Below are 461373 nucleotides of genomic sequence, written 5' to 3'. Positions count from 1 at the left end.
TTATTTCTCCAGCAAGAGACATTCAAAATGAAGAGGCGATTTTGTGACGCGCGTTGAGAAAACGAAGAAAACGACCATTTACGATCTGGCGGAACTCACCGGCGTTTCTGCCAGCGCGGTGAGTGCTATTTTGAATGGCAACTGGAAGAAACGCCGCATCAGCGCCAGCCTGGCAGAGAAGGTAACCCGCATTGCACAAGAGCAGGGCTACGCGGTTAACCGTCAGGCAAGCCTGCTGCGCAGCAAGAAATCGAACGTTATCGGCATGATTGTGCCGAAATATGACAACCGCTATTTCGGCTCTATAGCGGAAAAATTCGAAGAGATGGCGCGTGCCAGAGGGCTGTTGCCGATTATTACCTGCACACGCCGACAGCCGGAACTCGAGCTGGATGCCGCCCGTGCCATGCTCTCCTGGCAGGTTGACTGGGTCATTGCCACGGGGGCGACACACCCGGACAAAATTGCTGAACTCTGTCATCAGGCGGGCGTACCTACGCTAAATCTTGATCTGCCGGGTACCCTGGCGCCCTCTATCATTTCGGATAACTACGGCGGCGCGAAGATGCTGACAGAGCGGATCCTCGCCAGCAGCTTTAAACGGTTTGGTTCGCTGGCTCCGCTGACCTTCGTGGGCGGACGCCGGAGTGATAACAACACCGCAGAGCGCCTGCGCGGGTTCCTTGATGCCCATCAGGCCCATGGGCTGACCGTTCCGGAACAGCAGCTGCTGGTCACCGGGTACTCGTCATCGCGCGTGGAGGAGCAGCTCAGAGCCACCTTCCCGTCGCCATCGACGGCGCTAAAGGGGCTGTTTGTCAATTCGACCATTTCGCTGGAGGGGGTGGTACGTTGGCTGGCCCAATACGGGCAGACCGGCCAAAATCAGCCGCCGATGGGTTGTTTTGACTGGGACCCATTTGTCTCTCTGCTGGGACATGATATCGACATGGTGCGCCAGGACGTCCCGGCGATGCTGGAGAAGGTATTTGAAATTCTCGATTCCGGTGATACCTCGGTCAGGCGTATTGAGATCCCACCGGAACTGATTGGCAGCCAGAGCGTCACGGCCTAGCCCTGACGCGTCAGCAGCCAGCGCGCGGTCTGTTCATCCGTCACCAGACCGTTTACCCAGCCGCCTTTGAGGGCGGCAAGGATCGCCGGGCGTTTATCCTCGCCGCAGGCGGCCGCAATACGTGGACACTGGCTCTGGCGAATATCGTAGCTGGTAATAAAGCGATTAATCTGGCTGTCGATGACGTTGCCGTCGGCATCGATAAAGCGTCCGAGTATTTCGCCAACGCCACCGCGCTGGGTCAACTCTTCCAGCTGTGCCTCATCGATAAACCCGTCTTTGAAGATAGGGCTCTGCCTGCCCAGCGCCCCGATGCCGACAAAAATCACATCGGCCGCATCCGCCACGGCGCAGACGTTACGGAACAGGCGGTTTGAGCACCACATCTCATGCTCCTCGCTGGACTGAGCATAGCGCGGCGCCGGCCACTGGTAATATTTTCCCTGAATTTTACGCGCCAGCAGCAACGGCACATCATCGTAATAGTTACATTGCCCGTGCTCGTTCATGGCGCTGATCAGGGCGACACAGCGGGTGTTGTGGCTGTCAAAATCGATACGCTTGATGGTTTTTTTTAGCGTCAGTCCGGAGCCAATTCCGACAACCGTGGGTTTATCACCTTGCAGGTAGCGGGCCATCAGCTGATAACAGCCAAACGTCACGCTATCCAGCGCGCTTTCATTACGGTAGACGGGCACAATGTTGCAGTGGGTCAGGTGATATTTTTCCGCGAGAAGTTGCGCATAATCGAGGCAGTTAGCGACAGGGTGATGAAGCCCAATCGAGACAATGCCTTCCTCTTTCGCGGCGGCAATCAGCCGCTGCACCACCGGTCTTGATGTGCCGAGCTGGCTGGCAATTTCGCTTTGATTAAGCCCGGCGATGTAATACATCCATGCCGCCCGCACTTTTTGATCGAGCCTGATGTCATCTTCTTTGCTCACGTTTCCCTGCCTCAAGAGTGGGGTTGAGGGCGGTCAACACCCACAACAATTGTCTGTCATTCTGGCGGGTGCTCCGCGCTGAGGCAAGCGGTTTGCTCTTTATTGGTCATTTGTTATTTGAATGGTCATTTGTTCTTTTGTGATCTGTAGCTCTTATTTTAATCAAATGATCATCTACAGTTCAGCCATAACCTCACTGGAGAACAGAACAATGACCGAGAAATACACATGGCTACATATTGGACTGGGGTCTTTTCATCGTGCGCATCAGGCGTGGTATCTGCACCGCCTGATTGCCGGCGGCGATACGCGCTGGCACATCGCTGCGGGCAACATACGCAACGATGCTGAACATGTGGTGCAGGCGCTGGCCGCGCAGAAGGGGCGATATGTACTGGAGACCGTCAGCCCGGAAGGCGAGAGAGACTATGAAGAGATCGCCTCGATTCAGACGCTGATCCCGTGGCAGGCGGATTTGCAGCCGCTGATTGCCGAAGGGGCGAACCCGCAGACTCGGGTCATCGCGTTTACCGTGACGGAGGGGGGCTACTATCTGGATACCAGCCACAGGCTGGATGTGGCCAATGCCGATCTGGCGAGCGATATTAAGGGCGGCTGTAAAACCATCTACGGGACAATTGCCCGCATCCTCGAAGCGCGTATGGCGAACGGAGCGGGTCCGGTAACCTTGCTTAACTGTGACAACGTGCGGCATAACGGCGAGCGCTTCCACGACGGGTTGATTGAATTCTTAACCCTCAGCGGCAAACAGAGGGTCATCGACTGGCTGAGCGCTAATGCGACCTGTCCGAATACCATGGTGGATCGCATCACACCGCGTCCGGCGGCCGATCTCCCGGCGCGCATTAAGGCCCGGACGGGCATAGACGATAACGCCCCGGTTATGGGGGAACGCTTTATTCAGTGGGTGGTTGAAGACAATTTCCGCGACGTTCGTCCCGCGCTGGAAACGGTGGGCGTGGAGCTGGTGGGATCCGTCATCCCTTATGAAGAGGCGAAGATCCGCATCCTCAATGCCTCCCATAGCTGTATCGCCTGGGCGGGTACTCTGGTCGGGCAGCAGTATATCCATGAAAGCACGCTGACAGAATTTATCTACAAGATTGCCGACCGCTACGTGACGGAAGATGTCATTCCCTGCCTGGGAGATAATGGCATCGATCTGCCAGCCTACCGCGACGTGGTGCTTAAGCGTTTTACCAACCCCTGGATTCAGGACACCAACCAGCGCGTCGCGGCCGACGGGTTTTCGAAGATCCCGGCGATGATCGCCCCAACGCTGCGTGAATGTTACCAGCGCGGCGTACGTCCTGACGCTACCGCTATGCTGCCTGCGCTGTTCTACGTCTATATGGAGCAGTGGCATCACGGCAAGCTGCCATATGAATACCAGGACGGTATCCTCAACGCCTCTGCGGTACATGCGATGTTCGAATCGGACGATCCGATAGCCCGATATGCCAGCGATACCGCCCTGTTTGGCGATCTGACCGGCCGGGAAGATTTTGCCGCGCTTCTGCGTGAAAAAATCGCTGACGTCTACGCGCTGATTAAGTGAGAGGTGGGTATGTATCTGGGCATCGATCTTGGCACATCAGAAGTAAAGGCGCTGGTCATTGACGAAAACAACGGCGTTGTCGCCACCCATAGCGCGCCGCTGACGATACAGCGTCCGAAGCCGCACTGGTCTGAACAATCGCCGGAAGCCTGGTGGGAGGCAACCGAATACCTGATTGCCACCCTCCGGGAGAAGTGCGGCCACCACTGGCAGGCGATAAAAGCCATTGGCCTTTCCGGGCAGATGCACGGTGCGGTACTGCTGGATGCCGCGGGTGAACCCCTGCGTCCGGCCATCCTGTGGAATGACACCCGCTGCGCGCAGGAGTGCACAGAGCTGGAAGAGATGGCGCCCGAACTGCACCAGGTGGCGGGGAACCTGGCAATGCCGGGGTTTACGGCACCAAAGCTGCTCTGGGTGCGCCGTCATGAGCCGCAGAACTTCAGCCGTCTCGCCACCGTGCTGCTGCCGAAGGATTATCTGCGCTTCAAAATGACCGGAAAAAAAATCTCTGATATGTCGGACTCGGCCGGGACGCTGTGGCTGGATGTGGGAAAACGAGACTGGTCGGATGCACTGCTGGAAAAATGTGGGCTGTCGCGTGCCGCCATGCCTGCGCTGGTGGAAGGGTGTGAGGTCTCGGCGCTACTCGAACCTGCGGTAGCGCAGCGGTGGGGTCTGAACCCCTCGGTTATCGTTGCCGGCGGCGGGGGAGATAACGCCGTCAGCGCGATAGGGGTTGGGGCCGTTTCGCCGGGCGATGCGTTTATTTCGCTGGGAACCTCCGGCGTGCTGTTTGTGGTCACAGATGCCTACCGTCCGGCGCCCCAGTCTGCCGTGCACGCGTTCTGTCACGTGCTGCCAAACCTGTGGCATCAGATGAGCGTGATGTTAAGCGCCGCCAGTTGTCTACAGTGGTTTTGCCGTCTGGTGGGCGTCACGGAGCTGGCATTGCTTGAGGAGATCGCCCAGCTAAGCGATGCGGAGAAAGCGAGCGCGCCGATGTTCCTGCCGTACCTTTCCGGGGAACGTACGCCGCATAACGATCCCTGTGCGCGGGGCATGTTCTGGGGGCTAACGCACTCCAGCCAGCGTGCGCTGATGGGGTATGCGGTGCTGGAAGGCGTCAGCTTCGGTATTGCCGATGGCCTTCGCGTGTTGCAGGAGAGCGGCACGCAGATTGAACAGTGCTCCCTCGTCGGCGGCGGGGCGCGGAGCCCCTTCTGGGCCCAGCTGCTGGCCGATATTCTGGCGATGCCGGTGGTGACGCATAAGGGCGGCGAAACCGGCGGTGCGCTGGGGGCTGCACGGCTGGCCTGTCTCGCAGCCGGTAAGCCGCTGGCTTCCGTGTGCGAAAAACCTGAAGTCTATAAAACCTGGCGCAGCGATCCGGCGCGCCACCGTGCGCTGATGACGCGTTACCAGCAGTTTAACGCGCTTTACCAAAACGACCTGAACTACCGAAACCCATAATTCTGTGGCAAAGACCCTCCGGCGATGCTGCCGGAGCGGTTCCCTGTACCCTAAAAACGAGGTCAATATGTCGTTAAATAACAAACAATGGCTGGGATTACCCCTGAGTCTGGTCTGGGGGTATATCGCTATCGCGGTCTTTATGACGGGCGATGGTTTCGAGCTGGCATTCCTGTCGCACTATATTAAGGCGCTGGGCTTCACGCCTGCTGAAGCCTCTTTCGCCTTCACGCTTTACGGTCTCGCGGCGGCGCTCTCCGCATGGATTTCCGGCGTGGTGGCTGAAATCATCACCCCGCAAAAAACCATGCTGATTGGCTTCGTCCTGTGGTGCGTTTTCCACGTCCTGTTTCTCGTTTTTGGTCTGGGTCAGGCAAATTACGCATTAATTCTGCTGTTCTACGGGATCCGCGGCCTGGCCTATCCGCTGTTCCTCTATGCCTTTATCGTCGCCATTGTGCATAACGTTCGCAGCGACAGTACCAGCGCGGCGCTGGGCTGGTTCTGGGCGGTTTACTCTATCGGCATCGGCGTGTTCGGCAGCTACATTCCGAGCTTTACCATTCCGCACATCGGGGAGATGGGCACCTTGTGGCTGGCGCTGGCATTCTGCGTAACCGGCGGGATCATTGCGCTGGTCTCTATGCGTAAGGTGGAAACGCCACGGCATATGCAGACTCTCTCCACCCGGGAAAAATTCGCCGAGCTGGGCCGTGCGGCGACGCTGCTCTACACCAACCGCAGTATCCTGCTCTCCAGCATGGTGCGTATCATCAACACCCTCTCCCTGTTCGGGTTTGCCGTCATCATGCCGATGATGTTTGTTGACGAGCTGGGCTTCACCACCTCCGAGTGGCTTCAGGTCTGGGCGGTATTCTTCTTCACCACCATCTTCTCGAACGTCTTCTGGGGCGTGGTGGCGGAAAAAATGGGCTGGATGCGGGTGGTGCGCTGGTTTGGCTGCATCGGGATGGCGCTCTCGAGCCTGGCGTTTTACTACATTCCGCAGCACTTCGGGCATAACTTTGCCATGGCGCTGGTCCCGGCCATCGCGCTGGGGATTTTTGTGGCGGCCTTCGTACCGATGGCGGCGGTGTTCCCGGCGCTGGAGCCGCGGCACAAGGGGGCGGCGATTTCGGTGTATAACCTGTCAGCCGGTCTGTCAAACTTCCTTGCGCCGGCGATTGCCGTGGTGCTGCTGCCCTGGTTCAGCACGCTCGGCGTGGTCATTGCCTACACGGCGCTGTATGTCGTGGCCTTCATCCTGTGTCCGTTTATTCGGGTTGAACAGCCTGGGTTTGTTCGTCAGGAAACCTGTAAGGGTGAAACGGTCGGAATTTCGTAATTTATTCAGGCCTGACGGCAGCGTCGGGCCATTCACGGAGACGTATGATGGATGTTAAGGCGGTAATTTTTGACATGGATGGCGTCATCATTGACTCCGAAGGCCTGTGGCGTCAGGCGCAGAAAGCAGCTCTGGCAGGCTGGCGTGCTGAGGTCAGCGACGAAGAGTGTGAGTCACTGACGAAAGGCAAGCGGCTGGATGAGATTGCCCGGACCTGGTGCGAATACTGCAAACTTGAGGCCGATCCTGAAATGATTGAAGCGGCCATTCGTCTGCGCATCATCGAACTGATTGGCCGGGAAGGCAAAGCGATAGAGGGCATCTACGACGTGATGTCGTATTTTCGTGAGGCAGGTTACCGGATTGCACTTGCCACCTCTTCGTCGCATGAAATCGTGCATGCGGTGCTTAAGAAACTCAGGATGGGTCACTATTTTGAGGTCATTTGCAGCGCCGACGATGAACGCTACGGAAAACCGCACCCTGCCGTCTATCTCTCGGCGCTGCGAAAATTAGGCCTGACGGCCTCGCAGTGCATAGTGATTGAGGACAGCCAGAGCGGCTACCGTGCCGCCCTTAGTGCGGGGCTCAAAACCCTCATCGTCTCGCCAGCGTGCCATCATGCCAGCTTTAACAATGCCAGTGGCCGGTATGCGTCTATGCATGCGCTGCTGGAAAAGCTTGCCGTTCCAGCCCCGGAAGCGGGTTAGTTGACTGATTTGTAAGCGCAGAAGTTTCCGCGGGTTGTTGCCGGTCAGCATATTCCTGCTTCTGCGCTTACCTTCAAATAACGTCTCCCGATCAACCTCACATTTCCCCGCGCTTTTGTGAAAATTGTCACGTCCGACCGTGCATATGCCCAAAAAATAGCCTCTCCTTAACGCGTTTTGTCCGAGGACGTGCTGATTTTTTATGCTTAAATTACATACTGAAACGCATTTTTAAAATCATAAAACCCCTTTGTCATTTTCTGCTTCTGGGCTTATCGCCGGACTTAAGGACCGATAATGAAAATTGAATCTGTAAACGTCACTGTTTTTCAGTACCCGACGCGTCGGGTCTCTGACGCCGCGGGGCATTCGCATCCGGGGCCGGAGAGCATGGCCAAAATGGCGATGCTGACCATCACGGCAGAAGAGGGCACCCGCGGATATTCATTCGCGCCGCCGGAAGTGGTGCGCCCCTTTGTGGTCAATACCTTCTTTCGCAAAGTGCTGGTGGGGCAGGACGCATTCAACCGGGAACGCATCTGGCAGGATCTGGCGCACTGGCAGCGGGGAAGCGCGCATCAGCTGACCGAGCGTGCGCTGGGCTTCGTTGAACAGGCGCTGTGGGATCTGATTGGCCGTAAGCTCAACCTGCCGGTCTGGAAACTGCTTGGCGGCTATCGCGATAAGGTGCCGGCCTACGGCAGCACCATGTGCGGCGACGATCTGCCGGGCGGATTATCCACGCCGGAGGAGTACGCCAGCTTTGCCGAAAAGCTGGTGGCGCGCGGTTACAAGGCCATCAAGCTGCACACCTGGATGCCGCCGGTCTCTTTCGCCCCCAATCCAAAGATGGACGTCAAAGCCTGTGCCGCCGTGCGTGAAGCGGTTGGCCCGGACATTGACCTGATGATTGACGGCTACCACTGGTACAGCCGTACCGAGGCGCTGTACATCGGCAAAGCGCTGGAAAAGCTTGACTTCGCCTGGTTTGAAGAGCCGATGGAAGAGGAGAGCATGGCCTCCTACGCGTGGCTGGCGGAGAACCTCTCGATTCCGGTTATCGGGCCGGAAAGCCTGGGCGGAAAGCACCACAGCCGCGCGGACTGGATCAAAGCCGGGGCCTGCGACATCCTGCGCGCAGGGTCGAACGGCGTGGGCGGCATTTCCCCAACGCTGAAGGTGGCGAACCTGGCGGAATCTTTTGGCATGGACTGCGAAATACACGGCAACGGCGCGGCCAGCCTGGCGGTGATTGGCGCCATCAAAAACTGCCGCTGGTACGAGCGCGGCCTGCTGCACCCGTTCCTCGACTACGACCAATCGGCGGCGTACCTCAACAGCCTGGTGGACCCGATGGACGAAAACGGCATGGTCAGTCTGCCGACCCGCCCGGGACTGGGCGAAGACATTAATTTTGCATATATCGAAGCCAATACCGTCAGCCACGACTGACAGATAAAAACGTACCCTACAGGCGATATATACATGAAACGATCTCCCTTAGCCGGGGCGTGCTTGCTCGCGCTCTCGCTGATGATGGGGAGCGGTGCGGCGTACGCGAAAACGCCGCCCGACCAGCTCATCATCGGCATGAATATGAACAACCTCCTGACACTCGATCCGGCGGCGATGACCGGTAACGAAGTGGTCGGCATAGTGGTCAATCTCTACGATTCGCTGGTGGAGCTGGACCCGAACGCGCTCACCAACGTCAGGCCCGCGCTGGCGACGTCCTGGGATATTTCGCCGGACCGTAAAACCCTGACCTTTCACCTGCGTGACGACGTTAAATTCCACTCTGGCAACCCGCTCACGGCGGAGGATGTGGTCTGGTCGATGCGCCGTCTGCTGCACCTCAACCTTGCCCAGGCGTCGGTGTGGAAGTCGTATGGATTTTCTAAGCAAAACATCGACAGCCAAATCAGCGCCCCCGATGCCTACACGGTGCAAATTGTTCTGCCTAAGCCTAACGATCCGCAGCTGGTGATCTACTCCCTCGGCGCGCTCGGCAACCTCGGCGTGCTCGACAGCAAAACGGTGCAGCAGCACGCGGTGAATAACGACTGGGGCAACCGCTGGCTTACCACCAACGAAGCGGGTTCCGGCCCGTTTATGCTGGAAACCTGGCAGGCGAAGGATGTGCTGCGCATGCAGCGCAACCCGCAATACTGGCGGGAAGAACCCAAAATGAGCCGGGTGGTGCTGCGTCATTTCCAGGAGTCACAAACCCTGCGCCTGATGATTGAGAAAGGCGACCTCGACGTTGCCAACAACATGGCGGTGGCGGACATTAACGCCCTGCGCAAAGACCCGCAGCTCACCGTCGAAGCCGTGCAGAAAGGCACGGTCTACTACGTGGCGATGAGCATGAAAGAGGCCCATTTCGCTAACCCGAAGGTGCGCGAAGCGGTGCGCTACTTGATTGACTATCAGGGCATCAATAAAGCGCTGATGCCGGGCTACGGCGTGCTGCACCAGCGCCCGATCAAGGCGGGTATGCCGTCCACGCTGCCGGACCCGGGCTATAGGCTCGATATCCCGCGCGCCAGAAAGCTGCTGGCGGAGGCGGGCTACCCGGACGGGTTTGACACCACCCTGCGGGTGCTGGCGGATCAGCCGTTCCTCAATATCGCCATCGCCGTGCAGTCGACGCTGATGCAGGCGGGCATCAACGCCAAAATCATCACCGGCACCGGGAACCAGATTTACGGCGCAATGCGCGAGCGCAAGTTCGACATGCTGGTGGGGCGCGGCGGTAGCGGCGTCGAACCCCATCCGCACTCCAGCCTGCGGGCGTTGGTCTATAACCCGGACAACAGCGATGAAGCCCGTCTGACCAACTTCCAGGGCTGGCGTACCAGCTTCTACGACAAGCCGCTCAACGAAATGATCGACAAGGCCCTGCTGGAGCGCGATCCGGAAAAACAGATCGCCGACTACCAGCAGATCCAGGTCCGCTACGACGCGCTGATCCCGGCGATGATCCCCCTGTCACAGATGGTCGATTCGGTGGTGGTGCGTAACGAGGTGAAGAACTTCCAGTCGCACCCGTCGGCCACCACCTTCCTGCGTGAGGTCTACAAAACCGGAGGTGACAAATGAGTGTGGCAATTCTCGCGCCCGGCTCACGGACCCGGCGCTTCTCAAAGCGGTTAACGCAGGTGGTGGTGACGCTGTTCGGCCTTCTGCTGCTGACCTTTTTCATCGGCCGCGTAATGCCCGTTGATCCGGTGCTGGCGATTGTCGGACCGGATGCCGACCACAGCACCTATCAGCAGGTCTATCACCAGCTGGGATTCGACCGGTCGCTGCTGGCTCAGTTCGGTATTTACCTCAATAACCTGCTGCACGGCGATCTGGGCAATGCCCTGCTGACGGGTAAACCGGTGACTGCCGATATTCTGCGCGTCTTCCCGGCGACGCTCGAGCTGGCGACGATGGCGATTATCGTCGGTGCGGGTCTGGGCATTCCGCTGGGCGTACTGGCGGCGGCGCGGCGCAACAGCGTTTCCGACTACGTGGTGCGCATCATCAGTCTGGCGGGTTATTCCACGCCGATTTTCTGGGTCGGGATGATGGGGCTGCTGCTGTTCTACGCCTGGCTTGGCTGGGTGGGGGGCGCGGGACGTCTGGATCTCGGACTTGAGGGGGTAGTCCCACGCCGCACCGGACTGATGACGGTGGATGCATTGCTGGCCGGGAACGGCGCGGTGTTCTGGAACGCCATTAACCATCTGGTTTTGCCCGCGTCGCTGCTTGGCTTCCACTCGCTGGCCTATATCAGCCGCATGACCCGCAGCTTCATGCTGGCGCAGCTGTCGCAGGAGTTCATTATCACTGCCCGGGTGAAGGGCTTAACTGAACGTCAGGTGATCTGGAATCACGCGTTTCGCAACATTCTCGTGCAGCTCCTGACGTTAGTGGCGCTGGCCTACGGCTCGCTGCTGGAGGGGGCGGTGCTGATTGAAACCGTCTTCTCCTGGCCGGGCTTCGGTTCGTATCTCACCGGCAGCCTGCTGCTCGGGGATATGAACGCGGTCATGGGCTGCGTGCTGCTGGTGGGGGTCATCTTCGTGATGCTGAACCTGCTCTCCGACATGCTGTATCAACTCTTTGACCCGAGGACGAAATCATGACCGTTTCTCTGGATTCGCCGCTGGGGACCGGGCCATCCGAACGCCGCCAGCGTATCAGACGCACGCTGGGCCGCGCCGCGGGCTTCGTCGGCAAGATGGCGCGCAATCCGCTCACCGCCATCGGCGGCGGGATTATCCTGCTGCTGCTGATTGTGGCGGCGTTTGCCCCGCTGATCGCGCCGTACAACCCGCTGGTGCAGGACCTCAATAACGCGCTGGTCGCCCCGAACGCACTGCACTGGTTCGGCACCGACGAGTTTGGCCGGGACATCTTCAGCCGGCTGGTGTACGGCGCGCGCATCACGCTCTACATCGTGCTGCTGGTCTCCGTGACCGTTGGCCCGCTGGGGCTGCTGCTGGGCGTGACCGCAGGCTACTTCGGCGGCAGGGTGGACGCGGTGCTGATGCGCGTCACCGATATCTTTATCTCCTTCCCGAGCCTGGTGCTGGCGCTGGCGTTTGTCGCGGCGCTCGGGCCGGGGCTGGAGCACGTGGTGATTGCGATTACGCTCACCGCCTGGCCGCCGATTGCCCGTCTGGCGCGCGCCGAAACTCTCTCTCTGCGCCAGGCCGATTTTGTCTCCGCCGTGCGGCTTCAGGGTGCTTCCCCGGTGCGCGTACTGTGGCGTCACATTGTCCCGCTGTGCCTGCCGTCAGTGATTATCCGCATCACCATGAACATGGCGGGGATCATTCTCACCGCCGCCGGGCTGGGCTTTCTTGGCCTTGGCGCACAGCCGCCGGAGCCGGAGTGGGGAGCGATGATCTCCAGCGGTCGTACCTACATGATGGAGTGCTGGTGGGTGGTGACTATTCCGGGGCTGGCGATCCTGATCAACAGTCTGGCGTTCAACTTCTTAGGAGATGGCTTGCGTGACATCCTCGATCCTCGTAGCGAATAACCCGATGCTCGACGTGCGCGATCTCCACGTCGATTTTATCAACGGCGGCGCGGTCACCCACGCGGTGCGCGGCGTCTCTTTCCAGCTCGGACGCGAAAAGCTGGCGATTGTCGGTGAATCCGGTTCCGGTAAATCCACCGTCGGGCGGGCGCTGCTACGCCTGCATCCGGCCAAAGCGCAGATCCGCGCCGCGCGGATGCAGTTTGGCGATGTCGATTTACAGGCCGTCAGCGAGGCGCAGATGCGCGGCATTCGCGGCAAGCGCATCTCGATGATCATGCAGGACCCGAAATACTCCCTTAACCCGGTGGTGTGCGTGGGCGACCAAATTGCCGAAGCCTGGCTGACCCATCATCCGGGGCGCAAGGCGGAAGCCAAAGCCAGAGTGCTGGAGATGCTCGACGTGGTGCGCATTCGCCAGCCGGAACGGGTGTATCACCTCTGCCCGCACGAGATTTCCGGCGGGCAGGGGCAACGCATCATGATCGCCATGATGCTGATCGCCGATCCCGAGCTGGTCATTGCCGACGAGCCGACTTCGGCGCTGGACGTGTCGGTGCGTTTGCAGGTGCTGGGCCTGCTCGACGACCTGGTGCAGTCCCGCGGTCTGGGGCTGATCTTTATCAGCCACGACATCAACCTGGTGCGCAGCTTCTGCGACCGGGTGCTGGTGATGTACGCCGGACGGGTGGTGGAGTCGATTGCCGCGAAGGATCTGCACAACGCCAGGCATCCCTACACCCAGGGGCTCATCAGCGCGCTACCGGAAATCAACCATCGCCGACCGACGCTGCCGGTATTACAGCGTCAGGCCAGCTGGCTCACCGAGTAAGGAGCAGAGATGATCGAGATACAACACCTTAACCTGACGTTTGGCGAGGGCGAGAAGCGTAATCAGGTGCTGGACGATGTGAATATCAGCGTGAGGGACGGCGAGATTTACGGCCTGGTGGGGGAGTCCGGTTCGGGCAAAACCACGGTGCTGAAATGCCTTGCCGGGCTGTTTACCCACTGGGAGGGCGAGCTGGCGATTAACGGCAAGCGGCTGGAAAAACGTATCAGCCAGGAACGCTGCCGCCGGGTGCAGATGGTATTTCAGGATCCGTACGGCTCTTTGCATCCGCGTCACACCATCGGCGATATTCTGGAAGAGCCGCTGCACATTCACCGCATAAAAAATCGGGAGCGGCGCGTTCACGCCCTGCTGGATAAAGTTGGGCTTAGCCGGGCGTTTCGCGATCGCTATCCGCACCAGCTTTCCGGCGGGCAGCGCCAGCGCGTGGCGATTGCCAGGGCGCTGATTCTGGAGCCGCAGGTGCTGCTGCTGGATGAACCTACCTCGGCGCTGGACGTCTCGGTGCAGGCGGAAATCCTCAACCTGCTGGCGGAACTTCAGCGTGAGTCGAACCTGACCTACCTGATGGTCACCCACGATCTGGGCGTGATTGCCCATCTGTGTCAGAAGGTGGCGGTAATGCAGTATGGCAAAATCCTTGAAAGCCTGACGGTGGACGAACTGGTCGCCGGGCAGGCCAAAACCGACTATACGCGGATGCTGGTCAATGCCTCACAGCAGTATTCCCGCGAGATGGCGCGGGAGGTGGCGGTGTATTAGGTAGCCGGGTGGCGACTACGCGATCGGTCCTGTAGGCCGGGTAAGGCGTAGCCGCCACCCGGCAAACCATCAGCGCAAGAGCTGACAATCCGGCGGTAATCGGCACTGCAACGCGCCCGGAACAACTTCGATGCGGAATTTCTCTCCGCTCCGCGGTTCGCCATCAAGGTTAAAGGTCATGCCGTGTGGGGCGATCACTTCAAACCACGCGGATTTCCCGGCGATGATATTGGGGCTCTCCTCTGGCTGCGTCAGCGTCGTAAACAGCGCGGGCAGCAGCCCGTCGCCAGTAAAAATGCGCAGCTGTAGCTGACCATCATTAATCAGGGCTTCCGGGCAAAGCTGCTGACCGCCGCCTGCCTGACGTCCGTTGCCGATACCAATCACCAGCGCGTCGCCCTGCCAGTGGAAGTTCTCACCGTGGATTTCACAGCTGTCGGGCTTGAGGGTGTCCATGCGCATCAGGCCGTGAATGAGGTACGAGACGCCGCCCAGCGCGGCTTTCAGCTTCTCCGGCGTTTCGCTGGTGATCCGCGTGCCGAAACCGCCCGTTGCCATGTTGATAAAGCAGGTTCTTTCATTCACCTGCGCAATGTCGACGGCGGTCGCTTTCCCGAGGATAGCCAGTTGCAGCGCTTTGCCTAAATCCTCAGGTATGCCGGCGCTGGTGGCAAAATCATTGGCGGTACCGAGCGGTAAAATGCCCATCACCGGGCGATGTGCTGTGTTGAGGTCAATAAGCGCACCAGCGATCTCGTTGATTGTTCCGTCGCCGCCGCCTGAAATGATGGTCTCAGCGCCTAACCTGATGCCTTCGTCGATATAGCGTGCCGCATCGCCTTTTTCAAAGGTCACCCGCACGTGAATGCGCGCGCCATCTTCACGCAATTCGGTGATCGCCTGGCGCAACAGATCGTTGCCTGCACTTTTGCCATTGAGAATTAATAAACTGTCTGGATAGGATGCCATCCGGGTTGCTCCCTTTTTTAACTATAGAAAGAGTGTATCCCAGAGAAGGAAAAAGCGGGTAAGAACAGGATGAAAGGCAAAAAATAAGCCCGCGTAAGGGAGATTACGCAGGCTAAGGAGGTGGTTCCTGGTACAGCTAGCATTTATGGGTTATGTTTTTCAGCGGGGGGATAATACCCGTATTGAACGAAGCGGTATGTGATCCGATTCTAAGAATTATCCCAGCGTGAAAAAATCCCGTTGATTGACTATTTGCCGTGTGGATTTCGGGTATTTTCACCTTCAAAATTACGCATCAGCAGCGCAAACTCCAGCTCTACCTCTTCAGGAACCGGCAGCCAGACCACATGGCCGTCGCCAGGAGCGACCTCTATCGCCTCACCTTTTTTGTTTTCCAGGTGCTCCAGGCGGAAGTTCATGTTGCCCTGAGGCGTCATCAGCTCCAGGCTGTCGCCTTTAGTGAATTTGTTTTTTACGGCGACGGCGGCCAGCGGACCTTTACGTTCGCCGGTGAAGTCGCCTACAAACTGCTGGCGTTCGGAAATCGAGTAGCCATGCTCGTAGTTCTGGTAGTCGTCGTGGGTGTGACGGCGCAGGAAACCTTCGGTATAGCCGCGATGCGCCAGACCTTCCAGCGTTTCCAGCAGGCTGGTGTCGAACGGTTTGCCGGCGGCGGCATCGTCGATGGCTTTGCGATACACCTGTGCGGTACGGGCGCAGTAGTAGTAAGACTTGGTGCGGCCTTCGATTTTCAGGGAGTGTACGCCCATCTGGGTTAAACGCTCGACGTGTGCGATGGCGCGCAGATCTTTGGAGTTCATGATGTAGGTGCCATGCTCGTCTTCGAAGGCGGTCATGTATTCGCCCGGACGTTTGGCTTCTTCGATCATAAACACGCTGTCGGTAGGCGCGCCGATACCCAGCGTTGGCTCAACGTTGGTGACCGGGATCGGCTCGTGTTTGTGCACGATATTGCCGATGTCATCTTCTTTGCCTTCCTGAACGTTATATTCCCAGCGGCAGGCGTTGGTGCAGGTGCCCTGGTTCGGGTCACGCTTGTTGATGTAGCCAGAGAGCAGGCAGCGGCCGGAGTAGGCCATGCACAGCGCGCCGTGAACGAAGATTTCGATCTCCATATCCGGCACCTGGGTGCGGATCTCTTCGATCTCTTCGAGGGACAGCTCGCGGGACAGAATGACGCGGGTCAGCCCCATCTGTTTCCAGAATTTCACCGTTGCCCAGTTGACGGCGTTAGCCTGCACCGAGAGGTGAATGTCCATCTCCGGGAAGTTCTCCCGAACCAGCATGATTAAACCCGGGTCCGACATGATCAGCGCGTCCGGCCCCATCTCCACGACCGGCTTCAGGTCGCGAATGAACGTTTTCAGCTTGGCGTTGTGCGGCGCGATGTTCACCACCACGTAGAATTTTTTGCCCAGGGCATGCGCTTCATTGATGCCGAGCTGAAGATTCTCGTGGTTGAATTCGTTGTTACGCACGCGCAGCGAGTAGCGCGGCTGGCCCGCGTAAACGGCGTCGGCACCATAGGCGAAAGCGTAACGCATATTTTGCAGCGTTCCCGCCGGGGAAAGGAGTTCCGGTTTAAACATGTTTGTTCTCGTTCTGATGACAGGTCAGATCCGCGTGCACCTGGTGCAGCGGTAAGGGGAGATCCCCCACTTTAAGGGCGGGCATTGTAGCGCTGCGGGGCGGGGAGGTAAAGCGCCTCACCCCTTTCAGATGACATAATACTTCGTATCTTTAAACCATTAGCGATATGACATACAAACACAAATATATTAAAGCAAGTAGAATAATACCGGCGATAAGAATGAAACCAATGGCATTCATCGTAGCCGTTCCAGAATACTTGACTGTCCAGATGGCAACTGTTCGAATGTTATGCAGTATTTTTGTGATCATATAGCTGATGAAAACAATAAGCAGCGTCAATTGCGTAAACATGGAAAGGTAAAACATGATAGCCTGCGGAATGAAGTAGTTAGATATTGCCCCTTTTGAGGTAAAGATAATCATGGTTTCGTTATCGATGAAATCCAGTGAAGACCGTATCACTTCCAGCGGGTTCCATGTCATTACAGGTCTGTCTTCAAAATACAGGCCTTGCTGGATATAGAGGTCCTCAATCGAAGCATTTTTAAGATGGGTGACGATAAGTGTAAATGAGAGCATAACGCCCAGAACAATTGAAGAAAAATAAACGATCGATTTTACAGACGAAAACCCTTTCGATAGACCTGCGTTAATGTAAGCTCTGATAAGATAAATTGACATCACATCAAGCAGTAAAGAGTACCAAAAGCCAAAATGAATAAAGTCATGTAATGCAACTTTAATGGTCAATGGCAGATGTTGAGGAATGATGTGCTCAGGATTTCTAAAAGTCAGCACCCAGAGATACCAAACTACAAATAAGATACTGGAATATAAAATCAATAAAAACGGTATGGTAATTAATTGCCGTTTTGAGAATGCATGATTACCGAATGCCAGGAAAAAAGCGCTTACCCATTGCTCGGAAAACTTGGTTATTCTGTTTTTTTTAGGTATGAGGAGTTCTATTTTTTGTATTGCTTTTGTTTTCATTTTTTTATTATAATCAAATAACCCCAAGAAAAGGCTGGCAACGCTTATAGCTGTGGTGATGATAATGAATAAATTACCAATAACATTTTGCATTTCTTGAAGCCGTAATATTGTGATTTATTTCGTTTTTAACATCAAACATTACAATTTGCAATTGTCAAATCAGGTAGGGGTGTTGTTAGAAAGTGAATGTTATGAAGAACGATGATTACCTGGGCAGGTAATCATCGTTAAAGCAAATATTAAGCAATCCTGCACGCATCCGCTTCCCAGCGATAACCCACGCCGTACACCGCGCGAATAAACGACTGGTCGGCGTCCAGTGCCTCCAGCTTGCGGCGCAGGTTTTTGATGTGACTGTCGATGGTGCGGTCGGTCACTACGCGGTAATCGTCATACAGATGGTTGAGCAACTGTTCGCGGGAAAACACTTTTCCCGGCTCGTGGGAGAGCGTTTTCAGCAGGCGGAACTCCGCTGGGGTAAGATCCAATAGTTTGCTGCGCCAGCTCGCCTGGAAGCGGCTTTCGTCGACGATCAGCGGGCTTTGCGCATCCAGCACCTGCAATTCACGCTGTGGCTTACAGCGGCGGAGGATGGTTTTCACCCGAGCGACCACCTCCCGCGGGCTGTAAGGCTTGCAGATGTAATCGTCGGCGCCGATTTCGAGCCCCAGCAGACGGTCGATCTCTTCGATTTTGGCCGTCACCATCACGATGGGCACATCGGAGAAACGACGAATTTCCCGGCACAGGGTCAGGCCGTCGGTACCCGGCAGCATCAGATCCAGTAGGATCAGATCCGGCGGCGTCTGGCGCACGTAGGGCAGCACCTGGTCGCCGTGGCTGATAAGCGTTGGCGCGTAACTTGCGGCACGCAAATAGTCGATCAGCAGTTGTCCAAGTTTAGGCTCGTCTTCCACGATCAAAATACGCGGTGTGTTGTCGTCAATCGGTAACTCGGTCATGCTTCCCTCGATAAATCCCGTTCCAGAGGTAACTCTACTGTAATGCTAACCCCGCCAAAAGGCGAATGGGCGGCGCGGATGGTGCCGCCGTGGGCCTCAACAATGTTAACGCAAATCGCCAGCCCAAGGCCGGAACCGCCGCTGGCGCGGTTGCGTGAACCTTCGGTGCGATAGAAGCGCTCGAACAGTTTTTCCAGCTGCGCATCTTTCACGCCAGGGGCGGAGTCCGCAAAGGTCAGGGCAAAGCGCCCGTTTTCCTGCCTGCCGGAGATATGCAGCGCGCCGCCGCCGTCGGTGTAGCGGAGGCTGTTCTCCAGCAGATTATTGAACAGCTGCATCAGGCGATCTCTGTCGCCAAATACCACCGCGCTGTCCGGCAGCGAGAGGTTGATTTTCAGGTCACGGCTGGCGAAGCGCTCGCGGAATGCGCCGGTCACGACTTCAAGGATATTGATCACGTCGACTGGGGCTTTCTGGTAGGCCAGGGCGCCTTCGTCGGACATGGAAAGCTGATGCAGATCGTCCACCAGCTTGGTCAGCGTGCCGACTTCCGCCTGAAGCGAGGCCACGGACTCGGGGGTGAACTGTCGCACGCCGTCCTGAATCGCCTCCAGCTCGCCGCGCAGCACCGCCAGCGGGGTGCGCAGCTCGTGCGAAATGTCGGCCATAAAATCGCGGCGCATCTGCTGGTTTTTTTCCAGCGTGCTGGCGAGCTGGTTGAAGTCCTGCGCCAGCTTGCCCAGTTCATCCTGGCTGCGGGTGTCCACGCGGGTCGAGAAATCACCCGCCGCCAGCTTGTGCGTGCCTTCCACCAGGCGCTTAACCGGCGCCAGCAGGCCGCGCGCCAGCGGGAAGGTGGCGAGCGCCGCAAGCAGGGTAGAAAGCGCGACAATCAGCCAGCTGGTCTGACGCTGCTGGCGGTCAAAGTTGATGTCGGTGTTGCGCGTCAGCCGCTCGACCGGCGAGGCGATAACCCAGCCCACCGTGGCGCCGTTAGAGGTAATGGCGCGCTTTGTGCCGTCCGGCGGTACCGGAGAGCGTGGTCCAACGAGCACGCGCATCTCCTGATCAATCACCCAGAACTGGGTGCGCCAGCCGTGCGGCGGCATGCCCGGCCCCGGGCGGTCGTCGTCATTATCGTGCTCCAGCGATCGCAGGATTTGAAACACAAAGCGATCGTTATTGCGCAGAAAACGCCAGTTACCGTGCAGGCTATACTGTTCGCCCAGCGCGTCGCTTAAGCCCTGTAGTCGCTGTTCGTTACCGTGCTTAATGTAGTCAATAAAGCCGCGCTCAAAGCTGACCCGCACCGCCCAGTGCATGGTAATCAGCAGAACGATACAGGTGGCGAAAATCGCCACAAAAAGCTTACCGGTGATCCCCGGACGCCAGAATTTCATGGTGCACTCCTTTTGCCGCGTCGGATCACGACGTTTTTGGTCGTGTCATTCGGTACTCTGGCAAAGATAAAAGCGGGCAGGGCGATAATTACCGCCATGCTGAGGTAAGTGTATAAAAAGACCTGATGCGCGACGGGGGTGTCGGCGCTGAGATGGTGCTGACCGTACATGCCGAGCAGCAATCCGGCGACCGTGACCCCCACGCTCATGGAGAGCTGCATGATCATCGACAGCAGGCTGTTACCACTGCTCGCCAGCTCGTCCGGCAGATCTTTCAGCGTCAGGGTGTTCATCGACGAGAAGCGCATGGAGTTGATGATCCCCTGGCAGAACAGCACCAGCGGCAGGATGTAGTACCAGCCCAGCAGCGCCACGGCCATAAACAGCAGGCAGACCAGCGCCAGCCCGATCGTGGCGGCCACCAGCACCCGGCGATAGCCGAAGCGGTTCACCACCTGCACCACAATACGCTTCATCCCCATGCTGCCGAGCACCATCGGGATCATCATCAGCCCGGCGTGGAACGGCGAGAAGCCCATCCCAATCTGTAAAAACACCGGCGTCATAAACGGCAACATGCCGCTGCCGCTGCGTCCGGCAAAGCTGCCGAACAGACCAAGACGGTAGGTGGGATTCCTGAACAGATTCAGGCTGAACAGCGCGTTAGCGTTGCCTCTGGCATGCCACAGATACCAGAGAATCGCGGTGATCCCCAGCGCCACCAGCAGGGCGAGCGACAGGGAGGAGATCCCCAGCCCTTTTTGCCCGTCGAGGGCCAGGGTGAGCGTCGCCATGCCAGCCGCCAGCAGGATAAAGCCAACGAAATCAAAGCGCCGGGTCTGCATTTTATAGTTCGGCATCAGCGTCAGAGTGGCAATCGCGCCGATAATACCGACCGGCAGGTTGATCAGGAAGATCCAGTGCCAGGAGGCATACTCCACCAGAATCCCGCCCAGCGCCGGGCCAAGCAGCGGGCCGACCTGACCGGGCAAGGTGACGAAGGTCATCGCCGCCATATACTGCGTGCGCGGAACAATTTTCATCACCGTTAACCGCCCGACGGGCACCATCATCGCGCCGCCGACGCCCTGTAGCACGCGCGCCATCACCAACTGGTCGAGGGTATTGGCCTGGGCGCAAAACAGCGACCCGGTGGTAAACAGCACAATGGCGGTGAAGAAGATGTTTCTCACACCGACTTTATCCGCCAGCCAGCCGCTGGCGGGCAGCATCACGGCGACCGTCAGCACGTAGGCGACAATCACCATATGCATGTGCAGCGGGCTCTCCCCCAGGCTTTTCGCCATCGAGGGAAGGGCGGTGTTCACGATGGTCGTGTCCAGCGACTGCATAAAGAAGCCGAACGCGACGATCCACAATTGCCAGCGAACGTTACTGGGTAGGTCGGTCATTTACTCGGTCACCGTGGTTCTCTTTTTACGCGAAAAACGCAGCCGCAGTCGGTCAAAGAACAGATAGACTACCGGCGTGGTGTAGAGCGTCAGCAGCTGGCTCATCACCAGGCCGCCGACAATCGTGATCCCCAGCGGCTGGCGCAGTTCAGAGCCGTCACCGCCGGATATAACCAGCGGTAGCGCACCGAACAGCGCGGCCAGCGTGGTCATCATGATCGGGCGAAAACGCAGCAGACAGGCCTGGAATATCGCCTCGTCCGGCGTCAGGTTGCCGTTACGCTGGGCGTCCAGGGCAAAGTCGACCATCATAATCGCGTTTTTCTTCACAATACCTATTAATAGCATGATCCCGATGAGCGCGATTAGGCTGAACGGGGCACCGAACAGCTCCAGCGCCAGCAGCGCCCCCACGCCCGCAGAAGGCAGCGTGGAGAGAATGGTCAACGGGTGCACATAGCTTTCGTACAGCACGCCCAGCACGATATAAACCGTGGCAATAGCCGCCAGTATCAAAATGACCTGCGAGTTCATGGTGTCCTGGAACACCTGCGCCGTACCGGCAAAGCTGCCGCGCACGGAGGAGGGCACCCCGAGCTGGGTCATGGCGCGGTTGATGGCGTCGCTGGCCTCAGACAGCGACGAGCCGGTTGGCAGGTTAAACGACACGGTCGAGGCGGCGGAAAGCCCCTGGTGGTTCACCGACAGCGGCGCGTTCGACGGCTGCCAGCTGGCGAAGTACGACAGCGGGATCGCCTTGCCGTCATTATTGATCACAAACATCTTGTCCAGCGCGCTGATGTCCTGGGTGTAGCGCGGATCAACTTCCATCACCACCTTGTACTGGTTCATCGGCTGATAGATGGTGGAGACTTCACGCTGCCCGAAGGCGTTGTTAAGCAGGCTGTTGGCCGCTTCAACGTTAATGCCCAGGCGGGACATGGTTTCGCGATCGTAGGTGAGCGCCATCTCGGCGCCGTTATTCTGGCTGTCGGAGTTCACGTCCGCCAGCTGCGGCAGCGCGGCCAGCGCTTTACGGATCTTCGGCTCCCACTCGCGCAGGGCGGCTAAGTCATCTGAGAGCAGGGTGTACTGATAGCTGGCGTTAGCCTGTCGTCCGCCGACGCGGATATCCTGAACGGCCATCAAAAACAGATTTGCCCCCGGCTCTTTGGCAAGCTTCAGCCGCAGGCGGTCAATGATCTGCTGCGCCGTTTCGTGACGTTCACCGCGCGGCTTAAGGGTAATAAACATCATCCCGCTGTTAACGCGTGAGCCGCCGGTAAAGCCGGTGACGTTATCCACGGCCGGATCTTCCCGGATAATTTTCATAAAGTCTTGCAGTTTGCCCCGCATCGCCTGGAACGAAATACTCTGGTCCGCCTGAATACCGCCCATCAGCACGCCGGTATCCTGCTCCGGGAAGAAGGTTTTCGGGATGGTGATATACATCCAGACGTTGAGCACAATGGTGCCGATCAGCACCAGCCCGACAAGACGCGTGTGGTTCAGCACCCATTTCAGCGATTTGCCATAGCCTGACTGCATCGCCATCAGGACGCGGCCAAAGCCTTTCCTGCGCGGCTGCGAGTGCGGTTGGCTGCGCTTTAGCATCCAGCCGCACATCATCGGCGTCAGCGTCAGCGAAATCACCAGGGAGATACCGATGGCGACGGAAAGCGTGACGGCAAATTCGCGCAGCAGTCGCCCCGGCAGGCCGCCCATCAGCAGCAGCGGCAGGAATACCGCCACCAGCGACAGGCTCATGGACAGGACCGTGAAGCCCACTTCGCGCGTCCCCTGAAGCGCCGCCTGGAGCGGCTTCATGCCCGCTTCCAGATGGCGCGAGATATTCTCCAGCACCACGATGGCGTCATCCACTACAAACCCGGTGGCAATCGTCAGCGCCATCAGCGACAGGTTGTTAAGACTAAACCCACACAGGTACATGGCGGCAAAGGTGCCTATCAGCGATACCGGAACCGCCACCGCCGGGATCAGCGTGGCGCGCCCCGAGCGCAGGAACAGGAACACCACCAGGATCACCAGCGCGACGGAGATGATCAGCGTTTGCTCTACCTCCTCAAGCGAGGCGCGGATGGTAGGGGAGCGGTCCTGCGCAATCTGGAGGTCGATGGCCGCCGGAATCGTTTCCTGAAGCTCCGGCAGGCGCGCGCGGATGCTGTTCACCGTCTGGATGATGTTGGCTTCCGGCAGTTTGCGGATCATCAGCAAAATCGCCGGTTTGGCGTTAGTCATCCCGGCGTTACGCACGTCCTGCACCGAATCGGTGACGCTGGCGACGTCGCTCAGGCGCACCGCCGCACCGTTGTTGTAGTGAATAATCAACGGCTGATACTCGGCGGCGGTTTTCAGCTCGTCGTTGGTCTGGATCTGCCAGCGGTGGCTGTTGTCCTCAATCGCGCCCTGCGGCTTACGCACGTTGGCGTTGCTGATGGCGGAACGCACGTCGTCCAGCGATACGCCCTGGTTAAACAGCGCCTGCGGATTCAGCCCCACGCGCACGGCGGGCAGAGAGCTGCCGCCGACGTCCACGTCGCCCACGCCGTCAATCTGGGCGATGGTTTGCGCCAGCTGGGTGGAGGCAAAATCATACAGCTCGCCCTGGGAGTAGGTCTCTGACGTGAGCGTCAGGATCATGATCGGCGCGTCGGACGGGTTAGCCTTGCGGTAGGTTGGACGGCTCGGCATGCCGCTTGGCAGCAGGCTTTGGGCGGCGTTTATCGCGGCCTGCACGTCACGCGCCGCGCCGTTGATGTCCCGGTCGAAGTTAAATTCCAGAATGATGCGCGTGCTGCCCAGCGAACTGCTGGAGGTCATCTCGTTAACCCCGGCAATTCGCCCAAGCGAGCGCTCAAGCGGCGTCGCCACTGATGACGCCATGGTCTCCGGCGAGGCACCCGGCAGCGAGGCGCTGACCATGATCACCGGGAAATCGACCTGCGGCAGCGGGGCCACCGGCAGCAGCCGGAAGCCCAGCACGCCGCACAGGGTAATAGCGACGGAGAGTAAAATCGTCGCCACCGGACGGTAAATGAAGAGGGCGAAAAACTTCACTTACGCCTCCTCTTCACGTTTCGGGAAGCGGCTTTTCGTCCACAGGGCCAGACGGTCAAACAGCAGGTAGATAACCGGCGTGGTAAACAGCGTCAGCACCTGGCTCACCAGCAGGCCGCCCACCATCCCGATGCCCAGCGGACGGCGCAGTTCGGCCCCCACGCCGGTGCTCAGCATCAGCGGCAGCGCGCCCAGCAGGGCGGCGAGGGTGGTCATCAGGATCGGACGAAAACGCAGCAGACAGGCCTGGTAAATGGCCTCGCGCGGCGCCATACCCTGCTCGCGCTCGGCGGCCAGCGCAAAGTCGATCATCATGATGGCGTTTTTCTTCACAATGCCGATAAGCAGGATGATGCCGATGATCGCAATGACGTCCAGCTCGCTCCCCGCCAGCATCAGCGCCAGCAGCGCCCCCACGCCCGCCGTCGGCAGGGTGGAGAGGATGGTGATCGGATGGATAAAGCTTTCATACAGCACGCCAAGCACGATATACATCGCCACCACCGCCGCGACAATCAGCCAGACGGTGCTGCCCAGCGCGGCCTGGAACGCCAGCGTACTGCCCTGGAACTGGGTCTGAATATCGGACGGGAAGCTGAGTTCTTTCTCCGCGCCCAGAATGGCCTCCACCGCTTCGCCCAGGGAATAGCCGTCCGGCACGTTGAAGGAAATGGTGGTGGACGGGAACTGATCGAGATGGTTAATCGACAGCGGGGTGTGACGCTCTTCCACGCTGGCAATGGCGCTGAGCGGCACAATCCCGCTGTCTTTGCTGGTCAGGCGCACCGTGTCCAGCGCGGCCAGCCCGGGCGTGTTCTCGGTGTTATGTTCCAGCACCACGCGATACTGGTTGGCCTGGGTATAGATGGTGGAGATCAGGCGCTGGCCAAAGGCGTTATACAGGGCGTTATCCACGTCGGACATGGTAATGCCCAGACGGCTGGCGGTGTCGCGGTTGACGTTCACGTACGCCGCCAGCCCTTTATCCTGCCAGTCGCTGCTGACGTCAGAAACCTGCGGCAGTGCTTTCAGCTTGTCCACCAGCTGCGGCACCCAGGTGCTCAGTGCCTCAAGCGAGGTGGCCTGGAGCGTAAACTGGTACTGCGTGCGGCTCACCTGCGTATCAATGGTTAAATCCTGGATCGGTTGCAGATACAGCTCAATGCCCGGCACGCGCGCCACCGCGCTTTGCAGGCGTTCAATCACCGCGTTAACGCGATCGTCGCGGTCATCGAGCGGTTTAAGGTTAATTTGCAGGCGCGCGCTGTTGAGCGACGGGTTGGTGCCGTCCACGCCCACGTAGGCAGTCAGGCTTTCCACCGCCGGATCTTTCATGATGATCTCAGACACCTGCTGCTGGCGCTGCGCCATGTTGGCGAAGGAGACCGTCTGCGGCGCCTGAAGCGTGCCCTGAATAATGCCGTTGTCCTGAATCGGGAAGAAGCCTTTCGGAATGAAAATCCACAGCATGACGCTGAGCGCCAGGGTGCCGAGCGCCACGCCGAGCGTTGCCCACGGATGGTTCAGCACTTTCGCCAGCACGCGGCCGTAGGCGGCGATAATGCGCTCGAACATCCGCTCGGAGGCGCGCGAGAAGCGGTTTTGCTTGCGCAAGGACTCGTGGCTCAGCATGCGGGCGCACATCATCGGCGTCAGCGTCAGCGACACCACGGCAGAGATCAGAATGGCGACCGCCAGCGTCACGGCAAACTCGCGGAACAGCCGCCCGACGATATCGCCCATAAACAGCAGCGGGATCAGCACCGCAATCAGCGAGAAGGTGAGCGAGATAATGGTAAAGCCAATCTCCCCCGCGCCCTTCAGCGCGGCGGCTAACGGCTTTTCACCTTTCTCGATATAGCGCGAGATGTTCTCGATTACCACGATGGCGTCGTCCACCACAAACCCGGTGGCGATGGTGAGCGCCATCAGCGTCAGGTTGTTAATCGAGAAGTCGAGGAACACCATCACCGCGAACGTTCCGACCAGCGAGAGCGGCACAGCGACGGCGGGAATGATGGTTGCCGGGACGTTGCGCAGGAACAGGTAGATGATCATCACCACCAGCGCAATCGCCAGCATCAGCTCGAACTGGGTGTCGGTCACTGACGCGCGAATATTCGTGGTGCGGTCAGAGAGCACCTTCACGCTGACCGATTTCGGCAGGCTTTCCACCAGCTGCGGCAGCATGGTGCGAATGCTGTCGGCGGTATCAATGATGTTCGCGCCCGGCTGGCGCTGAACGTTCATGACAATCGCCTGCTGCTTATTGGCCCACGCCCCGAGCCAGCTGTTTTCCGCGCCTTGTTCAACGGTTGCCACGTCGCCCAAACGGATCGGCGCGCCGTTCTGGTAGGCAATGATCAGCTGACGGTACTCATCGGCGGACTGCATCTGGTCGTTGGCGGAGAGCGTGACCGCGCGGGTCGGGCCGTCCAGCGAACCCTTCGCTGAGTTGACGTTGGCGCTGCTGATGGCGGTGCGAATGGTTTCGCTGGTTAACCCCAGCGCGGCAATGGCCTGGGCATTCAGTTTGACGCGCACGGCGGGGCGTTGACCGCCCGCCAGCGTCACCAGCCCCACGCCGGTCACCTGCGAAATCTTCTGCGCCACGCGGGTTTCAACCATGTCTTCCACCTGGGTCATCGGCATGGCGGAGGAGGTGACGGCAAGGGTCATGATCGGCGGATCCGCCGGGTTGACCTTGCTGTAAACAGGTGGATTCGGCAGGTCAGACGGCAGCAGGTTTGTGGCGGCGTTAATCGCGGCCTGCACCTCCTGCTCAGCGACGTCCAGCGACAGCGTGAGCTGGAACTGAAGCGTGACGACCGAAGCGCCACCGGAGCTCTGGGAAGACATCTGCTTCAGGCCAGACATCTGGCCAAACTGACGCTCCAGCGGGGCGGTGATGGCGGACGTCACCACATCCGGACTGGCGCCCGGATAGAGGGTGACAACCTGAATGGTCGGGTAGTCCACTTCCGGCAGCGCCGACACGGGCAGAAAACGGTAGCCAATGATCCCGGCCAGCAGGATCGCCACCATCAGCAGGGTCGTCGCAACCGGACGTAAGATAAACAGGCGTGATGGCCCACCTGTAGAGCTCGGCGGCATCACCTGCATCAGGCTTTTGCTCCTGTATCCTGCGCTTCCACCACCTCGACCTGCGCCCCTTCGGTCAGACGGTCAATACCGTCGGTCACGACGCGGTCGCCAGCGGACAGCCCGGCGCTGATCACCACCGTCTGGCTGTCCTGGATGCCGGTTTTCACCAGGTGTTTGCTGACCTTGTTTTCGCTGTTCAGCACCCAGACAAAGTTGCCTTCACTGCCCATTTGCAGGGCCGCCGTCGGGATCACTACCGCGTTTTCTTCGGTCGCGACCAGCATTCGCGCGTTGACGAACTGATTCGGGAACAGGGCATCGTCCTGATTGTTGAAGCGTGCTTTTAGCTTAATGGTGCCGGTGGTGGTGTCGATCTGGTTATCCAGGCTCAACAGCGAACCTTCGCTCAGCTTCTGCTTGTTGGTGCGATCCCAGGCTTCAACCACCAGCGCTTTTCCGGCCTTCTGCGCCTGTATCACCGTCGCAATGTCGCTTTCCGGCAGGGTAAAAACGAGATCGATAGGATGCGTCTGGGTGATCACCACGATGCCCGTGGTGTCGCCGCTGGAGATTTGGTTGCCGATATCAACCTGTTTCAGGCCCACGCGGCCGTCAATCGGCGCGGTGATCCGGCTCCAGTCGAGCTGGAGCTGGGCGCTGGCGACCGCGGCTTCGTCGGCCTTGATGGTGCCCTGAGATTCACTGACCAGAGACTGCTGGGTGTCCAGCTCCTGGCGCGACACGAGGTTGGTTTTTACCAGCTGCTGATAGCGGGCTAAATCGCGGCGGGCATTGGCGAGGGTGGCTTTGTCTTTCGCGAGCTGCCCCTGCGCCTGCGCCAGGGCAACCTTAAACTGGCTTGGATCGATTTCCGCCAGCAGATCGCCGGCTTTTACCTGCTGACCTTCCTGGAAATGGATGGCCATCAACTGACCGTCCACGCGGCTACGTACCGTCACGGTGTTGGCGGCGGTGATGGTTCCCAGCCCGGAGAGATAACGAGGCACCGCTTTATTCACCGCCGTTGCCGCCTGCACCGGTGCCAGCGCACCGCCGCGCATAGCGTGGCGCCCACCGCCCGTTGAGCGTTGTGAGGGGCTATTAGCGCCAGCAGGTGCCGTGGAGTTCGCGGACTGGCTGTGCCAGTACCAGGCGGCGGCCAGGACCACCACAATCAGACCAACGGCGATTGCCCAGCGGGATTTGTTACTGCCTTTCATCGTTATACGTTCTCATCCTGAAACTCTTTCGGGGAATGATACTAGTTTAGTCAGCTAACACAGCGGAAAAATGGAGGAAATATGGAAGACTGTCGGGAATTGTCTGAGTGTGGCGCTGCGGTTTCGCCTTCGCCGGGTGGCGCTGCGCTTACCCGGCCTACGGTTGGAGGATCTTGTAGGCCGGGTAAGGCGAAGCCGCCACCCGGCACAACCCCATTAGCTAAACACCACCTGCGCCCAGCGCGCCAGCCCTGCCGTAACGGAGCCAAAGTCATCGCCGCCGGCAATCGGGATCCCCGGCAGCTGTTCCGCCAGCGCTTTCTTGATCAGCGGCGAACGGGCGCTACCGCCAGTCAGGTAAATTACGTCCGGCTTCACGTTGCCGTTCTCAAGCGCCAGTTGCACCTGCTCCAGAATACGCTGAAGCGGCTGAGTCAGCGCCATTTCCAGCCCTTCCTGAGTGATAGCCGTAGCCAGATCGTCACTGATAAACGGCAGCGAAACCGCATGCTCTGGACGATCGGAAAGGGCAATTTTGCTCTCTTCGGCGGTGCGCACCACCCGGTAGCTCAGACGCTGACGCCACACCTTATACAGAAGTGCGACCTTCTCTGCATCCTGCGCATCACGCACCAGATCGTTGAGGAAACGGCCATTCGCGGTGCTGTAAAAATCACTCTGGGCAGGGACGTCGTTGATGGCAATCGCGTTCCACCACGGCAGGATAGGCAGGGCGATGCCTTTCTCGGTTTGACCGCCCATGCCGAGCAGCGGCATCAGGCTCTTGAAGGCCAGGGCAATATCAAGATCGTTACCGCCCACGCGGCAGCCGCTGTGCCCCAGCAGACTATTTTCACGATCGCGACGGTGATGCCACTGGGGACCCATCAGCAGTAATGAACAGTCCGTCGTACCGCCGCCGATGTCCACCACCAGCACCCGTTTCTCTTCCGTCAGCGTGGCTTCAAAATCCAGCCCCGCCGCAACCGGCTCATACTGGAACACCACGTCACGGAAGCCTGCCCGGTGCGCTGCACGCTCAAGGATCCCCTGCGCCTGCTGGTTGGCTTCGTCGCCGCCCAGCCCCTGAAAGTTAATCGGACGGCCAATCACCGCCTGGGTGATGGCATCCGGCACCTGGGACTGCGCCTGATTGCGGATGTGCAGCATCATCGCGCAGACCAGATCTTCAAACATCGCCACCTGCTGCGGCTTCAGGCCGCTGGCGCCGAGGAAGGATTTCGGCGATTTAACGAAGTAGACCTCTTCCGGGTCTTCAATGTACTGCCCGAGGGAAGAGAGGCCGAACTGCACGCTGGACGGGGTAACGTCGATATCTTCCTCGCGGTTAAAGCTGACCGCACGGCGCAGCAGCGCTTGGGTCTCCGCCGCCGTGGCCGGAACCTGATGGTGGCGGAACAGCCACTCGCTCACCGCTTCACGCGTGGGCGCACAAAGCATTGACGGCAACAGCGTACTGCCGTTTTCCATTTTCAGGAGCTGCGGTTGTCCATTTTGCATTATCGCAACCGAGCAGTTTGCGGTGCCGTAGTCGAATCCAATAAACACAATAAATCCCCATGCCGGTGAGAAGGGGCGAGACTTTAGCGAAATGTCTGCCAGGCGACAACAGGAATATGAAAGCAAGGCGCAAGGCGATCTTTCGGTTTATGCTGAGGTAAATACAAAAGGAGAGACGATGTACACCCTGAACTGGCAACCGCCCTACGACTGGTCGTGGATGTTTGGCTTTCTTGCCGCGCGTGCGGTCACGGGGGTTGAGACCGTTACGGAGGATTACTACGAGCGCAGTTTTGGCTATGCCGGGCACCATGGCGTTTTCCGGGTTACGCCAGACAGCGCAACCCCTACGCTGGCGGTGTCGCTCAGCCCTGGCCTGATCCCGGTGGCGGATATCTGCCTCGACCGCATCTCCCGCCTGTTTGACCTCGATTGCGACCCGCTGCACATTGCGCAGACTCTCGGCGAGCTCGGCGCGGCGCGGCCGGGCTTACGTTTGCCCGGCGCGATGGATGCATACGAGCAGGGCGTGCGCGCCATTCTCGGGCAACTGGTGAGCGTGGCGATGGCGGCAAAACTGGCGTCACGGGTGGTGGCGCTGTGCGGTGAACCCATTGAGGATGCGCCGGGCTATCTCTGCTTTCCTCCGCCAGAGGTGCTGGCCGCGGCAGATCCGCTGGCGTTGAAAGCCCTCGGGATGCCGCTCAGGCGTGCGGAGTCGTTGATTCATCTGGCGCAGTCGGTGGTGGACGGTGAATTCCCGCTGTTCCCGCCTGCGAACGTTGAGGCCGGGATGAAGGCGCTACAACAGCGCCCCGGCATCGGGCGCTGGACCGCGAATTATCTGGCCCTGCGCGGCTGGCAGGCGAAGGATGTTTTCCTGCCGGATGACTATCTGATTAAACAGCGCTTTGCCGGTATGACGCCCGCGCAGATCCGTCGCTATGCCGAACGCTGGCAGCCGTGGCGCTCGTATGCGCTGTTACATATCTGGTACACCGACGGCTGGTCGCCGTCAGTTGATGGCGAAATAGCTGGTATTCAGCAGTAGATCAAGCGGCTGCGCTTCCCCGATGGTGTCGCCGTAAATAAAATCAACGCCGATGCCCGACAGCGTATCCATCATGATCGACTGATGGCATGGCCCGGCAATGGTTTTTATGCCCAGACGCTGGGCGTGGCCCTGAATGATTGTCACCATCATCTCATCCATCAGATTGCCGTGGACGTTGGTCACCATGTCTGTATCCAGCAGCAGATAATCGGCGGTGTTGGCGCTGAGCTGGCTGAAGACGTTCATATCGCGTCCGACCCGGGTCAGCACCACGCGACAGCCGGCCTGACGAAGCTTTTGCAGACCCTGCTGCACGTTTTCATCCGTATTGCTCAGCACATCAACGGCGATCGCCAGATGCAGCAGCCGCGCCGGCAGCGGACCTCTGGTGATCAGGTCGAGCAGCTCATCCACCAGCGTGACGCTGGCTAAACCCGCCTCTGAGAGCGGCAGCACGACGCCCATTCCTTTGGCCGCCACCTGTGCGGCATAGGTACGGAAAAATTCGCTGAATATCCGTCGGTCCAGGGCGTGCAGCAGCTCCGGTTCCGCCAGCCCGGCGCGGAAGGCATGCTCTTCCAGCACTTCCCCCTGGCTGGTCCACAGCCGCAAGGAAATCAGCCAGAAGCTACTGCTCTCGGGAATGCGCGGCGAGGCGACGCTGCGGGCGATCATCAGCAGATGGTTATCTTTAATCATGTGCCACTGCTCATCCAGCGACATCATGCTGCGCGTGCTGTGGATCCGCTCCTGCTGGGGTTCGTAGACGGTGACCACGCCGCGCCCGCTGTTTTTCGAGGCGTAGCAGGCGATATCGGCCTGAGACATCACTTCCGCAGCCTGGTAATTGGTGTCGTCAATCAGCGTAATCCCCGCGCTGGCGCCAATGCGGTGCAGGCGTCCTTCCCAGGAAAAATGATAGTTGTTGATGGCGTCGATCAACCGGCCCGCAATATAGCGTGCGCTTTCGACGTTGCAGTCCGGCAGCAGCAGGCCAAACTCGTCGCCGCCCAGACGCGCCAGCACGTCGCTGGAGCGCAGCATGGTCAGCATCAGCGAAGAGAGTTCGCGCAGGAGAGCGTCGCCCGCCGCGTGGCCTGCCGTATCGTTCACCGCCTTAAAACGGTCAAGATCGATAAAGACCAGCGCGTGACGCTGATGGGTCTCCTGTACCGTCTGCAACAGGCGCTTAAGATGGTTTTCAAAGCTGACGCGGTTCGCCAGGTGGGTAAGGGCGTCATGGGAAGCGCTGTAGCTCAGCTGGCGCAGCATTTTGCGCGACTCGGTGACGTCCTGAATCACCAGCACCGAGCCGATGGTGTGTCCTTCCAGAGTGCTGAGGGGGGTTATGCTGTAATGAATGTCGAAACTGCCGCCATTGCGGCAGTTAAGCACCACATCCTGTTCGATATCGGTACGGGACATATCGCCGCTGTGGATGTTTTCCATTAACGGACCGTTCTCGCCGAAGGTAATGTGTAGCACCTTCAGAATGGGCTGACCCAGCGCTTCGCTTTGCGACCAGCCGCTCATCTTCTCGGCGACCGGGTTCATAAAGGTGATGTTCATGTCGATGTCGGTACACAGCACCGCTTCGCCGATAGAGTCGAGGGTGATATGCAGGCGCTCTTTTTCCTGGAACAGCGCCTCGTTCAGCTGCTTCACCTCGGTCATATCCATGTTGATCCCTAACAGCCGCTCCACTTCGCCCTGTTTGTTCAGCACCCGGTTCGCCAGCGAACGAATGTGGCGAATGCCATCCTTGACGCGAATGCGAAATTCCAGCTTGAAAGGTACCCTGGCCTGGAGTGACTCACGCAGGACCTGTTCGGCGTGCGTACGATCTTCAGGCACCATGGCCGCATGCCAGAGCTGCCAGGTGGGTTTAATGTGCGAGGGGATCTCGTACAGCTCAAACATCCGTTTATCCCAGCTGATTACGTCCGGCTCGAGATCCCACTCCCAAATCCCGATTCCGCCGGCTTCGTTAGCGAGAGTGATACGCTCCATCAGACGCTTATTCACCCACTCGGTCTGTTTCAGATCGTTGATGTCTTCAATCTGGGCAATAAAGTAGAGCGGGGTGCCGTCGGCATGGCGCACAACGGAGACGGCCAGCAGCGCCCACACCACCTCGCCGCTGCGGGTGTAGTAGCGTTTTTCGAGGGTGTAGGTGTTGATCTCGCCGTGAATCAGCTGTTGCAGCTGCTCCAGGTCGGTATTTAAATCTTCCGGCCAGGTTAACTGCTGGAACGTGAGCGACTGAAGCTCGGACTGGCTGTAACCGAGGAAATTGCACAGAGCCTTGTTGGCCTGGAGCCACTGGCCCTCAATGCCCACCAGCGCCATACCAATCGCGGAATACTCCATCGCATTGCGAAAACGTTCTTCGCTTTCCGTAATATGTTTACGCTCGGCCCGGAAGGCATACATCACCATCGTCATAATGTTGGCGGGGAGCAGCATCATCAGGAAGGGGAGCCACGGCGCGTTGAAGGTGACGATCATGGTGGAGGGCGTCATGGAGAGCGGATTTCGCGCCATCATCAGGGACACCATCATGATGGTGAATAAAAATATCAGGAACGCTTCCATACGCGGCAGACGGACCGCGCTCCACATCAGTAGAACGATAATGCAGGTGAATGGCCACGGCAGCCAGGTGATTGCCGTCCAGCTAAGAACCAGCGTGACGACCAGGGTCACCAGCGTTTCCAGCAGCAGTTTCGGGTTTCGGTGGCGCAGCAGGTAATGCGGCTTAAACAGCAGACCTAACGGCACCAGCGCCAGTGCGCCAATGGCTTCTGAAAGTACCCAGACAAGGAAATTACGCAGCGGCTCCGCGCTCGGCACCAGAAAATGAACCAGAACGCCCCCCACCAGCGGCGGCACCAGGGCACTGCCGAGGGCAAGCCGGACCCAGTCGTTGAGGTTTTGCAGCGGATTATACCAGGGGAGCAGCTTACGCAGTAACAGCGCGCCAACCGTGGCCTCAATGATATTGATCGCCGTGTAGGTGATGTTGAGCGATGCCCATGAGAAGAGCATCCACGAGGCAAAAATATTGCCAAAGGAGCAGGCGAGCGCAATGCCGGGCCACATTTTTCCCGCATGGCGGTAAAACGCCACCATCATAATGGAAGTCGGGAACCATAGTGGCGCCAGCAGCGTACCGAAGCGAGTCAGCTCGAGGGAAAATAAGGTGAAGATGAACGTGACCAGACCCAGACAGACAAGCCGCAGTAAAGGATGTGGGGTAGTAACCAAAACCCGCTGGTATTGTTTATTCATTACCGCTCTATCCAGGGACGCCATGTTGTCAGGAGCCAGGTCCGGACGCGTGAAATTAATAATTTGGTTTATGCTAGTACAAACATTTTACAATTCATATGCTGAGTGGTCAGATTTTGACTTCATAGACTTATAAAATAGTTACTCTGCGAAGAAGGGTGATGAAATGGCGAAAAACCGCGCGTAAAAATTTTGCTAAAGGCGTGAAACGGCGCTTTTCAGCCCGCCTCGCATAACCTGCGCATTCGACTGGTATCACGCCCCCGAAATCCCTATAATTGCCGCGTTTGACGCTCCGGCGTCGTCCTTCCTTACATCCAGGTTAATCAGGTCGCTAAATTTATGACTGATAAGTCTCATCAGTGCGTCATCATAGGCATCGCCGGCGCATCGGCTTCAGGTAAAAGTCTTATTGCCAGTACGCTTTATCGCGAACTGCGTGAACAAGTGGGTGATGAGCATATCGGTGTTATTCCCGAAGATAGCTATTACAAAGATCAATCCCATCTTTCGATGGAAGAGCGCGTAAAAACCAACTACGACCACCCCAGTGCGATGGACCACAGCCTGTTGTTCCAGCATCTGGAAGTGCTGAAGCGCGGCGAGGCGATTGAGCTGCCCGTCTACAGCTACGTGGAACATACCCGCACCCAGGAAACGATCCGTATCGAGCCCAAGAAGGTGATTATCCTTGAAGGGATTTTGCTGCTCACCGACGCCCGTCTGCGCGAATCTATGAACTTCTCGATTTTCGTCGACACTCCGCTGGATATCTGCCTGATGCGGCGTATTAAACGCGACGTTAACGAACGCGGCCGCTCCATGGACTCCGTGATGGCGCAATATCAGAAAACCGTTCGCCCGATGTTCCTGCAATTTATTGAGCCTTCGAAACAATACGCCGATATTATCGTGCCTCGCGGCGGTAAAAACCGTATTGCCATTGATATCTTAAAAGCGAAAATCAGTCAGTTTTTTGAATAAGCCGTGTGAATTGTGTACCGTTCAGAGATAACCTGGTTTTGCCCTGACGCCGTAAGGCTTCAGGGCGCGATGCACGAAAGGAGAAAGTGCCATGCGTCTTTGTGACCGCGATATAGAAGCCTGGCTGGATGAAGGCCGCCTGTCTATCACCCCGCGTCCGCCGGTTGAGCGTATTAACGGCGTGACCGTCGATGTGCGTCTGGGGAATAAATTCCGCACCTTCAGCGGCCACACGGCACCGTTTATCGACCTCAGCGGGCCGAAAGACGAAGTCAGTGCGGCGCTGGATCGCGTCATGAGCGACGAAATCGTCATCGAAGAAGGAGAGGCGTTTTATCTCCATCCTGGCGAACTGGCGCTGGCGGTGACCTTTGAATCGGTCACGCTGCCTGCGGATCTGGTCGGCTGGCTTGACGGACGCTCTTCCCTGGCGCGTCTGGGCCTGATGGTGCACGTCACCGCGCACCGTATCGATCCGGGCTGGTCTGGCCGTATCGTGCTGGAGTTCTTTAACGCCGGTAAATTGCCGCTGGCGCTTCGTCCGGGAATGATGATTGGTGCGTTGAGCTTTGAACCGCTGACCGGCCCGGCAGACCGTCCTTATAACCGCCGTCAGGACGCAAAATATCGCGACCAGCAGGGTGCGGTTGCCAGTCGTATCGATAAAGACTGATCTGTGAGTTCACTGAGGAAGCCATGAGAAGAGTTCTGACAACGCTGATGATTTTGCTGGTGGTGCTGGTGGCTGGCCTTTCAGCGTTGGTGCTGCTGGTTAACCCGAATGACTTCCGGGCCTATATGGTGCGGCAGGTGGAAGCGCGCAGCGGGTATGAACTCAAGCTGGACGGGCCGCTGCGCTGGCACGTCTGGCCTCAGCTCAGCATTCTCTCCGGACGTATGTCCCTCACCGCGCCGGGCGCCGCGCAGCCGCTGGTCACGGCGGATAACATGCGTCTTGATGTCGCGCTCATCCCGCTCTTATCCCATCAGCTCCAGGTTGAACGGGTGATGCTGAAAGGGGCGGTGATTCAGCTTACGCCGCAAACCGAAGCCGTTCGTCAGGCGGATGCTCCGGTCGCACCGCGTGAAAACACCTTGCCTGACGTCCCCTCTGACACCGGCTGGTCGTTCGATATTGGTAATCTGAAAGTGGCTGACAGCGTGCTGGTTTTCCAGCATGAGGATGACGAACAGATCACCGTACGCAATATCAACCTCAGGATGGAGCAGGACGCCAACCATCACGCCACCATGGAGTTCTCCGGGCGGATCAACCGCAATCAGCGCGATCTCAACCTGTCGATGAACGCGAACGTGAACGCCTCTGACTATCCGCACCAGCTGACGGCGGACGTTCAGCAGCTTAACTGGCAGCTGACCGGCGCGGATTTACCCGCGAAGGGGATTGCCGGCCAGGGCACGATGCAGGCGGTGTGGCATGAAGAGCGCAAACAGCTCGAACTGAACGCGCTCAACCTCCAGGCCAACGACAGTGCCCTGAAGGGGCAGGCGAGCGTCACGCTTGATGAGAAACCTAAGTGGGTGCTGGATCTGCAATTCGACAAGCTGAACCTCGAGAACCTGCTTCCGCCCCAACCGGTGAACGCGACCGATGAGGGAGCCACGCAGGTGGGGCAAAGCCAGGTCACGCAGTCGCGTCCGGTGATCTCCTCAAATCTCGATCAGCCTGACTACAACGGCCTGCGCGGATTTACCGCCGACATTCTGCTGAAAGCGAACAGCGTGCGCTGGCGTGGGATTGATTTTACTGACGTCAGCAGCCAGATGTTCAACCACAACGGCCTGCTGGTCATCTCCGAGCTCAGCGGAAAAATGGGAGCAGGGAACCTCTCCCTGCCGGGCTCGCTGGATGTACGCAAAGACGTTGCCAGCGCCGCGTTCCAGCCGCGTCTGGAAAACGTTGAGATTGGCACCATCCTGAAAGCCTTTAATTACCCGATTGCCCTCACGGGGCAGCTGTCGCTGGCAGGGGATTTCTCTGGTACGAAGATTGATGCGGACGCCTTCCGTCGTAGCTGGCAGGGGAAGGCGCACGTTGAGCTGAAAGATTCGCGCATGGAAGGGCTGAACTTCCAGCAGCTGGTGCAGCAGGCGGTAGAGCGCAACAGCAGCGTGAAAGCGAATGAAAACTACGACAGCGCAACCCGTCTGGACAGCTTTACCAGCGAGCTTGCCCTCGACAACGGTCAGCTCTCGCTGGACGACATGCAGGGGACTTCGTCACTGCTGGCGCTGACCGGAACCGGCGCGCTGGATCTGGTGAAAGAGACGGCAGACACCCGCTTCAACGTCCGCGTGAAGGCTGGCTGGGAAGGCGAAGGCCAGCTTGTGGAGTTCCTGAAAGAGACGCCGATACCGCTGCGCGTGTACGGAAAATGGCAGGAGTTGAATTACAGTTTGCAGGTCGATCAGATCCTGCGTAAGCACCTTCAGGATGAAGCGAAACGTCGGCTGAATGACTGGGCGGACCGCAATAAAGAGTCTCAGTCAGGTAAGGACGTGAAAAAGCTGCTCGATAAGCTGTGATGCCTGTTGTGCCGGGTGGCGGCTTTGCCTTACCCGGCCTACAAAAGCCAGACACCGTAGGCCGGGTAAGCGAAGCGCCACCCGGCTTTTTTACACCTCAAAATCCATCTCATCTTCACCGCGCAGCGGTATCAGCTGCACCTTCTGCACGCGATGGCTCTCAACCTGCAAGGTTTTGATCATGTAATCCCCCACCTGGACCTCTTCGCCCGGCTGCGGAATACGTTGCAGATATTCCATCAGCAAACCGGCGATGGTATGGTATTCGCGCTTCTCATCCAGCGGAAGCGGAACGAACTGCACCAGATCTTCGAGCGGCATATGGCCGTTGGCGGTCCAGCTGCCGTCGGCGTTTTTCTGAATATCGTGACGCGCATCGATCTCATCCACCTCATTAGGCAGATTACCGGCGATGGTTTCCATCACGTCGCTGAGCGTCACCAGCCCTTCCACAGAACCAAACTCATCAACGACAAACGCGAAGTGGGTACGCGCGTTGCGGAACTGCTCCAGCGCGGAGAGCAGCGGCAGCGCTTCCGGGAAGACCAGCGGCTGGCGCACCAGCGCCCGCAGGTTGAGCGGCTCGCCGTGGAGCTGCTGTTGCAGGAGGTCAATCACGTGTACGACGCCCAGCAGCTCTTCTTCCTCTTCACCGCCGGTCACGACCACGCGGGTGTGCTGGTTTTTATCCAGCAGGGCGCGGATCTGCTCTTCCGGCGCCGTCAGGTCAATATGCTCAATGTCATGGCGGGAGGTCATGATACTGCTCACCGAGCGCTGGTTGAGGTTAAGCACGCGCTCTATCATCCGGCGTTCCTGCGGGTTGAAGATCTGCCCGTCGCTGTGGTCGGCAAGCATCGCCGCGGATTCAGCATCCAGCTCGGCATCCTCTTTTTTGCCGCTCAGCAGGCGCATCACCGTATCTGCGGTGCGCTGTCGTAATGTCTGGTTCGCGGAGAGAAAACGGCGACGGTTGAAAATGGCCAGCTGGTTGAGAAACTCAATCAGCACCGAGAAACCAATGGCGGCGTACAGATACCCTTTCGGGATATGGAAGCCAAAACCATCCGCGACCAGGCTAAAGCCAATCATCAGCAGGAAGCTCAGACAGAGGATGACGATAGTCGGGTGACTGTTCACGAAGCGCGTCAGGGCTTTACTGGCGAGCACCATCAGGGTGATGGCGATGATCACCGCGGCCATCATCACCGCCAGATGGTCAACCATGCCGACGGCCGTGATCACGGAGTCGAGAGAAAAGACGGCATCCAGCACCACTATCTGCGCGACCACCGGCCAGAATTTTGCACCGCGTCGCTGGGTGGGGTTTTCACTGTCTTTTCCTTCCAGCCGCTCATTAAGCTCAACCGTGGCTTTGAACAGTAGGAACAATCCGCCGAAAAGCATGATCAGGTCGCGGGCGCTAAAGCTCAGACCCTGCACGCTGAATAAGGGTTTGGTCAGCGTAACCAGCCAGGAGATTGAGGCCAGTAACAGCAGACGCATCACCATGGCGAGCAGAAGACCCGTCACGCGGGCGCGGTCGCGTTGTGAAGGGGGTAATTTATCGGCAAGGATAGCGATAAACACCAGGTTATCAATGCCGAGCACTAATTCGATGACGACCAGCGTCACCAGCCCGGCCCAGATTGATGGATCGGCAATCCATTCCATAGTAAATGCAATACCTTCTGTTATATGACTAATGTCACACTTCGATCATGGATAAAGCCGACGGAAATTGCAATGCCGGGGTGAGATTTCTCTTAATGCTACACTCAGGTAAACCCCATTTGCCGGGCGGTGTAAATAAGTTAATTGCGAAGATTTAATTACATAAGACGATATTTAGGATATATCGCAATAAATGGTCTGGGGATCTATTTTGTCAATATAAAGAAAATCCGAAAACCTTAAAACTTTGCTCTTAATATTAATCTTAAAAACGAATATTAGGACGGTTGTCTCCTTGCCTGCTATTAGGTTAGCTGCAACAATTCTTCCAGCATCAAATGTTAAATCTCCTTGTTGCTATTTTTGTTTCGGTCTTTGGTGAAGGTTATACATTATCAATCGCCCCTGTGAGGCGTTTGATATATTTCGCAAAAGGCCTTATCCAAGAGGGTGTCTAACCATAACGCATTGTTTAGTCGGTGGATTGGTAACTGAAAGCCAAGGGCGGTAGCGTGCCTGAAAGCGTGTGAATCAGCCTCAATTATTCTGTCAATAGCCAATGGATGAATAAGCTTTTTTTAGGACTGATGCCAGTTATATTGCTAAATGATTAACTGCATTCTGATTGTCACCACGACCCGCGCTTATTTTAATTGCACAGGATAATTACTCTGCCAAAGTGATAAATAATCAATGATGAAATCCAAAATGAAATTGATGCCATTATTGGTGTCTGTGACCTTGATGAGTGGTTGCACGGTCTTTCCCGGCAGCAATATGTCGACGATGGGCAAGGATGTGATTAAACAGCAGGATGCTGATTTTGATCTCGACAAAATGGTGAATGTGTATCCATTAACCCCACGTCTGGTGGAACAATTACGCCCACGTCCAAATGTTGCTCAGCCAAATATGTCTCTGGACCAGGAAATTGCCTCTTACCAGTATCGCGTGGGTCCGGGTGACGTCATTAATGTGACCGTCTGGGATCACCCTGAACTGACCACGCCTGCGGGCCAGTACCGCAGCTCAAGCGACACCGGTAACTGGGTACAGTCCGATGGCACCATGTTCTATCCCTACATTGGCAAAGTGCACGTCGCGGGCAAAACGCTTGCTGAGATCCGTAGTGATATTACCGGCCGCCTGGCGCAGTACATTGCTGACCCGCAGGTGGACGTTAATATCGCCGCGTTCCGATCCCAGAAAGCCTATATCTCTGGCCAGGTCAATAAATCCGGCCAGCAGGCGATCACCAACGTCCCGCTCACCGTTCTCGATGCGATCAATGCCGCAGGCGGCTTAACCGACGGCGCTGACTGGCGCAACGTGGTGCTGACCCACAACGGCAAAGAGCAGCGCATTTCGCTTCAGGCGCTGATGCAAAACGGTGACCTGACCCAGAACCGCCTCCTTTATCCGGGCGATATTCTGTACGTGCCGCGCAACGACGATCTGAAAGTGTTCGTGATGGGTGAAGTGAAGAAACAGAGCACCCTCAAGATGGACTTCAGCGGTATGACCCTGACCGAAGCGCTGGGCAATGCGGAAGGCATCGATCTGACCGCCTCCAACGCCAGCGGTATCTTCGTGATCCGTCCTATCAAAGGCGAGAACGCGAAGGGCAAGATTGCCAACATCTACCAGCTGGATATGTCCGACGCGACGTCCCTGGTCATGGCAACGTCGTTCCGTCTCCAGCCGTACGATGTGGTCTATGTCACCACCGCGCCGGTTGCCCGCTGGAACCGTCTGATCAACCAGTTGCTGCCTACCATCAGTGGCGTTCGCTACATGACGGATACGGCGAGCGACGTTCATAACTGGTAAGCCGCGATGTTTAACAAAATTCTGGTGGTGTGCGTGGGGAACATTTGCCGTTCCCCCACGGCTGAAAGGCTGTTGAAAAATTACCAGCCTGCGTTAACGGTCGACTCCGCAGGGCTGGGCGCGCTGGTCGGAAAAGGTGCCGACGAACGTGCCGCAAGCGTTGCCCTTGAGCATAACCTCTCACTCGACGGGCACGTTGCCCGTCAGGTCTCTGGCCGGATGTGCCGGGAATATGACCTGATCCTCGCGATGGAAAAACGCCACATTCACGCGCTGTGCGATATCGCACCGGAGATGCGCGGCAAGGTGATGCTGTTTGGTCACTGGGATGGTGAGCGCGAAATTCCCGATCCGTATCGCAAGAGCCGCGAGGCCTTTGAGGCGGTATACACCTTACTAGACCAGTCTGCCCGTCAGTGGGCGCAGGCACTGAAAGCTCAGCAGGGATAACAATGACAGAAAAAACAAGACCTTCTGCCGCCCCGACGTCGGGCAGTGATGAAATCGATATCGGTCGCCTGGTCGGGACCGTTATTGAAGCGAAATGGTGGGTGCTGGGTATTACCGCCATCTTTGCCGTGGCGGCGATCGTTTATACGCTGTTCGCGACGCCTATTTACAGCGCCGACGCGCTGGTGCAGATCGAACAAAATACCGGAAACTCGCTGGTTCAGGATATCGGCTCGGCGCTGGCCAACAAGCCGCCGGCATCGGAAGCCGAAATTCAGCTGATCCAGTCGCGCCTGGTACTGGGCAAAACGGTTCACGATCTGGGGCTGGATATCGCGGTCACCAAAAACACCTTCCCGGTATTTGGCGCAGGCTGGGATCGCCTGATGGGGCGCAGTAACGATACGGTAAAAGTGACCGACTTCGTGATCCCAAAAGGGGCAGGGGACCAAACCTTTACCCTGACCGTGCTGGGACCAAAACAGTATCAACTGACCAGCGACGCGGGCTTCAGCGCACGCGGTGAGGTGGGGCAGATGCTGACCAAAGAGGGCGTCAGCATCAAGGTCAGCGCAATTCAGGCGCATGAGGGCGGGGAGTTTACGGTCACCAAATTCTCGACGCTCGGGATGATCAACAACCTGCAAAACAACCTGACCGTTACCGAAAACGGCAAGGACACCGGCGTCCTGAGCATGACCTTCACCGGTGAAGACAAAGATCAAATTCGCGACATCCTCAATAGCATCACCCGCAACTATCTGGAGCAGAACGTTGAGCGTAAGTCAGCGGAAGCCGCAAAAAGCCTGGCGTTTCTCAGTAAACAGCTGCCGGAGGTGCGCGCCCGTCTGGATGACGCTGAGAACAAGCTGAACGCGTACCGTCAGGACAAGGATTCCGTCGATCTGCCGCTGGAGGCGAAATCGGTTCTCGACTCCATGGTGAATATTGATGCGCAGCTGAACGAGCTGACCTTCAAAGAGGCGGAGATTTCCAAGCTCTATACCAAACGTCACCCGGCGTACCGCACGCTGCTGGAGAAACGTCGTACCCTGGAAGAAGAGAAGGCGAAGCTGAATGACCGCGTGACCGCGATGCCGAAGACGCAGCAGGAAATTGTACGCCTGACGCGTGATGTGGAATCCGGCCAGCAGGTTTACATGCAGCTGCTGAACAAACAGCAGGAGCTGAAAATCACCGAAGCCAGCACCGTCGGCGACGTGCGTATCGTTGACCCGGCGATTACCCAGCCGGGCGTGCTGAAGCCGAAGAAAGCGCTGATTATCCTCGGCAGCATTATTCTCGGCCTGATGCTTTCCATTGTCGGCGTGCTGCTGCGCTCGCTGTTCAACCGCGGTATCGAAAGCCCGCAGGTGCTGGAAGAGAACGGGATCAGCGTGTACGCCAGCATCCCGCTTTCAGAGTGGCAGAAGTCCCGTGACAGCGTCAAAACCGTTAAGGGCGTCAAGCGTTACAAACAGAGCCAGCTGCTGGCCGTGGGTAACCCGACTGACCTGGCGATTGAAGCGGTGCGCAGCCTGCGTACCAGCCTCCACTTCGCCATGATGCAGGCCAAAAACAACGTCCTGATGATGACCGGTGTCAGCCCGTCAATCGGTAAAACCTTCGTCTGCGCCAACCTGGCGGCGGTGGTGAGCCAGACCAACAAGCGCGTGCTGTTGATCGACTGCGATATGCGTAAGGGCTACACCCATGAGCTGCTGGGGACCAACAACGTTAACGGTCTGTCGGAAATCCTGCTCGGTAAAGGGGAAATCAGCGAGAGCGCCAAGCCGACGTCGATTCCGAAATTTGACCTGATCCCGCGTGGCCAGGTGCCGCCGAACCCGTCTGAACTGCTGATGAGCGAGCGCTTCACGCAGCTGATTGAGTGGGCGAGCAAAAACTATGACCTGGTGCTGATCGATACCCCACCAATTCTGGCGGTCACCGACGCTGCCGTGGTAGGGCGTCATGCGGGCACCACGCTGATGGTCGCACGCTATGCGGTGAACACCCTGAAGGAAGTGGAAACCAGCCTGAGCCGCTTTGAGCAGAACGGTATTGAGGTGAAGGGGGTCATTCTGAACTCCATCTTCCGCCGCGCGACCGGGTATCAGGATTACGGCTACTACGAGTACGAATACAAGTCTGACAGTAAATAATAATCCCCCTCATCCTAACCCTCTCCCCAGGGGGGAGAGAGGACTGCATGGTGCAGCTTTTCTCCCTCTCCCTCCGGGAGAGGGTCGGGGTGAGGGATAAGGGGAAGACCATGACCACACAACGCCCTTTGATTTCTATCTATATGCCGACATGGAATCGTCAGCAGCTGGCGATCCGCGCGATTAAATCGGTCCTGCGTCAGGATTACGATAACTGGGAACTGATTATCGTGGATGACTGTTCCTCCTCTTACGAACAACTGCAAAAGTTTGTTGAAGACCTGAACGACCCGCGCGTGATGTACACGCACAACGCCATCAACTCCGGGGCGTGTGCGGTGCGCAACCAGGCGATTATGCAGGCGAAAGGGCAGTATCTGACCGGTATAGACGACGATGACGAATGGACGCCAAACCGTCTGTCAATCTTCCTGTCGCACAAAGCGCAGCTGGTGACCCACGCGTTTCTGTATGCCAATGACTATGTTTGCCAGGGCGAGGTCTATTCGCAGCCGGCCAGCCTGCCGCTGTATCCGAAATCACCGTATTCCCGCCGCCTGTTCTACAAGCGCAACATTATCGGCAATCAGGTGTTTACCTGGGCATGGCGCTTTAAGGAGTGCCTGTTCGATACCGAGCTGAAGGCCGCGCAGGATTACGACATCTTCCTGCGGATGGTGGTGGAGTACGGCGAGCCGTGGAAGGTGGAAGAGGCCACGCAGATCCTGCACATCAATCACGGGGAGATGCAAATCACCTCGTCACCGAAGAAATTCTCGGGCTACTTCCATTTTTACCGCAAGCACAAGGACAAGTTTGACCGTGCCAGCCGGAAGTATCAGCTCTTCACCCTGTATCAGATCCGTAATAAGCGCATGAACTGGCGCACGCTGCTGACGCTGCTGTCGGTACGTAACGGCAAGCGTCTGGCCGACGGGCTTCGGGGGAAATAATGTTTCTGGAAGATTGCCGTGCTAACAGCTGGAGCCTGCGCCCGTGCTGCATGGTTCTGGCCTACCGTATTGCGCACTTTTGCTCGGTGTGGCGCAAAAAAAATGTGCTGAACAATATCTGGGCCGCGCCGGTGCTGGTGCTGTACCGCATCATCACCGAATGCTTTTTTGGCTATGAAATTCAGGCCGCTGCCACCATTGGCCGCCGCTTTACCATTCATCACGGCTATGCGGTGGTCATCAACAAGTTCGTCGTCGCGGGTGATGATTTCACCATTCGCCACGCGGTGACAATCGGCAACCGCGGGCCAGACAGCCTGGCCTGCCCGGTGATTGGCAATAACGTCGAGCTGGGGGCCAACGTGGTGATGATCGGGGACATTACCGTGGGCAATAACGTGACGATTGGCGCAGGCAGCGTGGTGCTGGACAGCATTCCGGACAACGCGCTGGTGGTGGGCGAGAAAGCCCGCGTGAAGGTGATTAAATGAACATTCTGCAATTTAACGTACGCCTCGCAGAGGGCGGGGCGGCAGGCGTAGCGCTGGATCTGCACCAGCGCGCGCTGCAAAAAGGACTCCAGTCGCGCTTTGTTTACGGTTACGGTAAAGGCGGCAAGAAAAGCGTTAGCCATGATAACTATCCGCAGGTGCTGAAGCAGACGCCACGTCTGACCTCCATCGCCAATATTGCGCTGTTCCGCCTGTTTAACCGCGACCTGTTCGGCAACCTGAATAATCTCTACCGCACCGTCACCCGCACTCGCGGCCCGGTTGTGCTGCACTTCCACGTGCTGCACAGCTACTGGCTGAATCTGGAAGAGGTAGTGGCGTTTTGTGGCAAGGTGAAGGCGCACAAGCCGGATACCCGATTTGTCTGGACGCTGCACGACCACTGGAGCGTGACCGGACGTTGCGCCTTTACCGACGGCTGCGAAGGCTGGAAAGATAACTGCCAGAAATGCCCTACGCTCAGCAACTACCCGCCTGTGAAGGTCGATCGCGCGCATCAGCTGGTTGAGGGTAAGCGTCAGCTGTTCCGCGATATGCTCTCGCTCGGCTGCACCTTTATCTCCCCAAGCCAGCACGTGGCGGACGCTTTTAATAGCCTGTACGGAGCAGGGCGCTGCCAGATCATCAACAACGGTATTGATGTGGCAACGGAAGCGATCCTGGCCGAACTGACGCCCGTAGCCGTTACCCCCGGTAGGCCGAAAATTGCGGTCGTCGCCCATGACCTGCGCTACGACGGCAAAACCAACCAGCAGCTGGTGCGCGACATGATGGCGCTCGGCGACAAAATTGAGCTGCATACCTTTGGCAAATTCTCGCCGTTTGATGGCGCTAACGTGGTGAACCACGGGTTTGAAACCGACAAGCGCAAACTGATGAGCGCGCTGAACGGTATGGACGCGCTGGTGTTCAGCTCCCGCGTGGACAACTACCCGCTGATCCTGTGCGAAGCGCTCTCCATCGGCGTACCGGTGATTGCCACCCACAGCGACGCCGCGCGGGAAGTGCTGGAGAAATCCGGCGGTAAAACCTTCAGTGAAAATGAGGTGCTGCCGCTGGTGCAGTTGTCGAAGGCCGATATCGCGCAGGCTGTTTTTGGCACGGACCTGGAATCGTTCCGCAACCGTAGCCGCAAAGCGTACAGTGGACAACAGATGCTGGAGGAGTATGTCTCGTTCTATCAGAATCTGTAGTTATCTGCTGCTGCCGCTGATCTACCTGCTGGTCAACGTTAAGATTGCCCAGCTCGGTGAAAGCTTCCCGATCACTATCGTCACCTTCCTGCCGGTTCTGCTGTTGCTTTACGTTGACAAGCTTAACCTCAAAAAGCTGATGATTTCACTGGGCATCGGGTTTGGTCTGACGGCGTTTAACTACATCTTTGGTCAGTCGCTGGACGCCAGCAAATATGTCACCTCCACCATGCTGTTTGTTTATATCGTTATCATTATTGGCATGGTGTGGAGTATTCGCTTTAAAACTATTTCTCCGCACAATTATAGGAAAATCCTCAGGTTCTTTTATATTGTCGTCGGGCTGATTGTTGTGCTTGCGGCAATGGAGATGGCGCAAATTATTCTCACAGGCGGCAGTAGCCTGATGGAAATAATTTCGAAATATCTTATATACAGTAACAGCTATGTACTGAACTTCATTAAGTTTGGTGGCAAGCGTACAACCGCGCTCTATTTTGAACCGGCGTTTTTTGCTCTGGCATTAATCTCAATTTGGCTCAGCATCAAACAGTTCGGTATCAAAACCCCCAAGACCGATGCTATGATTCTTGCAGGAATCGTTCTGTCAGGGTCGTTCTCCGGGGTAATGACGTTTATTCTGTTTTACCTGCTGGAGTGGGCGTTCCAGTACCTGAACAAAGAGGCGATTAAGAAAAAACTGCCGCTGGCGATAATCTCTCTGACGGTATTTTTAGTGGGCGTAATATTTGCGTTTCCGTACATTTCTGAACGTCTGGGTGATTTGGGAACGGAAGGTTCGTCGTCCTATTATCGCATCATTGGTCCACTGGTGATGGTGGGTTATTCCTTAACCCATATTGATGGCGTAGTAAGATTCGGCTCACTTTACGAATATGTTGCATCATTCGGAATCTTTAACGGTGCGGATGTCGGTAAAACCATAGACAATGGTCTGTATCTGTTAATTATCTATTTTTCCTGGTTCGCCGTACTGTTGACACTGTGGTATCTGTTTAAAGTTTTCAAAATGATGATTAACGCGTTTGGTGATAACCAGAACTTTCGCGTGCAACTTTATCTGTTCACACCTGTGTCGTTGTTTTTTACCGGGTCAATATTTAGCCCGGAATATGCATTCTTAATTGTATGTCCGTTTATTTTGCGCAAAGCGCTGAATATTACGAGCGTATGACGAAATGAGGTGATTTATGTTTCTTAGCGTCATTACTGTCGCCTTTCGTAACTACGAAGGGGTGGTAAAAACCTGGCGCTCGCTGCGCAACCTGGCGCGCGATCCAAGCCTCACTTTTGAGTGGATCGTGGTCGATGGCGGCTCGAACGACGGCACGGCGGAGTTCCTGGAAAAACTCAACGGTGAGTTCAACTTACGTTACATCAGCGAGAAAGATAAAGGTATTTACGATGCCATGAATAAAGGCATCAACATGGCGCAGGGGCGTTACGCGATCTTCCTCAATTCCGGCGATGTGTTCCATGAAGATGTGGCGCTGTTTGCCCGTCAGCTGGCGCGCCAGAAAGAAGATGCCATGTTTATCGGTGATGCGCTGCTTGATTTCGGCGAGGGGAAAAAAGTGCTGCGCGGCGCGAAACCAGGCTGGTATATCTACCACAGCCTGCCGGCCAGCCATCAGGCTATTTTCTTCCCAATGAGCGGCCTGAAAAAACAGCCTTACGATTTGCGCTATAAAGTGTCATCAGATTATGCCCTGGCGGCCAGCCTGTACAAATCTGGCTACCCGTTCCGTCGAATTAAAGGACTGGTATCTGAATTTTCAATGGGTGGCGTGTCAACCTCGAATAATCTGGAACTGTGCCAGGATGCCAAAAACGTGCAGCGTAAAATATTACGCGTGCCGGGGTTCTGGGCGGAATTATCTTATTTCTTACGTCTGAAAACGACGGGTAAAGCGAAAGCCTTATATAACAAAGCCTGAGATATAAGGAAACGTAATGCAGGAATTAAATGGATTCTCCGTGCCGAAAGGTTTTCGGGGCGGGAGCGGTATTAAAGTTCAACTGTGGTGGGCTGTACAGGCAACGTTATTTGCCTGGTCGCCGCAAATACTGTACCGCTGGCGCGCATTTTTACTGCGTCTGTTTGGCGCAAAAATAGGAAAAAACGTAGTCATTCGACCTTCGGTGAAAATTACTTATCCCTGGAAATTAACGCTTGGGGATTACGCCTGGGTTGGGGATGACGCGGTGTTATATACCCTTGGCGAGATTACGATTGGCGCAAATTCGGTGGTTTCACAGAAGTGTTATTTGTGCACCGGCAGCCACGATTTTATGAGCCCGCATTTTGATATTACCGCTTCGCCTGTTGTGATCGGTGAAAAATGCTGGCTGGCAACAGACGTCTTTGTTGCACCCGGTGTTTCTGTTGGCGATGGCACGGTAGTCGGTGCCCGCAGCAGCGTTTTTAAATCGCTTCCGGCAAATAAAATTTGCCGTGGCAACCCCGCAGTGGTGATACGCGAACGCGTTGAAACTGAAAAACTTTGATAAGTACAGAGGAATATAAACATGTCTAAAGTCGCTCTCATCACCGGCGTTACCGGACAAGATGGTTCTTACCTGGCAGAATTGTTACTGGAAAAAGGGTATGAAGTTCACGGTATTAAGCGTCGTGCCTCTTCATTCAACACCGAGCGTGTCGATCACATTTACCAGGATCCGCATGCGGCAAACCCGAAATTCCATCTGCACTACGGCGACCTGACCGATACCTCCAACCTGACCCGCATCCTGCAAGAAGTACAGCCGGATGAAGTGTACAACCTGGGGGCAATGAGCCACGTTGCGGTTTCCTTCGAGTCCCCGGAGTACACCGCTGACGTGGATGCGATGGGTACGCTGCGTCTGCTGGAAGCGATTCGCTTCCTTGGTCTTGAGAAGAAAACCCGCTTCTACCAGGCATCTACCTCTGAGCTGTACGGTCTGGTGCAGGAAATTCCGCAGAAAGAGACCACGCCGTTCTACCCACGTTCTCCGTACGCTGTGGCGAAACTGTACGCTTACTGGATCACCGTGAACTACCGTGAATCCTACGGCATGTACGCCTGTAACGGCATTCTGTTCAACCACGAATCTCCGCGTCGCGGCGAAACCTTCGTGACCCGCAAAATCACCCGCGCGATCGCCAACATCGCTCAGGGCCTGGAGTCTTGCCTGCACCTCGGCAACATGGATTCCCTGCGTGACTGGGGCCATGCGAAAGACTACGTGAAAATGCAGTGGATGATGTTGCAGCAGGAACAGCCAGAAGACTTCGTGATCGCGACCGGCGTGCAGTACTCCGTGCGTCAGTTCGTTGAGATGGCTGCGGCACAGCTGGGCATCAAGCTGCGCTTCGAAGGCACCGGCGTGGAAGAGAAGGGTATCGTTGTTTCCGTGACCGGCCACGACGCACCGGGCGTGAAGCCAGGCGACGTGATTGTCCAGGTTGATCCGCGTTACTTCCGTCCTGCTGAAGTGGAAACCCTGCTGGGCGACCCAACCAAAGCGCACGAGAAGCTGGGCTGGAAACCAGAAACCACCCTGCAAGAAATGGTATCCGAGATGGTGGCCAAAGATCTTGAAGCAGCGAAAAAACACTCCCTGCTCAAGTCTCATGGCTACGAGGTTGCCATCGCGCTGGAGTCCTGAGAATGACAAAACAACGTATTTTTGTCGCCGGTCATCGCGGAATGGTGGGTTCCGCGATTGTTCGCCAGCTGGAACAGCGCGGCGACGTTGAGGTGATTGTCCGCACCCGCGACGAGCTGAACCTGCTTGATAGCCTTGCGGTGCAGGACTTCTTCGCCAGCGAACGTATCGACCAGGTGTATCTGGCGGCGGCGAAGGTGGGCGGCATTGTCGCTAACAACACCTACCCGGCGGATTTCATCTACGAGAACATGATGATTGAGAGCAACATCATTCACGCGGCGCATCTGCACAACGTGAATAAGCTGCTGTTCCTCGGCTCATCCTGTATCTACCCGAAAATGGCGAAGCAGCCGATCGCCGAGAGCGAACTGTTGCAGGGCACGCTTGAAGCCACCAACGAGCCGTATGCGATTGCCAAAATTGCCGGGATCAAGCTGTGTGAATCCTACAACCGTCAGTATAACCGCGACTATCGCTCGGTGATGCCGACCAACCTGTACGGACCGCACGACAACTTCCACCCGAGCAATTCGCACGTGATCCCGGCGCTGCTGCGTCGTTTCCACGAGGCGACTGCCGAAAACGCCCCGGACGTGGTGGTGTGGGGCAGCGGTACGCCAATGCGTGAGTTCCTGCACGTGGACGACATGGCGGCGGCCAGCATTCACGTCATGGAGCTGGATCGCGAGGTGTGGCAGGAAAACACCGAGCCGATGCTGTCGCACATTAACGTCGGGACCGGCGTGGACTGCACCATTCGCGAGCTGGCGCAGACCATCGCGCAGGTGGTGGGCTACAAAGGACGCGTGGTGTTTGACGCCACCAAACCGGACGGCACGCCGCGCAAGCTGCTGGACGTGACCCGTCTGCATCAGCTGGGCTGGTATCACGAGGTCTCACTGGAGCAGGGGCTGGCCAGCACCTACCAGTGGTTCCTGGAAAACCAGCACCGCTTCCGGGGGTAATGATGTTTTTAAGTCAGGAAGATTTTGCCACGGTAGTGCGTTCCACTCCGCTGATCTCAATCGATTTGATCGTGGAGAATGAACGCGGCGAGTTCTTGCTGGGGAAACGAACCAATCGTCCTGCACAGGGCTTCTGGTTCGTGCCCGGCGGGCGCGTGCAGAAGGATGAGACGCTTACCGATGCGTTTGAGCGTCTCACTCTGGCGGAACTGGGCCTGCAACTGCCGATGGCAGCGGGCCAGTTTTACGGGGTCTGGCAGCACTTCTATGACGATAACTTTTCAGGCACCGGGTTCACCACGCACTACATCGTGCTGGGGTTCCGCCTGAAGGTGAGTGAGGCAGACCTGCGTCTGCCTGATTCTCAGCATGACGATTACCGCTGGTTAACGCCAGAGGCGCTGCTGGCAAGCGACAACGTCCATGACAACAGTCGGGCGTACTTCCTTGCGGAACGTCAGGCCGAGGTGCCAGGTCTATGAAAATCCTCGTCTACGGAATGAACTACTCGCCGGAGCTTACCGGTATCGGGAAATACACCGGCGAGATGGTCGAGTGGATGGCGAGCCAGGGACATGACGTGCGGGTGATTACTGCCCCGCCGTATTACCCGGAGTGGAAGGTAGGCGAACGCTATTCCAGCTGGCGCTACCGCCGCGAAGAGGGCGCCGCGACCGTCTGGCGCTGCCCGCTCTACGTGCCGAAACAGCCCTCGACGCTGAAACGTTTAATTCATCTGGGTAGCTTTGCCCTGAGCAGTTTCTTCCCGCTGATGGCGCAGCGTCGCTGGAAGCCGGATCGCATCATCGGCGTGGTGCCGACGCTGTTCTGCACGCCAGGCATGCGCCTGCTGGGCAAACTCTCCGGCGCGCGCACCCTGCTGCACATTCAGGATTATGAAGTGGACGCCATGCTCGGGCTGGGAATGGCCGGGAAAGGCAAGGGCGGCAAGGTGGCGAAGCTCGCCAGCGCCTTTGAGCGCAGCGGCCTGCACAACGTGGATTACGTCTCGACCATTTCGCGCTCAATGATGAACAAGGCGCAGGAGAAGGGCGTCCCGGCGGAAAAAGTGATCTTCTTTCCGAACTGGTCCGAAGTGGCGCGCTTCCGCGATGTGACAGACCAGGATGCGCAGGCGTTACGCGCGCAGCTCGGGTTGCCTGCTGAGCAACAAATCATTCTTTACTCAGGCAACATCGGCGAAAAACAGGGGCTGGAGAGCGTGATTGACGCCGCGCTTCAGCTGAGCGAACACCCGTGGATGTTCGTGATAGTCGGGCAGGGCGGCGGTAAAGCGCGGCTGGAAAAAATGGCCAGCGAGCGCGGACTGACCAACATCCGCTTCTTCCCGCTTCAGTCTTATGACGCGCTGCCCGCGCTGCTGAAAATGGCGGATTGCCATCTGGTGGTGCAAAAACGCGGCGCGGCGGATGCGGTGCTGCCGTCCAAGCTGACCAACATTCTGGCAGTGGGCGGAAACGCGGTGATTACGGCAGAAGCCGCAACAGAATTAGGCCAGCTGTGCAACAGCTACCCGGGCATTGCCGTTTGCGTGGAGCCGGAATCGGTTCCTGCGCTGGTGACCGGAATTGAGCAGGCACTCGCCATGCCAAAAGAGAACACGGTGGCACGTGAATATGCCGAACGCACGCTCGAGAAAGAGAACGTGCTGAGCCAATTTATTGCAGATATACGGGGATAAATCATGAGTCAAACCACTTTGTATCCGGTCGTAATGGCGGGTGGATCCGGGAGCCGGTTGTGGCCACTGTCCCGCGTGCTTTATCCAAAACAATTTCTGTGCCTGAAAGGCGACCTCACCATGCTGCAAACGACGGTTAACCGTCTGCACGGCGTGGAGTGTGAAAGCCCGGTGGTGATCTGTAACGAACAGCACCGCTTTATCGTTGCCGAGCAGCTGCGCCAGCTGAACAAACTGACCGAAAATATCATTCTGGAGCCTGCCGGACGCAACACGGCGCCTGCCATTGCCCTCGCGGCGCTGGCGGCAAAACGCAGCAGCCCGGACTGCGACCCGCTGATGCTGGTGCTGGCGGCTGACCACGTCATCCAGCAGGAAGAGGCCTTCCGCGACGCGGTACGCGCCGCGATTCCTTACGCTGAGAACGGCAAGCTGGTGACCTTCGGCATCGTGCCGGATCTCCCGGAAACCGGCTATGGCTACATTCGCCGCGGCAGCGTTACGCCTGGTGAAGGCGACAGCGTGGCCTTTGACGTGGCGCAGTTTGTCGAAAAACCGAATCTGGAAACCGCGCAGGCGTACGTGGCCAGCGGTGAATACTACTGGAACAGCGGTATGTTCCTGTTCCGCGCCGGTCGCTACCTGGAAGAGCTGGAAAAATATCGCCCGGATATCTTGCGCGCCTGCGAAAAAGCGATGGCGGTGGTGGATCCGGATCTCGATTTTATCCGCGTGGACGAAGAAGCCTTCCTCGCCTGTCCGGAAGAGTCCATTGACTATGCGGTAATGGAACGTACGGCAGATGCGGTAGTGGTACCGATGGATGCTGGCTGGAGCGACGTCGGCTCCTGGTCGTCACTGTGGGAGATCAGCGCGCATACCCCGGAGGGTAACGTCCATCACGGGGATGTGATCAGCCACAAAACGGAAAACAGCTACGTCTACGCCGAATCTGGCCTCGTCACCACGGTAGGGGTGAAGGATCTGGTGGTCGTGCAGACCAAAGACGCGGTGCTGATTGCCGACCGTAATGCCGTGCAGGACGTTAAAAAAGTGGTGGAGCAGATCAAGGCCGATGGCCGCCACGAACACCATATTCACCGCGAAGTCTACCGCCCGTGGGGCAAATATGACTCCATCGACGCCGGCGAGCGTTACCAGGTGAAACGCATCACCGTGAAGCCGGGAGAAGGGCTGTCGGTGCAGATGCACCATCACCGCGCCGAACACTGGGTGGTGGTGGCGGGGACCGCCAAAGTGACCATCGACGGTGAAGTGAAGCTGCTCGGTGAAAACGAGTCCATTTATATTCCGCTGGGGGCGACGCACTGTCTGGAGAACCCGGGGAAAATTCCGCTCGACTTAATTGAGGTGCGTTCCGGCTCCTATCTGGAAGAGGACGACATCATCCGCTTCCAGGATCGCTACGGGCGCGTGTAGCACTCCGCATCATGCCCGGTGGCGCTGCGCTTTCCGGGCCTACGAATGACAAAAATAAATTTGGCCATTACATGGTCAGGGCCAACTGTTGCCTGAAAAAGGGGTCATCATGGAAAAATTAACCTGTTTTAAAGCCTACGATATTCGCGGCAAGCTGGGCGAAGAGCTGAACGAAGACATTGCGTGGCGCATTGGCCGCGCGTACGGCGAATACCTGAAACCACAAACTATCGTGCTGGGCGGCGACGTGCGTCTGACCAGCAAATCCCTGAAGCTGGCGCTGGCGAAAGGGCTACAGGACGCGGGCGTCGATGTGCTGGACATTGGCCTTTCCGGTACCGAAGAGATCTATTTTGCCACCTTCCACCTGGGCGTGGATGGCGGTATCGAAGTGACGGCCAGCCATAACCCGATGGACTACAACGGCATGAAGCTGGTACGCAAGGGCGCGCGTCCTATCAGCGGCGACACCGGCCTGCGTGACGTGCAGCGTCTGGCCGAGGCCAACGACTTCCCGCCGGTGAATGAAGCCACACGCGGCAGCTATAAGCAGATTAACCTGCAAAAAGAGTACATCGACCACCTGCTGGGCTACATCAACGTGGCGAACCTCAAACCGCTGAAGCTGGTGATTAACTCCGGCAACGGCGCGGCAGGCCCGGTTGTCGATGCACTTGAAGCCCGCTTTAAGGCGCTGAACGTGCCGGTGACCTTCGTCAAAGTGCACAACACGCCAGACGGCAACTTCCCGAACGGTATTCCTAACCCGCTGCTGCCGGAGTGCCGCGACGACACCCGCAACGCGGTGATTGAGCACGGCGCCGATATGGGTATCGCCTTTGACGGCGATTTCGACCGCTGCTTCCTGTTCGACGAGAAAGGGCAGTTTATCGAAGGCTACTACATCGTTGGCCTGCTGGCGGAAGCGTTCCTCGAGAAAAACCCGGGGGCGAAAATCATTCACGATCCGCGTCTTTCCTGGAACACCGTCGACGTGGTGAAGGCCGCGGGCGGCGAGCCGGTGATGTCCAAAACCGGCCACGCGTTTATCAAAGAGCGTATGCGTGAGGAAGACGCCATCTACGGCGGCGAGATGAGCGCCCACCACTATTTCCGTGATTTTGCCTACTGCGACAGCGGGATGATCCCGTGGCTGCTGGTGACTGAGCTGCTGTGCCTGAAAGGGCAGAGCCTGGGTGAACTGGTGCGTGACCGCATGGCGGCGTTCCCGGCGAGCGGGGAGATCAACAGCAAACTGGCGCAGCCCGCTGAGGCCATTGCCCGCGTAGAACACCACTTTGCCATTCATGCGCTGGAGATTGATCGTACCGACGGTATCAGCATGGCGTTCCCGCAGTGGCGCTTCAACCTGCGCTCCTCCAACACCGAGCCGGTGGTGCGCCTGAACGTGGAGTCCCGCGCCGATACCGCGCTGATGGAAGCCCGAACGAAGGACATTCTGGCGCTGTTGAATCAGTAAAAACTGCCCCTCACCCCAGCCCTCTCCCCAAAGGGGAGAGGGTGTTCAAGTTCCCTCTCCCCTTTGGGGAGAGGGGTAGGGTGAGGGGTAAGGTTTAGAACTAAAGGAACAACGATGACAAATCTAAAAAAGCGCGAACGAGCGAGAACGAATGCATCGTTAATCTCTATGGTGCAGCGTTTTTCTGATATCACCATCATGGTCGGCGGACTGTGGGCGGTGTGTTGGGTCAGCGGGCAGTCGTTCTTATACATGCACTTGCTGATGGCGTTGATTGCGCTGGTGGTGTTTCAGATGATCGGCGGCATGACCGATTTTTATCGTTCATGGCGCGGCGTCAAAATGACCACCGAACTGATGCTGCTGCTCCAGAACTGGACCTTAAGCCTGGTTTTCAGCGCAGGCCTGGTGGCGTTCAGCCATGATTTTGATAACCGTCTTGTGACCTATCTCTGCTGGTATCTGTTAACCAGCATTGGCATGGTGGTCTGCCGCTCGCTGATCCGCTTTGGCGCGGGCTGGCTGCGCAACCGTGGGTATAACCGTCGCTTCGTTGCCGTGGCGGGCGACCTGCCGGTGGGACAGGTGTTGCTCGACAGCTTCCGCAAAGAGCCGTGGTTAGGTTTTGAAGTGGTCGGGATTTATCACGACGCGAAGCCCGGCGGCGTGCCGTCCGACTGGGCAGGTAACTACGAACAGCTTATTGACGATGCGAAAGCCGGCAAAATTCATAACGTCTACATCGCCATGCAGATGAAAGATGAATCCCGCATCAAGAAACTGATGCGCGAGCTGGCGGATACCACCTGCTCGGTGATCCTCATCCCGGATGTCTTCACCTTCAATATTCTCCACTCCCGTATTGAAGAGGTGAACGGGGTACCGGTTGTTCCACTGTACGACACGCCGCTGTCGGGGATTAACCGCGTGCTGAAGCGCGTGGAAGATATCGTCCTTTCGTCCCTGATCCTGCTGCTCATTTCCCCGGTGCTGTGCTGCATTGCGCTGGCGGTGAAGCTCAGCTCGCCGGGGCCGATCATCTTCCGTCAGACCCGCTACGGCATGGACGGTAAGCCGATCATGGTGTGGAAATTCCGCTCCATGAAGGTGATGGAGAACGACAAGGTGGTGACCCAGGCGACGCAGAACGATCCGCGCGTCACCCGCGTGGGCAACTTCCTGCGCCGTACCTCGCTCGATGAGCTGCCGCAGTTCATCAACGTGTTCACCGGCGGGATGTCCATCGTCGGGCCTCGTCCTCACGCCGTGGCCCATAACGAGCAGTACCGCACCCTGATTGAAGGCTACATGCTGCGCCATAAGGTGAAGCCAGGCATCACCGGCTGGGCGCAGATCAACGGCTGGCGCGGCGAGACCGACACGCTGGAAAAAATGGAAAAACGTATCGAGTTCGATCTGGAGTACATCCGCGAGTGGAGCCTCTGGTTCGATATCAAGATTGTTTTTCTGACCATTTTCAAAGGCTTCGTGAACAAAGCGGCGTACTAAGATGAGCTTACGAGAAAAAACCATCAGCGGCGCGAAATGGTCAGCCATGGCCACCATCGTCATCATTGGCCTCGGCCTGGTGCAGATGACGGTGCTGGCGCGCATTATCGATAACCACCAGTTTGGTCTGCTGACCGTCTCGCTGGTGATTATCGCCCTGGCCGATACGCTGTCGGACTTTGGTATCGCCAACTCCATTATCCAGCGCAAAGAGATCAGCCATCTGGAGCTGACCACCCTCTACTGGCTGAACGTCGGGCTGGGTATCTTCGTCTTTGTGCTGGTGTTTCTGCTGAGTGATGTGATTGCCGGCGTGCTGCATAACCCGGACCTGGCGCCGCTGATGCGCACCCTGTCGTTCGCTTTCGTGGTGATCCCGCACGGGCAGCAGTTCCGCGCGCTGATGCAGAAAGAGCTGGAGTTCAACAAAATCGGCATGATTGAGACCAGCGCCGTGCTGGCGGGCTTTACCTTCACCGTGGTCAGCGCCCATTTCTGGCCGCTGGCGATGACCGCCATTCTTGGCTACCTCGTTAACTCTGCCGTGCGCACGCTGCTGTTTGGCTTCTTTGGCCGCAAGATTTATCGCCCGGGGCTGCACTTCTCGCTGGCGTCTGTTTCGTCCAACCTGCGCTTTGGCGCATGGCTGACGGCAGACAGCATCATCAACTACGTGAATACTAACCTCTCCACGCTGGTGCTGGCGCGCATTCTGGGCGCAAGCGTCGCGGGCGGTTATAACCTGGCGTACAACGTCGCGGTTGTCCCGCCGATGAAGCTCAACCCTATCATTACCCGCGTGCTGTTCCCGGCGTTTGCCAAGATTCAGGACGATACCGAAAAGCTGCGCGTGAACTTTTACAAGCTGCTCTCCGTCGTGGGGATCATCAATTTCCCGGTGCTGCTGGGACTGATGGTGGTCGCCAGCAATTTCGTGCCGCTGGTGTTTGGCGAGAAGTGGAACAGCATCATCCCGATCCTGCAACTGCTGTGCGTCGTGGGGCTGCTGCGCTCGGTGGGGAACCCGATTGGTTCTCTGCTAATGGCGAAGGCGCGCGTGGATATCAGCTTCAAGTTCAACGTGTTTAAAACTTTCCTGTTTATTCCGGCAATTATTGTGGGCGGCCACATGGCGGGCGCCATTGGCGTGACGCTCGGCTTCCTGCTGGTGCAAATCGTCAATACCGTGCTGAGCTACTTCGTGATGATCAAACCGGTGCTGGGCTCCAGCTACCGTCAGTACATCCTCAGCCTGTGGCTGCCGTTCTATCTCTCCTTACCGACGCTTGCGGTGAGCTACGGCCTGGGCGTGGTGCTCAACGGGCATCTGCCGCTGGCGGCGTTGCTTGCGGTGCAGGTCGCGGCAGGCGCGCTGGCGTTCGGCGTGATGATTGTGCTGTCACGCAATGCGCTGGTGGTCGAGATGAAGCGCCAGTTTTGCCGTAATGAAAAAATGAAAACGCTGCTTCGCGCAGGCTAATTTTACGAGGCCATTATGAAATTACTTATTCTTGGCAACCATACCTGCGGCAACCGTGGCGACAGCGCCATCCTGCGCGGTTTACTGGATGCAATTAACACCCTTAAGCCTGAGACAGAAGTGGATGTGATGAGCCGTTATCCTGTCAGCTCATCCTGGTTACTGAACCGCCCGGTGATGGGCGACCCGCTCTACAGCCAGATGAAACAGCACAACAACGCCGCGGGCGTGATGGGGCGCGTGAAGAAAGTGCTGCGTCGCCGCTACCAGCATCAGGTGCTGCTTTCTCGCGTGACCGACACCGGCAAGCTGCGCAACATTGCCATCGCGCAGGGCTTTACCGATTTTGTTCGTCTGCTGTCCGGCTATGACGCCATTATTCAGGTGGGCGGTTCGTTCTTCGTCGATCTCTACGGCGTGCCGCAGTTTGAGCATGCGCTTTGTACGTTCATGGCGAAAAAGCCGCTGTTTATGATCGGCCACAGCGTCGGGCCATTCCAGGATCCGCAGTTTAACCAGCTGGCGAACTATGTCTTCGGCCACTGCGACGCGCTGATCCTGCGTGAATCGGTCAGCCTCGACATGATGAAACGCAGTGAAATCGACACCACCAAAGTGGAGCACGGTGTGGACACCGCCTGGCTGGTGGATCATCAGGATGACAGTTTCCAGGCCAGCTACGCGGTACAGCACTGGCTGGACGTGGCGGCAAAGCAGAAAACCGTCGCCATTACCCTGCGTGAACTTGCGCCGTTCGATAAACGCCTCGGCACGACCCAGGCGGCGTACGAGAAAGCCTTTGCCGATGTGGTGAACCGCGTGCTGGACAGCGGTTACCAGGTGCTGGCGCTTTCCACCTGTACCGGTATCGACAGCTACAACAAAGATGACCGTATGGTGGCGCTCAACCTGCGCAACCTGGTGAACGATCCGTCCCGCTATCACGTGGTGATGGACGAGCTGAACGATCTGGAGATGGGCAAGCTGCTCTCCGCCTGCGACCTGACCGTGGGCACGCGTTTGCACTCGGCCATTATCTCAATGAACTTCGGCACGCCAGCCATCGCCATTAACTACGAGCACAAGTCTGCGGGCATTATGCAGCAGCTCGGTATGCCGGAAATGGCCGTCGATATTCGTCATCTGCTGGACGGGTCGCTGGGTGCGATGGTGGGCGACACGCTCGGTCAGCTGCCTGCGATCAACGAACGTCTGGCGGTGGCGGTAAAAGCCGAACGCGAAAAAGGTATTGGCATGGTGAAATCCGTACTCGACCGCGTCCGGGAGGGGAAATGAAGGTTGGTTTCTTCTTACTGAAATTTCCGCTGTCGTCTGAAACCTTTGTGCTGAACCAAATCACCGCGTTTATCGATATGGGGTATGACGTGGAGATTATCGCCCTGCAAAAGGGCGATACGCAAAACACCCATGCGGCGTATACCCGGTATGGGCTGGAGGCGAAAACCCGCTGGTTGCAGGATGAACCCACCGGACGAATGAACAAACTGCGCCATCGCGCCAGCCAGACGCTGCGCGGCCTTCATCGCGCCTCGACGTGGCGGGCGCTGAATATGTCGCGCTATGGGGCGGAGGCCCGCAACCTGATCCTTTCCGCCATTTGCGGGCAAACGGCCCAGCCGTACCGGGCCGATGTCTTTATCGCCCACTTTGGCCCGGCGGGCGTAACTGCGGCAAAACTGCGTGAGCTGGGGGTGATTGACGGCAAAATCGCAACCATTTTCCACGGTATCGACATCTCCAGCCGGGAAGTACTGAACCACTACACGCCGGAATATCAGCAGCTGTTTCGCCGTGGCGACATGATGCTGCCAATAAGCAACCTGTGGGCCGGACGCCTGAAAACCATGGGGTGCCCGAGCGAGAAAATCACCGTTTCACGCATGGGCGTGGATATGGAACGTTTCACTCAGCGACCGGTCAAGGTGCCGGGCAAGCCGCTGCAAATTATCTCTGTTGCCCGCCTGACCGAAAAGAAAGGGCTGCACGTAGCCATCGAAGCCTGTCGCCAGCTGAAGGCGCGCGGAGTGGACTTCCACTACCGCATCCTGGGCATCGGGCCGTGGGAGCGTCGCCTGCGCACGCTGATTGAACAGTATCAGCTGGAAGACGTGGTCGAGATGCCGGGCTTCAAGCCGAGCCACGAAGTGAAAGCCATGCTTGATGATGCGGATGTGTTCCTGCTGCCTTCCGTAACCGGCGCTGACGGCGATATGGAAGGCATTCCCGTGGCGCTGATGGAGGCGATGGCGGTCGGCATTCCGGTGGTCTCGACCCTGCACAGCGGGATCCCGGAGCTGATCACCTCTGAACACTCCGGCTGGCTGGTCCCTGAAAACAATGCGCTGGCGCTGGCGGACCGTCTGGCCGCGTTCAGTGATATCGATCAGCAGACGCTGATCCCTGTGCTGCAAAATGCGCGGCAAAAAGTTGAAGCAGAATTCAATCAGCAGGTGATTAATCGCCAGTTAGCGAGCCTGCTGCAAACGCTGTAACGCTGAGGTTGTATGCTGAAAAAGATTACCCGACGCCGATTTGTCTCTTCTTTATCCGTCCTGGCTGCCATGCCGCTGCTGTCGCCTCGCGCTGTGCGGGCGGCAACCGGGAAGACGGTTTCTGTCGATCGCTACAACAATAACGACTGGATCGCCGCCTTTAAGCAGGCATTTGCCGAGGGCGATACCGTTGTGGTTCCCGCCGGGTTAACCTGTGAAAACATCAATACCGGCATTTTTATTCCTGATGGCAAAACTCTGCTGATCCGCGGTACGCTGAAGGGCAACGGCCGCGGGCGGTTTGTGCTCCAGGAAGGCTGTAAGGTCATTGGGGAAGGAGAGGGGCGCACGCATAACATTACGCTGGACGTGCGTGGCTCCGACTGTGTCATTAAAGGGCTGGCGATGAGCGGCTTCGGCCCCGTCACCCAGATCTACATCGGCGGTAAAAAGCCGAGAGTGATGCGTAACCTGCTTATCGATCGCATTGCCGTGAGCCAGGCCAACTACGCCATTCTGCGCCAGGGTTTCCATAATCAGGTGGACGGTGCGCGCATTACCAACAGTAAATTCAGCCATTTGCAGGGTGACGCGATTGAGTGGAACGTGGCGATTAACGACCGCAATATCCTGATCTCTGACCACGTGATCGATAACATCAACTGCACAAACGGCAAGATCAACTGGGGGATAGGCATTGGGCTGGCTGGCAGCACGTACGACAATGACTATCCGGAACAGCAGACCGTTAAAAACTTCGTGGTGGCAAATATCACCGGCAGCAACTGTCGGCAGTTGGTCCATGTTGAAAACGGTAAACACTTTGTTATCCGTAATATCAAGGCCAGCAATATTACTCCCGACTTCAGTAAAAAGGCCGGAATTGATAACGCAACGGTAGCTATTTATGGCTGTGATAATTTCGTTATTGATAATATCGATATGGTGAACAGCGCCGGAATGTTAATCGGGTATGGCGTGATCAAGGGCGATTATCTGTCGATACCGCAAAACTTCAAACTTAACGATATTCGCCTGGATAACCGACAGCTTGCCTATAAGCTGCGCGGGATACAGATTTCTTCCGGCAATGTCACCTCGTTTGTTGCCATCACCAACGTCAACATGCAGCGGGCAACGCTTGAGCTGCACAACAAGCCCCAGCACCTTTTCTTGCGTAATATCAACGTGATGCAGGAGTCAGCGACGGGGCCAGCGCTTAAGATGAACTTCGACTTGCGCAAAGACGTGCGTGGGAAGTTTATGGCCAAAAACGAGACGCTGTTGTCGCTCGCGAACATAAAAGCGGTTAATGAAAAGGGGCAGAGTTCGGTGGATATTGATCGGGTCGATCAACACGTGGTGAATACGGAACGGTTGAATTTTGCGCTGCCGCACAGGTAATCCTACAGCCTATTTTGCGACTATTCCTGGTACGGAATCGCGATCTATTCAGATTACAACTACTGTAATTTGTGGTGGGGTGACCTAGGATTACTTCATATTTACGGCAAAACATGCTGGCGAAAACAGGTTTAAAAGCTATAATTCGTCAACCATTTTAAGGTGGAAGAAATAATGATTAATTTGAAAGCAGTCATACCGGTAGCGGGTTTGGGCATGCATATGTTGCCCGCCACAAAGGCCATTCCTAAAGAGATGCTGCCGATCGTTGACAAGCCGATGATTCAGTACATCGTCGACGAGATTGTTGCTGCGGGGATCAAAGAAATCGTTCTGGTGACGCACTCTTCTAAGAATGCCGTTGAGAACCACTTCGACACCTCTTATGAACTCGAGGCGCTGCTTGAGCAGCGTGTTAAGCGCCAGCTTCTGGCAGAAGTTCAGTCTATCTGTCCTCCTGGCGTGACCATCATGAACGTGCGTCAGGCGCAGCCGCTGGGTCTGGGCCACTCAATCCTCTGCGCGCGCCCGGTGGTGGGTGATAACCCGTTCATCGTGGTTCTGCCGGACATCATTATTGATACCGCTTCCGCCGATCCGCTGCGTTACAACCTGGCGGCAATGGTGGCACGTTTCAATGAAACGGGCCGTAGCCAGGTGCTGGCGAAACGTATGAAGGGCGATCTCTCTGAGTATTCTGTTATTCAGACTAAAGAGCCACTGGAGACAGAAGGGCAGGTGAGCCGTATCGTTGAGTTTATCGAAAAACCCGATCAGCCGCAGACCCTGGACTCTGACCTGATGGCAGTCGGCCGTTATGTGCTGAATGCGGATATCTGGGCTGAACTGGAAAAAACCGAGCCGGGCGCCTGGGATCGTATCCAGCTGACCGATGCGATTGCTGAGCTGGCGAAGAAGCAGTCGGTTGATGCGATGCTGATGACCGGCGATAGCTATGACTGCGGTAAGAAAATGGGGTATATGCAGGCCTTTGTGAACTATGGCCTGCGTAACCTGAAGGAAGGGGCGAAGTTCAGAAGCCGGATTGAGAAGCTGCTGGCTAACGACTGATAGTCCTGCCAAGGCCTGAACAACGGCAGTTACCATTTTGGGATGTTGAGACATTACCAAAGTGATAACTGCCGTTTTTTGTTATTAATTTTAATGATTACATACGGTTATCTGATTCAAATCTCAGCAGCTTTCTAGCGATTTGTGCTTGTTTCTCTGGTCGTTTAGGACGACAATTAACGCCTGTTTTTGTCTGTAACCAGACAAGCAAAATCATTAATCAAACATCGCTCAGTGCACTGGTAGCTGTTAAGCCAGGGGCGGTAGCGTGCCTGGCATTTACAATTGAATTTTAAACGAACAGTTGTGAACGAGACAGTTTCACGCAAATCTGCACTACGTGCGGGCGTAAATATCAGATTGAGCGGATAGGGGATGTCAATGAAAGTAATGGTGACGGGCGGGACCGGGTTTCTTGGAACTGCTTTAGTCCAGGCGTTGAAGTCATCAGGACACGAGGTGATATTAACAACGCGCAAGCAGGAGAACCCTGAACAGGGCATTTACAACCTGGGTGATATCTCAGCCAATACCAACTGGTTAAATCTCCTGCAAGGATGCGACACTGTCATTCATACCGCAGGAAGGGCGCATATCCTTAATGATGATGCTCAGGACGCTTTAGCGGAATTTCGCCGTGTCAATCACGACGCAACGATGAAATTAGCGAGCGATGCTGCGACCAGCGGAGTTAAACATTTTATCTTTGTAAGCTCAATCGGCGTTAACGGTAATGGCACCTCAGGGATCCCATTTACTGAAGCCTCGGAGCCACTGCCCACCTCTGATTACGCCATTTCCAAGCGAGAAGCCGAGCAGAGTCTGCTTAATCAATTTGCAGAAAGTGATATGGCGATCACCATTGTCCGTCCTGCATTGATTTGTGGTGAAAATGCACCGGGTAATATACAGCGCCTTTTAAAACTGGTTTCTAAAAACCTACCGTTGCCATTTAAAAATGTCAGGAACAAGCGAGCGCTGGTGTCTCTGGATAATGTCGTCAGTTTCATCAACGAATGCGTGGTAAATGAGAAATCCAAAAATCAACTCTATTTACTCGCAGATGTGGAACGACCTTCTACAGCAGATATGATTAATGCCTTTGCTTCAGGAATGGGCATTAAAGCGAAACTGGTCTCTTTCCCAACGGGTATCTTCAGGTTATTGCTTTCTTCTGTTGGTAAACGAGGTATTTACGATCAGCTGTTTGGCGATCTGGAAGTCGATGCCTCTAAATCCCGGGAGCATTTAAACTGGACGCCCCCGATAACGCTTTATGAAACGATGAAAAAAACGGCGAAATATTATATCGAAGGTAATAAATAATGACGAATTATGGGATTGTGATATTCGCTTTTTTAGCCTCCTGCGCACTGACTTGGGGATTGCGGGGGTATGCAATAAAGCATAATGTTATTGACCGCCCAAACCAGCGAAGCTCTCATTCTGTGCCCACCCCACGAGGTGGAGGAGTAGCAATCGTCCTGACGCTCCTGGTCGCTTTGGTAGGATTTTATTTTAACCATACGCTTACGTTCGACAGCTTCCTAGGTTTATTTGTTCCAGGTGTAATTGTCGCCATCATTGGTTTTCTTGATGATCATGGTCATATTGCGGCACGATGGCGTCTATTAATGCATTTCCTGGCAGCAGCAATTGGCATTTATTTCCTGGGATCCTTTCCTGTAATTACGCTGTTTGGTTACGATCTTTCTTTATCCTGGATTGGTATGATTCTCGGCTGTGTATATCTGGTCTGGATGCTAAACTTATATAATTTTATGGATGGGATTAATGGCTTAGCCAGCGCTGAAGCAATAACATTCGCCGCATGTAGCGCAATGTTGATTGTTGTAAACCAGTACACGGACGCGCCTGGAAGTATTTATCCGCTGACGCTTGCCCTAATCGGTGCCGCCGCCGGTTTTATTGTCTGGAATTTCCCGAGAGCAAAAATCTTCATGGGGGATGCCGGGAGTGGTTTCCTGGGGATAACTCTTGGACTGATGATTCTCCATATTGCGAAAGCAGATACGCATTTCTTTATTGCAGAATTATGTTTGCTGGGCGTATTTATCGTCGATGCCACGACAACGTTATTGAGGAGGCTCGTAGCAGGTAAAAAGGTCTATGAAGCACATGCCAGCCATGGCTACCAAATCCTCGCAAGAAAATATGGCAGCCACGTTCCGGTGACATCATTGGCAATTGCCGTCAATCTGCTGTGGCTTTTCCCCTTCGCCTTTTTTATTGCCTCAGGCAAAATTGATGGTGTTGTGGGGCTGCTCATCGCCTGGTTCCCGCTTCTCGTTGTTGCACTGAAATGTGGTGCAGGAGTTAAAGACAAAGAGAGCAACGTCAATGCATGACTTATTGATTTTGGGCGCGGGTGGTCATGGCCGTACGCTGTACGAGACAGCGAGACTGCTGGGATATAAGGATATCGTTTTCCTCGACGATAATACCTCTGCCTGCCAGGAAATTAATCAGCTGATTATTGGAAAAATTTCCGAACTACAGTTACATATTGGTAAGGTCAGTCATGTCGCTATTGGCATCGGAAACAATAAAGTCAGAGAGCAGCTCTATCAGCAACTGCTCGGCTTAGGTATTCATCCTGTAACGCTTATACATCCCTTTGCATTTGTCAGTCCATCGGCGACCCTTGCTGAGGGAACTGTTGTGTTAGCGGGAGCTGTAGTGGGTGCCAACGCAAAATTAGGTTTGGCGACGATTGTGAATAGCCACTCGACAATAGATCACGATGCCATTCTTGGTGATTTCGCTCATTTAGGTGTTGGTGTCCATCTTGCGGGCAGCGCTGTGATTGGGAAAGCAGCGTTTCTCCAGGCGGGGACAGTGGGCGGTTATAATACTAAAGTAGACGATTACTCAGTGTGTCCTGCTGGTACTATTTTATAAACTGAATGCAAGCTTTAGTGAGGCGACCAGTTTTGAGTATGCTAAATTATTTAATATCTTTACCACGACCAATAAAACGTATTATCACACTCTCTATCGATGTTGTGCTTCTGTTGTGCGCATTTTGGTTTGCATTTTGGGTGCGTATTGATTCAATGACTCCATTATATAGTACGGAGCATTGGCTTTTTATTTTCTCAATTATTTTAGTTACTCTGGCAATATTTGTTAAATTAGGACTGTATCGGGCGGTAATTCGTTATATTACTGCCAAGATATTATTGGTCGTAACGATGGGGATGGTCATATCGTCCATTTTACTTATTATCGCAGCCTTCTATACCAACCTCTATTTGCCGAGGACGATTCCTTTTATCTATTTCTCATTCGGTCTACTGTTTATTGCCGGATCACGGCTTGGGATGAGAATGTTGGTGAATCGTGGGTTGAATCTGGGCACTCGGGTAGTTATTTATGGTGCAGGTGCATCCGGTCGTCAATTACTGCCTGCGCTGAGTCAGATGGACGAATATTACCCCGTTGCTTTTGTCGATGATAACCGTGCCCTGCAAGGTCAGGTGATTCACGGGGTAAGCGTTTTTGCGCCAGAAAAACTGCCCTGGCTGGTTGAGAAATACGAAGCGAAGAAAATTCTGCTGGCCATGCCAAGCGCAAGCCGGGCAAGAAAGAACGAAGTCATTAAAACACTGGAAGGTCTGCCGTGCGAAGTGCTCTCCATCCCGGGAATGGTCGATTTGGTGGAGGGGAAGGCAAGTATTGATTCCTTACGTAAAGTCGTTATTACAGACCTGCTGGGCCGCGATCCTGTCTCACCCATTCCGGAACTGATATCGCGTAATATCAACGGGAAAACAGTGATGGTTACCGGAGCAGGGGGGTCTATAGGGTCTGAACTATGTCGACAGATAATTAAAAATAAGCCAAACCAGCTTATACTTTTCGAACTGTCCGAATTCTCCCTCTATTCCATTGATTCCGAACTGCGTAACCTGAATCTGGGTCAGGATTTTAAGGTTAAAATCTATCCGATCCTCGGAAACGTTCAGGATAAAGAGCATCTCGAAAGGTTAATCAGAGCATTCAACGTCGACACAATTTATCATGCTGCGGCGTACAAGCATGTACCGCTTGTCGAGTTCAACGTACTTGATGGCGTGCGCAATAATATCTTTGGTACGTTGAGCTGCGCTCAGGCTGCGGCAAGTTGCGGTGTTGAAAACTTTGTTCTGATTTCGACTGATAAAGCCGTTCGCCCTACCAACACCATGGGGGCGACCAAGCGCATGGCGGAGCTGGTGCTGCAAGCGCTGGCGAAGGAATCCAGTAAAACCTGCTTCAGTATGGTTCGTTTCGGCAACGTGTTAGGCTCATCAGGCTCAGTTGTGCCGTTATTTGAAAAACAGATTGCTGCAGGTGGACCGGTGACGCTGACTCACGAAGATATCACGCGTTACTTTATGACCATTCCTGAAGCGGCTCAATTGGTTATCCAGGCGGGAGCCATGGGCACGGGCGGCGATGTTTTTGTTCTGGATATGGGGGAACCCGTCAAGATCATCGACCTTGCGCACCGCATGATTACGTTGCAAGGGCTTACCGTTCGCGATGATAAAAACCCTTATGGTGATATTGCGATAAAAACAACGGGTCTGCGGCCTGGTGAGAAACTGTATGAAGAGTTGCTTATCGGCGACAATGTATCAGTTACGCAGCACCCGCGTATCAGGACTGCTAACGAGGTGATGTTGCCGTGGAGTGAGATGAGCATTATTCTCCGTGACCTCGACAACGCCTGCTGTCAGTTCGACTACGAGCGCGTGCGAGAGATACTTTTACAGGCACCTGCAGCATTTAATCCAACCGACGGTATCTGCGATTTACTTTGGAATGTAAAGGTAAGTTGAAATAGCAGATTGTCAGTTTCTACGCCCTGGAGGCCTATCGAAAGTTACCAGGGCGACAGCAACTAATTAATTGTTTCTGATAACATTAAGAGCGAAATAAACGTGAAAATTCTGGTCACTGGTGGAGCAGGCTTTATTGGGTCTGCGGTGGTACGACACATTATTAATGATACGCAAGATTCTGTTATTAACGTCGATAAACTGACTTATGCAGGGAATCTTGAATCGCTGGCCGAAGTCTCGAACAGCGAACGCTATCATTTTGAACATGCCGATATCTGTGACAGCAATGCCATGGCGCGTATTTTTGCAGAGCACCAGCCGGATGCGGTGATGCACCTGGCGGCCGAAAGCCACGTTGATCGCTCGATCACCGGCCCGGCAGCCTTTATCGAGACTAACATTGTTGGCACCTATGTACTGCTGGAAGCAAGCCGCCAATACTGGTCAGCGTTAGATGCTGATAAAAAAGCGTCTTTCCGTTTCCACCATATCTCAACAGATGAAGTCTATGGCGATCTTCCGCATCCGGATGAAGTGGCCAAGGGAGCTGAACTGCCGCTGTTTACTGAAAAAACGGCCTATGCCCCAAGCAGTCCCTATTCTGCTTCTAAAGCGTCCAGCGATCATTTGGTCCGTGCCTGGCTGCGTACCTATGGTTTCCCTACCATTGTGACTAACTGTTCTAACAATTACGGTCCATATCACTTCCCGGAAAAACTTATCCCGCTGGTCATTCTCAATGCGTTGGAGGGTAAAGCCCTGCCTGTTTACGGTAAAGGAGACCAAATCCGCGACTGGCTGTACGTAGAAGATCACGCCCGTGCCTTATACACCGTAGTAACCCAGGGCAAGATTGGCGAAACCTATAACATCGGTGGTCACAATGAGAAGCAGAACCTTGATGTGGTAAATACCATCTGCTCATTGTTGGATGAAATCGTGCCGAAGGAAGGTTCCTATCGTGACCAGATAACATATGTGGCTGACCGCCCGGGTCACGATCGCCGTTACGCAATTGATGCAGAGAAAATTGGTCAGGAGTTGGGCTGGAAGCCTCAGGAAACTTTCGAAAGTGGTATTCGTAAAACCGTAGAATGGTACCTGGCGAACACAAAATGGGTAGAGAACGTGAAAAGCGGCAGCTACAAATCCTGGATTGAAGAAAACTACGGGGATCGTGCGTAATGAACATCCTGTTGTTTGGCAAAACAGGGCAGGTGGGCTGGGAGCTACAGCGTGCTCTGGCACCTCTGGGTCATTTGATTGCGGTTGACGTCCATTCGCAGGAGTATTGCGGTGATTTCAGCAACCCTGAAGGCATTGCAGAAACGGTGCGCCGCATTAAGCCTGATGTCATCGTCAACGCGGCCGCGCATACCGCCGTCGATAAGGCCGAGTCAGAACCCGAATTTGCTCAGTTGCTGAATGCCACGAGTGTGGAGGCGATTGCCAAAGAGGCCCAAAAATTGGGGGCCTGGGTTGTTCACTACTCTACTGATTACGTATTCCCGGGTAATGGCGATACGCCGTGGCTTGAAACGAACGCCACAGCGCCGCTTAATGTGTATGGTGAGACCAAACTTGCTGGTGAAAAAGCGTTAAGTGAAAATTGTTCACGCCATTTGATCTTCCGGACTAGCTGGGTTTATGCCGGTAAAGGGAATAATTTTGCGCGTACTATGCTGCGACTGGCAAAAGAGCGTTCTGAGCTGTCTGTTATTAACGACCAATTTGGGGCCCCTACGGGTGCTGAGTTATTAGCAGACTGTACGGCTCATGCTATTCGGGTTGCCCTGAATAAACCTGAAGTGGCAGGGACTTATCATCTGGTTGCCAGTGGTACAACAACCTGGTACGACTATGCCTCTCTGGTATTTGATGAAGCGCGCAAAGCAGGAATTGAACTGGCATTAAAGCAGCTTCATGGAGTGCCGACCAGCGCGTACCCTACGCCTGCAAAACGTCCGGCAAACTCCCGCCTCAATACGTTAAAGTTCCAACAGAATTTCAACCTCGTACTGCCTCAGTGGGACGCGGGAGTTAAGCGTATGCTGACTGAGTGGTTCACAGCAACAGCAATTTAATAATGATCGGGATGCCTGGGTATGGGCATCCTATGACTATAGAGATGATGAAATGAAAACGCGTAAAGGTATTATTCTGGCGGGTGGCTCTGGTACTCGTCTGTATCCAGTGACCATGGCTGTTAGTAAACAATTATTGCCTATTTATGATAAGCCGATGATTTACTATCCGCTTTCAACGCTGATGCTGGCAGGTATTCGAGATATTTTAATTATTAGTACTCCGCAGGATACACCGCGTTTTGAACAACTTCTGGGTGATGGAAGCCAGTGGGGGCTGAATCTCCAATACAAAGTCCAGCCAAGCCCGGATGGATTAGCCCAGGCCTTTATCATTGGCGAAGAATTCATTGGCAACGATCATTGCGCCCTGGTGTTGGGGGATAACATTTTCTATGGTCACGACCTTCCTAAATTGATGGATGCCGCGGTTAATAAAGAAAATGGTGCAACGGTCTTTGCCTATCACGTGAACGATCCTGAGCGTTACGGTGTTGTCGAGTTTGATAAAAGTGGTACCGCCATCAGCCTCGAAGAAAAACCGCTGGAACCGAAGAGTAATTATGCGGTTACGGGACTCTATTTCTACGATAATAGTGTCGTTGAGATGGCGAAGAATTTAAAACCGTCAGCACGTGGTGAACTGGAAATCACGGATATTAACCGTATTTATATGGAGCAAGGAAAGCTTTCCGTGGCTATGATGGGCCGTGGCTTTGCCTGGCTTGACACAGGGACTCACCAGAGCCTGATTGAAGCGAGTAACTTCATTGCAACCATTGAAGAACGCCAGGGGCTGAAAGTGGCTTGTCCTGAAGAAATTGCCTATCGTAAAGGCTTTATTAATGCTGAGCAAATAGCTCTCTTAGCAAAGCCATTAGCAAAAAATAATTATGGCAAATATCTTCTAAAAATGATTGATAAAAAAATATAATAATCAATTTTCTCAAATATTATAAAGTAGTATTGCTCTGTCACATTTCTCACATGAACATGTGAATGAATATTTAAATCGGACAGAATTACTATATTTAAGCAGCAGTGAGGAAGTGTGGGGATTATATGCATTTTAGTGTGTTAATGTCGCTCTATGACAAGGAAAAACCTTCCTATTTGGAAGAATGTTTTGACAGCCTGGCAAATCAAACGGTTAAAGCGGATGAAATCGTTCTTGTTTATGATGGCCCTATCAACGAAGCATTATGCACAGTGGTCGATAGATGGTCAATGTCATTACCTATCAAGATCGTCGCATTAAAAAAGAACGTTGGGTTAGGACAAGCGCTGAATGAAGGAATGAAACATTGCACCTATGATTATGTCATGCGGATGGATACGGATGATATATGCCAACCAACTCGTTTTGAATTACAATCTGCATTTATGGAGTTAAACCCTGATATTGATATTTCAGGAAGTTGCATCCGCGAGTTTATAGGTGATAAAAACAATATAGTATCAGAAAGAAAGGTTCCACTTACTAATAAAGAAATTAAAAAATTCGCAAGACATAAAAATCCTTTTAACCATATGACTGTCATTTTCAAAAAATCCAGCGTCCAGTCTGTTGGGGGATACCAGCACCATTATCTTATGGAAGATTATAATTTATGGTTGCGGTTACTAGGGGCAGGATTCAGAGCGGGCAACTTGGACGAATCATTGGTATTGGTCAGAGTCGGAGCTGATATGTTGGTTAGGCGACGCGGAATTAAGTATGTTTCAAGTGAGTATAAACTTGCTCGAATGAAAAGAATGACTGGTTTTCAGAATATATTGTCGTCTCACTACTATTTTATTTTGAGAAGCATTCCACGATTATTGCCATTATGGGCGCTTAAGCGAATATATAATATTACACGAAAATAGAGACTCACTCTGCGAGTTACTGATATTGATAGAGGCTATAATGAAAATTTCTAATACTTCGCTCAGTGGTGTTTTGATTATCGAACCTCGAGTGTTTCATGATGAAAGAGGCTATTTCTTTGAGAGTTTTAACGAAAAAAACTTCAAAGAAAATATAGATCCAAACGTCATTTTTAAACAAGATAATCAGTCAAGATCTTCTAAAGGGGTTTTACGGGGGTTGCACTATCAAGAAGCACCTTTTGCCCAGGGAAAACTGGTTAGATGCGTTACAGGGCAGGTTTTTGATGTAGCGGTTGATATACGCAAAGAATCTCCAACATATGGGCAATGGGTGGGTGTTATTTTATCAGAAGAGAATAAAAAGCAGCTTTGGATCCCAGCTGGATTTGCACACGGTTTTTTAACTTTAAGTGAGCATGCAGAATTTCTTTATAAAACTACCGATTATTATTCTCCAGCACATGAACGTTGTATAAAATGGGATGATAAGGACTTGAATATAGAATGGCCAAAAATGGAATACATCATTTCTGAGAAAGATCAGAACGGTTCAACCTTTGCTTCATTAAACGTTCAAGGTAAATAATGAAAATCAATTTTATCCCACTTCAAAAGCATGGTGATGATCGTGGTTCATTGGTCGCCTTAGAAGAAGAGAATAATATCCCTTTTAGTATTAAAAGAGTTTACTACATCTTTGATACTAAAGAAGGTGTTCGTAGAGGTTTTCATGCGCATAAAAAATTAAAACAAGTTGCGATCGCCGTAAAAGGTTCTTGTCGTTTTCTGTTGGATGATGGGACAGAGAGGATAGAGGTTGTTTTGGACAATCCAGCGCAGGGGCTTCTCATTGAGTCATGTATTTGGCGTGAGATGTATGATTTTTCGAGCGATTGCGTTCTGATGGTATTAGCTGACTGTCATTATGACGAAAATGATTATATTCGTGATTATGACGATTTTTTAAAGCAAGCAAGATAAATATTACAGGTTTAATATGATTAATTTTCTGAATTTAAAAGAAGTAAATGCCAGATACAATGAAGAACTTAAAAATGCCTGCGCTAAGGTGATTGATTCTGGCTGGTATATTATGGGTGAGGAATTACAAAAATTTGAGAAGGATTTCTCATACTTCTGCGATGTTAAACATACAATTGGTGTAGCTAATGGTTTAGATGCACTCATTCTCATTTTTAGAGCCCTAAAAGAATTAGGAAAGCTAAAAGATGGTGATGAAGTTATCGTTCAGGCTAATACCTATATAGCATCGGTTCTGGCGATCACTGCGAATAATCTTAAACCTGTACTTGTCGAGCCCGATGCGGATACATTCAATCTCTCACCTCAGAATGTTCGCTCCGTCATCACAGAGAAGACAAAAGCGATATTGCCAGTGCATTTGTATGGACAATTGTCTCCAATGCCTGAAATCATGGAGATTGCAAAAGAATTTGATCTACTCGTCATCGAAGATAGTGCCCAATCTCATGGGGCAAATATTAATGGTAAAAAATCTGGGAACTGGGGTATAGCGTCAGGGTTTAGTTTCTATCCAGGAAAAAATCTGGGTGCTCTGGGCGATGCGGGTGCAATCACTACCAATGATGATGAATTAGCAGATGTACTCCGTGCTTTAAGAAATTATGGTTCTCAGAAAAAATACGAGAACCTTTATCCTGGAGTTAATAGTCGCCTTGACGAGATTCAGGCTGCAATGCTATCTGTTAAACTAAAATATCTTCCTCAAGAAACTATTCGCAGACAAGAGATTGCAAAAATTTATATCGAAGGGATCTCTAATAGTTTGATCACAGTGCCGACAGTAACCTTTGACTCTGCACATGTTTGGCATCTATTTGTTGTGAAGTGCGAATACAGAGAACAGTTACAGGCATGGCTGACAAAAAATAATATTCAATCATTAATTCACTATCCAATACCACCTCATAAGCAAAAAGCATATGAGGAACTAAACGGTATGAGTTTGCCTGTGACGGAAAAAATTCATAATACTGTATTATCTATACCTCTTGATCCAACAATGTCAAACCTTGAGGTGGAAAAAGTTATCGATGCTTTAAATGAATTTACTGTATGAAAAAGTTGTTAAAGGTTACGGCAATGACAGGGTCATTAACATTATTAAAAATGTTAATTGGCTTTATAATTGCTAAAGTAGTCGCGATCTACACTGGGCCATCAGGTATGGCCCTTTTAGGCCAAATACAAAGTCTGGTAAATGCATTTAATGGTGTTATTAACGCACCCGTTTCAAATAGCGTGATACGTTATACCGCTGAGCACCATGAAGATGGCTATGAAGCATGTAGCCCATGGTGGCGAGCTGCTTTATTTTGGATGTTAGCATTATATATCATTTTACTGCCAATTGGATTATTTTTAAACCACTATCTATCACAATGGTTATTTGGTGGGGCTGAATATCAATGGGTTATTTATTTGGCAGTATTCGTTTTGCCCTTTACCGCTATTGGGACCTTAGTCAATTCTGTCATAAATGGACTGCAGAATTATAAACTCTATGTCTTTTTGGGAATAGTTTCTGTTTCTGTTTCTGGTGCGGTTATGACAGCGCTAATCATTAGATGGAATATAGATGGTGCTCTGATAGCCGCAGCTTTGCAATCGGCATTGATAGGCATTTCACTGATTGTTATGAGCATTAAGCAGCCATGGTTTAGATTCAGCCTATGGTTTGGTAATATTGATAAAAAAGCATTGGCTGACACGTGGGGATATATTGTGATGGCAATCATCACTGCTATCGCCATGCCGGTGGCATTGATGCTTATTAGAAACTTGCTGGTAGCTAATGAAGGATGGGCCGCTGCTGGGATGTGGCAATCCGTGTGGAAAATATCAGAAGTGTACTTGGGGGTATGTACCATGGCGCTTAGTGCTTATTATCTCCCGAGATTGTCTAAAATAAGTGATTATTATTCGATTAAACTTGAGATTTGGAATACAGCCAAAATAATAATACCGATTGTAATAATTATGGCCGTTACAATTTATTTGTTACGTGATGTAGTCATAACTGTTTTATTCACTGAGCAATTCAGGAACGCAAGAGATTTATTTGGCATTCAACTTATGGGGGATGTTGTTAAAATAGCAAGCTGGCTTTATGCATTTCCTATGATAGCTCGGAATGCAACAAAATGGTTTGTTGCAAGTGAGGTGTTTTTTTCTGCAACGTTGGTTGTGCTGAGTTATTATTTTATCCTGCATTTTGGAATTCAGGGCGCCAATATAGCTTACTTATTGAACTATACTCTCTATTTTATTTTTGTTGTGACAAATTTAAAAAGAATTTCTAGCTGAGTAAATCTACTTATGGACAATGGCCAGTTTTTAGATCTGTTATACTCGAACCTCACGTTATATTTGTCTTTGTTGGGTCTGGTTTTCATAATTTATTATGCATGGTTTGGTAACAAAGTTAGGCATGTTGCAGACCCTCTGATGATTGGATTTGTTGCACAGGTTTTTTCCTGTTCAGTTGTTTTATTGTTAGAGTTTACCTCAGAGATAGATGATTTTTATTTCTATTCTTTTTTATATACTGAGGTTATGTTTTTAATACCATTATTGTTTATGCGGAAAAATTATGTAAAGATTAATGATGATTCCCATGAGCGCTTTATTGCTTACAAACGTTGGAATTATGGGTACTCCAGTTTTTACTATACAACTACTATTTTACTCATCATAACGAGTATATATTATTTTGCTATTGTAGGTATTCCAATCTTAAATCAATTATCGAGGTTGGATACAAATGAATCAGCTGGAATTATTTCATGGTTTACCGATGTCTACTGGGTTTGTTTCCCAGCTATGGTAGCTATTAAGAGATATGTTTATCGTAGGAAAAGTTTTGTCGACTACGTGCTATTATTACTTTGTTTTGTATGTTTGCTGGTTAAAGGGGGGAAATCTGACTTCTTCTTTATGATTGTATCCTTATTTTTAGTTAAGGAAGTATATCAAATACGAGAATTAGCAAAAGTTGTAAAGATACTATCATACATTTCTCCTTTAATAATTCTGGGATTGATGGTTGTTATTTTCAGTGTTTGGGGAGCCAACGGCAGTGTGGTTTCGGCGTTTTTTGAGCGTTTTGTTTTATTTGGTGATGTTTTTTACCAGGGTTATAGCAAACCATTTATGGATTCGTTACCAAAGGATATTTATGTCTGGGATTATTTTTTTGGCGGTACAATAAACAAATTGTCTATGATTCTTGGTTATCCGGTAAAAGACAAAGTCATTTTTGGATACGAGATTTCAAAATACTATTATAATATCGACAGTGGAATTGGTCCCAATGCAAGACAGAACATTCTTGGGTTGTATTTATTTGGGCCATATTTCTGTGGTGCTTTTTCGTTTGTTTTAGGGCTAATATATTTGGCAATAAGACGTGGTACATTTTTAGTAAATAACCGAACAAGAGCTTATTCATTAAGAGTTGTATTCTATATTATCTTTTGTACCTATTCTTGTTATTTATTTATCGACCCAACTTTGACATGGGGTTTGTATTTAAAAACAACGTTCGTGTTTATTTTTCCGCTTATTGTGTCGCTACTTAATCAATCTATATATAATAGGCGATTAAAAGGTGTATAAAATTTGGTGATGAATAAGAAAACTATGAATTCTCTATCCGTGATAGTTCCACTGTATAATCAAGCACTGTATGTTGAAGAGTGTCTCAATGCATTAAACAAAATAGATATTCTAAATGTTGAAGTGATTATTATTGATGACTATTCACGCGATACATCTGTAGAACGGGTATCGACCTGGATCGAGAAAAACATTGATACAAAACTAAATGTTCGTTTTTATAAAAATGAATCTAATCTTGGAATATGTCGAACTTTAAATAAAGGAGTTAAGTTATCGACTCATAACATTATTTACATTTGTGCCGCTGATGATTTTCCATTGTCTGATGTGATTGACAATAAAGTGCGTTTACTTAATGAGTCTGATTATGATGCAATAATAAGTGATGTCATGATCATTGATGAAAAATCCAAAATAGTCTTAAATAGTGGATTTAAAGATTATTTTCATGCCAGTCCAAAAGCCCTTGAGAGTTCTAAATTCTTGACTGGAGAAGTTATTACTAATTGGTGCATTCCTGGCCCATGTCTGCTAATAAAAAAAGACGTATATAATCAGATTGGCTTTTATAATGAATCACTGATCGCTGAAGACCGAGATTTTTATTTGAGGTTATTTAGACATGCTAACGTTCTCTTTGATTCAGAGAGAATAGCTGCGTATAGAGTGCATTCTTCAAATATTTCTAAAAGTACAGTCTTTAGGAAGAATATGAATTTAGAAATACGCAAAATAAATTACAGCTATGCCTCTGAATGGCAAGGTATATACAAGCTATATCTTAAAAGCTATGGGTTAAGTCTTATTTCAGAATCAAAGCTGTCTGTTTTTTATTCGATGCTTGGGAGCATCGTTCGTAAGGTTTTACGATTTATATTTATATTGAAGGTATATTTCTCTCATGGATAATAAAGTCTGCGGAGTGGTGGTTACATATAACCCAAATATTAATGATCTCCAAATTTTAATTAACTCGATGACCTCACAAGTTGATGAGATAATTATTGTCGATAATGGCTCCAGTACTGATTTCAGCGGCCTTCAAATACCCGATAAGTTGCACTTTGAATTCTTAAATGAAAATGCTGGTATCGGAAGAGCACAAAATATAGGTGCTCGATTAGCAATTAAAAATAATTGTAAATTTGTTTGTTTCTTTGACCAGGATAGCCGTTTAGAACCTAAATTCATTTCAAGTCTGAAAGATGCCTATTCAGATCTTACCCAGCAAGGTATTAAAGTTGGAGCACTGGGGCCTATAATTATTGATGAAAGATCAGGGAAAAAATTTCCCTTTTACCGTTACACAACATTCAAACGTATAGTGGTTAGCGCAGACGAAAATGAAAAATATATTGAAACTCAACAATTAATTTCATCGGGAACGTTTTTTTGCGTTGATATATGGTCTTCTGAATCTGAAAACCATGAGGGATTTTTCCTTGAATATGTTGATACCGATTGGTGTTTACGATTATCACAAAAGGGATATAAATTATTTGGCGTAACTAAAGCTCATTTAATCCACAAGCTCGGTGATGACCGTAAAAAAATATTGAATGTTTTGGAGGTACCAATACATTCAACATATCGATATTTTTATGTATTCCGTAATGGCGTTTATTGTAGTTTCTACAGGAAGTTCCCATTTAGTTGGAGTTCATATAATATATTTAGACTAATATCTTTCTATTTTATCATGTTAATGCTTAAGAAAGATAAATTAAAATTTACCAAGTATGTGGCTCTGGGAATTTATGACGGTATCAGGAAAAATTTTTCAAGAAAGTTAAAATAATAGAATGAAATTATAAGTTGTTCTAAATATTAATATGCCGCAAGCACTGTTATGAGTAATTGGTTCAGAATTGTGAATTTCTGAACCATTTACTTTTAAAGGTAACGTACGATTTTCCCTGGATTACCAACTACAACTGCATTGTCAGGAACATCTTTCGTTACTACGGTGCCTGCACCTATCATGCTATTAGCACCTATAGTTATTCCTGGTAATATGGTTGAGTTAGCACCAATTGATGCCCCCTTTTTAATCCAGATTTTAGGGTACTCTGTACAATATTTCTTTGATCTTGGGAATTTATCATTTGTAAAAGCCACACAGGGTCCAATAAATACATTATCTTCGATCCTTGTGCCATCCCAAATATAAACTCCTGATTTAACAGTTACATTGTCACCAATGATAACATCATTCTCGATTAATGTATGAGCACATATATTGCAGTTTTTACCAATTTGTGCATTTTCGAAAATTACCGCAAACTGCCATATGGTAGTGTTTTGACCGATTTGTGTTGATTTAACATCACTTAGATTATGTATTTTCATTTATAAACCTTAAAGTTGACGCGTAATTATAAAATAATACTGCTGAATGCTTTCTATTATAATCGATCTAAGATAGAATTTACACATTCTGCTCGCTCAATAATAATGTTATCTGACAGGAGTATGTAATGTCCAAGCAACAGATCGGCGTTGTCGGTATGGCTGTGATGGGGCGCAACCTGGCGCTCAACATCGAAAGCCGTGGTTATACCGTCTCCGTTTTCAACCGCTCCCGTGATAAGACTGAAGAAGTGATTGCCGAAAACCCAGGCAAGAAACTCGTTCCTTTCTATACGGTAAAAGAATTTGTTGAGTCTCTGGAAACGCCCCGTCGTATCCTGTTAATGGTCAAAGCAGGCGCGGGTACCGATGCTGCAATTGACTCCCTAAAGCCTTACCTTGAAAAAGGCGATATCATCATTGATGGCGGTAACACCTTCTTCCAGGACACCATTCGTCGTAACCGTGAGCTGTCCGCTGAAGGCTTCAACTTCATCGGTACCGGCGTTTCCGGCGGTGAAGAGGGCGCGCTGAAAGGCCCATCTATCATGCCTGGTGGCCAGAAAGAAGCGTACGAACTGGTTGCGCCTATTCTGACTAAAATCGCTGCTGTTGCGGAAGATGGCGAGCCGTGTGTGACTTATATCGGTCCGGACGGTGCGGGTCACTATGTAAAAATGGTGCACAACGGCATCGAATACGGCGATATGCAGCTGATCGCAGAAGCATACTCCCTGCTGAAAGGCGGCCTGAATCTCTCTAATGAAGAGCTGGCTGAAACCTTTACCGAGTGGAACAAAGGCGAGCTGAACAGCTACCTGATCGACATCACCAAAGATATCTTCACGAAGAAAGATGAAGAAGGTAAATACCTGGTTGATGTGATTCTGGATGAAGCAGCGAACAAAGGTACCGGTAAATGGACCAGCCAGAGCTCTCTGGATCTGGGCGAACCGCTGTCTCTGATCACCGAATCTGTCTTTGCGCGTTACATCTCTTCTCTGAAAGAGCAACGCGTCGCGGCATCTAAAGTGCTGTCTGGCCCTCAGGCTAAACCAGCCGGCGACAAAGCTGAGTTCGTTGAGAAAGTGCGTCGTGCACTTTACCTGGGTAAAATCGTTTCTTACGCACAGGGCTTCTCTCAGCTGCGTGCGGCGTCAGACGAGAATAACTGGGATCTTAACTACGGTGAAATCGCGAAGATCTTCCGCGCGGGTTGCATCATTCGTGCACAGTTCCTGCAGAAAATCACCGATGCCTATGCTGAAAACGCCGGTATCGCCAACCTTCTGCTGGCACCGTACTTCAAAAAGATTGCGGACGAGTACCAGCAGGCGCTGCGTGACGTGGTTGCTTACGCAGTACAGAACGGTATTCCGGTTCCAACCTTCTCCGCTGCGGTGGCATACTACGATAGCTATCGTGCTGCCGTGCTGCCTGCCAATCTGATTCAGGCGCAGCGTGACTACTTCGGTGCGCATACCTACAAGCGTACGGATAAAGAGGGTGTCTTCCATACCGAATGGATGGAATGAGTTAACTCTCTGCAATAACATCAACCCGGAGCTCGTCTCCGGGTTTTTTTATGCAAAAAATGCCGCGCAATAATCGAAGTAGTCTGAATCTCGTCCCGCTCGTAATGATTACTCCTGGTTTGCCTTGACAGTGTTGTTTGCCAGGAGGTACAAAGCCCAACAGTTATGTTTATCGCGATGGTCTGGCGGCCATCAGTACAGTTAACTAAAAGAAGTCATTAGCGAATGAAAATAACAATTTCCGGAACAGGGTATGTCGGTCTTTCAAACGGCATTTTGATTGCTCAGAATCATGAAGTGGTTGCACTTGATATCGTGCAGGCCAAAGTGGATATGCTCAATGAGAAGAAATCGCCGATCGTCGACAAAGAAATCCAGGATTATCTCAGCAACAAAACGCTGAATTTCCGCGCCACGACGGATAAAGAAGATGCATACCGCGATGCGGATTACGTCATTATTGCCACGCCTACTGACTACGATCCAAAAACCAACTATTTCAACACCTCAACCGTCGAAGCGGTTATCAAAGATGTTATCGGCATTAACCCTGATGCAGTAATGGTTATCAAGTCGACGATCCCGGTTGGTTTTACCAAATCCATCAAAGAAAAATTTGGTATTGATAATATCTTCTTCTCGCCAGAGTTCCTGCGTGAAGGGAGGGCGCTTTACGATAACCTGCACCCATCCCGTATCGTGATTGGTGAGCGTTCCGAGCGTGCAGAGCGTTTTGCTGCGTTGCTTCAGGAAGGCGCAATCAAAAAAGATATTCCGGTGCTGTTCACCGATTCCACAGAAGCTGAGGCCATTAAGCTTTTCGCCAATACCTATCTGGCGATGCGCGTGGCTTACTTCAACGAACTTGACAGCTATGCCGAGAGCTTAGGTCTGAACACCCGTCAGATCATTGAGGGCGTGTGTCTTGACCCGCGTATCGGTAACCATTACAACAACCCGTCCTTCGGTTACGGTGGCTACTGCCTGCCAAAAGATACCAAGCAGCTGCTGGCAAACTATCAGGCGGTGCCGAACAACTTGATTTCCGCCATTGTGGATGCCAACCGCACGCGTAAAGACTTCATCTCGGATTCCATTCTCGCGCGTCAGCCGAAAGTGGTGGGCGTGTATCGCCTGATCATGAAGAGCGGTTCCGATAACTTCCGCGCCTCTTCCATTCAGGGGATCATGAAGCGTATTAAGGCGAAGGGCGTGCAGGTCATTATTTATGAACCGGCCATGCAGGAAGACGAGTTCTTCCATTCGCGTGTGATCCGCGATCTGGATGCATTCAAAAAAGAAGCGGACGTAATTATCTCCAACCGTATGGCGGAAGAGCTGGCGGACGTTAAAGATAAAGTCTATACCCGCGATTTGTTCGGCAGCGACTGATTAATATCGTGATATAAAAAAACCCGGCGCTCTGCCGGGTTTTTTGTTTTTAAACGTTATAGAAGTTGCGGTACCAGTCGACGAAGTTTTTCACGCCTTCTTTGACTGAGGTTTGTGGTTTAAACCCAATAACGTCATACAGCGCTTTGGTGTCCGCACTGGTCTCCAGCACGTCACCCGGCTGGATCGGCATCATATTTTTTACCGCTTCCTTGCCCAGCGCCTCTTCAAGCGCGGTAATGTAATCCATCAGTTCGACAGGTGAACTGTTACCGATGTTATACACGCGATACGGGGCAGAGCTGGTTGCTGGCGAACCGGTTTCGACTGTCCAGTCGGCATCGGCCTGAGGAATGACGTCCTGTAGGCGAATAATCGCCTCCGCAATATCATCAATATAGGTGAAGTCGCGCTTCATCTTGCCGTAGTTGTATACGTCGATACTGTTGCCTTCAATCATGGCTTTGGTGAATTTAAACAGCGCCATGTCCGGGCGTCCCCACGGGCCATAGACGGTAAAGAAGCGCAGGCCAGTGGTCGGTAGGTTATACAGATGCGAATAGGTATGCGACATCAACTCATTGGCTTTTTTGGTTGCCGCATACAGGGATACCGGATGGTCTACGGTGTCGTCAGTTGAAAACGGCATCTTACGGTTGAGGCCGTAAACAGAACTGGATGACGCATACAGAAGATGCTGAACCTTATTGTGGCGACAGCCTTCCAGCACGTTCAGGTGACCTACCAGGTTAGCATCTGCATAGGCATGCGGGTTTTCCAGCGAGTAACGCACGCCCGCTTGTGCGGCAAGATGGATCACGCGGTCAAATTTTTCATTGGCGAAGAGCGCAGTCATGCCCTCGCGGTCCGCTAAGTCCAGCTTGTGGAAGGTAAAACTCTCGGATTTGAGCAGTTCGAGGCGAGCGAGCTTGAGGTTAGGGTCATAGTAATCATTCAGACTATCAATCCCAACAACTTCATGCCCTGCATCAAGCAGGCGCTTGCTGACATGAGAACCGATAAAGCCCGCCGCGCCCGTTACCAGAAATTTCATAGCTTCCCTCATTCACAGTGTTCTTGTTGATGTCCCAGGACATCAGATTCCGACTATGATAGCGCGTTGCTCTTCACATACATAACCCATCTTTCCGATATAACTCATCGTATTCTTATAGAATTTTCTACAACAAGAGATACACTATGGAAACAAGATTATTTTTGCCCTTTTTCATCTGTTAGGGATTGTATGACGCAGAACAACGATAGCCTGGTCAATCGCAGCAATGACCCGGAGCAAATTGATTTACTGGATTTAGTAGTACAACTATGGCGCGGTAAGTGGGTAATTGGAGCGTTTATTGCTGCTTTTATTGTTCTCGCTGTTGCATACATTACCGTTGCTAAAGAAAAATGGACTTCATCCGCCATCATTTCCCAGCCTGATGCGGCGCAAATTGCCACCTATGCAAACGCGTTGAACATCCTTTATGGCGGTGCCGCACCTTCTATGCTGGACATTCAGAATCGCGCCATTGGCCGTTTCAACTCTTCCTTCTCCGCATTAGCGCAGGCGCTTGATAATCAGGAAGATCCGGAGAAACTTACTATCGAACCGACCGTGAAAGGCCAGGCATTACCCTTAACCGTTAGCTATCAGGGTGAATCGGCTGAGGCAGCACAGAAGCAGCTGGCGCAGTATATTCAGCAGATCGATGAGCAAACGGCTAAAGAACTGGCGCTTGACCTCAGAGACAACCTCAAGCAGCAGATTATTACATTGAACGATTCCCTCAAAAATGAGGAGAAAGTCGTACAGGAGCAAAAAGATCTGCGTATCAAGCAGATTTCAGAGGCGCTTAAAAACGCAGAAGCCGCAAAAATTAGCACACCGCAGCTTCAGCAAACTCAGGATGTGACCCAGGAAACGATGTTTCTGTTAGGTACTGTTGCCCTCAAATCAATGGTTGATAACGAAGCATCTCGCCCGCTGGTGTTCTCGGGCTCTTACTATCAGACCAAAAAGAATTTACTGGATATTCAGAACCTCAACGTTAATCCTGATACCATTCATGTCTATCGTTACGTTATGAAACCGGACCTTCCTTTCCGCCGTGATAGTCCTAAAAAGGCCGTAACCCTCATCTTCGCGATACTGCTTGGTGGTGTTATCGGTTCTGCTGTCGTCCTTGGCCGCAACGCGCTGAGAAACTACAAACCAAGAGCCTGATTTACAAAAAAAAGACCGGGTCGTCCCTAATACCGATCATTTAAGGATCGGTTGACCGATCCAGTGGCTGGTGTAAAAAGGGTTCATGTCTCTTCATGGACCCTTTTTAAATGGTACTTTCTCAGGCTCCCGGCATTATTCATCTCAGCGCACCGGAACATGCCTGTTCCCTTTCCGAACTCATCCACGCAGAACTTATCCGGTAAGCCTTCAGGCTGACCGATACCGTGACGCTCCGTAAACGTAAACCACCCTTGAATCAATGACATGGCTTATTGTCGGCATATCTGTTTTCTGTGACAGGCCGATGACCAATATTGTTAATCTCATGGATATCACTGACCGTTCGGGCGCGCCATTCACCGCACGAAGCGCCATTATCCAGCGCGGCAAAAAGCTCGGCGAGGGGGCTGTCCGGGAGCTTTTTGATATCACAGCAATACTGGAAGCAGCAGGCGTCACACCCGCAATGGCACGGACTGAACCTGTTTGCGGTGGATGGTGTGGTCTGGAGAACGCCTGATATGCGGGAGAACAGCGAAGCGTTCAGCAAACACGGCAACCAGCACAGCGAAGGCAACTATCCGCAGGTGCGCATGGTCTGTCTGATGGAGCTCAGCAGCCATCTGATTAACGCCAGCGCTCTCGACAGTGAGAGCGTCAGCGAAATGCGTCTGGCGGCACAGTTAACGGACCGGGTACCGGACAACAGTATCCCCCTGTTCGACAAGGGATATTACTCCCCGGGGCTGCTGCATCACTGGCAGCACGCCGAATAGAACCGGCACTGGCTGCTGCCCCTGATAAAGAATACGGAGTATAAGGTCGTGTGCCGTCTGGGGCGGGGTGACGAGCGGGTGAAGCTGAAACGAGCCCGCAGGCCCGGAAACAATGGCCTGGACTGCCGGAAGAGGTCGCTGCCAGACTTTTGAGCCGGAAAGTGGACGGAAAGGAGAGGAAAGTCCTCACGTCTCTGGAAGACCCCTGTCGTTATCCGGCGGGTGCGGTGAGCGAGCTGTACCGTCACCGTACGAACAGGCGAGATGGCTGGTATTACCGGGAAGACGGGAGCGAAGTTACCCGAGAGAGCGCAGGGTGAAGGGCAAGAAATACCCGGATAAAAAAACTGCTGGTCACCTTAAGTGACCAGCATTAGAGTCGCCCCGGTCTTTTTTTATTTATGTCGTTTCCGCAAATTCTCAATCACCGTCGTTAAATCCAGCTCCTGATCCTGAAGCAGCACCAGCAGGTGATACATCAAATCCGACGCTTCGTTCGTCAGCTCCTCACGGTCATGCACAGTGGCCGCCAGCGCCGTTTCAACGCCTTCCTCACCCACCTTCTGCGCAATACGCTTGGTGCCGCTGGCGTACAGCTTCGCCGTGTACGAGCTCTCGGGATCCGCTGATTTACGCTCTGCCAGCAGCTGTTCCAGCTGATAGAGGAACAGCCACTGGTGGCTCGCCTCGCCGAAGCAACTGCTGGTGCCTTTGTGGCAGGTCGGCCCAATCGGGTTGACCAGCACCAGCAGGGTGTCGTTGTCGCAGTCTGGCGTAATGCTGACCACATTCAGGAAATGACCCGAGGTTTCCCCTTTCGTCCACAGGCGCTGTTTGGTGCGCGAGAAAAACGTCACCTTGCCGCTGTCGATCGTTTTTACCAGTGCCTCCTGGTTCATGTATCCCAGCATCAGCACTTCGCCTGAAACGGCATGCTGTACAACCACCGGCAGTAATCCGTCAGTTTTTTCCCAGTCCAGCTGCGCCTGTTGTTGCTCTGTTAACATACCCTGATCTCCACGCCCTGGTCGGCCAGGTACGTTTTTAACTCACCAATATTGATAATCTGTTTGTGGAACACGGAAGCGGCCAGCGCGCCGTCTACGTTCGCATCGCGGAAGGCTTCAAGGAAGTGTTCCATGGTGCCTGCGCCGCCGGAGGCAATCAGCGGAACCTGGCAGACCGCGCGCACTTTTTTCAGCTGCTCGAGGTCGTAACCGTTGCGTACGCCGTCCTGGTTCATCATGTTCAGCACGATCTCACCCGCGCCGCGTTTTTGTACTTCCTGCACCCAGTCCAGCGTCTCCCATTGGGTGACGCGCGTGCGGCTTTCATCGCCGGTGTACTGGTTAACGTGATATTTGCCCGTCGCGGTATCAAACCAGGTGTCGATCCCCACGACAATGCACTGCACGCCAAAGCGGTCCGCCAGACGCGTAATCAGCTCCGGATCTGCAAGCGCAGGGGAGTTAATCGAAATTTTGTCCGCACCGAAAGAGAGAATTTTCGCCGCATCGTCAGCAGATTTAATCCCGCCCGCCACGCAGAAGGGAATATCAATCACCTCTGCCACGCGCGCCACCCAGCTTTTGTCCACCACGCGGCCATCGCTGGAGGCGGTGATATCGTAAAATACCAGTTCGTCTGCGCCTTCTTCGGCATAACGTTTTGCCAGGGGAACGATGTCGCCAATGATCTCGTGGTTGCGGAACTGCACGCCTTTTACAACCTGACCATCACGCACGTCCAGGCAGGGAATTATCCGTTTTGCCAGCATTGAATCGCCTCCTTCACCGTAAATTTGCCTTCCAGCAGCGCGCGACCCACGATCACGCCACGTACACCGGTTCCGCGCAGCGCGGCGATATCCGCCAGGTCGCCGATACCGCCAGAGGACTGAAACGCCACCTGCGGATAACGCGCGCAAACCTCTTCATACAGCGAGACGTTAGAGCCTGCGAGCGTACCATCGCGTGAAATATCCGTGCACAGCACATGCTTCAGCCCTACCGGGAGATACATCCCGACCAGCTCTTCCAGCGTTACGCCGGAGTTTTCCTGCCAGCCGCTGACCGCGACCTGCTTGTTACCCTGCGCATCAATGCGCACATCCAGCGCCAGCACCAGCGCATCCGCACCGAAGCGGCGGAACCAGCCCTTGACACTGTCAGGATCTTTCACAGCGGTCGAACCGACTACCACGCGCGCCACGCCCGCGTCCAGTAAGGCGGCAACATCGGCTTCCGTACGCACGCCGCCGCCCACCTGCACCGGGACGTCCACGCCAGCCACCAGTGTTTTAAGCAGTGGGATCTGGCGTTTGGCCGGATCTTTCGCGCCGGTCAGATCGACCAGGTGCAACACCTCAGCGCCCTCGGTGGCGTAAGCCTGTAACCGCGGCAGCGGGTCGTTACCGTAGTCGCGCTGCTGCCCGTAATCGCCCTGGTGGAGACGAACAACCGTGCCGTCAATTAAATCTAAAGCGGGAATTATCATCACATCTCCAGGAAATTTTTCAGCAGTTGCGCGCCGGCGGCGCCGGAGCGTTCCGGGTGAAACTGCACGCCGTAAAAGTTATCTTTCTGCACGGCGGCGGTGAACGCCTCGCCGTAATTGCACTGGGCGATGGTGTAGGCATTCACGGGCATGGCGTAGCTGTGAACAAAATAGAAGTACGCGCCGTCTTCAATACCCTGGAACAGCCTGTTGCCCGCCTTCGGATAAACGCGGTTCCAGCCCATGTGCGGCAGCGGCAGGCCGTGGTCGGTCATTTTCGGCACGTCTTCTTCAATAATGCCCAGCAGATCAACGCCGTTGCTCTCTTCACTGCGGCGGCCAAGCAGCTGCATGCCGAGGCAAATGCCCAGCACCGGCTGAGTACAGGCTTTGATGAGATCCACCAGCTCGCGCTCATGGATCTGATCCATCGCCGCCTGGGCGGTGCCAACGCCCGGCAGAAAGAGTTTATCCGCACGCAGCACCACGTCAGGGTCGCGGCTCACCACCGGCTCGTAGCCGTGGCGCATAATCGCCGACTGTACGGAGTTCAGATTGGCGCATCCGGTATCCAGAATCACCACGTTCATTACAGCACTCCTTTCGACGAGGGCAGGGCGTCACCTTCCACGCGGATCGCCTGGCGCAGGGTACGGCCAAAGGCTTTGAACAGGCTCTCGACGCGGTGGTGATCGTTTTTGCCTTTGGTTTTCAGGTGCAGCGTCAGGCCCATGGTGTAAGAGAGCGAGCGGAAGAAGTGTTCCACCATCTCGGTGCTGAGATCGCCCACGCGCTGGTAGGTAAAGTCGGCTTTGTATTCCAGGTGCGGACGCCCGGAGATATCCATCGCGCAGCGCGCCAGGCACTCGTCCATCGGCAGAACAAAGCCGAAGCGGTTGATGCCGCGCTTGTCGCCGAGCGCCAGCTTCAGGGCTTCGCCCAGCGCCAGGCCGGTATCTTCCACGGTGTGGTGATCGTCGATATACAGGTCGCCCTTCACCGCGATTTCCATGCGGAAGCCGCCGTGCGTGGCGATTTGATCCAGCATGTGGTCAAAGAAACCGACGCCGGTGTGGATCTTGCTGCCGCCTTCGCGGTCCAGCCAGACCTTCACGTCGATCTGCGTCTCTTTGGTGTTGCGTTCAACGTGGGAATAGCGGTCGCGTCGGGTGAGCTGCTCGCCAATCATCGCCCAGTTTAGCGTGTCGCGGTTATAGCGCAGGCCCGCAATGCCCATGTTGTCCGCCAGCGTGATATCCGTGACGCGATCGCCGATCACATAGCTGTTGGCTTTATCCAGCGCCTCTTCCGCCAGATAACGTTCAACAAGCTTCACTTTTGGCTTGCGGCAGTCGCACTCGTCGGCAGGCATATGCGGGCAGATCAGCACTTCGTCGAAGGCGATGCCCTGCGAGGTCAGCACCTGCATCATCAGGTTGTGCGGGCCGTCAAAGTCTCCCTGCGGGAAGCTGTCGGTGCCCAGACCGTCCTGGTTGGTGATCATCACCAGCTTATAGCCTGCTTTCTGAAGCTTCAGCAGCACCGGGATCACATCGGGTTCAAAGGCCAGCTTGTCGAAACGATCGACCTGAAAATCGCTGGGTGGCTCCGAGATGATGGTGCCGTCACGATCGATAAAGAGATACTTCTGACTCATACTTTCTCCGCTTTCAGGGCGTCAATCACGCGCTGGCTCTCTGCACGGGTGCCGACGGTAATACGCAGGCAGCCGCTCAGGGTAGGTTGTTTATTCTGGTCTCGTAAGATAATGCCCTGATCCCACAACGATTTAAATATCGCGCTTGAGGCGGTGAAGCGCACCAGGATGTAGTTGGTTTCCGAGTCGAACACCTGCTCCACGCACGGAATCGTTTTAAGGGCATCAACAAGATACTGACGCTCTTCCAGGATCTGCGCCACACGCTCGCGCATCGCGCTGATGCCCTGCGGGGCCAGCGCCTGTGCCGCAATATCGGCAACCGGCGTTGAGAGCGGATACGGGGCAATCACTTTCAGCAGCAGGTCGATAACCGCTTTATTCGCCAGCGTAAATCCACAGCGAAGGCCGGCGAGGGCGAAGGCTTTGGAAAGGGTACGCAGCACAACGAGATGCGGATACTCTTCAAGCCAGCCTGTCAGCGTCGCCTGCGGGCAGAACTCAATGTAGGCTTCATCAGCGACGACCAGCGCCTTGCCGCGCGTCATCTCCAGCAGGGTGCGGATATCCTGCGGATGAATAATCTGCCCGGTGGGGTTGTTCGGGCTACAGACAAACACCACCTTCACGCCGTCGAGGTTATCGGCGATGCCCTGCAAATCCAGCTGCCAGTTGTCGAGCGCCTGCACGTTGCGGCAGGCCACGCCAAAGGTTTCGGCGCTGACGCTGTACATCCCGTAGGTGGGCTGGCAGTACATCACCGCGTCTTTACCCGGCTCACAGAAGGCGCGGATCAGCAGCTCAATCCCTTCATCAGCCCCACGGCTGACCAGCACCTGCTCAGGCTTCACGCCTGCATACTGCGCATAGTTCTCGATCACCGCTTTCGGCTGACACTCCGGGTAGCGGTTCAGCGTCTGCTGCGAAAGCTCAAAGGCCACCGCCGTGGGAAATTCATTGGCATTCAGCCAGACGTCGCCGTTCCCGCCCAGACGACGCGCAGACTGATAGGGCGTCAGGCGACGGACATTTTCGCGGGCTAATTCTTCGATGTTCATGCTTGCTCCTTCAGGGCGGCAACGCGCAGCGTCACGGCATTTTTGTGGGCAGTCAGGCGCTCGGCGGCGGCCAGGGTTTCAATGGTCGACGCCAGCGAGGCAAATCCCTCGCGGGAGAGTTCCTGCACGGTCATGCGCTTCTGGAAATCCGCCAGCCCCAGGCTGGAGCAGGTTGAGGTATAGCCATACGTCGGCAGCACGTGGTTGGTGCCGGAGGCGTAATCCCCGGCGGATTCCGGTGACCAGTCGCCGAGGAACACCGAGCCTGCGCTGGTTATGCTGTCGACCAGATCGCGCGCGTTGCGGGTCTGAATAATCAGGTGCTCAGGACCGTACTGGTTGGAGATGGCGATGCACTGGTCAAGATCGCGGGCCACAATCAGGCGGCTGGCGGATAGCGCCTGACGCGCCGTTTCCGCCCGCGGCAGGTCAGCCAACTGACGCTCAACGGCGTCGCCCACGCGTTTTGCCATGTCGGCATCTGGCGTCAGTAAAATCACCTGCGAGTCAGGGCCGTGCTCGGCCTGCGAGAGCAGGTCAGAGGCCACGAAATCCGGTGTAGCGCCGCTGTCGGCAATCACCAGCACTTCAGACGGACCGGCAGGCATATCAATCGCCGCGCCGTCCAGACGCTGGCTGACCTGACGCTTCGCTTCGGTCACGTAGGCATTGCCCGGGCCAAAGATTTTGTCGACCTTAGGAATGGATACTGTTCCGAACGCCAGGGCAGAAATCGCCTGCGCACCGCCCACTTTATAGATCGCCTGCACGCCGCACAGCTTCGCCGCGTACAGGATCTCATCGGCGATCGGTGGAGGAGAGCAGAGCACCACCTTCTGACAACCGGCAATACGTGCCGGGGTGGCCAGCATCAGGACGGTCGAAAACAGCGGGGCAGAGCCGCCGGGAATATAGAGGCCGACGGACGCCACCGGGCGTGTCACCTGCTGGCAGCGTACGCCGGGCAGGGTTTCCACATCCACCGCCTGCAATTTCTGCGCGGTGTGGAAGGTATCAATATTTTTCACCGCGACGGCCATCGCCTGTTTGATGTCATCACCCAGACGATTGCTGGCATCAATGATTTCCTGCTCGGTAACCTGTAACGCGTCGACCTCAGTTTTATCAAACTTCGCGCTGTACTCGCGCAGCGCATCCTCCCCGCGGGCTTTGACGTTATCGAGGATCTCCGCCACGGTGCGGGTGATGCTCTCCGAGGCGGAAATTGCCGGGCGCATCAGCAGCTCGCGCTGTTGCGCGTCGCTACAGGTATTCCAGTCGATGATTGTGTTAAAGCTCATGGTCGTTACTCCATCATCTTCTCAATTGGCAGCACCAGAATGGAGCTTGCGCCCAGCGCCTTCAGTTTTTCCATGGTTTCCCAGAACAGGGTTTCGCTGCTCACCATGTGCATCGCCACGCGCTGCTGGTCGCCCGCCAGCGGCAGAATGGTTGGGCGCTCAGCGCCCGGCAGCAGGGCAATCACTTCCTCCAGGCGCTCGGTCGGCGCATGCATCATGATGTATTTGGATTCACGCGCCTGAATCACGCCCTGAATGCGGGTCAGCAGCTTGTCGATGAGCTGCTGTTTGGCGTCGGCCATCTCGCCGTCGCGCTGAATCAGGCAGGCTTTGGAGCGGTAGATCACCTCCACTTCGCGCAGGCCGTTCGCTTCGAGCGTGGCGCCGGTGGAGACGAGGTCACAGATGGCATCGGCAAGGCCCGCACGCGGCGCCACTTCAACGGAGCCGTTCAGCAGACAGGATTTAAACTGCACGCCTTTTTGATCGAGGTAACGCTTCAGCAGGTGAGGGTAAGAGGTGGCGATACGTTTGCCGTTCAGCGCGGCCGGGCCGTCCCAGGCTTCATCGACCGGCGTAGCCAGCGACAGGCGGCAGCCGCCAAAGTCCAGACGACGCAGGGTAAAGTAGCGCGGATCTTCGCCCTGCGCGCGGCGGGTTAATAACTCTTCTTCCAGTACGTTTTCGCCGATGATGCCGAGATCAACGACGCCATCCATCACCAGGCCCGGGATATCGTCATCACGTACGCGCAGAATGTCGATCGGCATATTTTCAGCCAGGGCGATCAGGCGCTGGGTGTGCAGGTTGATTTTAATCCCGCAGCGGGCCAGCAGTTCGCGTGAATCGTCGCTTAAACGGCCTGATTTTTGAATAGCTATGCGTAAACGTGAGTTATCTAACATTCTGTGTTCCTCGTTAACCTGTTTTAACCTGTCTGAATGCGGTCCAAAAAAAAGCCCCCGGAAGAAGATCTTCCGGGGGCTTTTTCATGCGTTCATGCACCACTGGAAGATCCAAACGTCTTCCAGCACACATCGCCTGAAAGACTAGTCAGGATGATGGTGATGATGGTGGTTTTTAAAAGGAACGCGTGTCATATAAATTCTCGTTGAATGCTTATGCATTTGATGTCTTTTAACCTAAACCAGTTGTACGCCATAAAGCAAGGGCTTTTTTTGATCATTAATTCATTTCATATTGATGGTATGAATTGTGCGTTCCACCAGGCTGGCGTAGCCTTATAACAGGCATCGTTAAGCGGAGAATGTAATGAAAAAGGTCGCGATTGTCGGGTTAGGATGGTTAGGAATGCCACTGGCGATGTCATTAGCCGCGAAAGGCTGGCAGGTGACAGGGAGTAAGACCACCCGGGATGGGGTTGAAGCGGCACGCATGTGCGGCATTGATGGTGTTGAGCTGCGTCTCGAACCCGAGCTTATCTGCGATACCGACGAGCTGGATGAATTGATGAATGTGGACGCGCTGGTCATTACCTTACCGGCGCGGCGCAGCGGCCCGGGTGAGTCTTTTTACTTGCAGGCGGTGCAGGAGATCGTCGACAGCGCCCTGGCGCACCATATCCCGCGTATCATTTTCACCAGCTCCACCTCCGTCTATGGCGATATCGACGGTACGGCGAAAGAAAACACCGAGCGCCGTCCGGTGACCGCCAGCGGCCGGGTGCTGAAAGAACTGGAAGACTGGCTGCACAATTTGCCTGGCACGCAGGTGGATATCTTACGCCTGGCCGGGCTGGTGGGGCCGGGCCGTCATCCGGGGCGCTTCTTTGCCGGTAAATCTGCGCCGGATGGCCAGCACGGGGTGAATCTTGTGCATCTTGAGGATGTTATCGGTGCAATCGAACTGCTTTTGCAGGCTCCGAAAGGGGGGCACATCTATAATATATGTGCGCCTTCGCATCCGCCGCGCAGTACCTTTTATCCGCTGATGGCGCGCCAGCTGGGTCTGGCGCCGCCGGTATTCAGTGAGGCGCAGGGGGAACGCAAAGGCAAAATTATTGATGGCAATCGTATTTGCCATGAACTGGGATTTGAATATCAGTATCCCGATCCGCTGGTTATGCCCATGGAATAATTGCGCCGGCGGAGACAATCGCACACCGCAAGGGGGCGAAGATGAAACCGCTGCTGGATGTTCTTGTTATTCTGGATGCGCTGGAAAAAGAGGGGAGCTTTGCCGCCGCCTCGGCGAAGCTCTATAAAACCCCTTCGGCTCTGAGCTACACCGTGCAAAAGCTCGAGAGCGATCTTAATATCCAAATCCTTGACCGCACCGGGCATCGCGCGCGTTTCACCCGTACAGGGCAGATGCTGCTGGAAAAAGGGCGTGACGTGCTGCATACGGTTCGCGAGCTGGAAAAACAGGCCGTCAAACTTCACCAGGGCTGGGAAAATGAACTGGTGATTGGGGTTGATGATACATTCCCTTTCTCCCTGCTTACCCCGCTTATTGAGGCGTTCTATCAGCGCCACAGCGTCACCCGGCTGGTTTTTATCAATGGCGTGCTGGGTGGTTCCTGGGAGGCCCTGACGCAGGGCAGGGCGGATATCATCGTTGGCGCGCTGCATGAGCCTCCCCAGTTGAGCGAATTTGGTTTTGCGCGGCTCGGCGTTCTGGAGCAGGTTTTTGCCGTTGCGCCTCATCACCCGCTGGCGAATGAACCGGAGCCTGTTACCCGACGCGTCATTAAAAACTATCGCGCCATTGTGGTTGGAGACAGTTCTCGCCCCGAATGCGGCATTTCATCGCAGCTGCTGGATGAGCAGGAGGCCATCACCGTTTTTGATTTTAAAACCAAGCTGGAGCTGCAAATAAGCGGCCTGGGGTGCGGTTACCTTCCCCGTTATTTAGCGCAGCGGTTTATTGACAGCGGAGCGCTGGTGGAAAAACAGGTTTTAGCGCAAAGCAGTAACGAATCGGTATGGGTAGGCTGGAATGAACAGACCGCCGGGCTTGCCAGCGCCTGGTGGCGAGACGAAATTTTAGCAAATAGTGCTATCGCCACAGTTTACGCTCAGGCAGATGATGGGAAATCAATCAGTTAGTAAAATTAATTTATGGGCAGGTTTCTCAATGTATTGCCTTTTGTATCTGGAATAGGGCAAAATGCCGCCGCTGCAAACAAATGAATAATCGACGATATAAAAGGCGTCGGTTATTTTTTTTTGCATGTACGAAACGAAACTAAAAACCAAGAGGCCGGGCTTCGTACCGGATAGATATTTACTAAAATCCGACAGTTGTTGTCGCTGAGGAAGAAAGAAATGGGGCAATTTTTCGCTTACGTGGCGGTTATCACCGTAAAGGAGAATAACTATGTCGCATAACGCAACTCCAAACACCTCTCGCGTGGAATTACGTAAAACGCTTACGTTGATTCCGGTTGTTATGATGGGCCTTGCCTATATGCAACCGATGACGCTGTTCGATACATTCGGTATCGTATCAGGCCTTACTGACGGTCACGTTGCAACGGCGTACGCCTTTGCGCTGGTCGCCATCCTCTTTACAGCGCTGAGCTACGGTAAACTGGTTCGCCGTTTCCCGTCCGCAGGCTCTGCGTACACCTATGCTCAGAAATCCATTAGCCCGGCGGTTGGCTTTATGGTGGGCTGGTCATCACTGCTGGACTACCTGTTCATGCCGATGATCAACATTCTGCTGGCAAAAATTTACTTCGAAGCGCTGGTGCCTTCCGTGCCGTCGTGGATCTTCGTTGTGGCGCTGGTGGCCTTTATGACCATCTCTAACCTGCGCAGCATCAAGACCGTGGCTAACTTCAACACCCTGATTGTGATCCTTCAGATGGGGATTGTTGCGGTTATCGTTGGGCTGATCATCTACGGCGTTTCCCACGGGGAAGGCGCAGGTACGCTGACCAGCACCCGTCCGTTCTGGTCTGAAGGCGCGCACGTAGTGCCGATGATCACCGGTGCGACTATCCTGTGCTTCTCGTTCCTGGGCTTCGACGGTATCTCTTCTCTGTCTGAAGAGACCAAAGACGCTGAGCGCGTGATCCCGAAAGCGATTTTCCTGACCGCGCTGATTGGCGGCCTGATCTTCATTGGTGCGTCTTACTTCTTACAGCTGTACTTCCCGGATATCTCTCGCTTTAAAGATCCGGATGCATCACAGCCTGAAATTATGCTGTACGTGGCGGGTAAAACCTTCCAGTGGGGCGTGCTGATCTTCTCCAGCGTCACCGTACTGGCTTCCGGTATGGCTGCGCACGCGGGCGTTTCTCGTCTGATGTACGTGATGGGCCGTGACGGTGTGTTCCCAACCCGCTTCTTCGGTTACGTGCATCCTAAATGGCGTACCCCGGCGTGGAACGTGCTGCTGGTGGGCGCTATTGCCCTACTGGCGATTAAATTCGACCTGGTAACGGCCACGGCGCTGATTAACTTTGGTGCGCTGGTGGCGTTCACCTTCGTTAACCTCTCCGTGATTTCGCAGTTCTGGATCCGTGAGAAGCGCAACAAGACGCTGAAGGACCACATCAACTATCTGGTGCTGCCAGTGTGTGGTGCCCTGACGGTGGGCGCCCTGTGGATCAACCTGGAAGAGAGCTCAATGGTTCTGGGTCTGATCTGGGGTGCAATCGGTCTGATTTACCTGGCTTGCGTGACCAGAAGCTTCCGCAACCCGGTTCCTCAGTACGAAGACGTCGCGTAAGACTGTGTCGGGTGACGGCTATGCTCAACCCGACCTACAGTTTCGTAGGCCGGGTAAGCGTTAGCGCCACCCGGCAAAAAAAAGCCGGAGACATCGCCTCCGGCTTTTTTGTACCCGCTATTCAGACAATCTCTTGCGCATACTGGAACAGCGCTTTCAGCAGCGCCTGCTTCTCAGCATTCCCTTCATACTGACCGTAAAGCATCTCCAGCTCCTGGGCGTAGCTATTAAGAAACTCCGGCGTAAACACGTTGCGCCGATGCTGTAACCAGCGTTCCTGCTCTGCTTCATCCAGCGTGCCGGGATAGTTGCGCGCGCGATAATTAAACATCAGCTTCTCAATGCGCTTATCTGCGAAGGTGATATCCAGCGCGGGCAGGTTACGCGGGTCGGTTTGCAGCACGATATTCATCGCCGCGCGATCGGCGTCGCTGAAGAAGCCGTTATAAAGCTGCGCATCCACATTCTCAGACGGCACGAACGGCTCTGCTTCGGCAAAAATGGCGACGACTTTCTCGCGCACATGCGGGTTGTCGCGCAGCACTTTCAGGTTATCGAGGCAGTGCTGACGGTTAATCCCCAGCCGATCGGCGTCTTCCGGGCGCAGCGTGTTGGCCTGCGCCAGCACCGGGCACTTATTGATGTGCACCAGTTTTACCGGTATGGCTGGCAGGTCACCCAGCGCCTCTTTCGGCGTATAGAGCCGTTCACGTAAGGTGTCGCTGTCGAGCTCAAGCAGCGGGGAGATATCTCCGGCGAGATCCACCATGATGACGGCGTTACGGTTGTCCGGATGCCAGGCAAGCGGCGCCACCCAGCTTGTATTCCCGCGCCACGCACCGAACATCCCTGAAATATGCACCAGCGGTTTCATCTGCGGCACGTCAATTAGCGTCATCAGCTTTTGCTTGCTGCGATGGCTCAACAGATACTCAAACAGGCGCGGCTGCGCGGTTTTTACAAGTTTCGCCATAGCGATTGTCGCGTAAACGTCTGCCATCGCGTCGTGGGCGTTGCTGTGCTCAATGCCGTTGGCCCGCGTCAGGTGCTCGAGCCTGAAGCTCGGCAAGCCGTCGTCGTTCTCCGGCCAGTTAATCCCCTCCGGGCGCAGCGCATAGCAGGCGCGCATGATATCCAGCAAATCCCAGCGTGAATTACGGTTCTGCCAGCTCCAGGCATACGGATCGTAGAAGTTGCGATAGAAGATATTGCGCGTCACTTCATCGTCAAAACGGATGTTGTTGTAACCCACCACGCAGGTATTGGGCACCGTGAACAGGTCGTGGATGCGACGGGCAAATTCTGCTTCGCTAACGCCTTTATCCCGCGCTTCCTGAGGCGTGATGCCCGTCACCATTACCGCGCCCGGCTGCGGCAGATAGTCATCGGCGGGCTTACAGTAAAACACCTCGGGTTCGCCGATGACGTTAAATTCGTCATCGGTACGGATAGCCGCAAACTGCGCCGGTCGGTCCAGCGCCGGATGGGTGCCAAAGGTTTCGTAATCGTGGAACAAAAAAGTCGGGCGCGCGGCAGAGTCAGACACCAGTAATCTCATCCTGTTAAAAATTGACGTCTCTATGGTAAACGATTGGGGTGAGCAGTCCGAATAAAAAGCACCGTCAGGCAAGAAATGTGCGAGATTTGTTCCGAAAAAATCTGCGTGCTGTCACATTTTTTTGCAATTAAGGCAGGTAACGACATCAGAACTCCCGTAAAAAGGTCATCGATTTTTACTGACCTGAGGATATACCGTTGAAACGCCGTCTGTTTATTGCTGTTTCTTTACTCGCTTCGAGTATTTCATCCGCGCTGGCTGCCGAGCCGCTGGATTTTTCACCTCAGCCGCCTGCCATCCAGGCTGGCTCCTGGGTATTGATGGATTACACCACGGGTCAAATCTTAACGGCGGGCAACGAACATCAGCAGCGTAATCCGGCGAGCCTGACCAAACTGATGACGGGGTACGTTGTCGATCGTGCTATTGATAGCCACCGCATCAGCCCCGATGACATTGTGACGGTCGGACGTGACGCCTGGGCAAAAGGCAATCCGGTCTTTGACGGTTCGTCGCTGATGTTTCTGAAGGAGGGCGATCGGGTTTCCGTGCGCGATCTCAGCCGCGGCCTGATTGTTGATTCCGGCAATGACGCCTGCGTGGCGCTGGCGGATCACGTCGCGGGCGGTCAGCCGCAGTTCGTCAGGATGATGAATGACTACGTTGAAAAGCTGAACCTGCGCGATACCCACTTCGAAACCGTACACGGGCTGGATGCACCGGGCCAGCACAGCTCCGCTTACGATCTCGCCGTGCTTTCCCGGGCCATCATTCACGGCGAGCCTGAGTTCTATCACATGTACAGCGAAAAGAGCCTGACCTGGAACGGCATCACCCAGCAGAACCGCAACGGCCTGCTGTGGGATAAGACCATGAACGTGGATGGCCTGAAAACGGGTCACACCTCGGGCGCGGGCTTTAACCTGATTGCCTCCGCGGTGGACGGTCAGCGTCGACTGATTGCGGTGGTGATGGGGGCTGACAGCCCGAAAGGACGTGAAGATCAGGCGCGCAAGCTGCTGCACTGGGGACAGCAAAATTTTGATACGGTGCAGATCCTGCATAACGGTAAAAAAGTGGGAACCGAGCGCATCTGGTACGGCGATAAAGAGCAGATCGCGCTGGGCACGGATCAGGACTTCTGGCTGGCATTACCCAAATCGGAAGTGCCGAACATCAAGGCGAAATACGTGATGGATAAAAAAGAGCTGGAAGCGCCGATCGCCGCGCATCAGCGGGTAGGGGAGATCCAGCTGTACGATCGTGACAAGGTGGTAGCGCACTGGCCATTGGTTACGCTGGAAAGCGTTGAAAAGGGCGGCCTTTTCTCCCGCCTCGGCGATTATCTGCATCATAAACTCTGACCTTTTTGGGCAGACTGGCAGTGTTGCGAGTCTGCTCACATAATAAACACTCCTGGTTTGCCGATAATCTCGATTCTGCTTTACAGTGTATATATATGGGTCTTCCCCGATCATGGTGGGAAGGCTCAGAACGCCATATTCAGCTTTCCGTAGTGGAACATCACCCCCAGTTTAAAGCGCTCCCGGTTTCGGTATCCCCTGGCTTTTATCCTCAGCAGCCTGATCTTGCTGTTAAGTGCCTCCGCATTTCCGTTTGAGACACTGTGTCGCATCGCATTCAGGATCCCGTACAGCCTTTTTCCTATCGTTTTCGCGGCATTTTTCATCATGGGAACGTCACTGTTAGCCGCCAGCGCCAACCATCTCTGCCAGTCACTCCGTCTTTCCTCGCTCCATGGCCTGTTCCAGATATCCTTTGCCAGCTCTTTCAGCGCCCAGCACTGGCTCGTCAGCTTCATCTGTGCACGCAGCCACATCAGCTTTTCCTGCCGGGATTCGGTCATCCACTTATCGCTGTACTGCCACAGGAAGCGGGTTCCTTTTGCCTGGTGTCGGCTTTCAACAGGGAGGTGCGGATGTTCATTCTGACGGGTTTTATCAACTACCTCGCCCAGTTGCTTCGCCACATGGAAGCGGTCAAAGGCGATTTTCTCAACCGCACTGGGTAAGTGGATACGCGCTGCTCTTATATAGCCCGCGTTCATGTCCATTGAGAGCGTTTTGATAGCCAGCAACTGCCCATCAGTGAGCGTGCGAAGATAGCCGGCAAGACTCTCTGTGCCGCGATCATCCGTTAAGGCCAGCGCCCGACCATCGCGATCGGAGATCACCGTTATGTAACGATGTCCTTTTTTAAAGGCGACCTCATCCACATTCATATGACGGGCGGATAATGGCTTTTTTATCCGGGCAAGACCTCGCTTAACTGCCCGGGTCATAATGCCGTCAACCGCATTCCAACTGAGCTTAAGTTGCTTCCTGACAGCATCAACGGTGCTGATTTTCAGCCATGAGAGAACGAACGATTCGAATAGCAACGTATACCGGCTTCCGGGGCCAGCCCACGGAACAGGCAACGTCAGGCAGCCATGCTCCGGACACATAATTCGTGGAACATCGGCTTCAACAATAGTGGTGAACTGGCAGGTATCAAGATGGCGCCATTTACGATGACGGTGATCGTGAACAGAACAGGATTTACCGCAGGTCGGACAGGCTAGCCGGGTGTTTTCAGCGATCTCAATAGTGACAGTAACAGAACCGGCATTTTCATCGAGAGAAAGGGACTTTACCTGCCACGGATCGGACAGGTTGAGAATATGAGCGTAGAGGGACTTTTCGTCCATGGCGGTGACCTCTGGCGATTAAATACACCATTATCATGCCTTCAGCCACCACAACAAGGGAAGACCCATATATATACAGTAATAAACGGAGGCAGCATGGACTACAGCATCAGGCAGCAACAGAAACGTACGATCGCTGGCTTTCATCTCGTGGGACCGTGGGAAAAGACGGTCAAGCAGGGATTTGAACAGCTGGTCATGTGGGTAGACGGGCGTCATATTCAGCCGCAGGAGTGGGTGGCCGTTTATTATGACAATCCGGATGACGTGCCGGCAGAAAAGCTCCGCTGCGTTACCGCCGTAACGGTAGCGGACGATTTCACTATCCCTGAGAACAGCGAAGGGGTGATGATGACCGAAATTGCTGCCGGAGAGTATGCTATTGCCGCCGCGCGCGTCGAAAATCATGATTTCGCCACTCCGTGGTATCAATTCTTCAACTCCCTGCTGGAAGACAACAAATTCCAGATCGCGGCAAAACCCTGCTTCGAACGCTATCTGAACGATGGCAATGCTGACGGCTACTGGGATATTGAGATGTTTGTACCGGTAGAGCACAAAGTGGGATAATCCTGCGGAATGCAGGGTTTTTCAGCCGGGCGCGATCCACCCGGCTGAAAACACAGTACAATTGTGGTTTGCCGTAGAGCTGGAGACGGGTGTGCGCCCCGACAAGTCATTAACCCCTTTTGAAATTCGGTTATACAAACATTATCGCGTGGTGCACGGTTGCCGCATTGCGCTGGCGTTTGTGTTGACCTTCGTACTGGTTCGTCTGCTGGATATCCCGGAAGGGACGTGGCCGCTGATCACGCTGGTGGTGGTGATGGGGCCGATCTCATTCTGGGGGAACGTGGTCCCGCGCGCTTTCGAACGCATAGGCGGCACCGTTTTAGGCTCAGCGCTTGGGCTTATCGCCCTGAAGCTGGAGCTGATCTCGTTTCCGGTCATGTTGCTGTGGTGCGCGGTGGCGATGTTTCTTTGTGGATGGCTGGCCCTCGGCAAGAAACCGTATCAGGCGCTGCTGATTGGCATTACGCTCGCGGTTGTGGTCGGCGCACCGGCGGGCGATATGACCACCGCATTGTGGCGAAGCGGGGACGTGATCCTCGGCTCGTTGCTCGCCATGCTGTTTACCGGCATCTGGCCGCAGCGCGCCTTCCTGCACTGGCGCATTCAGATGGCAAACTACGTCACGGCATTTAACCGGGTCTACCAGGCCGGGTTTTCGCCGAATCTGATTGAGCGCCCGCGTCTGGAAAAGCACCTGCAAAAAATCCTCAATGATGTGGTCAAAATGCGCGGGTTGATTACCCCGGCAAGCAAAGAAACCCATATCCAGAAAGCCATTTTTGAAGCTATTCAGACGGTCAGCCGTAATCTGGTCTGTATGCTTGAACTGCAAATCAATGCCCACTGGGCCTCACGCCCCAGCCATCTTCTGATGCTCAACGCGCATACGCTGAAAGAGACGCAGCAGATGACGCAACAAACCCTGCTGACCATCGCCCATGCGCTCTACGAAGGTAACCCACAGCCGATACGGGCGAACAGCGAGCGGCTGAACGAAATCGTCACCGAGCTCAAACAGCTGATGAATGAGCGCCAGGGCGACAATGTGGCGGAAACGCCCATCCATGGTTATGTCTGGCTGAGTATGGAGCTGGCGCGACAGCTGGAGTTGTTATCGCAGCTGATTTGCCGGGCACTGCGCAAATAAAAAGCGTATGTGATGCCTGCTGCTTCGATTCAGCAACAATTAGGGTTATGATGGTTTTAAACGATATACTCATTGTCATTCGCAGCCGCTGTCTGTTAAAACGGTTGCTTTAACGAATCCGAATCTCACATTATCAGGGGTATAAAAATGGAAACTACCAAGCCTTCGTTCCAGGATGTTCTGGAGTTCGTCCGCCTGTTCCGCCGCAAAAACAAGCTACAGCGCGAAATCCAGGACGTAGAGAAGAAGATCCGTGACAACCAGAAACGTGTCCTGCTGTTGGACAACCTGAGCGACTACATCAAGCCTGGCATGAGCGTTGAAGCAATTCAGGGCATCATCGCCAGCATGAAGAGCGATTATGAAGATCGCGTTGATGACTACATCATCAAAAACGCTGAGCTGTCCAAAGAGCGTCGCGACATCTCCAAGAAGCTGAAAGTGATGGGCGAAATCAAAAACGTCGACGCTAAAGGCGAGTAATCGCACACTCTGTTGCCCGGTGGCGCTGCGCTTACCGGGCCTACAGGACTGTTATCACGTAGGTCGGGTAAGGCGAAGCCGCCACCCGACAATTTCACGAACGCAGAAAAGCAAAAAGCCTGCTCTAAAAGCAGGCTTTTTAAATTTGGCTCCTCTGACTGGACTCGAACCAGTGACATACGGATTAACAGTCCGCCGTTCTACCGACTGAACTACAGAGGAATCGTTGTGGAGGCTTATCTTAGCGGCGAAAAAACTTTTGTCAAACCTGATCTCAGGCAAAAGCGTTTGTTTGATGATTCTGTCGTCATTTTGTTGTAAATCCAAACATAATTTTATGGAAAATACTTTGCAGGATACGCATTTCTGCCCCATCATTTGAAATGGAGTTTCAACTTTCTCGCTAAGGTCCATTTTGAACGTCACCGCACCCCTACGCCAGGCGATTATGCGCACGCCCTGGTATGCAAAACGTAAGAGTTATCGAGTTCTCTTCTGGCGTGAAATCACCCCCCTTGCCGTGCCTATTTTCCTGGAGAATACCTGCGTCCTGTTGATGGGCGTGTTGAGCACCTTTCTGGTGAGCTGGCTCGGTAAAGAAGCCATGGCCGGGGTAGGGCTGGCGGATAGTTTCAACATGGTTGTGATGTCCTTCTTTGCCGCTATCGATCTCGGTACGACGGTGGTGGTGGCGTTTAGCCTGGGCAAGCTTGATCCGAAGCGTGCCCGCGAAGCGGCCAGACAGTCGCTGATGATCATGACCCTCTTTTCGATCATCCTTGCGGCGGTTATCCATTATTACGGCAAAGAAATTATCGACATTGTCGCGGGAGAAGCGACCAGCGAGGTGAAGGATCTGGCTCTCACCTACCTGGAAATGACGGTGCTGAGTTATCCTGCGGCTGCCATCGCGCTGATTGGTAGCGGTGCGCTTCGTGGAGCAGGAAATACCAAAATTCCGCTGCTGATTAACGGCGGCATGAACATCCTGAATATCATTATCAGCAGCGTTTTGATTTACGGCGTCTTTTCATGGGAGGGGCTGGGCTTTGTCGGCGCGGGTTTAGGGCTGACCATTTCCCGCTATATTGGTGCGGCGGCGATAATTGGCGTACTGATGGCGGGAATTACGCCATCGCTGCGCCTGACGCTGAAAAGCTATTTCCGTCCGCTTAACTTCGCCATTATCTGGGAAGTGATGGGGATCGGGATTCCGGCCAGCATCGAATCCGTGTTGTTTAACGGTGGGAAACTGCTGACGCAGATGTTTGTTGCCGGGATGGGAACAGACGTCATCGCCGGCAACTTTATTGCCTTCTCCATCGCCTCACTCATTAACCTGCCGGGAAACGCGCTGGGGTCGGCGTCGACGATCATCACCGGCAGACGCCTCGGAAAGGGGCAGATAGGGCAGGCGGAACGGCAACTTCGGCACGTCTTCTGGCTTTCAACTATTGGACTGACGGCGATTGCGTGGGGAACTGCGCCTTTTGCCGGGCTGATGGCCTCGTTCTATACGCATGAAAATGACGTGAAGGAGGTCGTGAAGGTGCTCATTTGGCTCAACGCGGCGTTTATGCCAATTTGGGCCGCGTCCTGGGTACTTCCTGCCGGGCTGAAAGGGGCGCGCGATGCCCGGTTTGCGATGTGGGTCTCCATGCTCGGCATGTGGGGCTGTCGCGTTGTGGCGGGCTACACGCTGGGGGTAATGTTGGGTATGGGCGTTGTCGGCGTCTGGCTGGGGATGTTCCTTGACTGGGCCGTGCGCGGGGCGCTGTTCTACTGGCGCATGGTGAGCGGGCGCTGGCTGTGGAAATATCCGCGAAAAAAACCGGAGCAGGAGGTTTCGGAAACGGCAAGTGCCTGACAAATGTGCGAAGTGGAGAATAAATCGGCAAACGATTGAAAATCTGCATTCACCCTTTGACATCCTCAGGGCGCATCGATAATATGCGCCCCGTTCACACGATTCCTCTGTAGTTCAGTCGGTAGAACGGCGGACTGTTAATCCGTATGTCACTGGTTCGAGTCCAGTCAGAGGAGCCAAATTTAAAAAGCCTGCTTTTAAAGCAGGCTTTTTGCTTTTCTGCGTTCGTGAAATTGTCGGGTGGCGCTCCGCTTACCCGACCTACGGAATCCCAGGCCGGGTGAGTGGGTCCTTGTTATCAGCGGAACGGTGGCTCATTAAAGGTGCGCAGCTTGCGGGAATGCAGTTTGTCGCCCTCTGCACGCAGTAAATCGATGGCGCGAATACCAATCTGAAGATGCTCTGAGATCGCCCCTTCGTAAAAACGGTTCGCCTGGCCCGGCAGTTTGATCTCGCCGTGCAGCGGTTTATCGGACACGCACAGCAGCGTGCCGTAAGGGACGCGGAAGCGATAGCCCTGCGCGGCAATGGTGGCGCTTTCCATATCGATTGCGACCGCACGGCTGAGATTGAAACGCAGGGCGGAGGCGGAATAGCGCAGCTCCCAGTTACGATCGTCGGTGGTGACGACCGTACCGGTACGCAGGCGCTGCTTCACCTCTTCACCCGGCATGCCGCTCACCTCTTTAGTGGCGTCGTACAGGGCGCGCTGCACTTCCGCGATACTCGGAATAGGAATATCCGGCGGCAGAACCGCGTCAAGGACATGGTCGTCACGCAGATAAGCGTGGGCGAGGACGTAATCGCCAATCAGCTGGCTTTCACGCAGGCCGCCGCAGTGGCCGATCATCAGCCAGACGTCCGGGCGCAGTACCGCCAGATGGTCGCAGATGGTTTTCGCATTCGACGGGCCAACGCCGATGTTAATCAGCGTAATGCCCTGACCGTCGGCGGTGATCAGGTGCCAGGCTGGCATCTGGTGCTTTTTCCACGCCAGATCGGAGATGGCCTCTTCCGGTGCTTCGGTTTCGGCGGTGATCCAGATCCCGCCCGCGCAGGAGAGGGCGATGTAAGGGCTGTCCGGGTCGAGGATCTGGCTACAGCCCCAGCGGACAAATTCGTCCACGTAGCGGGTGTAATTGGTAAACAGCACGAACGGCTGGAAATGTTCGGCAGGGGTGCCGGTGTAGTGACGCAGGCGTGCCAGCGAGAAATCGACACGGCGGGCATCAAAGTGCGACAGCGGTGAAAACTCTGCCGGGTGATAGATCCCGTCCGCCGTCTCATCGCCAATCTGCGACAGCTCAGTGGTCGGGAAGTGGCGGGTCAGCCCCGCGCTCATGGAGCGATCCAGCGTCAGCGCTGAACCGTCTATCACGTACGGGTAAGGGATCTCGTGCAGGGACGGTTCAACGCTGATATGCGCGCCGTAATCCTGATACAGCAGGGTAAGCTGCTCTTCCAGGTAGGGGCGGAACAGCGCAGGTCGCGTGATGGTCGTGCTGTAACAGCCGGAGTGGGTGAAACGCGCATAGGCGCGGGTTTTCGGATTGCTGCTGGCGCTGCCGTCCCAGGTGACAGAGAGCGATGGATAAACAAAAAGGCCCTGGGTTCTGGCCTTTTCATCGGGAAGTTTCCCTGTTTCGATATAGTCACTGATGGCGCTGCGCAGTGCATTGACGGACTGTTCATACAGCGCGTCGAGTTTTTCCAGCGCCTGAGCCGGGGTCAGGCTGGAGCCCTTATTATTCATGTCTGTCTCCTTGTTCCACAGGTGTGCGGCTTTACCCGATAGTATGTCACACGCCTGTGAAACAAAAGTGAGGAGATCAGCTGTGCGTGGTTTCCTTCATCAACAGGGCGGTGGCGGCAGAAAGCAGGCAACCCGCCAGCAGATAAATCGCCACGCTATGCCAGTTACCGCCCGAGAACGTCACCAGCGCGGCGGCGATAAACGGCGTAAACCCGCCGCCGACCACGCTCGCCACCTGATATCCCACGCCCGCGCCGCTGTAACGGTAGCTTGCGCCAAACAGCTCGGTGAACATTGGCTGCTGCACGCAGACCACCATATCGTGAGCGATGTTCGCAAGCATGATCGCGAAGAAGACAATCCAGAAGACCGACTGTGCCTCCAGCGCCATAAAGAACGGCCAGGCGCTGAGTGTGCCGATGAGCGCCCCGGTGATATACACCCGTCGACGGCCAAAGCGATCCGCCAGCCAGGCGAAGCAGGGGATGGTCAGGCAGCTGATCCCGCCCACCACCAGGCCAATATTCAGGAACAATTCCCGCGGCAGGCCGAGGTTTTGCGTGGAGTAGTTCAGGGCAAAGGCGGTGACGATATACATCGTTAGCAGTTCGCACAGGCGCAGGGCAATGATTTTCAGAAAAGCGCCAGGGTGCTGCACCAGCGCTTCCATCACCGGCAGCCGTTTCTTCGCGACCGGTTTTTCGCGCTGCTGCCGTTCAAACTCAGCCGACTCTTCCATGCCGTTACGGATCCACAGGGCCACCACGACCAGCACAATGCTGAAGATAAACGGAATACGCCAGCCCCAGCTCAGGAACTGCTCGTCTGTCGTGAGCTGGCTTATTAGCGACACCAGGCCCGTGGAGAGCAGCAGACCCACGCCATAACCCACCTGCACGCCGCTGCTGTAAAACGCTTTCTTGTTCTTCGGCGCGCTTTCCACGGACAGCAATGCCGAGCCGCCCCATTCACCACCGACGGCAAAGCCCTGAATGGCGCGCAGCGTCACCAGCAACACCGGGGCCCACCAGCCAATCGAGGCAAAGGAGGGCAAAATACCGATCAGCGCGGTGGCAATACCCATCATCCAGACGGTGAGCATCAGCATACGTTTCCGGCCAAGGCGATCGCCGAAGTGGCCGAAAATTATCCCGCCCAGCGGACGAAACAGAAAACCGACGCCGAAGGTGGCAAACGCAGCAAGCGTGCCCATGGCGGGGCTGATCTGGGGAAAGAATTCACGGTTAAAGACCAGCGCAGCGGTAATACCGTAGAGCAGAAAGTCATACCAGTCGACGACGGCACCTGCGAAGCTACCTAAAGCGGCGCGGCGGGCGCGGTTAAGCGAAGGTGTCTCCTCGTTGCGGCGAGCGGAGATAAGGGTGGAGTCCATAGTTGTCCTGTCTGTACTGATTTTTAATTATTGGTATAAGAAAAGGTCACTCACATCACGGCCGTCATATTGACGGAATGTATGAGACTACCGCGACAGGCGGCCTGAGAAAACGTTTTTATCTTTCCTGAAAGCGCAGAATAAATAAATTTCATCTTATCGGGCGACAACATAAATCAGCCTGTTTGGCTCCGGTTAGGGCTGAATGGTTTACAGTAATAACGATCGCTGCGTGACGTAAGCTGAGGGTATAACGATGCAACGCTTCTTTCCTGCTCTGTGGGTAGTCCTGTTTTTAGTCGTATCTCCGCTGCATGCGGAGCCGAAAGTCTATGGCGAACAGCGTATTCACCGCTGGTGGGATGCAGTAACGGACGATATTGCGCAAACCTGGGAACAGCCGGATCGTTACGATCTCTACCTTCCGTTTCTGAGCTGGCATGCTCGATTCATGTATGACAAAGAGAAAACCGACAACTACAACGAAATGCCGTGGGGCGGGGGGCTGGGCGTGTCCCGCTACAACGACGAGGGCAACTGGAGCGCGCTCTTTGCTATGATGTTCAAAGATTCACATAACGAATGGCAGCCTGCGATGGGCTACGGCTGGGAGAAGGGCTGGTATCTGGATAACGCAAAAGATTTCCGTCTGGGGCTGGGGGCCGCTGCGGGGATCACGGCACGCGACGACTTTGCCAACTATGTCCCGCTGCCGTTTATCTTCCCGCTTTTCTCTGCCGGATATAAGCGCGTCACCGTCCAGTTCACCTATATTCCCGGGACCTACAACAACGGCAACGTGCTGTTTGCCTGGCTGCGCCTGGGCTTTTAGAGGGTGATCACTTTTTTGGCCACTGCGTTGGACAGGATCAGCAGCGAAAACAGGACCGACGTAACAAACGTAAGCACAATCAGAGCAAGTTTGGTGCTCAGGGACGTCACCGGAATGAGCGCGGTCAGCAGGTGAAACACCGAGTAGTGCATAATATAGACCCCGGTCATGGTTTTGCTAATGGCGGCCAGCACGGACTCTTTAAACTCCGCATTGCGGCGAAAACGCACGCCGTTGGCCGCAATCACCAGGGCAATAATCAGAATGTAGATTTGCGATCCGGTGAGAATAAAGGCGTTTCTGTCTGCTTTAAATAGCGCAAAAAAGAAGTGCCGCTCGTAAAACCACGTGAAGAGATAAATAAACGGTATGGCGATGACCGCTGCCCTGACCACATTTTTGCGGCCGATCCACGCCGCGATCTGCGGATCGCAAAAGAGCTGCCCCGTCAGATAAAACAGCAGCCACGTCCACAGGCGATACTGCGGCGACAATGAAAGGACATGGGCATCAGGATAGAGGGCTGACAGTAAATCGTACCCGTATGAGAAAAGCAGCAGGGCGGCAATCACCCCGCAAAAGAGCGTTCGTCGCTGGCTGAGCCACTCCACCACCGGGTGAAACGTGTAAATCACGATAAACGCGAACACGAACCAGGGCTGGATCAGATATCCGCGCTGATAGGGCTCCCACAGGTAGTAAATCGTTACCCAGAACAGAAAGACGATCACCAGACTTTTGATCTTATCCAGCTGCCAGCGCGTGCCGTGTCGGGATTGCCCGTCCAGATACCCTGCAACCACAAAAAATAACGGCGTGGCGATGGTCGAAATGAAGGTTAAAAAACCGAGGATCCAGTGATAGTCATAATCGTAATGATCCCAGGTGTTGTAGATGGTGAAAAAGGTAACCGCCGTCATACACCCCAGCGTCTTGATGATATTCAGCCCTGTCGCATTCATTGTTGTTCAGCTTTGTCCTTACGATGGAAACACGCGTAAATTACGGGGAGTACCAGCAGCGTCAGGATTGTAGCAAACCCAAGCCCAAACATAATCACAACGGCCATGCTCTGGAAGAACACATCCAGCAGCAGAGGGGCGAGGCCGAGTACGGTCGTAAAGGCGGTGAGGAGGATGGGACGCAGGCGCGACGTGGCGGCGTAAACGATCGCACTGTGCTGATCCTGCTGCGCTTTCTGCTGTTCTATCTCTTCCACCAATACAATGCCGTTGCGGATCAGCATCCCGCTCAGGCTCAGCAGGCCAATCAACGCCATAAAGCCAAAAGGGATGCCGGTAATTAAAAACCCCGGCGTCACGCCGATCAGCGCCAGCGGCACGGTCAGCCAGATGGCGACGGCGTTTTTCACCGAACTGAACATCAGCACCGTGATCACAAACATCACCAGATAGCCGAGCGGCAGCGTGGTAAATAGCCCCTGCTGCGCTTCGCTGGAGTTCTCCGCGTCACCGCCCCACTCAATGCTGTAGCCGTGGGGCAGGGGAAGGGCATCTATTTGCGGCTTCACGCGGGCGAGAATATCGCCGGAGGTTTGCTGGCTTAGCGGGTCAGGGTCGGTCTGCACGGTCAGCACGCGGGAGCGGTCACGGCGCAGGATCAGCGGATCTTCCCACTCCAGCGCGAAGCCGCTGATGACGTTGCTCAGCGGAATATACTGCTGCCGGGTCTGGCTCCAGACCAGAACGTTATTCAGGTGATTGGCGTCCAGCCGCTCGCTTTCCGGCGGGCGCACCACCACGGGCAACAGGTCGCTGCCTTCTCTGTACAATCCCGCCCGACTGCCGGAGAAATTCATCTCCAGTGCGTTATCGACGTCCTGCTTATCCACGCCAAGCTCACGTCCCAGCGCGGTGACGTACTGCGGGCGGATCACTTTGCTGCGATTTTGCCAGTCGTTCCTGACGCTGTCCGTCGCCGGATCGCGCGTAAGGATGTTGTCTACCTGGCTGGCGATCAGACGCAGCCTGTCCGGATCGGGGCCTTTAATACGTATTTCAATGGCGCTGTCGCCGGAGGGGCCAAACATCACCCGCTTTGTGCTGGCGTTAACCTGCGGATAGTTCCGTGCGATGTACTCATCCACGTGGCGGGTCAGGGCGGGGATGTTACGCTGGTCGTCCATTCTCACCATAATTTGCGCATAGTTGCTGTACTGCCGCTGTCCGCTGTAGGTCAAAATAAATCGCATACTTCCCTGACCAATCGTCGAGACCGTAGTTTCCACGCCTGGCTGGCCGTTAATGGTTTTCTCGATATCACCGGTCATCTTCTCGGTCCAGTTAATGTCGGTACCGTAAGGGAGCCAGAGGTCGACAAAGAAAATTGGCGTACTGGAGGAGGGGAAGAAGTTCTGCCGCACCGAGCCAAAGCCCCAGATGGCGGCGGCCAGCAGTGCGGCCATCACTACCAGCGTTGGCGCTTTACGCCGTAACAGCGCGTTGAGCACACCCTGATAGATCCGATAGATGCGTTTGTCATAGGGATCCGTTTCGTCGGCCTTTGGCGGTGCAGCATCTCGTTTAAACAGCCACCACTTAATCAGCACTGGCGTAATGGTGAGGGCTGAGAACCAGCTCAGCATGAGCGAAATCAGCAGGACCTGAAACAGCGACTTACAGTATTCGCCGGTGGAATCCTGTGACAGCCCGACGGGCGCAAAGGCCAGGATGGCGATGACCGTTGCACCCAGCAGCGGCAGCGCAGAACGGCGAATAATGTCGCTAATAGCGTTCATCAGGGACGAGCCCTGCTGCCGGGCTACCAGTACCCCTTCGACAATAACAATGGCATTGTCGACCAGCATGCTGAGGGCGATGATCAGCGCACCCAGTGAAATGCGCTGTAGTTCAATACCCCAGAGATACATGATCAGCAGCGTGCCCAGCACGTTGAGGGCGAGGGAAAAGGCAATAATGATCCCGCTGCGTAAGCCCATAAAGATCAACAACACGCCGATGACAATCGCCAGCGCCATCAGGAAGTTAATGATAAATCCGTTAACGGAATGCCCGACCTCCGCCGCCTGATCGTAAAACAGGTCGATATGGATACCTGCCGGTTTCTCGGCTGACATCTGCTCTAGCTTCGCCTCCAGGGCATGTCCCACGTCGATCACGTTAACGCCGGGGATAAAGGAGACGCCCATGGTGACGGCTTTTCTGCCGTTGGCATGGTAGATGCTGGCAGGGGACGCATCCAGCCCGCGTGACAGGGTGGCAATATCCCGTAAGCGGGTAGCCGCCCCAACGCCGGGCGGGGTCACGATGAGATCGGCCAGCTCGTCAATACTTTCGAATTCACCGGTAGGATGCAGACGAATTGACTCGGTACCGGAGGGGATCTCTCCCGCGCTGGAGACCACGTTCAGCCTGCTGAGCTGGGCAGAAAGCTGGTTCAGCGTTATCCCGCGCGCGGCCATTTTGCTCAGAGAAATGTCCACGTTAATCTGCTGAGTGAGGGCTCCGCCGATGGCCACTTTGCCCACGCCTGGCACGAGGACCAACTCCCGGCGCAGCTGCTCGGCATACCGGACCAGTTCCGGATTGCTGAATTCATCTCCGGAAATGGCAAAGAAAAAGCCGAACACATCGCCAAAATCGTCATTCACAAACGGGGTCACTACGCCGGGTGGAAACTGTCTGGCGGCATCTCCCACCCGGCGACGCAGTTCATCCCAGATTTGCGGCAGTGCATTTGAGTGGTAGCGCGAGGCTATATTGACCGTGATCTGCGACAGGCCGCTGGAGGAGATGGAGCTGACGTTATCCAGATAAGGTAACTGCTGAAGCGCATTTTCCAGCGGCAGGGTGACCTCTTCCTCAACCTGCTGCGCCGACGCGCCCGGATAATGGGTGATCACCACCGCCGTTTTGATGGTAAACGCCGGATCTTCCAGTCTGCCGATGTTCAACAGGGCAATAATGCCGCCTACGCCCAGCAGCAAAATCGTCAGCCAGACGCGAACCGGGTTGCTGATAAACTGACGAGAGATATCCATTACAGTCCCCGTTCACGCGTCCAGATACGTACCGGCTGGTTGGGATGTAGCACCCCAACGCCTGCGGCCACCACGCGTTCACCCGCCTTAAGCCCACCGACGATGACGACGCCCTCAGCGCTGACTTGCCCCACGCTGACCTTACGATCTTCAAGGTGCAACGTATCGCCTTCGCCCGTCACCACCCAGACATGTGGCTCATTGCGCGGGCGGTTATCCGGGTTAAAGACCGCTTCAACCGGCACTACCAGCGCCTCACTGCCCACACCAGCCGGAAGGTTGGTTAAATTGATGGTGACCGTTCCGCTGACGCCGCCCACGACGGGAAAATCAACCGGGCGGGGCATGGTTAAAATCACCTGCCAGGTCAATGTGTTGCTGTCGCTACTGCCTGAGTGCTCTTTGTACACAGCGGTAAACTCGCGACCGGGCAGGGCGTTGATCCTCACTACCGGTTTGTACTGCGCATTGCGAATATCGAAGGTGTTAAACAGGTTCTCTGGAAGGCTGAACACCACGTCCAGCAGATCGGTACGGGTCAAAGTGACGACGGGCTGGCCGGCGGAGACGACCTGATGATTTCGCACATGGACGCTGGCCGCTGTCCCGCTAAAGGGGGCGACGAGCGTCATCTGGCTTAATTCTTCGCGCGCAATCTGTAGCGCGGCGTTTGCTGAATCGCGGTTGGCGCGCTGGACATCCATCTCGGCTTTCGACACGGCCTGGCGTCCCGCCAGGGTCTGGAAGCGGTCGAATTGCCGCTGAGCCAGGGTCGCCGCCGTTTGCCTGTCGTTCAGGCGCTGCCGGGCTTCACGGGCGTTGAGGCTGGCGAGTCGTTGCCCCTGTTTGACAATGGCACCCTGGCGAATGTCCAGGGTCTCAATCTGCCCGGCTCGTTTGAACGCGAGATCCGTGGCGTCGCCGGATTCAATACGGGCGGGAAACACGCGCTGCTGCGCGTTGCCAGCCTTGACCACCTCTGCGACTTTTACCATTTTCGGCAGGGGCGCGGCGCGGTCGGGTTTCGGATCGCACGCCGTCAGCAGCAATAAAACAGCAGGCAGAAGAGAGAGGTAGCGCTTCACAGTATTCCCCTGATAATAATTGTTTTATTTATTTCGTCATCAATGCTGGGGTGGCGCTATTCTGCCAGGGCCGAGACGACCACATAGGTAAATAAACCGATTGCTGTGCTGGCGATAATGGCGAGCGCAATAAACAAACCAAGGCGAATCAGGCTTAAACCGTACATGCATTCCTCCATGAGGTTGAAGGTGGCGCGGGATAAAGAGAATAAACGTGTTGCATGCCTGACTATGAGCATAGTCGGTGAATAAATAAATGTTAAATAACCATTATTAGTGGCGTGACATACTAAGGCGAAACAAGCGTTACGATGGTGTATCCCCTTTGAATAACATCCTGATATTCCTGTGCTACGTTTAATAGCATCCATTCCTTTTTTTCCGTAAAAGGCATTCACGCCTGTACCCATGGGTTTGATGCGATCTCTCCTGATTCACTCACTGTTGTGTTGGTTATAAAAAGGATGCTTGATATGTATAAAACGATTCTGGTGCCGGTGGATGTATACGAAACAGCATTGTCTGATAAAGCGCTACAGCATGCCCAATTCCTGGCGCAAAGCGCATCGGGTAATGTCCATCTGCTGTACGTTATGCCAAAGTTCTCGGCGGAACTGACCCGCGGTTTTATTGCAGACGCGAGAAAGATGGATGAATATATGATTAATAATGCTAAAGAAAAACTGGCTGCGCTGGTAAAAAAAATCAACCTGCCGGAAGCAAATGTCCATCTACATGTTCGCAGCGGGAATATACGTGATGAGGTAATCAAACTGGCGGATGAGCTTAACGTCGGTGCGATTATTGTGGGATCGCGTAATCCAAATATTCAAACTCATTTATTAGGATCAGAGGCGGCGAGTATCGTTCGTTACGCGCATGTTCCTGTTTTCGTTATTCGTTAATGTCATGAAAGCAAGGTGATTTCTGAAAAGAACCCGAGGAAGGAACGATGATAACAGAAAAGCCTCACCGTCCGTATTATCAACAAACCGTTGATGAAACCCTGACAAATATCCAATCCAGCCTCGACGGACTTAGCAGTACAGAAGCCACCACCAGGCTGGAAAAATACGGTGAAAATGCCTTACCGCAAAAAACGGGTAAACCTGGCTGGCTGCGCTTTCTGGCCCATTTCAACGATGTCCTTATTTACGTCCTTCTGGCGGCGGCGCTGCTGAAGCTGATAATGGGACACTGGGTGGATATGTTTGTCATTCTTGGGGTAGCCATTATTAACGCCCTGATTGGCCATATTCAGGAGAGCAATGCGGAGAAATCGCTGCAAAGTATTCGCAATATGCTCTCCAGCGAGGCTGTGGTCATCCGGCAGGGCAACCATGAAACTATCCCGACGACAGCGCTGGTGCCCGGAGATATCGTCGTGATACGCGCCGGGGATCGCATTCCTGCCGATCTTCGCGTGACAGAGGCGCACAATCTGCGGGTGGAAGAAGCTATTCTCACCGGCGAATCCACGGTAGTGGAGAAAAGCAGCGATGCGCTCCACGGGGAGTTGCCGTTAGGCGACCGTTACAACCTGCTTTATTCTGGCACCACCGTCAGCTCCGGCGCGGGAAAAGGGCTGGTGGTGGCGACCGGTGGGGAGACCGAACTCGGCCATATCAACCAGATGATGTCAGACATTGAAAAACACCGTACCCCGTTGATGGTGCAAATGGACAAGCTCGGCAAGACCATTTTTATCACCATTCTGGTAATGATGCTGGCGCTGTTCGTTTTCAGTCTTATCTTCCGTGATATGCCCGTATCAGAGCTGGTGCTGTCGTTGATTAGCCTTGCGGTAGCGGCGGTGCCGGAAGGATTACCGGCCATTATCTCGATCATCCTCTCGCTGGGCGTGCAGGCGATGGCGCGTCGCAAGGCGATTATTCGCAAGCTGCCTACCGTGGAAACGCTGGGGGCGATGACGGTTATCTGCTCGGACAAAACCGGCACCCTGACCATGAATGAGATGACGGTAAAAGCGGTGATTACCGCGGACACCACCTACCGCGTGGAGGGAGACAGCTACGAGCCGGTGGGTACTATTCACCCCGTTGACGATCCGACACCGGTCACCGTGACCCCGGGATCTGTGCTGGAGCGCTATCTGCGCACAGTCGATCTCTGTAATGACAGCCAACTGATCAAAGATGAGCAGGGGCTGTGGAAAATCACCGGCGGGCCTACCGAAGGCGCGCTGAAGGTGCTGGCGGCCAAAATTCCGCTTCCGGCAATTGACGCCGAATTGCGCAGTAAAATCCCATTTGATTCGCAATATAAATACATGTCCACCCTCTATCGCCTGGGCGACGAAGAGGTGATGTTAATCACCGGTGCGCCGGACGTCCTTTTCCGTCTTTGCCAGCACCAGCAGACCCAAAACGGGCTGGAGCCGTTCAACCTGCACTACTGGGAAGAGAAGATTGAAGAGTATGCGCGCGAGGGATTGCGCATGGTGGCTGCGGCCTGGAAACCGGCCGCCAGCGGGCAGCGCGAGCTGACGCATGCGGATCTGCAAGAAGGGGTCATACTGCTCGGCATTGCGGGCATGATGGATCCCCCGCGCCCGGAAGCCATTTCGGCCATTGCCGACTGCTTGCAGGCGGGCATTCGCGTGAAAATGATTACCGGGGATCATCCACAAACGGCGATGAGCATTGGACAGATGCTGGGTATTGGCAACGCGGCGAGCGCCATCACCGGGCGCGAGCTGGAGGCGATGGACGACCACCAGCTGAGCGAGGCGGCGCAAAAATACGATATCTTTGCCCGCACCAGCCCGGAAGATAAATTCCGCCTGGTGCAGGCGCTGCAAAGTAAGCAGGAAGTGGTCGGAATGACCGGGGACGGGGTGAACGATGCGCCGGCGCTGAAGCGGGCGGATGTCGGCATCGCGATGGGGATCAAAGGTACTGAAGTCACCAAAGAAGCCGCCGATATGGTGTTAACGGATGATAACTTTGCCACCATTGCCCGGGCGGTCCATGAAGGGCGTCGGGTCTACGACAACCTGAAAAAGACCATTTTGTTCGTTATCCCGAGCAACATCGCCCAGGCCTTACTGATCATTATTGCCCTGCTGGCGGGGAACCTGATCCCACTAACGCCGGTACTGATCCTGTGGATGAACATGGCAACCTCTGCAACGCTGTCGTTTGGCCTGGCGTTTGAAGCGGGTGAGAAGGACATCATGAACCGGCCGCCGCGTAAGTCTAACCTGCATGTGATGGACGGTTATGCCATCTGGCGAGTAGTGTTTGTCGGCCTGATGATTGCCATCAGCGCCTTTGTGCTGGAGGCCTGGCTGCAACCACGCGGCTACTCACCGGAGTTCATTCGCACCGTGTTGCTGCAAACGCTGGTCACCGCCCAGTGGTTTTACATGCTCAACTGCCGCGTCACCGACGGCTTCTCCCTGAGTAAAGGTCTGCTGGCTAACAAGGGGATATGGATCGTGAGCGGCGTACTTCTGGCCCTTCAGCTTCTGATCATCTATGCGCCGTTCATGCAAATGCTGTTCGGTACCGAAGCGCTACCGTTCCGCTACTGGATCATTACCTTCCTGATTGGGTTTGCGATGTTCATGATTGTTGAAGCAGAAAAAGTCCTTACCCGGAGATGGCGCACGACGAAAAGATGACTGAATGAGTAGGCTAAGCCTGCCCACTGGCAGGCTTTCTCTTTGACTGAGTACAGAACACTATGATTCGATTTGCCTCGTTCGTTTTTACGCTTGGTATTCTGGTTCCCGCTGCATCTGCTGTAACCTACCCCCTCCCTCCCGAGGGCAGCCGTCTGGTGGGGGCGCCAATCACCATCACCGTGCCTGAGGGCAATACCCTGCCGCTCGAAGCGTTTGCAGCGCAGCACGGACAGGGGTTGAGCAATATGCTGGAAGCCAATCCTGGCGTGGATCCGTTTTTACCGCGAGCCGGAACACAGCTGGTGGTGCCGCAGCAGCTTATTCTGCCGCCAACCGTGCGCGAGGGGATTGTGGTGAACGTCGCGGAAATGCGACTTTACTATTATCCACCCGGCAGCAACACGGTTGAGGTGCTGCCTATTGGCATCGGTCAGGCCGGGCGCGAAACGCCGCGTAACTGGGTAACCGCCGTTGAGCGCAAACAGGAAGGCCCAACCTGGTCACCCACGCCAAATACGCGACGCGCTTACGCGAAAGAGGGGAAAACGTTGCCCGCGTTCGTTCCCGCCGGGCCGGATAACCCGATGGGGCTGTATGCCCTCTATATCGGCAGGCTGTACGCGATCCACGGTACCAACTCAAATTTCGGCATTGGTCTGCGCGTCAGCCAGGGCTGCATTCGCCTGCGTAATAACGATATCAAATACCTGTTCGATAACGTTTCGGTGGGGACGAGGGTACAGCTTATCGATCAGCCCTTAAAGGTGACCACCGAGCCGGACGGTAGCCGTTGGGTAGAGGTTCACGAGCCGCTGTCACGCAATCGCGCGGAATTTGAATCGACAAATAAGGTGCCGCTGCCCATTTCAGCCGCACAAAGGACGCAGCTAATAAGTGAAGGGGCGGGGGCTGAGCTGGAACGGCGGTCGGGGATGCCGGTGAAGCTTGCTATGCCCGGTGGCGCTGCGCTTACCGGGCCTACAGGACCGTAGGTCGGGTAAGGCGAAGCCGCCACCCGACAATTTTACCGAAGGCAGAATGTAGGTCGGGTAAGGCGAAGCCGCCACCCGACAAACTGACCGAACGCAGAAAAGCAAAAAGCCTGCTTTAAAAGCAGGCTTTTCAAATTTGGCTCCTCTGACTGGACTCGAACCAGTGACATACGGATTAACAGTCCGCCGTTCTACCGACTGAACTACAGAGGAATCGTGTGAACGGGGCGCATATTATCGACCTGCGTACGCCTTGTCAAAGGATGGATCGCCGACTTTGAACTGTTTGCTGACAAAACCAGCAAAGTGACGTTTTTGCCAACGGAATGCACCATAATTGTGCAGATATACCCCGAATGGGGCAGATCGGAAACCGTTGTCCCCGTCTCAAAACAGGCACCAGTGATTGGCTTTCCTTATTTTCAGCCGCTTAGCGGAGACACACACCCGCTGCAAAAAACTGGCATCCATATTGCAAAACCTGTTTAACAACACAGCCGTTACCGGCACGCTATTTTCGAACAGGGGGCAACATGAACTTAAGACGACTGAAATACTTCGTAAAAATCGTCGATATCGGCAGCCTGACCCAGGCGGCTGAAGTGCTGCATATCGCGCAGCCTGCGCTGAGCCAGCAGGTCGCGACTCTGGAAGGCGAAATGGACCAGCAACTGTTGATCCGCACCAAGCGCGGCGTAACGCCTACCGAAGCGGGAAAAATTTTATATACCCATGCCCGCACGATCCTGCGTCAGTGTGAACAGGCGCAGCTGGCCGTGCACAATGTGGGTCAGACCCTGAGCGGCCATGTCTCCATTGGCCTGGCGCCGGGAACGGCCGCATCGTCTGTCACCATGCCGCTGCTTCAGGCGGTGCGCGCGGAGCTACCGGAAGTGCTGGTTTATCTGCATGAGAACAGTGGTTCCGTGCTCAATGACAAACTGCTCAACGGTCAGCTGGATATGGCGGTGCTGTACGATCGCTCCCCGGTTGCCGGGATCACCAGCCAGCCGCTGCTGAAGGAAGATCTTTACCTGGTCGGTACCCGTGATTGTCCCGGTCAGAGCATTGATTTAACCGCTGTGGCAGAGATGAACCTGTTCCTGCCGCGCGACTACAGTGCCGTGCGCGTGCGCGTTGACGAAGCGTTCTCGCTGCGCCGTCTGACGGCGAAGATCATCGGCGAGATTGATTCCATCTCCACGCTGACTGCCGCCATTGCCAGCGGCATGGGTGTAACGGTTCTGCCCGAGTCTGCCGCACGTTCACTGTGCAGCGCGGCGAACGGCTGGATGGCCCGCATCACCACGCCATCCATGAGCTTACCGCTGTCGTTGAATATGTCCGCGCGCGGCTCCCTGTCGCCGCAGGCGCAGGCGGTGAAAGAGATCCTGATGTCTCTGGTCAGTAAGCCGTCGCTGGAAAATCGCGAGCTGCAACTCGTCAGCTGATATTCCAAATAAGCATAAGATGCTGGTTTTTATTATTTGTTCTCCAGCCCGCCTGACTCTAACAATAGCCTTATGTCAGATGCGCCGGAGTGAATTGTGAATTTCCAGCAACTTAAAATTATTCGTGAGGCGGCCAGGCGGGATTACAACCTGACCGAAGTCGCCAATATGCTTTACACCTCTCAGTCGGGTGTCAGCCGACATATCCGCGAGCTGGAGGAGGAGTTAGGCATTGAGATTTTTATCCGTCGCGGCAAGCGCCTGCTGGGTATGACCGAGCCAGGCAAGGCATTGCTGACCATCGCTGAGCGCATTCTCAACGAGGCCAGCAACGTTCGTCGGCTGGCGGATCTCTTTACCAACGACGCTTCGGGTGTGCTGACTATCGCCACCACCCATACACAGGCGCGCTACAGTCTTCCGACGGTTATCAAAGCATTTCGTGAGATCTTCCCGGACGTACGTCTCGAACTGATCCAGGGCACGCCGCAGGAAATTGAAGTGCTGCTGCATAACGGTGGGGCCGATATCGGTATCGCCAGTGAACGGCTGAGCAATGACCCGCTGCTGGTGGCGTTCCCGTGGTTCCGCTGGCACCACAGCCTGCTATTACCCGCCGAACACCCGCTGAACCAGGTTTCACCGTTGACGCTGGAAGAGATCGTCAAATGGCCGCTTATCACCTACCGGCAGGGCATTACCGGGCGTTCGCGCATAGATGAAGCGTTCAAGCGTAAAGGGCTCACGCCGGACGTGGTGCTGAGCGCGCAGGATTCCGACGTGATCAAAACCTACGTCGAGTTAGGACTGGGGATTGGCCTGGTGGCCGAGCAGTCTGGCGGCGAATATGAAGCCGGAAATCTGGTGCGTCTGGATACGCGTCACCTGTTCGATGCGAATACCGTCTGGCTGGGGCTAAAGCGCGGGCAGCTTCAGCGTAACTACGTGTGGCGTTTTATTGAGCTATGCAACGCGGGGCTTTCCGTGGATGAGATCAAACGCCAGGTGATGGAGCCGGAAGAGGTGGCGATCGATTATCAGATTTAACTACGCGTTTGCCCGGGTGCGCTGCGCTTTCCGGGCTTGTATTCCCCCTTCACCCTGTTTCTCCTTTATTTCTGAAGACGGCTTCCATATTTTGCATCCTTAACCTGCATACCAGCCAATCTGTCTGCATAATCGGCACTATAGTTTTGCATCTATATAGTTTTTGATCTATGTTGTACAAGGAGGTCCCGTGTGGGCGATTAAAACTACGGACAGGTTTGACGACTGGTTCACCTCATTAAACGATAGCGAGAGAGCCAGCGTACTGGCCGCGCTACTTGTTTTGCGGGAGAGGGGACCGGGTCTGTCCAGACCGTATGCCGATACGCTGAAAGGCTCCCGCCACAGCAACATGAAAGAGTTGCGTATCCAGAGTAAGGGTGATCCGCTGAGGGCATTTTTCGCTTTCGATTCGAACCGTACGGGTATTGTACTGTGTGCGGGCAATAAGGTCGGTAATGAAAGGCGATTTTACGATGAGATGCTCCTCGTTGCGGATCGGGAATACACTCGCTGGCTGAACACATTAAAAGAGAGGAATTAACGCGATGGGCAGAACCCTGGAGCAGCTTATTGCAGATGAAAAACCTGAGGTTGTTGCCAGCGCACAGGCAATGGCAACGGATATTTTGCTCAATATCCATCTGGCCGAGTTACGTGAAAAAGTGCAAAAAACGCAGGTAGATATGGCCAGGGCGTTGGGTATTAAACAACCTACTGTCGCCGTCATGGAAAAGGCAGGACGCGATATTAAGCTTTCTTCTTTGAAACGCTACGTTGAGGCCGCCGGAGGGAAGCTACGGCTGGATGTAGAACTACCCGATGGTTCTCATTACGAGTTTGTGTTGTAACCCACAAAAGCAAAAAGCCTGCTCTAAAAGCAGGCTTTTCAAATTTGGCTCCTCTGACTGGACTCGAACCAGTGACATACGGATTAACAGTCCGCCGTTCTACCGACTGAACTACAGAGGAATCGTGTGAACGAGGCGCATATTATCGACCTGCGTGCGCCTTGTCAAAGGGGAAAACATCGTTTTTGTTCGTTTGCCGAGAATTTCAGCAAACCGATGATTTAATAGCAAATTTGCTTTCAAATTGCACAGCAAAATGCGCCGCCCGCAGGCGGCGCGCAGGATCAGAACAGAACGGAGTAGTTCAGACCAAACGTACGTCCACGGCCTTTATAAGTATAAAGACCCGGTGAGCCATAGGTTGGGCTATACAGCCCCGGTGCGCGCTGGCCCCAGGCGGTGGTGTAGTCTTTGTCCAGCAGGTTCTCCACGCTGAAGCTGACTTTGCCCACCGGCAGGGCGTAGCTGCCCAGGAAATCAACGGTGTTATAGCCATCAATCTTCTTACCGTCGGCGTCAGACACGTCGAAGGTTTGTGTGCTCTGCACGCGCAGGGCCCAGTCGCCCGGCGCCCAGTTAACCCATGCGCTGGCTTTAGACGGGCTGGCGCTATCGACCGTCAGCTTCTCCCATTTCCCGTTTTCACGCGTTTCGGACTTGATGGCGTTAAAGTTCGCCCCGGTGCTCCAGTCGCTGTCGGTGAAGAAATAGTCCACCTGGCCTTCAACCCCATAGATACGACGTTTATCGTCCTCCAGGTTGATGGTCATGTCGCTCTTGTTGATGGTGATGGTTTTATCCGAGAGCGAGTAGTAGGCCGCCACCTGGGTACGCAGGTTATCGCCGGTGAAGCGCCAGCCCAGCTCGTAAGCATTGACCTTAATACCGTCCAGCGTTGAGTCGTTCACGTTGACGCTGTTTTGCAGGCGATAGTGACCATCGACCAGCTGATAGGTGCCGGAACCGTAGTACTTCGCCAGGTCCGGGATCTCGAAGCCCTGGGAGAAGTTAAACCACAGCTGCTGCTGTTCGGTAAGACGTCCAAGGATCCCGGCGTTAAACAGGAAGTTGTTGTAGTCGGTTTTCCCGCCCGGTACCGCGTCAGCGGAGGTCGCTTTGCCCGTGGCGATTGCCTGCTGCTGGGCGTAGCCGACAAAATCGTCCACCTTGTTTTCGGTGTACTGGTAACGCACGCCGCCGCTCAGGGTGATGGCGTCAATGTCATAGCTGGCTTGCAGGAACGGCGCGAGGTTGGTAATGCTGTAACCCGGATAACGGCCCACGTTGTAGGCATTGTCCAGCTCCATGCCGCCGCTCGCCGCCGCTTTGCTCAAGTCAAAGAACTGCTGGTTGGCATCGAACGTTTCGTGGTCGGCATCCACACCCCAGGTGAGGGTCAGGTCGTCCATCGGCTTGCTGTTTAGCGTTAGCTTGCCGCCGTAAAAATCGGTTTTCTGCTGGGACGCGCCAATGCTGGTCACCGCGCCTTTGCTCAGCGTCGGGAACGGGTAGTAGGTCAGGCTCTCGTCACGGTAGTAAATCTGCGCAACCAGATCCTGACCCCAGAAATCGGTGTTCGAGTATTGCAGGTTGATCAGGTGACGCTCTGTGCCCGGGATACGGTCAGAGTTCAGGTTATCTTTATTATAGGCTTTGGCATCGCCCGTGACCGCAGCAAAATTCTCCCCAAGGAACAGGCCGTGCTTGCCGTCGGATTCGCTCTTGTAGTACTGCGTGGTTAACTGGAGCTGCTGATGATCGTCGATGTTGATGGTGCCTGTCCCCATCACGTCGATACGGTCGGAATACTGCAAGCCGGTCTGGGTGTTATCGATAATCACCTCGTCGCCGTTGCCGTCATACCAGCCGCCGTAGCGCTGATAGGAGACCGACAGACGGCCAGAGGCGTTGTCATTGCCGCCGCTCACGGCTGCGGAGACGTTCTCATCATGGTCGTTATGGCTGTTAAACCCGCTTTTTGCCCCGGTCTGGAACTCCACCTCGGTCTCCGGCTGGCCTTTTTTGGTGACGATGTTCACCAGACCGCCGGTACTGCCGCCGCCGTACAGCGAGGTGGCGCCGGAGATCACTTCGATGCGGTCAATGTTGAACGGATCGATAGAGTCGAGCTGGCGGCTGTCGCTGCGGGAAGAGTTCAGACGTACGCCGTCCACCATCACCATCATGGAGCGACCGCGCAGGTTCATGCCGTAGTTGGTACGTCCCTGGCTGCTGACGTCCATGCCGGGGATCAGCTGGGCCAGCACGTCTTTAATCTCTTTCCCGCCCTGAACCTGCTGCTCAATTTCCGCCCGCTCAATAACCCAGGTGGTTTGCGCCATCTCTGCCACGCTGCGATGTGCCCGGCTGGCGGAGACCACAATATCTTCTTCCTTTTGTTCTTCCGCCCACGCAGAGGTAGAAAGCATGGCAAGCAAGCACGGATTTAAAACCCAAAGATGAGAACGTTTCATTGTTATGTTGATCCTGAATGTGTGTGTCAGTACTCGGTGGTCTTCATTAATGATTTAAAAACCTGGCTGCTCTCCGGGCTGGTGGTGCTCCGCCAGTGGATCACGCCGGGGGTGGTTGCCAGCTCAAACGGCTCGTCATCGTGAGCGCGATTCAAAATTCGCGCCGCGCGCCAGGCCATCAGGCTGAGCTGGGGTTCGGCAATACCGAGACGGTGCATCCCGGCATTGACGGCAAACAGGCGGTTGCTCTGCGGGCCGTCCCATTCAAGGGTGAAATCGTTGTTGATGCAGAAGGCTTCATTCTCATCCAGACGCAGTCGGGAAGAGAGCGGGGCGAGAAACGCGGGCTGCACGGCGCGGTAGCCGGTGGCGAAAATCACCACGTCGCTCTCCAGCTGTTCGCGCCCGCCGTCCAGGTGATGCTGGATGCTGAGGCGATGTCCGGTTTCCTGGCGCGTCAGCGCCGTCACCGAGCGGGACGGCATCAGATGCGCCCAGGGTTTTTCGCGCAGCACTTCGAAGCGGTGATACATGGCGCGATAGATGGCCAGCAGCGACTCCGTGGTGATCCCGTCGGAGGTCATCTTCTGCTCCTTCAACATCTGACGTCGGGCGTCGTCACCAAGGGTCGAGAAGCTGTCCACGTACTCCGGCGTGAAATACTCATTGGCAAACGCGGCTTCATCCAGCGCGTTGTAGTTGTTGCGGCGCGACACCCAGTTGAGGCTCAGCGGCTGCCCCCATTCCCCACGGAAGATATTTAAAAACAGATCCGCACCGCTCTGGCCGCCGCCGACGACGGTGACGCGCTTGCCCGCTAAATCCGGCGTGCGCAGCATCATTTCGCTGGCGTGGAAGCAGGTGTCGTCCTGCGCGGTGACGCAGTCTGGGAGATTGATCTGCTTCCCAATCCCCACGCAGACGTGGCGCGCCAGGAAGCGATCCCGCTGGGTCACGACCTCAAACAGGCCGTTTTGCTCATCAAAGCTGACCTGCTGTACCTGCTGGCTGAAGGCCAGGTTAGTGAGGTTATCCGCCGCCCAGCACAGGTAGTCGGCAAACTCCTCGCGCGACACGGTGCGCTGCTCGGTGGTGAGGAAACGGTAGAACTTTTTGCGCTGTACCAGATAGTTCAGGAAGCTGTGGCGGTTGGTTGGCTCCACGGCGCTGACCAGATCCTTCAGGAAGCTGGTCTGCATATGGCAGTCCGGCACCATCATCCCCGGGTGCCAGGAGAAGTGCGGCTTGCGTTCAAGAAACAGCGAGCTAAAACCGTCCAGCCCCTCTGCCAGCGCGGCAATACTGAGGTTGAACGGACCGATACCAATGCCGATGAAATCATAGGTTTTCATTGCGCTGACTCCTGGGAGACCAGAAAAAGAGGGTTATCAAGATCGCAGACGTAGTTCGGCAGCATGCGGCTGCCGCCGTCGTGTTCAGAGAAGGTCAGTTTGACCGGGTTGAGGATCACGCGAATAATCTGCGGCTTAAACAGGTCGAATTTGGCGAAGCGCGCCGCAAGATCCGGATGGGCGGCCATATAGCGACGTAACACCAGCGCCAGGATCTGATAGAAGCGGGTTTCGCTCACGCCGCATTGCAGGGTGAGGCGGGATATAAAGCGCAGCACCGTGACAAAGTTGCCGGTTTGCAGGTCGTGGATGATGTAATCCGCGCTGAGGCGCGCCGTCACCGCTTTTACCTGCTCCGGCAGGCTCTTCGCCTGCGGGAAATCTTCATCCACCAGGCGCATGTCGCCCTGAAAATCCTTCAGGAAAATGCGCTGCGGAACGTAATCTTTCATCACCAGCGTGACGTTCTGGCCGTGGGCGATGAGCGCCACCCCGTAGCGACAGAGCAGGTGATAGAAGGGGATCACCGTCGCCTCAAACAGCTTTTCCAGCCATGCGTCAGCGGTTAACCCCGAGCGTTTGATCCACGCGTCAATCAGCGGGCGCCCCTGGTTATCGGTTTCCATCAGCGCCGCCATCAGCACCGCCTGTTCGCCATCCTGTAAATAGCAGGATGGGTTCTCGCGCCAGATCACCCCCAGCATCTCCTGATAGCGGTACGGCGCCTCAGGCAATGCGGCATAACCCGGATGCGACAGATATCCGGCTGCGGGTTCGCCAAGCACCTGCGCCCCGGAGTGAATCAGCGTGGCATCGCTGGCGAACTGCTGCTGTAGCCAGCGCGAGGCCAGCGGACCGGCGGCGATATACTTGCCCGGAATACCGCGATAGCAGGAGGTGTTGTAGATAGTCAGCGGCAGCTTGATGTCATACGGCGCGCGACGGCTGGCGTTGGTCAGCGTGCGCAGGGACTGCTGCGCCAGATACTCATCGCCGAACTCACCCAGCTCTACCATCTCACCGCGCGCGAGCTGCGCCAGGAAATGAATGGCAATTTTTTGCTGCCACTGCCACGGGTGCAGCGGCACCGGCAGCCAGCTGTCGTCCAGATCCAGCTCCTGCCAGCGGGCGTCGAACCGCTCGCGCTCGGCATCGTCCATGGCGCTGGAGAGCAGGGCGTTAATATCGCAATCGGCGTCGCTGCTCCAGACCAGACGCTCGCGCTGCACGGCGACCCAGTGCAGGCGGAAACGCCCGCGATATTCCGGCGCGTACAGGCGCAGGGCATCCAGCCCCCAGCCGCGGCGTCCCTTGTTGAAAATAAACTTCGGGTGACCGCGCATCAGGCACTGTAGTTCGTCCGGGTCGAGGTGGATCAGCGCATCGGCATCCAGCGTTTCACGCGCCTGCAACAGCTGCATGTCACCCCGCAGCGTGGCGTAGAGATCTTCCATGTGCTCCGCCGTTTGCGCGTCGCTCATCTCCAGCACGGTGGCCAGTTGCAGCAGCGCGTTTTCCGCTTCGACCGCCGCGCCGCTGGTGGTGGTCAGGGTATCAGGGTCAATATGCAGCCAGCCCCATATCCCACGCGTGGCGCGAAACTGCCAGCACGCGTTGCCCATACTGATGCGCCAGTTGTCCGCCGAAACCGGCTCGGCGCGCAGGGTGCGTTCATATTCCAGTTCGGCGAGGATCTTCGCCACCATCTCGCGGTTCACTTTCTGCCAGAGTGCGTTCACAGTTCCACCTCGTGGAAGAAGCGGTGACGCTCGCTCATGATCAGACGGGAGCGTTTGTGCGGGAAGTCGAACTCTTTCACCGTGTCGAAACCGGCGGACGCCAGATGGCGGAACAGACGCTGGTTGTCGAAGCGCGGCTCGGCGACAATGCGCGTGGTGCGCGGTTCATCGAGATACAGATAGTGGCTCAGGCCGCGCAGCCAGCTGCGGATGTATTGCGCGCCGCGCCAGTTTTCTTCACCCACCAGCATGTGCAGCCCGCGGTCAAACGGCTGCCAGCGGTAGTGGCGGCCAATGCGATCTTCTGCCGCCCAGTAGAGTTCAAAATAGCCGAACGGCTGGTCATCGAAGCAGCCGATAACCGGGTAACAATAGGTCGAGTCGAGCTGGCGGCGCAGGTAGTTTTCCTGCTCGGCCTGCGGTCCCGCCATCTCCCAGAAGGCATTTACGCGCGGGTTATTCATCCAGCGGGTAAAGCGCTCGCCGTCCAGCGCCACGTCCGCCACGCGGAAGCTCAGGGTGCGCTTAATCTGCGGATCGTAACGGCGGTACACCTCGCTCTGCGGACGGTGAGGGCGCAGCGGGAAGTACAGCTGACGGCTTTCGTCAAACTGCATTCCGCCGCTCGCCTGCGGACGTTCGCCTTTCAGCCACAGCGGCAGCTGCCAGAAAATTTCACGCGCCAGATAGTCCCCGTGAACGAGGCTAAACAGCGCCTGCGCCTGAGGTTCATCCTGCCAGGCTGCCCACGGCAGGGTAATGCCGGTCAGGGCGGGCGCGGCAACAAACAGCTGGTCGAGGGCGTCCACCAGCCAGCTGTCCGGGAGCCCGGTCAGCCGCTCCAGCACCGCGCTGCCGTCGAGACCCAGCGTCAGCGGCAGGTTTTGTTCCGTGACCGTGCAGCGAAAGCCGTAGCCGGAATGGACGATATTCGCGTTTGCCATCACGCCTTCTCCTTATAAAACGGGTTGCTAAAGTCGAAATAGATCACCGCCGGATCGACGATGGTGTTTTCGTTGCGATCGTGCAGATAGCAGAAGAAGTTGCCTTTGCAGTTCCAGGTCGGGCTGTCGAGCACGTAATCGAGGCAGCGGGTCTGCTTCGCCGTGGTGCGCAGTTCGGCCAGCGCGTCACGCACGCGGGACATCAGGTTCTCTTCGCTGTCGAAGCCGGCGGCGGCGAGCGCGGCGGTGACGGCAAGGGTAGAGTTCAGCAGCAGGTAATAAGGGAAGTAGCGCAGCAGCTGGCTCTCACCGAAGCGGTTTTCCACCTCGGTTTCACCTGCCTCTTTCAGCCACGCGTCGGCCCCTTCAGTCCAGGCGCTGCCCTGGCAGTCGCGGTAGATCAGCCCAACGGGGAAATCCTGCTGCATCTCAACGAGGATATTTTGCTGGTGCGCCAGCAGGACCAGACCGTAGTCCGCCTCGGCGCTGAACAGCGGAAGCAATACCCGGTCGCAGTAGGCGTCCAGCCAGCAGCGCGCGGCCTGGGCGAGCGGGAGATCCAGACGCTGGCTCAGACGACGCACCGCCGCGGCGAGCAGGCTGTCGCCGCCGTCCGGCGCGGCCTGGGTCAGGCTCACCAGCACGTTGGTTTGCGTTTCAGGGGTATCGAACAGCAGGTTGACGCGCAGGGCCATCAGGCTCTCTTCCTGAACGACGCCGTGCTCATCGCACAGCCCCGCCCAGCCGTCCTCCTGCATCACGCGCATGGTCGGGTAGCGCGCCTGAAGTTCCTGCCAGCGTGCCGTTTTCGCCAGCCGCGCCAGGCGCATGCCGCGCTTAACCTCTTTCACCGACAGCGTGCGCACGGAGTTGGTCAGCCGCACGCTCAGGGAAAACTTAATCATGTCGCTGTTGGTTTCGCTGTACAGCGAGCGGGAAGAGCTGGTGGGCAGCCATTGCGCACCGGCTTCGCCCAGATCGCGCAGGGCGCCTTTTTCTACCAGACGCTGGCACCAGTCCTGCTCCAGCAGATAGTCGGCCTGCCACGGGTGCATCGGCAGCAGCCAGCAGGTGTCGGTGAAGTGACCGAGAAGGGCCGGCGCGCTCTGCGCTGTAAAGCGCAGCAGACGTTCCCGCAGGGAGACATTCAGGCTGTCGCCGGTAATCAGCTCATGCTCAACCGCAAACCAGCGCAGCGGGAAGCGGGAGGCGAAATCCGGCAGATAGCGACGCGCCTCGGCCTCGTTGAACGGCTCGTGCGACTTTGGGGCAGGATGAAAAGCATGGCCGACCAGCAGCGCCTGTTCCGCTTCGGCAAACGTCAGCGGCTTATCGCGCAGGTTTGCCCAGTTGTGGCGTAAATCAATGGCCTGCCAGGTGTGCGTATGGCTTTCCAGGACGCGCTGCTTAAAGCGAGCCAGCGTATCGGCATCCAGCTCGCCTTTTATCGTCTCTTTTTGAAGAATGAAATCAATCAGTTGATGAAATGTGACCGTGTCACCGCCGTCGCTGTCGGCCTGAATCAGCGTTGCCGGAAAACGATACTGGTGATGCTGCGTGGGGGAGAAATAGCGTACCGGAACCCGAATGGCCTGGGTTGGGGAGAGCGGGATATGAATCTGTGATAACTCATCCGCACGGGTTGCGGGAAGATAATGCCAGTCCTTCGTTTCGCGCAGCAGCGCGTTCAAAAAACATTGGGCCGCAACATCTGTACCGGCGGAGCGGGGCAGAGTACGCATAGTTGTACCTCATTCCATTACTGATAATAATTCTCGTTATGATATTCATTCTGTTTACAGTGGCAACTATTTTTGCAATATTTGTTTTCATAAACTTCATAATTTCCACACATTTATTGACATTATCTTCACAATTTTATGCGCACCCGTACTGAGAATCTCACTGACGTTGTGACCCCTAAAGCTAACTGGCCCCTGGCACTGGGCGCCGGTTTATTAGGTATTGGGCAAAACGGTTTGCTGGTTATGCTGCCGCAGCTGGTCTCCCTGACCGGACTGTCGCTCTCCGTCTGGGCCGGGCTGCTGATGTTCGGCTCGATGCTCTTTTTACCCGCATCGCCCTGGTGGGGACGCCAGAGCGAGCGGTACGGCTGTAAGATCGTTATGCTGGCCTCGCTGGGAGGCTATCTGGCGAGCTTTGTCGTGATGGCGCTGGTGGTCTGGGCGATGGCGAACGGCGCGCTGAATGCTCTCTGGGGAATGGCAGGCCTGGTGCTGTCGCGCATGCTGTACGGCCTGACGGTATCAGGGCTGGTGCCTGCGGCCCAGACGTGGGCCATTCAACGCGCGGGGCTGGATAAAAGGATGGCGGCGCTGGCGACGATAAGCTCTGGCCTTAGCTGCGGGCGTCTGCTGGGACCGCCCCTGGCCGCGCTGATGCTCAGCGTCAGCCCGGTCGCACCGCTCTGGCTGATGGCGGTGGCGCCGTTTATCGCGCTGCTGCTGGTGCTGCGCGAAGCCGCCGATCCCCCGCTGCCGCCGGTGGCGCACCAGTCGACGCGGTTACAGGCCTCCATGCTGCCTTTCCTGGTGCTGGCACTGCTGCTGGCGGCGCTGGTCAGCCTGATGCAGCTTGGTTTATCGCCGCATCTTCACCCGTTATTTAATGGCGATGCCGTGCAAATCAGCCATCATGTCGCGCTGCTGCTGAGCCTGGCCGCGCTGGCGACCCTGGCGGCGCAGTTTCTGGTGGTACGCCCGCAGCATTTTACCCCGAGAGTTTTACTCTTAATTGCCGCGGTCTTGATGGTGGCGGGTCTTGGGCTGATGTGTCTCGCCAGTTTAGCCCTGTTCTACGTGGGAATTGTCATCACTTCGCTGGGGGCCGCCATGGCAACGCCGGGATACCAGCTTTTGCTCAACGATCGGCTGACGACGGGCAAAGGCGCAGGGGTGATCGCCACCAGCCATACGCTGGGGTACGGGGCCAGCGCGCTGCTGGTACCTGTGGTGACGCGCTTTTACGGTGAGCAGTTTTTGATTACTGCCGCATGGGGAATGGCGCTGCTGTTTCTCGCGGTGAGCCTGTGGGTACGATCGACCGATCGTACCCCTTAAACATTAGTGGAACGGATGAGAGGATGTGCTGGCTGCGTCCTCACTTTGCCGCAGACGCTGGAGCGGATCCTGCTGATAAAACTGGCAAAAACGCTGCCACAGCGCCGGGAAGCGCGGGGCAAAAAGCTCAGGTGCGCTAAAGAAATACTCGGACAGCACTGCAAAGCACTCGGCGGGATCGGTCGCGGCATAGGCATCAATGCTGGCCGCGCTTTCACCCACCAGGTCTATCTCATCCTGAATGTTTTCCATCGCCGCGTGCAGGTCGTGCTCCCATCCCGCGACTTCACGCAGCGGGATCAGCGGCACGCCGCTGGCGCGATCGCCGTTGCGGGTATCCAGCTTATGCGCCACTTCGTGAATGATCAGGTTGAAGCCCGAGGCATCGAACGAGTCCTGAATATCCAGCCAGTTGAGGATGATTGGCCCTTGCTGCCAGCTTTGCCCGGACTGCACCATACGCTGGTTGTGCACCAGCCCGATGTCATCCTCCCACTCATCATCGACGATAAACGGCGCCGGGTAGATCAGCACTTCGTGGAAGCCATCCAGCCATTCGATACCCAGCTCCAGCACCGGCAAGCAGAAGAGCAGGGCGATGCGGGAATTTTTAAGCGGATCCAGTTCGAAGCCCTGTAGCGGTACCAGCCGTTTTTGCTGTAAAAAACGCTCGGCCAGCTGAATCAGCTTTGATTGCTCTTCAGGCAAGAGATTCGCCAGCACGGGGATCGCCAGAGCCTCATCCCAGGGCAGCGCCATATTTCGACCAGCGTCGTTCGTTTTCCAGGGCCACTTAATCATCGCTTTGCTCGTTACTCGCACGTGAACAAAATGGAAAGGTCAGGGGCTGTTAGCATGCCAACATACTCTGTTAAGCAGTATGACACTCCTCTTCGGCTGCATGCAGACTGGCAGCCTGTTTAAGAGGAATCCAGCCCGCATAAACTATCACTATGTGCCGTCAGGTTGATAGCGCTTTAGGGGTATCCCCTTCATTTTGTGAAGTATGTCGTGCGCGACTATGATAAATCTCTTCTTACCCTACCGTGCTTAAGGATCCCGTCAGTATGCCCGTCAATTTTGACCTCAACGATCTCTATGCCTTCCGCGCTTTACTGGAATATGGCAATTTCCGTCTTGCGGCGGAGTCTATCTGCCTTTCCCAGTCGGCGTTGAGTCGAAGAATTGAAAAGCTCGAGGCGGCACTGGGGACAAAACTGTTCGACAGAACCACCCGGCGCGTCACGCTGACCCTGTATGGACAGACCTTTGCCGACCGATGCGGACAGCTGCTTGCTGATGTGGAGTCCATGCTTTCGGATATCGATAAGGCCAGCGAGGAGCGTACGGGGCTAATCACCGTGGCGACGGTGCCGTCCGCCGCCTGTTACTTTATGCCGGATGTTATCCGCCGCTTTCAGTCCCGTTACCCCCGCGTGCGCATAAAACTGATCGACAGCAGCGCCGGAAATGTTATCGAGGCCGTCACCCGCGGACAGGCGGATTTTGGTATCTGCTTTGCCCGGAGTTTGCAGCCCGACATCGAGTTTGTCCCGCTGGTGGAGGATGTCTACGTGGCTGCCTGCCGGCGCGACAGCCCGCTTGCAAAAAGAAAAAGCCTGACGTGGCAGGCTTTTTATCAGCAGGATTATATCGGTCTGGATAAGACCTCCGGCAACCGCAATCTTCTCGACCAGCGGGTCGGGCATATTCGGCCTGAGCGCCCCAGCATCTGCGAAACGCGGCACGTGACGACCATGCTGGGGATGGTTGAAGCCGGGATCGGCATTGCGGCCGTTCCCGCCATGTCAATGCCCCGCGCAGAGCATTCGCTGCTGACGTCGGTACCTTTAACCGAGCCTGAGGTCAGGCGAACCGTGGGGCTGATCCGCCGCCGCGGGCGGATCCAGTCCTATATTGCTGCCGAACTCGAAACGCTGATTACCGAGCAGTATCGCGAGGTGCACTGACGGGCGTTAAGCCCGTTGCTGTAATGACGCTGGCAGCCTGTGGCGAAGAGAGAAAGGCCAGCAGCGCTTTTCCCTGTTCGGGATGGTCAGCCTTCTGCGTTACGGCTCCGGCGAAACGGGTAATGTACTGCATGTCGTCAGGCAACTTACCCACAAACATCACCCCCGGGACCGGCAGAAGCTCGCTCACCTGCTGAAAGCCGAGATCGTATTTCCCTTTTGCCACTTCAGACGCCACCGGGATGCGCTCAACCCGGTGCGCTTTATCGTGGACCTGGCCGTCGATGCCCAGCTTACGGAACAGCTGGCTCTCTACATACCGGCCGCTGGCGCTGTCGGAATAAGCCATGGAATGCGCCTTCAGCAGCGTTTGCCGCAGGGCAGGCACCGTACTGATATCCGGCACCGGCGCGCCCGCTTTGACGACCATCCCGACGGGCGAATCCGCCAGCTCCACGCGAGAGCCCGCCGCCGTCCTGCGATCCTGTTCCAGTTTCGCCAGCGCATCGCCCACCATAATCACCACGTCCGCTTTTTCGCCCCGGGCAAGCCGGGCCGGAATGGCCTGCGGCGTTTTGCCCATCGACGGGCCGGAGATCACAATGAGCCTGTCACCGCTTTGCGCTTCGTACTGCGGCGTCAGCTTCTCCAGCGCCGCTTTGAAGCCGCCAGAAATCATCACCGTCACATCCTGCGCAAGCGCGCCCGCGCTGAGGGTGGCGAAGGTCAGGGCGGCAATCACCGTTCTGAATGTAAGCATGAGGAATCACTCCTTAACGGCAGTTTGCAGGATTAACGTGCGACGACGATAGAGATAAAGCGTTGCCAGCAGGGCGCAAACGGCGGCAAAGCTCATCCAGTAGCCCGGAGAGGCTTTGTCGCCGGTGTACTCAATTAAGGCAGTCGAAATCACCGGCGTGAAACCGCCAAAGACCGCCGTTGCCAGGCTGTAAGCCAGTGAGAAGCCCGCCACGCGCACCTCTGCTGGCATGATCTCCGTCAGGGCCGGGATCATCGCGCCGTTATACAGGCCGTAGAGGAAAGAGAGCCACAGCAGCACAGTCAGCATCATTGAGAAGCTCGGGGCTGCGGCCAGCATCGTCAGTGCCGGATAGCTGGTCGCCAGCGCCAGCAGCGTCATGGCGATCAGCACCGGTTTACGCCCGAAGCGATCCGACAGCGCGCCGCCCACCGGAAGCCAGATGAAGTTGGACACCGCCACCAGCAGCGTGACCAGAAGACTGTCCGACGCGCTAAGCATCAGGACTTTTTTACCGAAGGTCGGCGCGTAAACGGTGATCAGGTAAAACGCGGTGGTGGTCATCGCCACCATCAGCATGCCCGCGACGACTACCGGCCAGTTGGCGAGCAGCGTTGTGAAGACCTGACGCATTGCCAGATGGTGGCGACGGGCGCTGAATTCCTCGGTCTCTTCGAGCTTGCGGCGCAGGAAAAAGATAAACGGCACAATCAGACAGCCAAACAGGAACGGAATACGCCACCCCCATTCGCGAATGGCACTCTCTTCCAGCACCACATTCAGGGCGAAGCCCATCGCCGCCGCGATCATAATGGCGACCTGCTGGCTACCCGACTGCCAGCTGGTGTAGAAACCCTTGCGGCCCGGCGTGGCGATCTCCGCCAGATAAACCGAAACCCCGCCCAGCTCGGCGCCTGCCGAAAAACCCTGCAACAGGCGGCCGGTCAGCACCAGCAGCGGCGCCCACAGGCCAATGCTCTGGTAAGAAGGGATCAGCACGATCAGGAAGGTTCCGGCGGCCATAATTGACAGAGTGACGATCAGCCCTTTACGGCGACCCACTTTATCAATGTAAGCCCCCAGCACAATGGCCCCGATCGGACGCATCAGAAAGCCCGCGCCAAAGACGGCGAAGGTCATCATCAGCGACGCAAATTCACTGCTTGCCGGGAAAAAAGTATGGGCTATGTAGGTGGCATAAAAGCCGAACAGAAAGAAGTCGAATTGCTCAAGAAAGTTGCCCGACGTGACGCGGAAAATCGCGCCCGCTTTGGCACGAAGCGTTGCAGGTGAGGTTGAGGAAACCATGATTATCTCCAGTTTTATAGTGACGTTATGCTCGTCTGTTTCTGAAAACTGGATCAGGAAGTGGAAATTAATAAGCGCAAATAGCGCATGGACTGATGCGTGTGGTGCATTAATGACAAAGCGTTGACCAGTATTTACATATTCAACAATAACTTAACATTTCGGTGATCTTTTATTTACTCGATTTCGCTAAGTTGCTGATATATCGGTTTTGTGACATCGCGCAGGTGAGAAGCCAGGCGGGGCCTGGCTTGGGATTATCAGCGCAGCGCGTTCGCAATCGCGCTAAACATCAGCGACGCTTCCAGCGGCTGGGCGCTGAATGACGGCTCTGCCTGCGGCCAGGTGGACCACTGGACGATAACCAGATTTTCTTTCTGATTAACCATGATCATCTGACCAAATATACCCAGCGCCCACAGGGAATCCTTCAGCGAATTTTCGACTTTCGGCTCCACGTTTGTGGCGGTGGCTGGTACTTCGTTGTTCCACCACTGGTAGCCGTATAACCCCTTCGGATGCGCGTCGGACACCGATCCTTTGGCCTGTGTCCAGGCTGAGGACTGTTTCACCCAGCCCTCGGGGAGGATCTGCTTCCCGTCCGGCAGCGTACCGTTATGCAGGATAAACTCCCCGAAACGCCCCCAGTCTTCCAGCGTGGCGTTGAACCCATGCGCACCCACGTCGTGCTGGCCTTTGCTGTAGGCATGCCACACGCCGTCGCTCGCCATGCCGTACGGCTGCCAGATGGTCTTCTCCAGATACGCCGCGAGCGTCATGCCGGTGGCGCGCTCAAGCACATCGCCTAACAGCCAGGCGCCACCCGAGGAATAGGACCAGTTTTCGCCCGCCGGGTGTTCACGGTGTAACCCCTTCACCAGGGTGCGCACGCAGTTGTAGGTGCCCGGCTTCGCTTCGCACTCGGTAAGCCGGGCGAAGTCAGATTGCGGGTTGGTGTAATCTTCGTTCCACGCCACGCCAGAGGTGTGGGTGATGAGCTGTTTTAGCGTTACGCCCTCCCAGGCGGTGCCTTTTAAGTCAGGTTCGTATTGGGTGACAAGGTCGTCCAGGGAGTGGATTTTCCCTTCTTTAATTGCAGCACCCACCAGCGCGGAGACCACCGATTTGCCCACGGAACGCGACGTCCAGAGCGTTGAGTCGGTATTGCCTTCACCCAGGTATTTATAGGCCACTTTGCCGTTTTTCAGCACCAGCATGCCGCTGACGTTCTGGCGTTTCAGGTAATCCTGAAGAGTGTAACTCTTACCCTTCACCTGATAGCGGGCATCGGTGAGCGGTTTTTCTGCGGGCAGCAGCGGCGTAGCGTTGCCGTGGCGAAACACATCCCCTGCGTAGTTGCGGTAGTCATTGCGAAAGCCCACCACGCGATCGGCCTGGCTCCAGGTGAGCATGGTATGCGCGTCCGGGAGTCTGGCATCGAAAGGCGCCGGACAGGTGGTGAGGTCGGTACCGTTGCAGGCCGCCATAACGGCGGGCGAGAGCAGGCTGCTGACAACCAGCGCCGCGAGCAGCGTGCGGTTTGTTTTGATTTTCATATTTATCTCGTTTGGCTCAGGAAGGACTTCAGTTTAAGAACCTGCGGCCTATAATAAAAAACGCGTTATGGGGGAAAATCCCCCGTAAAAATTGCGTGGAGAATGGCGTGGCATCACTGATCTATTCCTTTGCCCAGCTTGAGGCGTTCACTGCCGTCGCTGAACACGGCAGCCTGATGAAGGCGGCCAGTAAACTCGGCAAAGATCGTACTACCCTGCGGGATCTGATCGATTTCCTTGAGGATGGGCTGGGCTATGCTCTGTTCCTGCGGGAGGGGCGCAGCCTGCGCCTGACGCCGGAGGGGGAGCAGCTTCAGCGGCAGGCGCACCTGCTGATGCGCCAGGTCAAAGCGTTTGAGGCGTTTGCCAGATCGGTACCGGACAGCGCGACGCAGGACATTGCCCTCGCTTACGATCCGTTCACCCCCAGAGCTTTTTTACAGGCGCTGATTGCCACACTGGCGACGAAAAAGATCCGCCTGAGCCTGACCAGCGCATCGCGCGATGAGGCGGAAGCGATGCTGGCAAACGGTCAGGCCGATCTGGGGATCTGCCAGGCGCGCAACCGCAGCGTGGGCAATGAGATGGAGTGGCGGGCGCTGGGGGCGATCGAAATGGATTTTTACGCCGCAACGGCGCTTTTTGCGGAGGTTGCGTCGCCGGTGTCGCTGCTCGATCTCTCTCTGGTGCCACAGGTGATTATGCATCCCGCGTCAGACGAGCCGGTTGCCCGTCGCCTGCAAATTTCAGGGCACACGCTTTTCACTAACGAACTGGAGATGCTGCGCGGCCTGCTGGAACAGGGCTGCGGCTGGGGGTTTTTGCCGACCCATCTTCAGGCAACGCAGTGGAAAAATGTAAAAAGGCTGCCCACCGAAGTGGGCAGCCAGGGGATAAGCCAGACGATGGTCACTATCTGGAAGCCGGGCAGCGACAAGCGCGGGTTGATCAACGATACGCTGTCGCTGCTTCCGGCGTTATGGAAACGTTCAGCGCTGTGAGCACCCTTTGCACTGTTTATTCTGGATCTGCTGGAAGAAGTCGTTGCCTTTGTCATCCACCAGGATAAACGCCGGGAAGTTTTCTACTTCAATTTTCCAGATGGCTTCCATTCCCAGTTCAGGATACGCCACGCACTCCAGGCTCTTGATGCTGTTTTGCGCCAGCACCGCCGCCGGGCCGCCGATGCTGCCGAGGTAGAAGCCGCCGTGCTTATGGCAGGCGTCGGTGACCTGCTGGCTGCGGTTACCTTTGGCCAGCATGATCATGCTCGCGCCGTGGGATTGCAGTAAGTCCACATAGGAGTCCATACGTCCCGCAGTGGTCGGGCCGAGTGAGCCAGACGCGTAACCTTCTGGCGTTTTGGCCGGGCCTGCGTAGTAAATCGGGTGATCTTTAACGTACTGCGGCAGTTCTTCCCCGTTGTCGAGCAGCTCTTTCAGCTTCGCGTGGGCGATATCGCGCGCCACGATGATGGTGCCGTTCAGCGACAGGCGGGTGGAGACCGGGTGCGCGGAAAGCTGCGCCAGGATCTCATTCATCGGCTTGTCGAGATTGATGCTCACCACGTCGCCTTCACCCTGTTGACGCAGGGATTCAGGAATATACTGGCCCGGATTGTGCTCCAGCTTCTCAATCCAGATCCCGTCGCGGTTGATTTTCGCTTTGATATTACGGTCAGCGGAGCAGGAGACGCCCATGCCGATTGGGCAGGAGGCGCCGTGGCGCGGCAGACGGATCACGCGAATATCGTGCGCGAAGTATTTCCCGCCGAACTGCGCGCCAAGGCCGAGGTTTTGCGCTTCCTGAAGCAGTTCCTGCTCAAGCTGGACGTCGCGGAACGCCTGGCCGTGTTCGTTGCCTTCGGTTGGCAGCGCATCGTAGTAGCGGGTAGAAGCCAGCTTAACGGTTTTCAGCGTGGCTTCCGCTGAGGTTCCGCCGATAACAAAGGCAATGTGGTACGGCGGGCAGGCTGCGGTACCCAGGGTGCGCATCTTCTCAACCAGGTAGTTTTTCAGCTTCGCCGGAGTGATCAGCGCTTTGGTTTCCTGGTAGAGATAGGTTTTGTTGGCAGAACCGCCGCCTTTCGCCATGCACAGGAATTTATACTCGTCGCCGTCCACGCTGTAGAGGTCAATCTGCGCGGGCAGGTTGGTGCCGGTATTCACCTCTTTATACATATCCAGCGCCGCATTCTGCGAGTAGCGCAGGTTATCTTCAATGTATGTGTTATAGACGCCCTGGCTCAGGGCCGCTTCGTCACCGCCGCCGGTCCAGACGCGCTGGCCTTTTTTGCCCATGATGATCGCGGTGCCGGTATCCTGACAGGTTGGCAGCACGCCTTTTGCGGCGATTTCAGAGTTACGCAGGAACTGGAGGGCAACGTATTTGTCGTTCTGGCTGGCTTCCGGGTCGTTGAGAATGGCGGCAACCTGCTTCTGGTGGGAAGGGCGCAGCATAAACGCGGCATCGTGGAAGGCCTGCTGTGCCAGCAGGGTCAGGGCTTCAGGCTCCACTTTCAGGACTTCCTGACCGTCGAACTCGGCAACGGAAACGTGCTCTTTGGTCAGCAGATAGTATTCGGTGTCATCGTGCGCAAGAGGGAAGGGGTTTTGGTAGATAAACGGTTTGTTTGACATAGCGTATTGCTCCACAAAAATAAAACCGCCGGAGGAGAAGTCCGGCGGTCAGGAATCAGAACATCATGGACATCCACGGATAACCAATCAGCAGCAGGGCCGCCAGGAAGATGGCACCGAAGATGGTGCCGAGGCGCCAGTAGTCTTTGGTTGGCAGGTAGCCGCTACCGTAGTAAATCGGGCTTGGACCGGTACCGTAGGGGGTAATGATCCCCATCACGCCCAGCGAGGTCACCATCAGCAGAACGAACACTTCCATATTCATGCCCGGAATGGTGGAGGCGATGGTCAGCATCGCAGGCAGCAGCGCCGTGGTGTGCGCGGTGGTGCTGGCGAACAGGTAGTGCAGCAGGTAGAAAGCCAGCAGCAGCACGATGGTGGCGACACCCGGAGAGATACCGCTCATCAGCAGGCCGCCTTCTTTACCCAGCCAGCTGATAAAACCGGTGGAGGAGAGGCCATCCGCCAGCGCCACCAGGGTGGCGAACCAGACGAAGGTATTCCACGCGGCTTTGTTACCGGTGATATCGTTCCACTCCAGCACGCCGGTCCACAGCATCAGGCCAACGATCAGCAGGGCAGCCATGGCCGGTTCAATCCACGCCGCGGCGAAGATCCACATCAGCAGCGCACAGCACACGAACACCAGCAGCAGGATCTCATTGCGCGACAGTTTGCCCAGTTTTTCCAGTTCACGGGTCGCCCACAGCGGTACTTCGTTGTTTACCTTCACTTCCGGCGGGTAGAACCAGTAGGCCAGCAGCGGCATGGTCAGGATCAGCAGGATGCCCAGCGGCAGGAAGGCGAGGAACCAGGTCCCCCAGGAGATATCAATTCCAACCGTGCTTTTTACCAGCGCCAGCGCCAGCAGGTTAGGTGCCAGAGCGGAAAGGAACATCGAGCTGGTGATACAGGCCGCGGTGATGGCTACCCACATCAGATACGAACCGATTTTGCGCGCGCTTGGGTCATTGGGTTTTGAACCGTACAGCGGCGGCAGGTTGGCGATGATCGGGTAGATGGTCCCGCCGCTGCGCGCGGTGTTGGATGGGGTGAACGGGGCCAGCAGCAGATCCGCAAACGTAATGGCGTAACCGAGCGTCAGGCTGCGACGGCCCAGGTACTTCACCAGAATCAGCGCCAGACGGCGGCCGAAGCGGGTTTTGTCGTAGCCTGCGGCGAACATAAAGGCACCGAAAATCAGCCAGACGGTGGAGTTACCAAACCCGCTGACCGCCCATTTAAAGGAGGCGCCCGCCAGCTTGAATTTTGGGTCAGCCAGCTGTTCCGGGCTAAAGAGCACCCACTGGCTGCACAGCGCAATCGCCACGACGCCGGTAAGACCGATCACGGCGCCCGGCAGCGGTTCGAAAATTAAGCCGACGATGACGCCGACAAAGATGGCGAAGTAGTGCCACGCATAAGGCGGCAGCCCTTCCGGAACGGGGACAAACAACAGCAGGACGGCAACAATGACGGGCAAAGCCATCATCAGCAGTCGTTTTGCTGTTCCATTTGATGCCAGATTCGCCGCAGGAGGCGTTACAGCAGTTTTTGTATTCATAGTTTCACGTCTTAAGTTGTCAAAAATTCGTCGCCCGGCGAAAACACAAATTCGATTGAAATATCCTTTTTGCTTTTTTTAGTTATTTAAGGTGCGGATTTGTGTTTTCACTAATAGCGATTTAACGCATTTTGGTTTGCGCTAAATAAAAAATGATGATGTTTTTATATTGCTCTTTTGAATGCCATAACTATTGATCGCGATCAAAAAAACGGAACTGAATGGCTATTTTTATATTTTTTATAATAACCACTCTGAGTAGTGTGGTTATTCGCTAGCTTTACGCATTTTATGTATCAAAACTATAACATTTAAATTCTGGTGATTTTGTTTATCGTTGTTTTATAAGGTTTTTTGATAGATTTGGTGTATTGGTTTGACCTTTTATAATTTAACTTTTTTTAAATTCTTGTGAACGAGTGAAACATTCCCGCTAACACCAATGTGTTATTAATGTTATCGAAGGGATTAAATAGTTTATTAACTAACGTAATGACTTTAGAAACTAAAAAAAGCTTTATATTACTATCATGACATCGGCAAAAAACACGAAATAAAAAATCATTCCGATAACGAATTCTTAATTTTTAAAGTTTGGAGTTTCTATTATGAGCACTAACGAACGTATTTTAAGCCCCTTCACATTACCGAATGGTACTGAACTGAAAAACCGTTTGTTAATGGCCCCGATGACAACCTGTACCGGTTATTACGATGGCACCGTGACCAGCGAGCTGGTGGAGTACTACCGCGCCCGCGCGGGCAGCATCGGCACCATCATCGTTGAGTGCTGTTTTGTTGACGATCTCGGCCTGGCGTTCCCGGGCGCAATTGGTATTGATAACGACGAGAAAATCGCCGGGCTGGCAAAAATCGCTGACGCCATCAAGTCCAAAGGCTCTAAAGCCCTGCTGCAAATCTACCACGGCGGCCGTATGGTCGACCCAAAACTGATTGGGGGTCGCACGCCGGTTGGCCCAAGCGCCGTTGCCGCGCCGCGTGACGGTGCCGCCACGCCGGTTGCCCTGACCGCGGAAGAGGTGGAAGGCATGATCGGCAAGTTCGGCGAAGCCGTGCGCCGCGCAATTCAGGCCGGGTTCGACGGCGTCGAAATCCACGGGGCGAATACCTATCTGATCCAGCAGTTCTTCTCCCCGAACTCTAACCAGCGCGACGACGAGTGGGGCGGCAGCCGCGAAAACCGCGCGAAATTCCCGCTGGCGGTGCTGGACATTACCCACAAGATGGTGCGCCAGTACGCGGACGACGCGTTTATCATTGGCTACCGTTTCTCTCCGGAAGAGCTTGAAGTCCCGGGCATTCGCTTCGAAGACACCCTGTATCTGCTGGAAAAACTGGCCGCGCGCGGGGTAGATTATCTCCACTTCTCCCTTGGCGCCGCCCTGCGTCCTTCTATCGTCGATACTCAGGACCCGACGCCACTTATCGAAAAATACTGCGCCATGCGCTCTGACACGCTGGCGCAGGTACCGGTAATGGGCGTTGGCGGCGTGGTGAATGCCACGGATGTGAATGAAGCGCTGGATCACGGTTACGACCTGATTGCCGTTGGCCGCGCCACCATCGCCTATCCGGACTGGACCGATCGCATCGCGGCGGGCGAAAGCCTGGAGCTGTTTATGGACAGTACCCGACGCGAAGAACTGAGCATCCCGGAACCGCTGTGGCGCTTCTCGCTGGTGGAAGCGATGATCCGCGACATGAGCATGGGCGAATCTAAATTCAAACCGGGCACCTTTATTGAAAAAGTGCAGGACGATGCTAACGAGCTGGTGATTAACGTCAGCCTCGAAACCGACCGCATCGCCGATATCGAACTGGCCTCCGGCCCGAGTGAAGACGTCGAGTTTGTCACCAGCTTCGAAGAGATCCGTACCCGTATTCTGGATGCCAACACCCCGCACGTGGACGCGATTACGGGCGCGACCAGCCAGAGCGAGGCGGTGAAAAAAGCGGTCTCGAAGGCGATGCTGAAATCCAGCAAAGCGCTGGCGGCGGAAGAGGGCGCAGACCCGAATGAGACTAAAAGCGTGGATGTGGTGGTGGTCGGCAGCGGCGGCGCCGGTCTGGCAGCGGCGATTCAGGCGCATGACGAAGGCGCGAGCGTGCTAATCGTCGAGAAAATGCCCACCATCGGCGGGAACACCATTAAAGCCTCGGCCGGGATGAACGCGGCGGAGACCCGCTTCCAGCGCGTGAAAGGTATTCAGGACAGCAAAGAGCTGTTCTACCAGGAAAGTCTGAAAGGCGGTGGCAACAAGAACGACCCTGAACTGCTGCGTCGCTTTGTCGAGAACGCGCCGCAGGCTATCGAATGGCTGGCCACGCGCGGCATTATGCTGAACGACATTACCACCACCGGCGGGATGAGCATCGACCGTACGCACCGTCCGAAAGACGGTTCCGCAGTGGGCGGGTATCTGATCAGCGGCCTGGTGCGTAACGTCAACAAGCGCAACATCGAGGTGATGCTGGATACCTCCGTGAGCGACATCATTTTCGAAAATGGCGAAGTGACCGGCGTGCGTCTGACCACCGAAGAGAACGAAACCCTCACCGTGGCAACCAAAAGCGTGATTGTGGCAACGGGCGGCTTCAGCGCCAACAGCCAGATGGTGGTGAAATACCGTCCGGATCTGGCAGGGTTCGTTACCACCAACCACAAAGGGGCGACCGGAGGCGGTATCGCGCTGCTGGAGCGTATCGGTGCGGGCACCGTGGATATGGGCGAAATTCAGATCCACCCAACCGTTGAGCAGAAAACGTCGTATCTGATTTCCGAATCCATCCGCGGCGGCGGGGCGATTCTGGTAAACCAGCAGGGCAACCGCTTCTATAACGAAATGTCGACCCGCGACAAAGTCTCGGCGCAGATCATCGCGCTGCCGGAGAAATACGCTTACATCGTCTTTGACGAGCATGTTCGCGCCAAAAACAAAGCCGCGGATGAGTACATCGCAAAAGGGTTTGTTACCAGCGCCAGCTCGCCAAAAGCCCTGGCGGAAGCGCTGGGGATGGATCACCACCAGTTCCTGGCAACGCTGGAACGCTACAACGGCTTTGTGGAGAAACAGCACGACGATGATTTCGGCCGCACCACCGCGCTGCGTGCGCCAATCAACGAAGGGCCGTTCTACGCCATTCAGATTGCACCGGGCGTTCACCACACCATGGGCGGCGTGACCATTAACACAGAAACCTGCGTGCTGGACAGCAACCACAACGTATTGCCGGGAGCGTTTGCTGCGGGTGAGGTTGTCGGGGGCATCCATGGCGGTAACCGCATCGGCGGTAACGCGGTGGCAGATATCATTATTTTTGGTACGCTTGCAGGACATCAGGCGGCTATGCGTTCGAAAACACGGTAAGGCTCCTGTTTCCCCGGCGGCGCGGTGCCTGCCGGGGCTACATCTGAGGACTCATGAAATGCCTGATAGCCATCGCGTTTACAGCTACTCCGCCGTTCTGATGGGATCGCCCATCCTCCTGAAACTCTTTTCCCATGACGAAGCGCTTGCCTCTCGCGTGTTTCGCCTGATCAAACAGTACGAAGATCTGCTTACCGTTAACCGAGCGCACTCCCAGGTAATGGACATCAACCATGCGGCCGGTCAGCATCCGGTTGCCGTCAGTCGTCCGGTGTTTGAGCTGATCCGCTGCGCGAAAGCGGCAAGCCTGCTTAAAGACAGCGCCTTTAACCTGGCGATCGGCCCGCTGGTGAAGCGCTGGAAAATTGGCTTTAAGGGGGATGCTGTACCGCCCGCGGACGAGATCGCCGCTTTGCTGGGCATCACGCATCCTGCGGACGTGGTGCTGGATGAAGCCAACAGCAGCGTGTTCCTTACTCGCCAGGGAATGGAGATCGATCTGGGGGCCATTGCTAAAGGCTATATCGCCGACAGGGTGCGGGATTACCTGCATAAAGAGGGCGTTGAACTTGGGCTGATCAACCTTGGCGGCAACGTCCAGACGTTAGGTTCGCCGGAGGGCGGCTGGCGCGTCGGCCTGAAAAAACCGTTCGCCGGTGACGCGCTGATTGGCGCCATGACGGTCGAAAACCGGTCGGTGGTGACGTCAGGCACCTATGAGCGCTACTTCGAGCTGAACGGCAAACGTTATCACCACATACTTGACCCACGCACCGGCTACCCGCTGGATAACGAACTGGACAGCGTGACGATTATTTCGCCAGACTCCCTCGACGGCGATATCTGTACCACGCTGATCTACGGCATGGGCGTGGAAAAGGGCTGCGCCGCGCTGCGTTCGCGCCCCGATATTGAAGCCATCTTTGTCACCAAAACAAAAGAAGTGGTGATCTCCTCGATGTACCACTTCCGTTTTACCCTTCTGGACGACAGCTACCGAATTACTGGCAGTACTGTTTGAGTAGGCCGACCTGTTCCGGCTGCAAACGGTAGCGATATACCGGCCGGCCGGTAGCGCCGTAGTGAATGCTGGTGAACAGGATATTAATTTGCGCCAGCCAGATCAGGTATTTGCGGCAGGAGACGCGGGAAATGTTGACCGCATTCGCCAGATCGTCGGTGGAAAACTCTATCTCCGGATGGCTGTCGATCCACTGGCAAATGGTGCGCAGCGTCTGCGGCGTCAGGCCTTTCGGTAATTTTTTGCTGTCGGCCAGCTCCGGCGCGCCGCCGTGGATCAGCCTGTCGACGTCGGCCTGTTCATAATACTGATGCGATCCCATCAGGCTGCGCTTTGCCTTCCAGCCGTTCAGCGCCTCTTCAAAACGCGGGAACTGGAACGGTTTAATCAGGTAATCCACCACGCCATAGTGCATTGAGGTCTGGATCGTTGCGGCGTCGGAGGCCGACGAGATCATGATGACGTCAATCGGGCGGCCCGATGCGCGGATGATGGGCAGCAGATCCAGCCCGTTATCCTGCTGCATATAGACATCCAGCAGCACCAGATCGATCGGCTGGCCTGGGTTGGCGATCAACGCCTCGGCCTGGTTGAGCGTGGAAGCGACGCCGCAGCAGCTAAAACCCTCAACGCGGTTAACATACAGACGGTTGAGGTCGGCTACCATGGCGTCATCATCGACAATTAACACATTTATCACGCGATATTCCTCTCGCTATCCCAGGGGATCTGAACAAAAAATTGGGTAAATACGCCAGGCTCCGACTCGACGGTAATATCTCCGCCCAGATTCTGGATCTGCTGACGCGCAAGGAACAGCCCAACGCCGCGGTTTTCACCTTTTGTTGAGTAGCCCTTTGTAAAAATAGCCTCCAGCCGCTCGGGATCAATGCCGGGACCGTCATCGCTGACCTCACCGCTCAGCCAGCCGTTCTGATAATGCAGCAGCAGGCCTATCTCGCCTTCCGGCTGGCCTTCCATCGCATCCAGGGCATTTTCGATTAAATTGCCCAGCACGGTGATCAGCACCGCAACCTGCTCTTCATTGGCGGTGTCAGGAAGCTGACTCTCCTCCGCCAGCGTCAGGGTCACTCCGGCCTCTTTAGCGCGGTTAATTTTACCCAGCAGGAAGCCCGCAATGACCGGCGATTTAACTTTGCGCTGTATTGCGCCGATATCCGTCTGATAATTCTGCGCGGTCTGGATGATGTACTCCTCCAGCTTATCGTAGCGCTTCATGTGCAGCAGGCCGAGGATCACGTGCAGCTTGTTCATAAACTCGTGCGTATGAGCGCGCAGGGCATCAACGTAGCTGACCATGCCATCAATACGCTGCATTAACTGGCTGATTTCGGTCTTATCGCGGAACGTGCTGATCGCCCCGATCACCTGATTCTGGCTTTTCACGGGGACCATGTTGCACAGCAGCAGCCGCCCGTTACAGCCGATCTCCTGATCCTGGCGGGCAATGCCGGTCCTGGATACTTCGCGCAGGCTGGCCAGCAGCGGTTCACTGCTGCTTTCGGAGTGCTGGCCCGAGGTCAGGAGTAATATTTCTCTGGCGGTGTGGTTAATCATCGTCACGCGCCCGTGCATATCCACGGCCATCACGCCTTCGCGCAGGGACTGCAACATGGCCTGGCGCTGTTCAAAGAGGGCTGAGATTTCGTAAGGCTCCAGCCCAAAGAGGATACGTTTCAGAACCCGGACCAGACCCCATATCGCCACTGAGCTCATCAGAACGCTGAATAAGATGGTCCACACGGCGTTGAGCCGCCCGCGGGCAATCTGATCTTCAACTTTATTCAGCGAAATACCCACCACCACCACGCCGATCTGGTCGTGCTGGTCGTCATACACTGGCGTAAAGACGCGCAGCGCTTCCGCGAGCGCGCCGCGGTTAACGGAGACATTCTCTTTCCCTTCCAGGGCGGGCGTCAGATCGTCGCCAATAAAATGCAAACCTAACAGCGCTTCGTTTGGATGGGAATAGCGGATCCCACGCAGGTCGGTGACCACGGTAAACAGCAGGTCGTTGCGCTTCGTCACCGCCTCGGCAATCGGCTGGATGATGCCAGCCTGCGGCGATTCCATCAGGCCACGCTTGATCTCCGGGCTGTCGGCCAGCGTCCGGGCGATACCCAGCGCGGTATCTTTCACGTCATCGCGCGTGGCGCGGGTGATCTGCACAGAGTACAGCGCGAAGACCACCAGCAGCACCGAGCCGATAATCGCGCACACCATCAGCGTAACCAGCGTATTCAGCTTCATAGGGCGCTTGCGCGTCGGGGGGAAGGGCTGCAAATCGCTCATTAACACTCCGCGATGAATAAGAAAGGGCTAATTATCGCTGATGACGGGCGTTTCATAAAGCCATGTAAAGAGAGGCGTTTCGTGAGCCTCCTCTCAGGTGACCTATATAAAACACTTTATAGTGTGAGGGTACTCATAATAAGGAGGCAGTTTATGAGCATTATGCTTACCGGTACGGCCAGGGAAAGACGGCACGCCAGCACCACGAACATCGACAGATTATCGACGCTGGATATGCTTAACGTCATACACCAGGATGACGCGCAAATCTCTTCTGCACTTACCCCTCACTTAAGTATGCTGGCCCGCGTGGTGGATAACGCGGCGGCGACGCTTAGCCACGGCGGACGTCTGGTACTGACCGGCGCGGGCGCGTCCGGACGCGTGGCTGAACAGGCGGCAGAAGCGTTTGCGCCGGGAAAACATCCCGTCATTGCGATGACAGCAGGCGATCACGCCGGTAGCTACGCGCGCGGCGTTGCCGACCTTCAGACGATAGAATTTGGCGAGCATGACATGATGCTGGCGCTGTCCGTCAGCGGCAAAACCCCATGGGTATGGGGCGCGATGCGTCATGCGTGGTCTCTGGGCTCAACGGTTGCGATCATTACGGAGGATGCGCAAAGTGAAGCGGCGCAGCTGGCGAGCATGGTCATTGCTCCCGATCTGGGCGCGGATGTGGTGGCCGGGTATACCAACGCTAAAGCAGGCATTGCGCAAAGCATGATCCTGCATATGATCACCACCGGTCTGGCGGTACGTTCCGGACGGGTGTACAGCAACCTGCGCGTTGATCTGGAGGCAAGCAACACCAGATGGGCCGAACGACAAATTGCCATTGTGATGGAAGCGGGGGGATGTAGCCGGGCGCAGGCGAAGGCCGCGCTGGAAAGCTGTAACCACCAGTGCAAAACGGCGGTACTGATGGTGCTGACGGGGCTGGATGCCTGGAAAGCGCACGAATTGCTGGCGCAGAATAACGGGTTTGTTCGCCTGGCCTTGCAGGAAGCGCCATAACATTTCAGCGTCAAATAAAAAAAGCCCGCATCGCGGGCTTTAATATTGATGGGGATTAGAACTGGTAGGTCATGCCTACGCCAACGATGTCATCGGTAGCAATACCGTTGTCATTGTAGAAGGCATCATCTTCGTCCAGCAGGTTGATTTTATAATCAACGTAGGTGGAGAAGTTTTTGTTGAAGCTGTAGGTCATGCCCACGTCGATGTAGTTAACCAGATCCTGGTCTACATAGTCATAGCCATTGCCTGGGTGATAATCGTTACCGCCCAAATCGATGCCTTTAGAATAGACCCACGCCAGGGATGGACGCAGACCGAAGTCAAACTGGTACTGCGCTACGGCTTCAAAGTTCTGAGTTTTGTTGGCGATGCCATCGTTGCCGTACGGAGTCATGTTACGGGTTTCCGCATACATCATGGCCAGGTAGACATCATTAGCATCGTATTTAGCACCGATTGTCCACGCTTCCGCACGTTCACCGCCAGCATATTTGCTGAAGCGGTTATAGGTGCCAGCGCCGTAAGCGACCTGGTCGTTAGTACGGTCAGAGGAAGAATAAGCCGCACCCAGCGTCAGGCCGAAATCGAAGTCATAGGTGGTAGACATACCGAAGCCGTCGCCGTTCTGGAAACGAACGTCATCATGGCCGTTTTTGGTGCCTTCCTGATTTTCGTTTGGTCCACCTTCATTATTTCCCTGATATTGCAGCGCAAAGTTCAGGCCGTCGACCAGACCAAAGAAATCATTGTTACGGTAGGTCGCCACACCGTTAGTACGGCCAACCATATAGTTATCCGTCCAGGTGTAAGAATCTCCACCAAATACCGGCAGCATATCGGTCCAGGCTTCAACGTCATACACGACGCCGTAATTACGGCCGTAATCAAATGAGCCGTAGTCGCCATATTTCAGGCCAGCGAATGCCAGACGGTTGAAAGATTTATCCCCTGCGCCTTCGGTGTCGTTAGCGTAGGTTTTATATTCCCACTGGCCATAGCCTGTCAGGTCGTTCGTGATCTGCGTTTCGCCTTTGAAACCCACCTGTACATAGGTTTCATCGCCGTCATCGCCTGGGTTGTCGGAGAAGGTATGACGCGCATCAACCTTACCGTACAGGTCAACTTTGTTGCCATTCTTGTTATACATTTCCGCCGCATTTACTGCGCCAGCCATTAATAACGCGGGTACGAGAATTGCCAGAACTTTTCTTTTCATTATATATTTCCTTTAAATATAAATTGTCTGAATATATGTAATTACCCTCCGTAACTACATGGCTGATACTATTCTATGGATTATTATTTAGGTTCAAAAATAAATGTAATTAAAGTGGTAAAAATATTACAAAATATTACTTTTTATCTCTTTATTTTTCATATGAATTAATTCATTGAAAATATAGCGGGTAATTATTATTAAGTATTTCGTAATTCTATTTATAAAGGATTTTAATTCGGGTGTATTATAATTCACTCACTTTTGAGCAACAGGACAGGATGATGGAACTTGCGCAGTGGCAACACCGTTTTGAGCGCTGGCTCGACGAAAATCATTTTACTGATGATGCGGCGCACGATATCGCCCATTTTCACCGCGTCTGGATGACGGCGCAGGGTATTATGGCTGACGAGGATAGCGATCCGCTGGTTGTGCTGACCGCATGCTACTTCCATGACATTGTCAGCCTGCCGAAAAATCACCCGGAACGTAGCCACTCCTCGCGGCTGGCAGCGGGAAAAACGCGCGAGATCCTGAGTCGCGACTTTCCTGATTTTCCGCCGGATCGTTATGCAGCCGTTGAGCATGCTATTGAAGCGCACAGCTTCAGTGCCGGTATCGCGCCGCAAAGCCTGGAGGCCAAAATTGTGCAGGATGCCGACCGGCTGGAGGCGTTAGGCGCTATCGGCCTGGCGCGCGTCTTTGCCGTCTCCGGTGCGCTGGGCGCCGCGCTGTTTGATGCCGACGACCCGTTCGCCGGAACACGAGCGCTGGATGATAAAGCCTTCGCGCTCGACCACTTTCAGACCAAACTCCTGCGCCTGCCTGACACCATGCAAACCGCGCGGGGGCGCGAACTTGCGCGTCACAATGCCGATTTTCTGATCCAGTTTATGGCGAAGCTGAGTGCCGAATTACAGGGCGATTACCTCGGAACCGACAGCCATATATTGACCCATTTCCGTCGCAGTGTGCGATCCTGAACTGTGGTACTCTGTTTTCTGTCTTTATTGTCCGGTTAAGAGAATGCAGGAAAATCGATCAGTGACTGTGCCCGCGCCTGAGCGGGTTGAGAAATCAACGGCAGCCGTGCAGGCACTCCTGCGTCAGCTGCTGGAAATGTATGATGCTAAAACGCTGGCAAACCAGCTGGTGGCCCATGGCGAGAGCCACTGGAGCCCGGCGATACTCAAGCGGCTGCTGATAAGCGACAGGGCAGGGCACCGCCTGAGCGACGGTGAGTTCCGCTATCTGCAAAATTTGCTGCCGCGTCCTCCTGCTGCGCATCCAAATTATGCCTTTCGCTTTATCGATCTCTTTGCCGGTATCGGCGGCATTCGCCATGGCTTTGAAGCTATTGGCGGGCAGTGTGTATTCACCAGTGAATGGAACAAACATGCCGTCCGTACCTATAAAGCCAACTGGTATTGCGATCCCGACGCGCACCAGTTCAACGCGGATATTCGGGATGTCACGCTGAGCCACAAAACCGGCGTCAGCGATGAAGAGGCCGCCGAACACATTCGCAATACCATTCCGGCGCACGATGTGCTGCTGGCGGGCTTTCCGTGTCAGCCGTTCTCGCTGGCTGGCGTGTCGAAGAAGAACGCGCTGGGACGCGCACACGGCTTTGCCTGCGATACGCAGGGCACACTGTTCTTTGATGTTGCCCGGATCATTGATGCCCGCCGCCCGGCAATTTTTGTGCTGGAGAACGTCAAGAATTTAAAGAGTCATGACGGCGGCAAAACCTTCCGCATTATCATGCAAACGCTGGATGAACTGGGTTATGACGTGGCGGATGCAGAGGACATGGGGCCGGACGATCCGAAAATTATCGACGGCAAACACTTCCTGCCGCAGCACCGCGAACGCATCGTGCTGGTGGGCTTCCGCCGCGATCTCAATCTGAAAGGCGATTTTACGCTGCGTGATTTGCCCTCGCTGTATCCGGCGCGCCGCCCGACGGTGGCCGATCTGCTGGAGCCCGCCGTCGATGCGAAATTCATTCTGACCCCGGTGCTGTGGAAATACCTCTATCGCTATGCCAAAAAGCATCAGGCCAAAGGCAATGGCTTTGGGTTTGGCATGGTCAATCCGCTTAATCCTGACAGCGTGACGCGTACGCTGTCGGCGCGCTATTACAAAGATGGTGCGGAAATTCTTATCGATCGCGGCTGGGATAAGGCGCTGGGCGAAAAAGATTTTGACGATCCCCAGAACCAACAGCACCGACCGCGGCGCTTAACGCCGCGCGAGTGCGCCCGCTTAATGGGCTTTGAGACGCCGCAGGGCTACAGTTTTCGCATCCCGGTGTCGGATACCCAGGCCTATCGTCAGTTTGGCAACTCGGTGGTGGTGCCAGCCTTTGCCGCGGTAGCTAAACTGCTGGCCTCACGCATCAGCAAGGCCGTTCAGCTTCGTCAGAGCGAGGCCGTCAATGGCGGACGTTCACAATAAGGCCACGCGCAGTAAAAACATGCGTGCCATCGGCACGCGTGATACCGCGATTGAAAAACGGATCGCGGGCCTTCTGACCGCCGCCGGGTTTGAATTCAGGGTTCAGGATGCCACGCTTGCCGGGCGTCCTGATTTCGTCATCGACGCGTACCAGTGCATCATCTTTACCCACGGCTGTTTCTGGCATCATCACGACTGCTATCTGTTTAAAGTCCCGGCGACACGCACCGACTTCTGGCTGGAGAAGATTGACAGAAACGTCGAGCGTGATAAACGCGATGTTTCTCAGCTTTACGCTCAGGGCTGGCGGGTGCTGATTGTCTGGGAGTGCGCGCTGCGCGGAAGAATGAAGCTGAATGACGTGGAACTGACGGAGCGGCTGGAAGAGTGGATCTGCGGCGGCGGTCAGGCCGCGCAGATCGATACCCAGGGCATTCACCCGATCACGGTTTCTCCACCTCACACCTCGTGACAATCGGTTTCGCGGGCAGCAAATATTTACCCAGCGTGACCAGCACCACGGCAAAGACAATCACACCCAGCGCCAGCCATTCAATCGTCGACAGCACTTCGCCCGCAAAACCGGTACCCAGCAGCACGGCAACCACCGGGTTAACGTAGGCGTAGCTGGTGGCAACCGCCGGTGAGACGTTGCGAATCAGGTACATATAGGCGTTGATGGCGATAATGGAGCCAAACAGCGCCAGATACCCGACGGCCAGGAAACCTGAAAGGTCTGGCATCGCCGTCAGTTTTTCACCCGTCAACGCGGAGGCCATCAGCAGCACAATGCCCGCCGCGAGCATCTCAATCGCACCTGCCATCATCCCGGAGGGCAGCTCGATGCGTGAACCGTAGACCGAGCCGAAGGCCCAGCTCATGGAGCCGATCATGATCAGAACGGCAGCCCAGGGGTTCCCGCTCAGGTTACCGCCGCTGTTCAGCAGGATGATACCCACAAGCCCAATCGCGATGCCCAGCCATTCGAGCTTACGGGTGCGGATCCCGAAGAGGCGACTAAAGCAGAGCGTAAACAGCGGCACGGTTGCGACGACCACTGCGGCGATGCCCGACGGCACGTTCTGGTGTTCGGCGACGGTTACCGCGCCATTGCCCACCGCCAGCAGCAGCAGGCCAATCAGGGCGGCGTTAAGCAGGGGACGCCGCGGCGGTAGTCTGTGGCCGCGCAGCAATAAAAACGCCATCAGCAGCACGCCGGCCGTAAGGAAACGAATACCGGCCATCATCAGCGGGGGCCAGCTTTCCACGCCTACACGAATGACAAAATAGGTGGACCCCCAGATGATATACAGGGAAAAGAGTGCTCCAATGAGCGGTAATAAATGCCGGAAACGCATAGTCCCTCACGACGAAATAAAAAGTTCGCTCATAGTTAACGCCAAAACTATCAGCCTGGCGAGTGCTTTAATTGTGTTGTTGATGTGAAATTTTTGTTGACGCGAGGTGCCAGTTTCCGGGCGGTGAGTTTTGTTCCATACTATTCACTTAATTAGCAAAAAAAGAAGGAAAGAGATTTTGGCAGGAAGTAGCTTATTAACATTACTGGACGACATCGCCACCTTGCTGGATGACATTTCGGTTATGGGAAAACTGGCGGCGAAAAAGACCGCCGGGGTACTGGGAGATGATTTGTCGCTTAACGCGCAGCAGGTCAGCGGCGTGCGGGCGAACCGTGAGTTGCCGGTGGTGTGGGGCGTTGCGAAAGGGTCCTTTATTAACAAGGTGATCCTCGTTCCGCTGGCGCTGCTGATTAGCGCCTTTATACCCTGGGCCATTACGCCCCTGCTGATGATTGGCGGGGCGTTCCTGTGCTTCGAGGGTGCCGAAAAAGTGTTGCATATGTTCGCTGCACGCAAAGAGAAAGACACCCCGGAAATGCGCCAGCAGCGTCTGGAAGCGCTGGCCGCACAGGATCCAAAAACGTTTGAACGCGATAAGGTCAAAGGCGCGATCCGCACGGACTTTATCCTCTCGGCCGAGATAGTGGCGATTACGCTGGGGATCGTCTCAGATGCCCCTCTGATGAACCAGGTGCTGATCCTGTCCGGCATTGCGATCCTCGTGACGATAGGGGTTTATGGCCTGGTCGGGCTGATCGTCAAGCTGGACGATATCGGCTTCTGGCTGGAAAAAAAATCCAGCGCAATTGCGCGCGGCATTGGGAAAAGCCTGCTGGTGCTGGCGCCGTGGCTGATGAAAACCTTGTCGGTGGTGGGAACCCTGGCGATGTTCCTGGTCGGTGGCGGAATTATCGTGCACGGTGTTGCTTCGCTGCATCACATGATTGAACATTTTGCGTCAGGCCAGGGAGCGGTAGTTGCTGCAATTCTGCCCACACTGCTTAACCTCGTACTGGGCTTTATCGTCGGTCTGATTGTGGTAGCCGTTGTTAAGCTGGTTGAAAAAGTACGCGGGAAATCGCATTAATTATTGCTGACCCCGGATGCAAAAAGACCATTCCTCGTCTAAATTGAAAACGTTTCACCCTGATACAGGAGGCAGGTATGGTCTTTTTTATCAGTGATGAAGTTAAGCCCAAAAATGGTGGTCCAGGTATGATCGTCACCGGGTATTCCAGCGGAATGGTGGAGTGTCGGTGGCATGATGGATACGGCATTAAGCGGGAGGCTTTTCGCGAAGACGAGCTTCAGCCTGCTAATAAAAGGCAAAAACGCGACAAGGCTTAATCACACAACGCCCGGCCTTGCCGGGCGTTTTTACTGGCAGAAGACTTATCATATCGGATGGTGAGCGACAATCAGGGAGTGTGTGTGCAGCACGATACCTTTGTTGTAAAACAATCTTTTTTGCAGTGGCTGCATAAGCGCAGCAATCCCCGTTTGATTGTTAACTTCTGTTTTATCGTTGTCCTGATCTTTTCCACCCTCCTGACCTGGCGCGAAGTTGTGGTACTGGAAGATGCTTATATCTCCAGCCAGCGTAACCATCTGGAAACGGTTGCCAGTGCGCTGGACAGACAGCTTCAGTTCAGCGTCGATAAGATATTGTTTTTTCGCCACAGCATGCGTGATGCGCTGGAAACGCCGCTGGCGATTGGCGTGCTGCATGATGCGGTAAAGCGTTTTGTGCATTTGCGCACGTCCCCCAGCTGGCAAATTGCGGTTGATAAACAGCGCACGTTACCGATCAACGGTGTTTCGGATGCCTTCGTTGAAAAGACGATCCTTCTGAACCGTGATGATGAGTACCTTGATAATGAACTGTCCGCCGCGCTTGAAGTGGGGTATCTGCTGCGTCTGGCATCCAGCCCTTCCCGCAACGAAGAGCGCGTGATTTATGTCTCTCGCGCCGGATTCTTTCTGGAAACGGATACGCCGGGAAATTCCAGCGATATCGTGCAGCGCTATTACCATCTGGTCACTCAGCCCTGGTTTACCCAACAGTCCGAGCGTGAAAACCGTGCGCGTGCCGTGCGCTGGTTTATCTCGCCGCCTTCCACCTTTGTCGGCAAAAAGCCGCTGATCACCGCCAGCGTGCCGGTTTATTACAATCACGTCTGGTATGGCGTGGTGGCGATGGATTTCACCTTTGCCACCCTGCGTCGCCTGCTGGTGGAAGCCGTGGGCGATAACCCGGAAGGGGAATACCAGCTGTATGACAGTCGGCTTACTCAGCTTGCAACGTCTGAATCACCGGCTGCGGACGTTAATCATTTTGACGCGCGCGAATTAGCGCAGATAGCGCACGCGATAGAATCGGATTCCGAAGGCGGCATTCGCCTGGGGAGTCGTTTTGTCAGCTGGGAGCGTCTCGACCATTTTGATGGCATCGTCCTGCGCGTGCACACCCTGGATGAAGGTGTGCGCGGTGATTTCGGCAGCATCAGCATTGTGCTGGCATTGCTTTGGGCGCTGTTCACCGCGATGCTGCTTATCTCATGGCTGGTGATCCGGCGCATGGTCAGTAATATGTATTCGATGCAGAACTCGCTGCAATGGCAGGCCTGGCACGACCCTCTGACCCGGCTGAATAATCGTGGGTCGCTGTTCGAGCAGGCGAAAATGCTGGCGAAGCAGTGTGAACAGCAGTCGCTGCCTTTCTCGGTCATTCAGATCGATCTTGATTGCTTCAAGAGCATCAATGATCGGTTCGGGCATCAGGCGGGTGATAAGGTGTTGTCCCATGCCGCGGGTCTGATTGCCAGCACCCTCCGGACTAAAGATATTGCCGGACGCGTCGGGGGCGAAGAGTTCTGTGTGGTGCTGCCGGGCATGACGCTTGAAGAGGCGGCGGAAGTCGCAGAGCAGATCCGCGAGCGTATCGACAGCAAAGAGATCCTGATTAAGAAAAGTACCACCCTGCGCGTAAGTGCGTCGTTTGGCGTCTCTGGCGCGCAGGAGAAGGGCAATTATCACTTCGAAAATCTGCAATCCACCGCCGATGCGCGTCTGTATGAGGCGAAACAGCGCGGGCGTAACCGGGTCATCTGGCAGGATCACGTCAAAAAGTAATCAAGCCCCTCGCACCAGCCGGTCGGCCCGGTGTGCTGAGTGTGATAAACCCGGGCGGGATCGTTGTTCTTAAGGCTGACGCCCTCCCGGTTGAAGCCTTTCACCACGACGGCAAAGCCTACGCTGTCCAGCAGCGGGGCATCATTCGGGCCGTCGCCCAGGCCCAGCGTCGTCGGTTCGGAACCCTCGTGCAGGCGATACTGGTCCACAAGCCAGTGAACCGCCACGTCTTTGCCGCAGCAGGTGTCCAGGATATGCCAGAAGCGTGCTCCCTGGACAATCTTCAGCCCCTGCCGGGCGAGTTCGGCGGCAAAGCGTTCCATTTGTTCATCACTGTCACGCCAGATCAGCGTCACGGAAGCCTCGTGTTTACGCGCAAGCACTGAGCGGGGACGACTCAGCCCAGTCCATTCGGCGACCACGCGCTCATCCACGTCATCGAAGGTGGTGATTTTAAGATGCATCTCCTGGCGTACCCGGGCAATACACTGCCGGATATCGTCATGCTTCTTTTCTGAGATGAACCGTGCGGCGTTTTCCCACCGTACGTCAGGCTGGATCACCGCGCCGTTTTCCGCAATATAGGGCAACCCGCCAAGCCCCAGCTCCTGCTGGATGTCATCCATCTCGGACGCGGTTTTGCTGCTGCACAGAATGACCGGTACCTGTTCATCCATTAACTTTTCCAGCCAGGGGGCCGCAGGCTGCCAGTCGAGTGTGTGAAAATCCAACAGCGTGCCGTCGAGGTCGGTAAAAACAAGCAGAGTCTCCTCAAACGAAGGCATAACGTCTCCCGGGTGATGATTTCACCTAAGATAAATCTTAAAAAAACAGGCATTGACGCGCCGTTGAAGTGGAAACGATCCCGACAAACCCACAGGCGGCGCATGTTTATACTCATAACCAAAATTCACATGTATAAAATATAATATTCGCTAAGAGAATATATGCTTGTAAGACTATTCCGTTGGGGATAATGTCTTACCTGCATCAGATTTCCTGGTGTAACGAATTTACAAGTGCTTCTTGCATAAGCAAGTTTGATCCCGGTCATCCCCATGACCGGGATTTTTTTCGCCTTAGCGGTTCGTCTCCGAGACGCTAAAGTCATGGATATCCAGCTCGAATGCTTCAGCCAGTTCACGGTAGGTATGGTAATCCCTACCATTGACCACGACACGGTCGGAATTATCCTCCGCACGATGAACTTCGGACTCACTGATTTCATTGATGGCGGCAAGCAGGGCATCGACATCCACTTCAACCTCACGCTTAATGGTGTCGCTGTACTCTTTGTCGGTCTTCATGGCGGGTTCCTCATTTAATCGTCTCAACAGTTAAGTATAGACCGCACACAAAAACGCCATTCGCGCCAGGTGGCGATGCCAGGCAATGCAATTTGTTCTACACTGGCTCAAAACCACAGGAGGAATGTATGAAGGTCAACGATCGGGTAACCGTCAAAACGGACGGTGGGCCGCGCCGCCCGGGCGTGGTGCTGGCTATAGAAGAGTTTAATGAAGGCACAATGTATCTGGTGTCGCTGGAAGATTACCCGCTCGGCATCTGGTTCTTCAACGAACTGGGGCACCCGGATGGGATCTTTGTGGAAACGGCGGAATAGGGCGGCGTCGGGGGCGTCTTCTCCCCGGCTCCGGCTACTGAAAAGCAAAATCTCTGGCCAGGCCAGAGATCAAGGTAGGGTATAACATGGCCGTGCAAATTAGCGCATATTAACGAAAATCCCATTCGTCACATTATCTGTCAGGCGTACGACATGGTATATGACTTGCTTATTATGCGTTTTAATTTTCCTTTTAATATTTCCTTTGTGTGACGATACTGTTTTTGCCTTGATATTCATCTGGTCTGAGATCTGAATTGTCCCTTGTCCAGCCATCCACATTCTTAGCATACTTGATTCAGTTCTGCTTAATGATAGGGTGGGTAAGTTAACCGCCCCTACATTCTTAACTTCTTTATTCAAATAATCGCCCAGGATGTCATCAAGCGACTCTGGTTTAATCGATTTCGAACTGATTAATAAGTTTTTACGCACCAACAAATACTCATCGAAATGAATATTGGCGATCGCCATAAAAACAATAAACAGGGTCTTAGGATGCTGATTAATGATCTGCTTAATGTGCTGACTGTTAGCGGGGTCGTGAATGAAACAGTCCTCATTAATAAACACCACGCCGGGCTTGTGGGCGTCACAAGCGGCTGCGAGTTCTTCAACGGTGTGTGCATCGTTGATGTCTCTCTTTCTTACCCCTCTGCTTGCTAAGTACCCGGTTAACCCTAGCCGGGTGTAGCTGCATAAATCCATAATGATCGTTGACATGGCATACCCTCACTCAATGCGTAACGATAATTCACCACCTGCCTGAGAGCTCATAAACAGCCATACGGGATGGAAAAAATCTAATAAAACCTGTGAGCATGACAAAGACTTTCAGGCGAACTCACTATCCCGTAAAGTTACGTATAATTTGCCAGGAATCATCTTAAAGTAAAGTAAATATTAAGTATTGTGAGGTGGTTAGAAACATTTAAACCGCGTCAGATATATCCTGGTAGATGTTTTTCGAGATTATTTTTAGGAATATCCTCAGAAAGACATTGCAAACACTGCGGGTTATTATTTGCGTGGAAGTTCGCTGACAATATCCGCTAACAGATTGAATATCTCGCTGAATAAATGCTCGCAGAAGGGGGCTATAAGTGGCATCAATAATGACATTAATAAAAGGCCAACCGTCAACGTCACCGGAAAGCCGATGACGAATACCGACAGCTGCGGAGCCATTCGGTTGAGTAAACCTAATGCGAGGTTAACGGTGAGCAGCAGGGTAATGATCGGCAGCGCCAGCATCAGCCCGTTGAGGAAGATCAGCCCGGCAGCCCGCACCAGCGCCAGAAACGCGTTGCTGTTTACCGGGTTGTCGCCAATCGGCAGCGTGTGGAAGGTGTCCACCAGCATCGAGATGAGCCACAGGTGGCCGTTGAACGAGAGAAACAACAGCATCGCCAGCAGGTCGATAATACGCGCCAGCACGGGCATATTCAGGTGGCTGCCCGGGTCAACGAACGTCGCGAAAGACAGGCCCATCTGCAAACCGATAAGTTCACCCGCCGTTCGTACCGCGGCGAAGGCGAGCTGCATCGTAAACCCGACCGCCACGCCAATCATCACCTGTTGCAGGGCAATCCAGATCGCATTCGGGGAAAAGATCGGGATATCCACCGCTGGCAGGGTAGGGGCAACGATAATCGTGATAACGATGCCCAGCCCAATTTTGACGCGTTTAGGCACCGACTTTTCACTGAGTATGGGGGCGGTGGAGATCAGCGCCATGATGCGCAGCATCGGCCAGAAATAGATCCCGAGCCACTGAACAAACTGATCGCTGGTGAAATGCAGCATCGTCCGTCAGCCGATGATGTAAGGCAGATTGGTGAACAGGTTGCGCATATAGTCCAGCAGCAAATTGAGCATCCATGGCCCGGCAACGATAATCGCCACGAAGACGGCAATGATCTTCGGGATGAACGACAGGGTCATTTCGTTAATCTGCGTGGCGGCCTGGAGAATACTGATAATCAGACCGGTGACCAGCGCAACCAGCAGCAGGGGCGCGGCGACGGCAATCGCGACTTTCATCGCCTCCGTGCCCATCATCATGACCGACTCAGGCGTCATTGCGCGCTCCTCAACTGTAGAAACTCTGCGCCAGCGAGCTGACCAGCAGCTGCCAACCGTCGACCAGCACGAACAGCATGATCTTAAAGGGCAGGGCAATGGTTGCGGGTGGGACCATCATCATCCCGAGCGCCATCAGGACGCTGGCGATCACCAGGTCAATAATCAGGAACGGAATGAAAATGGTGAAGCCAATCTGGAACGCCGTTTTGAGCTCACTGGTCACATACGCCGGGAGCAGAATGCGCATCGGCACCGCTTCCGGCCCCTGTAACTCACCCGTGTTAGCGAGACGGGCAAACAGGGCCAGATCCGCTTCGCGCGTCTGGCGAAGCATAAATTCACGTAATGGCTGCGCGCCCTTTTCCAGGGCAACCTGCATGGAAATTTTATCTTCGCTGAACGGCTGGTAGGCCTCGGTGTAAATCTTGTCGATAACCGGCGACATAATGAAAAAGGTCAGGAACAGGGCTAAACCCAGCAGCACCTGATTGGGCGGCGCGGACGGCGTGCCGAGCGCGTTGCGCAGCAGGCCAAACACAATGATGATGCGGGTGAAGCTGGTCATCATTAGCAGGATCGCCGGGATAAAGGTCAGCGAGGTGATGAATACCAGCGTCTGCACGGACAGGGACCAGCTTTGTCCACCGTTCGCCAGCGGCGTGGAAACCAGCCCCGGCAGTTGCGCATACACAGAGGGCGCGAACAGGCCCAGGCCTGTCAGCGTAAGGAATAACAAACGGCGCATCAGGATCTCCCGGGACGCTTGAGCAAACTCTTCATTACGGACTGGAAATCCGCAGGGGCCTGGGCGTTAGCCTCCACCGTGACAGGCGCAGGGGGGAGCGTGTGAAGGACGTTAATGCTGGAGGCGGTCACGCCCAGCACCAGTCGTGCATCTTCCACCTCCACAATGACCACGCGCTCGCGCGGTCCTAGCGGTGTGCTGGCGCTGACCTTCAACCCGCGGGTACCGGCCGTTTTCCCCGCCAGACCGAAACGCTTTGCCAGCCAGGCGGCGATAAGGATAAAGGCAATAATACCGAACAGCGCGCCGCTCACCTGGAGCAGCGGTGAGCCGGGTACGGCGGCGGGCGCGGACAGTGTTGCCTGGGTTTTCATACTTAACGACTCAGACGACGCATGCGTTCGGAAGGGGTAATGATGTCGGTGATACGTACGCCGTATTTATCGGCCACCACCACTACTTCGCCCTGTGCAATCAGGTAGCCGTTGATCAGAATATCCAGCGGCTCACCCGCTAAACCGTCAAGCGCCACCACGGAACCCTGCGTCAGGCGCAGCAGCTCTTTAATGGTCATGCGGGTGCGACCCAGCTCAACGGTCAGCTTGACCGGAATGTCCATAATCAGGTCGATGTCCTGCAACGTGCCGCTGACGTCGCCGCCGCCTAACTGCTGAAAGACCGCGTCTGCCGCGCTTTTCGTCGGCGTCGTTTTCTGCTCGTTTAACGCGTCAGCCCACAGATCGTCCAGTGCTCCGCTGTTTTCATCGGACGGATTGTTCATGTCACTCATTTGGGCTGTTCCTCATTCAGCGAATTCAAAATCGGGTTGATCAAGTGCTCAACGCGTAACGCATACTGGCCGTTAATCGTGCCGTACTGGCTTGTCAGCACGGGTACGCCATCCACATGGGCAATAATGCGGTCGGGTTTATCTATCGGCAAAACGTCGCCGGGTTGTAATTTCAGGATCTGCGATAACCGCATGGAGATGTCGGCGAAGTTGGCCACCAGCTCCAGCTGCGAATGCTGCACCTGACGCACCAGGTTTTCACGCCAGTTCTGATCTTCGTGACGTGAGTTCTCCAGCGGCGGGTTCACCAGCAGTTCGCGCAGCGGTTCAATCATGCTGAACGGCAGGCAGATGTTGAACTCGCCCGTCAGGTTGCCGATCTCGACGTGGAACGGGGTGTTCACGACGATGTCATTCGGGGAGGTGGTGATGTTGGTAAACTTCACCTGCATCTCGGAACGCACGTACTCGACTTCCAGCGGGTTAATCGCTTTCCACGCGTCGCTGTAGGATTCCAGCGCAAGCTTCAGCATGCGGTTAATCACACGCTGTTCGGTATGGGTAAACTCGCGGCCTTCCACTTTGGTCGGGAAACGGCCATCGCCACCGAACAGGTTATCCACCGCGATGAACACCAGGCTTGGCGAGAACACAACCAGACCGGTACCGCGCAGCGGTTTCAGATGGATCAGGTTAAGGTTGGTTGGCACCGGCAGGTTGCGGGCAAACTCATGATACGGCTGAATGCGGATCGCACCGACGGTGATATCCGGGCTACGACGCAGCAGGTTAAACAACCCCATACGGAACTGACGTGCGAAACGTTCGTTGATGATCTCCAGCGCCTGTAAACGCTCGCGCACCACGCGACGCTGGGTATTGGGATCGTAGGGACGAATATTATCATCGCCGGTCAGACCCGGCTTCGGTTCGTCACTTTTATCGCTGTCGCCGTTGAGCAGCGCATCGATTTCTGCCTGAGAAAGAATACTGTCGCCCATGTCGTTACCGCAGAATGAAGGCTGTATACAGAACGTCAGTGACTTCCTGCTTAGGTTGGCCGTTTACCAGCGGGGTCGCCAGCGTCTGTTTAATGGCATCGACCAGCTTTTGCTTGCCCACATCGGTGGCGAGCGCGGAGGCATCCTGACGAGAAAACAGCAGCAGCAGACGGCTACGCACTTCTGGCAGGTAGTCGTTCAGGCGTGCACGGGTCGCTTCATCTTTCAGACGCAGCGTAATACCCACGTAAAGCACGCGATCCGCATCGCCCAGGTTCACGGTGAACGTATCCAGCGGGTAGAAGACCGGCGCCGGTGGAGGCGGCGCTTCAGCTTTGGCGGCCGCGCTGGAGGGTTCCTGCTGCATACGCCAGTAACTGTAGCCTGCGGTGGCGCAGGCCGCGAGGGTAATCAACACCAGCAGCGGGATCCAGATGGAACGCTTGCTTTTTTTGGTGATAGCGGAGTCTGTCATCTGATACGAGCTTCCTGTTTCGGTACAGCTTAATACGGTGATTATCCCGTGTCCGGCTTAGGTCAAAGCGTGGAAAAGACGGGGATAATCACGTTACCTCTGGCGTTTAGGCAAAGATGTCTACGGCACGGCTGCCGCGCGCGGCGGATTGCAGGGCGGCAGGGGCAGGCAATAACTCTTCACTCTCATCGTTAAACCCGCCATGCTGGCCGGAACGCGAAGTGTGCTGTTGCTGCCCGGATGAGGACTGCTGTTGCCCGGCAAAGCCCTCGCTGCTGACGCTACTTTGGGAAAGCTGAATGCCGTTTTCCGCAAGCTGCGTGCGCAGGATCGGCAGGGCCGCTTCCAGCGCCGCGCGGACGTGGCTGTGGGGCGAAACCATCTGCAACTGCGCCTGGTTGTCATCCAGCTTAAGCGAAATTTGCACCTGACCCAGATCCTCCGGGTGCAGACGCAGCTCTGCGGTCTGCTGTCCCTGCTTTGTGAACAGGGTGATGTGCTGGCTCAGATTCTGCTGCCATTCGTGCGTGCCCAGCGGCTGGCTTAACACCGGCGCTGTCGCAACGGTAGCGGCAGGCTGTGAAGGCGCCAGGTGACTTACGATCGGTGCCAGCGTCGCGGTTGGGCTGGCGGCAGACGACGCCGCGCTCGCTACGTCCTGCTTCTCCGTGACGGCGGCGACGGCTGGCGTAACGGCTGCCGTGGCGGGCAGCGATGTGTCGCTGTCCTGAACCGGCATTTTTTCCTGACCCGTTAACGCATGGCTAAGCGGCTGATGCTGGCCGTTGTCCGTCTGGGCTAGCGCAGAGGGGAGGGCAGTTCGGGGGGCGATCTCCCCGGTGCTCGCAGGCTGCGTCGCTACCGGGGTGGTGGTCTGCTGGTGCGGTAACATCGCCATCAGCGCGCTTAACCCGGCCAACTCCTCTTCTTCAGTCGTGGTCTCGCTGTTTGTTTTCGCCTCCGGCTGGGTCAGCGTCTTCAGCGCATCCGTATTCGCGGCGGGTTTCAGGCCGGAGACGAGGCTTTGCAGGGAGACGGCGGTATCTTCACCAGTCAGGGTCTCCTGACGGGAGAGCAGTTCGGCGATTTTGGCCTGGAGCGTGGTATCACCGTTTTTTTCCTTTGCCGCTGTCGACAGCTTGTTGCCCGCCGCTTTCAGATCCGCCAGCGTCAGCGGGGCATCTTTGCCTTTGCCGGTGGTCTCGGTCAGCGCGCCCGCCAGCAGAGAAAGAAAATCTTGCGCGCCCTCAGCGCCTTTCCCGGTCAGCGTGCCGCCGGACGGGTCGCTGTCGGTCATCAGCAGTTGTTGCAGTGTGATCATTCTGGTTTCCTCATTGATGCGCGCTGGGCAAACTCATCCATTTTTTTCTGATCCAGACGGTTTTCCGCCAGGGTCAAGGCTGCAATCTGTCGGTCCTGTAAGGTTTGCCAGGCCTGCAACCGCTGTTTTTTCTCGCGCCAGAAATTCAGCGCGGTATCGACTTTTTGCGTCCACTGGTTGAGCTGCTGGCGATGCTGCTCAATCGCCTTTTCCAGCGTCTGGATAAACTGCTGATAGTTAATCCAGCGCTGGCTACCAATGCCTTGCGCCATGTCGGTGTTAAGGTTGGTGCGATATTCATGCTGATAGTCGATTAACATCTTCAACTGTTCTTCAGCCTGCTGGCACCCGCGTCGCATTGCGCCAAGCTGCAATGCGGCATCATCAACTTCTTTTTCAGCCAGATCTTTCAGCGTTGATAACGCGCTGTTCTGCGCCATGACCTTCGCCCTCCACCTGTGTTACACCTGCGGGAAAATCAGCTCCAGTGCCTGGAGGGAATCTTCCCAGTCGGCGCGTTCAAAAATACCCTGTTGCAGAAATGCCTCCAGCTGCGGCCACAGGGCAATCGCTTTATCGAGCATCGGGTCGCTGCCTTTGGCGTACGCCCCGACGCTTACCAGATCGCGGTTGCGCTGGAAGCTGGAGAGCAGTTGTTTGAAGTTACGCACGCGGGCGTAGTGTTGCTCGGTGATCAAGGCCGTCATCGCACGGCTGATCGAGGCTTCAATATCAATTGCCGGATAGTGCCCGGCTTCGGCCAGACGGCGCGACAGCACGATATGGCCGTCGAGGATCGCGCGCGCGGAGTCGGCAATCGGGTCCTGCTGGTCATCGCCTTCGGTCAGTACCGTATAGAACGCGGTGATGGAGCCGCCGCCGCTGATGCCGTTCCCCGCGCGCTCAACCAACGCCGGGAGCTTGGCGAAGACCGACGGCGGGTAGCCTTTGGTCGCGGGCGGCTCGCCGATGGCCAGCGCAATCTCACGCTGCGCCATCGCGTAGCGGGTCAGGGAGTCCATAATCAGCAGCACGTGCTGGCCCCGGTCGCGGAAATCTTCCGCAATACGCGTGGCGTAGGCGGCACCCTGCATACGCAGTAGCGGCGACACGTCCGCAGGCGCGGCGATCACCACCGAGCGGGCGCGGCCCTCCGCACCCAGAATGTTTTCGATGAAATCTTTGACTTCGCGACCACGCTCACCAATCAGGCCAACCACGATAACGTCCGCCTGGGTATAACGCGCCATCATGCCGAGCAGGACCGATTTACCCACGCCGGAGCCGGCAAACAGCCCCATACGCTGGCCGCGTCCCACGGTGAGCAGGGCGTTAATCGGCCGCACGCCGGTATCCAGTACGTGCTCGATTGGCGTGCGTTGCAGCGGGTTGAAGGGTTGGGTGATCAGCGCGCCGGTTTCGGTGGTATCAGGGGAGGGCAGGCCATCGAGCGGTTTGCCGCTTCCGTCCAGCACGCGGCCCAGCAGCGCCGGACCGAGCGGGAGCTGTTTGCCGCTTTGCAGGCCGTCACCGCTGATGTTTTTCGCGTAGACGCGGGCGCCGGGCAAAATCCCTTCCACTTCTTCAAGGGGCATCAGAAACAGGCGCTGACCGTTGAACCCGACCACTTCGCTTTCCACTTCACGCGTCTCCCCCCCGTCCTGACGCTCAATCACGCAGGTGGCGCCGAGCGGAAGTTGCAGCCCCGTGGCTTCCAGGACCAGACCGGTGGCGCGCGTCAGGCGTCCATAACGACGAACGGATGGCAGCTGCGCCATCTTCGTTTCAAAATTATCGAGCGTGTTAAGCCAGCGCGTAAGGCGAGCGGTCATCAGACGACTCCCGGTGCCGCCAGGCGGCACAGTTCCTGCCAGCGGGTCGCGACGCTGGCATCCAGATCGCCCTCATCCGCCGAGACCTTACAGCCTCCGTGATGGAGCGACGGATCGCCGCGCAGCCGCCAGCCGTGCAGGCTCAGCGTCGCGCCGAGGCTCTCTTCCACGCGCTGCAAATCATCAGGATGAACGCGCAGCTGCGGTTTGCCGCTGAACAGCGGCTCCTGCTGGAGCAGGGCCTGGATCTGCTTAATCAGCGAGGCGTTATCCACTACCGGCGTCTGGCCGATCACCTGACGGGCCGCCTCCAGCGCCATCTGCATCAGGCGCGAGGCAATCACGCTGTCGAGCGCATCCAGCGTGTGCTGAAACTCGCTCACCAGTTGCTGCATGCGGGCATGCAGCGGCGCCTGCTGCTGGCGCGCCTGCTCAATGCCCTGCTCTAAACCTTTCGCCAGCCCTTCCTGATAACCCTGTGCGTGCCCGGTCTGACGGCCTTCGTTCATCCCGGCGTTGAAGCCCTGCTCGTGCGCCTGCATTTGCATCTGGGCCAGCATCTGGGCGCGCTGTTCCTCTTCACTCAGCTCGGGGATGCCCGCCCCGGCGTCGCCCTCGTCGGACGACATAACGGCAGGGGTGAACTCTGCGGTGGGAGGGGAGAGGTCGTCAGGCGTCCAGCGCTTCCACGACAGTTCATCAGACATAGGTGTCGTCTCCGCTGCCAATCACCATCTCGCCGGTTTCTGCCAGACGACGAACAATAAGCAGGATCGCTTTCTGTTCGTTTTCCACCTGAGACAAACGCACCGGGCCACGGTTGGCCAGGTCGTCGCGCAGGATATCGGCCGCACGCTGGGACATGTTGCGCAGGAATTTCTCGCGCAGCGGCTGCTCGGCGCCTTTGAGGGCGATAAGCAGCGATTCGGAGTCCACCTCCTGAAGCAGGCGCTGGATACTGCGGTCGTCCACTTCGACCAGGTTTTCGAACAGGAACATCTCGTCGATAATTTTCTGCGCCAGCTCGCCGTCGAACTCGCGTACCGCCGTAATAACCGCCTCTTCCTGCTGCGTTTTCATCAGGTTGATGATTTCCGCTGCCGTTCTCACGCCGCCCATTTTGCTGCGCTTGAGGTTCTGGCCGTCGAGCAGGTTGTTCAGCACTTCGGTCAGCTCCGCCAGCGCGGCTGGCTGGACGCCGCCGAAGGTGGCGATACGCAGCATCACGTCGTGGCGCAGGCGCTCGTCGAACAGCGCCAGAATATCGGCCGCCTGACCCCGTTTGAGGTGGACCAGAATGGTGGCGATAATCTGCGGGTGCTCGTCGCGAATAAGATCGGCGGCGCTTTGCGGCTCCATAAAGTTGAGCGTTTCGATCCCGCTGGCGGTGTCGCGCGTTTCGAGAATATCTTCCAGCAGGCTGGCGGCGCGCTCTTCGCCCAGCGCCTTAACCAGCACGGAGCGCAGGTATTCGTTGGCGTTGACGTTGAGCGCGGCAAACTGCTCGGCTTCCTGCTCAAACTCCGCCAGCACTTCTGTCAGCTGCTTGTTGGAGATCTGGCGCACGTTGGCCATCGCCGCGCTGAGGATCTGCACTTCTCGCTGGGAGAGGTGTTTAAACACTTCCGCCGCGCGATCTTCGCCAATGGTCATCAGCAGGATGACGCTTTTATCGGTGCCTGTAAGCGTATTACTCATGTTCGTTACCCATCCAACCGCGGATGACCAGCGCGACGACGCGCGGATCGTTATCTGACATTTCGCGAATGCGCTGGCTCATCACCTCTGCGCCCATACGCTGGTTAGCACGGCGCTGCTGCATCTGTTCATCTTTGCTGAGACGAACTTCAACCGCTTCTTCCTCGTCCGGACGCGCGTTCTTCTGTTCCAGCGCGGCTTTCTCGGCTTCAGCACGGCGCTGTAGCTGAGGACGAACGCCCTTACGCCACAGCAGCCACGCGACAATCAGCACCAGCAGCCAGCGGCCTGCGGACATTAGCTGATCGAAGAACGCCTGCTGTTGCCAGAACGGCAGTTCGCCACCGGTCTCATCCACCGGGTTGAACGGTGAGTTCACAACGTTGAGGGTATCGCCACGTTTTTCAGAGAAGCCCATCGCTTCGCGGGTTAAATCTTCGATCTGCTTCATCTGCTCCGCTGTGAGCGGCAGCGGTTTACCGTCCGGCAGCGTTTTGTAGTTCACCACCACGGCAACAGAGAGACGCTGAATATCGCCCGTGTTCAGTTTGGTATGGCGGATAGTCCGGTCGACTTCGTAGTTGGTCGTTTCGTTACGGCTGCTGTTACGCGGGCCGGTACTGTTCGCGGTCGAGGTCGTCTGCTGATTCGTTTGCTGACCGTTCTGCGGGTTTGCCGGCGGGGTGGAGATTGGCGCGGCGTTGGCAGGCGCTGGCTGGTTAGAGAGCGCGCCCGGCACACCGCCAGGATACTGGCCGCCGACCTGTTCCGTCTCATTGATCTGACGCGAGCGTAATACGGCGCGGGAGGCATCCCCGTTCGGGGCGTACTGCTCTTCGGTCTGTTCTTTATTCGAGAAATCAATCTGCGCTGTGACCTGCGCGTGTACGTTGCTGCTGCCGACCACCGGGCCCAGAATCGCTTCGATGCGACGCTGGAGACGGCCTTCCACATCCGCGGCGTATTTCAGCTGAGCGTCGTTGAGATCGCGCCCTGCGGTGTTGGACTGCGTCAGCAGATGACCACTCTGATCCACCAGCGTAACGTTACCCGGCGGCAGGCCGGCCACCGCACTGGAGACCAGGTGCGTGACGGCGCTGATCTGCCCTTCATCCAGCGCACGGCCAGGTTCGAGGTTAACGGTCACAGAGGCCGAAGGGGACTTTTGTTCACGGACAAACAGGGACGGCTTAGGCATCGCCAGGTGCACGCGGGCACTTTTCACCGGGCCTAAGGTTTCAATCGTACGGGCCAGCTCACCTTCCAGTGCGCGCTGATAGTTAACCTGCTCGCTGAACTGACTGATGCCGAATTTTTCCTGATCCAGCAGCTCAAACCCAACCGCGCCGCCTTTTGGCAGCCCCTGCTGGGCGAGACGCAGGCGAAGCTCGTGCACTTTATCTGCCGGTACTTCAAGCGCACCACCGTTATCGGCAAAGCGATACGGGATGTTCATCTGGGTTAACTGGGTGACGATGGCACCGCCATCCTGGTCGGAAAGGTTGCTGTAGAGCGTGCGGTAATCCGGGCTTTTTGCCCATAAGACCATCGCGACAACGATCGCAATGGCGGCAGCGCCTGCCACAATCAACGGGATCTTAGGGTTGGCGCGAAGGCGGTTCATCCACTCGAGTGATTTATTCTGTGGCGCTGTCGATGCTGCTGTCGCACTCATTGCGCACCTCTTAAATCCTGGTGGTTTACGTTATTCGTGTAGAGAAACAAAACTGACTCCCGGGTCGGCAAACACGACAAAAGTTCCATACTGATGGCCCTGCCATTATTTGATGATTCGGGATTTTCTATGCGTCAAATAACCTGGTTTTTTAACGCTATTTACCGCCATTATCTTATTGACAAGCTGTTAGTCTTGACCTCGTAAAAAACCATCCAGGGGAGAGTCATGGCTATACAGGGCATTGAAGGGGTACTCAGTCAGTTACAGGCAACGGCGATGACCGCCCGTAATCAGAGCGTGGCTGACCAGCCGCCGGGCGTTAGCTTCGCCGGTCAACTGCATGCGGCGCTGGACCGGATCAGCGACAAGCAAAACGCGGCCCGTACCCAGGCTGAGAGATTTACCCTTGGCGAACCCGGTGTGGCGCTCAACGATGTGATGGCCGATCTGCAAAAAGCGTCGGTGTCATTGCAGATGGGGTTGCAGGTGCGTAACAAGCTGGTGTCGGCATACCAGGAAGTGATGGGGATGCAGGTTTAATCAATACCCATCTTACGCTGGCAGCCTGATGGCTTTAATGCCACAATATTTTTTTCTTCGCATGCAGGAAAGATGATGAAAAAAGTAGCAATTGTGGCTGCGATGCTGACGTTAGCGGGATGTGTTCAGGTAGATAACTATCAGGAAGTGATTAAGCACCCGGTACCTTCGCAACTGGCAGGTTACTGGCAGTCGAAAGGGCCGCAGAGCGCGATGGTGAGCCCGGAAGCGATCGCCACGCTGGTGGTGACGCCAGAGGGGGATACGCTGGATTGCCGTCAGTGGCAGCGCGTTATCGCGGTGCCGGGTAAGATCATGCTGCGTTCAGATGATTATTACAACGTGACCCGTAAGCTGGATGTCTATCCGCTGGAGCGTAATGGGGCGGCGCTGGAGTATGACGGTATGGAACTGTACAAGGTTGACCGTCCAACAGTGGAATGCGCAGATTACCTGAGTAAGAATCCGCTGGAGAGTAAGCTTCCGTAGCGGTAAAAGCAAAACGGCAATCATATTGCCGTTTTTAGGGTTTGCTCCCTCTCCCGGTGGGAGAGGGTCGGGGTGAGGGCATCAGGCCGCACTTTCCCAGCACTACAGCGCGTCCTCAATCACCCAGACGCTGACGCTTCCCCCGTTACAGAAGAACGTCCCTTCGCCATCCGCCGCCGTGGTCACGGTTTCCTCGCGGTTGCCTAAAAAATCACGCCAGGTCTTATTGCCGTAATTTTCCCCGAGGCAGATGGTCTTCTCGCCGTCATCACCATTCGACAGCACCACCACACAGCCCGGGTGCTCCTCAGTCCCGCTGCGGCTGAACGCAATGCAGTTTGGATGATCGAAAAACAGCGTCTGCACGCCGTGGGCAAAACGCTGCCGGGCGAGGATCAGCTCGTGGAGCTGTTCAATCACCGGCATATCGATGTGATACGTCTCGCCATCCCCGCCGGTGTCGTCATAGCTGGCGCCAAAAAGATCCGGGTAGAATACGCTCGGCACGCCGTTTTCACGCAGCAGGATGAGCGCGTAGGCCAGCGGTTTGAACCAGGCTTCAACCGGGGCTTCCAGCGCCTGCAAGGGTTGGGTATCGTGGTTGGCTACCAGGGTCACGGCATGGAACGGATCGGCTTCCACCAGCGTACCGGTGAAAATCTGGCTCATATCGTAGTCGCGTCCCTGGCGTGAGGCTTCGTGAAATTTCATTTGCAGTGGCGCATCAAACAGCATGGTTTTACCGTCCACCTGATTGATGTAGTGCTGCAATTTATCCACTTCGTGAGACCAGTATTCCGCCACAATAAACAGCGGCTGCGGGGCCACCTCCTGGACGTGCTCAATCCACTCTTTGTAGAACCAGGCCGGGATGTGTTTTACCGCATCCAGGCGGAAGCCGTCGCAGTGGGTTTGCTCCATCACCCAGCGCGCCCAGTATTTGATCTCCTCCGTCACCGCGTGGTTGCGAAAATCAATGTTTTCACCCATCAGGTAATCGAAATTGCCCATCTCGTCGTCGACCTGATCGTTCCAGCCTTCGCCGGTGTAGTCGTTCACGATTTTGAAGATACCGTCCTCATTGGGGTTTTCAATGTGGTCGATACCGCTGAAGCATTTGTAATCCCAGATGAACTGCGAATACTGCCCGGCCCGAACGGGGAAGGTGTAGCGCGTCCAGGCTTCGCATTCGATGATCTCATCGCTGATTTGGGTGCGATCCTGAGCATCCACGCGCTGCACGCGGACGGGTTCCTTTTCATCGGCCCCCATTTTATGGTTGACCACCACGTCCAGAAGCACCGCAATCTGGTTGCTTTTTAAGGCGTTGATGGCCTCCAGCAGCTGGGCTTTATCGCCGTATTTGGTGGCGACGCTGCCTTTCTGGTCAAACTCACCGAGGTCGAAAAGGTCATAAGAGTCATACCCGACGGAATAGCCGCCGGATGCCCCTTTGTATGCCGGCGGTAACCAGACCATATTGATGCCGATTTCGTTCAGGTTGGGGGCTAATGCCGTGACTTCTCGCCACAGTTCACCGCCGGTGGGGTAATACCAGTGAAAACATTGTAACAGGGTGGGGTTTTTCATCGTCCGTGCTCCAGAAGCCGTTTGGCTGACTTCTGGAGTATGGATCAAGAATCGCTAACGTGTATTAGTGATTCATCTCTCCGGGAAATAATATGTTGCCCGAAAGCCTGCCGTAGGTGACGTTGACGTTTTTTTGCTTATTGGTTTGGGCAATAAGACCGCTCAGCTCGCTCATTCTTTCCTGAAGCAACTCTTTAAGAATGAGTTCATTCTGAAGCACCTGATTCAGGATGACCATCGCCTGGTCCTGAATGTACTTGCTGTCAGGCGGAAAAGGGGTCGTGCTGATCTCTTCAACCAGCGAAACGTACGCAACCTCCCGATCGATTAGCTCATCCCATTTCCCGGATTGAGCAAGGCCTAGCATGGTATTGCTAAGCGCATAAAGAGCATGCCACTTTTTTAGGGATAAGCTGGAGTCGTTCATTACAGTTAATCCTGCTTGGGAGAATAACCCGGGCCGATTTGCTTCCAGGCGTCGGAAATATTGAGCAGAAGAGCCTCGACCTCGGTAATAGCCTCAATGTCATTGCGCAGGTTTGCATGTAACAGACGGCGTACCATATAGTCATAAAGCGCAGAAAGGTTGTGGGGAAGTTCTCCCCCCACATCCATATTTAACCCTGCCTTCAGGCCATTTTCGATAATATTAATGGCCTTAGACAGGGCCTCGCCCTTAGCGGGAATATCCCCTTGCTCAAGGAAAAGGCGCGCCCGTATAAGCGCGCTATGGATACCGTCGAATAACATGACAACCAACTGGTGCGGGCTGGCACTCAAGACAGCAGATTCAAGACCTACCTGCTGATAGGCTTGTACACCAGATTTGCTATACATATCGGTTCCTTTCTTACTTACTGCTGAACTGTTGGTTCAAATAAGTGGCCGTACTGTTGAATTTGGTGACCAGCTTATCCAAATCGTTAAACTGCTTTTTATAGCGCGCCATCGTGGCTTCGATGGACAGCTCCATCGCGTCGTAACGTTTACCGATGGACTTAAGCGTGGCGTTGATACCGTCCTTCGCATTCTGAATAACGCCCTCTTTACCGACAGAGGTGCTCAGCATATCGGTCAGCTTGTTATTCATCTGCGTGGCGAAACCGGTCGTTTTGCCGTCACCCACAAAATAGGCCTGCACGCCAGCAGGATCTTCCGTGAGGATTTTGGTTAATTTTTTATCATCGATCTTCAGGTTGCCAATTGCGCCATCTGCACCTTTAACCGGGTCCTGGGTAATACCAAGCTGCGCCATGATGGCATAAGAGCCGCTCTGCACATTGGTCAATAAAGCACGCAGATCGGATTGTACTCCGCGGATAGTACTGTCACCCATGAGTACGCCGTTGTTCGACGACTGGGCGGTTGCACCCACCGCAGGCGGCTCATACTTGGTCAGCGAGGCAATGGTGGACTGCAGCGCGTTGTAGGCAGTAACCCATTCCGTAATGGCTTTTTTGTTATCGTCTGTCGAGCGCGCTACCGTTAGGGTTTCATCTGCCGTGCTCGGCGCTTTCAGGGTTAACGTAACCCCGGGCAGGGCGTCAGTGATGGTATTGCTCTGGCGAACAATTTGGATACCGTTCACGTTAACGACGGCATTCTGCGACTTCACCTGCTCGTTAAGCGCGCCGCTGCCGATGACGGCATTCAGCGTATCGTCCCCGGTTACCGTTACGGTCATATCGGAATCGGTACCCGTGGTTTTGGAGGTCAGCATCAGGCGATAGTCGCCGTCGTCGGCCTTCACCACGCTTGCCGATACGCCGCCGTTGGCCGCGTTAATGGCTTTCGCAATCCCGTTCAGCGACGTGTCGCCATCGGCAAGCGTAACCGTCAGCGGCTTGCTGTCGGCTCCGGCCTGGGTGATGGTAATGGTTCGGCTGTTGGAACCGGTTGTGCCGCCTAACTGCTTTGTATTGCTGTCAATGGTGCCGGGCGCGGTCGTCAGAACCTGGCCTTTCGCAATCTTGCTGACGTTTACGGTGACATCGCCAACGTTGGCGCTGGAGGTACTGACCGCCGAGAACGCGGTGTTAGTGCTGCTAATTGACGTGGAGTTCCAGGTATCCGTTTTTGCCAGCTTGGCAGCTGCGGTTTGCAGGGTCGTCAGGGCGCTTTGCAGTTTGCCGTAACCGGTAATTTGCGCGTCGTAAGTCGTTTTCTGTTTGGCAATGGCCGTTAATTTTGTCTCTTCTGCAGCCTGGAGCTTATCGTACAGATCCTGCAGGCCGGGCATGCCCACCCCGAGATTACTGATTGTCGCCATGTAATATTCCTTCTCAATGGATGTTTCAGTCGTTTATCGGCCAGGCTGGCAAAAAGTTTACGGCGAGCCAAAAAAATTTATCGCTTAAAAAGCGTGCATACAGGCAGCGTCAGGCATCGTCATTTTGCATGCTTAAATTAGTGCTGGCGCCGGTTTAATGTAAATAAAACCTTATAAAACAATGAATTAAATATTTTCTTCGATATTTTCTAAAGTCTGCTGCCAGGGCGTCGATAACCTTGTTGACGGTGAGAGACGCCGTGAGTGTTAGGCACCGACCCTAGAAACCATTTTTGAAGGAATTAAAATTATGGCAGTTATCAATACTAACCTGTTGTCCCTGACCACTCAGAACAACCTGAACAAATCTCAGTCTTCTCTGGGCACCGCTATCGAGCGTCTGTCTTCCGGTCTGCGTATCAACAGCTCTAAAGATGACGCTGCTGGTCAGGCGATTGCCAACCGTATGAATTCTCAGATCAAAGGGATGACTCAGGCTGCACGTAACGCTAACGACGGTATCTCTCTGGTTCAGACCGCTGAAGGTAACCTGAACGAGATCAACTCCAACTTACAGCGTATCCGTGAGCTGGCTGTTCAGGCTGCGAACGATACTAACGGCACCACTGACTACACCTCAATCAGCACTGAAATCACTCAGCGTCTGGGTGAAATCGACCGTATCGCTGGCGCTGCTAACTTCAACGGCAAAAAACTGCTGGACGGTAGCCAGACTGCTTCCCTGAACATCCAGGTTGGCGCGGGTACTGGCGCTACTGATAGCATCGCTATCACCACTGGCGCACTGATCAATGCTAAAGCAACCAGCCTCGACACTGGCCTGACCGGTACTATCACCGACAACAGCACTGCTAAAGCGTTCATCACCGCCGCAGACAACGCTATCTCTAAAATTGATACCGCTCGTTCAAACATGGGTGCGATTCAGAACCGTTTCGAATCTACCATCAACAACCTGAACAACTCTATCACTAACCTGTCTGCTGCTCAGTCCCGTATCCAGGACGCTGACTACGCAACTGAAGTTTCTAACATGTCTCGCGCGCAGATCCTGCAGCAGGCTGGTACTTCCGTGCTGTCTCAGGCAAACCAGGTTCCACAGGCGATGCTGTCCCTGCTGCGTTAATAGCCGCAAAATATGTAAAAAAGGTTGCTGGAAACAGCAGCCTTTTTTTCACTATTTATCCTTAAAAATACCCGCGCGTAATCTGCAAAATAAGGCTGCATTTAGCAGCGTTTTCCCGCCATCACCCCCCGTAGCGCAGTGGTACTCTGCCTAAAATCTCTTTTTCCGGTCGTCTGACGACAGTTTACCGATGAGTTATAAGATGAGTGAATTCGCACGTAGCCGGGCTATGCGTCAGTTTTATCGGGATGTCTTTACCCGGTTTATCGATCTCCCGGAAGCCGACGTTATGCCCGCAAACATCGCGGCGGAAATCTTCAGTTTTAAGAGCGCCAATATTACCGCCCTCGAGCCGACGATCCGTGCGGCAGAAACGGGGCTGGAGGCGGAAAAAGATGCGGCCTTAAAAATTATGCTGTGCGCGATCGTGCTGGCCAACGGCGCGCTGAATGACGCCCGCACTGGCGAAGGAGAGGTATTATCCGCAGACCAGCGCGCCCGGCTTACCGAATATATCGTCTCGGCCCTAAAAGCCGACAGCAATAGTAATTATCTTGTCGCCGCCATTCAGCTGTTATTCCGGGTGAACGAAATCAGTTCAGCGCTATTTTTGATAAACAATAATCTTTCGCTGGTAAGCAGCTCGGCTCCGGTACTGAAAATCCTGCTGCTGATCTGTTTAATGGAAAACGACTTCAACCAGGCGATGGTGGTGATCCAGGCGCTGACCGCGGATGCGTCGTTGATTGGCGAAGATCCCATGGCCCTGCTGATGATCGCCTGTGGGATCTACAGGCTCGGGGGCATTCCGGATTCTTACATCGATTTCCGATCGCTGAACGCAAGTGAAGGCGTGGTGAAGGCGGGAGCCTTTGAAAACTGGATTGAAAAAAACTCAGCCAGTAAAACGACGGTGTTGTTAACCTGCGATAGCGAGGAGTATTTCGAACACGCCGTACCGATGCTGTACTCCCTGTATGACACCAACCGCGACGTGCTGGATGTTCACCTGCATCTTTTTAACGGTAGCGATGCGGTTAAAGCAAGCCTGACGGCGCTTCGGGAACAGCTTCCTGAACTTAACCTCTCTGCCAGCCATGAAAAAATAGCCAGTAACGCGGACGCGTCGGTAGTCAGCGCTGCCCGTCGTATCGTTTTCCTGCGCCATGCACTGGCGACCTTCAATACGCCCGTTATTGCCATAAACACGAATGTGCTGGTGCGCAAGCCCTGGACGGAGCCCGACGCGCCGCTGCTGCTGTTACAGACCGAAGCCGCTCCTTTCTGGGAGGAGGTCTTTGCCGGTTTCATCTACGCCAGACCCGGCGGCGTCGCGCAGCGCTATCTCGACCGGGTGGCGCACTTTATCGACGATAACCTCGCCAGCGGCAACTACGCGCCGGGCCTGGAGCAGGTCGCACTTTTTTCCTGTCTGGACTGCCTGTCGCCAGAGGACCATCGCGCCATCACGCGAGCCGAGCGTCGCGTAATGCTGGACAGCGAGGCGGGTGAAGAGGCGTTCAGCTGGGTGACGATAAAGGAAGAAGGGCCATGTCAGGCCTATAAATCGGCGCTCATCCGCCAGTACCAGCGCTGAACCTGGCCTGTAATAACGAGAATCTGGAATAAACGTGACGACACTGTATCCCTACTATCGGGTTAGCCCTGAGTCCCTCCATGCCTCTGCGCGGCTTAATCACCTGGCTGCGCCGCTGCCCGCGTTTGCCCGCGTCCTTGAGATGGGCTGCGGATCGGCAACGCGCCTGATAATGCATGCCTGGGCGTACCCCGAGAGTATCGCCATTGGCGTGGATATTGATGAAGAGGCTATCCAGAAAGGGCAGCAGCATGCCGCAGAATTAGGATGTCAGAACGTTGAGCTCTTTGCCGCGGGGTTAGGGGATTTACTGGCTGCCGATCCTGGCGAGTTTGATTACATCATTATTCACCAGACCTTTGCTTTTCTGGGGAAAAGCGAGCGGGAAGCCTTGCTGAAGTGGTGTCACGCGCATTTATCGGCCAGCGGCGTTATCGCCATAAAATGGTCCGTACTGCCCGGCAGTTCTGCGCGCCTGACGCTGGGAGAAGCGTTACGGTTTCATCTTGAACGAGCAGAAGAGCGAAGCGACCTGCTGGCATCCGCCCGCGCCATGCTCAGCTTTATGCTGTTAACGCTGGAGGAGGGCCCGCTCAGGAATGAAGTCCGGCTTGCTGAAGAAATGGACGACAACGCGCTGGTTCTGGCCTACTTAAGTCCGACCGACGGAGCCTGTACGCTTGCTGACTTCAGCGCGCAGGCCGAACAGATGGGCTTGCAGTATCTGGGTGACGTACTGCCGCAGTCGGAGCTGGGAGGCTACTATAACCCGACAACGGCACGGCTGCTGGAGGCCGTCAGCGACGGTGCCAGCAGAACGATGGCACAGCAGTATCTTGACTACGCCGTGCAGCGAGAAGAACGCTTCACCCTGCTTTGTCATCTGAACGCGATCTCGCCTCCTGCCGAACCGGATCTTGACCAGCTAAAAAACCTGCACTGGGCCGGCAGCTTTGTGCCGGTGGACGTGGATCCCGCAAAAGCGCCGCACGAATTCAGAAATAATAACGGCCGAATCATTCGTACCGACAACGCCATTATTATCCGCATCATGGAACTGCTGGGTAACGCCTGGCCGATGTCCTTAAGCTTCGAACAGCTGGTGCTTAACTGCCGTGCCCCTGAAACTCAGGAGGATTACCAGCAGACGGTATGGGAAGCCCTGAAAACGCTGTTTATGACCTGCGCTGATGGCTTCTTCTGGAGCGCCGCCCCCAGCGCATACAACGCCGCGCGGCATGATGAGCTGGTGCCGGTGGGGCGACTGCCCTCCGGGCGTCCTGCAGAGAATATCCCCCTCATGAACCTGTGGGGAGAGTGGGTCTCATTGACTCCCGACGAGTGGCATTACCTGCGGTTTGATATGAACAGGGCAGGGCAGGCGAACTGGGAACACTACTCGGCGCTGAAGGTTAAAGGGTTGCTTACGGGCTCGCCGGAGGCCTGGAAAAAACAGCTCCAGCGTTTCCTGCGAGCGGGCATGCTCGACGTGCTGAAATCGCAACTTTCTCTGCTGTTGTTATTGAGCGTCGAGAGGGCGCAGGGCGGAATGCTGCTGAAAGGCAATGCCGAACCCGAATTAGCCGATCCGGCCGTCGATGCGATTTACGAGCGGGCGAACGGCCTTATTCAAAAAGGGCGCTCCAAAGAGGCGCGGGAATACGCCCGCGAATTAATGGAGAAAAACCCCGACAATATTCACGTGCTTCGCTGCTACTCAAAAACGTGCGTATTGACCTCGGCCTGGGACGAGGCTCTGGCCTCGCTCTGCAGGCTGATGGGATATTATTTCTCCAGCCTTGATATCTATTACGATCTTGCCACGGTGCTCCAGCGTAAGCGTGAATTTTACGGATCCCGGCAGATCGTCCGCACCTTACTTCGCCTCAACAATAAGAATATTGACTACTGGCTCAGCCTGGCGTCGCTGCATCATGCGTATGGCGATATGTCGCTGGCAGAAAAATGCTGCAGGGAAATTATGCGCTTCCAGCACCCTGGTCCCAGCTCGCTTGGTCTTACCGGCATCGTCCTGAGTGACAATCATAAAATGGCCGAGGCGCGCTATTTCATGGAAAAGGCCGTCGAGCTCAGTAACTACAATTTTGGTTACTTCAGCAATTTACTCTTCGTGATGAGTCACGACGCCAGCGTGAAGGCGGATGAACTGCTGGAAAGGCATCTGGAATTTGGTCGTCGCGCTTCAGCCTGGGCTAAGGAGAGCGGGGTTAAGCTTGCGCTCGGCAATTCCCGGGAGCCTCAGCGCAGGCTCCGGCTCGGCTTTGTTTCCGGTGATTTGCGCAAGCACCCCGTGGCCAATTTCCTGCTGCCTTACTGGGACGCCATCAATCGTGAACAATATGATTTGGTTGCCTATAACACCCTTTTCCTCGAGGAGGATGACGTTTACTGCCACCTTCGCGAGAGCGCTACCCTGTGGCGCCAGGTGGATGCCATCAGCGATATCGAGCTGGCGAAGCTGATAGCGGAAGACGAAATCGATATTCTGTTCGATTTATCGGGCCATACCGCCTACAACCGGCTACCGGTCTTCGCCCTGCGTCCGGCCCCGATCCAGATAACCTGGATAGGCTATCCCGGCACGACCGGTATGAAGGAGATGGATTATATTCTGCTTTCATCGAGCCTGGCGCAGTCGCCGGCGCTTGAAGAACAGCTGGTGGAAAATGCGATGTTCGTCGCAACGCGTAAGAGCTTCCAGCCCCATCCGCGAAGCCCGGACATTAACCCATTGCCCGCGCTTCGCAACGGCTATATTACGTTTGCCAGCTTTAACCGTTCTAAAAAAATAAACGACCAGGTTCTGGACGCATGGGCCGCTATTTTACAGGGCTATCCTGAGGGGCGCTTGTTGATAGGTAACATGACCGACGCCGAAATGATCGCGGCCATGACAAAACGTCTCAGGCAGCGTGGTATTTCTCAGGACCGGCTGCTTTTCAGAGGGCTGGTCGAACTGGACGAGTACCTGGCCCTGCATCATGAAATTGATATTTTGCTCGATGCATTCCCCTACAGCGGCGGAACGACCACGCATCACGGGGCGTGGATGGGCGTGCCGACATTGACGATGAATGGCCCAACCATACCTTGCCAGCAGGGCGTCGATATTATGCGTTCTTACGGGCTGGAGCAGTTTATTGCGGCAGATGAAGCCGATTATATTTCCATGGCCACCGGCTGGAGTAAACGTATTCCCGAGCTGGCTGAAATACGTCAGGGGATGCGGGAGCGGATCCCGGTCGACCACGTACCCGATTTTAACGTTGCTGAAAACTTTGAACGGGCGCTGCGCGAAGCGTGGGGGATCTATTGCCGTGGAGAAAAACCGCATGCCTTCCTCATTGCTGAAGAGCGCGCATAAATGAACATCGCTAATAACGCAGGCCGTCTGGAAAAAATTTGCCGGTATCAATACCGAGGTACGCTATGAGTGAAATTTACGTAACCAGTCCTTTTTTGCCTCCTCTGGAAGAGTTTATCCCCTATCTGGAGCAAATATGGCAAAACAAGACCCTGACGAACGGCGGGCCTTTTCACCAGCAGCTTGAAGAAGCGCTGGCGGAATATCTTGGCGTAAAGCACCTGTCGCTGTTTGCTAACGGTACGCTGGCCTTGCTGACGGCGTTTCAGGCACTGCGTCTGAGCGGCGAGGTGATCACCACGCCTTATTCCTTTGTTGCAACCTCGCATAGCCTGCTGTGGAATGGCTTAACGCCCGTCTTCGCTGATATCGATCCCCGAACCTATAATATTAATCCGGATCGTATCGAAGAATTAATTACGCCGCATACCACGGCAATTTTACCTGTCCACTGTTACGGTATTCCTTGCGACATCGATAAAATCCAGAAAATTGCGGACGTTTACGGTTTGCGGGTTATTTATGATGCCGCACACGCCTTTAACGTGCGTAAAAATGATGTCAGTATTTTAAACCACGGCGATTTATCGATACTCAGCTTCCATGCCACCAAAGTCTTTAATACCTTTGAGGGCGGGGCGATTATATCCCAGGATCTGAAAACCAAGCAGCGCATCGACTATCTCAAGAATTTTGGCTTTGCTGGTGAAACCCGCATCGTGGCCCCGGGGATTAACGCCAAAATGAATGAAGTGGAAGCCGCGTTTGGCCTGCTTCAGCTTAAGCATATCGATAAAGCCCTGGAGGAGCGCAAGGCGCTCCATCAACGCTATTGCGACCTCCTGGAGGGGCTGGAAGGATTAACGTTCGTCGACGTGCCAGACGATGTGAGCTGGAATCACGCCTATTTTCCGGTACTCATTGAGCCGGAATTTGGCAGAAGCCGCGACGAAGTCTATGCGCTATTCAAGGCAGATAATATTCTGACGCGCCGCTATTTCTATCCGCTGATCAGCTCCTTTGCCATGTACAGAGGTTTCCCAACCTCGGCGGAAGAGCATCTGCCTGTGGCGAACGCTATCGCCGACAAGGTGCTGTGCCTGCCTGTTTATCCGGGATTAACGTCACAGGATCAGGATCGGGTGGTGAATGCCCTGAAGCGCGCCGCGCTGCCCGGGCGGTTACCGTCTGACGAGTCAACAATACTCACGGCGCTGGCGGTATGACGATGACGCGTACTGCCATGATCCTTGACGCGGGCTTTGCCTCACTGCCCTTGCAGCAGGCCATTAAGGCGGCGGGTTTTCGCACGCTCGCCTGTAGCGGAAAAGCCCAGGACGCGGGGATGAAATATGCTGACGCGGCCTGCGTGCAAAATTATGCCGACAGCGACGCCGTGCTGGCGATTGCCCGTACTGAAAACATTACCGCGCTTTCCCCGGGCGTAACCGACGTCTCTTACCTATCTGGCTGTCGGGTCGCGCAGGCGCTGGGCCTTCCAGGCTTCGACGAGCCCGACGTCAGCGATCTTCTCTTTCTTAAGGACCGTTTCAGGAAATGGGCCAGCGCCCGGGGATACCCTATCCCGCAGGCCGCCGGCAGCCTTCATGAGGCGCGCGCTATGGCGTTTCCGCTGCTGGTTAAACCCGTTGATGCCTACAGCGGAAAGGGGATTTCACTGATTCATCAGCCGTCAGAGCTGGATGAGGCGGTAAATATCGCCCGTGCGGCATCGGCAGGAGGGGAGTGCGTCATTGAAACGTTCTGCCAGGGGGCCCTGTACAGCCACTCCGCCTTTATCCGCGGTGGGCAAATCGTCTGCGAATTTTTTGTCGATGAGTACTGCACGGTCTACCCGTGGCAGGTGAATAGCAGCTGCCTGAGCGTCAACCTCAGCGAGCCGATGCGCGACCGCATCAGCGAGTGCATGCAGGCCATCGTCAGTGATTTGAATCTGGTAGACGGTTTGTTGCATACCCAGCTTATCGCTGACGAAGAGGCATTTTGGCTGATTGAGGTTACCCGCCGCTGCCCCGGCGATCTCTACTCGAAGCTGATTGAGTTCTCAACGGGCATAGATTATTGCCGCGAATTTGTCGCCCCCTTTATCGGTGAGCAGAGCGCGTTCGCGCACCGGCGACCGGCGCGCCAGCGCTACATTGCGCGCCATACGGTCTCCAGCAAACGGCAAAGCCGTTTCTTCGGCTTTAGCTACGCCTTGCTGCCGGCCACGGTCATGCAGGCTGTCCCGCTTAAACAGCCGGGCGATGAACTCGGGCCTGCCCCCGGGGATCGCGCCGGGCTGGTATTTGCGGAGTTTACCGAACTTACTGCCATGGCGCGCCACACGCCGCAGCTAAAAAACTATTTCTCTTTTACTACGTTGTAAGGACCGGATTATGAACAGGCCGCTGTCACTCGGATTTATCGGCGGTGGGATCAATTCCGCCATCGGCTTGACCCACAAAATCGCCAGCCAAATGGATGGACATTTCCAGCTCACGGCGGGCTGCTTTAGCCGCGATGTGTCCCTGAACCAGCAGACGGGGCGGGCCTGGGGGCTTAACGACGAGTCCATCTACACCAGCGCGGTTACCCTGCTGGAAGAACAGCACGCGCGGCTGGATGCCGTGGTTATCCTGACGCCTACGCCGGCCCACCGTGAAATTATCATGGCCGCTCTGGAGTACGGGCTGCCGGTTATCAGTGAAAAAGCGTTGGTTGCCAGCGCGGGCGACGCGCGGGATATCGCCCGGCGCGTGGCGGACATGAAAGGGCAACTGTACGTCACCTATAACTACACCGGTTATCCCATGGTTCGCGAACTGCGCGAGCGCCTGCTCAACGGCGAGCTGGGCAAAATTCAGCACGTCATGGTCGAAATGCCGCAGGAAGGGTTTATTCGCAGCCGTGAGGATGGCAGCGTGCCGCAGCCTCAGGAATGGCGACGCGTTGACGGGGACATTCCCACCGTTTCGCTCGACCTTGGTGTCCATGTTCACCAGCTGGTGGAGTTTCTGACGGACAGGCAAGCCGAAGATGTCTATGCGATCAACAGCACCTTTGCGCGCGTATCGGACGTTGTCGATACGGTGAACCTGGTGTCCCGCTATGGCGACGATATGGTTTGCAACTACTGGTATGGCAAAGCGGCGCTCGGTTACCGCAACGGCCTGCGCATCCGCATCTATGGATCGCTGGGCAGCGCGGAGTGGCTGCAGATGGAACCCGAATATCTCCGTCTTGCCGATGAACACGGCAACGTGCGGCTTATCGACCGCACGGCGGGAGATAACAGGGTGGCTAATCAGCCGCGCTATTGTCGTTTTAAGGCAGGGCATCCCGCCGGCTTTATTGAGGCGTTTGCTAACTATTACGCCGACATCGCCGCCAGCTTACGCGGTGAGCCTACAGGATACAGCCTCAGCTGCGATACCGCCGTTCGCGGCCTGGAGTTTCTCGAAAAAGCGCAGCAGAGCGCGGTGACGTCTGCGAAAGTCGATTTGCATCGTTAACAAAGGTTTAGCTGAGGACCACATGACATTACTGGAACAAATACAGGGCTACGATAATCACTTCGTTGAAAGCATCCGCGCTATGCATGCCAGCGGTCTTCCGCTGGTGCTGTACGGCGCAGGCTGCCTCGGGCAGATGACCGCGGAATTTATGTTCCGGGAAAATATGCCTCTCGATAAGGTGGCATTAAACCGACAGTACCTGACCGAGGGCATGACCTTCCACGGCCTGCCGGTGGTGGCGATTGAAGATCTCATTGAACAGCCCGGCGAATTTAACTGTATCGTGGCGCTACAGTACGTAAGCGAAGCGTTGCAGGACGAATTACGTCGCGGTGGTGCCAACGTGCTGGTATACGATCCCGCGTTTATCGGCGTCAGCACCCGTCTATGGTATACCCCGTCGTTTTGCGCCGGGCATAGCGACGTCCTCGAAGAGGTCTATGCAGTCCTGGCAGACGAACGCTCAAGAGAAACGCTGGTCGCATTCCTGAAGCAGCGTCTGAGCGCAACGCGTGGCTATTACCAGACGATCTACGAGCCAGCTCACTATTTCCCTGCCGATGTTCTCCGTCTACAGGATAACGAAGTCTTCATCGATTGCGGTGCCTACAATGGCGACAGTATCGGCGCGTTTATGCAGGAAGTGGAGCGCCAGCAGGTCGCGATGCCGGAAAAAATTGTCGGTTTCGAACCGGATGCCGGTAATTATGCTCAGCTTTGTGACAATACGCGTCGGTGGCCATTCTGCCAGCCGGTGCAAAAAGGGGTGTGGGATAATAAAACCGTTCTCTCTTTTCAGTCGGGAAATGCCCTCTCTTCACGCCTTGTGGAGCAAAGCAGCAATACCGTCACCATTGAGCTGGACAGCATCGATAATATCCTCCAGGGCGGTAAAGCCACATTTATAAAAATGGATGTCGAAGGGGCGGAGCTTAAAGCACTGGAGGGCGCCGCTGAGACTATTCGGACCTGGCAGCCGCTGCTGGCAATTAGCCTTTATCATAAACCGGAAGATCTGCTGACTATTCCGCAATATATTCAGTCACTCAGCGCAGATTACGCCTTTTATCTTCGCGGCCACCATCCGGAACTGGCTTTTGAACTGGTTTTATATGCTGTGCCAGCGTCGAGGATTATAAAGTAATAGGCAAATAACCCCCCATTTCACCCATTATTCATCCAATTGATTACCCTCCAGAATCGGATAATCATGCCGATAACTCAACTAACGCAGGGCTGTTTATCGTGAATTCACTCTATACCGCTGAAGGTGTAATGGATAAACACTCGCTGTGGCAGCGTTATGTTCCGCTGGTGCGTCACGAAGCATTGCGCCTCCAGGTGCGTTTGCCGGCGAGCGTGGAACTGGACGATCTGCTACAGGCGGGCGGTATCGGGTTATTGAATGCAGTTGACCGGTACGACGCTCTGCAAGGAACGGCATTTACGACTTACGCAGTGCAGCGTATTCGTGGTGCGATGCTGGACGAGCTGCGCAGCCGCGACTGGGTGCCGCGCAGCGTTCGCCGCAACGCGCGCGAAGTGGCGCATGCGATGGGGCAGCTGGAACAGGAGCTGGGGCGCAACGCGACGGAAACCGAAGTAGCGGAGCGTCTGGGCATTCCTGTTGAAGAGTATCGCCAGATGTTGCTCGATACCAATAACAGCCAACTCTTCTCTTATGATGAGTGGCGCGAAGAGCATGGCGATAGCATCGAGCTGGTGACCGATGAACACCAGCAAGAAAACCCGTTACACCATTTACTGGAAGGGAATTTACGCCAGCGCGTGATGGAAGCGATTGAAGCTTTACCGGAACGTGAGCAACTGGTGTTAACCCTCTATTACCAGGAAGAGCTCAATCTCAAAGAGATTGGCGCCGTGCTGGAGGTGGGCGAGTCACGGGTGAGCCAGCTGCACAGCCAGGCCATTAAACGCCTGCGCACAAAACTGGGTAAGTTATAGGTGAGTTATTCGCCTTGGAAATGCCGCACAACGTATTGACAACCAGGAGTTATCATGACGGTGCAGCAATCTAAAAGACGGCCTTTAAGCCGCTACCTGAAAGACTTTAAACACAGCCAGACGCATTGCGCCCACTGTAAAAAATTACTCGACCGCATCACGCTGGTTCGTCGCGGTGAAATCGTGAATAAGATTGCGATTTCCCGCCTCGACACGCTGATGGATGAAGCCGCCTGGCTTGAAGAGCAAAAAGAGTGGGTAGCGCTTTGCCGTTTCTGTGGCGATCTCCATTGCAAAGAGCAAAGCGACTTCTTCGATATTATCGGCTTCAAGCAATTCCTGTTTGAACAAACGGAGATGAGTCACGGCACCGTGCGTGAATACGTGGTTCGCCTGCGCCGCCTGGGTCAGCATTTGACCATGCAAAATATCTCCCGCGATCTGCTGACGACCGGATACCTGGATGAAAATCTGGAACCCTGGTTGCCCGCCACCAGTACCAATAATTACCGCATCGCGCTGCGAAAGTACGCGCAATATAAAGTCCAGATGCCGGGCGTCATAAAGCAGAAAGTCCGCGCCGGAACAACTTCTGATATATATTAAAAAAGAATAAGATGTAGCGCAGCCGCCTTTGACGTTGCAGGCGATTTCTCTACACTACTCAAAAATTCCACTGTATCGGGGTACTTATGAAATTAGCACTTCTGGGTCGTCAGGCGCTGATGGGGATGATGGCCGTTGCGCTGGTCGCGGGGATGAGCGTGAAAACGTTCGCGGCAGAGAATCTGCTCAACAAAGTTAAAGAGCGCGGCACGCTGCTGGTTGGGCTGGAAGGAACCTATCCTCCGTTCAGCTTCCAGGGCGACGACGGTAAACTGACCGGTTTTGAAGTGGAGTTTGCGCAGGAGCTGGCGAAACACCTCGGCGTTAAAGCCTCCCTGAAACCCACCAAATGGGACGGGATGCTGGCGTCACTGGATTCCAAACGTATTGACGTGGTGATTAACCAGGTAACCATTTCTGACGAGCGTAAGAAGAAGTATGACTTCTCCACGCCGTACACCGTGTCCGGTATTCAGGCGCTGGTGAAGAAAGGTAACGAAGGCAGCATCAAGTCCGCAGCAGACCTGAAAGGTAAGAAAGTCGGCGTCGGTCTGGGCACCAACTACGAAGAGTGGCTGCGCCAGAACGTGCAGGGCGTGGACATCCGTACCTACGATGATGACCCGACGAAATACCAGGATCTACGCGTAGGCCGTATTGACGCCATTCTGGTTGACCGCCTGGCAGCGCTGGATCTGGTGAAGAAAACCAACAATACCCTGGCTGTCGCGGGTGATGCGTTCTCCCGTCAGGAGTCCGGCGTGGCGGTGCGTAAAGGTAACGAGGATCTGCTGAAAGCCATCGACGGCGCCATTGCTGAGATGCAGAAAGACGGCAGCCTGAAGGCGCTTTCTGAGAAGTGGTTCGGCGCAGACGTGACGAAATAAGTCTCTGACTGACAAAAAAAGGCGCTTTTAAAAGCGCCTTTTTTATTTCTCGCGCGTCTGCGTGCATAATGAAATAACAATTGTTTGCGTGACCGGAGGAACCATGTCACTACAGAATTTAACGCGCTTTCCCCGTCTGGAATTTATCGGCGCACCCACGCCGCTGGAGTATCTGCCGCGATTTTCTGACTATCTGGGGCGCGATATATTCATTAAGCGTGACGATGTGACGCCCATGGCGATGGGCGGAAATAAGCTGCGCAAGCTGGAGTTTCTCGCCGCCGATGCCCTGCGTGAGGGGGCGGATACGCTGATCACCGCCGGGGCAATTCAGTCTAACCACGTTCGCCAGACGGCGGCAGTGGCGGCGAAGCTGGGACTCCACTGCGTAGCCCTGCTGGAGAACCCGATCGGGACGCAGGCAGAGAATTACCTGACAAACGGTAACCGTCTGCTGCTGGATCTGTTCAACGTGCAGGTTGAAATGGTCGACGCGTTGACCGACCCGGCTGCACAGCTCGACGAGCTGGCGACGCGTCTGGAAGCGCAGGGTTTTCGTCCGTACGTGATCCCGGTTGGCGGCTCGAATGCGCTGGGTGCCCTCGGCTATGTTGAGAGCGCGCTGGAAATCGCTCAGCAGTGCGAAGGCGCGGTGAGTTTATCCTCGGTGGTGGTGGCGTCCGGCAGTGCGGGGACCCATGCTGGTTTAGCGGTCGGGCTTGAGCAACTGATGCCGGAGGTCGAGCTGATTGGCGTGACGGTTTCCAGAAGCGTTGCGGACCAGAAGCCGAAAGTCGTCACCCTGCAACAGGCGGTGGCTGAACAGCTTGCGCTTCAGGCGAAGGCGGAAATACTGCTGTGGGATGACTATTTCGCGCCGGGCTATGGCACCCCCAATGATGAAGGGATGGAGGCGGTTAAGCTGCTGGCCCGTCTCGAAGGTATTCTGCTTGACCCGGTCTATACCGGCAAGGCAATGGCGGGTCTGATCGACGGCATCGCCCGCAAGCGCTTTAAGGATGAAGGACCCATTTTGTTTGTTCATACTGGCGGGGCGCCTGCGCTGTTTGCCTATCATCCTCATGTCTAAAAATCAGGAAGAAAAATAATAATGCAAGAAAGTATTCAACTGGTTATTGATTCGCTGCCGTTCTTGCTTAAGGGCGCGGTGTTTACTTTACAGCTCAGTATCGGCGGGATGTTCTTCGGGCTGGTGCTCGGGTTTGTGCTGGCACTGATGCGCATGTCGAACATCTGGCCGGTGCGGTGGCTGGCGCGGTTTTACATCTCCGTGTTCCGCGGAACGCCGCTTATCGCCCAGTTGTTTATGATTTACTACGGGCTGCCACAGTTTGGTATTGAGCTGGATCCGATCCCGGCAGCGATGATTGGCCTGTCGCTGAATACGGCGGCGTACACCTCTGAAACGCTACGTGCGGCGATCTCCTCCATCGATAAAGGACAGTGGGAAGCGGCGGCCAGTATCGGGATGACCCCGTGGCAGACGTTGCGCCGGGCGATCCTGCCTCAGGCGGCGCGCGTGGCGCTGCCGCCGCTGAGCAACAGCTTTATCAGCCTGGTGAAAGACACCTCGCTTGCGGCGACCATTCAGGTGCCGGAGTTGTTCCGTCAGGCGCAGCTGATCACCTCGCGCACGTTGGAAGTGTTTACCATGTATCTGGCGGCCTCGCTGATTTACTGGGTGATGGCGACGGTGCTGTCCGCTCTGCAAAACTATTTTGAAAACCAGCTTAACCGCCAGGAGCGTGATCCAAAATGAGTGCAATTGACGTCAAAAACCTGGTGAAAAAATTCCACGGGCAAACGGTGCTGCATGGCATTGATCTTGAGGTTGAGCAGGGCGAAGTGGTAGCAATTATCGGCCCGAGCGGGTCAGGCAAAACCACGCTGCTGCGCAGCATCAATTTACTGGAGCAGCCCGAAGGCGGGACGATCCGCGTGGGTGATATCACCATTGATACCGGGAAACCCATCAGCCAGCAAAAAGGGCTGATTCGCCGCCTGCGCCAGCATGTCGGCTTCGTGTTCCAGAGCTTTAATCTCTTTCCGCACCGCACGGTGCTGGAAAACATTATTGAAGGGCCGGTCATCGTCAAGGGGGAACCTAAGGAAGACGCGACGGTCCGCGCCCGCGAGCTGCTGGCGAAGGTTGGGCTGGCAGGGAAGGAGACGAGCTATCCGCGTCGCTTATCTGGCGGGCAGCAGCAGCGTGTCGCCATTGCGCGCGCGCTGGCGATGCGCCCGGATGTGATCCTGTTTGACGAACCCACATCCGCGCTCGATCCTGAGCTGGTCGGGGAAGTACTGAACACGATCCGACAGCTAGCGCAGGAGAAACGCACGATGGTGATTGTGACGCATGAAATGAGCTTCGCTCGCGACGTTGCCGATCGGGCTATTTTCATGGATCAGGGGAGAATAGTTGAGCAGGGGCCGGCTAAAGCGCTGTTTGTCAATCCGCAGCAGCCCCGTACCCGTCAGTTCCTTGAAAAATTCTTAATGCAGTAGCATTTTAGCGTTCAATTTGCTCCAGATGCCGCTTCTGGAGCAAATTATCCTCCCTTAAACTCCGTTCTGTTGCTTTTTTATTCCGCCTGATGTGGATAAGCCATCGCCAAATTAAAGATAATCTGCCTGTGGCCGATATTTTATATAAATAATCATGCTTTATGTGTTAGGTTATATTCACCATAATAATGATTATCTTTATCAGAGGCTTCATTCAGTAAGTATGAGGGATATAGACTTTTTCACCTGGCGACGGGAATGCTTCCTCCGGTTTCAGGAAATGACCTGTGCCGAAGAGGTATATCAGGAACTTCAGCGACAAACGCAGGCGCTTGAATTCGATTATTATGCGCTTTGTGTTCGACACCCTGTGCCATTTACCCGCCCGCGAACCTCCGTCCATTCCAGTTATCCGCAACAATGGATGGCGCAATATCAGTCCGAGAATTATTTCGCCATTGACCCGGTGCTGAAGCCGGAGAATTTCATTCATGGACATTTGCCCTGGACGGATGAATTATTCACGGATGCCCAGCAATTATGGGACGGCGCGCGGGACCACGGTTTACGCAAGGGAATAACGCAGTGTCTGATGATGCCAAATCATGCGCTCGGTTTCCTCTCCGTGTCATGTACCAGCTTACACGCACACTCGATATCCAGTGAAGAAGTTGAGCTGCGTTTACAAATGCTCGTCCAGATGGCGCTCACTACACTGTTGCGCTTTGAACATGAGACGGTGATGCCGCCTGAAATGAAATTCAGCAAGCGTGAGCGGGAAATTCTGAAGTGGACCGCAGAAGGGAAGACGTCGGCAGAAATCGCCATCATTCTCTCCATCTCGGAAAATACCGTCAATTTCCATCAAAAGAATATGCAGAAGAAATTCAACGCACCGAATAAGATCCAGATAGCGTGTTATGCCGCGGCGACGGGGCTTATCTGACTGATATCACGTTCTGCGTGTCAGACGAGAAAACGGCTGAATGCTTTGCATCCAGCCGTTTTTGTTACTGGCGGTAGGCTTGTTTAATTTGCTTAACCGTATTGGCAAAAACAGCGGATTCCGCCTGGTCTTCCATCTGCGCGATCTGTTTTTCCATTTTAATGATCACACGACCAGCATCAGCCTGGCCCATCGCCTGTAGCATAAGCGTCAGCAGCGACTTCAGGCAGTTTACTTCCTGTGCCAGTTCCTGGTTATTCTCGGCAGTGGCAAATTCAGGTGTGCTCATTTATTTTCCTCATTATAAAACAGCGCATGAGCGCGACGATGAAAGTTAAGGCGGCGGAGTATACCACAAGCTACGGCAAAAAATGCAGTGGTTGTTTTTTATACTTATCGCGCAGTGATTATTGGGCGGCGCGGATTATGAAGGTACCCTGTCCAATATGTTAGCGACAATTAAATGTTTATCCCCGGTTCGCCATTCGTTAATTGTTGTTACAAAAAATCGCGCGCTTTTTTTCGTTTGAGTTAACAACTGTTTTAGTAACTTTTCGAATGTCGATGCTAAAAAATAGCGGTAAAAGCCCGGCGGGCAAGGGTTTTCTTTCCACTTACTGTACAGCTTAATTTCCAAAAAACGAGACCAGAATCGAATAGCCGATTTTTTAGCGTTTTAATCTTGCATGGAAAACCGTTAATATAAACCCAATTAGCAGTCAGTAGCGTTATCCCTATTCTGGAGACATTTCCTTTGATCAACGTCCTTCTTGTTGATGACCACGAACTGGTGCGCGCAGGGATACGACGCATTCTTGAAGATATAAAGGGTATTAAAGTTGCCGGCGAGGCGTGTTGTGGCGAAGATGCCGTCAAATGGTGTCGCGCTAACTCCGCAGACGTGGTGCTGATGGATATGAACATGCCCGGTATTGGCGGGCTTGAAGCCACGCGCAAAATCGCGCGCATGTTCGTTGATACCAAAGTTATCATGCTGACCGTCCATACCGAAAATCCGCTGCCCGCCAGGGTTATGCAGGCGGGTGCTGCCGGGTATCTCAGTAAAGGCGCCGCGCCGCAGGAAGTCGTCAATGCGATCCGCACCGTACACGCCGGGCAGCGCTACATCGCTTCTGATATTGCTCAACAGATGGCGCTGAGTCAGATTGAACCGGAAAAAACGGAATCTCCGTTTGCCAGTTTGTCTGAGCGCGAATTGCAGATTATGCTGATGATCACTAAAGGTCAGAAGGTGAATGAGATCTCAGAGCAGCTGAATCTCAGCCCAAAAACGGTCAACAGCTATCGCTATCGAATGTTCAGTAAACTGAACATTCACGGTGATGTCGAACTGACTCACCTGGCCATTCGCCATGGTTTGTGCAATGCGGAGTCGTTAATAAGTCAGTGAGTGAAGCGTTCGATTCAAAAGCATTTCTGAAAACCGTCACCAGCCAGCCAGGCGTCTACCGTATGTACGATGCTGGCGGTACGGTTATCTATGTTGGTAAGGCGAAAGATCTGAAGAAACGCCTTTCCAGCTATTTCCGCAGCAACCTTGCCTCCCGTAAAACCGAAGCGCTGGTCGCACTTATACACAACATTGATGTCACCGTAACGCATACGGAAACGGAAGCGCTGCTCCTTGAGCACAACTACATTAAGTTGTATCAGCCGCGCTACAACGTTCTGCTGCGCGATGACAAATCCTATCCGTTTATCTTCCTGAGCGGCGACACGCACCCGCGGCTGGCGATGCATCGTGGCGCTAAGCATGCGAAAGGTGAATATTTCGGCCCGTTCCCGAACGGTTATGCCGTGCGGGAAACGCTGGCGCTTTTGCAAAAAATCTTTCCTGTTCGCCAGTGCGAAAATAGCGTTTATCGCAACCGCTCCCGGCCATGCCTGCAATATCAGATTGGCCGCTGCCTGGGGCCGTGCGTTGAAGGGCTGGTGAGCGAAGAAGAGTACGCGCAGCAGGTGGAATATGTCCGCCTGTTTTTAGCCGGGAAAGACGATCAGGTGCTGACGCAACTGATTGCCCGTATGGAAAAAGCCAGCGCGGCGCTGGAATTTGAGGAGGCCGCACGCATCCGCGACCAGATTCAGGCGGTGCGCAGGGTGACCGAGAAGCAGTTTGTTTCCAATACGGGCGACGACCTCGATGTTATCGGCGTAGCCTTTGACGCCGGTCTGGCCTGCGTTCATGTGCTTTTTATTCGTCAGGGCAAAGTGCTCGGCAGCCGCAGCTACTTCCCGAAAGTGCCGGGCGGCACTGAGCTGGGTGAAGTGGTGGAGACCTTCGTCGGCCAGTTTTATTTGCAGGGCAGCCAGATGCGTACGCTGCCCTCGGAGATCCTGCTCGACTTCACGCTTGATGATAAAACCCTGCTGGCGGAGTCGCTTTCAGAGCTGGGAGGCCGCCGGGTGAATGTTCAGACGAAACCGCGCGGCGATCGCGCGCGTTATCTGAAGCTGGCGCGAACCAATGCCGCCACGGCGCTGACCACCAAACTGTCCCAGCAGTCGACCGTCAGCCAGCGTTTAACCGCGCTTGCTACGCTGCTTAAGCTGCCGGAAGTGAAACGCATGGAATGCTTCGACATCAGCCATACGATGGGTGAGCAGACCGTGGCGTCGTGTGTGGTCTTTGATGCCAACGGTCCGCTGCGGGCAGAGTATCGTCGCTATAACATCACCGGCATTACGCCCGGTGACGATTATGCCGCCATGAACCAGGTGCTGCGCCGTCGCTATGGTAAAGCGATTGAAGAGAGCAAAATCCCGGACGTTATCCTTATCGACGGCGGGAAAGGGCAGTTGGGGCAGGCGAAGGCGGTATTTGAATCGCTCGACGTGGAGTGGGATAAGAACCATCCGCTGCTGCTAGGGGTAGCGAAAGGGGCAGATCGTAAGGCTGGCCTGGAAACGCTGTTCTTTGAGCCGGAAGGCGAGGGCTTTAGCCTGCCGCCGGATTCCCCTGCGCTGCACGTGATCCAGCATATCCGCGATGAGTCGCACGATCACGCCATCAGTGGGCACCGTAAAAAACGGGCGAAAGTGAAAAATACCAGTACCCTTGAGACGATTGAAGGCGTCGGGCCAAAACGTCGCCAGATGCTGTTGAAGTATATGGGCGGATTGCAAGGATTACTCAACGCCAGTATGGAAGAAATTGCAAAAGTGCCGGGTATTTCGCAAGGGCTGGCAGAAAAGATCTACTACTCGTTGAAACATTGAGGGCTCTGTAGCAACATAGAGCTAAATTTTACTGACAACAGACAGTTACCGTCATCATGCGATTTAATATCCCTACGTTGCTCACTCTTTTTCGCGTTGTGCTCATTCCGTTCTTCGTCCTGGCATTTTACCTGCCGGTCGTCTGGGCGCCTTTTGCCTGTGCGCTGATTTTCCTGATCGCTGCCGTTACGGACTGGTTTGATGGTTATCTGGCGCGTCGCTGGAACCAGAGTACCCGCTTTGGCGCGTTCCTCGATCCGGTTGCGGATAAGGTGATGGTGGCAATCGCGATGGTGCTGGTGGCGGAACATTATCATACCTGGTGGGTAACGCTGCCTGCCGCGACCATGATTGGCCGTGAGATTATTATCTCTGCCCTGCGCGAGTGGATGGCGGAGCTGGGTAAACGCAGCAGCGTGGCGGTGTCCTGGATCGGTAAAGTTAAAACCACCGCACAGATGGCGGCGCTGGTATGGATGCTGTGGCGTCCGAATGCCTGGGTAGAGTGGGCCGGCATTGGTCTGCTGTGGGTTGCGGCGGTGCTGACGCTGTGGTCAATGCTGCAATATTTGAACGCTGCGCGCGGTGATTTGCTTGAACAGTGATCGTTTCGGCTTAATTTTCAGCAAACGATCCTGAGATGCAAAAAATAACGTTGACTCAAAACGTCATATCAGTAGAATGCAACGCATCGAACGGCGGCACAGTTAGCCGGACGACAATGAAATCAAGTGGTTAGATAGTAGTTAAATAGTTACTTGATGACATGCGGGAATAGCTCAGTTGGTAGAGCACGACCTTGCCAAGGTCGGGGTCGCGAGTTCGAGTCTCGTTTCCCGCTCCAGATTAATGCATCGGCAGCTTGCGGGTGCAGGTCGAAAGACAACAGATTTAAGGCGCGTTAGCAAAGCGGTTATGTAGCGGATTGCAAATCCGTCTAGTCCGGTTCGACTCCGGAACGCGCCTCCACTTTCTTCCCTGGCCGGATGGTGGAATCGGTAGACACAAGGGATTTAAAATCCCTCGGCGTTCGCGCTGTGTGGGTTCAAGTCCCACTCCGGCTACCATGGGAAAAAGCAGAATAATCAAAGCAATAAGCAGTGTCGTGAAACCACCGAAAGGTGGTTTTTTTGTGCCTGCCATTCTGCTAATCAACAACCTTCATTTCTGACCCTCACGTAATAAAACAACGATCCTTTTCAACGGAATTAAACAGATACCCATTATGCTATCGTGTAGCGGGCGCGATTTGCAGTGTGAAGATTTGCAGGTTTGCGATCCTGATTCCCCATGCCATCACCTCATTTAAGGGACGCTATGTCTTTACCGCCATTGTATGCACTGCGTGCGTTTGAAGTTGCTGCGCGGTTGAACTCCTTCAGTAAAGCCGCTGAAACGCTCAATATTACGCCGGGCGCGGTCAGCAGACATGTTCGTACCCTTGAACTGTGGTTCGACTGCGAGCTTTTCAAAAGGCAAGGTCCTCGGGTGGAGGTCACTGAAGCCGGGCGAGTGCTTGCCGGGCAGCTGAACGAAAGCTTCACGAGCATTGAATGGGCCTGCCGGGTATTTCGTAGTGAAAACCACCTGCTGCGGCTTAAAGCACCCAGTACCCTGACCATGAGATGGCTTCTCGACGTGCTGCGATCTTTTCGCAACAACCATGCAAAACCACAGGTTGAGATTGCCAGCGTCTGGATGGACATTGACACCGTTGATTTCAATCTTGAGCCCTACGATTGCGCCATTCTTCTCGGCAATGGGCGTTTTGGTGACACAACGGAAAGCCAACTGCTATTTCATGAATGGCTTATCCCGGTTTGTACTCCATCACTTATCGAACCGGCCCGGCAGCGGCTTCCGCAATGCGATCTGATCCATCCTTCACCGGACAGACGTGACTGGCGGCGCTGGCTGCGAAGAACAGGATTGTTCCCGGGGCTCGATATGAGCAGCGGTATGGTGTTCGATACCCTTGAACAGGGAAGTATTGCCGCGATGAACGGGCACGGCATCGCTATCGCCGACCTGCATCTCACGCTTGATGCCCTGAAAAGTGGCCTGCTGGGCCTGCCTTTCAGGGAAGCTATCGCGACGGGGGATGGCTACTACCTCGTCTGGCCAAAAAATTCACTCAAAAGAGAGAGCATTCAGCATCTTCTGGCCTGGCTGCAAAACCATACCCCGGTCGTTCCGGCGCTGGATATCGATTATCTGGCATACGATGACAGTCGGATTTATTAATACCGTTATGAATAAGATATATTTGCCATCTTTTTATAACGTTCTGGCAAAGCGCTGTTCAGGTTGAGCACCTTATCCAGAATATAAAATGCTGGCGTGTTTTTCTGTTGCTCAGCGTCAATAATTGCCGCACGTAATAGCGTGGCGGCAGACGAAATCTTGTGAAAATAGTCCTTAGACTCGGGCGTCTGTAATTCACCAGAAGTGGCGTAACGCACGTCCGGCCAGCCAGAGAAGTTGAGCAGCGGGAGAGGGTTGCCTGCTTCGGGCTGACAGGATGAAAGCAACGCAGCTGCTTTTTGGGGATCGCGATAGGCAACTGAAAGCATATACGCGCGCTGCGAAAACGGTAACAGGGCGTCAGAATGATTTTTGGTGGAGATAAGCAGGGTCATAAAATTCGCTAAATCGCCATCTGATGGAATTTCAGATGGCGATATAATTTTCATTAACTTAAATAAAGCATCAAGTGTCATGTTTGCCCCGGTTCCTCTCATTATGACTATTCAGTTTGCGCCTGAATGTTTTAATTGGCCCACCGTCAGGGTAGGTCGAGAGGATAATATTGGAAGGCGTGCGTTTTTGAAAAACGATTAATAATCGCAATCACTGTGAGTTTTTCTCACTATAGCCTTTTCGTTTCACACGCCACCCAGATACGCCTTCCTCACCTCCGGATCCTTCAGCAACGCCTCGCCGCTGCCGCTTAACCGAATCTGCCCGTTAACCATCACATAGCCGCGGTCGGACAACTTCAGCGCGTGGTGCGCATTCTGCTCGACCAGAAAAATCGTCATTCCGTTACGGGCCAGTTCGCGCAGCGTCTGGAAAATCTGTTTAACCACGATTGGCGCGAGGCCGAGGCTGGGTTCATCCAGCAGCAGAAGTTTAGGACGGCTCATCAGCGCGCGGGCGATAGCCAGCATCTGCTGTTCACCGCCGGAGAGCGTCATCGCCCGCTGGTTACGTCGCTCCTTGAGGCGGGGGAAGAGGTCGAACATGCTTTGCATATCTTCCGCTGCATGCTGATTGCCGACGGGGATTGTCCCCATCAGCAGGTTCTCTTCTACAGACATATCCGGGAAAATGCGTCGTCCCTCAGGTGCCTGCGCGATGCCACCGGTGGCAACATAGTGGGTGGATTTGTGGCTGATATCCTCGCCGCAGAAGAGGATCTGCCCGTTTCGGATCCGGGGCTGACCAAAGACAGACATCAGTAATGTTGACTTCCCCGCGCCGTTAGCGCCAATCAGGGCCACGGTTTCCCCTTTGTTAACCTCAAGCGAAACCTGCTTCAACGCCTGGATCACCCCGTAGAAAACATCCACATCCTGAAACTGAAGCATCGGTTCGCTCACAGATTTACCTCGCTTTCGTCGGTGCCCAGATACGCGGCAATCACTTTTTCATTGTGCTGGATTTCAGCCGGTTTACCTCTGGCAATCACATCGCCATGATCGAGCACAATGATGTCATCTGAAATGCCCATCACCATCCCCATATCATGCTCGATCAGCAAAACCGTGATGTCATGGTGGTCGCGCAGGAACCGGATGATCTCACTCAGCTTGTGCGTTTCCACCGGGTTCAGGCCGGCAGCAGGTTCATCGAGACAAATCATCTCCGGGCTGGTACACATGGCGCGGGCGATTTCGAGGCGTCGTTGCTGGCCATAGGACATTTCCCCGGCCAGACGGTTCGCGCAATCCACCAGATCCACCACCTCCAGCCAGTAAAACGCCCGGTCCAGCGCATCGTTTTCTGCCCGACGATACGCAGGGGTGTTCAGCACCCCCGCCAGCAGATTGCGGTTGACGCGCATGTGCTGTGCCACCAGCAGGTTTTCCACAACGGACATCTCGCGGAACAGGCGGATGTTCTGAAACGTGCGCGCAAGACCCGCGCGGTTCACCAGATGCGTGCCGCCAAACATCTTATAGAACAGGCGTTGACCAAGCTGCGCCGGGTTGAGCCAGTCGCCCGGCTGGAATTTCTGGCCGAGCACCTGAATGACATTGGTGGTTTTATTTCGTGCATTGAACAGAATGTTGCCGCCGGAGGCCCGGTAGAAACCGGTCAGGCAGTTAAAGACGGTCGTTTTTCCCGCGCCGTTAGGCCCAATGAGTGCGGTAATGGAGCCGCGCTGCACCTCAAGATTGACGTCGTTTAAAGCCTTGATCCCGCCGAAGTGCATCATCAGATGTTCTACACGTAAAATCGTTGCGTTCATGGCGCCACTCCTTTACGCACGGCAAATCCGCTGCGGTTGATGCGGATCAGACCGCGAGGACGCCAGATCATCATCACCACCATCAGCATGCCAAACAGCAGCACGCGATATTCCGCAAAGCTGCGCAGCAGTTCCGGCGTGACGGTCAGCACAAAGGCGGCCAGTACGACGCCGACGGTGGAGCCCATCCCGCCCAGGACCACAATGGCGAGGATCAGGGCCGATTCAAAAAAGGTGAAAGAGGTCGGGTTAACAAACCCCTGGTAGGTGGCAAAAAACACCCCGGCGATACCTGCCGTCGATGCGCCCAGGGTGAAGGCCGAGAGTTTGACCAGAACGTGATTTAGCCCCATTGAACGGCAGGCAATCTCATCCTCACGGAGCGCTTCCCACGCCCGTCCAATGGGCATTCGGGTCAGCCGGTGTTTAATGTACAGCACCAGCATGACTACCAGGAACAGCACCGCATAGATGAAGATAAACTTCAAGTTGGGGTTATAGGTCAGGCCGAAGAACTCGTGGAAGGGGACGCCGCCTTCTTTGGCGCGTCGGCCAAACTCCAGACCAAAAAAGGTCGGGGCAGGGGCTGAAACGCCGTTAGGCCCGCCGGTGAAGGTGAGCCAGTTGTTCAGCACCAGGCGGATGATCTCGCCAAACCCGAGCGTGACGATGGCGAGATAATCCCCGTGCATGCGCAGCACCGGAAAGCCGAGCAGGGCGCCCGCGCCCGCGGCCATTAGCGCCGCCAGCGGCAGCATGCTCCAGAACCCAAGCCCCAGATACTGATACCCGAGCGCCAGCCCGTAAGCGCCGATGGCATAGAAGGCGACATAACCCAGATCCAGCAGCCCTGCCAGGCCAACAACAATGTTCAGCCCAAGACCGAGCAGGACGTAGATCAGTCCGAGAATGGCAACCGTCAGAACGTATTTAGTGGCCACAAACGGGAAGCAGATCGCCAGCGTGACAATCAGCGGAATGATCCAGCGCATGCGGCTTTTATACGCCGGCGGCCGGACATACACCCCCGCATTGTTGGATTCAAACCGCGCCTGTAAACGTCTTCCGGCCGCCGTAGCTGAAAAGGCGCTCAGTAAAAAGCGTCCCACCATCACCGTGCTTACAATCCACGCCAGCCGCTGGCCGTCAAAGGTAAAGCTGTAACCATCCAGTATCACGCCCGCAATCGGGCCGAAAATAATCAGGGCGATCATTCCGGAAAAAATCGAGTCCAGAATGCAGCGCTTCAGGGAAAAACCGTCAGAGGTCATCGCGTTGTTCCTTACACTTTAGCCACGACGGGGCGGCCCAGCAGCCCCTGAGGACGAAAGATCAGAATTAAGACCAGCAATCCAAACGAGAACACGTCTTTATAATCCGAGTTCACCATCCCGGAGAATTGCGCTTCTGCGACGCCCAGAATCAGCCCGCCAAGCATCGCACCGGGCAGAGAGCCGATGCCGCCCAGCACCGCCGCCGTAAAGGCCTTGATGCCGATAACAAACCCGACGTAAAAATCAAAGGTGCCGTAATTCATGGTGATCAGCACGCCCGCCAGCCCGGCCATGGCTGCGCCGATAACAAACACCAGCGAAATAATTCTGTCGGTGTTGATACCCAGGATGGAGGCCATCTTACGATCCTGCTGCACCGCACGGCACATGCGTCCTAAGCGGGTACGGTTGATAATCCAGGTCAGCACCAGCATGCCCGCGAACGAGGCGATGAGAATAAAGACTTTGGTATAGGTTATCTGGACAAACCCTTCGCCGAGGTGAAAACGCAGCACGCCATCCAGCATGGTCGGCACGCCCTGCTGGCGCGGGCCCTGGCTGAGCTGGACGTAGTTTTGCAGTATCAACGACATCCCGATGGCCGAAATCAGCGGCGCCAGACGCGTCGAGTTGCGTAGCGGCTTATAGGCGATGCGCTCAATCGTCCAGCCGTAAACCCCGGTGACCACGATGGTGAAAACCAGCGTCCCCAGGATCAGCAGCGGAAAGGAGTGGAGTCCAAAAAACGCCAGCAGGGCCAGGCCAATGGCCGAGAGATAGGCGGAGATCATATACACTTCGCCGTGGGCGAAATTGATCATACCGATGATGCCGTACACCATGGTGTAGCCGATGGCGATAAGACCGTAGACCGAACCCAGCGTTAAGCCATTAATTAATTGTTGCAGGAAGAATGTACTCATGGTCGCGCACCTGAATAAAGGGTTACGCCGACAGTCAGACCTGCCGGCGCTGAGCAGATTCCGTCCCGTTATGGCACTTCTTTATATTTGCCTTTGTCATCCCACTGATAGACCACGTAGTCAGAGACTTTGAGGTCACCTTTGCTGTCCCAGGCTTTTTTACCCATCACCGTGTCGACAGGGTTGGCCTTCAGCCACTCGCTGGCTTTTGCGGAATCCGTCCCTTTCGTGGCCTTAAATGCCGCCGCGATAGCCTGCACAGACGCGTAGGCGTAGAGGGTGTATCCCTCGGGTTCAAATTTACCGGCGCGGAATTTCTCGATGACGGCTTTTCCGTCCGGGATCTGGCGCGGATCTTTACCAAAGGTCATGTAAATACCGTTGGTGTACTGCGCCCCACCAGCGGCGGTGACCATCTCTTCATTGACGATACAGTCTCCCGAGAAGAACTTCGCCTGCACGCCCTGTTCACGCATCTGGCGAACCAGCGGGCCCGCTTCCGGGTGACAGCCTCCGAAGAACACCACGTCCGGTTTTTGTGCGCCGATTTTGGTCACCAGCGCATTAAAGTCTTTCTCCCCGCGGGATAACCCTTCGTACATCACCTCCTTCACGCCGCGTTTCGCCAGCGCCGCTTTAGTGGCGTCCGCCAGCCCCTGACCGTAGGTGTCTTTATCGTGGATGATGACCACCCGTTTGGCTTTCAGCTTATCAAGAATAAAATCGCTGGCGACCTGGCCCTGCTGGTCGTCACGTCCGCACATGCGAAATATGTCGCTCATGCCACGTTCGGTAATTAGTGGGTTCGTCGAGCCGGGGGTGATGGAGAGGATCCCGGCATCGCTGTAGACCTCGGAGGCGGGCATGGTCGACGAGGAGCAGAAGTGGCCGACGACCGCTTTCACCTTATCCTGATCGACTAAGCGGTTGGCAACGGCGACGGCCTGTTTGGGCTCGCAGGCGTCGTCGCCCTGAACCAGTTTGATTTTCTCACCGTTGATCCCGCCGGCGGCGTTAATGTCTTCCGCCGCCTGCGTAGCGCCATGCCAGTATTGATCGCCGTAGGTTGCGTTCGGGCCTGTGAACGGCCCGGCCACGCCGATGACGATATCGGCCTGCGCGGAAAAGGCCGTAACCAGACAACCGGCCAGCACCAGGGTGAGGGGAGTTTTGGTAAATTTCAGCGACATTATTATGTTCCTTAGCAAAGAGGTTTTTGCACCAGGTATAAACCCGAACGCCTGATGGCATCGTAAATCCAAAAACAAGAGCGAGAACAAAATGCACTTTAGAAGCAATCTCATGTTTAATACGGCGAGGATCCCACGCACCGCGAAGCGCGCAGAACATTAAGCAAAAAGGTTGCCAGAATGGTTAATCCCTTGACCGGGTCACAACACGTTGAGTATAGAGCGCCGTTTTATGCGCCTTTGCGGGATGAGATGAATTTACAGCGAAGATCACATCTCCTTAACAACAAAGCCCATAAGTTGTGCAACGGTCACGATTTGCACGTTTTTGCAGCAATAAAGACCTAAACTTCAGATAGGCACGCGCGGCGATATATGTCAGGATCGTTTTTTTTATTAGGAGTATCAGCAATGGCTGAAGGCCCATTAAATGAAAGCGAGATGGCGTGGCTGGAAGAGACATTAATCTCTTACGGTCACGACGATGCATCCGTGATTGACGTGTCCGAACTGGACGGCATGCTTACCGCAGTACTTTCCGGTCCCGTTGTGGTGGAGCCCGACACCTGGCTGGTGGCGGTCTGGGGTGGTGAGAAATATATTCCGCGCTGGAAAAACGATCGTGAGATGAACCGTTTTATCGATCTCTGCTTTAAGCACATGAACGATATTGCCGAGCGTTTGAGCGAATACCCGGATCAGTTTGAACCGCTGTTTGGCTATAACGACGTTGACGGTCAGAGCTATACCGTGGTGGAAGAGTGGTGCTATGGCTACATGCGCGGCGTGGCGCTGACGGACTGGTCATCCCTGCCGGAAGCGCTGGAAGCGGACCTGGCGGTGATTGCCCTCCACGGCACGGAAGAGAACAGCGAGAAGCTGGATGCGCTGACCGAAGAGGAGTACATGGCCAGCATCGAGAGCATTCAGCCTGCGGCGCTGCGTTTGTATAACTACTGGGTGGCTAACCCGCAGCAGCCGGAAGCGAAAAAGCCGATCGTTAACGGGTCGAAGGTGGGGCGTAACGATCCGTGCCCGTGCGGGAGTGGGAAGAAGTTTAAAAGCTGCTGCCTGCATTAAATCATTAATTACTGTGGCCTGAATGGGGCACGGGTGTTGAGTCCCCGCTAAAATCGGCGAACCGGAGACCAGATGACAAGGGCTGGACGCCATGGATGGCGGCCAGAGGCGAATCGAGACAGGATGTCGAGTTGAGCCGACCGCAGGCAGATGGTCGGGAGGTGAGCACAGTGCGAAGCACCGATTTTCCGCGGGGCCGCGGGGATTGATAAGGGGGCCGCGGCGGCCCCCTTATCCCGTTCACATGCTGTGAAAAAATTATATTCTGTAGATCTTAAGGTGAACGGAACAGTACCTCAGGACCTGTATAAATAAGTTATCCCACTTCCGGCAGCATTCCCGCTGCAATCAGCACCTGCACCAGAATAATCATCACCCCACAACCAAACACCGCGCACAGCATTGGCGTACCGCCCGCTACGCGATACCCCTGCTGCGGATGTTGCTGGCGGCTCTTCCACGCCAGCAGGGAAGGCAACAGCAGGGCCAGAATCGATAACGCCACGCCAGCATACCCCAGCGCCATCACAAACCCGCGCGGGTAAAAGAGCGCGAAGGCCAGCGGCGGCAGGAAGGTCATCGCCCCCGTCTGTAAGCGTCCCGCAGCGGTATTGCGACGCTGGAACAGATCCGCCATATAGTCAAACAGGCCAAGCGCCACGCCGAGGAAGGAGGTTGCCAGCGCCAGGTCTGCAAACAGATGTACCGCCAGCTCCACGTGTGAAGAGGCCACCACGTTACGCAGGGCAACCAGGAATCCATTCAGACCAGAATGCTCTGCCATCAGGCCGATAAAGGTATTGGAATCAATACTTCCCAGCGTCACCAGCTGCCAGAACAGGTAAGCAATCAACGGAATGGCGCTGCCGATAACAAAGACGCGGCGCAGCTTGCGAATATCACCGTTCATATAGCTCACGATGCTCGGCACGCTGCCGTGAAAACCGAAGGAGGTGAAAATAACCGGGATGGCCGAAAGCGCCAGACCTTTCTCCAGCGGGAGGGAGAGCAGGTTAACCTTGTGCACATGCGGTGCCAGCAGCACCAGCATCACAATCAGGAAGAGAATTTTGGCGCTGAACAAAAAACGGTTAAACAGATCGACCAGCGATGTGCCCGCGCAAACTACGCCGCCACCGATCAGCGTAAAGACAATGGCGCCTGTTTCAGGTGAAAGCGACGCACCGAAGCCGTCATTGATACTTGACGCAATCAACTCCCCGGCGCCGCTGATGTAAGCGGCAGTCAGGGCGTACATCAGGAACATCATGCTGAAACCGGTGATCCACTGCCCGTAGCGTCCAAGATAGCGTGCAGCCAGGGAGCCTAAGCCAGTATCGGCAGGGACATGCTGATAAACCTCCAGCAATAATAGCGCGGTGTAACACATCAGGGCCCACAGACCGCCAAGCAGCACTACGGTAACCCCAAACCCGACGCCGGCGGCAGCCAACGGCATGGCCAACATTCCTGCGCCAATTGTCGTTCCGGCGACGATAAAAATACTTCCCAGAGTTCTGTTCTTCACGCTTTCCTCTACAACGCTTCCATACCGCGACTCATTCTGCGGCGCAGAGTAAGGGAAAAGCACCATCTCGTCAAATCACCGTTACATAGGGTGTAATAATTAATTTACAAAAAGAAAAGGGTAACCTGCGCCAGCGCAAAGCGTGCCGTAGAGGGAACGTTTAGTCTGCTTTTTATTTGCGAGAGGTAACCATGTCAATTCACGGACACGACGTGCTGAATATGATGATTGAGTCAGGTGAGCGCTATACGGAGGAGAGTCTGGTTGAGGCGATACATGCCCGCTTTGGCGAAGCGGCGCGTTTCCATACCTGTTCAGCTTCGGAGATGACGGCCGCGGAGCTGGTGGCGTTTCTGGCGGCGCGCGGAAAATTCATTCCAGCAGCAGACGGATTTTCCACTCACGAAAGTAAAATCTGCCGCCATTAAATAATGCGGTGCTGAAAACTCAGCACCGCTTTTCTGTTAATTCTGGGTATCGAGCGTCGACAGCTCTTTATCAATGAAGTACAGACCTTCCCCGGATTTACCTGCCAGAGATAATTTATCCAGCACGGATTTAAACAGCTTCTCTTCTTCGTGCTGTTCAGCCACATACCACTGAAGGAAATTAAAGGTTGGATAATCCTGGCTGGTCATGGCGGCATGAGCCAGTTCATTAATTTTCTGGGTGATCAGCTGTTCATGCTCATAGGTGGCGCGGAACAGTTCATCAAGAGAGCCGTATTCGGCAAAAGGCGATGCCACGTTATCAATGCGCGGCAGGCTGCCGGTGTCCGTCAGGTAATCAAACAGACGCTGCATGTGCGTCATCTCTTCCTGGGCATGACGACGCAGGAAGGCGGCCGCCCCTTCAAAGCTGTGATAGCTGCACCAGGCGCTCATCTGCTGATAAAGCAGGGAAGAAAAAAGCTCAAGATTCATTTGCGCATTGAGCTTGTCGATCATTTCAGTTTTTAACATGGTGCAGCTCCGGTTTATTAATTCTGGTTCACGATGAGCGACACTATAATTTGTTATTTAATTATTTGCAAAAAGTAAAATAAATATTTCTTTATTAAAAATACGAATGGGAATAAAACGCATTGCCGCCATTTATATTTATTAATGAGAATTGTTTTAGTTCTTATTAAATAAACTGCCAGCGTGACTGGCAGTAGCGGTTAATACCACGGATTCTGGCTGGAAGAGGTAACAGCATATCCCTGACATTTATACTGAATGGTCACACTTTCGTTCAGACAGAGTGAACCGCTGATCAGGGTGCAGGTTTTAATTGGCTGCCCGTAGGCTGACGCAGTGGCGTAGCCCATATGTTGACAGGCTTTGGTTGCCGTACCGTTATTAACATACTCATCAGACCAGGCGTTTTGCAGCATGGCCTGGCCATAGTCGAGGCGCACAATTCCGTTTGGGGCATCCGTACTGCTGACTTCTGCCTGACGGTTGATACTGCACCCGGCGAGCAACAGGATCGTTCCGGCTATGATTACACGTTTCATGGTTCACTCTGCGTGACGGGAAATACGCCATTGTAACCAACGCGATGGTACGCAATGGCTGGAATAGCCGGAGGATCTGCCCTCTCACTGTGCAACGAGCCGGGCCACCGCGCGAAATTGTGAGCGCATCTTTGTTTTTTAAAACAAGTTTTCACTTAATTTGAAAGTGCGTTTGTTTGATAGTAAGGTTAAGTTGAAAAGGTATCCACAGCGGGATCGCCCGCCATGCATTCAGGAGAGACAAGATGAAAATTGCACTGATGATGGAAAACAGCCAGGCCGCTAAGAATCCCATCATCCTTAATGAGCTGAAAGCCGTTGCTGATGAGAAAGGTTTTCCGGTCTATAACGTCGGTATGAGTGATGAGAACGATCATCATCTCACCTATATTCACCTGGGCATCATGGCGAGCATTCTGCTTAACGCTAAAGCCGTTGATTTTGTTGTTACCGGTTGCGGTACCGGGCAGGGCGCGCTGATGTCCCTGAACATCCATCCGGGTGTGATTTGCGGTTACTGCATCGATCCTGCGGATGCTTTCCTGTTTGCGCAAATCAACAACGGTAACGCGCTTTCTCTGCCGTTTGCGAAGGGCTTCGGCTGGGGGGCAGAACTGAACGTACGCTTTATCTTTGAGAAAGCGTTTACCGGACGCAATGGCGAAGGCTATCCACCAGAGCGTAAAGAGCCGCAGGTGCGTAACGCCGGGATCCTGAACCAGGTGAAAGCGGCGGTGGTGAAAGAAAACTATCTGGATACCCTGCGAGCAATCGATCCTGAGCTGGTTAAAACCGCCGTATCAGGCCAGCGCTTCCAGCAGTGCTTCTTCGAGAACTGCCAGGACAAAGAGATTGAAGCCTTCGTGCGCGGTATTGTTGGCTGATTTACTTTGCCGGGCGGTGCGTTGCCTGCCCGGCAGATAGCGTTACTTTTTCGATGAGACCGCGCTGCCCGCATCTTTAGTCAGACGCAGCGTGTCAACCATTCCCACCAGGCAGATCAGCGCGATTGCCACAAATGCCAGCCGGAAGCTCATTCCCGGCATACCGGCAATCCCCATCGCCTCACTGACTTTTTCCCCGATACGAATACCAATCGCCCCGAGCGTGATCCCAAGCCCCACGGCAAGCTGCGTTGCGGTTGAAAACAGAGTATTGGCATAGCTCATCTGCGCCGATGGCACATCCGCAAAAGCCAACGTACTGATGGCTGTAAACTGAATCGAACGGAACACGCCGCCCAGATAAAGGATCAGCATGATGAGCCACGCGGGCGTCTGCGGCGTAAGAAACGCGCAGGCCAGCAACGCCAGGACATTCAACGCACCGTTAATCAGCAACAGCCGCTTAAACCCCAGGCTGCGGATAAGCGGCGTCGTCGCCGGTTTAATGGTGAGATTGCCAACGAAAACCGCCAGCACCAGCAGGCCAGAATGGAACGCGTCCATGCCAAAGCCGACCTGGAACATCAGCGGTAACAGGAACGGAACCGCGCTGATGGAGGCGCGAAACAGCGATCCGCCGTACAGGGTGACGCGAAACGTCGGCACCTGCATCGCATCGAGCCTGATCATCGGCCAGGTTGCCCGCTTAAAGTGACGCAGCGCCAGGCTTAAGGCGACGACACCGACGATAAACAGCGTGGCGGTTAATCCTGTTCGCAGAGGCTCTGCGCCCATCAACTCCATCGCATAAACCAGGCTCACCATAGCAAGGGTGGTGACAACAAAACCCGGTAAATCAAACGGTCGGCGTGTATCTTCATGCAGGTCTGGAATGATGCGCAGTGCCAGCAAAATGGCGATTATCCCCAGCGGCACGTTAATAAAGAAGATCCAGCGCCAGTCGGCATAGCTGGTAATGAACCCACCCAGCGGTGGGCCGATGATCGGCGCGACCAGCGCAGGCCACGTCAGGGTGGCGATTGCCGTGATGAGCTGATGTTTTGGCGTGGTGCGTAGCACGGCCAGGCGACCTACGGGCACCATCAGCGCGCCACCCATGCCCTGGAGGACGCGCATCGCAACGAACTGATCGAGCGTGGTGGACAGGCCGCAAAATACCGAGGCCAGCGTGAAGATCGCCAGCGCGAGGGCAAACACTTTTCGCGCGCCGAAGCGGTCGGCGATCCAGCCGCTGGCGGGGATCAGTACGGCCAGGGTGATCAGATAGGCGCTGATGCCGATATTCAGATCCACCGCCTGGTCGCCGAAGCTTTTTGCCATATCCGGCAACGCGGTGGCGATCACCGTCCCATCCAGAAACTCCATAAAGAAAGCACCGGCCACCAGCAGCGCCGCAGGCGATAATCCACGGCTCTCTTTGCCGGATACGTTTTCACTCATTCTCTTCCTGCCCGCTCAAAAAATTTTATAAACATTTACTGGAATTTATAAGCCTGTAACGTGCGGATTTATCATGGCTTTTTTTAACAAACCAGCAGCACTGAGGGTTTAATAACCGTGATGCAGGTCACAAAATGGTTGATTTTTGTGATGGTGGTCATATTATAAGCGTATTGACAATAACACCTGCATAACACGTTACTGGAGCAACATAATGAAACTGCGCAAAATCCTGAAAAGCATGTGGGCAAACTACTGCACAACGTTTAAAGACGTCCCACCGGGTGCGATGTTCTGATAAAAAAACCTGCTTCGGCAGGTTTTTTTATGTCTGCGGACGACGAGAGGGAGATGGAAGGGCGTCTGTTTTGCTACTATGGCGGCCTTTGAATAAGGAGAACCCCATGTCACAAAACCTGAGCGCCGATCAGGAACTGGTATCTGACGTCGTCGCCTGCCAGCTGGTTATCAAACAAATCCTTGATGTGATTGACGTTATCGCGCCGGTTGAGGTACGCGAAAAGATGTCGACCCAGCTGAAAAACATCGATTTCACCAACCATCCTGCTGCGGCGGACCCGGTTACGCTCCGCGCGATCCAGAAAGCGATTGCGCTGATTGAACTCCGCTTCACACCGCAGGGTGAGTCACACTAAAATAAACCGATGTTTTAAAATTAGAAACTCTTTTCTGCTTTTACGTCGAAGGGCGACAGAGCCTGTCGCCCGCAGAAGGATCAGAAGAACGTCTGCACCAGCAGATAGCTCACCACGCAGGCACAGCTGACGCCAATCAGCCCCGGCAGAATAAAGCTGTGGTTGATGATGAATTTACCGATGCGGGTGGTGCCGGAGCGATCGAATCCGATACAGGCCAGATCGCTCGGATAGGTGGGCAGCACAAAGTAGCCGTAGGATGCCGGGAAGAAGGCCACCAGCATTTTCGGATCGATGCCCAGCATCAACCCCATCGGGGCGACCGCGGTCAAGGCCGCAGCCTGGCTGTTGACCAGTTTTGATACCAGGAACAGCACGATGGCATACGTCCAGGGATGACTCTTCACCACCCCCTCCAGCGCCATTTTCAGCTCGTCGAGATGCGCCTGAAAAAAGGTATCGCTCATCCATGCCACGCCAAACACCGAGAAAATCGCGACCATCCCCGCCTTAAATACCGCCCCGTTTGAAATGGCCGACGCATTCACCTTGCAGGTCATCAGCATGATGGCCCCGGCGATCAGCATCATCATTTGAATGACAAGGTTCATCGACAGGGCCGTCATTTTGCCTTTGATCTCAAACGCCGGACGCAGCTCGGGCAGCGCACCCAGCAGGACCACAACGGCAATCCCGGCGAAGAAGATCCACGTGGACCAGTAGGCCTGTTTCGGGAAGCGCTGATCCATCAACGTCTCCGTTCCTCCATAGATAAACTCCCGCTGTTTCGGATCTTTCAGCTTTTCCTGAAATTCAGGATCGTCTGCGAGGTTTTTCCCGCGGCGTAAGCTCCACAGTGCCGCAATGGCGACGCCAGACAGTGAGGCCGGTACGGAGACCGCAAGAATTTCAAGGATCCCCCATGCGTGGCCGATACCGTGCTGCGCACCCAGAATCGAGACCAGCGAAACGACGGCCACGGAAACGGGGGAGGCGGTGATCGCCATCTGAGATGCCACCGAGGCCACCGCCATCGGCCGTTCCGGGCGTATGCCTTTTTTCAGAGCGATATCCGCGATAATGGGAAACATGGTGTAGACGACGTGCCCGGTCCCGCACAGGAAGGTCAACATCCAGGTGGTAAACGGTGCGAGAAGGGTGATGTGCTGGGGATGTTTACGCAGCAGGCGCTCTGCAAACTGCATCATTACATTCAGGCCACCGGCGGTCTGTAGCGTGGCCGCACAGCCGATGACGGCGAGGATCGTGAGCATCACGTCAACCGGCGGTTTACCGGGTTGCAGACCAAAGACAAAACTCAAAACAAACAGGCCGATGCCGCTTATCAGCCCCAGGCCCATCCCGCCGAAGCGGGTGCCTATCAGCAGGCAGAGAATAATGACAATAAACTCAATGGTGATCATGATGCTCCCTCGTTAATGAATGTAATTAAACAAATCATTACACGATGTATGGTTATTCATTGGGAGCAAGATCTGATTTGTTAAATGTCAGCAAAAGCAGGGAGTTGGTACCCACTCCCTGACGGGCTGAGGGATCCCCAGTAATTTGAAAGCAAAAGCGATAACGTTGCCTTCAGAATAACTGAAGGCTTTCAGCGATGCCTCGGTCCGGCTGTAAATCGCTGAGGCGTTTCCTGTAGGCCGGGGCGAGGCGCAGGGATGCGCCGAGAGGGCGGGCTTTACAGGGATGTTACCTCCGCCCGTCCCCGATAAGCCGGAAGGAATAAGCCGAAGGTACCGCGAAGCGGCGATTTTCCGCCGGAAGCCCGGGTCGCCAGGGTGGTGGCGACTGAGCCACCCTGGCACGTTCACCGGTTATGCCGTGACAGAGTAGCAAGGAACATAAAGTGAACGGAATGACCACCAGAGCCGTATGTTCCCCCTCACCCCAGCCCTCTCCCTCAAGGGAGAGGGGGCCGTCTGTGCAGGCATTATTTTGTGGGGAACTCTCAGCCCTGACGGGAGCGGGTGAAGGACTTAGTGGTGTTGCACGGTAGCAATGTCGAGAAGATGGCGGTCCGTCTGCTCCAGACAAATCCCCGCGCGTTTCGCGTTGCGGATTTCATCTGCGAGCGTCTTCAGCAGCATGCCATCCTGCTGCTGCTCTCTGTCCATATCACGTAAAAACTTGAGGGTAATGATGTCCCGTTGCGCTTTGGCTTCATCAGCCAGTTTGCTCAGCTTCGCACAGCGTTGCTCATACTCTTCGAGCGTTTTCTGAAACAGTTCTTCCAGAGAAGTGTAATTATCTTCAATCGTTTCAAGCTCTTTGACGGTAGGGTTTGCCCCGACAGCTTTCAAAAAGTTAAAGACGCGCATCATGTGCGTGACGTTACTTTGCGCCTGAGTACGAAAGAAGGTGGCAGTGCCGTTGAGGCTTTTTCTGGAACACCACGCGCTCAAATGCAGATGCAGATTTGAAGCATAAAACTCCAGGTTCATCTGGGCATTCAGTTTTTGCATCATCGTTTGGGTAGTCATTCTCATATCCTTATTGACTGTGGGACTTGATGTCCGCTACTTAACCTGACCCGGCAGGTATTGACGATTGAATGGCAGAAATAGATTTCTGCAAGGTAAAAAACTCGAAAATTCACTTCCTGTGTTCGATTTAAATAAGCATACGCTTCTCTTTGACTTAAGAAAACTCTTAATAAGGCTGTGTTTACCATACATTACAAATTTAAATATAGCCCAGAATAGAAAGAGGGTTAAGAGATTGTATTTAATATAACTTGTTGATTTTAATGGGTGTGAAATTAATATCGCTCATTTTTATCGTTTCAGGAAACGTTCTTTGGCGGGAAATTCTGTAAAAGTGTTAAATCAGAAATAATATCTGCAAATATATCCTGTCGTATCAAATTTGAGCTAAATCAATTTTCACTCAATATACGGTTCTGTGATCGCGTCGCAAGATTGTGATCTGATAAAGAGTGAAAATGAAACACTGTTTTACATCTTTTCATTCGTTGAGGTTTATGATGGCTAACGTTGCGGTGCTGCTGGCACCCGGTTTTGAAGAAGCAGAAGCGATTATCACGATTGATATTCTGCGGCGTTTACAGATTGAGGTGGAGACGCTGGCCTGTGCGGAGTCCCGTGCGGTAGTGAGTTACCACAATATCCCCATGGTGGCTGACAGTACGTTAACGGAGCGCATTAATACGCTGTATGACGCAGTCGTGTTGCCCGGTGGGCCGCAGGGGAGCGTCAATCTTGCGGCTAGCAAGCAGGTGCTCCGCTTTGTTTCCGCGCATGACGAGCACGGCAAACTCATCTGCCCAATCTGCTCTGCGGCCGCGCGGGTGCTGGGCGGTAACGGGCTACTGAAGGGGCGTCGCTACGTCTGTTCCGGCGATCTCTGGCAGAGCGTTGATGAGGGAGTATATGTGGATGCGCCGGTCATTGAGGATAATAACCTCATCAGCGGCAAGGGGCTGGGGCACGCTTTTGACTTTGCGCTGGCGCTCTCTGCTCGTCTGTTGGGTGACGACGCCCCCGTGCGCGATCATGCTGAACACATCTATTACCGCTGGTAATTTTTCTGCCGGGCGCTAAGGCGTCCGGGTTACAGGGATTTCTTAGCTGACCTTATGGATAATCCTGCTTAACTCCCTTCCATTTGTAGGACAATTAGGTCCTTTTTTATGTCATTTTTCGCTGAATTTATGTACGCAATTACTGTAATTCTGCGGTGTGATGTCGCTCTCTTATGGATGATTAATTTCCCGCTAAAACTATCTCCAGCAATAACGCTTATGACGAGGTAAGCGCTAATGCCTTGTTTTAAGTCCGATTAAATAAGTTGTTCGCCATTATTCCCTACAGATAAGAATGCTAAAGCTGGAGTTTACCATGCACAAATTTACTAAAGCGCTGGCGGCCATCGGCCTGGCCGCCGTTATGTCACAATCCGCTATCGCTGAAAATTTAAAGCTCGGTTTTCTGGTTAAACAGCCGGAAGAGCCGTGGTTCCAGACCGAATGGAAATTTGCTGATAAAGCCGGAAAAGATTTGGGATTTGAGGTAATTAAAATCGCCGTACCTGACGGTGAGAAAACGCTGAACGCCATTGATAGCCTGGCGGCCAGCGGCGCGAAAGGTTTCGTTATCTGTACGCCGGATCCAAAACTGGGGTCAGCGATTGCCGCGAAAGCGCGCGGTTACGACATGAAAGTGATTGCGGTGGACGATCAGTTCGTGAACGCCAAAGGTAAACCGATGGATACCGTTCCGCTGGTAATGATGGCGGCCACTAAAATCGGTGAGCGTCAGGGCCAGGAGCTCTACAAAGAGATGCAAAAACGCGGCTGGGATGTCAAAGAGACCGCCGTGATGGCCATTACCGCTGACGAGCTGGACACCGCCCGTCGTCGTACTACCGGGTCCATGGACGCCCTGAAAGCGGCTGGCTTCCCGGAAAAACAGATCTACAAAGTTCCGACCAAATCCAACGATATTCCGGGCGCCTTTGATGCGGCGAACTCCATGCTCGTCCAGCATCCGGAAGTGAAGCACTGGCTGGTGGTGGGGATGAACGACAACACCGTACTGGGCGGCGTGCGTGCAACGGAAGGCCAGGGCTTTAAAGCACCGGACGTGATCGGGATCGGCATCAACGGCGTTGACGCCGTGAGCGAACTGTCTAAAGCGCAGGCGACCGGTTTCTACGGCTCTCTGCTGCCAAGCCCGGATGTCCACGGCTATAAATCCAGCGAAATGCTCTACAACTGGGTGACCAAAGGGGTTGAGCCGCCGAAATTCACCGAAGTGACCGATGTGGTGCTGATCACCCGCGATAACTTCAAAGAGGAGCTGGCGAAAAAAGGACTGGGCGGTAAGTAATACGCTGTGATTGCGCCCCTCACTCACCGTGAGGGGCCAGACGTACACACTACAGGAATCACGGAGTCGTTATGCAACAGTCTGATCCGTATCTCTCTTTCCGCGGCATCGGTAAAACGTTCCCCGGTGTAAACGCGCTGACCGATATCAGCTTCGACTGCTATGCCGGACAGGTTCACGCCCTGATGGGGGAGAATGGCGCGGGAAAATCCACGCTGCTAAAAATTCTCAGCGGCAACTACACGCCCACCACCGGCACGCTGGCTATTCGCGGCGACGAGGTGGCCTTTGCCGACACCACGGCAGCGTTAAATGCGGGCGTCGCCATCATCTATCAGGAGCTGCATCTCATTCCTGAAATGACCGTGGCGGAGAACATCTATCTGGGCCAGCTTCCGCATAAAAGCGGCGTGGTCAACCGCTCGCTGCTCAACTATGAAGCGGGCTTGCAGCTCAAGCACCTTGGGCTGGATGTCGATCCGCAAACGCCCCTTAAGTATCTCTCCATCGGCCAGTGGCAGATGGTGGAAATTGCCAAAGCGCTGGCACGTAACGCCAAAATTATCGCTTTTGACGAGCCAACCAGCTCGCTCTCAGCGCGTGAAATAGAAAATCTCTTTCGCGTGATCCGCGAGCTGCGCAAAGAGGGCCGCATCATTCTGTACGTTTCTCACCGAATGGAAGAGATTTTTGCCTTAAGCGATGCCATCACCGTGTTTAAAGATGGCCGCTACGTGCGCACCTTCACCGATATGCAGCAGGTCAATCATGACCAACTGGTGCAGGCGATGGTCGGACGCGATCTGGGGGATATTTACCACTGGAAACCGCGCGAGTATGGCCCGGAGCGTCTGCGTCTGGATAACGTCAAAGCCCCGGGCGTGCGCACGCCCATTTCACTCTCGGTGCGCAGCGGCGAAATCGTCGGGCTGTTTGGCCTTGTGGGGGCAGGGCGCAGCGAGCTGATGAAAGGGCTGTTTGGCGGCACCCGAATAACCCAGGGCCAGGTTTTCGTCGACGGGAAAAAGGTCGATATTCAGAAGCCTGCGCAGGCGATTAACGCGGGGATTATGCTCTGCCCGGAGGATCGAAAGGCCGAGGGCATTATTCCGGTGCACTCGGTGCGCGACAACATCAACATCTCTGCCCGGCGCAAGTTCATCCGCGCGGGATGTCTGATTAACGACGGCTGGGAGGCGAGCAACGCGGATCACCATATCCGTTCGCTGAACATCAAAACCCCCGGCGCTGAACAGCTGATCATGAACCTGTCCGGCGGCAACCAGCAAAAAGCCATTCTGGGGCGCTGGCTGTCGGAAGATATGAAGGTCATTTTGCTGGATGAGCCAACGCGCGGTATCGACGTGGGGGCGAAACACGAAATCTATAACGTCATCTATGAACTGGCAAAACGCGGTGTGGCGGTCCTGTTCGCCTCCAGCGATCTGCCTGAGGTGCTGGGCGTCGCCGACCGCATTGTTGTGATGCGTGAAGGTGAAATTGCCGGTGAATTGCTGCATGAACAGGCGAATGAACAACAGGCGTTGAGTCTCGCCATGCCTAAAGTTAGCCAGGCTGTCGCCTGAGTAAGGAGTCAATGATGTCTTCTGTTACTACATCCGGAGCGCCGAAGTCGGCTTTCAGTTTTGGCCGCATCTGGGACCAGTACGGCATGCTGGTGGTCTTTGCTGCCCTGTTCGTCGCCTGCGCGATTTTTGTGCCGAACTTCGCCACGTTCATCAATATGAAGGGGCTGGGGCTGGCTATCTCCATGTCCGGCATGGTGGCCTGCGGAATGCTGTTCTGCCTGGCCTCCGGCGATTTTGACCTGTCGGTTGCCTCGGTGATTGCCTGTGCTGGCGTCACCACTGCCGTGGTGATCAACATGACCGAAAGCCTGTGGATTGGCGTGCTGGCCGGGCTGCTGCTCGGCGTGCTGAGCGGCCTGGTGAACGGGTTTGTCATTGCGCGCCTGAAGATTAACGCCCTGATTACGACGCTGGCAACCATGCAAATCGTGCGCGGTCTGGCCTATATCATCTCCGACGGGAAAGCCGTGGGGATTGAAGATGAGCGTTTCTTCACGCTGGGCTATGCCAACTGGCTGGGTCTGCCTGCGCCAATCTGGCTGACGGTAGGCTGTTTGATCCTGTTCGGTTTCCTGCTTAACCGCACCACGTTTGGCCGTAACACGCTGGCGATTGGCGGCAATGAAGAGGCGGCGCGTCTGGCGGGTGTTCCGGTCGTACGGACCAAGATCATTATCTTCGTGCTTTCCGGGCTGGTATCGGCGGCGGCGGGGATTATTCTGGCGTCGCGTATGACCAGCGGCCAGCCAATGACCTCCATTGGTTATGAACTGATCGTCATCTCAGCCTGCGTTTTAGGGGGCGTTTCCCTCAAGGGCGGCATCGGAAAAATCTCATATGTGGTGGCGGGGATCCTCATTCTGGGGACCGTGGAGAACGCCATGAACCTGCTTAATATTTCTCCGTTCTCTCAGTACGTCGTACGCGGCCTGATCCTGCTGGCAGCGGTGATCTTCGACCGTTACAAGCAAAAAGCGAAGCGTACCGTCTGATTTATTTTTAGCCATCAATATGCTCAACTATTAACCATAGTTGACCCCCTGACCGGCCCGCCAGTTTTGCTGACGGGCCGGTTGCCAAATGGCGAGCACCGTCACACTGTCTATACTTACATGGCTGTTTTGTTCACTGTAAGGAGGATTAGGGTGGCTGACTTGTTAACCGCACCGCCTGTACTGCCCGGAAAATTTGCTTTCTTTTTTGACCTCGACGGGACGCTCGCCGGGATTGAACCGCATCCGGATGACGTCGTTGTACCGGACACGGTGTTAGAGAATTTGCAGCAGCTCTCCCGACAGAACGAGGGGGCACTGGCATTGATTTCAGGGCGCTCAATGGCCGAGCTGGACGTGCTCGCCAGTCCTTATCACTTTCCGCTGGCCGGTGTGCACGGAGCGGAGCGCCGCGATATCCATGATCAACTGCATATAGTTTCACTCCCCGACACGCTGATTCAGGCGCTGCATACGCAACTCTCTTCGGCTCTGGAAATGCTTCCCGGTACGGAACTGGAAGCCAAAGGCATGGCCTTTGCGCTGCACTACCGTCAGGCGCCCCATCATGAGGCGGCGATATTTGCGGTGGCAAGAAGCGTGGCGGAAGCCCATCCGGAGCTGGCGTTACAGCCGGGTAAATGTGTGGTCGAGATTAAACCGGCAGGAATTAATAAAGGCGCTGCCATTGCAGCGTTTATGGCGGAAGCGCCGTTCAAAGGGCGTACGCCAGTCTTTTTTGGGGATGACCTGACCGACGAGGCCGGGTTCAGGGTGGTAAACCAGGCCCAGGGCATGTCTGTCAAGGTGGGATCTGGTGAAACCATTGCCGGATGGCGGCTGGAAAATGTCGCCAGCGTCTGGCAGTGGATATCTGACGTCGCTAACCAGCAACAACAACAAATAGCGCAAAACAACGGGAGAAATCATTATGGGTCGCTTAGTCGTCGTCTCTAATCGCATCGCACCGCCGGATGATAAAAAAGCCAGTGCCGGTGGCCTGGCGGTCGGGGTATTAGGTGCCCTCAAAGCCGCGGGTGGTCTCTGGTTTGGCTGGAGCGGGGAAATCAGTAATGATGAGAAACCGCTAAAAAAGGTGTCACGGGGCAATATCACGTGGGCCTCCTTCGCCCTTAGCGAGAAGGACTACGATGAATATTATTCCGAGTTCTCAAACGCCGTGCTGTGGCCAGCGTTCCACTATCGTCTGGATCTGGTGAAATTCCAGCGTGAATCCTATGAAGGCTACATGCGCGTTAACGCGCTGCTGGCAGATAAACTGCTGCCGCTAATCGAAGAAGACGATATTTTATGGATCCACGATTACCATCTGCTGCCCTTCGCCAGGGAGCTGCGTAAACGGGGTGTGAAGAACCGGATCGGCTTCTTCCTGCATATTCCGTTCCCGACCCCGGAGATCTTTACGGCGCTGCCGCAGCATGATGAAATTCTTGAAGCATTGTCTAATTACGACCTTCTCGGTTTCCAGACGGAAAATGACAGGCTGGCGTTCCTCGACAGCGTGTCGGGTAAAACCCGGCTGGTCACTCACGGCGGCAAATCTCACACCGCGTGGGGACGAAATTTCCATACCGAAGTCTACCCGATTGGTATTGAGCCAGACGAAATCGCCGAGCAGGCCTCTGGTCCGCTGCCGCCGAAGCTTGCCCAGCTCAAGGACGAACTCAAGCACGTTAAGAATATCTTTTCGGTTGAACGACTGGATTATTCCAAAGGGTTGCCGGAGCGATTCCTCGCTTATGAAACCCTGCTGGATAAATTCCCGCAGCATCACGGCAAGATCCGCTATACCCAGATAGCGCCGACCTCGCGCGGTGAGGTTCAGGCTTACCAGGATATTCGTCACCAGCTGGAGACCGAAGCAGGGCGCATCAACGGGCGCTATGGTCAGCTCGGCTGGACTCCACTTTTCTATCTGAATCAGCACTTTGAGCGCAAAATCCTGATGAAAGTGTTCCGCTATGCGGACGTCGGGCTGGTCACCCCGCTGCGCGACGGGATGAATCTGGTGGCAAAAGAGTATGTAGCAGCACAAGATCCTGCTGACCCGGGCGTGCTGGTGCTGTCCCAATTTGCCGGTGCGGCAAACGAGTTAACCTCGGCGCTGATTGTGAACCCTTACGATCGCGATGACGTGGCAAATGCCCTGAACCGCGCGTTAACCATGCCGCTTGCGGAACGTATTTCACGTCATTCAGAAATGATGGAGACCATCGTCAAGAATGATATCAACCGCTGGCAGGCGCGTTTTATTGACGATTTGCGCGCGATCCAGCCGCAAACTCAGGAAGGTGATCTGCAAAAAAAGATCGCGACCTTCCCTAAACTCGCCTGATTTTCTCCGGGGGCATTAATTGCCCCCGAGAGGCACCAGCAGGACATCCACCTGGCTTGACGAAACGATGGATTTTGCCGAGCATGCCGCCCGGGAAAAAAAGCTCTGGTTATGATTTCCGCAAATGACCAGGTCAACATTCTGTTTCTGACAAATGTCGAGAATATGTCCACTTAACTCGCCGGTGGCAATCACCGTCTGGTGGACAGGATATTTTGCCCGCTCAACCAGCTCGCGCAGAAATTGCTGCGTTTCCTCCTGAAGAACCTCACGAATATCTTCCAGCATTGGCGCTGCCAGTTGATTATACATTTCGGGTTCAGCAGCCAGGGTAATCAGACTTATGCGGGCATTATTCGGGCGGGCAATGGAAACGGCACGGGCGACGAGTTGATGACTTTCGGGGGAAACCGCAACAGAAACAAGAAGATGGGAGTAACTCATCACACACTCCTTTTATGTCAGAATGACACGTTTCTCAAGCTTTACCGCGAATCTGCCGCTTCTGCAAGAGGCACATGCGACAATAGTGTGAAGCTTATCATAATTATTCATTAATTATTCTTATAAGAAGAATAACGAAATGGGGACGCTAAATGAAAGTAATTAACAACTTAACGTAAATCACACATTTAGCCTTCCGTGCTGTTAAATCGCGTTAACCGATCGTCAACGCAAGCGTGATGGTTACCCATGGAAACTTTTTTCTCGAAAGGAAAACTTAAGCTGCTGTTTTTACTTAATTAACTCCGCCTCTTCTCTGGCGTTCGCGCCCGTTGTGACGCGAAAGGGAAGTGCTTCTTCGACGTAGCAATTTTCATACCCGATCCCCTCATCCCTCTGCATGAGTATTCGTTCCATAAGAATATAAACAAGCTTCAGTTGCTCAATAAATAGTCAAATTGCAAGTCACGCTGATGGATTTATGGGTTACATTCGCGTAAATTATGTGACGGAGATCACATTTTTTTTAAATTCCAGGGGGGGCTGCATTGTATGTGTCAAAACTGACGAGTAGGGTTTGCGTCGAATTAGGAAAAATCTTAGTTATTTGTAAGAAAAGATAAAATGTGTAACCGACATTTTGGCCATGTTAACCGGTCACGCGCTTTACGACGTACAAACCTAAATTCAACTATGCATTTGGCCTTTTCTTTTTATACCGGGTGATTTCCCGGCGACATCACGGGGTGCGGTCTTTCCGCATAAAAATAATAGTTGGTTATTCGGGATGGGAAAAATGCATACATCCGAGTTGCTAAAACATATTTATGACATCAATTTGTCGTATTTATTGCTCGCGCAGCGTTTGATTAGTCAGGACAAACCGTCAGCGATGTTTCGTCTGGGTGTTAACGAAGAGATGGCAACCATGCTGGGTGGATTAACCCTCCCGCAAATGGTCAAGCTGGCTGAAACCAATCAACTTGTCTGCCAGTTCCGTTTTGATAACCCGCAGACCATTACGCGTCTGACTCAGGAATCCCGCGTGGACGATCTGCAACAGATCCACACTGGTATTCTTCTCTCCACCCGCCTGCTCAACGAAATCAGCCAGCCTGATGACGTAGCCCGGAAGAAAAGGGCTTAACAATGAGCGAAAAAAGCATTGTTCAGGAAGCCCGTGATATCCAGCTGGCGATGGAACTCATCACGCTCGGTGCGCGTTTACAAATGCTGGAAAGCGAGACGCAGCTGAGCCGTGGTCGTCTGATCAAGCTGTACAAAGAATTGCGTGGTAGCCCGCCGCCAAAAGGCATGCTGCCGTTTTCGACTGACTGGTTCATGACCTGGGAGCAGAACATCCATGCTTCCATGTTCTGTAACGCCTGGCAGTACCTGCTTAAAACGGGCTTATGCAGCGGCGTTGATGCCGTGATCAAAGCCTACAAACTTTACCTTGAGCAATGCCCGCAGCAGGAAGAGGGACCCCTGCTGGCGCTGACCCGCGCCTGGACGCTGGTGCGTTTTGTTGAAAGCGGAATGCTTGAATTGTCCCGCTGCAACTGCTGTGACGGCAATTTCATTACCCACGCGCACCAGCCTGCGGGCAGCTTTGCCTGTAGTTTGTGCCAGCCTCCATCCCGAGCCGTAAAAAGACGTAAACTTTCCCGGGATGCTGCCGATATTATTCCACAACTGCTGGATGAACAGATCGAACACGCTGTTTAACCCGAACCTGTGGGCAAGATTCCAGCAGCGGTAAGCGATTACCGCTGCTTTTTTTTACCCTGCGTTCAGGTCATGCGCTCGATATGAACGTCCTGCCATAGTCACTAGCGGAAGGATGATGTCGTGCTTATCTTATTAGGTTACCTGGTAGTTCTCGGTACAGTTTTCGGCGGTTACATGATGACCGGCGGGCACCTTGGAGCACTCTATCAACCGGCTGAACTTGTCATCATCGGCGGTGCAGGGGTAGGGGCTTTTATCGTTGGTAACAACGGCAAATCGATCAAGGGCACGCTGAAGGCGATTCCGCTGCTGTTTCGTCGCTCGAAATACACCAAAAGCATGTATATGGATCTGCTGGCGCTGCTCTATCGCCTGATGGCGAAGTCACGTCAGCAGGGGATGTTCTCGCTGGAGCGGGACATCGAAAACCCGAAAGAGAGCGAAATTTTCGCCAGCTACCCGCGTATTCTGGCCGACGCGATGATGCTCGATTTTATCGTCGATTACCTGCGACTGATCATCAGCGGCAACATGAACACCTTCGAAATTGAAGCCCTGATGGACGAAGAGATCGAAACCCACGAGAGCGAGTCCGAAGTACCGGCCAACAGCCTGGCGCTGGTGGGCGACTCGCTTCCGGCGTTCGGCATCGTGGCGGCGGTCATGGGCGTCGTTCATGCCCTGGCCTCGGCGGATCGCCCGGCGGCTGAACTGGGGGCGCTGATTGCCCACGCGATGGTGGGGACGTTCCTCGGTATTTTACTGGCCTACGGCTTTATCTCCCCGCTGGCGAGCGTGCTGCGCCAGAAGAGCGCCGAAACCACCAAAATGATGCAGTGCGTGAAAATTACGCTGCTCTCAAACCTCAACGGCTATGCGCCACCGATTGCCGTCGAATTTGGTCGTAAGACGCTTTACTCCAGCGAACGTCCGTCGTTTATCGAACTGGAAGAGCACGTGCGCGCGGTGAAAAACCCTAACCAACAGACGACAACTGAGGACGCATGAAAAACCAGTCCCATCCGATCGTCATCGTAAAAAAGCGCAAGCATAAGGGGCACGGGCACGGTTCTCACGGCTCCTGGAAGATCGCGTACGCCGACTTTATGACCGCCATGATGGCCTTCTTTCTGGTGATGTGGCTAATCTCCATCTCCAGCCCGAAAGAGCTTATTCAGATTGCGGAATATTTCAGAACGCCGCTGGCGACGGCGGTTACCGGCGGGCCGCGCATTTCGAACAGCGACAGCCCGATCCCCGGCGGCGGTGACGATTATACCCAGCAGCAGGGCGAAGTGAAAAAACAGCCTAACATCGACGAGCTGAAAAAAAGGATGGAGCAGGCTCGCCTGAAAAAACTGCGCGGTGACCTGGATCAGCTGATTGAAGCGGACCCTAAGCTGCGCGCGCTGCGTCCGCATCTGAAAATTGACCTGGTACAGGAAGGGCTGCGTATTCAGATCATCGACAGCCAGAACCGGCCGATGTTTAAAACCGGCAGCGCCGACGTGGAGCCCTACATGCGCGATATTCTGCGTGCGATTGCACCGGTGCTGAACGGTATTCCAAACCGCATTAGCCTGTCCGGACACACGGATGATTTCCCGTACGCCACGGGAGAGAAAGGATACAGCAACTGGGAGCTTTCTGCCGATCGCGCCAACGCCTCGCGTCGCGAGCTGGTGGCGGGTGGGCTTGATGATGGCAAGGTCCTGCGCGTGGTCGGCATGGCTGCAACCATGCGCCTTACCGACCGCGGACCGGATGACGCCATCAACCGTCGTATCAGTCTTTTAGTGCTGAACCAGCAGGCGGAGCAGGCCATCCTGCATGAAAACGCCGAAAGTCAGAATGAGTCACTGGACGATTTAAAACAGCCTGGGGCCGTCCCTTCGGCTGCCGTTCCAACATCGCCACCAGCCAATCCGAGGTGATAGCGTGAGCATGGATATTACCGATTTTTACCAGACATTTTTTGATGAAGCCGACGAATTGTTGGCCGATATGGAGCAACATTTGCTGGATCTGGTGCCCGAGGCACCGGACTCAGAACAGCTCAATGCCATCTTCCGTGCGGCGCATTCCATTAAAGGCGGTGCCGGAACGTTTGGATTTACCATTTTGCAGGAAACCACCCATTTAATGGAAAACCTGCTGGATGAAGCACGACGCGGTGAGATGCAGCTCAATACCGACATTATCAACCTGTTTTTGGAAACGAAAGATATTATGCAGGAACAGCTCGACGCCTATAAAAGTTCGGCAGAGCCTGATGCCGCCAGCTTTGAATACATCTGCAACGCGCTGCGTCAGTTAGCGCTGGAAGCCAAAGGTGAGGCGTCTGCGCCCGCTGTCCCTGCGGCAAAACTGAGCGTTGTTGACGCCGTGGCCGAACCCGATACGGCGCCTGGCGCGCCCGCAGGAAAACTGCGCGTGGTGCTGTCACGTCTGAAGGAGAACGAGGTCAACCTGCTGGAAGAGGAGCTGGGGAACCTGGCGACGCTCAGCAACGTGGTGAAGGGCAAAGACAGCCTGGCCGCGACGCTCGACGGCGGGATCGGCCAGGATGACATCGTGGCGGTGCTCTGCTTCGTGATTGAAGCGGATCAGATTGCGTTTGAAACCGAGGCGGCGGCCGTTGAAGCGCCTGCTCCGGCAGAGAATACCCCTGCGGTAGTTGCCGCTGCCCCGGCCCTGAAAGCCGTGCCAAAAGAGACGGCCGCTCCGGCCCGCGGTGAAAAACCAGCGGCGCGTTCCAGCGAGTCCACGAGCATTCGCGTGGCGGTGGAGAAAGTGGATCAGCTGATCAACCTGGTGGGTGAACTGGTCATCACCCAGTCGATGCTGGCCCAGCGCTCCAACGAGCTGGACCCGGTGACCCATGGCGATCTCATCACCAGCATGGGCCAGTTACAACGTAACGCCCGCGATTTGCAGGAATCGGTGATGTCCATCCGCATGATGCCGATGGAATATGTCTTCAGCCGCTTCCCGCGCCTGGTGCGCGACCTGGCCGGCAAGCTCAACAAACAGATCGAACTCACGCTGATGGGCAGCTCCACCGAGCTGGACAAGAGCCTGATTGAACGCATTATCGATCCGTTAACGCACCTGGTGCGTAACAGCCTCGACCACGGCATCGAGCTGCCGGAAAACCGCGTAGCAGCTGGAAAATCGCCCGTGGGCAACCTGATCCTGTCAGCGGAACATCAGGGCGGCAACATCTGCATCGAAGTGACCGATGATGGCGCCGGCCTGAACCGCGAGCGCATTCTGGCGAAGGCGATTTCGCAGGGAATGGCGGTTAACGAAAACATGACCGACGAAGAGGTGGGCATGCTGATTTTTGCCCCGGGCTTCTCAACCGCAGAGCAGGTCACCGACGTTTCCGGCCGCGGCGTGGGCATGGACGTGGTGAAACGTAACATTCAGGAGATGGGCGGTCACGTTGAGATCCAGTCTAAGCAGGGCGCGGGCACCACGATTCGTATCCTGTTGCCGCTGACGCTGGCCATTCTTGACGGCATGTCCGTTAAAGTGGCGGACGAAGTCTTTATTCTGCCGCTGAACGCGGTGATGGAGTCCCTCCAGCCGCGTGAAGAAGATCTGCATCCGCTGGCGGGCGGCGAGCGCGTGCTCGAAGTGCGCGGCGAGTACCTGCCGCTGGTGGAACTGTGGAAAGTGTTTGAAGTGGACGGGGCAAAAACCGAGGCCACGCAGGGTATCGTTGTGATCCTGCAAAGCGCCGGACGCCGCTACGCGCTGCTGGTCGATCAGCTGATTGGTCAGCATCAGGTGGTGGTTAAGAACCTGGAAAGTAACTACCGCAAAGTGCCGGGGATCTCTGCTGCCACCATCCTGGGTGATGGTAGCGTCGCGCTGATCGTCGATGTATCGGCACTTCAGGGATTAAATCGTGAACAACGTGTGGCGAACACAGCCGCCTGATTAAGTAAAAGGTAATAACATGACCGGTATGAGTAACGTAACGAAACTGGCGGGCGAGCCATCTGGACAGGAATTCCTGGTTTTCACTTTAGGGGATGAAGAGTACGGTATCGACATCCTGAAAGTGCAGGAAATTCGCGGTTACGACCAGGTAACGCGCATTGCGAACACGCCAGCGTTTATCAAGGGTGTGACCAACCTGCGCGGTGTGATTGTGCCTATCGTGGACCTGCGCGTGAAGTTTAGCCAGGGCGATGTGGAGTACAACGATAACACGGTGGTGATCGTCCTGAATCTGGGGCAGCGCGTGGTGGGGATCGTGGTGGATGGCGTGTCTGATGTGCTGTCGCTGACCGCCGATCAAATCCGTCCTGCGCCGGAGTTTGCGGTCACGCTGTCGACGGAATACCTGACGGGGCTGGGTGCGCTCGGCGAGCGTATGCTGATTCTGGTGAATATTGAGAAGCTGCTGAACAGCGAAGAGATGGCGCTGCTGGATATCGCGGCGAATCACGTAGCATAAAACAAAGCCGGGTGGCGGCTTCGCCTTACCCGGCCTACAAATGGCTCGAACACGTAGGCCGGGTAAGGCGAAGCCGCCACCCGGCTCTTTTGTAACCTTACGCCTCCTGCTCCACCAGCGCTGATTCCGCTTCCCGCGCCCCTTCATTCTGCGACAGCATCGCCGTCGCAATCCCGTTCCCCAGCACGTTAATGGCCGATCGTCCCATATCCAGGAAATGGTCAATCCCCATCAGCAGCAAGATCCCGGCCACCGGAATGTTAAAGCTCGGAATAGTTGCCGCCAGCACCACCAGCGACGAGCGCGGTACGCCCGCAATCCCTTTCGAGGCCAGCATCAACGTTAACATTAGCACCGTCACCTCGGTGAAACTCAGGTGAATGTTGTATGCCTGGGCGATAAACATCGAGGCGAACGAGCAGTACACCATGGAGCCGACCAGGTTAAACGAGTAGCCGATCGGCAGGACGAAAGAGGCGATATTACGTGAACAGCCGAAGCGCGCTAACTGCTCCAGCGTTTTCGGGTATGCCGCTTCTGAGCTGCTGGTGGTAAACGCGACCAGCACCGGATCTTTCAGCATCGCCACCAGACGGAAAATCTCTTTTTTCAGTACCATGTAACCTACCGCCAGCAATACCAGACAGGTCAGAAGGATCGCCACATAGTAACCGCCAATGAACGAGGCATAGTTCAGCAAAATGCCCAGACCCTGAGTGGCAATCACGGACGAAATCGCGGCAAAAATGGCCAGCGGCGCAACGTACATCACGTAGCCCGTCACTTTCAGCATAATGTGGGAAACCACATCCAGCGCCGCCACCAGCGGGGCGTTGAATTTTTGACCTAATGACGCGCCGCCGATGCCGAAGAACATCGAGAAGACCACAATTTGCAGGATCTCATTGTTCGCCATCGCGCCGGCAATGCTGGTTGGAATAGTGTGTGACAGGAAGGCTTTCAGCGACATCCCGCTAACGGCCAGGCCGGTATCAACCGTCTCTGTCGGAATGCTCAGGTTCAGACCGCTGCCGGGTTGTTCAAGGGTAACAATAAACAGCCCCACCAGAATGGAAAGTACGGATGAGCTGATAAACCACACCATCGCTTTACCCCCGACGCGCCCAATCGTCGACGTTTCACCCAGCTTCATAATGCCCACCGTCAGGGTGCTGAACACCAGCGGGGCAATCACCATCTTAATCAGCCGCAGGAAAATATCGGTCAGCAGGGTGATGTTCTCCGACCAGGCCTGTATCGCGTCGGGCGAAGCATACTCATGGATTGCCGCACCTGAAAGAATGCCCGCCAGCATGAAAATCACGATGAAGAGCGTGAGTTTGTTTGCACTTGCCACAAAAAGATCCTCTATGCGCTAAAAGAGTTTCCTGCGTCAATGCATACAAAATTTTTATTTAAGCGCAGGAAAATATTAGGGGCATAAATTGAAGTAAAGCTGCGTGAGTTACAACTTGTTTTTAATTTTTATGAAATTCGTTGTTTTTACGATGACGATATATTGTGACGCGGATCACGTTACAGGCGATATATCCTCAAATTAAGCAAAAATAATGCCCGTTTTATTTTGCTAACTCTTTGTAATGTTTGTTAATAGTCTGTTAATTGGAGGGCGGGTGTCTCACCTTCGCTGAAAGTGGTTGAAGCGTGAACCATAAACTAAATTCTCAGTAACCGCGCCGGGGAATGTTTAAGCGGGGCTAACATACTGAACAGTATGAATAAAATAGGGTAAGCGGACCATTATTTCTTCTGGAGGGTGGTAAATGAAAAGAACACTTCTTTTTATCTGCGCGGGTACACTGCTGACGGCGGCGACTGTCGGTCAGGCGCTGGCAGTCACCAGTAGCGGTACTATCGGGGCGACGCTGACGCTGACGAACGGTTGTTTGATCAACGGCTCGCCAACGCAAAACGGCATTAACTTCGGGACACTCGATTTCGGGACCCATCCTGCGACATTCTCCACCCTGACAACCCAGTTAACCGGGGCCAGCGGCGGAAACACCTTTACCATTCAATGTACCACTGCCAGTTACACGGTGGCGATCACCGGCAACACCAACGCGACCGCACCCGGAACCGTTGTCGGCACCCCCGGCACACCCGCCCGCTATCTGGTGAACACCGCCAATGCGGCACAGGGCGTGGCATACAGCCTCTATAGCGACAGCGGGTACAACAACGTGATCGCTAACAACGCCGCGTTGCCCGTTGCCTCCACGGCGGGCGGGGTGGACAGCTATACCCTCTACGGACGCATAACGGGCGGTGGCAATAGCGTAACGGTTGTACCGGGAACCTATACCGACACGATTAACGTCAGCGTCACCTACTGATTCAGCCATGAAGGCATTGTGTTTATGTCTGCGCGAAAGCGCAGAGGGCGTCGTGCACCCTTTTTTGGCCCTGATCGTCGGGCTGATGATGAACTGCGACGCCAGAGCGGTGACCTCCCAGTCCTTCAGGGTGAGCGCGACGGTAGTACCAGGGTGCTCGGTGAGTACCGGCACGGGCGGGCGCTTTGGGACGCTGGATTTTGGAACCCGTAACGGCGTGGACAACACGCCGGTCAGCACCAGCTTTGTCGCCGACGGTGCGTTGTCCATCGCCTGCACGCCGGGCGTGGCGCTGAGCATGAGCATTGACGGCGGCCAGAATTACAGCTCGGTGCGACGGATGACGCGTTCAGGTGGGACCGAAGTTGTTGGTTACCGGCTTTACAGCAGCAGCTCTCTGGCGGCGAACAGCGAAATTGGGGTTAACCAGGCCATACCGATTACCTATACCAACAGCAATAACATCGCGCTGCCTCTTTTTGGCGTCGCGCTCCTGACGGGGTTTAGCCTGCCGGGAACATATTCAGATCAACTCACCGTGACCTTGTCATGGTAGGAAAGGGAGAACATCGATGAAGCCATTTTTCAGGCGATCAGGCCTGGTGGGTCTGTTGGGGGCAACGGCTCTGGCAGCGGGCCAGGCGCAGGCAGCGGCAACCATTCTTTTGTGGCCCATCGATCCGTGGCTTTCGGCAGAGGCCAGAGCAACTGAATTGTGGATCCAGAATCAGGGCAACAGCGCCACGACAATGCAGGTGCGTATTGTGCGCTGGAAGCAGGAGGGAGGATATGAGCGTTACACCGCCCAGCAGGATGTGGTCGCCAGCCCGCCGATCGTGACCATCGCCAAAGGCAGTAAACAGCTTATTCGCCTGATCAAGCAGGGGACAATCCCGTCGGGGGTTGAGCAGGCCTACCGCATTATTGTGGATGAAATTCCCCAGCCGGATGCCAAAGCGGAACCGTCCATGGGCCTCAAACTGCAAATGCGCTATTCCATTCCCTTATTTGTTTATGGGCAGGGGATCCCCACCCTCAACGAAGGGGCGCACCACGCGCTGGCGAATACTCAACAGCTGAGCTGGCGGGTCGTTCAGGAAGGGGGTAAACCCGCGCTTCAGGTCCGTAATCAGGGGGATGTACACGTCCGGCTCAGCCAGGTTGCGGTTGAGCAGGGCGGGCAAAAACGCACGGTTGCCGAGGGGCTGCTGGGTTATGTGCTGCCAGGCAGCACCCGAAGCTGGCCGCTTCCGGCAGGGATTTATCAGCCGAACCGGATGAGCGCGCAAATTAATGCCAGGGATACGCAATGGCAATCGACGCCCGTCAACTGAAACCGGCGATGATGATCCTGCTTTGCGTCAGTACCAGCGCCTTTGCCGAAACCGGCGACGACAGTTTACCGCCGCCGCCGGATGCACGGACGATAAACGGCGAAGCAGTATTCCAGCTCGCCCTGGTGCTGAACCACTATGACACGGGTCTGGTGGTGCCGGTGACGCAGCGTGAGGGCGCCTGGTTTATTTCGGGCGCGGATTTGCTCCGCGCCGGGCTGCCGCCCGCGCATGTGCCAGCCGGAGAGGTGAATCTCTCGACGCTTACGTCGGTACACGCAGAGTACGACAGTACGGCCCAGCGCCTGTTGCTGACGGTCCCCCGGGACTGGGTCGCGGCGCGGATCACGCCGTTCAGCGAACAGAGCACGCAAAGCAAACCGCACTATGGCCGCGGCGCGCTGCTCAATTACGACGTTTATACCAACCATTCCGAACACACGGGCGGCCAGGCATCGGTATGGCACGAGTTCCGCTATTTCAATGAGGATTATTCATTTTCATCGACGGGTTACGCCCGGCAGAATTTCACCGGTAACAGCGGGCAGCAGGAAGGGTACGTGCGTTATGACTCTACCTTACTGATCACCAACGAAGAGGATGCCACCACCTGGTCCGCCGGGGACGTCATCAGCGATGCGCTGAGCTGGAGCACCAGCGTGCGCATGGGCGGGATCAGCTACGGGCGCGACTTCTCCCTGCGTCCGGATCTGGTGACCTGGCCGCTGCCGGCGTTTTCCGGCGAGGCGGCTGTCCCGACCTCGGTCGATCTCTTTATTAATGGCTACCGTTCCGGCTCCACCCGCCTTCAGCCGGGGCCGTTTACCCTCACCAATCTGCCGTATATCAACGGTGCTGGCGATGCAGTACTGGTTACCACTGATGCGCTGGGTCGTCAGGTGAGTACCACGCTGCCGTTTTATGTCAGCAGCGATCTGCTTAAGCAGGGGTTAAGCGACGGCGCCGTGACGCTGGGCAGCCTGCGGCGTAACTACGGTATTGAGAATTTTGACTATGGCCCGGCGGCGGGCAGCGGATCGTACCGCTACGGGGTGACCGACTGGCTGACGCTGGAGGGGCATGCGGAAGGGGCGGAGTCGCTGGCGCTTGGCGGCGCGGGCACGGTACTGAAGCTCGGGCGTTTTGGCGTGGTAAATACCTCGTGGACCCAAAGCCGCATGCGCGGCGACAGCGGCGGCCAGATAAACTGGGGCTATCAATACAACACCAGCGAGTTTAGCGTAGCGACCCAGCATACCCGACGTGATCGTGGTTTTGGCAATCTCGCCCTGTACGATCAGCCCACCGTTTATGATGAAAATGATAACCCCGTTGCCAGCCTGAGCCGCAATACCGACCAGTATTCCTTAACCTTTAACCTCGGCGGATACGGCAATATCGGCGCGGCATGGATCGGCGTTGAGAGTTTTGACAGCCAGAAAACTGAGCTGCTCAACCTCTCCTGGAGCCGTAATCTGTGGGGCTCAAGCAGTATTTATCTGGCTGCCAGCCGTGACCAGCAGAGGGGCGACTGGACGGTTGCGCTGTCGTTGCAGGTTCCCCTCGGCGAACGTGACAGCGCCGCCGTCACCTTTGAAAATACCCCTGACGCAGGCAGCACTCAACGCATTAACTACAACCACTCGATGCCTTCAGACGGCGGCTTTAGCTGGAACATGGCCTGGGCCAACCAGTCGCGGTCGAGTAACTATCAGCAGGCCACGCTCGGCTGGCGGAATAACAACGTGGAGCTACAGGGCGGCGGCTATGGTGAGAAGGGCATGATGACCTGGTGGGGCGAGGCGATGGGCTCTGTCGTGCTGATGGACGGTGAGCTGTTTGCGGCGAACAAAATCAACGATGCGTTTGTGGTGATCAGCACCGACGGACATCCGGATGTTCCCGTCAGCTACGAAAACCAGCCGGTCGGAAAAACCAATAACAAAGGCTATCTGCTGGTGAGCGGCGTTTCCGCCTATTACCCGGCAAGTTACCGCATTGATACCCTGAACTTACCTGCGGATACCCGGCTGAAAGAGACCGAGCGTCGGGTGGCGATTCGTCGGCATAACGGTTATCTGGTGGATTTTCCGATGGAGCAGGAGCGGGTTGCCAGCGTGATCCTGCACGATGCGCAGGGCAATGCGATCCCGGTAGGAAGCCAGGTCAGACGCGCGTCGCGCAGCAGCGCGGTTGTCGGCTACGACGGCCTCGCCTGGCTGGAAAACCTCAACGACGTGAATCCGCTCGAGGTCATCACCCCGGAGGGTAAACGCTGTACGGCAACGCTGACCGTTGGCGCAAACCCTGAACATAAGCTGCAAACCTACGGTCCGCTGACCTGTCGGGAGGCGCCGTGAGACGCCTGTTAATCGCGCTCCTGCTGCTGTGCTCCGGCGGCAGCTGGGCGGCCTGTACCGTCAGTACGGTGAATGCCTCGTTTGGCAGCGTCACCTCGTTCGCACTCAGCGGTACCGGGGAAGTGGAAACGACGGGCACGCTGGTGGTGACCTGCGATACCGTTCTCAACCTGTTAACCAACGACTCGGTGACGCTGAATTACACCTCGGCATCCGTCTTCGCGAATAGCCGGGCGACCATGAAGCGTACGGACAACGCGGCTATTACCGATGTCATCCCTGCGCGGCTGTGCGGGGCGTCCGGCTGCGGCGGAAACAGTGAAATACAAATCAGCAAAGCCTATACCTGGAGCGGAAACACGCTGCTCGGGCTGCTGGGTTCAAGGCGCTACAACATTCCCCTTTATTTCCGGACCGTAATGGGGCAGAACGTCACCGCCGGGCCGTATCAGGTGTTGTTAACGTTCAGTATTAACTACAACGTGTGCGCCGTTGGCGCGGTCGGAGCGTGCCTGACCCCGCAAACCGGTACGGCAACCACCTCGATCCTCCTCAACATGACCGTCACCAACGATTGCAGCACCATGACCACGCCGGACGTGAATTTTAACAGCGCGCCGCTGGTGCAAAATTTTCCCACCGTTTCACAGTCGGTTGCCGTCACCTGCACCAAAGGCAGCACCTACACCATAGGCATTAATAATGGGGCAAATGCCCTGAACAACGTGCGTCGTATGGTCAGCGGCAGCAACTTCATGAGTTACGACATCTACAAAGAGGCGACCAGCAACCGCTGGGGTAGCAGCGGCAGCGAGCGCTGGGCCAGCGCCAGCTCATCGCAGGTCAGTACGGACGGGCTTTTACGTACCTACAACTACACCGCCAAAGTTCTGACCAGCCAGGCCACGCCGCCTGCCGGAACCTACACCGACACGCTGATTGTCGACGTCGCATTCTGACTCCCGCGCTTTTCCCTTTCGCAAATGTAAAGTTCCTGTGGCCTGTGCCGATAACACCGTTAATAAATCTATGAGAAGGTGTTGTATGTTGAACCGTATCCGCGTTGTCACAATGCTTATGATGGTGCTGGTCATTTTCGCACTTCTTCAGCTTACTTCTGGCGGCCTCTTTTTCTCGTCGTTAAAACAGAACCAGGACAGCTTCGCGGCCTCGAACGATTTGCGAATGCAGCAAAGCGAACTGACCACGACCTGGGATCTGATGTTGCAGACGCGTATCAACCTGAGCCGCTCGTCTGCCCGCATGATGATGGACCCAAATAACCAGCAGAGCAGCGCAAAAACGGAACTGCTGAAGAATGCGCGCGCCACGCTGGCAGACGCGGCGAAACATTACGACGCCTTCAAAAAAATCGCCCCTCAGCCAGCAATGGCGCAGGCGAGCGCGAACATAGATGAAAAATATCAGGCCTACTTCGCCGGCCTCACGGAGCTGGTGCAGTTCCTGGAAAAGGGCAATATGGACGCCTATTTCGCGCAGCCGACCCAGGGAATGCAGAACGCCCTCGGCGCGGCGCTCGGCGAGTACGCCAAAGCCAGCGGCGAGCTTTATCACTCCGCGTTCACGCAAAGCCAGAACGACTACCGTTTCGCGAAATGGCAGATGGCGGTTCTCGCCCTCGCGCTGGTCATCGTGCTGGTGGCCGTGTGGTACGGCATTCGTCATATCCTTCTTAACCCGCTTGGCCGCGTCATTGCCCATATCCGTGATATTGGCCGAGGCGATCTCACGAAAACGCTGACCGTTTCTGGCCGCAATGAGATCACCGAGCTGGCAACCAGCGTCGACCATATGCAGCGTTCGCTGATTGATACCGTCGCCAACGTTCGCGAGGGGGCGGATGCCATCTATACCGGCACGAGTGAAATCGCGATGGGCAACAACGATCTCTCGTCCCGTACCGAACAGCAGGCATCCGCACTGGAAGAGACGGCGGCCAGCATGGAGCAGCTCACCGCGACCGTGAAGCAGAATGCCGACAATGCCCGCCAGGCGTCGCAGCTTGCAGAAAGCGCGTCCGACACCGCCCAGCGCGGCGGTCGGGTGGTCGACGGCGTGGTGAAAACCATGCATGACATTGCCGACAGCTCGAAGAAAATTGCCGACATCATCAGCGTAATCGACGGTATCGCCTTCCAGACCAACATCCTGGCGCTGAACGCGGCCGTTGAAGCGGCGCGTGCGGGCGAGCAGGGGCGCGGGTTTGCCGTGGTCGCTGGCGAAGTGCGTAACCTCGCCAGCCGCAGCGCCAATGCGGCGAAAGAGATCAAAGCCCTGATTGAAGACTCTGTTTCACGCGTGGATACCGGCTCGGTGCTGGTGGAAAGTGCGGGTGAAACCATGAATGACATCGTGAATGCCGTGACGCGCGTGACGGACATCATGGGTGAAATCGCCTCTGCATCGGATGAGCAGAGTCGTGGTATTGACCAGGTCGCCCTGGCGGTATCGGAAATGGATCGTGTGACGCAGCAAAACGCCGCCCTGGTGCAGGAGTCCGCTGCCGCGGCCGCTGCGCTGGAGGACCAGGCGAGCCGCCTGAAAATGGCCGTCTCGGCGTTCCGTCTTACTTCAAAAACGACAAATACGGTCAGCTCGCGGTCGGCATACAGCGAAGCAACCCCGGCGCCCGTGACAACACGTACGCGCGCAGCGGTGACCGGACAAGATGAAAACTGGGAAACATTTTGACTGACAATTAAACCGCGGCTGCTTGCCGCTTGATGGGAGCGTGGATGTTAAATCGTATTCGTATCTCGACCACACTGTTTTTGATTCTGATCCTGTGTGGGGTTTTGCAGGTTGGCAGTAACGGGTTGTCTTTCTGGGCGTTTCGCGATGGCTATCAGAATTTGCAGGAAGTTGAGACGAGTAATCAGCAGCGCTCCGCACTGGCACAAACGCGTGCCGTGCTGTTGCAGGCAAGCACTGCGCTGAACAAAGCAGGGACGTTAACCGCGCTGAGCTATCCGCCGGAGGATATTAAGGCGCTGATGGTCGTGGCCCGCAGCAGCCTGAAGCAGGCCGACGCGCAGTTTAAGGCCTTTACGGCGCAGGAGGCGGTCAGTGAGAAAGAGAAAGCGCTGAAAGTCGCCATGAAAAAGACCTTTGATGTGTGGTACGGCGATCTCGACCATCAGGCGACGTGGCTGGAGAACAACCAGCTTTCCGACTTCCTGACCGCGCCGGTGCAGGCGTCTCAGGCGGCGTTCGACGGCAGCTTTAACGCCTGGCAGCAGGATATTAACCAGTTTGTGGCGCGTGCCGGTGCGGACAGCCGTACCAGCTACCGCATGTCAGGGGCGATTTTCCTTACCATGGTGATCCTGGCCGCCCTGCTGACCGGCGGCTCGCTGTGGTGGTCGCGCAAAATGATCGTCCAGCCGCTGGCCATCGTCAGCAGCCACTTCGACAGTATGGCGAAGGGCGATCTGGCGCGTCCGGTGGCCGTGTATGGCAGGAATGAAATATCAGCGATTTTCGCCAGCCTGAAGGCGATGCAGGGGTCGCTGCGGGAAACGGTAAGCAACGTTCGCCAGGGCAGTTACGCCATGCATACCGGGATCTCCGAGATTGCGGCAGGCAATAACGATCTCTCATCCCGCACCGAACAGCAGGCGGCATCGCTGGCGCAGACGGCGGCCAGCATGGAGCAGCTGACCGCGACGGTAAGCCAGAACGCCGATAACGCGCGTCAGGCGTCCGACTTGTCAAAACAGGCGGCGATGACGGCGAAACGTGGGGGCGATCAGGCCTCTCACGTCGCCAGCACGATGCAGGAGATTGCCGCCAGCTCGCAGAAAATTGGCGACATTATCAGCGTCATCGACGGTATCGCGTTCCAGACCAATATTCTGGCGCTGAACGCGGCCGTTGAAGCGGCGCGTGCCGGGGAGCAGGGGCGCGGGTTCGCGGTGGTTGCCGGTGAAGTCCGAAACCTCGCCAGCCGCAGCGCCAATGCGGCGAAAGAGATCAAAGGGCTGATAGAAGAGTCGGTCTCCCGCGTTCAGCAGGGCTCCGCGCTGGTGGATACCGCCGCGCAGACCATGCACGAGATTGTCACCTCCGTGACGCGGGTTAACGACATTATGGGCGAGATTGCCTCGGCGTCTGATGAACAACGCCGTGGTATTGAGCAGGTGGCGCAGGCCGTTACACAGATGGATCAGGTTACGCAGCAGAACGCCTCACTGGTGGAAGAGGCGGCGGCGGCTACCGATCAGCTGGCAAACCAGGCGGATCACCTTACCGGGTTGGTCGCCGTATTTAATGTGAAAGAGCACGTTGAAGCAGTAACAGAAGTCGGACGGTCACAGGCCGTGCCCGTTGTATCCTGAATGTGATTAAGAAGGCGCTATGACATCACCCATGCCCTCAGGGCAAACGTCATTATTGTTGCAGATGACACAGCGCCTCGCGCTGTCCGACGCGCATTTTCGTCGGATATGTCAGTTAATCTACCAGCGTGCGGGGATCGTGCTTGCGGACCATAAGCGAGACATGGTCTACAACCGGCTGGTGCGGCGCTTGCGTACGCTGGGGCTGGATGATTTTGGCCGCTATCTGAGCATGCTCGAAGCGAACCAGAACAGCGCCGAATGGCAGGCATTTATCAACTCATTAACCACCAACCTGACCGCGTTTTTCCGCGAGGCGCATCACTTCCCGGTGCTGGCGGAACACGCCCGTCGCCGTAGCGGAGAGTATCGTGTCTGGAGTGCTGCGGCCTCTACCGGGGAAGAGCCGTACTCGCTGGCCATCACCCTGGCGGACACCCTGGGCATGGCGCCGGGCCGCTGGAAAGTGTACGCCAGCGACATCGATACCGAAGTGCTGGAAAAAGCCCGTAACGGCGTTTATCGCCAGGATGAGCTTAAAACGCTGTCTCCTCAGCAGCTACAGCGTTACTTCATGCGCGGTACCGGCCCGCATGAAGGACTGGTGCGCGTACGCCAGGAGCTGGCGAACTGCGTGGAATTTGCTCCCGTTAATTTACTGGATAAGCAGTACAACGTGCCGGGGCCATTCGACGCCATTTTTTGCCGTAACGTGATGATCTATTTTGATAAAACGACGCAGCAGGACATCCTGCGTCGCTTTGTTCCGTTGCTCAAGCCTGACGGTTTACTGTTTGCCGGGCACTCGGAAAACTTCAGCAACCTCGTGCGTGAGTTTAGCCTGCGTGGGCAAACGGTTTATGCGCTGAGTAAGGAAAAAGCATGAGTAAAATCAGGGTATTGTCTGTCGATGATTCGGCGCTGATGCGTCAGATCATGACCGAAATCATCAATAGCCACAGCGATATGGAGATGGTGGCGACAGCACCCGATCCGCTGGTCGCGCGGGATTTAATCAAAAAATATAACCCCGACGTGCTGACGCTGGATGTTGAAATGCCGCGCATGGATGGCATCGATTTCCTGGAAAAATTAATGCGCCTGCGCCCGATGCCGGTGGTGATGGTGTCATCTCTGACCGGTAAAGGTTCAGAAATCACCCTGCGCGCGCTGGAGCTGGGGGCGGTGGATTTTGTCACCAAGCCGCAGCTCGGCATTCGCGAGGGGATGCTGGCGTACAGCGAGATGATCGCCGAGAAAATCCGTACCGCGTCGCGCGCAAAACTCGCGGCCCACAAGCCGATGGCAGCTCCGGCAACCCTGAAGGCAGGGCCGTTACTCAGCTCGGAAAAGTTGCTGGTCATTGGGGCGTCAACCGGAGGAACAGAGGCAATTCGCCATGTACTCCAGCCATTGCCGCTCTCAAGCCCGGGTATCCTGATTACGCAACATATGCCGCCAGGGTTTACCCGTTCGTTCGCGGAGCGCCTGAATAAGCTGTGTCAGATCAGCGTGAAAGAGGCGGAAGATGGCGAGCGCGTGCTGCCGGGTCACGCCTATATCGCCCCGGGTGACAAGCACATGGAGCTGGCGCGCAGCGGGGCGAACTATCAAATCAAAATTCATGACGGGCCGCCGGTTAACCGGCACCGTCCGTCGGTGGATGTGCTGTTTCATTCGGTGGCGAAACATGCGGGGCGCAACGCCGTTGGGGTGATCCTGACGGGGATGGGCAACGACGGCGCCGCCGGAATGCTTGCGATGCACCAGGCTGGTGCCTGGACGATTGCGCAGAATGAAGCAAGTTGTGTGGTGTTCGGCATGCCGCGCGAGGCCATCAATATGGGTGGCGTAAGCGAAGTGGTCGATCTTAGCCAGGTAAGCCAGCAGATGCTGGCGAAAATCAGTGCCGGACAGGCAATACGTATTTGACTCAGGAGTATTATTTTATGGCGGATAAAGAGCTTAAGTTTTTGGTTGTGGATGACTTTTCCACCATGCGTCGCATTGTGCGCAACCTGCTGAAAGAGCTGGGCTTCAACAATGTTGAAGAAGCAGAAGACGGGGTGGATGCGCTGAACAAACTCCAGGCTGGCGGGTTTGGTTTTGTGATTTCCGACTGGAACATGCCGAACATGGACGGTCTCGAACTGCTGAAAACCATCCGCGCGGATGCGGGCATGGCCTCTCTGCCGGTGCTGATGGTGACCGCAGAAGCGAAGAAAGAGAACATTATTGCCGCTGCACAGGCGGGCGCAAGCGGCTACGTGGTGAAGCCATTCACCGCGGCGACTCTGGAAGAGAAGCTCGGGAAGATCTTCGAGAAACTCGGCATGTGAGGTGATGGATATGTTGCAACCTGCTATGAAACCCGTTGAAGAACATTCGCCGAGCGACATTATTGCCCGCATTGGTAGCCTGACCCGCATGCTGCGCGACAGCCTGCGTGAGCTGGGGCTGGACCAGGCTATCGCCGAAGCGGCGGAAGCCATCCCTGACGCGCGCGACCGTCTGGACTACGTCGTACAGATGACCGCGCAGGCGGCCGAGCGTGCGCTGAACAGCGTTGAAGCCTCGCAGCCGCACCAGGATGCGATGGAGAAGGGGGCGAAAGCGCTGAGCAAACGCTGGGATGAGTGGTTTGAGAACCCTATTGAGCTGGCGGATGCCCGCGAACTGGTAACGGATACCCGTCAGTACCTGGGTGACGTGCCGGGGCACACCAGCTTCACCAATGCCCAGCTGCTGGACATCATGATGGCACAGGATTTCCAGGACCTCACCGGCCAGGTGATCAAGCGCATGATGGATGTGATTCAGGAGATTGAACGTCAGCTGCTGATGGTGCTGCTGGAGAACATACCGGAACCGGCTGCCCGTCCGAAACGCGAGAACGAAAGCCTGCTCAATGGTCCACAGCTTGACACCAGCAAAGCGGGCGTGGTGGCAAGCCAGGATCAGGTGGACGATCTGCTGGACAGTCTTGGTTTCTGATTGCGCGTTCTGCCTCAGGTCGTTAACGCGGCCTGAGGCAGCTCAGAACAAAAACAGCGAAAAGAGCCCGAATAAACGGGCTTTTCCCGCCATTGGATTTTCTCTGCGCTGGCATGATACCCGTGAATTAATGGGCTGCGAGCAGGCACAGTGGCAGAAGAGAACGACGACAAAACAGAAGCCCCCACACCCCACCGACTTGAAAAAGCCCGTGAGGATGGGCAGATCCCCCGATCCCGAGAGCTGACATCCCTGCTGATCCTGGTGGTGGGCGTCTGCATAATCTGGTGGGGCGGGGAGATGCTTGCCCGCAGACTGGCGGGAATGCTCTCGGCTGGCTTACGTTTTGATCACAGCATGGTCAATGACCCCAATCTGATCCTCATTCAGATCATCAACCTTGTGAAAAGCGCGATGCTCGCCTTGCTGCCGCTGATCGCGGGCGTGGTCATCGTGGCCCTGGTTTCGCCGGTCATGCTCGGTGGCCTGGTGTTCAGCGGAAAATCGCTGCAACCGAAATTCTCTAAGCTCAATCCGTTCCCCGGCATTGCGAAAATGTTTTCCGCGCAAACCGGGGCTGAGCTTCTTAAAGCGATCCTGAAATCGCTTCTTATGGGCAGTACCGCCGGTTTTTTTTTGTGGCACCACTGGCCGGAGATGATGCGCCTGATCAGCGAGTCCCCGATGACGGCGATGAAGAATGCCCTGAACCTGGTCGGGTTATGCTCGCTGCTGGTGGTACTCAGCATTATTCCGATGGTGGCGTTCGACGTTATCTTCCAGATCTATTCCCATATCAAAAAGCTGCGAATGTCGCGTCAGGACATCCGCGATGAATATAAGCAGATGGAAGGCGACCCGCACGTTAAGGGCCGTATCCGCCAGATGCAGCGCGCCGCCGCGCGTCGGCGCATGATGGAAGATGTGCCGAAAGCCGACGTCATCGTCACCAACCCGACTCACTACTCCGTGGCGCTTCAGTACGACGAAAACAAAATGAGCGCGCCGAAAGTGGTGGCGAAAGGGGCCGGGCTGATTGCGCTGCGCATTCGTGAAATCGCCACGGAAAACCGTGTGCCGATCCTGGAAGCACCGCCGCTGGCTCGCGCGCTGTATCGCCACGCGGAAATTGGACAACAGATCCCGGGCCAGCTCTACGCCGCTGTCGCAGAGGTGCTGGCCTGGGTGTGGCAACTGAAACGCTGGCGTTTAGCGGGCGGTCAACGACCTGTAAAACCTGAGAACCTGCCGGTGCCTGAAGCACTGGATTTTTTGAACGAGAAGGACACTGATGGCTAATCTGGTGGCAATGTTGCGCCTGCCCGGCAACCTGAAATCGACGCAATGGCAGATCCTTGCCGGACCGATTCTGATCCTGCTAATTCTGTCGATGATGGTGCTGCCGTTACCGGCATTTATCCTCGACCTGCTTTTCACCTTCAACATTGCGTTGTCCATCATGGTGTTGCTGGTGGCGATGTTCACCCAGCGCACGCTGGAGTTCGCCGCGTTTCCAACGATCCTGCTGTTCACCACGCTGCTGCGCCTGGCGCTGAACGTTGCCTCCACGCGTATCATCCTGATGGAAGGGCACACCGGCGCGGCGGCGGCGGGCAAGGTGGTCGAAGCCTTCGGTCACTTCCTGGTGGGCGGCAACTTCGCCATCGGTATCGTGGTGTTCGTCATTCTGGTGATTATTAACTTCATGGTTATCACTAAAGGGGCGGGGCGTATCGCAGAAGTGGGCGCGCGCTTCGTGCTCGACGGGATGCCGGGCAAGCAGATGGCCATCGACGCGGACCTGAATGCCGGGCTGATCGCGGAAGATGAAGCGAAAAAACGCCGTGCTGAAGTGACCCAGGAGGCAGATTTCTACGGCTCCATGGACGGTGCGAGTAAGTTTGTGCGCGGTGACGCCATCGCGGGCATTCTGATCATGGTGATTAACGTCGTCGGCGGCCTGCTTGTCGGCGTGCTGCAACACGGCATGGACATGGGCCACGCAGCGGAAAGCTATACGCTGCTGACCATTGGTGATGGTCTGGTGGCGCAGATCCCGGCGCTGGTGATCTCCACCGCGGCGGGCGTGATTGTGACTCGCGTCAGTACCGATCAGGACGTGGGCGAGCAGATGGTGGGGCAGCTCTTCAGCAACCCGCGCGTTATGCTGCTCTCCGCGGCGGTGCTGGGCCTGCTCGGTATGGTGCCGGGCATGCCAAACCTGGTATTCCTGCTGTTCACCGCTGCGCTGCTGGGGCTTGCCTGGTGGATGCGTGGCCGGGAAACGCAGCCTAAGGCAGAGCCTGCGCCGGTCAAAATGCCTGAGAACACCCAGGCGGTGGAAGCCACCTGGAACGACGTACAGCTCGAAGATTCGCTGGGGATGGAAGTGGGGTACCGCCTGATCCCGATGGTGGATTTCCAGCAGGATGGTGAGCTGCTTGGCCGTATCCGCAGCATTCGTAAAAAATTCGCCCAGGATATGGGCTTCCTGCCGCCGGTGGTCCACATCCGGGACAATATGGATCTCCCGCCCGCGCGCTACCGCATCCTGATGAAAGGGGTGGAAATCGGCAGCGGTGATGCGTACCCCGGCCGCTGGCTGGCGATTAACCCGGGCACCGCCGCAGGCACGCTGCCGGGTGAGCAGACGACCGACCCGGCCTTTGGTCTGGCGGCAATCTGGATTGAGAGCGCCCTGAAAGAGCAGGCCCAGATTCAGGGTTACACGGTCGTTGAGGCCAGTACCGTGGTGGCGACGCACCTCAACCACCTGATTGGCCAGTTCTCCGCGGTACTGTTTGGACGTCAGGAGGCGCAGCAGCTGCTCGACCGCGTAACGCAGGAGATGCCGAAGCTGACCGAAGATTTGGTGCCGGGCGTACTGACCTTAACCACCCTGCACAAAGTGCTGCAAAATCTGCTCGATGAGAAGGTGCCCATTCGCGATATGCGTACCATCCTTGAGACGCTGGCCGAACATGCGCCGCTGCAAAGCGATCCGCACGAACTGACGGCGGTGGTGCGCGTGGCGCTCGGACGCGCCATTACCCAGCAATGGTTCCCGGGAACCGGCGAAGTGCAGGTCATTGGCCTGGACACGCCGCTGGAACGTCTGCTGCTTCAGGCGTTGCAGGGCGGTGGCGGGCTGGAGCCGGGTCTGGCGGACAGATTACTGGCGCAAACCCAGGAGGCGCTGGCGCGTCAGGAGATGCTGGGCGCGCCGCCGGTGCTGCTGGTGAATCACGCGCTGCGTCCGTTGCTGTCGCGCTTCCTGCGCCGGAGCCTGAACCAGCTGGTAGTGCTGTCGAATATGGAGCTGTCCGATAACCGCAATATTCGCATGACGGCGACCATAGGAGGGAAATAATGCGTAAGTGGCTGTGGATCTTACTTTTCCCGCTGGCGGCGCAGGCCGCAGGCGAGGGGGCATGGCAGGCCAGCAGTATCGGCTTAACGCTCAACCATCGGGGGGAGTCGATCTCCTCCCGTCCGCTGTCCGCCTCTGAGCCCGTGTCCGGGCAGATGACGCTGGTGGCCTGGAATTACACCCTGACGGGACCCACACCGGCCGGGTTGCGGGTGCGGCTGTGCTCGCTGACCCGCTGCGCGGAAATCGAGGGTCAACGTGGCACTACCCAGGCCTTCAACGGGGTGTCTGCTCAGGAGCCTTTACGCTTTATCTGGGAAGTGCCAGGCGGTGGACGTCTCATCCCGGCGCTGAAGGTTCAGCGCAACGAGGTGCTCGTCAACTACCGCTAACTGCCCGCCTTTTCGCCAGTCTCCAGGCATTTCTGAAGGCTGGCTCGCAAAAATGACCTTCCCTTTTGATACAAAAGAAACGCTGTTTTATAAATCAGTGACACGCGTATTGACACTCTTTGCGTTTTTGCCATTCACCACTTTGTGATGGCAGAAACAGAAAGGTATCAACAGGTCGATACTTTTACTGTAGCCGTGTAAAAACTCCCGGACGAGGTTGCTTACAGGGAGTCTCCCAAAACTGATTAGGGTTGACGGCAATGAAAACACGTAAAATTGGACTCGCAAATTATTTTGCTTACGGGTCAGGGGACTTCCTCGGGGCGGGGACTACCGCCCTGACGGCCGCCTGGCTTTTGTATTTTTATACCACCTTCTGTGGACTCACACCGATTGAAGCAACCTTTATCTTCGCTGCCGCAAGGGTGCTGGATGCGGTTGTCAGCCCGTTAATGGGCTTTTTAACCGATAACTTTGGCACCACCTGGCTGGGCAAGCGTTTTGGCCGTCGTAAGTTCTTCATCCTGCTCGGTATTCCCTGCGTTTTCAGCTACTCGCTGATGTGGGTAGGGGACATGAGTTTCTGGTACTACCTGCTGACCTATCTGATCTTTGATATCGTCTACACCATGATCCTGGTGCCGTACGAAACGCTGGTGCCGGAGATGACGGACGATTTCAAACAGAAAACCAAATTCTCCGGGGCGCGAATCTCTATGGCGCAGATGTCCGCCATTCTGGCCTCCTTCCTGCCGGGGATCCTGCTCACGCATTTCGGCAAAGACAACGCGATCTCCTTCTTCTATGCAAGCCTGGTCTTCTCCGTACTCTGCGCGCTGATGCTTACTTTCGTCTGGTTCTTCACCTGGGAGCGTCCGCGGGAAGAGTGGTCTGAAGCGGCTCTGCGTGCCGAGGAAGAGAAGAAAAAGCTGACCCTGGGCCAGAGCCTGAACCGTCTTTTTGTCGAATTAAGTTCGACGCTGCGCATCAAGATTTTCCGCCAGCATCTGGGGATGTACCTTGGCGGCTACATCGCCCAGGACGTCTTTAATGCGGTGTTCACCTATTACGTGGTATTTGTGCTGATGCAGGAGGCGTCAATGGCGTCCAACCTGCTGGGCACGATGGCCATCTTCCAGTTCCTCGCCGTGATCGGCATGATCCCGCTGTGCATTCGCTTCGGACCTGCGCCGTCTTACCGCATGGTGGTCGTGCTGTTTGGTCTGGCCTCGCTCTCTTACGCGGTGCTTTATTACGCGGGCCTGAGCGACGTTTACGCTCTGCTGCTGCTGATCTCTGCGGTTGCCGGTCTTGGCCTCGGGGGTATCAACTACGTACCGTGGAATACCTACACCTACATTGCTGACGTGGACGAAGTGATCACCGGTCAGCGTCGCGAAGGGATCTTCGCGGGCATCATGACGCTGACCCGTAAAGCGTCTCAGGCCGGTGCGGTGATGCTGGTGGGGATCGTGATGCAGATGTCGGGCTTTGTCAGCGGGCAAAAAGTGCAGCCTGCGGAAGTGAGCCACACCATTCTGATGATCCTGAGCGTTGGCACTATTCTGGTGCTGTTCTGCGGCTTCCTTGTCTCCCTGCGCTTCAAACTCAATTTGCAGACTCACAGCACCCTGCGTGAAGAGACCGCGAAAATGCGCGAGTCCGGCCATGCGATGCCAGAGGCGGTGACCCCGCAGGCCCGCGCTACCGTGGAGATGCTGGCGGGAATGCCGTATGAATCCCTGTGGGGCAACAACAACATCGGTTATCTGAATCGCAATAAGCCGGCGGCCCCTTCGCTGAAGGATCGCGCGGTACTGAATTCGACATACAACAGAGGTTAAGATGATGAAAGTTTGGCCTGTCAAACATAGCCCGTTACTGCGTCAGCCTGAGCGCTTTATCGCCAGGGATGAGCTGAAATCGCTGATTCAAAAGGTGACGCATAACCTGGTCAATATCCACGACAAAACGGGTGAGTTTTTGCTGCGGCTGGACGACGGGCGCGTGATCGACACCAAAGGCTGGGCCGGATGGGAATGGACCCACGGCGTCGGTTTATACGGTATCTGGCAGTATTACTGCCAGACCGGTGACGAAGGCATGCGCGAGATTATCGACAGCTGGTTTGCTGACCGTTTCGCTGAAGGCGCAACCACCAAAAACGTGAATACCATGTCGCCGTTCCTGACGCTGGCGTATCGCTACGAAGAGACCAAAAACCCTGCCTGGCTGCCGTGGCTGGAAAGCTGGGCGGAATGGGCGATGAATGAGATGCCGCGCACCGAACATGGCGGCATGCAGCACATCACCCTGGCGGAAGAGAACCATCAGCAGATGTGGGATGACACGCTGATGATGACGGTGCTGCCGCTGGCGAAAATCGGCAAGCTGCTGAACAAGCCGGAGTACGTCGAGGAGGCGATCTATCAGTTCCTGCTCCACGTACAGAATCTGATGGATCGGGAGACCGGGCTGTGGTTCCACGGCTGGAATTACGACGGCAATCACAACTTTGCCCGGGCCCGCTGGGCGCGCGGCAACAGCTGGCTGACCATCGTCATCCCGGATTTCCTCGAGCTGGTGGATCTGCCGGAAAACAACGCCGTTCGTCGCTATCTGGTGCAGGTACTGAACGCGCAGATCGTCGCACTGGCAAAATGTCAGGACGAGAGCGGATTGTGGCATACGCTGCTGGACGATCCTGATTCTTATCTGGAGGCGTCGGCCACGGCAGGGTTTGCCTACGGCATTCTGAAAGCCGTGCGCAAGCGTTATGTCGGCGCAGAGTACGCAGAGGTGGCGGAGAAAGCGATTCGCGGCATCGTGCAAAACATCTCGCCGGAAGGGGAGCTGCTGCAAACGTCCTTCGGGACGGGGATGGGAAGCGATCTGGCGTTTTACCGCCAGATACCGCTGACCTCGATGCCGTATGGCCAGGCAATGGCGATTCTGTGTCTGACGGAATATTTGCGGAAATATTTCTGATAATAAAAAACCCGGCGCTCGCCGGGTTTCTTTTTTACATACGTTCTACGGTTTCGATACCCAGGGTATCCAGACCGAGCTTCAGTGTCTTCGCCGTCAGCTGCGCCAGCTTCAGGCGGCTGTGACGCACCGCTTCGCTCTCGGCAGAGAGGATAGGGCAGTGTTCGTAGAAGCCAGAGAACAGACCGGCCAGATCGTACAGGTAAGCACACATAACATGCGGCGTACCGTCACGCGCGACCACGGAGAGCGTCTCTTCGAACTGAAGCAGGCGGGCAGCCAGCTGTGCTTCACGATCTTCGGTAAGGGTCACCGTGGCATTCGCCAGCACGCTTTCGTCGATATTGGCTTTACGGAAGACGGAGAGTACGCGGGTATAAGCGTACTGCATATATGGCGCCGTGTTGCCTTCAAACGCCAGCATGTTGTCCCAGTCGAAGATATAGTCGGTGGTACGGTTCTTGGAGAGATCCGCGTATTTCACCGCGCCGATCCCAACCGCGTTAGCCAGTTTCTCCAGCTCGTCAGCAGGCATATCCGGGTTCTTCTCGGCCACCAGGCGACGCGCGCGTTCCAGCGCTTCATCCAGCAGATCGGAAAGCTTCACGGTGCCGCCCGCACGGGTTTTGAACGGCTTACCGTCTTTACCCAGCATCATGCCGAACATGTGATGTTCCAGCGGCACGGAATCCGGCACATAACCCGCTTTACGCACGATAGTCCACGCCTGCATCAGGTGCTGGTGCTGACGGGAGTCGATGTAATACAGCACGCGATCCGCATGCAGGGTTTCGTAACGGTATTTCGCACAGGCGATGTCGGTGGTGGTGTAGAGATAGCCGCCATCCTTTTTCTGGACGATCACACCCATCGGTTCGCCTTCCTTGTTTTTATACTCATCAAGGAACACCACCGTTGCGCCTTCGCTTTCCACCGCCAGATTTTTAGCTTTCAGGTCCGCCACAATGCCTGGCAGCATCGGGTTATACAGGCTTTCACCCATCACGTCGTCACGGGTCAGGGTCACGTTCAGACGGTTATAGGTGAGCTGATTCTGGGACATGGTAATGTCCACCAGCTTGCGCCACATCTCGAGGAAGTACGGGTCGCCGCCTTGAAGTTTCACCACGTAGCTGCGCGCGCGCTCGGCGAAGGCTTCATCTTCGTCATAGTGCTTTTTGGCTTCACGGTAGAAACCTTCCAGGTCTGCCAGCGCCATTTCGCCTGCGTTTTCCTGCTGCTGCTTTTCCAGATACGCGATCAGCATGCCGAACTGCGTGCCCCAGTCGCCTACGTGGTTAGCGCGGATCACCTTGTGACCAAGGAACTCCAGGGTACGCACCGCCGCGTCACCGATGATGGTGGAGCGCAGGTGACCGACGTGCATCTCTTTCGCCACGTTTGGCGCGGAGTAGTCAACCACCACGGTCTGCGCTTCTGGCTGAGCCACGCCCAGACGGTCAGACTTCAGCGCCGCGTCAACGTGGCTTGCGAGGAATGCAGGCTCAAGGAAAATGTTGATAAAGCCTGGACCGGCGATTTCGGTTTTGCTGGCGATGCCGGTGAGATCCAGATGCGTCAGTACCTGCTCAGCGAGCTGTCGCGGCGGCATGCCCAGTTTTTTAGCCACTGCCATCACGCCATTAGCCTGATAGTCGCCAAACTGTACTTTCGCTGACTGACGAACCTGTGGTTCGCAATCCGCAGGCGCACCTGCGGCAATCAGTGCCTGACTGACTTTTTCTGAGAGAAGAGCCTGAATATTCACCTGGATACCTTACGTTTTTGATGCGGGTAAAAAACACCCACGCCAGTTTAAGAATTTAGGGCGGGAGTATACTGCAAATGCCTTCGGGCGTCAGCCCTGCGGGGGGCGAAGATCGCTCAGAATCCAGGCGAAGACGGTATGCATAATCATGCAGTCGAAAAAACCGTGATTCTGCGGTTGGTCGCCAGAGGGCAACAGAGTAAATTAGCGGCTTTGCGACACGAAACGAGACTGACCTATGGCGAACTGGCATACCATTGACGAACTGCATGATATTTCCGCAGATTTACCGCGCTTCACTCAGGCGTTCACAGAACTTGCCACCCGTCTCGGGCTGGATATCGCGCCGCTTGAGGCCGATCACATCTCTTTGCGCTGCCACCAGAATGCCACCGCCGAACGCTGGCGGCGTGGCTTTGAGCAGTGCGGAGAACTGCTGTCGGAGAATATCATTAACGGTCGCCCGATCTGCCTGTTCAAACTTCACGCGCCGGTAACGGTGGCGCACTGGCAATTCACCGTTGTGGAACTGCCCTGGCCAGGAGAGAAGCGTTATCCGCACGAAGGCTGGGAGCATATCGAAATTGTTCTGCCTGGGGAGCCCGAGACGCTGAACGCCCGTGCGCTGGCGCTGCTTTCCGACGAGGGGTTAAGCCAGCCGGGTATTTTCGTCAAAACCAGCTCGCCAAAAGGGGAGCGCGAACGCTTACCGAACCCTACGCTTGCCGTAACGGACGGCAACGTGACGGTGAAATTCCATCCCTGGACTATCGAGCAGATCGTCGCCAGCGAAGCGTAAGCATTGTGAGCGTCGATCCAGACATCAATCGGGCAACGTGCCACGATGGTACGTTGAGTGAAATTTAAGGAGGATGACATGGCGCTGCTGGAAATTTGTTGTTACAGCGTGGAGTGTGCCGTCACTGCGCAACGGCAGGGGGCCGATCGCATCGAGCTTTGCGCGGCACCTAAAGAAGGGGGATTAACCCCGTCCTTTGGCGTGCTGAAATCAGCCCGTCAGGCCATCACTATTCCGGTGCACCCGATTATTCGCCCGCGCGGCGGTGATTTTTGTTATACGGCGGGTGAGTTCAGTGCCATGCTTGAGGATATCGCCCTCGTCCGTGATTCCGGTTTTCCGGGGCTGGTGATCGGTGTGCTGGACGAAGACGGCAACATCGATCTTCCGCGTATGCGTCAGGTCATGCGCGCCGCCCGGGGGATGGCGGTCACTTTTCATCGTGCGTTCGATATGTGTCAGGATCCGATACAAGCCTTTGATACGCTGGCAGAACTGGGCGTGGCGCGCGTTCTGACGTCGGGCCAGCAGTCCTCGGCTGAAAAAGGACTGAAATTAATTACGGAACTAAAAGCACATTCCGGTGTTCCAATAATCATGGCGGGCGCAGGAGTACGCGCCAGCAATCTGGAACTGTTTTTAAACGCAGGGGTGGAAGAGCTGCACAGCTCGGCGGGTAAATGGATACCTTCACCCATGCGTTATCGCAATACAGGGTTGTCAATGTCGACGGATGCTGAAGCGGATGAGTACTCACGCTACGGTGTGGATGGAGAGTCGGTTGCGGTAATGAAATCGTTGATTGAACGTCATCACGTGTAGCAACGTACCGATTTTTACCGCGCATCATGTCGCCCAATATGATGCTTGCTTGTACCAGGCCCCTGCAAATTACACAGGGGCCTTTTTTTCTTTTTTGCCCGGTGGCGCTGCGCTTACCGGGCCTACGAAATCACGCGTAGGCCGGGTAAGGCGCAGCCGCCACCCGGCTAAAGGCTACGGCTTGGTCGCAATCAATACCGCACGCATCGGGGCCGGATAGCCTTCGATGGTTTTACTGTGATCGTCCGGGTCGAGGAATTGCTCCAGCGATTCGGTGATCATCCAGTCGGTGCGGCGCTGTTCCTCAACTGACGTCACGCACACATCGGCGATGCGTACATCGACAAATCCACATTTCTCCAGCCAGTTCTTCAGCGCCAGCGCGGAAGGGATGAAGTAAACGTTGCGCATCTGCGCATAGCGATCGCCCGGCACCAGAACGGCATGTTCATCGCCTTCGATGACCAGCGTTTCCAGCACCAGTTCGCCGCCGCTGACCAGCTGATCTTTCAGTTGCCACAGATGCTCCAGCGGGGAACGACGGTGGTACAGCACGCCCATCGAGAAAACGGTATCAAACGCTTTCAGGGCAGGGAGTTGCTCGATACCCAGCGGCAGCAGGTGCGCACGCTGGTCGTTACCCAGCAGCTTACGCACCGCTTCAAACTGGCACAGGAACAGCTGCATCGGATCGATACCGACGGCCAGATGCGCGCCTGCGCCGATCATGCGCCACATGTGATAGCCGCTACCGCAGCCCACGTCCAGAATGGTGCGCCCGGTCAGGTCGGATAAATGCGGCAGAACGCGATCCCACTTCCAGTCAGAGCGCCACTCGGTGTTGATATTTACGCCGTACAGCGAGAACGGCCCTTTGCGCCACGGCATCAGGTTACGCATCAGCGTTTCGATGCGGTTGATCTGCCCGGCCGGGAGCGGCTCTTCGCTCTCCGCCGTCACGCTGTGCAGTAAATCCAGACGATGAGGCGTCAGTTCAGGCAGAAACTCCACGGCGTTGGACCACTGCTTCAACAGACCATGCTGCTGATCGCGCTGCCAGGTGGCAATTTGCGCAGGCAGGGTTTCCAGCCAGTGGGAAAGGTGGTTTTTGGCAATCAGCTGATAGAAATTACCGAACTCGATCATGCTGCGTCTCCGGCTTTAAGCGCCACCAGAGAACCAAAGTTAAAGCACTGGAACCACAGTTCGCTGTGTTCAAATCCGGCTTTGCGCAGGCGCGCTTTGTGGGTTTCTACGGAATCCGTCAGCATGACGTTTTCAAGCATGCTGCGCTTCTGGCTGATCTCCAGCTCGCTGTAGCCATTTGCACGCTTGAAATCATGGTGCATGTTGAACAGCAGTTCGCCCACGCTGGCGTCTTCAAAGCTGAATTTCTCAGACAACACCAGCGCGCCGCCCGGGTTCAGGCCCTGATAAATTTTATCCAGCAACCGCTGACGATCGTCCGGCACCAGGAACTGAAGGGTAAAGTTCAGTACCACCATCGAGGCGTTCTGGATGTCGATATCGCGGATATCGCCTTCTACCACCTCCACAGGCGTAGGGGCTTTATACGCGTCAATGTGGCGACGGCAGCGTTCGACCATGGCCGGTGAGTTATCGACAGCCACAATCTTGCAGCCTTCGTGATGAACGTTACGACGAATGGACAGCGTTGCCGCTCCCAGCGAACAGCCCAGGTCATAGACCTGCGTGCCGGGTTGAACAAAACGCTCCGCCAGCATGCCGATCATGGAGATAATATTGGAATAACCGGGAACAGAGCGCTGGATCATATCCGGGAAGACTTCGGCTACCCGTTCATCAAAGGTCCAGTCGCCCAGGCTGGCGATAGGCGCGGAAAAAAGCGTGTCGCGATCTGACATAACGTAAAAATCCGGGAAAAATAAAGGGGCATATTGTGCGCTAATGGAAGGAGAAAACCAACTCCCACGGCATATACCAAAGGTTAGCCAGCACCATCAGCAAAAGCGAGCACCAGGTCGCGCTCATGCCAGAACGACGCCAGCGGATCAGGCGGTGGTGAAAACCATAATAATGCATCAAACGCCCAGCTATCAGCAGCAGCCCACAGACGTGCACCATCCAGGTTTCTGCGCCATCCATCTCCATTAACAGCAGTAAAATTAACGCGACGGGAATGTACTCGACCGCGTTGCCGTGGATGCGGATTGCGCTTTGTAGCTCAGAAAAGCCCCCGTCACCGTACGAGACGCGGTACTGCATTCTCAGGCGCACAACATCAAATGAAAACTTAATCAGCAGTAATGCACCTAACACCGCATACAGCGCGCTGACCATACTAACTCCCTGTTTTTGGCAGATGGCACGTCTCTATGATAGGGGGTGATTTCAGAAAAGAGAAGATTGTTGTGGGATGGACGGCGCGGGGCCAACCGACGGAACCGCCTGCTGCAAGGCTTGCCATAGAGCATCGACCAGTTCAGGCGCCTGTGCGATATCCGGCGTATGTAAAAAAAGGTACGGCGTGGTGGTGTGCTCCCATTTCGCCAGCGTTTGCAGCCAGACGGCGAACATCTCCTCATTTTGCTGCATGTTATCGCTGCCGATAAACCGGACCATCGGGTTCTGTGCCGTTACGATCGCGTGGACGGGCACTTTCGGTTTTTTGCGCTGGGCATCAACAACGGCTTCGCTGTGCGGGATTGCGCTATGTACGGGGCGGCTGTCGAGGATCACGCGGTTGACCGATCGTTCATGCAGGCCGCGATTGAGCGCTTTCTCCACGTCGCCCTTGGCAAAGAATTCCGGATGCCTTACTTCTACGCCGTAGGTGAAGCCATGCGGCAGGGCGTCGAGAAACTGCCAGAGGGCAGGCAGGTCGCGCGGGCCAAACGTGGCGGGAAGCTGGAGCCAGTACTGGCCAATACGGTTGGCCAGAGGCGACATCCGGGTGAAAAACTCGTGGGTTAAATCATCGCAGTTGCGCAGCGCGGCGTTGTGGGAGATGGTCGCCGGGAATTTAAAGCAAAAGCGGAAGTCGTCGCTGGTTTGCTCGCGCCAGCGTTCGACGATCTCCGCGCGGGGCAGAGCGTACAGCGTGGTATTGCCCTCCACGCAGTTAAAGTGTCGGGCATACTCTTCAAGGCTGGTAATACCCAGGCGCACCCATTTCGGGTGCGACCACTGGGGCAGGCCCACGTACATCATAGCGCGCTGAGGATCTCATCCGTGCTGCGCACGCGACCGATACGCGGGAAGATATGGGTCATGCTGCCCTGGTGCTGATCCGCAGAGGCTGCGCTGCACGCATCTTCCGCGATCACCAGGTTAAAGCCCAGCTCCCAGGCGTTACGGGCGGTGGATTCCACACCGATGTTGGTGGAGATCCCGCACAGAATAATAGTGTCGATCCCGCGACGGCGCAGCTGGAGCTCCAGGTCGGTGCCGTAGAATGCGCCCCACTGGCGTTTGGTGACTTCTATATCGCTATCGCGTTTACCGAGCGAGACAGGATATGTCCACCAGTTGTCCGGCAGCGCCTGCGCCGGGGCCTTGGCATCAACCGGCTGTTTTAACGCTTCGGCGAAATCAGCGGACCAGCCGACGCGCACCATAACAACAGGCGAGCCGCTGGCGCGGCATTTTTCTGCCAGGCGCGCAGCGCGGCTGACCACATCGTCAGCGGTGTGCGGACCACCGGCAAAAGGCAGAATGCCTTCCTGTAAATCAATGACCACAAGGGCGGTTTTGGTGGCATCAAGTGTAAACATCGTCACTCCCGTCAAATGATTGCTTTTCTACACCTTACGACGTGATGGCCTGTTATCGGTCGGATAATTTTGTTAATTTTTGTGAGAATAGGCAATAAGAGTTCAGCAAACGCGCGTCAGGCCGTGCTTCGCTCTTATCGTGCGGCAGAATTTCCAGTATAATAGCCGCCTTTTTTCATCCAGTTGTGACATACAGAAAGCTGCGACATCGTAGCCTGCGAGACAGGCGACAATCAGCCTGCGGCTAATTAAGGGATATCTCATGCGTACAGAATATTGCGGGCAGCTGCGTCAGTCCCACGTCGGGCAGCAGGTCACCCTGTGTGGTTGGGTCAATCGTCGTCGCGATCTTGGTAGCCTTATCTTTATTGATATGCGTGACCGCGAAGGTATCGTTCAGGTGTTCTTCGATCCGGATCGCGCTGATGCGTTGAAGCTGGCTTCTGAGCTGCGCAATGAGTTCTGCATTCAGGTGACGGGCACCGTGCGTGCGCGTGACGAGAAAAACGTCAACGCCGACATGGCGACCGGCGCTATCGAAGTGCTGGCGTCCGATCTGACGATCATCAACCGCGCGGAAGCGTTGCCGCTGGACTCCAACCACGTCAACACCGAAGAAGCGCGTCTGAAATACCGCTACCTGGATCTGCGACGTCCGGAAATGGCTCAGCGCCTGAAAACCCGTGCGAAAATCACCAGCCTGGTGCGCCGTTTTATGGATGACCACGGTTTCCTTGATATCGAAACCCCGATGCTGACCAAAGCCACGCCGGAAGGCGCGCGCGACTACCTGGTGCCATCCCGCGTCCATAAAGGCAAATTCTACGCGCTGCCGCAGTCACCACAGCTTTTCAAACAGCTGCTGATGATGTCCGGCTTCGATCGCTACTATCAGATCGTGAAATGCTTCCGCGACGAAGACCTGCGCGCTGACCGTCAGCCAGAATTTACCCAGATCGATGTGGAAACCTCCTTCATGACCGCTGAGCAGGTGCGTGAGGTGATGGAAGCCCTGGTGCGTAGCCTGTGGAACGACGTGAAAGGCGTTGAGCTGGGCGATTTCCCTGTCATGACCTTCGCGGAAGCCGAGCGTCGCTACGGTTCTGACAAACCAGACCTGCGTAACCCGATGGAGCTGGTGGACGTGGCAGACCTGGTGAAAGCCGTTGAGTTCGCGGTCTTTGCTGGCCCGGCTAACGATCCGAAAGGCCGCGTGGCTGCCCTGCGCGTTCCGGGCGGTGCTGCCCTGAGCCGTAAGCAGATTGACGACTACGGCAACTTCATCAAGATCTACGGCGCGAAAGGTCTGGCCTATATTAAAGTAACCGAGCGTGCAAAAGGTCTGGAAGGCATCACCAGCCCGGTGGCGAAATTCCTGAATGCGGACATCGTGGAAGCGATCCTTGAGCGCACCGGCGCGCAGGACGGCGACATGATCTTCTTCGGCGCAGACAACAAGAAAGTGGTTGCGGATGCGATGGGCGCGCTGCGTCTGAAGCTTGGCAAAGACCTGAACCTGACCGACGAAAGCAAATGGGCGCCGCTGTGGGTAATCGACTTCCCGATGTTTGAAGACGACGGTGAAGGCGGCCTGACCGCGATGCACCACCCGTTCACCTCGCCAAAAGAGATGACGGCGGCAGAGCTGAAAGCGGCGCCGGAAGACGCGGTGGCAAACGCCTACGATATGGTCATCAACGGCTACGAAGTGGGCGGCGGTTCCGTGCGTATTCACAGCGGTGAAATGCAGCAGACCGTGTTCGGCATTCTGGGCATTAACGAGCAGGAGCAGCGCGAGAAGTTTGGCTTCCTGCTGGACGCCCTGAAGTACGGTACCCCTCCGCATGCGGGTCTGGCCTTCGGTCTTGACCGTCTGACCATGCTGCTGACCGGCACCGACAACATCCGTGATGTGATCGCCTTCCCGAAAACCACCGCAGCGGCGTGTCTGATGACTGAAGCGCCAAGCTTTGCCAACCCGGCCGCGCTGGCTGAGCTGGGTATTGAGGTGGTGAAGAAGGAAGAGAAAAACTGATATGGCATATAAGCGTCCCGTTTCGGTTCTGGTGGTCATTTATGCAGAAGACACGAAGCGGGTGCTGATGTTGCAGCGGCGCGACGATCCGGATTTCTGGCAGTCGGTTACCGGCAGCCTGGAAGAGGGGGAGACCGCGCCGCAGGCCGCCGCGCGTGAAGTAAAGGAAGAGGTCGCCATTGACGTTGCTCGCGAGCAACTGACCCTGAAGGACTGTCAGCGCACGGTGGAGTTTGAAATTTTTAGCCATTTACGTCATCGCTATGCACCGGGGATTGAGCGCAATACGGAATCGTGGTTCTGCCTTGCGCTTCCCCATGAGCGGGAGATCGTGTTCACGGAACACCTGACCTACCGCTGGGTGAATGCGGCGGATGCCGCCGCACTGACCAAGTCGTGGAGCAACCGGCAGGCGATTGAAGAATTTGTAATTAACGCTGCCTGAGAAGGCGCGATTTTTGGAGAACTTTTTATGGCAGGTCATAGTAAGTGGGCCAACACCAAACACCGCAAAGCGGCACAGGATGCCAAACGCGGTAAAATCTTTACCAAAATCATTCGTGAGCTGGTGACAGCGGCGCGTCTGGGCGGCGGCGATCCGGCCTCTAACCCACGTCTGCGCGCAGCGGTGGATAAAGCCCTGTCTAACAACATGACGCGTGACACCCTGAACCGTGCCATCGCACGTGGCGTGGGCGGTGATGAAGACGCGAACATGGAAACCATCATTTATGAAGGTTACGGTCCTGGCGGTACGGCGGTGATGGTTGAGTGTCTGTCCGACAACCGTAATCGTACCGTTGCGGAAGTGCGTCACGCGTTCACCAAAACCGGCGGCAACCTGGGCACTGACGGTTCTGTAGCGTACCTGTTCAGCAAAAAAGGCGTCATCTCCTTCGAGAAAGGCGACGAAGATGCGATCATGGAAGCGGCGCTGGAAGCCGGTGCGGAAGACGTGGTGAACTATGACGACGGTGCTATTGATGTTTACACCGCATGGGAAGAGATGGGTGCCGTGCGCGATGCGCTGGAAGCGGCTGGCCTGAAGGCGGATAACGCTGAAGTCTCCATGATCCCGTCTACCAAAGCGGACATGGATGCGGAAACCGCACCGAAACTGCTGCGTCTGATCGACATGCTCGAAGACTGCGACGACGTGCAGGAAGTGTATCACAACGGTGAAATCTCTGATGAGGTTGCAGCGACTCTCTGATGAGAGCCTGTAAACCGTTTACGGGAGACGCGTGATGTCGATTATTCTCGGGATTGACCCCGGCTCACGCGTCACCGGCTATGGCGTTATCCGTCAGGTGGGACGCCAGCTAACCTACCTCGGCAGCGGCTGTATTCGCACCAAAGTGGACGATCTGCCATCGCGCCTGAAGCTCATCTATGCGGGCGTGTCGGAGATCATCACCCAGTTTCAGCCGGACTATTTCGCCATCGAGCAGGTCTTTATGGCGAAGAACGCTGACTCGGCGTTAAAGCTCGGTCAGGCGCGCGGCGTGGCGATTGTTGCCGCCGTGAACCAGGATCTGCCGGTGTTTGAGTACGCGGCCCGTCAGGTTAAGCAGACGGTGGTGGGCATTGGTAGCGCGGAAAAAAGCCAGGTGCAGCACATGGTGCGTACCCTGCTGAAGCTCCCTGCGAACCCGCAGGCTGACGCCGCCGATGCGCTGGCCATTGCGATTACCCACTGTCACGTCAGCCAGAATGCGATGCAAATGAGCGAGTCGCGGCTCAATCTGGCGCGAGGCAGGTTACGATAATGACAAATCAGGCTGGATGTTTATCCAGCCTTTTTTTATTATGTCGGCAGTTAATTTCTTCCAGAACGCAGGAGCGTCACGTGATAGGCAGACTCAGAGGCATCATCATTGAAAAACAACCCCCGTTAGTACTGCTGGAAGTGGGTGGCGTGGGCTATGAAGTCCATATGCCAATGACCTGCTTCTATGAGCTGCCGGAGGCGGGCAAAGAGGCGGTTGTCTTTACCCAGTTTGTGGTGCGTGAAGACGCTCAGCTGCTGTACGGCTTCAATAACAAACAGGAACGCACCCTGTTCCGCGAATTGATTAAAACCAACGGCGTCGGGCCGAAGCTGGCCCTGGCGATTCTGTCCGGTATGTCAGCGCCACAGTTTGTGAACGCCGTTGAGCGTGAAGATCCAGCTGCGTTAATTAAACTTCCGGGCATCGGGAAGAAAACCGCCGAGCGTTTGATTGTCGAGATGAAGGACCGCTTCAAAGGTCTGCATGGCGATCTGTTCACGCCGGCAGCCGATCTGGTGCTGACTTCCCCGGGCGCGCCTGCATCTGATGATGATGCCGAGCAGGAAGCGGTTGCCGCGCTGGTGGCGCTGGGCTATAAACCTCAGGAGGCCAGCCGGATGGTGAGCAAAATTGCTAAACCGGATGCCAGCAGTGAAACCCTGATTCGTGAAGCGCTGCGCGCTGCATTGTGAGGTAAAGGATGATTGAAGCAGACCGCCTGGTATCGGCAGGCACTATTCAGCCAGATGACGTGGTGGATCGCGCGATCCGTCCCAAACTGCTGGATGAGTACATCGGCCAGCCGCAGGTTCGTTCTCAGATGGAGATTTTCATCCAGGCGGCAAAGCTGCGCGGCGATGCGCTCGATCACCTGCTGATTTTTGGTCCGCCGGGGTTAGGTAAAACCACCCTGGCGAATATCGTCGCAAATGAAATGGGCGTTAACCTGCGTACCACCTCCGGCCCGGTACTGGAGAAAGCAGGGGACCTGGCGGCGATGCTGACCAACCTCGAACCGCATGACGTGCTGTTTATCGATGAGATCCACCGTCTTTCACCGGTGGTGGAGGAAGTGCTCTATCCGGCAATGGAGGATTACCAACTGGATATCATGATCGGTGAAGGTCCGGCCGCGCGCTCGATCAAAATCGATCTGCCACCGTTTACCCTGATTGGCGCCACGACCCGCGCCGGCTCGCTGACCTCACCGCTACGCGACCGTTTTGGTATCGTGCAGCGTCTGGAGTTTTATCAGGTGCCCGACCTTCAGCATATTGTGGGGCGCAGCGCGCGCTACATGGGGCTGGATATGAGCGAAGAGGGGGCGTTTGAAGTGGCGAAGCGCTCCCGCGGTACGCCGCGTATCGCCAACCGCCTGCTGCGCCGGGTGCGTGACTTTGCCGAGGTGAAGCACGACGGTACTATATCGGCCGAGATCGCCGCCCAGGCGCTGGATATGCTGAATGTCGATGCCGAAGGTTTTGACTACATGGACCGTAAGCTGCTGCTGGCGGTGCTGGATAAGTTCTTTGGCGGGCCGGTAGGACTGGATAACCTGGCGGCGGCAATTGGCGAAGAGCGTGAGACTATCGAGGACGTGCTGGAGCCGTATCTGATCCAGCAGGGCTTCTTACAGCGTACCCCACGTGGTCGTATGGCGACGGTGCGGGCGTGGAATCATTTCGGTATTACGCCGCCCGCGATGCCGTAAGCAGCGATAAATGGTAGCCCCGGTAAGCGAAGCGCCACCGGGGACATGCTGACTACTGCGCGGTCTTTTTCATCATACTGAAAATAAACAACACCGCCGCGCACAGTACCACCGACGGCCCCGCTGGCGTGTCATAAAACGCCGAGAAAGTTAACCCGCCCGTGACCGCGATCATTCCGATAATCACCGCGATACCGGCCATTTGCTCCGGCGTACGCGCAAAACGGCGCGCCGTGGCGGCAGGGATTATCAGCAGCGACGTGATGATCAGCGCGCCGACAAACTTCATCGCCACGCCGATGGTTAACGCCGTCACCAGCATCAATAGCAGCTTCACGCGCTGAAGCTTCACGCCGTCGACAAAGGCCAGATCCGGGCTGACGGTCATAGCCAGTAAATTTCGCCACTGCCACAGCAGGATCCCGAGCACCACTGCCACGCCAATGGCAATAGAAATCAGATCTTCGGGCGTGACGGCCAGCAGATCGCCGAACAGATAGGCCATCAGGTCCACGCGGATGTTTGACATCAGGCTCACCACCACCAGGCCCAGCGACAGGGCGCTGTGCGCCATAATGCCGAGCAGGGTATCAATTGCCAGATGAGGACGTTTTTCCAGCCAGACCAGACCGGCAGCCAGCAGCAGCGTGACGACAATCACCGCATAAAACGGGTTCACGTCCAGTAACAAACCAAACGCCACACCCAGCAATGAAGCATGGGCCAGCGTATCGCCGAAATAGGACATTCTGCGCCAGACGACAAACGAGCCGAGTGGACCCGCGGCGCAGGCAAGCATAATCCCGGCCAGCCAGCCGGGCAGTAACAGTTCAATCATGAGTGTCCATTTCCCCGACGCAGGACGATTCGTCCCTGTAAATCATGGCGGTGATTGTGATTATGACGATAGATGCCCAGCTGCTCGGCGCCACGATGGCCAAACATAGAGATAAATTCCGGATGCATTGACACCACTTCCGGCGTGCCGGAACAACAAATGTGATGGTTCAGGCACAGCACTTCGTCGGTTTTGGCCATCACCAGATGCAGATCATGGGACACCATCAGCACCGCGCAGTTTAGCTCCCGACGGAGCTGGTCAATCAGATCGTACAGCGCAACCTGACCGTTGACGTCAACACCCTGCGTCGGCTCGTCCAGGACCAGCAGCTGAGGGCTGCTGAGCAGGGCGCGGGCAAGTAATACGCGCTGGGTTTCACCGCCCGACAGCTTTTGCAAGGGTGCCTCAACAAGATGTCCCGCCTGAACGCGTTTAAGCGCCGGGAGGATATCCGCTTTACGCGTACCGGGACGGAGGCGCAGGAAGCGGCTCACCGTCAGGGGCAGGGTGGCATCGAGGTGTAATTTTTGCGGCACATAGCCGATACGCAACTTGTCTTGGCGGACGATAACACCTGCGTCAGGGGCTACCAGGCCTAATACGACGCGTACCAGCGTCGACTTGCCTGCACCGTTAGGGCCGAGCAGCGTGAGTATTTTGCCGGGCTTCAGATTCAGCGACACGTCAGAAAGGACGCGGCGCTGGCCGAATGAGACCGAAACATTTTCAAGAGAAACTAAAGTCGTCATGTCAATTTAAGCTTGCAGAAGTCATCGAATGTTATAATATCACATTCCACGCATTCATTACGATGATTAGTCGCATTATGTTACAGAAAAATACGCTTCTTTTCGCAGCTTTATCCGCTGCTCTTTGGGGTACAACAGCACAAGATGTTAACGCCGCCGTTGTCGCTTCGCTTAAACCGCTTGGATTTATCGCCTCTGCCATCGCGGATGGGGTCACTGAGACCCAGGTTCTGCTGCCTGATGGTGCTTCCGAGCATGATTATTCCCTGCGTCCATCTGATGTAAAACGCTTACAGAACGCGGACTTAGTGGTCTGGATTGGTCCTGAGATGGAAGCGTTCATGCAGAAGTCAGCCAGTCAGCTTCCCGCTGAGAAACAGGTGACGATTGCCGGGCTGTCCGGCGTGAAACCGTTACTCATGAAAGGAGCTGAGGACGAGGGTGACGACCACGACCACGACCATGCTCACGGTGAAAAAGGTGACGACCATCACCATCACGGCGAATACAACATGCATCTCTGGCTCTCCCCAGAGATAGCGCGGCTTACAGCGGTTGCAATCCACGACAAATTAGTGGAACTTATGCCGCAAAGTCGAATCAAACTCGACGCCAACCTGAAGGATTTTGAGGCTCAATTAGCTGCAACCGACAAACAGGTGGGTAACGAGCTCGCACCGCTTAAAGGAAAAGGGTACTTCGTTTTTCATGATGCCTACGGGTATTACGAGAAACATTACGGTCTGACCCCGCTGGGGCATTTTACCGTCAACCCTGAAATTCAGCCTGGTGCGCAGCGTTTACATGAAATCAGAACACAGTTGGTTGAGCAAAAAGCGACATGCGTTTTTGCTGAGCCACAGTTCAGGCCAGCGGTCGTAGAAGCCGTGGCCAGGGGAACATCCGTGCGCATGGGAACCCTTGACCCGCTAGGTACGAACATCCAGTTGAGCAAAGCGAGCTATTCGCAGTTCCTCAGCCAACTGGCGAATCAGTATGCGAGCTGCCTGAAAGGAGATTAACGAGGAAGTGAATACGTGCAACAGATAGCCCGCTCTGTCGCCCTGGCATTTAACAATCTGCCTCGACCCCACCGCGTTATGCTGGGGTCGCTTACAGTTCTCACATTAGCGGTCGCCGTCTGGCGGCCCTATGTTTACCACCCGAGTTCCGCCCCAATCATTAAAACCATCGAACTGGAGAAGAGCGAGATCCGCTCTCTGCTTCCTGAGGCCAGCGAGCCTATCGATCAGGCCGCTCAGGAAGATGAAGCGATTCCCCAGGATGAGCTGGATGACAAGATCCAGAATGAAGCCGGCATTCATGAATATGTTGTTTCTACTGGCGATACGCTGAGCAGCGTCCTGAACCAGTACGGTATCGACATGGGCAACATCAGCCAGCTCGCCGCATCCGATAAAGAGCTGCGTAACCTGAAAATTGGCCAGCAGCTTTCCTGGACCCTAACGCCCGACGGCGATCTGCAACGTCTGACCTGGGAGATGTCCCGTCGCGAAACCCGCACCTACGATCGCACTGCAAACGGTTTCAAAATGACCAGCGAATTGCAGCAGGGCGACTGGGTTAACAGCGTCATGAAAGGAACCGTCGGCGGCAGCTTTGTTTCCAGCGCACGCGATGCCGGCCTGACCAGCGCTGAAATCAGCTCGGTGATCAAAGCCATGCAGTGGCAGATGGATTTCCGCAAACTGAAAAAAGGCGATCAGTTCTCTGTCCTGATGTCCCGCGAAATGCTGGACGGTAAGCGCGAGCAGAGCCAGCTGGTGGGCGTTCGTCTGCGTTCAGACGGCAAAGACTACTACGCTATTCGCGCGGAAGACGGTAAGTTCTATGACCGCAGCGGTACGGGTCTGGCAAAAGGCTTCCTGCGTTTCCCAACGGCGAAACAGTTCCGCGTCTCCTCCAACTTTAACCCGCGTCGTCTGAACCCGGTAACTGGCCGCGTAGCGCCGCACCGTGGCGTTGACTTCGCCATGCCGCAGGGCACGCCAGTGCTGGCGGTAGGGGATGGTGAAGTGGTCATGGCGAAACGCAGCGGTGCTGCTGGCTACTACGTTGCTATTCGTCACGGTCGTACGTACACCACCCGCTACATGCACCTGCGTAAACTGCTGGTCAAACCGGGCCAGAAAGTGAAACGTGGCGATCGCATCGCGTTGTCCGGTAACACCGGCCGGTCGACGGGTCCGCACCTGCACTACGAAGTGTGGATCAACCAGCAGGCGGTTAACCCGCTGACGGCAAAACTGCCGCGCACCGAAGGGCTGACCGGCAAAGATCGCAAAGATTACCTGGCGCAGGTGAAAGAGGTGATGCCGCAGCTGCGCTTCGACTAAGCTCTCCTGATTTAAAAAGCCGGCGTCAGTATGCGCCGGCTTTTTCTTTTGTGCGCGGGCGGCAGCCTCGCTACACTATCCGAATATATTTTTGCGTCACCAGACCCTGGAACCCGCATGGAAACCAAAAAAAACAATATTGAGTACATTCCCGAGTTTGAAAAATCTTTCCGCCACCCGCGTAACTGGGGCGCCTGGCTTGGCGTATACGCGTTTGCTGGCATGGCGTTGCTACCTGCTTCCCTCCGCGATCCGGTGCTCGGCAAAGTGGGGCGCCTGGCAGGGCGCTTAGGTAAAAGCGCACGCCGCCGCGCGCAAATAAATCTGTTGTACTGTTTTCCGGATAAAAGCGACGCCGAACGCGAAGCAATCATTGATGACATGTATACCACCGCGCCCCAGGCCATGGCGATGATGGCGGAACTGGCGCTGAAAGGGCCGGAGAAGATCGTCGAACGCGTTGACTGGAAAGGGCTGGAGATCATCGACGAGATGCGTCGCAATGATGAAAAGGTGATTTTCCTGGTGCCGCACGGCTGGGGGGTAGACATTCCGGCGATGTTAATGGCGTCGCAGGGCCAGAAAATGGCGGCGATGTTCCATAATCAGGGAAACAAAATCTACGACTTCGTCTGGAATACCGTGCGCCGTCGCTTTGGCGGGCGTTTGCACGCCCGAAACGATGGCATTAAGCCTTTCATTCAGTCGGTACGTCAGGGTTACTGGGGCTACTATCTGCCCGATCAGGACCACGGCCCGGAACACAGCGAGTTTGTCGATTTCTTCGCAACCTATAAAGCCACGCTACCCGCGATTGGTCGCCTGATGAAAGTCTGCCGCGCCCGCGTGATCCCACTGTTCCCGGTTTATGACGGTAAAACGCATCGCCTGAGCATTGAGGTACGTCCGCCGATGGACGATCTGCTGACCGCAGACGATCACACCATCGCACGTCGCATGAATGAAGAGGTGGAGGTGCTGGTGGGGCCGCATAAGGAGCAATATACGTGGATCCTGAAGTTGCTCAAAACGCGTAAACCTGGTGAAACAGAGCCGTACAAGCGTAAAGAGCTTTTCCCGAAGAAATAGGAAACCTTCACCCCTCTCCCCTTAGGGGAGAGGGGATCGGAGCTTACTCTACGGTCAGTACGCGGGTGGTATTGGTTGAGCCGATGGTGCTCATCACGTCACCCTGCGTCACGATAACGATATCACCGGATACCAGATAACCTTTGTCGCGCAGCAGGTTCACGGCATCGTGCGCGGCGGCCACGCCGTCGTTGGTGCTGTCGAAGTATACTGGCGTCACGCCGCGATACAGCGCCGTCAGGTTCAGCGTACGCTCGTGACGGGACATGGCGAAGATCGGCAGACCGGAGCTGATACGGGACGTCATTAGCGCGGTACGGCCAGATTCGGTCATGGTGATGATCGCCGTGACCCCTTTCAGGTGGTTGGCTGCGTACATCGCAGACATCGCAATCGCTTCTTCCACGTTGTCGAACTGAATGTCCAGGCGGTGTTTAGAGACGTTAATGCTTGGGATCTTCTCTGCACCCAGGCACACGCGCGCCATGGCGGCCACGGTTTCTGCCGGATACTGACCTGCCGCGGTTTCCGCTGACAGCATCACCGCATCGGTACCATCCAGCACGGCGTTCGCCACGTCCATGACTTCCGCACGGGTTGGCATTGGGTTGGTGATCATGGATTCCATCATCTGGGTGGCGGTGATCACCGCGCGGTTCAGCTGACGCGCGCGACGGATCAGCGCTTTCTGGATACCGACCAGTTCAGGGTCGCCAATTTCCACGCCCAGGTCACCACGGGCAACCATCACCACGTCAGACGCCAGGATCACGTCGTCCATCGCGTCCTGATCGCAGACCGCTTCAGCGCGTTCCACTTTCGCAACGATTTTCGCATCGCAGCCTGCATCGCGCGCCAGGCGGCGAGCATAGTTCAGATCTTCGCCGCAGCGCGGGAAGGAGACAGCCAGGTAATCCACGCCGATCTGCGCTGCGGTCACGATATCCGCTTTGTCTTTATCGGTCAGCGCTTCGGCAGACAGGCCACCGCCGAGTTTGTTGATGCCTTTGTTGTTGGAGAGCGGGCCGCCGACGGTCACTTCGGTGAATACCTTCATACCCTGAACTTCCAGCACTTTCAGCTGTACGCGTCCGTCGTCCAGCAGCAGGATGTCGCCAGGCACAACGTCAGCAGGCAGACCTTTGTAGTCGATACCCACTTTTTCCTTATCGCCTTCGCCTTTGCTCAGGTTGGCATCCAGCAGGAATTTATCGCCGATGTTGAGGAAGACTTTGCCTTCTTTAAAGGTCGATACGCGGATTTTTGGACCTTGCAGGTCACCGAGGATAGCAACATGGCGGCCCAGTTTAGCTGCGATTTCACGCACTTTGTCGGCACGTAATTTATGGTCTTCTGGCGTACCGTGAGAGAAGTTCATGCGCACCACGTTGGCACCCGCGGCGATAATCTTTTCGAGGTTATTATCGCGGTCGGTGGCCGGGCCTAAGGTGGTGACGATCTTGGTTCTGCGAAGCCTTCTGGACATGTAATACTCCGTTGACTGAAACAACTTTGGTGTTGCGTGAACATAGAATCGGCCTTCATCTATCGCAAGGCAGTAGCGAGGGGACCGAATGCCGTAAATCGTACATCGTAGTTATTAGGGAACATCGCTCTTTATAAGCAATTCTTTATCAAAACGCGATTCTTTCAGGGCTTCCTTGACCCGCTTCAAGTTATCCCGGAATTTTGCGCCCCGGCGTAAGGTAAAACCGGTCGCCAGCACGTCGATGACCGTCAACTGCGCCAGGCGGGAGACCATCGGCATGTACATGTCGGTGTCCTCCGGTACGTCCAGGGTAATAGCGAGCGTCGCTTCCCTGGCCAGCGGCGTACCTGCCGTCGTCAGGGCGATGACCATCGCATCGTTGTCACGCGCGAGCTGCGCCAGCTCCACCTGGCTCTTGGTGCGGCCCGTATGGGAGATGAGTACCACGACATCATCTTCACTACAATTCATACAGCTCATGCGTTGCAGCACAATGTCATCGGAGTAAATCACCGGCACGTTAAAGCGAAAGAACTTATTCATGGCGTCATGCGCCACGGCGGCGGACGAGCCAAGGCCAAAGAAGGCAATCCGTTTGGCCTGCGTGAGAAGATCGACCGCGCGATTCACTGAACTCATGTCCAGAGACTGGCGAACGTGGTCGAGCGTGGCCATAGCCGATTCAAATATTTTTGCGGTGTAAGCATCAACGCTGTCGTCTTCATCTACATTGCGATTAACATACGGGGTGCCGTTTGCCAGACTTTGGGCCAGATGCAGTTTAAAATCAGGAAAGCCGCGCGTGTCCAGACTACGACAGAATCGATTGACCGTCGGTTCGCTGACGCCCGATTCCTGTGCCAGAGCGGCGATGCTTGAATGAATCGCCTGAGCGGGCGCGGCGAGAATAACTTCAGCCACTTTGCGCTCGGATTTGCTAAGGTGTTCCAGTTGAAACTGGATTTTTTCCAGCATGTTCATTGTTAACAAGACGCTCATGAGGGCATAAACGATTTCATAAAGAGATGAAATCTTGATTCGATTTAGCCGATATTACCCCCGGGACTCCCGAAAGGGTAATCGTCGACAAGAAATGTTGTTGTTTTTTTTCATTACTTGATCGACGTCGGGTTTTGCTCTGACCCTGTTGCGCAAAGAATCGACGTTTGTTGCGTCATCAGACGGGCGTTATGGCCCGGGTGACGAAAAATTACCGTATCGCACGCGACGTTAAGCGCTAATGGTTTCAGGAAACGCGTAAAAGCAGTACAGTGCATTGTAATAAAATTACAACGATACCTGGCAGAGTACCAGGCGATCTAACTGAGGAGAATGACATGGCGGTAACGCAAACAGCCCAGGCATGTGACCTGGTCATTTTCGGCGCGAAAGGCGATCTTGCACGCCGAAAATTGCTGCCTTCCCTGTATCAGCTCGAAAAAGCGGGCCAGATCCATCCCGACACCCGAATCCTTGGGGTAGGACGCGCAGACTGGGATAAGGAGGCTTATACCAAAGTCGTGCGCGAGGCGCTCGAAACGTTCATGAAAGAGAAAATCGATGAAAGCCTTTGGGATAAGCTGAGCGGGCGTCTCGATTTCTGCAACCTGGACGTCAACGATGTAGGCGCCTTTACCCGTCTGGGTGAAATGCTTGACCAGGAAAATCGTGTCACAATTAACTATTTCGCCATGCCGCCAAGCACCTTCGGCGCCATCTGCAAAGGTCTGGGCGAGGCGAAGCTGAACGCCAAACCGGCGCGCGTGGTGATGGAGAAACCGCTGGGTACGTCGCTGGCGACCTCGCGTGAAATCAACGACCAGGTGGGCGAGTTCTTTGAGGAGTGTCAGGTTTACCGTATTGACCACTATCTGGGCAAAGAGACGGTACTGAACCTGCTGGCGCTGCGTTTTGCCAACTCCCTGTTTGTGAACAACTGGGACAACCGCACTATCGACCACGTGGAAATTACCGTGGCGGAAGAGGTGGGCATCGAAGGCCGTTGGGGCTACTTCGACCAGGCCGGCCAGATGCGGGACATGATCCAGAACCACCTGCTGCAAATTCTGTGCATGATTGCCATGTCTCCACCGTCAGATCTGACGGCCGACAGCATTCGTGACGCCAAAGTGAAAGTTCTGAAATCACTGCGCCGTATTGACCGCTCCAACGTGCGCGAGAAAACCGTGCGCGGCCAGTACACCGCAGGTTTTGCCCAGGGGAAAAAAGTTCCTGGCTATCTGGAAGAAGAGGGCGCGAACAAGTCCAGCAACACCGAGACGTTTGTGGCGATCCGCGTGGATATCGACGACTGGCGCTGGGCCGGTGTGCCGTTCTACCTGCGTACCGGTAAACGTCTGCCGGCAAAATGCTCCGAAGTGGTGGTCTACTTCAAGAATCCGGAACTGAACCTGTTCAAAGAATCCTGGCAGGAACTGCCGCAGAACAAACTGACCATCCGTCTGCAACCGGACGAGGGTGTGGATATTCAGATCCTCAACAAAGTGCCAGGCCTTGATCACAAACACAACCTGCAAACTACCAAGCTGGACCTGAGCTACTCTGAAACCTTCAACCAGACGCATCTCGCCGATGCTTACGAGCGTCTGCTGCTGGAAACCATGCGTGGTATCCAGGCGCTGTTCGTCCGCCGCGATGAAGTGGAAGAGGCGTGGAAGTGGGTCGACTCCATCACTGAAGCGTGGGCAGCCGATCAGGACGCGCCAAAACCGTATCAGGCGGGAACCTGGGGACCTGTCGCCTCCGTTGCGATGATCACCCGTGATGGCCGCTCCTGGAACGAGTTTGAATAACCACCTTCTCTAGCCCAAAGGTGTTATTTTACCGGTAACATGATCTAACACAGCAAGTGGCATAATTTTTATCTTTTAAGCTCCGCGTGGATTCACCCGCGGAGCTTTTTTTATTACACTCCCTTCAGACATTTTGCCCCTGTGCTCCGGATATCAGGCGTTTCAGCGTTGTTAACAACCGTCAGAAACTGTGTAAACTCCCGAGCCTGGACAGATAAATTAGAGGAGCTTTTATGAATCCGACATTGTTACGCGTAACACAACGCATCGTTGAACGCTCGAAAGAGACCCGTGCTGCCTACCTTGCCCGCATCGAACAGGCGAAGAGTGAAACTGTCCATCGCTCTCAGCTGGCCTGCGGGAATCTGGCCCACGGCTTTGCGGCCTGCCAGCCTGGTGATAAAGACGCGCTGAAAAGCATGTTGCGTAACAATATCGCCATCATTACCTCCTATAACGACATGCTTTCAGCCCACCAGCCGTATGAGGCCTACCCGGCTATCATCCGCAATGCGCTGCACAGCGTGAACGCGGTGGGCCAGGTTGCAGGCGGCGTGCCGGCCATGTGTGATGGCGTAACCCAGGGCCAGGACGGTATGGAGCTGTCCTTGCTGAGCCGCGAAGTGATCGCCATGTCGGCGGCAGTGGGCCTCTCTCACAACATGTTTGATGGCGCGCTCTATCTGGGCGTGTGCGACAAAATCGTCCCGGGGCTGGTGATGGCCGCGCTGTCGTTTGGCCATCTGCCAGCGATTTTTGTGCCGTCAGGCCCGATGGCTAGCGGTCTGCCAAACAAGGAAAAAGTCCGTATCCGCCAGCTGTATGCCGAAGGAAAAGCGGACCGTCAGGCACTGCTGGAAGCGGAAGCCGCGTCCTATCATGCGCCGGGCACCTGTACGTTCTACGGTACGGCCAACACCAACCAGATGGTGGTGGAGTTTATGGGTATGCAGCTGCCGGGCTCGTCGTTCATCCAGCCGGATGCGCCACTGCGTAAAGCGCTGACCGAAGCCGCAGCCCGTCAGGTGACGCGCCTGACCGGTAACGGCAACAAGTGGATGCCAATGGGCAAAATGGTGGATGAAAAAGTCATCGTAAACGGGATTGTCGCCCTGCTGGCGACCGGCGGTTCAACCAACCATACCATGCACCTTGTCGCGATGGCGCGCGCGGCGGGCATTCTGATCAACTGGGATGACTTCTCCGATATCTCCTCCGTGGTACCGCTGATGGCGCGTCTGTACCCGAACGGTCCGGCGGACATCAACCACTTCCAGGCCGCGGGCGGCGTGCCGGTGCTGATGCGCGAGCTGCTGAAAGGCGGCCTGCTGCATGAGGATGTCAACACGGTGGCGGGCTTTGGCCTGCATCGCTATACCCTTGAACCCTGGCTGAACAACGGTGAGCTGGACTGGCGCGAAGGGGCGGGCGACTCGCTCGATCCTCAGGTTATCGCAACCTTCGAACAGCCGTTCTCTCCTCACGGCGGCACCAAAGTGCTGAGCGGTAACCTTGGACGTGCCGTGATGAAAACCTCTGCCGTGCCGGAAGAGAATCAGGTTATCGAAGCCCCGGCGGTGGTGTTTGAAAGCCAGCACGACGTTTTACCTGCCTTTGACGCGGGTCTGCTTGATAAAGACTGTGTGGTCGTGGTGCGTCATCAGGGACCAAAAGCGAACGGGATGCCAGAATTACATAAACTTATGCCGCCGCTTGGTGTATTATTGGACCGCCGTTTCAAAATCGCACTGGTAACCGATGGACGCCTTTCAGGGGCATCCGGTAAAGTGCCTTCAGCGATTCATGTCACCCCGGAAGCCTACGACGGCGGCTTGCTGGCGAAAGTGCGTGATGGTGACATGATCCGCGTTAACGGTCAGACAGGCGAGTTAACCCTGCTGGTGGATGAAGCAGAGCTGGCGGCGCGTCAGCCACATATTCCTGACCTGAGCGCATCGCGCGTGGGTACCGGACGCGAAATGTTTGGTGCGTTGCGTGAGAAACTCTCCGGTGCGGAGCAGGGCGCAACCTGTATTATGTTTTAAGACGACTTGATTTTAACGATCTGGCGAGAGAAAACTCTGATGAAAAACTGGAAAACAAGTGCAGAAGCAATCCTGACCACTGGCCCTGTCGTGCCGGTTATTGTGGTAAACAAACTGGAGCACGCTGTCCCAATGGCGAAGGCACTGGTTGCGGGTGGCGTTCGCGTTCTGGAAGTGACCCTGCGTACCGCCTGTGCGATGGATGCGATCCGCGCTATCGCCAAAGAAGTGCCGGAAGCGATCATTGGTGCCGGTACGGTTCTGAATGCGCAGCAACTGGCGGAAGTGACCGAAGCGGGCGCACAGTTTGCCATCAGCCCGGGGCTGACTGAGCCGCTGCTGAAAGCCGCAACCGAAGGTTCTATTCCGCTGATCCCGGGTATCAGCACCGTTTCTGAACTGATGCTGGGCATGGACTACGGCCTGAAAGAGTTCAAATTCTTCCCGGCTGAAGCGAACGGCGGCACCAAAGCGTTGCAGGCCATTGCGGGCCCATTCTCCCAGGTGCGTTTCTGCCCAACGGGCGGCATCTCTCCGGCCAACTACCGTGACTATCTGGCGCTGAAAAGCGTGCTGTGCATCGGCGGCTCCTGGCTGGTTCCGGCGGATGCGCTGGAAGCAGGCGACTGGGATCGCATCACTAAACTGGCTCGCGAAGCGGTAGAAGGCGCGAAACAGTAAGTTTGTTTGCCGGGTGTCGGCTGCGCCTAACCCGGCCAGCCAGACAGTTAAAACGGGCCTTTCGGCCCGTTTTTTTATCCTGCTACGCTGACGTTCGCAGCCGCTCTTTTTGCTCTCGCGACGGCTTCGTCCACATTTTCCCCGGTCGCTAATGCCACGCCCAGACGACGGCTTCCGTCGATCTCCGGTTTGCCGAACAGCCGGACCTGCAAGCCTGCGCCAACCGCACCTTCGACGTTATCAAAGGTGACATTCTGGCTGGTCAGCTGCGGCAGGATCACCGCCGAGGCTGCCGGGCCGTACTGACGGATGCCGCCAACCGGCAGGCCGAGGAAAGCGCGTACGTGCAGCGCGAACTCGGAGAGATCCTGTGAAATCAGCGTAACCATCCCGGTATCGTGCGGACGAGGGGAGACTTCGCTGAAGATCACCTCGTCGCCGCAAACAAACAACTCCACGCCGAACAGGCCGTAGCCGCCCAGCGCCAGCACCGTCTTGCGGGCGATCTCCTGTGCGCGTGCCAGCGCCAGCGCGCTCATCTGCTGCGGCTGCCAGGATTCGCGATAATCGCCGTCTTCCTGGCGATGACCAATCGGGTCGCAGAAATAAACGCCATCCACGGCGCTGACGGTGAGCAGGGTAATTTCAAAATCAAACTTCACCACGCCTTCCACGATGACGCGCCCGGCCCCGGCACGGCCACCCTGCTGGGCATAGTCCCAGGCGTTGTCCAGCGTGCTGCTGTCGCGGATAAAGCTCTGCCCTTTGCCGGAGGAGCTCATTACCGGCTTAATGATGCACGGGTAGCCAATCTCCTCTACGGCCTGGAGAAACGCAGCTTTATCTCCGGCAAAACGGTAGCTGGAGGTCGGGAGCTGTAATTCTTCTGCCGCCAGGCGACGAATGCCTTCCCGGTTCATGGTCAGTTTTGCCGCAGTGGCGCAGGGCACCACGCGCTGGCCTTCCTGTTCAAGGGCAACCAGCATCTCAGTGGCAATGGCCTCAATTTCAGGTACTACGAAATCCGGTTTTTCGTCGGCAATTAACCCCCGCAGCGCATTACCGTCAAGCATATCGATGACGTGCGAGCGATGCGCGACGTGCATGGCGGGCGCATTCGCGTAACGGTCCACCGCAATCACTTCCACACCCAAACGCTGGCATTCAATGGCCACTTCTTTACCCAGTTCACCCGATCCCAACAGCATGACGCGCGTCGCGGCGGGACGCAGCGCGGTTCCTAAACGAGTCATAAAAATCCCCCTGAAAAAGATGCGGGCAGTATAAACGAAAACGTTTGCGTCTGTCTTGTATGGGGATAACCGGACAGGGGGGAAATTTGCGCTTCTTTAGCACTGACAGACATTTCCTGACACCCGCTCGCTTAGGCTGTGAAGGTTACGCACTGTTACGTGAGGAAAAATATGTCAGGCTGGATGAATCAACTGCAATCCCTGTTGGGACAAAAAGGCTCGTCGTCGGGCGAGCAGGGTCTGAGCAAGCTGCTGGTGCCGGGTGCGCTCGGCGGGCTGGCCGGTTTGCTGGTTGCCAATAAATCATCGCGGAAACTGCTTACCAAATACGGTACCGGCGCGCTGCTGGCGGGCGGAGGGGCTATTGCAGGCTCCGTCTTATGGAACAAATACAAAGACAAGGTGCGCAGCGCGCATCAGGACGAACCGCAGTACGGGAAGCAGGTATCGCCGTTAGATTTACGCACCGAGCGGTTGATCCTCGCCCTGGTCTTTGCGGCCAAGAGCGACGGGCATATTGATGCCAGTGAACGTGCCGCAATTGAACAGCAGATGCGGGAAGCGGGCGTTGAGGAGCAGGGCAGGGCGCTGGTGGCGCAGGCCATCGAACAGCCGCTTGACCCGCAGCGTCTGGCGCAAAGCGTGAAAAACGAAGAAGAGGCGCTGGAACTCTATTTTCTGAGCTGTGCCGCCATCGATATCGATCACTTTATGGAGCGCAGCTACCTGAACGCCCTGGGCGATGCGCTGAAGATCCCACAGGACGTTCGTGAGGGAATTGAGCAGGATATTCAGCAGCAGAAGCAGACCCTCGTGGGCTAGAAGGCCATGTTTCGCTTGCATCATACGCGTGTTTTGCCAACCTTATAGGATGTAAAACGAAAAAGTAAGAATGCCATGCCTCCAAAAGCCCGACGTACTCCTTATGCGATCACCACGCATGGCGATACGCGTATCGATAACTACTACTGGCTGCGGGACGATTCTCGTTCCCGGCCAGAGGTGCTGGACTATCTGCACGAGGAAAACGACTATGGCCGCCAGGTCATGGCCAGCCAGCAGGCGCTTCAGGATCAACTTCTGAAGGAAATGGTGCAGCGTATCCCCCAGCGTGATGTCTCTGCCCCGTGGTGCAAAAACGGTTATCGCTATCGCCATATTTATGAGCCGGGAAACGAATATCCCATCTACCAGCGCCAGTCTGTGCTGAGCGCCGAGTGGGATGAATGGGAGATCCTGCTGGATGCAAACAAACGTGCTGCCCACAGTGAGTTTTATACGCTGGGCGGCATGTCCATTTCCCCCGATAACGCCATTATGGCGCTGGCTGAGGATTACCTCTCCCGCCGCCAGTACGGTTTGCGTTTCCGCAATCTTGAAACGGGAAACTGGTATCCCGAAATGCTGGATAATGTCTCCCCCGATTTCGTCTGGGGTAACGATTCAGAAACGGTCTACTACGTTAAAAAGCATGTCTCAACGCTGCTGCCTTATCAGGTCTGGCGTCATACGGTGGGGACCGATTCCGCCGACGATGAACTGGTGTATGAGGAAAAAGATGAGACGTTCTATGTCAGCCTGCACAAAACGTCGTCTCGCCACTACGTGATCATTTTCCTCTCCAGCGCCACCACCTCAGAAGTGCTGCTGCTGGATGCAGAGCTGCCGGATGCGCAGCCTCTGTGCTTCCTGCCGCGCCGTAAAGATCATGAGTACAGCCTGGATCACTTCCAGCACAGCTTTTACCTGCGTTCGAACCGCGAGGGCAAAAACTTTGGCCTTTATAAAACCAAAGTGCGCGATGAACGCAAATGGGAAGTGTTAATTCCCGCGCGCGATCAGGTGATGCTGGAGGGGTTCACCCTGTTTACCGACTGGCTGGTGGTGGAAGAGCGTCAGCGCGGACTGACCAGTATCCGCCAAATCAACCGCAAAACCCGCGAAGTGGTGGGCATTGCGTTCGATGACCCGGCTTACGTAACGTGGATCGGCTTTAACCCGGAACCGGAATCGTCCCGCCTGCGGTACGGCTATTCGTCGATGACCACCCCGGATACGTTGTTTGAACTGGATATGGACACCGGGCAGCGTCAGGTGATTAAACAGGCTGAGGTCCGGGGTTTTGAGTCGGAAAATTATCGCAGTGAGCACCTGTGGGTGACCGCACGCGACGGCGTTGAAGTCCCAGTGTCGCTCGTCTATCACAAGGCGCACTTCAACAAAGGTAAAAACCCCATCCTCGTCTATGGCTATGGCTCCTATGGCTCCAGCATGGACGCCGATTTCAGCAGCAGCAGGCTGAGCCTGCTCGACCGCGGTTTTGTTTATGCGATTGCCCATATTCGCGGCGGCGGCGAGCTGGGTCAGCACTGGTATGAAGACGGAAAATTTCTCAAAAAGAAAAATACCTTTAATGACTACCTTGATGTTTGCGATGCGCTGATCGCGCAGGGTTATGGCGATCCGCAGCTCTGCTTTGGCATGGGAGGCAGCGCCGGGGGCATGCTTATGGGCGCCGTGATCAACCAGCGGCCTGAACTGTTTAAAGGCGTTATCGCCCAGGTGCCGTTTGTGGACGTGGTGACGACCATGCTGGATGAGTCCATTCCACTGACCACCGGGGAGTTTGAGGAGTGGGGGAATCCGCAGGATGAAACCTATTATCGCTACATGAAAGAGTACAGCCCGTACGATAACGTCGAGGCGAAAGCCTATCCGCATATGCTGGTGACCACCGGCCTGCACGATTCCCAGGTACAGTACTGGGAGCCCGCGAAATGGGTGGCGAAGTTGCGTGAGCTGAAAACTGACGATAATTTGCTGCTGCTGTGTACCGATATGGACTCGGGGCACGGAGGGAAATCAGGGCGATTTAAATCCTATGAAGGGGTGGCGCTGGAGTACGCCTTTTTGATTGGCCTGGCGCAGGATACGCTGCCAGGCCGGGCGGGGACTCAGGCTTCGCCTAAATAATGCTTCAGCGTCAGGCGCAGTTCCGGGCTCATTCTGTCGAGGTTGTTGTACAGCCAGCGCAGATAGCCCGGATCTTTGTCCGCCACTTCCGATACTGGCTTCCCGCGATATTTTCCGAACGTAAAGGTGGTCAGTAGCGCGGGGCGCCCGGTGATGGTCGCCATATCGTCTGGCGTCCAGCCGGAAGTATTCATGATATCAATCAGGAGCGCTGCGGTGATGTAGCAGTCGTAAAGAGCGCGGTGATGATGCAGCCCTTCCGGCGTCCGCACGCTGAGTTTACGCGACTTATACAGCGCCATATTGCTGTATTTGATCCCCGGCCACAGACGGCGCGCCAGCTTCATAGTGCAAATCCATTCGCCGGGCATCTCCGGCAGCACGCGGCGGTCAAAGCTGGCGTTATGGGCCACATACCACTGGCTACCGTGGTAAAGAGGGATGATCTCTTCAATCCACGGCTTATCCGCCACCATCGATTCCGTAATGCGATGTATCGCCATCGCCTGCGCACTGATGGGACGATCCGGGCGCACCAGATGGCTCATGGGGTTGATTATCTTTCCATCAATCACGTCGACAGAAGCGACTTCCACAATTCCACCCTGCAAATCACAGGTTTCGGTATCGATAACGCGCAGCATTGATCGCTCCTGATCCAAAAATGCCTAGCCTAATGGAATGATATCGCCTTGCCAACCCTGTTGGCCTAAAGAACCGGTTAGCAGCAGTTCTCCCTTATCCGCACGTACGATCAGCTGACCTTTTTCATCCCATAACGCGCTACCGCCGCGCGCGTTCGCCATTAATACCGCGATGGCGTACTTGTGCGCGAAGCGTTGTAACGAACCGATGGATTGCCGCCAGCGATGCTCGCCCACGGCCAGGCTGCTGGTGAACAGCGTTGCCTCCGGGTCCAGTTCCGGGGCGTCAGCCTGGTTATCCACGATGGTTAACCGTTTATCGCCAGGAATAACACCTGCACCGTTGCCCTGCGGATAACGCCGGATGGTCGACAGGTTAGGGGTGAAAAGCGCGAGTCCTTTCTGGCGCTGGCTGTGTTGCTGGAGCGTAATACCAGCAATCACCGTGATGAAACGTGACTGGGCGGCGTGAAGGAGGGGGGCAAGCTGCAAATCGTCAGGGGGTGGGGGTAAGGATGTTCCGCCTGGGCCGGTAAGCGAAAGCTCCGGAAAGACGATCAAATCGCACCCATGCCAGGCAGCCTCGGCAATAAAGTGCAGGTGATGTTTTACGTGCTCATCAACACAGTTGTGCCGCGGGGCATACTGAGCCGCGGCAATATTCCATCGTGACATCGTGACTTCCTTATACACTAAGTCGCTGGGATTTTAAGATTACACCTAAATTTATCAGGGTTTTCTTATCCTGCCACATAACGCGTAAGGAAGTGTAACGAGACGTTAAGCTTATTTAACTTTAGGTTCGTACGGCAGGCGCGAGAGATTGACGGAGGCGAGGCGATGCGCAATGAGACGTTCGCGAAACCAGTCGCGCAGATGCGCGGGTTGTTCACGCTCTACCACTTCAGCCACGACGGGCATGTTGTAACGCTCTTTGAATGCGACCCCCGCGGCGGCGAGATCGACATTCACTTTGTCCATCTCGTCCTGAGGAAGGGCGGCCAGATTAACGTTCATTTCCTTCTCCTTTTTCTGCGACGGCAACGTTACCGCGATTGTTCAACGATGACAAGGGAGCAAAGGATGTTCCTCGACTCGTTAATTATACAGAGTTATTCTTTAGCATTCAGGCATAACGAAAAGGAATGATTGTGATGCATTTTACCCCTTCCCGTGTCGCGTGCGCGCTGGCATTTCTGCTCTCTTCAGCCATCACGCCCTCAGTTCTGGCCCATGCGCATCTTAAGCAGCAATCCCCGCAGGAAAATACCGTTGCGGTGGCACCAGAGGTCATTACCCTGAACTTCTCGGAAGGCATTGAGCCTGCCTTCAGCGGCGTGGTGGTGACGGACGCGCAGCAGCACAAGATCCAGACCGGCGCGGTGAAGCGTGACGAGAAGGATAACGCAAAGCTGATTGTTCCTCTTGAGAAACCGTTGACGTCCGGCACCTACACGGTGGACTGGCATGTGGTCTCCGTGGATGGCCACAAAACCAAAGGCAGCTATCACTTTAGCGTGAAATAGCATGCTGACCCTGAGCTACGTCGCGTTACGCTTTATCCATTTTGCTGCGCTGATGCTGCTTTTCGGCAACGCGCTTTACAGCGTCTGGTTTGCGCCGTCTTCGTTGCAGCGCCTCATGACCCGGCGTTTCCAGCGGCAGCAGAAACTCGCGGCCTTAATCAGCCTGATAGCGGCTCTGCTGATGTTTGGCCTGCAAAGTGGGTTGATGGGCAACGGCTGGGGCGATGTCATTCGTCCGGCGGTCTGGCGCAGCGTGCTGGGAACGCAATTTGGCGGCGTCTGGTTGTGGCAAATGGTGCTGGCCGCTGTGACTGCGGGCGCTGCATGGCTTACCCCGCAAAAAGGCTCACGGCTGTTACTGCTCGCGATGGGGCAGCTGGTGCTGCTGGCGGGCGTGGGACATGCCGCGATGAACGGTGGCGCACCGGGAGCGTTGCATCGTCTCAACCATGCGCTTCACCTGCTCTGCGCCGCGACCTGGGTGGGTGGTTTACTGCCGCTGCTGTTTTGTATGCGTCTGGCGAAAGGCGGCTGGCAGCCAGCCGCTATCTTTACCATGATGCGCTTCTCCCGCGTGGGGCATTACGCCGTGGCAGGCGTGCTGCTGACCGGGATAATCAATACGCTCTTTATTGTTGGCATAAACGTGCCGTGGCAGGCGCCTTATGTCCAGCTGTTGTTGTTCAAATGTGCGCTGGTCATGATGATGGTGGCAATTGCGCTGGCGAATCGGTATTTTCTTGTGCCACGCTTTCGCCCGGAGGCCGGGCGGGAACAACAGATTTTTATCAGGATGACACAGGCAGAGGTGGTGCTGGGCGCGCTGGTACTGGCGGCCGTCAGCCTGTTCGCGACCTGGGAACCCTTCTGACAAGGTTAAATAACATATGAAAAAGACACTGCTTTCTCTTTTACTTCTCACCTGTGCCAGCAGTGCGTTAGCCGCGCCGCAGGTCATCACTGTCAGCCGGTTTGAAGTGGGTAAGGACAACTGGGCATTTAATCGTGAAGAAGTCATGCTTACCTGCCGTCCCGGTAACGCGCTGTATGTCATCAATCCCAGTACGCTCGTGCAGTATCCGTTAAATGACGTGGCGGAGCAGCAGGTTGCCAGCGGGAAAAGTAACGGACAGCCTGTCAGCGTGATCCAGGTAGATGACCCGGCAAACCCCGGGCAGAAGAAGAGTCTGGCACCGTTTATTGAGCGCGCTGAAAAGCTCTGCTAGCCGTCAGGTTTCCAGTAAAAAAAAACCGCAGGTGCTTGTAAAAGCTCTGCGGTTTTTCACATTTAGTGATGTTCTGACGCTTTTTTTCAGACCACTTTTGCTGTGGACTGGAAAACCTGACGTCGTCATCTATTCTTAAAGGGCAAGGCGATTGAGCCTGCATTAATGCCAACTTTTAGCGCACGGCTCTCTCCCAAGAGCCATTTCCCTGGACCGAATACAGGAATCGTATTCGGTCTCTTTTTATCTGCTTGAAAATAAACGATAAAATCCGGTTTTCGTCTCAGCAGAAGGTTCACTTCCTGTGCGCCTGCTTCAAACATACCACAACCCGGCAGGCGTAAGTCCAGTCCTTTTTGGCTGTTTTGTTAAATTTTTGTTTGTATTTTGCCTGAGACGACTGCGGGATCAATGCGCGCATGTACGGAAGCCGCAATATCATCAAGTAACGCAAAGCGGCGACGGTATTCGGCGCGTTTTTTGCTGGCAATCTCATCCAGTGCTTTACGCTCCATCTGAAGCGGCAACTGCCAGCAGAAGGGGGAGAGTTTCTTTCCGTTCAGGCCTTCCCAGAACTCGTCGTAGCTGGCGTGAAAATGACGGCCTTTGCTCAGACGGTAGCGCAGCGCGCGGAAAACATGGCCTTCATCGCTGACGGCAAAAATCGCGCTAATGTTCGAGCGTGAGGCAAGCTGGAAGATCACCTCCATCAGCACGCGTTTCGGGAAAAGCCCATGGCAGGCACGGGTAGCCTGCTTAATCACCTCCCGTGAAACATGACGACGTGGACCCTGAAGGCCGCCGATCACCAGCACCGTACGGCCGTTACTGCGTGCGACACAGAACGTCAGGCTGGCAAGCAGCGTATTGTCATTGTCGTGCAGCCAAAGCGTGCTTTCGCCTTCGCGTTCGGCCTTACCTGCGGACGAGGCGTGGACGGTATAGATTTCGCCGTTTTTTGCCTCGAACCGGACAACCGGCACCTCTTGCGGGCTGGTCAGCGCGTGGGCGAGGGCGATGTTTTTCAGACTATCAATCCACTGATAGTGGCTGACGATAGCATCGGCCCGATCGTTTGAGTTCAGGCCGCGCATCAGATACTGGCGGTGAGTTTTGCTCGGCAAGGTAATTTGAGAGGTGAGCAGCCTGTCGAAATCATCGCGCCCGGACAGGGCCTCCAGCATGCGATGGGTGGAGGACCAGAATAAAAGCGAGCGTAGAAGGAACTTTAACCGGTAATCACGTTTGTGCCAGATTGGGCCGGGAACGCGTTTTCCTCTCACCAGTTCAGAAATAATATTTGTGCGATGCGGATAAAAAACATCGTTTTGCAGGTGTATGTTTGACACGTGAAAATCCCTCTTTTTATTCCGCTCTATTTTAAAGGCCAGGGAATAAGGGATTAATAGCGCAGCGATCTTTATTTCCGGCTGGTTTATGATTTGTTTGGATTGGCAAAATCCAACGCCAGCTCATGACATTTTCTGTGGCAGCTATACTTCTTACAGGAGGCGTTATGTATCAGAAAATAGAGGGAGAACACTGGCGTCATGTCTGGGTTGTCAGCGATATTCATGGTTGCTATCAGTGGCTTATGGATGAGCTGAAACGACGGCATTTTAATCCTGATACGGATCTGCTGATCTCGGTGGGGGATATTATCGATCGCGGGCCTGACAGCGTAAAATGTTTACAGCTGATGCAGGAAAACTGGTTTTATGCGGTACGCGGTAATCACGAGCAAATGGCGTTAGATGCGCTTGAAAATAATGATTTTAGTCTCTGGTCGATAAATGGCGGTAACTGGTTCACCGGGCTTAAGGACGCTCAACAAAAACAGGCGAAGGGTTTACTCGATGCGTGTCGGGACTTACCGCACATTATTGAAATAACCTGCAAAAACGGTCTGAACGTGATTGCTCATGCGGATTATCCCTCCGCTGAATATGGCTGGCATAAGCCGGTGGATGTCCAGCGCGTGCTGTGGGATCGCGACCGGTTAATGGGCTTTATGGTGGGCAAAGGGCAGGGCATTAGCGGCGCGGATCACTTCTGGTTTGGACATACGCCTGTGGACAAACGCTACGATTTTAACAATCTGCACTACATTGATACGGGGGCAGTATTCGGGGGCTTTCTGACGCTGGCGCAGCTTCAGTAATAAATAACCCGCCTTCGGGCGGGTTCTCTTTGGGTCAGGCAAGACGCAAGACCCAGGCATCGGTTTTACTGTCGTAATGCTCACGGTACAGAACGGAATGTTCCCCATCTAGGATTGCCGGGACGCTGGTATCTGCATCCCAGGCGTCCAGCTGCATGCACAAATCCGGATCGGATTTGCAGGGAATACTTAACGTTCGTTCGCCTTGTGATTCGCCGCGCAATTCAGCGTCGTCGATTTCAAAAGCGCCAATGCGTACGCTGGTTTTCGTCATAATGCTCTCCGGTTTGTTGCCCAAAATCTGGTATGACCAGTGCAGTCACCCATTTTTGATCCTAGACAAGGAGAGCGAAATCGCCAGTAAAAAAATGCGCTTTTTTTCAGGCGCTGCGGTTGTTACCGGTAAACAGGCGGCCATCGCGTACCAGTTCGCGCGGATAGCTGTTTTTCAGCCGCGAGCCGACTTTTTTCGCCAGCCCCAGCGGATAGCCCTGATACGTCACGATGACTTCATCCTGTGACGGGCCGTCTTCCGGGTAAACGTCACGACCGCGATACCACTCTTCCGCTTCCTGATGCGTCAGGGCAAAGGTGTTCTCACTGCCGGCCAGCGCAATGACCGCTTCGTGCTGCCAGCGATAGCCTTTGTTGTGGATCTCCGCCAGGCGAATACCGAGGCGGGAGAAACGCACCTTACCAATCAGCGGTTCGATGTTGACCGGGAACAGCCACAGCTCTTTGTCACGCATCCAGAGGCGCAGGCTCTCATCCCAGTGCAGGCCGACTTTGCTCGCAGCCGCTTGCGCCTGTGCCGCCTCACGGCCTTTGACCGGCGCGAACGGGAAGTTGCCGACCTTAAACTTAGGGGCAGGCAAGGGATCGACGGCGCGGGTTTTACGCAGACGGGCAACAAAGAAGCCTTCGCAATCGTAAATCTGCGGAAAGACATGCAGGAAGCCTTCAGGCGTGGCCGCATGACTGGCCGAGTCGAAGAGGGTGTCCAGCGGCAGAAACTCGACGGCATCCACATAGCGTTGCTTGAGCCACAGGCAGACGTCCTCGTTTTCATCGCGATTCAGCGTGCAGGTAGAGTAAACCAGCGTCCCGCCTGGGCGCAGGGCATGAAACGCGCTGTCGATCAGTTCGCGCTGTGTGGCGGCGATCTCCAGGTTGCTTTCAACGGACCAGTTTTTTAACGCATCAGGATCTTTACGCACCACGCCTTCGCCGGAGCAGGGCGCGTCGAGCAGGATGGCATCAAAGGCTTCCGGCAGGGCAGCGCCAAACACGCGACCATCGAAGTGCGTTAACGCGACGTTGTGGATCCCGCAGCGGCTGATATTGGCATGCAGGACTTTAACCCGGCTGGCGGAAAATTCGTTGGCGAGGATCGCGCCGCGGTTGTTCATCCGGGCGGCAATCTGCGTGGTTTTAGAGCCCGGCGCCGCCGCGACATCCATAACCCGCTCAGGCTGGTTCCCGTCGGCAAACAGCGCAGCAACCGGCAGCATGGAGCTGGCTTCCTGAATATAAAACAGCCCGCTCAGGTGCTCGGCGGTGCTGCCGAGCGGCAGGCTCTCCTCGTCATCCCGTTCGATCCAGAAACCCTCTTCACACCACGGCACTGGCGTTAATTGCCAGCCGTAGGGGGAGACGAGATCCAGAAACGCCCCGACGCTGATTTTCAGCGTATTGACGCGAATACTCCGGCGCAAAGGGCGCTGGCAGGCGGCAACGAAATCGTCGAAAGAGAGATGAGCTGGAAGCGCCTCGCGCATCTGTGCGAGGAATTGTTCGGGAAGAAATACGGAGTTTTGAGCCACGGGCACACCACAGGGAAACATTCAGGTGCGCAGTGTAACATAAAGGCTCCGGCGCGTTGACACCGGAGCCTGCGAGATTAACGCGGCAGCGCCGTTCCCCATTCGCGCCACTCTTTCGGTTCACTTTCCAGCAGCAGGAAGTGTTTACCTGCCTGCGCCTTAGGCGCCAGAGGCGTGCCAGGCGGCGTCGCGAAGGCAATGCCGCCGCGAATGAACTGATTAAAGGTCCCCGTTTTGACCACGCCACCGGTCAGGCCGAAGTCCAGCGAGTAGCCTGAAGCGAGCCAGAACACCGAGTTGTTGCGCACCAGATGCTGATAACGCTGGCTGATGCGCAGGCCGACCATCACGCGATCGGACAGATTACCCAGCGTCAGGCTTGTTACTGTCCCTACTTCAATGCCGCGGAACAGGACCGGCGTACCGATGCCCAGCGAACCGGCTTCCGGCACTTCAACCACAATGCTCAGACCGTCCAGATAACGGGAGTCGGTGATGGTGGCCTCCTGCAACTCAAATTCACGACGTGCGTTGCCGCGACCCGGTTCAACGTTAATGTACGGCTGAAGTATGGTATCGAGATGCTCAACCCCTGCGGCAGAAATTTGCGGCGTAACTACCGAGAAGCGCGAGCCTGCCCGGGCGAACGTCTGCACATATTCCGGATAAAGCACGGCGGTCGCCTGCACTTCATTGCGTGCGGTGATCAGCGTCAGCTTCTGGACCTGCCCGATATCAATGCCGAGATAGCGGATGGGCATGCCTTCTGCCAGTTTACCGGCATCAAAGGTGTGCAGGGTAATTTGCCCCCCGACCGCGCGCGCCGCGGTTTCGGACGGGAAGAGGATCCGCTTGTCACCTTTACGCATGTTGCCGCCGGCGCCGCTCAGGTTATCGAAGCTGATCGCACCGCGCAGGGCACGGGAGAGAGGCGATGCCTGTACGGTCAGCCCGCTGCCGTTGAGCTGCACTTTCGCGCCACCCTCAGCCCAGAACACGCTGTTTGGCGTGAGCAGCTTGCGGTACTCCGGCTTGATATGCAGTTCGATATCAAACGCGTCCGCACGAGGACGAACGGTGATCACTTCCCCCACCTCAAACTTACGGTAAAGCACGACGGAGCCTGCCTGGACATCCGGCAGCGTTTCAGCGCTTAAGGTCAGCGTGGTGGTTGGCAGGTCGCCGAGGCTGTTTTCAATGGCTTTGTCCAGATTGGCGAACAGCGGATAGCTTTCGCGCAGCGCACCTTTGCTGCCCGGCAGAATGCGGATCCCGCCGTTAACCCACTCACTGGCGCTGGCGCCGAGGAACTCAACCCCGTCCAGACCCACCTTCACGTCGACCCGACTGTTAACCACAAATTTACTGTCGCCGTGGACCAGGTTGCCGTACTGCGGATCGATGGCGGCGGAGAAGGAGACCCCTTTTTCCGACAGCTTACGTTCGAGGACCTGGCCCACCTGCACACCGTGCAGGATCAGCGGTTGCCCGGCTTCAATACCGTAGCTTTCCGGTGCATTCAGCGTAACCGTCAACACGCCCGGTTTTTGCAGCAGGGCTTTATCTGCCGGCGCGATAACAAAGTTTTTGTTCGGCGCACCTTCGCCGGGGATCAGCTCAAAGGTGCTTCCCGTCAGCAGAGAACTGATGCTGGCGTCGCTGAGGGAGAGCTTCGGATTACGCAGTTCAATGCGCGTTTTTTCCCGCAGGAGATCCACCACGCTAGGATCCACCGTCATTTCGCCGGTAACGGAACCGCCCGCATTGAGGGTTAATTTTGTCAGTTGCCCGACCTCTAAACCCTGGTACATCAGCGGGGTCGAACCGGCTTTCAGGCCTTTGGCATCCGGCAGGGTCAGCTTGACGATGACACCGCGCTGGCTGTGCGCCAGGTCGGCGTACAGGCCAAAGGTATCTTCTGCGGCGGCAGGGCTGGAGTTAGCTGGTGAGTCAAAGGCGATAGCGCCATTCACCAGCGCCGCCAGGCTCTCAAGCTTCACTTTCGCACCGCTTAAGCTCAGGTCGGCATCGACGCCTGAGACGTTCCAGAAGCGGCTGCCTTTTTTCACCAGGTTGGTAAAACGGCGCTCGATGAGTACATCAATAGTCACGCCATCTTTGTTCGGGTTAATGGCGTAGTCGTAAACGCGGCCTACCGGAATTTTGCGGAAATAGACCAGAGAACCACTGTTCAGCGAGCCCAAATCCGGCGCGCGGAGATGGATCATCAAATCGCCGTTATTCAGCCGATATTTCGGCTGGGTATCCAGCGCAACAAAGTGATCCTGTGGCTCACCTTTGCCGGGCATCATGCCGATATAGTTACCGCCCACAAGCGCATCCAGCCCGGAAACGCCGGCCAGGGAGGCTTTAGGCGTGACCAGCCAGAACTGCGTTTCGGCACGCAGGGCATCCTGCATGTCAGACTTAATGCTCGCCCGGACCTGGATTTTGTTCAGCCCTTTGCCAAGGGAGATATCCTGCACGGTACCCACTTCCACCCCCTGGAAGCGAACGGGGGTACGTCCGGCGACAATGCCGTCCGCAGACTGGAAATCAATCGTGATGGTACTTCCGCGATCTTCATAGCTCGTCCAGATAAGCCAGCCTGCGATCATCAGCGCGATAACAGGCAGCAACCAGAATGGCGAAATGCGGCGTTTTGTTTTAATTCTCGCTTCAGTCGGCGAAGCGGGCGTTTCCTGACTCATGTGCGTCCCAAAGTAAGCGGCTGTCCAGCCATTCCACTGCAAGAATAGTCAATATCACCGCAGAGCCGAAATAAAAAGCTGCGGGTCCCATGGTAAAAGCAAGTAACTGATCGCGATTGATGAGCGACATCATCAGCGAAATCACGAACAGATCCAACATCGACCAGCGACCAATCCAGGTCACAAATCGCAGAAGCAGGATGCGGGTGCGTAGTCCTTGTTCGCATTTAAAGTGAATGCTGATAAGCAGCGTAAACATCACCACCACTTTGGTAAAGGGCACCAGAATACTTGCGATGAAAACAATGGCGGCGACCCCCACGTTACTGTGCGCCAGAGAGATAATCCCCGAAAGGATAGTATCTTCCTGACGGGCGCCGTTCACATAAATTACGGAGATCGGCAGCATGTTGGCCGGGAACAAAAATACCAGGGAGGCGATTAGCGCCGCCCAGCACTTTTGCAGGCTGTTGTTGCGTCGCAATCTTAACGGAATGTGGCAGCGTGGGCACCTCCCGCGTTTATCCGGAAAACCGGTGTAATGGCAGCCCAGGCAGACGCGCAGGTTTTCATCAGGCCGGGTCGCGGGGCGCTGCGGGTAAAATCGCTCCCAAAGCTGTTCAACATTGAGATGAATCAGGGTCAAAATACTCAGCAGGACCAGTGAAATAAACGCGAAAAGGCCGATGCCGGGTTGTAAAAACGCATAATCCTGCACCTTGATGGAGGCCACGCCAATGCCTACCAGATAGATGTCCAGCATCACCCACTCCTTGAGCTTTTCCAGCATGAGCAGGACAGGGCGCAGGTTCATCCCCAGAATGTTGCCAAACCACAGGTAGGCAATTGCCGCGACCAGCACCAACGGCGCGCCGACGACGCAGAACAGCACCATGGCGGCCGTAAGCGGATCGCCCTGGCGCGTCATCTGCCAGATCCCCTGCAACACGTTAGCGTCAATACGCACGCCAAGCAGGTAGAGCTTTAACAGCGGCTCGGTCCAGGCGAAGGGCATCAGCAGCAGCATGGTGACCGCCATTGCTGCCAGGCGCGTCAATGACCAGTCCCGGCCATCGCGAATTTTGGCATCGCAGCAAGGACAAAAAGCACTTTGGTGCGATTTCATCTTCGGCAACATAAAAAGCGTATCGCACTGGGGACAACGCTGATAATGTGCACGGGGCAGAGCCTGGCTTACCGTACGGACAACGATCTTTCGTGTCGGCGTAATTTGGGGTGTTTTTAGGGCCATCAGTCGCACACAGATTAGTATTGTTGAAAGTTATAATAACTCATGAACGGATTCATCTTGAGCATGAGCGCATTTAATGCTTATTTTAATAGGCTATGCGGTAACTATGTAAGATAACTAAGTGATTGAATAATGAACAAAACAGAATTCTACGCGGATCTGAATCGCGATTTTAAGGCATTAATGGCAGGGGAAACCAGTTTCTTAGCCACTCTGGCAAATACCAGTGCGTTACTGTTCGAACGCCTTTCTGACGTGAACTGGGCGGGCTTTTATCTGCTGGAAGGCGACACGCTGGTGCTCGGGCCCTTCCAGGGGAAACTCGCCTGCGTACGCATCCCGGTAGGTCGTGGCGTGTGCGGTACCGCAGTGGCGACTCGTCAGGTTCAGCGTGTCGAAGATGTTCATGCGTTTGACGGCCACATTGCCTGCGATGCCAGCAGCAATTCTGAAATCGTACTGCCGCTGGTGGTTAAAAATCAGATTATTGGCGTTCTGGATATCGACAGCACGGTCTTCAGCCGCTTTACTGCCGAGGATGAGCAGGGGCTGCGCGCGCTGGCCGCAAACCTGGAAAATGTTCTGGCAGAGACCGATTATCATAAATTCTTTGCGAGCGTCGCAGGATAATCAACGGATAACGTAGCATTTACTGATAGCGTCATTATAATGTCGCCTGTTCATGCCTGCGCTTGTTGGCAACGTCCGTTGTAATCAGGAAATTTCATGGAAAATCAACCTAAGTTGAATAGCAGTAAAGAAGTTATCGCATTTCTGGCCGAGCGTTTCCCGCAGTGCTTCAGCGCTGAAGGTGAAGCGCGTCCTCTGAAAGTCGGTATCTTTCAGGATCTGGTCGCGCGCGTTGAGGGGGAGATGAACCTCAGCAAAACGCAGCTTCGTTCTGCCTTGCGCCTTTATACCTCGAGCTGGCGTTACCTGTACGGTATCAAGCCGGGTGCGAGCCGTGTCGACCTTGACGGCAACCCGTGCGGTGAGCTGGACGAGCAGCACGTAGAACATGCGCGTAAGCAGCTTGAAGAAGCCAAAGCTCGCGTGCAGGCACAGCGTGCGGAACAGCAGGCGAAAAAACGCGAAGCCGCAGCGGCAAACGGTCAGGAAGACGCCCCTCGTCGCGAGCGTAAACCGCGCCCGGCACCGCGTCGTACTGAAAATAACGATCGCAAACCGCGTGCTGACAAACCAGCAGCTAAAGCCCCACGTGCGCCGCGCGAAGAGCCGCGCCACACCCCAGTTTCTGACATCAATGCGCTGAGCGTAGGTCAGTCTCTGAAGGTGAAAGCGGGTAACAACGCGATGGACGCCACCGTACTGGAAATCACCAAAGATGGCGTTCGTGTACAGCTGACTTCTGGTATGTCAATGATTGTACGCGCAGAACACTTGTTGTTCTGAAACGGAGGCCGAGCCTGGCATGAACACTTTTTTTAAGCTCACCGCGCTGGCTGGCCTGTTTGCTATAACAGGCCATGCTTTCGCTGTGGACGATATTACGCGTGTTGATCAAATTCCGGTTCTCAAGGAAGAGACTCAGCACGCGACGGTGAGTGAGCGCGTGACGTCGCGCTTTACTCGTTCGCACTATCGTCAGTTCGATCTCGATCAGGCCTTTTCGGCCAAAATCTTTGACCGTTATCTGAACTTGCTGGATTACAGCCATAACGTACTGCTGGCCAGCGATGTCGAACAGTTCGCTAAACGCAAATCCGAAGTGGGTGATGAGCTGCGCTCCGGAAAGCTCGATCTGTTCTACGATCTGTACAACTTATCGCAAAAGCGCCGTTTTGAGCGTTATCAATACGCGCTGAAAGTGCTGGAACGTCCGATGGACTTCACCGGCAACGACACCTTTAATCTGGACCGCAGCAAAGCGCCATGGCCGAAAGACGAGGCTGAACTGAATGCGCTGTGGGACGGAAAAGTCAAATATGACGAACTGAGCCTCAAGCTTACAGGCAAAGACGAGAAAGAGATCCGTGAGACGTTAAATCGTCGATACAAATTCGCTATTCGTCGTCTGGCGCAGACCAACAGTGAAGATGTTTTCTCGCTGGCGATGACCGCGTTTGCGCATGAAATTGATCCGCACACTAATTATCTCTCTCCACGTAACACCGAACAGTTCAATACCGAAATGAGCCTGTCTCTGGAAGGTATCGGTGCTGTGCTTCAGATGGACGATGACTACACCGTAATCAACTCCATGGTGGCCGGTGGCCCTGCGTCGAAAAGCAAAGCGATCAGCGTAGGCGACCGTATTGTCGGTGTGGGTCAAACCGGAAAGAGCATGGTGGACGTGATTGGCTGGCGTCTTGATGATGTTGTTGCGCTGATCAAAGGGCCGAAGGGCAGCAAAGTCCGCCTGGAGATCCTGCCAGCCGGTAAGGGGACTAAAACCCGTATCGTTACTCTCACCCGTGAGCGTATCCGTCTGGAAGATCGCGCGGTGAAAATGTCGGTGAAAACCGTGGGTAAAGAGAAGGTTGGCGTTCTGGATATCCCAGGTTTCTACGTCGGCCTGACCGATGATGTGAAAGTGCAGCTCCAGAAGCTTGAAAAGCAGAATGTCAGCAGCGTGATCATTGACCTGCGCAGCAACGGCGGCGGGGCATTGACCGAGGCCGTCTCGCTTTCCGGGCTGTTTATCCCGTCTGGCCCGGTGGTACAGGTGCGCGATAACAACGGTAAAGTGCGTGAAGATGCCGATACCGATGGTGTGGTCTACTATAAGGGTCCGCTGGTGGTGCTTGTCGATCGCTTCAGCGCCTCTGCATCGGAAATCTTCGCTGCTGCCATGCAGGATTACGGCCGGGCATTAATCGTCGGCGAACCGACGTTTGGCAAGGGCACCGTTCAGCAGTACCGCTCTCTGAACCGTATTTACGACCAGATGCTGCGCCCTGAGTGGCCTGCGCTGGGCTCAGTACAGTACACCATTCAGAAGTTTTACCGCGTCAACGGCGGCAGTACGCAGCGCAAAGGCGTGACGCCGGATATCATGATGCCGACAGGTACCGAAGAGACGGAAACGGGCGAGAAGTTTGAAGATAACGCGCTGCCGTGGGATAGCATTGATGCCGCGACATTCGTGAAATCAGGTGATATGAAACAGTTCGGACCGGAACTGCTGAAAAATCACAACGATCGCATCGGGAAGGATCCGGAATTCCAGTACATCATGAAGGACATCGCGCGTTTCAACGCTTTGAAAGCGAAACGGAACATTGTGTCTCTGAACTACGCCCAGCGTGAGAAAGAGAACAATGAAGATGACGCGACACGTCTGGCGCGTATCAACGATCGCTTCAAACGTGAAGGCAAGCCTCTGCTTAAAAAACTGGACGATCTGCCTAAAGATTACCAGGAGCCCGATCCGTATCTGGACGAGACGGTGCATATCGCGCTTGATCTGGCGAAGCTGGAAAAAGAGAAACCCGCCCTGCAACCAGCTCCGACAAAATAATCCCCCAACAGGCACAAGAAATTGTGCCTGTTTCTTTATGTACCTCCTCCTTCCGTCAGGCGGATTTCCAATTGTGTAAAGTTGTGTCTTTCTGGTGACTTACGCCGTCTGGATGCTTGAAAATAGCCGTAATACCCATACGATGTGGGTAATCGCATAGTGCGTTTTGTTAAACTGAGGTTAAAAGAATATTATGATGCGAATCGCGCTCTTCCTGCTCACCAACCTGGCGGTGATGGTGGTATTCGGGCTGGTGCTAAGCCTGACGGGAATTCAGTCGAGCAGCGTTCAGGGTCTGTTGATTATGGCGCTGCTGTTTGGTTTCGGTGGCTCTTTCATTTCACTGCTGATGTCGAAGTGGATGGCATTGAAATCTGTGGGCGGTGAAGTTATTGAGCAACCGCGTAACGATATGGAGCAGTGGCTGATGAGCACGGTTGCTCAGCAGTCAAGGCAGGCGGGCATTGCCATGCCGCAGGTAGCCATCTACCACGCGCCGGATATTAACGCGTTTGCTACCGGTGCGCGTCGTGACGCGTCCCTGGTGGCCGTCAGTACCGGCCTGCTGCAAAACATGAGCCGTGACGAAGCGGAAGCGGTTATTGCTCACGAGATCAGCCATATCGCCAATGGCGATATGGTCACCATGACCCTGATCCAGGGTGTGGTGAACACCTTCGTTATCTTTATTTCTCGTATTCTGGCACAGATTGCTGCCGGGTTTATGGGTGGCAACCGTGATGAGGGTGAAGAGAGCAACGGCAACCCGCTGATCTATTTTGCTGTTTCAATGGTGCTGGAGCTGGTGTTCGGTATCCTGGCAAGCATCATTACCATGTGGTTCTCCCGTCATCGTGAGTTCCACGCGGATGCCGGTTCCGCGAAACTGGTGGGTCGTGAAAAGATGATTGCTGCGCTGCAACGTCTTAAAACCAGCTACGAGCCGCAGGAAGCAAACAGCATGATGGCCTTCTGCATCAACGGCAAATCAAAGTCGCTGAGCGAGCTGTTTATGTCTCACCCGCCGCTGGATAAACGTATTGAAGCGCTGCGTAGCGGCGAATACCTGAAGTAACGTAATCGGGTTGAAAAGAACCGGGCTGGAGCCATTCTCCGCCCGGTTTTTTTATGCCTGCGCCTTTGGCTGGGTGACGCGAAGGCCGCTAATGACAGCCGCGAGGGTCGCCAGGGTCCCTGCGGTAATCAGCGCAACCTGTGTCGCATTCTGCCCGGCAAGGTTAAACATCAACGCCACCAGTGCGGCCCCGGTGCTTTGCCCTAACAGTCTTGCCGTGCCCAGCATCCCGCTGGCGCCACCGCTGCGATGACGTGGGGCAGAGGTGATAATCGTGTGGTTATTAGGGGACTGGAACAGACCAAAACCGGCCCCGCACAGGATCATGCGCCAGATAATATCCAGATCCCCCGGCGAGGCGGGCAGGAGCGCCAGCGAAAACAGTCCCACCGCCATGACAACCAGCCCAATCGCCCCCAGAAGCCCAGCATGGACGCGCTCAATAAGGTAACCGGCCAGCGGGGCCATCACCATGGTTGCCAGCGGCCAGGGCGTGAGCAGCAAGCCTGTCTCCACTTCTGAACGGCCAATCACGCTCTGCAAAAAGAACGGCAGCGCAACCAGCGCCAGCATCTGGGCGCAGAACGAGCAAATGGAGGTACAAATGGATAGCGAAAACAGCGGAATACGTAGCAAATCCACCGGAAGTAGCGGCACGGGCAGCGCCAGCTGACGTCGTACAAAGAAAAAGCCGATGATAAGCATGGCAACGATTTCTGCGGCAATGAGCGACAGAGACTGTCCCTGCGCAAATCCGCTCAGCGCGGTAATCAGCAGGCCAAAAGTCAGCGCGTTCATCACGGCGCTGGGCAGATCGAAACGTGGCATGGTACTTTTCGGACCATTTTCCGGAAGATAGCGCAGGGCGAAGAAGATCGCCACAATGCCCAGCGGCACGTTAATGGCAAACAGCCACTGCCACGAGGCAACGGACAGGATGGCGGCGGCAATCGTTGGGCCGGCGGCGGACGACACGGCCACAATAAAGGAGTTAATGCCCATGCCGCGCCCCAGGTGGCGTTGAGGATAAATAAGCCGTATCAGGGCCGTGTTCACGCTCATTAGCGCCGCGCCGCCAAAGCCCTGCGCGATACGCGCCAGCGTAAGGGTGTGCAGTGAATCTGAAAGGGCACAGAAGAGCGAGGTGAGGGTAAACACCACCAGCCCGCACTGGTAAACCCGGCGATAACCAAACATATCGCCCAGGAAAGAGAGTGACAGAAGGGAAATCACAATCGCTATCTGGTACGCGTTCACAATCCAGATGGAGCTTGCCGGCGAAGCATTAAGGTCTTTGGCAATCGTAGGAAGAGCCACGTTGGCAATCGCACCGTCAAGGACAGCCATCGAAATACCGATGACAATAGTGGCAATTGCCCCGTACCGCTGCGGTAAGGGCAGGCCATCAGAAACGTTTTTTTGCATGGGAAAAGAATGGCTCAACGTGAAATTATTTTCAGAGTAACTATTTTAGCATCGTTATTTCGGTTTTATGTCGCAGATTTGTAACGAAGTAAACCCAGATAGATTGCAGCACGCATCACACGAATTTATAATAAAAACCGGTTCTGATTTTTATAAAACACTCTCCATGAGGTGATAAATGGCAATCGCAGATTTGGATAAGCAGCCAGATTCTGTTTCTTCCGTGCTGAAGGTGTTTGGCATCTTGCAGGCGCTCGGAGAAGAGCGTGAAATTGGTATTACAGAGTTGTCGCAGCGTGTGATGATGTCGAAAAGCACCGTTTATCGCTTTTTGCAGACGATGAAATCATTGGGTTATGTCGCGCAGGAAGGAGAATCAGAAAAATATTCTCTGACCCTGAAACTGTTTGAACTGGGCGCCCGTGCCTTGCAGAACGTGGATCTGATCCGCAGCGCTGACATTCAGATGCGTGAACTTTCACGACTGACGAAAGAGACAATTCACCTCGGTGCGCTGGATGAAGACAGCATTGTTTACATCCACAAAATTGACTCCATGTACAACCTGCGCATGTATTCACGCATTGGTCGTCGTAACCCGCTGTACAGCACCGCAATTGGTAAAGTACTGCTGGCCTGGCGCGATCGCGAAGAGGTGAAGCAAATCCTTGACGGGGTGGAGTACAAACGCAGCACCGACCGCACGATTACCAGTACGGAAGAACTGCTGAGCGTGCTGGATAAAGTGCGTGAGCAGGGTTACGGGGAAGATAACGAAGAGCAGGAAGAGGGGCTGCGTTGCATCGGTGTGCCGGTGTTTGACCGCTTCGGCGTTGTCATTGCGGGCCTGAGCATTTCGTTCCCAACGCTGCGTTTCTCTGAAGAGCGTCTTCATGAATATGTGGCGATTCTGCATACCGCAGCGCGCAAAATTTCAGAGCAGATGGGCTATAACGATTATCCGTTCTGATCGACGCCACCAATAAAAACGCCGCACTTTTGCGGCGTTTCTGTAAGCGAAGTTCAGCGCTGATTAACCGTTATCAACCACAACAGATGATTTACGCAGCACAGGACAGTTGGTTAACCCGATGATCCCGCTGTCGGAATGGATGTACTGAGCCGTGCTTATCCCCTGGGCGGTAAGATATTTACACTGGATACCCAGACCCGCGGCATTTTCTTTGCTCCCCATTAATACGCCGTACCCACTTAATAACAGGCCGATCCAGACAATGGCCAGTACAATTACTGTACGAATAAATAAACGCATCGTTGCCTCTTTTTTCTTTGTTGTCATAGAGTAAGCGTAACGGCTTTACGCAGTGAAACAAGTGCACGATTCCGAAAAGCGTCTGTTGAAGGTACAGTTAGCCCCTGTTTAAGATAACCGTGATAACCTGGCTGTATCAGGTCATAAGACGGAGTGTGGAGTGAAAAAAATACGCTGGGTAATTCTGATTATAGTGTTGATAGCATGCGTGGTGCTGTGGACGCAGACTATCAATGTGATGTGCGATCAGGATGTACAGTTCTTTAGCGGCATTTGTTCAATCAATAAGTTTATCCCCTGGTAGAGACCATTTTTACGCTGAGTGATGTCCTTACGCGGCGGCAGTGGTAAAATGGCGGTTTTTACTGAGGTGGTGAAATGGGTGAGTTACTGAATTCGGGGCTGCTGAGCATTGCATCCCTGGTAATGTCTTTGTTGGTGCTGGTCGTTGGGCTGGTGCTGTGGTTTTTCGTTAACCGCGCCAGCTCCCGCACAAACGAGCAGATTGAGCTGCTGGAAGCATTGCTCGATCAGCAGAAACGGCAGACTGCGCTGCTGCGTCGTTTGTGCGAAGCCAACGAGCCGGAGGAGAAAGCGTTACCGAAGGACGCTGTTGCTCAACAACAAGACGAGGAAGACTTCATTCGCCTGGTAGCTGAACGATAGTCTGCCCGGAGCGGGGAGGTGGCCTGACGTACGGCGTAAATCCCCTCCCTTATCAAATGCATCCCACAACTTCCCGACATTTAATTAAGCAGCAGTTAACTCATGTTTTAGCACACTGAAAACTGGCGAATATTTATCCTTATTTAACAAATTCAGTTTCGTTGAATAAATAGTGTGCTTTATCTTTCCTGAAGTGTTTTATTTTTATCGAAACGTTTTGCTTGCCTTGTTTTGAGGCAGAGTCATAAAAATTTCATTATTTTGGTGCAGAATAACACTTATTAAATGGTGGTTTTTAATACAGTTAGCAAAATGTAATTAACATCGTATATTCCCTGACACATGTTGGTGCGTTGCAATGTTTTCAGCATAACTTTTCACAAAATGTTCTAACTCAGTCATTCCTTTAAAGAAATTCTGGGATTGGGATGGACGCTTTGAAATGATTGAGCTATGTTTAAAAAGTCTTTGATTACAGGGCGCGTCAACGCACCCTGCGGGCAGTGAGGTCAGGTGGCGCTTCATTTGACAATTCGCATAACTGTGCAGATTGTTATGGAGTAACGTCTGAATTTGTGCGGCGGATCGAGACACGTTTAAAAATGGCTTGCCATATTAAACGTTGTGTGTGATAACACGTTTTGGGTCAAACGAGGTACAGTACTGTTTATGTGTGGCATTTTCAGTAAAGAAGTCCTGAGTAAACACGTTGTCGTTGAATACCGCTTCTCTGCCGAACCTTATATTAGTGCCTCAAGCAGTAATGTCTCAGTTTTATCTATGTCAAAGCCCGCGGGCTAAGAAAACACTCTAAGGAATTTTGCAAATGGCAAAGATTAAAGGTCAAGTTAAGTGGTTCAACGAGTCTAAAGGTTTTGGTTTCATTACTCCTGCTGACGGCAGCAAAGACGTGTTCGTACACTTCTCTGCAATCCAGGGTAACGGCTTCAAAACTCTGGCTGAAGGCCAGAACGTTGAGTTCGAAATTCAGGATGGCCAGAAAGGCCCAGCTGCGGTTAACGTAACTGCTATCTGATCGAATCACTGCTGACTGAAGCGCTCAGCGCTTCGATCTCAGACATAAGCCTCGCCGATGCGGGGCTTTTTTATTCGCTTATTTTTCAAAATATTACGTAATCCTCCTCTGTTATTATCTTGTTGCAAACCCGCGAGATTATTAGCATTGTTTTCCCGCCTTATTATCCGCTTTTCCCGTTAAATCAGGGCGTTGATTAACAGCCCTGGGGTTAAGGTGAAAAAAAAGACAATAACCACCACCGGAAATTTTACTCCGGCACGTTTTGCACTTCTGTGTCTCGCCATCTTTTGTAGCCTTGCGTTTCTGCTGGGCCGCGTAGCGTGGCTACAAATTATCAAACCGGATAATCTGGTGAAGCAGGAGGATATGCGCTCCCTGCGCGAAGTGGCGATAGACGCCCCGCGTGGGATGATTGTTGACCGTGAAGGGCGACCCCTTGCGGTGAGCGTACCCGTCCAGGCCGTCTGGGCCGATCCCAAAACAGTGCTGGAAAAAGGGGGGATCGGTTTTGACTTGCGCTGGCAGGCCCTGGCAAATGCCTTACACCTTTCTCTGAGTACGCTCGCATCGCGAATTAACAGTAACCCGCACGGGCGATTTATTTACCTGGCCCGTCAGGTTGATCCCGCCCAGGCAAAGTGGATCGATAAGCTACGTCTCCCCGGTATCAACCTTCGCGATGAGTCCCGCCGCTTTTATCCTGCCGGGCACGTGGCGGCGAACCTGATTGGCTTCACCAATATTGATGGTCAGGGCATTGAGGGCGTCGAGAAAAGCTTTAACACGCAGCTTACCGGGAAGGCAGGCGTGCGGCTGGTCAGGAAAGATCGCTACGGACATGTGGTGGAGAACCTTACGGAGGTGGCTCCCGTACCTGCACATAATATCCAGCTTAGTATCGATGAACGCCTGCAAACTATCACCGAAGACGCGCTGGATAATGCCGTGGCGTGGAACAAAGCCGAGTCAGGCGCGTCGGTGCTGATTAATATCCGGACGGGCGAAATTCTGGCGATGGCGAGCTTCCCCGACTTTAATCCCAACAACCGGGAAGGGGCAACGCTGGATGATTTTCGCAATCGCGCGATCAGCGACACCTTTGAACCTGGCTCGACCGTTAAGCCTCTGGTGCTGATGACGGCGCTACAGCAGGGGCTGGTACAGCCTGACAGCGTGATAGATACGCATCCCTACACCATTGATGGTCATCGTATTCGTGATGTGGGCTACTACCCCGAGCTGACGATGACCGGGATTTTGCAAAAATCCAGCGACACAGGCGTATCCCGTCTTTCGCTGGCGATGCCCGTGCAACGGTTACTGGATACCTATAAAAACTTTGGTTTTGGCGAGAGTACCGGGCTTGGTTTAACGGGAGAAAGCGCAGGTTTACTGCCGCAGCGAAAATTCTGGAGTCAGTTAGATCGGGCGACCTTTGCCTTTGGGTATGGCCTGATGGTAACCCCCCTCCAACTGGCGCATGTGTATGCCACCATCGGCAGCTACGGCATTGAACGGCCTCTGTCCATCACCCGTATTGACCCGCCGGTGATTGGCAAGCGGGTGATGCCCGAGGAAATTGTTCACGAGGTGGAACATATGATGGAGAGCGTTGCGTTACCCGGCGGTGGCGGGGTCAAAGCGGCGGTGCGTAACTATCGCGTGGCGATAAAAACCGGGACGGCCAAAAAAATCGATGAACATGGTAAGTATGTGGATAAATACGTCGCCTATACCGCAGGCGTTGCGCCTGCCAGCGATCCCCGTTTCGCGCTGGTGGTGGTGATCAACGATCCGCAAAACGGTGCCTACTATGGCGGGGCCGTTTCTGCGCCCGTGTTCAGCGAAATTATGGGTAACGTCCTGCGCCTGGAAAACGTGAAGCCAGACGGGCTGCCGGCAGATTCTGACCATCTGATCGTGATGCGTCACCCAGCCGTTTATAACCCTGGCGAATAGCGGTACACTTCGCCTTTTGGTTTACGCCCTGGAGCTGTCATGTCTTTCAGTTGTCCCCTTTGCCACGCGCCGCTGACGCGCGCGGAGAAAACGTTTATCTGTCCACAGGGACATCAGTTTGACCGGGCGAAAGAGGGCTATGTAAATCTTCTGCCGGTACAACACAAGCGCTCCCGGGACCCGGGTGACAGCGCGGAGATGATGCAGGCGCGCCGGGCGTTTCTCGATGCCGGGCACTATCAACCGCTCAGGGATGCCGTTGTCGCCTTACTCCGTCAATATCTGACAGAAGGCGCATCCGCCATGCTGGATATCGGCTGCGGCGAAGGTTACTACACCGCCACGTTTGCTGACGTGGCGGCTGAGAAGGGCGCCGAAACTTACGGGCTGGACGTGTCGAAAGTGGCAATCCGTTCGGCAGCCAAACGCTACTCAGCGGTAACGTTCTGCGTGGCCTCCAGCCACCGCCTGCCGTTTGAAGAAGCGAGTATGGACGCCGTGGTGCGTATCTATGCGCCGTGCAAGGCAGAGGAGCTGGCGCGCGTCGTTAAGCCTGGCGGCTGGGTTATCACCGTCACGCCAGGGCCGCGTCATCTGCTGGAGTTAAAAGGGCTGATCTATGATGAAGTTCACCTGCATGCGCCGCACTCTGAACAGCTGGCGGGCTTTGCGTTAAAGCAGGCGCAGTCGGTAGCGTATGAAATGACGTTGCAGGGAAGTGAAGCGGTGGCGTTACTGCAAATGACGCCGTTTGCATGGCGGGCAAAACCAGAGGTGTGGGAAACGCTGGCAGCGCAGACAGAATTTCGCTGCCAGACGGATTTCAGCATCCATTGCTGGCAGCGCGAAGGTTAACCCGCGAAGTGTGCCCAAAGGATTTGGGCACCAATCCCGATCAACACGATACCGCCCAGAATTTCGGCGCGTTTGCCTAACAGCGGGCCAATGAACCGACCCACCATCATCCCCAGCGTTGACATGATCAGCGTGGCGCAGCCAATCGCCAGCGCGGTGGCGATAATATTGACCTGCAAAAACGCCAGACCGACACCCACGGCCATTGCATCCAGGCTGGTTGCGATGGCGGTTGTCACCAGAAGCCAGAAGCCGTGGCGTTGCAGCGGCGCATCATCTTCATCGCCGTTACCACGAAAGCCTTCAATCACCATGCGTCCGCCGAGGAACACCAGCAGCACGAAAGCAATCCAGTGATTCCACTCCAGCACAAACTGGCTGGCGAGCATCCCCAGACCCCAGCCGATAAGCGGCGTCAGCGTTTCGATAGCGCCAAAGATGAGACCGGTACGCAGAGCTTCGGAAAATTTAGGTTTATGGAGGGTGGCGCCTTTACCAATAGAGGCGGCAAATGCGTCCATGGACATGCCAAAAGCCAGAAGGATCGTAGCGGAGATATTCATAAGAGCGTCCAGACCGGGGATATCCATATGACACATCACTGCCCCCAGTAAACAGCAGTTGATGTATCTATGGTCTCGCCTGATCGCTTTCGCACTGTAAGTGTGCTGAAAACGATCCGTACGCGCCACGTTTTTCAACGAGTATGTTGACACGTACATTTCCCGCAGGCAGGAAATCGGCTACTCCCCAACGACGGGCGCAACCTTAACATATTTTGAGAATATAAAACAACAACGAAGATGGCTTTATATAGCCACTATATTGATAACGATTTTCATTTAGATTTATGCGTGAAAATATCGTTAACAAATATAAGGCAATTAACAGAGGAGATATAGCATCGGCTATATTGCTGGTTTAAGAATAATGCAATATATAGCCGATGCTATAATATTAACTCATTGAGTTTTAACGAGTAATTTGTAGATCTTTTCCAGGTCATCAATATTTTTGACCCGGATGAGCAGGCGGCGTTGTTCTAATTGCATCACCAGAACCCCGTCTTCGGATAAATTCATCTCTTTAATACGGTTATATTCTATCCAGACATTGGCGAAGAAGAATCCGTGTTTTTTAAAAATGAGTTTTGGCGAGCGGATCCAGAACAGGTAAATCGCCATTAATGCCAGCGCACATAATAACCATGTGGTTAATATTGCGCCGTGGCTGGTCACATTATTGTAAATCAGGATGACTACCAGACCGGCGAAGATAAACGCATCAATGCGTCCACGGCGTAAGAGGGGAAGGGTCAGCAGCGTCTCGCCGTGGCGGCGAGGCATAATGAACTCGTCATAGATCGCGTAAGCCAGAAGGGCAACAATAAATAAAACCAGTACGGTGTCCGTGACAGTCATTCATCCTCCAGATAAAAAGACCGGGGGCAAGCCCCCGGTCGGTAACGCATTTTATTACAGACCCAGCAGGCCGACGGCGTAGCCCGCGATACCGATGACGAAGAAGCCAACGATGATCCACAGCGGGTTCACTTTCTTACGCAGCAGCCACATACAGGCGAAGGTTAGCAGCAGCGGTACCAGGCCCGGCATCAGCTGGTCCAGAATCGTCTGCACGGTGGTAACGCGCGTCTGACCATCCTGACCAGTGATCGTCGATACCACCAGCGGGATGTTCACGTGCGTCCACTTGTTAACCAGCGCCCCCATTACAAACAGGCCGAGGATTGACGCCCCCTCAGTCAGTTTTTGCAGGAAGCCGCCGCCCATATCCTTAACGATATCCACCCCTTTACGATAACCGTACGCCACGCCGTAGTAACGGGTCAGCAGACGCACCGCGTTGAACAGGATGAAGAACAGCAGAGGACCGAGCAGGCTGCCGCTCATGGCGATCCCGGCGCCCAGCGCCGCAAAGACCGGACGCACGGTACCCCAGAAGATCGGGTCGCCCACGCCTGCCAGCGGCCCCATCAGACCAACTTTGATACCGTTGATGGCACCATCGTCGATCTCAGCCCCGTTCGCACGCTGCTCTTCCATTGCCAGCGTCACGCCCAGAACCGGCGCCGCAACATAAGGATGGGTGTTGAAGAATTCCAGGTGACGCTTAATTGCCTGACGGCGTGCTTCGTTGTTTTCCGGATACAGGCGTTTGATGGCCGGCACCATGGAGAAGCAGAAGCCGAGCGCCTGCATACGTTCGAAGTTCCATGAACCCTGAAACAGGTTAGAACGGATGAACACGCCACGAATATCACCCGGAGTGAGTTTTTTCTCAGTGGTAGTTTTTGTCATATCAACCATTTCGCTCACCTGTTAGTCCAGTTCGTTATCGAGATCGTTGTTACCAGCAGCCTGCGCAGGGCCACCCGCGACACGGTTGTATTTCGGGCTGAGCTGGATATAAAGAATCGCCATCACCGCACCAATCACACCCAGCGCAACCAGGTTGAAGTTGGTGAACGCAGCGGTAACGAAGCCGAGGTAGAAGAATGGCATCAGGTAGCCCGCGCGCATCATGTTGATGACCATCGCATAACCGACCACCACGATCATACCCCCGGCGATATTCAGACCGCTGGTAACCACTTCAGGGATCGCATTCAGCATGCCCTGAACTTCGCTGGTACCGACAGAAATCGCCACGATAACCGCAGGGATCGCGATACGCATCGCTTGCAGGAACAGGGAAGAAACGTGGATCCAGGAGAGCGCGGTGAGGTTGCCGTTTTCGGCCGCCTTATCCGCCGCGTGCTGGAAGGCAACGGTAATAGTACGGACGATAATGGTCAGCACCTGACCCGCTGCGGCCAGCGGGATGGCCAGCGCGATACCGGCACCAATACTCTGATGACCAGCGATAACCAGAACGGTTGAAATAATGGACGCCAGCGCGGCATCTGGCGCAACTGCCGCACCGATGTTCATCCAGCCGAGGGCGATCATTTCCAAAGTACCACCGATGATGATACCGGTTTTCATGTCACCGAGAACGGCGCCAATCAACGTACAGGCCACCAGAGGGCGGTGGAACTGAAATTCATCAAGTACGGACTCCATACCCGCAATACATGCGACGATGAACACCAGCACAATCTGAAGAGTAGTAATCTCCATTGCACTTCTCCTATTACATAAGCTCTATATGAAAAACCGGCCCGGGCTTATTTCCCCACTTTGCCGATCAAATCCATCATTTTCAGTTTCTGGTCCGTGGAAACCTTACGGGCTTCCAGTTCGATACCGCGTGCATTCAGTTTGTTGAAGGCCTCGATATCTTTCGCATCCACTGAAATCGCGTTGTTGACCTGCGTTTTGCCCTGACGGAATGCCATACCGCCAATGTTAACGGAGGTGATTTTCACGCCGCCTTCAACAATGCGTTCGACGTCTGTCGGGTTGGTGAAGAGAAGCATCACGCGCTCACCCGCATATTTCGGGTTGTTGTAAACGCGGATCATTTTGGCGACATCCACGACGTGCGCGGTGACGCCCGGCGGTGCAACCTGGGTAAGAAGGGTTTTACGGACAGTGTCGGCGGCCACTTCGTCACTGACCACGATGATGCGTTGTACGTTGGTCTCTTTGGTCCAGCGTGTTGCCACCTGGCCGTGGATCAGACGGTCATCAATACGCGCAAGGCCGATAACCATGTAATCGTTCGGACCCATTGGCTTCGCCGGTGCTGCCGCCCTTGGTGCAGCAGGGGCAGGGGCCGGTTTTTCAACCGGCTGCGCTTTCAGCGCCTTCACGCCTTCGCGACCGGTTTCCACCGCCAGTGCCACCAGTTCATCAAAACCTGGGTTGTCGTCACGCGCCATGAAGGTTTCCACCAACATCGGGATATTCACCCCGGCGACGACTTCATAATGCTCTTTATCGACGACAATGCGGCTGGCAGCGTTGAACGGGCTGCCGCCCCATGTATCCACGAGAAACAGCACGCCTTTGCTGGTATCCAGCTTCTCAAGCTGAGCAGTGTATTTTTCAATCAGCGTCTCGGCATTTTCACCGGGAACGAAATCGATCCAGCCGACGTTTTCCTGCTCGCCCAACAGCATTTCTGCCGTTTTGAGTAACTGCTCCGCAGCCCAACCATGTGTGCCTATGACAATAGCAATGGTCACTTGCTACCTCCTTTTATTATCATGTATACGTCTGCCAGGCAGGCGTACTGAGAATCGTATTGGCGAACCGAATCGATTCAGATAAGGGTTAGAGTTCAAAAAACTAAGACTTCCGCGAATTATTTTAGATAGTGAAAAAATAATTTATGTGATGAAGATCCGTAATTTAGCTAAGCCTTACAGATTTTTCTTTAAGTTAATCCGCGTGTGTTACAGAAGTTTGCAAAGGAACGTAAATCTTTGCTAAAAACCAATTGTCTCTGATATGTTTAGCGTCCGTTTAATTATTCAGGAGTATAGGGCTACAGCCCACTATATGGACCGTCACCGACGTCAGTCATCTTCCAGGCCATTCCGCGCCTTATTCATCGGCGATCTTCGCCACGCATCGACTCTCATTCCCTTTGAAATGCCCGAAATTAGCGGGGCACCGTTTTGTCATTCCTTTAGCAGGAGCGTGTCATGGAATTCTTAATGGACCCGTCAATCTGGGTAGGCTTGCTTACGCTGGTCGTGCTGGAGATCGTTCTCGGTATTGATAACCTGGTGTTTATCGCCATCCTCGCGGATAAGCTGCCGCCGAAACAGCGTGATAAAGCCCGTCTGATCGGCCTCTCGCTGGCGCTGATCATGCGTCTGGGCTTGCTGTCTGTGATCTCGTGGATGGTTACCCTGACGAAGCCGCTGTTCACCGTCATGGATTTCACCTTCTCCGGCCGCGATTTAATCATGCTGGTGGGGGGACTGTTCCTGCTGTTCAAAGCCACAACAGAGCTGCATGAACGGCTGGAGAACCGGCAGCACGATGATGGCCACGGTAAGGGTTACGCCAGCTTCTGGGTGGTTGTTCTCCAGATTGTGGTGCTTGATGCGGTCTTCTCACTGGATGCGGTGATTACGGCGGTCGGCATGGTGAACCATCTGCCGGTGATGATGGCGGCGGTGGTGATTGCGATGGCGGTAATGCTGCTGGCGTCAAAACCGCTGACGCGTTTCGTCAACCAGCATCCGACGGTCGTTGTGCTGTGTCTGAGCTTCCTGCTGATGATTGGTCTGAGCCTGGTGGCAGAAGGGTTTGGCTTCCATATTCCGAAAGGCTACCTGTACGCCGCGATTGGCTTCTCGATTCTGATCGAGCTGTTTAACCAGATTGCGCGCCGTAACTTTATTAAGCAGCAGTCGAATCAGCCGCTGCGAGCCCGTACCGCAGATGCGATTCTGCGACTGATGGGCGGACGTCGTCAGGTCAACGTGCAGGCTGATAACGAGAACCGTAACCCGGTTCCGGTGCCGGAAGGCGCGTTTGTGGAAGAAGAACGCTACATGATCAACGGCGTGCTTTCGCTGGCTTCCCGCTCCCTGCGCGGCATTATGACGCCGCGCGGTGAGATCAGCTGGGTGGACGCCAACCTGAGCGTCGACGAAATTCGTCAGCAGCTGCTCTCCTCGCCACACAGCCTGTTCCCGGTCTGCCGGGGTGAGCTGGATGAGATTATCGGTGTGGTACGCGCGAAAGAGATGCTGGTGGCGCTGGAAGAGGGCGTTAACGTCGAGGCCGTAGCGGCCGCGTCGCCCGCCATCGTGGTACCGGAGACGCTGGATCCGATCAACCTGCTGGGCGTGTTGCGTCGTGCCCGCGGGAGCTTTGTTATCGTCACCAATGAATTTGGTGTGGTACAGGGCCTGGTGACGCCGCTGGACGTGCTGGAAGCCATTGCCGGTGAATTCCCTGATGCGGATGAAACCCCGGAAATCGTTGCCGACGGTGACGGCTGGCTGGTGAAAGGCACCACCGACCTGCACGCGCTCTCGCACACGCTGGGCGTCGAAAACGTGGTCAATGATGATGAAGACATTGCCACCGTCGCGGGGCTGGTGATTGCCGTTAACGGGCAGATCCCGCGTATTGGTGATGTGCTGGAGCTGCCGCCGCTGCAAATTACCATCGTCGAAGCCAACGACTATCGCGTTGATATGGTGCGTATTGTTAAAGAGCACTCTGCACACGACGAAGAAGAGTAACGCTATCTAGCGTAACGGCAGTAAGGGCACGATGTGTCCGTTGTGGCGGGCTGGCGGAGAGTGACTTTCCGCCAGCCATTTCGGAAACTCGCGCAGCGGCATTGGCCGCGCATACAAGTACCCCTGCAAAATATGTACGCTGTGACGGCGCAGGTAGCGTGACTGCTCCTCGGTTTCCACCCCTTCCGCAACCAGTTCAATATTCAGCCGCTGACCCAGCGCAATAATAATATCCGTTACCGTTGAGTTCACGGCGTCGGTGCCGATCGCGGTGGTGAAGGATTTATCAATTTTCAGCACATCCGGATGCAGTTTTTCTAGCCATGAAAGTGAGCTGTTGCCGGTACCAAAATCATCAATCGCAAGTTTCACCCCTTTGCGGTGCAGCTCCCGCACGATGCGGTAATCCACATCCAGCAACGCATCGCGTTCGGTTAACTCCACGATCAACTGTTGAACAGGGCTGGCGTTGAACCAGATGCGGTTGAGATCCTGGATCAGCGCAGCGCGGCGAAAATGGCTGGCGGCCACGTTAATGCCGATATGGAAATCGCGCGAGGCCGGGAAATAGCCTATCTGCCGCACCGTTTCGCTGATGACGTAGCGGGTAAGCGGAACAATCAGGTTATGTTCTTCGGCCAGAGGGATAAAGACATCGGGCGAAATCCATCCCTGACGCGGGTTGTTCCAGCGCAGGAGGATCTCGACGCCGACGCATTCCCGGGTGCGGGCATTCACCAGCGGCTGGCAGAAGAGCTCAAACTCCCTGGCCGCAATTCCCATATTGATTTCCCAGGTGAAACTGATGCGCCGCGCGGTGGCGAGCCAGGCGATATAGCCCATCAGTAAGCTGAGCATTAACGCCAGCGGCAGCTGGGTGGGCAGATTTTTTAACGCCATTTCGCCAGGCCCGGGGCCGCTCACCGTGACGCTGAAAGGGTAATGCTGTGACGATTGTTCCAGCAGGGAGGCGTTTTCATTGAAGGTCGGCGTAGTCGTCACCTGTTGCCCGTCGCGGAGGAAGTTATCTCCTACTCTCAGGACAACGTCGGTGATCTGCGGCCGCTGCGGCTCGAGAATCATTTTAGTGATGAGATCGATATTCACCACCTCCATCACCCCGTCGTTGCCGTCGCTCGCGAGGGGAGACCACTGAATCAGTACCGGGCTGCCTTTTACCAGCCACCGATCGGTCAGCAGCAACAGCCTGGATTCACTGACCGGCAGCTCCGGCACAAACTCACTGACGGGCACATTACGGCTGCCAAAGACGCTTGAGCAATACAGTATTCCGTCTTGAATGAGGGCGATGGAGCGTACGGTCTGGAGGAGCGCCGCCTGTTTTCGCAGGATCAGATTTGCTTCGGAACAGGGTATGCCAACCAGTGAAAGTAGCGTTTCCCGCTGGGCCTCTAACGAAAGAAGCACCTTATCAAGCGCACGCACGGTGTGGTGGGTAAAGTCGTGGATCCGATCCTGATTTATGTTGCGCTGTGAAATAAAGCGAATACCCAGCGTCAGGACGAGCGTAACGAGCGCAACCGTGACACAGACGATAACGCGTTTTCGGCGATAGTCTTTAATGATCGTTTGTGCAGTTTGCATGAACGGTCGCCTGTTAAGCACCGGCCGGAAAAGCCAGACGCAACAGTGACAGTGTAGTGGGGAATACGTGAAGCGACGAGACGAGAGGGGAAAATTCGCCCATCCGTTGCAGATGGGCGAAAGGAAGGCTTAGTCGCACTGCACCTTAATGGCCAGACCGCCGCGCGAGGTCTCACGGTACTTCGCGTTCATGTCCTTGCCGGTTTCGTACATAGTTTCAATAACCTTATCCAGCGACACGCGTGGCTCGCTGGTACGGCGCATCGCCATACGTGAGGCGTTGATCGCTTTGACGGAGGCGATGGCGTTACGCTCAATGCACGGCACCTGCACCTGGCCGGCAACCGGGTCACAGGTCAGACCGAGGTTGTGCTCCATACCGATTTCCGCCGCCACGCACACCTGCTCAGGGCTGGCGCCCAGCAGTTCCGCCAGACCCGCTGCTGCCATAGAGCAGGCCACGCCCACTTCACCCTGACAGCCTACTTCGGCACCAGAGATGGACGCATTCATTTTGTACAGCGCGCCGATAGCACCTGCCGCGAGGAAATAGCGGATATAGATGTCCGGCGTCACGGGCTCAATAAAGTGATCGTAATAGGCCAGCACCGCCGGAACGATACCGCACGCGCCGTTGGTTGGCGCCGTCACGACGCGACCACCCGCTGCGTTCTCTTCGTTAACCGCGAGGGCAAACATGTTCACCCAGTCGACCACGTTCATTGGGTCATTGGAGAACTTGTCGGTAGTGACCAGCATGCGGCGCAGAGCAGAGGCACGACGCGGCACGCGCAGTGGCCCAGGCAGAACACCCTCGGTGTTCATCCCGCGGTCAATACAGGCGCGCATGGTTTGCCACACGTTAGCAAAATAGTCTTCGATCTCTTTCTTGCTGTGCAGCGCCAGTTCGTTCTGCATCACCATGCCTGACAGGGACAGACCGGTCTCTTTGCAGTAGCCCAGCATCTCGGTGGCCGATTTAAACGGATAGGGCACATTGACGTCGCCCGCGCTCTCTTTACCAAAGTGTTCTTCGTCAACGATAAAGCCGCCGCCGATGGAGTAGTAAGTTTTGCTGTAGATCTCTTTTTCGCCACTCCAGGCGTGGATGGTCATGCCGTTTTCATGCAGCGGCAGGTTGTCGCTACGAAAACGCATCCCGTCATCCTGCGGGAAGTCCACTTCGTGCTGGCCGTTAGCCAGCAGCAAACGACCGCGCGTTTCCACGTCGCGGATAAATGCCGGAATGGCATCAATATCAACTGTGTCCGGCATATTGCCCGCCAGACCCATAATAATGGCGATATCGGTGTGGTGGCCTTTACCCGTTAATGACAGTGAACCGTAAACGTCTACGGCGACACGGGTAACGCTTTCCAGTAATCCTTTTTCGACCAGATCATCGACGAACTGTTTACCGGCCTTCATCGGCCCTACAGTGTGGGAAGAAGATGGACCAATCCCCACTTTGAACATGTCGAATATACTAATCACTTTCACACTCCTGACAGGGTTACTGGGGTTCCAGTAACGATGTTATAACTGCGCATAGTGTAAGAGGGAACACCAACCTCGGCTTAACTATTCACATGAATTAAACTAATGGTTAACGATGGTTTTGCTAATAGCGCGACGCCGATCGCAAACCTGCCAGAAAAGGGTGGAATGTAAAGTATAGTCAAGGCTTCAGGCCGATTTGCAGGGCCAGCTCACGAATGATGCCTGCCGTCATGCCCCAGACAAAATAATGCTGATACCACGACAGCCAGACCCGATGATCGTGTCCGCGGCGGTGAATATCCAGCGGGTGATAGCGACCCAGACGAAGGGCCTCTTCCAGCGGCATTTCGAATACCGCTGAAACTTCATCGACGCTGGCGTGATACTGAAGATCGGGCGGAATAATGCCAACGACCGGCGTGACCTGAAAACCGGTTACGCTGTCCACTGGCGGCAGCACGCCGATCACCTCGACCGCCTCCGGGGGGATCGCCACTTCCTCATGCGCTTCGCGCAGTGCGGCGGCAATCAGGGATGCATCGGTGCTGTCCACCGCGCCGCCCGGGAACGCAACCTGACCGGCGTGTTTTCGCATATGCGGTGAGCGCTGGGTAAGCAACAGACCCGGCTGCTCACGACGCACGACCGGGATCAGCACCGCCGCCTGACGTTGATTCAGCGTGGCGCGGTTAACCTGGGGCCGCAGAAGCTGAAAGCGCGACAGAAAATCATCCAGCGTCAGGTTGTCTTTCTTCACCGTGAGTTCTCCAGTTGTTTCAGGATACGATTCACTTTATCAAAGGTTTCCTGATATTCCGCCTCCGCCTGGCTGTCGGCCACAATGCCACCGCCTGCGGAACAGTACAGGTTACCGTCGCAGGCCGTCAGGGTGCGAATAGTGATGCTGGTATCCATGGTGCCGCACAGACTCACATAGCCGATGCTGCCGCACCAGGCGTTGCGGCGATGCGGTTCCAGTTCGTCGATGATCTCCATCGCCCGGACCTTCGGCGCGCCGGTAATGGAGCCGCCCGGAAACGCGGCGCGGAGCAGATCGCAGGCGGTTCGCGAGGCCGGCAGACGTGCGGTGATGGTGCTGACCAGATGATGCACCGCCGGGAATGGCTCCACGACGAACAGCTCCGGCACGCGCACGCTGCCCGGCTCGGCGACGCGGCCAATATCATTGCGCATCAGATCGACAATCATCAGGTTTTCAGCGCGATCTTTCGGCGAGGCCGCCAGCGTCTCCGCCTGCTGACGGTCGGCGTCGGCATCCGCAAGGCGCGGCAGGGTGCCCTTTATCGGGCGGGTCTGAATCATACCGTCAGCCAGGTGAATAAAACGCTCAGGCGAAAGGCTGAGGATGGCGCCGTGTTCAAGGCGTAAAAATGCGCTGAACGGGGCCTTATTGCTGGCATTGAGGCGGGTAAACGCCTGCCATTCGTCTCCCTCGTATGCCGCCTGGAAACGCTGGGCGAGGTTGACCTGATAACAGTCGCCGCTGTGAAGATACGCCTGCACGCGGGAGAATTTTTCCGCGTATTCCTCCGCGCTCATGTTCGAGCGCCAGCCGGAGGTTAGCATAAAGCGTTCCGGGGCGGCGGGCCGTTGCGCCTCAAGCCAGGCCAGACGCGCCTGCACGTCCCGGTGGCTTAGCAGAGAAACCGTCTGCTTACGGTGATCCACGATCAGCGCCCAGTCATACAGCCCCACCGCCATATCCGGCAGGGAAATATCCGCCTGCGCATGCTCGGGCAGCTTTTCGAAACGGCGACCCAGATCGTAACCAAACAGGCCCAGCGCGCCCCCCTGGAAAGGCAGATCCGGATCCGGTGTGGCAGATAAGCCCAGAGCATGGATCTCGTTCTGGAGCCGCATCAGCGGATCGTCCGTTGGCGACAGCGCATCGGTCGTCAGCGTTTTAACCGGGTCGGCCACCAGAATGTCAAAGCGGCTGTAGGGATGATCCGCATGCCCGGAGTGCAGGAGCATCGCAAAAGGCAGGTGGCTCAGACGGGCAAACCAGAACTCGGCGGCGTCTGCACGCCAGGGCAAGGTCATAACAGTGGGGAAGCGCATGTTCATGTATGGCATACTACCGGGCAGCGTGAAATAATTAGCGCGAATAATTTAGCAGGAGTTAACGATGTTTGCAGGTTTACCTTCTCTCAGCCATGACCAACAGCAGAAAGCCGTTGAACGTATTCAGGAGCTGATGTCCCAGGGGATGAGCAGCGGACAGGCAATTTCCCAGGTCGCGGAAGAACTTCGCGCCACCCATACCGGCGAGCGGATCGTGGCGCGCTTTGAGGATGAAGATGAAGAATAACCGGCTTACACTGCCGCGATAATCTTGATCTCAACCTTATATTCCGGTTTCATCAGCGTGGCCTGTACGGTGCAGCGTACAGGCGCGTGACCCGCCACCACCCACGCATCCCAGGCTTTATTCATCGCCGCGAAATCGTCTTTATTCGCCAGAAAAATCGTCGCATCCAGAATGCGGGATTTGTCGCTGCCCTGTTTTTCCAGTACGGCGTCGATCTGCGCCAGGGTGTTGGCGGTCTGCTCGAAGGCGTCGGCGTGCAGATTGGCAGGGACGCCGGTGTAGTACAGCGTCTGGTTGTGGATCACCACATCAGACCAGCGGGCTTCGGCATCAATGCGCGTAATTGTCATAAACGTATCCTCGTTATCTTTCGTCGTCAGGCGGCAAGACTGCCATAATGTTCCGCCGTCGTCACTATTTGGGGTGGCACCGGAGAGAAGGGGCTGACATAATCCCTGTGCAAAAATACAGTGAGAGAACACCGTGGCAGACGATTTTTCCCCAGAAGGTCAGTTAGCACAGGCTATTCCCGGCTTTAAACCGCGCGAACCCCAACGTCAGATGGCGCATGCCGTCGCGCACGCCATCGACAAGGCGCAGCCGCTGGTCGTGGAGGCCGGCACCGGTACGGGGAAAACGTATGCTTACCTCGCTCCTGCGCTGCGGGCGAAAAAAAAGGTGATCATCTCTACGGGATCAAAAGCGCTCCAGGATCAGCTCTACAGCCGCGATTTACCCACGGTGGCGAAAGCGCTGAAATACAAAGGGCGTCTGGCCTTGCTGAAAGGGCGTTCTAACTACCTGTGTCTGGAGCGTCTTGAACAGCAGGCGCTGGCGGGCGGCGACCTGCCGGTACAAACTCTGAGCGATGTGATCGTCCTGCGCGCCTGGGCCAACCAGACGGAGGAGGGGGACATCAGCACCTGCGCGAGCGTGCCGGAAGACTCCCCGGCCTGGCCGCTGGTGACCAGCACCAATGACAACTGCCTCGGCAGCGACTGCCCGCTGTATAAGGACTGTTTTGTGGTGAAAGCGCGTAAAACCGCGATGGACGCCGACGTGGTGGTGGTGAACCATCACCTGTTTCTTGCGGATATGGTGGTCAAGGACAGTGGTTTCGGCGAGCTGATCCCGGAGGCGGAGGTGATGATCTTCGATGAAGCCCATCAGCTACCGGACATCGCCAGCCAGTATTTTGGTCAGTCGCTCTCCAGCCGTCAGCTTCAGGATCTGGCGAAAGATATTACCATTGCCTATCGCACCGAACTCAAAGATACCCAGCAGTTGCAGAAGTGCGCGGACCGCCTGGCGCAATGCGCACAGGATTTCCGCTTACAGCTTGGCGAGCCGGGCTATCGCGGCAACCTGCGCGAACTGCTCGCAGACAAAAATATCCAGCGCGCGCTGCTGCTGCTCGATGATGCCCTTGAACTCTGTTACGACGTGGCGAAGCTGTCCCTCGGACGTTCAGCGCTGCTGGACGCCGCTTTCGAGCGCGCCACGCTCTACCGTGGGCGGCTGAAGCGGCTGAAAGAGATCAACCAGCCGGGCTATAGCTACTGGTACGAATGTACCTCGCGCCACTTCACCCTGGCGCTCACGCCGCTGACCGTTGCTGATAAATTCAAAGAGGTGATGGCGCAAAAGCCCGGCACCTGGGTCTTTACCTCGGCCACGCTGTCGGTCAATGACGATCTGCACCACTTTACCGAGCGCCTCGGCATTGAGCAGGCGGAATCCCTGCTTCTGCCGAGCCCGTTCGACTATGAGAAACAGGCGCTGCTGTGCGTGCCGCGCAATCTGCCGCTGCCTAACCAGCCGGGCGCGGCGCGCCATCTGGCGGCCATGCTGAAGCCGATGATTGAGGCCAACAACGGGCGCTGCTTTATGCTCTGCACCTCACACGCCATGATGCGCGATCTGGCCGAGCAGTTCCGCGCCACCATGACGCTACCGGTGCTGTTGCAGGGGGAAACCAGCAAAGGCCAGCTGCTCCAGCAGTTTGTCAGCGCCGGTAATGCCCTGCTGGTGGCGACCAGCAGCTTCTGGGAAGGGGTGGACGTGCGCGGCGATACGCTCTCGCTGGTGATTATCGATAAGCTGCCGTTCACATCGCCGGACGATCCGCTCCTGAAAGCGCGCATGGAGGATTGCCGTCTGCGCGGGGGCGATCCGTTCGACGACGTCCAGCTGCCGGACGCGGTCATCACGCTTAAACAGGGGGTAGGGCGACTGATCCGCGACGTCACCGACCGCGGGGTGCTGGTGATCTGCGACAACCGCCTGGTGATGCGTCCCTACGGCTCCACCTTCCTCGCCAGCCTGCCGCCCGCGCCGCGCACGCGGGATATTAAACGCGCGGTCCGCTTCCTGGCGAACCCGACGGCGGAGTAATTCTTCCCGGAGTGTGTTAAGATGCGCGCCATTTTGTGACTGACCATTGCGAGAGCGCGACGACTGATGCGAATTCTGGCTATTGATACCGCGACAGAGGCCTGTTCCGTTGCCCTGTGGAACGACGGTACGACTTTTGCTCATTTTGAAGAGTGCCCACGGGAACACACCCAACGTATTCTGCCCCTGGTAAAAACCATTTTAACCGAGGGCAACACCGCCCTGACTGACCTCGACGCGCTGGCCTACGGCCGTGGTCCGGGCAGCTTTACGGGCGTACGTATCGGGATTGGCATTGCGCAGGGGCTGGCGCTGGGCGCTGACCTGCCGATGATCGGCGTCTCAACGCTTGCGACCATGGCTCAGGGCGCCTGGCGGATGACCGGGGCCACCCGCGTGCTGGCTGCGATTGATGCCCGCATGGGGGAAGTCTACTGGGCGGAGTACACCCGTGACGAAAACGGCGTCTGGCACGGCGAAGAGACGGAAGCGGTGCTTAAACCTGAAGCCGTCACCGGGCGCCTGAAGCAGCTCTCCGGTGAGTGGGCGACGGTCGGAACCGGCTGGCCGGCATGGCCTGAGATGGCGAAGGACACCGGCCTTACGCTGGTGGACGGTAACATGCTCCTGCCTGCCGCCGAAGATATGCTGCCGATTGCCTGTCAGCTGCTTGCCGCAGGAAAAACCGTGGCGGTTGAACATGCTGAACCGGTTTATTTACGAAACACCGTCGCGTGGAAGAAACTTCCTGGCCGCGAGTGAATCTCAGTAACAGGAACTGAGAAAAAGGAGTCGCATCATGGCGGTTCAGACTAAAGTTGTACGCTTTCTTATGGCAGGCGCGGTTGCCATAGCACTGAGCGGGTGCGTCACCGTTCCTGATGCGATCAAGGGCACCAGCCCGACGCCACAGCAGGATCTGGTACGCGTGATGAATGCCCCGGAGTTGTATGTCGGGCAGGAAGCGCGGTTTGGCGGCAAGGTGGTTGAAGTGCTAAACCAGCAGGGGAAAACCCGGCTGGAGATTGCCACTGTCCCGCTGGACGACGGCGCGCGGCCTGTTCTGGGTGAAGCCTCGCGCGGGCGGATCTACGCTGACGTCAGCGGCTTCCTCGATCCGGTAGATTTCCGCGGGCAGCTGGTAACCGTCGTCGGACCGATTACCGGTTCGGTGGCGGGGAAAATCGGCAATACGCCATACAAATTTATGACCATGCAGGTGAACGGCTACAAACGCTGGCGTATTGCCCAGCAGGTGGTGATGCCGCCACAGCCAATTGATCCGTGGATGTGGGGACCGCATCCGTATCGTTACGGCTACGGTGGCTGGGGTTGGTACAATCCAGGCCCTGCACAGGTTCAAACAATCGTAACTGAGTAACTTACTGTTATTGTTAGGAAAGAGACAGCGGCTCAGCCGCTGTCTCTGTTTTTTTACGGATAAAACGAAAAAAAAGAGTGACGCGCTTCGCAACCTGCAATCTGAACAATTAATAAACTGGTACGCTGAGTTAATATAATGTTAACAAACTGTTTATTATCGGGGCTGTGATGACGACGAACACTCATTTCAGAGGTGATGCATTGAAAAAGGTTTGGCTTAACCGTTATCCCGCGGATGTCCCTGCGGAGATCAATCCTGACCGTTATCAATCCCTGATTGAATTATTTGAACACTCGGTACGGCGTTACGCTGACCAGCCTGCATTTGTGAATATGGGCGAAGTGATGACCTTCCGTAAGCTGGAAGAGCGCAGCCGGGCGTTTGCAGCCTATTTACAGGAAGGGTTGGGCTTGCAGAAAGGGGATCGCGTCGCGCTGATGATGCCAAACCTGCTGCAATACCCGGTGGCGCTGTTCGGGATCCTCAGGGCAGGGATGATCGTGGTTAACGTTAACCCGCTCTATACCCCGCGCGAGCTGGAACATCAGTTGAATGACAGCGGCGCGGCGGCGATTGTGATTGTCTCCAACTTTGCCCACACGCTGGAAAAAGTCGTTGAAAGAACCCAGGTTAAACACGTCATCCTGACGCGCATGGGCGACCAGCTCTCTACCGCGAAAGGTACGCTGGTCAACTTTGTCGTTAAATACGTTAAGCGGCTGGTGCCGAAATACCACCTGCCGGATGCCATCTCTTTCCGCCGCGCCCTGCATGCGGGCTACCGGATGCAGTACGTGAAGCCGGAGATCGTGTCTGAGGATCTGGCATTTCTGCAATACACGGGCGGTACCACCGGCGTGGCGAAAGGGGCGATGCTGACCCACCGAAATATGCTGGCGAACCTTGAGCAGGTTAATGCCACCTACGGGCCGCTGCTGCACCCGGGCAAGGAGCTGGTGATCACCGCGCTTCCGCTGTATCACATTTTTGCGCTGACCATGAACTGCCTGCTGTTTATTGAGCTTGGCGGTCAAAACGTATTGATCACCAACCCGCGCGACATTCCGGGGCTGGTCAAAGAGCTGGCGAAATACCCGTTCACCGCCATGACCGGCGTGAACACCCTGTTTAACGCGCTGCTTAACAATAAAGAGTTCCAGCAGCTCGATTTCTCCACGCTGCACCTCTCTGCGGGTGGCGGGATGCCGGTTCAGCAGGCGGTTGCCGAGCGCTGGGTGAAACTCACCGGGCAATATCTGCTGGAAGGCTATGGCCTGACGGAGTGCGCCCCGCTGGTCAGCGTTAACCCGCATGATATCGACTACCACAGCGGCAGTATCGGTCTGCCGGTCCCGTCGACGGAGGCAAAACTGGTGGATGATGAGGATAACGAAGTGCCTCACGGTGAGCCAGGGGAGCTGTGCGTCAGAGGGCCGCAGGTGATGCTGGGCTACTGGCAACGTCCGGATGCCACGGATGAGATCATCAAAGACGGCTGGCTGCACACAGGCGACATCGCGGTGATGGATGACGAAGGTTTCCTGCGCATCGTCGATCGCAAGAAAGATATGATCCTGGTGTCAGGGTTCAACGTCTATCCGAACGAAATCGAAGACGTGGTGATGCAGCACAGCGGCGTGCTGGAAGTGGCGGCGGTGGGCGTTCCCTCCGGCAGCAGCGGTGAAGCGGTGAAGATATTTGTGGTCAAGAAAGATCCTTCTCTGACCGAGGATGCGCTGATAACGTTTTGTCGCCGTCAGCTGACGGGCTATAAAGTGCCGAAGCTGGTGGAATTCCGGGATGAGCTGCCGAAATCCAACGTCGGGAAGATATTACGACGAGAATTACGTGACGAAGCCCGTGCCAAAGTGGACAATAAGGCCTGAGCTTCACGTTAATCGCCCAGACGCCGGTTAATCCGGCGTTTTTTATGGGCGCAAACAAGAGAGAGTCCGATTTGAATTACCAGATGATCACTACCAACGACGAGCTGGCTTCGCTGTGCGAGGTGACGCGTGAATTTCCCGCTATCGCCCTGGATACGGAATTTGTCCGCACCCGAACGTACTATCCGCAGCTGGGTCTGATTCAGATGTATGACGGCAAACACGTGTCGTTGATTGACCCCCTCGGCATTACCGACTGGGCGCCAATGCGCGAGCTGTTGCTGGATACCGCCGTGACCAAATATCTGCACGCGGGCAGTGAAGATCTGGAAGTCTTTCTCAACACCTTTGGCATCATGCCGCAGCCGCTGATTGATACCCAGATCCTCGCGGCGTTCAGCGGTCGTCCGCTCTCCTGGGGTTTTGCGGCGATGGTGGAAGAGTACACCGGTCTGACGCTGGATAAGAGCGAATCGCGTACCGACTGGCTCGCGCGTCCGCTGACGGCGCGTCAGCTTGAATACGCCGCGGCAGACGTCTTTTATCTTCTTCCAATTGCCGGCCAGCTCATGAAAGAGGCTGAGGCGTCCGGTTGGCTGTCTGCCGCACTGGACGAGTGCCGCATGACGCAGCAGCGTCGCCAGGAAGTGGTTGATCCGAAAGAAGCCTGGCGTGACATCACCAACGCCTGGCAGCTGCGCACCCGTCAACTGGCCTGTCTGCAATTGCTGGCTGACTGGCGTCTGCGTAAAGCGCGTGAGCGCGATCTGGCGGTTAACTTCGTGGTGCGTGAAGAACACCTGTGGGCGGTGGCGCGCTATATGCCGGGTAGCCTTGGTGAGCTGGACAGCATTGGCCTTTCCGGAAGTGAGATCCGTTTCCACGGTAAAACGCTGCTCGCGCTGGTAGAGAAAGCTCAGCAACTGCCGGAGGACGCACTGCCAGAACCGCTGCTTAACCTGATGGATATGCCGGGCTACCGCAAGGCGTTCAAAGATATCAAAGCGCTGGTGCAGACGGTGGCGGGGGAAAGCAAACTGAGTGCCGAACTGCTGGCTTCACGTCGTCAGATTAACCAGCTGCTGAACTGGCACTGGAAGTTGAAACCGCAAAATGGTTTACCGGAACTGGTCGCCGGATGGCGGGGGGAACTGATGGCCGAACGCCTGAATACCCTGCTGGAAGGGTATCCGCGCTAAAGAATTGTAGCCCCGGTAAGCGGCAGCGCCACCGGGGAAATTGCCGGGCGGCGCGATGCTTACCCGGCCTACAAAACCACAAACGGATTAACGCGACTCTTCCGCTTCCGGAAGCGTCACGTTCAGCTCCAGAATCGAAATATCCCCGTCTTTTTGCTCCAGCTGAACGGTGACCATTTCCGGGTCAATCTGCACGTATTTGCAGATCACTTCCAGAATGTCTTTGCGCAACTGCGGCAGGTAGTGCGGTTCGGCGTCGCTACGACGACGTTCCGCCACAATGATTTGCAGGCGTTCTTTTGCGATGTTGGCGGTGCTTTTTTTCCGCGAGAGAAAAAAGTCCAGTAATGCCATAACTTATCCTCCGAACAGGCGTTTGAGGAAACCTTTCTTCTCTTCTTCAATGAAGCGGAAAGGACGTTCTTCTCCCAGCAGACGGTCAACGGTATCCGCATACGCTTTACCTGCGTCTGCCTGTGTATCCAGGATCACGGGCTCGCCCTGGTTAGAGGCGCGCAACACGGACTGATCTTCCGGGATCACGCCAACCAGTTTGATGCGCAGGATCTCCAGCACGTCTTCCATGCTCAGCATGTCACCTTTGTTCACCCGGCCCGGGTTGTAGCGGGTCAGCAGCAGGTGCTCTTTGATTGGCTCCTGGCCATTTTCCGCGCGACGGGATTTCGAGGCCAGAATGCCGAGAATACGGTCGGAGTCACGTACTGACGAGACTTCCGGGTTGGTGGTGATGATGGCTTCATCCGCGAAGTAGAGCGCCATCAAAGCCCCGGTTTCGATACCGGCCGGGGAGTCGCAGACCACGAAGTCGAACTCCATCTTTTTCAGATCGTCGAGCACCTTTTCCACGCCTTCGCGGGTCAGGGCGTCTTTATCACGGGTCTGGGACGCCGGAAGAATGTAGAGGTTCTCGGTACGCTTATCTTTAATCAGCGCCTGGTTAAGGGTGGCATCGCCCTGAATGACGTTCACGAAGTCATACACCACGCGACGCTCGCAACCCATGATCAGGTCCAGGTTACGCAGACCGATATCGAAGTCGATTACGACGGTTTTCTTTCCCTTCTGGGCCAAACCAGTAGCGATGGCCGCGCTGGAGGTGGTCTTGCCAACGCCTCCTTTACCCGAAGTCACAACAATAATGCGTGCCATAGAAATTCCTTGTTAAAAGGGATCAATTTAACGGTTGAACGGTCAAAGCGTTATCTGCCAGTTGCAGACGGGCCGCTTTGCCATAAAATTCGGCTGGGATTTTATCGCTCAGCCAATATTCACCTGCGATAGACACCAGTTCTGCCGTCAGGTGAGTACAAAAAATTTGTGCTTCTCGATCGCCGCTGGCGCCCGCAAGCGCACGCCCACGCATCATACCGTAAACGTGAATATTGCCATCTGCAATCAGTTCTGCGCCCGCACTGACGTGGCTTGTAACAATCAGATCACAGTTTGGCGCATAAATGCGCTGACCGGAACGAACCGGCAGATCAATCAATCGCGTTTTTGTGACTGGGGCTACATTTTGCGCCGGAGGCGGGGGAGCGGGAACGGTTGCAGGCGTTGCACGCGGGGCTTTTTCTTTGCCCTCGTTTAACAAGGGCAAACCCGCGCGTTCAATTTCGGCTTTTAACTCTGCGTCTTTGCAGCCGCTAATACCCACGATGCGCAACCCCGTGGAGACGACGGCCTGCTGGAGTCGCTTCCAGTTAACCGGCCCCTCAAGGTCGCTTACATTGACGACGACAGGAGCATGCTTAAGAAAAGCGGGAGCCTGCGCGATTTTGTCTTCTAACGCCTGACGAATAACCTCGGGTTTTGCATCATGCAAATGAACCACTGATAAGGTGAAGCTACTGCCTTTAAGCTCGATGGGCGTATTTGACATCCTGGCCTTACTCAATTTGCTATTAACCGCAACACATCGCCGCGATATTCCGAAGAGTATCAGGCATGTTATAGTCAGGAGTATATTGAGGCAAGCAACCACCCGTTAATTCAGAGTAAAAACATGTTTTGTGTGATCTACAGAAGTACCAGCCGCGACCAGACCTACCTTTATGTCGAAAAGAAAGACGATTTTTCCCGCGTGCCTGAAGAATTAATGAAAAGCTTTGGTCGACCGCAGTTGGCGATGCTGCTGCCGCTGGACGGCCGTAAGAAGCTGGTGAACGCCGATCTTGAGAAAGTCAAAAAGGCGTTAATCGAGCAGGGCTATTATTTACAGCTTCCGCCGCCACCGGAGAATTTATTAAAACAGCACCTTGAGCTGAGCGGAAAGAAATAAGCCCGGGTCCTTCCGGGAACAACTCATCAACCGATTAGGGGTCGACCATGTATCAACATCATAACTGGCAAGGTGCATTACTGGATTATCCCGTCAGCAAAGTGGTCTGCGTGGGCAGCAACTATGCAAAACATATTCAGGAGATGGGCAGCGCCGTGCCGGAAGAGCCGGTTCTGTTTATTAAGCCAGAAACCGCACTGTGCGATATTCGCCAGCCGCTGGTTCTGCCGCAGGGACTGGGTTCGGTGCATCATGAAGTGGAACTGGCGGTGCTGATCGGCGCGACGCTGCGCCAGGCAACTGAAGAGCATGTAGAGAAGGCGATTGCGGGTTACGGTGTCGCGCTCGACCTGACGCTGCGTGACGTCCAGGGCAAAATGAAGAAAGCGGGGCAGCCGTGGGAAAAAGCCAAGGGTTTTGATAATTCATGCCCGATTTCCGGTTTCGTTCCGGTGAGTGAATTTACCGACGATCCGCAGAACACGCAGCTCAGCCTGAAGGTCAACGGCGAGATCCGCCAGCAGGGAACAACCGCTGACATGATCCATAAGATCGTTCCGCTGATTGCCTACATGAGCCGCTTCTTCACCCTGAAACCTGGCGACGTGATCCTCACCGGCACTCCGGAAGGTGTGGGGCCGCTGCTTGGCGGCGACGAACTGGACGTCAGTTTTAACGGCCTGTCGCTGAAAACCCGCGTGCTGTAAAAGCACCTTGCCGCCTGAAAAGGGCGGCAAAACTTGCATCAACGTGCCAGACTCGTTATAAGGTGCGCTCTATTTTGACGTGTGGACATCCCGATGAACGACATTCCTTTCTGGCAAAGCAAAACTCTCGACGACATGACCGACGCGGAGTGGGAATCGTTGTGTGACGGCTGCGGGCAGTGCTGCCTGCATAAGCTGATGGATGAAGATTCGGACGAGATCTATTTCACCAACGTAGCCTGCAAGCAGTTAAACATCAAAACCTGCCAGTGCCGCAACTATGAGCGCCGTTTCGAATATGAGCCGGACTGCATCAAGTTAACCCGTGAAAATCTGCCGACCTTTGAGTGGCTGCCGCATACCTGCGCGTATCGCCTGCTGGCGGAAGGAAAAGATCTGCCCACATGGCATCCGCTGTTGACGGGGTCGAAAGCGGCGATGCACGGTGAACGTATTTCCGTGCGCCACATTGCGGTGAAAGAGTCCGAGGTGCGCGACTGGGAAGACCACATTATGAATCACCCTAATCGGTGACAATAAAAAACCCGCCGAGGCGGGTTTTTTATTGTGCGCAATTTTGTCGGGTGGCGCTGCGCTTACCCGACCAACAAAACTGACGTTGCCGTTTTGCTTTTACCTTCCAAAAAGATCGCGTTTCTTTGGTTTGAACGGCTGGGCAATCAGCACCAGCAGCGCCACCACAAAGTAGGCGACAAAAATGCCCACCAGCCACTGCGGCATCTCCAGCGTCAGGAACTCCCACTGGCGTACAGAGCAGTCACCGGAGGCCACAAACACCTGCGGCAGCCATTTATCCAGCGGCAGCCAGCTCGGGAAGCGGGCGGCAAAATCACAGGTCATAAACGGCGACGGGTGAAGCTGCATCTGGGTGTGCTCCCAGGCAAGCGCAATCCCTTTCCCGGCGCTGTATAGCCAGATGGCAATTGCCGCATAGCGTAACGGTGATTTGGGTGCAATCGCACCTACCAGACCCGCGCCCATAATGCCGAACAGCGCACAACGCTCATAAATACACAGTACGCAAGGTTTCAGCCCCATCACATGCTGAAACCACAGCGCGACCATTTCCAGCGCAAAGGCGGTCAGGGCCATCAACAACCACGCTCCGCGACCGCGTGAGCACTGGTTCAAAAATCGCAACATAATCATTTCCCTGGAACATGCTTAGACAGCGCAGTGTAAACGAATTTTAATGCGCCGCAAGTATACCTGCTTGCAATAACCATTGCGTACAGGGAACGAGAGTAATTTTGATGCACAGCAAACCAACCAGGGTAAGCACCAGCGTATACGGCAGCGCCATCCAGACCATTCTTCCATAAGAAAGTCGTATGAGTGGTGCCAGCGCCGAGGTCAGCAGGAAGAGGAATGCCGCCTGACCGTTCGGGGTTGCCACGGAGGGGAGGTTGGTTCCGGTGTTGATCGCCACCGCCAGCAGCTCGAACTGTTCACTGCTGACAATCCCTTGCTCCATCGCGGCTTTGGCCTCATTGATGTATACCGTCCCGACAAAGACGTTATCGGATATAGAGGACAACAGACCGTTAAACAAATAGAACAGCGTTAGCTGCGAATCTGGCGTAGCCTGAAGCACAAACGCGATGATCGGCGCGAACAGATGTTGGTCAATAATCACCGCCACGACCGCGAAAAACACCGCCAGCAGGGCGGTAAACGGCAGCGCTTCGGTAAAGGCTTTTCCGATAGCATGTTCGTCCGTAACGCCGCCCAGGCTGGTTGCAAGGATAATTACCGACAGGCCAATCAGCCCCACCTCGGCAAGGTGGAAGGCCAGCGCAGCGATAAGCCACACGCCGATGAAACCCTGTGCAATCAGGCGCAGCGTCTCCTGGCGCGTGCGTTGTTTGCGGCTCTGCTCGTCAAACTTATGCAGCTCCTGGCGGACCTGATCGGGCAACTTCGCGCCATACCCAAAGAGGTTGAATTTTTCGACCAGCACACAGGTGGCTAACCCGCAGACCAGCACGGGCACGCTGACGGGCGCCATGCGCAGGAAAAATTCGCCAAAATGCCATTCAGCCGCTTTGGCGATAATCAGGTTTTGCGGCTCCCCGACCATGGTCATCACGCCGCCCAGCGCCGTCCCCACGCCCGCATGCATCATCAGGCTGCGCAGAAACGCGCGGAACTGTTCCAGCACATCGCGGTTGTGCGCCTCAACGTGGCTGTCGTCCTGCAAGTTATCGCCAGGACGAGACGAGGCCACCCGGTGGTAAATCCCGTAAAAGCCGACGGCGACGCTGATCACCACCGCAACGACCGTCAGCGCATCCAGGAAGGCAGAGAGGAAGGCCGCGGCGAGGCAAAACGCCAGCGAGAGCAGCGTTTTCGACGGAATGCTCAGCAGCAAACGGGTGAAGATAAACAGCAGAAGCTGCTTCATAAAGTAGATCCCCGCCACCATGAAGATCAGCAGCAGCAGGACTTCAAGATTCGACGCTATCTCGTTTTTAACATGCTCCGCGCTGGTCATTCCGATGACCACGGCTTCCAGCGCCAGCAGCCCGCCGGGCAACAGCGGATAGCACTTCAGCGCCATCGCCAGGGTAAAGATAAATTCTGCGACCAACATCCACCCGGCAACGAAGGGATCCAGCAAAAAGATAACGGGATTAACGACCAGGAATACCAGTAAAGTGAGTTTGTACCAGTCAGGTGACTGACCTAAAAAGTTGCGCCACAGCGCGCGCCCAAATGAAATTTCCACGACAGACGTCCTTTACCCGTCAAATAAGACAAGACATCAGTATACGCAAAAATGGCGGCAGAGCGGGGGATTAAGCCATTTGTAAATTTCATAAAAATGAAACGGCGATCCCTCTTTTCTGTCTCTGCTGCGCTATCTGCCTCTGCGCGCCTCTGGTATGATGAGTGCAATTTGCTAAAGCTGTGTAATGGAAATCTCACTATGGTCATTAAGGCGCAGAGCCCGGCGGGTTTCGCGGAAGAGTACATCATTGAAAGCATCTGGAATAATCGTTTCCCTGCGGGATCAATTCTACCTGCTGAACGCGAACTCTCTGAACTGATTGGCGTCACCCGTACCACGCTGCGAGAAGTGCTCCAGCGTCTGGCGCGCGATGGCTGGTTGACGATACAGCATGGCAAACCCACTAAGGTGAACAACTTCTGGGAAACGTCCGGGCTGAACATTCTGGAAACGCTGGCGCGTCTCGACCACGAAAGCGTACCGCAGCTGATTGATAATCTGCTTTCCGTGCGCACCAACATCGCCACCATTTTCATCCGCACCGCGTTTCGTCAGCATCCTGAAGATGCGCTGAAAGTGCTTGCCACCGCTAATGAGGTGGAAGACCACGCGGATGCCTTTGCGACCCTGGATTACAACGTGTTCCGCGGTCTGGCGTTTGCTTCCGGCAATCCGGTTTACGGTCTGATCCTGAATGGAATGAAAGGGTTATATACGCGCATTGGTCGTCACTATTTTGCTAACCCTGAAGCCCGCAGCCTGGCGCTCGGCTTCTACCATAAACTGAGCAAACTCTGCACCGAAGGGCTGCACGATCAGGTCTATGAAACGGTGCGTCGTTACGGCCACGACTCCGGTGAAATCTGGCACCGGATGCAGAAAACGCTGCCGGGTGATTTAGCGATTCAGAGCCGCTAAAATAAAAAACCTCTCGATTGAGAGGTTTTTTTTCGCCCGGTGGCGCTTTGCTTACCGGGCCTACAAAACCCGTAGGCCGGGTAAGCAAAGCGCCACCCGGCAACAAACTACAGCGTATTCAACCGCGCCGGACACCGGTCCAGCAGCTCCACGCTGCCATCTTCGTTCTGCTGCTCCAGCAACACGTCAAATCCCCACAGGCGATGCACATGCTTCAGCACTTCCTTACGCCCCTTATCCAGCGGCGCGCGGTTGTGCGGAATATAGCGCAACGTCAGGGAGCGGTCGCCGCGCAGATCCACGTTCCAGACCTGAATGTTCGGTTCAAGATTACTCAGGTTGTACTGGGATGACAGGCGCGAGCGGATCTCGCGATAACCCTCTTCGTTGTGGATCGCGGAGATCTCCAGGTAGTTGTTGCGGTCATCATCCAGTACGGTGAAGAAGCGGAAATCACGCATGATCTTCGGCGACATGAACTGGCTGATAAAGCTCTCATCCTTAAAATCACGCATCGCGAAGTGCAGCGTTTCCAGCCAGTCTGAACCGGCAATATCCGGGAACCAGTATTTGTCCTCTTCGGTGGGCGACTGACAAATACGCTTGATATCCTGGAACATGGCAAAGCCGAGCGCGTACGGGTTAATGCCGCTGTACCACGGGCTGTTATATGCCGGCTGGAATACCACGTTGGTGTGGCTGTGCAGAAACTCCATCATAAACCGCTCGGTGACTTTTCCTTCGTCGTACAGGTGGTTAAGAATGGTGTAGTGCCAGAAGGTCGCCCAGCCTTCGTTCATCACCTGGGTCTGCTTCTGCGGATAGAAATACTGGCTCACCTTGCGCACGATGCGCAGGATCTCACGCTGCCACGGCTCCAGCAGTGGGGCGTTTTTCTCCATAAAGTAGAGCAGGTTTTCCTGCGGCTCGGAAGGGTAGCGACGCGCCTCGGCGACGGTTTTCTCCTCTTCACGTTTCGGCAGGGTGCGCCACAGCATATTCACCTGGCTTTGCAGATACTCCTCGCGGCTCTTCTGCCGGGCTTTCTCTTCCTGCAATGAGATCTTCTGCGGACGCTTATAGCGGTCAACGCCGTAGTTCATCAGAGCGTGGCAGGAGTCCAGCAGCTTCTCCACCTCGTCCACGCCGTAGCGCTCTTCGCAGTCGGTAATGTATTTGCGGGCGAAGATCAGGTAATCGACGATGGAGCTGGCGTCCGTCCAGCTGCGGAACAGATAGTTATTTTTGAAGAACGAGTTATGTCCATAGCAGGCGTGCGCCATCACCAGCGCCTGCATGGTAATGGTGTTCTCTTCCATCAGATAGGCAATACACGGGTTAGAGTTAATGACGATTTCATACGCCAGTCCCTGCTGCCCGTGCTTATACAGCCGCTCTGTCTCAATGAATTTTTTGCCAAACGACCAGTGCGGATAGTTAATTGGCATCCCGACGCTGGAGTAAGCGTCCATCATCTGTTCCGAGGTGATGACTTCAATCTGATGGGGATAGGTATCCAGACGATAGAGTTTGGCCACCCGGTCGATCTCCGCCAGGTAGACATCCAGCAACTCGAAGGTCCAGTCGGGTCCATCGCTCAGACGGGTGCTGTCCCTGGACATGGAATCTAGTGTAGCCATTAGCGCGCCCTCGTTGTTGGTCGCTCTCTCTGACTGGAGAGCCTCCTTTCAAGCATAGATCACCCCATTCAAATACGCGGGGCGCAGAAATTTTTTCTTTGCGATTTCGCGTTTTCGATACGGCAAATAAAGCGGTGCTCACAGAATTTTCTACTGGTTAAAAATAACGCGCAGCAGGAGATCCCAAATAAGCGCCATCCCCTGATACAGCGGGATATGTGAGTTGAGTCACCATAAAAAAGTCATATGTTGAATAATATTTTCAACTAGGTTATCAATCTGTAATTAGATGATTGTTCTTTTGCTCATAATGGAGTGGCTATGCGTGTTGTCATACTGGGAAGTGGTGTCGTTGGCGTAACCAGCGCCTGGTATTTAAGTCAGGCGGGACATGAGGTTACCGTTATCGATCGCGAATCCGGTCCGGCGCTGGAAACCAGTGCGGCGAATGCGGGGCAAATCTCTCCGGGCTACGCTGCGCCGTGGGCGGCCCCGGGCGTTCCGCTGAAGGCGATCAAATGGATGTTTCAGCGACATGCGCCCCTGGCGATCAGCCTTGACGGCACGCAGTTCCAGCTTAAATGGATGTGGCAGATGCTGCGCAACTGCGACACCCGCCACTATATGGAAAACAAGGGGCGTATGGTGCGGCTGGCGGAATACAGCCGCGACTGCCTGAAGGCGCTGCGTGCCTCAACGGGCATTGAATATGAAGGGCGTCAGGGCGGCACACTTCAGCTGTTCCGTACCGCGCAACAGTACGAAAACGCGACCCGCGATATCGCCGTGCTTGAAGATGCGGGCGTACCGTATCAGCTGCTGGAAGCCAGCCAGCTGGCGCAGGTGGAGCCAGCGCTTGCCGAGGTCGCGCACAAGCTGACGGGCGGTCTGCGTTTACCGAACGATGAAACCGGCGACTGCCAGCTATTCACCCAGCGTCTGGCGCGCATGTGTGAGCAGGCCGGGGTGAAATTCCGCTTCAATACTTCTGTCGACAAACTGCTGTCGGAAGGGGAGAAGATTTACGGCGTGAAGTGTGGGGAAGAGGTAATTAAAGCCGATGCCTACGTGATGGCGTTTGGCTCCTACTCAACCGCGATGCTGAAAGGCATCCTGGATATCCCGGTCTATCCGCTGAAAGGCTACTCCCTGACCATCCCGGTGAAAGAGGACAGCGGCGCGCCGGTCTCGACCATTCTTGATGAAACCTACAAAATCGCCATCACCCGCTTCGATAACCGGATCCGCGTCGGCGGCATGGCGGAAATCGTGGGCTTCAATACCGAGCTGCTCAAACCGCGTCGTGAAACGCTGGAGATGGTCGTGGGCGATCTCTTCCCGCGCGGCGGCTTCATTGAGCAGGCAACGTTCTGGACCGGCCTGCGCCCAATGACCCCGGACGGCACGCCGATTGTGGGCCGTACACCATACAAAAATCTGTGGACCAACACCGGCCACGGCACGCTTGGCTGGACCATGGCCTGCGGTTCGGGCCAGCTGCTGAGCGACCTGATCTCCGGAAGGACGCCGGCAATTCCGTTTGACGATTTGAGCGCCGCACGCTATCAATCAGGGTTTACCCCATCGCGTCCACAACACCTGCACGGCGCGCATAATTAAGGAGTCGTCATGTCCCGTCCTATTCTGGCCCAGCTGGATTTGCAGGCGCTGAAGGATAACCTGCAAATTGTTCGCCGTGCTGCGCCGGGTTCTCGTGTCTGGTCGGTGGTGAAAGCCAACGCCTACGGTCATGGTATCGACCGTATCTGGAGTGCGCTCGGCGGCACCGATGGTTTTGCCTTGCTGAATCTGGAAGAGGCCATCCTGCTGCGCGAGCGCGGCTGGAAAGGACCGATCCTGCTGCTGGAAGGATTCTTTCATGCGCAGGATCTGCCTCTGCTGGATAAGTACCGCCTGACGACCAGCGTTCACAGTAACTGGCAGATCAAGGCCATCCAGGACGCGAAGCTGCATGCCCCGCTGGATATCTATCTCAAAGTGAACAGCGGGATGAACCGTCTGGGCTTCCAGCCTGAACGGGTGCATACGGTCTGGCAGCAGCTTCGTGCGCTGAAAAACGTCGGTGAGATGACGCTGATGGCGCACTTCGCCGATGCGGAAAAGCCGGACGGCATTGCCGATGCCATGGTCCGCATTGAGCAGGCGGCAGAAGGTCTGGACTGTCCGCGCTCGCTGTCGAACTCAGCGGCAACGCTCTGGCATCCCGAGGCGCACTACAACTGGGTACGTCCGGGGATCGTACTGTACGGCGCGTCACCCTCAGGTCAGTGGCAGGATATCGCCAACAGCGGCCTGAAGCCGGTGATGACGTTACGAAGCGAGATTATCGGCGTGCAAACCCTGAAAGCGGGCGATACGGTGGGCTATGGCAGCCGCTATCGGGCAGCAGGTGAACAGCGCATCGGTATCGTGGCGGGGGGCTATGCAGATGGTTATCCGCGCATCGCCCCAAGTGGCACGCCGGTGTGGGTCGATGGCGTGCGCACCGGCACGGTAGGCACCGTCTCAATGGACATGCTGGCCATCGATTTGACGCCGTGTCCCCAGGCGGGGATCGGGTCACCGGTTGAGCTGTGGGGCAACGAGGTTAAAATTGATGATGTGGCCGCTGCGGCGGGCACCGTCGGGTATGAGCTGATGTGCGCGCTGGCGCCAAGAGTCCCTGTTGTGACGGTGTAACCTGTGTGTGTGCCGGGTGGCGGCTCCGCCTTACCCGGCCTACAAAAGCCCGAACGTAGGCCGGGTAAGCGTTAGCGCCACCCGGCAAAAAAGCAGCTACTCCGCCTCCTCCTCCATCGGCCTTACGCCGACTTTGCGCACCGCGTTATCTTCTTTCTCCGCTACCGTCCAGATCATCCCGGCAAACTCCACCTGGTCACCGACGACCGGCGCAGCTCCTAATAATTGCTGAATAATCTCACCCAGGGTTTGCTGGTTATCGCGATTCTCCAGTCCACCTTCCAGGCCATAAATCAGCGCCACATCCGCAAAGCGGGCGCTGGCTTCGAGGATAAAATCGCCGAAGAAACGCTGATCCAGCGCCACCGGGGGCGACTGGCTGAACAGCTTGCCGAGGGCCGGCAGGTCGCGCTCGCGGCCAATCACGCAGAGGATATCGTTCTCACGCAGCCGCGTGCTGCCGGTCGGGTGAAGCAGGGCGTTATCCCGGAACAGGGCGGCAATGCGCGTTTCAGCGGGCATATGCAGATCGCGCAGGGACGCGCCCACGCACCACTTATCGGCGCTTAGCTGGTAGACAAACTGTTCCCAGGGATTCTCAGGGTGAATATCCAGCCCCACGCGGGAGACCGGCCAGCCAATGGGCGGTACCACCACTTTGGCTTTTTTCGCCGCCCAGCCCAGCGACGTTCCCTGGAACAGCAGCGACACCAGCACTACGAAGAAGGCGACATTGAAGAACAGGCGGGCGTTGTCCAGCCCGGCCATCATCGGGAACACTGCCAGAATAATTGGCACCGCGCCGCGCAGCCCCACCCAACTGATAAATATCCGCTCACGCAGGTTAAACCCGCGGAACGGCAGCAGCCCGGCAAACACCGACAGCGGACGGGCGAAGAAGATCATCCAGGCCGACAAAAGCAGCGCCGGTACGGCGATAGGCAGCAGGTCCGACGGCGTCACCAGCAGGCCCAGCACCAGGAACATGGCGATCTGCGCCAGCCAGGCCAGACCGTCGAAGTTCTGCAAGATGGCGTGACGGTTGCGAATCGGTCGGTTGCCCAACAGGAAACCGCAAAGGTAAACCGCCAGAATACCGCTGCCGTCCAGCGCGGTGGTGACGGCAAAGATCAGGATCCCACCGCTCAGGGCCAGCAGCGGGTAAAGGCCGGAAGGCAGCGTAATACGGTTAATCGTATGCTGTAACAGGTAACCGCCGCCGAGACCAATGATAATCCCGAGGCCAAACTGCTGGAGGATGTGCCAGGCGAACATCCAGCTCAGGCCGGTTTCGTGCTGCTGGATCATCTCAATCAGGGTAATGGTCAGGAACACCGCCATCGGATCGTTACTGCCGGATTCAATCTCAAGCGTGGAGCCCACGCGTTCGTTCAGCCCCTTGCCGCCGAGCAGCGAGAAAACCGCCGCCGCATCGGTAGAGCCGACAATCGCGCCAATCAGCAGGCCTTCCATTATATCGAGGTTAAACAGCCAGGCCGCCATCATGCCGGTCAGGCCGGAGGTGATCAGCACGCCGACGGTCGCCAGAGACAGCGCCGGGCCTAAGGCAACGCGAAACGAACTTGCCTGGGTGCGCATTCCACCGTCCAGCAGAATCACCGCCAGCGCGAGGTTACTCACCATATAGGCGAAAGGGTAATTATCGAAGGGGATACCGCCGATACCGTCGATCCCGGCAAGCATGCCGATAGCCAGGAAAATGACAAGAATAGGTATGCCAAGACGCGATGAAAATGAACTTAATAAAATGCTAAAGGTTACCAGGATGGAACCCAGAATGAAAAGACTGATTATCGCTGTGGCACCCAATGTCGTCTTACTCCCACCTCAATGTGAACGCTGTTATTAAAACCCTAACATAATAACAACGTTAACTGCGTTTTATTGAGGGGGAATAACGGCTTTTTTATGCCTTTAAGACCGGATGACCGCTGATTGTTAACCGACTTCCTGAATTATCGTGTACAAGGTGCGCCTGGGCACCCAGCGGCAGGGTAACGGTTTGCTGCTCATGGCCGAAATCCAGACCGGCGATCACCGGGATATCCAGCCGGGAACGAATGAAATCAATCATCGTCTCCAGGGAATAGCCCGCATCGTAATCGTTGGGGGCTGAACCACTAAAACTGCCCAGCACAATGGCCGACTGCCGATCCAGGATCCCGGCGTGATACAGCTGCAACAGCATACGTTCGACGCGGAACGGGTGTTCGTTGATATCTTCCAGCACCAGTATGCCGTCCGTGATCTGCGGCAGCCACGGCGTTCCAATCAGCGACACCAGCATCGCGAGGTTGCCGCCCCACAGCTGTCCTTCACATTCCCAGTGCGGTCCATTGCCTTGCCACTCGATGGTGAACGTCGGGTTTTGCAGGGCGCGCCAGAAATGGTCCTGCGTAAACGCATCCAGCTCCGGCGCACCAAAGTTGCCGGCCAGCATCGGGCCGCTAAAGGTAATGACGTTATGCAACGCAAGCAGGCCGAGCTGGATCGCCGTGAAATCGCTGTGTCCGCAGATTAACAGCGGATCCTGCTGCTGGCGCGCGGCCAGCCCGGCCCAGTCGATGCTCTCCAGCAGCCGGCTTGCGCCATAGCCGCCGCGCACGGCCAGCACAATAGTGTTTTCACCTTCCAGCGTCGCCAGGCTGTTGATATCGCTCAGTCTCTGCGCCTCCGTACCGGCAAAACGCTGCATACGGCGGGGGATAATAGTCTGATTTTCTACCTGATGGCCCATTTCCAGCAGGCGCTGAACGCCCCGCTGTGCCGCCTCCTGGTTGATGCAGTAGCCTGACGGTGCGATGAGATGAAACTGAGGCATGGCAATTCCTTGCTGAATGAGAATCTAATTGTCTATATCATGCCGCTTATACGCCGCCTGCTTCAAGGGGCGACGTACCGCGATGACCGGCTATAAGGATAGATGACGTGAAATTGAGATGGTTTGCTTTTTTGATTGTGCTGCTCGCTGGCTGTAGTTCAAAACATGATTATCAAAATCCCCCCTGGAACCCTGAAGTGCCGGTAAAGCGGGCCATGCAGTGGATGCCGATCAGCGAACAAGCCGGGAAGGCCTGGGGCGTGAGCCCGCGTCTGATCACGGCGATCATTGCCGTGGAGTCAGGCGGCAACCCGACGCTGGTGAGTAAATCGAATGCGGTGGGGCTGATGCAGTTAAAAGCCTCGACGGCGGGAAGAGAGGTCTATCGCTACATGGGCTGGAAGGGACAGCCATCCACCAGCGAGCTGAAAAACCCGGAACGTAATATCTCTATGGGAACCGCTTACCTGAGCATTCTCGAGCATGGCATTCTGAAGGGGATTGACGATCCGGAAGTGATGCAATATGCGCTGGTGGTGTCGTACGTTAACGGAGCCGGCGCGCTGCTCCGAACCTTCTCATCCGATCGCAAAGAGGCGATAGAAGAGATTAACGATATGGATAAAGATGAATTCTTCGAGCACGTTGTGAAGAATCATCCTTCAGCACAGGCTCCACGTTATATCTGGAAAGTACAGAAAGCGATGGACGCCATGTAACGCCTTTGTCGGGCGGCAGCATGCTGCCCGACGCCTTTCAGCGCACTTTGTTCGCGCGTTCCCGCGCTTCACGCTCCAGTGAGAAGATGATGCGCTGTAGTTCGCGTTCGGCGCCTGGCCCGACATTCAGAAAGCGAAAGCTCAGTCGCGGCGTGGTAATGGTTTCGTTTTTGCTGTCCACCACCTTACGCTCGCTGATGGCAATCAGCTGGGCGTCAAACCAGAAGCGTCCCCATCCGCCCATATCCAGCTCAATCTGACTAAAACGCATGCCTTCCACCAGTCCTTCCGGCTTCGGCGTATCCATTAACGCGCCCATCCCGCCCAGTGACAGGTCGAAGAGACGAAAGCGGATCTCTTTTTTGTCCGGCATTTTTGCCTTACAGAAATAGGCCGGGTGAAGCGGGGCGCTGATGCGAAAAAACTCGCGGCGTTGCACGAACCAGAGGTTAGCGGGCAGGGGAGCGATAAACGCAGGCAAACCCTGGTACGCGATCGTGGTCAGGCGGGGCAGTATAAACTCGACTTTAGCCCCCTGCGTTTCGGCCATCACCGAGAGGTTTTCTGCCTGGAGCGCGGCACGGTTTTCTTCGCTCTGGCTACCCAGATCCACGATCAGGTGTTCTGCCGTCACGTCCAGGATCTTGCTGATAAACTGGCTGGTTGACCAGTTGATGCGCAGCGGCACCTCGCCCTTTTTCAGGTCGCGTAACACCCCTAATACAGCCAGCGGATTTTGTTTCAGGAACTGCTCACTGTAGCTACTCACGCCAGATGGCTCCTCGATAGATGACAGACTGTCTCTGGGTTATCGGCACGCTGGCATGAAACTTAATACAAACGATCTGTTTTTCTCCGCCGATATTGATTTGCTAATGGAAATGATAATAATTGGCGTTACCAATACCATCTAATAACAAGACGACACTATGAGCACCTCACGTTTTGCGTTATGCGCGTTAGCAGGCGCCGTCACGCTGGCATTGCAAACACAGGCTTTTGCAGAAGAACCCACCATCGTGGTGACCGGTACAGAGCAGGGCAGCGCGCTCCCTGCCTGGACCAACAGCGCCACGAAATCAGCCGTCGCGGAAAGTAAAACGCCGCAGGTGATCAACACCATTGCCGCTAAAGAGATTGAGCAGCGGCACGCCAGTTCGGTAAACGAGATCCTGCGCTATGCGCCGGGCGTTTCCACGGAGGTGCGCGGGAGCACCTCTTACATGAGCGAGTACAAAATCCGCGGGTTTAACGTCGAGCAGGAGTTCTACAACGGCCTGCAACTTCCCTATAACGTCACCGGGAACACTAAAGCGCGAATCGATCCGCTGCTGATTGAGAGCGTCGATATTCTGAAGGGGCCGTCATCCGTGCTGTATGGCGGCGGCTCCCCGGGCGGGCTGGTCAATATTCAGAGTAAAAAGCCGCAGAAAGAGGCGAAAACAGAACTGGGCTTTAACACCGGAAACCGCAATCTGAAAGAGGGGTACCTGGATTCCACGGGGCAGATTGCGACCAGCGACTGGAACTATCGCCTGCTGGGTAAAGCGACAGAGAGTGACGAACAGGCGCACACCACGCGCTATGAAAACTATCTGGTGGCCCCCTCCGTGACCTGGCAGCCGGATGACAAAACGCGCCTGACCATTGACGCGCTGGCGCAAAATACGCCGAGCCTGACGCCGTCTGATCCGATGCCGCTAAGCTATCTACGGTCTAAATACGCCGAACGTCGTGACTATGCCGGGGATGAGTGGAGCGGCTTTAAGCAGCGTCAGTGGATGCTGGGCTACAGCTTTGAACATGAGTTTGACAGTGGCTGGGGCTTTAGCCAGAAAGCGCGCTACTTTGACGTGGACACCCACCAGCGCAGCGCCTATTCAACCGGGACGGGCAGCGAGGTCTACCAGCTTAACCGCTTCGCCTATACCACGGATGAAGATTTACAGAGCTTCAACATTGATAACCAGGTCACCCGAACCGTCGCGCTGGGGGACTGGAAACATCATCTGCTGGCGGGCTTTGACTACCAGAAGCTGAACTCTCACTTCCACTATCGTTACGCCTCGTCCACACCGGGTATCGATATGCGTAATCCGGATCACTCGCAGATCGATAACGATGCGCTGGGGCTTGAAACCGCGCAGAAAAACCGTCTCAGCTATCAGCAGAATGGCTATTACCTCCAGGATCAGATTGCGTTTGGCGGGCTGAACGTGCTGGCCAGCCTGCGCTATGACGACTACCGTTCTGTCACCACCAACTATCTGCAAAACGGTGACAAAGCCTGGGTATCGCAGGATCGCCTCACCAAGCGACTGGGCGCGCTTTATGCCTTCGACAATGGTCTCTCGCCGTTTATCAGCTATTCGGAAGGGTTCGCCCCGGTATCGCCGCAGGGCACGCTGACCGCGAAAGACGTTAAGCCCACCACCAGCAAGCAGGTGGAGGGTGGGGTGAAATACCTGCTGGCGGATTACGCAACCACCTTCACCGCCTCGGTGTTTAACATTCGTCAGAAAAATGTGGTGACCAGCGATCCGGGCTTCCTCAACTATCGCCAGACCGGGGAAGTGGAATCGAAAGGTGCGGAGCTTTCCGCTATGAGTCGTCCAACGGATAACCTGACGCTGATTGCCAACTACGCCTACACCCACGCCATCAATACCGAAGATGACAAGTACCAGGGCAAACGACCGACGCAGGTCCCTGAGAACGCCTTTAATCTGTGGGGGGATTACACCTTTGACAGCACGCCGCTGAGAGGGTTAACGCTGGGGGCAGGGGCACGCTACACCGGGCCGATGGAGATCTCGCCAGCCAACGACGCAGGCAAGCTGGGCGGTACGACGCAATACGATCTGGCGGCATCTTACCGCATGGGCGAGCTGTCGCCATCGCTGGAGGGGCTGACGCTGAAAGCGAGCGCGCAGAACGTCACCAACAAAGAGACGCTCACCTGTTATGACGCGACCAACTGCTGGATAGGCCGTGACCGCACGTTCCAGGTCGGGGCGAGTTACAGCTTCTGAAAAAAGCCCGGTGGCGCTTCGCTACCGGGCCAATCTATTGCACGGAACCGTCCCCTCGCCCCACCGGGGAGAGGGTCAGGGTGAGGGGCGCTACTGCGCCGCCTGTTTCGCAGGTGCAACATCATCGTTTGCCGCAGGCTGATTCTCCGGTACGCTGTCGCACGGCTTCTCTTTCGGGCAGACCATGTCCAGCATCCTGAGCGTCACGCCGTTACTCCAGCCGAAACCGTCCTGCAACGGATACTCACCGCCGCCACCGCCGGTACCGGTCGAAGAGACATCGTACTTCTCAACCAGTTTCTTCTCGCGATCGTAGGTATGCTGAACGTTTTTCAGGAAACGCCAGGTTACGTCCATCGCCACTTTCTGCTGACCATAGTTCTGCAACCCTTCCACCGCTACCCACTGCAACGGCGCCCAGCCGTTCGGCGCATCCCACTGCTGCCCGCTGTTGATGGTGGTGGTAGAAATACCGCCCGGTTTCAGCAGGCGTGACGACGCGGCTGCGGCCACTTTATCGGCGCGATCCTGTGATGCGGCCTTCACATACAGCGGGAAGAGGGCTGCGGCCGTCAGCTGATTACGCACCTTCCCGGTTTTCAGATCGTAATCCGCATACCAGCCCTCTTTATCGTTCCACAGGTGGCTTTCCATGGCTTTCTGACGTGCGGAGGCCAGCGCGTCATATTTACTTGCACTGGCGTTATCGCCGTCTTCCTGACTGGCGCGGGCCAGCAGTTTTTCCATCTTAAACATCAGCGCATTCAGATCCACCGGCACGATGCTGGTGGTGCGGATGGTACCCAGCTTCTGTGGATCGTCCATCCAGCGGGAGCTGAAATCCCAGCCCGAGGCCGCGGCAGAGCGCAGATCGCGGTAAATTTCGGTGGCCGGACGGTTAGGGTTATTTTTGGCGGTGGTCACGTCATCCAGCCACGACTCAGGGCGCGGCGTGTCCCGATCGTCCCAGTAGCGGTTGAGGATCGAGCCGTCATCCAGCTTCACCACGCGTTTGTTCGCCTGACCAGGCTGGAGCCCATCAGCCCCCTCCATCCAGTAAGCGTACTCTTTCTCCATCTGCGGACGGTATTTCTTCAACGCGTCGCTGTCATGCGTGGCCAGCAATTCCACCATCAGCGAGAAGAAAGGCGGCTGAGAGCGGCTCAGGTAGTAGCTGCGGTTACCGTTAGGGATATGGCCCCAGGTATCAAGCTCGTAAGCGAAGTTGTCCACCATGTCGCCGATCTTATCCCAGTGGCCGCTCTCGGCCAGCCCCAGCATGGTGAAATAGCTGTCCCAGTAATAGACTTCGCGGAAGCGTCCTCCCGGCACGACATAGGGCTTTGGCAGGGGCAGGAGGGAGTCCCATTTGTTCGCTTTGTCAGTGGTGCGGGTCAGTACAGGCCACAGATCGTCTATGTGTTCGCGCAGGCTCTGGCCTTCAGGGGGAACGTATTTCTCACCTTCCTTCGGCAGGATAAAGTTCATCTCTACGAAGTGGCGCAGGTCAAAACCGGACTGGGTATGCTGCATCCGGTAATCCGCCAGGATGGTTAGCGGGTCGCTTTTGGGAACGGCATCCGCGAAGGTTTTCTGATCCGGGAACAGTTTGGCGCTCTGTACTTCATTAAAGAGGGGGCCAAGGAGAATATCAGGTGAGCTTTGCTGGCTCGTTGGCTGGTCTTCAGCATAACCAAATGCGGTAACACCGAGTAGGGCGCCTGCCAACGTAAGGTGTAACAAGCCAGGGCGTAGCATTCGAGTTTTTATCATCGGTTCATCTCCATTCGTCGCTGGGCAGCGTCACCGCTGTCGTCAATCACCTGAAAACCTTAGACGAATATTGCCCGCTTCGCGTGTTAGATATCCCATTTTGCGCATTACCAGACAATTTACCGCCGCGCCCGGACGTGAGAAGCGCGCCGAAAACTATTTACTCGGGGAATGTTTTTTGGGGAATGATTTTAATTAAATATCCTGTCAGGGCACACTATGAATATTGACCAGGCTTATGGGTTGCAACCTTTTTTAATTCTGTGAACGGGTTTGTGTTTCTTTATTACATTCCGCGAATAACTTTCCGTGAAGGTCACACAAAGTAAAAAACATAACCGACATAACAAAAAAACATAATAGCCTGCCGAAAAACATTTAGACGAAATAGAGTGGCCCATCACTTCGGGTATTCACTTTTATTTCAGGATGGATTCTATGCAATTAAAAAAATGGTTGTCCTCGTGGGGGCACTATGTTCTGGCTCTCTTTTTGCGGCACAAAGCGCGACGAGCGTAGATGAAAAACTGGCGCAACTGGAGGCGCAAATCGAGGCGTTGAAACAACAGCAGGCGGCCAGTCAGCAGGCTGCTCCCGTGGTCGTCCACTCAGAAAAGCCCGTCAATAAAGACGCACCACCGAAGCTGACGCTTTCGGGCTTTGGATATATAAAATTTTATGGCGATGTGGAATTTAATATGGATGCTGCCAGCAAAACCGGCAGTCTGACTTCTGTTAAGTAAAGTGCTAATAGCGACTGGGCGCCGGGAGATAAAGAACGGTGGGATATTAATGGTCGTATTTTGCTGGGGTTTGAGGGTTACCGAAAAATGGATAACGGCCATTTTGCCGGATTTTCTGTACAACCACTGGGCGATTTGGCAGGGCAAATGTACCTTGATGATGCGGTATTTTTCTTTGGCGCAGAAAACGACTGGGAAATTAAAGTTGGACGTTTTGAAGCCTACGATATGTTCCCGCTTAACCAGGATACCTTTGTTGAATACTCAGGCAATACAGCGGACGATCTTTATAGCGACGGCTATGGTTACATTTATATGCTGAAAGAGGGGCGTGGCCGTACCGACAGCGGCGGTAACTTCCTGATGAGTAAAACGCTGGATAACTGGTATTTCGAGCTGAATACGCTGTTCAAAGACGGCAGCGATCTGTACGTCGACCAGCGCTACCATGGCCGGAACTGGAAAATGATAAGAACGTCGCCTATGTCCGGCCAGTTATTTCGTGGCAGGACGGCCCGTTCTCAATGGCCGTCGCCATGGAAACCAATCTGGTCAACAATGCTTATGGCTATCGGGATGACGCGGGTCGTTGGGTCGATCAGTCTGACCGCACCGGTTACGGATTCACCATGACCTGGGCTATATTTATGCACATAACGAAATCGACGAATTTAACACTTCAACCTTTGACGCAGAGTGTGAGAATGATTGCTGGATCACCGATCCGGGTGAGTATGATATTCACACTGTCCATGCGCCATACCTTATTCCCAACGTAATGAAGATGAAGAACTTTAACATTTACCTGGGCGCCTACGCTTCGTGGGTGAACGCGTCGCCGAAAAAGGGAAGCGATAAGAACGACGATCGTTATGGCGGTCGTGTGCGGTTTAAATATTATTTCTGAAGAGTGTCATAATGCCCCCCTGTTAGCAGGCAGAGGGGCCATTTTGCAGGCCGGGTATGCGCAAGCGTCACCCGGCAATACGATCGGCTACAACCCTTTCTTATCCATCAGCACCGCCAGATCCACCAGACGGTTCGAGAAGCCCCATTCGTTGTCATACCACGACAGGATCTTCACCATATTCCCGCCAATCACCAGCGTTGAAAGCCCGTCGATGATGGATGAGCGCGGGTCGCCCTGATAATCACGGGAGACCAGCGGTTCATCGCTGTAGCCCAGGATGCCTTTCAGCGGCCCGCTGGCGGCAGCCTGACGGAACGCGTCATTCACCTCTTCGGCGGTCACGTTGCGGCTCAGCGTCACCGTCAGATCGACAATCGACACCACCGGAACCGGCACGCGCAGAGAATACCCGGTGAGTTTACCGTCAAGCTCGGGGATCACTTTCCCGAGCGCTTTTGCCGCGCCGCTGGAGTAAGGCACAATCGATAATGCTGCCGCGCGCGCGCCGCGCAGATCTTTTTCCGGCTGGTCATGCAGCGCCTGGCTGTTGGTGTAGGCATGCGTGGTGTTCATCAGCCCGTGCTCAATGCCAAACTGCTGGTGCAGCACCTGCGCCGCTGGCGCCAGACCATTAGTGGTGCAACTCCCGTTGCTGACCACAAAATGCTGGGCCGGATCGTACAGCGTGTGGTTCACGCCCATCACCACCGTCAGATCATCATTTTTAGCCGGGGCGGAAATAATGACGCGTTTTGCGCCGCCGCTCGTGATATGCACCGCCGCTTTTTCACGTTCGGTGAAGAAGCCGGTTGCTTCAATTACCACCTCAACGCCTGCGTCTTTCCACGCAATGTTTGCCGGGTCGCGTTCACTGAATACGGTGATGCGTTGCCCGTCAACCTGTAGCGCGCCGTCCGCCGCTTCCACAGGCACCGGCAGCGTGCCGAGCAGAGAGTCATATTTCAGCAGATGGGCGAGGGTTTTACTGTCCGTCAGATCGTTAATGGCCACAATCTGGAGATCCGGGTTGCCCAGCGCCGCGCGCAGGACATTACGTCCGATACGGCCGAAACCGTTAATACCGACCTTAACCATGATGCACTCCTTATCTGTGTTGTCTGGAGTTACTGTAGGCGTCAGGTCAGATGGCGTAAATGACAAAAAAGGATCATATTACGCCATTCTGCGGCAGTGGAAGCGCTGGCGGTATTCGCCCGGCGTGAGATGAAGCTGCTTTTCAAAAACGCGGCGCAGGTTGATGCTGGTACCAAACCCGCTTTTTTCGGCAATGACCTCAAGCGGAGCCTGGGTCTGCTCCAGAAGCTGTCGGGCGGCGGCCAGGCGCGCTTCGGTGACATAACGGGCCGGAGGCACGCCCACGTCACGCGTGAACACGCGGGTGAAATTGCGCGGGCTCATGGCGACCCGTTCGGCCAGCCTTTCGACGCACAAATCTGCGGTGAGGTTTTGCAGGATCCAGCTTTGCAGTTCGCTGACCGGTCCGCTCGCACCGGACTGCTCCAGATTATAGCGGCTGAACTGTAGCTGGCCGCCAGGCCGACGCAGGTACATCACCATATCCTGCGCCACGTTGCGGGCGAGGGTGAAGCCGTAATCATCCTCCACCAGCGCCAGCGTCAGGTCAAACCCGGAGCTGACGCCGCCCGACGTCCAGATGGGGCCATCCTGAACATAGAGCGGGCCGCCCTCAACGTTGACCGCAGGATAGCGGGTTTTCAGGGTTTCCAGCAGCCGCCAGTGGGTCGTTGCCCGGCGCCCGTCGAGCAGTCCGGCCTGTGCCAGCAGCAGGGCCCCGCCGCAGACAGAGGCGACGCGGCGCGCATGCGGCGCGGCAAGGTGCAGCCAGTCCACCACGGCGGTGCTCTCCTGCTCATTCATGCCGCGACCGGTAATGATGATCGTGTCCAGCGGCTCGCGCGGATCCAGCTCCGGCAGGCGATAGTCCGCCAGCAGGTTTAAGCCGGACTGGCCGTGGATCACCAGGTGAGGCTGGGTGGTGGCGATAATGATGCGGTAGCGGGGCTGCGCAAGGCCGTCCGGGTGCAGCCGGTTGGCCTGCATCAGAATGTCGGCGATACCGGCGGCCTCAAACAACATGCCACCATCAGGAACGATAATCAGGATCTTCTTCATGTCCTGAAAAGTACCTTTATCACAAAATAAGTCAAGCGGAAGGCGAACATTGTAGAAGAGACAAATGAGGCGTGCCGGGTGAAAGAGTAGAACGGCAGATGTTGGGAAGAAGTAAAAGAAATATGTAGTAACGGTAAAACTTCTTGCGTGAGGTTCACTGTCAGCGCCGCTGAACCCCCCAGTTTATGGGCTGCAAGGGAGCGCGCTGAACGATGAGAGAGCAAAAAGATGTAGCCGGGCTTAATTGTTTAGGTGCAAAAAATAACCCCAAAGGGGAATTTTGCTCAGGTTATTTCGGATCGCGAAATTAAATTTCTGCCATTTTCTTAGCCGCCATTTGTTTATGCGGGACGCTCGTGCACAATAAAAGTTATCGTCTGAATGCAACAATGAAAATATCCCAGATATATCCCGCAGCGCACAGAAAAATGAAATTCTACTAATTATGGTAGTGGAGATAATAAGGGGTTACGTTAATGATAGTGGTTCTCTTTTTCCTGTTTAGCCATTAATTTTCATAGAGTTATGCTCGAAATCTGTCTAAGAAAAAGACGATTTTACCTAAGTGCGCATTTTTTATGAGATTAATCCTATAATGCATTGGGCGTATCATTAAACGCCATTAAGCAGGTGGGAAATATTGAATTGATGACAAGCTCATGTAAACTTGTCTACCGTTTGTCAAAATATGTCAGGAGCATGCTGGGCCCATTTCTGTCGGGTTCGTGCGGTAGCTATGCCTTAAAATAGTTACCTGCTGAAAATATTCCGACTATTTTAACAATAGCACCTAAGTCAAATTTTATCCCCTCTCTTCATCCTCTAAATATCGCTACGGAAAAGCATATGAAACTGCGCGTATTGTTATCACTTCTGTTTGTTATGGCGGTGGCGGGCTGTAAGGCGCCGCAGAAACCAGCGATCACCGATGATACGATTGTGACCAGCCAGGTGAATGGCATCACGCTGACGCACCGTCACGCTGTTACCCCTCCGGCGGAGTTCACTCAGGTGAATGAACCGTACCGTGCCATGTACCCGGCATCCCTGATGAGCCGTCCTGACTACGGCGGAAAAGTGATCCGTACGCTTGAGACCGGCAAAACTTACGTTGTGCTGGGGCAGGTTGAACATTTCTGGATGGCGCTGGCCGATGAAGGGAGTGAACAGCTGATTGGTTACGTGCCGATGCGTGCCGTGATCAAGGCTGACCAGTACGAAGCCACCGTGCGTAAACAGGCACTGCGCCCGAAAGCGCGTAAGAAAACCACCTGTGTTGATGTCGATGGCAACAGCAAAGCCTGCAAAGACAGCGCGAACGGTACCTGGATCCTGAACTAAACGGGTTTCACGAGCATATTTTTATGAATAATAAAAATTTTCATCGGATGTGGTTCCCTTTTTTTGCGTTGATTCTTGCGCTGATCGGTGGTTGTTCGTCGTCTTCACACAGCGACCCCTCCCGCTACAATCTTCAGTTTCAGGCTCATCCTCAAATCAATGATTCTGCGCCGCTTAAGGTCAGAGTGTTGCTGCTGAAATCCGATGCGGATTTCATGTCCAGTGACTTCTACTCCTTACAGAACAACGCGTCAGCCACGCTTGGCGCGAATCTGCTGAACAGCGATGTGTTCTTCCTGATGCCGGGCCAGCTTTCGAAAACCCTGAGCGGACAAAGCTCACCGGAAGCGCGCTATATCGGCGTGATGGCGGAATACCAGGCGCTGGACGGCAAAAAATGGCGCGTCTCACTTCCTTTGCCTGTTCCCGGCGAAAACGCGATTTACCAGTTCTGGAAATGGTCCGCAGATGAACTCCAGGCCAGCGTCTTTCTTGACGTAAATGGTATCCGGGTCATCAGCCAGTAACGCCCTTCATAACAGGAAAGAGATCATCATGACGAAAGCAGAAAAGGTCGTCTGGACCGAGGGCATGTTCCTGCGTCCCCACCATTTTCAGCGGACAGAAAGCTACCTCCTCAACCACGTTCGTGAGTGGGGGGCCTTGCAGCGATCGTATCTCTGGGGCTTTCTCGACCTTGAGCTGGATGAAGCGATGCTACGCCAGGGCTGTATTGCCCTGAGCTACTGTAGCGGTTTGCTGCCTGACGGCACCTTTTTCCAGGTTCGCAGCGACCGCAATGGTCCGGCCCCGCTAAAAATCCCCGATAATCTCACCAACGAAAAGGTGGTGCTTGCGCTGCCGGTTCGTCGCGGTGGCCGTGAAGAGGTGATTTTCAGCGAGGAGCAGCCTTCTCTGGCGCGTTTTATTACCTTTGAACAAGAGGTGGAAGACGACAACGCCATGTCGGTCGGGGAGGCGACGGTCCAGTTTGGCCGCCTGCGTCTGACCCTGATGCTGGAGAAAGATCTGACGGCAGAATGGACCGCCATCGGCGTGGCGTACGTCACCGAAAAGCGCAACGACAACCACGTGCGGCTGGATAACAGCTACATTCCGCCAATGCTGAACGCCAATAACAGCCCGCAGCTGTACGGCATGATCAATGACCTGCACGGCTTGCTGGTGCAGCGTAGCCAGCAGATCGGCGGTCGACTGCGCCAGCCGGGGCGTTTCAATACGTCCGAGATGGTTGAGTTCACGCTTCTCTCGCTGATCAACCGCCACCTTGGCGACGTCTCACATTTAAAAACGCTGCCGCTGCTTCACCCGGAAGCGCTCTGGCGCAGCTGGCTGCCGTTTGCCACGGAGCTCGCCACCTGGACGCCGCAGCGTACCGCAGAGAGCATACTGCCGGTATACGACCATGACGATCTCGCCGTTTGCTTCAGCAAACTGATGCTGATGCTGCGTCAGGGGCTGTCGCTGGTCATGGAAGATCATGCCATCCAGCTGCCGCTGCACGAACGCTCCCACGGGCTGAACATCGCCACCGTGCCGGAGACCAGCATGGTCCGCGAATTTGGCTTCGTGCTGGCGGTAAAAGCCAATGTCCCCGGCGAACACCTGCAAACCCATTTCCCTGCCCAAATGAAGGTTGCGCCAGTGTCGAAAATTCGCGATCTGGTCCAGCTCCAGCTGCCGGGCATCATGCTTCGGGCAATGCCCGTCGCGCCGCCGCAGATCCCGTGGCATGCAGGCTACAGCTATTTCGAGCTCGAGAGGGGCAGCGAACTGTGGCACGAGATGGACAAGTCCGGGGCATTCGCGCTGCATCTCGCAGGGGAATTCCCGGGTCTCGATATGGAGTTCTGGGCCATCCGTAGCCCGACAGAATAATAAAGCGAGCGCTTAATATGCAGGAACGACAGGATACCGGCAGTGATGCCGTGTTTACCGGAGCCAGTGGGAACAATCAGCTGGTGGCGGCCGCCAATCCGCTGCTCAATGCGATTCCGCAAATCCGTCATTCGGTTTCCCACGACGATCAGGTCGGGCTGCGCCAGCGCCTGATTGACGAAATTCGCCGTTTCGAAGTGCGATGCCAGCAGGCGGGCTTACCGTATGAAGTGATTGTCGGCGCGCGCTACTGCCTCTGCACGGCGCTGGACGAAGCCGCCGCGCTGACCCCGTGGGGAAGCAGCGGCGTCTGGTCAAGCAATGGTCTGCTGGTGACGTTTCATAACGAAACCTGGGGCGGTGAGAAGTTTTTCCAGCTGCTGGCGCGTCTGTCGCAGAATCCGCGCGAACACATTCTGCTGCTGGAGATGATCAACTACTGTCTGCTGCTCGGCTTTGAAGGCCGCTACCGCGTGCTGGACAATGGCCGGACCCAGCTTGAAACCATCAAACAGCGCCTGTGGCAGATGATCCGTGGCGTGCGCGGCAGCTATCCGCCGCCGCTCTCGCCGCACCCGGAAGATCGCCCCGTTCTGCGCAAGCTCTGGCGGCCGATGATCCCACTCTGGGCGTGCGTGGCGCTGGTCGGCTTTATCGCCTGCCTGTTCTATATCGTGCTGAACTGGCGTCTGGGTGATAACACCAGCCCGGTGCTGGCGAAAATTTACCAGTCCCAACTGCCGGAAACCACCATCCAGCAGCCTGCGCGTCAGCTGCCAGCGGTGCTGAACCTGCGCGGCTTCCTGAAACCAGAAATTGATGCCGGTCTGGTGGCCGTTAAGGATGAGGCGGATCGCAGCGTGGTGATCCTGAAAGGGGACGGACTCTTTGCCTCGGCCTCAACGGTGGTGCGCGATCGCTATGAGCCGGTCATCGACCGCATCGCCCAGGCGATGAATAACGTCAGCGGCAAAATTCTGGTGGTGGGGTACAGCGACAACGTGCCGATCCGCAGCGCACGCTTCGCTTCTAACTATGAACTCTCGCTTGAGCGCGCCCGTTCGGTGCAAAAACAGCTCCAGGGTAGCCTCTCGCAGCCTGAGCGCGTCAAAGCCGAAGGGCGGGGTGAGATCAACCCGGTAGCGCCTAACACCACGCCTGAAAATCGCGCCCGTAACCGCCGCGTAGAGATTACGCTGCTGGTATCGCCTGACAATACCCAGGCCGAGCTGAACGGATTGCCGCAAGGAAACTAAGGATGCTGACAACTCTACTTTCTATACTGACCAATCGCATTCTGTGGAGCTTCCTGGGCGTAACGGCGCTCGCGGCGGTCATCTGGATGATTGGCCCGCTGTTGTCCATCGTGGATACCCGGCCCCTTGAATCAGAGCAGAACCGCGTCATCAGCATTGCGGTGGTCTACCTGATTTGGGCCCAGAGCCACATTCTGCCGCGGCTGTATAACGCCTGGCTGAACCGTAAGCTGATGGACAAGCTCAACGAAAATACCACCAGCCCGGAGGCGGCCGATCCGCAGAAACGTCTGAACAGCGAGGAGCAGATCCTTGCCGGGCGTTTCGATGAAGCCGCCCAGATGCTGAAAAAAGCCCACTTCAGCAAAGCGGGACATGGCGCGCAGTGGACGCAGCGCTTTAGCACGCAGTACCTCTATCAGCTGCCGTGGTACGTCATTATTGGCGCGCCGGGTTCCGGTAAAACCACCGCGCTGGCCAACTCCGGGCTGCAATTCCCGCTGGCGGATCGCTTCGGTAAAACCGCGCTGCGCGGCATTGGCGGCACGCGCAACTGTGACTGGTGGTTTACCAACGAGGCGGTTCTGCTGGATACCGCGGGGCGCTACACCACTCAGGAGAGCGAGCAGGTTCAGGACGCCGGGGAGTGGCTGGAATTTATCAACCTGCTGCGTAAATACCGCCGTCGCCAGCCCATTAACGGCGTGATTATCACCATCAGCATTTCCGACCTGCTTTCGCAGTCCGCTGAGGCCTCGCGCCAGCAGGCGGTCAACCTGCGCCAGCGTCTCTCCGAGCTGCATGAACAGCTGGGTATTCGCTTCCCGGTGTATGTGATGGTGACCAAAGCGGACCTGCTTAAAGGCTTCCGCGCCTGGTTTGCGGATTACGACAAAGCCCAGCGCGACCAGATCTGGGGCTTTACGCTGCCGTGGGAGCAGACCAAACACGCCGATTACGACCTGATGGGCAACTTCCAGCAGGAATTTTCCCTGCTGCAACAGCGTCTGGATGCTGGCCTTCCGGAAACCATGCTCAAAGAGCATGACGCCAAAACCCGTGCGGAAGCCTATCTCTTCCCGCAGGAGTTCGCCGCGCTGCGTCCGCTGCTGGCTGACTACCTGAGCACGGTCTTTGCCCGCTCAAACTTCGAAACCGAATTTTCTCCGCGCGGCATCTACTTTGCCAGCGGCACTCAGGAAGGGATGCCGTTTGACCGCGTGATGGGCGAGCTGAACCGCGCGCTCTCCTTACCTGAAGGGGGGGAAAGCACGCGCTGGGATTCGGTGAGCAAAGAGGCGCCGATCCCGGGCGCGAAGGGCCAAAGCTTCTTCATTAAAAACCTGCTGCAAAACGTCATTTTCCAGGAAGCGGGCATCGCCGGGGAAAACCGCTGGTGGGAGCTGCGCAACCGCGCCGTGATGTGGTCCGGCTACGCGGCGCTGCTGGCCCTGCTGGTGATCCTGGGTGGCCTGTGGCTGACCAGCTACGCCAAAAATAAAGCCTATCTGGAAGAAGTGGACGAAAAAGTGCCGATGCTGGAGCAGCAGAGCAAGGCGCTGCAAAACCAGCCCCAGCGCGATCTGTTTGCGCTTCTGCCGCTGCTTAACAGCCTGGTGGATCTGCCGAAAAGCAATGCCTTCGACGTTAACGACCCGCCGGTTTCCCGCCGCATGGGGCTTTATCGCGGGGATGACGTCAGTGATGCCTCGCAGTCTCTGTACCAGAAGGCGCTGGATCAGATGCTGCTGCCCGCCGTGGCAATGCACATTACCACCTGGCTGCGCAACGACAACGGCAGCGACGTGGAGTACAGCTACGAGGCGCTGAAAGCCTATCAGATGCTCTATCAGCCGAAGCACTATGACGGCAAATTCCTGCACTCGTGGGTGATGCTCAACCTGCAACGCAACCTGCCGCAGAACGTGACGCAGGCGCAGCTTCAGGAGCTGGAATGGCACCTGACGCAGCTGCTGGAGCCAAAAATTCAGGCTTCACCGTATGCGCAGGATGAGGATCTGGTGGCACGTGAAAGGGCGCTTATCAACCAGCAGCCGCTCTCAACACGCGTATATGGCCGCCTGAAACGTCTGCTGGAGCATGATGAAAACCTGAAGCCGGTTTCGCTTTCAGATCTCGGCGGCCCGCAGAGCGAGCTGGTGTTTTCCCGTAAAAGCGGCAAGCCGGTGAGTGAGGGCGTACCGGGCCTCTATACGCCGGACGGCTACTGGAAGAGCTTCAACGACCAGATCGACAGCGTGACCACCGCCCTGCACAAGGACGATGCCTGGGTACTGGGAGCGACCACCGCCCAGGAAGATAAACAGCAGATCGATAACGCCGTGCGCCAGCTCTACATGCGCGACTTTATCGTCAACTGGGATCGCTTTCTCGCTGACATTCAGCTCAACAACAGCGCCGATCTTTCCCAGCGTATTAACACCGCGCGCCTGCTTTCAGGCACCAACTCGCCGCTGCGCCGTCTGGTGCTTAACCTGAGCAAGGTGCTGACCCTGTCGCGCACTGCGCCTGCGCCGGAAGATGCGCAGAAAGCGGAAGACCAAAGCAACCGCGCCACCCGCACGCTGGAAGCGCTGTTCAGCAACGGTGACAATGCCCCGACGCAGGGCGCGGTCGTGACGCAGGCGCCTGAGCAACTGGTGACCGACCACTATGCGCCGATGATTGAGCTGGCGCAGCCGCTGGAGAAGGGTGGCAAGACCATCGTCTTTGACGATTTTCTTAAGCAGGTTGACGAGCTTTATCGCTACCTGACCGCCGTTCAGGATGCGGCAAACAGCGGTATGCCCGCGCCGGGCGGCGATGCAATCAGCCGCCTGCAAGCCAGCGCGGGACGTCTGCCGGGCGGGCTGCAAACCATGTTCAGCAATATGGCCGTCGGCGCCAGCAGCGATACCCAGCGTCGCGATCTGGAGAACGTGCGTAAGCGCATTAACGTGGAAGTGGGTGGGTTCTGCCGTCAGGCGATTGCCGGGCGTTATCCACTGGTGCGCAGCGCCAGCACCGAGGTGACGCCGGACGATCTCGCCCGCATGTTCGCGCCGGGCACCGGACTGATGGACACCTTTTTCCGCGACAACCTGACCAACAAGGTGGACACCACCCAGGCGAACTGGCGCTTTATGCCGGGCATCGACGGTAAAACGCTGTCGGGCAGCGAAGGGCTGTTGCGTCCGTTCCAGCAGGCGCAGTCTGTCCGCGATGCCTTCTTTGCCAACGGCGCGACCACGCCATCCTTTAAGGTCACGGTGCGCACCGTGCGGATGGACAACACCATTCTGAACCTGACGCTGGACGTGGACGGCCAGCTGCTGCGCTACAGCCACGGTCCGCAGGCGGTGCAGATCATGAACTGGCCGGGGCCGGGCGGGACGAACCAGGTGCGTATGCAGCTCGGTCTGACCAATGGCAGCACCGCAACGCTGGTAACTAACGGTTCCTGGGCGCTCAACCGCTTTTTCGACAAGGCGCGCACCAGCCCTGGCGCGGGTAGCCTGAGCCGTCAGGCGACCTTCAACGTCGACGGACATCAGGTCACGCTGGAGTTTGCCCCGAACAGCATCCGCAACCCGTTCCAGCTTCCCCGTTTCACATGCCCATAACCGCAAGGACAGCCGTATGACGAATACCCCTGCGATGAACCGTTATAGCTGGTATGGCAAATTACCCAGCGCCGGAGATTTTTTGCAGCGTCGCTTTCCGGATACCCTGCAACGCCAGTGGTCGCACTGGTTCCAGGTCGGCCTGCTGTCCTGGCAACAGGAAGAGCAGCGCAGCGGCGAGCGCCCGTTTTCAAAAGCCCCGGTGTGGAACTTTGTCGTCCCGCCGATGCTCGGTAGCCAGATGATTCAGATGGGCTGCCTGCTGCCAGGCCGTGACAGCGTAGGCCGCCACTATCCGGTATGCCTGCAACTGAGCTTCACCCCCGCCGAATGGTCATCCCGCCTGCTCGGGCAGGCTGAAAGCTGGTACCAGCAGCTTGGCCGTCTGGGGCTGCACGCGGTGCGTAACAGCTATTCTGCCACCCAGCTGGATGAAATGCTGATGACCATCCCGGCGCCCCAGCCGGTTGAGCCGCAAAAGCGTTCCGACATTCTCGACGTGATTGGCTATGACGACGATGGTCAGAGCACGCTGGGCTGGCCGCAGGCGGCGGAGTGTTTTGATCCGCTGCGCCAGACCAGCTACTGGTGGACAAACCGCTGCGACGGCTATCCGCTGTACACCCACGTCCACAGTGGAAACTTCACCGGGCAGCTCTTTACGCTGCTGTTCGATCCGGCAGGCGGCGCCCGTCCGGGCCGCCACGGTCTTTACCCGCCTATGTTTGAATAAGCAGGGATCTTATGAATATCGATGAATTTCTCGCGCCGATAAGCCCCGATAACCCCTGCGGTGAAAACCTGGAGTACGACGCTGATTTCCAGGCCATGGGTCAGGCCAGTCAGGGTAAAGCCGAGCAGCAGTTTGGCGACACCATCATTCCGGCAGAGCCTGCCGACTGGAACACGGTGGAAAAACTCGCCACCAGCCTGCTGGGTCGCACCAAAGATCTTCGCGTCATGCTGGCGTTAACCCATGCCTGGACGCGTCGTCGCGGGCTGGCAGGTTACGCCGACGGGCTAGTGCTGGTGCAGGAAGCCCTGTCCCGTTACTGGGAGCAACTTTACCCGCTGCTGGAAGAGTATGGCGAAACCGATCCGTTCTACCGCATCAACGCCCTCGCCGGGCTGAGTGATAAATCTGACCTGACGGTCGCGGTGCGTAACGCCTCACTGCTCCGCTCAAACGGCGATGAGATTTCGCTCCGTGACGCCCAGGCGCTGCTTGACGGCAGTAAAACCGAGTGTCCGGATTATCCGGGCGGTCGTCCACGACTGATCGATGAGCTGGCCCGGGGCGATCAGCCCGGCACCGAAGCGGTAATCGTGATCAACGAACGCCTGCTGGCCATCCGCGAACTGCTTACCGGCTATCTCGGGGAAAGTGGCGTACCGGAGATGGAACAGCTGTTGAAAACCGTCGGACTGGTTTCCAGCGCCTGTCAGGTGACCGATATCAGCAAGCTGCTGCCGAACCGTGACGCGCAGGCTGAACAGCACGCCGAGCCGCAGCCGGTGGCCGCGTCGCCCGTTCAGCAGGTGACGGACTGGCGCAGCGTGCAGGTGACCAGCCGCGCCGACGCCCAGCTGATGCTGGAAAAAGCGAAACAGTATTTTGCGCAGTACGAACCCAGCCATCCCGCACCGCTGATGATTGAACGGGTGCAGCGGCTGTCTGAACTCAACTTTATGGACATTATTCGCGACCTGGCGCCAGACGGCGTTAACCAACTGGAAAACATCTTTGGACGCCGCGAATGACGCGTCCTGGCATTATGACGACAGGCATGGAGTCTGCCGTTTCACCTTCACCGCGCATCTTTGATGGAGAACATCATGGCAATGAGTAACAGTGGACAGAAATTCATCGCACGCAACCGTGCTCCCCGCGTGCAGATCGAGTACGACGTAGAGATCTACGGCGCAGAACGCAAAATTCAGCTGCCGTTTGTGATGGGCGTTATGGCCGATCTGGTTGGCAAGCCGGTGGAAAATCTGCCAGCCGTCGACGAGCGTAAGTTCCTGGAAATCGACATCGACAACTTCGACGAACGCATGAAGGCGCTGAAGCCGCGCGTGGCGTTCCAGGTGGATAACACCCTGACCGGCGAAGGTAAGCTCAATGTCGATCTAACCTTCGACAGCATGGACGACTTCCTGCCGGACGCGGTGGCCCGCAAAGTAGAGCCGCTGAACAAGCTGCTGGAAGCCCGTACCCAGCTCTCCAACCTGCTGACCTACATGGACGGTAAAAACGGTGCGGAAGAGCTGATCGCGAAAATTCTCCAGGATCCGACGCTGCTCAAATCCCTGAGCCAGTTGCCAAAAAATGACGAAAGTGCGAAAGGTAGCGAGGAATAATCGATGAGCAACCAGACTCAACAACACGATCAGCAGGCGGGCCAGGCGTTCAGCCAGGACGAGTTCAGCGCGCTGCTGAATAAAGAGTTCCGCCCGAAAACCGATCAGGCGCGCTCTGCCGTAGAAAGCGCGGTTAAAACCCTGGCGCAGCAGGCGCTGGAAAACACCGTGACCTTCTCAAACGATACCTACCGCACCATTCAGAACCTGATTGCCGGTATTGACGAGCAGCTTTCACAGCAGGTGAACCAGATTATTCACCACGAGGAGTTCCAGAAGCTGGAGAGCGCCTGGCGCGGGCTGAGCTACCTGGTGAACAATACCGAAACCGACGAGATGCTGAAGATCCGTTTTATGAGCATCTCCAAGCAGGAGCTGGGCCGCACCCTGAAGCGCTACAAGGGCGTGGGCTGGGACCAGAGCCCGATCTTCAAAAAAATCTACGAGCAGGAGTACGGCCAGTTCGGTGGCGAGCCGTTTGGCTGCATCGTGGGCGACTACTACTTCGACCACAGCCCGCAGGACGTTGAGCTGCTGGGCGAGATGGCGCGCATCGGCTCTGCGGCCCACTGTCCGTTCATCACCGGCACCGCGCCGGGCGTGATGCAGATGGAGTCCTGGCAGGAGCTGGCTAACCCGCGCGACCTGACTAAAATCTTCCAGAACACCGAATACGCTGCCTGGCGTTCACTGCGTGAATCAGAAGATGCCCGCTATCTGGGTCTGGTGATGCCGCGGTTCCTGTCGCGTCTGCCGTACGGCATTCGCACCAACCCGGTCGACAGCTTCGATTTTGAAGAGCAGACCGACGGGGCGAACCACAACAGCTACTCGTGGGCAAACGCTGCCTATGCGATGGCGGCCAACATCAACCGCTCCTTCAAAGAGTACGGCTGGTGCACCTCGATTCGCGGCGTGGAATCCGGCGGGGCGGTGGAAAACCTGCCGTGCCACACCTTCCCAAGCGATGACGGCGGCGTGGACATGAAGTGCCCGACCGAGATCGCCATCAGCGACCGTCGTGAAGCGGAACTGGCGAAAAACGGCTTTATGCCGCTGGTTCACCGCAAAAACTCCGACTTCGCCGCCTTCATCGGCGCGCAGTCCCTGCAAAAACCGGCCGAGTACCACGACCCGGATGCCACCGCTAACGCGCGCCTGGCCTCCCGTCTGCCGTACCTGTTCGCCTGCTGCCGTTTTGCTCACTACCTGAAGTGCATCGTGCGCGACAAAATCGGCTCCTTCCGCGAGCGCGAAGAGATGGAACGCTGGCTGAACGACTGGGTGATGAACTACGTGGACGGCGACCCGGCTAACTCCTCCCAGGAAACTAAGTCCCGCAAACCGCTGGCGGCGGCGGAAGTGCAGGTGCAGGAAATCGAAGACAACCCGGGCTACTACGCCGCGAAGTTCTTCCTGCGTCCACACTACCAGCTGGAAGGTCTGACCGTTTCCCTGCGTCTGGTATCTAAACTGCCGTCGCTGAAGACGAAGGACGCGTAATGACGATTGCCGGCCCGAAGGGGCCGGCCATCTGAGCGGAAGAGCTTAGCTTATTTCTGTCAGTGAATAAGGATAGACGGTGAAACATATACTTTTGATCGCGACCAGTTTGCTGGCAGTTTCTACTCTCGCAAGCGCGGACGCTGGAAATTACAAATACCCTCAAGCGGAAGCATTGCCTCAGGATGACACATCAAACTTCCAACGCGATCCGACGCTGTTAACAGGGTACGATTTAGATCTGAGTGCAGAGCGTTTTGCTAAAGCCTGGCTGTCGAAAACGAATGAACGTGAACGCATTAAGGCAAATATGTATCTTCTCGGCGTAGTCGACGCGTCTGAGGGCACTGCATGGTGCAAGGGCAGGCCTTTTTTGCCAAATACAATACATGAGTTTCTCTATTCTCGTTTTGCGAACTTATCGAAACAGCAAGGCGAGGAGCGCGCTTCAAAAATCATCATTGACGGCATGAAAGAATTACGCCCGTGCAAAAAAGGAGAGTGACAAATGAGACCATTATACGAACAACTTAAACGTCAGCATTACTCTTCAAATCACACACGCGCGGGTTTTGCCTCGGGTGAACAGGTTTTTTCAGAAATTGGCTACGATTATTCGACGATTATCAAGCAACAACCGGCATACGAAAATACCTGTGCGGTAAGAATGAGCCTGGCATTGTTAAAATGCAATGTTGAATTTACAGGGCGTTTACCCATAAAGACCGGTCCCTATAAGGGAAAAACAATCGAGCCTGGCGCAAAATTACTTGCCGATCAGCTTTATAAATCCCATGTGTTTGGCAAGGCAGAAATCTTTAAAGACCGCGAGGCTGGTGCACGCTCAATGTTGGGCCGAAAAGGTGTTGTTTTCTTCAATAAAATTGATGGGTATGGCGGTGGTCATATCGACCTTATCGAGCCTCTGAGTAATAATTCGTTTATATGTAACTCCGATTGCTTTCCGTACTGTCAGGAAATCTGGTTTTGGGAATTAAAATAATTATATTCAGGTGTCTAAAGACCGTATTTCTTTTGCTCACTTGCTTATCTTTTTCTGCTCGCGGTGACAACCCTTACGTTGATTTTTATCAGCAGCAAACATACCGGCAGGTGGTAAAAGATTTTGTCCTGGCGCGCTGCCTTGCGCAGGTGGCAGATAAAGGCAGTCAATTTTCTGCTGATGCGGCCCGCAGTGCGAGTGCATTTATTGAATGGATACCGTTTGATGCTGAAAACGGTACTGACAAAGTTAACGCCATTATTGGGAAGTATAAAAACCAAATTAATGGTTTCCACTCGGAGCGCAAACCTGATGTAAAAGGCGTAACCTTAAATTGTCTACGTCTTTATCATAGCGACGAACTGAATAAACTGGTTCCGCAGCTCATCATTGGCGATCCTGATCGTACCTGGATTCAGGATAATCCGCAGTAGTAAAAGACTTCACATTCTTTCCTTTCATTCAGGGGGAATGTAAGACTGTCAAATGACACGGGTCGTTTGATATGAGGCAGAGGTAAAATATGGACGGTTTTATTCAGCCCCATGCTTTCCTGTTTGCCATATAAGGGCTTTTTCGAAAGCAATATTGTTCATCCACGAAGAGTAGATATTATGGCTATTGATATGTTTCTGAAGGTCGAGGGTGTTACGGGCGAATCTAAAGATTCTAACCACACCGGCTGGACTGATATTACCTCCTTCTCCTGGGGCGCGTCCCAGCCAGGTAATATGAGCGTTGGCGGTGGCGGCGGTGCCGGTAAAGTGAACTTTAACGATCTGCACGTTAACGCTCTGATCGACAAATCCACTACAGCAATCCTGAAACACTGCGCAAGCGGTAAACACCTGACCAAAGTTGAACTGTCCGTCTGCAAAGCGGGTGGTCAGCAGGTTGAATACACCCGCATCACCCTGGAAGACGTTCTCGTGACTTCCGTTCAGTACACGGGTGCAGACAACGGCGATACCGTTGGCGTGACCTATGCATTCCAGGCTGCGAAAGTGAAACAGCAGTACTGGGAGCAGACCACTGCCGGTGGTAAAGGTGCTGAAAGCAGCGCTGGCTGGAACATCAAAGAAAACAAAGAAGCGTAATTGCGCGCGTGACCGGGGAGTTTTCCCCGGTCATTATTTATAGAGACTTAATTTCGTTTGCAAAGGGATGTCAATATGAGCGTAAAATCAACGGTTGCTCCTGGTTATTGTGTTGTTCAGCAGGCTGGTACGTTAGATTTCCAGGCAAGACTACTGTTCAATAAACCAGACAGTGAAGCGGCACGTTATTTTATGCAAGTGAACAGGGACACACGGTGGTTAAAATCCGGGCAAATATTGATCCTTAATGCTCCGGGTGCTGAAAATGCGGTTCAGCTAAAACAATTACAAAATGCAAAGCAAAAGGTTAATGGAGCATTGGCAGAACTGAATACAGATGAAGCTAATTTCTTTAACAAGCATTTTAGTACCATCGCAGCATTAACTAATTTTATGGATAAATCTCTCGGGGTGGTTGCTGATGCAGGTGAAAGGTACTTTAGCGAAATAGAAAAGAAATTAAAAGCTATCGAACTGGCTTATCAAAATCAATACAGAATGCAAGGCACATTGATCGGGCAGCAGTTTTTTGTTGAAAGGCAAAAACTTTTTTCTGAGCTGGACGTTTTATTAAATAAGCTGTCCAGACTAACGCTGAAACTGAAACCTTATGAAGAAATCAAGCACGCTTTAGGTTTATCAAGCAGGTCAATAGTCCACGAATGGAGTACTGCGGGTGTTGCCTCGATACGAGGGTATTCAACATATGTAGACAATGCTTCAAAAGCTGCCCGTTTTCTGAAAATGGGAGGATGGCTTGCTATCGGCTTCGCTGGTGCAAACACAACCAATGAAGTTTACGATGCCTGTACAGTAGGTAGAGAGCAGAGTTGTTCCAAAGTCGCCGTTAAGAAGTACAGTCAATTTGGCGCCAGTCTTGCGGGCGGGATTTATGGCGGAAAATATGGCGCCATGGCTGGGGCTGGCGTATGTGTTGCATTGGGCGTGGCAACAGGTGGTGTAGGGTTGCTCGCGTGTTCTGTGGTAGGCGCCGCTGCGGGTGGATACATTGGTGGCGAAGTTGCCGGTGGAGCAACTGAATATGTCATGGATAAGCTATGGTGAATTTAGAAAATATTCTTTTATTTCTGATTGTTGTTTTATTTTTACTTGTCGTAATTATGGACTTCATCAGTTCCCGTTATTTTAAAAAACACGAGGCCGAATATAATCAGCTTCTTTCAGAATATAGGCAAAAAGGCTACGATCTCGATCTGGTGACAAATTACGCATCATTTTTTGGTTCGCTGGCGAACTATCAAAAAATAATCTGGTTTGTTCGTCTTCGCAAAGGCGTGAAGATGAAATTTACCAAAGACAGAAATGTTCAGGACGATGCCTATAAATTCGTTCAGGCTTTACCGGAAGAGAGAATCGGCTGGATATTAAAACTGCATCGACGCTATAAAGCTCAGGCCTTACTTTTTACGCTATGGCTGCTTATCGGCATTATTTTCCTGAATGTAGTCAAATAGCTTTAATCAGCCCTTAACCCCCAAACCCCGCCGTTCTCACCCCCGAGAGCGGCAGCGTTTGAGCGCTAATCATACCAGCAGGAATACGCCATGCGATTCACGATTATTTCTACGAAACCCGGTCATCAGCCGCCGCAAAGCAGCTGTGATTTTTATGCCCCGGGCGGCACCATTGGGCGCGGTACGGATAACAATCTGGTGCTGCCGGACAATGACCGCACCATCTCGCGTTTGCAGGCCATCGTTCACGTCGACGCCAGTGGCGAATGCCGCGTCACGAACCGCGGCAGCGTTACCCGCGTGGTACTGAATGATATCCCGCTGGAGCGTGGGCGTCAGGTTGAACTTCAGGATGGGGATATTCTCGGTATTGATGATTATCGCATTGAAGTCAGCGAACTCATTCATGACACCCAGCCTGTAAGCCGCATGGCGGCCAGCATGCAGCAGGCGCGTCCAGCGGCGACACCTGCGCCAGCGCCGCAACCGAAACCGGCCAGCGCCGCGCCTCGCGGAAAAGCTGAACCTACGGCCGTGCCGTCGGAAATCTGGGACAGCCTGATGCAAGAGTTTTCCATCTCCGACAGCATCTCCAGCAACCGGGCAAAACCACAGCCCGCGGCCTCCCACGACCCGTTCTCCCAGCCTGCGGCCCCGGAGCGGAATGCCGAAGACCCGCTGGCGATGTTCAACGATGCCGATCCGTCGCTTGAACGTAAAAACGTTGACCCGGACACGCTGTTCAGCGATGAAGCGTTGTTTAAAAAAGAGAGCATCTTTGACGATGTCACCCCTTCAACGCTGGTACAGCCGGACGAAAGCAAACCTGCCCAGCCAAAGGAAGAGGCGTCGGACGAACTCGATCCGTTAGCCCTGTTTGGCGGGACGGCGAGCGCACCTGCCGCGCGTCACGATGACCCTCTCGGCCTGATGGGCGGCGCGCCGTTAACCCATCCGGATGAAATCGTGGCCGATAAGCCGGAGCCAAAGCCTGAAGCGCAAGCCGCACAGGAAGAGGATGCGCTGGCCAGCTCACCGCTGTTCGATCCGGAACCGACTGAACCACAGGACGCGCCGCGCGCGGAAGAGGAGCCCGCGCGCCCTGATTACGCTGGCTTCACCATGCCAACACCGCAGGCCGTGGCGCGCAGCAACGCACAGGCGCCTAAAGGCCGCCTGCGTATCGACCCGGTTAAAAACGCTGCATCGCCTGCTGCCTCCGCTCAGACCGGCGAGCGAGGCGAGGTGCTTCAGGGCGAACTGCTGGAGGCGCTGCTGGAGGGCATGGGCCTGAGCGAAATGCAGCCGGTGCCGCAGTTTGACCGGGAAAATATGCGTCAGCTGGGGCAGATCCTGGGCATGTTCTCGCAGGGGACCGTGGCGCTGCTCTCCTCGCGCTCCATCCTCAAGCGTGGGGTGAAAGCCGATATGACCATGGTGCTCGACGATGCTAACAACCCGTTCAAACTGTTGCCGACCGGGAAAACGGTGCTTATCCAGATGTTCGGCACGCCGATGCCGGGCTTTATGCCGCCGACCAAATCGGTGCGTGATGCGCTGATCGATCTCCAGGCACACCAGCTAGGGATGATCTCTGGTATCCGCGCCATTATCGCCGCCATGCTGCAATCCTTTAACCCGGAACAGCTGGAAGAGCAGGCGAAGCAGAACGGGATGACGTCACGCCTGGCGCTGCCGGGCAGCCGTAAAGCCGCGCTGTGGGATTATTTCGTTCGCAGCTATGGCGAGACGGCGGGCGAGATCGAGGACGACTTCCATACCCTGTTTGGCGAAGCCTTCCTCCATGCCTATGACATGGAGGTCAATCAGTACAAAGACTCACAAAGCGGATCGGAAGAAAAATGAATATCGCAACGGCTTCTCTCTCCCGCCAGGGGACGCGCGCCAGCAACCAGGATCAGACGGGAGAAACCATCGGGGAACGTTCAGCCTGCTTTGTCGTCTGTGACGGCATCGCAGGCCTGCCGGGCGGCGAGGTGGCCGCTGAGCTGGCCCGCAACAGCATTATTTCCCGCTTTGATGGCGACAAGCACCTGAATGCGCAGCATATTCGTGACTACGTCCAAACGGCGAACCGCACCATTCTCAGCGAACAACAGGCCGTGCAGGACTATCGCCGGATGGGCACCACGCTGGTCAGCCTGTTTATCGACAGGGATTACCGTCTGGCTTACTGGGCGCACGCCGGAGACAGCCGCCTGTACCTGTTTCGCCGCGGCTGGCTGTGGCATGTGACCACCGATCACAGCCTCGTCCAGCAGATGAAAGATGCCGGGCATCAGACTGACGATCTCAACAGCAACCTTTTGTATCTGGCGCTGGGTATTGAGAATGGCGGACCGGAAGCGAGCTACAGCGATGTCGTGCAGGTTGAGGACGGTGATGCCTTCCTGCTCTGCACCGACGGTTTCTGGCACGGCGTCAGCGAAGAGCAGATGAAGCAGTCGCTGCACATGGTCAATACGCCACAGGAGTGGCTGACCTTAATGAACCAAATCATTCAAAAGAATGCCGAACAGGAGGGCAATGCTCAGGATAACTATACCGCCGTGGCGGTGTGGATGGGCAACCCTCAGGACACCACTTTGCTGCATACGCTCTCTGACGCAGCACAATTTCTTCCCTGCGGAACTGATTAGACACACAAGGATTGATATGAAACTTTGGCTATCGGGTTTGGCTCTTCTGACGGTGGCGACCACCGCACAGGCTGAAAACTTCCGCATCGTGCAGTCTCCTGCGCAGAAGCTGGATATCTGGATCGACAACATTAAAGACAATACGCCGCAAAGCTGGTGTAAGGCGGACGTGGCGCTGCGTATCGTGGCGAACGGCAAGAAAGAGGTTTCGGTGCTGGAAAACTTCGTGCCGCGCCTTGGCTCGCTGCTGGAGCACCAGTGCAGCAAGCTGAATACCCTGAACTGGACGCTTAACGATCCGGAAGGCACGACGCTTGCCCGGGGCACAGCGGCTAAAGCGCAGGACTGGGCGCTGGTGGTGAAGCAGCAGGAAACGGCGGCGGCAACGACCGCCACCTCAGGCGCGCTGCTGCCGCCTGACCAGAATCCGGAGACGCACACCGTGGCGGCAGATCGTACGCCATGGCAGGAGTTCACCCTTCAGGACGGTTGCCATCTGCGCACCTTCTGGGAGGGCGGTTCCTCCGCGCCAGCGCTGTTTATTCCGGATTCCGACACCACCCGCTGCGGCAACGGCAGCTGGCTCAGCGGCCACACCGTGGTGACGCAGAACCGTAACGGGACGCAGAAAGCGATTCCGGTCACCTACATTCACGGCTTCCCGGTGATGGGGCTGAACAACGCGGTCGATCCTGAAAAGGCGCTGATCACCTCCGTCAACAAAGAGCGCATGGTCTTCAGCACCCAGAACAGCGACCAGAGCTGGATGATCCTGCCGTACGACAGCACCCTGAACGGCTGGAAGAGCAACGGCACGGTGGCGGTGGAAATCACCCGTGAGATCGCCAGCGACGACGCCAGACTTCAGGCGCGTATCGCAGAGGTGAAGAAAATCTGGAGCGCATGGGTTGCACCGGGCGCGGAGCTGAACGTTGTTCTGATTGACACGCTGCGCCCGCAGTTGCGCGATCCGGCAGTGGGCGCCTGGCGCGCGGCGAATTAAGGAGGGGCTATGAATACGCTTTATCAACGTCTGGCGGGCGAGTCGATTAGCGACGCGCTGCTTCGCCTGGAAGCCGATATCAAAGCCCGTCCGGCGGATGCCGATCTGCGCGCCGCGTTTGTGCAGTTTCTGATCCTCAGCGGCAACTGGGCGCGCGCCCTGACCCAGCTGAAAAGCTGGCTGGCGCTGAAGCCGCAGGCAAAACCGACCGTAACGCTGCTGGAGCAGGCCATTCAGGGTGAACAGCAGCGGGCGCGCGTGTTCGCGGGAGAGGTACGACCGGCAATGCCCGAGGCGCAGTGGCCGTGGCTGACGACGTTAGCCCAGGCGCTGACCGAAAGCGCCGGGCAAGCGCAAACGCTGCGCCTGGCGGCACTCGAACAGGCCCCGGCAAGCCGCGGGCAGGTCACGCTGGAGAATGAAGAGAGCCACACCTTTGAATGGCTGATGGACGGCGATGCCCGTCTGGGGCCGGTGTGTGAAACCCTGGTCAATGGCCGTTATTTCTGGGTGCCGTTCTGCGCCATCTACGCGATCCGTTTTCAGGCTCCGGCCAGCGTGACCGATCTGGTGTGGCGTCATGCGCTGGTCCGCCTCACGGACGGCACCGAGCAGGTGTGTCAGATCCCGGCGCGTTATCCGTTTGCTGACGGGGCGCCAGACAGCGTTAAGCTGGGGCGCACCACCGAGTGGCTCCCGCTGGACGATGACGGCGCCCTGTATGAAGGCATGGGGCAGAAAGCCTGGCTGAGCGAGCAAAGCGAAAGCCCGCTGCTTACCCTGAGCCTGGTGACATTTACCTCGGATGGTGCGGATGAGTAATCCCGCTGGCGAAGGCGATCTGCTGCGCAGCGGCTGGCAGGCCCGCAGCAGGCAGGAGAAAGTGGGGGCGCGCGACAAAATGCAGCCTTCACTGCTGGATCGCCTGACGGATAACGATCCGGAAAAAAAACGCGAGTCCGCCAACAGCAATCTGATTACCCACGCCGCGCTGCGTCGTAACGTCCTGCGGGATTTACAGTGGTTGTTTAACACCATTAACCACGATGCCTCCAGCGATCTGAGCGGGCTGACGCAGGTGAGCCGTTCCGTCGTGAATTTTGGCGTGGCGCCGCTGGCGGGGAAAAGAATGTCCGATATTGAATGGCACGACATTCAGCGCAAGCTCACCGAAGCGATTATTAACTTTGAACCGCGGATCCTGCCGCAGGGGCTTCAGGTTCGCTGCGTGTCCGATACCTCCTCGTTAGATCTGCACAACGTTCTGTCTATCGAAATCAAAGGTCGCCTGTGGTGCGTGCCGTATCCGCTGGAATTTCTCTTTCGCACCGACGTCGATCTTGAGAACGGCCATTTTGAACTGAAGGATGCGGGGTAATTATGGAAAGCAAACTGCTCGAATATTACAACCGTGAACTGGCCTATCTGCGCGAGATGGGCGCAGAGTTCGCCGAGCGCTACCCGAAAGTGGCGGGGCGGCTCGGCATGCGCGGCATCGAAGTGGCGGACCCGTACATTGAGCGTCTGATGGAAGGTTTCGCCTTCCTGACCTCCCGCGTGCAGATGAAAATGGACGCCGAATTTCCGCGCTTTTCACAGCGTATGCTGGAGATGATTGCGCCAAATTATCTGGCGCCTACGCCGTCGATGGCGATCGCTGAAATTCAGCCCGACAGCAGCCGCGGCGACCTGAGCAAAGGCTTTATTGTGCCGCGCGGCACCATGATGGACAGCCTGGCGCTGAAAAAGACCGGCGTTACGTGCAGCTATACCACGGCGCACGAGGTGAACCTGCTGCCGTTAAAAATTGAGCGGATCGAGCTGGGCGGCGTTCCCGCCGATCTGCCGCTGGCCCAGCTCGGCCTGAGCCAGCGGGGGATCAGCAGCGCCTTACGGATCCGCATTGCCTGCGATGGCCCGCAGCATCTCGGGCACCTGGACTTTGACCGCCTGGAGTTTTTCTTAAGCGGCCCGGACATCGAGGCGCTGAAGCTGCTGGAGCTGGTGATGGAGCACCACGCGGGTATTGTCTGCCAGACGGTCAGCAAGCAGCCCCAGCGCCAGCTGCTGTCGTCTGACGCCCTGCGTCAGGAAGGCTTTAATGCGGACCAGGCGCTGCTCCCGGACGATCTGCGCAACTTCGACGGCTATCGCCTGTTGCAGGAGTACTTTGCGTTCCCGGCGCGTTTTCGTTTCATCAGCCTGAGTGGGCTGGGCAAGCTGATCCAGCGCTGCGAAGACGAAAAAGCGTTTGATATCTTCATTCTGCTCGACAAGAGCGACGATCAGCTGGAGCGCGTGGTGGATGCCAGCCACCTGGCGCTGCACTGCACGCCGGTGATCAACCTGTTCCCGAAAGTGGCGGCCCGGCAGAAGCTGAGCGAAAGCCAGCATGAATACCACCTGGTGGTGGATAACATCCGCCCGCTGGATTATGAAATTTATGCCGTGAAAAAAATCTATGCCAGCGCGGATGGTCAGCGGGACGACCAGACGTTTCGTCCTTTCTGGAGCACCTGGAGCGGAGACGCGGGCAACTACGGCGCCTATTTTTCCCTGCGCCGTGAGCAACGCGTTCTCTCCGAACACGCGCTGCGCTATGGCACCCGCACGGGCTATATCGGCTCGGAGGTCTTCGTCTCGCTGGTGGATGCGCAGCACGCGCCGTGGCAGGAGAATTTGCGCTACATTTCCGCCGAGGTGCTGTGCACCAGCCGTGACCTGCCGCTGATGCTCCAGCAGGAGCTTGGGCAGTTTATTATGGCCGACTCCATGCCGGTGAAGGCGTTAACCCTGCGTAAAGGCCCGACGCCGCCGCGTCCGGCGCTGGCGGAAGGGTTCAGCACCTGGCGGCTCATTAGCCAGCTGCAAATGAACTACCTCAGCCTGATGGACAGCGAAAACGAAGAGGGCGCTGCCGCGCTGCGTCAGCTGTTAGGGCTGTACGCCAACCTGGCCGAGACCCCGGTTGCCCGTCAGGTGGATGGCGTTCGTCACTGCGTGCTGGAGCCGGTGCACCGCCGCGTGCCGGAACCCGGCCCGGTGGTGTTCGCCCGCGGGATCGGCATCACCCTGACGGTGGACGAACGCGCCTTTTCCGGTGCCAGCCCGTGGCTTTTCGGCAGCGTGCTGGAACGCCTTTTTGCCCGCCTGGTCTCCATCAACAGCTTTACGGAGTTCACGCTCAAGAGCCAGCAGCGCGGCGAAATCGGCTACTGGGCGCCGCGCATGGGTAAAAGGGCGCTGGTATGAGTGAAGTTGCCCCTGCAACGCTGCGCGTGCATCGCCTGACGCCGCTGCCCGATGCGTTCTGGCGCGGGGTGCGCGAGACGCCGTGGCGCTATGATCTGTTCCAGCTGTTAAGACGCATTGATGCCCAGGGCGGTGAACGTTACCCGCTGGGGCGCGCGCCGCTGCCTAAATTTGAGCCGCTGCGTATTGGTCAGCAGCCTTCAATGGGCTTTGCGCCGTCAACGGTTGCTGAGGTCCGGCAGCGGGAAGAGAACGGACTGCATGACGTTTCCATACTGAGCTTCGGCCTGTTTGGTCCTAACGGCCCGCTGCCGGTGCACATGACTGAGTATGCCCGTGAGCGTATTCATCATCATCAGGATCACAGCCTCAGCGCGTTTGCCGACCTCTTTCACCACCGCCTGACGCTGCTGTTCTACCGCGCCTGGGCGGACGCGCAGCCTGCCGCTTCACTGGATCGCGACGACAACAGGCGCTTCGAAGGGTATCTGGCATCGCTGATTGGTATGGGGCAGCCTGCCCAGATGTCGAAAGGCAGCCTGAGCGCGCACGCCCGCTTTACTCACGCCGGGCACCTGACCCGCCACGGACGGGACCCGGAAGGGCTGGAGAAGATCCTGCGCAACTATTTCAACGTGCCGGTCAGGCTGGTGGCCAACGTCCCGCAGTGGATGCCGCTCTCAACGCGGGAGCAGGCACAGCTGGGTGAGGGGCGTCGCCTGCCGCGCATGGGAGAGTCCGCTTTTCTCGGCATTGCGGTACGCGACGTGCAGCATAAATTCCGGCTCGAGATTGGCCCGTTGAGCGCAGACGACTACAACCGTTTTCTACCGGGCGAAGGATGGGTCACCGAGCTGCGCGACTGGGTGCGACAGTACGCCGGGGTGGAATTTGAATGGGAAACACGGGTGATCCTGCGCGCCGATGCGGTGCAGGGCGCCACGCTCGGCAGCGCCGGGCGATTAGGGTATAACACCTGGCTCGGCCTTCAGCCTCAGCCTGTTCCGCGTGGCGATCTGGTGTATCGCGCAGAGCGATAATCCTTCCGTATACCGAATCATTGTTAATGGAAACTAACATGTCAGAAATTAGCCGTGCCGTGCTTTTCGGCAAACTGGATACGCTGTTATTTACCTCTCTGGAAAGCGCGACTGCCTTTTGTAAGCTGCGCGGCAACCCGTACGTTGAGCTGGTGCACTGGCTGCATCAGCTGATGCAGCAGCAAGATGGCGATCTGCAACAGGTCATCCGTCACTTCGCCCTTGATGAACAGCAGCTGACGCGCGATATCGTGGCGGCGCTGGATGCCCTGCCGCGTGGCGCGAGTTCCGTGTCTGATCTTTCCGAGCATATCGACAGCGCCGTCGAGCGCGCCTGGGTCTACGGCTCGCTGAAGTTTGGCGTCAGCCGCATTCGCGGCGGCCATTTGCTGATCGGCATACTGAAAACGTGGAATCTGGCTAACGTGCTGAAAAGCATTTCGGCGCAGTTCACCCGTCTTAACGTCGAGGTGCTGATCGAGCAGTTCGACGCCATTTGCGCCAGCAGCAAAGAGAGCCAGCAGGCCGCCGCCGCTGCGGACGCGCCTGCCGGGGCCGTACCGGCTGCGCAGGGTACGCTGGCGCAGTATGGTCAGGATCTGACGGCGCGCGCCCGGGAAGGGAAAATCGACCCGGTGGTGGGGCGCGATGAAGAGATCCGCCAGATGGTCGATATTCTGATGCGTCGTCGCCAGAACAACCCCCTGCTGACCGGGGAAGCCGGCGTCGGGAAAACGGCGGTGGTGGAAGGGCTTGCGCTGCGTATCGCTGACGGCGACGTGCCGGAGCCGCTGCAAAACGTTCAGCTGTGGCTGCTGGATATCGGCATGCTTCAGGCCGGCGCGGGCATGAAAGGGGAATTTGAGGCGCGCCTCCAGGCGCTGATTAACGAGGTGCAGTCCAGCGCCACGCCAATTATTCTGTTTATCGATGAGATCCACACTCTGATTGGCGCAGGCGGTCAACAGGGCACCGGCGATGCCGCTAACCTGCTCAAACCTGCCCTGGCGCGCGGGCAACTGCGCACCATCGGCGCGACCACCTGGGCGGAATACAAAAAATACATTGAGAAAGATCCGGCGCTGACCCGCCGTTTCCAGACCGTACAGGTTCACGAGCCGGACGAAGCCAAAGCCGTGCTGATGCTGCGCGGCACCGTGTCGCCGCTGGAAACTCATCATCAGGTTTTACTTCTCGACGAAGCGGTCAGCGCGGCGGTGAAACTGTCGCATCGCTATATTCCTGCGCGTCAGCTGCCGGATAAAGCGGTGGCGCTGCTGGACACCGCCTGCGCGCGCGTGGCCGTCAGCCAGAGTGCGCCGCCTGCCCAGCTGGAAGACTGTCTGCGTCACCTGGCGGCCCTGGACGTGGAGCTGGAGATTGCTGAACGCGAAGCGCGCGTGGGGGCGGGCGATCCGGCGCGTGTGGCGGCCTTAACCGCCGAACGTGACGCGTTCGAAACCCAGCGCAAAGCTCTGGCCCGTCGCTGGGAAGAAGAGCGCACGCGGGTGCAGGAGATTATCCGTCTGCGTGCCGCGCTGTTTGCGGCGGGTGATGAGGATACGGCTGAACTGCGCGGCCAGCTGGCAGAACAGCAGCAGGCGCTGAAGACCTTACAGGGTGACGAACCGCTGCTGTTTGCCGCGGTGGATGAGAACGTGGTGGCTGCGGTGGTCTCAGACTGGACCGGGATCCCGCTGGGCCGGATGGTGAAAAATGAGATCGACGCGGTGCTGAATCTGGCCGACACGCTGAACCAGCGGGTTATTGGTCAGCGTCACGGTCTGGATCTGATTGCCCGTCGGGTAAAAACCTCGCGGGCGAAGCTTGACGATCCGAACAAACCGGTCGGCGTATTCATGCTCTGCGGGCCATCCGGCGTGGGTAAAACCGAAACCGCGCTGGCGCTGGCGGAGTCCCTTTACGGCGGCGAGCAGAACGTCATTACTATCAACATGAGTGAATTCCAGGAAGCGCACACCGTTTCGACGTTAAAAGGTGCGCCTCCGGGCTATGTGGGCTATGGTGAAGGCGGCGTCTTAACCGAGGCCGTGCGCCGCCGTCCCTACAGCGTGGTGCTGCTGGATGAAATTGAAAAAGCGCACCCGGACGTGCACGAGATCTTCTTCCAGGTCTTCGACAAGGGCTGGATGGAGGACGGCGAAGGGCGTCACATTGATTTCCGTAACACCATTATTATTCTGACCTCTAACGTCGGCACCGACCTGATCGCAGCCATGTGCGCCGACCCGGAACTGATGCCGGAGCCTGACGCGTTAAGCGGCGCCCTGCGCCAGCCGCTGCTGGAGGTGTTCCCGCCTGCGCTGCTGGGCCGCCTGCTGGTGGTGCCGTATTACCCGCTGAGCGACGAGATGCTGGGGCAGATTGTGCGTCTTCAGCTCAGGCGCATTCAGCGTCGTCTGGAAGAGAATCACAACATTATTTCTGAATTTGACGACAGCGTGGTCGAACAGATTGTTCAGCGCTGTACCGAGGTTGAGTCGGGCGGGCGTATGGTGGATGCGATTCTGACCAATACGTTGCTGCCTCAGATGAGCCAGATTTTACTTACCGCCAGCCGCAGCGACGAGCAGTACCGACGTCTGCATGTCACCTGCGAGCAGGGCGAGTTCCACTGTCAGTTTGCCGCGTAATAATCATCAAGAGAACTGTAAAAGATGACGGATAATGATAACAATCGGACTGTCCCAAACGCGCTCCCGGTCGGGTACCGTTTCAATGAGTTTGAGATAAAAGAGGTGATTGGCGGCGGCGGATTCGGCATCGTCTATCGCGCCTGGGATCACCAGCTCGAACGCACTATCGCTATCAAAGAATTCATGCCTTCCTCCCTCGCCGTGCGCGGCGAGGATATGACGCTGGTGCTGCGCAGCGAGCGCTTCGGCAAAGCGTTTTCTGCCGGTCTGAACAGCTTCATCCAGGAAGCCCGCCTGCTGGCGCGCTTTAACCACCCGAACCTGCTGCACGTACTGCGTTTCTGGGTGCAAAACGACACGGCCTATATGGGGACGCTGTTTTACAGCGGTACCACGCTGTCGCGTCTGCGCGAAGAGAAACCGGAGCTGATTAACGAGGCGTGGATCCGCCGCATGCTGCCAATGCTCTTCGGCGCCATCAAAACGATCCACGACGAGGGTTATCTACACCGCGACATCTCGCTGGATAACATTCAGATTCAGGATAACGGCCTGCCGGTGCTGCTCGATTTCGGATCGGCGCGCCGCACCATCGGTAATCTCTCGGATGAGACGGAAACCATGCTGCGTCCGGGCTTCGCGCCTATCGAGCAGTATACCGACGACAATGAAAGCGAGCAGGGGCCGTGGACGGATATCTACGCGCTCGGCGCCGTATTGCGCACCCTCATCGTGGGCTCTCCGCCACCGGTCAGCGTGGTGCGCTCGATTCAGGACACCTGCAAACCGCTGGTGGAGTTGATGCCGCAGGGCTATTCCATCCCGCTGCTACAGGCCATCGACAAGGCGCTGGCGCTGCATATGGAAGACCGTCCGCAATCCATTGAGGAGTTCGCGGCGCTGATCGAGATGCCCGTCGCCGGTATCGACGAGGTGCTTACCGCGAAGAAGACCGGCACGATGCTGGTGCCGGTGGAAGAGGAGACATCTGCTTCCGCGCTGGACTGGCGACGTTACAAGCTTCCGGGGCTGGTGGCCGCGGGCGTGCTGGTTGGGGTGGTTGCCGGTGCGATGCTGTTCGGCGGCGACAGTCAGGAAACGCCAGCGCAGACGGCGCAAACGCCTGCCGTGAGCCCTCCGGCTGAGACCTCCGCCCAGGCGGAAACCAGACCGGCAACGGCAGACGTGAGCGAGCCGGTTGCGCCACCTGCTACGGCGCAGCAGAGTGCGCCGCCTGTCGACGCCAGCCCGGTCGCGCTGGTCTACATCCGCATGCTTGATGGCGAGACGCTGAAGGTGAACGGCGAGTCTAAAGCGCTGCGTCCGGGCAATAACGGTTACGCATCGCTGAAATTGCCTGCGGGCGAGACCCGCATTGAACTGGAAGGCAATGGAAGAACGCGTACCCAGACGCTGGATATTGCGAAGCCAGGCACCTGGCTGGTGAATCCGTAAGCCTGCGGGTAACAGGACGGAGCGAATGTATAACATCAAGTTTGTCTATCTGTTCCACGAGAACGTCTCGCCAGCGCTGTTTGCGAAAATAATCCGCCCGTCCGTTGCCGGACAGTGGATTATGTCGGTTCCCGACCATTCGCTGCGCTCGCTCTTCACGCGCTACGATCTGTTGCGCACGATCACCGGTGCGAATCCTTATCAGTCCGGGCGCGATACCCGCACGCTGATCGCGCAGGATTTAGAGATGGGCAGAGTGGTTGGCATTGACGAAAGTTTTCGTGACTGGTCATCAGTAACGGAAATTTTTTACATCAATGCCAAAGGGCAACTCCAGGCTGCCTCGCTGGTCGGCCTGGGCTGGTATCCGGTGAGTACGATTGTCGACCGCTACGAAACCATGGTGAGAACGTACGGATCTCGCCCTGCGCCAACGGTACTGCCAAAACAGGTGGTGAAATCTAAAACGGCACAGGTGCCGGATGAACCTACTCCGGGCAAGGACGGTAAAACCTATGCCGGGCAGCTTCAGAAGATGACCAAAGCAGAGCGCTGGCAGGCGCGTAAAGATCTGATTGCGAAGGGGAGCAATAGCCTTTATCCGGATGCCCAGATCGCCGCGAAGCGTCTGGCGGCGAATAATATCGCGGTGGAAAAAGCGAAGCTTGCGGAAAATATTTATAAGACCGTGAACCCGCTGGAAACCACACCGGGCGTGCCGGAGGGGTGGACTGATATCAGTAATGACGATGCGCTGTTAGGAAAGTTCGGGCTGAACAAATCAATGCTCTTTGACGATGATACGTCCCCCAATTTTCTGGCGCGCGTCTATCAACCGAAGCCGGAAGTGTTTGGTACAGATATGAACCCCACACTGGTATTCAGGGGATCGCGCGAGCCTGGTTTCGCCTCTCTGTCTGATAATGTCTCCTCTTTACTGACCAAAGGGGAGCTGGCGCCGGTGGTAAACGGGGCTGACTGGTCGAATAACTTCTCACAGGGCATGGGTATGGCTTCAGATTATTATAAAAAGGCCGTGAGTATTGGTAAGGAGCTGGCAAGGTCAGGCCAGAATATTGATATTGCCGGTCATTCCCTTGGCGGTGGCCTCGCCTCTGCAACCTCTATGGGCAGCGGGAAAGCGGGGTGGACGTTCAACGCCGCCGGCCTGAATGCCGGAACCGTAGAAAAATACGGCGGCAAGATATTAGGCAGTACGGATAATATCCAGGCTTATCGGGTTGAAGGTGAGCTGCTGACGAAGATTCAGGAAGTTAACCCCTGGGAGGATCTGAAAACGATGAAAGGGCATGTCCCTTCGTGGATCCTCAAAGAGGAAATCTCTGCGCTGAGCCCTAATGCTGCCGGAATACCCCACGATCTTCCCGGTGGAACCGGAAGCGCGCTGGACCGCCACGGGATTAATCAGGCGATTGATTGCATAGAGCAACAGAAGGACGAGGATATTTCGATAATCGGGAGTCGATTGTGAAAAAACGGTTGATGGCTTTTGTCGCGTTATGTTTTTTATTCATGATTCAGGGGTGTAAGCAGGATATGGACCTTAATCCACAGGACTACTTCAGCGGTCAGCAGCTTGAACTGGCGAAAGCGATTGAAGAAGGTGATGTCGACGCGGTGAAGACGCTTGCACCAGAAAGCGATCTTAATAAACCGGGAAAGCAGGATATGACCCTGCTTTTTTGGGCCATCGGCAACGCGATTAATGATAAAAAAACATCGCCCCATTTAAAGGTGATTACGTTGCTTGTTAAGGCCGGCGCAGATCCGCTCCAGCCTCGACCGCAGGGAAAAAGCAGCCCTGCCGAATTTGCCCTGAAGGGGGACAGCGCAGACTGGATCAACGCTATGCTGGACGGTGGCCTTTCGCCCAATGTGAAAGATAAGGTCTTCCACGAACCCATCATCTTCCAGTCGCTAAAAGCGAAAAATACAGAGACGCTGGAAGCCATGCTCGATAGCGGAGCTGACGTCAATGCAACCAATTCACTGGGTAAAACGCTGGTGTTTGATGCGCTGGATAACCAGGCTTACGATCATGTCTTGTTACTGCTCGATCGTGGAGCGGACCCGTCAGTTAAGGCTAAAAATGGCTGGTCAATGAGCAATGCGCTTGCGGACGCGCTGAGTGGACTTGATCGAGGCAGTGAGCAATACGAGAAGTTAAACGAAATAAAAGAGAAACTTATTCAGAAAGGGGGCGTGTGGCCACCTGCGCCGGTTAAGTGATTGCTCAACTTTCATGAAAGCCATAGATAAGGTTTTTTCCGGAGTTTCCATAAGCCTGCACTCTTTGGATTTATAAAAACGAAAGTTCGTACCTCCAGACAAATCAACCCAGCATTGCATCAATCCAAAACCACCTCGTCGAAATTAGCTTTACGTTCATAAACGTTCCCAGCATAAACCATTACGGAATAAAGATTATGCTCAACCGAATTACCGTCCAGCTCCCGGTGGAGGGGCTGCTGTTCTGGAAAGTCTCCGGCCGCGAGGCGATGTCCGAGTCGTTCGCGCTGACGCTGACCCTTCTCGGCACAGACGCGCGCATTGACCGCAGCAGGCTGCTGGGCCAGCCGGTCACGGTGACCATCCCCACGCAGAACCTGCTTACCCCCCGCTATATCAACGGCAAGGTGACGCGCGTGGCGGTGAGCGCCGTGGAGCTGACGGGCACCCGCTATGCGGTGTACCAGCTGACGGTGGAGCCGGACCTGTGGCCGATGAAGCGCGACCGTAACCTGCGGATCTTCCAGGGCCAGACGGTGCCGCAGATTGTGAAAACCCTGCTGGGTGAGCATCAGGTTAACGTTGAGGATAAACTCACCGGCAGCTACCGGGTGTGGGACTACTGCGTGCAGTATCAGGAGTCGAGCCTGGACTTCATCAGCCGCCTGATGGAGCTGGAGGGGATTGCGTATCACTTCCGCCATGAGGCGGACAAGCATACCCTGGTACTGACCGACGCCGCGACGCAGCATCAGCCGTTCAGCGGCTATGAGGTCATTCCTTACCACCAGACGCCGTCCGGTGGCAGCACTGACGAAGAGGGGATCAGTCAGTGGGCACTGGAGGACAGCGTGACGCCGGGGATTTACAGCCTCGACGACTACGACTTCCGCAAGCCGAACGCGTGGCTTTTTCAGGCGCAGCAGAACCCGGCGTCACCGAAACCGGGCAGCATCGACGTGTACGACTGGCCGGGCCGCTTTGTGGAGACAGGCCATGGAGAGTTCTACGCCCGAATCCGTCAGGAGCGCTGGCAGGTTGAGCATCAGCAGATTCAGGCGACGGCCACGGCGGCGGGCATTGCGCCGGGCCACACCTTCACCCTGACCAACGCGCCGTTCTTCAGCGATAACGGGGAGTATCTGGTGACGGCGGTGGGCTATCACTTCGAGGAGAACCGCTACGCGAGCGGCGAGGGGGAAACCATTCACCGCACCGATTTCACCGTTATCCCGGCGTCGGTGTCGTACCGTCCGGCGCAGAGCACGGCGTGGCCGCGCACCTACGGCCCGCAGACCGCCAAAGTAGTGGGGCCGCAGGGCGAGAGTATCTGGACGGACAAATATGGCCGCGTGAAGGTGAAGTTCCACTGGGACCGTCTGGCGAAGGGCGATGACACCAGCTCCTGCTGGGTGCGCGTGTCGAGCGCCTGGGCGGGCCAGGGCTACGGCGGGGTGCAGATCCCGCGCGTCGGCGATGAGGTGGTGGTGGACTTTATCAACGGCGACCCGGACCGTCCGATCATTACCGGGCGCGTGTACAACGACGCGAGCATGCCGCCGTGGGCGCTGCCGGCTGCGGCGACGCAGATGGGCTTTTATAGCCGCAGCAAAGATGGCCATAAAGACAATGCCAATATTCTCCGTTTTGAAGATAAAGCCGGGCACGAGCAGATCTGGATCCATGCAGAAAAAAATATGGATACGGATATTGAAAATTCTGAAACTCATGATGTCGGTGTCGATCGTAGAAAAACCATCGGACAGGATGAGAATATAACGATTAAGCGGAACCAGAAATCAGATGTAGGTAATAATGTAACGCATAATATTGGTAACAAGCACGTTATAAACGTTGGGAAAGATCAAACCGTCTTGACCATGGATAAAGAAGGTAACGCGCTGCTGGAATCTGTAACCACGATTAAACTCAAAGTTAAAGACAACTATATTCTGATCGCCCCAGATACCATTGAGATTCACGTAGGCCAAGGCAACCTCAAAGCAGAGGCTGTGGAACAAGCCATCTTCAAAGGTGAAGAGCTTACAAAACTGGGTGATGGGATCAATACCGAGCTCAAGGCAAATGATACGGTGAGTATAACGGGAACTAACCTTACCGATATTAAGGGCGCGATTGTAAAAGTTAACAGTTAATCTGCGTACAGAGAACGCTATTATGGGAAAACCAGCCGCCAGAGCGCGCATTGATTCCAGCGCACATACTGGCCCAATTCAAAGCGGAAGTCCCAACGTAATTATTGGCGGATTTCCGGCGGCACGAAAAGGCGACCCGCTTTCATGTTCTCAACATGGTCAGGGAAGTATTCTCAGCGGTTCAACAACGGTATTTGTGAACGGTTTACCTCTCGCCAGGGAAGGCGACAAGACGGGTTGCAATACTTCAGCGACCCCTGCGGTCGCAACCACTCAACCTGCACCTCCGCAATATTGGGGAGGAACGGCGGCGAAGGATGCGGGTAAAGATGGTGCTATACATGGTGATGTTTACGACGCCCGGGTGCTCGGCGCCTATGCAAGTCTCGAAGATAAATCCGGCTTTGGAAAACCCGATACGGCTTCAGCCGGATTCGCGCTTGCCGATATCACGGTCGGGAATACAAAAAGCCAGGATAAATATAAAGGCGAGGTTCGTACAAAAGTAGGGGTGGCGAATGCCAGCGGCACGTTAGTGACAGATAGGGCCGATTACGGGGCTATCAACCTCAATGCTAACGCTACCGCGATACAATATGGCGCCTCGGGTAGCATTGGAAAAGAAGGGGAGCAATACGGCGGGGTTGGTGGGGACGTGTATCTGGCAACCGCTGAAGCGAAGGCTGTCAGTGAAATGTACGACGGTAATAAAGGACGTTATGGTTTTAATGTGGAACTTGGCGCAGAAGCAGCGGCGGTCAAAGGAGAAGCGACGGCTAAAGCCGATTTTTATGGCGTAGTCGTTGCCGATGGCAAACTTTCAGGGAGTGCAGGGAGCGCTGGCGCTTCTGCTGGCGTGGGAACCTGGATTGATAGTACAGATTATTCATTTAACCTCAAGGTGTCAGGTGAGCTTGCAGCGGCGCTTGGTCTGGGAGGGGATGCCAGTATCAAATTGGCTCTCAAACCGATCCTTGACTGGATTTATGACGATGATGAAAGTAAGCCGTCCCCAGCGGTGGGCAGTGGCGATGGTGTGATTAAGACGGGCTGTGTTACAGTCCTGATAGGAGATTAAAATGTGTAAATGGGGAACGTTGTGATGCATTGGTTTTTCTTTATTCTCTTTATGATCTGGACGCTAGCGCTAATCTGGAATGGAAAAGATTTATTTAACAAAAAACAATGGCTCCTGGCTGGGTTGATGTTCGTTCTGGTGCTAGTGGCTACAGTCGTCATTGGCTTTACGTTGAAATGGCTTGCTCAGTCAATGTCATTATTTTCCGTCGCAACGGCCAAACATTATTCGATCATCTTATCCATGTCTTTCCTGTGCGTCTGGGGATTAAAGGTCACAGTAGTCCTGCTGTGCACGTTATTTTCCGGGATTATGGGGGGGCACAAAAGATACAACGCAGAAAATTATGAAAAATTATCGTCTATGACACGTGCCGTGGCGCCTGGCTTACTTATCTTTGCTAAAAGCTTAATTACCCTCGGAAGCTTCCTTATGTTTTCGGGTTTATGGCTTAAGTAAGCGCGACGAGTGAGGTTGCATTATGGTTACTGAAAAAAAATATCTTTTTCCTCTCGAGATGAAGGATCAGGAAAAAGAGATTCGGGAAAAATTCTGGAAATGTCTCTATACCTCCGGAGAAAAAGAGATGTTCCATTACTGGCTACTGTTACCACAGAATGTTAAGCCAGCAGAATTAAAACCGGTCACGTTTCAGGAGGTTGGACTGACGAATATTGGACGATACATCGCCGATGACACCGGCCCCTATATTGAAGTCTGGGCTGCGTATGAACACTGCCAGTGGGAGATGAATGCGTCAGACTGGCTTATCAATAAGCTCGACTTAATGGGCGAGAAAGTACTGAGCCAGAGGATAATTACGCATCCTTCAGGAAGTGGGAAATTTGCGGATATCCTGTCCATTAAAAAGATGCCATCGGGTGATGAGGTCGTTTCACGGTATACGGTGCAAAAGGATTATAATCCTGTAAATGGTGGAGGGAATTACTTCCTTTTGAAAACGGCTTGTGGTTCTAAGGATTACAACTCGATCGCCGATACTATTTTCCTGATTGCTATCAACTGGGATTTAATGCATCGCAGCAATATGATGCTTTCAGAACTGTTGAAAACAGTTAGCCTTAGCAACAAAAATGACAGTGGATTTAAAATTCCGGATTCATGGCAGGTGAGTACACTAGATGATAATCGTCTGGTAATTGAACACACGTTAGCTAATGTCAACCATGGAGTGATTAATTTCTGTCTTTTCCGTCAGACTGATTATACTTCTGCGCAGGCTATTTTCGAAGAAGCAACTGCGCGTTTTAACCGTTACGATAGTGCGGTCTCTCTTGCGACGTCGGACATTGCCAGCATTCCAAATGATATCAATCTCACGTTTACAGGCGATCTTTATAGCTGTACTGGAGAGGTTGTCAGCGCTGCTGAGAATATCAGGGCTTATTACGACATGCGTATCTTCAAAATTAATGATTTATGGTGTTACGTTGAGGTGGTTGGGCCCCATCGTAATCATCGGGATTATTATTACGAAACCAATAAACGATGTATGGAAATCATTCTTTCTACGTTTCGCATAGAAAAACGATGAGCTGTCAAAGTTAATTCATGGCCATCTAAATAGAACCACAGAAATGTGGTTTTATTTTTGTTGCACAGAAACATGACCATAAACGCGGGTGAATATAAGCAAAAAACTCGCGATCAGATTCGTTCAAGTGGTTATGTTATCGATACGCTTGAGGCTGCGATGTGGTCCGTATGGAATACGGATAATTTCCGTGATGCCATTCTGCTGGCCGCCAATCTTGCCGATGATGCTGACAGCGTTGCGGCGACGGTGGGACAAATAGCGGGGGCGTTGTATGGTTATTCCGCTATCCCGCAGGACTGGAAAGATAAACTCGTACAACACGAACGTATTGCCACAATGGCGGGTAAACTATTCGATAGAGCACCTGAGGATAATTTTTTATAGTTAGAATTATCAAGGGTAAGCGAGGGCATATGATGACTTGCGATCAAGTATGGAATTTTTAGTTAACTGAATCTACTGCAATGAATGAAATGACAATGTTTGGTTACGTTGATAGAGCATTAACTTTAGCACAGAAAAGATATGCAGACGTCAAGAATCGTGATCCCCAATCCCCGCTTTTGCAAATGTACGACTCTATTGTACAACAATTATTATTTCTACGGGATTTAATCGAAGGCAAGGAAAAGGATAGAGCGAAATTATGGGATATGACGTTCGGTATGTATGCAGGGAAGGAGTTTGATCATTCTGATGAGTTGTTTTTTGAAAGGTTGTCAGATGCCTGGTTTATTGTGGATCAAATCCGCCGAGGGTTAAAGGTTAGGCTGCCGCATGAGGTCGATACCAACTATAATAAAAAGAAACAAAACCTCATGAAGAAATTCCCTGATGAATTTTAGTATTTCATATGAATAATATTTTTTATTATGGGTGAAAGGTGATTGACTTACATGCTGATTTAAATGCCTTGTTAAAATATGTTGATAGATATCGTAAATACTTACCCATTAGCAGACCTTCAGTCCAGCGAAGGATGCAGTATACTTATGATAATAAGCCATTAGAATCATCCTCAAATAGTGATGTACAAAAACAATGGGATTTACCACTACCATGTAATATCTCACTAGCGCAATCACGGGATCGTGCGGTAGGTACGCTTATTGGTCTTGCTGTTGGAGATGCTGTAGGTACCACGCTCGAATTTTTACCGCGTGACAGAGCATACGTCAAAGATATGACAGGAGGTGGGCCATTTCAACTTCGTGCAGGCGAATGGACGGATGATACATCCATGGCATTATGTCTTGCGGAAACGCTTCTTGAGAAAGGCGATGCTGATACTATATGTTTCAGGAATAAGCTTCTGGAATGGTATCAGCATGGTTATAACAGTTCAAATGGCGTCTGTTTTGATATAGGTAATACAACGCGATTTGCTTTAGAGCAATATTTAACAATTGGCCCAGGATGGAGCGGCAATACTGCTCCAGAAACTGCGGGTAATGCTTCCATTATCAGACAAGCCCCTGTCTCTATTTTTTTTAGAAAGTCATTAAGCAAAGCGTTTTATGAAGCTAAAAAACAATGTATCGCAACACACGGTGCCGCGGAAGCAATCAATAGCACGCAGTATTTAAGTTATTTGCTTGTGCATATGATTAACGGTAGCAATAAAGATTTTGTTTTTTCTCCGCACGTTATGCCGCTTCAGCCACGCGTAATGATTATCAACGCGGGTGAATATAAGCAAAAAACTCGCGATCAGATTCGTTCAAGTGGTTATGTTATCGATACGCTTGAAGCCGCGATGTGGTCCGTATGGAATACGGATAATTTCCGTGATGCCATTCTGCTGGCAGCCAACCTTGCCGATGATGCTGACAGCGTTGCGGCGACGGCGGGACAAATAGCTGGAGCATTATATGGTTATTCCGGTATTCCGCAGGAGTGGAAAAACAATCTTGTACAACATGAACGTATCGCCAAAATGGCTGGTGAATTGTTCGATAGAGCCCCCGAAGACACTTTCTTATAACTTTTTATCTCAATGAAACTACAGGAAAAGTAGTTTTATTTTGTGGCAAGCGAAGTCAATCTTACAGCTACTCATTATCACATCAACGGCGTTTCCGCTTTGCATACTGAGATGAGTTAACTTCTGGCACTGAGATTCGTCCATAGTGGAATAAAGATTATGCTCAACCGAATTACCGTCCAGCTCCCGGTTGAGGGGCTGCTTTTCTGGAAACTCTCCGGCCGTGAGGCGATGTCCGAGTCGTTCGCGCTGACGCTGACCCTGCTTGGTACGGACGCGCGCATTGACCGCAGCAAGCTGCTGGGCCAGCCGGTCACGGTGACCATCCCCACGCAGAACCTGCTCACCCCCCGCTATATCAACGGCAAGGTGACGCGCGTGGCGGTGAGCGCCGTGGAGCTGACGGGCACCCGCTACGCGGTGTACCAGCTGACGGTGGAGCCGGACCTGTGGCCGATGAAGCGCGACCGTAACCTGCGTATCTTCCAGGGCCAGACGGTACCGCAGATTGTCAAAACTCTGCTGGGTGAGCATCAGGTTAACCTCGAAGACAAACTTACCGGCAGCTACCGGGTGTGGGACTACTGCGTGCAGTATCAGGAATCGAGCCTGGACTTTATCAGCCGCCTGATGGAGCTGGAGGGGATTGCGTACTACTTCAGCCACGAGGCCGACAAACACACTCTGGTACTGACCGACGCCGCCACCCAGCACCAGCCGTTCAGCGGCTATGAGGTCATTCCTTACCATCAGACGCCGTCCGGTGGCAGTACGGATGAAGAGGGCATCAGCCAGTGGGCGCTGGAGGACAGCGTCACGCCGGGAATTTACAGCCTCGACGACTATGACTTCCGCAAGCCGAACGCGTGGCTGTTCCAGGCGCAGCAGAACCCGGCGTCCCCGAAGCCGGGCAGCATCGACGTGTACGACTGGCCGGGCCGCTTTGTGGAGACAGGGCATGCGGAGTTCTACGCCCGCATCCGTCAGGAGCGCTGGCAGGTGGAGCATCAGCAGATTCAGGCGACGGCCACGGCGGCGGGCATTGCGCCGGGCCACATCTTTACCCTGACCAACGCGCCGTTCTTCAGTGACAACGGCGAGTATCTGGTGACGGCGGCGGGTTACCACTTCGAGGAGAACCGCTACGCGAGCGGTGAGGGGGAAACCATTCACCGCACCGATTTCACCGTTATCCCGGCGTCGGTGTCCTACCGTCCGGCGCAGAGCACGGCGTGGCCGCGCACCTACGGCCCGCAGACGGCGAAAGTGGTCGGGCCGCAGGGCGAGAGTATCTGGACGGACAAATACGGCCGGGTGAAGGTGAAGTTCCACTGGGACCGTCTGGCGAAAGGCGATGACACCAGCTCCTGCTGGGTGCGCGTGTCGAGCGCCTGGGCGGGCCAGGGCTACGGCGGGGTGCAGATCCCGCGCGTCGGCGATGAGGTGGTGGTGGACTTTATCAACGGCGACCCGGACCGTCCGATTATCACTGGTCGTGTCTATAACGAAGCAAGCATGCCGCCGTGGGCGCTGCCGGCTGCCGCGACGCAGATGGGCTTTATGAGCCGCACGAAAGACGGTTCAGTCGACAACGCCAACGCCCTGCGCTTTGAGGACAAGGCGGGCGCAGAGCAGGTGTGGATCCAGGCCGAGCGTAATATGGACACCAGCGTCAAGAATGATGAAACGCACACCGTTGGCGGCGCACGCAGCCATTACGTGAAGAAAAATGAGCTGCATCGCGTGGAGGCTAATCAGATCCAGGCCGTGAAAGGCGGAACCGAGATCCTGACGGGTAAAGGCAAGCTGGATGCGGCGGTAGAGCAGTATGTTATTGCTTCCGGGACGAAGCTGCGGCTGGTCTCCGGTGAAAGCGCCATTGAACTGAATGCTAACGGCAAGATTAACCTGATCGGCAAAGAGTTTAATTTCTTTGTGGAAGGGGATGGTTATATCACCACGGGCGGTAAGCTGCACCTGAATACCTCTGGCACAAAACCGGGCACCACGGCACCGGGGTCAGGGCATAAAGGGGATATTGATGCGGCGGTGCAGGAGAAATTTGCGCCGGGAAAGGAGAGTAAGGCTGGTGTGGCTGCCAGCGCACCTGCCGAAACCTCTAAAAACGCTACGCCTCAAGCATCCAATGTTCCTTCAAGCGGATATGGAAAGGATGTAGATAGTCTTGTCGATAAATCACCTACTATGAAAAATGACATAGCTACGTTAAAGAAACGAGGCTGGACATTTGAAGAAGGTGAAGCAGGCAAGGGGACGTTTGCCAATCGTCAAAAGCGCGTTATTACCGTTGATAAAAATGAGCTCGGTAACCCGAATGCAGTCGTTCAGTCTCTGTCACATGAAAGTGGTCACGCTTTATATGAACCCAACATTGATTTTTCTTCGCGCGACGCCTATCTCAACAGCACACTCAGTGATGAAGGCGCTGCAACGTTGAACAATATCCGGGTCCAACGCGAAATCATAGCCAACAAGGGTGGGGATATCGGTATTGCAGGCAATCCAGCAAATCAGACACAATATAATCGTATCTATGATTCTCTCGAACGTGGGGCTATAAAGGAAAGTGAAGCGCGTACGCAGATAGGCCGTATCTTTGGCAAAGGCGAACAAACGTCTACCACAGGGCAATATTACGAAGATTATTATGGCGGTTGGTATGATAAAAATTATCCATAGTCTAAAAACGGGTGCGGTGCTTGCGGCTTTATTAACGACGGGAATGGCAGGAGGTAACATGCAAAAACAGGATCTTTGGCAGTTCATTACAGAAATGAGCGCATCACTCAAAACGTTGTCCGTTAACAGTCTGGATAACGCTCCGTTGTCATTCAAGCTAACGAAACAGAATGAATATATCAATTTCTACAATGCCGACGATATCAAACTGGCGGATGGAACGAACATTACTGCAATTGATTTACGTTTAAGTAAAGAAAGTGAAGGTATGGCACCGTTACTGAATTTTTCACCGTCCGGCCAGTGCATCACTCTCGACACGGTTAAAAAACATTATCCGCAACTGACGTTAACTGATTATCCGCGAGGCCGTTCGGAGAACGAAGTGACCAGTTATACAGCGCCAAAGGATATGAATGGACAAAAAATAAGCTTCAGTTTCACGGTAAAAAAACCTGACTGTTTGGGTGGGATCGCTATTAGCGCTGACTAAAAATGCTTATTTCATTACTCACCGCTTTTTAAAGTGGTGAGTAGCATAATATTTATCCAGCAAATGACGATTAACGTGAAAAAAAGCCTTTCTGTCTCTCTTTTTTTTACCCTCATGTCTACCTTTCTGAGTAGTTATGAAGTAGTAGCTCAGACTATGCCGCCCAGTCTGGCTAAAGAGGATTTTTCTCTGCAGATAAAAGACCAGATTTTGGCACTGGGCGATAGATGGACTCCTGAGGTTGCGCGTAAAATTGCACTTTCTGTGGAAGGTAGTTTTGTCGGTGAGGTTCCTTTTGACGGAACGAACTATAAATTCTACCAGCATCAGAAGACTGGGTTAAAAATATTCAGTTCCAATCTCTGGTGGGATAAAACCGAGCGAAGTGTTGACGATTATATTGTGGCGCAGATTACGCTAACTACTACGGATAGCAAAACAGCTCGCGGGATCCATATTGGTTCAACATTAAATGAACTTAATAAAACATATGGTGGTGGCCAGGTCGAAAATGATTCCGGGGAGCAGTGGGTTTCCTATGAATTGGGTAAGAAATTACTCTCTTTTGAGGTTAAAGACAGTAAGGTTGTAAAAATAACAATGAATTACGATAATGATTCTTTAGAGTGATTTATGACCAAGAAATTTCTGGCAGTCGTATTGTTCACTGCTTTATGGGCAGGCGTAGGTAAAACGTCAACTGCGCTTGAATTATCGCAATACAATAACCTCAATACGGTAAATCGCATCATTAACGTTAGCGAAGTGACAGACAATCTCAGGAAGACGCTGGGAAATCATTACCAGACCTTTATTGATAACTTTGATGTCTTCGGTGAACCGCATACCACCACAGGTGGAGGATTGTTTGTCGAAGGCTGGCTAAAGGATCTCTGCCAGGAGAATGCGTCAGCGCTGGTCATCGATCCTGACGGCAAAATATTTGCGGCCTGGGTGGTTCCGGAGTCGGACGTTATTCATTACCAGTCTTCTGATAATAGCCCGGTTATTCATGCCGATATTAAGCAATGGGCTGCCAGATTCAATGCGATGCATTTTGCAACGAACATCCAGGCAGGCCTCGCGTTTGACGGGGACTGGGCTGGCGAATTCGAGAACGACTCGACGTTAACACTGCGGTTAGCTGAATCAGGCAACCGGATCACCGGCTCTTATTGCTATATCTCCCAGAGAGGAAACCGCATAGATTGCCCTGAAGATGATGAGCAAAATCTTAGCGGTACGATCGCTGGCAATCGTGCCAACGTTGAGTTCAACTCATCATTTGGCGGCCCAGGCGGACGGGCTGTTCTGGAAATAAAGGGGAGTGAGATGGAATGGCGTTTAGTTACTCCTCCTCAAAAAGGAAATTATTATGCTCCGCAGCGTTATACGTTACGTAAAGCCGCTTCGGTTCAAAACGCTGAAACCAGAAAACTGGACACCAAAAGGTTCGCTATTTCTCTTATAAATAAGTGCGGTCATTTTGATAGCGAATGTGACCAGATGGCCTATCTCGGCGTGCGCAAAAGCGATAACAGTACGATCTCCTTAAGGGGAAAAACGTTGCACGACTCCGCAGGTAAAATAATCGGCTCAACGTACAAGAATGGCGAGACCGTTTACACCGTAACGTATGCACTTGTGAAATTGGTTGTCAGCAAAGGCAGTCATGTTTTAGTCGAACAGTCAGGCCAGTGGCTTAAATAAAACAGCCCGCCAAAAGGCCAGCACGGATTGGCCTCTTTTGTTTCTCACAATATTAATCATCCCGAGTTCACCGATGAAATACACCCTCCAGGAAGGTTCCTTTACCCTTTTTCCTGCCGCCTGGCAGGACAACAGCATGAACATTATTCGCGATGACGAAAGCGGGCTGTCCGTGGTGGTCAGCCGCGGCGTTATCCCGCATGGCAGCGACTACGAACAAGAGTTTCACCGCCAGTGGGACGTGCTGCGTCATCAGATGGGTGAGATCGCCCAGAGCGAATTTCAGCACGTAAAAGCCGGGCCTGCCGGCAACATTGATGGGGTAGAAGTTGAGACCACCTTTGACCGTAACGGCCAGCGCCTGTGGCAAAAACAGCTGGCCGTGCAGACGCCAGGCAAACCGGTACTGATGATTTTTACCCTCTCGGCCTTAAAAGCCTTTACGGAAGAGGACGAGGCGCGCTGGAGCGCACTGAAGCAGAGTCTGACGCTAAACGACAACCGGAATGTGTAAGGCATGAGCGATAACAACGCGGCCCGTAAGGGCGACGAGATTATTCACTCCAGCATTTTTGCTGATATTACCAGCATTGTGGCGGAAGGCGCTGCCTATGCGGTGATTGGCGCGGCGGTGGGCGCGGCAGCGACCGTCGCGGCCCCACTGCTGGGAGCCGGGGCCGCAGCAGCAGGCGTGGCGGCGATTGGATCCAGCTGTCTGTTGAGCGGCATTATCGGCGGGGTTCTGGCGAACGTCGCCGGGATCACCGACGATATCAGCAACGCCGCTGAAGGGCTGGGTAACGCGCTTTTCCCGCCGTCGCCCGCGGGCAAAATCACCACCGGTTCGAGCAATGTTCTGACAAATAAACTTCCCGCTGCGCGCGCCGCCGGGACGTTAACGCCTGCCGATACCCCGTCCCCTGAGCCGCAGTCGCCGGGCAGCTTTGCCGACTACGCGGGCATGCTGCTCTCCGCTGCCGGACAGTTCGGCAGCGAGATGTGGCAGCCGAGCGTCGCCTCTGCCGCCGCAGGGACCTCGCCACTGGAAGAAGACAAGGTGGCGTGTGATAAGCACTCCGGGCCGCAGTATCTGGCGGAAGGCTCGAAAAGCGTCTTCATCAACGGACAGCCTGCGGTGCGCGCAAAAGATCGCACCACCTGCGAGGGCACCGTTTCCGACGACGTATCCCCGAACGTGATCATTGGCGGCGACACGCTCACGGTCCGCGACATCAAAAGCGGCAAAACGCCGGGTCTGGCGCTGGGGATGATTGCGCTCTCCCTGCTGCGCGGGCGTCCGGGCAAGATCCTGAAAAACATGCCCTGTGCGCTGGCTGCTGCCGGTGGCGGGATGCTGGCTGATATGGCCGTCAACGCCGTATTCGGCTCTTCGCACCCGGTTCACGCCGCTACCGGCGTGAAGGTGCTGAATGACGACGACGAACTCGATTTCTCGCTGCCGGGGCGCTTTCCACTGCGCTGGCAGCGCAGCTACAACAGCCTGACCACCCGCGAAGGGCTGTTTGGTCTGGGCTGGGCTACCACCTTTGACAGCTATCTGACGCTGGAAGAAAACAACGCCACCTGGTTCGATGAAACCGGGCGCGAGCTGAGCTTCGAGCTGCCGCCGGTCGACCGCGTGTTTTACAGCATCAGCGAAGGCATTATCATCCGCCGCAATGAGAGCGGCGACGTGGCGATAGCCGACGATGACGGCGCGGTGTGGCGTCTGTATAAACCGACCCGCGCTAACCCCTCCATCCTGCGCCTGGCCTCCCTCAGCGACGAATACGGCAACGCGCTGCTGACTGAATGGGATGAGCACGGGCGGCTGGTCGGTCTGCACGATGAGCCGCGAGCGATCGATGTCACCCTGCGCTATGACGATGAACGTTTCCCGCAGCGCGTTACCGCTGCCAGCCATTTTGACGGCAACCAGACATGGCCGCTGATGCAGTGGGGGTACGACGCGCGCGGCCAGCTGGCCAGCGCAACGGATGCCTCCGGCGTGGTTACCCGTGAATACCGTTATAACGATGATGGCCTGATGGTCTGGCACCGTCTGCCGGGCGGGCTGGAGAGCGAATACCGCTGGCAAAAATTCGACCACTGGCGCGTGGTGGAAAACCGCACCAGCACCGGCGACGGCTGTCGCTTTAGCTACGATTTAGCCGCCGGGCTGACGACCGTCGATCACTACGACGGTCAGACGCGAAAGCATTACTGGAACGCGCAAAACCTGATTGTTCGCTACGTTGACGAGCGCGGTGAGAACTGGCGCTACGAGTGGGATGACAACGAACTCCTCACGCGTCGCATCGATCCGCTGGGTAATGCCGTTACCTTCGTCTATGACGAGATGGGCAACCGGGTGCAGGAGATCGACGCCGACGGCAATACCCGCACCACCACCTGGCTGGAGCACCGTGCGCTTCCGGCGTCCATCATCGAAGCCGACGGTAGCGCCACCCGGTTCCTGTATGACGAACATCACGGACTGAAACGCGTGGTGGATCCGATGGGGCAGACCACGCTGCTGCGTCGGGACGAGTTTGGTCAGGTTGTGGAAGAAGTCGATGCCGCCGGGAACAGCCGTTACCAGGAGTACAACGAGGCCGGGCAGATCGTCCGCGCGACGGACTGTTCGGGCCGAGTGACACAATACCGTTATCATCCGCTGGGCTGGCTGGTGGCTGAGATAAGCGCCGACGGCGAAGAGACGCGTTACCGCTACGACGCCGCGGGGCGTCCGGTGCAGCTCGACCGACCAGAAGGCTGGACCGAGTCGCTCAAATGGAACGAACGTGGCCTGCCGGTGAAGCATGCGGGCGCCGACGGGAAAGAGAGCGAGTTCAGATACGACGAGGCAGGGCGCTTAACCGCCACCCGTAATACGCAGGGTGAAGAGGTGCGCCGCCGCTGGGACAGCCGCGGGCGTCTGATTGCCCTGGAAAACGAAAACGGCGAAGCGTATCAGTTCCGCTGGGGCGCAGACTCGCTGCTGCTGGAAGAGGTGGGGCTGGATGGCGTGGCCTCGCAGTATCGCTACGATGCCTGCGGGCGTACGATAGCGCGCACCTTTGCCGCCGGACATCCGGAGGCCATTACCCATGCCTTCGCCTGGAGCGCGAGCGGCCAGCTGGTCGCCCGCACCACGCCGGAGGGGCAGACCCGCTACCACTACACCCCGTCCGGCCTTCTGAGCCGGATTGGGCTGCATCCCGCGCTTTCAGCCGATGCCTGGAGCGCCGAGGCCGAGCAGGAGCTTGTGTTTGAGTATGACGCGCTCGGGCGCGTCACGCGCGAAACGGGCGAACACGGGGAGCTGGCGTGGGAGTATGACGCGCTGGGTAACCGCACCTCCGTCACGCTGCCCGATGGCCGGGAGCTGAAACAGTTCTACTACGGCAGCGGGCATCTGCTCAGCATCGCGCTTGATAAGCTTTCGGTCTCCGACTTTACCCGCGACGAACTTCACCGTGAAACCAGCCGTACGCAGGGGCTGCTAACCACACGCAGCGAATATGACCGCCTTGGCCGACTGCATCGCCGGGACGTCTTTACCGGCAATGCCCAGCGCCCGTCGCCGCGCCGCTGGTCCCGCCGCTGGGATTACGACTATCGCAATAACCTGGTCCGCGAAGAGCGTGACGATAACCCGTTCAGCTGGTACCGCTGGCAGTATGACAGCGCCGGACGTCTGCTGGTTCAGGACGGCACGCTGCCCGGCCAGGAGCAGTGGCGCTGGGATGCAGCCGGTAACCCGCTCGAAGGCTCTGCTGAGAAGGTCACGCACAACCGCCTGACGCAGCTGAATGGCATTCGCTGGCGCTATGACATCCATGGTCGCACCGTGGAGAAGGATAACGGCCAGACCCGCTGGCACTACCGCTACGACGGCGAGCACCGCCTGACGGAGGTCATCAGCCAGCCGCGGGACCGCAACAGGCCGCAGACGCAGGTCAGCTTCCGCTATGACCCACTCGGACGACGCATCAGCAAAACGCGTCGCCAGATGGTGGGCGGACAGCCAACCGGTAACCCAGTCACCACCCGGTTTGTCTGGGAAGGGTTCCGGCTGTTGCAGGAGGTGCACGGGGATGTGCCGCTGACCTACGTCTATAGCGATCAGGACAGCTACGATCCGCTGGCACGTATTGACGGCGTTGATGCCCCGGAGATCTTCTGGTTCCACTGCCAGCCCAACGGCACGCCGGAGCGGATGACGGATATCGAAGGGCAGGTACGCTGGGAAGGGGTGAGCAGCGCCTGGGGCAAGCTGCTGCGGGAAAGCGAGACGCAGGTATCAGGATATTCTCAGAACCTGCGTATGCAGGGGCAATACCTGGATCGTGAGACAGGGCTGCACTACAATCTGTTCCGGTATTATGACCCGGACTGCGGAAGGTTTACGCAGCAGGACCCGATAGGGCTGGCGGGAGGGATAAACCTTTACCAGTATGCGCCGAACGCGCTGGGGTGGGTGGATCCGTGGGGGTTGACTCCTGACGATCTCATTCGTTACCGGCCACATGATTCTCTTTCTGCTCAAGGTGGAGCTAGAAGCTCTGGTATTTCTAGGGCATGGGTGCAAGAAAAAGCCTTATTGCAGGATGGTGGGGCTGGCACAAGAAATTGGACAGCGCAAGAGAGGGATTTAATTTTGAAGACTCCCAACAAGAGCCTAACCTCTGTGATGTCCCGGGCAGGCTATACCGGGCATCATATCAATTCGGTAGAAGGCAATGGTACACTTGGTTCCAAATGGCAAGGTGATCCGAGGAACATTGTATTCTTGAAAAATCATAACCATCCCGACAAGTTCAATGAGCATGTCCATGGTGATCAAGGACATAGAGGGAATACTAAGAACTCGACGCGTGGGCGCTTAATCGATAGAGAAAGAACACTAAAATCTAGACAACGATGTAAGCAATTATAGGTGGAAAGATGAACATAAAAAATGCAGTCCAAGATCTTGTGAACAAATTTAAAATGAATGAATTGAATATGGGAGAGATAGACTATACAGACGATGAAAATGAGACTTCTTTTCCCGTGAATTTAAATGGGGAGGTTGATTTTTTTTATCGTCATTTGATTTTAAATGACAGTCCAACATTTGATGGTACTTTTTATTTACAGATTATTGAACCTCAAGATCTCAACGAAATATTATCCGGTTGGCGAGTTCAAAATGATACGGCTTGGCGCGATGAATATATAATCTTTGCTGAAAGAAATGGTGACGTTCTTTTTTGTGACACCCAAAATCTAACATCTCCTGTTTATGGTAGCATTCAAAAACGAAACTTTATAATTTCTGGTTCCTTAGCTGACTTTTTGAATGCTTTTTGTTCTGCTATTGAGATGGAACAAAATAATTATGATGGTGATGCTACAGATGATGAATTTAATTTAAGAGAAGATTTTCTGGAAAATATCGATGTGATGCTTAAAACTAAACTAAAAGATGTTGAGGTTGAAGGGTTTAAGAAATTCTTTTTTGGTTAGTTTTTAAGTTTTTTAATAATAAAGATTTACTGTCTTAGATACCTCCTTGCTTCTAAAAGCATTTATTTCTTATTCCCCTTTTTATAGGTGAGGAGGTTTATTTGCTATTGCTAATGAATAAACACATGAATAATACTTACATCTCTTGTAGAAAAAGGAAACGAATTTCATGATAAAAAATAAGCCGAGGCTTTAGAGCAATAACAAAATGTCCGGCAGGCTCTTCCTGAGCCGCAGATCGAATGGAAAATTGCCAACTGCAACTCTGCGTACATGTACAGTGCTTGCTTTGCTCTCAAGGAGAAAGATGAGGCGAAAAAATGGGGGGAGAGGATACTTAGTACACGTGGATCGGATATAGAGACAGCGCCGTTAATCGACCTCGGCATGGTTTTTTATGAGTTGAATCAATTTGATGAAGCGTACAAATATTTTAAGGATTCTTATAACTACGTCAAAGAACGAACGTTTCAAGACAGAGCTGAAAAATACCTTGAGTTCTATTTTCCTAAGAGTGCACAAGTTCGTTTTTTTCATAAAAAACAAATCAAACTTTAAACAAGAAGTTCATCCCATCGCCATTTTTAACGATTTGATTTTTTGCTTTCTGCACGCAACTTACCTTTTTCTTTACGTCATGCTCATTCTTTTAAGTGTAAAGTCTTTAGATATTAGACTCTGAGCATTTAAAAGTCTTTTACCAGATGTACGCAATAATGAAATTATGACAACTGCGATCGTCTGCTGGTAATCCACCTCGAACGACTTGCTGGAAAGGACACGCACAACCCCCTGACGCATGCTTAATCCGTTAAATCAAGGGGGATTGGCTCCTAAGCACGTTGATCCAACAACGCCAGGTAGATCGTATGTATTACCATCAGTATGGGCAGAATGGCTTGAAGAAGTAGCGATTCCAGGCTCCGGTAATGTAAAATAGGTTACTATATGAATATTAATAAAGATGATGATCTCCTTGTGATAGTAAAGAAAGAAGGAATATATTATTGGTTCGTGGCGTTCAAAGAAATGTAGGTTTTAGATAGAATTAAATGGATAGAGGATTTTGTGAAAAGTGGGGTGGAAATAAATCTACAGGATGTCCATAAGGAAAGATATGACATACCCGTAGTAAATGAAGAAAACGCGCAGATATTTATTGATGGGTTAATTAAAGATGGCTATTCATTCGATAAGGATGACATAGCTGATGAGTTTTTTAGTAGGCTTTCGCAAAAAACAACTTGGTGGGATATATATAATCTTATGCCGGATTTGCTTATAGATTATTGATAATAAAAGACTATATTCGGAGTATGTTGAAAGTATGCATTATCAAAAATATGTTCCTGATGGTTGGCAAGGTGAGCTTGTTGATTTCTGCGGTAATGGAACGTTACCTCAAGATGAAATGTTCTGGATAAAGAATGGAACAAATCATAGAAACGTTATCATTGCTAAAGGGTAAAAAAAATTTTCAGCATACCATTTTAGATTATGCAATGGTCTTACAACACGCGAGTTAGTTTTTGTGTTAACCGATAAAAAGCCATTATTAACCGTTGTAACACTATTTGATGCTTAGGGCAAAAGCTTCTTTGCCTGCACTGCCACGAGGCACATTTTTCTATTACTTAAAAATCATCTGAACGAAGAAGGGGTTGTTGTCTTTAGCTATGTGGAAAACCAAAATGGCTGGCATGATTGGTTTTATTTAAATGGTATGAAGCGTAACGCGTTGTCTCGATCAGGCCCTGCTTATTATGATAAAATGCGATTCAAAACTTTTAACGATTCCCGCTCGCAAAAAAAAGGGATTTAGAGGATATATTATTGTCGACCGGCAGACCTCTCCTAAGAAACGGTGGTGTCAGCCTCGCTAAGTATTAGAGTCTGGCCTTACTTGTTGAGTGATTAATCGAGGTGCCTTTTCAGACGTTAAAGCTTGCGACTACACAAATCATTTCTTTGGAGGTGAGCAAGAAGTCAGATCTCTAAGATATTTTTTTGACTCCCTAATAAAAAATGTACGTGAAAGCGTGGATTTTTCCCGTTCATAAAAATTAAACGTAAACAAGAAGTTCATCACATCGCCATCTTCAACAATGTAGTCTTTTCCTTATGCACGCATCTTGCCTCCTTCTTTCGCGCCTGACCCTTCCTGACCCAGCTCTTCCATAAACTCTTCACGGTCGGCATCGTCCAGTTCAGTATTATCGGATTCAACCGTGGTGCAAACTACTAACACTAACGAACCCGCAGCGAATATGACCGTCTTGGCCGCCTGCATCGCCGGGATATAGTTACCGGTAATTTTCAGTGCTCTTGGTTGCACCGCTGGGATACTACCGGTAACCCGCTCGAAGGATCTGCTGAGAAGGTTACGCACAACCGGCTGACGCAGCTGAACGGCATTCGCTGGCGCTATGACGTCCACGGACGCACCGTGGAGAAAGATAACGGACAGACCCGCTGGCACTACCGCTACGACGGTGAGCACCGCCTGACGGAGGTGATCAGCCAGCCGCGGGACCGCAACAGGCCGCAGACGCAGGTCAGCTTCCGCTACGATCCGCTCGGGCGACGCATCAGCAAAACGCGCCGCCAGATGCTGGGCGGGCAGCCAACCGGCAAGCCGGTCACCACGCGGTTTGTCTGGGAAGGGTTCCGGCTGTTGCAGGAGGTGCACGGGGACGTGCCGCTGACCTACGTCTACAGCGATCAGGACAGCTACGATCCGCTGGCACGTATTGACGGCGTTGATGCCCCGGAAATCTTCTGGTTCCACTGTCAGCCCAACGGCACGCCGGAGCGGATGACGGATAGCGAAGGGCAGGTGCGCTGGGAAGGGGTGAACAGCGCCTGGGGCAAGCTGCTACGGGAAAGCGAGACGAAGGTATCAGGATATTCCCAGAACCTGCGCATGCAGGGCCAATACCTGGATCGTGAGACAGGGCTGCACTACAACCTGTTCCGGTATTACGACCCGGACTGCGGACGATTTACGCAGCAGGACCCGATAGGGTTAAATGGCGGGTTAAATCTTTACAGCTATGCTCCTAATCCTATAGTTTGGACAGATCCTTTAGGTCTTACACCTTGTAAGGGGTTACCATCTACTCGAAGGGCTGGAGGTACAGGCAAACATTATGATCCCGTAAATGGTCAAGGGTTGTATGTGCTACACGATGGAAAGAATATTATATATGTAGGACGTGGGGATGCTCCAGCACGTTTGAATAGCCATGCGAATACACCGGGTAAATCACATTTGGAACAGTTGACGATATTTGATAATAATTTGACCAAAGCGGAAGCTAAATTCCTGGAACAAAGGATTATGGATCTTAATGGTGGAGCTAAGTCAACAAATTCTTTAACCAATCTCCTCAATAAAATCAGGTCATATAGCCCTAATAACCCAAACGCTAGCAAATATGATATTGCAGGTCATAGTAGTGATTGGGGTGGGGAAGTATTGAAAGATGCGTTATCAATTCTGAAAGGGAATGGCTTATGAAAGTAAAATATAAAGAGGGTGACATCTTTGTCATTCCGATGAGTAATGGGAAGTATGCGCTTTGCCAGGTTGTTTTTGCTCCAAAGCAAAAGTTTAAGCAAGCAATAGGTTTCTGCATTTTATCAATACAGGATACGGAGGAGTTTGAAGAGAACAGTTCACTGACACCTCTATCTTTTGAAAAGTTTGGCAAGAAGATGAAGATTATTTTCACTGGCAACCAAAATATTAGCAAAGGTATTTGGAAAATTATTGGTTATGCTAATCTCACAGAAGAAAAAAAACAGTTAAAAATATTTAATTATGCTGGTGGCTTATATGATGGGGAGGAGGAAATCAGGCGTTTGTCTGTTGCTGAATATCCTAATTACACAACTATGGGGGTTTCAGGCTTTGAGCTTGTCGACAATGTTCTGATAAATATTTGATCATCAGGGGAAGGGCGCTTCCCCAGCTAGTTTTCATACAGCAGCAGCTCATTAACACCTTTAATAAATTCACAAGTTTTTATGATCGTCTGGCCAAATAGTATTGCACCAATGCATGCAGGAGAAGAATAGCCACAAGTTTGTCGCCGTTGATCTAGATATCAATACTAATACCTTCGCCCGGAACGAGAGAGGACAGTCGGTCGTCTGCACTACGGTAGAAGGGCTGACCCACTACCACTAAATCCAGTCAGGTCTGCACTACAATTTGTTCTAGTAGTATGACCCTACAGCGGGCGGTTTACGCAGCAGGACCCGATAGGGCTGGCGGGGGGGATTAACCTTTACTTGTATGCGCCGAATGCGCTGGGGTGGGTGGATCCTTGGGGATTGAGTAGGTATTCATCCTCAGGTAAATATAAGCCTGGAACAATTCTGGGACGTACAATTTATAAAAATACTGTTGACATACATCCTGGAGTTCCTAAGTCAGTTCATCCTTCAATCAAATCGAAAGTTAAGGATGGTTGAACAAATGTTGATTTGATGAAAAATGGCTATGCTCCGATTGGCACGGATGGGAAACAAGTCAATCTTCATCACGTTCTTGGACAAGAACCTGGACCAATGGTGGAAATTATTTCATCTACGCATAAGCTGTATCATAAGCAATTGCATGGATTAATCGAGAACTGTGGTAGTTTCAGAAATACTCCTGAACTTGATAGACAGTACAACAAATTCAGAAGTGCGTATTGGAAGTTGAGAGCATTAGATTTTTAATAGGGTGTAAAAATGATGACTATCAAAACTGCAATTGAATATTTGAACAATAATGCGACAGACGAAGTTTTTTGGTTAGGTCAAGTTGATATAGAACAGATTGACTTACTTGAAAATAACCTTGGCATTAAACTCCCTCATGATTTTCGAGAGTTCTTACTTTTGGTTGGGGGCGGAGGGGTGATTGGAGAGGAGATTTCAGGAATAGTGGATAATAATACACTTGAAGAGTCAGGAGGTGCTGTTTTTTACGATACAATATATTGCCGCAATGAGTTTTCACTTCCTGAAAATTATGCTGTTATATATCTAAAAGATGATGAGGTTTGCTGGTGTATAGATTCTGGTGGTGAGAGTTTTGGAAAAGTTGTTAATTATGATCTGTTTTCCAAGAATACGACAAACATCATAAACCCTTCGTTTTCTGAATTTTTTGATAATTATGTTAAGTTGCGGACGTGATTAGTGGCATGAATGCCAATTGAATTGATAAGCATTTCCCAAGCTGATAAGGTCCAGGAGATAAGTTGGACCTTATGGTACGTATTCTATTGTATCTAAATAGTGGTTGTTAATTATAAGATAAATGATAAAATATTGAAAATTATGCATGAAATAATACATTTCCAAACAAATACAGCAACAGTAGTCATTTATGATTTAGTTTCACTAAAACATAGAGTTAACGATGATGCAGATTGGTGGAGTTTTCCAGAAGATGAAGTGGTAGAAATAAACAAAGGGAATGTATTATTTCTCAATGTTGGGGATGATGGTTCCTACAAAGTTCATATTAAAAATGATGTTGAAGAATATATTGGTGCGCTGTTTTTAAACGTACCTAGTGGAAAAGTTTTCATTGGGGCGGGAGAAGATGTCACGGGCGGGGATCTTGAGCCTGATGATTCAGATGCTATTTCAGGTGAGTTTATTACTTTAGAACCTGGTAGTTACGAAGTTAAATATAAAAAGCAAGGTTCAGATGTTCTGATTTCCTTTACAAAAACAACGATTACAGAAAACTCGTTAGAAGAGGGAGTTTATCTCTGAATAAAACTCACTGCATGGCGTGGATTTTTTCATCCCAAAAAATCTTAATCAGTTTGTTCACTACGTAGCCATTTTTAACAATATTCTTTCTTCCTTCTGCGCGTCTCTTGCTTATTTTATTTTTCGTGCCTTATTTACCCTTGCCCTTAATAAACTGTCAATATACACGCAACGAACAACACCACCCTGAGAATAGCTCCCCGTGGCTGCTGACCACCCGCAGCGAATACGACCGCCTTGGCCGACTGCATCGCCGGGACGTCTTTACCGGCAATGCCCAGCGCCCGTCGCCGCGCCGCTGGTCCCGCCGCTGGGATTACGATTATCGCAATAACCTGGTCCGCGAAGAGCGGGACGATAACCCGTTCAGCTGGTACCGCTGGCAGTATGACAGCGCCGGACGTCTGCTGGTTCAGGACGGCACGCTGCCCGGCCAGGAGCAGTGGCGCTGGGATGCTGCCGGTAACCCGCTCGAAGGCTCTGCTGAGAAGGTCACGCACAACCGTCTGACGCACCTTAACGGCATTCGCTGGCGCTATGACATCCACGGCCGCACCGTGGAGAAGGATAACGGCCAGACCCGCTGGCACTACCGCTACGACGGCGAGCACCGCCTGACGGAGGTCATCAGCCAGCCGCGGGACCGCAACAGGCCGCAGACGCAGGTCAGCTTCCGCTATGACCCACTCGGACGACGCATCAGCAAAACGCGTCGCCAGATGGTGGGCGGACAGCCAACCGGTAACCCAGTCACCACCCGGTTTGTCTGGGAAGGGTTCCGGCTGTTGCAGGAGGTGCACGGGGATGTGCCGCTGACCTACGTCTATAGCGATCAGGACAGCTACGATCCGCTGGCACGTATTGACGGCGTTGATGCCCCGGAGATCTTCTGGTTCCACTGCCAGCCCAACGGCACGCCGGAGCGGATGACGGATATCGAAGGGCAGGTACGCTGGGAAGGGGTGAGCAGCGCCTGGGGCAAGCTGCTGCGGGAAAGCGAGACGCAGGTATCAGGATATTCTCAGAACCTGCGTATGCAGGGGCAATACCTGGATCGTGAGACAGGGCTGCACTACAATCTGTTCCGGTATTATGACCCGGACTGCGGAAGGTTTACGCAGCAGGACCCGATAGGGCTGGCGGGAGGGATAAACCTTTACCAGTATGCGCCGAACGCGCTGGGGTGGGTGGATCCGTGGGGGTTGAGCCGAAAATGTAAGGATCCTTCTAAAGAAGCGACTCAATGGCAAGGCCCTCATAATAAAGACTATAAAGGAATCGATAGTTACTCGAACAGAACGCTTAAAAAAGGAACAGTCCTTTATGCATTACATCCAAATGGTGATCAGTTACCTTCATATACCGTAACTCATCCTACAGTTAGGCAATATAAAGGTGATTCATTAGGATATCATGAAGCGTTACAGGTGAAACTTAATCCAGATTTCCCATTGCGAACAAAGGTTAGGGCATATTATGTTTCTGAGGATATATTTGTTGCTAGTGGTCGTGCTAATGCGAATCCGCAATACGGAAAAGGTGGAGGGATGCAATTCTATATACCTGAAGAAGCACGTAGTAAATTAATTCCTGGCAAGGTGATAGATATATGAAAAAAATGACATTAAATTTTAAAGATGGAAGCATTAAAATTGATGGCTACTCGATTGAACTTAGTTCTTTTGAAAATTTTACTTCTTCTGAATTTTACAAAGCCCATTCTGAATTCACTAGGATAGGTAAATTTTATTTTGCGAAAGATGATATTGAATGGGAAGGGCAGAACTTTATTGTGGAGTTTAGACCAGCTGTTTTTTCATTTAATTCATCTCTTTTTCTTACAAGTAAAGATGGGGACTTCTATCAAACACTTAAAGATTGGGAACTTAGAGCATCGTTAAAAAACCTTAAAGATGAAGAAAGAAGACTGACAGACTGGATTCAAAATAAACTTTCCAAAGAGAAAATGGTAAAGATAAGTACCCCCCCTTATGGAGTTACATGGAACTTTGAATGGGGTGAGCTAACAGTGCAATCAAATGAAAGATCCTTTGATTGCGGTATATACATAGAATGGAAAGATTAAAATTTAGTATAAATGGAGAATTATAGGGTAGCGCAGCAGACTCCAACAAGGCTTGCGTATGAACAATGCCAGAATTCCCAATCAAGAAACATTGTTCCATGAAAGGCCTTGCAAACCCTAAAATTGAATCTGAAATTATCTCCTTTGTTGAAGTTTCACGATGATAAAAAATATGCCGTGACTTTAGAGCAATACCAAAAAAACTGGCAAGCTCTCCCTGAGCGAAAGTTCGAATGGGAGCCAAACCGGTTTTCTGCCTGCATGTATAGTGTTTATTTTGTTCTCACTACTATGCTGAGGCAAAGAAATGGGGGAAGACGACAATGCGGACCAGTGGATCGGGTATAGTAACGGCATCCTTAATCGATCACGGCATGGTCTTTTAGGAGTACAATCAATTCGAGGAAGCGTATAAATATTTTAACGATGCTTATAACTACGGCAAAGAGCGTGCGTTTCAGGATAGACCTAAAAAATATCTAGAGTTTTATCTGCGCAAAAGGGATAAGTTCGTTACTCTATAAAAAAATCAAACATTACGCGTGGATCCGACTACGCCAGGTAGGTCGTATGAATTACCATCAATATGGGCAGAATGGCTTGAAGAAGTAGCGATTCCAGGCTCCGGGAATGTAAGATAGGTTACTATATGAATATCAATAAAGATGACGAACTCCTTGTGATAGTTAAGTATGAAGGAAGATTTTATTGGTTCGTTGCGTTCAAGGAAATGTGGGTCTTAGACAGAGTAAAATGGGTAGAGGATTTTGTGAAAAGTGGGGTGAAAATAAACCTACAGAATACCCATAAGGAAAGATATGACATACCAGTTGTAAATGAAGAAAACGCGCAGATATTCATTGATGATTTAATTAAAGATGGCTATTCATACGATAAGGATGACATTGCTGAGAAGTTTTATAAAAGGCTTTCGCAAAAAACAATTTGGTGGGATATATATGAACTTATGCCAGATTTATTTATAGGCTTTGATAATAAAAGATTATATTCGGAATATGTTGAGACTATGTATTATCAAGAATATGTTCCTGATGGTTGGCAAGGTGAACTTGTTGATTTTTGCAGTAATGGATCGTTACCTCAAGATGAAATTTTCTGGATAAAAAATGAAACTGATCATAGAAGCGTTTTGATCGCTAAATGATAAAATATATTTTCGGCAAACCATTTTTAGACAATGCAATGGTCGATTCAATACGCCAATTTGTGTTTGTATTAAGCGAGACAAAGCCGTTACCAACCGTTTTGACCATCTTCAACGCTCAGGGTGAAAAACTATTTTGGTCTGCATCTCCTGAAGGTGCTATTTTCTATTACTTAACATTAAACCAGTCAAAGGAAGTGGTTGATGTATGTAATTTTACAGTAATACTAAATGGCTGGCATAATTGGTTTTATTCTTGGGATATGAAGCGTAACGCGTTGTCTAGATCAGGACCTTCGTACTAAATTCACATTTAACATTAAAATTACAGCGACAAGAGTGCCTGAAACTGGCGTACGCAAAGGGGGTATACCTGCTAAAGGTGAGAGACTTGCCTGACCAGCAGAGCGTTTACACCAGCACCCTTTTCAGACGTTAAAATTTGCGACTGCCGACATCATTCTCTTTACCATGTAAAAAAAATCCACGCCCAAGCGGGTTTTTTTCCCATTAAAAACAACTCAAAGGTTAAACAAGAAGTTCATCACATCGCCATCTTTAACGATGTAATCTTTGCCTTCCGCACGCATCTTGCCTGTTTCTTTCGCGCCTTGCTCTCCCTTGTAGGTGATAAAGTCTTCAAACACGATAGTCTGTGTACGAATAAAGCCTATCTCGAAATCGGTGTGGATTTTATCGGCCGCCTGAGGCGCAGTCGCACCCACACCCACAGGGATGGTCCACGCACTTCTTTTACGCCCGCGGTGAAGTAGGTTTGCAGGCTGAGCATCTCATGGCCCGCGCGGATCACGCGGTTCAGATCCTGCTCGGCCATGAAATCTTCACGATCGGCGTCGTTCATTTCAGCGATATCGGATTCAACCGCGTTCCAAAACGCTACCACTACAGAACCTTTATCGCTTGAAGAGTCTGCTGAGAAGGTCACGCACAACCGCCTGACGCAGCTCAACGGCATTCGCTGGCGCTATGACATCCACGGTCGTACCGTGGAGAAGGATAACGGCCAGACCCGCTGGCACTACCGCTATGACGGCGAGCACCACCTGACGGAGGTCATCAGCCAGCCGCGGGACCGCAACAGGCCGCAGACGCAGGTCAGCTTCCGCTATGACCCGCTCGGGCGCCGCATCAGCAAAACGCGCCGCCAGATGCTGTTTGGGCAGCCGACCGGCAAGCCAGTCACCACCCGGTTTGTATGGGAAGGGTTCCGGCTGTTGCAGGAAGTGCACGGTGATGTGCCGCTGACCTACGTCTACAGCGATCAGGACAGCTACGATCCGCTGGCGCGTATTGACGGCGTTGATGCCCCGGAAATCTTCTGGTTCCACTGCCAGCCCAACGGCACGCCGGAGCGGATGACGGATATCGAAGGGCAGGTGCGCTGGGAAGGCGTGAACAGCGCCTGGGGCAAACTGCTGCGGGAAAGCGAGACGCAGGTATCAGGATATTCCCAGAACCTGCGTATGCAGGGGCAATACCTGGACCGTGAGACAGGGCTGCACTACAATCTGTTCCGGTATTATGACCCGGACTGCGGACGATTTACGCAGCAGGACCCGATAGGGCTGGCGGGAGGGATTAACCTTTACCAGTATGCGCCAAATGCGCTGGGGTGGGTGGATCCGTGGGGGTTGAGTCGTTGTAAAAATGACTGGAATGAGTTTCAGAAAAAATCTAATAAGCGTCAGTTCTCTTCGAGAACACAAGCATCTAAGGCCTACGCGTTATGGAAGAAACAAGACTGGGCGGCATTAGAGAAATTTATGGGCGATGGTGCCTGGCCTCCTAATCGTGGATTTATTACTGCAACGAAAACGACTCTAAAACCTGGTACAAAAGTTGACCGCTACGGTGGTTGGACCGATGCAGATGGTTTCCGCGATAGTGGTACGTTTATATCCCCTGCGGGATCATCTTTCGAGGGGAGAGCCCTCCAACAAAATACTTTAAACAAACCATATTCGGTTTATGAAGTTCTAAAACCGTTGCCGGTAGATAGTGGTCCTGCTATACCATGGTTTGGGCAACCGGGCAGAGGAACCCAATACGAAACATCCGAAGCGATCGAAGCACTAATTGAAAATGGTTTTTTGAGGAAAATATGACTTTAATTAATTTTCAGAAAAGAAAAGAACTTATCCATGATGGGCTTGAAGATGACTTCTTAAGGAACGAAAAAGAAATATCCTGTCCATGTTGTGATGCTGTCGTTCGTTTCGGTTTATATAACTCTAAAAGTTTTGATAAGCTTGAGGACTGCAAAAAAACAAAAATGGTAAGTAAGATGCGAGGCGTAAAGTTATCAGATGGTTTAATCCCGGGCTATAGATACAAAGAAAGCCCACTAAGGATATCAGAAAAAAAATGTTCAAAAGGAATCCATGATATTTTTGTCATCTTTACTTATAAAGAGATACAACCCGCTCGTTATGAATCTTATTTAATAGGTGTTTTTAATAGTAATGATGTTTAGTATTCTGCTATATTAAATGTGATTTAAAATGCCTTTGGGATGAGGCTCCAGATTTTAGGGTTTTCGGTAACAACCTGAGAGTAATCTTTGGATGGGATAAAAATATCATCACTCCCGTAATAAATTGTTCGATTATATCAAGCATCATTCAACATGGGTCTTATATAATTTATATTTAGAAGGGTTGATAATTTTATGCAGTTAGGACATGTATGATTGCTTACTTAAGATTCATTAGAGAAAACAACGCGCTCGAATGGATTCACTGTTCAAGAAATATAAGTCTAAACATACCTCGCTTAGATATCGCTATGGTCGATCCTACACGCCAGTTAGTCTTTGCATTAAGCGAACCAAAATCATTACCAACCGTTTTGACCATCTTCAATGCTCATGGCGAAAAACTATTTTGGTCTGCACCTCCTGAAGGCGCGACTTTTTATTACTTAACATTCAACCTGTCAAATGAAGTGGTCGTTGTCTGTAGTTATCCAGTAAAACAAAATGGCTGGCATGATTGGTTTTATTCCTATGATATGAAGCGTAACGCATTGTCTCGATCAGGCCCTGCGTATTAATATCAAATGAGCCCAAAAAATGATAACAATAGCCGGTGGCAAAAGAGATACTATATAAATAATTCCAACAAGTGGTTTAAAAAGGTGTGCGTAAAGGGGAATTATCCTGGCCTCCGGAAGACGGATCCCAAGAAACGGCAGTGTCATTCTCGCTAAATATGAGATTCTTGACTCTTTTGAAGAGCGCTTAGGCGAGGATCTTTTTCAGGCGTTAAAGCTTGTGACTGCCGATATCATTCCTTTTGAACCCAGCATGAAAACAGAACTCTTAAACAATGTGTTTTAGCCACGCAATAAAAAAATCAAACGTTAAACAAGAAGTTCATCACGTCGCCATCTTTAACGATGTAATCTTTCCCTTCCGCACGCATCTTGCCTGCTTCTTTCGCACCTTGCTCACCCTTGTAGGTGATAAAGTCTTCAAACGCGATAGTCTGCGCACGAATGAAGCCTTTCTCGAAGTCGGAGTGGATCTTACCAGCCGCCTGAGGCACAGTCGCACCGACAGGGTTGGTTCACGCGCGCACTTCTTTCCGCCCGCGGTGAAGTAGGTTTGCAGGCTGAACATCTCATGGCCCGCGCGGATCACGCGGTTCAGACCCGGTTCGGCCATGAAATCTTCACGATCGGCGTCGTTCATTTCAGTGATATCAGATTCAACCGCGGCGCAAACCGCCACCACTACAGAATATTCACCGCTCGAAGATTTTGCTGAGAAGATCCCGCACAACCCCCTGACGCAGTCTTTGCTAAATTATTTAAAAATCACACTATTGAAAAATAAAAGATGGAAGTAATATGGATAAAATAATATTTAATAATTATGGAGTGATCCTTATCGAGAGAGAAGGGCGTTTATTTATTAGGTTTTATTCAGGGGGGATGGTTATGAAAGAGGAGGAGGAAGAAGTGAGTATTGATGCGGCTAAAAAAGTTCAAGTGAGTGAAAAAGATGCTTGTGAGGTTTTAATTTCTATCGAAAATAGAAAAAATAAAGTATAGACTTCATTTTTAATGAGCAACTATAGGTCAGCGACAAAGAAGGCGCATCTAATTATATTGGTGATTTTTACATAAAAATAGTAGAGTAATCTAAATGTATTTTTTAGAAAGAAAAGATGCAGAGAAAATGCTCTTTGAATTCTTAAAGAGAACTTTAATAAAAGAATCTGATATCGATGAGTTAATGAGCATGGCAATTAAACATGAGTCCGGCCCTCCTATGAAAGGCATAATGTTTAAATATGATAAAATGGAGAGAAATGAACTCACCGCACAAGATAGAGATGACCTTAGTACATTGATGCATTTTTATGGTCCGTGATGAGATATATCAATTCTTTTCTTTTAAAATACTATAATTACAGAGACAGGAAAGTTATCAATAATCAAACAGATTATATTTTTATTATTTCTCAGATAAAATATTCAATCCAAAACTAAATTCAAGGTTGTTTTCTTAATAAAAAATTCCTCAAACATCAATGGAGTCTCGAGGCCGTTTTAAAAAGTGAAGCAAGCATCAATATCAAAAAATTCAACATCATCCATGTATAAAAAACATTTTTATTGAGAGCGAACATGATCCCTGACTTCAGGTTTTCCAGAGAAAAAACATGCTCGAATGGATCTTCTCTTCAAGAACTATAAGTCTAAACACACCTCGCTTATATGCCGCCATGGTCGATCCTGCACGCCAATTAGTCTTTGCGATAAGCGAACCAGAACTATTACCAACCGTTTTAAAATCTTCAATGCAGAGGGCGGAGAGCTATTATTGTCTGCACCGCCTGAAAAGGCTTATTTCTATTACTTAACATTAAATTTGTCGAAGGAAGTGGTTGTTATCTGTAGTTTCGCAGTTCAACAAAATGGCTGGTATGATTGGTTTTATTCCTTTGATATGGTTCATAACACGTTGTCTCGATCAGGACCTGCGTACTAAATTCGCTATTAATAATAAAAGTTATATTGGCCCACAGGAAAAATCACAATATTTCCAATGAAGGAGCATTGTTCCATGAAAGACCTTGAAAACCCAAAAATTGAATCTGAAATTAACTCCTTTGTTGAACAAGGAAACGAGTTTCACGATGATAAAAAATACGTCGAGGCTTTAGAGCAATACCAAAAAGCCTGGCAAGCTCTTCCTGAGCCAAAGTTCGAATGGGAACTCGCCAACTGGATCGCTGCCTGCATGTACAGCGCATGTTTTGATCTCGCGGATTACGCTGAGGCAAAGAAATGGGGAGAGACGACATTACGGACACGTGGATCGGATATAGACACTGCACCCTTAATCGATCTCGGCATGGTCTGTTATGAGTTGAATCAATTCGAGGAAGCGTATAAATATTTTAACGATGCTTATAACTACGGCAAAGAGCGTGCGTTTCAGGATAGACCCAAAAAATATCTAGAGTTCTATCTGCGCAAAAGGGGATAAGTTCGTTACTCTATAAAAAAATCCACGCCTAAGCGTGGATTTTTTTTCATTCAAAACAAATCAAACGTTAAACAAGAAGTTCATCACGTCGCCATCTTTAACGATGTAATCTTTCCCTTCCGCACGCATCTTGCCTGCTTCTTTCGCGCCTTGCTCACCCTTGTAGGTGATGAAGTCTTCAAACGCGATAGTCTGCGCACGAATGAAGCCTTTCTCGAAGTCGGTGTGGATCTTACCAGCCGCCTGAGGCGCGGTCGCTCCCACAGGGATGGTCCACGCACGCACTTCTTTCACGCCAGCGGTGAAGTAGGTTTGCAGATTCAGCAGCTCATAGCCCGCGCGGATCACGCGGTTCAGGCCCGGCTCTTCCAGACCCAGCTCGGCCATGAACTCTTCACGATCGGCGTCGTCCAGCTCTGCAATATCAGATTCAACGGCAGCGCAAACCGCTACCACTACAGAGCCTTCAGCCGCAGCGATTTCACGCACTTTGTCCAGATACGGGTTGTTCTCGAAACCGTCTTCGTTAACGTTGGCGATGTACATGGTTGGCTTCAGGGTCAGGAAGCTCAGGTATTTGATCGCCGCTTTGTCTTCGTCAGTCAGGTTTTTCAGCGCGCGCAGCATGCCCGCGTTTTCCAGCTGTGGCAGACATTTTTCCAGCGCAGCCAGTTCCGCTTTCGCGTCTTTGTCGCCGCCTTTGGCTTTCTTCTGCACGCGGTGAATGGCGCGTTCGCAGGTGTCGAGGTCAGAGAGGGCCAGCTCGGTGTTGATGACGTCGATGTCGTCAGCCGGATCCACTTTGTTGTTAACGTGGATAATGTTGTCGTTCTCGAAGCAGCGCACAACGTGGCCGATCGCTTCGGTTTCACGGATGTTGGTCAGGAACTGGTTGCCCAGGCCTTCACCTTTGGATGCGCCTTTTACCAGGCCCGCGATGTCCACGAACTCCATGGTAGTTGGCAGAATGCGCTGCGGCTTCACGATTTCCGCGAGCTGGTCCAGACGCGGATCGGGCATAGGAACAACACCGGTGTTCGGCTCGATGGTACAGAACGGGAAGTTCGCCGCTTCAATACCTGCTTTGGTGAGCGCGTTGAACAGGGTGGATTTGCCCACGTTTGGCAGACCGACGATACCGCATTTGAATCCCATTTCTAAATCACCTTAATATCTTGATAATCAATCCGTTAACGATAACCGATTGAAGAAAAGTAAATAACTACGCCTATTATACACGTAACCCGCGCGACGCGCGGTAAAAAAGCCCCAGGACGCCGATTATTGCGCTTTGAAAGCGTGCAGTCGATTGGTGGCTTTTGTCAGGCCATCCTGAAGCCAAATCTCGGTGCAGCGGGCCGCTTCGTCCACCGCTTCGTCAATCAACTTCTGCTCAGAAACCGGTGGTTTACCCAGTACGAAACCAACAACTTTGTTTTTATCGCCCGGATGGCCGATTCCCACGCGCAAACGGTGGAAATTAGGGTTATTACCCAGTTTGCTGATGATGTCTTTCAGACCATTGTGGCCGCCATGACCGCCGCCCAGTTTGAACTTCGCCACGCCTGGCGGCAGGTCCAGTTCGTCGTGGGCCACCAGGATCTCATCCGGATTGATGCGATAAAACGTTGCCATGGCCGCCACGGCTTTGCCGCTCAGGTTCATAAAGGTGGTTGGCACCAGCAACCGCACGTCGGCACCCGCAAGATTGATGCGTGAGGTATACCCGTAAAACTTGGGTTCTTCACGCAGGGGAGCGCGCAAACGCTCCGCCAGCAGATCAACATACCATGCGCCGGCGTTATGGCGGGTAGCGGCATACTCTGCGCCCGGATTGGCGAGGCCGACAATCAGTTTAATCGTCACGATTTACTTCCTAATGGGTTCCAGATCTGGCGCGTAGTTTACTGTCTGGCGCGCCGCTTGACAAAGTTCTGCCTGCTGTACACCGAAATGCGAATAATTTCCTCTTTGAACAATTAGAATTTCAAGCTGTTCAATGTCTTATTTGTAAATTTTTGTCCGTGAGTTATCAGTAAATGTGATCATTCACGCAACTCATATAAGAGGCGTTGTCTATACTTTACACACAAGGAGAAGGGGCTTTTCCCCTGACAACCCAAAGTTCCGGAGGTGACATATGAAACGCAAAAACGCTTCAATGCTCGGTAACGTGCTAATGGGGTTGGGACTGTTCGTGATGGTCGCCGGTGTCGGTTATTCAATCTTAAACCAATTACCGCAGCTTGACCTCCCACAATACTTTGCGCATGGCGCGGTGCTGAGTATCTTCCTAGGTGCGGTATTGTGGCTCGCCGGGGCGCGCGTGAGCGGACATGAGGAAGTCTGCGATAAATACTGGTGGGTGCGCCATTACGATAAACGATGCCGCCGCGACCAGCGCAAGCATAGCTAGTGCCCCATAAAGAACACCGAAACGACTTCATCTGAAGTCGTTTTTTTTTGCATGACGCATTGACCCTCACGTAACGTAAGGCTTCAGAGTAACGACACTGGCAGAACAAAAGGAGCCGTTATGTTGATACAGGTGGGTGAACTGGCGAAACGTGCCGGGATCACCGTGCGGACTTTGCATCACTACGAGCAAACAGGGCTGTTGTTACCTTCTGCCAGAAGCGCGGCAGGCTACCGGCTTTATAACCTGGCGGATGTGCAGCGTCTGCATATGATCCAGGCGCTGGCAAAAGCCGGACTGGAGCTTGCCGAAATCAGGGATTTTCTGGAACAGCGTTCGCTGTCATTAGCCGAATTACTCGACGGGCAAATCACTCTGCTGGACAAGCAACTGCGTAGCATCCATACGCTGCGCAACCGGCTGGTGGAATTGCGTACCGGGCTGACCGACGATGCGACGCCGGATCTGGAATCCTGGCTACAGACTCTGGAGTTAATGAATATGTACGATCGCTGGTTTAGCAAAGAAGAGTTGCAGCAACTGCCGTTTGCGGTAGAGAAAGAGGCGCTGGCGGATATCTGGGCGGGTCTGGTGACGGAAGTTAAACACTTGCTGGAACAGAACGTCAGCGTCACGGACGCGCGGGCGACCGATTTGGCTTCACGGTGGATGGAACGCCTGGAGCAGGATACCGCAGGCAAACCGGAATTTTTGACCCGTCTGAACGAGATGCACAGCGTGGAGCCGCAGATGCAGGAGCAAACCGGCATTACGCCGGAGATAACTGATTACATCACGCGGGCGTTTGCCGAATCAAAGCTCAGCATCTGGGAGAAATATCTCACTGCCGAAGAGATGGCCTTTACCCGGGCGCACTACTTTGACCGGATGATGGAGTGGCCGCCGCTGGTGGCGAAGCTGCATCAGGCGCAGCGGGATAATCTCAGTCCCGCTTCTGACGATGCGCAAAAGCTGGCAGAAAACTGGCTGGTTTTATTCCAGTCCTATGCGGGAACAAACCCGCAGACCCAGCAAAAATTTCGCCTCGCCATGCAGCAGGAGCCGCATCTGATGAAAGGCACGTGGATGACGCCTGCCGTGCTTGAATGGCTCCAGCAGGCGATCGGGGTGATGATGCAAAGACGCGTCTCTGCATCAGATGACTCACAGATCCGCTAACGCAGCTTCACGGTTAGGGTAGAAGGACAATCGGCCAGGGATCGGCTGCACGCCCGCGCGCGCCATGGTGCGCAGGGGCTGGAATTCAAGGTTACTTATCCGCAGCTCGCAGCCTTCCGGCAGGCGGGCAACAAAGCGCTGGAAGGCATCCAGACCGCCGGCATCCAGCACCGGGACGGCATCCCATTTCAGCACCACAATCCGTTTGCCCGCGATGCGGGATTCCAAATCGCTGAACAAACCTTCCGCTGCGGCGAAGAACAGCGGACCAATCACGCGCAGCACCAGCACATCGTCAGGCACCTCAACGTTAACCGGGGAGAGACGCGTCATCTGCGCGATGCGGCGCATAAACAGCAGCGAGGCCAGCACAATGCCGACGCTGATGGCGATAACCATATCGAACAGTACGGTCAACGACATGCAGATCAGCATCACGATAATGTCGTCTTTCGGCGCACGGCGCAGCAGGTTAACCACCTTATGCGCCTCACTCATGTTCCAGGCCACCATCAGCAGCAGCGCAGCCATGGCAGAGAGTGGAAGCCATGAAAGCAGCGGGGCAAGGATCAGCAGCGCCATGATCACCAGCAGGGAGTGAATGACCGCCGAAACCGGTGATGTCGCGCCCGCACGTACGTTCGCGGCGGAACGGGCAATCGCAGCCGTAGCGGTAATACCGCCGAAGAACGGTGCAACGATGTTCCCTAAGCCCTGGCCGACCAGTTCGCTGTTGGCTTTGTGCTTAGTGCCGGTCATGCCGTCGAGCACGACGGCGCAGAGCAGGGATTCAATCGCGCCCAGCATTGCCATGGAGAACGCGGCAGGCAGCAGAGCGCGAAGGGAATCCCAGCTTAGGGTGAAGCTTGAGCCCGGCATGTCCCACGGCAGAACCAGCTGCGGCAGCAGCTGCGGAATGCCGCTGCCCTGTGAGCCGTCCGCCAGAACATAGTGGAACTGGGAGCCAATGGTGGCGACCTGTCCACCGAGCAGGTTGACAACGCCCATCACCGCGCAGCCCAGCAGCAGAGCGGGCAGATGCCCCGGGAGACGAATGCCTAAGCGAGGCCAGACGATAAGTGTGCCGAGGGTAACGATGCCAATGGCTGCATCGCCCAGGTTGGCCGTCGGCAACGCCATAAACAGCGCGCCCACTTTCTGTAAATAGTGCTCCGGAACATGGGCCATTTGCAGGCCGAGGAAATCCTTAATCTGCATGGTCCCGATGGTAATCCCAATCCCCGAGGTGAACCCCAGCGTTACGGAAAGGGGAATATATTCAATCAGGCGACCAAAGCGGGCCAGACCAAACAGAATTAAAAAGATGCCGGACATCAGGGTGGCAACCAGCAGGCCTGCCAGACCAAACTGTTGGGAAACCGGGTAGAGGATCACCACAAAGGCGGCAGTCGGGCCGGAGACGCTGAAGCGGGACCCGCCCGTCAGCGCAATCACAATCCCCGCAACGGCCGAGGTGTACAGCCCGTACTGCGGCGCGACGCCGCTACCAATCGCCAGCGCCATCGCCAGCGGGATGGCAATAATCCCGACGGTGATCCCGGCTATCAGGTCACGAACAAAGCGTGACGATGTGTATTTCTCTTTCCAGCAGGCGTCGATGAGGGCGCGAAAGGGCAGAACATGTGAGGAGGTTACGTTTTTCACAATTATCTATCATCCGTGTGCGCATCATCTGTCATGTGAATGGCAGGTGAAGGAGGCATAAGTCATACAAATAAATACTATAAACAAAAAAACCCGCCGTAGCGGGTTTTTTGGCCGTGTTCGATCAGTGTTCGAACATTGCAGAGATCGATTCTTCGTTGCTGATACGACGAATCGCTTCGGCCAGCATCCCGGACAGAGTCAACGTACGCACGTTTGGCAGCGCTTTGATCTCGTCGCTCAGTGGAATAGTATCGCACACCACAACTTCGTCAATGACGGAGTTACGGAGGTTGTTTACCGCATTGCCGGAGAAGATCGGGTGAGTGGCGTAAGCGAATACGCGTTTCGCACCACGCTCTTTCAGCGCTTCAGCGGCTTTACACAGCGTACCGCCGGTATCGATCATGTCGTCCACCAACACGCAGTCGCGGCCAGCCACGTCACCGATGATGTGCATCACCTGAGAAACGTTAGCGCGCGGACGGCGTTTGTCGATGATCGCCATGTCGGTATCGTTCAGCAGCTTCGCGATAGCACGAGCACGTACCACGCCGCCGATGTCCGGAGAAACCACAATCGGGTTGTCCAGATTCAGTTGCAGCATGTCTTCCAGCAGGATTGGGCTGCCGAATACGTTATCAACCGGCACGTCGAAGAAGCCCTGGATCTGCTCTGCGTGGAGGTCAACCGTCAGTACGCGGTCAACGCCGACGCTGGACAGGAAGTCAGCGACAACTTTAGCGGTGATTGGCACACGCGCGGAACGGACGCGACGGTCCTGACGTGCATAGCCAAAGTAAGGAATAACAGCAGTGATACGGCCAGCAGAAGCACGACGCAGCGCGTCGACCATAACAACCAATTCCATCAGGTTGTCATTCGTTGGAGCACAGGTGGACTGGATGATGAAAATATCACCACCGCGTACATTTTCGTTAATTTGTACGCTGACTTCGCCGTCGCTAAAGCGACCTACAGCGGCGTCGCCGAGGGAAGTGTACAGGCGGTTGGCAATACGTTGTGCTAGTTCCGGGGTGGCGTTACCAGCAAAAAGCTTCATATCAGGCACGAGAAGAACCTCAGGCATGCGTCCAGTGGTGGATAGCGTTCGCCGCAAACTGCGGGGCCTAAGCAAACGCTATCCAGGCGGTGTATTAAAGAGCGCGATGCAACGTCTGGAACAGGGTGACGTTGTCACCGAAACTCAGTCTGCGCCAGAATGGCCTGCTGTAGGGGGGAGGTGTTCATCCCGCGTGCTACAAAACCATGCAGCCAAACCGGCGCTTGCTCAAGCACCTGACGGGCGGCGGTTTCGGTGTCAAATTCAGCAAAGACACAGGCCCCTGTACCGGTCAGGCGCGACGGCGCGTATTCTAACAGCCAGGAAAGCACCGCATCAACCTCGCGAAAACGTTTTCTTGCGATATCCTCGCAATCGTTGCTGAATTCACAATTTAATAACGTTTTTATTGACCGTGCCGGGGTATTTCTTTTCAGGTCAGGATCTTTAAAGATGACCGGGGTAGGAATGCTCACGCCGGGGTGAACGATCAGATACCATTTTTCCGGCGGAGCGACCGGCGTGAGGATTTCACCGACACCTTCAGCGAACGCCGCGTGGCCGCGCACAAACACCGGTACATCGGCGCCCAGCGTCAACCCTAACGCTGCCAGTTCGTCCGTCGTCAGACCGCAGCCCCAGAGGTGGTTAAGCGCCACCAGTACGGTCGCGGCGTTTGATGAGCCGCCGCCAAGACCGCCGCCCATCGGCAGGCGTTTGTCGATACGGATATCCGCACCGCTTCCCGCCGGCAGACGACCCGACGTCGACGCCGTTTTCATCAGCAGGCGAGCAGCGCGCACGATAAGGTTATCGTCATGCGCCACGCCGTCGACCGGCGTCAGCAAGCAAATCCGCCCGTCCTGACGCGGTTCGATGGAGATGGTGTCGCCGTAATCGACAAACTGAAACAGCGTTTGCAGGGTGTGATAGCCGTCAGCGCGCTGCCCGGTAATGTAGAGAAACAGGTTCAGTTTTGCGGGAGAGGGCCAGTGGGTCATCATTTAACGATCCAGTTGTCCATTTTCAGCTTGATACGCTGGCTACCCTGCGTCAGCTCCATATTGGACGGCAGCGACGGTTGCGTCTTGCTGTCATACGCGCTGTACACCACTTTCCAGGTTTTACCGCCCTGGGTGTAGTTCACCTGGCTCAGACGGTATTGATCGTCGAGCATATAGTCGGTTGCGTCACCCGGCAGGCCGAGGATCCACTGGCGCAGACTATTGAGCGGAATCGGCATTCCGGTCAGCTTGCCAATCATCTCTTCGGCGTCGGTTGCCGTGTAGTGCTGGCCTTTGTTATCGGTGATCTGCGCTTCGCCAGGCTTCGCGTTAAGCTCCAGCTCGGTGCTGCCCAGCGGGTTCAGCAGCAGCAGGCGATAGTTGTCCTGACCCGTTTGCTGCCAGAAGAAGCGAGCGTAAACTTTTTGTTCGTCAGAGAGATAAGCAAATGCACCGCGGGTCTGGTACTGGCTTAATTTCAGCACGTCCTGCTGGTGCTGGCGCCACTGCGGTGAGTCAGGGCTTTTGCCCGGGCCTTTCGGCTGATGAACGGAACAGGCGGTCAGAACCAGGGCCGCCAGAGGCAGCAGGCGAATCATTCGGGTCATAATGATGACAAATCCTTGAGATACGTTGCAGTTATAACTGTTAATGCTAGCGTTGAAGGGTGCCACCGTCTACGTTCAAATTATCTCAAAGCGTGGCGTAAGCTATTACTCCGAAAGGGGGCAGTCTCTTTTATTGATCTCGCGCATCCTGTATGATGCGTCCTGCTAACCTTATTAACGCTGGTACTACTCCCGCTCAACATGACCCTATTAGCACTCGGTATTAACCACAAAACGGCCCCGGTTTCACTGCGAGAACGCGTTACGTTTTCGCCGGATACGCTCGACCTGGCGCTGGACAGCCTGCTTGCACAGCCGATGGTGCAGGGTGGCGTGGTGCTGTCGACGTGCAACCGTACCGAGCTGTATTTGAGCGTAGAAGAGCAGGACAACCTGCACGAGGCGCTGATCCGCTGGCTGTGTGACTACCACAACCTCAACGAAGAAGAGCTGCGCAACAGCCTGTACTGGCATCAGGATAACGATGCGGTCAGCCATCTGATGCGCGTGGCCAGCGGTCTGGATTCTCTGGTGCTGGGCGAGCCGCAGATCCTTGGCCAGGTGAAAAAAGCCTTCGCCGATTCCCAGAAAGGGCATCTGAAAGCCAGCGAACTGGAACGAATGTTCCAGAAGTCATTCTCCGTGGCGAAGCGTGTGCGAACCGAAACCGACATTGGCGCCAGTGCGGTTTCGGTTGCTTTCGCGGCCTGTACCCTTGCCCGTCAAATTTTTGAATCCCTGTCGACCGTCACCGTAATGCTGGTGGGGGCGGGCGAAACCATCGAGCTGGTGGCGCGCCATCTTCGCGAACACAAGGTGAAGAAGATGATCATCGCCAACCGCACCCGCGAACGTGCGCAGGTGCTGGCAGATGAAGTGGGCGCTGAGGTGATTGCGCTGAGCGACATCGATGAACGTCTGAAAGAGGCGGACATTATTATCAGTTCTACCGCCAGCCCGCTACCGATTATCGGGAAAGGGATGGTCGAGCGTGCGCTGAAATCCCGCCGCAATCAGCCGATGCTGCTGGTGGATATCGCCGTTCCGCGTGATGTCGAACCGGAAGTGGGCAAACTGGCGAACGCCTACCTGTACAGCGTGGATGACCTGCAAAGCATCATTTCGCACAACCTTGCCCAGCGTAAGGCGGCGGCTGTGCAGGCGGAAACCATCGTTGAACAGGAAACCAGCGAATTTATGGCCTGGCTGCGCGCGCAAAGCGTCAGTGAGACCATCCGCGAATACCGCGGTCAGGCGGAGCAGGTGCGTGATGACCTGACGGCCAAAGCGTTAGCGGCCCTTGAACAGGGCGGCGACGCGCAGGCGATCATGCAGGATCTGGCCTGGAAACTGACCAACCGCCTGATCCATGCCCCAACCAAATCTCTTCAGCAGGCTGCCCGTGACGGGGACGATGAACGCCTGACTATTCTGCGCAACAGCCTCGGGCTGGAATAGCGCCCTATACCCATTTTCTAAGACAAGGTGCATTTACGCCTATGAAGCCTTCTATCGTCGCTAAACTGGAAGCTCTGCACGAGCGCCATGAAGAAGTCCAGGCGCTGCTCGGTGATGCCGGGACCATTGCCGACCAGGAACGTTTTCGCGCGCTGTCGCGTGAATACGCGCAGTTAAGTGATGTTTCAAAATGCTTTACCGACTGGCGACAGGTCCAGGAAGATATCGAAACCGCGCAGATGATGCTCGACGATCCTGAGATGCGCGAGATGGCGCAGGAAGAGTTACAGGATGCGAAAGCGCGTTCAGAAGAGATGGAGCAGCAGCTTCAGGTGCTTCTGCTGCCGAAAGATCCGGATGATGAGCGTAACGCCTTTGTGGAAGTCCGCGCCGGTACCGGTGGCGACGAAGCGGCGCTGTTCGCCGGGGATCTGTTCCGTATGTACAGCCGGTATGCCGAATCCCGTCGCTGGCGCGTGGAGATCATGAGCGCCAACGAAGGCGAGCATGGCGGCTACAAAGAGGTTATCGCCAAGATCAGCGGCGACGGCGTGTACGGTCGTCTCAAGTTTGAATCCGGTGGTCACCGCGTGCAGCGCGTGCCTGCGACAGAATCTCAGGGACGCATTCATACGTCAGCCTGTACGGTGGCGGTGATGCCGGAGCTGCCGGAAGCGGAACTGCCGGATATCAACCCGGCGGATCTGCGCATCGACACCTTCCGCTCTTCAGGGGCAGGTGGTCAGCACGTTAACACCACCGACTCCGCTATCCGTATTACTCACCTACCCACCGGGATTGTGGTTGAGTGTCAGGATGAACGTTCCCAGCACAAGAACAAAGCTAAAGCGTTATCCGTGCTGGGCGCCCGTATCCACGCGGCGGAAATGGCGAAACGCCAGCAGGCGGAAGCCTCTACCCGCCGTAACCTGCTGGGCAGCGGCGATCGTAGCGACCGTAACCGTACCTATAACTTCCCGCAGGGTCGCGTAACCGACCATCGCATCAACCTGACGCTCTACCGTCTGGATGAGGCGATGGAAGGCAAGCTCGATATGCTGATTGAGCCTATCGTGCAGGAATACCAGGCCGACCAGCTGGCGGCACTGTCCGAGCAGGATTAATGGATTTTCAGCGCTGGTTACGCCATGCCGCCAGTGAGCTTTCTGCAAGTGAAAGCCCGAAGCGCGACGCCGAAATTCTGCTTGAGCATGTGACGGGTAAAGCCCGCACGTATCTGCTGGCTTTCGGCGAAACCGCGCTGACCGCTGAACAGCAATCGCAGCTGGAGGCGCTGCTTGCCCGCCGTAAAACCGGCGAGCCGGTGGCGCATCTGGTTGGCGAACGCGAGTTCTGGTCACTTCCGCTGTACGTTTCAGCGGCCACGCTGATCCCGCGCCCGGACACCGAGTGTCTGGTGGAGCAGGCGCTGGCGCGGTTACCGGCGCAGCCGTGTCAGATCCTCGATCTCGGTACTGGCACCGGCGCGATTGCGCTGGCGCTTGCCAGCGAGCGACCAGACTGCACCGTGACGGCGGTAGACGTGATGCCTGATGCGGTCGCCCTCGCGCGGCGCAACGTTGAACGGCTGGGGCTGAACAATGTTTCCGTTCTGCAAAGCAGCTGGTTTGCCGCGCTTGAAAGCCGCATGTTCGAAATGATTGTCAGCAATCCGCCCTACATCGACGAAGACGATCCGCATCTCGCGCAGGGCGACGTGCGTTTTGAACCGTTGACCGCGCTGGTCGCTGCGAATCAGGGACTTGCGGATCTCGATCACATTGTGACAACGTCACGACAGCATTTGCTTCCCGGTGGCTGGCTGCTGGTGGAACATGGCTGGACGCAGGGAGAGGCGGTGCGAGCGCTGTTTACGCGTGCCGGATACGCTGCCGTGGAAACCTGCCGGGATTACGGCGGCAATGAACGTCTGACGCTGGGGCAGTGGTCATGAGCCTGTTTACGCTGCTGATCTCCGTTCACCTGATTTCCGTTGCCCTGACCATCGGCTTTTTCATTGCCCGCTACTGGTGGCGCTACAGCAACAATCCGCTAATTAACGCCCGCTGGGTACGCATTGCCCCGCACTGTATCGACACGGTGCTGTTCCTTTCCGGAGCCGGGTTAATGTGGAAAACCGGCTATCTGCCATTTACTGATAAAGGCGCATGGCTGACTGAAAAGCTGTTTGGCGTTATCATCTACATCGTTTTGGGTTTTATCGCGCTTGGGCGTCATCGTCCGCGCAGCCAGCAGACAGGGTTTATCGCCTTTTTGCTGGGTCTGGTGGTGCTGTACATCATCATTAAACTCGCCACCACAAGAATACCGTTACTGGGGTAAGTCATGAGGTCCTTAGCCGATTTCGAATTTAACAAAGTGCCGCTCTGCGATGGTATGATCCTGATTTCAGAGATGATCCGCGACGATTTTACGTCACAGTACGTTTACGCTGAACTGGAGAATCTGGTCAGCCTGGCGCGCGAAGAGATCAATCAGGCACGTCCGCAGGACTGGCAATTAGAGAAGCTGATTGAGCTTTTCTACGGCGAATGGGGTTTCTGCGACACGCGAGGCGTGTACCGCCTGTCTGACGCACTGTGGCTGGACCAGGTGTTGAAAAATCGTCAGGGCAGCGCCGTCGCGTTGGGCGCCATTTTACTGTGGGTTGCGCACGAGCTGGATATTCCACTGGTACCGGTCATTTTCCCGACGCAGATGATTTTGCGGGCGGAGTGGCTGGACGGTGAGATGTGGTTAATCAATCCGTTTAACGGCGACACGCTGGATGAGCATACGCTGGACGTCTGGCTGAAAGGCAACATCAGCCCGATAGCTGAGCTGTTCAATGAAGATCTCGATGAAGCCGATAACGCCGAAGTGATCCGCAAGCTCCTGGATACGCTGAAGTCTGCGCTGATGGAAGAGCGTCAGATGGAGCTGGCTCTGCGCGCAAGCGAAGTGCTGTTGCAGTTCAATCCGGAAGATCCGTACGAAATCCGCGACCGCGGCCTGATTTATGCGCAGCTCGACTGCGAGCACGTGGCGCTGAATGATTTGAATTATTTCGTCGAGCAATGTCCGGAAGACCCGATCAGCGAGATGATCCGCGCGCAGATTAACGCGATCGCGCATAAACACATTACACTGCATTAATCTTAATTCCGATTCACACCTGAATAAGGCGATCCTATGAAACAAAAAGTGGTTAGCATTGGTGATATCAACGTGGCAAACGACCTGCCGTTCGTGCTGTTTGGCGGTATGAACGTTCTGGAATCCCGCGATCTCGCTATGCGCATCTGCGAACACTACGTGACCGTGACCCAAAAGCTGGGCATCCCGTACGTGTTTAAAGCCTCTTTTGACAAAGCCAACCGCTCCTCCATTCACTCCTACCGTGGCCCGGGCCTGGAAGAGGGGATGAAGATTTTCCAGGAGCTGAAACAGACGTTTGGCGTGAAAGTGATCACCGACGTGCACGAAGCGTCTCAGGCACAGCCCGTGGCTGATGTGGTAGACGTGATTCAGCTTCCGGCGTTCCTCGCTCGCCAGACTGACCTGGTAGAAGCGATGGCGAAAACCGGTGCCGTGATTAACGTGAAAAAACCGCAGTTCGTGAGCCCTGGCCAGATGGGTAACATCGTCGACAAGTTTATCGAAGGCGGTAACGACCAGGTGATCCTCTGCGACCGTGGTTCAAACTTCGGTTATGACAACCTGGTTGTGGATATGCTGGGCTTCAGCGTGATGAAGAACGTCTCTAACCAGTCCCCGGTGATTTTCGACGTGACCCACTCCCTGCAATGCCGCGACCCGTTTGGCGCCGCGTCTGGCGGGCGTCGTGCGCAGGTGACCGAACTGGCGCGCGCCGGTATGGCAACCGGCCTGGCGGGTCTGTTCATTGAAGCGCACCCGGATCCGGCTAACGCGAAATGCGACGGTCCATCCGCGCTGCCGCTGGATAAGCTGGAGCCGTTCCTGAAACAGATCAAAGCGATTGACGATCTGGTGAAGAGCTTCGACGAGCTGGATACCAGCAACTAATAAAAAAACCCGCTTCGGCGGGTTTTTCTTTGCCCGGCGGCGCTACGCTTGCGCGGGCCTATGGGTTTTGTAGGCCGGGTAAGCGCAGCGCCACCCGGCAAAAAAATTACGCAAATATCGTCATCAGATACGCAATAAACAGCGCCATATGCGCCGCGCCGTTCAGCACATTGGTGCGGCCGGTGGAGAAGGATATCTGGCACAGCAGCAAGGATGCCACCATCACAATCATCTCTGGCGCACCCAGCGCAAACTGCAATTCATTTCCCGTCATAAAGGCAATCAACGTCACCACCGGAACGGTAAGGGAGATGGTTGCCAGAACGGAGCCGAAGAACAGATTCATCGCCCGCTGCACCTGATTATTGAGCACCGCTTTCAGCGCTCCCAGGCCTTCTGGCGACAGGATCAACAGGGCCACCAGGAAACCGGTAAAGGCGACCGGCGCGTTCAGTTCAGTTAATAGCGCCTCCAGCGGGTTCGCATTCATCTTGGTGACCGCAATAACGGCAATCAGATGCACGATCAGCCAAACCGTATGCCACGCGCTGCTGTGCGCCGACGGCTTACCGTGATGCGGGTCATCGTCGTCGCCGTCGTCTTCATGCTCGTAAACAAACAGGCTCTGGTGCGTTTTGGTCTGGATCAGCAGGAACACGCCGTACATCGCCGCGGAAATCAGCGCCACCAGCAGCGCCTGGCCGGTGGTGAAATTTGCACCCGGCAGCGCCATCGGGAACACCAGCACAATAATCGCCAGCGGGAACAGGGCGATCAGGTACTGTTTAATGCCAAAGAGGTTCATGTACTGGGTGGCAAATTTGCGACCACCTAATAAAAGTGAAAAACCGACCAGGCCGCCGGTAACAATCATAATGATGGAGTAGAGCGTATCGCGCATTAGCGTTGGCGCGGCGTCGCCGGTGGCCATTAATGCGGAAATTAAACTGACTTCAAGAATCACAACCGAAAGGCTTAAAATTAATGACCCATACGGCTCTCCAAGACGGTGGGCTAAAACATCCGCATGGCGTACCACGCTAAATGCACTGGTTAAAATACCCACCAGAGCCAGAATATTGATCCCCACAACCACTGGCAATGACTGACTGCTTCCCCAGAAGAGCAGCACAGCCAGTGCCAGAACCGGGAAAATGAGAGAGGTCTCCTTGTGGCGGGTTTTTACCGCCTCGTGTGTTGCTGTCATGCGTTTCTCCAACAATGCAGGTGCTTGTAATTATAGATAGATTTTAAAGGTATTAAACTAACAGAAATCTGTTAAATACCCTGTATTTTTTACTTAATTTTACCCTTTATTATAATTTTTATGTCTGAGGCTTATAATGCTTTATCTCTGTTAAATATTAGTTTAATAACAATGAATTGCATTTTTATATTGTTCATTTCTTTCTGTCGGGTGGCACCCTCGCGTATCGTCGTCCACACTTATCTTTTAGCCAAAAGAGAGGTTAACAATGCCATACAAATCGAAAAGCGAATTACCGGATAACGTGCAAAACGTATTGCCTGCCCACGCCCAGGATATCTACAAAGAAGCCTTTAACAGCGCCTGGGATCAGTACAAAGATAAAGAAGATCGCCGGGACGATGCCAGCCGTGAAGAGACGGCGCATAAGGTGGCCTGGGCCGCCGTGAAAAATGACTATGAGAAAGGGGACGATGATAAATGGCACAAAAAGAAATAGCCGCCAAATAACACGCTGCCTCCATTTTGACATTTCAGGCGGTTGACCTGCCGCTGTATTGCATCTGGCCCGCGAATTGCTTATCGTTGCTCAACTGCTGTTAAAATGAACAGCACAGAATGCCGGGAAGGCGAATTACAGATGTCGCAAGGAAGCATGCAGTGGCGGAGGTGGAATGTGTTAACGCGTGATTTCTTGATGAAGGCAGATTGTAAGACGGCATTTGGTGCTATTGAGGAATCGCTTCTGTGGTCGGCTGAACAACGTGCGGCGTCGCTTGCGGCAACGCTGGCCTGCCGCCCGGATGATGGCCCGGTCTGGATCTTTGGTTACGGCTCGCTGATGTGGAACCCGGCGCTCGAATTTGTTGAATCAGCAACCGGAACGCTGCCTGGGTGGCACCGCGCCTTTTGTTTGCGCCTGACCGCCGGACGCGGCAGCGCGTGCCAGCCAGGACGCATGCTTGCACTAAAAGAGGGCGGGCGCACCACGGGCGTGGCATACCGGCTGCCGGATACCACGCTGGAAGATGAGCTGACGCTGCTGTGGAAGCGCGAGATGATCACCGGCTGCTATATGCCCAGCTGGTGCAAGCTGGAACTGGATGACGGGCGCACCGTCAACGCGCTGGTGTTCATTATGGATCCGCGCCACCCGCTGTATGAAGCCGATACCCGAACCCAGGTGATTGCCCCGCTGATTGCCGCCGCCAGCGGACCGCTGGGCACTAACGCCCAGTACCTTTTCTCGCTCGATCAGGAGCTGACGCGTCTCGGCATGCAGGACGACTGTCTGAGTGAGCTGGTGGTGAAGGTGAAAGCGCTGCTGGAAGGGAACCCGCTCAGCAATACGCTGCGGCCGGGTTTTGCCTGATAATACGCCCGGCTGACCGGGCGTTTACGGTTATGCCGCCACGTAACTTACGGAATGTTCGAGCGACTGGCTGTGGCTGTCGATCAGCACATCCCAGGTGCCGGTGTAAGGCACCGTCAGCCAGGCCTTATCGTCCTGGACGGTAAGGATATCTGCCTGCGATTGCTTCTGTCCTTTTGTACTCATCAGATGAATGCGACAGCGCTCTGAGCAACGCACCACCACCGTATCCCCGCCAAACAGTTTCAGACTCGTTTTAACTCGTGCCATTTTATACCCCGTCGTTTTTGCCCATCCCGAGCGTGATGTTGTTCACAATTTACTCATTGCATAACACCAAAGGGGCAGGGGTGGGATGCTGATTTCGATCAAAAAATGGCGCAACGATTAAACAAAAATGACAAAATCCCTGAAACCTTTCAGCGGACGCGCGTTTACCCTGCTTAACGCGCGCCCGGGAAAAATTATATGCGGAAATGGCCAGCGGTCTCAGCAAGGTCGCCCGCCTGGCTTTGCAGCGCGCTGGCCGCCGCAGCAGACTGTACAACAAGTTCGGCGTTCTGCTGCACCATGCGATCCAGGTGAGTCACCGCGTGGTTAATCTCATGGATCCCTTTCATCTGCTCGCGGGTGGCAATGGATATTTCACGCATAATGCCTGACACGCTCCCGACGCTGGCGCGGATCTCATCCATGCTGTCGCCCGCAAGGTGCACAAACCGGGAGCCGGTTGCAACGCTTTCGGTGGTGGAATCAATAAGGGATTTGATCTCCTTCGCCGCCTGAGCACTGCGGCTGGCCAGGTTACGTACTTCCCCCGCAACGACCGCGAACCCACGGCCTTGTTCCCCGGCACGCGCCGCTTCCACCGAGGCGTTAAGCGCCAGAATATTGGTCTGGAAGGCGATGCCGTCAATGACGCTGGTGATATCGCCGATTTTCGCGGAAGCCAGTTCGATGGACTGCATGGTGCTGATGGCCTGAGCGACGACGTCGCCGCCGCGGGATGCGGCGGCAGAGGCCTTGCTAGCCTGTTCATTCGCTTCTGCTGCCGACTCGTTTGACTGCGTAACGGAGGCCGTGATCTCTTCCACGGCGCTGGCGGTTTCGCGAAGGCTTGATGCCGCCTGCTCGGTACGCCCGGAAAGATCCTGATTGCCTGCCGCAATCTCATGCGCGGCGTTTTTCACTGAGGCGCTGGCATCACGCAGCTGGACCATCACCACAGAAAGCTTATCGCTGAAGGCGTTAAACGCCTGCGCAATTTGCGCCACTTCATCGCCCCCCTTATCCGGCAGACGCTGCGACAGATCGTTAGTACCGTTGGCAATGCTGTTCATCGCGTCACGGATACCGGACAGCCGCTTAAGCAGGCGGGCAATCAGGAGGTGCATGAGGGCTCCGCTCAGCAGGGCGAGGATCGCCAGAGACAGTGCAGATGCTTTTAGCAATGACCGCATCCCGGCGGTGGCATCGCCGTTATCGAGCGCCACAACCAGCAGCCAGTGCGTCCCCGGTACGGCGGTGGCCAGGAACGTTTTTTCGCGTCCGTTAAACGTTCCGTCAACCAGGTTGCCGCTTTTCAGGGTGGCAAAATCGGTCCCTTTGATCGTCTCCGTAAAAGGCTTAAGCGTCAGCGCAGGATCGCTGCCGGCAATAACGGTGCCGTTGCTGTCCAGAAGCAGTCCGCTGCTGGCCGGAGTCGGGTGAATACCGCGCACGTTAGCTACCACGCTGTCCATCGCCACATCGCCCGCCACCACTGCTTTCAGGGCGCCTTGCTCTTTAACCGGTACCGCGAACGTCACCACCAGTTTCCCGGTGCCCGCGTCCACATAGGGTGCAGTCACTACCGGGCCATCAGCGCTGACGGCCTGCTGATACCACGGGCGAAGGGTGGGATCGTAATCAGCGGGTACCCCGGTTGGGTCAGAAAATTTAGCCGTTTTGCTGGCATAACCCACGTAGACGTTGGTGAATCCACCCGCCAGCGCAAGCTGTTTAAACACCGGAACCGGATCGTCGCTGAGCGCGACTGGCTGCGCCGAGGTGATGATGGTCATTTTGTTGTTCACCCAGTCGGCAATTGCCATGTTGTGGCTGGCGCTGGTGCTGGTCAGAATATCGCGCTGCGACTGCTGATTATCCTGGCGCGTGACCTGAAAGTTAATAATGGTATTAAGAAGAAGGGCGACGACCAGACAGCCTGTCGTCGCGGCAATGATGCGGGCGCGAATGGATCTGAACATAAGTGTAATACCTGCTGTGTTGTTTCCATGCCTATCGGCAACGGTGCAGATAAACTTGATGCTGAAACCGCGTCCATAAGAAAATAATATTTTTAGCGGGTTATTATTAAAAAGTTAATACTTTATCGGCGGAAAGCGTCCATTCAGCCAGCTCCACCAGCGTACCAATTTCCACGCCATCAATCAGCGGCAGCCCGGTAATGCCGCGCCCGTCGGTACAGGTTTTGCACAGTTTGACCGCAACGTTTTGCGCGGTCAGGATCTCCAGCATTTGTTGAATGTTGTAGCCCTCTGCGGGTTTCTGCCCCTTCAGCCCGGCCGTGACGGCATCGGACATCAAAAAGAGGCGCAGCTCCAGCTCACTCTCCTTATCGCGCAGCGCGATTGCCAGGCGCAGGCTGTTAAAAAGGGATTCACTGCCGTAGGCCGCACCGTTGGCGACGATCACAATCTTCTGCATGTTGACTCCTGTTCTTTGAAAAGGCACGAATATTGCTTCTCGTACCGAAGAATACGTATCGGGGAGAGAAACGATGACGATAGTGGCTGGCAGTTCCCCTGGCGCAACCGAATGGTTCCAGCGTGCGAGAATGTTGCGCGAGGAACAGCTCGGCAGACTGGCGCAGCTGGGCGCACTGGTGAACGGCATCAGTCGACTGGTGCATATGCTACAGTGCGAGCGCGGTGCGTCAAATGTCTGGCTCTGCTCGCAGGGCAAATTGTACGCGCCTGAATGCAAGGCCAGCAGGGCCCTGGTGGATGAAAACCTCGCCGCATTGCACCTTCAGTTTAACGAACCGCTGCCGGGCAGCGCCCTGTGCGAACGTATTGCCAGCGCACTGCACGGCCTTGAGACGCTAACGGCGCTGCGTGATGGCGTTACAGGTCAATGCGTCACCGCGCCGCAGGCGATGGAACATTACAGCCGCATACTGCGACATTTGCTCAGTATCGTACCCCAACTCAGCGACAGCATTGACGATCCGCACATCGCGGGCCGATTTGTGGCCCTTTACAGCCTGATGCAGGGCAAAGAACTTGTGGGACAAGAGCGGGCGCTGGGGGCTATTGGTTTCACCCAGGGATTCTTTGACGATGAAACCCGCCAGCGGCTGGTGGATCGCATTGATGGCCAGCAGGCCTGCTTTGAGGTTTTTATCTCCCATTGCACTCCAGACGTGCAGGAGACGTTTATCCTCAACTGCCAGCCGGGTCTGGAGACTGAAAAACTCAGGCGTGAAGCGTGCACCCGCCAGCCTCCGGCAGATAACGGCGATACCGCCCTCAAATGGTTTGCCCTGCAAACCACGCGCCTTGAGCACCTGCGCACGCTGGAGGAGGTGGCAATTGCCGATCTGATGACGGCAGTTGAGGAGCGCCGCTATAGCGAAAACCTGCACGCAGACGATGAACACGACGATATCCTGGCGCGATTTCCGGATAAACCGCTGCTGCCGCTGGTGCGCCAGCAGGCGCGTGAAATTGAGCAACTCTCCCGTCAGCTTGCTTCCCTGCGCGACTCGCTGGAGGAGCGTAAGACCATCGATAAAGCCAAAAGCGTGCTGATGACGCACCAGAACATGAGCGAGGATCAGGCGTGGACCGCCCTGCGCAAAATGGCGATGGATAAAAACCAACGCATGGTAGATATCGCCCGTGCGCTGCTTACGGTGAAAAATCTGTGGAAGATACCCCCTGGGGAGTAATTGCACAGTCAGTGGGCAATTTATGCCTGATTGAGGTGCGTAATACAGCGCTCTTCTTGCAGAAACCCCGTAACGCCGGGGATGAAAAGCTGGCATTACCTTTGCATTAACAGATTAACCATTTTCGACGATGCGCCAACGGCGGTGCATGCGTCTTCAGGATAAAGGCGTCCAGCGGTGCTTCAGCACCGTCGGGCGCTTTTTTTTGCCTTTTTTCAGGAGCAATTATGGCGGATTTGTCGAGACGGCGGTTATTGCAGGCCAGCATGCTGGCGAGTGGTGCGATGCTGTTGCCGGGTGTCATGCAGGCCGCATGGGCGGCGGGGTCAGATAAGCCGGAGCAGGATACCGTGCGTATCGGGTTTATCCCCCTGACCGACTGCGCGCCCGTGGTTATCGCGGCCCTGAAGGGGTTCGATAAAAAACACGGCATTACTATTGTGCCGACCAAAGAGGCGAGCTGGGCGGCGGTGCGCGACAAGCTGGTGGCGGGCGAGCTGGACGCTGCGCACATTCTTTACGGCCTGCTGTACGGTCTGGAGCTGGGTATCGCGGGCAAGCCGCAGCAGATGGCGAACCTGATGACCCTCAACCAGAACGGTCAGGCCATTACGCTCTCCAGCGATCTGGCGGAGAAGGGCGTTCGTGACCTCGACGGGCTGAAAAAGCTGATTGCGCAGCAGGCGCCGGGAACCTACACCTTCGCGCATACCTTCCCGACGGGAACGCACGCCATGTGGCTCTACTACTGGCTGGCCAGCGCGGGGATTAACCCGTTTGACGACGTGCGCACCGTGGTGGTGCCGCCGCCGCAGATGGTGATGAACATGCGCATTGGCAACATGGTCGGGTTTTGCGTCGGCGAGCCGTGGAACGCGCGGGCGATTAACGACCGAATCGGGTTTACCGCCGCCACGTCGCAGTCCATCTGGGCCGATCACCCGGAAAAGATCCTCGGCACCCGACGCGACTGGGTGGCGAAAAATCCGCACACCGCACGGGCGCTGGTGAGCGCCGTGATGGAAGCCGCGCGCTGGATCGAGGCGTCAGCGGAAAACAAACGCGAAACCGCGCAGATCCTCTCGCGCCGCGCCTGGCTCAACTGCAAGGAACAGTATCTCACCGGACGTATGCTGGGCGAGTACGACAACGGGGTCGGTCAGCGCTGGCAGGATGCGCACCCGATCCGTTTCTTCAACGAGGGTGCCGTGAGCTACCCGTATCTCTCAGACGGGATGTGGTTCTTAACCCAGTTCCGCCGCTGGGGCTTGCTCAACGCCGCGCCGGATTACGCGGGCATTGCACAGCGCATTAACCAGACCGCGGTCTGGCAGGATGCCGCGACCGCCGTGGGCGGCATGTCCACACCGTCATCACCGTATCGCAGCAGCACCCTGATGGACGGCACCGTCTGGAACGGCACCGATCCGGAAGGGTACGCCAACCGCTTCGCCATTCACCGTAAAGGGGCCTGAGTATGCAGCATCTGCAAAATACAAAACCACAAGAGACGTCAGAGAGCGGGGAAGTGATTGTCCTGCCTCCGCTACAGGTTCGCCGTCGTGCGCCAGCGTTTACGCGTCGGATGAATGATTTTTTACAGCGCGTCATCCCGGCGCTGCTCGGTCTCGGCCTGCTGGTGGTGCTCTGGCAGCTGGCAGCGATAAACAGTAAAGGCTTTCCGACGCCGCTCAGCACGCTCGATTCGGCCATGACCCTGTTTGCCGATCCGTTTTATCGCGACGGGCCAAACGATATGGGCATTGGCTGGAACGTGCTGGCGTCGTTGCAGCGCGTTGCCATCGGCTTCGGTCTGGCGGCGCTGGCGGGCATTCCGCTGGGCTTTTTGATTGGCCGCTTCACCTTTTTCTCCCGCATGTTCAACCCGCTGATCGCGCTCCTGCGTCCGGTCAGCCCGCTGGCCTGGCTGCCTATCGGCCTGCTGCTGTTCCAGAAAGCGGAGCCTGCATCGAGCTGGACCATTTTTATCTGCTCCATCTGGCCGATGGTGATCAACACCGCTGAAGGGGTACGCCGTATTCCGCAGGACTACCTCAACGTGGCCCGGGTGTTGCAACTCTCAGAGTGGACCATCATGCGCCGCATTCTTTTCCCCGCCGTGCTGCCTGCGGTGCTGACCGGGGTACGTCTTTCCATTGGCATTGCCTGGCTGGTGATTGTCGCCGCCGAGATGCTCACCGGAGGTTTAGGCATTGGATTCTGGATCTGGAATGAGTGGAACAACCTCAACGTCGAAAACATTCTCATCGCCATCGTCATCATTGGCGTGGTCGGGTTGCTGCTGGAGCAGGGGCTGATGCTGATCGCCCGTCGCTTTAGCTGGCAGGAAAAATAAGGAGTGAAGATGAAACCGTTAATTCAGGTCCAGGCCGTGAGCCAGCGTTTTTCCACCGCCAGCGGCGAGTTTCTGGCGCTGCAAAACGTCTCTTTTGATATCCACGAGGGCGAAACCGTCAGTCTGATTGGTCACTCCGGCTGCGGCAAGTCGACGCTGTTAAACCTGATCGCCGGGATCACGCTGCCGACGGAAGGCGGGCTGATTTGCGACAACCGCGAAATCGCCGGGCCGGGGCCCGAGCGCGCGGTGGTGTTCCAGAACCATTCGCTGCTGCCGTGGCTGACCTGCTTCGACAACGTGGCGCTGGCGGTGGATCAGGTCTTCCGTCACACCATGAGTAAGGCCGAGCGCAAAGCGTGGATTGAGCACAACCTCGACCGGGTGCAGATGGGCCACGCGCTGCATAAGCGCCCCGGGGAGATCTCCGGCGGTATGAAGCAGCGCGTCGGGATTGCCCGGGCGCTGGCAATGAAGCCGAAAGTGCTGCTGATGGATGAGCCGTTTGGCGCGCTCGATGCGCTGACGCGTGCCCATCTGCAGGACTCGGTGATGCAGATCCAGCAGGCGTTGAACACCACCATCGTGCTCATCACCCACGACGTGGACGAGGCGGTACTGCTCTCTGACCGCGTACTGATGATGACCAACGGCCCGGCGGCCACCGTGGGTGAGATCCTGCGCGTCGATCTGCCGCGCCCGCGCAACAGGGTGCAGCTGGCGGATGACAGCCGCTATCACCACATGCGCCAGCAGATCCTCCATTTCCTCTACGAAAAACAGCCGAAAGCGGCGTAATGAGGGGGCACGATGCGACTGGTCATTATCGGTAATGGTATGGCGGCAACCCGGCTGATTGCGTCGCTCACCGGGCGTGTTCCCGGTCGTTTCGCTGTCACCGTCATCGGTGACGAGCCTGAGCAGGCGTACAACCGCATCCAGCTTTCACCGGTGCTGGGTGGTGAAAAGCAGGCGGAGCACATCTGTCTGCACGATGAAGACTGGTACACGGCACGAGGCGTGACGGTGCTGCGAGGAGAAAAGGCGCTCGCAGTAGACGTCAACGCGCGTGAAGTACATACCTCTGCTCGCACGCTGGGCTGGGATGCGCTGGTGTTTGCCACCGGGTCTACTCCTGTAGTGCCGCCGATCCGCGGCGGCGATGCACCGCATGTGTTCACCTTTCGCACCCTGGCAGAGACCCGCGCCATCCAGAATATCTCCGGGCCGGCGGTAGTGCTGGGCGGCGGCGTACTCGGCGTGGAGGCAGCGGCAGCGCTGGCGCGAAACGGTGACAACGTCACGCTTATCCATCGCGGCACGTGGCTGATGGAACAGCAGCTGGATCAGCAGGCGGGACTGCTGCTTGACGAGACGCTGGCGAAGCGGGGCGTACGCTGTGAACTCGCCTCCGGCATCACGGCCATCGCTGACGATGCCGTGACGTTGCTCGACGGACGCCGCATCGCCGCCACGCGCGTGGTGCTGGCTACGGGTGTACAGCCCAACGTCGCGCTGGCAAAAGCCAGCGGCATTCGCTGCGCGCGCGGCATCGTGGTGGATCAGCAGATGCAAACCTCCGTGCCGGATATCTACGCCATCGGCGAGTGCTGCGAAATTGACGGCCAGACGTTTGGCCTGGTCGCCCCCTGTCTGGCGCAGGCGGATATTCTTGCCGCGCGGCTGGCCGGGGAGGTCACCGCGCCGTTTACCCTGACCGACAACGGCGTGCGCCTTAAGGTGACCGGCGTGGCGCTGTTCAGCCTCGGACGCGCGACGGCGCAGGCGGACGATGTGGTCTGGAGTTCATGGGACCCGCTGACCCGTCACTATCGACGTTTACTGATCCATCAGGGGGCGCTGGCTGGCGTGCTGCTGATGGGTGACTGCCGCAGCGCGGCAACCTTTACCGATTTACTGGCAACGGCTGCGCCCGCCCACGCGGACTGGCTGTTCGATCGTTTCACAACGCAACCGCAGGTTGCAGGACAGAACGCTATGACAAAACCTACTCTGGTGGTGGTTGGGCACGGTATGGTCGGCCATCATTTCCTCGAAGACTGCGTTAACCGCAATTTGCATCAGCAGTATCAGATTATTGTTTTTGGCGAAGAGCGCTATGCCGCCTATGACCGCGTGCATCTGTCGGAATATTTTGGCGGACGCAGCGCGGACTCGCTCTCGCTGGTGGCGGGGGAGTTCTTTGCCGATAACGGCATTGAGCTGCGCCTCTCGCAGCAGATCGTCGCTATCGATCGTGATGCACACGTAGTGCGTACCGCCAGTGGCCATGAGACTCACTGGGACAAGCTGGTGCTGGCGACCGGCTCGTACCCGTTCGTACCACCCGTTCCGGGCAACGATCTGCCGGGTTGTTTTGTCTACCGCACCCTCGACGATCTGGACAACATTGCGGCCCATGCGGCAGGCTCTCGCCGCGGTGTGGTGATTGGCGGCGGCCTGCTGGGGCTGGAGGCGGCGAATGCGCTTAAGCAGCTCGGGCTGGAAACTCACGTGGTGGAGTTTGCGCCGAACCTGATGGCGGTGCAGCTCGACAGCGACGGCGCGGCAATGCTGCGCAAGAAAATTGAGGCGCTGGGCGTAGGGGTGCACACCAGTAAATCGACGACGGAGATTGCCTCCGCAGACGACGGGCTGGTGCTGCGCTTTGCCGATGGTGAACAGCTGGAAACGGACATGGTGGTCTTCTCTGCCGGTATTCGGCCGCAGGACGCGCTGGCGCGCAGCAGCGGGCTGGCTGTCGGCGAGCGCGGCGGGATCTGCATTGACGACGGCTGCCGGACTTCCGATCAGGACGTGCTTGCCATCGGGGAATGCGCGCTGTGGGAGGGGAAAATCTTTGGCCTGGTGGCCCCGGGCTACCAGATGGCGCGCGTGGCCGCCGCTGTGCTGGCGGGTGAGGAGAAGCGCTTCACCGGCGCGGATATGAGTACCAAACTCAAGTTGCTGGGGGTGGATGTGGCGTCGTTTGGCGATGCCCACGGGCGCACGCCGGGCGCGCTGAGCTACAAGTGGACGCACGGGCCGCAGCAAATCTACAAAAAAATTGTGGTCAGCCACGACAGCAAAACGCTGCTGGGCGGCGTGCTGGTGGGCGATGCCAGCGAATACGCCACGCTGGTGCAGATGATGCTCAACGGCATCAGCCTGCCAAAAGAGCCGGAAACGCTGATCTTACCCGCGTCGTCAGGCAGCGCGCCGAAAGCGCTGGGCGTGGCGGCGCTGCCGGAAAGCGCGCAGATCTGTTCGTGTCATAACGTCAGCAAAGGGGATATCTGCCAGGCGGTAAGCGCGGGTGCGACGGATATCGGCGCCATTAAGCAGTGCACCAAAGCCGCGACCGGCTGCGGAGGCTGTAGCGCGCTGGTGAAGCAGGTGATGGAGTTCCAGCTTGCGGAGCAGGGCGTGGAGGTGAAGAAAGATATCTGCGAACACTTCCCGTACTCGCGTCAGGAGATTTACCACCTGGTGCGCGTCAACCATATCCGCACCTTCGACCAGCTTATCAGCCGCTACGGTCAGGGGCACGGGTGCGAGATCTGTAAGCCGCTGGTGGGATCGGTATTGGCTTCCTGCTGGAACGAGTATCTGCTGAAACCGGCGCATCTGCCATTGCAGGACACCAACGACCGCTATTTCGCCAATATTCAGAAGGACGGAACCTACTCCATCGTCCCGCGGATGCCGGCGGGTGAAGTGACCGCCGACGGGCTGATCGCCATCGGCCAGATCGCGAAACGCTATAGCCTTTACAGCAAAATTACCGGCGGGCAGCGTATTGACCTGTTTGGCGCCACGCTCGAGCAGTTGCCGGAAATCTGGCAGGCGCTGGTGGAGGCCGGGTTTGAGACCGGACATGCTTACGGGAAATCCCTGCGCACGGTGAAATCCTGCGTCGGGTCGACCTGGTGTCGCTACGGCGTGCAGGATTCCACCGGCCTCGCGGTCAGGCTGGAGCACCGCTACAAGGGCCTGCGCGCGCCGCACAAAATCAAAATGGCGGTCTCCGGCTGTACCCGTGAGTGCGCAGAGGCGCAGAGCAAAGACGTAGGGGTGATTGCCACGGACAAAGGCTGGAACCTCTATCTGTGCGGCAACGGCGGGATGAAGCCGCGCCACGCGAATCTCTTCGCCAGCGATCTGGACGACGAAACGCTGATCCGCACCGTTGACCGTTTCCTGATGTTCTACATTCGCACGGCAGATCGTCTGCAACGCACCAGTACCTGGATGGATAACCTGGAAGGCGGCCTCGACTATCTACGCGAGGTGATCCTCAACGACAGCCTGGGGATCGCCCACGAGCTGGAGCAGGAGATGGCCCGGGTGGTGGAGACCTACCAGTGCGAATGGCAAACCACCCTTAACGATCCTGACCGCCTGGCGCTGTTCCGCACCGCGGTGAACGTCCCCGCCGCGGAGGAGAACAAGCGCTGGCAGGAAATTTGTAATATCGACGAGATCCCGGAGCAGGCGGGCATTGGCGCGCATCTTGGGCGCAAACCGATTGCGCTGTTCCGCTTTGGCAAAACCGTTTATGCCCTCGACGATCGGGAGCCGGGCAGCCGCGCGAACGTGCTTTCACGCGGCATCCTCGGCGATGCGGCGGGGGAACCGGTGGTGATCTCGCCGCTCTACAAGCAACGTATTCGTCTGCGCGACGGGTGTCAGGCTGAGAGCGGGGCGCCTGCGGTGCGTGCCTGGCCGGTAAAAATCGAAAACGGCAAGGTGTGGGTTGGAAATGAAGAGCTGGTGATGCGCGCGGAGGCCTCATGACGGAAACCCGGACAACGTGCCCTTACTGCGGGGTGGGCTGCGGCGTGGTCGCCAGCGCAGACGGTGAAAAGGTGAGCATTCGGGGGGATAAAACTCATCCGGCGAATTTCGGTCGTCTGTGCGTAAAAGGATCTGCCCTTGGGGAAACCACGGGGCTACAGGGACGCCTGCTGCGCCCGGTTGTCGATGGCCGGGAGGTGGCATGGCCGCAGGCGCTGGGCGAAGCGGGCGAGCGGCTGCGGAACATTATCAACGAATGGGGGCCGCAGGCGGTGGCGTTTTATGCCTCCGGCCAGCTGTTGACCGAGGATTACTATGCCGCCAACAAGCTGATGAAAGGCTTTATCGGGGCGGCGAACATTGATACCAACTCGCGGCTGTGCATGTCATCGGCGGTGGTGGGCTACAAACGCGCCTTCGGTGAAGACGTGGTGCCGTGCAGCTACGAGGACGTGGAAAACAGCGATCTGGTGGTACTCGTTGGCTCGAACGCGGCCTGGACGCATCCGGTGCTGTATCAGCGGCTGGTGCAGGCAAAACACAACAATCCGCAGATGAAAGTGGTCGTGATCGATCCGCGTAAAACCGCCACCTGCGATATCGCCGATCTCCACCTCGCTCTCAGACCCGGCAGTGACACCGGGCTGTTTGTGGGGTTGCTCAATCTGATTCAGGGGCGCGGCGAGTGGCCGATCCCTCGCGTGGCGGCGTTTTGCGATCTGCCTTCAGACGAGATTGGCACCTTCTACGACTGGTTTGTCACCGCGCCACGCGCGATCACGCTCTACACCATGGGGATCAACCAGTCCTCCAGCGGCAGCGACAAGTGCAACGCCATCATTAACGTGCATCTTGCCAGCGGGAAGTTCAACCGTCCTGGCTGCGGCCCGTTTTCGCTGACCGGACAGCCAAATGCCATGGGCGGGCGGGAAGTAGGGGGACTGGCGAACCAGCTGGCGGCGCACATGAACTTCGAGCCGGACGATCTCTCGCGCGTGGCGCGTTTCTGGGGAACGGAACGGCTGGCGCAGACCCCGGGCCTGATGGCGGTGGAACTGTTTGACGCTATTGCCCGCGGCGAGGTGAAGGCGGTGTGGATCATGGGTACCAACCCTGCCGTGTCACTTCCCGACAGCCACGCGGTGTGCCAGGCGCTGGCGGCCTGCCCGCTGGTCATGGTATCTGAGGTGATGCAGGAGACGGACACCAGCCGGTTTGCCCATATCCGTTTTCCCGCCCTGGGCTGGGGCGAGAAAAACGGCACGGTGACCAATTCAGAACGCCGTATCTCCCGCCAGCGCGCCTTTCTGCCTGCGCCGGGCGAGGCCAGACCGGACTGGTGGATCATCGCCCGGATCGCAGACCAGCTCGGTTATGGCGATGCCTTCGCCTGGGAACACCCTCAGGAAATATTTTGTGAACATGCGGCGCTAACGGCGTTTGAAAATAACGGCGAACGGGCGCTAAACCTGCGCGAACTGGCGTCGCTGTCACGAGAGGCGTGGGACGAGCTGGCGCCGTATCAGTGGCATGCCGGTGATTTCCCGCAAAGAACGCTTGTTCCGGTTGACCCCTCCCCGCATGGGGCAGGCGTCGACGAATTGCACCCCTTGATACTGAATACCGGGCGGATCCGCGATCAGTGGCACACCATGACGCGCACGGGGTATGTTCCGCGTCTGATGCAGCATATCGATGAGCCTTTTGTTGAGATGAACGCAACCGATGCGGCGCGCGCCGGGCTGACTGACGGCCAGCTGGCGCGGGTAAGTTCCCCGCGCGGAGTGATGGTTGCCAGAGTACGTATTTCCACCGCGCAGCGTGCAGGCGAGCTGTTTGCGCCGATGCACTGGAACGCGCAATTTGCCCGCCAGGGTAAGGTCAATGCGCTGGTGGAAGGGCGGGTTGATGCCGGGTCCGGCCAGCCGGAGAGTAAACAAACCGCGGTGAGGATCCTGCCCTGGCTACCGGCCTGGCAGGGTGAACTGTATGCCCGCGAGCTGCCAGCGCTGCCGCCGTCGGTCTGCTGGTGGCGTAAAGCCTCACGTCTGACGGTGGCGGGGGAGCAGCCGTTGCTGTCGTGGATCATGGCGTACGCCAGCGGTCGGGGCTGGCAGTTACAGGTGGCACAGACGGGAGAACGCAGCAGCGTGCTCGCCTGGCATCACGGTGAGCTGATGCTGGGCTACTGGGAGGGCCATACGCTGCCGGCGCTGGCGCATGCGTTGATTGAAGAAGCCTTTGCTGCTGCGCCCGTCCAACTTGCTGAACGCCATGCGCTGCTGCACGGGCAACGGCCGGACGAAGATGCCGATCCCGGGCGAATTATCTGTAGCTGCTTCAGCGTGGGTGAAAATACGATACGTAAGGCAATAGCCGGAGGCTGTGATTCTGCCCCGGCGCTGGGCGTGAAGCTGCGCTGCGGCACGAACTGTGGTTCCTGCGTACCGGAGCTGAAAGCGCTGTTGGGATAATAGTGTAAGGGCGTCGGGTGGCGGCTTCGCACCGGTACGAATTTGTAGGTCGGGTAAGGCGAAGCCGCCACCCGACAAATCTTTTCAGGATATTCCTGAAATTTCTGTTAAGACTGGTTTTCAGGGCTTATGGCGTTAACATAATAAGTGTTTGTTCATAAACACAGGTTCTGATTGACGACGTTGAAGGCTGTATCGTCCCGCATCCGTTTTTTGCTGTTACTCCCCCTTTTTACGGCTGGAGCCGTTCATGGTGCGCCGAAATCCTTCGTGCAGCAGGCGCAAAATCCGTTTGATAACAACGGCGATAGTCTGCCGGATCTCGGCATGGCGCAACCGACCAGCGAAGGCGAAAAGCATCTGGCTGAAATGGCTAAGGCATTCGGTGAAGCCAGTATGACCGATAACGGCCTGACGGCCGGGCAGCAGGCGCGACAGTTCGCGTTTGGCAAGGTGCGGGATGCCGTGAGCGGGGAAGTCAACGAGCAGATTGAATCCTGGCTTTCACCCTGGGGAAACGCCAACGTCAATGTGCTGGTGGATGACGACGGCAACTTTAACGGCAGCAGCGGAAGCTGGTTTATCCCCTGGAACGACAACATCCGCTATCTGAGCTGGAGCCAGCTTGGGCTGACGCAGCAGACAGACGGGCTGGTGAGTAACGTCGGGGCAGGTCAGCGCTGGGTTGCCGGAAACTGGCTGCTGGGCTACAACACTTTTTACGACAACCTGCTGGAAGACAACCTGCAACGTGCCGGGCTGGGCGCAGAGGCGTGGGGTGAAAACCTGCGCCTGTCGGCCAATTACTACCAGCCGTTCGCTGGCTGGCAGCCGCGTTCCGACATCCGCGAGCAGCGCATGGCGCGCGGGTACGACGTAACGGCCAAAGCCTGGCTTCCCTGGTTTCACCACCTGAACACCAGCGTCAGCTTTGAACAGTATTTTGGCGATAACGTCGATCTGTTTAACAGCGGTACGGGGTATCACAACCCGGTTGCGGTCAACCTGGGGCTGAACTATACCCCCGTACCGCTGGTCACCCTGACGGCTGCCCATAAGCAGGGGGAGAGCGGCGTTAGCCAGAATAACCTCGGGCTGAAGCTCAACTATCGTTTTGGCGTGCCGCTGGCGAAACAGCTTTCCGCCGGGGAAGTGGCGGCGACGCGCTCGCTGCGGGGCAGCCGCTATGATTCACCCGATCGCGATAATCTGCCCGTGATGGAATTCCGTCAGCGCAAAACCCTCTCGGTATATCTGGCCACGCCGCCGTGGGATCTTAAGCCAGGCGAAACGGTGATGCTGAAGCTGCAAATTCGCAGCACGCACGGTATCCGGCAGATCCACTGGCTGGGTGATACCCAGGCGCTCAGCCTGACCTCACCGGCAAACGGCAACAGCAGCGATGGCTGGAGTGTGATCATGCCTGCATGGGATGATTCGGAAGGGGCGAAAAATACATGGCGGCTTACGGCCGTGGTGGAAGATAAGGATGGGCAGCGTGTCTCCTCCAATGAGATCACGCTTTCCGTGGTGCAACCGCTCGTCGCAATGCCTGCCGACGATCCACGGTGGAAGTTGCTGCCGGATGAGTAAGTTAAAAAATGCGCTCCTGATGCACCCAGACGGCGGCTTCGACGCGGGATTTTAACTTCATTTTTTTCAGCATGTGTTTGACATGCACTTTGACCGTGCTCTCGGTGATGTCCAGACGGCGGGCGATCATTTTGTTCGGCAGCCCCTGGGCAATCAGCTTCAGAATGTCACGCTCGCGCGGGGTCAACTGGCTGACGTCACGATCAGACGTGGCGCGGTTCGCACGCAGGCTGGCGGCCAGTACCGGCGTTAACGCTTCACTCAGCACCATCTCGCCTGCGGCAGCCTGTTGCAGCGCCTTGAGCAGATCTTCCGGCTCCATATCTTTCAGCAGATAGCCGTCTGCCCCTCGCTTGAGGGCGGTGACCACGTCTTCTTCATGGTTTGAGACGCTGAAGACCACCACCCGGCCAGAGAGGGATTTCTCCCGCAGCTTGTCGAGGGTTTCCAGGCCATTCATGCCCGGCATGTTGAGATCGAGCAAGATCAAATCAGGATCGAGCGATTCGGCAAGTTCAATACCCTGTTCGCCGTTACTGGCTTCCCCGACGACGGTGATATCTGGCGCCATGCTGACAAGCTGTTTAACGCCAGTGCGCAGCATCGGATGATCGTCAATCAACAGGATAGATGCCGGTTCCTGATTAGTCATGGTTTTCTCCTTGAGCAGTTATGAGGGGCTTTTCGGGTATAAAGGTGACCACAACTTCGGTGCCACCTGACTCTCCCCGGCGAACCTGGCAATCACCGCGCAGGCTTTGCGCGCGGTCTCGCATAATAATTAAACCATAGTGGTTCGTTCGTTCGGCATTTTCCGGCACGCCGCGGCCGTTATCCTGAACCCTGAGCTTCACCTGATTATCCTGGCAGCTGACGGTGACCGTGACGGCCGTCGCCTCGGCATGCTTGAGCACGTTGCTCAGGGCTTCGCGGGCAATTTGCAGCAAGTGGATCGCCTGGTGAGAGGGGACAAAACGCGGTGGCAGCTGGTAATCCAGCTTCACCGGGAAGCCCAGCCGGGCGCTAAACTCCTGACAGCTGGATTCCAGCGCAGGGCGCAGCCCCGGCTCTGTGAGCTGCAAACGGAAGGTGGTCAGCAGCTCGCGAAGCTGAATCCACGAGGTGTTAAGCTCGTTGCGGATCTGGCTGAGCAGCTGTTTGCTGCTCTCGGGCATGCCTTCATCCTGCATTTGCAGGCAGCTCACCTGCATCTTCATGCAGGAGAGGGACTGGGCGATGGAGTCGTGCAGCTCGCGGGCGATGGTGGCACGCTCCTCCATCACGATCAGCTGCTGCTGTTTCTCCTGGTGGCGGTCGAGCGCCAGCGTGGCCGTGAGCTGCTCAACAAGCGTATCGACCAGCTGCTGCTGGTCGTGGCTCAGGTGACGTCCGGCGGGCAGGGTGGCCAGCAAAATACCGTACTGGGTATGGCTGTCCATCAGCCGCCACTTGAGGGTCGTGCCGCTGGTGGTAAGCGGCGGCAAGCCGCGCGGGCACAGATGACACCCTTTATCGTCGCAGGAGATGTCCGACTGACAGGTAAATTCCTGATGGTTTTCCTCATCTTCAACGTCGTAAACCCGAAGCTCAAGATCGCGGAGCAGAGTCAGATTTTGCAGGCCGTTCAGTACCGGCGAGAGACGTTCGCAAAGCGGGACCTGCATATGCAGGCGACGGTTCGCCTGCCAGAGGAAAGAGAGGATCTCGTTTTTCTGCTCAAGCCCGGCGGTTTTCTCCTGGACGCGTTGTTCCAGTACCGCGTAGCTTTCTGATAGCTCTGCCGACATGGTGTTGAGCGCCTCGCCGAGCATCGCCATTTCGTTGCGCCCGCTGATGTGCGTGCGCTGGGTAAAATCGCGCTGTGTGACGGCGCGGGCCATCGCCAGGAGCTGTTTCCAGGGATTAAGCAACCGCGCGCGTAGCCAGATAACCGTGAAAATCAGCAGCAAACCCATAAACAGCGCCATTGCGCGGTGAACCATCACCACACGGTCAATGCGTAACTCTGTGGTGCGATCGAATGAGGAGACAAGATGATCGATGCGTGACACAAACCCGGCGACGTCCCGGGCGACCGTTTCCCGGTCTTCCGCCCGCTTTAACCCAGGCTCCAGCTGGGTATGCCAGTAGCCCTGAAGCGCCTTAAGCTGAGATTGCTGACCGTCACGGATGGCGGCTCTTTCCAGTTCAGGGCTGAATGCGGTACGCTCCATTTCGTCGATAAGCGGTTGGTCAGCCTGCGTCAGCGGCACCGACGCCAGCAGCCGGTAACTCTGCATACGTAGCGAGCCTGCCTCGTTGATGGCATGCGCGTTACCCTGTACACCCTGTACCAGCCAGCCAGAAATAGCCATGCCGGTCACACCGATAGCGGTGGACAGCAGAACAATAAGCGCCAGCTGGTTAACCAGCGTCAGCGGAGATAAACATCTTTTTAACATAGAGTTGCCGGGCTCCTGACGTGACCTGATTGCAGGAATGGCGCTATTCTGGTGCATACCCTGGAGTATACCCATACCAATAAAGGATTACCTCTAAATTGCCAGAGGGGTAACGGTTAGTGGGTGGACGAAGCAGGGATGCGTCAGCACCGTGAAAAACCACACCTTTTTTACGTTTTGCATCTACTCATTAAGAGTGATGGCTTTTTTTTCGCCGCAAAACCTCCCACTTTTCCTTTGATTTATATCAACTTACCGCCGCTCTAAAGCCCTAATGTTTGCAGCATCATTCGAGAATCAGAGGTGTCTATGAGTCACTCTTCCGCTCCCGAAAGGGAAACTGGTGCCGTTATTACAGACTGGCGTCCAGAGGATCCGGCGTTCTGGCAACAGCGCGGCCATCGTGTAGCAAGTCGTAATCTGTGGATTTCCGTTCCATGTCTGTTACTGGCGTTTTGCGTCTGGATGTTGTTTAGTGCGGTTGCGGTTAACCTTCCAAAAGTGGGCTTTACCTTTACCACCGATCAGCTGTTTATGTTGACCGCGTTGCCGTCGCTTTCAGGCGCACTGCTGCGCGTTCCTTACGCGTTTATGGTGCCGGTCTTTGGTGGTCGTCGCTGGACGGCTTTCAGTACCGGGATCATGATCGTACCGTGCGTGTGGCTCGGTTTTGCGGTGCAGGATACCTCCACACCGTTTAGCGTATTCGTGATTATCTCTCTGCTGTGCGGTTTTGCGGGGGCGAACTTTGCGTCCAGTATGGCAAACATCAGCTTCTTCTTCCCGAAAGCGAAGCAGGGTGGTGCGCTGGGCATTAACGGCGGCCTCGGTAATATGGGCGTGAGCGTGATGCAGCTGATTGCCCCGCTGGCGATCTCTGTCTCCATCTTTGCGGCCTTTGGCGGCGGCGGTGTGACGCAGCCCGACGGTTCCGTGCTGTTCCTGCAAAACGCCTCCTGGATTTGGGTACCGTTCCTGGTGGTCTTTACCCTGGCGGCGTGGTTCTTCATGAACGATCTGTCCGCGTCCAAAGCGTCACTGAGCGAGCAGCTGCCGGTGCTGAAGCGTGGCCACCTGTGGGTGATGGCGCTGCTGTATCTGGCGACCTTCGGCTCGTTCATCGGTTTCTCCGCAGGCTTTGCCATGCTGTCTAAAACCCAGTTCCCGGACGTGCAGATCCTTCAGTTTGCCTTCTTCGGTCCGTTTATCGGCGCGCTGGCACGTTCGCTGGGCGGGATGATCTCCGACCGTCTGGGGGGAACGCGCGTTACGCTGGTGAACTTTGTTGTGATGGCCATCTTCTGTGCGCTGCTGTTCCTGACGCTGCCTGCGGGTGGTGAGGGGGGTAACTTCTTTGCCTTCTTCGGCGTATTCATGGTGCTGTTCCTGACCGCCGGGCTGGGCAGTGCGTCTACTTTCCAGATGATCTCTGTCATCTTTCGCAAGCTGACCATGGACCGCGTGAAAGCGCAGGGCGGGAGCGATGAGCAGGCAATGCGTGAAGCCGCCACCGATACCGCTGCGGCGCTTGGGTTTATCTCTGCGATTGGCGCGATTGGCGGCTTCTTTATTCCAAAAGCGTTCGGTATCTCACTGGATCTGACCGGCTCTCCGGCGGGTGCGATGAAAATATTCCTCGTCTTCTATATCGCCTGCGTGGTCATCACCTGGCTGGTATATGGCCGTAATACCAAAAAAAACAAGTAAGCTTGATTATCCGTTTGCGCGGCCTGAGTGCCGCGCTTTTTTTAATCGCTAAATAGTTACAACATACTAATGGCTTTTCCTGTGGTCATACGCAGGTAACGCTGTGATCGCCATCGCTTTACAGGTGTTTCTACCCCTTAATACCTAAGATGTTAAATTTTGCCTCGCTTATTGTACGATAAATAAAATATATCTATATAAATCATAAAGTTAAAAAATATTAATGGCTACCGCTTTGGTGGTATTTGATCTAATACCTCCCCTCAGAGTCCCCCTTCGTCTTGATCGTTATCAATTCTCACCATCTTTCATAGCGTTACCTTCGCTGCAAATCAGCAATGTCGATTTAGAGAGCCACAGGCTCCACACAGGAGATACCCGATGAGCAAATTTTTGGACCGGTTTCGCTACTTCAAACAGAAGGGTGAAACTTTTGCCGATGGGCACGGCCAGGTTCTGGATACCAACCGGGACTGGGAAGACGGTTACCGTCAACGCTGGCAGCATGACAAAGTTGTGCGTTCTACCCACGGCGTAAACTGCACTGGCTCATGTAGCTGGAAGATTTTCGTTAAAAACGGTCTGGTGACCTGGGAAATGCAGCAGACCGATTATCCGCGTACCCGTCCGGATATGCCGAACCACGAGCCGCGCGGCTGCCCGCGTGGGGCCAGCTACTCCTGGTATCTCTACAGCGCCAACCGTCTGAAATACCCGCTGATGCGTAAACGCCTGATGAAAATGTGGCGTGAAGCGAAAGTGCAGCACAGCGATCCGGTTGATGCCTGGGCCTCCATCATTGAAGATGCCGACAAAGCGAAAAGCTTCAAACAGGCGCGTGGTCGCGGTGGTTTCGTTCGCTCTTCCTGGAAAGAGGTGAACGAGCTGATTGCGGCTTCCAACGTCTACACCGTGAAAACCTACGGTCCTGACCGTGTGGCAGGCTTCTCGCCAATCCCGGCGATGTCGATGGTCTCTTACGCCTCCGGCGCGCGCTACCTGTCACTCATCGGTGGTACCTGCCTGAGCTTCTACGACTGGTACTGCGACCTGCCGCCAGCGTCACCACAGACCTGGGGTGAGCAGACCGACGTGCCGGAGTCCGCCGACTGGTATAACTCCAGCTACATCATCGCCTGGGGCTCTAACGTTCCGCAGACCCGTACCCCGGATGCGCACTTCTTTACCGAAGTACGTTACAAAGGGACCAAAACCGTCGCCGTGACCCCGGACTACGCCGAAATCGCCAAACTGTGCGACCTGTGGCTGGCGCCGAAACAGGGTACCGATGCCGCAATGGCGCTGGCGATGGGCCACGTCATGCTGCGTGAATTCCACCTCGACAAGCCAAGCCAGTATTTCACCGATTACGTGCGTCGCTACACCGACATGCCAATGCTGGTGATGCTCGAAGAGCGTGACGGCTATTACGCCGCAGGCCGTATGCTGCGTGCCGCGGATCTGGTGGACGCGCTGGGTCAGGAAAACAACCCGGAGTGGAAAACGGTCGCCTGCAACAGCAACGGCGAGCTGGTGGCGCCAAACGGTTCTATCGGTTTCCGCTGGGGCGAAAAAGGCAAATGGAACCTGGAGCAGCGTAACGGCACCACGGGTGAAGAGACGGAGCTGCGTCTCAGCATGCTGGGCAGCCAGGATGAGATCGCCGATGTCGGCTTCCCGTACTTTGGTGGTGAAGGTTCCGAGCACTTCAACAAGGTTGAGTTGCAAAACGTTCTGATGCACAAGCTGCCGGTGAAGCGCCTGCAACTGGCGGACGGTTCTACTGCTCTGGTCACTACCGTCTACGATCTGACCATGGCGAACTACGGCCTGGAGCGCGGCCTGAACGACGAAAACTGCGCGACCAGCTATGATGACGTGAAGGCTTATACCCCAGCCTGGGCGGAGCAGATCACCGGTGTGCCACGCGCCCAGATCACCCGTATCGCCCGCGAATTTGCGGAAAACGCCGACAAAACCCACGGTCGCTCCATGATCATCGTCGGTGCCGGTCTGAACCACTGGTATCACCTCGATATGAACTATCGCGGCCTGATTAACATGCTGATCTTCTGCGGCTGCGTCGGGCAGAGCGGCGGCGGCTGGGCGCACTACGTGGGCCAGGAAAAACTGCGTCCGCAGACCGGCTGGCAACCGCTGGCGTTTGCCCTTGACTGGCAGCGTCCGGCTCGTCACATGAACAGCACCTCCTACTTCTATAACCACTCCAGCCAGTGGCGCTACGAGACGGTTACCGCCCAGGAGCTGCTTTCGCCAATGGCGGATAAATCCCGCTACAGCGGCCACCTGATTGACTTCAACGTGCGTGCTGAACGCATGGGCTGGCTACCGTCTGCGCCGCAGTTGGGTACGAACCCGCTGCGTATTGCGGAAGCGGCGAAGAAAGCGGGCATGTCACCGGTGGACTACACCGTTAAATCCCTCAAAGACGGCTCAATCCGCTTCGCGGCAGAACAGCCGGAGAACGGTAAAAACCATCCGCGTAACCTGTTCATCTGGCGCTCTAACCTGCTGGGTTCGTCCGGTAAAGGTCACGAGTACATGCTGAAATACCTGCTCGGTACCGAAAACGGTATTCAGGGTAAAGATCTCGGCAAGCAGGGCGGCGTGAAGCCGGAAGAAGTGGAGTGGAAAGACAACGGTCTCGACGGCAAGTTGGATCTGGTGGTGACGCTGGACTTCCGTCTGTCCAGTACCTGCCTGTACTCCGACATCGTGCTGCCTACTGCCACCTGGTACGAAAAAGACGACATGAATACGTCGGATATGCATCCGTTTATTCATCCGCTGTCGGCGGCCGTTGACCCGGCGTGGGAATCAAAAAGCGACTGGGAAATTTACAAAGACATCGCGAAGAAATTCTCTGAAGTCTGTGTAGGGCACCTGGGCAAAGAGACCGACGTGGTGACGCTGCCAATCCAGCACGACTCCGCTGCCGAACTGGCTCAGCCGCTGGACGTGAAGGACTGGAAAAAAGGCGAGTGCGACCTGATCCCGGGCGTAACCGCGCCGCACATTATTCCGGTTGAACGTGATTACCCGGCAACTTACGAACGCTTTACCTCTATCGGCCCGCTGATGGAGAAGATCGGTAACGGTGGTAAAGGCATCGCCTGGAACACCCAGAGCGAAATGGATCTGCTGCGCAAGCTCAATTACACCAAAGCAGACGGCCCGGCGAAAGGCCAGCCGATGCTGAACACGGCAATTGATGCGGCAGAGATGATCCTGACCCTGGCCCCGGAAACCAACGGCCACGTGGCGGTGAAAGCCTGGGCGGCCCTGAGCGAGTTTACCGGTCGTGACCACACGCACCTGGCGAAGAATAAAGAGGAAGAGAAAATCCGCTTCCGCGATATTCAGGCCCAGCCGCGCAAGATTATCTCCAGCCCGACCTGGTCTGGCCTCGAAGATGAACATGTGTCCTATAACGCCGGATACACCAACGTTCACGAGCTGATCCCATGGCGCACGCTTTCTGGCCGCCAGTCTCTGTATCAGGATCACCAGTGGATGCGTGACTTCGGTGAAAGCCTGCTGGTTTACCGTCCGCCAATCGACACCCGCTCCGTGAAAGCGGTGATGGGCGCGAAATCGAACGGTAACCCTGAGAAGGCGCTGAACTTCCTGACGCCGCACCAGAAGTGGGGTATCCACTCCACCTACAGCGACAACCTGCTGATGCTGACGCTGTCGCGCGGGGGGCCAATCGTCTGGATGAGCGAAGCGGACGCCAAAGATCTGGGTATCGAAGATAACGACTGGATCGAAGTGTTCAACAGCAACGGCGCCCTGACGGCACGTGCGGTGGTGAGCCAGCGTGTACCGGCCGGGATGACCATGATGTACCACGCGCAGGAACGTATCGTTAACCTGCCGGGGTCTGAGATCACCGAGCAGCGCGGCGGTATTCACAACTCCGTGACCCGTATTACGCCGAAGCCGACCCACATGATCGGTGGTTATGCCCAGCTGGCCTACGGCTTTAACTACTACGGCACCGTAGGATCGAACCGCGATGAGTTCGTGGTGGTACGTAAGATGAAGAATATTAACTGGTTAGATGGCGAAGGTAATGACCAGGTACAGGAGAGCGTAAAATGAAAATTCGTTCACAAGTCGGCATGGTGCTGAATCTGGATAAATGCATCGGCTGTCATACCTGCTCAGTCACCTGTAAAAACGTCTGGACCAGCCGTGAAGGTATGGAGTACGCCTGGTTCAACAACGTGGAAAGTAAGCCGGGCACCGGCTTCCCGACCGACTGGGAAAACCAGGAGAAGTGGAAGGGCGGCTGGATCCGTAAAATCAACGGCAAACTGCAACCGCGCATGGGTAACCGTGCCATGCTGCTGGGTAAAATCTTCGCTAACCCGCATCTGCCGGGCATTGATGATTACTACGAGCCGTTTGATTACGACTACCAGAACCTGCACAACGCGCCGGAAAGCAAACACCAGCCGATCGCCCGTCCTCGCTCGCTGATCACCGGCCAGCGCATGGACAAAATTACCAGCGGTCCAAACTGGGAAGAGATTCTGGGCGGCGAGTTCGAAAAACGCGCCAAAGACCAGAACTTCGAGAACATGCAGAAGGCGATGTACGGCCAGTTCGAAAACACCTTCATGATGTACCTGCCGCGCCTGTGCGAACACTGCCTTAACCCGGCGTGCGTGGCGACCTGCCCAAGCGGCGCCATCTACAAGCGTGAAGAAGATGGCATTGTGCTGATCGACCAGGACAAGTGCCGCGGCTGGCGTATGTGCATCACCGGCTGCCCGTACAAAAAAATCTACTTCAACTGGAAGAGCGGTAAGTCTGAGAAGTGCATCTTCTGCTACCCGCGTATCGAAGCCGGTATGCCGACCGTCTGCTCAGAGAGCTGCGTAGGTCGTATCCGCTACCTCGGCGTGCTGTTGTACGACGCGGACGCGATTGAAAATGCCGCAAGCACCGAGAACGAGAAAGATCTGTATCAGCGTCAGCTGGACGTCTTCCTCGATCCAAACGATCCGAAGGTTATTGAGCAGGCGCTGAAAGACGGTATTCCGCAGAGCGTGATTGACGCCGCACAGCAGTCCCCGGTGTACAAAGCGGCGATGGACTGGAAGCTGGCCCTGCCGCTGCACCCGGAATACCGCACGCTGCCGATGGTCTGGTACGTGCCGCCGCTGTCTCCGATTCAGTCTGCGGCGGACGCGGGTGAACTGGGTAGCAACGGCATTCTGCCGGACGTGGAAAGCCTGCGTATTCCGGTTCAGTATCTGGCCAACCTGCTCACCGCAGGGGATACCCAGCCGGTCCTGCTGGCGCTGAAACGTATGCTGGCGATGCGTCACTTCAAACGTGCGGAAACCGTTGACGGCGTTAACGATACCCGCGCGCTGGAGGAGGTCGGCCTGACCGAGGCGCAGGCGCAGGAGATGTACCGCTATCTGGCAATCGCTAACTACGAAGATCGTTTCGTGGTGCCGAGCAGCCACCGTGAACTGGCTCGCGAGGCCTTCCCGGAGAAAAGTGGGTGTGGCTTTACCTTTGGCGACGGTTGCCACGGGTCAGACAGCAAATTCAACCTGTTCAACAGCCGCCGCATTGACGCGATGGATGTGACCAGCAAAACGGAGCCGCACCAATGATTGAACTCGTCATTGTTTCGCGTCTGCTCGAGTACCCTGATGCTGCGCTTGTGCAGCATCAACAGGAACTCTTTGATGCACTCGCGTCATCTGAAAACCTGGATAAAGAGGATGCCCAGAAGCTGGGCGTTTTCCTCCGCGATCTGCTGGCACGCGATCTTCTTGATGCGCAGGCGGACTACAGCCAGCTGTTTGACCGGGGCCGTGCCACGTCTCTGCTGCTGTTCGAACACGTTCACGGTGAATCCCGCGACCGTGGTCAGGCGATGGTGGATCTGATGGCCCAGTACGAGCAGCACGGTTTGCAACTCGACAGCCGCGAGCTGCCGGATCACCTGCCGCTGTATCTGGAATATCTGGCACAGTTGCCGAAAGAGGAAGCGCTGGGCGGGTTGCAGGACATTGCTCCTATTCTGGCGTTGCTCGGCGCGCGTCTCCAGCAACGTGAGAGCAGCTATGCAGTCCTGTTCGATCTGCTGGTGAAACTGGCTAACGCCTCGGTTGACAGTCAAAAAGTGGCGGAAAAAATTGCGGATGAAGCCCGTGACGATACCCCACAAGCACTGGATGCCGTCTGGGAAGAAGAGCAGGTGAAATTCTTTGCTGACCAGAGCTGTGGCGAATCTGAAATCTCCGCGCATCAGCGTCGTTTTGCCGGAGCGGTGGCTCCGCAATATTTGAATATCTCTAACGGAGGACAGCACTAATGCACTTCCTGAATATGTTCTTCTTTGACATTTACCCGTATATCGCGGGCACCGTATTCCTGGTGGGAAGCTGGCTGCGTTATGACTATGGCCAGTACACCTGGCGTGCTGCCTCCAGCCAGATGCTGGATCGTAAAGGGATGAACCTGGCGTCAAACCTGTTCCACATCGGGATTTTGGGAATTTTCGCCGGCCACTTCCTGGGGATGCTGACCCCGCACTGGATGTACGAAGCGTGGCTGCCGATTGACGTGAAGCAGAAGATGGCGATGATTGCCGGCGGCGCCTGTGGCGTGATGACCCTGGTGGGTGGTCTGTTGCTGCTGAAACGACGTCTGTTCAGCCCACGCGTGCGGGCTACCACGACCGGAGCGGACATCCTGATCCTCTCCCTCCTGATGGTGCAGTGTGCGCTTGGTCTGCTGACCATTCCATTCTCTGCGCAGCATATGGACGGCAGCGAGATGATGAAGCTGGTTGGATGGGCGCAGTCTGTCGTGACCTTCCGCGGGGGCGCTTCTGAGCATCTGGACGGCGTGGCGTTTATCTTCCGCGTTCACCTGGTGCTGGGTATGACCCTGTTTGTGCTGTTCCCGTTCTCTCGCCTGGTGCACATCTGGAGTGCGCCGGTGGAGTACCTGACGCGCAAATATCAGGTTGTGCGTGCTCGTCGCTGATTCGCTGAATTAATACAACCCCGCATTTGCGGGGTTTTTTTTGTCCCGATCCAGGGGGGCGTGCGGATGCCGGGTGGCGGCTGCGCCTTACCCGGCCTACAGACCCTATTCGTAGCCCCGGTAAGCGAAGCGCCACCGGGGAAAACAGGCAGGGAAGGATTACTCCCGGCATCGAGAAATATGGAGCATTGTGCTTGAGTGAGTGCTTAAGAATCTGGAAGTGATGGTGGTGGGGGAAGGATTCGAACCTTCGAAGTCGATGACGGCAGATTTACAGTCTGCTCCCTTTGGCCGCTCGGGAACCCCACCAGGGGTAATTCATATTTTGAGGTAAAGCTGGAGATGGTGGTGGGGGAAGGATTCGAACCTTCGAAGTCGATGACGGCAGATTTACAGTCTGCTCCCTTTGGCCGCTCGGGAACCCCACCACGGGGTAATGCTTTTAACTGGCCTGCTTCCTGTTGGAAGCGGGGCGCATCATATCAAATGAGACGCCCCTGTAAAGCATTCCTTTAGGAAAATGAAGCTGTTTGCCTGCTTTTTATCCGTAAAGGCGTAAAGCTAATCAATTCATTTTCCGAGGGATTAGAGAATAATCGTTCTGTTGCCGTACACAAAGACGCGCTGAGCAAGTACCTGATACAGCGCACGGCTCAGTACGTTCTTCTCAACGTCACGGCCAGCACGCATCATATCTTCTGCCGTATAGGTGTGATCCACGTGGATCACGTCCTGCATGATGATTGGACCTTCGTCCAGATTGTCATTCACGTAGTGCGCGGTTGCGCCAATGATCTTCACCCCACGCTCGTATGCCTGGTGATACGGACGCGCGCCAATAAAGGCTGGCAAGAAGGAGTGGTGGATGTTGATAATTTTGTTCGGGAAGCGTGCCACAAAGGATGGCGTCAGCACGCGCATATATTTCGCCAGCACCACGTAGTCCGGGTTATGCGCTTCAATCGCAGCTGCCATCAGGTTGTCGTGCTCTTCACGGGTATGGCCTTCGTGACTGACCAGTTCAAACGGAATGTCGAAACGTTCTACCAGCGTACGCAGCGTTTCGTGGTTGCCAATGACGGCGGCAATTTCTACGTCCAGGCCACCGTAGTTGGCTTTCATCAGCAGATCGCCCAGGCAGTGCGCCTCTTTGGTGACCAGAATGACAATGCGGCGACGGCCCGCCGGGTTCAGCTCGCGCACCGAGCCTTCCGGCAGGGCGCTGTCCAGATCGGCAAGCAGGGTTGTGTCGTTGAAAATGCCTTCCAGTTCGGTACGCATAAAGAAGCGACCGGTACGGTGGTCAACGAACTCGTTGTTCTGCACGATATTCAGTTCATGCTTGTAGCAAATGTTGGTAATTCGTGCGATCAGCCCTTTTTGATCGGGACAGATAGTGCGCAGAACTTTACGTTGTAATGATTGCATCGCCGGGAAATCCTGTTTATGTATTTGCGAAGTCTGAGTTGTCAGGCATTACTGCCGCAACACTTTTTAAATTTTTTTCCTGAACCACAGGGGCAGGGATCGTTACGACCGAATTGCGGACGTGTGCCGTCAATATAATACCATTGCCCGCTGTCCTTTAAGAACCGTGAGCGCTCAATGATGGCGCCGGGTTTGTTTTGTTCGCTAAAGCGGGCGACAAAACTGACATAGCCCTCGTTGGCATCGCGGCCGGGAGCGGCTTCAAAGACGGTGAGGCCCAGCCAGACGGTGTTGGCAAATCCGGCTTCAATCTCTTGGCGAAAATCGGCAGCATGGCAGGACGGATGCCAGGTTTTAATCAGGTAGTCTGCGTTTTTGATCACAAAAGCAGTATACCGCGAGCGCATAAGGTGTGACGGGTCTGGTGCAACCTGCTCGCCAGAAAGATATCGCTGGCAACATAGGCTATACTCCAGAGCGCTACCACAGGGGCAGAGTTGAGACACGATTCTCTTCCTGGAACAAAAAATAAGGCGTTAAACGCTTAAGGTAGCAATATGTTAACTGAGCAGGTGCGTTGACGCTATGTCAGGAATCCAGGGGAAGTAAAACAGGGCTAATGAGAAAGGTAAAAATTGGACTGGCGTTGGGCTCAGGTGCAGCCCGGGGTTGGTCACATATTGGCGTTATCAATACCTTAAACCAGATGGGGATTGACGTTGATATTGTCGCAGGATGTTCTATCGGGTCGCTGGTCGGATCCGCGTACGCCTGCGGTAAGCTCCCGGAGCTTGAAAGCTGGGTGCGCTCCTTCAGATACTGGGATGTGCTGCGCCTGATGGATCTTTCCTGGCAGCGTGGCGGCCTGCTGCGCGGCGAACGCGTGTTCAATCAGTTTCGTAAGATAATGCCCCTCGCTGACTTCAGCCACTGCCAAATGCCTTTCGGTGCCGTTGCAACCAACCTCAGTACGGGCAGGGAGTTATGGCTCACTGAAGGGGATATTCATCTCGCCGTTCGCGCATCCTGTAGCATGCCGGGGTTAATGGCGCCTGTGCCTCACAACGGCTACTGGCTCGTTGATGGGGGCGTAGTGAATCCTGTACCCATCTCTCTGACCCGCGCCATGGGGGCGGATATCGTTATTGCCGTGGATTTACAGCACGACGCACACCTTATGCAGCAAGATTTGATGCCGGTTAATCTTCAGAGCGATGACGCGGAAGAAGAGAAACTTGCCTGGCATGCGCGATTACGCGGCAGAATAGGGCGCCTGACCGCCCGTCGCGCGGTGACCGCGCCGAACGCCATTGAAATCATGACGACCTCTATTCAAATCCTTGAGAATCGCCTGAAGCGAAACCGTATGGCTGGCGATCCTCCGGATATTCTTATTCAACCCTATTGTCCACAAATCTCTACCCTTGATTTCCACCGGGCTGAGGCCGCCATAGCAGCGGGCTCGTTAGCCGTCGAAAAGAAAATAGATGAACTGTTGCCTTTTGTGCGTACAGCACGTTGAGCACTTTTTTGATTACTTCAGCAAAATCTGACAGGCGATAGTACCAATAGCATGCCACTATTGAGTAACTGTCAGCCAGGGGAGGAACCATGACACAGCCATTGGCCGGAAAACATATTTTGATAGTTGAAGACGAGCCCGTTTTCCGATCGCTACTGGATTCGTGGTTATCCTCACTGGGTGCAACCACGTCCCTTGCCGAAGATGGCGTCGAGGCACTGGAAAAAATGGCCAGCATGGCGCCTGATCTGATGATCTGCGACCTTGAGATGCCGCGCATGGACGGATTAATGCTGGTGGAAAACCTGCGTAATGAAGGTTATCAGACACCGATACTGGTGATCTCGGCCACCGAAAATATGGCGGATATTGCTAAGGCGTTGCGTTTAGGTGTGCAGGATATTCTGCTCAAACCGGTTAAAGATTTGAACCGTCTGCGTGAAACGGTGTTGGCCTGCCTGTATCCCAATATGTTTAATTCCCGGGTGGAAGAAGAAGAACGTCTTTTCCAGGACTGGGATGCTTTAGTCAGTAATCCGCTCGCGGCCGCGAAGCTGCTTCAGGAACTTCAGCCGCCGGTGCAGCAAAATATCTCTCATTGCAGAGTAAATTATCGCCAGCTGGTAGCGGCTGACCAGCCTGGGCTGGTGCTGGATATTGCGCCGTTATCAGATTCTGACCTCGCTTTTTATTGCCTGGATGTTACCCGGGCGGGAGATAACGGCGTTCTGGCGGCCTTATTACTCCGTGCGCTGTTTAATGGATTGCTACAGGAACAATTATCCCATCAGGGGCAACGACTTCCTGAGTTAGGCAGTTTACTAAAACAGGTCAACCAACTTTTTCGCCAGGCCAATTTGCCGGGGCAGTTCCCGCTTCTGGTTGGCTATTATCACAGCGGGTTGAATAACCTTATTCTGGTCTCTGCGGGTTTAAATGCCACACTGAATACTGGCGAACACCATATTCAGGTGAGTAACGGCGTGCCGTTGGGTACGCTGGGAAATACTTACCTTAATCAAATTAGCCATCGCTGCACCTCCTGGCAGTGCCAAATTTGGGGTGCCGGAGGGCGGTTACGCTTAATGTTGTCCACGGAGTAAGCAGTCAGATTTTATTTTTCAGATTGCTTTACCTGTGTTTTTGCTGGCAGTGCTACTATCGCTGCAAGTTTCATGCGTATTTGTCTTAATTGATCGGCAACGCGTTCTTTTCAGACCCGTATTAGTGGCTGAGACTGTATACTCAACGCGTTATTCAATGCATAAAAGTTCAAAACTTGAACAGTTCAGGAGAATTTCAATGGCTGCCCTTAATTCGAAAGTCAGAAAGGCCGTTATCCCGGTGGCGGGATTGGGTACCAGGATGTTGCCAGCGACGAAGGCAATCCCAAAAGAGATGCTGCCTCTGGTTGATAAGCCATTAATCCAGTATGTCGTGAATGAATGTATTGCAGCAGGTATCACCGAAATTGTGCTGGTGACGCATTCATCTAAAAACTCTATCGAAAACCATTTCGATACCAGTTTCGAACTCGAAGCAATGCTGGAAAAACGCGTTAAGCGCCAGCTGCTGGAGGAAGTGCAGTCTATTTGCCCTCCACACGTTACCATTATGCAGGTTCGTCAGGGCCTGGCGAAAGGCCTGGGGCACGCAGTATTGTGTGCACACCCGGTAGTGGGTGATGAGCCGGTCGCGGTTATTCTGCCTGACGTGATTCTTGATGAGTACGAGTCCGATCTTTCCCAGGAAAACCTGGCGGAAATGATTAAACGCTTCGACGAAACCGGCAGCAGCCAGATTATGGTTGAGCCAGTCGACGACGTGACCGCTTACGGCGTGGTTGACTGCAAAGGCGTTGACCTGCAACCTGGCGAAAGCGTACCGATGGTTGGCGTTGTTGAAAAACCTAAAGCGGACGTCGCGCCGTCTAACCTTGCTGTCGTTGGTCGTTACGTCCTGAGTGCTGAAATTTGGGCTCTGCTGGCGAAAACGCCTCCGGGTGCGGGCGATGAAATCCAGCTGACGGATGCTATCGATATGCTGATCGAGAAAGAGACCGTGGAAGCCTACCATATGAAAGGTAAGAGCCATGACTGCGGGAATAAGCTCGGTTATATGCAGGCATTCGTCGAATATGGTATTCGCCATAACAGCCTGGGTGAAGAATTTAAAGCCTGGCTCAAAGGTAGCGTGGGTATTAAGTAATAAACTCACAGCCCAGTGAACAAGACCGGTGGAGCGATGTCCACCGGTTTTTTTATGCCTGTCGCTCCGTAATTGGCGGGGGATTGTCAAGGACGTTAAATAGGGAGCCTCACAATATGACAGAATGTAAGGAGATGTTCGGGCGAATATTACAGGCATAAAAAATCCCGCATTAAGCGGGATTTTTCAGAATCTTTCCAGATTAATCCTTGATCAGGAAGTCATCCAGTTGTTTACCTTGTTCGTCCATTGCTTTCTTGATTACAGCAGGAGTACGGCCCTGGCCGGTCCAGGTTTTCTCTTCGCCGTTCTCATCGATGTAGCTATATTTAGCAGGACGTGCCGCGCGTTTTGCTTTGGTACCGGTTTTAGCCGCAGCCATGCTGTTCAGCAATTCGTTTGGATCGATACCATCGGCAATCAGCATTTCACGATACTGTTGCAGTTTACGTGTACGTTCTTCGATTTCAGCCGCAGCAGCGCTTTCTTCTTCACGACGTTCGTTAACTACAACTTCTAATTTTTCGAGCATTTCTTCAAGCGTCTCAAGGGTACATTCTCTTGCCTGCGCACGAAGAGTACGGATGTTGTTCAGAATTTTAAGTGCTTCGCTCATTGTAGTAATCTCAAACTTATAATGGGGGTGGGTTTGTTGTCCTAATAATAGAGCCTTAATTTCACTTGTGCAATAGGTGGGAATGTAAGGAATTCAAAAAATACAAAATAAACGACGCTATTATTAATTACGCTAACTTAAATTTCATTGTTTGTTGGGTCTGTGAGATATCGTTTCAAACGGCAAAAGCGCGTCATTTGCGTGTATGTTTTGTGACTTTTACCTCAGGAATTATAGTTGCGATTGATAAATATCAGCCTTTTGTAGGCTTTGTTGAATAAATCGAACTTTTGCTGAGTTGAAGGATCAGATCACGTATCTTCCCGACAACGCAGACCGTTCCGTGGCAAAGCAAAAGTTCAAAATCACCAACTGGCCCACCTACAATAAAGCCCTCATCAACCGTGGCTCCATAACTTTCTGGCTGGATGATGAAGCTATTCAGGCCTGGTATGAGTCAGCAACACCTTCTTCACGAGGCAGACCTCAGCGCTATTCTGACCTTGCCATCACGACTGTGCTGGTCATTAAACGCGTATTCAGGCTGACCCTGCGCGCTGCGCAGGGCTTTATTGATTCCATTTTTTCTCTGATGAACGTTCCGCTACGCTGCCCGGATTACAGCTGTGTCAGCAGGCGGGCAAAGTCGGTTAATGTCAGTTTCAAAACGCCCACCCGGGGTGAAATCGCACACCTGGTAATTGATTCCACCGGGCTGAAGGTCTTCGGTGAAGGCGAGTGGAAAGTCAAAAAGCATGGCCAGGAACGCCGCCGTATCTGGCGTAAGCTGCATCTCGCCGTTGACAGTAAAACACATGAAATCATCTGCGCTGACCTGTCGCTGAACAATGTGACGGACTCAGAAGCCTTCCCGGGTCTTATCCGGCAGACTCACAGAAAAATCAGGGCAGCATCGGCAGACGGCGCTTACGACACCCGGCTCTGTCACGATGAACTGCGGCGTAAGAAAATCAGCGCGCTTATCCCTCCCCGAAAAGGTGCGGGTTACTGGCCCGGTGAATATGCAGACCGTAACCGTGCAGTGGCTAATCAGCGAATGACCGGGAGTAATGCGCGGTGGAAATGGACAACAGATTACAATCGTCGCTCGATAGCGGAAACGGCGATGTACCGGGTAAAACAGCTGTTCGGGGGTTCACTGACGCTGCGTGACTACGATGGTCAGGTTGCGGAGGCTATGGCCCTGGTACGAGCGCTGAACAAAATGACGAAAGCAGGTATGCCTGAAAGCGTGCGTATTGCCTGAAAACACAACCCGCTACGGGGGAGACTTACCCGAAATCTGATTTATTCAACAAAGCCCCTTTTGTATTACCCCGAGTAAGCGCAGCGAAGACAAGAATAGTTAATAAATAGTGAATTTTAATGAACGAAGAAGACACTATAAAAAGAAGTGTTATCTCTGGTTGCGGACTCACCTTATTGTCAGTGTTTAATGACTTTACTGCCTGTTTTAACGCATTATTTTGCGCCATTCGCGAAGGATTTACTGATGCATGGCAGGGTGGAGAGCGCAGCCCGCCGCTGATGACGGTACAAAATATGGTACAATGATCCATCGGGAATATTACACATTGATTAGGGTTCTTCGGCCAATGGCACAACTTTATTTCTACTATTCGGCAATGAATGCAGGGAAATCGACGGCGTTACTGCAATCCTCATACAATTATCAGGAGCGGGGGATGCGTACCGTTGTTTATACCGCCGAAATCGACGATCGCTTTGGGGCAGGGAAGGTGAGCTCAAGAATAGGGCTCTCGTCGCCTGCAAGGCTGTTTAACCCTGAAACGGACCTGCTGGAGGACATTCGTGCCGAGCATGCCACTAAGCCTGTCCATTGCGTGCTGGTAGATGAAAGCCAGTTCCTGACCCGAGAGCAGGTCCATGCGCTTTCAGAGGTCGTTGATGAGCTGGATATTCCCGTTCTTTGCTATGGATTACGTACCGATTTTCGTGGGGAGTTATTTGCCGGCAGTCAGTATCTGCTGGCCTGGTCGGATAAGCTGGTTGAGCTGAAAACAATCTGCTTTTGTGGCCGCAAGGCAAGTATGGTTCTTCGCCTGGACCAGTCGGGTAAACCCTATGCTGATGGCGAGCAGGTGGTGATAGGAGGCAATGAACGTTATGTCTCGGTCTGCCGCAAGCATTATAAAGAGGCGCTGGCTGTAGGCTCGCTGACGGCGTTACAGGGCGACAATCGAAAATAATAAGAATGTTTTACGGATCCTCAGATATAAAAAAACCCGCCAGCGGCGGGTTTTTTTATCATACTGTCAATCAAGCATTTTTCTTCGCTTTCTTGTCAGCCTTTACAACTGCGGGGATTTCAACTTTTACGGCAGCGACATCGCTTTCAGTGAAGTTACGACCGTAATAAGTATCCAGCAGGATCTGTTTCAGTTCGGAAATCAGTGGGTAGCGCGGGTTAGCACCAGTACACTGGTCATCGAATGCATCTTCAGACAGCTTATCTACGTGAGCGAGGAAGTCAGCTTCCTGAACGCCTGCTTCGCGGATAGATTTAGGAATACCCAGTTCAGCCTTCAGGCTCTCCAGCCATGCCAGCAGTTTCTCGATCTTCGCGGCAGTACGGTCGCCCGGTGCGCTCAGACCCAGGTGATCTGCGATTTCAGCATAACGACGGCGCGCCTGTGGGCGGTCGTACTGGCTGAATGCAGTCTGCTTGGTTGGGTTGTCGTTTGCGTTATAGCGGATAACGTTGCTGATCAACAGGGCGTTCGCCAGACCGTGAGGAATGTGGAACTGTGAACCCAACTTGTGCGCCATGGAGTGACAGACACCCAGGAAGGCGTTAGCAAACGCAATGCCCGCGATGGTTGCCGCACTGTGTACACGTTCACGCGCAACAGGGTTTTTCGAACCTTCGTTGTAAGAAGCTGGCAGGTTTTCTTTCAGCAGTTTCAGCGCCTGCAAAGCCTGACCGTCAGAGAACTCAGAAGCCAGTACGGAAACGTAAGCTTCCAGAGCGTGAGTTACCGCATCCAGACCACCGAACGCACACAGTGATTTCGGCATTTCCATGACCAGGTTGGCGTCAACGATAGCCATATCTGGCGTCAGTGCGTAGTCAGCCAGCGGGTATTTCTGACCGGTTGCGTCATCAGTCACAACGGCAAATGGCGTCACTTCTGAACCAGTACCGGAAGTGGTGGTGACGGCGATCATTTTCGCTTTCACGCCCATTTTCGGGAACTTGTAGATACGTTTACGGATATCCATAAAGCGCAGCGCCAGTTCTTCGAAGTGAGTTTCCGGATGCTCGTACATCACCCACATAATTTTCGCGGCGTCCATTGGGGAACCGCCACCCAGTGCGATGATCACATCAGGTTTGAAGGAGTTCGCCAGTTCAGCGCCTTTACGTACAACGCTCAGGGTTGGGTCAGCTTCAACTTCAAAGAAGACTTCAGTTTCAACGCCAGCCGCTTTCAGAACAGAGGTGATCTGGTCTGCATAGCCATTGTTGAACAGGAAACGGTCGGTCACGATGAGCGCACGTTTGTGGCCATCAGTAATCACTTCATCCAGCGCGATTGGCAGAGAGCCGCGGCGGAAGTAGATAGATTTCGGAAGTTTGTGCCACAACATGTTTTCAGCTCGCTTAGCAACGGTTTTCTTGTTGATCAGGTGTTTTGGACCAACGTTTTCAGAGATGGAGTTACCACCCCAGGAACCACAACCCAGAGTCAGGGAAGGTGCGAGTTTGAAGTTGTACAGGTCACCGATACCACCCTGAGAAGCAGGAGTGTTGATCAGGATACGTGCCGTCTTCATCTTCTGACCGAAGTAAGCAACACGCTCAGGCTGGTTATCCTGGTCGGTGTACAGGCAAGAGGTGTGGCCGATACCGCCCATCGCCACCAGCTTCTCTGCTTTATCTACCGCGTCATCGAAATCTTTCGCACGGTACATTGCCAGCGTCGGGGAGAGTTTCTCGTGAGCAAACGGCTCACTTTCATCAACGACTTTCACTTCACCAATCAGAATCTTGGTGGTAGCAGGGACGCTAAAGCCAGCGAGCTCAGCGATTTTATATGCAGGCTGACCTACGATAGCCGCGTTCAGCGCACCATTTTTCAGAATCACGTCCTGAACGGCTTTCAGTTCTTTACCTTGCAACAGGTAGCCGCCGTGGCTGGCGAAACGTTCACGAACGGCGTCGTATACCGAATCAACCACGACAACAGACTGTTCAGATGCACAGATAACGCCGTTATCGAAGGTTTTAGACATCAGCACAGAGGCAACAGCACGCTTGATATCAGCCGTTTCGTCGATCACCACAGGGGTATTACCTGCGCCTACGCCGATGGCTGGTTTACCGGAGCTGTACGCAGCTTTAACCATACCAGGACCACCGGTCGCCAGAATCAGGTTAATGTCCGGGTGATGCATCAGTGCGTTGGACAGTTCAACAGAAGGTTGGTCGATCCAGCCGATGAGATCTTTTGGCGCACCCGCCGCAATGGCAGCCTGAAGCACGATATCTGCTGCTTTGTTGGTGGCATCCTTCGCACGTGGATGCGGGGAGAAAATGATTGCGTTACGTGTCTTCAGACTGATGAGAGATTTGAAGATGGCGGTAGAGGTTGGGTTAGTGGTTGGAACGATACCGCAAATGATGCCGATCGGTTCTGCGATGGTGATGGTGCCGAAAGTATCGTCTTCTGACAGCACACCGCAGGTTTTCTCATCTTTATAGGCGTTGTAGATATACTCTGAAGCAAAGTGGTTTTTGATCACTTTATCTTCAACGATACCCATGCCGGATTCGGCAACGGCCATTTTAGCGAGAGGGATTCGAGCATCAGCAGCAGCCAGAGCGGCCGCGCGGAAGATTTTATCAACCTGTTCTTGGGTGAAATTGGCATATTCACGCTGGGCTTTTTTTACGCGCTCGACGAGGGCGTTCAGTTCAGCGATATTGGTAACAGCCATAATGCTCTCCTGATAATGTTTAAACTCTTTTAGTAAACCAGCGCTCGATACGTCTGACAGTATAGTCAGAGCCGATCCCACTTGCGTAACACACAGTAAAACAAAGGATTACTCACTGCTCCAGCTCACTAATTTACTAAAAGAGCCTTACCTTAGCATCATACCTTTTTGATAGGTGATCTCCCTGGCGGCGTAACCAAGATTACTCACTTCTGAGTACGAAAATTATGATCGAGATCAATTTTGTCCTAAGCTGATACCTTTCAGCAGGGTTATTTTGTGCTAATTATTCTACTGTTAAATAATTAAGTAACTATTGGAAGCAGCGATATCATTGATTACACAAATGTTTAACATCATGAATTGATAACGTTTAAGAACAGATTTCTGGTGAAGTATGCGGCTAAAAAGCGTATCTTCAGCGCGGATTTATCATGACACGCAGTTTCTCCCTAGCCATGCTCAATTGCGGAGCTTAATGTGATTCAAACGCTCTTTGATTTCCCTACATATTTCAAGTTTTTTATCGGCTTGTTTGCTCTGGTTAACCCGGTAGGGATCATCCCTGTCTTCATTAGTATGACCAGCTATCAGACGGCTGCGGCACGAAATAAAACCAACCTGACGGCAAACCTGTCGGTGGCGATCATCCTACTTACGTCTCTTTATCTCGGGGACGCCATTCTTCAGGTCTTCGGCATCTCAATTGATTCGTTCCGTATAGCAGGCGGGATCCTGGTGGTGACGATTGCCATGTCGATGATCAGCGGCAAGCTGGGGGAGGATAAACAGAACAAGCAGGAAAAATCAGAGACAGCTATCCGCGAGAGCATCGGGGTCGTGCCACTGGCACTGCCGCTGATGGCGGGCCCGGGGGCGATTAGTTCCACTATTGTCTGGGGAACGCGCTACCACAGCCTGATGCACCTGATTGGCTTTTCCGTCGCTATTGCGCTGTTCGCGCTGTGCTGCTGGGGCGTATTTCGTATGGCGCCATGGCTGGTTCGCTTGCTGGGACAAACGGGCATCAACGTGATTACCCGTATCATGGGTCTGTTGTTAATGGCGTTGGGCATCGAATTTATCGTTACCGGTATAAAAAGTATATTCCCCGGGTTAGTACACTGACTTTCATTTGAAAGAGCGGAGCCAGCGGCTCCGTTTTTTTTTACGTGATTATCTGCAAATCATATAAATAAAGTTGAAATAGGCGCCAGTCATAATAAGTTTTACTAATAATCCTCTTCTGTTGTTTTTCAAGGGGTTGTTTATTTTCATTTCCCCTTGCCGCGCATAAATCCCTCAAACCCTCTGTTATTTTACTCACATGATACTCTGGGGCTTGCTGACAGATAACCGAAATGATATTAGTAATTTCGACGCTGACTCAGACGAATGTGCTAAATAATAATCAATTGTTAAATTATCGTGAAAAATCGTTCAGGTAAGCTATGTCGTCGCGTTTGCAGCAACAAAATTTCTTATCTATATGAATTACATCTCTTTTTGTTGATTTCGGCGTAAGCCAGGGCTGGCGCCATAGTTATGCCAGCCATCGTAAAAGAGAAATGCTTAACAAATTTGCAAAATGTATTGGCGAGAGTTGGCACCATTTGGTACTTTCCGGCCTTATATTTTGCAGCATTAAACAAGTTGATGAGAACTATTTTCATATAGCCCTCACATAAGATATCCAACGCATCTCTCTGACAGGGGAGAGGTGTAAAGAATCGACGCAAGACCGCCGTACGAGCGGTCAGTAATAATGAAGTCGGTGATAGCAAGAAGTAAAAAAAGAACCTGACAGTAGCAAAAAAAACTCCTGCGCTGTACAGGCCCCAACAGGGGATTACACAACTGGCGAAGGCCGGTCATTATAATGAGTGGAGTATCAACACAATGTCCATCATCACAAAAAAAAGTCTGGTAGCGGCGGGGATTTTAACTGCGCTAATCGCGGGCAACGCTGCAATGGCTGCGGACGTTCCTGCTGGTGTTCAGCTGGCTGAGAAGCAAACGCTGGTACGTAATAACGGTGCGGAAGTGCAGTCTCTTGATCCGCACAAAATTGAAGGTGTTCCAGAGTCTAACGTTAACCGCGATCTGTTTGAAGGTCTGCTGGTGACTGACGTAGACGGCCACCCGGCTCCGGGCGTGGCGGAAAAATGGGACAACAAAGATTTTAAAGTCTGGACCTTCCATCTGCGTAAAGATGCGAAATGGTCCGACGGTACGCCGGTTACCGCCGAAGATTTCGTCTATAGCTGGCAGCGTCTGGCGGATCCGAATACCGCCTCCCCGTATGCGAGTTACCTCCAGTATGGCCATATTGCCAATATCGATGACATCATCACGGGTAAAAAGCCAGTTACCGACCTGGGCGTAAAAGCCATCGATGCCAACACCTTTGAAGTGACGTTGAGCGAACCTGTTCCGTACTTCTATAAGCTGCTGGTTCACCCGTCCGTCTCCCCGGTACCAAAATCCGCAGTAGAAAAATTTGGTGAAAAATGGACGCAGCCTGCGAATATCGTGACCAACGGTGCATATAAGCTGAAGGACTGGGTCGTTAACGAACGTATGGTGCTGGAGCGCAACCCGCAGTATTGGGATAATGCGAAGACCGTTATCAATCAGGTCACCTACCTGCCAATCTCTTCTGAAGTGACGGACGTAAACCGCTACCGCAGCGGTGAAATCGACATGACCTATAACAATATGCCGATTGAACTGTTCCAGAAGCTGAAAAAAGAGATCCCTAAAGAAGTTCACGTCGATCCGTATCTGTGCACCTACTATTACGAAATTAACAACCAGAAAGCACCGTTCACCGACGTACGTGTTCGTACCGCACTGAAGCTGGCTCTGGATCGCGACATTATCGTGAATAAAGTGAAGAATCAGGGCGACCTGCCGGCTTACAGCTACACCCCGCCTTACACCGATGGTATGAAGCTGGTTGAACCTGAATGGTTCAAATGGTCCCAGGAAAAACGTAACGAAGAAGCGAAAAAACTGCTGGCTGAGGCTGGCTATACCGCCGACAAGCCGCTGACCTTTAGCCTGTTGTACAACACCTCCGATCTGCATAAAAAGCTGGCTATTGCCGTCGCGTCAATCTGGAAGAAAAACCTCGGCGTGAATGTGAAGCTGGAAAACCAGGAATGGAAAACCTTCCTCGATACGCGCCACCAGGGAACCTTTGACGTGGCTCGTGCAGGATGGTGTGCGGACTATAACGAACCGACCTCATTCCTGAACACCATGCTGAGCGACAGTTCGAACAACACCGCACACTATAAGAGCCCGGCGTTTGATAAGCTGATTGGCGAAACCCTGAAGGTGGCAGATGACGCCCAGCGCGCCGATCTGTACGCGAAATCAGAACAACAGCTCGATAAAGACTCTGCGATCGTTCCGGTTTACTACTACGTTAACGCCCGCCTGGTGAAACCATGGGTAGGGGGTTATACCGGTAAAGACCCGTTGGATAATATTTCCGTTAAGAATCTTTATATTATCAAGCATTAATGGCAATACGTGGGGCGAGCGAGCTTGCCCCACTGTGTCTATTTTGTAACATTCATCAGGCACACGCCAGAAGGTACGGGCAATGTTGAAATTTATCCTGCGTCGCTGTCTTGAAGCGATTCCAACGTTATTTATTCTAATTACAATTTCCTTCTTCATGATGCGTCTTGCACCGGGCAGTCCTTTTACCGGTGAACGCACGCTTCCGCCAGAAGTTATGGCCAACATCGAAGCGAAATACCATTTAAACGATCCTATCACCACGCAGTACTTCAACTATCTGAAGCAGCTTGCACACGGTGATTTTGGTCCGTCATTTAAATATAAAGACTATTCCGTTAACGACCTGGTGGCGTCCAGCTTCCCGGTATCGGCTAAATTAGGGGCTGCTGCATTTATCCTGGCCGTTGTTCTCGGTGTCACTGCGGGCGTTATCGCTGCGCTAAAACAAAATACCCGATGGGATTACGCCGTAATGGGGGTCGCAATGACCGGGGTGGTTATCCCCAGCTTCGTTGTCGCGCCGTTGCTGGTCATGATATTCGCCATAACCCTGAAATGGCTTCCCGGGGGCGGCTGGAACGGCGGGGCGCTGAAGTTCATGATATTGCCGATGGTGGCATTATCTCTGGCCTACATCGCCAGCATCGCCCGTATTACTCGCGGTTCAATGATTGAAGTCCTGCACTCGAACTTCATCCGTACCGCCCGTGCGAAAGGGCTGCCGATGCGCCGGATTATTTTCCGTCATGCCCTCAAGCCTGCACTGTTACCGGTACTCTCCTATATGGGTCCGGCTTTCGTCGGCATTATCACGGGTTCAATGGTGATTGAAACCATTTATGGTCTGCCGGGCATCGGGCAGCTGTTTGTTAACGGGGCGCTTAACCGTGACTATTCGCTGGTGCTGAGCCTGACGATCCTCGTGGGCGCGCTGACCATTCTGTTTAATGCCGTTGTCGATGTGCTGTATGCCGTTATCGACCCGAAAATCCGTTACTAACTGGAGCACGCCATGATGTTGAGTAAGAAAAACAGCGAGGCGCTGGAAAACTTCAGTGAAAAGCTGGAGGTCGAAGGTCGTAGCCTTTGGCAGGACGCCCGCCGTCGTTTTATGCATAACCGTGCCGCCGTTGCCAGCCTGGTCGTGCTGGTGCTTATCGCGCTGTTCGTAACCCTGGCACCAATGCTCTCTCAGTTCACCTATTTCGATACGGACTGGGGCATGATGTCCAGCGCGCCGGATATGGAATCCGGGCACTATTTCGGCACCGACTCCTCCGGGCGTGATTTGCTGGTGCGTGTGGCGATTGGCGGCCGTATCTCCCTGATGGTTGGCATCGCGGCGGCGCTGGTGGCGGTGATTGTCGGCACGCTTTACGGCTCGCTTTCCGGTTACCTCGGCGGGAAAGTGGACTCCGTGATGATGCGTCTGCTAGAAATCCTGAACTCCTTCCCGTTCATGTTCTTCGTCATTCTGCTGGTGACCTTCTTTGGTCAAAATATCCTGCTAATCTTCGTGGCGATCGGGATGGTGTCCTGGCTGGATATGGCGCGTATTGTGCGCGGCCAGACGCTGAGCCTCAAACGTAAGGAGTTTATCGAAGCCGCACAGGTTGGTGGCGTTTCTACCGCCAATATTGTGGTGCGTCATATCGTTCCTAACGTGCTGGGCGTGGTGGTGGTGTACGCCTCCCTGCTGGTGCCAAGTATGATCCTGTTTGAATCTTTCCTGAGCTTCCTGGGATTAGGTACGCAGGAGCCGTTGAGTAGCTGGGGCGCTCTGTTAAGTGATGGCGCAAACTCCATGGAAGTGTCACCGTGGTTACTGCTGTATCCGGCGGGCTTCCTGGTCGTCACCCTGTTCTGTTTCAACTTTATCGGCGATGGCCTGCGTGATGCCCTCGACCCGAAAGACCGTTAAGGAGCGCCGTCATGACCATTATTGAAACGGCAACCGCGCCACAGGCGCAACAGCGGACCAGCGCACTGCTGGACGTTAAAGACCTCCGCGTGACGTTTAAAACCCCCGACGGTGATGTTACTGCCGTTAACGATCTCAACTTCGACCTGCGTGCCGGTGAAACGCTGGGCATTGTGGGCGAATCCGGTTCCGGTAAATCCCAGACCGCATTCGCGCTGATGGGCCTGCTGGCGTCAAACGGCGTGATCGGCGGTTCGGCGACGTTTAACGGGAAA

General features: G+C 55.0%; 408 protein-coding genes, 9 tRNA genes, 12 pseudogenes, 1 riboswitch and 1 other annotated feature (1 of these 431 cut by a window edge). Of the genes and pseudogenes, 279 read left to right on the top strand and 150 right to left on the bottom strand.

From position 1 onward, the window contains the following. Nucleotides 1-43: 43 nt before the first annotated feature. Nucleotides 44-1075, top strand: a complete 1032-nt coding sequence (locus ACQG1Y_RS15100; protein WP_017383562.1) for a LacI family DNA-binding transcriptional regulator — start codon at nucleotides 44-46, stop codon at nucleotides 1073-1075. Here ACQG1Y_RS15100 and ACQG1Y_RS15095 read toward each other — a convergent pair. After that, on the bottom strand, nucleotides 1072-2019 hold the full coding sequence (locus ACQG1Y_RS15095) for a sugar-binding transcriptional regulator (RefSeq protein ID WP_023295033.1): 948 nt from the start codon (nucleotides 2017-2019) through the stop codon (nucleotides 1072-1074). The two genes, ACQG1Y_RS15100 and ACQG1Y_RS15095, sit on opposite strands and share 4 nt — an antisense overlap. 211 nt (nucleotides 2020-2230) lie before the next feature. On the opposite strand from ACQG1Y_RS15095, the gene dalD reads away from it, so the two are divergent. From dalD to ACQG1Y_RS15045, 10 genes are all read left to right on the top strand, one after another. Further along, complete coding sequence (dalD, locus tag ACQG1Y_RS15090) at nucleotides 2231-3598, top strand: D-arabinitol 4-dehydrogenase (RefSeq protein WP_032104897.1); 1368 nt, start codon at nucleotides 2231-2233, stop codon at nucleotides 3596-3598. A 9-nt stretch (nucleotides 3599-3607) separates the two neighbouring features. Continuing rightward, the gene (xylB, locus tag ACQG1Y_RS15085; RefSeq protein ID WP_368740942.1) at nucleotides 3608-5071 is read left to right on the top strand and encodes a xylulokinase; all 1464 of its coding nucleotides are present in this window, start codon (nucleotides 3608-3610) and stop codon (nucleotides 5069-5071) included. Between the two features lie 67 nt (nucleotides 5072-5138). Continuing rightward, a complete protein-coding gene (locus tag ACQG1Y_RS15080; RefSeq protein ID WP_017693074.1) occupies nucleotides 5139-6416 on the top strand; it encodes an RbtT/DalT/CsbX family MFS transporter in 1278 nt (425 codons plus the stop codon). A 44-nt stretch (nucleotides 6417-6460) separates the two neighbouring features. Then, on the top strand, nucleotides 6461-7126 hold the full coding sequence (locus tag ACQG1Y_RS15075) for an HAD family hydrolase (protein ID WP_080296615.1): 666 nt from the start codon (nucleotides 6461-6463) through the stop codon (nucleotides 7124-7126). Nucleotides 7127-7423: 297 nt separating this feature from the next. Further along, nucleotides 7424-8578 carry a mandelate racemase family protein gene (locus ACQG1Y_RS15070; RefSeq protein ID WP_368740599.1) on the top strand — a complete coding sequence of 385 codons (1155 nt, stop codon included), beginning with the start codon at nucleotides 7424-7426 and terminating at the stop codon, nucleotides 8576-8578. Nucleotides 8579-8611: 33 nt separating this feature from the next. Beyond that, on the top strand, nucleotides 8612-10228 hold the full coding sequence (locus tag ACQG1Y_RS15065) for an ABC transporter substrate-binding protein (RefSeq protein ID WP_040117862.1): 1617 nt from the start codon (nucleotides 8612-8614) through the stop codon (nucleotides 10226-10228). Continuing rightward, nucleotides 10225-11262, top strand: a complete 1038-nt coding sequence (locus ACQG1Y_RS15060) for an ABC transporter permease (RefSeq protein ID WP_368740598.1) — start codon at nucleotides 10225-10227, stop codon at nucleotides 11260-11262. Before ACQG1Y_RS15065 ends, ACQG1Y_RS15060 begins: the two co-directional genes overlap by 4 nt. Further along, a complete protein-coding gene (locus ACQG1Y_RS15055) occupies nucleotides 11259-12164 on the top strand; it encodes an ABC transporter permease (RefSeq protein ID WP_045142415.1) in 906 nt (301 codons plus the stop codon). Before ACQG1Y_RS15060 ends, ACQG1Y_RS15055 begins: the two co-directional genes overlap by 4 nt. Beyond that, the gene (locus ACQG1Y_RS15050) at nucleotides 12136-12996 is read left to right on the top strand and encodes an ABC transporter ATP-binding protein (RefSeq protein ID WP_032666825.1); all 861 of its coding nucleotides are present in this window, start codon (nucleotides 12136-12138) and stop codon (nucleotides 12994-12996) included. The genes ACQG1Y_RS15055 and ACQG1Y_RS15050 overlap by 29 nt, the downstream gene beginning before the upstream one ends. A 9-nt stretch (nucleotides 12997-13005) precedes the next feature. After that, nucleotides 13006-13779 carry an ABC transporter ATP-binding protein gene (locus ACQG1Y_RS15045; RefSeq protein WP_032669504.1) on the top strand — a complete coding sequence of 258 codons (774 nt, stop codon included), beginning with the start codon at nucleotides 13006-13008 and terminating at the stop codon, nucleotides 13777-13779. 69 nt (nucleotides 13780-13848) lie between these two features. On the opposite strand, the gene yegS is transcribed toward ACQG1Y_RS15045, so the two are convergent. The 10 genes from yegS to yegD form a co-directional block, all read right to left on the bottom strand. Continuing rightward, nucleotides 13849-14748, bottom strand: a complete 900-nt coding sequence (gene yegS, locus ACQG1Y_RS15040; protein ID WP_426736785.1) for a lipid kinase YegS — start codon at nucleotides 14746-14748, stop codon at nucleotides 13849-13851. Between the two features lie 248 nt (nucleotides 14749-14996). Continuing rightward, nucleotides 14997-16358 carry a tRNA 5-hydroxyuridine modification protein YegQ gene (gene yegQ / locus ACQG1Y_RS15035; RefSeq protein ID WP_017383261.1) on the bottom strand — a complete coding sequence of 454 codons (1362 nt, stop codon included), beginning with the start codon at nucleotides 16356-16358 and terminating at the stop codon, nucleotides 14997-14999. A 151-nt stretch (nucleotides 16359-16509) separates the two neighbouring features. Then, the gene (locus ACQG1Y_RS15030; RefSeq protein WP_368740597.1) at nucleotides 16510-17448 is read right to left on the bottom strand and encodes a hypothetical protein; all 939 of its coding nucleotides are present in this window, start codon (nucleotides 17446-17448) and stop codon (nucleotides 16510-16512) included. Nucleotides 17449-17597: 149 nt separating this feature from the next. Further along, nucleotides 17598-18320, bottom strand: a complete 723-nt coding sequence (gene baeR, locus ACQG1Y_RS15025; RefSeq protein ID WP_015572364.1) for a two-component system response regulator BaeR — start codon at nucleotides 18318-18320, stop codon at nucleotides 17598-17600. Continuing rightward, entirely contained in the window at nucleotides 18317-19720 is a 1404-nt protein-coding gene (gene baeS, locus ACQG1Y_RS15020; RefSeq protein WP_015572365.1) for a two-component system sensor histidine kinase BaeS, read from the bottom strand. The genes baeR and baeS overlap by 4 nt, the downstream gene beginning before the upstream one ends. Beyond that, nucleotides 19717-21132: an MFS transporter gene (locus tag ACQG1Y_RS15015; protein ID WP_426736784.1), complete on the bottom strand. Its 1416-nt coding sequence runs from the start codon at nucleotides 21130-21132 to the stop codon at nucleotides 19717-19719. The genes baeS and ACQG1Y_RS15015 overlap by 4 nt, the downstream gene beginning before the upstream one ends. Next, on the bottom strand, nucleotides 21133-24210 hold the full coding sequence (gene mdtC / locus ACQG1Y_RS15010) for a multidrug efflux RND transporter permease subunit MdtC (protein ID WP_017693079.1): 3078 nt from the start codon (nucleotides 24208-24210) through the stop codon (nucleotides 21133-21135). Then, the gene (locus tag ACQG1Y_RS15005) at nucleotides 24211-27333 is read right to left on the bottom strand and encodes an MdtB/MuxB family multidrug efflux RND transporter permease subunit (RefSeq protein WP_033487322.1); all 3123 of its coding nucleotides are present in this window, start codon (nucleotides 27331-27333) and stop codon (nucleotides 24211-24213) included. After that, on the bottom strand, nucleotides 27333-28535 hold the full coding sequence (locus tag ACQG1Y_RS15000) for an MdtA/MuxA family multidrug efflux RND transporter periplasmic adaptor subunit (protein WP_017693081.1): 1203 nt from the start codon (nucleotides 28533-28535) through the stop codon (nucleotides 27333-27335). Before ACQG1Y_RS15000 ends, ACQG1Y_RS15005 begins: the two co-directional genes overlap by 1 nt. 216 nt (nucleotides 28536-28751) lie before the next feature. Further along, nucleotides 28752-30104: a molecular chaperone gene (yegD, locus tag ACQG1Y_RS14995; RefSeq protein WP_017383266.1), complete on the bottom strand. Its 1353-nt coding sequence runs from the start codon at nucleotides 30102-30104 to the stop codon at nucleotides 28752-28754. Nucleotides 30105-30234: 130 nt separating this feature from the next. Between yegD and alkA the strand changes: the two genes are divergently transcribed. After that, nucleotides 30235-31107 carry a DNA-3-methyladenine glycosylase 2 gene (alkA, locus tag ACQG1Y_RS14990; RefSeq protein ID WP_128771529.1) on the top strand — a complete coding sequence of 291 codons (873 nt, stop codon included), beginning with the start codon at nucleotides 30235-30237 and terminating at the stop codon, nucleotides 31105-31107. Here alkA and ACQG1Y_RS14985 read toward each other — a convergent pair. Beyond that, the gene (locus ACQG1Y_RS14985; protein ID WP_368740596.1) at nucleotides 31072-34401 is read right to left on the bottom strand and encodes a diguanylate cyclase; all 3330 of its coding nucleotides are present in this window, start codon (nucleotides 34399-34401) and stop codon (nucleotides 31072-31074) included. The two genes, alkA and ACQG1Y_RS14985, sit on opposite strands and share 36 nt — an antisense overlap. 342 nt (nucleotides 34402-34743) lie before the next feature. On the opposite strand from ACQG1Y_RS14985, the gene udk reads away from it, so the two are divergent. From udk to asmA, 3 genes are all read left to right on the top strand, one after another. Further along, entirely contained in the window at nucleotides 34744-35385 is a 642-nt protein-coding gene (gene udk / locus ACQG1Y_RS14980; protein WP_368740595.1) for a uridine kinase, read from the top strand. 91 nt (nucleotides 35386-35476) lie between these two features. Next, nucleotides 35477-36058: a dCTP deaminase gene (gene dcd / locus ACQG1Y_RS14975; protein ID WP_006811250.1), complete on the top strand. Its 582-nt coding sequence runs from the start codon at nucleotides 35477-35479 to the stop codon at nucleotides 36056-36058. A gap of 23 nt (nucleotides 36059-36081) precedes the next feature. Next, nucleotides 36082-37932 carry an outer membrane assembly protein AsmA gene (gene asmA / locus ACQG1Y_RS14970; RefSeq protein ID WP_368740594.1) on the top strand — a complete coding sequence of 617 codons (1851 nt, stop codon included), beginning with the start codon at nucleotides 36082-36084 and terminating at the stop codon, nucleotides 37930-37932. A gap of 90 nt (nucleotides 37933-38022) precedes the next feature. Here asmA and ACQG1Y_RS14965 read toward each other — a convergent pair whose 3' ends face one another. Beyond that, nucleotides 38023-39606 (bottom strand): TerC family protein, encoded by a 1584-nt coding sequence (locus ACQG1Y_RS14965; protein WP_015572372.1) that lies wholly within the window; start codon nucleotides 39604-39606, stop codon nucleotides 38023-38025. Between the two features lie 693 nt (nucleotides 39607-40299). Between ACQG1Y_RS14965 and ACQG1Y_RS14960 the strand changes: the two genes are divergently transcribed. From ACQG1Y_RS14960 to ACQG1Y_RS14785, 36 genes are all read left to right on the top strand, one after another. Beyond that, nucleotides 40300-41436 carry a polysaccharide export protein gene (locus ACQG1Y_RS14960; protein WP_003862079.1) on the top strand — a complete coding sequence of 379 codons (1137 nt, stop codon included), beginning with the start codon at nucleotides 40300-40302 and terminating at the stop codon, nucleotides 41434-41436. 6 nt (nucleotides 41437-41442) lie between these two features. After that, complete coding sequence (gene wzb, locus ACQG1Y_RS14955; RefSeq protein WP_003862078.1) at nucleotides 41443-41886, top strand: low molecular weight protein-tyrosine-phosphatase Wzb; 444 nt, start codon at nucleotides 41443-41445, stop codon at nucleotides 41884-41886. Between the two features lie 2 nt (nucleotides 41887-41888). Next, a complete protein-coding gene (gene wzc, locus ACQG1Y_RS14950; protein WP_015572374.1) occupies nucleotides 41889-44051 on the top strand; it encodes a tyrosine-protein kinase Wzc in 2163 nt (720 codons plus the stop codon). 110 nt (nucleotides 44052-44161) lie between these two features. Next, a complete protein-coding gene (gene wcaA / locus ACQG1Y_RS14945) occupies nucleotides 44162-45004 on the top strand; it encodes a colanic acid biosynthesis glycosyltransferase WcaA (RefSeq protein WP_017693085.1) in 843 nt (280 codons plus the stop codon). After that, nucleotides 45004-45495, top strand: coding sequence for a colanic acid biosynthesis acetyltransferase WcaB (wcaB, locus tag ACQG1Y_RS14940; protein WP_368740593.1), 492 nt, complete (start codon nucleotides 45004-45006; stop codon nucleotides 45493-45495). The genes wcaA and wcaB overlap by 1 nt, the downstream gene beginning before the upstream one ends. Next, nucleotides 45492-46709 carry a colanic acid biosynthesis glycosyltransferase WcaC gene (gene wcaC, locus ACQG1Y_RS14935; protein WP_017383273.1) on the top strand — a complete coding sequence of 406 codons (1218 nt, stop codon included), beginning with the start codon at nucleotides 45492-45494 and terminating at the stop codon, nucleotides 46707-46709. The genes wcaB and wcaC overlap by 4 nt, the downstream gene beginning before the upstream one ends. Next, nucleotides 46684-47904 carry a colanic acid polymerase WcaD gene (wcaD, locus tag ACQG1Y_RS14930; RefSeq protein WP_015572375.1) on the top strand — a complete coding sequence of 407 codons (1221 nt, stop codon included), beginning with the start codon at nucleotides 46684-46686 and terminating at the stop codon, nucleotides 47902-47904. The genes wcaC and wcaD overlap by 26 nt, the downstream gene beginning before the upstream one ends. A 16-nt stretch (nucleotides 47905-47920) precedes the next feature. After that, a complete protein-coding gene (wcaE, locus tag ACQG1Y_RS14925; protein WP_003863510.1) occupies nucleotides 47921-48667 on the top strand; it encodes a colanic acid biosynthesis glycosyltransferase WcaE in 747 nt (248 codons plus the stop codon). Between the two features lie 16 nt (nucleotides 48668-48683). Next, nucleotides 48684-49238 (top strand): colanic acid biosynthesis acetyltransferase WcaF, encoded by a 555-nt coding sequence (gene wcaF, locus ACQG1Y_RS14920; protein WP_015572376.1) that lies wholly within the window; start codon nucleotides 48684-48686, stop codon nucleotides 49236-49238. Between the two features lie 21 nt (nucleotides 49239-49259). Beyond that, the gene (gene gmd / locus ACQG1Y_RS14915) at nucleotides 49260-50381 is read left to right on the top strand and encodes a GDP-mannose 4,6-dehydratase (RefSeq protein WP_003863514.1); all 1122 of its coding nucleotides are present in this window, start codon (nucleotides 49260-49262) and stop codon (nucleotides 50379-50381) included. Between the two features lie 2 nt (nucleotides 50382-50383). Then, a complete protein-coding gene (gene fcl, locus ACQG1Y_RS14910) occupies nucleotides 50384-51349 on the top strand; it encodes a GDP-L-fucose synthase (RefSeq protein ID WP_032671736.1) in 966 nt (321 codons plus the stop codon). 2 nt (nucleotides 51350-51351) lie between these two features. After that, the gene (locus tag ACQG1Y_RS14905) at nucleotides 51352-51831 is read left to right on the top strand and encodes a GDP-mannose mannosyl hydrolase (protein WP_065186924.1); all 480 of its coding nucleotides are present in this window, start codon (nucleotides 51352-51354) and stop codon (nucleotides 51829-51831) included. Beyond that, complete coding sequence (wcaI, locus tag ACQG1Y_RS14900) at nucleotides 51828-53051, top strand: colanic acid biosynthesis fucosyltransferase WcaI (RefSeq protein ID WP_426736783.1); 1224 nt, start codon at nucleotides 51828-51830, stop codon at nucleotides 53049-53051. Before ACQG1Y_RS14905 ends, wcaI begins: the two co-directional genes overlap by 4 nt. A 3-nt stretch (nucleotides 53052-53054) precedes the next feature. Then, nucleotides 53055-54491: a mannose-1-phosphate guanyltransferase gene (cpsB, locus tag ACQG1Y_RS14895; protein WP_017693088.1), complete on the top strand. Its 1437-nt coding sequence runs from the start codon at nucleotides 53055-53057 to the stop codon at nucleotides 54489-54491. A gap of 109 nt (nucleotides 54492-54600) precedes the next feature. Continuing rightward, entirely contained in the window at nucleotides 54601-55971 is a 1371-nt protein-coding gene (gene cpsG, locus ACQG1Y_RS14890) for a colanic acid biosynthesis phosphomannomutase CpsG (RefSeq protein ID WP_045338360.1), read from the top strand. 114 nt (nucleotides 55972-56085) lie between these two features. After that, nucleotides 56086-57480, top strand: coding sequence for an undecaprenyl-phosphate glucose phosphotransferase (gene wcaJ, locus ACQG1Y_RS14885; protein WP_006811236.1), 1395 nt, complete (start codon nucleotides 56086-56088; stop codon nucleotides 57478-57480). A gap of 1 nt (nucleotide 57481) precedes the next feature. Beyond that, nucleotides 57482-58960 carry a colanic acid undecaprenyl disphosphate flippase WzxC gene (gene wzxC / locus ACQG1Y_RS14880; RefSeq protein WP_003863527.1) on the top strand — a complete coding sequence of 493 codons (1479 nt, stop codon included), beginning with the start codon at nucleotides 57482-57484 and terminating at the stop codon, nucleotides 58958-58960. Nucleotides 58961-58975: 15 nt separating this feature from the next. Further along, nucleotides 58976-60256: a colanic acid biosynthesis pyruvyl transferase WcaK gene (gene wcaK, locus ACQG1Y_RS14875; protein ID WP_006811234.1), complete on the top strand. Its 1281-nt coding sequence runs from the start codon at nucleotides 58976-58978 to the stop codon at nucleotides 60254-60256. Beyond that, nucleotides 60253-61473, top strand: a complete 1221-nt coding sequence (gene wcaL / locus ACQG1Y_RS14870; RefSeq protein ID WP_017383280.1) for a colanic acid biosynthesis glycosyltransferase WcaL — start codon at nucleotides 60253-60255, stop codon at nucleotides 61471-61473. Before wcaK ends, wcaL begins: the two co-directional genes overlap by 4 nt. 12 nt (nucleotides 61474-61485) lie before the next feature. Beyond that, entirely contained in the window at nucleotides 61486-62877 is a 1392-nt protein-coding gene (wcaM, locus tag ACQG1Y_RS14865; protein WP_368740592.1) for a colanic acid biosynthesis protein WcaM, read from the top strand. Between the two features lie 174 nt (nucleotides 62878-63051). Further along, complete coding sequence (gene galF, locus ACQG1Y_RS14860) at nucleotides 63052-63948, top strand: GalU regulator GalF (protein ID WP_017383282.1); 897 nt, start codon at nucleotides 63052-63054, stop codon at nucleotides 63946-63948. A gap of 375 nt (nucleotides 63949-64323) precedes the next feature. Then, on the top strand, nucleotides 64324-65274 hold the full coding sequence (locus ACQG1Y_RS14855) for an NAD-dependent epimerase/dehydratase family protein (RefSeq protein WP_368740591.1): 951 nt from the start codon (nucleotides 64324-64326) through the stop codon (nucleotides 65272-65274). Further along, on the top strand, nucleotides 65274-66317 hold the full coding sequence (locus ACQG1Y_RS14850) for an MraY family glycosyltransferase (protein ID WP_063134482.1): 1044 nt from the start codon (nucleotides 65274-65276) through the stop codon (nucleotides 66315-66317). The genes ACQG1Y_RS14855 and ACQG1Y_RS14850 overlap by 1 nt, the downstream gene beginning before the upstream one ends. Further along, the gene (locus ACQG1Y_RS14845) at nucleotides 66310-66870 is read left to right on the top strand and encodes a hypothetical protein (protein WP_022648623.1); all 561 of its coding nucleotides are present in this window, start codon (nucleotides 66310-66312) and stop codon (nucleotides 66868-66870) included. The genes ACQG1Y_RS14850 and ACQG1Y_RS14845 overlap by 8 nt, the downstream gene beginning before the upstream one ends. A 38-nt stretch (nucleotides 66871-66908) precedes the next feature. Next, nucleotides 66909-68795 (top strand): polysaccharide biosynthesis protein, encoded by a 1887-nt coding sequence (locus ACQG1Y_RS14840; protein WP_368740601.1) that lies wholly within the window; start codon nucleotides 66909-66911, stop codon nucleotides 68793-68795. Between the two features lie 102 nt (nucleotides 68796-68897). Further along, nucleotides 68898-69983 carry a dTDP-glucose 4,6-dehydratase gene (rfbB, locus tag ACQG1Y_RS14835; protein ID WP_069733087.1) on the top strand — a complete coding sequence of 362 codons (1086 nt, stop codon included), beginning with the start codon at nucleotides 68898-68900 and terminating at the stop codon, nucleotides 69981-69983. Beyond that, nucleotides 69983-70882, top strand: a complete 900-nt coding sequence (rfbD, locus tag ACQG1Y_RS14830; RefSeq protein ID WP_368740590.1) for a dTDP-4-dehydrorhamnose reductase — start codon at nucleotides 69983-69985, stop codon at nucleotides 70880-70882. The genes rfbB and rfbD overlap by 1 nt, the downstream gene beginning before the upstream one ends. 52 nt (nucleotides 70883-70934) lie before the next feature. Beyond that, the gene (gene rfbA, locus ACQG1Y_RS14825) at nucleotides 70935-71816 is read left to right on the top strand and encodes a glucose-1-phosphate thymidylyltransferase RfbA (protein ID WP_414234677.1); all 882 of its coding nucleotides are present in this window, start codon (nucleotides 70935-70937) and stop codon (nucleotides 71814-71816) included. Between the two features lie 128 nt (nucleotides 71817-71944). Next, entirely contained in the window at nucleotides 71945-72751 is an 807-nt protein-coding gene (locus tag ACQG1Y_RS14820; protein ID WP_280027850.1) for a glycosyltransferase family 2 protein, read from the top strand. Between the two features lie 40 nt (nucleotides 72752-72791). Then, a complete protein-coding gene (gene rfbC / locus ACQG1Y_RS14815; protein ID WP_069733083.1) occupies nucleotides 72792-73340 on the top strand; it encodes a dTDP-4-dehydrorhamnose 3,5-epimerase in 549 nt (182 codons plus the stop codon). Further along, entirely contained in the window at nucleotides 73340-73735 is a 396-nt protein-coding gene (locus ACQG1Y_RS14810) for a sugar 3,4-ketoisomerase (protein WP_032623965.1), read from the top strand. The genes rfbC and ACQG1Y_RS14810 overlap by 1 nt, the downstream gene beginning before the upstream one ends. Before the next feature lie 16 nt (nucleotides 73736-73751). After that, nucleotides 73752-74855 (top strand): DegT/DnrJ/EryC1/StrS family aminotransferase, encoded by a 1104-nt coding sequence (locus tag ACQG1Y_RS14805; protein ID WP_368740588.1) that lies wholly within the window; start codon nucleotides 73752-73754, stop codon nucleotides 74853-74855. Further along, on the top strand, nucleotides 74852-76102 hold the full coding sequence (locus ACQG1Y_RS14800) for an O-antigen translocase (RefSeq protein WP_032623967.1): 1251 nt from the start codon (nucleotides 74852-74854) through the stop codon (nucleotides 76100-76102). The genes ACQG1Y_RS14805 and ACQG1Y_RS14800 overlap by 4 nt, the downstream gene beginning before the upstream one ends. Nucleotides 76103-76243: 141 nt before the next feature. Then, the gene (locus ACQG1Y_RS14795; RefSeq protein WP_368740587.1) at nucleotides 76244-77413 is read left to right on the top strand and encodes a hypothetical protein; all 1170 of its coding nucleotides are present in this window, start codon (nucleotides 76244-76246) and stop codon (nucleotides 77411-77413) included. Nucleotides 77414-77422: 9 nt separating this feature from the next. Then, nucleotides 77423-78325 (top strand): glycosyltransferase family 2 protein, encoded by a 903-nt coding sequence (locus ACQG1Y_RS14790; RefSeq protein ID WP_368740586.1) that lies wholly within the window; start codon nucleotides 77423-77425, stop codon nucleotides 78323-78325. Then, nucleotides 78318-79214 carry a glycosyltransferase family 2 protein gene (locus ACQG1Y_RS14785; RefSeq protein ID WP_368740585.1) on the top strand — a complete coding sequence of 299 codons (897 nt, stop codon included), beginning with the start codon at nucleotides 78318-78320 and terminating at the stop codon, nucleotides 79212-79214. The genes ACQG1Y_RS14790 and ACQG1Y_RS14785 overlap by 8 nt, the downstream gene beginning before the upstream one ends. 95 nt (nucleotides 79215-79309) lie before the next feature. Here the strand turns inward: ACQG1Y_RS14785 and ACQG1Y_RS14780 are convergent, their stop codons facing one another. Continuing rightward, a complete protein-coding gene (locus tag ACQG1Y_RS14780; RefSeq protein WP_083264134.1) occupies nucleotides 79310-79765 on the bottom strand; it encodes an acyltransferase in 456 nt (151 codons plus the stop codon). Between the two features lie 128 nt (nucleotides 79766-79893). Here ACQG1Y_RS14780 and gndA point away from each other — a divergent pair, with 128 nt between their 5' ends. Together gndA and ugd are read left to right on the top strand one after the other, a co-directional pair. Further along, a complete protein-coding gene (gndA, locus tag ACQG1Y_RS14775) occupies nucleotides 79894-81300 on the top strand; it encodes an NADP-dependent phosphogluconate dehydrogenase (RefSeq protein WP_028013772.1) in 1407 nt (468 codons plus the stop codon). 225 nt (nucleotides 81301-81525) lie between these two features. Further along, a complete protein-coding gene (gene ugd / locus ACQG1Y_RS14770) occupies nucleotides 81526-82692 on the top strand; it encodes a UDP-glucose 6-dehydrogenase (RefSeq protein ID WP_022648612.1) in 1167 nt (388 codons plus the stop codon). A gap of 49 nt (nucleotides 82693-82741) precedes the next feature. Here ugd and ACQG1Y_RS14765 read toward each other — a convergent pair whose 3' ends face one another. After that, nucleotides 82742-83746, bottom strand: a complete 1005-nt coding sequence (locus tag ACQG1Y_RS14765) for an NAD-dependent epimerase (protein ID WP_368740584.1) — start codon at nucleotides 83744-83746, stop codon at nucleotides 82742-82744. A 192-nt stretch (nucleotides 83747-83938) separates the two neighbouring features. Between ACQG1Y_RS14765 and wzzB the strand changes: the two genes are divergently transcribed. Both wzzB and ACQG1Y_RS14755 read left to right on the top strand, forming a co-directional pair. Continuing rightward, nucleotides 83939-84919, top strand: a complete 981-nt coding sequence (gene wzzB / locus ACQG1Y_RS14760; protein WP_334372700.1) for an LPS O-antigen chain length determinant protein WzzB — start codon at nucleotides 83939-83941, stop codon at nucleotides 84917-84919. A gap of 110 nt (nucleotides 84920-85029) precedes the next feature. Continuing rightward, nucleotides 85030-85982, top strand: a pseudogene (locus ACQG1Y_RS14755) (IS4 family transposase); the annotation flags it as partial. 111 nt (nucleotides 85983-86093) lie between these two features. Here the strand turns inward: ACQG1Y_RS14755 and hisIE are convergent. From hisIE to hisL, 9 genes are all read right to left on the bottom strand, one after another. Beyond that, nucleotides 86094-86705, bottom strand: a complete 612-nt coding sequence (gene hisIE, locus ACQG1Y_RS14750; RefSeq protein WP_368740583.1) for a bifunctional phosphoribosyl-AMP cyclohydrolase/phosphoribosyl-ATP diphosphatase HisIE — start codon at nucleotides 86703-86705, stop codon at nucleotides 86094-86096. Continuing rightward, nucleotides 86699-87475 carry an imidazole glycerol phosphate synthase subunit HisF gene (gene hisF / locus ACQG1Y_RS14745; RefSeq protein ID WP_003859481.1) on the bottom strand — a complete coding sequence of 259 codons (777 nt, stop codon included), beginning with the start codon at nucleotides 87473-87475 and terminating at the stop codon, nucleotides 86699-86701. Before hisF ends, hisIE begins: the two co-directional genes overlap by 7 nt. After that, nucleotides 87457-88194, bottom strand: coding sequence for a 1-(5-phosphoribosyl)-5-[(5-phosphoribosylamino)methylideneamino]imidazole-4-carboxamide isomerase (gene hisA / locus ACQG1Y_RS14740; RefSeq protein WP_032671716.1), 738 nt, complete (start codon nucleotides 88192-88194; stop codon nucleotides 87457-87459). The genes hisF and hisA overlap by 19 nt, the downstream gene beginning before the upstream one ends. Then, nucleotides 88194-88784 carry an imidazole glycerol phosphate synthase subunit HisH gene (hisH, locus tag ACQG1Y_RS14735; protein ID WP_015572396.1) on the bottom strand — a complete coding sequence of 197 codons (591 nt, stop codon included), beginning with the start codon at nucleotides 88782-88784 and terminating at the stop codon, nucleotides 88194-88196. The genes hisA and hisH overlap by 1 nt, the downstream gene beginning before the upstream one ends. Continuing rightward, nucleotides 88784-89851, bottom strand: a complete 1068-nt coding sequence (gene hisB, locus ACQG1Y_RS14730; protein ID WP_045338343.1) for a bifunctional histidinol-phosphatase/imidazoleglycerol-phosphate dehydratase HisB — start codon at nucleotides 89849-89851, stop codon at nucleotides 88784-88786. Before hisB ends, hisH begins: the two co-directional genes overlap by 1 nt. Further along, nucleotides 89848-90909, bottom strand: a complete 1062-nt coding sequence (gene hisC / locus ACQG1Y_RS14725) for a histidinol-phosphate transaminase (RefSeq protein ID WP_368740582.1) — start codon at nucleotides 90907-90909, stop codon at nucleotides 89848-89850. Before hisC ends, hisB begins: the two co-directional genes overlap by 4 nt. Beyond that, nucleotides 90906-92210, bottom strand: a complete 1305-nt coding sequence (gene hisD, locus ACQG1Y_RS14720) for a histidinol dehydrogenase (RefSeq protein WP_426736782.1) — start codon at nucleotides 92208-92210, stop codon at nucleotides 90906-90908. Before hisD ends, hisC begins: the two co-directional genes overlap by 4 nt. Nucleotides 92211-92215: 5 nt before the next feature. After that, complete coding sequence (hisG, locus tag ACQG1Y_RS14715; RefSeq protein ID WP_003859492.1) at nucleotides 92216-93115, bottom strand: ATP phosphoribosyltransferase; 900 nt, start codon at nucleotides 93113-93115, stop codon at nucleotides 92216-92218. Nucleotides 93116-93160: 45 nt separating this feature from the next. Beyond that, nucleotides 93161-93284: a sequence feature (His leader region), on the bottom strand. Beyond that, entirely contained in the window at nucleotides 93260-93310 is a 51-nt protein-coding gene (hisL, locus tag ACQG1Y_RS14710; protein ID WP_099516347.1) for a his operon leader peptide, read from the bottom strand. Its footprint overlaps the feature before it by 25 nt. A gap of 172 nt (nucleotides 93311-93482) precedes the next feature. Here hisL and ACQG1Y_RS14705 point away from each other — a divergent pair, with 172 nt between their 5' ends. From ACQG1Y_RS14705 to ACQG1Y_RS14690, 4 genes are all read left to right on the top strand, one after another. Beyond that, on the top strand, nucleotides 93483-94307 hold the full coding sequence (locus ACQG1Y_RS14705) for an SDR family oxidoreductase (RefSeq protein WP_017383300.1): 825 nt from the start codon (nucleotides 93483-93485) through the stop codon (nucleotides 94305-94307). Nucleotides 94308-94348: 41 nt separating this feature from the next. Next, nucleotides 94349-95278, top strand: a complete 930-nt coding sequence (locus ACQG1Y_RS14700; RefSeq protein ID WP_015572401.1) for a LysR substrate-binding domain-containing protein — start codon at nucleotides 94349-94351, stop codon at nucleotides 95276-95278. 219 nt (nucleotides 95279-95497) lie between these two features. Further along, entirely contained in the window at nucleotides 95498-95560 is a 63-nt protein-coding gene (yoeI, locus tag ACQG1Y_RS14695; protein ID WP_099458931.1) for a membrane protein YoeI, read from the top strand. Beyond that, entirely contained in the window at nucleotides 95550-96908 is a 1359-nt protein-coding gene (locus ACQG1Y_RS14690; protein ID WP_006811203.1) for an APC family permease, read from the top strand. Before yoeI ends, ACQG1Y_RS14690 begins: the two co-directional genes overlap by 11 nt. A gap of 121 nt (nucleotides 96909-97029) precedes the next feature. On the opposite strand, the gene sbcB is transcribed toward ACQG1Y_RS14690, so the two are convergent. After that, nucleotides 97030-98466: an exodeoxyribonuclease I gene (sbcB, locus tag ACQG1Y_RS14685; protein ID WP_370532110.1), complete on the bottom strand. Its 1437-nt coding sequence runs from the start codon at nucleotides 98464-98466 to the stop codon at nucleotides 97030-97032. Nucleotides 98467-98657: 191 nt separating this feature from the next. Here sbcB and dacD point away from each other — a divergent pair, with 191 nt between their 5' ends. Further along, the gene (dacD, locus tag ACQG1Y_RS14680; protein WP_047740833.1) at nucleotides 98658-99830 is read left to right on the top strand and encodes a serine-type D-Ala-D-Ala carboxypeptidase DacD; all 1173 of its coding nucleotides are present in this window, start codon (nucleotides 98658-98660) and stop codon (nucleotides 99828-99830) included. Nucleotides 99831-99955: 125 nt separating this feature from the next. On the opposite strand, the gene ACQG1Y_RS14675 is transcribed toward dacD, so the two are convergent. After that, entirely contained in the window at nucleotides 99956-101176 is a 1221-nt protein-coding gene (locus tag ACQG1Y_RS14675) for an ISL3-like element ISKox3 family transposase (protein WP_000343760.1), read from the bottom strand. 96 nt (nucleotides 101177-101272) lie between these two features. On the opposite strand from ACQG1Y_RS14675, the gene sbmC reads away from it, so the two are divergent. The 3 genes from sbmC (at nucleotide 101273) to ACQG1Y_RS14660 (ending at nucleotide 103379) form a co-directional block, all read left to right on the top strand. Further along, on the top strand, nucleotides 101273-101746 hold the full coding sequence (gene sbmC / locus ACQG1Y_RS14670; RefSeq protein WP_032671710.1) for a DNA gyrase inhibitor SbmC: 474 nt from the start codon (nucleotides 101273-101275) through the stop codon (nucleotides 101744-101746). A 91-nt stretch (nucleotides 101747-101837) separates the two neighbouring features. Further along, nucleotides 101838-102896, top strand: coding sequence for an FUSC family protein (locus ACQG1Y_RS14665; protein WP_033487301.1), 1059 nt, complete (start codon nucleotides 101838-101840; stop codon nucleotides 102894-102896). A gap of 147 nt (nucleotides 102897-103043) precedes the next feature. Continuing rightward, nucleotides 103044-103379 (top strand): DUF496 family protein, encoded by a 336-nt coding sequence (locus ACQG1Y_RS14660; protein ID WP_000450410.1) that lies wholly within the window; start codon nucleotides 103044-103046, stop codon nucleotides 103377-103379. A gap of 146 nt (nucleotides 103380-103525) precedes the next feature. Here ACQG1Y_RS14660 and ACQG1Y_RS14655 read toward each other — a convergent pair. Further along, nucleotides 103526-103601: transfer RNA gene (locus tag ACQG1Y_RS14655), tRNA-Asn, on the bottom strand. A 226-nt stretch (nucleotides 103602-103827) separates the two neighbouring features. Between ACQG1Y_RS14655 and emmdR the strand changes: the two genes are divergently transcribed. Beyond that, nucleotides 103828-105246: a multidrug efflux MATE transporter EmmdR gene (gene emmdR, locus ACQG1Y_RS14650; protein ID WP_023294986.1), complete on the top strand. Its 1419-nt coding sequence runs from the start codon at nucleotides 103828-103830 to the stop codon at nucleotides 105244-105246. Nucleotides 105247-105349: 103 nt separating this feature from the next. Then, a tRNA-Asn gene (locus ACQG1Y_RS14645) sits at nucleotides 105350-105425 on the top strand. A gap of 119 nt (nucleotides 105426-105544) precedes the next feature. On the opposite strand, the gene ACQG1Y_RS14640 is transcribed toward ACQG1Y_RS14645, so the two are convergent. Then, complete coding sequence (locus tag ACQG1Y_RS14640; RefSeq protein WP_015572404.1) at nucleotides 105545-106999, bottom strand: AMP nucleosidase; 1455 nt, start codon at nucleotides 106997-106999, stop codon at nucleotides 105545-105547. A gap of 76 nt (nucleotides 107000-107075) precedes the next feature. Continuing rightward, the gene (gene shiA / locus ACQG1Y_RS14635; protein ID WP_368740581.1) at nucleotides 107076-108392 is read right to left on the bottom strand and encodes a shikimate transporter; all 1317 of its coding nucleotides are present in this window, start codon (nucleotides 108390-108392) and stop codon (nucleotides 107076-107078) included. Nucleotides 108393-108648: 256 nt separating this feature from the next. Here shiA and pagP point away from each other — a divergent pair, with 256 nt between their 5' ends. Then, entirely contained in the window at nucleotides 108649-109224 is a 576-nt protein-coding gene (gene pagP / locus ACQG1Y_RS14630; RefSeq protein WP_032671708.1) for a lipid IV(A) palmitoyltransferase PagP, read from the top strand. Here the strand turns inward: pagP and ACQG1Y_RS14625 are convergent. From ACQG1Y_RS14625 to ACQG1Y_RS14610, 4 genes are read right to left on the bottom strand one after another with little or no spacing between them, the layout of a single operon-like run. Then, nucleotides 109221-110144: an acyltransferase gene (locus tag ACQG1Y_RS14625; RefSeq protein ID WP_026080612.1), complete on the bottom strand. Its 924-nt coding sequence runs from the start codon at nucleotides 110142-110144 to the stop codon at nucleotides 109221-109223. The two genes, pagP and ACQG1Y_RS14625, sit on opposite strands and share 4 nt — an antisense overlap. Nucleotides 110145-110182: 38 nt before the next feature. After that, nucleotides 110183-113245 (bottom strand): efflux RND transporter permease subunit, encoded by a 3063-nt coding sequence (locus ACQG1Y_RS14620; protein WP_059443810.1) that lies wholly within the window; start codon nucleotides 113243-113245, stop codon nucleotides 110183-110185. After that, nucleotides 113245-114330: an efflux RND transporter periplasmic adaptor subunit gene (locus ACQG1Y_RS14615; RefSeq protein WP_033487962.1), complete on the bottom strand. Its 1086-nt coding sequence runs from the start codon at nucleotides 114328-114330 to the stop codon at nucleotides 113245-113247. The genes ACQG1Y_RS14620 and ACQG1Y_RS14615 overlap by 1 nt, the downstream gene beginning before the upstream one ends. Before the next feature lie 56 nt (nucleotides 114331-114386). Beyond that, nucleotides 114387-114701, bottom strand: a complete 315-nt coding sequence (locus ACQG1Y_RS14610; RefSeq protein WP_154597617.1) for a hypothetical protein — start codon at nucleotides 114699-114701, stop codon at nucleotides 114387-114389. A 102-nt stretch (nucleotides 114702-114803) separates the two neighbouring features. On the opposite strand from ACQG1Y_RS14610, the gene ACQG1Y_RS14605 reads away from it, so the two are divergent. The 3 genes from ACQG1Y_RS14605 to ldtA all read left to right on the top strand — a co-directional run bounded on the left by ACQG1Y_RS14605 (nucleotide 114804) and on the right by ldtA (nucleotide 118971). Further along, nucleotides 114804-115235 (top strand): universal stress protein, encoded by a 432-nt coding sequence (locus ACQG1Y_RS14605; protein ID WP_003859525.1) that lies wholly within the window; start codon nucleotides 114804-114806, stop codon nucleotides 115233-115235. Nucleotides 115236-115282: 47 nt separating this feature from the next. Continuing rightward, nucleotides 115283-117976: a cation-transporting P-type ATPase gene (locus ACQG1Y_RS14600; protein ID WP_414234679.1), complete on the top strand. Its 2694-nt coding sequence runs from the start codon at nucleotides 115283-115285 to the stop codon at nucleotides 117974-117976. Nucleotides 117977-118038: 62 nt separating this feature from the next. Next, entirely contained in the window at nucleotides 118039-118971 is a 933-nt protein-coding gene (gene ldtA / locus ACQG1Y_RS14595; protein WP_015572412.1) for a L,D-transpeptidase, read from the top strand. A gap of 137 nt (nucleotides 118972-119108) precedes the next feature. Here the strand turns inward: ldtA and ACQG1Y_RS14590 are convergent. Next, nucleotides 119109-119184, bottom strand: a tRNA-Asn gene (locus tag ACQG1Y_RS14590). A 320-nt stretch (nucleotides 119185-119504) separates the two neighbouring features. On the opposite strand from ACQG1Y_RS14590, the gene nac reads away from it, so the two are divergent. The 4 genes from nac (at nucleotide 119505) to ACQG1Y_RS14570 (ending at nucleotide 122320) form a co-directional block, all read left to right on the top strand. After that, nucleotides 119505-120422, top strand: coding sequence for a nitrogen assimilation transcriptional regulator NAC (nac, locus tag ACQG1Y_RS14585; protein WP_003859531.1), 918 nt, complete (start codon nucleotides 119505-119507; stop codon nucleotides 120420-120422). A gap of 96 nt (nucleotides 120423-120518) precedes the next feature. Further along, nucleotides 120519-121469, top strand: coding sequence for an HTH-type transcriptional regulator Cbl (cbl, locus tag ACQG1Y_RS14580; protein ID WP_017383311.1), 951 nt, complete (start codon nucleotides 120519-120521; stop codon nucleotides 121467-121469). Nucleotides 121470-121659: 190 nt separating this feature from the next. Beyond that, nucleotides 121660-122013, top strand: coding sequence for a type II toxin-antitoxin system RelE/ParE family toxin (locus ACQG1Y_RS14575; protein ID WP_047733850.1), 354 nt, complete (start codon nucleotides 121660-121662; stop codon nucleotides 122011-122013). A 4-nt stretch (nucleotides 122014-122017) separates the two neighbouring features. Next, nucleotides 122018-122320, top strand: coding sequence for a helix-turn-helix domain-containing protein (locus ACQG1Y_RS14570; RefSeq protein ID WP_017383313.1), 303 nt, complete (start codon nucleotides 122018-122020; stop codon nucleotides 122318-122320). Nucleotides 122321-122365: 45 nt separating this feature from the next. Here ACQG1Y_RS14570 and ACQG1Y_RS14565 read toward each other — a convergent pair. The 6 genes from ACQG1Y_RS14565 to ACQG1Y_RS14540 all read right to left on the bottom strand — a co-directional run bounded on the left by ACQG1Y_RS14565 (nucleotide 122366) and on the right by ACQG1Y_RS14540 (nucleotide 130571). Beyond that, nucleotides 122366-122441: transfer RNA gene (locus ACQG1Y_RS14565), tRNA-Asn, on the bottom strand. 163 nt (nucleotides 122442-122604) lie between these two features. Next, the gene (locus ACQG1Y_RS14560; RefSeq protein WP_032654151.1) at nucleotides 122605-124794 is read right to left on the bottom strand and encodes a TonB-dependent siderophore receptor; all 2190 of its coding nucleotides are present in this window, start codon (nucleotides 124792-124794) and stop codon (nucleotides 122605-122607) included. A 26-nt stretch (nucleotides 124795-124820) separates the two neighbouring features. Then, nucleotides 124821-126146: a lysine N(6)-hydroxylase/L-ornithine N(5)-oxygenase family protein gene (locus ACQG1Y_RS14555; protein WP_368740579.1), complete on the bottom strand. Its 1326-nt coding sequence runs from the start codon at nucleotides 126144-126146 to the stop codon at nucleotides 124821-124823. After that, the gene (gene iucC, locus ACQG1Y_RS14550) at nucleotides 126143-127885 is read right to left on the bottom strand and encodes an IucA/IucC family protein (RefSeq protein ID WP_047740841.1); all 1743 of its coding nucleotides are present in this window, start codon (nucleotides 127883-127885) and stop codon (nucleotides 126143-126145) included. Before iucC ends, ACQG1Y_RS14555 begins: the two co-directional genes overlap by 4 nt. Then, nucleotides 127882-128829 (bottom strand): GNAT family N-acetyltransferase, encoded by a 948-nt coding sequence (locus ACQG1Y_RS14545; protein ID WP_032669565.1) that lies wholly within the window; start codon nucleotides 128827-128829, stop codon nucleotides 127882-127884. The genes iucC and ACQG1Y_RS14545 overlap by 4 nt, the downstream gene beginning before the upstream one ends. Beyond that, complete coding sequence (locus ACQG1Y_RS14540; protein WP_368740578.1) at nucleotides 128829-130571, bottom strand: IucA/IucC family siderophore biosynthesis protein; 1743 nt, start codon at nucleotides 130569-130571, stop codon at nucleotides 128829-128831. Before ACQG1Y_RS14540 ends, ACQG1Y_RS14545 begins: the two co-directional genes overlap by 1 nt. Nucleotides 130572-130709: 138 nt before the next feature. Here ACQG1Y_RS14540 and ACQG1Y_RS14535 point away from each other — a divergent pair, with 138 nt between their 5' ends. Then, a complete protein-coding gene (locus tag ACQG1Y_RS14535; RefSeq protein WP_368740577.1) occupies nucleotides 130710-131909 on the top strand; it encodes an MFS transporter in 1200 nt (399 codons plus the stop codon). A 3-nt stretch (nucleotides 131910-131912) separates the two neighbouring features. Here ACQG1Y_RS14535 and mtfA read toward each other — a convergent pair whose 3' ends face one another. Beyond that, on the bottom strand, nucleotides 131913-132710 hold the full coding sequence (gene mtfA, locus ACQG1Y_RS14530) for a DgsA anti-repressor MtfA (RefSeq protein WP_003859539.1): 798 nt from the start codon (nucleotides 132708-132710) through the stop codon (nucleotides 131913-131915). A gap of 266 nt (nucleotides 132711-132976) precedes the next feature. Here mtfA and ACQG1Y_RS14525 point away from each other — a divergent pair, with 266 nt between their 5' ends. Next, nucleotides 132977-133879, top strand: coding sequence for a LysR family transcriptional regulator (locus tag ACQG1Y_RS14525; protein ID WP_003859540.1), 903 nt, complete (start codon nucleotides 132977-132979; stop codon nucleotides 133877-133879). Here ACQG1Y_RS14525 and ACQG1Y_RS14520 read toward each other — a convergent pair. From ACQG1Y_RS14520 to ACQG1Y_RS14510, 3 genes are all read right to left on the bottom strand, one after another. Continuing rightward, nucleotides 133851-134639 (bottom strand): substrate-binding domain-containing protein, encoded by a 789-nt coding sequence (locus ACQG1Y_RS14520; protein WP_045328718.1) that lies wholly within the window; start codon nucleotides 134637-134639, stop codon nucleotides 133851-133853. The genes ACQG1Y_RS14525 and ACQG1Y_RS14520 overlap by 29 nt on opposite strands. A 6-nt stretch (nucleotides 134640-134645) precedes the next feature. Beyond that, nucleotides 134646-135947, bottom strand: coding sequence for an MFS transporter (locus ACQG1Y_RS14515; protein WP_017693129.1), 1302 nt, complete (start codon nucleotides 135945-135947; stop codon nucleotides 134646-134648). A 260-nt stretch (nucleotides 135948-136207) separates the two neighbouring features. Further along, nucleotides 136208-137503: a serine hydrolase domain-containing protein gene (locus ACQG1Y_RS14510; RefSeq protein WP_126499117.1), complete on the bottom strand. Its 1296-nt coding sequence runs from the start codon at nucleotides 137501-137503 to the stop codon at nucleotides 136208-136210. Between the two features lie 95 nt (nucleotides 137504-137598). Between ACQG1Y_RS14510 and ACQG1Y_RS14505 the strand changes: the two genes are divergently transcribed. Then, entirely contained in the window at nucleotides 137599-138504 is a 906-nt protein-coding gene (locus ACQG1Y_RS14505; RefSeq protein ID WP_017383325.1) for a LysR family transcriptional regulator, read from the top strand. On the opposite strand, the gene fumA is transcribed toward ACQG1Y_RS14505, so the two are convergent. Next, nucleotides 138493-140142, bottom strand: a complete 1650-nt coding sequence (gene fumA / locus ACQG1Y_RS14500; protein ID WP_023336201.1) for a class I fumarate hydratase FumA — start codon at nucleotides 140140-140142, stop codon at nucleotides 138493-138495. The two genes, ACQG1Y_RS14505 and fumA, sit on opposite strands and share 12 nt — an antisense overlap. A 55-nt stretch (nucleotides 140143-140197) precedes the next feature. Further along, the gene (locus tag ACQG1Y_RS14495) at nucleotides 140198-141706 is read right to left on the bottom strand and encodes an anion permease (protein WP_017383327.1); all 1509 of its coding nucleotides are present in this window, start codon (nucleotides 141704-141706) and stop codon (nucleotides 140198-140200) included. A 608-nt stretch (nucleotides 141707-142314) separates the two neighbouring features. Here ACQG1Y_RS14495 and ACQG1Y_RS14490 point away from each other — a divergent pair. Together ACQG1Y_RS14490 and ACQG1Y_RS14485 are read left to right on the top strand one after the other, a co-directional pair. Beyond that, nucleotides 142315-145095 (top strand): flavocytochrome c, encoded by a 2781-nt coding sequence (locus ACQG1Y_RS14490; protein ID WP_017693133.1) that lies wholly within the window; start codon nucleotides 142315-142317, stop codon nucleotides 145093-145095. Between the two features lie 58 nt (nucleotides 145096-145153). Further along, a complete protein-coding gene (locus ACQG1Y_RS14485) occupies nucleotides 145154-146116 on the top strand; it encodes an FAD:protein FMN transferase (RefSeq protein ID WP_368740575.1) in 963 nt (320 codons plus the stop codon). Here the strand turns inward: ACQG1Y_RS14485 and dcuR are convergent. Continuing rightward, nucleotides 146097-146816 carry a two-component system response regulator DcuR gene (dcuR, locus tag ACQG1Y_RS14480; RefSeq protein ID WP_003859556.1) on the bottom strand — a complete coding sequence of 240 codons (720 nt, stop codon included), beginning with the start codon at nucleotides 146814-146816 and terminating at the stop codon, nucleotides 146097-146099. The genes ACQG1Y_RS14485 and dcuR overlap by 20 nt on opposite strands. Continuing rightward, nucleotides 146813-148429, bottom strand: coding sequence for a sensor histidine kinase (locus ACQG1Y_RS14475; RefSeq protein ID WP_023294962.1), 1617 nt, complete (start codon nucleotides 148427-148429; stop codon nucleotides 146813-146815). The genes dcuR and ACQG1Y_RS14475 overlap by 4 nt, the downstream gene beginning before the upstream one ends. Before the next feature lie 153 nt (nucleotides 148430-148582). Here ACQG1Y_RS14475 and ACQG1Y_RS14470 point away from each other — a divergent pair, with 153 nt between their 5' ends. Next, a complete protein-coding gene (locus ACQG1Y_RS14470; protein ID WP_032671692.1) occupies nucleotides 148583-149446 on the top strand; it encodes an N-acetylmuramic acid 6-phosphate etherase in 864 nt (287 codons plus the stop codon). A 55-nt stretch (nucleotides 149447-149501) separates the two neighbouring features. Here ACQG1Y_RS14470 and ompC read toward each other — a convergent pair whose 3' ends face one another. Continuing rightward, complete coding sequence (ompC, locus tag ACQG1Y_RS14465; RefSeq protein ID WP_033486932.1) at nucleotides 149502-150665, bottom strand: porin OmpC; 1164 nt, start codon at nucleotides 150663-150665, stop codon at nucleotides 149502-149504. A 284-nt stretch (nucleotides 150666-150949) separates the two neighbouring features. Between ompC and ACQG1Y_RS14460 the strand changes: the two genes are divergently transcribed. From ACQG1Y_RS14460 to ACQG1Y_RS14450, 3 genes are read left to right on the top strand one after another with little or no spacing between them, the layout of a single operon-like run. Continuing rightward, nucleotides 150950-151651 (top strand): phosphohydrolase, encoded by a 702-nt coding sequence (locus ACQG1Y_RS14460; protein WP_368740600.1) that lies wholly within the window; start codon nucleotides 150950-150952, stop codon nucleotides 151649-151651. Between the two features lie 43 nt (nucleotides 151652-151694). Then, complete coding sequence (locus ACQG1Y_RS14455) at nucleotides 151695-153128, top strand: DNA cytosine methyltransferase (RefSeq protein ID WP_094058366.1); 1434 nt, start codon at nucleotides 151695-151697, stop codon at nucleotides 153126-153128. Further along, nucleotides 153109-153600, top strand: coding sequence for a very short patch repair endonuclease (locus ACQG1Y_RS14450; protein WP_049013070.1), 492 nt, complete (start codon nucleotides 153109-153111; stop codon nucleotides 153598-153600). The genes ACQG1Y_RS14455 and ACQG1Y_RS14450 overlap by 20 nt, the downstream gene beginning before the upstream one ends. Here the strand turns inward: ACQG1Y_RS14450 and yedA are convergent. After that, complete coding sequence (gene yedA, locus ACQG1Y_RS14445; RefSeq protein WP_017693141.1) at nucleotides 153572-154486, bottom strand: drug/metabolite exporter YedA; 915 nt, start codon at nucleotides 154484-154486, stop codon at nucleotides 153572-153574. The two genes, ACQG1Y_RS14450 and yedA, sit on opposite strands and share 29 nt — an antisense overlap. A gap of 178 nt (nucleotides 154487-154664) precedes the next feature. On the opposite strand from yedA, the gene ACQG1Y_RS14440 reads away from it, so the two are divergent. The 3 genes from ACQG1Y_RS14440 to dgcQ all read left to right on the top strand — a co-directional run bounded on the left by ACQG1Y_RS14440 (nucleotide 154665) and on the right by dgcQ (nucleotide 157621). Further along, nucleotides 154665-155576, top strand: a complete 912-nt coding sequence (locus ACQG1Y_RS14440; protein WP_017383336.1) for a DUF808 domain-containing protein — start codon at nucleotides 154665-154667, stop codon at nucleotides 155574-155576. A gap of 77 nt (nucleotides 155577-155653) precedes the next feature. Then, complete coding sequence (locus ACQG1Y_RS14435; protein WP_332944330.1) at nucleotides 155654-155836, top strand: YodC family protein; 183 nt, start codon at nucleotides 155654-155656, stop codon at nucleotides 155834-155836. Between the two features lie 84 nt (nucleotides 155837-155920). After that, nucleotides 155921-157621, top strand: coding sequence for a cellulose biosynthesis regulator diguanylate cyclase DgcQ (gene dgcQ, locus ACQG1Y_RS14430; protein ID WP_368740573.1), 1701 nt, complete (start codon nucleotides 155921-155923; stop codon nucleotides 157619-157621). Here the strand turns inward: dgcQ and ACQG1Y_RS14425 are convergent. Both ACQG1Y_RS14425 and yodD read right to left on the bottom strand, forming a co-directional pair. Beyond that, nucleotides 157606-158406 (bottom strand): mannosyl-3-phosphoglycerate phosphatase-related protein, encoded by an 801-nt coding sequence (locus ACQG1Y_RS14425; RefSeq protein WP_160176876.1) that lies wholly within the window; start codon nucleotides 158404-158406, stop codon nucleotides 157606-157608. The genes dgcQ and ACQG1Y_RS14425 overlap by 16 nt on opposite strands. A gap of 294 nt (nucleotides 158407-158700) precedes the next feature. Then, nucleotides 158701-158928, bottom strand: a complete 228-nt coding sequence (gene yodD, locus ACQG1Y_RS14420) for a YodD family peroxide/acid resistance protein (protein WP_017383339.1) — start codon at nucleotides 158926-158928, stop codon at nucleotides 158701-158703. 128 nt (nucleotides 158929-159056) lie between these two features. Here yodD and dsrB point away from each other — a divergent pair, with 128 nt between their 5' ends. Then, nucleotides 159057-159245 carry a protein DsrB gene (dsrB, locus tag ACQG1Y_RS14415; RefSeq protein WP_003859583.1) on the top strand — a complete coding sequence of 63 codons (189 nt, stop codon included), beginning with the start codon at nucleotides 159057-159059 and terminating at the stop codon, nucleotides 159243-159245. Between the two features lie 99 nt (nucleotides 159246-159344). Here dsrB and rcsA read toward each other — a convergent pair whose 3' ends face one another. From rcsA to fliF, 14 genes and pseudogenes are all read right to left on the bottom strand, one after another. Further along, a complete protein-coding gene (rcsA, locus tag ACQG1Y_RS14410) occupies nucleotides 159345-159968 on the bottom strand; it encodes a transcriptional regulator RcsA (protein ID WP_017383340.1) in 624 nt (207 codons plus the stop codon). A gap of 290 nt (nucleotides 159969-160258) precedes the next feature. Next, nucleotides 160259-161051, bottom strand: a pseudogene (gene fliR / locus ACQG1Y_RS14405) (flagellar biosynthetic protein FliR); the annotation flags it as partial. 6 nt (nucleotides 161052-161057) lie between these two features. Beyond that, nucleotides 161058-161327 (bottom strand): flagellar biosynthesis protein FliQ, encoded by a 270-nt coding sequence (gene fliQ / locus ACQG1Y_RS14400; RefSeq protein WP_003859587.1) that lies wholly within the window; start codon nucleotides 161325-161327, stop codon nucleotides 161058-161060. 10 nt (nucleotides 161328-161337) lie between these two features. Continuing rightward, on the bottom strand, nucleotides 161338-162075 hold the full coding sequence (gene fliP, locus ACQG1Y_RS14395; protein ID WP_015572437.1) for a flagellar type III secretion system pore protein FliP: 738 nt from the start codon (nucleotides 162073-162075) through the stop codon (nucleotides 161338-161340). Further along, nucleotides 162075-162449: a flagellar biosynthetic protein FliO gene (gene fliO, locus ACQG1Y_RS14390; RefSeq protein WP_368740572.1), complete on the bottom strand. Its 375-nt coding sequence runs from the start codon at nucleotides 162447-162449 to the stop codon at nucleotides 162075-162077. The genes fliP and fliO overlap by 1 nt, the downstream gene beginning before the upstream one ends. Nucleotides 162450-162451: 2 nt before the next feature. Continuing rightward, on the bottom strand, nucleotides 162452-162865 hold the full coding sequence (gene fliN / locus ACQG1Y_RS14385) for a flagellar motor switch protein FliN (protein WP_003859592.1): 414 nt from the start codon (nucleotides 162863-162865) through the stop codon (nucleotides 162452-162454). Further along, the gene (gene fliM, locus ACQG1Y_RS14380) at nucleotides 162862-163866 is read right to left on the bottom strand and encodes a flagellar motor switch protein FliM (RefSeq protein ID WP_003859594.1); all 1005 of its coding nucleotides are present in this window, start codon (nucleotides 163864-163866) and stop codon (nucleotides 162862-162864) included. Before fliM ends, fliN begins: the two co-directional genes overlap by 4 nt. 4 nt (nucleotides 163867-163870) lie before the next feature. Continuing rightward, nucleotides 163871-164341 (bottom strand): flagellar basal body-associated protein FliL, encoded by a 471-nt coding sequence (gene fliL / locus ACQG1Y_RS14375; protein WP_003859598.1) that lies wholly within the window; start codon nucleotides 164339-164341, stop codon nucleotides 163871-163873. 106 nt (nucleotides 164342-164447) lie between these two features. After that, a complete protein-coding gene (gene fliK / locus ACQG1Y_RS14370; protein WP_047740851.1) occupies nucleotides 164448-165662 on the bottom strand; it encodes a flagellar hook length control protein FliK in 1215 nt (404 codons plus the stop codon). Then, nucleotides 165659-166102, bottom strand: a complete 444-nt coding sequence (fliJ, locus tag ACQG1Y_RS14365; protein WP_426736781.1) for a flagellar export protein FliJ — start codon at nucleotides 166100-166102, stop codon at nucleotides 165659-165661. Before fliJ ends, fliK begins: the two co-directional genes overlap by 4 nt. 21 nt (nucleotides 166103-166123) lie before the next feature. Further along, nucleotides 166124-167494, bottom strand: coding sequence for a flagellar protein export ATPase FliI (gene fliI / locus ACQG1Y_RS14360; protein ID WP_017693144.1), 1371 nt, complete (start codon nucleotides 167492-167494; stop codon nucleotides 166124-166126). Further along, nucleotides 167494-168201: a flagellar assembly protein FliH gene (gene fliH / locus ACQG1Y_RS14355; protein WP_047740852.1), complete on the bottom strand. Its 708-nt coding sequence runs from the start codon at nucleotides 168199-168201 to the stop codon at nucleotides 167494-167496. Before fliH ends, fliI begins: the two co-directional genes overlap by 1 nt. Further along, nucleotides 168194-169192, bottom strand: a complete 999-nt coding sequence (gene fliG / locus ACQG1Y_RS14350; RefSeq protein ID WP_003859608.1) for a flagellar motor switch protein FliG — start codon at nucleotides 169190-169192, stop codon at nucleotides 168194-168196. The genes fliH and fliG overlap by 8 nt, the downstream gene beginning before the upstream one ends. Then, nucleotides 169185-170867, bottom strand: a complete 1683-nt coding sequence (fliF, locus tag ACQG1Y_RS14345) for a flagellar basal-body MS-ring/collar protein FliF (RefSeq protein WP_017383346.1) — start codon at nucleotides 170865-170867, stop codon at nucleotides 169185-169187. The genes fliG and fliF overlap by 8 nt, the downstream gene beginning before the upstream one ends. A gap of 228 nt (nucleotides 170868-171095) precedes the next feature. On the opposite strand from fliF, the gene fliE reads away from it, so the two are divergent. Beyond that, nucleotides 171096-171410, top strand: coding sequence for a flagellar hook-basal body complex protein FliE (gene fliE, locus ACQG1Y_RS14340; RefSeq protein WP_003859612.1), 315 nt, complete (start codon nucleotides 171096-171098; stop codon nucleotides 171408-171410). Nucleotides 171411-171485: 75 nt separating this feature from the next. After that, on the top strand, nucleotides 171486-171899 hold the full coding sequence (gene yedD / locus ACQG1Y_RS14335) for a lipoprotein YedD (protein WP_048247144.1): 414 nt from the start codon (nucleotides 171486-171488) through the stop codon (nucleotides 171897-171899). A 102-nt stretch (nucleotides 171900-172001) separates the two neighbouring features. Here yedD and amyA read toward each other — a convergent pair whose 3' ends face one another. The 4 genes from amyA to fliD all read right to left on the bottom strand — a co-directional run bounded on the left by amyA (nucleotide 172002) and on the right by fliD (nucleotide 175758). Continuing rightward, nucleotides 172002-173489: an alpha-amylase gene (amyA, locus tag ACQG1Y_RS14330; protein ID WP_257438138.1), complete on the bottom strand. Its 1488-nt coding sequence runs from the start codon at nucleotides 173487-173489 to the stop codon at nucleotides 172002-172004. A 64-nt stretch (nucleotides 173490-173553) separates the two neighbouring features. Beyond that, nucleotides 173554-173916: a flagella biosynthesis regulatory protein FliT gene (fliT, locus tag ACQG1Y_RS14325; protein WP_257438137.1), complete on the bottom strand. Its 363-nt coding sequence runs from the start codon at nucleotides 173914-173916 to the stop codon at nucleotides 173554-173556. Nucleotides 173917-173921: 5 nt separating this feature from the next. Further along, nucleotides 173922-174326: a flagellar export chaperone FliS gene (gene fliS / locus ACQG1Y_RS14320; RefSeq protein ID WP_148418143.1), complete on the bottom strand. Its 405-nt coding sequence runs from the start codon at nucleotides 174324-174326 to the stop codon at nucleotides 173922-173924. 13 nt (nucleotides 174327-174339) lie between these two features. Continuing rightward, nucleotides 174340-175758, bottom strand: a complete 1419-nt coding sequence (fliD, locus tag ACQG1Y_RS14315; protein WP_148418142.1) for a flagellar filament capping protein FliD — start codon at nucleotides 175756-175758, stop codon at nucleotides 174340-174342. 310 nt (nucleotides 175759-176068) lie between these two features. On the opposite strand from fliD, the gene ACQG1Y_RS14310 reads away from it, so the two are divergent. From ACQG1Y_RS14310 to sdiA, 14 genes are all read left to right on the top strand, one after another. After that, the gene (locus ACQG1Y_RS14310) at nucleotides 176069-176905 is read left to right on the top strand and encodes a flagellin (RefSeq protein WP_047652381.1); all 837 of its coding nucleotides are present in this window, start codon (nucleotides 176069-176071) and stop codon (nucleotides 176903-176905) included. Between the two features lie 202 nt (nucleotides 176906-177107). Then, the gene (locus ACQG1Y_RS14305) at nucleotides 177108-178502 is read left to right on the top strand and encodes a hypothetical protein (protein ID WP_414234680.1); all 1395 of its coding nucleotides are present in this window, start codon (nucleotides 177108-177110) and stop codon (nucleotides 178500-178502) included. Between the two features lie 34 nt (nucleotides 178503-178536). Then, nucleotides 178537-181887, top strand: a complete 3351-nt coding sequence (locus ACQG1Y_RS14300; protein ID WP_368740570.1) for a methyltransferase domain-containing protein — start codon at nucleotides 178537-178539, stop codon at nucleotides 181885-181887. A gap of 65 nt (nucleotides 181888-181952) precedes the next feature. After that, a complete protein-coding gene (locus ACQG1Y_RS14295) occupies nucleotides 181953-183113 on the top strand; it encodes a DegT/DnrJ/EryC1/StrS family aminotransferase (protein WP_148418139.1) in 1161 nt (386 codons plus the stop codon). Between the two features lie 2 nt (nucleotides 183114-183115). Further along, nucleotides 183116-184276, top strand: coding sequence for an acetyl-CoA carboxylase biotin carboxylase subunit family protein (locus tag ACQG1Y_RS14290; RefSeq protein ID WP_368740569.1), 1161 nt, complete (start codon nucleotides 183116-183118; stop codon nucleotides 184274-184276). A 10-nt stretch (nucleotides 184277-184286) separates the two neighbouring features. Then, complete coding sequence (locus tag ACQG1Y_RS14285; protein ID WP_148418137.1) at nucleotides 184287-185402, top strand: Gfo/Idh/MocA family protein; 1116 nt, start codon at nucleotides 184287-184289, stop codon at nucleotides 185400-185402. Between the two features lie 22 nt (nucleotides 185403-185424). Continuing rightward, complete coding sequence (locus tag ACQG1Y_RS14280) at nucleotides 185425-186549, top strand: FkbM family methyltransferase (RefSeq protein ID WP_257438133.1); 1125 nt, start codon at nucleotides 185425-185427, stop codon at nucleotides 186547-186549. Between the two features lie 101 nt (nucleotides 186550-186650). Next, nucleotides 186651-187370, top strand: coding sequence for an RNA polymerase sigma factor FliA (locus ACQG1Y_RS14275; protein ID WP_003859623.1), 720 nt, complete (start codon nucleotides 186651-186653; stop codon nucleotides 187368-187370). 54 nt (nucleotides 187371-187424) lie between these two features. Next, nucleotides 187425-187976 carry a flagella biosynthesis regulatory protein FliZ gene (gene fliZ, locus ACQG1Y_RS14270; protein ID WP_015570235.1) on the top strand — a complete coding sequence of 184 codons (552 nt, stop codon included), beginning with the start codon at nucleotides 187425-187427 and terminating at the stop codon, nucleotides 187974-187976. A gap of 86 nt (nucleotides 187977-188062) precedes the next feature. Continuing rightward, nucleotides 188063-188863 (top strand): cystine ABC transporter substrate-binding protein, encoded by an 801-nt coding sequence (gene tcyJ / locus ACQG1Y_RS14265; protein WP_003859627.1) that lies wholly within the window; start codon nucleotides 188063-188065, stop codon nucleotides 188861-188863. Nucleotides 188864-188966: 103 nt separating this feature from the next. Then, nucleotides 188967-189953: a D-cysteine desulfhydrase gene (dcyD, locus tag ACQG1Y_RS14260; protein WP_017693220.1), complete on the top strand. Its 987-nt coding sequence runs from the start codon at nucleotides 188967-188969 to the stop codon at nucleotides 189951-189953. A 21-nt stretch (nucleotides 189954-189974) separates the two neighbouring features. Beyond that, a complete protein-coding gene (gene tcyL, locus ACQG1Y_RS14255) occupies nucleotides 189975-190643 on the top strand; it encodes a cystine ABC transporter permease (RefSeq protein ID WP_003859632.1) in 669 nt (222 codons plus the stop codon). Further along, nucleotides 190640-191392 carry an L-cystine ABC transporter ATP-binding protein TcyN gene (tcyN, locus tag ACQG1Y_RS14250; protein WP_063135187.1) on the top strand — a complete coding sequence of 251 codons (753 nt, stop codon included), beginning with the start codon at nucleotides 190640-190642 and terminating at the stop codon, nucleotides 191390-191392. Before tcyL ends, tcyN begins: the two co-directional genes overlap by 4 nt. Nucleotides 191393-191615: 223 nt before the next feature. Then, a complete protein-coding gene (gene sdiA, locus ACQG1Y_RS14245) occupies nucleotides 191616-192338 on the top strand; it encodes a transcriptional regulator SdiA (RefSeq protein ID WP_368740567.1) in 723 nt (240 codons plus the stop codon). A 64-nt stretch (nucleotides 192339-192402) separates the two neighbouring features. Here sdiA and ACQG1Y_RS14240 read toward each other — a convergent pair whose 3' ends face one another. Continuing rightward, nucleotides 192403-192627, bottom strand: a complete 225-nt coding sequence (locus ACQG1Y_RS14240) for a DUF2594 family protein (RefSeq protein ID WP_003859644.1) — start codon at nucleotides 192625-192627, stop codon at nucleotides 192403-192405. Beyond that, on the bottom strand, nucleotides 192614-192694 hold the full coding sequence (locus tag ACQG1Y_RS14235; protein WP_418235935.1) for a hypothetical protein: 81 nt from the start codon (nucleotides 192692-192694) through the stop codon (nucleotides 192614-192616). The genes ACQG1Y_RS14240 and ACQG1Y_RS14235 overlap by 14 nt, the downstream gene beginning before the upstream one ends. 398 nt (nucleotides 192695-193092) lie before the next feature. Here ACQG1Y_RS14235 and uvrY point away from each other — a divergent pair, with 398 nt between their 5' ends. The 7 genes from uvrY (at nucleotide 193093) to ACQG1Y_RS14200 (ending at nucleotide 197822) form a co-directional block, all read left to right on the top strand. Beyond that, a complete protein-coding gene (gene uvrY / locus ACQG1Y_RS14230) occupies nucleotides 193093-193749 on the top strand; it encodes a UvrY/SirA/GacA family response regulator transcription factor (RefSeq protein ID WP_017384478.1) in 657 nt (218 codons plus the stop codon). Continuing rightward, entirely contained in the window at nucleotides 193746-195578 is a 1833-nt protein-coding gene (gene uvrC, locus ACQG1Y_RS14225; protein WP_332944341.1) for an excinuclease ABC subunit UvrC, read from the top strand. Before uvrY ends, uvrC begins: the two co-directional genes overlap by 4 nt. Nucleotides 195579-195634: 56 nt before the next feature. Beyond that, on the top strand, nucleotides 195635-196183 hold the full coding sequence (gene pgsA, locus ACQG1Y_RS14220) for a CDP-diacylglycerol--glycerol-3-phosphate 3-phosphatidyltransferase (RefSeq protein ID WP_003859652.1): 549 nt from the start codon (nucleotides 195635-195637) through the stop codon (nucleotides 196181-196183). A gap of 163 nt (nucleotides 196184-196346) precedes the next feature. Beyond that, nucleotides 196347-196422 (top strand) — tRNA-Gly (locus ACQG1Y_RS14215). Nucleotides 196423-196473: 51 nt separating this feature from the next. Then, nucleotides 196474-196547, top strand: a tRNA-Cys gene (locus ACQG1Y_RS14210). Nucleotides 196548-196558: 11 nt separating this feature from the next. Next, nucleotides 196559-196645: transfer RNA gene (locus ACQG1Y_RS14205), tRNA-Leu, on the top strand. Nucleotides 196646-196895: 250 nt separating this feature from the next. Next, nucleotides 196896-197822, top strand: a complete 927-nt coding sequence (locus ACQG1Y_RS14200; protein WP_017384433.1) for a LysR substrate-binding domain-containing protein — start codon at nucleotides 196896-196898, stop codon at nucleotides 197820-197822. Nucleotides 197823-197827: 5 nt separating this feature from the next. On the opposite strand, the gene ACQG1Y_RS14195 is transcribed toward ACQG1Y_RS14200, so the two are convergent. The 6 genes from ACQG1Y_RS14195 to ACQG1Y_RS14170 all read right to left on the bottom strand — a co-directional run bounded on the left by ACQG1Y_RS14195 (nucleotide 197828) and on the right by ACQG1Y_RS14170 (nucleotide 203439). Beyond that, nucleotides 197828-198298: a hypothetical protein gene (locus tag ACQG1Y_RS14195; protein ID WP_032671677.1), complete on the bottom strand. Its 471-nt coding sequence runs from the start codon at nucleotides 198296-198298 to the stop codon at nucleotides 197828-197830. Between the two features lie 165 nt (nucleotides 198299-198463). Further along, a complete protein-coding gene (locus ACQG1Y_RS14190) occupies nucleotides 198464-199180 on the bottom strand; it encodes an ABC transporter ATP-binding protein (protein WP_017384431.1) in 717 nt (238 codons plus the stop codon). After that, nucleotides 199177-200052, bottom strand: a complete 876-nt coding sequence (locus ACQG1Y_RS14185) for an ATP-binding cassette domain-containing protein (protein ID WP_032671676.1) — start codon at nucleotides 200050-200052, stop codon at nucleotides 199177-199179. The genes ACQG1Y_RS14190 and ACQG1Y_RS14185 overlap by 4 nt, the downstream gene beginning before the upstream one ends. Then, nucleotides 200049-201323: a high-affinity branched-chain amino acid ABC transporter permease LivM gene (livM, locus tag ACQG1Y_RS14180; protein WP_141414733.1), complete on the bottom strand. Its 1275-nt coding sequence runs from the start codon at nucleotides 201321-201323 to the stop codon at nucleotides 200049-200051. The genes ACQG1Y_RS14185 and livM overlap by 4 nt, the downstream gene beginning before the upstream one ends. A gap of 11 nt (nucleotides 201324-201334) precedes the next feature. Continuing rightward, nucleotides 201335-202249: an ABC transporter permease subunit gene (locus ACQG1Y_RS14175; RefSeq protein WP_003859667.1), complete on the bottom strand. Its 915-nt coding sequence runs from the start codon at nucleotides 202247-202249 to the stop codon at nucleotides 201335-201337. Nucleotides 202250-202317: 68 nt separating this feature from the next. Beyond that, entirely contained in the window at nucleotides 202318-203439 is a 1122-nt protein-coding gene (locus tag ACQG1Y_RS14170) for a branched-chain amino acid ABC transporter substrate-binding protein (RefSeq protein WP_048973823.1), read from the bottom strand. A 411-nt stretch (nucleotides 203440-203850) separates the two neighbouring features. Here ACQG1Y_RS14170 and ACQG1Y_RS14165 point away from each other — a divergent pair, with 411 nt between their 5' ends. Next, nucleotides 203851-204519 carry a YecA family protein gene (locus ACQG1Y_RS14165; protein WP_003859671.1) on the top strand — a complete coding sequence of 223 codons (669 nt, stop codon included), beginning with the start codon at nucleotides 203851-203853 and terminating at the stop codon, nucleotides 204517-204519. A 316-nt stretch (nucleotides 204520-204835) separates the two neighbouring features. Here ACQG1Y_RS14165 and tyrP read toward each other — a convergent pair whose 3' ends face one another. After that, nucleotides 204836-206047 (bottom strand): tyrosine transporter TyrP, encoded by a 1212-nt coding sequence (gene tyrP, locus ACQG1Y_RS14160; RefSeq protein WP_144427921.1) that lies wholly within the window; start codon nucleotides 206045-206047, stop codon nucleotides 204836-204838. A 191-nt stretch (nucleotides 206048-206238) separates the two neighbouring features. Here tyrP and ACQG1Y_RS14155 point away from each other — a divergent pair, with 191 nt between their 5' ends. Continuing rightward, complete coding sequence (locus tag ACQG1Y_RS14155) at nucleotides 206239-206475, top strand: YecH family metal-binding protein (RefSeq protein ID WP_003859673.1); 237 nt, start codon at nucleotides 206239-206241, stop codon at nucleotides 206473-206475. A gap of 36 nt (nucleotides 206476-206511) precedes the next feature. Here the strand turns inward: ACQG1Y_RS14155 and ftnA are convergent, their stop codons facing one another. Both ftnA and yecR read right to left on the bottom strand, forming a co-directional pair. Then, nucleotides 206512-207009, bottom strand: a complete 498-nt coding sequence (ftnA, locus tag ACQG1Y_RS14150) for a non-heme ferritin (RefSeq protein ID WP_003859676.1) — start codon at nucleotides 207007-207009, stop codon at nucleotides 206512-206514. A gap of 200 nt (nucleotides 207010-207209) precedes the next feature. Further along, nucleotides 207210-207548 (bottom strand): YecR family lipoprotein, encoded by a 339-nt coding sequence (gene yecR / locus ACQG1Y_RS14145; protein WP_015570249.1) that lies wholly within the window; start codon nucleotides 207546-207548, stop codon nucleotides 207210-207212. 245 nt (nucleotides 207549-207793) lie between these two features. On the opposite strand from yecR, the gene ACQG1Y_RS14140 reads away from it, so the two are divergent. Then, nucleotides 207794-208432 (top strand): RpiB/LacA/LacB family sugar-phosphate isomerase, encoded by a 639-nt coding sequence (locus ACQG1Y_RS14140; protein ID WP_003859680.1) that lies wholly within the window; start codon nucleotides 207794-207796, stop codon nucleotides 208430-208432. A 42-nt stretch (nucleotides 208433-208474) separates the two neighbouring features. Here the strand turns inward: ACQG1Y_RS14140 and ACQG1Y_RS14135 are convergent, their stop codons facing one another. Next, a complete protein-coding gene (locus ACQG1Y_RS14135) occupies nucleotides 208475-209893 on the bottom strand; it encodes an MFS transporter (RefSeq protein ID WP_017384426.1) in 1419 nt (472 codons plus the stop codon). 214 nt (nucleotides 209894-210107) lie between these two features. Here ACQG1Y_RS14135 and azuC point away from each other — a divergent pair, with 214 nt between their 5' ends. Both azuC and ACQG1Y_RS14125 read left to right on the top strand, forming a co-directional pair. Further along, complete coding sequence (gene azuC / locus ACQG1Y_RS14130; RefSeq protein ID WP_003859682.1) at nucleotides 210108-210191, top strand: stress response protein AzuC; 84 nt, start codon at nucleotides 210108-210110, stop codon at nucleotides 210189-210191. A 106-nt stretch (nucleotides 210192-210297) separates the two neighbouring features. Then, on the top strand, nucleotides 210298-210549 hold the full coding sequence (locus tag ACQG1Y_RS14125; protein WP_003859683.1) for a DUF2766 family protein: 252 nt from the start codon (nucleotides 210298-210300) through the stop codon (nucleotides 210547-210549). An 80-nt stretch (nucleotides 210550-210629) separates the two neighbouring features. Here ACQG1Y_RS14125 and ACQG1Y_RS14120 read toward each other — a convergent pair whose 3' ends face one another. Together ACQG1Y_RS14120 and ACQG1Y_RS14115 are read right to left on the bottom strand one after the other, a co-directional pair. Next, a complete protein-coding gene (locus tag ACQG1Y_RS14120) occupies nucleotides 210630-211973 on the bottom strand; it encodes an anaerobic C4-dicarboxylate transporter (RefSeq protein ID WP_017693227.1) in 1344 nt (447 codons plus the stop codon). A 576-nt stretch (nucleotides 211974-212549) separates the two neighbouring features. Continuing rightward, nucleotides 212550-213053, bottom strand: a complete 504-nt coding sequence (locus ACQG1Y_RS14115) for a non-heme ferritin-like protein (RefSeq protein ID WP_017384424.1) — start codon at nucleotides 213051-213053, stop codon at nucleotides 212550-212552. A gap of 503 nt (nucleotides 213054-213556) precedes the next feature. Here ACQG1Y_RS14115 and ACQG1Y_RS14110 point away from each other — a divergent pair. From ACQG1Y_RS14110 to otsA, 6 genes are all read left to right on the top strand, one after another. After that, a complete protein-coding gene (locus tag ACQG1Y_RS14110; RefSeq protein WP_368740940.1) occupies nucleotides 213557-214114 on the top strand; it encodes a DJ-1/PfpI family protein in 558 nt (185 codons plus the stop codon). Nucleotides 214115-214430: 316 nt separating this feature from the next. Next, nucleotides 214431-215420, top strand: a complete 990-nt coding sequence (araF, locus tag ACQG1Y_RS14105; protein ID WP_017384422.1) for an arabinose ABC transporter substrate-binding protein AraF — start codon at nucleotides 214431-214433, stop codon at nucleotides 215418-215420. A gap of 71 nt (nucleotides 215421-215491) precedes the next feature. After that, nucleotides 215492-217006 carry an L-arabinose ABC transporter ATP-binding protein AraG gene (araG, locus tag ACQG1Y_RS14100; protein WP_023303911.1) on the top strand — a complete coding sequence of 505 codons (1515 nt, stop codon included), beginning with the start codon at nucleotides 215492-215494 and terminating at the stop codon, nucleotides 217004-217006. Between the two features lie 14 nt (nucleotides 217007-217020). Then, nucleotides 217021-218001 (top strand): arabinose ABC transporter permease AraH, encoded by a 981-nt coding sequence (gene araH / locus ACQG1Y_RS14095; protein ID WP_003859689.1) that lies wholly within the window; start codon nucleotides 217021-217023, stop codon nucleotides 217999-218001. Nucleotides 218002-218154: 153 nt separating this feature from the next. Beyond that, nucleotides 218155-218958 carry a trehalose-phosphatase gene (gene otsB, locus ACQG1Y_RS14090; protein ID WP_023303910.1) on the top strand — a complete coding sequence of 268 codons (804 nt, stop codon included), beginning with the start codon at nucleotides 218155-218157 and terminating at the stop codon, nucleotides 218956-218958. Then, nucleotides 218933-220357, top strand: coding sequence for an alpha,alpha-trehalose-phosphate synthase (otsA, locus tag ACQG1Y_RS14085; RefSeq protein ID WP_368740937.1), 1425 nt, complete (start codon nucleotides 218933-218935; stop codon nucleotides 220355-220357). Before otsB ends, otsA begins: the two co-directional genes overlap by 26 nt. Nucleotides 220358-220372: 15 nt before the next feature. On the opposite strand, the gene uspC is transcribed toward otsA, so the two are convergent. Further along, nucleotides 220373-220801 carry a universal stress protein UspC gene (gene uspC, locus ACQG1Y_RS14080; protein ID WP_017384418.1) on the bottom strand — a complete coding sequence of 143 codons (429 nt, stop codon included), beginning with the start codon at nucleotides 220799-220801 and terminating at the stop codon, nucleotides 220373-220375. Between the two features lie 796 nt (nucleotides 220802-221597). Between uspC and flhD the strand changes: the two genes are divergently transcribed. From flhD to cheW, 6 genes are all read left to right on the top strand, one after another. After that, the gene (gene flhD / locus ACQG1Y_RS14075; RefSeq protein ID WP_003859693.1) at nucleotides 221598-221948 is read left to right on the top strand and encodes a flagellar transcriptional regulator FlhD; all 351 of its coding nucleotides are present in this window, start codon (nucleotides 221598-221600) and stop codon (nucleotides 221946-221948) included. A 2-nt stretch (nucleotides 221949-221950) separates the two neighbouring features. Further along, entirely contained in the window at nucleotides 221951-222529 is a 579-nt protein-coding gene (flhC, locus tag ACQG1Y_RS14070) for a flagellar transcriptional regulator FlhC (RefSeq protein ID WP_003859695.1), read from the top strand. A 123-nt stretch (nucleotides 222530-222652) separates the two neighbouring features. After that, complete coding sequence (gene motA / locus ACQG1Y_RS14065) at nucleotides 222653-223540, top strand: flagellar motor stator protein MotA (protein ID WP_003859696.1); 888 nt, start codon at nucleotides 222653-222655, stop codon at nucleotides 223538-223540. Continuing rightward, nucleotides 223537-224466 (top strand): flagellar motor protein MotB, encoded by a 930-nt coding sequence (gene motB, locus ACQG1Y_RS14060; protein WP_003859697.1) that lies wholly within the window; start codon nucleotides 223537-223539, stop codon nucleotides 224464-224466. The genes motA and motB overlap by 4 nt, the downstream gene beginning before the upstream one ends. Before the next feature lie 4 nt (nucleotides 224467-224470). Then, nucleotides 224471-226480: a chemotaxis protein CheA gene (gene cheA, locus ACQG1Y_RS14055; RefSeq protein ID WP_368740936.1), complete on the top strand. Its 2010-nt coding sequence runs from the start codon at nucleotides 224471-224473 to the stop codon at nucleotides 226478-226480. Nucleotides 226481-226499: 19 nt separating this feature from the next. Next, nucleotides 226500-227003 carry a chemotaxis protein CheW gene (cheW, locus tag ACQG1Y_RS14050; RefSeq protein ID WP_003859699.1) on the top strand — a complete coding sequence of 168 codons (504 nt, stop codon included), beginning with the start codon at nucleotides 226500-226502 and terminating at the stop codon, nucleotides 227001-227003. 97 nt (nucleotides 227004-227100) lie between these two features. Here cheW and ACQG1Y_RS14045 read toward each other — a convergent pair whose 3' ends face one another. Then, complete coding sequence (locus ACQG1Y_RS14045) at nucleotides 227101-228360, bottom strand: dicarboxylate/amino acid:cation symporter (protein WP_017384415.1); 1260 nt, start codon at nucleotides 228358-228360, stop codon at nucleotides 227101-227103. A gap of 427 nt (nucleotides 228361-228787) precedes the next feature. Here ACQG1Y_RS14045 and ACQG1Y_RS14040 point away from each other — a divergent pair, with 427 nt between their 5' ends. The 16 genes from ACQG1Y_RS14040 (at nucleotide 228788) to ACQG1Y_RS13965 (ending at nucleotide 247156) form a co-directional block, all read left to right on the top strand. Continuing rightward, the gene (locus ACQG1Y_RS14040) at nucleotides 228788-229360 is read left to right on the top strand and encodes a Csu type fimbrial protein (protein WP_017693232.1); all 573 of its coding nucleotides are present in this window, start codon (nucleotides 228788-228790) and stop codon (nucleotides 229358-229360) included. Between the two features lie 7 nt (nucleotides 229361-229367). Further along, nucleotides 229368-229916, top strand: coding sequence for a Csu type fimbrial protein (locus ACQG1Y_RS14035; protein ID WP_032669620.1), 549 nt, complete (start codon nucleotides 229368-229370; stop codon nucleotides 229914-229916). A 16-nt stretch (nucleotides 229917-229932) separates the two neighbouring features. After that, nucleotides 229933-230694 carry a fimbrial biogenesis chaperone gene (locus ACQG1Y_RS14030; protein WP_015570266.1) on the top strand — a complete coding sequence of 254 codons (762 nt, stop codon included), beginning with the start codon at nucleotides 229933-229935 and terminating at the stop codon, nucleotides 230692-230694. Beyond that, entirely contained in the window at nucleotides 230670-233054 is a 2385-nt protein-coding gene (locus ACQG1Y_RS14025) for a fimbria/pilus outer membrane usher protein (RefSeq protein WP_015570267.1), read from the top strand. Before ACQG1Y_RS14030 ends, ACQG1Y_RS14025 begins: the two co-directional genes overlap by 25 nt. Next, the gene (locus tag ACQG1Y_RS14020) at nucleotides 233051-234013 is read left to right on the top strand and encodes a Csu type fimbrial protein (protein ID WP_017384412.1); all 963 of its coding nucleotides are present in this window, start codon (nucleotides 233051-233053) and stop codon (nucleotides 234011-234013) included. The genes ACQG1Y_RS14025 and ACQG1Y_RS14020 overlap by 4 nt, the downstream gene beginning before the upstream one ends. A gap of 85 nt (nucleotides 234014-234098) precedes the next feature. Continuing rightward, the gene (gene tar / locus ACQG1Y_RS14015; RefSeq protein WP_017384411.1) at nucleotides 234099-235766 is read left to right on the top strand and encodes a methyl-accepting chemotaxis protein II; all 1668 of its coding nucleotides are present in this window, start codon (nucleotides 234099-234101) and stop codon (nucleotides 235764-235766) included. A 44-nt stretch (nucleotides 235767-235810) separates the two neighbouring features. Then, nucleotides 235811-237412: a methyl-accepting chemotaxis protein IV gene (gene tap, locus ACQG1Y_RS14010; protein ID WP_017693235.1), complete on the top strand. Its 1602-nt coding sequence runs from the start codon at nucleotides 235811-235813 to the stop codon at nucleotides 237410-237412. A gap of 19 nt (nucleotides 237413-237431) precedes the next feature. Next, on the top strand, nucleotides 237432-238298 hold the full coding sequence (gene cheR / locus ACQG1Y_RS14005) for a protein-glutamate O-methyltransferase CheR (protein ID WP_017384409.1): 867 nt from the start codon (nucleotides 237432-237434) through the stop codon (nucleotides 238296-238298). Further along, entirely contained in the window at nucleotides 238295-239344 is a 1050-nt protein-coding gene (locus tag ACQG1Y_RS14000; protein WP_014884341.1) for a protein-glutamate methylesterase/protein-glutamine glutaminase, read from the top strand. Before cheR ends, ACQG1Y_RS14000 begins: the two co-directional genes overlap by 4 nt. A 17-nt stretch (nucleotides 239345-239361) precedes the next feature. Beyond that, a complete protein-coding gene (gene cheY / locus ACQG1Y_RS13995; RefSeq protein WP_000763862.1) occupies nucleotides 239362-239751 on the top strand; it encodes a chemotaxis response regulator CheY in 390 nt (129 codons plus the stop codon). Nucleotides 239752-239761: 10 nt separating this feature from the next. Further along, complete coding sequence (gene cheZ, locus ACQG1Y_RS13990; RefSeq protein WP_003859718.1) at nucleotides 239762-240406, top strand: protein phosphatase CheZ; 645 nt, start codon at nucleotides 239762-239764, stop codon at nucleotides 240404-240406. Nucleotides 240407-240556: 150 nt separating this feature from the next. Continuing rightward, nucleotides 240557-241705 carry a flagellar biosynthesis protein FlhB gene (flhB, locus tag ACQG1Y_RS13985; RefSeq protein WP_017693236.1) on the top strand — a complete coding sequence of 383 codons (1149 nt, stop codon included), beginning with the start codon at nucleotides 240557-240559 and terminating at the stop codon, nucleotides 241703-241705. Further along, the gene (gene flhA, locus ACQG1Y_RS13980; protein ID WP_426736780.1) at nucleotides 241698-243776 is read left to right on the top strand and encodes a flagellar biosynthesis protein FlhA; all 2079 of its coding nucleotides are present in this window, start codon (nucleotides 241698-241700) and stop codon (nucleotides 243774-243776) included. Before flhB ends, flhA begins: the two co-directional genes overlap by 8 nt. Continuing rightward, nucleotides 243776-244168: a flagellar protein FlhE gene (gene flhE, locus ACQG1Y_RS13975; RefSeq protein ID WP_023303901.1), complete on the top strand. Its 393-nt coding sequence runs from the start codon at nucleotides 243776-243778 to the stop codon at nucleotides 244166-244168. Before flhA ends, flhE begins: the two co-directional genes overlap by 1 nt. Before the next feature lie 260 nt (nucleotides 244169-244428). Further along, complete coding sequence (locus tag ACQG1Y_RS13970; protein ID WP_426736779.1) at nucleotides 244429-246012, top strand: MFS transporter; 1584 nt, start codon at nucleotides 244429-244431, stop codon at nucleotides 246010-246012. Between the two features lie 4 nt (nucleotides 246013-246016). Beyond that, nucleotides 246017-247156, top strand: coding sequence for a glycoside hydrolase family 88/105 protein (locus ACQG1Y_RS13965; RefSeq protein ID WP_058688693.1), 1140 nt, complete (start codon nucleotides 246017-246019; stop codon nucleotides 247154-247156). A gap of 34 nt (nucleotides 247157-247190) precedes the next feature. On the opposite strand, the gene argS is transcribed toward ACQG1Y_RS13965, so the two are convergent. Continuing rightward, nucleotides 247191-248924, bottom strand: a complete 1734-nt coding sequence (argS, locus tag ACQG1Y_RS13960; protein WP_023294934.1) for an arginine--tRNA ligase — start codon at nucleotides 248922-248924, stop codon at nucleotides 247191-247193. 238 nt (nucleotides 248925-249162) lie between these two features. Between argS and ACQG1Y_RS13955 the strand changes: the two genes are divergently transcribed. Then, nucleotides 249163-249723, top strand: coding sequence for a VOC family protein (locus ACQG1Y_RS13955; protein WP_015570274.1), 561 nt, complete (start codon nucleotides 249163-249165; stop codon nucleotides 249721-249723). Between the two features lie 78 nt (nucleotides 249724-249801). Beyond that, the gene (cutC, locus tag ACQG1Y_RS13950; RefSeq protein ID WP_032669628.1) at nucleotides 249802-250545 is read left to right on the top strand and encodes a copper homeostasis protein CutC; all 744 of its coding nucleotides are present in this window, start codon (nucleotides 249802-249804) and stop codon (nucleotides 250543-250545) included. A gap of 174 nt (nucleotides 250546-250719) precedes the next feature. Here the strand turns inward: cutC and cmoB are convergent, their stop codons facing one another. The 5 genes from cmoB to ACQG1Y_RS13925 are packed head-to-tail and all read right to left on the bottom strand — an operon-like array spanning nucleotide 250720 to nucleotide 254300. Beyond that, nucleotides 250720-251691 carry a tRNA 5-methoxyuridine(34)/uridine 5-oxyacetic acid(34) synthase CmoB gene (gene cmoB / locus ACQG1Y_RS13945; protein WP_015570275.1) on the bottom strand — a complete coding sequence of 324 codons (972 nt, stop codon included), beginning with the start codon at nucleotides 251689-251691 and terminating at the stop codon, nucleotides 250720-250722. Next, nucleotides 251688-252431, bottom strand: coding sequence for a carboxy-S-adenosyl-L-methionine synthase CmoA (gene cmoA, locus ACQG1Y_RS13940; RefSeq protein WP_003859735.1), 744 nt, complete (start codon nucleotides 252429-252431; stop codon nucleotides 251688-251690). The genes cmoB and cmoA overlap by 4 nt, the downstream gene beginning before the upstream one ends. A 40-nt stretch (nucleotides 252432-252471) precedes the next feature. Then, the gene (locus tag ACQG1Y_RS13935; RefSeq protein WP_003859737.1) at nucleotides 252472-252867 is read right to left on the bottom strand and encodes an MAPEG family protein; all 396 of its coding nucleotides are present in this window, start codon (nucleotides 252865-252867) and stop codon (nucleotides 252472-252474) included. 51 nt (nucleotides 252868-252918) lie between these two features. After that, nucleotides 252919-253737, bottom strand: coding sequence for a DUF72 domain-containing protein (locus tag ACQG1Y_RS13930; RefSeq protein WP_032671658.1), 819 nt, complete (start codon nucleotides 253735-253737; stop codon nucleotides 252919-252921). Then, complete coding sequence (locus ACQG1Y_RS13925; RefSeq protein WP_015570278.1) at nucleotides 253734-254300, bottom strand: hydrolase; 567 nt, start codon at nucleotides 254298-254300, stop codon at nucleotides 253734-253736. Before ACQG1Y_RS13925 ends, ACQG1Y_RS13930 begins: the two co-directional genes overlap by 4 nt. A gap of 262 nt (nucleotides 254301-254562) precedes the next feature. Between ACQG1Y_RS13925 and aspS the strand changes: the two genes are divergently transcribed. The 6 genes from aspS (at nucleotide 254563) to ruvB (ending at nucleotide 259818) form a co-directional block, all read left to right on the top strand. Beyond that, the gene (aspS, locus tag ACQG1Y_RS13920) at nucleotides 254563-256335 is read left to right on the top strand and encodes an aspartate--tRNA ligase (RefSeq protein WP_017384352.1); all 1773 of its coding nucleotides are present in this window, start codon (nucleotides 254563-254565) and stop codon (nucleotides 256333-256335) included. A 1-nt stretch (nucleotide 256336) separates the two neighbouring features. Beyond that, a complete protein-coding gene (gene nudB / locus ACQG1Y_RS13915; protein WP_006811037.1) occupies nucleotides 256337-256780 on the top strand; it encodes a dihydroneopterin triphosphate diphosphatase in 444 nt (147 codons plus the stop codon). Nucleotides 256781-256807: 27 nt separating this feature from the next. Then, nucleotides 256808-257548, top strand: a complete 741-nt coding sequence (locus ACQG1Y_RS13910) for a YebC/PmpR family DNA-binding transcriptional regulator (protein WP_058688590.1) — start codon at nucleotides 256808-256810, stop codon at nucleotides 257546-257548. Nucleotides 257549-257582: 34 nt separating this feature from the next. Continuing rightward, entirely contained in the window at nucleotides 257583-258104 is a 522-nt protein-coding gene (gene ruvC, locus ACQG1Y_RS13905; RefSeq protein WP_003859749.1) for a crossover junction endodeoxyribonuclease RuvC, read from the top strand. Nucleotides 258105-258184: 80 nt separating this feature from the next. Next, the gene (ruvA, locus tag ACQG1Y_RS13900; RefSeq protein ID WP_003859751.1) at nucleotides 258185-258799 is read left to right on the top strand and encodes a Holliday junction branch migration protein RuvA; all 615 of its coding nucleotides are present in this window, start codon (nucleotides 258185-258187) and stop codon (nucleotides 258797-258799) included. An 8-nt stretch (nucleotides 258800-258807) separates the two neighbouring features. Beyond that, entirely contained in the window at nucleotides 258808-259818 is a 1011-nt protein-coding gene (ruvB, locus tag ACQG1Y_RS13895; protein WP_003859753.1) for a Holliday junction branch migration DNA helicase RuvB, read from the top strand. 52 nt (nucleotides 259819-259870) lie between these two features. Here ruvB and znuB read toward each other — a convergent pair whose 3' ends face one another. Together znuB and znuC are read right to left on the bottom strand one after the other, a co-directional pair. Further along, the gene (gene znuB / locus ACQG1Y_RS13890) at nucleotides 259871-260656 is read right to left on the bottom strand and encodes a zinc ABC transporter permease subunit ZnuB (protein WP_015570280.1); all 786 of its coding nucleotides are present in this window, start codon (nucleotides 260654-260656) and stop codon (nucleotides 259871-259873) included. Beyond that, nucleotides 260653-261408: a zinc ABC transporter ATP-binding protein ZnuC gene (znuC, locus tag ACQG1Y_RS13885; protein WP_017384350.1), complete on the bottom strand. Its 756-nt coding sequence runs from the start codon at nucleotides 261406-261408 to the stop codon at nucleotides 260653-260655. Before znuC ends, znuB begins: the two co-directional genes overlap by 4 nt. A gap of 77 nt (nucleotides 261409-261485) precedes the next feature. Between znuC and znuA the strand changes: the two genes are divergently transcribed. From znuA to lpxM, 3 genes are all read left to right on the top strand, one after another. Beyond that, nucleotides 261486-262430 (top strand): zinc ABC transporter substrate-binding protein ZnuA, encoded by a 945-nt coding sequence (gene znuA, locus ACQG1Y_RS13880; protein WP_058707350.1) that lies wholly within the window; start codon nucleotides 261486-261488, stop codon nucleotides 262428-262430. Nucleotides 262431-262445: 15 nt separating this feature from the next. Continuing rightward, a complete protein-coding gene (mepM, locus tag ACQG1Y_RS13875; protein ID WP_003859762.1) occupies nucleotides 262446-263765 on the top strand; it encodes a murein DD-endopeptidase MepM in 1320 nt (439 codons plus the stop codon). 117 nt (nucleotides 263766-263882) lie between these two features. Next, nucleotides 263883-264854, top strand: coding sequence for a lauroyl-Kdo(2)-lipid IV(A) myristoyltransferase (gene lpxM, locus ACQG1Y_RS13870; protein ID WP_015570283.1), 972 nt, complete (start codon nucleotides 263883-263885; stop codon nucleotides 264852-264854). A 43-nt stretch (nucleotides 264855-264897) separates the two neighbouring features. On the opposite strand, the gene pyk is transcribed toward lpxM, so the two are convergent. Continuing rightward, nucleotides 264898-266340 carry a pyruvate kinase gene (gene pyk, locus ACQG1Y_RS13865; protein WP_003859767.1) on the bottom strand — a complete coding sequence of 481 codons (1443 nt, stop codon included), beginning with the start codon at nucleotides 266338-266340 and terminating at the stop codon, nucleotides 264898-264900. A 114-nt stretch (nucleotides 266341-266454) separates the two neighbouring features. Continuing rightward, nucleotides 266455-267324 (bottom strand): MurR/RpiR family transcriptional regulator, encoded by an 870-nt coding sequence (locus ACQG1Y_RS13860; protein WP_003859769.1) that lies wholly within the window; start codon nucleotides 267322-267324, stop codon nucleotides 266455-266457. A gap of 356 nt (nucleotides 267325-267680) precedes the next feature. Here ACQG1Y_RS13860 and zwf point away from each other — a divergent pair, with 356 nt between their 5' ends. The 3 genes from zwf (at nucleotide 267681) to kdgA (ending at nucleotide 271882) form a co-directional block, all read left to right on the top strand. Continuing rightward, entirely contained in the window at nucleotides 267681-269156 is a 1476-nt protein-coding gene (gene zwf / locus ACQG1Y_RS13855) for a glucose-6-phosphate dehydrogenase (protein ID WP_003859771.1), read from the top strand. 233 nt (nucleotides 269157-269389) lie between these two features. Further along, nucleotides 269390-271201: a phosphogluconate dehydratase gene (gene edd / locus ACQG1Y_RS13850; protein ID WP_368740605.1), complete on the top strand. Its 1812-nt coding sequence runs from the start codon at nucleotides 269390-269392 to the stop codon at nucleotides 271199-271201. 39 nt (nucleotides 271202-271240) lie between these two features. Beyond that, nucleotides 271241-271882 carry a bifunctional 4-hydroxy-2-oxoglutarate aldolase/2-dehydro-3-deoxy-phosphogluconate aldolase gene (kdgA, locus tag ACQG1Y_RS13845; RefSeq protein WP_003859774.1) on the top strand — a complete coding sequence of 214 codons (642 nt, stop codon included), beginning with the start codon at nucleotides 271241-271243 and terminating at the stop codon, nucleotides 271880-271882. 74 nt (nucleotides 271883-271956) lie between these two features. Here kdgA and purT read toward each other — a convergent pair whose 3' ends face one another. Continuing rightward, nucleotides 271957-273135, bottom strand: a complete 1179-nt coding sequence (gene purT, locus ACQG1Y_RS13840) for a formate-dependent phosphoribosylglycinamide formyltransferase (protein WP_047637107.1) — start codon at nucleotides 273133-273135, stop codon at nucleotides 271957-271959. Nucleotides 273136-273306: 171 nt separating this feature from the next. Here purT and ACQG1Y_RS13835 point away from each other — a divergent pair, with 171 nt between their 5' ends. Together ACQG1Y_RS13835 and ptrB are read left to right on the top strand one after the other, a co-directional pair. Continuing rightward, on the top strand, nucleotides 273307-273957 hold the full coding sequence (locus ACQG1Y_RS13835) for a tellurite resistance TerB family protein (protein WP_015570286.1): 651 nt from the start codon (nucleotides 273307-273309) through the stop codon (nucleotides 273955-273957). A 75-nt stretch (nucleotides 273958-274032) separates the two neighbouring features. Further along, nucleotides 274033-276108: an oligopeptidase B gene (ptrB, locus tag ACQG1Y_RS13830; protein ID WP_017693247.1), complete on the top strand. Its 2076-nt coding sequence runs from the start codon at nucleotides 274033-274035 to the stop codon at nucleotides 276106-276108. Here ptrB and exoX read toward each other — a convergent pair. The 3 genes from exoX to ACQG1Y_RS13815 all read right to left on the bottom strand — a co-directional run bounded on the left by exoX (nucleotide 276090) and on the right by ACQG1Y_RS13815 (nucleotide 277769). Further along, on the bottom strand, nucleotides 276090-276752 hold the full coding sequence (exoX, locus tag ACQG1Y_RS13825) for an exodeoxyribonuclease X (RefSeq protein WP_039270549.1): 663 nt from the start codon (nucleotides 276750-276752) through the stop codon (nucleotides 276090-276092). The genes ptrB and exoX overlap by 19 nt on opposite strands. A 24-nt stretch (nucleotides 276753-276776) precedes the next feature. Next, a complete protein-coding gene (locus ACQG1Y_RS13820; protein ID WP_047740861.1) occupies nucleotides 276777-277427 on the bottom strand; it encodes a carbon-nitrogen hydrolase family protein in 651 nt (216 codons plus the stop codon). A gap of 111 nt (nucleotides 277428-277538) precedes the next feature. Beyond that, nucleotides 277539-277769 (bottom strand): DNA polymerase III subunit theta, encoded by a 231-nt coding sequence (locus ACQG1Y_RS13815; RefSeq protein WP_003859784.1) that lies wholly within the window; start codon nucleotides 277767-277769, stop codon nucleotides 277539-277541. Between the two features lie 137 nt (nucleotides 277770-277906). Between ACQG1Y_RS13815 and yobA the strand changes: the two genes are divergently transcribed. From yobA to ACQG1Y_RS13800, 3 genes are read left to right on the top strand one after another with little or no spacing between them, the layout of a single operon-like run. Further along, on the top strand, nucleotides 277907-278278 hold the full coding sequence (gene yobA / locus ACQG1Y_RS13810) for a CopC domain-containing protein YobA (RefSeq protein WP_017384342.1): 372 nt from the start codon (nucleotides 277907-277909) through the stop codon (nucleotides 278276-278278). Nucleotide 278279: 1 nt separating this feature from the next. Further along, nucleotides 278280-279149, top strand: coding sequence for a copper homeostasis membrane protein CopD (gene copD, locus ACQG1Y_RS13805; protein ID WP_141414732.1), 870 nt, complete (start codon nucleotides 278280-278282; stop codon nucleotides 279147-279149). Nucleotides 279150-279165: 16 nt separating this feature from the next. After that, nucleotides 279166-279504, top strand: coding sequence for a YebY family protein (locus tag ACQG1Y_RS13800; RefSeq protein WP_003859787.1), 339 nt, complete (start codon nucleotides 279166-279168; stop codon nucleotides 279502-279504). 125 nt (nucleotides 279505-279629) lie between these two features. On the opposite strand, the gene ACQG1Y_RS13795 is transcribed toward ACQG1Y_RS13800, so the two are convergent. Next, on the bottom strand, nucleotides 279630-279827 hold the full coding sequence (locus ACQG1Y_RS13795) for a hypothetical protein (protein ID WP_017693250.1): 198 nt from the start codon (nucleotides 279825-279827) through the stop codon (nucleotides 279630-279632). 45 nt (nucleotides 279828-279872) lie between these two features. Next, nucleotides 279873-280853 (bottom strand): VirK/YbjX family protein, encoded by a 981-nt coding sequence (locus tag ACQG1Y_RS13790; RefSeq protein WP_045911188.1) that lies wholly within the window; start codon nucleotides 280851-280853, stop codon nucleotides 279873-279875. Nucleotides 280854-281020: 167 nt separating this feature from the next. Here ACQG1Y_RS13790 and pphA point away from each other — a divergent pair, with 167 nt between their 5' ends. Further along, nucleotides 281021-281665, top strand: a complete 645-nt coding sequence (pphA, locus tag ACQG1Y_RS13785) for a protein-serine/threonine phosphatase (RefSeq protein WP_033486807.1) — start codon at nucleotides 281021-281023, stop codon at nucleotides 281663-281665. Between the two features lie 34 nt (nucleotides 281666-281699). On the opposite strand, the gene ACQG1Y_RS13780 is transcribed toward pphA, so the two are convergent. From ACQG1Y_RS13780 to yebS, 4 genes are all read right to left on the bottom strand, one after another. Next, nucleotides 281700-281939: a YebV family protein gene (locus ACQG1Y_RS13780; protein ID WP_003859885.1), complete on the bottom strand. Its 240-nt coding sequence runs from the start codon at nucleotides 281937-281939 to the stop codon at nucleotides 281700-281702. 106 nt (nucleotides 281940-282045) lie between these two features. Then, the gene (gene rsmF / locus ACQG1Y_RS13775) at nucleotides 282046-283509 is read right to left on the bottom strand and encodes a 16S rRNA (cytosine(1407)-C(5))-methyltransferase RsmF (protein WP_023314333.1); all 1464 of its coding nucleotides are present in this window, start codon (nucleotides 283507-283509) and stop codon (nucleotides 282046-282048) included. Between the two features lie 56 nt (nucleotides 283510-283565). Then, nucleotides 283566-286199 carry a PqiB family protein gene (locus ACQG1Y_RS13770; RefSeq protein ID WP_017693254.1) on the bottom strand — a complete coding sequence of 878 codons (2634 nt, stop codon included), beginning with the start codon at nucleotides 286197-286199 and terminating at the stop codon, nucleotides 283566-283568. Continuing rightward, nucleotides 286168-287451 (bottom strand): membrane integrity lipid transport subunit YebS, encoded by a 1284-nt coding sequence (gene yebS, locus ACQG1Y_RS13765; protein ID WP_020480541.1) that lies wholly within the window; start codon nucleotides 287449-287451, stop codon nucleotides 286168-286170. Before yebS ends, ACQG1Y_RS13770 begins: the two co-directional genes overlap by 32 nt. A gap of 132 nt (nucleotides 287452-287583) precedes the next feature. On the opposite strand from yebS, the gene ACQG1Y_RS13760 reads away from it, so the two are divergent. From ACQG1Y_RS13760 to htpX, 4 genes are all read left to right on the top strand, one after another. Further along, nucleotides 287584-288081: a GAF domain-containing protein gene (locus ACQG1Y_RS13760; protein ID WP_006811006.1), complete on the top strand. Its 498-nt coding sequence runs from the start codon at nucleotides 287584-287586 to the stop codon at nucleotides 288079-288081. Between the two features lie 96 nt (nucleotides 288082-288177). Then, nucleotides 288178-288864: an RNA chaperone ProQ gene (gene proQ / locus ACQG1Y_RS13755; RefSeq protein WP_063624098.1), complete on the top strand. Its 687-nt coding sequence runs from the start codon at nucleotides 288178-288180 to the stop codon at nucleotides 288862-288864. A 19-nt stretch (nucleotides 288865-288883) separates the two neighbouring features. Further along, nucleotides 288884-290932, top strand: coding sequence for a carboxy terminal-processing peptidase (prc, locus tag ACQG1Y_RS13750; protein ID WP_015570296.1), 2049 nt, complete (start codon nucleotides 288884-288886; stop codon nucleotides 290930-290932). Between the two features lie 193 nt (nucleotides 290933-291125). After that, complete coding sequence (gene htpX / locus ACQG1Y_RS13745) at nucleotides 291126-292007, top strand: protease HtpX (protein ID WP_045348666.1); 882 nt, start codon at nucleotides 291126-291128, stop codon at nucleotides 292005-292007. A gap of 51 nt (nucleotides 292008-292058) precedes the next feature. On the opposite strand, the gene ACQG1Y_RS13740 is transcribed toward htpX, so the two are convergent. Next, nucleotides 292059-293432: an MFS transporter gene (locus ACQG1Y_RS13740; RefSeq protein ID WP_032648592.1), complete on the bottom strand. Its 1374-nt coding sequence runs from the start codon at nucleotides 293430-293432 to the stop codon at nucleotides 292059-292061. Nucleotides 293433-293610: 178 nt separating this feature from the next. Between ACQG1Y_RS13740 and kdgR the strand changes: the two genes are divergently transcribed. Then, complete coding sequence (gene kdgR / locus ACQG1Y_RS13735) at nucleotides 293611-294402, top strand: DNA-binding transcriptional regulator KdgR (protein ID WP_015570299.1); 792 nt, start codon at nucleotides 293611-293613, stop codon at nucleotides 294400-294402. A 63-nt stretch (nucleotides 294403-294465) separates the two neighbouring features. Here the strand turns inward: kdgR and ACQG1Y_RS13730 are convergent, their stop codons facing one another. Continuing rightward, entirely contained in the window at nucleotides 294466-294705 is a 240-nt protein-coding gene (locus ACQG1Y_RS13730) for a YobH family protein (protein ID WP_077579974.1), read from the bottom strand. Between the two features lie 160 nt (nucleotides 294706-294865). On the opposite strand from ACQG1Y_RS13730, the gene mgrB reads away from it, so the two are divergent. The 6 genes and pseudogenes from mgrB to rlmA all read left to right on the top strand — a co-directional run bounded on the left by mgrB (nucleotide 294866) and on the right by rlmA (nucleotide 299224). Further along, nucleotides 294866-295009: a PhoP/PhoQ regulator MgrB gene (gene mgrB, locus ACQG1Y_RS13725; RefSeq protein WP_003859906.1), complete on the top strand. Its 144-nt coding sequence runs from the start codon at nucleotides 294866-294868 to the stop codon at nucleotides 295007-295009. Nucleotides 295010-295083: 74 nt separating this feature from the next. Then, nucleotides 295084-295371: a YebO family protein gene (locus ACQG1Y_RS13720; RefSeq protein ID WP_058688644.1), complete on the top strand. Its 288-nt coding sequence runs from the start codon at nucleotides 295084-295086 to the stop codon at nucleotides 295369-295371. A 669-nt stretch (nucleotides 295372-296040) separates the two neighbouring features. Next, nucleotides 296041-296185: pseudogene (locus ACQG1Y_RS13715) on the top strand (DUF2627 domain-containing protein). A gap of 12 nt (nucleotides 296186-296197) precedes the next feature. Next, nucleotides 296198-296407, top strand: coding sequence for a transcription antiterminator/RNA stability regulator CspE (gene cspE, locus ACQG1Y_RS13710; RefSeq protein ID WP_001062678.1), 210 nt, complete (start codon nucleotides 296198-296200; stop codon nucleotides 296405-296407). A gap of 216 nt (nucleotides 296408-296623) precedes the next feature. Next, nucleotides 296624-298369, top strand: a complete 1746-nt coding sequence (gene ftsI / locus ACQG1Y_RS13705) for a peptidoglycan glycosyltransferase FtsI (RefSeq protein WP_063138280.1) — start codon at nucleotides 296624-296626, stop codon at nucleotides 298367-298369. Between the two features lie 39 nt (nucleotides 298370-298408). Beyond that, a complete protein-coding gene (gene rlmA / locus ACQG1Y_RS13700; protein ID WP_032653960.1) occupies nucleotides 298409-299224 on the top strand; it encodes a 23S rRNA (guanine(745)-N(1))-methyltransferase in 816 nt (271 codons plus the stop codon). On the opposite strand, the gene mntP is transcribed toward rlmA, so the two are convergent. The 5 genes from mntP to manX all read right to left on the bottom strand — a co-directional run bounded on the left by mntP (nucleotide 299221) and on the right by manX (nucleotide 303374). Then, nucleotides 299221-299787 carry a manganese efflux pump MntP gene (mntP, locus tag ACQG1Y_RS13695; RefSeq protein ID WP_003859911.1) on the bottom strand — a complete coding sequence of 189 codons (567 nt, stop codon included), beginning with the start codon at nucleotides 299785-299787 and terminating at the stop codon, nucleotides 299221-299223. The genes rlmA and mntP overlap by 4 nt on opposite strands. A 1-nt stretch (nucleotide 299788) precedes the next feature. After that, a riboswitch (yybP-ykoY riboswitch) is annotated at nucleotides 299789-299988 on the bottom strand. A gap of 198 nt (nucleotides 299989-300186) precedes the next feature. Then, complete coding sequence (locus ACQG1Y_RS13690) at nucleotides 300187-300645, bottom strand: DUF986 family protein (RefSeq protein ID WP_015570303.1); 459 nt, start codon at nucleotides 300643-300645, stop codon at nucleotides 300187-300189. 54 nt (nucleotides 300646-300699) lie between these two features. Next, nucleotides 300700-301551 carry a PTS mannose transporter subunit IID gene (locus ACQG1Y_RS13685; protein ID WP_006810994.1) on the bottom strand — a complete coding sequence of 284 codons (852 nt, stop codon included), beginning with the start codon at nucleotides 301549-301551 and terminating at the stop codon, nucleotides 300700-300702. 12 nt (nucleotides 301552-301563) lie between these two features. After that, nucleotides 301564-302364 carry a PTS mannose transporter subunit IIC gene (gene manY / locus ACQG1Y_RS13680; RefSeq protein WP_045339368.1) on the bottom strand — a complete coding sequence of 267 codons (801 nt, stop codon included), beginning with the start codon at nucleotides 302362-302364 and terminating at the stop codon, nucleotides 301564-301566. 47 nt (nucleotides 302365-302411) lie between these two features. Continuing rightward, on the bottom strand, nucleotides 302412-303374 hold the full coding sequence (gene manX, locus ACQG1Y_RS13675; RefSeq protein WP_017384327.1) for a PTS mannose transporter subunit IIAB: 963 nt from the start codon (nucleotides 303372-303374) through the stop codon (nucleotides 302412-302414). A gap of 265 nt (nucleotides 303375-303639) precedes the next feature. Here manX and ACQG1Y_RS13670 point away from each other — a divergent pair, with 265 nt between their 5' ends. Together ACQG1Y_RS13670 and yoaE are read left to right on the top strand one after the other, a co-directional pair. Beyond that, on the top strand, nucleotides 303640-303849 hold the full coding sequence (locus ACQG1Y_RS13670) for a protein YoaL (RefSeq protein WP_077579975.1): 210 nt from the start codon (nucleotides 303640-303642) through the stop codon (nucleotides 303847-303849). Further along, a complete protein-coding gene (gene yoaE / locus ACQG1Y_RS13665) occupies nucleotides 303837-305396 on the top strand; it encodes a CNNM family cation transport protein YoaE (RefSeq protein ID WP_006810992.1) in 1560 nt (519 codons plus the stop codon). Before ACQG1Y_RS13670 ends, yoaE begins: the two co-directional genes overlap by 13 nt. Nucleotides 305397-305402: 6 nt before the next feature. Here the strand turns inward: yoaE and ACQG1Y_RS13660 are convergent, their stop codons facing one another. From ACQG1Y_RS13660 to pabB, 4 genes are all read right to left on the bottom strand, one after another. Next, entirely contained in the window at nucleotides 305403-307001 is a 1599-nt protein-coding gene (locus ACQG1Y_RS13660; protein ID WP_234094958.1) for an EAL domain-containing protein, read from the bottom strand. A 129-nt stretch (nucleotides 307002-307130) separates the two neighbouring features. Continuing rightward, nucleotides 307131-308495, bottom strand: coding sequence for an L-serine ammonia-lyase (gene sdaA / locus ACQG1Y_RS13655; RefSeq protein ID WP_003859920.1), 1365 nt, complete (start codon nucleotides 308493-308495; stop codon nucleotides 307131-307133). A 184-nt stretch (nucleotides 308496-308679) separates the two neighbouring features. Continuing rightward, the gene (locus tag ACQG1Y_RS13650; RefSeq protein ID WP_017384324.1) at nucleotides 308680-309258 is read right to left on the bottom strand and encodes a CoA pyrophosphatase; all 579 of its coding nucleotides are present in this window, start codon (nucleotides 309256-309258) and stop codon (nucleotides 308680-308682) included. Continuing rightward, nucleotides 309255-310589 (bottom strand): aminodeoxychorismate synthase component 1, encoded by a 1335-nt coding sequence (gene pabB / locus ACQG1Y_RS13645; RefSeq protein WP_017384323.1) that lies wholly within the window; start codon nucleotides 310587-310589, stop codon nucleotides 309255-309257. The genes ACQG1Y_RS13650 and pabB overlap by 4 nt, the downstream gene beginning before the upstream one ends. 61 nt (nucleotides 310590-310650) lie before the next feature. Between pabB and ACQG1Y_RS13640 the strand changes: the two genes are divergently transcribed. Then, nucleotides 310651-310833 (top strand): YoaH family protein, encoded by a 183-nt coding sequence (locus tag ACQG1Y_RS13640; protein WP_003859925.1) that lies wholly within the window; start codon nucleotides 310651-310653, stop codon nucleotides 310831-310833. Nucleotides 310834-310838: 5 nt separating this feature from the next. Here the strand turns inward: ACQG1Y_RS13640 and ACQG1Y_RS13635 are convergent, their stop codons facing one another. After that, nucleotides 310839-311183, bottom strand: coding sequence for a RidA family protein (locus ACQG1Y_RS13635; RefSeq protein ID WP_045911200.1), 345 nt, complete (start codon nucleotides 311181-311183; stop codon nucleotides 310839-310841). A 133-nt stretch (nucleotides 311184-311316) separates the two neighbouring features. Between ACQG1Y_RS13635 and ACQG1Y_RS13630 the strand changes: the two genes are divergently transcribed. The 5 genes from ACQG1Y_RS13630 (at nucleotide 311317) to rnd (ending at nucleotide 317696) form a co-directional block, all read left to right on the top strand. Beyond that, nucleotides 311317-313227: an ATP-dependent DNA helicase gene (locus tag ACQG1Y_RS13630; protein WP_368740606.1), complete on the top strand. Its 1911-nt coding sequence runs from the start codon at nucleotides 311317-311319 to the stop codon at nucleotides 313225-313227. Nucleotides 313228-313293: 66 nt separating this feature from the next. Then, entirely contained in the window at nucleotides 313294-313989 is a 696-nt protein-coding gene (tsaB, locus tag ACQG1Y_RS13625; protein ID WP_015570308.1) for a tRNA (adenosine(37)-N6)-threonylcarbamoyltransferase complex dimerization subunit type 1 TsaB, read from the top strand. 37 nt (nucleotides 313990-314026) lie between these two features. Continuing rightward, nucleotides 314027-314608, top strand: coding sequence for a Slp family lipoprotein (locus ACQG1Y_RS13620; protein ID WP_015570309.1), 582 nt, complete (start codon nucleotides 314027-314029; stop codon nucleotides 314606-314608). A gap of 203 nt (nucleotides 314609-314811) precedes the next feature. Continuing rightward, a complete protein-coding gene (gene fadD, locus ACQG1Y_RS13615) occupies nucleotides 314812-316497 on the top strand; it encodes a long-chain-fatty-acid--CoA ligase FadD (RefSeq protein WP_017693264.1) in 1686 nt (561 codons plus the stop codon). A gap of 83 nt (nucleotides 316498-316580) precedes the next feature. Beyond that, nucleotides 316581-317696, top strand: a complete 1116-nt coding sequence (gene rnd, locus ACQG1Y_RS13610; RefSeq protein ID WP_122959317.1) for a ribonuclease D — start codon at nucleotides 316581-316583, stop codon at nucleotides 317694-317696. 87 nt (nucleotides 317697-317783) lie between these two features. Here the strand turns inward: rnd and minE are convergent, their stop codons facing one another. From minE to minC, 3 genes are read right to left on the bottom strand one after another with little or no spacing between them, the layout of a single operon-like run. After that, complete coding sequence (gene minE, locus ACQG1Y_RS13605) at nucleotides 317784-318050, bottom strand: cell division topological specificity factor MinE (protein WP_003859937.1); 267 nt, start codon at nucleotides 318048-318050, stop codon at nucleotides 317784-317786. A gap of 3 nt (nucleotides 318051-318053) precedes the next feature. Then, complete coding sequence (gene minD, locus ACQG1Y_RS13600) at nucleotides 318054-318866, bottom strand: septum site-determining protein MinD (RefSeq protein WP_003859938.1); 813 nt, start codon at nucleotides 318864-318866, stop codon at nucleotides 318054-318056. A 22-nt stretch (nucleotides 318867-318888) separates the two neighbouring features. Further along, a complete protein-coding gene (minC, locus tag ACQG1Y_RS13595; RefSeq protein WP_015570311.1) occupies nucleotides 318889-319596 on the bottom strand; it encodes a septum site-determining protein MinC in 708 nt (235 codons plus the stop codon). Nucleotides 319597-319719: 123 nt separating this feature from the next. Here minC and ACQG1Y_RS13590 point away from each other — a divergent pair, with 123 nt between their 5' ends. The 3 genes from ACQG1Y_RS13590 (at nucleotide 319720) to ACQG1Y_RS13580 (ending at nucleotide 321236) form a co-directional block, all read left to right on the top strand. Beyond that, nucleotides 319720-319995 (top strand): YcgL domain-containing protein, encoded by a 276-nt coding sequence (locus ACQG1Y_RS13590; RefSeq protein ID WP_015570312.1) that lies wholly within the window; start codon nucleotides 319720-319722, stop codon nucleotides 319993-319995. A gap of 47 nt (nucleotides 319996-320042) precedes the next feature. After that, complete coding sequence (locus tag ACQG1Y_RS13585) at nucleotides 320043-320702, top strand: fumarylacetoacetate hydrolase family protein (RefSeq protein ID WP_160176929.1); 660 nt, start codon at nucleotides 320043-320045, stop codon at nucleotides 320700-320702. 93 nt (nucleotides 320703-320795) lie between these two features. Next, the gene (locus ACQG1Y_RS13580; RefSeq protein WP_015570314.1) at nucleotides 320796-321236 is read left to right on the top strand and encodes a YcgN family cysteine cluster protein; all 441 of its coding nucleotides are present in this window, start codon (nucleotides 320796-320798) and stop codon (nucleotides 321234-321236) included. A gap of 99 nt (nucleotides 321237-321335) precedes the next feature. Here ACQG1Y_RS13580 and dsbB read toward each other — a convergent pair whose 3' ends face one another. Continuing rightward, nucleotides 321336-321866: a disulfide bond formation protein DsbB gene (gene dsbB, locus ACQG1Y_RS13575; RefSeq protein WP_017693268.1), complete on the bottom strand. Its 531-nt coding sequence runs from the start codon at nucleotides 321864-321866 to the stop codon at nucleotides 321336-321338. A gap of 46 nt (nucleotides 321867-321912) precedes the next feature. Further along, on the bottom strand, nucleotides 321913-323451 hold the full coding sequence (nhaB, locus tag ACQG1Y_RS13570) for a Na(+)/H(+) antiporter NhaB (protein WP_017693269.1): 1539 nt from the start codon (nucleotides 323449-323451) through the stop codon (nucleotides 321913-321915). A gap of 201 nt (nucleotides 323452-323652) precedes the next feature. Here nhaB and fadR point away from each other — a divergent pair, with 201 nt between their 5' ends. Then, the gene (fadR, locus tag ACQG1Y_RS13565) at nucleotides 323653-324372 is read left to right on the top strand and encodes a fatty acid metabolism transcriptional regulator FadR (protein WP_015570315.1); all 720 of its coding nucleotides are present in this window, start codon (nucleotides 323653-323655) and stop codon (nucleotides 324370-324372) included. A gap of 107 nt (nucleotides 324373-324479) precedes the next feature. Here fadR and ACQG1Y_RS13560 read toward each other — a convergent pair whose 3' ends face one another. Further along, nucleotides 324480-326012 carry a SpoVR family protein gene (locus tag ACQG1Y_RS13560; protein WP_017384314.1) on the bottom strand — a complete coding sequence of 511 codons (1533 nt, stop codon included), beginning with the start codon at nucleotides 326010-326012 and terminating at the stop codon, nucleotides 324480-324482. Between the two features lie 321 nt (nucleotides 326013-326333). Here ACQG1Y_RS13560 and ACQG1Y_RS13555 point away from each other — a divergent pair, with 321 nt between their 5' ends. Together ACQG1Y_RS13555 and dadX are read left to right on the top strand one after the other, a co-directional pair. Further along, nucleotides 326334-327632, top strand: a complete 1299-nt coding sequence (locus tag ACQG1Y_RS13555) for a D-amino acid dehydrogenase (RefSeq protein WP_015570317.1) — start codon at nucleotides 326334-326336, stop codon at nucleotides 327630-327632. A 9-nt stretch (nucleotides 327633-327641) separates the two neighbouring features. Beyond that, nucleotides 327642-328712, top strand: a complete 1071-nt coding sequence (gene dadX, locus ACQG1Y_RS13550; RefSeq protein ID WP_032653929.1) for a catabolic alanine racemase DadX — start codon at nucleotides 327642-327644, stop codon at nucleotides 328710-328712. Nucleotides 328713-328874: 162 nt separating this feature from the next. Here the strand turns inward: dadX and ACQG1Y_RS13545 are convergent. Together ACQG1Y_RS13545 and ldcA are read right to left on the bottom strand one after the other, a co-directional pair. Then, a pseudogene (locus ACQG1Y_RS13545) lies at nucleotides 328875-330542 on the bottom strand (potassium/proton antiporter); the annotation flags it as partial. A 97-nt stretch (nucleotides 330543-330639) separates the two neighbouring features. Beyond that, nucleotides 330640-331554, bottom strand: coding sequence for a muramoyltetrapeptide carboxypeptidase (ldcA, locus tag ACQG1Y_RS13540; protein WP_047728269.1), 915 nt, complete (start codon nucleotides 331552-331554; stop codon nucleotides 330640-330642). A 107-nt stretch (nucleotides 331555-331661) separates the two neighbouring features. Between ldcA and emtA the strand changes: the two genes are divergently transcribed. Beyond that, complete coding sequence (gene emtA, locus ACQG1Y_RS13535) at nucleotides 331662-332273, top strand: membrane-bound lytic murein transglycosylase EmtA (RefSeq protein ID WP_017384310.1); 612 nt, start codon at nucleotides 331662-331664, stop codon at nucleotides 332271-332273. A 37-nt stretch (nucleotides 332274-332310) separates the two neighbouring features. Here the strand turns inward: emtA and ycgR are convergent, their stop codons facing one another. Next, nucleotides 332311-333042, bottom strand: coding sequence for a flagellar brake protein YcgR (ycgR, locus tag ACQG1Y_RS13530; RefSeq protein WP_017384309.1), 732 nt, complete (start codon nucleotides 333040-333042; stop codon nucleotides 332311-332313). Between the two features lie 160 nt (nucleotides 333043-333202). On the opposite strand from ycgR, the gene ACQG1Y_RS13525 reads away from it, so the two are divergent. Further along, nucleotides 333203-335305: a TonB-dependent siderophore receptor gene (locus tag ACQG1Y_RS13525; RefSeq protein ID WP_426736778.1), complete on the top strand. Its 2103-nt coding sequence runs from the start codon at nucleotides 333203-333205 to the stop codon at nucleotides 335303-335305. A gap of 90 nt (nucleotides 335306-335395) precedes the next feature. Here ACQG1Y_RS13525 and ACQG1Y_RS13520 read toward each other — a convergent pair whose 3' ends face one another. Next, a complete protein-coding gene (locus ACQG1Y_RS13520) occupies nucleotides 335396-337078 on the bottom strand; it encodes an alpha,alpha-trehalase (RefSeq protein WP_032619545.1) in 1683 nt (560 codons plus the stop codon). 452 nt (nucleotides 337079-337530) lie between these two features. Here ACQG1Y_RS13520 and ACQG1Y_RS13515 point away from each other — a divergent pair. Next, a pseudogene (locus ACQG1Y_RS13515) lies at nucleotides 337531-338728 on the top strand (carbohydrate porin). Between the two features lie 87 nt (nucleotides 338729-338815). Here the strand turns inward: ACQG1Y_RS13515 and gap are convergent. Both gap and ACQG1Y_RS13505 read right to left on the bottom strand, forming a co-directional pair. Beyond that, nucleotides 338816-339826: a type I glyceraldehyde-3-phosphate dehydrogenase gene (gene gap / locus ACQG1Y_RS13510; protein ID WP_015570325.1), complete on the bottom strand. Its 1011-nt coding sequence runs from the start codon at nucleotides 339824-339826 to the stop codon at nucleotides 338816-338818. A 78-nt stretch (nucleotides 339827-339904) separates the two neighbouring features. Further along, a complete protein-coding gene (locus tag ACQG1Y_RS13505) occupies nucleotides 339905-340885 on the bottom strand; it encodes a GlxA family transcriptional regulator (RefSeq protein ID WP_047057142.1) in 981 nt (326 codons plus the stop codon). Nucleotides 340886-341731: 846 nt separating this feature from the next. Here ACQG1Y_RS13505 and ACQG1Y_RS13500 point away from each other — a divergent pair. The 50 genes and pseudogenes from ACQG1Y_RS13500 (at nucleotide 341732) to ACQG1Y_RS13255 (ending at nucleotide 396985) form a co-directional block, all read left to right on the top strand. Further along, entirely contained in the window at nucleotides 341732-342226 is a 495-nt protein-coding gene (locus tag ACQG1Y_RS13500; RefSeq protein WP_006810964.1) for a hypothetical protein, read from the top strand. Nucleotides 342227-342249: 23 nt separating this feature from the next. After that, entirely contained in the window at nucleotides 342250-342753 is a 504-nt protein-coding gene (gene tssJ / locus ACQG1Y_RS13495) for a type VI secretion system lipoprotein TssJ (RefSeq protein ID WP_032103578.1), read from the top strand. A 28-nt stretch (nucleotides 342754-342781) separates the two neighbouring features. Then, the gene (tssK, locus tag ACQG1Y_RS13490) at nucleotides 342782-344125 is read left to right on the top strand and encodes a type VI secretion system baseplate subunit TssK (RefSeq protein ID WP_063138289.1); all 1344 of its coding nucleotides are present in this window, start codon (nucleotides 342782-342784) and stop codon (nucleotides 344123-344125) included. Between the two features lie 17 nt (nucleotides 344126-344142). After that, nucleotides 344143-345381: a DotU family type VI secretion system protein gene (locus ACQG1Y_RS13485; protein WP_003859963.1), complete on the top strand. Its 1239-nt coding sequence runs from the start codon at nucleotides 344143-344145 to the stop codon at nucleotides 345379-345381. A gap of 2 nt (nucleotides 345382-345383) precedes the next feature. Then, entirely contained in the window at nucleotides 345384-349004 is a 3621-nt protein-coding gene (gene tssM, locus ACQG1Y_RS13480) for a type VI secretion system membrane subunit TssM (RefSeq protein ID WP_368740609.1), read from the top strand. A 16-nt stretch (nucleotides 349005-349020) separates the two neighbouring features. Next, a complete protein-coding gene (tagF, locus tag ACQG1Y_RS13475; protein ID WP_032671638.1) occupies nucleotides 349021-349737 on the top strand; it encodes a type VI secretion system-associated protein TagF in 717 nt (238 codons plus the stop codon). 11 nt (nucleotides 349738-349748) lie between these two features. Further along, the gene (gene tssA, locus ACQG1Y_RS13470) at nucleotides 349749-350765 is read left to right on the top strand and encodes a type VI secretion system protein TssA (RefSeq protein WP_017693278.1); all 1017 of its coding nucleotides are present in this window, start codon (nucleotides 349749-349751) and stop codon (nucleotides 350763-350765) included. 75 nt (nucleotides 350766-350840) lie between these two features. Continuing rightward, complete coding sequence (gene tssB, locus ACQG1Y_RS13465; RefSeq protein WP_008502644.1) at nucleotides 350841-351365, top strand: type VI secretion system contractile sheath small subunit; 525 nt, start codon at nucleotides 350841-350843, stop codon at nucleotides 351363-351365. A gap of 3 nt (nucleotides 351366-351368) precedes the next feature. Beyond that, on the top strand, nucleotides 351369-352868 hold the full coding sequence (gene tssC, locus ACQG1Y_RS13460) for a type VI secretion system contractile sheath large subunit (protein WP_006810956.1): 1500 nt from the start codon (nucleotides 351369-351371) through the stop codon (nucleotides 352866-352868). A 79-nt stretch (nucleotides 352869-352947) separates the two neighbouring features. Further along, a complete protein-coding gene (locus ACQG1Y_RS13455; RefSeq protein WP_032670776.1) occupies nucleotides 352948-353373 on the top strand; it encodes a Rap1a/Tai family immunity protein in 426 nt (141 codons plus the stop codon). A 3-nt stretch (nucleotides 353374-353376) separates the two neighbouring features. Continuing rightward, nucleotides 353377-353871, top strand: a complete 495-nt coding sequence (locus ACQG1Y_RS13450) for a T6SS effector amidase Tae4 family protein (protein ID WP_022648411.1) — start codon at nucleotides 353377-353379, stop codon at nucleotides 353869-353871. After that, nucleotides 353856-354305 carry a T6SS amidase immunity protein Tai4 family protein gene (locus ACQG1Y_RS13445; RefSeq protein WP_022651413.1) on the top strand — a complete coding sequence of 150 codons (450 nt, stop codon included), beginning with the start codon at nucleotides 353856-353858 and terminating at the stop codon, nucleotides 354303-354305. The genes ACQG1Y_RS13450 and ACQG1Y_RS13445 overlap by 16 nt, the downstream gene beginning before the upstream one ends. Nucleotides 354306-354485: 180 nt before the next feature. Next, the gene (locus ACQG1Y_RS13440; protein ID WP_014884229.1) at nucleotides 354486-354968 is read left to right on the top strand and encodes an Hcp family type VI secretion system effector; all 483 of its coding nucleotides are present in this window, start codon (nucleotides 354486-354488) and stop codon (nucleotides 354966-354968) included. 75 nt (nucleotides 354969-355043) lie between these two features. After that, nucleotides 355044-356033, top strand: coding sequence for a hypothetical protein (locus ACQG1Y_RS13435; protein WP_063138292.1), 990 nt, complete (start codon nucleotides 355044-355046; stop codon nucleotides 356031-356033). After that, nucleotides 356027-356443: a hypothetical protein gene (locus ACQG1Y_RS13430; protein WP_015570334.1), complete on the top strand. Its 417-nt coding sequence runs from the start codon at nucleotides 356027-356029 to the stop codon at nucleotides 356441-356443. Before ACQG1Y_RS13435 ends, ACQG1Y_RS13430 begins: the two co-directional genes overlap by 7 nt. A 90-nt stretch (nucleotides 356444-356533) precedes the next feature. Next, entirely contained in the window at nucleotides 356534-358309 is a 1776-nt protein-coding gene (tagH, locus tag ACQG1Y_RS13425; RefSeq protein WP_368740610.1) for a type VI secretion system-associated FHA domain protein TagH, read from the top strand. Beyond that, on the top strand, nucleotides 358306-359103 hold the full coding sequence (locus ACQG1Y_RS13420; protein ID WP_003859969.1) for a PP2C family protein-serine/threonine phosphatase: 798 nt from the start codon (nucleotides 358306-358308) through the stop codon (nucleotides 359101-359103). The genes tagH and ACQG1Y_RS13420 overlap by 4 nt, the downstream gene beginning before the upstream one ends. A gap of 16 nt (nucleotides 359104-359119) precedes the next feature. Continuing rightward, a complete protein-coding gene (locus tag ACQG1Y_RS13415; RefSeq protein WP_033486830.1) occupies nucleotides 359120-360106 on the top strand; it encodes a hypothetical protein in 987 nt (328 codons plus the stop codon). Between the two features lie 9 nt (nucleotides 360107-360115). After that, on the top strand, nucleotides 360116-360928 hold the full coding sequence (locus ACQG1Y_RS13410) for a type VI secretion system accessory protein TagJ (protein WP_368740611.1): 813 nt from the start codon (nucleotides 360116-360118) through the stop codon (nucleotides 360926-360928). Then, entirely contained in the window at nucleotides 360921-361484 is a 564-nt protein-coding gene (gene tssE, locus ACQG1Y_RS13405) for a type VI secretion system baseplate subunit TssE (protein ID WP_015570336.1), read from the top strand. The genes ACQG1Y_RS13410 and tssE overlap by 8 nt, the downstream gene beginning before the upstream one ends. 2 nt (nucleotides 361485-361486) lie before the next feature. Further along, nucleotides 361487-363358: a type VI secretion system baseplate subunit TssF gene (tssF, locus tag ACQG1Y_RS13400; RefSeq protein ID WP_023296775.1), complete on the top strand. Its 1872-nt coding sequence runs from the start codon at nucleotides 361487-361489 to the stop codon at nucleotides 363356-363358. Next, on the top strand, nucleotides 363355-364398 hold the full coding sequence (gene tssG, locus ACQG1Y_RS13395) for a type VI secretion system baseplate subunit TssG (RefSeq protein WP_368740612.1): 1044 nt from the start codon (nucleotides 363355-363357) through the stop codon (nucleotides 364396-364398). The genes tssF and tssG overlap by 4 nt, the downstream gene beginning before the upstream one ends. 38 nt (nucleotides 364399-364436) lie before the next feature. Next, complete coding sequence (gene tssH / locus ACQG1Y_RS13390; RefSeq protein WP_368740613.1) at nucleotides 364437-367052, top strand: type VI secretion system ATPase TssH; 2616 nt, start codon at nucleotides 364437-364439, stop codon at nucleotides 367050-367052. 24 nt (nucleotides 367053-367076) lie between these two features. Continuing rightward, nucleotides 367077-368510 carry a serine/threonine protein kinase gene (locus ACQG1Y_RS13385; protein WP_047719480.1) on the top strand — a complete coding sequence of 478 codons (1434 nt, stop codon included), beginning with the start codon at nucleotides 367077-367079 and terminating at the stop codon, nucleotides 368508-368510. 25 nt (nucleotides 368511-368535) lie between these two features. Further along, nucleotides 368536-370002, top strand: coding sequence for a hypothetical protein (locus ACQG1Y_RS13380; protein ID WP_063134688.1), 1467 nt, complete (start codon nucleotides 368536-368538; stop codon nucleotides 370000-370002). Between the two features lie 11 nt (nucleotides 370003-370013). After that, complete coding sequence (locus ACQG1Y_RS13375; protein WP_032103586.1) at nucleotides 370014-370760, top strand: ankyrin repeat domain-containing protein; 747 nt, start codon at nucleotides 370014-370016, stop codon at nucleotides 370758-370760. 197 nt (nucleotides 370761-370957) lie between these two features. Further along, nucleotides 370958-372916 (top strand): type VI secretion system Vgr family protein, encoded by a 1959-nt coding sequence (locus tag ACQG1Y_RS13370; protein WP_063134687.1) that lies wholly within the window; start codon nucleotides 370958-370960, stop codon nucleotides 372914-372916. A 22-nt stretch (nucleotides 372917-372938) separates the two neighbouring features. Further along, nucleotides 372939-373994 (top strand): PAAR domain-containing protein, encoded by a 1056-nt coding sequence (locus tag ACQG1Y_RS13365; protein ID WP_063134686.1) that lies wholly within the window; start codon nucleotides 372939-372941, stop codon nucleotides 373992-373994. 24 nt (nucleotides 373995-374018) lie between these two features. Further along, complete coding sequence (locus tag ACQG1Y_RS13360) at nucleotides 374019-374453, top strand: hypothetical protein (protein WP_022651399.1); 435 nt, start codon at nucleotides 374019-374021, stop codon at nucleotides 374451-374453. 22 nt (nucleotides 374454-374475) lie between these two features. After that, entirely contained in the window at nucleotides 374476-375549 is a 1074-nt protein-coding gene (locus ACQG1Y_RS13355) for a hypothetical protein (protein ID WP_063134685.1), read from the top strand. Nucleotides 375550-375612: 63 nt separating this feature from the next. After that, nucleotides 375613-375936: pseudogene (locus ACQG1Y_RS13350) on the top strand (ADP-ribosylglycohydrolase family protein); the annotation flags it as partial. A gap of 80 nt (nucleotides 375937-376016) precedes the next feature. Next, complete coding sequence (locus ACQG1Y_RS13345; RefSeq protein WP_022651396.1) at nucleotides 376017-376397, top strand: immunity protein Tsi6 family protein; 381 nt, start codon at nucleotides 376017-376019, stop codon at nucleotides 376395-376397. Nucleotides 376398-376435: 38 nt separating this feature from the next. Further along, nucleotides 376436-377536: an ADP-ribosylarginine hydrolase Tri1 gene (tri1, locus tag ACQG1Y_RS13340; protein ID WP_063134683.1), complete on the top strand. Its 1101-nt coding sequence runs from the start codon at nucleotides 376436-376438 to the stop codon at nucleotides 377534-377536. 159 nt (nucleotides 377537-377695) lie between these two features. Then, nucleotides 377696-380236, top strand: coding sequence for a type VI secretion system Vgr family protein (locus ACQG1Y_RS13335; protein ID WP_063134682.1), 2541 nt, complete (start codon nucleotides 377696-377698; stop codon nucleotides 380234-380236). Further along, on the top strand, nucleotides 380217-380729 hold the full coding sequence (locus tag ACQG1Y_RS13330) for a hypothetical protein (protein WP_063134681.1): 513 nt from the start codon (nucleotides 380217-380219) through the stop codon (nucleotides 380727-380729). Before ACQG1Y_RS13335 ends, ACQG1Y_RS13330 begins: the two co-directional genes overlap by 20 nt. Before the next feature lie 75 nt (nucleotides 380730-380804). Further along, complete coding sequence (locus ACQG1Y_RS13325; protein WP_074133762.1) at nucleotides 380805-381359, top strand: hypothetical protein; 555 nt, start codon at nucleotides 380805-380807, stop codon at nucleotides 381357-381359. Between the two features lie 3 nt (nucleotides 381360-381362). Beyond that, nucleotides 381363-382439, top strand: coding sequence for a hypothetical protein (locus ACQG1Y_RS13320; RefSeq protein ID WP_063134679.1), 1077 nt, complete (start codon nucleotides 381363-381365; stop codon nucleotides 382437-382439). 73 nt (nucleotides 382440-382512) lie between these two features. Further along, complete coding sequence (locus ACQG1Y_RS13315; RefSeq protein ID WP_368740614.1) at nucleotides 382513-382953, top strand: DcrB-related protein; 441 nt, start codon at nucleotides 382513-382515, stop codon at nucleotides 382951-382953. Nucleotides 382954-382956: 3 nt separating this feature from the next. Then, nucleotides 382957-387381 carry an RHS repeat-associated core domain-containing protein gene (locus ACQG1Y_RS13310; protein WP_414234785.1) on the top strand — a complete coding sequence of 1475 codons (4425 nt, stop codon included), beginning with the start codon at nucleotides 382957-382959 and terminating at the stop codon, nucleotides 387379-387381. Between the two features lie 8 nt (nucleotides 387382-387389). Continuing rightward, the gene (locus ACQG1Y_RS13305) at nucleotides 387390-387953 is read left to right on the top strand and encodes a hypothetical protein (RefSeq protein WP_414234784.1); all 564 of its coding nucleotides are present in this window, start codon (nucleotides 387390-387392) and stop codon (nucleotides 387951-387953) included. Between the two features lie 1068 nt (nucleotides 387954-389021). Next, nucleotides 389022-389246: a hypothetical protein gene (locus ACQG1Y_RS13300; RefSeq protein ID WP_414234783.1), complete on the top strand. Its 225-nt coding sequence runs from the start codon at nucleotides 389022-389024 to the stop codon at nucleotides 389244-389246. Between the two features lie 961 nt (nucleotides 389247-390207). Next, nucleotides 390208-391473, top strand: a pseudogene (locus ACQG1Y_RS13295) (RHS repeat-associated core domain-containing protein); the annotation flags it as partial. Further along, the gene (locus ACQG1Y_RS13290; protein WP_032653891.1) at nucleotides 391470-391901 is read left to right on the top strand and encodes an immunity 26/phosphotriesterase HocA family protein; all 432 of its coding nucleotides are present in this window, start codon (nucleotides 391470-391472) and stop codon (nucleotides 391899-391901) included. The pseudogene ACQG1Y_RS13295 and the gene ACQG1Y_RS13290, both read left to right, overlap by 4 nt. 285 nt (nucleotides 391902-392186) lie before the next feature. Further along, a pseudogene (locus ACQG1Y_RS13285) lies at nucleotides 392187-392300 on the top strand (RHS repeat-associated core domain-containing protein); the annotation flags it as partial. A gap of 144 nt (nucleotides 392301-392444) precedes the next feature. Beyond that, nucleotides 392445-392684, top strand: coding sequence for an HNH/ENDO VII family nuclease (locus tag ACQG1Y_RS13280; RefSeq protein WP_308192773.1), 240 nt, complete (start codon nucleotides 392445-392447; stop codon nucleotides 392682-392684). A 12-nt stretch (nucleotides 392685-392696) separates the two neighbouring features. Then, nucleotides 392697-393146, top strand: coding sequence for an SMI1/KNR4 family protein (locus tag ACQG1Y_RS13275; protein WP_414234782.1), 450 nt, complete (start codon nucleotides 392697-392699; stop codon nucleotides 393144-393146). A 144-nt stretch (nucleotides 393147-393290) separates the two neighbouring features. Further along, the gene (locus tag ACQG1Y_RS13270) at nucleotides 393291-393734 is read left to right on the top strand and encodes a DUF6386 family protein (protein WP_026080683.1); all 444 of its coding nucleotides are present in this window, start codon (nucleotides 393291-393293) and stop codon (nucleotides 393732-393734) included. A 203-nt stretch (nucleotides 393735-393937) separates the two neighbouring features. Beyond that, nucleotides 393938-395347 (top strand): annotated as a pseudogene (locus tag ACQG1Y_RS13265) (RHS repeat domain-containing protein); the annotation flags it as partial. Further along, nucleotides 395344-395820, top strand: coding sequence for a hypothetical protein (locus ACQG1Y_RS13260; protein ID WP_015570344.1), 477 nt, complete (start codon nucleotides 395344-395346; stop codon nucleotides 395818-395820). The pseudogene ACQG1Y_RS13265 and the gene ACQG1Y_RS13260, both read left to right, overlap by 4 nt. A gap of 649 nt (nucleotides 395821-396469) precedes the next feature. After that, nucleotides 396470-396985, top strand: coding sequence for a hypothetical protein (locus ACQG1Y_RS13255; RefSeq protein WP_368740616.1), 516 nt, complete (start codon nucleotides 396470-396472; stop codon nucleotides 396983-396985). 521 nt (nucleotides 396986-397506) lie between these two features. On the opposite strand, the pseudogene ACQG1Y_RS13250 reads toward ACQG1Y_RS13255, so the two are convergent. After that, nucleotides 397507-397910 (bottom strand): annotated as a pseudogene (locus tag ACQG1Y_RS13250) (DUF933 domain-containing protein); the annotation flags it as partial. Between ACQG1Y_RS13250 and ACQG1Y_RS13245 the strand changes: the two are divergent. From ACQG1Y_RS13245 to ACQG1Y_RS13235, 3 genes and pseudogenes are all read left to right on the top strand, one after another. Further along, nucleotides 397906-399111: pseudogene (locus ACQG1Y_RS13245) on the top strand (glycohydrolase toxin TNT-related protein); the annotation flags it as partial. The pseudogenes ACQG1Y_RS13250 and ACQG1Y_RS13245 sit on opposite strands and share 5 nt — an antisense overlap. After that, nucleotides 399108-399479 carry a hypothetical protein gene (locus tag ACQG1Y_RS13240; RefSeq protein ID WP_006810924.1) on the top strand — a complete coding sequence of 124 codons (372 nt, stop codon included), beginning with the start codon at nucleotides 399108-399110 and terminating at the stop codon, nucleotides 399477-399479. The pseudogene ACQG1Y_RS13245 and the gene ACQG1Y_RS13240, both read left to right, overlap by 4 nt. A gap of 212 nt (nucleotides 399480-399691) precedes the next feature. Continuing rightward, entirely contained in the window at nucleotides 399692-400057 is a 366-nt protein-coding gene (locus ACQG1Y_RS13235) for a hypothetical protein (RefSeq protein WP_071992880.1), read from the top strand. 302 nt (nucleotides 400058-400359) lie between these two features. Here the strand turns inward: ACQG1Y_RS13235 and ACQG1Y_RS13230 are convergent. Further along, a pseudogene (locus ACQG1Y_RS13230) lies at nucleotides 400360-400751 on the bottom strand (DUF933 domain-containing protein); the annotation flags it as partial. A gap of 104 nt (nucleotides 400752-400855) precedes the next feature. Here ACQG1Y_RS13230 and ACQG1Y_RS13225 point away from each other — a divergent pair. The 3 genes from ACQG1Y_RS13225 (at nucleotide 400856) to ACQG1Y_RS13215 (ending at nucleotide 402503) form a co-directional block, all read left to right on the top strand. After that, nucleotides 400856-401059: a hypothetical protein gene (locus tag ACQG1Y_RS13225; RefSeq protein ID WP_032653883.1), complete on the top strand. Its 204-nt coding sequence runs from the start codon at nucleotides 400856-400858 to the stop codon at nucleotides 401057-401059. Between the two features lie 94 nt (nucleotides 401060-401153). Next, nucleotides 401154-401381 carry a hypothetical protein gene (locus ACQG1Y_RS13220; protein ID WP_006812592.1) on the top strand — a complete coding sequence of 76 codons (228 nt, stop codon included), beginning with the start codon at nucleotides 401154-401156 and terminating at the stop codon, nucleotides 401379-401381. Nucleotides 401382-402077: 696 nt separating this feature from the next. Further along, nucleotides 402078-402503 (top strand): tetratricopeptide repeat protein, encoded by a 426-nt coding sequence (locus ACQG1Y_RS13215; RefSeq protein ID WP_047735509.1) that lies wholly within the window; start codon nucleotides 402078-402080, stop codon nucleotides 402501-402503. Between the two features lie 60 nt (nucleotides 402504-402563). Here ACQG1Y_RS13215 and ychF read toward each other — a convergent pair whose 3' ends face one another. Next, nucleotides 402564-403658 carry a redox-regulated ATPase YchF gene (gene ychF, locus ACQG1Y_RS13210; RefSeq protein ID WP_003856650.1) on the bottom strand — a complete coding sequence of 365 codons (1095 nt, stop codon included), beginning with the start codon at nucleotides 403656-403658 and terminating at the stop codon, nucleotides 402564-402566. A 126-nt stretch (nucleotides 403659-403784) separates the two neighbouring features. Further along, nucleotides 403785-404369 carry an aminoacyl-tRNA hydrolase gene (gene pth / locus ACQG1Y_RS13205; protein ID WP_006810922.1) on the bottom strand — a complete coding sequence of 195 codons (585 nt, stop codon included), beginning with the start codon at nucleotides 404367-404369 and terminating at the stop codon, nucleotides 403785-403787. A gap of 274 nt (nucleotides 404370-404643) precedes the next feature. Between pth and ychH the strand changes: the two genes are divergently transcribed. Both ychH and ACQG1Y_RS13195 read left to right on the top strand, forming a co-directional pair. Beyond that, nucleotides 404644-404919, top strand: coding sequence for a stress-induced protein YchH (ychH, locus tag ACQG1Y_RS13200; protein WP_003856655.1), 276 nt, complete (start codon nucleotides 404644-404646; stop codon nucleotides 404917-404919). Nucleotides 404920-405039: 120 nt separating this feature from the next. After that, entirely contained in the window at nucleotides 405040-406098 is a 1059-nt protein-coding gene (locus ACQG1Y_RS13195; protein WP_017693291.1) for a MerR family transcriptional regulator, read from the top strand. On the opposite strand, the gene dauA is transcribed toward ACQG1Y_RS13195, so the two are convergent. The 4 genes from dauA to lolB all read right to left on the bottom strand — a co-directional run bounded on the left by dauA (nucleotide 406084) and on the right by lolB (nucleotide 410438). Next, nucleotides 406084-407763 (bottom strand): C4-dicarboxylic acid transporter DauA, encoded by a 1680-nt coding sequence (dauA, locus tag ACQG1Y_RS13190; RefSeq protein WP_023296766.1) that lies wholly within the window; start codon nucleotides 407761-407763, stop codon nucleotides 406084-406086. The two genes, ACQG1Y_RS13195 and dauA, sit on opposite strands and share 15 nt — an antisense overlap. Nucleotides 407764-407887: 124 nt before the next feature. Then, entirely contained in the window at nucleotides 407888-408835 is a 948-nt protein-coding gene (prs, locus tag ACQG1Y_RS13185; protein WP_003856663.1) for a ribose-phosphate diphosphokinase, read from the bottom strand. A gap of 125 nt (nucleotides 408836-408960) precedes the next feature. Next, nucleotides 408961-409830 (bottom strand): 4-(cytidine 5'-diphospho)-2-C-methyl-D-erythritol kinase, encoded by an 870-nt coding sequence (gene ispE, locus ACQG1Y_RS13180; protein WP_368740618.1) that lies wholly within the window; start codon nucleotides 409828-409830, stop codon nucleotides 408961-408963. Beyond that, nucleotides 409827-410438, bottom strand: coding sequence for a lipoprotein insertase outer membrane protein LolB (gene lolB, locus ACQG1Y_RS13175; RefSeq protein ID WP_032669666.1), 612 nt, complete (start codon nucleotides 410436-410438; stop codon nucleotides 409827-409829). The genes ispE and lolB overlap by 4 nt, the downstream gene beginning before the upstream one ends. A 201-nt stretch (nucleotides 410439-410639) precedes the next feature. Here lolB and hemA point away from each other — a divergent pair, with 201 nt between their 5' ends. The 6 genes from hemA to kdsA are packed head-to-tail and all read left to right on the top strand — an operon-like array spanning nucleotide 410640 to nucleotide 415943. Then, on the top strand, nucleotides 410640-411896 hold the full coding sequence (gene hemA / locus ACQG1Y_RS13170) for a glutamyl-tRNA reductase (RefSeq protein WP_023296765.1): 1257 nt from the start codon (nucleotides 410640-410642) through the stop codon (nucleotides 411894-411896). Nucleotides 411897-411937: 41 nt separating this feature from the next. Then, the gene (gene prfA, locus ACQG1Y_RS13165; protein WP_003856667.1) at nucleotides 411938-413020 is read left to right on the top strand and encodes a peptide chain release factor 1; all 1083 of its coding nucleotides are present in this window, start codon (nucleotides 411938-411940) and stop codon (nucleotides 413018-413020) included. Next, the gene (gene prmC, locus ACQG1Y_RS13160) at nucleotides 413020-413850 is read left to right on the top strand and encodes a peptide chain release factor N(5)-glutamine methyltransferase (protein ID WP_023303859.1); all 831 of its coding nucleotides are present in this window, start codon (nucleotides 413020-413022) and stop codon (nucleotides 413848-413850) included. Before prfA ends, prmC begins: the two co-directional genes overlap by 1 nt. Beyond that, a complete protein-coding gene (gene sirB2, locus ACQG1Y_RS13155) occupies nucleotides 413847-414239 on the top strand; it encodes an invasion regulator SirB2 (RefSeq protein WP_023296762.1) in 393 nt (130 codons plus the stop codon). The genes prmC and sirB2 overlap by 4 nt, the downstream gene beginning before the upstream one ends. Before the next feature lie 3 nt (nucleotides 414240-414242). Further along, a complete protein-coding gene (gene sirB1, locus ACQG1Y_RS13150; RefSeq protein ID WP_006810913.1) occupies nucleotides 414243-415052 on the top strand; it encodes an invasion regulator SirB1 in 810 nt (269 codons plus the stop codon). A gap of 36 nt (nucleotides 415053-415088) precedes the next feature. Then, on the top strand, nucleotides 415089-415943 hold the full coding sequence (gene kdsA / locus ACQG1Y_RS13145; protein WP_003856671.1) for a 3-deoxy-8-phosphooctulonate synthase: 855 nt from the start codon (nucleotides 415089-415091) through the stop codon (nucleotides 415941-415943). Nucleotides 415944-416049: 106 nt separating this feature from the next. Here kdsA and chaA read toward each other — a convergent pair whose 3' ends face one another. Next, a complete protein-coding gene (gene chaA, locus ACQG1Y_RS13140; protein WP_003856672.1) occupies nucleotides 416050-417150 on the bottom strand; it encodes a sodium-potassium/proton antiporter ChaA in 1101 nt (366 codons plus the stop codon). A gap of 268 nt (nucleotides 417151-417418) precedes the next feature. Here chaA and chaB point away from each other — a divergent pair, with 268 nt between their 5' ends. After that, nucleotides 417419-417649, top strand: a complete 231-nt coding sequence (gene chaB / locus ACQG1Y_RS13135; protein WP_003856674.1) for a putative cation transport regulator ChaB — start codon at nucleotides 417419-417421, stop codon at nucleotides 417647-417649. Nucleotides 417650-417826: 177 nt separating this feature from the next. Next, nucleotides 417827-418522: a gamma-glutamylcyclotransferase gene (locus tag ACQG1Y_RS13130; RefSeq protein WP_017384255.1), complete on the top strand. Its 696-nt coding sequence runs from the start codon at nucleotides 417827-417829 to the stop codon at nucleotides 418520-418522. A gap of 30 nt (nucleotides 418523-418552) precedes the next feature. Here the strand turns inward: ACQG1Y_RS13130 and ACQG1Y_RS13125 are convergent, their stop codons facing one another. The 3 genes from ACQG1Y_RS13125 to ACQG1Y_RS13115 all read right to left on the bottom strand — a co-directional run bounded on the left by ACQG1Y_RS13125 (nucleotide 418553) and on the right by ACQG1Y_RS13115 (nucleotide 421231). Then, a complete protein-coding gene (locus ACQG1Y_RS13125) occupies nucleotides 418553-418792 on the bottom strand; it encodes a hypothetical protein (protein ID WP_015570352.1) in 240 nt (79 codons plus the stop codon). Nucleotides 418793-418986: 194 nt separating this feature from the next. Further along, nucleotides 418987-420771, bottom strand: coding sequence for a methyl-accepting chemotaxis protein (locus ACQG1Y_RS13120; RefSeq protein ID WP_154123029.1), 1785 nt, complete (start codon nucleotides 420769-420771; stop codon nucleotides 418987-418989). Between the two features lie 106 nt (nucleotides 420772-420877). Beyond that, nucleotides 420878-421231 (bottom strand): DsrE/DsrF/TusD sulfur relay family protein, encoded by a 354-nt coding sequence (locus ACQG1Y_RS13115; RefSeq protein WP_017384253.1) that lies wholly within the window; start codon nucleotides 421229-421231, stop codon nucleotides 420878-420880. A 73-nt stretch (nucleotides 421232-421304) separates the two neighbouring features. Between ACQG1Y_RS13115 and nasR the strand changes: the two genes are divergently transcribed. The 7 genes from nasR (at nucleotide 421305) to ACQG1Y_RS13080 (ending at nucleotide 433697) form a co-directional block, all read left to right on the top strand. Continuing rightward, nucleotides 421305-422477 (top strand): nitrate regulatory protein NasR, encoded by a 1173-nt coding sequence (gene nasR / locus ACQG1Y_RS13110; protein WP_048974231.1) that lies wholly within the window; start codon nucleotides 421305-421307, stop codon nucleotides 422475-422477. A 227-nt stretch (nucleotides 422478-422704) separates the two neighbouring features. Then, nucleotides 422705-423952 (top strand): CmpA/NrtA family ABC transporter substrate-binding protein, encoded by a 1248-nt coding sequence (locus ACQG1Y_RS13105; RefSeq protein WP_023296759.1) that lies wholly within the window; start codon nucleotides 422705-422707, stop codon nucleotides 423950-423952. Between the two features lie 2 nt (nucleotides 423953-423954). After that, nucleotides 423955-424833, top strand: a complete 879-nt coding sequence (gene ntrB, locus ACQG1Y_RS13100) for a nitrate ABC transporter permease (protein WP_032671624.1) — start codon at nucleotides 423955-423957, stop codon at nucleotides 424831-424833. A 9-nt stretch (nucleotides 424834-424842) separates the two neighbouring features. After that, complete coding sequence (locus ACQG1Y_RS13095) at nucleotides 424843-425631, top strand: ABC transporter ATP-binding protein (protein WP_015570359.1); 789 nt, start codon at nucleotides 424843-424845, stop codon at nucleotides 425629-425631. A gap of 12 nt (nucleotides 425632-425643) precedes the next feature. Beyond that, nucleotides 425644-429630, top strand: coding sequence for a nitrite reductase large subunit NirB (gene nirB / locus ACQG1Y_RS13090; RefSeq protein ID WP_368740621.1), 3987 nt, complete (start codon nucleotides 425644-425646; stop codon nucleotides 429628-429630). Further along, a complete protein-coding gene (locus ACQG1Y_RS13085) occupies nucleotides 429627-432104 on the top strand; it encodes a molybdopterin-dependent oxidoreductase (RefSeq protein ID WP_368740622.1) in 2478 nt (825 codons plus the stop codon). The genes nirB and ACQG1Y_RS13085 overlap by 4 nt, the downstream gene beginning before the upstream one ends. 174 nt (nucleotides 432105-432278) lie before the next feature. Continuing rightward, the gene (locus ACQG1Y_RS13080; RefSeq protein WP_426736777.1) at nucleotides 432279-433697 is read left to right on the top strand and encodes a YchO/YchP family invasin; all 1419 of its coding nucleotides are present in this window, start codon (nucleotides 432279-432281) and stop codon (nucleotides 433695-433697) included. A gap of 1 nt (nucleotide 433698) precedes the next feature. Here the strand turns inward: ACQG1Y_RS13080 and narL are convergent, their stop codons facing one another. Then, the gene (gene narL / locus ACQG1Y_RS13075; protein ID WP_003856701.1) at nucleotides 433699-434349 is read right to left on the bottom strand and encodes a two-component system response regulator NarL; all 651 of its coding nucleotides are present in this window, start codon (nucleotides 434347-434349) and stop codon (nucleotides 433699-433701) included. Continuing rightward, the gene (narX, locus tag ACQG1Y_RS13070) at nucleotides 434342-436138 is read right to left on the bottom strand and encodes a nitrate/nitrite two-component system sensor histidine kinase NarX (RefSeq protein WP_032669674.1); all 1797 of its coding nucleotides are present in this window, start codon (nucleotides 436136-436138) and stop codon (nucleotides 434342-434344) included. The genes narL and narX overlap by 8 nt, the downstream gene beginning before the upstream one ends. A 309-nt stretch (nucleotides 436139-436447) precedes the next feature. On the opposite strand from narX, the gene ACQG1Y_RS13065 reads away from it, so the two are divergent. The 5 genes from ACQG1Y_RS13065 to narI all read left to right on the top strand — a co-directional run bounded on the left by ACQG1Y_RS13065 (nucleotide 436448) and on the right by narI (nucleotide 444886). Further along, nucleotides 436448-437845 (top strand): NarK family nitrate/nitrite MFS transporter, encoded by a 1398-nt coding sequence (locus ACQG1Y_RS13065; RefSeq protein ID WP_017693303.1) that lies wholly within the window; start codon nucleotides 436448-436450, stop codon nucleotides 437843-437845. A gap of 381 nt (nucleotides 437846-438226) precedes the next feature. Next, entirely contained in the window at nucleotides 438227-441970 is a 3744-nt protein-coding gene (locus tag ACQG1Y_RS13060) for a nitrate reductase subunit alpha (protein WP_023300281.1), read from the top strand. After that, nucleotides 441967-443502: a nitrate reductase subunit beta gene (gene narH, locus ACQG1Y_RS13055; RefSeq protein ID WP_426736776.1), complete on the top strand. Its 1536-nt coding sequence runs from the start codon at nucleotides 441967-441969 to the stop codon at nucleotides 443500-443502. The genes ACQG1Y_RS13060 and narH overlap by 4 nt, the downstream gene beginning before the upstream one ends. Next, nucleotides 443499-444209 (top strand): nitrate reductase molybdenum cofactor assembly chaperone, encoded by a 711-nt coding sequence (gene narJ / locus ACQG1Y_RS13050; RefSeq protein WP_022651366.1) that lies wholly within the window; start codon nucleotides 443499-443501, stop codon nucleotides 444207-444209. Before narH ends, narJ begins: the two co-directional genes overlap by 4 nt. Further along, nucleotides 444209-444886, top strand: coding sequence for a respiratory nitrate reductase subunit gamma (gene narI, locus ACQG1Y_RS13045; RefSeq protein ID WP_017384241.1), 678 nt, complete (start codon nucleotides 444209-444211; stop codon nucleotides 444884-444886). The genes narJ and narI overlap by 1 nt, the downstream gene beginning before the upstream one ends. A gap of 224 nt (nucleotides 444887-445110) precedes the next feature. Here the strand turns inward: narI and ACQG1Y_RS13040 are convergent. The 4 genes from ACQG1Y_RS13040 to ACQG1Y_RS13025 form a co-directional block, all read right to left on the bottom strand. Further along, nucleotides 445111-445195, bottom strand: a tRNA-Tyr gene (locus ACQG1Y_RS13040). Nucleotides 445196-445229: 34 nt separating this feature from the next. After that, a tRNA-Tyr gene (locus ACQG1Y_RS13035) sits at nucleotides 445230-445314 on the bottom strand. A 157-nt stretch (nucleotides 445315-445471) separates the two neighbouring features. Then, nucleotides 445472-446314, bottom strand: coding sequence for a formyltetrahydrofolate deformylase (gene purU / locus ACQG1Y_RS13030; RefSeq protein ID WP_003856715.1), 843 nt, complete (start codon nucleotides 446312-446314; stop codon nucleotides 445472-445474). Nucleotides 446315-446355: 41 nt separating this feature from the next. Next, entirely contained in the window at nucleotides 446356-446820 is a 465-nt protein-coding gene (locus ACQG1Y_RS13025; protein ID WP_023303849.1) for a YchJ family protein, read from the bottom strand. Nucleotides 446821-446933: 113 nt separating this feature from the next. On the opposite strand from ACQG1Y_RS13025, the gene rssA reads away from it, so the two are divergent. The 3 genes from rssA (at nucleotide 446934) to galU (ending at nucleotide 450044) form a co-directional block, all read left to right on the top strand. Beyond that, the gene (gene rssA / locus ACQG1Y_RS13020) at nucleotides 446934-447836 is read left to right on the top strand and encodes a patatin-like phospholipase RssA (RefSeq protein WP_032653830.1); all 903 of its coding nucleotides are present in this window, start codon (nucleotides 446934-446936) and stop codon (nucleotides 447834-447836) included. Between the two features lie 89 nt (nucleotides 447837-447925). After that, nucleotides 447926-448939 (top strand): two-component system response regulator RssB, encoded by a 1014-nt coding sequence (rssB, locus tag ACQG1Y_RS13015; RefSeq protein ID WP_003856721.1) that lies wholly within the window; start codon nucleotides 447926-447928, stop codon nucleotides 448937-448939. 199 nt (nucleotides 448940-449138) lie between these two features. Next, on the top strand, nucleotides 449139-450044 hold the full coding sequence (gene galU / locus ACQG1Y_RS13010; RefSeq protein ID WP_003856723.1) for a UTP--glucose-1-phosphate uridylyltransferase GalU: 906 nt from the start codon (nucleotides 449139-449141) through the stop codon (nucleotides 450042-450044). A gap of 202 nt (nucleotides 450045-450246) precedes the next feature. Here the strand turns inward: galU and hns are convergent, their stop codons facing one another. Then, a complete protein-coding gene (hns, locus tag ACQG1Y_RS13005) occupies nucleotides 450247-450660 on the bottom strand; it encodes a histone-like nucleoid-structuring protein H-NS (protein ID WP_003856724.1) in 414 nt (137 codons plus the stop codon). Between the two features lie 298 nt (nucleotides 450661-450958). On the opposite strand from hns, the gene ACQG1Y_RS13000 reads away from it, so the two are divergent. From ACQG1Y_RS13000 to tdk, 3 genes are all read left to right on the top strand, one after another. Then, on the top strand, nucleotides 450959-451927 hold the full coding sequence (locus tag ACQG1Y_RS13000) for an IS5-like element IS903B family transposase (RefSeq protein ID WP_013815099.1): 969 nt from the start codon (nucleotides 450959-450961) through the stop codon (nucleotides 451925-451927). Nucleotides 451928-452046: 119 nt separating this feature from the next. Next, nucleotides 452047-452235, top strand: coding sequence for a hypothetical protein (locus ACQG1Y_RS12995; RefSeq protein ID WP_126498617.1), 189 nt, complete (start codon nucleotides 452047-452049; stop codon nucleotides 452233-452235). Nucleotides 452236-452276: 41 nt separating this feature from the next. Next, complete coding sequence (gene tdk, locus ACQG1Y_RS12990; protein ID WP_033486914.1) at nucleotides 452277-452891, top strand: thymidine kinase; 615 nt, start codon at nucleotides 452277-452279, stop codon at nucleotides 452889-452891. Nucleotides 452892-452961: 70 nt separating this feature from the next. On the opposite strand, the gene adhE is transcribed toward tdk, so the two are convergent. Beyond that, nucleotides 452962-455643, bottom strand: coding sequence for a bifunctional acetaldehyde-CoA/alcohol dehydrogenase (gene adhE / locus ACQG1Y_RS12985; protein ID WP_032103375.1), 2682 nt, complete (start codon nucleotides 455641-455643; stop codon nucleotides 452962-452964). 480 nt (nucleotides 455644-456123) lie between these two features. Between adhE and ACQG1Y_RS12980 the strand changes: the two genes are divergently transcribed. From ACQG1Y_RS12980 to ACQG1Y_RS12960, 5 genes are all read left to right on the top strand, one after another. Beyond that, nucleotides 456124-456771, top strand: coding sequence for a YchE family NAAT transporter (locus ACQG1Y_RS12980; RefSeq protein ID WP_017384236.1), 648 nt, complete (start codon nucleotides 456124-456126; stop codon nucleotides 456769-456771). A gap of 771 nt (nucleotides 456772-457542) precedes the next feature. Next, nucleotides 457543-459174 carry an oligopeptide ABC transporter substrate-binding protein OppA gene (gene oppA, locus ACQG1Y_RS12975; protein ID WP_003856736.1) on the top strand — a complete coding sequence of 544 codons (1632 nt, stop codon included), beginning with the start codon at nucleotides 457543-457545 and terminating at the stop codon, nucleotides 459172-459174. Nucleotides 459175-459256: 82 nt separating this feature from the next. Beyond that, entirely contained in the window at nucleotides 459257-460177 is a 921-nt protein-coding gene (gene oppB, locus ACQG1Y_RS12970) for an oligopeptide ABC transporter permease OppB (protein WP_003856738.1), read from the top strand. A gap of 12 nt (nucleotides 460178-460189) precedes the next feature. Beyond that, on the top strand, nucleotides 460190-461098 hold the full coding sequence (gene oppC / locus ACQG1Y_RS12965; RefSeq protein WP_003856740.1) for an oligopeptide ABC transporter permease OppC: 909 nt from the start codon (nucleotides 460190-460192) through the stop codon (nucleotides 461096-461098). Nucleotides 461099-461109: 11 nt separating this feature from the next. Beyond that, nucleotides 461110-461373, top strand: partial view of an ABC transporter ATP-binding protein gene (locus tag ACQG1Y_RS12960; protein ID WP_017384234.1) — the beginning only. The gene runs 750 nt beyond the window's last position; only the first 264 of its 1014 coding nucleotides appear in the window; the start codon lies at nucleotides 461110-461112; its stop codon lies beyond the right edge, outside the window.

The sequence above is a fragment of the Enterobacter cloacae complex sp. 397G4 genome (assembly GCF_050031515.1).
GTDB classification, from domain to species: domain Bacteria; phylum Pseudomonadota; class Gammaproteobacteria; order Enterobacterales; family Enterobacteriaceae; genus Enterobacter; species Enterobacter hormaechei_C.
The sequence above is the reverse complement of the archived record's forward strand: the minus strand, read 5'-3'. Positions and strand labels throughout refer to the sequence as shown.

Bases quoted from the DNA above. Each gene is read 5' to 3' on its own strand.
- dalD (WP_032104897.1), top strand. From the start codon at position 2,231: ATGACCGAGAAATACACATGGCTACATATTGGACTGGGGTCTTTTCAT.
- xylB (WP_368740942.1), top strand. From the start codon at position 3,608: ATGTATCTGGGCATCGATCTTGGCACATCAGAAGTAAAGGCGCTGGTC.
- ACQG1Y_RS15080 (WP_017693074.1), top strand. From the start codon at position 5,139: ATGTCGTTAAATAACAAACAATGGCTGGGATTACCCCTGAGTCTGGTC.
- ACQG1Y_RS15075 (WP_080296615.1), top strand. From the start codon at position 6,461: ATGATGGATGTTAAGGCGGTAATTTTTGACATGGATGGCGTCATCATT.
- ACQG1Y_RS15070 (WP_368740599.1), top strand. From the start codon at position 7,424: ATGAAAATTGAATCTGTAAACGTCACTGTTTTTCAGTACCCGACGCGT.
- ACQG1Y_RS15065 (WP_040117862.1), top strand. From the start codon at position 8,612: ATGAAACGATCTCCCTTAGCCGGGGCGTGCTTGCTCGCGCTCTCGCTG.
- ACQG1Y_RS15060 (WP_368740598.1), top strand. From the start codon at position 10,225: ATGAGTGTGGCAATTCTCGCGCCCGGCTCACGGACCCGGCGCTTCTCA.
- ACQG1Y_RS15055 (WP_045142415.1), top strand. From the start codon at position 11,259: ATGACCGTTTCTCTGGATTCGCCGCTGGGGACCGGGCCATCCGAACGC.
- ACQG1Y_RS15045 (WP_032669504.1), top strand. From the start codon at position 13,006: ATGATCGAGATACAACACCTTAACCTGACGTTTGGCGAGGGCGAGAAG.
- yegS (WP_426736785.1), bottom strand. From the start codon at position 14,748: ATGGCATCCTATCCAGACAGTTTATTAATTCTCAATGGCAAAAGTGCA.
- yegQ (WP_017383261.1), bottom strand. From the start codon at position 16,358: ATGTTTAAACCGGAACTCCTTTCCCCGGCGGGAACGCTGCAAAATATG.
- ACQG1Y_RS15030 (WP_368740597.1), bottom strand. From the start codon at position 17,448: ATGCAAAATGTTATTGGTAATTTATTCATTATCATCACCACAGCTATA.
- baeR (WP_015572364.1), bottom strand. From the start codon at position 18,320: ATGACCGAGTTACCGATTGACGACAACACACCGCGTATTTTGATCGTG.
- baeS (WP_015572365.1), bottom strand. From the start codon at position 19,720: ATGAAATTCTGGCGTCCGGGGATCACCGGTAAGCTTTTTGTGGCGATT.
- ACQG1Y_RS15015 (WP_426736784.1), bottom strand. From the start codon at position 21,132: ATGACCGACCTACCCAGTAACGTTCGCTGGCAATTGTGGATCGTCGCG.
- ACQG1Y_RS15005 (WP_033487322.1), bottom strand. From the start codon at position 27,333: ATGCAGGTGATGCCGCCGAGCTCTACAGGTGGGCCATCACGCCTGTTT.
- ACQG1Y_RS15000 (WP_017693081.1), bottom strand. From the start codon at position 28,535: ATGAAAGGCAGTAACAAATCCCGCTGGGCAATCGCCGTTGGTCTGATT.
- alkA (WP_128771529.1), top strand. From the start codon at position 30,235: ATGTACACCCTGAACTGGCAACCGCCCTACGACTGGTCGTGGATGTTT.
- ACQG1Y_RS14985 (WP_368740596.1), bottom strand. From the start codon at position 34,401: ATGAATAAACAATACCAGCGGGTTTTGGTTACTACCCCACATCCTTTA.
- udk (WP_368740595.1), top strand. From the start codon at position 34,744: ATGACTGATAAGTCTCATCAGTGCGTCATCATAGGCATCGCCGGCGCA.
- dcd (WP_006811250.1), top strand. From the start codon at position 35,477: ATGCGTCTTTGTGACCGCGATATAGAAGCCTGGCTGGATGAAGGCCGC.
- asmA (WP_368740594.1), top strand. From the start codon at position 36,082: ATGAGAAGAGTTCTGACAACGCTGATGATTTTGCTGGTGGTGCTGGTG.
- ACQG1Y_RS14965 (WP_015572372.1), bottom strand. From the start codon at position 39,606: ATGGAATGGATTGCCGATCCATCAATCTGGGCCGGGCTGGTGACGCTG.
- ACQG1Y_RS14960 (WP_003862079.1), top strand. From the start codon at position 40,300: ATGATGAAATCCAAAATGAAATTGATGCCATTATTGGTGTCTGTGACC.
- wzb (WP_003862078.1), top strand. From the start codon at position 41,443: ATGTTTAACAAAATTCTGGTGGTGTGCGTGGGGAACATTTGCCGTTCC.
- wzc (WP_015572374.1), top strand. From the start codon at position 41,889: ATGACAGAAAAAACAAGACCTTCTGCCGCCCCGACGTCGGGCAGTGAT.
- wcaA (WP_017693085.1), top strand. From the start codon at position 44,162: ATGACCACACAACGCCCTTTGATTTCTATCTATATGCCGACATGGAAT.
- wcaB (WP_368740593.1), top strand. From the start codon at position 45,004: ATGTTTCTGGAAGATTGCCGTGCTAACAGCTGGAGCCTGCGCCCGTGC.
- wcaC (WP_017383273.1), top strand. From the start codon at position 45,492: ATGAACATTCTGCAATTTAACGTACGCCTCGCAGAGGGCGGGGCGGCA.
- wcaD (WP_015572375.1), top strand. From the start codon at position 46,684: ATGTCTCGTTCTATCAGAATCTGTAGTTATCTGCTGCTGCCGCTGATC.
- wcaE (WP_003863510.1), top strand. From the start codon at position 47,921: ATGTTTCTTAGCGTCATTACTGTCGCCTTTCGTAACTACGAAGGGGTG.
- wcaF (WP_015572376.1), top strand. From the start codon at position 48,684: ATGCAGGAATTAAATGGATTCTCCGTGCCGAAAGGTTTTCGGGGCGGG.
- gmd (WP_003863514.1), top strand. From the start codon at position 49,260: ATGTCTAAAGTCGCTCTCATCACCGGCGTTACCGGACAAGATGGTTCT.
- fcl (WP_032671736.1), top strand. From the start codon at position 50,384: ATGACAAAACAACGTATTTTTGTCGCCGGTCATCGCGGAATGGTGGGT.
- ACQG1Y_RS14905 (WP_065186924.1), top strand. From the start codon at position 51,352: ATGTTTTTAAGTCAGGAAGATTTTGCCACGGTAGTGCGTTCCACTCCG.
- wcaI (WP_426736783.1), top strand. From the start codon at position 51,828: ATGAAAATCCTCGTCTACGGAATGAACTACTCGCCGGAGCTTACCGGT.
- cpsB (WP_017693088.1), top strand. From the start codon at position 53,055: ATGAGTCAAACCACTTTGTATCCGGTCGTAATGGCGGGTGGATCCGGG.
- cpsG (WP_045338360.1), top strand. From the start codon at position 54,601: ATGGAAAAATTAACCTGTTTTAAAGCCTACGATATTCGCGGCAAGCTG.
- wcaJ (WP_006811236.1), top strand. From the start codon at position 56,086: ATGACAAATCTAAAAAAGCGCGAACGAGCGAGAACGAATGCATCGTTA.
- wzxC (WP_003863527.1), top strand. From the start codon at position 57,482: ATGAGCTTACGAGAAAAAACCATCAGCGGCGCGAAATGGTCAGCCATG.
- wcaK (WP_006811234.1), top strand. From the start codon at position 58,976: ATGAAATTACTTATTCTTGGCAACCATACCTGCGGCAACCGTGGCGAC.
- wcaL (WP_017383280.1), top strand. From the start codon at position 60,253: ATGAAGGTTGGTTTCTTCTTACTGAAATTTCCGCTGTCGTCTGAAACC.
- wcaM (WP_368740592.1), top strand. From the start codon at position 61,486: ATGCTGAAAAAGATTACCCGACGCCGATTTGTCTCTTCTTTATCCGTC.
- galF (WP_017383282.1), top strand. From the start codon at position 63,052: ATGATTAATTTGAAAGCAGTCATACCGGTAGCGGGTTTGGGCATGCAT.
- ACQG1Y_RS14855 (WP_368740591.1), top strand. From the start codon at position 64,324: ATGTCAATGAAAGTAATGGTGACGGGCGGGACCGGGTTTCTTGGAACT.
- ACQG1Y_RS14850 (WP_063134482.1), top strand. From the start codon at position 65,274: ATGACGAATTATGGGATTGTGATATTCGCTTTTTTAGCCTCCTGCGCA.
- ACQG1Y_RS14845 (WP_022648623.1), top strand. From the start codon at position 66,310: ATGCATGACTTATTGATTTTGGGCGCGGGTGGTCATGGCCGTACGCTG.
- ACQG1Y_RS14840 (WP_368740601.1), top strand. From the start codon at position 66,909: ATGCTAAATTATTTAATATCTTTACCACGACCAATAAAACGTATTATC.
- rfbD (WP_368740590.1), top strand. From the start codon at position 69,983: ATGAACATCCTGTTGTTTGGCAAAACAGGGCAGGTGGGCTGGGAGCTA.
- rfbA (WP_414234677.1), top strand. From the start codon at position 70,935: ATGAAAACGCGTAAAGGTATTATTCTGGCGGGTGGCTCTGGTACTCGT.
- ACQG1Y_RS14820 (WP_280027850.1), top strand. From the start codon at position 71,945: ATGCATTTTAGTGTGTTAATGTCGCTCTATGACAAGGAAAAACCTTCC.
- rfbC (WP_069733083.1), top strand. From the start codon at position 72,792: ATGAAAATTTCTAATACTTCGCTCAGTGGTGTTTTGATTATCGAACCT.
- ACQG1Y_RS14810 (WP_032623965.1), top strand. From the start codon at position 73,340: ATGAAAATCAATTTTATCCCACTTCAAAAGCATGGTGATGATCGTGGT.
- ACQG1Y_RS14805 (WP_368740588.1), top strand. From the start codon at position 73,752: ATGATTAATTTTCTGAATTTAAAAGAAGTAAATGCCAGATACAATGAA.
- ACQG1Y_RS14800 (WP_032623967.1), top strand. From the start codon at position 74,852: ATGAAAAAGTTGTTAAAGGTTACGGCAATGACAGGGTCATTAACATTA.
- ACQG1Y_RS14795 (WP_368740587.1), top strand. From the start codon at position 76,244: ATGATTGGATTTGTTGCACAGGTTTTTTCCTGTTCAGTTGTTTTATTG.
- ACQG1Y_RS14790 (WP_368740586.1), top strand. From the start codon at position 77,423: ATGAATAAGAAAACTATGAATTCTCTATCCGTGATAGTTCCACTGTAT.
- ACQG1Y_RS14785 (WP_368740585.1), top strand. From the start codon at position 78,318: ATGGATAATAAAGTCTGCGGAGTGGTGGTTACATATAACCCAAATATT.
- ACQG1Y_RS14780 (WP_083264134.1), bottom strand. From the start codon at position 79,765: ATGAAAATACATAATCTAAGTGATGTTAAATCAACACAAATCGGTCAA.
- gndA (WP_028013772.1), top strand. From the start codon at position 79,894: ATGTCCAAGCAACAGATCGGCGTTGTCGGTATGGCTGTGATGGGGCGC.
- ugd (WP_022648612.1), top strand. From the start codon at position 81,526: ATGAAAATAACAATTTCCGGAACAGGGTATGTCGGTCTTTCAAACGGC.
- ACQG1Y_RS14765 (WP_368740584.1), bottom strand. From the start codon at position 83,746: ATGAAATTTCTGGTAACGGGCGCGGCGGGCTTTATCGGTTCTCATGTC.
- wzzB (WP_334372700.1), top strand. From the start codon at position 83,939: ATGACGCAGAACAACGATAGCCTGGTCAATCGCAGCAATGACCCGGAG.
- hisIE (WP_368740583.1), bottom strand. From the start codon at position 86,705: ATGTTAACAGAGCAACAACAGGCGCAGCTGGACTGGGAAAAAACTGAC.
- hisF (WP_003859481.1), bottom strand. From the start codon at position 87,475: ATGCTGGCAAAACGGATAATTCCCTGCCTGGACGTGCGTGATGGTCAG.
- hisA (WP_032671716.1), bottom strand. From the start codon at position 88,194: ATGATAATTCCCGCTTTAGATTTAATTGACGGCACGGTTGTTCGTCTC.
- hisH (WP_015572396.1), bottom strand. From the start codon at position 88,784: ATGAACGTGGTGATTCTGGATACCGGATGCGCCAATCTGAACTCCGTA.
- hisB (WP_045338343.1), bottom strand. From the start codon at position 89,851: ATGAGTCAGAAGTATCTCTTTATCGATCGTGACGGCACCATCATCTCG.
- hisC (WP_368740582.1), bottom strand. From the start codon at position 90,909: ATGAACATCGAAGAATTAGCCCGCGAAAATGTCCGTCGCCTGACGCCC.
- hisD (WP_426736782.1), bottom strand. From the start codon at position 92,210: ATGAGCTTTAACACAATCATCGACTGGAATACCTGTAGCGACGCGCAA.
- hisG (WP_003859492.1), bottom strand. From the start codon at position 93,115: ATGTTAGATAACTCACGTTTACGCATAGCTATTCAAAAATCAGGCCGT.
- ACQG1Y_RS14705 (WP_017383300.1), top strand. From the start codon at position 93,483: ATGAAAAAGGTCGCGATTGTCGGGTTAGGATGGTTAGGAATGCCACTG.
- ACQG1Y_RS14700 (WP_015572401.1), top strand. From the start codon at position 94,349: ATGAAACCGCTGCTGGATGTTCTTGTTATTCTGGATGCGCTGGAAAAA.
- ACQG1Y_RS14690 (WP_006811203.1), top strand. From the start codon at position 95,550: ATGTCGCATAACGCAACTCCAAACACCTCTCGCGTGGAATTACGTAAA.
- sbcB (WP_370532110.1), bottom strand. From the start codon at position 98,466: ATGAGATTACTGGTGTCTGACTCTGCCGCGCGCCCGACTTTTTTGTTC.
- ACQG1Y_RS14675 (WP_000343760.1), bottom strand. From the start codon at position 101,176: ATGGACGAAAAGTCCCTCTACGCTCATATTCTCAACCTGTCCGATCCG.
- sbmC (WP_032671710.1), top strand. From the start codon at position 101,273: ATGGACTACAGCATCAGGCAGCAACAGAAACGTACGATCGCTGGCTTT.
- ACQG1Y_RS14660 (WP_000450410.1), top strand. From the start codon at position 103,044: ATGGAAACTACCAAGCCTTCGTTCCAGGATGTTCTGGAGTTCGTCCGC.
- emmdR (WP_023294986.1), top strand. From the start codon at position 103,828: ATGCGCACGCCCTGGTATGCAAAACGTAAGAGTTATCGAGTTCTCTTC.
- ACQG1Y_RS14640 (WP_015572404.1), bottom strand. From the start codon at position 106,999: ATGAATAATAAGGGCTCCAGCCTGACCCCGGCTCAGGCGCTGGAAAAA.
- shiA (WP_368740581.1), bottom strand. From the start codon at position 108,392: ATGGACTCCACCCTTATCTCCGCTCGCCGCAACGAGGAGACACCTTCG.
- pagP (WP_032671708.1), top strand. From the start codon at position 108,649: ATGCAACGCTTCTTTCCTGCTCTGTGGGTAGTCCTGTTTTTAGTCGTA.
- ACQG1Y_RS14625 (WP_026080612.1), bottom strand. From the start codon at position 110,144: ATGACGGCGGTTACCTTTTTCACCATCTACAACACCTGGGATCATTAC.
- ACQG1Y_RS14620 (WP_059443810.1), bottom strand. From the start codon at position 113,245: ATGGATATCTCTCGTCAGTTTATCAGCAACCCGGTTCGCGTCTGGCTG.
- ACQG1Y_RS14610 (WP_154597617.1), bottom strand. From the start codon at position 114,701: ATGGATGCTATTAAACGTAGCACAGGAATATCAGGATGTTATTCAAAG.
- ACQG1Y_RS14605 (WP_003859525.1), top strand. From the start codon at position 114,804: ATGTATAAAACGATTCTGGTGCCGGTGGATGTATACGAAACAGCATTG.
- ACQG1Y_RS14600 (WP_414234679.1), top strand. From the start codon at position 115,283: ATGATAACAGAAAAGCCTCACCGTCCGTATTATCAACAAACCGTTGAT.
- ldtA (WP_015572412.1), top strand. From the start codon at position 118,039: ATGATTCGATTTGCCTCGTTCGTTTTTACGCTTGGTATTCTGGTTCCC.
- nac (WP_003859531.1), top strand. From the start codon at position 119,505: ATGAACTTAAGACGACTGAAATACTTCGTAAAAATCGTCGATATCGGC.
- ACQG1Y_RS14570 (WP_017383313.1), top strand. From the start codon at position 122,018: ATGGGCAGAACCCTGGAGCAGCTTATTGCAGATGAAAAACCTGAGGTT.
- ACQG1Y_RS14560 (WP_032654151.1), bottom strand. From the start codon at position 124,794: ATGAAACGTTCTCATCTTTGGGTTTTAAATCCGTGCTTGCTTGCCATG.
- ACQG1Y_RS14555 (WP_368740579.1), bottom strand. From the start codon at position 126,146: ATGAAAACCTATGATTTCATCGGCATTGGTATCGGTCCGTTCAACCTC.
- ACQG1Y_RS14545 (WP_032669565.1), bottom strand. From the start codon at position 128,829: ATGGCAAACGCGAATATCGTCCATTCCGGCTACGGCTTTCGCTGCACG.
- ACQG1Y_RS14540 (WP_368740578.1), bottom strand. From the start codon at position 130,571: ATGCGTACTCTGCCCCGCTCCGCCGGTACAGATGTTGCGGCCCAATGT.
- ACQG1Y_RS14535 (WP_368740577.1), top strand. From the start codon at position 130,710: ATGCGCACCCGTACTGAGAATCTCACTGACGTTGTGACCCCTAAAGCT.
- mtfA (WP_003859539.1), bottom strand. From the start codon at position 132,710: ATGATTAAGTGGCCCTGGAAAACGAACGACGCTGGTCGAAATATGGCG.
- ACQG1Y_RS14525 (WP_003859540.1), top strand. From the start codon at position 132,977: ATGCCCGTCAATTTTGACCTCAACGATCTCTATGCCTTCCGCGCTTTA.
- ACQG1Y_RS14520 (WP_045328718.1), bottom strand. From the start codon at position 134,639: ATGCTTACATTCAGAACGGTGATTGCCGCCCTGACCTTCGCCACCCTC.
- ACQG1Y_RS14515 (WP_017693129.1), bottom strand. From the start codon at position 135,947: ATGGTTTCCTCAACCTCACCTGCAACGCTTCGTGCCAAAGCGGGCGCG.
- ACQG1Y_RS14510 (WP_126499117.1), bottom strand. From the start codon at position 137,503: ATGAAAATCAAAACAAACCGCACGCTGCTCGCGGCGCTGGTTGTCAGC.
- fumA (WP_023336201.1), bottom strand. From the start codon at position 140,142: ATGTCAAACAAACCGTTTATCTACCAAAACCCCTTCCCTCTTGCGCAC.
- ACQG1Y_RS14495 (WP_017383327.1), bottom strand. From the start codon at position 141,706: ATGAATACAAAAACTGCTGTAACGCCTCCTGCGGCGAATCTGGCATCA.
- ACQG1Y_RS14490 (WP_017693133.1), top strand. From the start codon at position 142,315: ATGAGCACTAACGAACGTATTTTAAGCCCCTTCACATTACCGAATGGT.
- ACQG1Y_RS14485 (WP_368740575.1), top strand. From the start codon at position 145,154: ATGCCTGATAGCCATCGCGTTTACAGCTACTCCGCCGTTCTGATGGGA.
- ACQG1Y_RS14475 (WP_023294962.1), bottom strand. From the start codon at position 148,429: ATGAGCGATTTGCAGCCCTTCCCCCCGACGCGCAAGCGCCCTATGAAG.
- ACQG1Y_RS14470 (WP_032671692.1), top strand. From the start codon at position 148,583: ATGAGCATTATGCTTACCGGTACGGCCAGGGAAAGACGGCACGCCAGC.
- ompC (WP_033486932.1), bottom strand. From the start codon at position 150,665: ATGAAAAGAAAAGTTCTGGCAATTCTCGTACCCGCGTTATTAATGGCT.
- ACQG1Y_RS14460 (WP_368740600.1), top strand. From the start codon at position 150,950: ATGGAACTTGCGCAGTGGCAACACCGTTTTGAGCGCTGGCTCGACGAA.
- ACQG1Y_RS14455 (WP_094058366.1), top strand. From the start codon at position 151,695: ATGCAGGAAAATCGATCAGTGACTGTGCCCGCGCCTGAGCGGGTTGAG.
- ACQG1Y_RS14450 (WP_049013070.1), top strand. From the start codon at position 153,109: ATGGCGGACGTTCACAATAAGGCCACGCGCAGTAAAAACATGCGTGCC.
- yedA (WP_017693141.1), bottom strand. From the start codon at position 154,486: ATGCGTTTCCGGCATTTATTACCGCTCATTGGAGCACTCTTTTCCCTG.
- ACQG1Y_RS14435 (WP_332944330.1), top strand. From the start codon at position 155,654: ATGGTCTTTTTTATCAGTGATGAAGTTAAGCCCAAAAATGGTGGTCCA.
- ACQG1Y_RS14425 (WP_160176876.1), bottom strand. From the start codon at position 158,406: ATGCCTTCGTTTGAGGAGACTCTGCTTGTTTTTACCGACCTCGACGGC.
- yodD (WP_017383339.1), bottom strand. From the start codon at position 158,928: ATGAAGACCGACAAAGAGTACAGCGACACCATTAAGCGTGAGGTTGAA.
- dsrB (WP_003859583.1), top strand. From the start codon at position 159,057: ATGAAGGTCAACGATCGGGTAACCGTCAAAACGGACGGTGGGCCGCGC.
- rcsA (WP_017383340.1), bottom strand. From the start codon at position 159,968: ATGTCAACGATCATTATGGATTTATGCAGCTACACCCGGCTAGGGTTA.
- fliQ (WP_003859587.1), bottom strand. From the start codon at position 161,327: ATGACGCCTGAGTCGGTCATGATGATGGGCACGGAGGCGATGAAAGTC.
- fliP (WP_015572437.1), bottom strand. From the start codon at position 162,075: ATGCGCCGTTTGTTATTCCTTACGCTGACAGGCCTGGGCCTGTTCGCG.
- fliO (WP_368740572.1), bottom strand. From the start codon at position 162,449: ATGAAAACCCAGGCAACACTGTCCGCGCCCGCCGCCGTACCCGGCTCA.
- fliN (WP_003859592.1), bottom strand. From the start codon at position 162,865: ATGAGTGACATGAACAATCCGTCCGATGAAAACAGCGGAGCACTGGAC.
- fliM (WP_003859594.1), bottom strand. From the start codon at position 163,866: ATGGGCGACAGTATTCTTTCTCAGGCAGAAATCGATGCGCTGCTCAAC.
- fliL (WP_003859598.1), bottom strand. From the start codon at position 164,341: ATGACAGACTCCGCTATCACCAAAAAAAGCAAGCGTTCCATCTGGATC.
- fliK (WP_047740851.1), bottom strand. From the start codon at position 165,662: ATGATCACACTGCAACAACTGCTGATGACCGACAGCGACCCGTCCGGC.
- fliJ (WP_426736781.1), bottom strand. From the start codon at position 166,102: ATGGCGCAGAACAGCGCGTTATCAACGCTGAAAGATCTGGCTGAAAAA.
- fliI (WP_017693144.1), bottom strand. From the start codon at position 167,494: ATGACCGCTCGCCTTACGCGCTGGCTTAACACGCTCGATAATTTTGAA.
- fliH (WP_047740852.1), bottom strand. From the start codon at position 168,201: ATGTCTGATGAACTGTCGTGGAAGCGCTGGACGCCTGACGACCTCTCC.
- fliG (WP_003859608.1), bottom strand. From the start codon at position 169,192: ATGAGTAATACGCTTACAGGCACCGATAAAAGCGTCATCCTGCTGATG.
- fliF (WP_017383346.1), bottom strand. From the start codon at position 170,867: ATGAGTGCGACAGCAGCATCGACAGCGCCACAGAATAAATCACTCGAG.
- fliE (WP_003859612.1), top strand. From the start codon at position 171,096: ATGGCTATACAGGGCATTGAAGGGGTACTCAGTCAGTTACAGGCAACG.
- yedD (WP_048247144.1), top strand. From the start codon at position 171,486: ATGAAAAAAGTAGCAATTGTGGCTGCGATGCTGACGTTAGCGGGATGT.
- amyA (WP_257438138.1), bottom strand. From the start codon at position 173,489: ATGAAAAACCCCACCCTGTTACAATGTTTTCACTGGTATTACCCCACC.
- fliT (WP_257438137.1), bottom strand. From the start codon at position 173,916: ATGAACGACTCCAGCTTATCCCTAAAAAAGTGGCATGCTCTTTATGCG.
- fliS (WP_148418143.1), bottom strand. From the start codon at position 174,326: ATGTATAGCAAATCTGGTGTACAAGCCTATCAGCAGGTAGGTCTTGAA.
- fliD (WP_148418142.1), bottom strand. From the start codon at position 175,758: ATGGCGACAATCAGTAATCTCGGGGTGGGCATGCCCGGCCTGCAGGAT.
- ACQG1Y_RS14310 (WP_047652381.1), top strand. From the start codon at position 176,069: ATGGCAGTTATCAATACTAACCTGTTGTCCCTGACCACTCAGAACAAC.
- ACQG1Y_RS14305 (WP_414234680.1), top strand. From the start codon at position 177,108: ATGAGTGAATTCGCACGTAGCCGGGCTATGCGTCAGTTTTATCGGGAT.
- ACQG1Y_RS14295 (WP_148418139.1), top strand. From the start codon at position 181,953: ATGAGTGAAATTTACGTAACCAGTCCTTTTTTGCCTCCTCTGGAAGAG.
- ACQG1Y_RS14290 (WP_368740569.1), top strand. From the start codon at position 183,116: ATGACGCGTACTGCCATGATCCTTGACGCGGGCTTTGCCTCACTGCCC.
- ACQG1Y_RS14285 (WP_148418137.1), top strand. From the start codon at position 184,287: ATGAACAGGCCGCTGTCACTCGGATTTATCGGCGGTGGGATCAATTCC.
- ACQG1Y_RS14280 (WP_257438133.1), top strand. From the start codon at position 185,425: ATGACATTACTGGAACAAATACAGGGCTACGATAATCACTTCGTTGAA.
- fliZ (WP_015570235.1), top strand. From the start codon at position 187,425: ATGACGGTGCAGCAATCTAAAAGACGGCCTTTAAGCCGCTACCTGAAA.
- tcyJ (WP_003859627.1), top strand. From the start codon at position 188,063: ATGAAATTAGCACTTCTGGGTCGTCAGGCGCTGATGGGGATGATGGCC.
- dcyD (WP_017693220.1), top strand. From the start codon at position 188,967: ATGTCACTACAGAATTTAACGCGCTTTCCCCGTCTGGAATTTATCGGC.
- tcyL (WP_003859632.1), top strand. From the start codon at position 189,975: ATGCAAGAAAGTATTCAACTGGTTATTGATTCGCTGCCGTTCTTGCTT.
- tcyN (WP_063135187.1), top strand. From the start codon at position 190,640: ATGAGTGCAATTGACGTCAAAAACCTGGTGAAAAAATTCCACGGGCAA.
- sdiA (WP_368740567.1), top strand. From the start codon at position 191,616: ATGAGGGATATAGACTTTTTCACCTGGCGACGGGAATGCTTCCTCCGG.
- ACQG1Y_RS14240 (WP_003859644.1), bottom strand. From the start codon at position 192,627: ATGAGCACACCTGAATTTGCCACTGCCGAGAATAACCAGGAACTGGCA.
- pgsA (WP_003859652.1), top strand. From the start codon at position 195,635: ATGCGATTTAATATCCCTACGTTGCTCACTCTTTTTCGCGTTGTGCTC.
- ACQG1Y_RS14200 (WP_017384433.1), top strand. From the start codon at position 196,896: ATGTCTTTACCGCCATTGTATGCACTGCGTGCGTTTGAAGTTGCTGCG.
- ACQG1Y_RS14195 (WP_032671677.1), bottom strand. From the start codon at position 198,298: ATGACACTTGATGCTTTATTTAAGTTAATGAAAATTATATCGCCATCT.
- ACQG1Y_RS14185 (WP_032671676.1), bottom strand. From the start codon at position 200,052: ATGAACGCAACGATTTTACGTGTAGAACATCTGATGATGCACTTCGGC.
- livM (WP_141414733.1), bottom strand. From the start codon at position 201,323: ATGACCTCTGACGGTTTTTCCCTGAAGCGCTGCATTCTGGACTCGATT.
- ACQG1Y_RS14175 (WP_003859667.1), bottom strand. From the start codon at position 202,249: ATGAGTACATTCTTCCTGCAACAATTAATTAATGGCTTAACGCTGGGT.
- ACQG1Y_RS14170 (WP_048973823.1), bottom strand. From the start codon at position 203,439: ATGTCGCTGAAATTTACCAAAACTCCCCTCACCCTGGTGCTGGCCGGT.
- ACQG1Y_RS14165 (WP_003859671.1), top strand. From the start codon at position 203,851: ATGGCTGAAGGCCCATTAAATGAAAGCGAGATGGCGTGGCTGGAAGAG.
- ACQG1Y_RS14155 (WP_003859673.1), top strand. From the start codon at position 206,239: ATGTCAATTCACGGACACGACGTGCTGAATATGATGATTGAGTCAGGT.
- ftnA (WP_003859676.1), bottom strand. From the start codon at position 207,009: ATGTTAAAAACTGAAATGATCGACAAGCTCAATGCGCAAATGAATCTT.
- yecR (WP_015570249.1), bottom strand. From the start codon at position 207,548: ATGAAACGTGTAATCATAGCCGGAACGATCCTGTTGCTCGCCGGGTGC.
- ACQG1Y_RS14140 (WP_003859680.1), top strand. From the start codon at position 207,794: ATGAAAATTGCACTGATGATGGAAAACAGCCAGGCCGCTAAGAATCCC.
- ACQG1Y_RS14135 (WP_017384426.1), bottom strand. From the start codon at position 209,893: ATGAGTGAAAACGTATCCGGCAAAGAGAGCCGTGGATTATCGCCTGCG.
- azuC (WP_003859682.1), top strand. From the start codon at position 210,108: ATGAAACTGCGCAAAATCCTGAAAAGCATGTGGGCAAACTACTGCACA.
- ACQG1Y_RS14125 (WP_003859683.1), top strand. From the start codon at position 210,298: ATGTCACAAAACCTGAGCGCCGATCAGGAACTGGTATCTGACGTCGTC.
- ACQG1Y_RS14120 (WP_017693227.1), bottom strand. From the start codon at position 211,973: ATGATCACCATTGAGTTTATTGTCATTATTCTCTGCCTGCTGATAGGC.
- ACQG1Y_RS14115 (WP_017384424.1), bottom strand. From the start codon at position 213,053: ATGACTACCCAAACGATGATGCAAAAACTGAATGCCCAGATGAACCTG.
- ACQG1Y_RS14110 (WP_368740940.1), top strand. From the start codon at position 213,557: ATGGCTAACGTTGCGGTGCTGCTGGCACCCGGTTTTGAAGAAGCAGAA.
- araF (WP_017384422.1), top strand. From the start codon at position 214,431: ATGCACAAATTTACTAAAGCGCTGGCGGCCATCGGCCTGGCCGCCGTT.
- araG (WP_023303911.1), top strand. From the start codon at position 215,492: ATGCAACAGTCTGATCCGTATCTCTCTTTCCGCGGCATCGGTAAAACG.
- araH (WP_003859689.1), top strand. From the start codon at position 217,021: ATGTCTTCTGTTACTACATCCGGAGCGCCGAAGTCGGCTTTCAGTTTT.
- otsA (WP_368740937.1), top strand. From the start codon at position 218,933: ATGGGTCGCTTAGTCGTCGTCTCTAATCGCATCGCACCGCCGGATGAT.
- uspC (WP_017384418.1), bottom strand. From the start codon at position 220,801: ATGAGTTACTCCCATCTTCTTGTTTCTGTTGCGGTTTCCCCCGAAAGT.
- flhD (WP_003859693.1), top strand. From the start codon at position 221,598: ATGCATACATCCGAGTTGCTAAAACATATTTATGACATCAATTTGTCG.
- flhC (WP_003859695.1), top strand. From the start codon at position 221,951: ATGAGCGAAAAAAGCATTGTTCAGGAAGCCCGTGATATCCAGCTGGCG.
- motB (WP_003859697.1), top strand. From the start codon at position 223,537: ATGAAAAACCAGTCCCATCCGATCGTCATCGTAAAAAAGCGCAAGCAT.
- cheW (WP_003859699.1), top strand. From the start codon at position 226,500: ATGACCGGTATGAGTAACGTAACGAAACTGGCGGGCGAGCCATCTGGA.
- ACQG1Y_RS14040 (WP_017693232.1), top strand. From the start codon at position 228,788: ATGAAAAGAACACTTCTTTTTATCTGCGCGGGTACACTGCTGACGGCG.
- ACQG1Y_RS14035 (WP_032669620.1), top strand. From the start codon at position 229,368: ATGAAGGCATTGTGTTTATGTCTGCGCGAAAGCGCAGAGGGCGTCGTG.
- ACQG1Y_RS14030 (WP_015570266.1), top strand. From the start codon at position 229,933: ATGAAGCCATTTTTCAGGCGATCAGGCCTGGTGGGTCTGTTGGGGGCA.
- ACQG1Y_RS14025 (WP_015570267.1), top strand. From the start codon at position 230,670: ATGGCAATCGACGCCCGTCAACTGAAACCGGCGATGATGATCCTGCTT.
- tar (WP_017384411.1), top strand. From the start codon at position 234,099: ATGTTGAACCGTATCCGCGTTGTCACAATGCTTATGATGGTGCTGGTC.
- tap (WP_017693235.1), top strand. From the start codon at position 235,811: ATGTTAAATCGTATTCGTATCTCGACCACACTGTTTTTGATTCTGATC.
- cheR (WP_017384409.1), top strand. From the start codon at position 237,432: ATGACATCACCCATGCCCTCAGGGCAAACGTCATTATTGTTGCAGATG.
- ACQG1Y_RS14000 (WP_014884341.1), top strand. From the start codon at position 238,295: ATGAGTAAAATCAGGGTATTGTCTGTCGATGATTCGGCGCTGATGCGT.
- cheY (WP_000763862.1), top strand. From the start codon at position 239,362: ATGGCGGATAAAGAGCTTAAGTTTTTGGTTGTGGATGACTTTTCCACC.
- cheZ (WP_003859718.1), top strand. From the start codon at position 239,762: ATGTTGCAACCTGCTATGAAACCCGTTGAAGAACATTCGCCGAGCGAC.
- flhA (WP_426736780.1), top strand. From the start codon at position 241,698: ATGGCTAATCTGGTGGCAATGTTGCGCCTGCCCGGCAACCTGAAATCG.
- flhE (WP_023303901.1), top strand. From the start codon at position 243,776: ATGCGTAAGTGGCTGTGGATCTTACTTTTCCCGCTGGCGGCGCAGGCC.
- ACQG1Y_RS13970 (WP_426736779.1), top strand. From the start codon at position 244,429: ATGAAAACACGTAAAATTGGACTCGCAAATTATTTTGCTTACGGGTCA.
- ACQG1Y_RS13965 (WP_058688693.1), top strand. From the start codon at position 246,017: ATGAAAGTTTGGCCTGTCAAACATAGCCCGTTACTGCGTCAGCCTGAG.
- ACQG1Y_RS13955 (WP_015570274.1), top strand. From the start codon at position 249,163: ATGGCGAACTGGCATACCATTGACGAACTGCATGATATTTCCGCAGAT.
- cutC (WP_032669628.1), top strand. From the start codon at position 249,802: ATGGCGCTGCTGGAAATTTGTTGTTACAGCGTGGAGTGTGCCGTCACT.
- cmoB (WP_015570275.1), bottom strand. From the start codon at position 251,691: ATGATCGAGTTCGGTAATTTCTATCAGCTGATTGCCAAAAACCACCTT.
- cmoA (WP_003859735.1), bottom strand. From the start codon at position 252,431: ATGTCAGATCGCGACACGCTTTTTTCCGCGCCTATCGCCAGCCTGGGC.
- ACQG1Y_RS13935 (WP_003859737.1), bottom strand. From the start codon at position 252,867: ATGGTCAGCGCGCTGTATGCGGTGTTAGGTGCATTACTGCTGATTAAG.
- ACQG1Y_RS13930 (WP_032671658.1), bottom strand. From the start codon at position 253,737: ATGATGTACGTGGGCCTGCCCCAGTGGTCGCACCCGAAATGGGTGCGC.
- ACQG1Y_RS13925 (WP_015570278.1), bottom strand. From the start codon at position 254,300: ATGTTTACACTTGATGCCACCAAAACCGCCCTTGTGGTCATTGATTTA.
- aspS (WP_017384352.1), top strand. From the start codon at position 254,563: ATGCGTACAGAATATTGCGGGCAGCTGCGTCAGTCCCACGTCGGGCAG.
- nudB (WP_006811037.1), top strand. From the start codon at position 256,337: ATGGCATATAAGCGTCCCGTTTCGGTTCTGGTGGTCATTTATGCAGAA.
- ACQG1Y_RS13910 (WP_058688590.1), top strand. From the start codon at position 256,808: ATGGCAGGTCATAGTAAGTGGGCCAACACCAAACACCGCAAAGCGGCA.
- ruvC (WP_003859749.1), top strand. From the start codon at position 257,583: ATGTCGATTATTCTCGGGATTGACCCCGGCTCACGCGTCACCGGCTAT.
- ruvB (WP_003859753.1), top strand. From the start codon at position 258,808: ATGATTGAAGCAGACCGCCTGGTATCGGCAGGCACTATTCAGCCAGAT.
- znuB (WP_015570280.1), bottom strand. From the start codon at position 260,656: ATGATTGAACTGTTACTGCCCGGCTGGCTGGCCGGGATTATGCTTGCC.
- znuC (WP_017384350.1), bottom strand. From the start codon at position 261,408: ATGACGACTTTAGTTTCTCTTGAAAATGTTTCGGTCTCATTCGGCCAG.
- znuA (WP_058707350.1), top strand. From the start codon at position 261,486: ATGTTACAGAAAAATACGCTTCTTTTCGCAGCTTTATCCGCTGCTCTT.
- lpxM (WP_015570283.1), top strand. From the start codon at position 263,883: ATGGAAACCAAAAAAAACAATATTGAGTACATTCCCGAGTTTGAAAAA.
- pyk (WP_003859767.1), bottom strand. From the start codon at position 266,340: ATGTCCAGAAGGCTTCGCAGAACCAAGATCGTCACCACCTTAGGCCCG.
- ACQG1Y_RS13860 (WP_003859769.1), bottom strand. From the start codon at position 267,324: ATGAACATGCTGGAAAAAATCCAGTTTCAACTGGAACACCTTAGCAAA.
- zwf (WP_003859771.1), top strand. From the start codon at position 267,681: ATGGCGGTAACGCAAACAGCCCAGGCATGTGACCTGGTCATTTTCGGC.
- edd (WP_368740605.1), top strand. From the start codon at position 269,390: ATGAATCCGACATTGTTACGCGTAACACAACGCATCGTTGAACGCTCG.
- kdgA (WP_003859774.1), top strand. From the start codon at position 271,241: ATGAAAAACTGGAAAACAAGTGCAGAAGCAATCCTGACCACTGGCCCT.
- purT (WP_047637107.1), bottom strand. From the start codon at position 273,135: ATGACTCGTTTAGGAACCGCGCTGCGTCCCGCCGCGACGCGCGTCATG.
- ACQG1Y_RS13835 (WP_015570286.1), top strand. From the start codon at position 273,307: ATGTCAGGCTGGATGAATCAACTGCAATCCCTGTTGGGACAAAAAGGC.
- ptrB (WP_017693247.1), top strand. From the start codon at position 274,033: ATGCCTCCAAAAGCCCGACGTACTCCTTATGCGATCACCACGCATGGC.
- exoX (WP_039270549.1), bottom strand. From the start codon at position 276,752: ATGCTGCGCGTTATCGATACCGAAACCTGTGATTTGCAGGGTGGAATT.
- ACQG1Y_RS13820 (WP_047740861.1), bottom strand. From the start codon at position 277,427: ATGTCACGATGGAATATTGCCGCGGCTCAGTATGCCCCGCGGCACAAC.
- ACQG1Y_RS13815 (WP_003859784.1), bottom strand. From the start codon at position 277,769: ATGAACGTTAATCTGGCCGCCCTTCCTCAGGACGAGATGGACAAAGTG.
- yobA (WP_017384342.1), top strand. From the start codon at position 277,907: ATGCATTTTACCCCTTCCCGTGTCGCGTGCGCGCTGGCATTTCTGCTC.
- copD (WP_141414732.1), top strand. From the start codon at position 278,280: ATGCTGACCCTGAGCTACGTCGCGTTACGCTTTATCCATTTTGCTGCG.
- ACQG1Y_RS13800 (WP_003859787.1), top strand. From the start codon at position 279,166: ATGAAAAAGACACTGCTTTCTCTTTTACTTCTCACCTGTGCCAGCAGT.
- ACQG1Y_RS13795 (WP_017693250.1), bottom strand. From the start codon at position 279,827: ATGTTTGAAGCAGGCGCACAGGAAGTGAACCTTCTGCTGAGACGAAAA.
- pphA (WP_033486807.1), top strand. From the start codon at position 281,021: ATGTATCAGAAAATAGAGGGAGAACACTGGCGTCATGTCTGGGTTGTC.
- ACQG1Y_RS13780 (WP_003859885.1), bottom strand. From the start codon at position 281,939: ATGACGAAAACCAGCGTACGCATTGGCGCTTTTGAAATCGACGACGCT.
- rsmF (WP_023314333.1), bottom strand. From the start codon at position 283,509: ATGTTTCCCTGTGGTGTGCCCGTGGCTCAAAACTCCGTATTTCTTCCC.
- ACQG1Y_RS13770 (WP_017693254.1), bottom strand. From the start codon at position 286,199: ATGAGTCAGGAAACGCCCGCTTCGCCGACTGAAGCGAGAATTAAAACA.
- yebS (WP_020480541.1), bottom strand. From the start codon at position 287,451: ATGGCCCTAAAAACACCCCAAATTACGCCGACACGAAAGATCGTTGTC.
- ACQG1Y_RS13760 (WP_006811006.1), top strand. From the start codon at position 287,584: ATGAACAAAACAGAATTCTACGCGGATCTGAATCGCGATTTTAAGGCA.
- proQ (WP_063624098.1), top strand. From the start codon at position 288,178: ATGGAAAATCAACCTAAGTTGAATAGCAGTAAAGAAGTTATCGCATTT.
- prc (WP_015570296.1), top strand. From the start codon at position 288,884: ATGAACACTTTTTTTAAGCTCACCGCGCTGGCTGGCCTGTTTGCTATA.
- htpX (WP_045348666.1), top strand. From the start codon at position 291,126: ATGATGCGAATCGCGCTCTTCCTGCTCACCAACCTGGCGGTGATGGTG.
- ACQG1Y_RS13740 (WP_032648592.1), bottom strand. From the start codon at position 293,432: ATGCAAAAAAACGTTTCTGATGGCCTGCCCTTACCGCAGCGGTACGGG.
- kdgR (WP_015570299.1), top strand. From the start codon at position 293,611: ATGGCAATCGCAGATTTGGATAAGCAGCCAGATTCTGTTTCTTCCGTG.
- ACQG1Y_RS13730 (WP_077579974.1), bottom strand. From the start codon at position 294,705: ATGCGTTTATTTATTCGTACAGTAATTGTACTGGCCATTGTCTGGATC.
- ACQG1Y_RS13720 (WP_058688644.1), top strand. From the start codon at position 295,084: ATGGGTGAGTTACTGAATTCGGGGCTGCTGAGCATTGCATCCCTGGTA.
- cspE (WP_001062678.1), top strand. From the start codon at position 296,198: ATGGCAAAGATTAAAGGTCAAGTTAAGTGGTTCAACGAGTCTAAAGGT.
- rlmA (WP_032653960.1), top strand. From the start codon at position 298,409: ATGTCTTTCAGTTGTCCCCTTTGCCACGCGCCGCTGACGCGCGCGGAG.
- mntP (WP_003859911.1), bottom strand. From the start codon at position 299,787: ATGAATATCTCCGCTACGATCCTTCTGGCTTTTGGCATGTCCATGGAC.
- ACQG1Y_RS13690 (WP_015570303.1), bottom strand. From the start codon at position 300,645: ATGACTGTCACGGACACCGTACTGGTTTTATTTATTGTTGCCCTTCTG.
- ACQG1Y_RS13685 (WP_006810994.1), bottom strand. From the start codon at position 301,551: ATGGTTGATATGACAAAAACTACCACTGAGAAAAAACTCACTCCGGGT.
- manY (WP_045339368.1), bottom strand. From the start codon at position 302,364: ATGGAGATTACTACTCTTCAGATTGTGCTGGTGTTCATCGTCGCATGT.
- ACQG1Y_RS13670 (WP_077579975.1), top strand. From the start codon at position 303,640: ATGTTTAGCGTCCGTTTAATTATTCAGGAGTATAGGGCTACAGCCCAC.
- yoaE (WP_006810992.1), top strand. From the start codon at position 303,837: ATGGAATTCTTAATGGACCCGTCAATCTGGGTAGGCTTGCTTACGCTG.
- ACQG1Y_RS13660 (WP_234094958.1), bottom strand. From the start codon at position 307,001: ATGCAAACTGCACAAACGATCATTAAAGACTATCGCCGAAAACGCGTT.
- pabB (WP_017384323.1), bottom strand. From the start codon at position 310,589: ATGAACATGCGCTTCCCCACTGTTATGACCTTGCCCTGGCGTGCAGAC.
- ACQG1Y_RS13640 (WP_003859925.1), top strand. From the start codon at position 310,651: ATGTTTGCAGGTTTACCTTCTCTCAGCCATGACCAACAGCAGAAAGCC.
- ACQG1Y_RS13635 (WP_045911200.1), bottom strand. From the start codon at position 311,183: ATGACAATTACGCGCATTGATGCCGAAGCCCGCTGGTCTGATGTGGTG.
- tsaB (WP_015570308.1), top strand. From the start codon at position 313,294: ATGCGAATTCTGGCTATTGATACCGCGACAGAGGCCTGTTCCGTTGCC.
- ACQG1Y_RS13620 (WP_015570309.1), top strand. From the start codon at position 314,027: ATGGCGGTTCAGACTAAAGTTGTACGCTTTCTTATGGCAGGCGCGGTT.
- rnd (WP_122959317.1), top strand. From the start codon at position 316,581: ATGATCACTACCAACGACGAGCTGGCTTCGCTGTGCGAGGTGACGCGT.
- minE (WP_003859937.1), bottom strand. From the start codon at position 318,050: ATGGCATTACTGGACTTTTTTCTCTCGCGGAAAAAAAGCACCGCCAAC.
- minD (WP_003859938.1), bottom strand. From the start codon at position 318,866: ATGGCACGCATTATTGTTGTGACTTCGGGTAAAGGAGGCGTTGGCAAG.
- minC (WP_015570311.1), bottom strand. From the start codon at position 319,596: ATGTCAAATACGCCCATCGAGCTTAAAGGCAGTAGCTTCACCTTATCA.
- ACQG1Y_RS13590 (WP_015570312.1), top strand. From the start codon at position 319,720: ATGTTTTGTGTGATCTACAGAAGTACCAGCCGCGACCAGACCTACCTT.
- ACQG1Y_RS13585 (WP_160176929.1), top strand. From the start codon at position 320,043: ATGTATCAACATCATAACTGGCAAGGTGCATTACTGGATTATCCCGTC.
- ACQG1Y_RS13580 (WP_015570314.1), top strand. From the start codon at position 320,796: ATGAACGACATTCCTTTCTGGCAAAGCAAAACTCTCGACGACATGACC.
- dsbB (WP_017693268.1), bottom strand. From the start codon at position 321,866: ATGTTGCGATTTTTGAACCAGTGCTCACGCGGTCGCGGAGCGTGGTTG.
- fadR (WP_015570315.1), top strand. From the start codon at position 323,653: ATGGTCATTAAGGCGCAGAGCCCGGCGGGTTTCGCGGAAGAGTACATC.
- ACQG1Y_RS13560 (WP_017384314.1), bottom strand. From the start codon at position 326,012: ATGGCTACACTAGATTCCATGTCCAGGGACAGCACCCGTCTGAGCGAT.
- ACQG1Y_RS13555 (WP_015570317.1), top strand. From the start codon at position 326,334: ATGCGTGTTGTCATACTGGGAAGTGGTGTCGTTGGCGTAACCAGCGCC.
- dadX (WP_032653929.1), top strand. From the start codon at position 327,642: ATGTCCCGTCCTATTCTGGCCCAGCTGGATTTGCAGGCGCTGAAGGAT.
- ldcA (WP_047728269.1), bottom strand. From the start codon at position 331,554: ATGCCTCAGTTTCATCTCATCGCACCGTCAGGCTACTGCATCAACCAG.
- ACQG1Y_RS13525 (WP_426736778.1), top strand. From the start codon at position 333,203: ATGAGCACCTCACGTTTTGCGTTATGCGCGTTAGCAGGCGCCGTCACG.
- ACQG1Y_RS13520 (WP_032619545.1), bottom strand. From the start codon at position 337,078: ATGATAAAAACTCGAATGCTACGCCCTGGCTTGTTACACCTTACGTTG.
- gap (WP_015570325.1), bottom strand. From the start codon at position 339,826: ATGGTTAAGGTCGGTATTAACGGTTTCGGCCGTATCGGACGTAATGTC.
- ACQG1Y_RS13505 (WP_047057142.1), bottom strand. From the start codon at position 340,885: ATGAAGAAGATCCTGATTATCGTTCCTGATGGTGGCATGTTGTTTGAG.
- ACQG1Y_RS13500 (WP_006810964.1), top strand. From the start codon at position 341,732: ATGAAACTGCGCGTATTGTTATCACTTCTGTTTGTTATGGCGGTGGCG.
- tssJ (WP_032103578.1), top strand. From the start codon at position 342,250: ATGAATAATAAAAATTTTCATCGGATGTGGTTCCCTTTTTTTGCGTTG.
- tssK (WP_063138289.1), top strand. From the start codon at position 342,782: ATGACGAAAGCAGAAAAGGTCGTCTGGACCGAGGGCATGTTCCTGCGT.
- ACQG1Y_RS13485 (WP_003859963.1), top strand. From the start codon at position 344,143: ATGCAGGAACGACAGGATACCGGCAGTGATGCCGTGTTTACCGGAGCC.
- tssM (WP_368740609.1), top strand. From the start codon at position 345,384: ATGCTGACAACTCTACTTTCTATACTGACCAATCGCATTCTGTGGAGC.
- tagF (WP_032671638.1), top strand. From the start codon at position 349,021: ATGACGAATACCCCTGCGATGAACCGTTATAGCTGGTATGGCAAATTA.
- tssA (WP_017693278.1), top strand. From the start codon at position 349,749: ATGAATATCGATGAATTTCTCGCGCCGATAAGCCCCGATAACCCCTGC.
- tssB (WP_008502644.1), top strand. From the start codon at position 350,841: ATGGCAATGAGTAACAGTGGACAGAAATTCATCGCACGCAACCGTGCT.
- tssC (WP_006810956.1), top strand. From the start codon at position 351,369: ATGAGCAACCAGACTCAACAACACGATCAGCAGGCGGGCCAGGCGTTC.
- ACQG1Y_RS13450 (WP_022648411.1), top strand. From the start codon at position 353,377: ATGAGACCATTATACGAACAACTTAAACGTCAGCATTACTCTTCAAAT.
- ACQG1Y_RS13440 (WP_014884229.1), top strand. From the start codon at position 354,486: ATGGCTATTGATATGTTTCTGAAGGTCGAGGGTGTTACGGGCGAATCT.
- ACQG1Y_RS13435 (WP_063138292.1), top strand. From the start codon at position 355,044: ATGAGCGTAAAATCAACGGTTGCTCCTGGTTATTGTGTTGTTCAGCAG.
- ACQG1Y_RS13430 (WP_015570334.1), top strand. From the start codon at position 356,027: ATGGTGAATTTAGAAAATATTCTTTTATTTCTGATTGTTGTTTTATTT.
- tagH (WP_368740610.1), top strand. From the start codon at position 356,534: ATGCGATTCACGATTATTTCTACGAAACCCGGTCATCAGCCGCCGCAA.
- ACQG1Y_RS13420 (WP_003859969.1), top strand. From the start codon at position 358,306: ATGAATATCGCAACGGCTTCTCTCTCCCGCCAGGGGACGCGCGCCAGC.
- ACQG1Y_RS13415 (WP_033486830.1), top strand. From the start codon at position 359,120: ATGAAACTTTGGCTATCGGGTTTGGCTCTTCTGACGGTGGCGACCACC.
- ACQG1Y_RS13410 (WP_368740611.1), top strand. From the start codon at position 360,116: ATGAATACGCTTTATCAACGTCTGGCGGGCGAGTCGATTAGCGACGCG.
- tssE (WP_015570336.1), top strand. From the start codon at position 360,921: ATGAGTAATCCCGCTGGCGAAGGCGATCTGCTGCGCAGCGGCTGGCAG.
- tssF (WP_023296775.1), top strand. From the start codon at position 361,487: ATGGAAAGCAAACTGCTCGAATATTACAACCGTGAACTGGCCTATCTG.
- tssG (WP_368740612.1), top strand. From the start codon at position 363,355: ATGAGTGAAGTTGCCCCTGCAACGCTGCGCGTGCATCGCCTGACGCCG.
- tssH (WP_368740613.1), top strand. From the start codon at position 364,437: ATGTCAGAAATTAGCCGTGCCGTGCTTTTCGGCAAACTGGATACGCTG.
- ACQG1Y_RS13385 (WP_047719480.1), top strand. From the start codon at position 367,077: ATGACGGATAATGATAACAATCGGACTGTCCCAAACGCGCTCCCGGTC.
- ACQG1Y_RS13380 (WP_063134688.1), top strand. From the start codon at position 368,536: ATGTATAACATCAAGTTTGTCTATCTGTTCCACGAGAACGTCTCGCCA.
- ACQG1Y_RS13375 (WP_032103586.1), top strand. From the start codon at position 370,014: ATGGCTTTTGTCGCGTTATGTTTTTTATTCATGATTCAGGGGTGTAAG.
- ACQG1Y_RS13370 (WP_063134687.1), top strand. From the start codon at position 370,958: ATGCTCAACCGAATTACCGTCCAGCTCCCGGTGGAGGGGCTGCTGTTC.
- ACQG1Y_RS13365 (WP_063134686.1), top strand. From the start codon at position 372,939: ATGGGAAAACCAGCCGCCAGAGCGCGCATTGATTCCAGCGCACATACT.
- ACQG1Y_RS13360 (WP_022651399.1), top strand. From the start codon at position 374,019: ATGCATTGGTTTTTCTTTATTCTCTTTATGATCTGGACGCTAGCGCTA.
- ACQG1Y_RS13355 (WP_063134685.1), top strand. From the start codon at position 374,476: ATGGTTACTGAAAAAAAATATCTTTTTCCTCTCGAGATGAAGGATCAG.
- ACQG1Y_RS13345 (WP_022651396.1), top strand. From the start codon at position 376,017: ATGAATGAAATGACAATGTTTGGTTACGTTGATAGAGCATTAACTTTA.
- ACQG1Y_RS13335 (WP_063134682.1), top strand. From the start codon at position 377,696: ATGCTCAACCGAATTACCGTCCAGCTCCCGGTTGAGGGGCTGCTTTTC.
- ACQG1Y_RS13330 (WP_063134681.1), top strand. From the start codon at position 380,217: ATGATAAAAATTATCCATAGTCTAAAAACGGGTGCGGTGCTTGCGGCT.
- ACQG1Y_RS13320 (WP_063134679.1), top strand. From the start codon at position 381,363: ATGACCAAGAAATTTCTGGCAGTCGTATTGTTCACTGCTTTATGGGCA.
- ACQG1Y_RS13315 (WP_368740614.1), top strand. From the start codon at position 382,513: ATGAAATACACCCTCCAGGAAGGTTCCTTTACCCTTTTTCCTGCCGCC.
- ACQG1Y_RS13310 (WP_414234785.1), top strand. From the start codon at position 382,957: ATGAGCGATAACAACGCGGCCCGTAAGGGCGACGAGATTATTCACTCC.
- ACQG1Y_RS13305 (WP_414234784.1), top strand. From the start codon at position 387,390: ATGAACATAAAAAATGCAGTCCAAGATCTTGTGAACAAATTTAAAATG.
- ACQG1Y_RS13290 (WP_032653891.1), top strand. From the start codon at position 391,470: ATGAAAGTAAAATATAAAGAGGGTGACATCTTTGTCATTCCGATGAGT.
- ACQG1Y_RS13275 (WP_414234782.1), top strand. From the start codon at position 392,697: ATGATGACTATCAAAACTGCAATTGAATATTTGAACAATAATGCGACA.
- ACQG1Y_RS13270 (WP_026080683.1), top strand. From the start codon at position 393,291: ATGCATGAAATAATACATTTCCAAACAAATACAGCAACAGTAGTCATT.
- ACQG1Y_RS13260 (WP_015570344.1), top strand. From the start codon at position 395,344: ATGAAAAAAATGACATTAAATTTTAAAGATGGAAGCATTAAAATTGAT.
- ACQG1Y_RS13255 (WP_368740616.1), top strand. From the start codon at position 396,470: ATGAATATCAATAAAGATGACGAACTCCTTGTGATAGTTAAGTATGAA.
- ACQG1Y_RS13240 (WP_006810924.1), top strand. From the start codon at position 399,108: ATGACTTTAATTAATTTTCAGAAAAGAAAAGAACTTATCCATGATGGG.
- ACQG1Y_RS13235 (WP_071992880.1), top strand. From the start codon at position 399,692: ATGATTGCTTACTTAAGATTCATTAGAGAAAACAACGCGCTCGAATGG.
- ACQG1Y_RS13225 (WP_032653883.1), top strand. From the start codon at position 400,856: ATGGATAAAATAATATTTAATAATTATGGAGTGATCCTTATCGAGAGA.
- ACQG1Y_RS13220 (WP_006812592.1), top strand. From the start codon at position 401,154: ATGTATTTTTTAGAAAGAAAAGATGCAGAGAAAATGCTCTTTGAATTC.
- ACQG1Y_RS13215 (WP_047735509.1), top strand. From the start codon at position 402,078: ATGAAAGACCTTGAAAACCCAAAAATTGAATCTGAAATTAACTCCTTT.
- ychF (WP_003856650.1), bottom strand. From the start codon at position 403,658: ATGGGATTCAAATGCGGTATCGTCGGTCTGCCAAACGTGGGCAAATCC.
- ychH (WP_003856655.1), top strand. From the start codon at position 404,644: ATGAAACGCAAAAACGCTTCAATGCTCGGTAACGTGCTAATGGGGTTG.
- ACQG1Y_RS13195 (WP_017693291.1), top strand. From the start codon at position 405,040: ATGTTGATACAGGTGGGTGAACTGGCGAAACGTGCCGGGATCACCGTG.
- ispE (WP_368740618.1), bottom strand. From the start codon at position 409,830: ATGATGACCCACTGGCCCTCTCCCGCAAAACTGAACCTGTTTCTCTAC.
- lolB (WP_032669666.1), bottom strand. From the start codon at position 410,438: ATGACCCGAATGATTCGCCTGCTGCCTCTGGCGGCCCTGGTTCTGACC.
- hemA (WP_023296765.1), top strand. From the start codon at position 410,640: ATGACCCTATTAGCACTCGGTATTAACCACAAAACGGCCCCGGTTTCA.
- prfA (WP_003856667.1), top strand. From the start codon at position 411,938: ATGAAGCCTTCTATCGTCGCTAAACTGGAAGCTCTGCACGAGCGCCAT.
- prmC (WP_023303859.1), top strand. From the start codon at position 413,020: ATGGATTTTCAGCGCTGGTTACGCCATGCCGCCAGTGAGCTTTCTGCA.
- sirB2 (WP_023296762.1), top strand. From the start codon at position 413,847: ATGAGCCTGTTTACGCTGCTGATCTCCGTTCACCTGATTTCCGTTGCC.
- sirB1 (WP_006810913.1), top strand. From the start codon at position 414,243: ATGAGGTCCTTAGCCGATTTCGAATTTAACAAAGTGCCGCTCTGCGAT.
- kdsA (WP_003856671.1), top strand. From the start codon at position 415,089: ATGAAACAAAAAGTGGTTAGCATTGGTGATATCAACGTGGCAAACGAC.
- chaA (WP_003856672.1), bottom strand. From the start codon at position 417,150: ATGACAGCAACACACGAGGCGGTAAAAACCCGCCACAAGGAGACCTCT.
- chaB (WP_003856674.1), top strand. From the start codon at position 417,419: ATGCCATACAAATCGAAAAGCGAATTACCGGATAACGTGCAAAACGTA.
- ACQG1Y_RS13125 (WP_015570352.1), bottom strand. From the start codon at position 418,792: ATGGCACGAGTTAAAACGAGTCTGAAACTGTTTGGCGGGGATACGGTG.
- ACQG1Y_RS13120 (WP_154123029.1), bottom strand. From the start codon at position 420,771: ATGTTCAGATCCATTCGCGCCCGCATCATTGCCGCGACGACAGGCTGT.
- ACQG1Y_RS13115 (WP_017384253.1), bottom strand. From the start codon at position 421,231: ATGCAGAAGATTGTGATCGTCGCCAACGGTGCGGCCTACGGCAGTGAA.
- nasR (WP_048974231.1), top strand. From the start codon at position 421,305: ATGACGATAGTGGCTGGCAGTTCCCCTGGCGCAACCGAATGGTTCCAG.
- ACQG1Y_RS13105 (WP_023296759.1), top strand. From the start codon at position 422,705: ATGGCGGATTTGTCGAGACGGCGGTTATTGCAGGCCAGCATGCTGGCG.
- ntrB (WP_032671624.1), top strand. From the start codon at position 423,955: ATGCAGCATCTGCAAAATACAAAACCACAAGAGACGTCAGAGAGCGGG.
- ACQG1Y_RS13095 (WP_015570359.1), top strand. From the start codon at position 424,843: ATGAAACCGTTAATTCAGGTCCAGGCCGTGAGCCAGCGTTTTTCCACC.
- nirB (WP_368740621.1), top strand. From the start codon at position 425,644: ATGCGACTGGTCATTATCGGTAATGGTATGGCGGCAACCCGGCTGATT.
- ACQG1Y_RS13085 (WP_368740622.1), top strand. From the start codon at position 429,627: ATGACGGAAACCCGGACAACGTGCCCTTACTGCGGGGTGGGCTGCGGC.
- narL (WP_003856701.1), bottom strand. From the start codon at position 434,349: ATGACTAATCAGGAACCGGCATCTATCCTGTTGATTGACGATCATCCG.
- narX (WP_032669674.1), bottom strand. From the start codon at position 436,138: ATGTTAAAAAGATGTTTATCTCCGCTGACGCTGGTTAACCAGCTGGCG.
- ACQG1Y_RS13065 (WP_017693303.1), top strand. From the start codon at position 436,448: ATGAGTCACTCTTCCGCTCCCGAAAGGGAAACTGGTGCCGTTATTACA.
- ACQG1Y_RS13060 (WP_023300281.1), top strand. From the start codon at position 438,227: ATGAGCAAATTTTTGGACCGGTTTCGCTACTTCAAACAGAAGGGTGAA.
- narH (WP_426736776.1), top strand. From the start codon at position 441,967: ATGAAAATTCGTTCACAAGTCGGCATGGTGCTGAATCTGGATAAATGC.
- narJ (WP_022651366.1), top strand. From the start codon at position 443,499: ATGATTGAACTCGTCATTGTTTCGCGTCTGCTCGAGTACCCTGATGCT.
- narI (WP_017384241.1), top strand. From the start codon at position 444,209: ATGCACTTCCTGAATATGTTCTTCTTTGACATTTACCCGTATATCGCG.
- purU (WP_003856715.1), bottom strand. From the start codon at position 446,314: ATGCAATCATTACAACGTAAAGTTCTGCGCACTATCTGTCCCGATCAA.
- rssA (WP_032653830.1), top strand. From the start codon at position 446,934: ATGAGAAAGGTAAAAATTGGACTGGCGTTGGGCTCAGGTGCAGCCCGG.
- rssB (WP_003856721.1), top strand. From the start codon at position 447,926: ATGACACAGCCATTGGCCGGAAAACATATTTTGATAGTTGAAGACGAG.
- galU (WP_003856723.1), top strand. From the start codon at position 449,139: ATGGCTGCCCTTAATTCGAAAGTCAGAAAGGCCGTTATCCCGGTGGCG.
- hns (WP_003856724.1), bottom strand. From the start codon at position 450,660: ATGAGCGAAGCACTTAAAATTCTGAACAACATCCGTACTCTTCGTGCG.
- ACQG1Y_RS12995 (WP_126498617.1), top strand. From the start codon at position 452,047: ATGAACGAAGAAGACACTATAAAAAGAAGTGTTATCTCTGGTTGCGGA.
- tdk (WP_033486914.1), top strand. From the start codon at position 452,277: ATGGCACAACTTTATTTCTACTATTCGGCAATGAATGCAGGGAAATCG.
- adhE (WP_032103375.1), bottom strand. From the start codon at position 455,643: ATGGCTGTTACCAATATCGCTGAACTGAACGCCCTCGTCGAGCGCGTA.
- oppA (WP_003856736.1), top strand. From the start codon at position 457,543: ATGTCCATCATCACAAAAAAAAGTCTGGTAGCGGCGGGGATTTTAACT.
- oppB (WP_003856738.1), top strand. From the start codon at position 459,257: ATGTTGAAATTTATCCTGCGTCGCTGTCTTGAAGCGATTCCAACGTTA.
- oppC (WP_003856740.1), top strand. From the start codon at position 460,190: ATGATGTTGAGTAAGAAAAACAGCGAGGCGCTGGAAAACTTCAGTGAA.